Origin of the sequence: Lacimicrobium alkaliphilum, from assembly GCF_001466725.1 — a bacterium.
GTDB classification, from domain to species: domain Bacteria; phylum Pseudomonadota; class Gammaproteobacteria; order Enterobacterales; family Alteromonadaceae; genus Lacimicrobium; species Lacimicrobium alkaliphilum_B.
Window position 1 is genome coordinate 2,763,249 of record NZ_CP013650.1, and the last position, 461,373, is coordinate 3,224,621.

General features: G+C 49.9%; 412 protein-coding genes, 6 tRNA genes, 3 rRNA genes and 4 pseudogenes (1 of these 425 cut by a window edge). 154 read left to right on the forward strand and 271 right to left on the reverse strand.

Annotation, left to right across the window (positions count from 1 at the left end; genetic code table 11):
- The 10 genes from AT746_RS12520 to dusA all read right to left on the reverse strand — a co-directional run.
- Positions 1–599, reverse strand: partial view of an assimilatory sulfite reductase (NADPH) flavoprotein subunit gene (locus tag AT746_RS12520; RefSeq protein WP_062484198.1) — the beginning only. 1,213 nt of this gene lie to the left of the window's left edge; only the first 599 of its 1,812 coding nucleotides appear in the window; it begins with the start codon at positions 597–599; the stop codon falls past the left edge of the window.
- A 169-nt stretch (positions 600–768) separates the two neighbouring features.
- On the reverse strand, positions 769–1,527 hold the full coding sequence (locus tag AT746_RS12525) for a TIGR04219 family outer membrane beta-barrel protein (RefSeq protein WP_062480793.1): 759 nt from the start codon (positions 1,525–1,527) through the stop codon (positions 769–771).
- Positions 1,528–1,531: 4 nt separating this feature from the next.
- Positions 1,532–2,524: a DUF2333 family protein gene (locus tag AT746_RS12530; RefSeq protein ID WP_062480795.1), complete on the reverse strand. Its 993-nt coding sequence runs from the start codon at positions 2,522–2,524 to the stop codon at positions 1,532–1,534.
- 20 nt (positions 2,525–2,544) lie between these two features.
- On the reverse strand, positions 2,545–2,982 hold the full coding sequence (locus tag AT746_RS12535; protein WP_062480796.1) for a copper chaperone PCu(A)C: 438 nt from the start codon (positions 2,980–2,982) through the stop codon (positions 2,545–2,547).
- A gap of 97 nt (positions 2,983–3,079) precedes the next feature.
- A complete protein-coding gene (locus tag AT746_RS12540; RefSeq protein WP_062480798.1) occupies positions 3,080–3,412 on the reverse strand; it encodes a hypothetical protein in 333 nt (110 codons plus the stop codon).
- Positions 3,413–3,434: 22 nt separating this feature from the next.
- Positions 3,435–3,635, reverse strand: coding sequence for a PspC domain-containing protein (locus AT746_RS12545; protein ID WP_062480800.1), 201 nt, complete (start codon positions 3,633–3,635; stop codon positions 3,435–3,437).
- Between the two features lie 25 nt (positions 3,636–3,660).
- Entirely contained in the window at positions 3,661–4,332 is a 672-nt protein-coding gene (gene pspA / locus AT746_RS12550; RefSeq protein ID WP_062480802.1) for a phage shock protein PspA, read from the reverse strand.
- 374 nt (positions 4,333–4,706) lie between these two features.
- Entirely contained in the window at positions 4,707–4,847 is a 141-nt protein-coding gene (locus AT746_RS19840; protein ID WP_156413687.1) for a hypothetical protein, read from the reverse strand.
- Between the two features lie 4 nt (positions 4,848–4,851).
- Positions 4,852–5,133 carry a hypothetical protein gene (locus AT746_RS12555; protein ID WP_062480804.1) on the reverse strand — a complete coding sequence of 94 codons (282 nt, stop codon included), beginning with the start codon at positions 5,131–5,133 and terminating at the stop codon, positions 4,852–4,854.
- A 193-nt stretch (positions 5,134–5,326) separates the two neighbouring features.
- Positions 5,327–6,361: a tRNA dihydrouridine(20/20a) synthase DusA gene (gene dusA / locus AT746_RS12560; RefSeq protein WP_062480806.1), complete on the reverse strand. Its 1,035-nt coding sequence runs from the start codon at positions 6,359–6,361 to the stop codon at positions 5,327–5,329.
- A gap of 170 nt (positions 6,362–6,531) precedes the next feature.
- Between dusA and AT746_RS12565 the strand changes: the two genes are divergently transcribed.
- From AT746_RS12565 to AT746_RS12595, 7 genes are all read left to right on the forward strand, one after another.
- Positions 6,532–6,969 carry a transcriptional repressor gene (locus AT746_RS12565; protein WP_062480808.1) on the forward strand — a complete coding sequence of 146 codons (438 nt, stop codon included), beginning with the start codon at positions 6,532–6,534 and terminating at the stop codon, positions 6,967–6,969.
- A gap of 19 nt (positions 6,970–6,988) precedes the next feature.
- Positions 6,989–7,456, forward strand: coding sequence for a chemotaxis protein CheX (locus AT746_RS12570; protein ID WP_062480810.1), 468 nt, complete (start codon positions 6,989–6,991; stop codon positions 7,454–7,456).
- A 91-nt stretch (positions 7,457–7,547) separates the two neighbouring features.
- Positions 7,548–9,470, forward strand: coding sequence for a diguanylate cyclase (locus tag AT746_RS12575; protein ID WP_062480812.1), 1,923 nt, complete (start codon positions 7,548–7,550; stop codon positions 9,468–9,470).
- A 94-nt stretch (positions 9,471–9,564) separates the two neighbouring features.
- Positions 9,565–10,617 carry an OmpA family protein gene (locus AT746_RS12580; protein ID WP_062480815.1) on the forward strand — a complete coding sequence of 351 codons (1,053 nt, stop codon included), beginning with the start codon at positions 9,565–9,567 and terminating at the stop codon, positions 10,615–10,617.
- 202 nt (positions 10,618–10,819) lie between these two features.
- Complete coding sequence (locus AT746_RS12585; RefSeq protein ID WP_062480817.1) at positions 10,820–12,451, forward strand: CTP synthase; 1,632 nt, start codon at positions 10,820–10,822, stop codon at positions 12,449–12,451.
- Positions 12,452–12,528: 77 nt separating this feature from the next.
- Positions 12,529–13,824, forward strand: a complete 1,296-nt coding sequence (gene eno / locus AT746_RS12590; RefSeq protein WP_062480819.1) for a phosphopyruvate hydratase — start codon at positions 12,529–12,531, stop codon at positions 13,822–13,824.
- Positions 13,825–13,859: 35 nt separating this feature from the next.
- Complete coding sequence (locus AT746_RS12595) at positions 13,860–14,486, forward strand: hypothetical protein (RefSeq protein WP_062480821.1); 627 nt, start codon at positions 13,860–13,862, stop codon at positions 14,484–14,486.
- A gap of 212 nt (positions 14,487–14,698) precedes the next feature.
- On the opposite strand, the gene flhB is transcribed toward AT746_RS12595, so the two are convergent.
- The 27 genes from flhB to ccmA form a co-directional block, all read right to left on the reverse strand.
- Positions 14,699–15,829: a flagellar biosynthesis protein FlhB gene (gene flhB / locus AT746_RS12600; RefSeq protein WP_062480823.1), complete on the reverse strand. Its 1,131-nt coding sequence runs from the start codon at positions 15,827–15,829 to the stop codon at positions 14,699–14,701.
- A 22-nt stretch (positions 15,830–15,851) separates the two neighbouring features.
- On the reverse strand, positions 15,852–16,634 hold the full coding sequence (gene fliR, locus AT746_RS12605; protein WP_062480825.1) for a flagellar biosynthetic protein FliR: 783 nt from the start codon (positions 16,632–16,634) through the stop codon (positions 15,852–15,854).
- Positions 16,635–16,671: 37 nt separating this feature from the next.
- Positions 16,672–16,941: a flagellar biosynthesis protein FliQ gene (gene fliQ / locus AT746_RS12610; protein ID WP_062480827.1), complete on the reverse strand. Its 270-nt coding sequence runs from the start codon at positions 16,939–16,941 to the stop codon at positions 16,672–16,674.
- 3 nt (positions 16,942–16,944) lie between these two features.
- Positions 16,945–17,700: a flagellar type III secretion system pore protein FliP gene (gene fliP / locus AT746_RS12615; protein ID WP_062480829.1), complete on the reverse strand. Its 756-nt coding sequence runs from the start codon at positions 17,698–17,700 to the stop codon at positions 16,945–16,947.
- A complete protein-coding gene (gene fliO, locus AT746_RS12620; protein ID WP_082633260.1) occupies positions 17,693–18,103 on the reverse strand; it encodes a flagellar biosynthetic protein FliO in 411 nt (136 codons plus the stop codon). Before fliO ends, fliP begins: the two co-directional genes overlap by 8 nt.
- Positions 18,104–18,107: 4 nt before the next feature.
- The gene (gene fliN / locus AT746_RS12625; protein ID WP_062480831.1) at positions 18,108–18,557 is read right to left on the reverse strand and encodes a flagellar motor switch protein FliN; all 450 of its coding nucleotides are present in this window, start codon (positions 18,555–18,557) and stop codon (positions 18,108–18,110) included.
- A gap of 50 nt (positions 18,558–18,607) precedes the next feature.
- On the reverse strand, positions 18,608–19,666 hold the full coding sequence (gene fliM, locus AT746_RS12630; RefSeq protein WP_062480833.1) for a flagellar motor switch protein FliM: 1,059 nt from the start codon (positions 19,664–19,666) through the stop codon (positions 18,608–18,610).
- 9 nt (positions 19,667–19,675) lie between these two features.
- Positions 19,676–20,203, reverse strand: a complete 528-nt coding sequence (fliL, locus tag AT746_RS12635; RefSeq protein WP_062480835.1) for a flagellar basal body-associated protein FliL — start codon at positions 20,201–20,203, stop codon at positions 19,676–19,678.
- 70 nt (positions 20,204–20,273) lie between these two features.
- Positions 20,274–22,178 carry a flagellar hook-length control protein FliK gene (locus AT746_RS12640; protein WP_062480838.1) on the reverse strand — a complete coding sequence of 635 codons (1,905 nt, stop codon included), beginning with the start codon at positions 22,176–22,178 and terminating at the stop codon, positions 20,274–20,276.
- A 194-nt stretch (positions 22,179–22,372) separates the two neighbouring features.
- Positions 22,373–22,819, reverse strand: a complete 447-nt coding sequence (fliJ, locus tag AT746_RS12645) for a flagellar export protein FliJ (RefSeq protein ID WP_062480840.1) — start codon at positions 22,817–22,819, stop codon at positions 22,373–22,375.
- Positions 22,809–24,146 carry a flagellar protein export ATPase FliI gene (gene fliI, locus AT746_RS12650; RefSeq protein ID WP_062480842.1) on the reverse strand — a complete coding sequence of 446 codons (1,338 nt, stop codon included), beginning with the start codon at positions 24,144–24,146 and terminating at the stop codon, positions 22,809–22,811. The genes fliJ and fliI overlap by 11 nt, the downstream gene beginning before the upstream one ends.
- Before the next feature lie 7 nt (positions 24,147–24,153).
- Positions 24,154–24,948 carry a flagellar assembly protein FliH gene (fliH, locus tag AT746_RS12655; protein ID WP_062480844.1) on the reverse strand — a complete coding sequence of 265 codons (795 nt, stop codon included), beginning with the start codon at positions 24,946–24,948 and terminating at the stop codon, positions 24,154–24,156.
- A 47-nt stretch (positions 24,949–24,995) separates the two neighbouring features.
- Entirely contained in the window at positions 24,996–26,048 is a 1,053-nt protein-coding gene (gene fliG, locus AT746_RS12660) for a flagellar motor switch protein FliG (RefSeq protein WP_420480294.1), read from the reverse strand.
- 6 nt (positions 26,049–26,054) lie between these two features.
- Positions 26,055–27,752, reverse strand: coding sequence for a flagellar basal-body MS-ring/collar protein FliF (gene fliF / locus AT746_RS12665; RefSeq protein ID WP_062480846.1), 1,698 nt, complete (start codon positions 27,750–27,752; stop codon positions 26,055–26,057).
- A 78-nt stretch (positions 27,753–27,830) separates the two neighbouring features.
- The gene (fliE, locus tag AT746_RS12670; RefSeq protein ID WP_062480848.1) at positions 27,831–28,157 is read right to left on the reverse strand and encodes a flagellar hook-basal body complex protein FliE; all 327 of its coding nucleotides are present in this window, start codon (positions 28,155–28,157) and stop codon (positions 27,831–27,833) included.
- Between the two features lie 345 nt (positions 28,158–28,502).
- Positions 28,503–29,519, reverse strand: a complete 1,017-nt coding sequence (locus tag AT746_RS12675) for an SDR family oxidoreductase (RefSeq protein ID WP_062484205.1) — start codon at positions 29,517–29,519, stop codon at positions 28,503–28,505.
- Positions 29,520–29,524: 5 nt separating this feature from the next.
- Positions 29,525–30,799 carry a Vi polysaccharide biosynthesis UDP-N-acetylglucosamine C-6 dehydrogenase TviB gene (gene tviB / locus AT746_RS12680; RefSeq protein ID WP_062480850.1) on the reverse strand — a complete coding sequence of 425 codons (1,275 nt, stop codon included), beginning with the start codon at positions 30,797–30,799 and terminating at the stop codon, positions 29,525–29,527.
- Between the two features lie 144 nt (positions 30,800–30,943).
- Positions 30,944–31,762 (reverse strand): VacJ family lipoprotein, encoded by an 819-nt coding sequence (locus tag AT746_RS12685; RefSeq protein WP_156413688.1) that lies wholly within the window; start codon positions 31,760–31,762, stop codon positions 30,944–30,946.
- Positions 31,759–32,979, reverse strand: coding sequence for a c-type cytochrome biogenesis protein CcmI (gene ccmI, locus AT746_RS12690; protein WP_062480852.1), 1,221 nt, complete (start codon positions 32,977–32,979; stop codon positions 31,759–31,761). Before ccmI ends, AT746_RS12685 begins: the two co-directional genes overlap by 4 nt.
- Positions 32,976–33,413: a cytochrome c-type biogenesis protein gene (locus AT746_RS12695; RefSeq protein WP_062480854.1), complete on the reverse strand. Its 438-nt coding sequence runs from the start codon at positions 33,411–33,413 to the stop codon at positions 32,976–32,978. Before AT746_RS12695 ends, ccmI begins: the two co-directional genes overlap by 4 nt.
- On the reverse strand, positions 33,410–34,009 hold the full coding sequence (locus tag AT746_RS12700) for a DsbE family thiol:disulfide interchange protein (protein WP_062480856.1): 600 nt from the start codon (positions 34,007–34,009) through the stop codon (positions 33,410–33,412). Before AT746_RS12700 ends, AT746_RS12695 begins: the two co-directional genes overlap by 4 nt.
- The gene (locus tag AT746_RS12705) at positions 34,006–35,991 is read right to left on the reverse strand and encodes a heme lyase CcmF/NrfE family subunit (protein ID WP_062480858.1); all 1,986 of its coding nucleotides are present in this window, start codon (positions 35,989–35,991) and stop codon (positions 34,006–34,008) included. Before AT746_RS12705 ends, AT746_RS12700 begins: the two co-directional genes overlap by 4 nt.
- Positions 35,992–35,998: 7 nt before the next feature.
- Positions 35,999–36,469: a cytochrome c maturation protein CcmE gene (gene ccmE, locus AT746_RS12710; RefSeq protein WP_062480859.1), complete on the reverse strand. Its 471-nt coding sequence runs from the start codon at positions 36,467–36,469 to the stop codon at positions 35,999–36,001.
- Entirely contained in the window at positions 36,466–36,681 is a 216-nt protein-coding gene (gene ccmD / locus AT746_RS12715; RefSeq protein WP_062480861.1) for a heme exporter protein CcmD, read from the reverse strand. The genes ccmE and ccmD overlap by 4 nt, the downstream gene beginning before the upstream one ends.
- Positions 36,671–37,423 (reverse strand): heme ABC transporter permease, encoded by a 753-nt coding sequence (locus AT746_RS12720; protein ID WP_062480863.1) that lies wholly within the window; start codon positions 37,421–37,423, stop codon positions 36,671–36,673. Before AT746_RS12720 ends, ccmD begins: the two co-directional genes overlap by 11 nt.
- Positions 37,424–37,459: 36 nt before the next feature.
- Positions 37,460–38,128 carry a heme exporter protein CcmB gene (gene ccmB, locus AT746_RS12725; RefSeq protein ID WP_062480865.1) on the reverse strand — a complete coding sequence of 223 codons (669 nt, stop codon included), beginning with the start codon at positions 38,126–38,128 and terminating at the stop codon, positions 37,460–37,462.
- Positions 38,125–38,793 (reverse strand): cytochrome c biogenesis heme-transporting ATPase CcmA, encoded by a 669-nt coding sequence (gene ccmA / locus AT746_RS12730; RefSeq protein ID WP_335338198.1) that lies wholly within the window; start codon positions 38,791–38,793, stop codon positions 38,125–38,127. Before ccmA ends, ccmB begins: the two co-directional genes overlap by 4 nt.
- Positions 38,794–38,864: 71 nt before the next feature.
- Between ccmA and AT746_RS12735 the strand changes: the two genes are divergently transcribed.
- The 5 genes from AT746_RS12735 to galE all read left to right on the forward strand — a co-directional run bounded on the left by AT746_RS12735 (position 38,865) and on the right by galE (position 44,336).
- Entirely contained in the window at positions 38,865–40,850 is a 1,986-nt protein-coding gene (locus AT746_RS12735; protein WP_062480869.1) for a flagellar hook-length control protein FliK, read from the forward strand.
- The gene (locus tag AT746_RS12740; protein WP_062480871.1) at positions 40,847–41,170 is read left to right on the forward strand and encodes an EscU/YscU/HrcU family type III secretion system export apparatus switch protein; all 324 of its coding nucleotides are present in this window, start codon (positions 40,847–40,849) and stop codon (positions 41,168–41,170) included. The genes AT746_RS12735 and AT746_RS12740 overlap by 4 nt, the downstream gene beginning before the upstream one ends.
- A gap of 167 nt (positions 41,171–41,337) precedes the next feature.
- Positions 41,338–42,888, forward strand: a complete 1,551-nt coding sequence (locus AT746_RS12745; protein ID WP_062480873.1) for a peptide MFS transporter — start codon at positions 41,338–41,340, stop codon at positions 42,886–42,888.
- 127 nt (positions 42,889–43,015) lie between these two features.
- The gene (locus AT746_RS12750; protein ID WP_062480875.1) at positions 43,016–43,327 is read left to right on the forward strand and encodes a DUF6170 family protein; all 312 of its coding nucleotides are present in this window, start codon (positions 43,016–43,018) and stop codon (positions 43,325–43,327) included.
- The gene (gene galE, locus AT746_RS12755) at positions 43,320–44,336 is read left to right on the forward strand and encodes a UDP-glucose 4-epimerase GalE (RefSeq protein WP_062480877.1); all 1,017 of its coding nucleotides are present in this window, start codon (positions 43,320–43,322) and stop codon (positions 44,334–44,336) included. The genes AT746_RS12750 and galE overlap by 8 nt, the downstream gene beginning before the upstream one ends.
- A 777-nt stretch (positions 44,337–45,113) precedes the next feature.
- Here the strand turns inward: galE and AT746_RS12760 are convergent.
- The 3 genes from AT746_RS12760 to AT746_RS12770 form a co-directional block, all read right to left on the reverse strand.
- Positions 45,114–46,454 carry a sigma-54-dependent transcriptional regulator gene (locus AT746_RS12760; RefSeq protein WP_062480879.1) on the reverse strand — a complete coding sequence of 447 codons (1,341 nt, stop codon included), beginning with the start codon at positions 46,452–46,454 and terminating at the stop codon, positions 45,114–45,116.
- Positions 46,451–47,581, reverse strand: a complete 1,131-nt coding sequence (locus AT746_RS12765; protein WP_082633262.1) for a sensor histidine kinase — start codon at positions 47,579–47,581, stop codon at positions 46,451–46,453. Before AT746_RS12765 ends, AT746_RS12760 begins: the two co-directional genes overlap by 4 nt.
- An 838-nt stretch (positions 47,582–48,419) precedes the next feature.
- Positions 48,420–49,856 (reverse strand): sigma-54 dependent transcriptional regulator, encoded by a 1,437-nt coding sequence (locus AT746_RS12770; protein WP_062480881.1) that lies wholly within the window; start codon positions 49,854–49,856, stop codon positions 48,420–48,422.
- 310 nt (positions 49,857–50,166) lie between these two features.
- Here AT746_RS12770 and AT746_RS12775 point away from each other — a divergent pair, with 310 nt between their 5' ends.
- Entirely contained in the window at positions 50,167–51,093 is a 927-nt protein-coding gene (locus AT746_RS12775) for a KpsF/GutQ family sugar-phosphate isomerase (protein WP_062480883.1), read from the forward strand.
- A 101-nt stretch (positions 51,094–51,194) separates the two neighbouring features.
- Here AT746_RS12775 and AT746_RS12780 read toward each other — a convergent pair whose 3' ends face one another.
- The gene (locus tag AT746_RS12780; protein ID WP_062480885.1) at positions 51,195–51,995 is read right to left on the reverse strand and encodes a flagellin; all 801 of its coding nucleotides are present in this window, start codon (positions 51,993–51,995) and stop codon (positions 51,195–51,197) included.
- Positions 51,996–52,200: 205 nt separating this feature from the next.
- Between AT746_RS12780 and AT746_RS12785 the strand changes: the two genes are divergently transcribed.
- The 11 genes from AT746_RS12785 to AT746_RS12835 all read left to right on the forward strand — a co-directional run bounded on the left by AT746_RS12785 (position 52,201) and on the right by AT746_RS12835 (position 62,572).
- A complete protein-coding gene (locus AT746_RS12785) occupies positions 52,201–53,142 on the forward strand; it encodes a Gfo/Idh/MocA family oxidoreductase (protein ID WP_062480887.1) in 942 nt (313 codons plus the stop codon).
- A gap of 1 nt (position 53,143) precedes the next feature.
- Entirely contained in the window at positions 53,144–53,725 is a 582-nt protein-coding gene (locus AT746_RS12790; protein WP_062480889.1) for an acyltransferase, read from the forward strand.
- The gene (locus AT746_RS12795; RefSeq protein WP_062480891.1) at positions 53,725–54,831 is read left to right on the forward strand and encodes a DegT/DnrJ/EryC1/StrS family aminotransferase; all 1,107 of its coding nucleotides are present in this window, start codon (positions 53,725–53,727) and stop codon (positions 54,829–54,831) included. Before AT746_RS12790 ends, AT746_RS12795 begins: the two co-directional genes overlap by 1 nt.
- Complete coding sequence (gene wecB, locus AT746_RS12800; RefSeq protein ID WP_062480893.1) at positions 54,828–55,913, forward strand: non-hydrolyzing UDP-N-acetylglucosamine 2-epimerase; 1,086 nt, start codon at positions 54,828–54,830, stop codon at positions 55,911–55,913. The genes AT746_RS12795 and wecB (AT746_RS12800) overlap by 4 nt, the downstream gene beginning before the upstream one ends.
- Complete coding sequence (rfbB, locus tag AT746_RS12805; protein WP_062480895.1) at positions 55,910–56,989, forward strand: dTDP-glucose 4,6-dehydratase; 1,080 nt, start codon at positions 55,910–55,912, stop codon at positions 56,987–56,989. The genes wecB (AT746_RS12800) and rfbB (AT746_RS12805) overlap by 4 nt, the downstream gene beginning before the upstream one ends.
- Positions 56,986–57,867, forward strand: a complete 882-nt coding sequence (gene rfbA / locus AT746_RS12810) for a glucose-1-phosphate thymidylyltransferase RfbA (protein WP_062480897.1) — start codon at positions 56,986–56,988, stop codon at positions 57,865–57,867. The genes rfbB (AT746_RS12805) and rfbA (AT746_RS12810) overlap by 4 nt, the downstream gene beginning before the upstream one ends.
- Positions 57,854–58,936 (forward strand): DegT/DnrJ/EryC1/StrS family aminotransferase, encoded by a 1,083-nt coding sequence (locus tag AT746_RS12815; protein ID WP_197414255.1) that lies wholly within the window; start codon positions 57,854–57,856, stop codon positions 58,934–58,936. The genes rfbA (AT746_RS12810) and AT746_RS12815 overlap by 14 nt, the downstream gene beginning before the upstream one ends.
- The gene (locus AT746_RS12820) at positions 58,933–59,646 is read left to right on the forward strand and encodes a WbqC family protein (protein WP_062480898.1); all 714 of its coding nucleotides are present in this window, start codon (positions 58,933–58,935) and stop codon (positions 59,644–59,646) included. The genes AT746_RS12815 and AT746_RS12820 overlap by 4 nt, the downstream gene beginning before the upstream one ends.
- Positions 59,637–60,398 (forward strand): TauD/TfdA family dioxygenase, encoded by a 762-nt coding sequence (locus AT746_RS19655; RefSeq protein WP_082633263.1) that lies wholly within the window; start codon positions 59,637–59,639, stop codon positions 60,396–60,398. Before AT746_RS12820 ends, AT746_RS19655 begins: the two co-directional genes overlap by 10 nt.
- Before the next feature lie 61 nt (positions 60,399–60,459).
- Positions 60,460–61,497, forward strand: coding sequence for a sulfotransferase domain-containing protein (locus AT746_RS12830; RefSeq protein WP_062480903.1), 1,038 nt, complete (start codon positions 60,460–60,462; stop codon positions 61,495–61,497).
- 301 nt (positions 61,498–61,798) lie between these two features.
- Positions 61,799–62,572: a sulfotransferase domain-containing protein gene (locus AT746_RS12835; protein WP_156413690.1), complete on the forward strand. Its 774-nt coding sequence runs from the start codon at positions 61,799–61,801 to the stop codon at positions 62,570–62,572.
- Between the two features lie 327 nt (positions 62,573–62,899).
- On the opposite strand, the gene AT746_RS12840 is transcribed toward AT746_RS12835, so the two are convergent.
- Positions 62,900–64,024, reverse strand: a complete 1,125-nt coding sequence (locus tag AT746_RS12840) for a hypothetical protein (RefSeq protein WP_062480907.1) — start codon at positions 64,022–64,024, stop codon at positions 62,900–62,902.
- A gap of 195 nt (positions 64,025–64,219) precedes the next feature.
- Here AT746_RS12840 and tnpB point away from each other — a divergent pair, with 195 nt between their 5' ends.
- Positions 64,220–64,441 carry an IS66 family insertion sequence element accessory protein TnpB gene (gene tnpB / locus AT746_RS12845; RefSeq protein WP_257721068.1) on the forward strand — a complete coding sequence of 74 codons (222 nt, stop codon included), beginning with the start codon at positions 64,220–64,222 and terminating at the stop codon, positions 64,439–64,441.
- Positions 64,442–64,893: 452 nt separating this feature from the next.
- Here tnpB and AT746_RS12850 read toward each other — a convergent pair whose 3' ends face one another.
- The 29 genes and pseudogenes from AT746_RS12850 to AT746_RS12990 form a co-directional block, all read right to left on the reverse strand.
- Positions 64,894–66,360 (reverse strand): hypothetical protein, encoded by a 1,467-nt coding sequence (locus AT746_RS12850; RefSeq protein ID WP_062480911.1) that lies wholly within the window; start codon positions 66,358–66,360, stop codon positions 64,894–64,896.
- A complete protein-coding gene (locus AT746_RS12855) occupies positions 66,350–66,868 on the reverse strand; it encodes a hypothetical protein (RefSeq protein ID WP_062480913.1) in 519 nt (172 codons plus the stop codon). The genes AT746_RS12850 and AT746_RS12855 overlap by 11 nt, the downstream gene beginning before the upstream one ends.
- The gene (gene asnB / locus AT746_RS12860; protein WP_062480915.1) at positions 66,865–68,742 is read right to left on the reverse strand and encodes an asparagine synthase (glutamine-hydrolyzing); all 1,878 of its coding nucleotides are present in this window, start codon (positions 68,740–68,742) and stop codon (positions 66,865–66,867) included. Before asnB ends, AT746_RS12855 begins: the two co-directional genes overlap by 4 nt.
- A 3-nt stretch (positions 68,743–68,745) precedes the next feature.
- Positions 68,746–69,825, reverse strand: a complete 1,080-nt coding sequence (locus AT746_RS19845; RefSeq protein WP_156413691.1) for a hypothetical protein — start codon at positions 69,823–69,825, stop codon at positions 68,746–68,748.
- 62 nt (positions 69,826–69,887) lie between these two features.
- Positions 69,888–70,247, reverse strand: coding sequence for a hypothetical protein (locus AT746_RS12870; RefSeq protein ID WP_156413692.1), 360 nt, complete (start codon positions 70,245–70,247; stop codon positions 69,888–69,890).
- The gene (locus tag AT746_RS12875; RefSeq protein WP_062480922.1) at positions 70,231–71,217 is read right to left on the reverse strand and encodes a stealth family protein; all 987 of its coding nucleotides are present in this window, start codon (positions 71,215–71,217) and stop codon (positions 70,231–70,233) included. Before AT746_RS12875 ends, AT746_RS12870 begins: the two co-directional genes overlap by 17 nt.
- A complete protein-coding gene (locus tag AT746_RS12880) occupies positions 71,214–72,668 on the reverse strand; it encodes a CDP-glycerol glycerophosphotransferase family protein (RefSeq protein WP_062480924.1) in 1,455 nt (484 codons plus the stop codon). The genes AT746_RS12875 and AT746_RS12880 overlap by 4 nt, the downstream gene beginning before the upstream one ends.
- Positions 72,669–72,706: 38 nt before the next feature.
- On the reverse strand, positions 72,707–73,432 hold the full coding sequence (locus AT746_RS12885; protein WP_062480926.1) for an SDR family NAD(P)-dependent oxidoreductase: 726 nt from the start codon (positions 73,430–73,432) through the stop codon (positions 72,707–72,709).
- Positions 73,425–74,768, reverse strand: coding sequence for an AMP-binding protein (locus AT746_RS12890; RefSeq protein WP_062480928.1), 1,344 nt, complete (start codon positions 74,766–74,768; stop codon positions 73,425–73,427). The genes AT746_RS12885 and AT746_RS12890 overlap by 8 nt, the downstream gene beginning before the upstream one ends.
- A 2-nt stretch (positions 74,769–74,770) precedes the next feature.
- Positions 74,771–75,031 (reverse strand): acyl carrier protein, encoded by a 261-nt coding sequence (locus AT746_RS12895; protein WP_082633265.1) that lies wholly within the window; start codon positions 75,029–75,031, stop codon positions 74,771–74,773.
- Positions 75,028–75,618 carry a UDP-4-amino-4,6-dideoxy-N-acetyl-beta-L-altrosamine N-acetyltransferase gene (pseH, locus tag AT746_RS12900; RefSeq protein ID WP_156413693.1) on the reverse strand — a complete coding sequence of 197 codons (591 nt, stop codon included), beginning with the start codon at positions 75,616–75,618 and terminating at the stop codon, positions 75,028–75,030. Before pseH ends, AT746_RS12895 begins: the two co-directional genes overlap by 4 nt.
- 1 nt (position 75,619) lies before the next feature.
- A complete protein-coding gene (gene pseG / locus AT746_RS12905) occupies positions 75,620–76,672 on the reverse strand; it encodes a UDP-2,4-diacetamido-2,4,6-trideoxy-beta-L-altropyranose hydrolase (protein ID WP_082633267.1) in 1,053 nt (350 codons plus the stop codon).
- Positions 76,673–76,722: 50 nt separating this feature from the next.
- A complete protein-coding gene (gene pseI, locus AT746_RS12910; RefSeq protein ID WP_062480934.1) occupies positions 76,723–77,766 on the reverse strand; it encodes a pseudaminic acid synthase in 1,044 nt (347 codons plus the stop codon).
- Positions 77,753–78,310 (reverse strand): hypothetical protein, encoded by a 558-nt coding sequence (locus tag AT746_RS12915; RefSeq protein WP_156413694.1) that lies wholly within the window; start codon positions 78,308–78,310, stop codon positions 77,753–77,755. The genes pseI and AT746_RS12915 overlap by 14 nt, the downstream gene beginning before the upstream one ends.
- Before the next feature lie 17 nt (positions 78,311–78,327).
- On the reverse strand, positions 78,328–78,750 hold the full coding sequence (locus AT746_RS12920; RefSeq protein ID WP_062480938.1) for a hypothetical protein: 423 nt from the start codon (positions 78,748–78,750) through the stop codon (positions 78,328–78,330).
- On the reverse strand, positions 78,747–79,457 hold the full coding sequence (gene pseF / locus AT746_RS12925; protein ID WP_062480940.1) for a pseudaminic acid cytidylyltransferase: 711 nt from the start codon (positions 79,455–79,457) through the stop codon (positions 78,747–78,749). Before pseF ends, AT746_RS12920 begins: the two co-directional genes overlap by 4 nt.
- The gene (pseC, locus tag AT746_RS12930; RefSeq protein WP_062480941.1) at positions 79,454–80,599 is read right to left on the reverse strand and encodes a UDP-4-amino-4,6-dideoxy-N-acetyl-beta-L-altrosamine transaminase; all 1,146 of its coding nucleotides are present in this window, start codon (positions 80,597–80,599) and stop codon (positions 79,454–79,456) included. The genes pseF and pseC overlap by 4 nt, the downstream gene beginning before the upstream one ends.
- On the reverse strand, positions 80,596–81,594 hold the full coding sequence (gene pseB, locus AT746_RS12935; RefSeq protein WP_062480944.1) for a UDP-N-acetylglucosamine 4,6-dehydratase (inverting): 999 nt from the start codon (positions 81,592–81,594) through the stop codon (positions 80,596–80,598). The genes pseC and pseB overlap by 4 nt, the downstream gene beginning before the upstream one ends.
- Entirely contained in the window at positions 81,584–81,769 is a 186-nt protein-coding gene (locus AT746_RS12940; protein ID WP_062480945.1) for a hypothetical protein, read from the reverse strand. Before AT746_RS12940 ends, pseB begins: the two co-directional genes overlap by 11 nt.
- 8 nt (positions 81,770–81,777) lie before the next feature.
- Complete coding sequence (locus AT746_RS12945; RefSeq protein WP_335338219.1) at positions 81,778–84,906, reverse strand: 6-hydroxymethylpterin diphosphokinase MptE-like protein; 3,129 nt, start codon at positions 84,904–84,906, stop codon at positions 81,778–81,780.
- On the reverse strand, positions 84,798–85,160 hold the full coding sequence (locus AT746_RS12950; protein ID WP_062480949.1) for a hypothetical protein: 363 nt from the start codon (positions 85,158–85,160) through the stop codon (positions 84,798–84,800). Before AT746_RS12950 ends, AT746_RS12945 begins: the two co-directional genes overlap by 109 nt.
- Positions 85,161–85,162: 2 nt before the next feature.
- Positions 85,163–85,474: a flagellar protein FliT gene (locus AT746_RS12955; RefSeq protein ID WP_062480952.1), complete on the reverse strand. Its 312-nt coding sequence runs from the start codon at positions 85,472–85,474 to the stop codon at positions 85,163–85,165.
- Entirely contained in the window at positions 85,471–85,902 is a 432-nt protein-coding gene (gene fliS, locus AT746_RS12960; protein ID WP_062480954.1) for a flagellar export chaperone FliS, read from the reverse strand. Before fliS ends, AT746_RS12955 begins: the two co-directional genes overlap by 4 nt.
- Before the next feature lie 9 nt (positions 85,903–85,911).
- Positions 85,912–87,381, reverse strand: coding sequence for a flagellar filament capping protein FliD (gene fliD, locus AT746_RS12965; protein WP_062480956.1), 1,470 nt, complete (start codon positions 87,379–87,381; stop codon positions 85,912–85,914).
- Positions 87,382–87,407: 26 nt separating this feature from the next.
- Positions 87,408–87,830, reverse strand: a complete 423-nt coding sequence (locus AT746_RS12970; RefSeq protein ID WP_062480958.1) for a flagellar protein FlaG — start codon at positions 87,828–87,830, stop codon at positions 87,408–87,410.
- Positions 87,831–87,891: 61 nt separating this feature from the next.
- Complete coding sequence (locus AT746_RS12975) at positions 87,892–88,716, reverse strand: flagellin (RefSeq protein WP_062480960.1); 825 nt, start codon at positions 88,714–88,716, stop codon at positions 87,892–87,894.
- Positions 88,717–89,581: 865 nt separating this feature from the next.
- Positions 89,582–90,412: a flagellin gene (locus AT746_RS12980; protein ID WP_062480962.1), complete on the reverse strand. Its 831-nt coding sequence runs from the start codon at positions 90,410–90,412 to the stop codon at positions 89,582–89,584.
- 473 nt (positions 90,413–90,885) lie between these two features.
- Positions 90,886–91,719, reverse strand: a complete 834-nt coding sequence (locus AT746_RS12985) for a flagellin (protein ID WP_062480965.1) — start codon at positions 91,717–91,719, stop codon at positions 90,886–90,888.
- A 441-nt stretch (positions 91,720–92,160) separates the two neighbouring features.
- A pseudogene (locus AT746_RS12990) lies at positions 92,161–92,919 on the reverse strand (flagellin); the annotation flags it as partial.
- Positions 92,920–93,161: 242 nt separating this feature from the next.
- Between AT746_RS12990 and AT746_RS12995 the strand changes: the two are divergent.
- Complete coding sequence (locus tag AT746_RS12995) at positions 93,162–94,139, forward strand: hypothetical protein (protein ID WP_231730934.1); 978 nt, start codon at positions 93,162–93,164, stop codon at positions 94,137–94,139.
- Between the two features lie 316 nt (positions 94,140–94,455).
- Here the strand turns inward: AT746_RS12995 and flgL are convergent, their stop codons facing one another.
- The 13 genes from flgL to AT746_RS13060 form a co-directional block, all read right to left on the reverse strand.
- Complete coding sequence (flgL, locus tag AT746_RS13000) at positions 94,456–95,679, reverse strand: flagellar hook-associated protein FlgL (RefSeq protein ID WP_062480969.1); 1,224 nt, start codon at positions 95,677–95,679, stop codon at positions 94,456–94,458.
- 11 nt (positions 95,680–95,690) lie between these two features.
- Entirely contained in the window at positions 95,691–97,835 is a 2,145-nt protein-coding gene (locus tag AT746_RS13005; protein WP_062480971.1) for a FlgK family flagellar hook-associated protein, read from the reverse strand.
- A 40-nt stretch (positions 97,836–97,875) separates the two neighbouring features.
- On the reverse strand, positions 97,876–98,904 hold the full coding sequence (flgJ, locus tag AT746_RS13010) for a flagellar assembly peptidoglycan hydrolase FlgJ (RefSeq protein WP_082633269.1): 1,029 nt from the start codon (positions 98,902–98,904) through the stop codon (positions 97,876–97,878).
- 15 nt (positions 98,905–98,919) lie between these two features.
- Positions 98,920–100,032: a flagellar basal body P-ring protein FlgI gene (locus AT746_RS13015; protein WP_062480974.1), complete on the reverse strand. Its 1,113-nt coding sequence runs from the start codon at positions 100,030–100,032 to the stop codon at positions 98,920–98,922.
- A gap of 8 nt (positions 100,033–100,040) precedes the next feature.
- Complete coding sequence (gene flgH / locus AT746_RS13020; RefSeq protein WP_062484214.1) at positions 100,041–100,721, reverse strand: flagellar basal body L-ring protein FlgH; 681 nt, start codon at positions 100,719–100,721, stop codon at positions 100,041–100,043.
- A 15-nt stretch (positions 100,722–100,736) separates the two neighbouring features.
- A complete protein-coding gene (flgG, locus tag AT746_RS13025; protein WP_062480976.1) occupies positions 100,737–101,525 on the reverse strand; it encodes a flagellar basal-body rod protein FlgG in 789 nt (262 codons plus the stop codon).
- Positions 101,526–101,559: 34 nt separating this feature from the next.
- The gene (gene flgF / locus AT746_RS13030; protein WP_062480978.1) at positions 101,560–102,303 is read right to left on the reverse strand and encodes a flagellar basal-body rod protein FlgF; all 744 of its coding nucleotides are present in this window, start codon (positions 102,301–102,303) and stop codon (positions 101,560–101,562) included.
- Positions 102,304–102,823: 520 nt separating this feature from the next.
- A complete protein-coding gene (flgE, locus tag AT746_RS13035) occupies positions 102,824–104,245 on the reverse strand; it encodes a flagellar hook protein FlgE (protein ID WP_062480980.1) in 1,422 nt (473 codons plus the stop codon).
- Positions 104,246–104,302: 57 nt separating this feature from the next.
- Positions 104,303–104,986 (reverse strand): flagellar hook assembly protein FlgD, encoded by a 684-nt coding sequence (locus tag AT746_RS13040; RefSeq protein ID WP_062480982.1) that lies wholly within the window; start codon positions 104,984–104,986, stop codon positions 104,303–104,305.
- Positions 104,987–104,998: 12 nt separating this feature from the next.
- Positions 104,999–105,421, reverse strand: coding sequence for a flagellar basal body rod protein FlgC (gene flgC / locus AT746_RS13045; RefSeq protein ID WP_062480984.1), 423 nt, complete (start codon positions 105,419–105,421; stop codon positions 104,999–105,001).
- Positions 105,421–105,822 carry a flagellar basal body rod protein FlgB gene (gene flgB, locus AT746_RS13050; protein ID WP_062480986.1) on the reverse strand — a complete coding sequence of 134 codons (402 nt, stop codon included), beginning with the start codon at positions 105,820–105,822 and terminating at the stop codon, positions 105,421–105,423. The genes flgC and flgB overlap by 1 nt, the downstream gene beginning before the upstream one ends.
- A gap of 101 nt (positions 105,823–105,923) precedes the next feature.
- Positions 105,924–106,754 (reverse strand): CheR family methyltransferase, encoded by an 831-nt coding sequence (locus AT746_RS13055; RefSeq protein WP_062480988.1) that lies wholly within the window; start codon positions 106,752–106,754, stop codon positions 105,924–105,926.
- A gap of 14 nt (positions 106,755–106,768) precedes the next feature.
- Positions 106,769–107,695 carry a chemotaxis protein CheV gene (locus tag AT746_RS13060; protein WP_062480990.1) on the reverse strand — a complete coding sequence of 309 codons (927 nt, stop codon included), beginning with the start codon at positions 107,693–107,695 and terminating at the stop codon, positions 106,769–106,771.
- Between the two features lie 353 nt (positions 107,696–108,048).
- Between AT746_RS13060 and flgA the strand changes: the two genes are divergently transcribed.
- The 3 genes from flgA to flgN all read left to right on the forward strand — a co-directional run bounded on the left by flgA (position 108,049) and on the right by flgN (position 109,602).
- Positions 108,049–108,669 carry a flagellar basal body P-ring formation chaperone FlgA gene (gene flgA, locus AT746_RS13065; protein WP_252100467.1) on the forward strand — a complete coding sequence of 207 codons (621 nt, stop codon included), beginning with the start codon at positions 108,049–108,051 and terminating at the stop codon, positions 108,667–108,669.
- 173 nt (positions 108,670–108,842) lie between these two features.
- Positions 108,843–109,178, forward strand: coding sequence for a flagellar biosynthesis anti-sigma factor FlgM (flgM, locus tag AT746_RS13070; protein ID WP_062480994.1), 336 nt, complete (start codon positions 108,843–108,845; stop codon positions 109,176–109,178).
- A gap of 4 nt (positions 109,179–109,182) precedes the next feature.
- The gene (gene flgN, locus AT746_RS13075; RefSeq protein ID WP_062480996.1) at positions 109,183–109,602 is read left to right on the forward strand and encodes a flagellar export chaperone FlgN; all 420 of its coding nucleotides are present in this window, start codon (positions 109,183–109,185) and stop codon (positions 109,600–109,602) included.
- Between the two features lie 103 nt (positions 109,603–109,705).
- Here the strand turns inward: flgN and AT746_RS13080 are convergent, their stop codons facing one another.
- Positions 109,706–110,164, reverse strand: coding sequence for an LPP20 family lipoprotein (locus AT746_RS13080; RefSeq protein WP_062480998.1), 459 nt, complete (start codon positions 110,162–110,164; stop codon positions 109,706–109,708).
- A 219-nt stretch (positions 110,165–110,383) separates the two neighbouring features.
- On the opposite strand from AT746_RS13080, the gene AT746_RS13085 reads away from it, so the two are divergent.
- The 3 genes from AT746_RS13085 (at position 110,384) to AT746_RS13095 (ending at position 112,523) form a co-directional block, all read left to right on the forward strand.
- The gene (locus AT746_RS13085; RefSeq protein ID WP_197414256.1) at positions 110,384–111,523 is read left to right on the forward strand and encodes a flagellar assembly protein T N-terminal domain-containing protein; all 1,140 of its coding nucleotides are present in this window, start codon (positions 110,384–110,386) and stop codon (positions 111,521–111,523) included.
- Between the two features lie 129 nt (positions 111,524–111,652).
- Positions 111,653–111,727, forward strand: a tRNA-Arg gene (locus AT746_RS13090).
- Between the two features lie 355 nt (positions 111,728–112,082).
- A complete protein-coding gene (locus tag AT746_RS13095; RefSeq protein ID WP_062481002.1) occupies positions 112,083–112,523 on the forward strand; it encodes a YybH family protein in 441 nt (146 codons plus the stop codon).
- Positions 112,524–112,545: 22 nt separating this feature from the next.
- Here the strand turns inward: AT746_RS13095 and AT746_RS13100 are convergent, their stop codons facing one another.
- A complete protein-coding gene (locus tag AT746_RS13100; RefSeq protein ID WP_082633271.1) occupies positions 112,546–114,591 on the reverse strand; it encodes an alpha/beta hydrolase family protein in 2,046 nt (681 codons plus the stop codon).
- A gap of 180 nt (positions 114,592–114,771) precedes the next feature.
- Between AT746_RS13100 and AT746_RS13105 the strand changes: the two genes are divergently transcribed.
- The 4 genes from AT746_RS13105 to smrA all read left to right on the forward strand — a co-directional run bounded on the left by AT746_RS13105 (position 114,772) and on the right by smrA (position 118,808).
- A complete protein-coding gene (locus AT746_RS13105) occupies positions 114,772–115,947 on the forward strand; it encodes a paraquat-inducible protein A (RefSeq protein ID WP_062481006.1) in 1,176 nt (391 codons plus the stop codon).
- A complete protein-coding gene (gene pqiB, locus AT746_RS13110) occupies positions 115,925–117,580 on the forward strand; it encodes an intermembrane transport protein PqiB (protein WP_082633272.1) in 1,656 nt (551 codons plus the stop codon). Before AT746_RS13105 ends, pqiB begins: the two co-directional genes overlap by 23 nt.
- Positions 117,577–118,173 (forward strand): PqiC family protein, encoded by a 597-nt coding sequence (locus AT746_RS13115; protein WP_062481010.1) that lies wholly within the window; start codon positions 117,577–117,579, stop codon positions 118,171–118,173. The genes pqiB and AT746_RS13115 overlap by 4 nt, the downstream gene beginning before the upstream one ends.
- 89 nt (positions 118,174–118,262) lie before the next feature.
- Positions 118,263–118,808, forward strand: a complete 546-nt coding sequence (gene smrA / locus AT746_RS13120; protein ID WP_062481012.1) for a DNA endonuclease SmrA — start codon at positions 118,263–118,265, stop codon at positions 118,806–118,808.
- A 483-nt stretch (positions 118,809–119,291) separates the two neighbouring features.
- On the opposite strand, the gene purL is transcribed toward smrA, so the two are convergent.
- Positions 119,292–123,185: a phosphoribosylformylglycinamidine synthase gene (purL, locus tag AT746_RS13125; protein ID WP_062481014.1), complete on the reverse strand. Its 3,894-nt coding sequence runs from the start codon at positions 123,183–123,185 to the stop codon at positions 119,292–119,294.
- Between the two features lie 215 nt (positions 123,186–123,400).
- Here purL and mltF point away from each other — a divergent pair, with 215 nt between their 5' ends.
- On the forward strand, positions 123,401–124,801 hold the full coding sequence (gene mltF, locus AT746_RS13130) for a membrane-bound lytic murein transglycosylase MltF (protein WP_231730936.1): 1,401 nt from the start codon (positions 123,401–123,403) through the stop codon (positions 124,799–124,801).
- A 205-nt stretch (positions 124,802–125,006) separates the two neighbouring features.
- Here mltF and tadA read toward each other — a convergent pair whose 3' ends face one another.
- Positions 125,007–125,510, reverse strand: a complete 504-nt coding sequence (gene tadA, locus AT746_RS13135) for a tRNA adenosine(34) deaminase TadA (protein WP_062484216.1) — start codon at positions 125,508–125,510, stop codon at positions 125,007–125,009.
- A 224-nt stretch (positions 125,511–125,734) separates the two neighbouring features.
- Between tadA and AT746_RS13140 the strand changes: the two genes are divergently transcribed.
- Positions 125,735–125,947 carry a hypothetical protein gene (locus AT746_RS13140; protein WP_062481018.1) on the forward strand — a complete coding sequence of 71 codons (213 nt, stop codon included), beginning with the start codon at positions 125,735–125,737 and terminating at the stop codon, positions 125,945–125,947.
- A gap of 361 nt (positions 125,948–126,308) precedes the next feature.
- On the opposite strand, the gene AT746_RS13145 is transcribed toward AT746_RS13140, so the two are convergent.
- The 3 genes from AT746_RS13145 to guaB all read right to left on the reverse strand — a co-directional run bounded on the left by AT746_RS13145 (position 126,309) and on the right by guaB (position 130,319).
- Complete coding sequence (locus AT746_RS13145) at positions 126,309–126,830, reverse strand: hypothetical protein (RefSeq protein WP_062481020.1); 522 nt, start codon at positions 126,828–126,830, stop codon at positions 126,309–126,311.
- A gap of 354 nt (positions 126,831–127,184) precedes the next feature.
- Entirely contained in the window at positions 127,185–128,762 is a 1,578-nt protein-coding gene (guaA, locus tag AT746_RS13150) for a glutamine-hydrolyzing GMP synthase (protein ID WP_062481022.1), read from the reverse strand.
- Positions 128,763–128,849: 87 nt separating this feature from the next.
- A complete protein-coding gene (gene guaB / locus AT746_RS13155) occupies positions 128,850–130,319 on the reverse strand; it encodes an IMP dehydrogenase (RefSeq protein WP_062481024.1) in 1,470 nt (489 codons plus the stop codon).
- Between the two features lie 215 nt (positions 130,320–130,534).
- Between guaB and AT746_RS13160 the strand changes: the two genes are divergently transcribed.
- A complete protein-coding gene (locus AT746_RS13160; RefSeq protein WP_062481026.1) occupies positions 130,535–131,446 on the forward strand; it encodes a sensor domain-containing diguanylate cyclase in 912 nt (303 codons plus the stop codon).
- Here the strand turns inward: AT746_RS13160 and AT746_RS20080 are convergent, their stop codons facing one another.
- The gene (locus AT746_RS20080; RefSeq protein WP_062481028.1) at positions 131,447–132,247 is read right to left on the reverse strand and encodes a hypothetical protein; all 801 of its coding nucleotides are present in this window, start codon (positions 132,245–132,247) and stop codon (positions 131,447–131,449) included. It lies immediately after the preceding gene.
- A gap of 145 nt (positions 132,248–132,392) precedes the next feature.
- Here AT746_RS20080 and AT746_RS13170 point away from each other — a divergent pair, with 145 nt between their 5' ends.
- Entirely contained in the window at positions 132,393–133,769 is a 1,377-nt protein-coding gene (locus AT746_RS13170; RefSeq protein ID WP_062481030.1) for a DUF3300 domain-containing protein, read from the forward strand.
- A gap of 110 nt (positions 133,770–133,879) precedes the next feature.
- Positions 133,880–135,751, forward strand: coding sequence for a DUF885 domain-containing protein (locus AT746_RS13175; RefSeq protein WP_062481032.1), 1,872 nt, complete (start codon positions 133,880–133,882; stop codon positions 135,749–135,751).
- Positions 135,752–136,259: 508 nt separating this feature from the next.
- Here AT746_RS13175 and AT746_RS13180 read toward each other — a convergent pair.
- Complete coding sequence (locus AT746_RS13180) at positions 136,260–137,003, reverse strand: L,D-transpeptidase family protein (protein WP_156413697.1); 744 nt, start codon at positions 137,001–137,003, stop codon at positions 136,260–136,262.
- Between the two features lie 120 nt (positions 137,004–137,123).
- Here AT746_RS13180 and alr point away from each other — a divergent pair, with 120 nt between their 5' ends.
- Positions 137,124–138,209: an alanine racemase gene (alr, locus tag AT746_RS13185; protein ID WP_062481034.1), complete on the forward strand. Its 1,086-nt coding sequence runs from the start codon at positions 137,124–137,126 to the stop codon at positions 138,207–138,209.
- Between the two features lie 80 nt (positions 138,210–138,289).
- Here the strand turns inward: alr and AT746_RS19665 are convergent, their stop codons facing one another.
- The 3 genes from AT746_RS19665 to AT746_RS13200 form a co-directional block, all read right to left on the reverse strand.
- Positions 138,290–139,084 carry a MurR/RpiR family transcriptional regulator gene (locus AT746_RS19665; protein ID WP_082633273.1) on the reverse strand — a complete coding sequence of 265 codons (795 nt, stop codon included), beginning with the start codon at positions 139,082–139,084 and terminating at the stop codon, positions 138,290–138,292.
- A 102-nt stretch (positions 139,085–139,186) separates the two neighbouring features.
- Positions 139,187–141,664 carry a penicillin binding protein PBP4B gene (pbp4b, locus tag AT746_RS13195; RefSeq protein WP_062481036.1) on the reverse strand — a complete coding sequence of 826 codons (2,478 nt, stop codon included), beginning with the start codon at positions 141,662–141,664 and terminating at the stop codon, positions 139,187–139,189.
- A gap of 159 nt (positions 141,665–141,823) precedes the next feature.
- Positions 141,824–144,817 (reverse strand): carboxypeptidase regulatory-like domain-containing protein, encoded by a 2,994-nt coding sequence (locus AT746_RS13200; protein ID WP_062481044.1) that lies wholly within the window; start codon positions 144,815–144,817, stop codon positions 141,824–141,826.
- Positions 144,818–145,434: 617 nt separating this feature from the next.
- Between AT746_RS13200 and AT746_RS13205 the strand changes: the two genes are divergently transcribed.
- On the forward strand, positions 145,435–146,814 hold the full coding sequence (locus AT746_RS13205; RefSeq protein WP_197414257.1) for an NlpC/P60 family protein: 1,380 nt from the start codon (positions 145,435–145,437) through the stop codon (positions 146,812–146,814).
- Between the two features lie 9 nt (positions 146,815–146,823).
- Positions 146,824–147,918 (forward strand): dipeptide epimerase, encoded by a 1,095-nt coding sequence (locus tag AT746_RS13210; protein WP_062481046.1) that lies wholly within the window; start codon positions 146,824–146,826, stop codon positions 147,916–147,918.
- A gap of 330 nt (positions 147,919–148,248) precedes the next feature.
- On the opposite strand, the gene AT746_RS13215 is transcribed toward AT746_RS13210, so the two are convergent.
- From AT746_RS13215 to prsK, 4 genes are all read right to left on the reverse strand, one after another.
- Positions 148,249–148,926: a M15 family metallopeptidase gene (locus AT746_RS13215; RefSeq protein ID WP_197414258.1), complete on the reverse strand. Its 678-nt coding sequence runs from the start codon at positions 148,924–148,926 to the stop codon at positions 148,249–148,251.
- Positions 148,923–150,317 carry a Na+/H+ antiporter NhaC family protein gene (locus AT746_RS13220; protein ID WP_062481047.1) on the reverse strand — a complete coding sequence of 465 codons (1,395 nt, stop codon included), beginning with the start codon at positions 150,315–150,317 and terminating at the stop codon, positions 148,923–148,925. Before AT746_RS13220 ends, AT746_RS13215 begins: the two co-directional genes overlap by 4 nt.
- A 154-nt stretch (positions 150,318–150,471) precedes the next feature.
- Positions 150,472–151,830, reverse strand: a complete 1,359-nt coding sequence (prsR, locus tag AT746_RS13225; protein WP_062481050.1) for a PEP-CTERM-box response regulator transcription factor — start codon at positions 151,828–151,830, stop codon at positions 150,472–150,474.
- A 141-nt stretch (positions 151,831–151,971) separates the two neighbouring features.
- Positions 151,972–153,996 (reverse strand): XrtA/PEP-CTERM system histidine kinase PrsK, encoded by a 2,025-nt coding sequence (prsK, locus tag AT746_RS13230; RefSeq protein ID WP_420480314.1) that lies wholly within the window; start codon positions 153,994–153,996, stop codon positions 151,972–151,974.
- 211 nt (positions 153,997–154,207) lie between these two features.
- Here prsK and AT746_RS13235 point away from each other — a divergent pair, with 211 nt between their 5' ends.
- From AT746_RS13235 to AT746_RS13250, 4 genes are all read left to right on the forward strand, one after another.
- Positions 154,208–154,831 carry a twin-arginine translocation signal domain-containing protein gene (locus AT746_RS13235; protein WP_062481052.1) on the forward strand — a complete coding sequence of 208 codons (624 nt, stop codon included), beginning with the start codon at positions 154,208–154,210 and terminating at the stop codon, positions 154,829–154,831.
- A gap of 138 nt (positions 154,832–154,969) precedes the next feature.
- Positions 154,970–155,098 carry a hypothetical protein gene (locus AT746_RS20180; RefSeq protein WP_257721069.1) on the forward strand — a complete coding sequence of 43 codons (129 nt, stop codon included), beginning with the start codon at positions 154,970–154,972 and terminating at the stop codon, positions 155,096–155,098.
- A gap of 25 nt (positions 155,099–155,123) precedes the next feature.
- Positions 155,124–155,987 (forward strand): HprK-related kinase A, encoded by an 864-nt coding sequence (locus tag AT746_RS13245; protein ID WP_082633275.1) that lies wholly within the window; start codon positions 155,124–155,126, stop codon positions 155,985–155,987.
- Positions 155,984–157,033 (forward strand): nucleotidyltransferase family protein, encoded by a 1,050-nt coding sequence (locus AT746_RS13250; protein ID WP_062481056.1) that lies wholly within the window; start codon positions 155,984–155,986, stop codon positions 157,031–157,033. The genes AT746_RS13245 and AT746_RS13250 overlap by 4 nt, the downstream gene beginning before the upstream one ends.
- Here the strand turns inward: AT746_RS13250 and AT746_RS13255 are convergent.
- Positions 157,030–157,782, reverse strand: coding sequence for a S1 family peptidase (locus AT746_RS13255; protein ID WP_062481058.1), 753 nt, complete (start codon positions 157,780–157,782; stop codon positions 157,030–157,032). The two genes, AT746_RS13250 and AT746_RS13255, sit on opposite strands and share 4 nt — an antisense overlap.
- Before the next feature lie 324 nt (positions 157,783–158,106).
- Between AT746_RS13255 and AT746_RS13260 the strand changes: the two genes are divergently transcribed.
- The 5 genes from AT746_RS13260 (at position 158,107) to AT746_RS13280 (ending at position 163,469) form a co-directional block, all read left to right on the forward strand.
- Positions 158,107–158,889, forward strand: a complete 783-nt coding sequence (locus tag AT746_RS13260; RefSeq protein WP_062481060.1) for a THxN family PEP-CTERM protein — start codon at positions 158,107–158,109, stop codon at positions 158,887–158,889.
- A gap of 85 nt (positions 158,890–158,974) precedes the next feature.
- Complete coding sequence (locus tag AT746_RS13265) at positions 158,975–159,733, forward strand: YdcF family protein (protein ID WP_062481062.1); 759 nt, start codon at positions 158,975–158,977, stop codon at positions 159,731–159,733.
- Between the two features lie 120 nt (positions 159,734–159,853).
- Complete coding sequence (locus AT746_RS13270) at positions 159,854–160,711, forward strand: patatin-like phospholipase family protein (protein ID WP_062481064.1); 858 nt, start codon at positions 159,854–159,856, stop codon at positions 160,709–160,711.
- Positions 160,712–160,973: 262 nt separating this feature from the next.
- On the forward strand, positions 160,974–161,840 hold the full coding sequence (locus AT746_RS13275) for a PEP-CTERM/exosortase system-associated acyltransferase (protein ID WP_231730938.1): 867 nt from the start codon (positions 160,974–160,976) through the stop codon (positions 161,838–161,840).
- A gap of 12 nt (positions 161,841–161,852) precedes the next feature.
- Positions 161,853–163,469, forward strand: a complete 1,617-nt coding sequence (locus tag AT746_RS13280) for an FAD-binding oxidoreductase (RefSeq protein WP_062481066.1) — start codon at positions 161,853–161,855, stop codon at positions 163,467–163,469.
- A 137-nt stretch (positions 163,470–163,606) separates the two neighbouring features.
- On the opposite strand, the gene AT746_RS13285 is transcribed toward AT746_RS13280, so the two are convergent.
- The 7 genes from AT746_RS13285 to AT746_RS13315 form a co-directional block, all read right to left on the reverse strand.
- Positions 163,607–164,389, reverse strand: a complete 783-nt coding sequence (locus tag AT746_RS13285) for a PEP-CTERM sorting domain-containing protein (protein WP_062481068.1) — start codon at positions 164,387–164,389, stop codon at positions 163,607–163,609.
- Between the two features lie 178 nt (positions 164,390–164,567).
- Positions 164,568–167,309, reverse strand: coding sequence for an XrtA/PEP-CTERM system TPR-repeat protein PrsT (prsT, locus tag AT746_RS13290; RefSeq protein ID WP_082633277.1), 2,742 nt, complete (start codon positions 167,307–167,309; stop codon positions 164,568–164,570).
- Between the two features lie 78 nt (positions 167,310–167,387).
- Positions 167,388–168,635: a UDP-N-acetyl-D-mannosamine dehydrogenase gene (wecC, locus tag AT746_RS13295; protein ID WP_062481072.1), complete on the reverse strand. Its 1,248-nt coding sequence runs from the start codon at positions 168,633–168,635 to the stop codon at positions 167,388–167,390.
- A gap of 169 nt (positions 168,636–168,804) precedes the next feature.
- Entirely contained in the window at positions 168,805–169,692 is an 888-nt protein-coding gene (gene galU, locus AT746_RS13300) for a UTP--glucose-1-phosphate uridylyltransferase GalU (RefSeq protein WP_062481080.1), read from the reverse strand.
- Positions 169,689–171,029, reverse strand: a complete 1,341-nt coding sequence (locus tag AT746_RS13305; RefSeq protein WP_062481082.1) for a UDP-glucose dehydrogenase family protein — start codon at positions 171,027–171,029, stop codon at positions 169,689–169,691. The genes galU and AT746_RS13305 overlap by 4 nt, the downstream gene beginning before the upstream one ends.
- Before the next feature lie 47 nt (positions 171,030–171,076).
- On the reverse strand, positions 171,077–172,201 hold the full coding sequence (gene wecB, locus AT746_RS13310; RefSeq protein WP_062481084.1) for a non-hydrolyzing UDP-N-acetylglucosamine 2-epimerase: 1,125 nt from the start codon (positions 172,199–172,201) through the stop codon (positions 171,077–171,079).
- 105 nt (positions 172,202–172,306) lie between these two features.
- Positions 172,307–172,549, reverse strand: a complete 243-nt coding sequence (locus tag AT746_RS13315; protein WP_062481086.1) for an acyl carrier protein — start codon at positions 172,547–172,549, stop codon at positions 172,307–172,309.
- 132 nt (positions 172,550–172,681) lie between these two features.
- Between AT746_RS13315 and AT746_RS13320 the strand changes: the two genes are divergently transcribed.
- From AT746_RS13320 to AT746_RS13340, 5 genes are all read left to right on the forward strand, one after another.
- A complete protein-coding gene (locus AT746_RS13320; RefSeq protein WP_062481088.1) occupies positions 172,682–174,259 on the forward strand; it encodes an acyl-CoA ligase (AMP-forming), exosortase A system-associated in 1,578 nt (525 codons plus the stop codon).
- The gene (locus AT746_RS13325) at positions 174,252–175,487 is read left to right on the forward strand and encodes a pyridoxal-dependent decarboxylase, exosortase A system-associated (protein ID WP_197414259.1); all 1,236 of its coding nucleotides are present in this window, start codon (positions 174,252–174,254) and stop codon (positions 175,485–175,487) included. The genes AT746_RS13320 and AT746_RS13325 overlap by 8 nt, the downstream gene beginning before the upstream one ends.
- A gap of 10 nt (positions 175,488–175,497) precedes the next feature.
- A complete protein-coding gene (locus AT746_RS13330) occupies positions 175,498–176,040 on the forward strand; it encodes a hypothetical protein (RefSeq protein WP_197414260.1) in 543 nt (180 codons plus the stop codon).
- On the forward strand, positions 176,037–176,795 hold the full coding sequence (locus AT746_RS13335; RefSeq protein WP_156413699.1) for a hypothetical protein: 759 nt from the start codon (positions 176,037–176,039) through the stop codon (positions 176,793–176,795). The genes AT746_RS13330 and AT746_RS13335 overlap by 4 nt, the downstream gene beginning before the upstream one ends.
- An 84-nt stretch (positions 176,796–176,879) precedes the next feature.
- Positions 176,880–178,334: a polysaccharide lyase gene (locus tag AT746_RS13340; RefSeq protein WP_062481094.1), complete on the forward strand. Its 1,455-nt coding sequence runs from the start codon at positions 176,880–176,882 to the stop codon at positions 178,332–178,334.
- A 671-nt stretch (positions 178,335–179,005) separates the two neighbouring features.
- Here AT746_RS13340 and rrf read toward each other — a convergent pair.
- The 5 genes from rrf to AT746_RS13370 all read right to left on the reverse strand — a co-directional run bounded on the left by rrf (position 179,006) and on the right by AT746_RS13370 (position 184,295).
- Positions 179,006–179,120: ribosomal RNA gene (gene rrf, locus AT746_RS13350) — 5S ribosomal RNA — on the reverse strand.
- A 102-nt stretch (positions 179,121–179,222) separates the two neighbouring features.
- Positions 179,223–182,204 (reverse strand): 23S ribosomal RNA (locus AT746_RS13355).
- Between the two features lie 248 nt (positions 182,205–182,452).
- Positions 182,453–182,528: transfer RNA gene (locus tag AT746_RS13360), tRNA-Ala, on the reverse strand.
- A 79-nt stretch (positions 182,529–182,607) separates the two neighbouring features.
- Positions 182,608–182,684, reverse strand: a tRNA-Ile gene (locus AT746_RS13365).
- A gap of 72 nt (positions 182,685–182,756) precedes the next feature.
- Positions 182,757–184,295 (reverse strand): 16S ribosomal RNA (locus tag AT746_RS13370).
- Together the 16S, 23S and 5S rRNA genes with 2 tRNA genes alongside form the textbook arrangement of a ribosomal RNA operon.
- A 746-nt stretch (positions 184,296–185,041) precedes the next feature.
- Here AT746_RS13370 and AT746_RS13375 point away from each other — a divergent pair.
- Positions 185,042–188,188 carry a S8 family serine peptidase gene (locus tag AT746_RS13375; protein ID WP_062481098.1) on the forward strand — a complete coding sequence of 1,049 codons (3,147 nt, stop codon included), beginning with the start codon at positions 185,042–185,044 and terminating at the stop codon, positions 188,186–188,188.
- Positions 188,189–188,902: 714 nt separating this feature from the next.
- Here the strand turns inward: AT746_RS13375 and AT746_RS13380 are convergent.
- From AT746_RS13380 to rluD, 5 genes are all read right to left on the reverse strand, one after another.
- The gene (locus AT746_RS13380) at positions 188,903–189,406 is read right to left on the reverse strand and encodes a PEP-CTERM sorting domain-containing protein (RefSeq protein WP_062481100.1); all 504 of its coding nucleotides are present in this window, start codon (positions 189,404–189,406) and stop codon (positions 188,903–188,905) included.
- 258 nt (positions 189,407–189,664) lie between these two features.
- Entirely contained in the window at positions 189,665–190,489 is an 825-nt protein-coding gene (gene pssA, locus AT746_RS13385) for a CDP-diacylglycerol--serine O-phosphatidyltransferase (protein ID WP_062481102.1), read from the reverse strand.
- A gap of 132 nt (positions 190,490–190,621) precedes the next feature.
- Entirely contained in the window at positions 190,622–193,192 is a 2,571-nt protein-coding gene (gene clpB / locus AT746_RS13390) for an ATP-dependent chaperone ClpB (RefSeq protein ID WP_062481104.1), read from the reverse strand.
- A gap of 162 nt (positions 193,193–193,354) precedes the next feature.
- Complete coding sequence (pgeF, locus tag AT746_RS13395) at positions 193,355–194,086, reverse strand: peptidoglycan editing factor PgeF (RefSeq protein WP_062481106.1); 732 nt, start codon at positions 194,084–194,086, stop codon at positions 193,355–193,357.
- The gene (rluD, locus tag AT746_RS13400) at positions 194,073–195,041 is read right to left on the reverse strand and encodes a 23S rRNA pseudouridine(1911/1915/1917) synthase RluD (RefSeq protein WP_062484230.1); all 969 of its coding nucleotides are present in this window, start codon (positions 195,039–195,041) and stop codon (positions 194,073–194,075) included. Before rluD ends, pgeF begins: the two co-directional genes overlap by 14 nt.
- Positions 195,042–195,261: 220 nt before the next feature.
- Between rluD and AT746_RS13405 the strand changes: the two genes are divergently transcribed.
- Positions 195,262–196,026, forward strand: coding sequence for an outer membrane protein assembly factor BamD (locus tag AT746_RS13405; protein ID WP_062481108.1), 765 nt, complete (start codon positions 195,262–195,264; stop codon positions 196,024–196,026).
- A 115-nt stretch (positions 196,027–196,141) separates the two neighbouring features.
- Here AT746_RS13405 and AT746_RS13410 read toward each other — a convergent pair whose 3' ends face one another.
- The 3 genes from AT746_RS13410 to AT746_RS13420 are packed head-to-tail and all read right to left on the reverse strand — an operon-like array spanning position 196,142 to position 197,983.
- Positions 196,142–196,804, reverse strand: a complete 663-nt coding sequence (locus AT746_RS13410) for a ChrR family anti-sigma-E factor (protein WP_062481110.1) — start codon at positions 196,802–196,804, stop codon at positions 196,142–196,144.
- Positions 196,797–197,411, reverse strand: a complete 615-nt coding sequence (locus tag AT746_RS13415; protein WP_062481112.1) for a sigma-70 family RNA polymerase sigma factor — start codon at positions 197,409–197,411, stop codon at positions 196,797–196,799. Before AT746_RS13415 ends, AT746_RS13410 begins: the two co-directional genes overlap by 8 nt.
- Before the next feature lie 56 nt (positions 197,412–197,467).
- Positions 197,468–197,983, reverse strand: coding sequence for an LON peptidase substrate-binding domain-containing protein (locus AT746_RS13420; protein WP_231731083.1), 516 nt, complete (start codon positions 197,981–197,983; stop codon positions 197,468–197,470).
- Between the two features lie 208 nt (positions 197,984–198,191).
- Here AT746_RS13420 and AT746_RS13425 point away from each other — a divergent pair, with 208 nt between their 5' ends.
- The 8 genes from AT746_RS13425 to AT746_RS13460 are packed head-to-tail and all read left to right on the forward strand — an operon-like array spanning position 198,192 to position 204,114.
- Positions 198,192–198,620: a nuclear transport factor 2 family protein gene (locus tag AT746_RS13425; protein WP_062481116.1), complete on the forward strand. Its 429-nt coding sequence runs from the start codon at positions 198,192–198,194 to the stop codon at positions 198,618–198,620.
- Complete coding sequence (locus AT746_RS13430; protein WP_062481118.1) at positions 198,617–199,336, forward strand: SDR family NAD(P)-dependent oxidoreductase; 720 nt, start codon at positions 198,617–198,619, stop codon at positions 199,334–199,336. Before AT746_RS13425 ends, AT746_RS13430 begins: the two co-directional genes overlap by 4 nt.
- On the forward strand, positions 199,333–200,595 hold the full coding sequence (locus tag AT746_RS13435; RefSeq protein WP_062481120.1) for an NAD(P)/FAD-dependent oxidoreductase: 1,263 nt from the start codon (positions 199,333–199,335) through the stop codon (positions 200,593–200,595). Before AT746_RS13430 ends, AT746_RS13435 begins: the two co-directional genes overlap by 4 nt.
- The gene (locus AT746_RS13440; RefSeq protein ID WP_062481122.1) at positions 200,595–201,314 is read left to right on the forward strand and encodes a DUF1365 domain-containing protein; all 720 of its coding nucleotides are present in this window, start codon (positions 200,595–200,597) and stop codon (positions 201,312–201,314) included. The genes AT746_RS13435 and AT746_RS13440 overlap by 1 nt, the downstream gene beginning before the upstream one ends.
- A 2-nt stretch (positions 201,315–201,316) precedes the next feature.
- Positions 201,317–202,573, forward strand: a complete 1,257-nt coding sequence (locus AT746_RS13445; RefSeq protein WP_062481124.1) for an SAM-dependent methyltransferase — start codon at positions 201,317–201,319, stop codon at positions 202,571–202,573.
- Entirely contained in the window at positions 202,554–203,078 is a 525-nt protein-coding gene (locus AT746_RS13450) for a DUF2878 domain-containing protein (RefSeq protein WP_062481126.1), read from the forward strand. Before AT746_RS13445 ends, AT746_RS13450 begins: the two co-directional genes overlap by 20 nt.
- Positions 203,075–203,572 carry a chalcone isomerase family protein gene (locus tag AT746_RS13455; RefSeq protein ID WP_062481128.1) on the forward strand — a complete coding sequence of 166 codons (498 nt, stop codon included), beginning with the start codon at positions 203,075–203,077 and terminating at the stop codon, positions 203,570–203,572. The genes AT746_RS13450 and AT746_RS13455 overlap by 4 nt, the downstream gene beginning before the upstream one ends.
- Positions 203,569–204,114, forward strand: coding sequence for a DUF3833 domain-containing protein (locus AT746_RS13460; protein ID WP_062481130.1), 546 nt, complete (start codon positions 203,569–203,571; stop codon positions 204,112–204,114). Before AT746_RS13455 ends, AT746_RS13460 begins: the two co-directional genes overlap by 4 nt.
- Here AT746_RS13460 and glnB read toward each other — a convergent pair whose 3' ends face one another.
- Together glnB and nadE are read right to left on the reverse strand one after the other, a co-directional pair.
- Positions 204,115–204,453: a nitrogen regulatory protein P-II gene (gene glnB / locus AT746_RS13465; protein WP_062481132.1), complete on the reverse strand. Its 339-nt coding sequence runs from the start codon at positions 204,451–204,453 to the stop codon at positions 204,115–204,117.
- Positions 204,450–205,298, reverse strand: coding sequence for an ammonia-dependent NAD(+) synthetase (nadE, locus tag AT746_RS13470; RefSeq protein ID WP_062481135.1), 849 nt, complete (start codon positions 205,296–205,298; stop codon positions 204,450–204,452). The genes glnB and nadE overlap by 4 nt, the downstream gene beginning before the upstream one ends.
- A 158-nt stretch (positions 205,299–205,456) precedes the next feature.
- On the opposite strand from nadE, the gene AT746_RS13475 reads away from it, so the two are divergent.
- On the forward strand, positions 205,457–206,011 hold the full coding sequence (locus AT746_RS13475; protein WP_231730939.1) for a GspH/FimT family pseudopilin: 555 nt from the start codon (positions 205,457–205,459) through the stop codon (positions 206,009–206,011).
- Positions 206,012–206,022: 11 nt separating this feature from the next.
- Here the strand turns inward: AT746_RS13475 and AT746_RS13480 are convergent, their stop codons facing one another.
- The 9 genes from AT746_RS13480 to AT746_RS13520 form a co-directional block, all read right to left on the reverse strand.
- Positions 206,023–206,472: a type IV pilin protein gene (locus AT746_RS13480; RefSeq protein WP_062484233.1), complete on the reverse strand. Its 450-nt coding sequence runs from the start codon at positions 206,470–206,472 to the stop codon at positions 206,023–206,025.
- A 16-nt stretch (positions 206,473–206,488) separates the two neighbouring features.
- On the reverse strand, positions 206,489–210,565 hold the full coding sequence (locus AT746_RS13485) for a PilC/PilY family type IV pilus protein (RefSeq protein ID WP_062481139.1): 4,077 nt from the start codon (positions 210,563–210,565) through the stop codon (positions 206,489–206,491).
- Positions 210,566–210,573: 8 nt separating this feature from the next.
- Entirely contained in the window at positions 210,574–211,146 is a 573-nt protein-coding gene (locus AT746_RS13490) for a PilX N-terminal domain-containing pilus assembly protein (RefSeq protein ID WP_062481141.1), read from the reverse strand.
- Entirely contained in the window at positions 211,143–211,997 is an 855-nt protein-coding gene (locus tag AT746_RS13495; protein WP_062481143.1) for a PilW family protein, read from the reverse strand. Before AT746_RS13495 ends, AT746_RS13490 begins: the two co-directional genes overlap by 4 nt.
- Entirely contained in the window at positions 211,994–212,644 is a 651-nt protein-coding gene (pilV, locus tag AT746_RS13500) for a type IV pilus modification protein PilV (protein WP_156413700.1), read from the reverse strand. Before pilV ends, AT746_RS13495 begins: the two co-directional genes overlap by 4 nt.
- Positions 212,645–212,889: 245 nt before the next feature.
- Positions 212,890–214,557 (reverse strand): prepilin-type N-terminal cleavage/methylation domain-containing protein, encoded by a 1,668-nt coding sequence (locus tag AT746_RS13505; RefSeq protein WP_062481147.1) that lies wholly within the window; start codon positions 214,555–214,557, stop codon positions 212,890–212,892.
- An 18-nt stretch (positions 214,558–214,575) separates the two neighbouring features.
- Positions 214,576–215,697, reverse strand: coding sequence for a hypothetical protein (locus tag AT746_RS13510; RefSeq protein ID WP_062481149.1), 1,122 nt, complete (start codon positions 215,695–215,697; stop codon positions 214,576–214,578).
- Positions 215,690–216,316 carry a hypothetical protein gene (locus AT746_RS13515; protein ID WP_062481151.1) on the reverse strand — a complete coding sequence of 209 codons (627 nt, stop codon included), beginning with the start codon at positions 216,314–216,316 and terminating at the stop codon, positions 215,690–215,692. The genes AT746_RS13510 and AT746_RS13515 overlap by 8 nt, the downstream gene beginning before the upstream one ends.
- Positions 216,310–216,858 (reverse strand): GspH/FimT family pseudopilin, encoded by a 549-nt coding sequence (locus tag AT746_RS13520; protein ID WP_231730940.1) that lies wholly within the window; start codon positions 216,856–216,858, stop codon positions 216,310–216,312. Before AT746_RS13520 ends, AT746_RS13515 begins: the two co-directional genes overlap by 7 nt.
- A gap of 125 nt (positions 216,859–216,983) precedes the next feature.
- Between AT746_RS13520 and AT746_RS20090 the strand changes: the two genes are divergently transcribed.
- A complete protein-coding gene (locus AT746_RS20090) occupies positions 216,984–217,358 on the forward strand; it encodes a type IV pilin protein (protein WP_062481153.1) in 375 nt (124 codons plus the stop codon).
- A 71-nt stretch (positions 217,359–217,429) separates the two neighbouring features.
- Here AT746_RS20090 and ispH read toward each other — a convergent pair whose 3' ends face one another.
- From ispH to murJ, 6 genes are all read right to left on the reverse strand, one after another.
- Positions 217,430–218,371 (reverse strand): 4-hydroxy-3-methylbut-2-enyl diphosphate reductase, encoded by a 942-nt coding sequence (ispH, locus tag AT746_RS13530; protein ID WP_062481154.1) that lies wholly within the window; start codon positions 218,369–218,371, stop codon positions 217,430–217,432.
- A 10-nt stretch (positions 218,372–218,381) separates the two neighbouring features.
- Positions 218,382–218,816, reverse strand: a complete 435-nt coding sequence (gene fkpB / locus AT746_RS13535; RefSeq protein WP_062481156.1) for an FKBP-type peptidyl-prolyl cis-trans isomerase — start codon at positions 218,814–218,816, stop codon at positions 218,382–218,384.
- Entirely contained in the window at positions 218,809–219,306 is a 498-nt protein-coding gene (gene lspA, locus AT746_RS13540) for a signal peptidase II (RefSeq protein ID WP_062481158.1), read from the reverse strand. Before lspA ends, fkpB begins: the two co-directional genes overlap by 8 nt.
- Positions 219,299–222,127: an isoleucine--tRNA ligase gene (ileS, locus tag AT746_RS13545; protein ID WP_062481160.1), complete on the reverse strand. Its 2,829-nt coding sequence runs from the start codon at positions 222,125–222,127 to the stop codon at positions 219,299–219,301. The genes lspA and ileS overlap by 8 nt, the downstream gene beginning before the upstream one ends.
- A 71-nt stretch (positions 222,128–222,198) precedes the next feature.
- Positions 222,199–223,122, reverse strand: a complete 924-nt coding sequence (gene ribF / locus AT746_RS13550) for a bifunctional riboflavin kinase/FAD synthetase (RefSeq protein WP_062481162.1) — start codon at positions 223,120–223,122, stop codon at positions 222,199–222,201.
- 112 nt (positions 223,123–223,234) lie between these two features.
- Positions 223,235–224,803 (reverse strand): murein biosynthesis integral membrane protein MurJ, encoded by a 1,569-nt coding sequence (gene murJ / locus AT746_RS13555; RefSeq protein WP_062481164.1) that lies wholly within the window; start codon positions 224,801–224,803, stop codon positions 223,235–223,237.
- A gap of 176 nt (positions 224,804–224,979) precedes the next feature.
- On the opposite strand from murJ, the gene rpsT reads away from it, so the two are divergent.
- From rpsT to AT746_RS13575, 4 genes are all read left to right on the forward strand, one after another.
- Positions 224,980–225,243, forward strand: coding sequence for a 30S ribosomal protein S20 (gene rpsT / locus AT746_RS13560; RefSeq protein WP_062481166.1), 264 nt, complete (start codon positions 224,980–224,982; stop codon positions 225,241–225,243).
- Between the two features lie 256 nt (positions 225,244–225,499).
- The gene (locus AT746_RS13565; RefSeq protein ID WP_156413701.1) at positions 225,500–225,775 is read left to right on the forward strand and encodes a hypothetical protein; all 276 of its coding nucleotides are present in this window, start codon (positions 225,500–225,502) and stop codon (positions 225,773–225,775) included.
- Positions 225,776–225,877: 102 nt separating this feature from the next.
- Complete coding sequence (locus AT746_RS13570; RefSeq protein ID WP_062481170.1) at positions 225,878–226,672, forward strand: UDP-2,3-diacylglucosamine diphosphatase; 795 nt, start codon at positions 225,878–225,880, stop codon at positions 226,670–226,672.
- 95 nt (positions 226,673–226,767) lie between these two features.
- Entirely contained in the window at positions 226,768–228,480 is a 1,713-nt protein-coding gene (locus AT746_RS13575; RefSeq protein WP_062481172.1) for a GNAT family N-acyltransferase, read from the forward strand.
- Here the strand turns inward: AT746_RS13575 and dapE are convergent.
- Positions 228,462–229,637, reverse strand: coding sequence for a succinyl-diaminopimelate desuccinylase (gene dapE / locus AT746_RS13580; RefSeq protein ID WP_062481173.1), 1,176 nt, complete (start codon positions 229,635–229,637; stop codon positions 228,462–228,464). The genes AT746_RS13575 and dapE overlap by 19 nt on opposite strands.
- Positions 229,638–229,790: 153 nt before the next feature.
- Between dapE and AT746_RS19925 the strand changes: the two genes are divergently transcribed.
- On the forward strand, positions 229,791–229,964 hold the full coding sequence (locus AT746_RS19925; RefSeq protein WP_197414261.1) for a hypothetical protein: 174 nt from the start codon (positions 229,791–229,793) through the stop codon (positions 229,962–229,964).
- 197 nt (positions 229,965–230,161) lie between these two features.
- Here the strand turns inward: AT746_RS19925 and AT746_RS13585 are convergent, their stop codons facing one another.
- The 4 genes from AT746_RS13585 to AT746_RS13600 all read right to left on the reverse strand — a co-directional run bounded on the left by AT746_RS13585 (position 230,162) and on the right by AT746_RS13600 (position 236,491).
- A complete protein-coding gene (locus AT746_RS13585; RefSeq protein ID WP_062481175.1) occupies positions 230,162–233,029 on the reverse strand; it encodes a M16 family metallopeptidase in 2,868 nt (955 codons plus the stop codon).
- Positions 233,030–233,309: 280 nt separating this feature from the next.
- On the reverse strand, positions 233,310–234,440 hold the full coding sequence (locus tag AT746_RS13590) for a sodium ion-translocating decarboxylase subunit beta (protein WP_062481177.1): 1,131 nt from the start codon (positions 234,438–234,440) through the stop codon (positions 233,310–233,312).
- Positions 234,441–234,448: 8 nt separating this feature from the next.
- Complete coding sequence (gene oadA, locus AT746_RS13595; protein WP_062481179.1) at positions 234,449–236,230, reverse strand: sodium-extruding oxaloacetate decarboxylase subunit alpha; 1,782 nt, start codon at positions 236,228–236,230, stop codon at positions 234,449–234,451.
- A gap of 12 nt (positions 236,231–236,242) precedes the next feature.
- Positions 236,243–236,491, reverse strand: coding sequence for an OadG family protein (locus AT746_RS13600; protein ID WP_062481181.1), 249 nt, complete (start codon positions 236,489–236,491; stop codon positions 236,243–236,245).
- A 328-nt stretch (positions 236,492–236,819) separates the two neighbouring features.
- On the opposite strand from AT746_RS13600, the gene AT746_RS13605 reads away from it, so the two are divergent.
- The gene (locus tag AT746_RS13605) at positions 236,820–237,449 is read left to right on the forward strand and encodes a DoxX family protein (RefSeq protein WP_062481183.1); all 630 of its coding nucleotides are present in this window, start codon (positions 236,820–236,822) and stop codon (positions 237,447–237,449) included.
- A 34-nt stretch (positions 237,450–237,483) separates the two neighbouring features.
- Here AT746_RS13605 and AT746_RS13610 read toward each other — a convergent pair whose 3' ends face one another.
- The 6 genes from AT746_RS13610 to AT746_RS13635 all read right to left on the reverse strand — a co-directional run bounded on the left by AT746_RS13610 (position 237,484) and on the right by AT746_RS13635 (position 243,716).
- Positions 237,484–238,437 carry a class I SAM-dependent methyltransferase gene (locus AT746_RS13610; RefSeq protein ID WP_062481185.1) on the reverse strand — a complete coding sequence of 318 codons (954 nt, stop codon included), beginning with the start codon at positions 238,435–238,437 and terminating at the stop codon, positions 237,484–237,486.
- Between the two features lie 921 nt (positions 238,438–239,358).
- Positions 239,359–239,435, reverse strand: a tRNA-Arg gene (locus AT746_RS13615).
- Between the two features lie 201 nt (positions 239,436–239,636).
- Positions 239,637–239,727, reverse strand: a tRNA-Ser gene (locus AT746_RS13620).
- A gap of 377 nt (positions 239,728–240,104) precedes the next feature.
- Positions 240,105–240,317, reverse strand: a complete 213-nt coding sequence (gene csrA / locus AT746_RS13625) for a carbon storage regulator CsrA (protein ID WP_062481187.1) — start codon at positions 240,315–240,317, stop codon at positions 240,105–240,107.
- A gap of 141 nt (positions 240,318–240,458) precedes the next feature.
- Positions 240,459–243,056 (reverse strand): alanine--tRNA ligase, encoded by a 2,598-nt coding sequence (alaS, locus tag AT746_RS13630; protein WP_062481189.1) that lies wholly within the window; start codon positions 243,054–243,056, stop codon positions 240,459–240,461.
- Between the two features lie 204 nt (positions 243,057–243,260).
- A complete protein-coding gene (locus tag AT746_RS13635; protein ID WP_062481191.1) occupies positions 243,261–243,716 on the reverse strand; it encodes a regulatory protein RecX in 456 nt (151 codons plus the stop codon).
- A gap of 35 nt (positions 243,717–243,751) precedes the next feature.
- On the opposite strand from AT746_RS13635, the gene AT746_RS13640 reads away from it, so the two are divergent.
- A complete protein-coding gene (locus tag AT746_RS13640) occupies positions 243,752–244,897 on the forward strand; it encodes a GNAT family N-acetyltransferase (protein ID WP_062481193.1) in 1,146 nt (381 codons plus the stop codon).
- Positions 244,898–245,104: 207 nt separating this feature from the next.
- Here AT746_RS13640 and AT746_RS13645 read toward each other — a convergent pair whose 3' ends face one another.
- The 5 genes from AT746_RS13645 to metA all read right to left on the reverse strand — a co-directional run bounded on the left by AT746_RS13645 (position 245,105) and on the right by metA (position 252,299).
- Positions 245,105–246,457, reverse strand: coding sequence for an alpha-amylase family glycosyl hydrolase (locus tag AT746_RS13645; protein ID WP_062484236.1), 1,353 nt, complete (start codon positions 246,455–246,457; stop codon positions 245,105–245,107).
- Between the two features lie 382 nt (positions 246,458–246,839).
- Positions 246,840–247,439: a DUF938 domain-containing protein gene (locus AT746_RS13650; RefSeq protein WP_062481195.1), complete on the reverse strand. Its 600-nt coding sequence runs from the start codon at positions 247,437–247,439 to the stop codon at positions 246,840–246,842.
- Between the two features lie 236 nt (positions 247,440–247,675).
- Positions 247,676–250,300 carry a methionine synthase gene (metH, locus tag AT746_RS13655; RefSeq protein ID WP_082633283.1) on the reverse strand — a complete coding sequence of 875 codons (2,625 nt, stop codon included), beginning with the start codon at positions 250,298–250,300 and terminating at the stop codon, positions 247,676–247,678.
- 13 nt (positions 250,301–250,313) lie between these two features.
- A complete protein-coding gene (locus tag AT746_RS19670) occupies positions 250,314–251,357 on the reverse strand; it encodes a homocysteine S-methyltransferase family protein (RefSeq protein WP_082633284.1) in 1,044 nt (347 codons plus the stop codon).
- A 24-nt stretch (positions 251,358–251,381) separates the two neighbouring features.
- Positions 251,382–252,299, reverse strand: a complete 918-nt coding sequence (metA, locus tag AT746_RS13660) for a homoserine O-acetyltransferase MetA (RefSeq protein ID WP_062481197.1) — start codon at positions 252,297–252,299, stop codon at positions 251,382–251,384.
- Between the two features lie 293 nt (positions 252,300–252,592).
- Between metA and AT746_RS13665 the strand changes: the two genes are divergently transcribed.
- From AT746_RS13665 to AT746_RS13680, 4 genes are all read left to right on the forward strand, one after another.
- Complete coding sequence (locus AT746_RS13665; RefSeq protein WP_156413702.1) at positions 252,593–253,099, forward strand: hypothetical protein; 507 nt, start codon at positions 252,593–252,595, stop codon at positions 253,097–253,099.
- A gap of 268 nt (positions 253,100–253,367) precedes the next feature.
- The gene (locus AT746_RS19850) at positions 253,368–253,535 is read left to right on the forward strand and encodes a hypothetical protein (protein WP_156413703.1); all 168 of its coding nucleotides are present in this window, start codon (positions 253,368–253,370) and stop codon (positions 253,533–253,535) included.
- 179 nt (positions 253,536–253,714) lie between these two features.
- The gene (locus AT746_RS13675; RefSeq protein ID WP_062481201.1) at positions 253,715–254,629 is read left to right on the forward strand and encodes an aldo/keto reductase; all 915 of its coding nucleotides are present in this window, start codon (positions 253,715–253,717) and stop codon (positions 254,627–254,629) included.
- Positions 254,629–255,255 (forward strand): hypothetical protein, encoded by a 627-nt coding sequence (locus AT746_RS13680; protein ID WP_062481203.1) that lies wholly within the window; start codon positions 254,629–254,631, stop codon positions 255,253–255,255. The genes AT746_RS13675 and AT746_RS13680 overlap by 1 nt, the downstream gene beginning before the upstream one ends.
- Before the next feature lie 127 nt (positions 255,256–255,382).
- Here the strand turns inward: AT746_RS13680 and recA are convergent, their stop codons facing one another.
- The gene (gene recA / locus AT746_RS13685; protein WP_062481205.1) at positions 255,383–256,438 is read right to left on the reverse strand and encodes a recombinase RecA; all 1,056 of its coding nucleotides are present in this window, start codon (positions 256,436–256,438) and stop codon (positions 255,383–255,385) included.
- Positions 256,439–256,584: 146 nt separating this feature from the next.
- Entirely contained in the window at positions 256,585–257,079 is a 495-nt protein-coding gene (gene pncC, locus AT746_RS13690) for a nicotinamide-nucleotide amidase (RefSeq protein ID WP_062481208.1), read from the reverse strand.
- 38 nt (positions 257,080–257,117) lie between these two features.
- On the opposite strand from pncC, the gene mutS reads away from it, so the two are divergent.
- On the forward strand, positions 257,118–259,733 hold the full coding sequence (gene mutS, locus AT746_RS13695) for a DNA mismatch repair protein MutS (RefSeq protein ID WP_062481209.1): 2,616 nt from the start codon (positions 257,118–257,120) through the stop codon (positions 259,731–259,733).
- 513 nt (positions 259,734–260,246) lie between these two features.
- On the opposite strand, the gene AT746_RS13700 is transcribed toward mutS, so the two are convergent.
- The 3 genes from AT746_RS13700 to AT746_RS13710 all read right to left on the reverse strand — a co-directional run bounded on the left by AT746_RS13700 (position 260,247) and on the right by AT746_RS13710 (position 265,556).
- Complete coding sequence (locus AT746_RS13700; RefSeq protein WP_156413704.1) at positions 260,247–260,870, reverse strand: hypothetical protein; 624 nt, start codon at positions 260,868–260,870, stop codon at positions 260,247–260,249.
- A 139-nt stretch (positions 260,871–261,009) separates the two neighbouring features.
- Positions 261,010–262,608 (reverse strand): glutamate--cysteine ligase, encoded by a 1,599-nt coding sequence (gene gshA / locus AT746_RS13705; RefSeq protein WP_062481211.1) that lies wholly within the window; start codon positions 262,606–262,608, stop codon positions 261,010–261,012.
- Positions 262,609–262,706: 98 nt separating this feature from the next.
- Positions 262,707–265,556: a M16 family metallopeptidase gene (locus tag AT746_RS13710; protein WP_062481213.1), complete on the reverse strand. Its 2,850-nt coding sequence runs from the start codon at positions 265,554–265,556 to the stop codon at positions 262,707–262,709.
- A gap of 133 nt (positions 265,557–265,689) precedes the next feature.
- Here AT746_RS13710 and AT746_RS13715 point away from each other — a divergent pair, with 133 nt between their 5' ends.
- From AT746_RS13715 to AT746_RS13725, 3 genes are read left to right on the forward strand one after another with little or no spacing between them, the layout of a single operon-like run.
- Complete coding sequence (locus AT746_RS13715; protein WP_231730941.1) at positions 265,690–266,430, forward strand: TIGR01621 family pseudouridine synthase; 741 nt, start codon at positions 265,690–265,692, stop codon at positions 266,428–266,430.
- Positions 266,431–266,448: 18 nt separating this feature from the next.
- A complete protein-coding gene (locus tag AT746_RS13720; protein WP_062481215.1) occupies positions 266,449–266,820 on the forward strand; it encodes a VanZ family protein in 372 nt (123 codons plus the stop codon).
- On the forward strand, positions 266,817–267,707 hold the full coding sequence (locus AT746_RS13725; protein WP_062481216.1) for a ketopantoate reductase family protein: 891 nt from the start codon (positions 266,817–266,819) through the stop codon (positions 267,705–267,707). The genes AT746_RS13720 and AT746_RS13725 overlap by 4 nt, the downstream gene beginning before the upstream one ends.
- On the opposite strand, the gene AT746_RS13730 is transcribed toward AT746_RS13725, so the two are convergent.
- The 9 genes from AT746_RS13730 to AT746_RS13770 form a co-directional block, all read right to left on the reverse strand.
- Positions 267,676–268,170: a phosphatidylglycerophosphatase A gene (locus tag AT746_RS13730; RefSeq protein ID WP_062481218.1), complete on the reverse strand. Its 495-nt coding sequence runs from the start codon at positions 268,168–268,170 to the stop codon at positions 267,676–267,678. The two genes, AT746_RS13725 and AT746_RS13730, sit on opposite strands and share 32 nt — an antisense overlap.
- A 16-nt stretch (positions 268,171–268,186) precedes the next feature.
- Positions 268,187–269,152, reverse strand: coding sequence for a thiamine-phosphate kinase (gene thiL, locus AT746_RS13735; protein ID WP_062481221.1), 966 nt, complete (start codon positions 269,150–269,152; stop codon positions 268,187–268,189).
- Between the two features lie 148 nt (positions 269,153–269,300).
- Complete coding sequence (gene nusB / locus AT746_RS13740) at positions 269,301–269,723, reverse strand: transcription antitermination factor NusB (protein WP_062481223.1); 423 nt, start codon at positions 269,721–269,723, stop codon at positions 269,301–269,303.
- Positions 269,724–269,726: 3 nt separating this feature from the next.
- On the reverse strand, positions 269,727–270,200 hold the full coding sequence (gene ribE, locus AT746_RS13745; protein ID WP_062481225.1) for a 6,7-dimethyl-8-ribityllumazine synthase: 474 nt from the start codon (positions 270,198–270,200) through the stop codon (positions 269,727–269,729).
- A gap of 414 nt (positions 270,201–270,614) precedes the next feature.
- The gene (gene ribBA, locus AT746_RS13750) at positions 270,615–271,721 is read right to left on the reverse strand and encodes a bifunctional 3,4-dihydroxy-2-butanone-4-phosphate synthase/GTP cyclohydrolase II (RefSeq protein ID WP_062481227.1); all 1,107 of its coding nucleotides are present in this window, start codon (positions 271,719–271,721) and stop codon (positions 270,615–270,617) included.
- Between the two features lie 81 nt (positions 271,722–271,802).
- Positions 271,803–272,459 (reverse strand): riboflavin synthase, encoded by a 657-nt coding sequence (locus AT746_RS13755; RefSeq protein ID WP_062481229.1) that lies wholly within the window; start codon positions 272,457–272,459, stop codon positions 271,803–271,805.
- A gap of 15 nt (positions 272,460–272,474) precedes the next feature.
- Positions 272,475–273,599: a bifunctional diaminohydroxyphosphoribosylaminopyrimidine deaminase/5-amino-6-(5-phosphoribosylamino)uracil reductase RibD gene (ribD, locus tag AT746_RS13760; RefSeq protein ID WP_062481232.1), complete on the reverse strand. Its 1,125-nt coding sequence runs from the start codon at positions 273,597–273,599 to the stop codon at positions 272,475–272,477.
- Entirely contained in the window at positions 273,592–274,092 is a 501-nt protein-coding gene (nrdR, locus tag AT746_RS13765) for a transcriptional regulator NrdR (RefSeq protein ID WP_062481234.1), read from the reverse strand. The genes ribD and nrdR overlap by 8 nt, the downstream gene beginning before the upstream one ends.
- 144 nt (positions 274,093–274,236) lie before the next feature.
- Positions 274,237–274,809 (reverse strand): porin, encoded by a 573-nt coding sequence (locus AT746_RS13770; RefSeq protein WP_082633285.1) that lies wholly within the window; start codon positions 274,807–274,809, stop codon positions 274,237–274,239.
- Positions 274,810–274,838: 29 nt separating this feature from the next.
- Between AT746_RS13770 and AT746_RS13775 the strand changes: the two genes are divergently transcribed.
- Positions 274,839–276,482 carry a methyl-accepting chemotaxis protein gene (locus AT746_RS13775; protein WP_231730943.1) on the forward strand — a complete coding sequence of 548 codons (1,644 nt, stop codon included), beginning with the start codon at positions 274,839–274,841 and terminating at the stop codon, positions 276,480–276,482.
- On the opposite strand, the gene AT746_RS13780 is transcribed toward AT746_RS13775, so the two are convergent.
- A complete protein-coding gene (locus tag AT746_RS13780; protein ID WP_156413705.1) occupies positions 276,479–277,678 on the reverse strand; it encodes a hypothetical protein in 1,200 nt (399 codons plus the stop codon). The genes AT746_RS13775 and AT746_RS13780 overlap by 4 nt on opposite strands.
- A 109-nt stretch (positions 277,679–277,787) precedes the next feature.
- On the reverse strand, positions 277,788–279,044 hold the full coding sequence (gene glyA / locus AT746_RS13785; RefSeq protein ID WP_062481240.1) for a serine hydroxymethyltransferase: 1,257 nt from the start codon (positions 279,042–279,044) through the stop codon (positions 277,788–277,790).
- 183 nt (positions 279,045–279,227) lie between these two features.
- On the opposite strand from glyA, the gene ettA reads away from it, so the two are divergent.
- Positions 279,228–280,895, forward strand: a complete 1,668-nt coding sequence (gene ettA / locus AT746_RS13790) for an energy-dependent translational throttle protein EttA (protein ID WP_062481246.1) — start codon at positions 279,228–279,230, stop codon at positions 280,893–280,895.
- 873 nt (positions 280,896–281,768) lie between these two features.
- Here the strand turns inward: ettA and rplI are convergent.
- The 7 genes from rplI to AT746_RS13825 form a co-directional block, all read right to left on the reverse strand.
- On the reverse strand, positions 281,769–282,221 hold the full coding sequence (rplI, locus tag AT746_RS13795; RefSeq protein ID WP_062481248.1) for a 50S ribosomal protein L9: 453 nt from the start codon (positions 282,219–282,221) through the stop codon (positions 281,769–281,771).
- A 30-nt stretch (positions 282,222–282,251) separates the two neighbouring features.
- Positions 282,252–282,479 carry a 30S ribosomal protein S18 gene (gene rpsR, locus AT746_RS13800; RefSeq protein ID WP_062481250.1) on the reverse strand — a complete coding sequence of 76 codons (228 nt, stop codon included), beginning with the start codon at positions 282,477–282,479 and terminating at the stop codon, positions 282,252–282,254.
- An 18-nt stretch (positions 282,480–282,497) separates the two neighbouring features.
- Positions 282,498–282,923, reverse strand: coding sequence for a 30S ribosomal protein S6 (gene rpsF / locus AT746_RS13805; protein ID WP_062481252.1), 426 nt, complete (start codon positions 282,921–282,923; stop codon positions 282,498–282,500).
- A 147-nt stretch (positions 282,924–283,070) separates the two neighbouring features.
- A complete protein-coding gene (locus tag AT746_RS13810; RefSeq protein WP_335338199.1) occupies positions 283,071–284,030 on the reverse strand; it encodes a DMT family transporter in 960 nt (319 codons plus the stop codon).
- A 52-nt stretch (positions 284,031–284,082) separates the two neighbouring features.
- Positions 284,083–284,373 (reverse strand): phosphoribosyltransferase family protein, encoded by a 291-nt coding sequence (locus AT746_RS13815; protein ID WP_062481254.1) that lies wholly within the window; start codon positions 284,371–284,373, stop codon positions 284,083–284,085.
- Between the two features lie 42 nt (positions 284,374–284,415).
- Complete coding sequence (locus AT746_RS13820) at positions 284,416–285,546, reverse strand: hypothetical protein (RefSeq protein ID WP_062481257.1); 1,131 nt, start codon at positions 285,544–285,546, stop codon at positions 284,416–284,418.
- Positions 285,547–285,567: 21 nt separating this feature from the next.
- Positions 285,568–285,837, reverse strand: a complete 270-nt coding sequence (locus AT746_RS13825; RefSeq protein ID WP_062481259.1) for a hypothetical protein — start codon at positions 285,835–285,837, stop codon at positions 285,568–285,570.
- 169 nt (positions 285,838–286,006) lie between these two features.
- On the opposite strand from AT746_RS13825, the gene AT746_RS13830 reads away from it, so the two are divergent.
- From AT746_RS13830 to AT746_RS13845, 4 genes are all read left to right on the forward strand, one after another.
- Positions 286,007–287,140, forward strand: coding sequence for an AI-2E family transporter (locus tag AT746_RS13830; protein WP_062481261.1), 1,134 nt, complete (start codon positions 286,007–286,009; stop codon positions 287,138–287,140).
- A gap of 2 nt (positions 287,141–287,142) precedes the next feature.
- Positions 287,143–287,820: a gamma-glutamyl-gamma-aminobutyrate hydrolase family protein gene (locus AT746_RS13835; RefSeq protein ID WP_197414263.1), complete on the forward strand. Its 678-nt coding sequence runs from the start codon at positions 287,143–287,145 to the stop codon at positions 287,818–287,820.
- A gap of 14 nt (positions 287,821–287,834) precedes the next feature.
- Complete coding sequence (locus AT746_RS13840; RefSeq protein ID WP_062481264.1) at positions 287,835–288,257, forward strand: YqaA family protein; 423 nt, start codon at positions 287,835–287,837, stop codon at positions 288,255–288,257.
- A 714-nt stretch (positions 288,258–288,971) separates the two neighbouring features.
- Positions 288,972–290,168, forward strand: coding sequence for an Nramp family divalent metal transporter (locus AT746_RS13845; protein WP_062481267.1), 1,197 nt, complete (start codon positions 288,972–288,974; stop codon positions 290,166–290,168).
- A gap of 283 nt (positions 290,169–290,451) precedes the next feature.
- On the opposite strand, the gene proB is transcribed toward AT746_RS13845, so the two are convergent.
- Complete coding sequence (gene proB, locus AT746_RS13850) at positions 290,452–291,573, reverse strand: glutamate 5-kinase (protein ID WP_062481269.1); 1,122 nt, start codon at positions 291,571–291,573, stop codon at positions 290,452–290,454.
- A 74-nt stretch (positions 291,574–291,647) separates the two neighbouring features.
- Here proB and AT746_RS13855 point away from each other — a divergent pair, with 74 nt between their 5' ends.
- The 4 genes from AT746_RS13855 (at position 291,648) to AT746_RS13870 (ending at position 296,412) form a co-directional block, all read left to right on the forward strand.
- Complete coding sequence (locus AT746_RS13855; RefSeq protein ID WP_062481271.1) at positions 291,648–292,529, forward strand: acyltransferase; 882 nt, start codon at positions 291,648–291,650, stop codon at positions 292,527–292,529.
- Positions 292,530–293,435: an acyltransferase gene (locus AT746_RS13860; RefSeq protein ID WP_062481273.1), complete on the forward strand. Its 906-nt coding sequence runs from the start codon at positions 292,530–292,532 to the stop codon at positions 293,433–293,435.
- A complete protein-coding gene (locus AT746_RS13865; protein ID WP_082633286.1) occupies positions 293,423–294,733 on the forward strand; it encodes a mechanosensitive ion channel family protein in 1,311 nt (436 codons plus the stop codon). The genes AT746_RS13860 and AT746_RS13865 overlap by 13 nt, the downstream gene beginning before the upstream one ends.
- A 113-nt stretch (positions 294,734–294,846) precedes the next feature.
- Entirely contained in the window at positions 294,847–296,412 is a 1,566-nt protein-coding gene (locus AT746_RS13870; protein ID WP_062481275.1) for a beta-N-acetylhexosaminidase, read from the forward strand.
- A gap of 593 nt (positions 296,413–297,005) precedes the next feature.
- Here the strand turns inward: AT746_RS13870 and AT746_RS13875 are convergent.
- The 13 genes from AT746_RS13875 to AT746_RS13930 form a co-directional block, all read right to left on the reverse strand.
- Complete coding sequence (locus AT746_RS13875) at positions 297,006–297,383, reverse strand: hypothetical protein (protein ID WP_062481279.1); 378 nt, start codon at positions 297,381–297,383, stop codon at positions 297,006–297,008.
- Positions 297,380–297,706, reverse strand: coding sequence for a hypothetical protein (locus AT746_RS19930; RefSeq protein WP_197414264.1), 327 nt, complete (start codon positions 297,704–297,706; stop codon positions 297,380–297,382). Before AT746_RS19930 ends, AT746_RS13875 begins: the two co-directional genes overlap by 4 nt.
- A gap of 33 nt (positions 297,707–297,739) precedes the next feature.
- On the reverse strand, positions 297,740–298,999 hold the full coding sequence (locus AT746_RS13880; RefSeq protein ID WP_197414265.1) for a S41 family peptidase: 1,260 nt from the start codon (positions 298,997–298,999) through the stop codon (positions 297,740–297,742).
- Positions 299,000–299,162: 163 nt separating this feature from the next.
- Positions 299,163–300,161, reverse strand: a complete 999-nt coding sequence (locus tag AT746_RS13885; RefSeq protein ID WP_062481282.1) for an NAD-dependent epimerase — start codon at positions 300,159–300,161, stop codon at positions 299,163–299,165.
- 89 nt (positions 300,162–300,250) lie between these two features.
- Positions 300,251–301,063 carry a glycosyltransferase family 2 protein gene (locus AT746_RS13890; RefSeq protein ID WP_231730944.1) on the reverse strand — a complete coding sequence of 271 codons (813 nt, stop codon included), beginning with the start codon at positions 301,061–301,063 and terminating at the stop codon, positions 300,251–300,253.
- Between the two features lie 53 nt (positions 301,064–301,116).
- Positions 301,117–302,004, reverse strand: a complete 888-nt coding sequence (locus AT746_RS13895; protein WP_062481287.1) for a glycosyltransferase — start codon at positions 302,002–302,004, stop codon at positions 301,117–301,119.
- Positions 302,005–302,178: 174 nt separating this feature from the next.
- Positions 302,179–303,981 (reverse strand): glycosyltransferase family 2 protein, encoded by a 1,803-nt coding sequence (locus AT746_RS13900; RefSeq protein ID WP_062481288.1) that lies wholly within the window; start codon positions 303,979–303,981, stop codon positions 302,179–302,181.
- Between the two features lie 101 nt (positions 303,982–304,082).
- Positions 304,083–305,066: a hypothetical protein gene (locus tag AT746_RS13905; RefSeq protein ID WP_062481290.1), complete on the reverse strand. Its 984-nt coding sequence runs from the start codon at positions 305,064–305,066 to the stop codon at positions 304,083–304,085.
- 13 nt (positions 305,067–305,079) lie between these two features.
- Positions 305,080–306,000: a glycosyltransferase gene (locus AT746_RS13910; RefSeq protein ID WP_062481292.1), complete on the reverse strand. Its 921-nt coding sequence runs from the start codon at positions 305,998–306,000 to the stop codon at positions 305,080–305,082.
- Positions 305,997–307,241 carry a glycosyltransferase family 2 protein gene (locus AT746_RS13915; protein ID WP_062481294.1) on the reverse strand — a complete coding sequence of 415 codons (1,245 nt, stop codon included), beginning with the start codon at positions 307,239–307,241 and terminating at the stop codon, positions 305,997–305,999. The genes AT746_RS13910 and AT746_RS13915 overlap by 4 nt, the downstream gene beginning before the upstream one ends.
- Positions 307,238–308,224, reverse strand: a complete 987-nt coding sequence (locus AT746_RS13920; RefSeq protein WP_062481296.1) for a hypothetical protein — start codon at positions 308,222–308,224, stop codon at positions 307,238–307,240. The genes AT746_RS13915 and AT746_RS13920 overlap by 4 nt, the downstream gene beginning before the upstream one ends.
- Before the next feature lie 33 nt (positions 308,225–308,257).
- Entirely contained in the window at positions 308,258–310,189 is a 1,932-nt protein-coding gene (locus AT746_RS13925; RefSeq protein ID WP_062481298.1) for a rhamnan synthesis F family protein, read from the reverse strand.
- 3 nt (positions 310,190–310,192) lie between these two features.
- Positions 310,193–311,248, reverse strand: a complete 1,056-nt coding sequence (locus AT746_RS13930; protein ID WP_062481300.1) for a hypothetical protein — start codon at positions 311,246–311,248, stop codon at positions 310,193–310,195.
- Between the two features lie 542 nt (positions 311,249–311,790).
- Here AT746_RS13930 and AT746_RS13935 point away from each other — a divergent pair.
- Positions 311,791–312,234 carry an REP-associated tyrosine transposase gene (locus tag AT746_RS13935; RefSeq protein ID WP_062481302.1) on the forward strand — a complete coding sequence of 148 codons (444 nt, stop codon included), beginning with the start codon at positions 311,791–311,793 and terminating at the stop codon, positions 312,232–312,234.
- Positions 312,235–312,885: 651 nt separating this feature from the next.
- Here the strand turns inward: AT746_RS13935 and AT746_RS13940 are convergent.
- Positions 312,886–313,809 (reverse strand): glycosyltransferase, encoded by a 924-nt coding sequence (locus AT746_RS13940; RefSeq protein ID WP_062481304.1) that lies wholly within the window; start codon positions 313,807–313,809, stop codon positions 312,886–312,888.
- Positions 313,810–313,920: 111 nt separating this feature from the next.
- Between AT746_RS13940 and AT746_RS13945 the strand changes: the two genes are divergently transcribed.
- Positions 313,921–314,706 carry a sulfotransferase family protein gene (locus tag AT746_RS13945; RefSeq protein ID WP_062481306.1) on the forward strand — a complete coding sequence of 262 codons (786 nt, stop codon included), beginning with the start codon at positions 313,921–313,923 and terminating at the stop codon, positions 314,704–314,706.
- On the opposite strand, the gene AT746_RS13950 is transcribed toward AT746_RS13945, so the two are convergent.
- Positions 314,663–317,368, reverse strand: a complete 2,706-nt coding sequence (locus AT746_RS13950) for a tetratricopeptide repeat protein (protein ID WP_062481308.1) — start codon at positions 317,366–317,368, stop codon at positions 314,663–314,665. The genes AT746_RS13945 and AT746_RS13950 overlap by 44 nt on opposite strands.
- A gap of 324 nt (positions 317,369–317,692) precedes the next feature.
- On the opposite strand from AT746_RS13950, the gene AT746_RS13955 reads away from it, so the two are divergent.
- Positions 317,693–318,445: a hypothetical protein gene (locus tag AT746_RS13955; RefSeq protein WP_062481310.1), complete on the forward strand. Its 753-nt coding sequence runs from the start codon at positions 317,693–317,695 to the stop codon at positions 318,443–318,445.
- Positions 318,446–318,888: 443 nt separating this feature from the next.
- On the opposite strand, the gene AT746_RS13960 is transcribed toward AT746_RS13955, so the two are convergent.
- The 11 genes from AT746_RS13960 to AT746_RS14010 form a co-directional block, all read right to left on the reverse strand.
- Positions 318,889–319,713: a sulfotransferase family protein gene (locus AT746_RS13960; RefSeq protein ID WP_062481312.1), complete on the reverse strand. Its 825-nt coding sequence runs from the start codon at positions 319,711–319,713 to the stop codon at positions 318,889–318,891.
- Between the two features lie 14 nt (positions 319,714–319,727).
- On the reverse strand, positions 319,728–321,440 hold the full coding sequence (locus tag AT746_RS13965) for a tetratricopeptide repeat-containing sulfotransferase family protein (protein ID WP_062481314.1): 1,713 nt from the start codon (positions 321,438–321,440) through the stop codon (positions 319,728–319,730).
- A 55-nt stretch (positions 321,441–321,495) separates the two neighbouring features.
- The gene (locus AT746_RS13970; RefSeq protein WP_156413706.1) at positions 321,496–322,881 is read right to left on the reverse strand and encodes a hypothetical protein; all 1,386 of its coding nucleotides are present in this window, start codon (positions 322,879–322,881) and stop codon (positions 321,496–321,498) included.
- A 138-nt stretch (positions 322,882–323,019) separates the two neighbouring features.
- Positions 323,020–324,372 carry a hypothetical protein gene (locus tag AT746_RS13975; RefSeq protein WP_062481318.1) on the reverse strand — a complete coding sequence of 451 codons (1,353 nt, stop codon included), beginning with the start codon at positions 324,370–324,372 and terminating at the stop codon, positions 323,020–323,022.
- 1,085 nt (positions 324,373–325,457) lie between these two features.
- Positions 325,458–326,438, reverse strand: coding sequence for a type II secretion system protein GspK (locus tag AT746_RS13980; protein ID WP_062481320.1), 981 nt, complete (start codon positions 326,436–326,438; stop codon positions 325,458–325,460).
- 53 nt (positions 326,439–326,491) lie between these two features.
- Positions 326,492–327,106, reverse strand: coding sequence for a PulJ/GspJ family protein (locus AT746_RS13985; protein ID WP_062481322.1), 615 nt, complete (start codon positions 327,104–327,106; stop codon positions 326,492–326,494).
- Entirely contained in the window at positions 327,103–327,549 is a 447-nt protein-coding gene (locus tag AT746_RS13990) for a PulJ/GspJ family protein (protein ID WP_062481325.1), read from the reverse strand. Before AT746_RS13990 ends, AT746_RS13985 begins: the two co-directional genes overlap by 4 nt.
- Positions 327,546–328,031 carry a prepilin-type N-terminal cleavage/methylation domain-containing protein gene (locus tag AT746_RS13995; protein ID WP_062481327.1) on the reverse strand — a complete coding sequence of 162 codons (486 nt, stop codon included), beginning with the start codon at positions 328,029–328,031 and terminating at the stop codon, positions 327,546–327,548. The genes AT746_RS13990 and AT746_RS13995 overlap by 4 nt, the downstream gene beginning before the upstream one ends.
- Positions 328,012–328,431, reverse strand: coding sequence for a type II secretion system major pseudopilin GspG (gspG, locus tag AT746_RS14000; protein ID WP_062481329.1), 420 nt, complete (start codon positions 328,429–328,431; stop codon positions 328,012–328,014). The genes AT746_RS13995 and gspG overlap by 20 nt, the downstream gene beginning before the upstream one ends.
- Before the next feature lie 23 nt (positions 328,432–328,454).
- Positions 328,455–329,645, reverse strand: coding sequence for a type II secretion system F family protein (locus AT746_RS14005; protein ID WP_062481331.1), 1,191 nt, complete (start codon positions 329,643–329,645; stop codon positions 328,455–328,457).
- Positions 329,642–331,330: a GspE/PulE family protein gene (locus AT746_RS14010; RefSeq protein ID WP_231730945.1), complete on the reverse strand. Its 1,689-nt coding sequence runs from the start codon at positions 331,328–331,330 to the stop codon at positions 329,642–329,644. The genes AT746_RS14005 and AT746_RS14010 overlap by 4 nt, the downstream gene beginning before the upstream one ends.
- 188 nt (positions 331,331–331,518) lie before the next feature.
- On the opposite strand from AT746_RS14010, the gene AT746_RS14015 reads away from it, so the two are divergent.
- The 5 genes from AT746_RS14015 to AT746_RS14035 all read left to right on the forward strand — a co-directional run bounded on the left by AT746_RS14015 (position 331,519) and on the right by AT746_RS14035 (position 336,277).
- On the forward strand, positions 331,519–332,397 hold the full coding sequence (locus tag AT746_RS14015; protein WP_062481332.1) for a hypothetical protein: 879 nt from the start codon (positions 331,519–331,521) through the stop codon (positions 332,395–332,397).
- Positions 332,370–332,984: a hypothetical protein gene (locus AT746_RS14020; protein WP_062481333.1), complete on the forward strand. Its 615-nt coding sequence runs from the start codon at positions 332,370–332,372 to the stop codon at positions 332,982–332,984. Before AT746_RS14015 ends, AT746_RS14020 begins: the two co-directional genes overlap by 28 nt.
- The gene (locus tag AT746_RS14025) at positions 332,977–333,453 is read left to right on the forward strand and encodes a hypothetical protein (RefSeq protein ID WP_062481334.1); all 477 of its coding nucleotides are present in this window, start codon (positions 332,977–332,979) and stop codon (positions 333,451–333,453) included. The genes AT746_RS14020 and AT746_RS14025 overlap by 8 nt, the downstream gene beginning before the upstream one ends.
- Complete coding sequence (locus tag AT746_RS14030; RefSeq protein ID WP_231730946.1) at positions 333,453–335,633, forward strand: type II and III secretion system protein; 2,181 nt, start codon at positions 333,453–333,455, stop codon at positions 335,631–335,633. Before AT746_RS14025 ends, AT746_RS14030 begins: the two co-directional genes overlap by 1 nt.
- Positions 335,634–335,833: 200 nt before the next feature.
- Positions 335,834–336,277, forward strand: a complete 444-nt coding sequence (locus AT746_RS14035; protein ID WP_062481335.1) for a hypothetical protein — start codon at positions 335,834–335,836, stop codon at positions 336,275–336,277.
- A gap of 716 nt (positions 336,278–336,993) precedes the next feature.
- On the opposite strand, the gene rfbB (AT746_RS14040) is transcribed toward AT746_RS14035, so the two are convergent.
- From rfbB (AT746_RS14040) to flhA, 23 genes are all read right to left on the reverse strand, one after another.
- Complete coding sequence (gene rfbB / locus AT746_RS14040; protein ID WP_062481336.1) at positions 336,994–338,070, reverse strand: dTDP-glucose 4,6-dehydratase; 1,077 nt, start codon at positions 338,068–338,070, stop codon at positions 336,994–336,996.
- Positions 338,071–338,163: 93 nt separating this feature from the next.
- The gene (rfbD, locus tag AT746_RS14045) at positions 338,164–338,982 is read right to left on the reverse strand and encodes a dTDP-4-dehydrorhamnose reductase (RefSeq protein ID WP_335338200.1); all 819 of its coding nucleotides are present in this window, start codon (positions 338,980–338,982) and stop codon (positions 338,164–338,166) included.
- A 5-nt stretch (positions 338,983–338,987) separates the two neighbouring features.
- Positions 338,988–339,533, reverse strand: coding sequence for a dTDP-4-dehydrorhamnose 3,5-epimerase (rfbC, locus tag AT746_RS14050; RefSeq protein ID WP_062481338.1), 546 nt, complete (start codon positions 339,531–339,533; stop codon positions 338,988–338,990).
- Between the two features lie 6 nt (positions 339,534–339,539).
- Positions 339,540–340,424: a glucose-1-phosphate thymidylyltransferase RfbA gene (gene rfbA / locus AT746_RS14055; RefSeq protein WP_062484254.1), complete on the reverse strand. Its 885-nt coding sequence runs from the start codon at positions 340,422–340,424 to the stop codon at positions 339,540–339,542.
- A 41-nt stretch (positions 340,425–340,465) separates the two neighbouring features.
- Positions 340,466–341,932, reverse strand: a complete 1,467-nt coding sequence (locus AT746_RS14060) for a lipopolysaccharide biosynthesis protein (RefSeq protein ID WP_062481340.1) — start codon at positions 341,930–341,932, stop codon at positions 340,466–340,468.
- A 2-nt stretch (positions 341,933–341,934) separates the two neighbouring features.
- Entirely contained in the window at positions 341,935–342,585 is a 651-nt protein-coding gene (locus AT746_RS14065) for an ABC transporter ATP-binding protein (RefSeq protein ID WP_062481342.1), read from the reverse strand.
- Positions 342,582–343,367 carry an ABC transporter permease gene (locus AT746_RS14070; RefSeq protein ID WP_062481344.1) on the reverse strand — a complete coding sequence of 262 codons (786 nt, stop codon included), beginning with the start codon at positions 343,365–343,367 and terminating at the stop codon, positions 342,582–342,584. Before AT746_RS14070 ends, AT746_RS14065 begins: the two co-directional genes overlap by 4 nt.
- 20 nt (positions 343,368–343,387) lie before the next feature.
- Positions 343,388–345,163, reverse strand: coding sequence for a polysaccharide biosynthesis/export family protein (locus AT746_RS14075; protein WP_062481346.1), 1,776 nt, complete (start codon positions 345,161–345,163; stop codon positions 343,388–343,390).
- Positions 345,156–345,539, reverse strand: coding sequence for a hypothetical protein (locus AT746_RS14080; protein WP_062481349.1), 384 nt, complete (start codon positions 345,537–345,539; stop codon positions 345,156–345,158). Before AT746_RS14080 ends, AT746_RS14075 begins: the two co-directional genes overlap by 8 nt.
- A 126-nt stretch (positions 345,540–345,665) precedes the next feature.
- Positions 345,666–346,745, reverse strand: coding sequence for a UDP-N-acetylglucosamine--undecaprenyl-phosphate N-acetylglucosaminephosphotransferase (wecA, locus tag AT746_RS14085; RefSeq protein WP_156413707.1), 1,080 nt, complete (start codon positions 346,743–346,745; stop codon positions 345,666–345,668).
- A 406-nt stretch (positions 346,746–347,151) separates the two neighbouring features.
- The gene (locus AT746_RS14090) at positions 347,152–348,321 is read right to left on the reverse strand and encodes a polysaccharide pyruvyl transferase family protein (RefSeq protein ID WP_062481353.1); all 1,170 of its coding nucleotides are present in this window, start codon (positions 348,319–348,321) and stop codon (positions 347,152–347,154) included.
- 676 nt (positions 348,322–348,997) lie between these two features.
- Positions 348,998–349,396 (reverse strand): DUF2802 domain-containing protein, encoded by a 399-nt coding sequence (locus AT746_RS14095; protein ID WP_062481355.1) that lies wholly within the window; start codon positions 349,394–349,396, stop codon positions 348,998–349,000.
- Positions 349,397–349,506: 110 nt separating this feature from the next.
- Entirely contained in the window at positions 349,507–349,998 is a 492-nt protein-coding gene (locus AT746_RS14100) for a chemotaxis protein CheW (RefSeq protein WP_062481358.1), read from the reverse strand.
- On the reverse strand, positions 349,995–350,786 hold the full coding sequence (locus tag AT746_RS14105) for a chemotaxis protein CheW (RefSeq protein WP_062481359.1): 792 nt from the start codon (positions 350,784–350,786) through the stop codon (positions 349,995–349,997). The genes AT746_RS14100 and AT746_RS14105 overlap by 4 nt, the downstream gene beginning before the upstream one ends.
- Positions 350,783–351,562, reverse strand: coding sequence for a ParA family protein (locus tag AT746_RS14110; RefSeq protein ID WP_062481360.1), 780 nt, complete (start codon positions 351,560–351,562; stop codon positions 350,783–350,785). The genes AT746_RS14105 and AT746_RS14110 overlap by 4 nt, the downstream gene beginning before the upstream one ends.
- Before the next feature lie 294 nt (positions 351,563–351,856).
- Entirely contained in the window at positions 351,857–352,945 is a 1,089-nt protein-coding gene (locus AT746_RS14115; RefSeq protein ID WP_062481361.1) for a protein-glutamate methylesterase/protein-glutamine glutaminase, read from the reverse strand.
- Positions 352,945–355,164: a chemotaxis protein CheA gene (locus AT746_RS14120; protein WP_062481362.1), complete on the reverse strand. Its 2,220-nt coding sequence runs from the start codon at positions 355,162–355,164 to the stop codon at positions 352,945–352,947. The genes AT746_RS14115 and AT746_RS14120 overlap by 1 nt, the downstream gene beginning before the upstream one ends.
- A gap of 11 nt (positions 355,165–355,175) precedes the next feature.
- The gene (locus AT746_RS14125; protein ID WP_062481363.1) at positions 355,176–355,916 is read right to left on the reverse strand and encodes a protein phosphatase CheZ; all 741 of its coding nucleotides are present in this window, start codon (positions 355,914–355,916) and stop codon (positions 355,176–355,178) included.
- A gap of 36 nt (positions 355,917–355,952) precedes the next feature.
- Positions 355,953–356,336, reverse strand: coding sequence for a chemotaxis response regulator CheY (gene cheY, locus AT746_RS14130; protein ID WP_062481364.1), 384 nt, complete (start codon positions 356,334–356,336; stop codon positions 355,953–355,955).
- Positions 356,337–356,382: 46 nt separating this feature from the next.
- Entirely contained in the window at positions 356,383–357,108 is a 726-nt protein-coding gene (locus AT746_RS14135) for an RNA polymerase sigma factor FliA (protein WP_062481366.1), read from the reverse strand.
- Positions 357,105–357,977 (reverse strand): MinD/ParA family protein, encoded by an 873-nt coding sequence (locus AT746_RS14140; RefSeq protein WP_062481368.1) that lies wholly within the window; start codon positions 357,975–357,977, stop codon positions 357,105–357,107. Before AT746_RS14140 ends, AT746_RS14135 begins: the two co-directional genes overlap by 4 nt.
- Positions 357,974–359,317 carry a flagellar biosynthesis protein FlhF gene (gene flhF, locus AT746_RS14145; RefSeq protein ID WP_062481370.1) on the reverse strand — a complete coding sequence of 448 codons (1,344 nt, stop codon included), beginning with the start codon at positions 359,315–359,317 and terminating at the stop codon, positions 357,974–357,976. Before flhF ends, AT746_RS14140 begins: the two co-directional genes overlap by 4 nt.
- A gap of 36 nt (positions 359,318–359,353) precedes the next feature.
- Positions 359,354–361,453 (reverse strand): flagellar biosynthesis protein FlhA, encoded by a 2,100-nt coding sequence (gene flhA, locus AT746_RS14150; RefSeq protein ID WP_062481372.1) that lies wholly within the window; start codon positions 361,451–361,453, stop codon positions 359,354–359,356.
- A gap of 831 nt (positions 361,454–362,284) precedes the next feature.
- Between flhA and leuA the strand changes: the two are divergent.
- From leuA to AT746_RS14175, 5 genes and pseudogenes are all read left to right on the forward strand, one after another.
- Positions 362,285–363,837: pseudogene (gene leuA / locus AT746_RS14155) on the forward strand (2-isopropylmalate synthase).
- The gene (leuB, locus tag AT746_RS14160; protein ID WP_062481374.1) at positions 363,838–364,935 is read left to right on the forward strand and encodes a 3-isopropylmalate dehydrogenase; all 1,098 of its coding nucleotides are present in this window, start codon (positions 363,838–363,840) and stop codon (positions 364,933–364,935) included.
- Positions 364,935–366,334 (forward strand): annotated as a pseudogene (gene leuC / locus AT746_RS14165) (3-isopropylmalate dehydratase large subunit). Before leuB ends, leuC begins: the two are co-directional and overlap by 1 nt.
- Positions 366,331–366,930 carry a 3-isopropylmalate dehydratase small subunit gene (leuD, locus tag AT746_RS14170; RefSeq protein WP_062481376.1) on the forward strand — a complete coding sequence of 200 codons (600 nt, stop codon included), beginning with the start codon at positions 366,331–366,333 and terminating at the stop codon, positions 366,928–366,930. The pseudogene leuC and the gene leuD overlap by 4 nt, the downstream one beginning before the upstream one ends.
- A gap of 90 nt (positions 366,931–367,020) precedes the next feature.
- On the forward strand, positions 367,021–368,238 hold the full coding sequence (locus AT746_RS14175; protein ID WP_062481378.1) for an HD-GYP domain-containing protein: 1,218 nt from the start codon (positions 367,021–367,023) through the stop codon (positions 368,236–368,238).
- A 213-nt stretch (positions 368,239–368,451) separates the two neighbouring features.
- Here AT746_RS14175 and AT746_RS14180 read toward each other — a convergent pair whose 3' ends face one another.
- Complete coding sequence (locus AT746_RS14180) at positions 368,452–369,504, reverse strand: general secretion pathway protein GspB (RefSeq protein WP_062481380.1); 1,053 nt, start codon at positions 369,502–369,504, stop codon at positions 368,452–368,454.
- Positions 369,497–370,408, reverse strand: coding sequence for an ExeA family protein (locus AT746_RS14185; RefSeq protein WP_062481383.1), 912 nt, complete (start codon positions 370,406–370,408; stop codon positions 369,497–369,499). Before AT746_RS14185 ends, AT746_RS14180 begins: the two co-directional genes overlap by 8 nt.
- A 120-nt stretch (positions 370,409–370,528) precedes the next feature.
- Between AT746_RS14185 and AT746_RS14190 the strand changes: the two genes are divergently transcribed.
- Complete coding sequence (locus AT746_RS14190) at positions 370,529–371,755, forward strand: multifunctional CCA addition/repair protein (RefSeq protein ID WP_062481385.1); 1,227 nt, start codon at positions 370,529–370,531, stop codon at positions 371,753–371,755.
- 16 nt (positions 371,756–371,771) lie between these two features.
- Here the strand turns inward: AT746_RS14190 and AT746_RS14195 are convergent, their stop codons facing one another.
- Both AT746_RS14195 and AT746_RS14200 read right to left on the reverse strand, forming a co-directional pair.
- Positions 371,772–374,012: a xanthine dehydrogenase family protein molybdopterin-binding subunit gene (locus tag AT746_RS14195; protein WP_062481387.1), complete on the reverse strand. Its 2,241-nt coding sequence runs from the start codon at positions 374,010–374,012 to the stop codon at positions 371,772–371,774.
- Positions 373,999–374,493 (reverse strand): (2Fe-2S)-binding protein, encoded by a 495-nt coding sequence (locus AT746_RS14200; RefSeq protein WP_062484256.1) that lies wholly within the window; start codon positions 374,491–374,493, stop codon positions 373,999–374,001. Before AT746_RS14200 ends, AT746_RS14195 begins: the two co-directional genes overlap by 14 nt.
- 462 nt (positions 374,494–374,955) lie before the next feature.
- On the opposite strand from AT746_RS14200, the gene AT746_RS14205 reads away from it, so the two are divergent.
- The 6 genes from AT746_RS14205 (at position 374,956) to AT746_RS14230 (ending at position 381,760) form a co-directional block, all read left to right on the forward strand.
- Positions 374,956–375,678, forward strand: a complete 723-nt coding sequence (locus AT746_RS14205) for a sulfite exporter TauE/SafE family protein (RefSeq protein WP_062481389.1) — start codon at positions 374,956–374,958, stop codon at positions 375,676–375,678.
- Positions 375,679–375,852: 174 nt separating this feature from the next.
- Entirely contained in the window at positions 375,853–377,097 is a 1,245-nt protein-coding gene (srmB, locus tag AT746_RS14210) for an ATP-dependent RNA helicase SrmB (RefSeq protein WP_062481392.1), read from the forward strand.
- Between the two features lie 730 nt (positions 377,098–377,827).
- The gene (gene rdgB / locus AT746_RS14215; protein ID WP_062481394.1) at positions 377,828–378,421 is read left to right on the forward strand and encodes an RdgB/HAM1 family non-canonical purine NTP pyrophosphatase; all 594 of its coding nucleotides are present in this window, start codon (positions 377,828–377,830) and stop codon (positions 378,419–378,421) included.
- Positions 378,422–378,428: 7 nt separating this feature from the next.
- Entirely contained in the window at positions 378,429–379,571 is a 1,143-nt protein-coding gene (gene hemW, locus AT746_RS14220; protein WP_082633409.1) for a radical SAM family heme chaperone HemW, read from the forward strand.
- Between the two features lie 60 nt (positions 379,572–379,631).
- Positions 379,632–380,765, forward strand: coding sequence for an AI-2E family transporter (locus AT746_RS14225; RefSeq protein WP_062481398.1), 1,134 nt, complete (start codon positions 379,632–379,634; stop codon positions 380,763–380,765).
- 23 nt (positions 380,766–380,788) lie between these two features.
- A complete protein-coding gene (locus tag AT746_RS14230; RefSeq protein WP_062481400.1) occupies positions 380,789–381,760 on the forward strand; it encodes a calcium/sodium antiporter in 972 nt (323 codons plus the stop codon).
- Between the two features lie 70 nt (positions 381,761–381,830).
- Here the strand turns inward: AT746_RS14230 and AT746_RS14235 are convergent, their stop codons facing one another.
- From AT746_RS14235 to AT746_RS14250, 4 genes are all read right to left on the reverse strand, one after another.
- Positions 381,831–383,039: a methyl-accepting chemotaxis protein gene (locus tag AT746_RS14235; RefSeq protein WP_062481402.1), complete on the reverse strand. Its 1,209-nt coding sequence runs from the start codon at positions 383,037–383,039 to the stop codon at positions 381,831–381,833.
- 120 nt (positions 383,040–383,159) lie between these two features.
- Positions 383,160–383,933, reverse strand: a complete 774-nt coding sequence (locus AT746_RS14240; protein ID WP_062481404.1) for a YggN family protein — start codon at positions 383,931–383,933, stop codon at positions 383,160–383,162.
- Between the two features lie 162 nt (positions 383,934–384,095).
- Positions 384,096–384,614 (reverse strand): PAS domain-containing protein, encoded by a 519-nt coding sequence (locus tag AT746_RS14245; protein ID WP_062481406.1) that lies wholly within the window; start codon positions 384,612–384,614, stop codon positions 384,096–384,098.
- 2 nt (positions 384,615–384,616) lie between these two features.
- Positions 384,617–385,612: a response regulator gene (locus AT746_RS14250; RefSeq protein WP_062481409.1), complete on the reverse strand. Its 996-nt coding sequence runs from the start codon at positions 385,610–385,612 to the stop codon at positions 384,617–384,619.
- A gap of 260 nt (positions 385,613–385,872) precedes the next feature.
- On the opposite strand from AT746_RS14250, the gene AT746_RS14255 reads away from it, so the two are divergent.
- Positions 385,873–386,823, forward strand: a complete 951-nt coding sequence (locus AT746_RS14255) for a DUF3034 family protein (RefSeq protein WP_062481412.1) — start codon at positions 385,873–385,875, stop codon at positions 386,821–386,823.
- Positions 386,820–387,248 carry a group I truncated hemoglobin gene (locus AT746_RS14260; protein ID WP_062481413.1) on the forward strand — a complete coding sequence of 143 codons (429 nt, stop codon included), beginning with the start codon at positions 386,820–386,822 and terminating at the stop codon, positions 387,246–387,248. The genes AT746_RS14255 and AT746_RS14260 overlap by 4 nt, the downstream gene beginning before the upstream one ends.
- Before the next feature lie 47 nt (positions 387,249–387,295).
- On the opposite strand, the gene AT746_RS14265 is transcribed toward AT746_RS14260, so the two are convergent.
- Positions 387,296–387,676 (reverse strand): response regulator, encoded by a 381-nt coding sequence (locus AT746_RS14265; protein WP_082633289.1) that lies wholly within the window; start codon positions 387,674–387,676, stop codon positions 387,296–387,298.
- A 388-nt stretch (positions 387,677–388,064) separates the two neighbouring features.
- Here AT746_RS14265 and AT746_RS14270 point away from each other — a divergent pair, with 388 nt between their 5' ends.
- Both AT746_RS14270 and AT746_RS14275 read left to right on the forward strand, forming a co-directional pair.
- A complete protein-coding gene (locus AT746_RS14270; protein ID WP_062481421.1) occupies positions 388,065–388,439 on the forward strand; it encodes an Hpt domain-containing protein in 375 nt (124 codons plus the stop codon).
- Positions 388,414–389,637, forward strand: a complete 1,224-nt coding sequence (locus AT746_RS14275; protein ID WP_062481423.1) for a response regulator — start codon at positions 388,414–388,416, stop codon at positions 389,635–389,637. Before AT746_RS14270 ends, AT746_RS14275 begins: the two co-directional genes overlap by 26 nt.
- A gap of 280 nt (positions 389,638–389,917) precedes the next feature.
- On the opposite strand, the gene AT746_RS14280 is transcribed toward AT746_RS14275, so the two are convergent.
- Positions 389,918–390,247: a hypothetical protein gene (locus AT746_RS14280; RefSeq protein ID WP_062481425.1), complete on the reverse strand. Its 330-nt coding sequence runs from the start codon at positions 390,245–390,247 to the stop codon at positions 389,918–389,920.
- Between the two features lie 132 nt (positions 390,248–390,379).
- On the reverse strand, positions 390,380–391,192 hold the full coding sequence (locus AT746_RS14285) for an MbnP family copper-binding protein (RefSeq protein WP_062481427.1): 813 nt from the start codon (positions 391,190–391,192) through the stop codon (positions 390,380–390,382).
- Between the two features lie 254 nt (positions 391,193–391,446).
- On the opposite strand from AT746_RS14285, the gene AT746_RS14290 reads away from it, so the two are divergent.
- The 4 genes from AT746_RS14290 to AT746_RS14305 all read left to right on the forward strand — a co-directional run bounded on the left by AT746_RS14290 (position 391,447) and on the right by AT746_RS14305 (position 395,960).
- On the forward strand, positions 391,447–392,856 hold the full coding sequence (locus AT746_RS14290) for a YdgA family protein (protein ID WP_062481429.1): 1,410 nt from the start codon (positions 391,447–391,449) through the stop codon (positions 392,854–392,856).
- A gap of 188 nt (positions 392,857–393,044) precedes the next feature.
- Positions 393,045–393,121: transfer RNA gene (locus tag AT746_RS14295), tRNA-Ile, on the forward strand.
- Between the two features lie 165 nt (positions 393,122–393,286).
- Positions 393,287–394,858 (forward strand): AAA family ATPase, encoded by a 1,572-nt coding sequence (locus AT746_RS14300; RefSeq protein WP_062481431.1) that lies wholly within the window; start codon positions 393,287–393,289, stop codon positions 394,856–394,858.
- A gap of 1 nt (position 394,859) precedes the next feature.
- On the forward strand, positions 394,860–395,960 hold the full coding sequence (locus AT746_RS14305) for a hypothetical protein (RefSeq protein ID WP_062481433.1): 1,101 nt from the start codon (positions 394,860–394,862) through the stop codon (positions 395,958–395,960).
- Between the two features lie 24 nt (positions 395,961–395,984).
- On the opposite strand, the gene AT746_RS14310 is transcribed toward AT746_RS14305, so the two are convergent.
- The 5 genes from AT746_RS14310 to AT746_RS14330 all read right to left on the reverse strand — a co-directional run bounded on the left by AT746_RS14310 (position 395,985) and on the right by AT746_RS14330 (position 401,378).
- On the reverse strand, positions 395,985–397,598 hold the full coding sequence (locus AT746_RS14310) for a replication endonuclease (RefSeq protein ID WP_231731086.1): 1,614 nt from the start codon (positions 397,596–397,598) through the stop codon (positions 395,985–395,987).
- Between the two features lie 301 nt (positions 397,599–397,899).
- Entirely contained in the window at positions 397,900–398,130 is a 231-nt protein-coding gene (locus tag AT746_RS14315) for a DNA-binding protein (RefSeq protein WP_062481438.1), read from the reverse strand.
- A 413-nt stretch (positions 398,131–398,543) separates the two neighbouring features.
- The gene (locus AT746_RS14320) at positions 398,544–399,053 is read right to left on the reverse strand and encodes a hypothetical protein (protein ID WP_062481440.1); all 510 of its coding nucleotides are present in this window, start codon (positions 399,051–399,053) and stop codon (positions 398,544–398,546) included.
- A 93-nt stretch (positions 399,054–399,146) separates the two neighbouring features.
- Positions 399,147–399,521: a BRCT domain-containing protein gene (locus AT746_RS14325; RefSeq protein WP_062481441.1), complete on the reverse strand. Its 375-nt coding sequence runs from the start codon at positions 399,519–399,521 to the stop codon at positions 399,147–399,149.
- 120 nt (positions 399,522–399,641) lie between these two features.
- The gene (locus AT746_RS14330; protein ID WP_062481443.1) at positions 399,642–401,378 is read right to left on the reverse strand and encodes a P-loop NTPase fold protein; all 1,737 of its coding nucleotides are present in this window, start codon (positions 401,376–401,378) and stop codon (positions 399,642–399,644) included.
- A gap of 744 nt (positions 401,379–402,122) precedes the next feature.
- Here AT746_RS14330 and AT746_RS14335 point away from each other — a divergent pair.
- Entirely contained in the window at positions 402,123–402,623 is a 501-nt protein-coding gene (locus AT746_RS14335; RefSeq protein ID WP_062481445.1) for a hypothetical protein, read from the forward strand.
- 2 nt (positions 402,624–402,625) lie between these two features.
- On the opposite strand, the gene AT746_RS14340 is transcribed toward AT746_RS14335, so the two are convergent.
- On the reverse strand, positions 402,626–403,267 hold the full coding sequence (locus AT746_RS14340; protein WP_156413708.1) for a PEP-CTERM sorting domain-containing protein: 642 nt from the start codon (positions 403,265–403,267) through the stop codon (positions 402,626–402,628).
- Between the two features lie 161 nt (positions 403,268–403,428).
- Positions 403,429–404,664, reverse strand: a complete 1,236-nt coding sequence (locus AT746_RS14345) for a site-specific integrase (RefSeq protein ID WP_062481449.1) — start codon at positions 404,662–404,664, stop codon at positions 403,429–403,431.
- A 408-nt stretch (positions 404,665–405,072) separates the two neighbouring features.
- Between AT746_RS14345 and AT746_RS14350 the strand changes: the two genes are divergently transcribed.
- The gene (locus AT746_RS14350; RefSeq protein ID WP_062481452.1) at positions 405,073–405,624 is read left to right on the forward strand and encodes a hypothetical protein; all 552 of its coding nucleotides are present in this window, start codon (positions 405,073–405,075) and stop codon (positions 405,622–405,624) included.
- 102 nt (positions 405,625–405,726) lie between these two features.
- Here the strand turns inward: AT746_RS14350 and AT746_RS14355 are convergent, their stop codons facing one another.
- Positions 405,727–407,655: a GGDEF domain-containing protein gene (locus AT746_RS14355; protein WP_156413709.1), complete on the reverse strand. Its 1,929-nt coding sequence runs from the start codon at positions 407,653–407,655 to the stop codon at positions 405,727–405,729.
- 303 nt (positions 407,656–407,958) lie between these two features.
- On the opposite strand from AT746_RS14355, the gene AT746_RS14360 reads away from it, so the two are divergent.
- Positions 407,959–408,408: a hypothetical protein gene (locus AT746_RS14360; protein ID WP_062481455.1), complete on the forward strand. Its 450-nt coding sequence runs from the start codon at positions 407,959–407,961 to the stop codon at positions 408,406–408,408.
- A 42-nt stretch (positions 408,409–408,450) separates the two neighbouring features.
- Here the strand turns inward: AT746_RS14360 and AT746_RS14365 are convergent, their stop codons facing one another.
- Positions 408,451–409,635 carry a helix-turn-helix transcriptional regulator gene (locus AT746_RS14365; RefSeq protein ID WP_062481457.1) on the reverse strand — a complete coding sequence of 395 codons (1,185 nt, stop codon included), beginning with the start codon at positions 409,633–409,635 and terminating at the stop codon, positions 408,451–408,453.
- Positions 409,636–409,823: 188 nt separating this feature from the next.
- Here AT746_RS14365 and AT746_RS14370 point away from each other — a divergent pair, with 188 nt between their 5' ends.
- The 7 genes from AT746_RS14370 (at position 409,824) to AT746_RS14400 (ending at position 416,445) form a co-directional block, all read left to right on the forward strand.
- Positions 409,824–410,495 carry a hypothetical protein gene (locus tag AT746_RS14370; RefSeq protein WP_156413710.1) on the forward strand — a complete coding sequence of 224 codons (672 nt, stop codon included), beginning with the start codon at positions 409,824–409,826 and terminating at the stop codon, positions 410,493–410,495.
- 135 nt (positions 410,496–410,630) lie between these two features.
- Entirely contained in the window at positions 410,631–411,026 is a 396-nt protein-coding gene (cueR, locus tag AT746_RS14375) for a Cu(I)-responsive transcriptional regulator (RefSeq protein WP_062481462.1), read from the forward strand.
- A gap of 66 nt (positions 411,027–411,092) precedes the next feature.
- Positions 411,093–413,558 carry a heavy metal translocating P-type ATPase gene (locus AT746_RS14380; protein WP_062481463.1) on the forward strand — a complete coding sequence of 822 codons (2,466 nt, stop codon included), beginning with the start codon at positions 411,093–411,095 and terminating at the stop codon, positions 413,556–413,558.
- Between the two features lie 41 nt (positions 413,559–413,599).
- Complete coding sequence (locus tag AT746_RS14385) at positions 413,600–414,406, forward strand: AraC family transcriptional regulator (RefSeq protein ID WP_197414266.1); 807 nt, start codon at positions 413,600–413,602, stop codon at positions 414,404–414,406.
- Positions 414,407–414,455: 49 nt separating this feature from the next.
- Positions 414,456–414,899 (forward strand): carboxymuconolactone decarboxylase family protein, encoded by a 444-nt coding sequence (locus AT746_RS14390; protein WP_062481466.1) that lies wholly within the window; start codon positions 414,456–414,458, stop codon positions 414,897–414,899.
- A 130-nt stretch (positions 414,900–415,029) separates the two neighbouring features.
- The gene (locus AT746_RS14395; RefSeq protein WP_082633291.1) at positions 415,030–416,013 is read left to right on the forward strand and encodes a LysR substrate-binding domain-containing protein; all 984 of its coding nucleotides are present in this window, start codon (positions 415,030–415,032) and stop codon (positions 416,011–416,013) included.
- Positions 416,014–416,112: 99 nt separating this feature from the next.
- A complete protein-coding gene (locus AT746_RS14400; RefSeq protein WP_062481468.1) occupies positions 416,113–416,445 on the forward strand; it encodes a hypothetical protein in 333 nt (110 codons plus the stop codon).
- Positions 416,446–416,626: 181 nt separating this feature from the next.
- On the opposite strand, the gene AT746_RS14405 is transcribed toward AT746_RS14400, so the two are convergent.
- Complete coding sequence (locus tag AT746_RS14405; RefSeq protein ID WP_062481470.1) at positions 416,627–417,277, reverse strand: hypothetical protein; 651 nt, start codon at positions 417,275–417,277, stop codon at positions 416,627–416,629.
- A gap of 237 nt (positions 417,278–417,514) precedes the next feature.
- Here AT746_RS14405 and AT746_RS14410 point away from each other — a divergent pair, with 237 nt between their 5' ends.
- Complete coding sequence (locus AT746_RS14410; RefSeq protein WP_062481472.1) at positions 417,515–418,189, forward strand: SDR family oxidoreductase; 675 nt, start codon at positions 417,515–417,517, stop codon at positions 418,187–418,189.
- 284 nt (positions 418,190–418,473) lie between these two features.
- Here the strand turns inward: AT746_RS14410 and AT746_RS14420 are convergent, their stop codons facing one another.
- Together AT746_RS14420 and AT746_RS14425 are read right to left on the reverse strand one after the other, a co-directional pair.
- Positions 418,474–419,856 (reverse strand): M16 family metallopeptidase, encoded by a 1,383-nt coding sequence (locus tag AT746_RS14420; RefSeq protein ID WP_062481477.1) that lies wholly within the window; start codon positions 419,854–419,856, stop codon positions 418,474–418,476.
- A complete protein-coding gene (locus AT746_RS14425; RefSeq protein WP_062481479.1) occupies positions 419,840–421,174 on the reverse strand; it encodes a M16 family metallopeptidase in 1,335 nt (444 codons plus the stop codon). The genes AT746_RS14420 and AT746_RS14425 overlap by 17 nt, the downstream gene beginning before the upstream one ends.
- 372 nt (positions 421,175–421,546) lie before the next feature.
- Between AT746_RS14425 and xseA the strand changes: the two are divergent.
- Positions 421,547–422,874, forward strand: a pseudogene (gene xseA / locus AT746_RS14430) (exodeoxyribonuclease VII large subunit).
- A gap of 67 nt (positions 422,875–422,941) precedes the next feature.
- Here the strand turns inward: xseA and AT746_RS14435 are convergent.
- The 10 genes from AT746_RS14435 to ndk all read right to left on the reverse strand — a co-directional run bounded on the left by AT746_RS14435 (position 422,942) and on the right by ndk (position 433,062).
- On the reverse strand, positions 422,942–423,418 hold the full coding sequence (locus AT746_RS14435; protein WP_062481481.1) for a SixA phosphatase family protein: 477 nt from the start codon (positions 423,416–423,418) through the stop codon (positions 422,942–422,944).
- Positions 423,418–424,863, reverse strand: coding sequence for a ribosome biogenesis GTPase Der (gene der / locus AT746_RS14440; protein ID WP_062481483.1), 1,446 nt, complete (start codon positions 424,861–424,863; stop codon positions 423,418–423,420). Before der ends, AT746_RS14435 begins: the two co-directional genes overlap by 1 nt.
- Positions 424,864–424,892: 29 nt before the next feature.
- A complete protein-coding gene (gene bamB / locus AT746_RS14445) occupies positions 424,893–426,155 on the reverse strand; it encodes an outer membrane protein assembly factor BamB (protein ID WP_197414267.1) in 1,263 nt (420 codons plus the stop codon).
- A complete protein-coding gene (locus AT746_RS14450) occupies positions 426,152–426,775 on the reverse strand; it encodes a YfgM family protein (protein WP_062484259.1) in 624 nt (207 codons plus the stop codon). Before AT746_RS14450 ends, bamB begins: the two co-directional genes overlap by 4 nt.
- A gap of 9 nt (positions 426,776–426,784) precedes the next feature.
- Positions 426,785–428,065, reverse strand: coding sequence for a histidine--tRNA ligase (gene hisS, locus AT746_RS14455; RefSeq protein WP_082633410.1), 1,281 nt, complete (start codon positions 428,063–428,065; stop codon positions 426,785–426,787).
- A 102-nt stretch (positions 428,066–428,167) separates the two neighbouring features.
- The gene (gene ispG / locus AT746_RS14460; RefSeq protein ID WP_062481485.1) at positions 428,168–429,283 is read right to left on the reverse strand and encodes a flavodoxin-dependent (E)-4-hydroxy-3-methylbut-2-enyl-diphosphate synthase; all 1,116 of its coding nucleotides are present in this window, start codon (positions 429,281–429,283) and stop codon (positions 428,168–428,170) included.
- Positions 429,284–429,320: 37 nt separating this feature from the next.
- On the reverse strand, positions 429,321–430,271 hold the full coding sequence (locus AT746_RS14465; protein ID WP_062481487.1) for a RodZ domain-containing protein: 951 nt from the start codon (positions 430,269–430,271) through the stop codon (positions 429,321–429,323).
- Positions 430,272–430,345: 74 nt separating this feature from the next.
- Positions 430,346–431,344, reverse strand: coding sequence for a type IV pilus biogenesis/stability protein PilW (gene pilW / locus AT746_RS14470; RefSeq protein ID WP_062481489.1), 999 nt, complete (start codon positions 431,342–431,344; stop codon positions 430,346–430,348).
- Between the two features lie 28 nt (positions 431,345–431,372).
- Positions 431,373–432,494: a bifunctional tRNA (adenosine(37)-C2)-methyltransferase TrmG/ribosomal RNA large subunit methyltransferase RlmN gene (locus tag AT746_RS14475; RefSeq protein ID WP_062481491.1), complete on the reverse strand. Its 1,122-nt coding sequence runs from the start codon at positions 432,492–432,494 to the stop codon at positions 431,373–431,375.
- 136 nt (positions 432,495–432,630) lie between these two features.
- A complete protein-coding gene (gene ndk, locus AT746_RS14480) occupies positions 432,631–433,062 on the reverse strand; it encodes a nucleoside-diphosphate kinase (RefSeq protein WP_062481493.1) in 432 nt (143 codons plus the stop codon).
- A 317-nt stretch (positions 433,063–433,379) separates the two neighbouring features.
- On the opposite strand from ndk, the gene sufB reads away from it, so the two are divergent.
- From sufB to AT746_RS14515, 7 genes are read left to right on the forward strand one after another with little or no spacing between them, the layout of a single operon-like run.
- A complete protein-coding gene (gene sufB, locus AT746_RS14485) occupies positions 433,380–434,816 on the forward strand; it encodes a Fe-S cluster assembly protein SufB (RefSeq protein ID WP_062481495.1) in 1,437 nt (478 codons plus the stop codon).
- A 13-nt stretch (positions 434,817–434,829) separates the two neighbouring features.
- Positions 434,830–435,594, forward strand: a complete 765-nt coding sequence (gene sufC, locus AT746_RS14490; RefSeq protein WP_062481497.1) for a Fe-S cluster assembly ATPase SufC — start codon at positions 434,830–434,832, stop codon at positions 435,592–435,594.
- Positions 435,591–436,850: a Fe-S cluster assembly protein SufD gene (sufD, locus tag AT746_RS14495; protein ID WP_062481499.1), complete on the forward strand. Its 1,260-nt coding sequence runs from the start codon at positions 435,591–435,593 to the stop codon at positions 436,848–436,850. Before sufC ends, sufD begins: the two co-directional genes overlap by 4 nt.
- On the forward strand, positions 436,847–438,079 hold the full coding sequence (locus AT746_RS14500; protein ID WP_062481502.1) for a cysteine desulfurase: 1,233 nt from the start codon (positions 436,847–436,849) through the stop codon (positions 438,077–438,079). Before sufD ends, AT746_RS14500 begins: the two co-directional genes overlap by 4 nt.
- A 10-nt stretch (positions 438,080–438,089) precedes the next feature.
- Entirely contained in the window at positions 438,090–438,455 is a 366-nt protein-coding gene (locus AT746_RS14505; RefSeq protein ID WP_062481503.1) for a HesB/IscA family protein, read from the forward strand.
- 49 nt (positions 438,456–438,504) lie between these two features.
- Positions 438,505–439,038, forward strand: coding sequence for a putative Fe-S cluster assembly protein SufT (gene sufT, locus AT746_RS14510; RefSeq protein WP_062481505.1), 534 nt, complete (start codon positions 438,505–438,507; stop codon positions 439,036–439,038).
- Positions 439,039–439,073: 35 nt separating this feature from the next.
- On the forward strand, positions 439,074–439,484 hold the full coding sequence (locus AT746_RS14515; RefSeq protein ID WP_062481507.1) for a SufE family protein: 411 nt from the start codon (positions 439,074–439,076) through the stop codon (positions 439,482–439,484).
- Positions 439,485–439,578: 94 nt separating this feature from the next.
- Here the strand turns inward: AT746_RS14515 and AT746_RS14520 are convergent, their stop codons facing one another.
- The 4 genes from AT746_RS14520 to trmJ all read right to left on the reverse strand — a co-directional run bounded on the left by AT746_RS14520 (position 439,579) and on the right by trmJ (position 442,887).
- On the reverse strand, positions 439,579–440,742 hold the full coding sequence (locus tag AT746_RS14520; protein ID WP_062481509.1) for an IscS subfamily cysteine desulfurase: 1,164 nt from the start codon (positions 440,740–440,742) through the stop codon (positions 439,579–439,581).
- Positions 440,743–440,756: 14 nt separating this feature from the next.
- The gene (gene iscR / locus AT746_RS14525) at positions 440,757–441,236 is read right to left on the reverse strand and encodes a Fe-S cluster assembly transcriptional regulator IscR (RefSeq protein ID WP_062481511.1); all 480 of its coding nucleotides are present in this window, start codon (positions 441,234–441,236) and stop codon (positions 440,757–440,759) included.
- 101 nt (positions 441,237–441,337) lie between these two features.
- Positions 441,338–442,141 carry a serine O-acetyltransferase gene (gene cysE, locus AT746_RS14530; protein ID WP_062481513.1) on the reverse strand — a complete coding sequence of 268 codons (804 nt, stop codon included), beginning with the start codon at positions 442,139–442,141 and terminating at the stop codon, positions 441,338–441,340.
- A gap of 5 nt (positions 442,142–442,146) precedes the next feature.
- Positions 442,147–442,887, reverse strand: coding sequence for a tRNA (cytosine(32)/uridine(32)-2'-O)-methyltransferase TrmJ (gene trmJ, locus AT746_RS14535; RefSeq protein ID WP_062481515.1), 741 nt, complete (start codon positions 442,885–442,887; stop codon positions 442,147–442,149).
- Between the two features lie 211 nt (positions 442,888–443,098).
- Here trmJ and suhB point away from each other — a divergent pair, with 211 nt between their 5' ends.
- Entirely contained in the window at positions 443,099–443,878 is a 780-nt protein-coding gene (suhB, locus tag AT746_RS14540; protein WP_062484261.1) for an inositol-1-monophosphatase, read from the forward strand.
- Between the two features lie 385 nt (positions 443,879–444,263).
- On the opposite strand, the gene secF is transcribed toward suhB, so the two are convergent.
- From secF to queA, 5 genes are all read right to left on the reverse strand, one after another.
- Positions 444,264–445,205, reverse strand: a complete 942-nt coding sequence (gene secF / locus AT746_RS14545; RefSeq protein WP_062481517.1) for a protein translocase subunit SecF — start codon at positions 445,203–445,205, stop codon at positions 444,264–444,266.
- A gap of 12 nt (positions 445,206–445,217) precedes the next feature.
- Positions 445,218–447,062 carry a protein translocase subunit SecD gene (gene secD / locus AT746_RS14550; protein ID WP_062484262.1) on the reverse strand — a complete coding sequence of 615 codons (1,845 nt, stop codon included), beginning with the start codon at positions 447,060–447,062 and terminating at the stop codon, positions 445,218–445,220.
- 113 nt (positions 447,063–447,175) lie between these two features.
- Entirely contained in the window at positions 447,176–447,514 is a 339-nt protein-coding gene (gene yajC, locus AT746_RS14555; protein WP_062481519.1) for a preprotein translocase subunit YajC, read from the reverse strand.
- A 117-nt stretch (positions 447,515–447,631) separates the two neighbouring features.
- Positions 447,632–448,750 (reverse strand): tRNA guanosine(34) transglycosylase Tgt, encoded by a 1,119-nt coding sequence (gene tgt, locus AT746_RS14560; protein ID WP_062481521.1) that lies wholly within the window; start codon positions 448,748–448,750, stop codon positions 447,632–447,634.
- A 120-nt stretch (positions 448,751–448,870) separates the two neighbouring features.
- Positions 448,871–449,911: a tRNA preQ1(34) S-adenosylmethionine ribosyltransferase-isomerase QueA gene (gene queA, locus AT746_RS14565; protein ID WP_062481524.1), complete on the reverse strand. Its 1,041-nt coding sequence runs from the start codon at positions 449,909–449,911 to the stop codon at positions 448,871–448,873.
- Positions 449,912–450,121: 210 nt separating this feature from the next.
- Between queA and AT746_RS14570 the strand changes: the two genes are divergently transcribed.
- Positions 450,122–451,753, forward strand: coding sequence for a methyl-accepting chemotaxis protein (locus tag AT746_RS14570; protein ID WP_062481528.1), 1,632 nt, complete (start codon positions 450,122–450,124; stop codon positions 451,751–451,753).
- A 111-nt stretch (positions 451,754–451,864) separates the two neighbouring features.
- On the opposite strand, the gene AT746_RS14575 is transcribed toward AT746_RS14570, so the two are convergent.
- Positions 451,865–452,137, reverse strand: coding sequence for a DUF6471 domain-containing protein (locus tag AT746_RS14575; RefSeq protein WP_062481531.1), 273 nt, complete (start codon positions 452,135–452,137; stop codon positions 451,865–451,867).
- Positions 452,138–452,287: 150 nt separating this feature from the next.
- Here AT746_RS14575 and AT746_RS14580 point away from each other — a divergent pair, with 150 nt between their 5' ends.
- From AT746_RS14580 to AT746_RS14625, 10 genes are all read left to right on the forward strand, one after another.
- A complete protein-coding gene (locus AT746_RS14580) occupies positions 452,288–452,677 on the forward strand; it encodes a DUF2170 family protein (RefSeq protein WP_062481534.1) in 390 nt (129 codons plus the stop codon).
- A gap of 13 nt (positions 452,678–452,690) precedes the next feature.
- Positions 452,691–453,371, forward strand: coding sequence for a PspA/IM30 family protein (locus AT746_RS14585; protein WP_062481537.1), 681 nt, complete (start codon positions 452,691–452,693; stop codon positions 453,369–453,371).
- A gap of 15 nt (positions 453,372–453,386) precedes the next feature.
- Complete coding sequence (locus AT746_RS14590) at positions 453,387–454,430, forward strand: potassium channel protein (RefSeq protein WP_062484264.1); 1,044 nt, start codon at positions 453,387–453,389, stop codon at positions 454,428–454,430.
- Complete coding sequence (locus AT746_RS14595; protein WP_062481540.1) at positions 454,420–455,067, forward strand: YjfK family protein; 648 nt, start codon at positions 454,420–454,422, stop codon at positions 455,065–455,067. The genes AT746_RS14590 and AT746_RS14595 overlap by 11 nt, the downstream gene beginning before the upstream one ends.
- A 250-nt stretch (positions 455,068–455,317) precedes the next feature.
- Positions 455,318–455,734 carry a DUF350 domain-containing protein gene (locus tag AT746_RS14600; RefSeq protein WP_062481543.1) on the forward strand — a complete coding sequence of 139 codons (417 nt, stop codon included), beginning with the start codon at positions 455,318–455,320 and terminating at the stop codon, positions 455,732–455,734.
- Between the two features lie 12 nt (positions 455,735–455,746).
- Entirely contained in the window at positions 455,747–456,391 is a 645-nt protein-coding gene (locus tag AT746_RS14605) for a DUF1190 family protein (protein WP_062481546.1), read from the forward strand.
- Positions 456,392–456,551: 160 nt separating this feature from the next.
- The gene (locus tag AT746_RS14610; RefSeq protein ID WP_062481549.1) at positions 456,552–457,715 is read left to right on the forward strand and encodes a glutathionylspermidine synthase family protein; all 1,164 of its coding nucleotides are present in this window, start codon (positions 456,552–456,554) and stop codon (positions 457,713–457,715) included.
- Between the two features lie 27 nt (positions 457,716–457,742).
- The gene (locus AT746_RS14615) at positions 457,743–458,297 is read left to right on the forward strand and encodes a rhomboid family intramembrane serine protease (RefSeq protein WP_062481552.1); all 555 of its coding nucleotides are present in this window, start codon (positions 457,743–457,745) and stop codon (positions 458,295–458,297) included.
- Positions 458,298–458,406: 109 nt separating this feature from the next.
- Entirely contained in the window at positions 458,407–459,129 is a 723-nt protein-coding gene (locus AT746_RS14620; RefSeq protein WP_062481555.1) for a YebC/PmpR family DNA-binding transcriptional regulator, read from the forward strand.
- A gap of 388 nt (positions 459,130–459,517) precedes the next feature.
- Positions 459,518–459,892 carry a thiol-disulfide oxidoreductase DCC family protein gene (locus AT746_RS14625; protein WP_062481558.1) on the forward strand — a complete coding sequence of 125 codons (375 nt, stop codon included), beginning with the start codon at positions 459,518–459,520 and terminating at the stop codon, positions 459,890–459,892.
- A gap of 506 nt (positions 459,893–460,398) precedes the next feature.
- On the opposite strand, the gene AT746_RS14635 is transcribed toward AT746_RS14625, so the two are convergent.
- Positions 460,399–461,349: a chemotaxis protein CheV gene (locus AT746_RS14635; protein WP_062481564.1), complete on the reverse strand. Its 951-nt coding sequence runs from the start codon at positions 461,347–461,349 to the stop codon at positions 460,399–460,401.
- Positions 461,350–461,373 lie beyond the last annotated feature (24 nt).

Below are 461,373 nucleotides of genomic sequence, written 5' to 3' on the forward strand. Positions count from 1 at the left end.
CAGTTGCTGACATCAGCGTCATAATCCACGTCACAATCCAGCCGCTCCGTTACCGCGCTGGCGCCCAGTGCACTGAGTCGCTGATCGAAATCTTTGGCGGTCTGGCAGAAAAATTCATAGCTGCTGTCACCCAGCCCCACTACTGCGTATTTCAACGCGGCCAGTTTTGGTGCCTTTTTGCTGGCCAGAAATTCGTGAAACTCAACCGCATCATCGGGCGCTTCACCTTCCCCATTGGTGCTGACAATAATCACTACATGACTCTCATCTTTGAGCTTTTTAGGTTTATAGTCAGCCATATTAAACAGTTCAACAGCGATACCTGCCTGCTCGGCGAAATTTTTATATTCTTCCGCTACGCCTTTGGCATTGCCTGTTTGTGAACCGTATAAAATAGTCAGTTTGGCGCTTTGCTGTTGAGCCGCCAACTGGCTTACTTCTGCCAATGGTTGATGGACCTGTGCCAGACCGGCCAGATAGCCACTAACCCAGGTCAGTTGCTGGCCATTTAACGGCGCGATGGCCTTGTGGAGTTCAGACCACTGAGCCTGGCTCAGGACACCGGCAGGAGATAAGTTCTGCGAATTGGATGACGACATAAACATACTAACCCGTTAAATATTGTGGCTAGGTTAGCTGTGGCAGAGACAAACAGGAAAGAATAAATTCAAATGCGTTATTACAGAAAGTGCTTAATTTATATTTTCATATAAACTTTACACTTAGTCAGAGCAGTTGCAGGTGGCCGGGATCGGCCACCTGCAACCATTAAAAATGCACTTCAACACCGGCAAAGGGCCCTTTAAATTCCATGTCGGTATAAAGATTATCTACATCATCCAGTTCCAGACGCAGTGCACGGTACCCCAACTCAAAGGTCATATCCACAGCCAGGTTATCCAGCCAACGGTAAGTCAGTGCGGCCTGGTAGTCATACAGCGAACTGTCATCTATAGCCAGAAAACTTCCTTGTGCGGCGAATCCAAGCCCCCCTACAGGCGTACCGACCTGCACCCGGGTGTACAACAGCGGAATAATGCCACTGAATGCCTGTGAGGACATGGCATTGCTGTCACTTGCAACACTTACATCAATTCTTCCATCCAGATCCCTGGCATTGAGGCCAAGATCGAAGCTGATTAAATCATTGTCAAAAATCTCGTAATAGAGCACATAATCGGTGCTGTCGATATCACCGCCCATTGCCAGCGCAGAACCTTGCGGATAGGTCTGACCGGCAAAAGTGAAATCTGTATCCAATGTGGTGGCCCCCGAACTATTCAGGGTTTCCCGGCGAATTTTTATATTTGGCAGCAACGGCACAGGATGTTCCAGCGCCACATACAGACTACTGTTTGTTTCCTGTTCAAAGTCAAAATCCGTGACTGCACTGCTATTACCGAACCCTCCGGAAACATCTGAGCGCCAGGCTTGTGCACCAACATAAAGTCCTAAGAGCGTATCGGCCTGTACCGGCATCCACAACGAGGCCACCACAGCAGCTGTCGCAATAATTTTTCTATTCATGCAATTATCCCTGATTAAGCAGGTCGTTAAGATCGATCAGTGCCGCATTGGCCCTGGAAATATAATTCGCCATCACCAAAGAATGATTGGCCATCATACCAAAGCCACCACCATTGAGTATCATTGGGCTCCAGATACTTTGCTGAGTGGCTTCCAGTTCCCGGATGATCTGTTTCAGGCTGACAGCAGCATTTTTCTTCTCAAGCACATCAGCAAAATCTGTCTCTACGGCTTTTAGCAGATGCAGAAGCGCCCAACTGGCACCGCGAGCCTCATAAAACACATCATCGAGTTCCCACCAACTGGTTTTAGTGTATTTGTCACGCTCAGAGGGCGTTGATTGTCGCGCTTCGGCATCACCGGCAAGGTCTGTATTCAACCGGCTTTGTCCAACGCTTGCACTTAATCTCTGTGACAAACTGCCCATACGTTTTTCAACCTGACGCAACCAGTCACGCAGATTGTCGGCCCGGGTATAAAACTGGCTGTCATTGACCGCCGGATTGGCCAGGTTATCCAGGTAACGCTGCAATGCCTGAATACCGTCTTCATACTGCGACTCTGCCGAAGGCAATATCCAGCTGCGGCTGTCAATATTAAACTTGGGTTGTGCTTCTACCAGATAAGAGTTTTCTGAAGATTGTGACTGGGAGCGGCTGAGATCTTTACGCATCGCCAGAGCAAGATCCCGCACCATTTCCAACACACCAAATTCCCATGCCGGCATATTATCCATCAGTACAGAAGGTGGCATCACATCATTGGACAGATACCCTCCAGGCTTATCCATCAGGGTACTGGCCACACGGATCAGCGTACTGGTGGTAGTGTATCCGGGCACCAGTACCTGATTATTCTGCTCGGCGCGGGTCCTGGCATGCTGATCCACGTCAAAGATCTCAGGCTCGCTGCTCCAGTAAACAGCCAGTATGTAGAACAGCAGCAACAAAATGCCCACTGCAAGGGATATCCATCTCAGATTCAGATATTCTCTCATGACCAACTCCTTGAGTTTAATTAGTGGTGTTTGTGCGGATTGCTGGCCCCGGGTTCAGCAACAACAGCCTTGATCTCCATTTCACTGTCATCGGAAAAAGTCAGGGTAATCATCACTTCCTGATCTTTTTCAAGGGGCTTTTTGATACCAAACATCATCAGATGCAAACCACCGGGTTTGAATACCAGAGAACTGTTAGCCGGGATTTTTACCTCCTGTTGTTGCACCATTTTCATCATACCTTCGTGCATCTGATGATCATGGATTTCAATCCGCTCAACTACATCAGATTCAGCACCGGTTAGCCTGAGTTCCTCAGGTGCCGTATTTACCAACTCCATATAGGCAGCCGTATTAGGAACACCAGGCGGCAACAGGCGAACCAGCGGATCTTTTACCTCCACCTGAGCCAGGCTTAAAGTTGAAAATAAAAATAATGGGGCCAGTAAGGCTTTCATCTGTCTGGTAACTCCGTGGTCATTGTCGGTGTATACCGATTATTCAGCAATTCCCCGTCAAAGCCAATGACTGTATAGAAAAGATGATGTGAAATCTCTAGTAGCCCTGAGCCGTTTTTTTATCTCTGACCACAAGGTAGATCACTAACACCAGTAGCAATGCCGGCCAGACTGCGCTGATCCCTGCCACCAACAAGGCAATAAATACCGCTGCCAGAACAATAAAAAGAACACTTAGCAGACTAATAGCCAACAGACCGCCAATCAGCATAAAAGCAGCTCCGGCGGCTATTGCTCCGATCACAGTCTGAACGGGGCTGAGCAAGGTTTCTCCGAAATAGAGTGAGATTCCCGACACCGAGTCCAGTATCGCACTGGAGCTGATAACTATGGCGGTAGCTATCAATATGATTAAAAGTAGCTTCTTCATGTTGCACTCCTGTGGATGCCAATCAGGCATCCGGTAGAATGAATGCGGCAACGATATACGCAATGGCGACAGCCATGGGAAAGGTAATAAAACACAGTATTGCCGCCAGCCGAACCAGCCAGGCCGGGGTATCGAAATGCCCTGCCAGGCCCGCACACACCCCTGCAACTTTGCCTCTGCGCTTATCTTTACGAATACGGTTGTCATCATATACAGTTTTCATCTTGGTACTCCCCGTGGCCGCCTGTTCAGGCGGCCTTGTTATTCGTCTTGTTTTTCAATGCCATCAGAGCGTCGTCCAGATATTGTTCCCGCTCCATCTTTTCAAACTCAGACTCCAGTGGCTGGCTGTTACCAACCAAATCATGAGCTTCAAGCCTGGCCTCCAGATCATCAATCCGGTATTCATATTGCTCGAACCGACCCATTACCTGTTGTATTTTCTGTTCGTCCACTGCCTGTCTGGCTTTTAACCGACCAGAAACACTTTGCTGACGGGTCTCCAGGGCTTTCTGTCGGCTCCGGGCATCTTTCAGCTTGTCCTGCAAGCGGCTGATATCTGACTGCAACCCCTGCAGAGACTCATCAATCTGCTGCATTTCAGCGCTTAACTGCTCAAGTTGCTTTTCCGATTGATACTTTTGCTCAAGAGCAGAACGAGCAAGGTCTTCTTTATCTTTGCTCATGGCCAGCTCAGCTTTCGCCTGCCAGTCGTTGACCTGCCTGGTGACACTCTCTACCCGACGCTGAAGCCCCTTCTTACTGGCCAGGTGCTGAGCTGTAATAGTTCTTAGCTCAACCAACGCCTCTTCCATTTCCTGCACAATCAGACGTATCACCTTCTCAGGATCTTCCGCCTTATCGAGAATGGCATTCAGGTTAGCCTGCACTATGTCACTGATTCTTGAAAACATACCCATTGTTAATTCTCCTGCTTAAGTTTTTATATTTAACAAAATGACTATTGTCACTAATCAGGTTTCAACTCTTATGCCAACTTTAGAAAATGACTTACTCTATTGTTTTTATTGGCTTTTTATAAAGATTCTCAAATAGGGAATAAAAATATTTTCAGAAATACAACTTCTTTTGGTTAATTTCACCAAGCCGTTGGTTGATTTAACCATGTCTACTGATCCGCATAGATAATTCACTTCACAGAAGGTCCGGATAAGGTCGCTGGGTGCAGTCAATCATTGGCAGATAAGAGGAGGGTCAAAAAAAATGCGGGTTATGCGGGTGCAGAAATATTGTGAGAATTGAAGGTTACAGCGGAAAAAACGGTTTCATTCCCTTATTTGGCGGGTCTGAAACCGTTATTACAGGCTGGCGCTTTGGTCATAAATCGCTCGATAGCGGCGATTACGACAGCGCCAACCAGGTATGCCACTACAGGCAAAAGCAGCAGGCTGATCAGATTTAGCTGACCTAACATGGTGTTACTCAGCCTGCTTATGAGTGGGTTCTTTCTGGCCATCCTTAGTATTCTCAACTGCCAAATCCGTAATCTTCACAGATGTACCGGGAGCGTTGAAAACAGAATAAGTCGTATTGGCTACTGCTTGTTGTACATTTTGCCTGACTTCATGCTGAGTCACAGTGACGGCCGAGCTCACCATATGACCCACAAAATCCTGTAGTGAGATTTCCTGAGCCTGTACGCTGGTGCTCATAGCGGTGGCAGCGAATACTGCAGATGCGATAGTAAGTTTAGTTGACATGACGTTCTCCTTGGGTTGATAACTAAGTCGCATGAGATATAGCGATAGTTGTGCCAAGTTCGTCAAAAATTTTTATCTATTTGTTTTATAAGGTAAAAAAACTTATTTTTACGGTCTTTTCGGGTGCATAGCTATAGCGAGGAAAGGCCTGGATGGTCACAGGCTGGTTAAATTAACCAATGACATGGTCAGTTTAACCAACTTTGTTATCATCCCTCCAGCCCAGTCTTAATTGCATCTGTTCATAGGCGTCGAACAACAATTGACCGGATGTAGCATGGCGTCCCTGCTCACTCAGATGACGTCGCCAAATCCGCCCTCCGGGCTGGCCCTGAAACAATCCCAGCATATGCCTGGCGATATGCCAGGGTCTTGCTCCGGCTGCCACCTCTCGATCAATATAGGTCACCATTGCAGACAACACCTCAAACCGCTCCGCTATCCTGTGGTGGTCTCCGTAAAAGCGTCCATCAACTCCGGCCAACAAATAGGGGTTGGTGTATGCTTCCCGGCCGATCATTACGCCATCCTGGTATTGTAAGTGCTGCTGTGCCTGTTCGAGAGTTGTTACCCCACCATTAATACTGATATGAAGATGCGGGAATTCCTGCTTGAGTCTGTAGACCCGGTCATACATTAACGGTGGGATCTCCCGGTTTTCCTTTGGACTGAGGCCCTTTAGCCAGGCCTTACGGGCGTGGATAATAAAAGTATTACATCCAGCCTCTGCCACAGTCCTTACAAAATCAGTAAGATGCTGATATTCATCCATATCATCAACACCAATACGGGATTTAACCGTAACAGGTATGTTCACCACCTGGCTCATAGCCCTGACGCAGGCGGCCACCGTCTCGGGCTCGGCCATCAGACAAGCGCCGAAACGTCCGTTCTGAACTCTGTCAGAAGGGCAGCCTACATTGATATTAACTTCATCGTAGCCCCGCTGTTGTGCCATCAATGCACATTCGGCCATAGCGCCGGGGTCAGATCCGCCCAGTTGCAACGCCAACGGCTGTTCCTGCGCGTCAAAACCCAAGTAATCACCTTTACCATACAAGATCGCCCCCGTGGTCACCATTTCGGTGTAAAGCAGGGCATGCTTACTGATGCGGCGGATAAAATAACGAAAATGCCTGTCGGTCCAGTCGAGCATCGGCGCCACCGAAATAATCCGGTTAAAAGACAGATCTGTATTGGTAATGCAGTGGGACTCAGGCAGGCTCATCGTACAATCGGATTCTTCTGGTGAACAATAAAGAACCGATTGTAACAAATTCAGCGGTTTGGATAATCCTTCCAGAACTATTTATCCATCAATATAGGCAAAGATCATCACTTTCTCACGCCGGTCTGTGTGCTAAACTACCTCAAAGAAGCAGCTGATTATTACAAAAAATGAAGTCAGAACAATTAGTTGAAAAAGCCAGAAGGTACTGTGAGGGCAAGGGCGCACGATTTACTCATCTGCGGGAAAAGATCTATGCCATATTGATCAAAAAGGCAGGCGCTACCGGTGCCTATGAGCTGCTTGATGAATTAAAACAAACAGAAACCTCTGCCAAACCTGCCACAGTTTATCGTACGTTGGATTTCTTACTCGAATTTGGTCTGGTGCACAGGCTTGAATCGAACAATGCCTTTATTGCCTGTCACCACTTTGGCTGCAGCCATCCTGTACAGTTTCTGATCTGTGACCGTTGCGGGGAAGTAAAAGAGATACAATCAGAGGGCCTCAAAGAAACCCTGGATGCACAGGCTGGAGCTTTTGGTTTTAAAGTTTCCAGTCAGACCATCGAAGCCCATGGTGTATGTGCACTCTGCCAGCAAAGCTAATAACGGATATCCTGAGACTATGAATGTTGAATTTATCAATCCTTTTATTGCTTCTTTAGTCAATGTACTTGCCACCATGGCACAGACAGAGCTGAAAGTCGGCAAACCTAAGAAGAAAACCGATGAAATGGCCTGTGGTGATGTATCAGGATTAATTGGTATGGTCGGACCGCAGATAAGAGGTTCCTTTTCTATCACTTTCGAGGAGGCTCTGGCCCTTGAGATTATGCAGCGGATGCTGGGCGAAAAACCCGCTAAGATAGATCTGGATGTAACCGATATGGTAGGAGAGATCACCAATATGGTAACAGGTGGTGCCAAAAATGAGCTGGCAGAAAAGGGCTATGAATTCGAAATGGCAACTCCCATGGTAGTCTCGGGCAAACGGCATACCATTTCCCACAAGGTGGATGGGCCTAAAATTATCCTTCCATTTAGCAGCGACGCAGGCTCAGCCTATCTGGAAATATGTTTTGATAAACTGTGACTATGGACTAGCAGAGTCATAAACGAAATAACGGATACTTTATGCCAGTGCAAAGTGCTGCAACGCAAACAGATTAATAAGGATAGCTGGTTTGAAGTCGATCCCCTTAAGTAAGCTTATCCAGCGAAGTTATCTGAAGTCGGTATTGATTCCACTGTTAATTGTCGAGTCAGCCCTGGTTGGAATGTACTTTACGGTCATTTTATTGATTACTGAACAGCAGATGGCCCTGGCGCTGGCTCAGGCAACAGAAAACCTTAAAACCATCACCCAACAACAGGCCCGGCAGCTAGATCTGAACATCCAGGAAGTTAGCCGGAATGCAGGGCAGTTACAACGACAGCTCGAATATCTGTATCAGCAGCCTCAGTCTGATATCGATACTGATGACAAGGGCACCTATGCATTTCATCAGAACGGCGCTCTGTATCGTCCTGACCCGGCTGACAGCAGCGCATTCTATTACTCCAGCCTGCATGAACTAAACGAAGACAGCATCAAGAAGGCTTATTGGTCAGAGCATATAGAGCCAATGCTCCAGGGCATTACCCAAATCAATCCGATCATCGCGCAGAGTTATTTTAACACCTGGGATTCCATGGTGCGCCTGTACCCACCTGTTGATAACCTGCCCGAGCTGTTCGGTCCACAAATGGATATTCGCGAACAGCCTTTTTACTACCTCGCCGATGAACAGCACAACCCGGATAAAGTACCTGTCTGGACTGACGCTTACCTTGATCCCCTCGGCATGGGCTGGATTATTACCGCTATGGCACCGGTTTACTCATCTGAGCGGCTGGAAGGCGTTGCCGGCATCGATGTGTCCATCGCTGAGCTGGCTATAAAAGTAATAGATCCGGATCTTCCCTGGCAGGCCAGTAATCTGTTGCTCGATCAACAAGGCAATATTCTCGCCATTGATCCGCAGATCAATAAAACCCTGGGTGTCGATGTTATTGCCGGTCAGGATTTTTCCGATCTGATGAAAAAGCCTGTTGACCGAAAAGATGAGTTCAACCTGCTATCGTTCAGAAGGGATAACATCAAGGCGTTTTTCTCCGACTTTCTGAATACCCCCCGACAAAGCCAGACTCTGGATATTGATGACAGACGATACCTGGTTCTTGGCGCCACAGTGACAAATACCGACTGGCGGGTAGTCGCCATGGTGGACGAGTCGAATCTTTACAGCGAGGCCCTGACCTTAGAAGCACAAACCATCCGCATCGGTTTTATTGCAATAGGTGCGCTGCTGCTCTTCTACATGGTATTTATCTACGCCGCCACCCGACGTTCCCGCATATTGTCGCGGAAGATCGCACAACCAATACAGTCTTTATCACGACTGACATCGGATATCGAGACTGGTCATGAGTTTCAGCTCTACACAACGGGTATTGATGAGATTGACCAGCTACAGGACAACTTTAAATTGATGACAGTTCAATTAAATGAACGTCAGCAACATCTGCTTGAGTCCAAGCTTGAAGGGCGTATTCAACAGGAGCGGGCGAATCTGATGAAACAGCTTAGTGAAACCGACAGCCTCACGTCACTCTCTAACCGCCGTAAACTGGATGATATTCTCGCCAGAGAGATAGGCAGAACCCATCGCTATGACTCACCGTTAAGTGTTATTCTGGCTGATATTGACCATTTTAAGCGGGTCAATGATGAATACGGGCATATCAAAGGTGATGAGGTCATCACTCGTGTGGCGGAGTTGTTAAAAGAGCATACACGGGAAACCGATACTATAGGACGCTGGGGCGGCGAAGAGTTTCTGCTGATTTGCCCCGGAATTGGGCAGGAATCGGCTATGGAGCTGGCCGAGAAAATACGTACCATGATCGCAAAAGAATCGCATGGCGACGAGCTGAAGGTTACAGCCAGCTTTGGTGTTACAGAGTATCGGCAGCAAGACACTGTAGACTCTCTGGTTTCCCGCGCCGATAAAGCCCTGTATAATTCTAAACAGTCTGGCCGCAATCAGGTCAGCGTTGCCCGGTAGGAAAGGCGGTTGCTACAGGAACAATAATTATTCGCAACGCCGCATATATTATCACTCTGAATAATTAGACAATTTCACGATACAAGGGACTATTATGCAAAAAACAACACTGGCACTGGCGCTTGCACTGAGCTTTTCGGCCATCGCAGCAGACAATGACCAATATGACCAATGGTTAGGCGGTTTTATTGAGCACTATAATACCGATAACAACTATCCGGACAACATTAATCCTTTTGACAACGGCGATGGGCTTGGCCTCGAGTACGGTGTGCGCATTAATCCTAGCTGGGCGGCCAGATTTGAATGGTCTGATCTGGACATAGATTATCAAAACAATAATAACGAGGAGTCAGGCAGCCGTTATGGTGTGGATGCCCTGTACTTTCTTGGTCAGACCCATACCTATCTGTTTGCCGGCATAAAGAAAATGGATATTGCTGACAGATATCTGCCCGTGAATGTGGGCATTGGCAGACACTGGCAATTAAACGAAAACTGGAAAGTGATCAGTGAATTTGCAGCCTATCATGGCTTCAGTGATGATGTGTCTGATTTCGGCTTTAAACTGGGGTTGGCCTATAAGTTTGGCCACGCCTCAACATCTTCGTATCAGCCAACCAGAACTGAACCGGCAGAAACTACGCAGCAGCCCGCTCAGGCAGCCGCTGCACCAACAGATTCTGACGGTGATGGTATCTATGACGAGCAGGATCGCTGCGCCAACACACCCAGAGAAGACAAGGTCGACCAATATGGTTGCAGTATCTTTACCGAAGAGCAGGTAGAAGCGTCGATGGACATCCTGTTTGCCAACAACAGCTACGAAATTAGCAACCCGGATTCACAGCAACTCACAGAGTTTGCAGAATTCCTGCGTCGCTTCCCCAATACTCAGGCTGAGATTGAAGGCCATACTTCTCTGGTGGGAGATGCAGCTTACAATCAGACGTTGTCAGAACAGCGTGCTAACGCAGTGCGGGATCTGCTGATAGAACGTTATGGCATAGATGCTAACAGACTCAAAGCCGTGGGTTATGGTGAGACGCGTCCACTGGATGACGCCGATACCGCTGAAGCCCATCGCAAGAATCGCCGGATCCACACCCGGGTAACGGCCACCAAAAAGGTCAAAGTCACCAAATAGCCACGCCTTATGACATAGTGTCATGGCAATCCCAACTCCCGCTGTCGGCCAATAATTCATTGAGCGACAGCGGGTTATTGGGTATACTATTTTCCCGTCCTGATATGAAGATACTTAGTTAACTCCAGAGTGCTGTTTTCACAGTGTCTGAGCGCGCTGACTGGTATTCTGTTTCTGTTCAACCCTACTTCTTAGGTTTCAAATGACAAACTATATTTTCGTGACGGGTGGTGTGGTGTCATCACTGGGTAAAGGTATTGCTGCTGCTTCGCTGGCAGCCATATTGGAGGCCCGGGGTCTGAATGTGACCATGCTCAAGCTGGACCCTTATATCAACGTCGACCCGGGCACCATGAGTCCGATTCAGCACGGCGAAGTCTTTGTTACCGATGATGGGGCAGAAACTGACCTTGATCTTGGCCATTACGAGCGCTTTATCCGCACCCGTATGAGCAGCCGCAATAATTTCACCACTGGCCGGGTGTACGAAGAAGTGTTGCGCCGGGAACGTCGCGGTGACTACCTCGGTGCCACCATTCAGGTTATTCCCCATATTACCAATGAAATAAAGCGCCGCATTGTCGAAGGAGCCGAAGGCGCTGATGTCGCCATAGTAGAAATCGGTGGCACTGTAGGTGACATCGAATCACAACCCTTTATTGAGGCCATCCGTCAGCTCGGCACTGAGATCGGCCGCGAACGGGCCCTTTACATGCATCTGACGCTGGTGCCATTTCTGGCCGCCTCCGGTGAAGTAAAAACCAAGCCGACTCAACACTCGGTAAAGGAACTGCGCTCAGTGGGGATACAGCCTGATATACTGGTCTGTCGCTCAGAAGCCCCCCTGCCCTCCAACGAGCGTTCAAAAATAGCCCTGTTTACTAACGTCAATGACAAGGCCGTAATTGCCCTGCGGGACGTAGATAGTATTTATCGTATTCCTTCGATGCTCAAATCCCAGGGCCTGGATGAACTGGTCGTTCAGCGCTTTGGTCTGGAATGTCCTGAAGCCGATCTGTCCGAATGGGAACAGGTACTGTACGCCGAATCCAACCCCAATGGTGAAGTCACTGTCGGCATGATCGGCAAATATGTGGCCCTGCCCGATGCCTATAAATCAGTTAATGAAGCGCTCAAGCATGCAGGCCTTAAGAACCGTCTGACCGTTAATATTAAATATATTGACTCTCAGGACATCGAAACTAAAGGCACGGATCTGCTGACCGAACTGGATGCTATTCTGGTTCCGGGTGGTTTTGGCGAGCGCGGTGTGGAAGGCAAGATTATGGCCGTACAATATGCCCGTGAGAACAAGGTGCCCTATCTTGGTATTTGCCTTGGCATGCAGGTAGCCGTCATTGAGTACGCCCGCAACGTAGCCGGCATGGAAAACGCGAACAGTACCGAGTTTGATCCTAACAGCCCCTATCCCGTTGTAGGGCTGATTACGGAATGGCAGGATGCCGACGGCAGCCTGGAGACCCGCTCCGAGGAATCAGATTTAGGCGGAACCATGCGCCTGGGCAGTCAGCTTTGTCATCTTATCAAAGGCAGTAAAGTGCAACAGATGTATGGCAGCGAGACCATCCACGAGCGTCACAGACACAGATACGAAGTGAATAATAACCTGCGTCCGAAAATCGAGGCGGCGGGTTTAAAGGTTACGGGCTTATCTACCGACAAACGCTTGGTAGAAATAGTGGAAATTGACGATCATCCTTGGTTTGTGGCCGGTCAGTTCCACCCCGAGTTTAACTCTACACCTCGCGATGGCCACCCCTTGTTCGAAGGGTTTGTGCATGCCGCGGGACAATATCACAAAAATAATAATTAACTGTTCGCCATCTGGCGTCAGCAACCAAGAATTACGCCCTGATCACAGGGCTTATCCATTTCAGAGGCAACAACAAGATGTCAAACATTGTTAACATTATTGGCCGCGAGGTCATGGATTCACGTGGTAACCCCACTGTAGAAGCAGAAGTGTATCTGGAAAGTGGAGCCTGGGGACGTGCCTGTGCACCATCAGGTGCCAGCACCGGCTCACGGGAAGCTCTGGAACTCAGAGATGGTGATACCTCCCGTTATCTGGGTAAAGGTGTGCTTAAAGCCGTCGCTGCGGTGAATGAGCTGATTAAGCCAGCACTGCTGGGCAAAGATGCGCAACAGCAACAACAGCTGGATCACATCATGCTGGAGCTGGATGGCACGGAAAATAAAGAGAAACTCGGCGCTAATGCCATACTCGCTGTGTCACTGGCCGCCGCCAAAGCTGCCGCAAATGATAAAAATATTCCGCTCTATCAGCATATAGCCGAACTGAACGGTACCCCCGGGCAATATAGTATGCCGGTGCCGATGATGAATATCCTCAATGGCGGCGAACATGCCGACAATAATGTCGATATTCAGGAATTTATGGTGCAGCCTGTGGGCGCAGGCAGTTTCCGTGAGGCCCTGCGTATGGGGGCTGAGATTTTCCACAATCTGAAAAAAGTCCTGAACGCTAAGGGCTTAAGCACCGCTGTGGGTGATGAAGGTGGTTTTGCCCCGAACCTGAAATCCAATGAAGAAGCGCTGTCGGTCATCATTGAGGCGGTAGAAAAGGCCGGTTACCAGATGGATAAAGATATCACGCTGGCGCTGGATTGTGCTGCCTCCGAGTTTTATCAGGATGGCAAGTACGATCTCAAAGGGGAAGGCCAGGTCTTTGACTCGGAAGGATTCGGTGATTACCTTGCCGATCTGAGCCGTCGTTATCCCATTCTGTCAATTGAGGATGGGCTGGACGAGAGTGACTGGGATGGCTGGGCCAGTCTGACCAAAAAGATTGGCGATAAAGTTCAACTGGTGGGAGATGATCTGTTCGTTACCAACACCAAAATCCTTAAACGTGGCATTGATAATGGTATCGCCAATTCGATTCTGATTAAGTTTAATCAGATCGGTTCACTGACAGAAACCCTTGAAGCCATTCGTATGGCCAAAGATGCCGGTTATACCGCAGTCATCTCTCATCGCAGCGGTGAAACCGAAGACGCCACTATTGCCGATTTGGCAGTGGGTACTGCGGCTGGTCAGATCAAGACCGGCTCTTTGTGCCGCTCCGACAGAGTCGCCAAATACAATCAACTGTTGCGAATCGAAGAGCAACTGGGTGACAAGGCCACCTACGCCGGTCGCCGGGAAATTAAAGGTCAGGCCTGATTCTATCAAGGGGGCAGGTTCTGCTCCCTATTTTTATGCAACAGAATCAATCGGACATATTTCGCCACGACAATCAGCAACTGCACTTTGCAGAGCTGTGTAATGCTCTGTATGAAAGAGAGCTGCCGCAGTTGGCAAAAGTCACCAATGTATCCTTGTTACAGCGTCGTCTCAAAGGCCTCAGCCATCATATAAAAAAAGCCGCCGAAGAAATGCTCAGGCATCAGGGGCCACTGCAGATCGATATTCACAACGCCAGTTGGCAATTTAAGCAATCAGCCCGCCCACCAAAAACGGTAGAGCCGGAAAAGCTCAGTCTATGGTTCAGTCACCATGCCTGCTTTGGCATGCCCCTGCCCGTCAGTTGTGAGCATCTGGGTATACTGCACCTGGAGCTGGACAGCATCGACAGGCTGGAGCCAGAACAGAGCAGACTGCATCTCAACAAACATGGCTGGTTTAGTTTTACCGGTCAGAGCGAACAATCGCTGCAAACAGACTGGCAAAAGGCACTGTTGCTGCCAGCCAGGAATACACTTAGCGCGGCCTGCTGTGGCCATATGTGGAAGCACGGTAATAAAACCCAACCCCGCACCCTCAGTCTGCGCGAGTTGTTACTGTCCAATAAAATAAACTGGAAAGACTTTAAAAAGCTGCTTTGAGTTATACCAATCCACATAGATAATTGCCCTCTCAGAGCGAGCAATTATCTATGTGGATTGGTATTATTACCCGCCTTACGAACTGATCACTGCACACGATATTTAAAAGCTTTTCACCGCAGAGCCGCAAAGAATGCGGAGGTATCAGAGTGAAAGCACTTCAATCTCCGCGTTCTCTGCGTCTCTGCGGTTAGTTTTGTTAGTGGTGATATCTAGTATCGTAATTCCGGTGGAATCGGCAGGTTTTTGGATACCGGCTTAGGCCGCTTGCCACGCCCTTTGCGCCAGTTCTTAAGCTGATACACATAGGCCAGCACCTGTGCCACTGCCATAAACAGCTTTTCCGGAATTTCATGCTCTGGCTCAGTGGTATAGAAAATCGCCCTGGCTAACATCGGCGATTCGACGATTGGTACTTCATGGGCATTAGCTATTTTACGAATATGCATGGCCAGCTCATCACTGCCTTTAGCCACCAGAATAGGCGCACGATTACCGTTCTGATCATATTTAAGCGCCACCGAGAAGTGTGTCGGGTTGGTCACCACCACATCGGCCTTGGGTACTTCCTGCATCATACGCCGGGCCGCAGCCTGAAACTGCAACTTACGAATACGGCTTTTAACTTCCGGGTTACCTTCAGCATTCTTGCGCTCGTCCTTGACCTCCTGCTTGGTCATTTTCATTTCTTTATTGTGTTTGTAGCTTTGATAGGGCACATCAAATGCGGCGATAGGCAGCAATGAACAACAGATAATCAGGAAAGCCCACCCCAGCAGCTCCAGCGCATGCATGACATTTAACGGATACAGCTCCATATCCAGGTGCAGGGCTTCATCGGAGAAAAAAACCAGTGCCAGGTAGGTGCTGGCGGCGACGATAATAAACTTGGCCAGCGCCTTTAACAGTTCGACGATACCGTTGGGACCAAACATCCGCTTCAGGCCGCTGATGGGATTAAGTTTACTGCCTTTGGGCGCAGCACCCTGCCAGGTAAAATTGTAGCCACCGAGCGCAATACTGCCGTAAATACCGGCCGCCGTCACAATCACCATATACAGGGCAATAGGTCCGACAATCTCATTCAGCATATTACCCATCGCCTGAAACATATGGTTAGGGTCATAGGTTTCATCCCGCGAAAGCGAGAACATGCGCTCGGTCATCCGGTACAACACAGAGGCAATACTCTTACCCAGTAAGATCAACGCGCCGGCACTGGCTATCAGCACCAGAGTGGTTGACAGCTCACGGGATCGGGCAATCTGGCCCTTTTTCTCGGCCTGCTGTTTCTTTTTCGCCGTGGGGTCTTCTGTTTTTTCCTGTGCGCTATCATCAGCCATCTTTACATACTCCGGCGATAATCTAAGGAGGACAAATACGCAGTAACTGGCACATAAATAAGGTTGCCCGTTCCCACTGCATATCAAAGTGATGGGTAAAGTTATCCATGGTCAGCCAGATAATAATCAGCCCGGCAATCTGGGCGATGGCAAAACCTATGGTAAAGACGTTCAATTGTGGTGCCGCCTTGGTCATCACCCCAAAGGCAAGATTGATAACCAGCAGAGAAACGATAGGTGCCAGAGACAGCGTCAATGCAGATATAAACATCCAGCCTCCCCAGTGCGCCAGGGCACGGAACTGTTCGGGCTGAAACCAGGCCTCCCCTATGGGAAATGCCTCAAAACTCATCACAATCATGCGGATCATGGTCAGATGGCCATCAAGAGCCCAGAATAACAGCGTCGCCAGAATAAGATAAAACTGGCCCACGGCCGGTACATTGATGCCGTTGACCGGATCCACAATAGAGGCAAAACCCAGGCCTGTCTGCATCGCCACTATCTGGCCGGCGATTATAAAGGTGTTTAACACCATAGTAGAAATAAAGCCGATGGCCATGCCAATGATCAATTGTTGCAACACCAATACCCAGGTTCCCACTGACACCATTTCATCTACAGGCACGGGTGGAACCAAAGGCATAATTACCAGGGTCAGGAACAGGGTTAACAGTGCCCGCACCGGGGCGGGTACGCTCTTGGCACTGATCCCCACCATAGCAGCAAACAAACCGGCGATACGCATAAAAGGCAGTAACAAATCCGCGAGGTACTGAGTAATAGTGCCGGCCATAATCTCCATCAGTGCCGCCCCTGCCCTGCTCCGGTATCAGCCATGGTTAACCCACAACCTCGGGGATACGATCTATTATAGTGAAGGTGAAGTCCATAATCTGACTGACCAGCCAGTGCCCGCCCCAACTCAGGGCCAGCAGGGTAACAATCAGGCGTGGCAGAAAGTTGATAGTCTGCTCGTTAATGGAGGTGGCAGCCTGAAACACCGATACAATGAGTCCCACAAACAAACTAGGCAGAATAATGGCCGATACCAGTATAATCACCATCTGCAGGGCTTCTCTTAAGATTTCGACAAAGACTTCCGGTGACATCAGCTAGACTCCCATACCAAAACTGGAAGCCAGGGTACCGAAGATCAGGTTCCAGCCGTCTACCAGTACAAACAGCATCAGTTTAAAAGGCAGTGCCACGATCATTGGTGAAAGCATCATCATACCCATGGCCATCAGTACCGACGCCACCACCAGATCGATGATCAGAAAAGGCAGAAACAACATAAAGCCAATCTGAAACGCAGTTTTCAGTTCACTGGTAACAAAGGCCGGGATCAGCACATTCATGGGCACTTCCTCAGGACTCTGAAACTGCCCTTCATAGCCACCAATTTCCACAAAGGTCTCCAGATCCTTCACCCGGGTCTGCGACAGCATAAAGGCCCGCATGGGCTGCTTGGCAATCTCGTAGGCTTCTACTGAGGTGATACTCTCATCCAGATAGGGTTGCAGGGCGGTTTCATTAATCTGCTCGAACACCGGCGCCATAATAAACATGCTCAGAAACAACGACACACCAATCAGGATCTGATTTGAGGGGGATTGTTGCAGGCCAATAGCCTGACGCAATATCGACAACACCACGATTATCCGGGTAAAGGAGGTCATCATCATGATAAAAGCCGGGATCAGACTCAGTGCCGTCATGATCGCCAGGGTCTGTAGCGTCATGGTGTAATCCTGACTGCCATCAGGATTGGTGGTCACTGTCAGCGCTTTGACACCGGGATCGGCCCAGGCAACATCAGGTAATATCAGTAACAGCAAGGCTGCAGCCAGCAACAGAAACTTATTCATCAGTTGCTCCCGGAGTCTTTTTATTACCCTGCATAAACTGGCTGAGTTTGTGCCTGAATTGCTCACCACCGGCCGCTGGCGTATCAAGAGGAGTATCCAGACGCGCCAGATGATTAATACTCTGGCTGGTCACACCGAGCAGAAACTGCTCTTTGCCCACTTCCACCACCATGATCCGTTCTTTGGTGCCAACGGACATGGAGCCGATAAGTTTGAACTGGGCACTGCCGCTGTGAGTGACATTAAACCGTCGCATCAGGTACCCCAGCATGAAAACCAGAGCGACTACCACTACTAATGACAGTAAAATTGACACATAGTCAGCGGGACTGCTTAACGGAATATTGTCGGCGAATGAGGGGGAAGTGAATCCGGCCAAGCTGCAAGACAGCAGCTTAGCCATTGATTTACCTGAGCTTTTTAATCCTTTCGATTTGACTGATAACATCTGTGAGTCGAATACCAAATTTGTCGTTAACTACTACTACTTCTCCATGAGCAATCAACGTGCCATTTACCAACACATCCAGTGGTTCGCCGGCAACCCGGTCAAGTTCCACTACGGAGCCCTGGTTCAATTGCAACAGGTTTCGAATACTGATATTACTTCGTCCCACCTCCATAGAGATGGTGACCGGAATATCCAGAATGGTATCCAGTTTACGTTTCTCGTCACTACTGATTTCAGGTTTATCTTCTAATTCGTCCAGTTCTGCTACCTGAACCTCAGATCCCTTATCTTCTTCGGAGCCGGCTTTATCGCCGTCGTCACCTTCTTCGGACTCAGCCTGCTCCGCCATGGCAGCCGCCCAGTCATCCATCTCGTCATCTTTTTTGTCATCATCTTCGGTGCTCATACGCTACCTCATCTCTTTCAATAACAGCCCAGGCTAATCAGCCGGGGCATTTACAAATCATCTTCCAGACTCGCCAACTCGGCGTCACTATCCAGACGGCGACCATTTTTAGTCAGTAACTGCAATTCTGATTTAACCGATGTGGGTCGTGGGATCTTCTCGGTGATCTTCAGCGCCACATTATCCCTTGAACGGCCCATCTTGGTGCGGAATGTGGGCAGGTCTTCCACATACATCACCACATGTTCGGGCATTTCTATGGGGATAATATCGCCCTCTTTTAGTTCCATGATTTGCTGCAGGGTCAGGTCAACATCCAGTAAACTGGCAGACACTTCCACCTGTACGTCCATAATTTCGTCCCGCAGCGCCTTGCTCCAGCGCAGATCCGTGTCTTCCTTATCACTTTGAACACCGGCATCCAGTAACTCCCTGATGGGCTCGAGCATCGAATATGGCAACGCCACATGGAAGTCGCCTCCGCCGCCATCAAGCTCAATATGAAATGAACTGATGACGATCACTTCTGTAGGGCTGATAATATTTGCCATGGCCGGATTCACTTCTGAGTCCAGGTATTCAAAAGACACATCCATCACCGGTGACCAGGCTTCTTTGTAATCTTCAAACACCAGTTTCAGCAGCATCTGAATGATCCGCCGCTCTGTGGGCGTGAATTCGCGACCTTCAATCTTGGCGTGATAGCGGCCATCCCCACCGAAAAAATTATCCACCAGAATAAACACCAATCTGGCTTCCATGGTGATGAGTCCGGTCCCTTTGAGGGGACGAAAGCGCACCATATTCAGGCTGGTCGGCACAAACAGGGTGTGCACATATTCACCGAATTTGATCATCTGGATGCCATTGATCGACACCTCGGCACTGCGACGCATCATATTAAACAGGCTGACCCGCATATGACGGGCAAAACGCTCATTAACGATCTCAAGGGTCGGCATACGACCGCGAACAATACGATCCTGAGAGGAAAAGTCGTATTCAAGTGCCGAGCCACTGGACTCTGACGACTCGACATCTTCCTCTTCTACATCATCGACACCATGTAAAAGGGCATCAATTTCGTCTTGTGATAATAGATCGCTCACATTAGTTTCCTATTGCATGACAAAGCCGGTAAACAGCACCTGCGACACCACTTCCCGGTCGGTAATTTCTTTCATTGCCGCTTTGACTTCTTTGACAGCCTGCTCCCTTATCGCCACCTTACCGGCCTCGGTGACCAGATCATCGGCATTGGCTGAACTGAAGACTTTGAGTAACGTGCCCTCAATTCGGGGGATATGCATCTTGGCCGTTTCTTCGTTATCGGAGCCGCGCACCAATAACTGAACCTTAATCTCGACAATACGATCCCTTTCTGAACCCGGCACATTAAACACAAAAGGCCTGGGCATTGCCACATACAGAGCGGTTCCGGCCTGCGATGGCGCAGCGGCGGAAGCAGTATCACCAGATGGGGCAGAAGTGCTGCTCATCGGCTGTTCAGCAACGGCCTCATCATTGCTACCCATAAACAACCAGGCTGCGACGCCTCCGGCAACCAACACCAAAGCGATCACGGCTATCAGTATCAGCTTTTTCTTTTTACCGCCGTCTTCCAGTTCCAGTTCTTTTTCAGCCATAATCTTCCCGCTAGAATCACATCACTACTTCATTATCCGCAACGGACACCCTGTAAGGCAAACTTCTTTTTTACACAAAGTAGTCAATACCGCCCAATGCACCATTAGCCAGCCTGATCTCCTGGCCCTGAACGGATTGTTGTTCGATTAACTCTTCGTCTGCTTCAGCACTGGCCATTTGGCTCTGTCCCCCAGTATCACCGCTGCTACCGTCTTTTTTCTGCTGTTCAACAGAAGACTGCCCCAGTTCAATACCTCGCTCAGCCAGCATTTCCCTGAGTCTTGGCACCGCCTGGTCAAGCATGTCTCTGGCCTGCTGAGATTGCACCACAAAGTTAACGCTGGCCTGCTCACCGTTCATACTGATACGGATTTGCATACTACCGAGATCGGGCGGATCGAGGCGAATATCCGCACTCATATTGCCCTGATTCACCAACATTCTGACCCGCTCAGCTAACTGACCGGCGGCTTCTGGCCGGGCTATATTTACCGCCCGTTCCATAACAATATTCGGAGCCGCTTTAGTCGTCTCAGAAGCGACCTGAGCTTCCTGTCCACCCAATCGTTCTGCGGCGGCAGATACGGCAAATGCCGGGTTGATTTCGCTACGCACTGCAGGTGAAACCACAGACAGGCTTTCACCAAATTGTTTCACTGCCTGCAACACACTTTGTTGTTGACCTTGCTGAAGTTCGCTTTCGCCAGCCCATGCCCGGCTTACCAGGCTCTGTAAATCCAGCCCCGGTTCACGACCTTGCGAGCGCTGCTGTTTGAACTCCTCAATACCGGCTTTGAGATTATCGATAAAGCTGTTAATCACAACAGGATCGCTGTCTTTAAGCGGCAATCGCTCGGCCAGATTCTGTAACGCCTTATCCAAAGCTGGTTCGGGTAAGCGGGCCAGTTGTTGCAGAGGATTTGTCTCTTTGCCGTCTTTCGTGGCTGTGGCTGATTTCAGCTTGTCGTTGTCACTCAACTCAGAGACAGCAGGTGCCATCGCCTGTCTGGCTTCATCACTGCCTTCTCTGAGTAATGCCATCATATCCTTGCTCTGCCCGGCGTTTTTATCCTGACGCTGCTGATAATCCAGCAGACGCTCATTGCTCAACTCAGAAACCGCAGAGATTTTATGCTGCGCCGGGTCCCCGGCTGATTTCAGACCCAGTGCGTGATTTTGCGCAACCGGGGCATCATCATCTATTGGTCCTTTTTCATCGGTCAACAACAGCGCCAGCACCTGTTCTAATGCCAATTCCTGCCGGCCTTTCTCAGGGTTATCCATATTTCCCTGCAACAAGGCTTTCAGCTCCGCCAGCTTTCCGGCTTCCTCAGCCTGCTGCAATACTTTCTCTGCGTCCAGACCAAGCTGTTCCAGTAAGGCTTTGTGCTTATCACTTAATTCAGCGCCAGAACCTTCAGCATTCTCATCTGCTTGTGCCGTCTGAGCCTTATTCACCAGCTTGTGCACCAGTGCCAGCCATTCCTCAGCCTGTTTATCTTCAGCGGCGTCATTCTCTGTAATCGCTTTAATATCGTCACTACTATCGGCAACGTCTGCAGTCTTATCAGAATCCTTTTTCACCTGCTGCTGAGGCTGATCGTTCTTGTTCTGAACGGATTCCTGACTGTCGTGGTCAACAGCTTCTTTACTGGATTTCTTTGCCTGTACTGAGGGCTCTTCCGGTTCTTTGCGGACCGGTTTGTCTGCAGCAGGCTCTCTCTTGTTTTCCATGGAGGGCTTTTCATCAACCGCTCTGGTGGACGAATTGTCGACTCGTTTATTGTCAGCATCCGGGCGACGTTGCGCTGCCTGCCGCTCATTCTGGCTGCGCGACTCATGAGCGTCCCGCTGCTGGTGTTGCTCCAGGTGACGGGAGAACCCTTCCTGTTGCCGTGGCGGCATACCAATCTTACCTGTCTCAACAGAGCTGGCGGCAATTTCAGGACGGACTACGGCAATATGTTGCATCATGGGCCTATTCGCTTATCAGTAATTGTTCTGTGATTCACTCAGCTTCGGCGTCCTAAAAGGCTTTGGATCGCGCCTGGCTGCAAGCAAATCCCGGATTCCACCGCACCCGAAAAGGTGTTCTTATGAAACCTTATAGCGTGCTTAGTAAAGAGTGTTTTGCAAATAGTGTTCCACAGTCTTGAGATTGGCAGTGATTATAGATTGGAGGCTTTGCGGACAAAGCGCTGGGTGGCGATTTCATCAAGCATGGCCTGTTCCAGCCTGTCTTCACGCTGGGTTTGCTGAAGACGTTTTTTATCAATCAGCATTTCAACCGCTTTTCTTTTTTGTTGCTGTTTCAGCCACAGGGCTTTGCGCTGCTCGGCGGCAGCTCTGGCCTGAGCCAACACCCGGCTTTGCTGAATACAGGCACTGTCGAGTTTATCGATAAAGGCCTGGTGCTGGCCAAAGGACATGGCACCGAGGCCCTTGTTTGCACGGTGTTGCAACTGACGTAAATAATCCAGCCGATAGCTCTGCAGGCCGGTCAGCTTACGCTGATTCTCCTGTACATTTTTCTGCGCCAGATAGAAATCCTGAGCCAGCTTGTCTTCTTTGCGCTGTTCCCATTGTGCCACCTGCTCCAGTTGTTTAGTTGACATCACCTAACCCCTTCGCCAGTTGGCTCATATGCTCCAGACTTTCATCATAGGGCAACACTTCTTTCATGCCCTGTTGCAGAAATTTATTGATCACCGGTTCCGCCTTGATCGCCAGATCAATTCTGGGGTCGTTACCCTGGGTATAGGCCCCTATGCTGATCAGATCACGATTTTGCTGATAGGTAGAGTATACCTGGCGAATACGCCTTGCGGCCGCTTCATGCTCAGCACTCACCACCATTGGCATGACCCGGCTGATAGAGGCCTCAACATCCACCGCCGGATAATGGCCACTGTCTGCCAGTCGCCGCGACAATACAACGTGACCATCGAGAATGGCCCTGGCGGAATCGGCAACCGGATCCTGCAGATCGTCACCCTCGGTAAGCACGGTAAAAAACGCGGTGATGGCACCTTGGCTGCCACTGCCATTACCTGCACGTTCTACCAATGCCGGTAAGCGGGCAAATACCGAAGGCGGATAACCTTTGGTCGCCGGCGGCTCGCCCACAGCCAGAGCGATCTCCCGCTGTGCCATGGCATAACGGGTCAATGAGTCCACCAGCAGCAGCACGTTCATGCCCTGATCACGAAAATACTCGGCAATGGCAATGGCCGTTTCACAGCCTTTGAGGCGCATCAGTGGTGAAGTATCAGCGGGAGCGGCCACCACCACAGATTTCTGCCGCTCTTCTTCACCAAGAATATCCTGAATAAATTCTTTGACCTCGCGTCCCCGCTCGCCCACAAGACCCACCACCACCACATCGGCTGAGGTGCCCCGGGTCATCATACCCAGCAACACACTTTTACCCACACCGGAGCCGGCAAACAGCCCCATTCGCTGACCCACACCTACAGTGATCAGTGAATTAATGGCTCTGACACCCACATCCAGTGCCTGTTTGATAGGACGGCGCAATAAAGGATTGATAGGGGGACGAGAGAGCGGAATACGTTTTTCCGGCACAATGGCGCCCAGTCCGTCGAGGGGATTGCCATTACCATCCACCACCCGGCCGAGTAGCTCCATACCTACCGGGATACCCGGTTCGCGATCCAGCGGCTGTACCCTTGAACCCGGCACAATACCCCTGACGGCTTCTGTGGGCATCAGATAGGTGACGGATTCGGCAAAACCCACTACTTCGGCTTCGATTTCACCATCCACCGTTTGCACCAGACATTGGCTGCCGACGGGCATCTGGCATCCCACGGCTTCAAGTGTCAGTCCGATGCCGCGCACCAGCTTACCGGCGGCGACGGTCGGCGCCTGCGGCACCTGATGCTGATATTTGCGGATTCTGTCAAGCAACGATACAGCCATTTAGCCTTCAGTCCTGTTGTTTACTACCTGCAGACAGTCCCTGTTCCAATAAAAATTTGTCCAGCACCTGCCGGGCCCGCCGCTCAACAGACACGTCCACGGCATTGTTCTGAGTGACGATGTCGCAACCACCGCGGGTCATATCCGGCGTTTCTATCAACTGCCAATGATGAGACTCAATTTCCTGCTCTGAGAAATGCTCACGAATTAGCTGGATATCCTCTGGGTGCAAATGTATCTGATAACCCTTGTCCTGCACGGGTAAGACCTTCAGTCCTTCGCTCAGGGCCTGGAAAATAACCTTCTCGTTAGTCTGCACTTCGGTGCGGATCACGGCCCTTGCCAGTGAAACAGCCAGTTGCACCAGTTCCTTCTCCAGCTGGGCGTCCACCTGCTCTACCGGTTGAACCAGTTGCTCAATAAGTTGTTGCCAGGCAGAAACCCGTTCATCCACTTGTTCTTTACCGGCCGCCAGACCTTCGCTTTTACCTTGTTCTAACCCCTGTTCGGTACCTTCTGCCAGTCCCTGCTCCAGACCTTGCTGATGACCTTTGTCAAACCCTTCACTGCGGCCCTGTTCGAAACCTTCCTGCCAGGCATTGTGACGGATTTCCTCTATCTCCTTTGCCGTGGGCGGCAAGACTTCCTCTTCCACCTCCGGAGGCTCGTATTTCCAGCCACTGGTCCGATTCAGGGCATTGGTTTTATCCGGCTCAGTTTCGGTTTCATCTTCGACAAAAGGCAGTTCCCAGGAGCGGACCTGCTCAGTATCTTTGCGCGCTGAATCTTTGTTATAGGTCATCGGCGTATCTGTTCTCAACCAAACAAAAAGGCACTACCGGCAATGGCTTAGAGGAATTCATCACCACCGCCACCACCGAGCATAATCTCACCGGCATCGGCCAGACGACGGGCCACCGACAGAATTTCTTTTTGTGCCGCTTCCACTTCACTGATACGCACGGGTCCCATGGCTTCAAGGTCATCAAGCAGCATTTCTGCAGCCCGCTTGGACATGTTCTTGGTGATTTTTTCCTTAAGATTGTCATCGGCACCTTTGATGGCTTTAAGCAGGGCTTCCTGCTGCACTTCGCGCAGCAGGGTCTGAATCGCCCTGTCATCCACATCGGCAAGGTTGTCGAACACAAACATCAGATCCTGGATCTGCTGACTCATTTCCTCATCCTGCTCGCGAATGGCATCCATCAACTGCCCTTCAATATTGGTATCCAGGTAATTCATTATATCTGCTGCAGATTTCAGGCCGCCCATCTTGGCTGCCTGAGCACCGGCCTGACCGGCAAATTGTTTTTCCATAATTTCATTCAGTTCCTGTAAGGCTGCTGGCTGTACTTCTTCGAGGTTGGCGATGCGCATCATCAGATCCAGTCTGACCTTTTCCGGGAACTGAGCCATGATTTCCGCGGACTGTTCCGCTTCAAGATAAGACAGCACAATAGTCTGGATCTGCGGGTGTTCGTTGCGAATAATGCTGGCCACCTGCTTGGAATCCATCCACTTCAGTGAATCCAGGCCCTTGGCGCCCCCCCCCATCAGAATCTGATCGATAAGGTTAGCGGCCTTGTCTTCACCCAGAGCGGCAGTCAGTGCCTTCTTGACAAACTCCTGGCTCTGGAAACCAATGGTGCTGTAGTTCTGTATTTCTTCGATAAAGTGCTTATGTACCGCAGTGATTTTATTCTGCGTCATATCTTCGATGCTGGCCATGGACGAACCCAGCTTCTGAACCTGTTTGGGCTCCAGATGCTTGAGGATCTGCGCCGCATCTTCCTCGGACAGGCTGAGCAATAGCATGGCGGCTTTTTCTACGCCCTCCAGCTTACTGACGTCGTAACCCGCCGTATCCTGCTCTTGTTCCTGGATCATTTGTTTAGCGGCCATTATTTATCACTCATCCTGCATCAACCAGCCTTTAACCACTTGCGCTGACAGTTCAGGTTCATTAGCAACCAGCGCGCGCACGGCTTTAAGCACGTCTTCATCTTTATGTAAGTCAGGCAACATCAATGAGCCATCAGAATTAAAGCCCACCTGCCCTTCGTCAAACTCCTGAGACAACATACTGATGGTTTCATCGCCAAGATCAAGACCGGCATCGGCATCAAAACTGTCAGCCTCATGAGTATCTTCAGGATAAATCAGTCTCTTAAGCATGGGGCGTACTATGGCCAGGATCAAGGTCATGATCACCAGACCACCTACCAATAGTCGCAGAGCTCGCATAAACCAATCCTGCTCCCAAATTGGCGTTTCCACAAGCCCGACATCTTCCATACGCTTAAAGGGAATACTGACCACTTCCAGAGAGTCCCCCCTGGTCACATCAAATCCTATCCCGCCCTGCAACAGGCGACGAATATTCAGCAGTTCTTCCTGAGACCGGGGAACTGCGCTGAGTGTACCATCCTCTGCCGTTTGCTGAACGTGATCCACCGCTACCGACACACTCAGACGCCGGACTACACCCGCTTGCTGTTTAGTGTGACTGATGGTGGTGTCCAGTTCATAATTGCGGGTAGCCTCCTTATGGGAACGCCCCGGCAAAGAACGACCCTGGGCCCCACCAGTGGCATCTTCAGGGATATCAGATTCAAGCGGCGGCTGATTGGTCAGGGCACCGGGAATACCTGCAGAGATACCACCAACGGTATTGTCTTCCACCGTCATTTCACTGCGCACTGCCGGTAAATCGGGGTTGTAACGTTTCTGTGTCTGTTCCACGGAGGTAAAGTCCATGCTCACATCCACCTGGGCGGTATAATTTCCCAGCCCCAGTACCGGGATCAGAATCGAATCGATCTTGGACAGGGTTTCTGCTTCCCGGCGCTGTTCCAGCTCATAATTTTTGCGGCTACGGGCAGATTCTGCATCCTGAGAACCCGAATTCAGTAACCGGCCATTGCTGTCGGTCACTGTCACCCGGTTAGGCTCCATCCCCTGTACTGCGGAGGCGACGATGTCCACCAGTGCATCCACTTCCTGGCCCGATAGCACCGAACCGCGCGTTAAGGTCACCACAACAGTGGCGCTGGGCTTTTTCTCTACCCGGGCAAATACACTTTCCTTGGGCATCGCCAAAAGCACATTGGCGCGGCTGACGGCGCTGATGCTTTCAATAGTGCGGGCAATCTGTTGTTCCCGGGCATGTTTAAGCCGTTCTTTTTCCACCCGCTGACTGACACCAAAGCCCATGTCCTGCATGATAATATCGGTGCCGGCTGAAGGCTCCTGAGAGATACCCTGGCGTGCCATGCCCAGCTTGATATCCTGATATTGTGTTTCATTGACATAAATAACATTGCCGTCCAGGCGATATTCCACCTGGTTCAAATCCAGATAATCCAGCGTCTCGATCAGCTCTTCGGTAGGCATTTTTGCCAACGGTCTGAAGTCAGGTTCTTTGGCCCAGATTACGATAAACACGGCAATGGCAACGCAAATTACCAGCGCCACAATCAGGGTAATCTGACGCAGCAAATCCAGCCCGCCCAGACCATCGACAAAACCGGATTTCTGCTCCTGAGTATCATCATCCAGGTTGTTGTCACCGGATACCGCTAACTCAGTACTTGTTGCTTCAGCCACCTGTTATCTCCCCGATATGCCATCGCTGTAAAAGCGGTGCTGATAGTTGTACATTGATTTCTGGTACGACATGGACGCTTATACCGGCATATTCATAATAGTTTTATAAGCTTCCAGAACCTTGTTACGTACCTGCACGGTCGCCTCAAAAGCAATACCGGCTTTTTCCTTGGTGATCATCACATCAGCCATGCTCAGATTAGGATCGCCCATTTCAAAGGCCCGTTGGGCATCACGGGATTCCCAGCCCATACTATTGACGGTATCCAGGGCTTCCTTGAGCATATCTCCAAAATTCTGCGAGCTGGGGTTGGTTACCAGGGGCTGGCTCTGCCCGATACCACCATTGGCTTCACTGGCCAGTGCCTGTAATTGGCTGTAAAGAGAATCGGCTTTTATTTCCATGGGTTAGCTCCAAAGAGTACTGTTTTTTGACAGTCGAACACGCTTTGGAGTTAAGTTAGCAATACCAATGCCAGTTTTATAAGTTATTATAAAACATGAAGTTAGGCTAAATCGGTACTAGAGATGAGAAAGATGACGGGAAATTGACAACCAGCACAACGAACGCAGAAGCTCATTCTTCAATTCTCAGCGCCTTGGCGTCTCTGCGAGATCCCTGGCTTCTTTTTGTTTGATCTCGCAGAGACGCAGAGATCGCAACTGAGTACAGAGCTAATAAACCTCTGTGCACTGCGTGTAAATAACTTTCTTTCTTTTGGCTTAGATTGCTTTGGCTCACGTCAGGTATCAGACATTCAGCACATACCAGGGCATAGTAAGGCTGATTCCCTCGAAAATACGAAACTGTGGATCGTAACCAAGCAGTGACTGCCCTTTGCTGATATCGGCCTGTGAGTGGCGCACATCGCCGGGTCTGAAATCCCTATAAACCGGCTGCTTATCGTAACTTACACCTTGTTCAGCCAATGCTTCTTTGATGGCCTGGAACAGTTGATTAAGGGTGGTTCTGTCACCCAGGGCAACATTAAAAACTTCACTCTTATCCAGTGTCGTCATGGCTGCCAGCAGGTTCATCTGTACCACGTTGTCGATGTAGCAAAAATCCCGGCTGGTCTCACCATCGCCATTGATAAACACCTCTTCGCCATGATTCATGGCTGCAGTCCATTTCGGGATCACCGCTGCATAAGCACCATCGGGGTCCTGACGGCGCCCAAAGACGTTGAAATAACGCAGGCCGGTGCTTTTGAATTGATAAGCCCGGTCAAACACATCCGCATAAAGCTCATTCACATATTTGGTCACCGCATAAGGAGATAACGGCTTCCCTATGTTCTCTTCCACTTTCGGCAATGCGGGATGATCGCCATAAGTGGAACTCGAGGCGGCATAAACAAAAGCTTTAACCCCTTCATCTTTGGCGGCGCAGAGCATATTCAGAAAACCACTGATATTCACTTCGTTGGAGGTAACAGGATCATTCAGTGAACGGGGAACCGAGCCTAAAGCGGCCTGATGTAATACCCGATCCACACCTTTTACGGCACTGGCACAGGTTTCTTTATTGCGGATATCCCCTTCAATAAAACGAAATTTCTGCCAGCGTTTCTCCCCCACCAGCGCTTTGACCTCATCAAGGTTTCTCTGATGCCCGGTGGCAAAATTATCTAATCCCACTACCTGCTGATCGGCTTTGAGCAGGGCCTCAACCAGATTAGAGCCGATAAATCCCGCAGCGCCTGTTACCAGCCAGACCTGGGGTTGTTGCTTAAGTTGCTCTATTACCTGTTGATAACGCTCCATGGTCATTACAACCTCCTGTCAGTGAGTGATTTATCCAGTGCATACTTAAGGTCGTAAATAACCCGCTTCTGCTTACATAACCTGTCAAACGTGGCGCGGTCATACTGCCTGAATTCATTATGCGCCACGGCCAGCACCACCGCATCATAAGCCTGCTCTGCCGGTCGTTCGACCAGTTCCAGACCATACTCATGCATGGCTTCATCAGCACTGGCCCAGGGGTCGTAAATGTCCACGCGGGCCCCGTATTCACTGATTTCACTGACAATATCCACCACCCTGGTATTACGCAGGTCCGGGCAATTTTCTTTAAAGGTCAGTCCCAACAGCAATACCCTTGCCTGTTGCACCTGTATGCCCTTTTGGATCATGCTCTTGACCAGCTCAGACACCACATATTTGCCCATGCCGTCATTCAGACGACGGCCGGCCAGAATCATTTCAGGATGATAACCAATGGCCTGTGCCTTATGTGTCAGGTAGTAGGGATCCACACCGATACAATGACCACCCACCAGCCCCGGTCTGAAGGGCAGGAAATTCCACTTGGTGCCGGCCGCTTCGAGTACTTCAAGGGTGTCGATACCGAGCTGATTGAAAATAATGGCGAGCTCGTTAATCAGGGCAATGTTGACATCCCGCTGCGTATTTTCGATGACCTTCGCCGCTTCTGCCACTTTGATAGAGCTGGCTTTATGGGTACCGGCAATGATGATTTCACCGTACAGTGCATCCACCAGATCCGCGATCTCCGGCGTTGAACCTGAAGTGACTTTCTTTATGGTGGAGACCCGATGTTCTTTGTCACCGGGATTGATCCGCTCCGGGCTGTAACCGGCATAGAAATCCTGATTAAATTTAAGCCCGGACACCCGCTCAAGTACGGGTACACAATCTTCTTCTGTGGCACCGGGATATACGGTGCTCTCATAGATAACAATATCGCCCGGCTTTAATGCCTTGCCGATAGTCTCACTGGCCTTAATCAGAGGGGTCAGATCGGGTCGTTTAAAACTGTCAATCGGCGTGGGAACCGTCACGATAAAAACATTGGCTTGCGCTAAGTCCTGCAACTGATCAGTAAAACTCAGGCCTTTAGACTGCTGCAGTTCCTCAGTTGTCACCTCAAGGGTTGTATCCAGCCCTTTTTTCAACTCAGCGATACGCCTGGCATTAATATCAAATCCGATAACGCTGCGCTTTTTACCAAACTCAGCCGCCAGTGGCAGGCCTACGTACCCCAGCCCGATTACCGCAACCCTTAATTCTTTCAGCTCCATAATGCGTCCTGATTCCATCTGTTATTTTTAGTTATGACTGATTCCGCGCCGCTATCTAAGTTCCAGTGCCACTGAGACCCACAGATTCAGCTTATCCGGATAGTGTGAGGCATTTACCCGACAAGTCAATGCCACAAAAAAGTATCACAGGCTGTCCAGGTAAGCATCTATATCCTCTTCAAGCTCAGCTTCCTGTTCAGATTTTTCCACCTCACCATCCTTGATCCTGTATTCAAGGTTCTGCAGATAAATATTCCTGACCATGGCATAGGGGTCAACAGCATTATTGATCAGCTGTTCCTGTTGAATCAGTGATACCCGGGTTTCCAGCGCTTTGATAAATCGTCTGGCCAGACTCAGTTGCCAGGCCAGGTCATCCAGCGGGAAATAGGCTGAATCGACATACATACTCACTCCGCCTCTGACATCTCTGGGCCCCAATGCCGGTAGCATCAGATAAGGCCCGGCGCCAACACCCCAGACACCTAACACTTCCTCAAACTCTTCCTCTTCGCGGGTCAGGCCCATTTCACTGGCCACATCAATAGTTCCCAAAAGACCAATAGTGGAGTTAACCAGAAAACGTCCCATGCTGACCATGGAGTCACCAACTTTGCCCTGCAGCAGGTTATTCACAGTATTCACCGGCTCTTCCAGATTAACCGCCGCATTAAGCAGGCCAGTGCGGGCAAATCCCGGCATATAGTCTGCGTAGGCCACCGCCATCGGACGCAAAATATAGGGGTCGAGCACTTCCCAGTTAAAAGTCCACATCGCGCGGTTAAATCCCTCGAAGGGATCATTCACATCTTTGCTCTCAACAGGTCCGGATGCCTGGCTTTGCTGCAACCCTTCCGCGTCCTGCAGACTCTCTACCTCTGATGGCTGTCCCCGCTCTGGTGCAGAGGCACAGCCGCCCAACAAAACCAGTAGCAATGGCCATATAAAAACTGCTCTCATCATTTAATTTCCCTGTTTATAACGATACGTTGCTGCATGTTAGTCCCTGCCTCGATAGTAATGCTGGCCTCACCTTCCAGTTCACCAGCACGGACCGATACATCAGCATCTTCTGATATACGTGCGATCAACTGCGCCTGGTTCAGATCTGACAACCGATAATCCGTCAGCATGGCATCGGCATCTGTCAGCATCAGCGTCAACGGCATATCCTGCAACGGCTGCTTTTTTACCGCAGCGGGCATATTACCTTTGTCGGGATCACGGGCAAAGACAATCAGATAGCCCGTCTCCGGTAGTCTTGAGATAAGCTCCGGGGCCACACTGATCTCAAGTTGCAGCCTGGTGATATCAGCATCTTCACCACCCAGTGCTTCAATACGCTGTGCAACGGAGGCGTACATGGGATCGTCTTTTGGTAGCTGCTGCTGCAACTGGCGCCAACTATCCAGAGCAAGGTTATTCTGACCAAGCTGAGTAGCAGCAATTGCCAGCAAGCCGATGGCACTATGGTTGTTTTTATCTTTTTCAGTCAGGCTGCGAAGAATAGCCAATGCCCGTTGCAGATTGTCCTCGGTGGCGGTCATCACCAGTGCCTGGGCCAGGCTCATCCTGGCACTGTCCTTATCCGGATCGAGTCTTATGGACTTATCGTAAGCTTCAATGGCAGAGTCCAGCCGGTTAAGACTTGCATGCAAACGCCCCAGCAACAGCCACCCTTCCGGTGCATCAGGCTGATGCCAGAGCCGGGTTCTCAGGGCCAGCGCAAAGCGCTGCAGCTCTTCGGCTGTGACGCTGGGGTCGGCCTCTACTACCACCCTTTTGCCTAAGTCCGCCAGCTCCGCATTGGCTTGCTGCCAATGCTTCAGCTCGCCGATTTCATTGGCTTTCCAGTAACTGCCCCCGCCCACCGCCAACGCCAGCAACAGGCCCATAATCAGCACCGAAACAGAGAATGACCTGGCGGTGGGCTGCTCAGCGCCTTGCTCCTGCGCCAGGGCCAGTTTGAGTTCCTGTTCTGCTGATTTTAAATCCTGCTCATCAATCAGGCCTTCATGCACTTCCCGTTGCAGCTCTTCAAGGCGCTGCCGGGTAAGACGGATATTGAGCTTCTGGCTGTCCGCAGTCCCTCTGACCAGACGTTTCCCCAGCCATGGCCAGCATACCAGCAACAATGCCAGTAAGGTTAACGCACCTGCACCGCTCCAGAATAAGGTCACTTGTCCTCCTCCAGCCATTTGTCAGCTTTAGCCAGCATATCCGTATCGGCCTCTGCAGCCGGTCTGTTTCTTCGTCTTATCAGCATCACTACAACCAGCAACACGAACAGCAGCGGCCCCATCCACAGAAACAGGGTCAGTGGGTTTAATGGCGGCTGATAATAGACAAAATCACCGTAGCGCTGTTTCATGTAATCAATCACTTCGCGCTCTGTGTATCCCTGTTGCAACAGTTGATAGACTTTGCGCTTCATATCCTGGGATACCAGTGCATTGGAATCAGCAATATTCTGATTCTGACATTTAGGGCAACGCAGGTTTTCTGAGAGCTTCTGGAATAACTCGCGCTGGGCCGGGTAATCAAATACATAGACCTCATCGGCAGCGCGTACACCAAAACTCAGTATCAGTAACAACGACAAAAACCACCTCACAAGCCTGACTCCTGAACATTAAGCTCCTGATCACTGAGCTTGTGATAAAGAGGCAGAAATTTTTGCTGCCAGACCCGCTCGTTCACATCGCCAATATGGTGCAGCCGCACTCTGCCCTGGGCGTCAATCAGAAAGGTTTCCGGTGCACCGGTCACACCTAAGTCCAGTGACAGGCTGCGCTGCTGATCAAAAATATTAAATGCGTAAGGATTGCCTAACTGACTGAGTTTTTTGTCGATATCCCGGCGGATCTGCGCCAGTGACTTAGCCCCGAAATCCGGATCCAGATCCTGCTCATAATACAAACCAAGTATGCGCACGCCCTGCTGGCGCAACTCGGTTAAAAAGGGTAATTCGTAAGCGCAGGTGACACACCAGGTTCCCCACACATTCAGGAGGGTTACTTCGCCTTTAAACACCTGTGGCCCGTAGATAGTGCTTTCATCCATCACATCGGGCAGGGAAAATTCCGGCACGGGTCTGTCGAGAAGGCTGGATTGCCGTTCCCTGGGATCGGAAAACAACCCTTGCAGCAAAAACACACTAATCAGCAAAAACAGTAACAATGGCAGCAGAAACAGAGTCAGTTTTTTCATGCCTGCGCCTCCGACAAACTCTGTGCCGGTATTTGCTCTTTGCCAGGTGCCAGCTTTGCCATGCGGTAACGTTTATCGGATAACGACAGACATCCACCTATTGCCATCAACAGGGCTCCTGCCCAGATCCAGCGAATAAAGGGTTTCACATACACCCGTAACGCCCAGGCGCCGTTATTCAGCTGTTCACCCAGCGCCACATACAGATCACGGGTCAGGCCCACATCGATAGCGGCTTCGGTCATCACCGATCGCTGTACCGTGTAAAAGCGTTTTTCCGCTTCCAGATGATTCAGTTTTTTACCATTGGCATAAATATCCATGATCGCCACCTGTCCGGTGTAATTAGGCCCGCGTAAGGGCTCCACCCCCTGCAGCCGGAATGTATAACCGGCCAGCTCGATACTGTCTCCGGGTGACATGCGCACATCCCGCTCCTGACTGTAACTGGTCACCATAGCAATACCGATAATCATCACCGCAAAGCCAAGATGCCCCAGCACCATACCCCAGTGACTGGGTGTGAGTTTTTTAAGATCCGCTAAAAGTTCACCTTTATCGGCGATACGCTGACGTACTTCCTGCACTGTTGACACCATGATCCAGAAGCTCAGCAGCAGCCCCAGTGTCGCCATATAGGAAAAGCCATCGGTACCCAACCCTGCTAACAATGCCGAACTGATACTGATGACAAAGGCCTGTAACAAGTGGCTGCCAAGGGCCGATGCACTTTGTCGCTTCCAGCGACTCAACGGCCCCATGGCCAGCAAAAATACAAATGGCACCGTCAGATAGACAAACATCTGATCGAAAAATGGCGCGCCGACACTGATAGAGCCCAGCCCCAGCTCTTTATGCACCAGAGGCAACAAGGTACCCAGCAGCACCACTATGGTGGCGGCACTGAGCAGGATATTGTTGCCGATTAACATCATTTCTCTGGAAATCAGCTGATAGCGGCCAATGCTTCTGAGCTGCGGGGCCCGCAAGGCGTACAACAGCAGGGAGCCACCGATCACCAGCATCAGCAGTGCCAGTATAAACAGCCCGCGGGTCGGGTCTGAGGCAAAGGAATGCACCGACACCAGGATCCCCGAACGTACCAGAAAGGTGCCCAATAAACTCAGGCAGAAAGCCGAAATTGCCAGTAACACCGTCCAGGACTTAAAGACCTTACGTTTCTCGGTAACCGCCAGCGAGTGCAGCAAGGCAGTGCCCACCAGCCAGGGCATAAAGGAGGCATTTTCCACCGGATCCCAGAACCACCAGCCGCCCCAGCCCAGTTCTTTGTATGCCCACCAGCTTCCCAGGGCGATGCCCAGAGTCAGAAATATCCAGGCCGCCAGCGTCCAGGGGCGCGACCAGCGTGCCCAGGTAGAGTCCAGTCGCCCGGCAATCAGTGCCGCAATCGCAAAGGCAAAAACCACAGAGAAACCCACATAGCCCATATATAGCAGCGGCGGGTGGATAATCATGCCAAAATCCTGCAGCAGCGGATTAAGGTCTCTGCCATCCACAGGGAAAAAGGGCAACAGGCGCTCAAAGGGATTGGAGGCCAGCAGCATATAGAGGTAAAAGCCTACGCCCACCAGACCAAGAATACCCAGCACTCTGGCCAGAAACTCACGGGGGATACTTTGGCTGAACAGAGCCACGGCGACAGTCCATACAGAAAAAATCAGTACCCACAATAAAAACGAGCCCTCATGGCCACCCCATACGGCTGTCAACCGGTAGTACCAGGGCAGCAGCGTATTAGAATTATGGGCCACATAAGCGACGGTAAAATCATTCTCAAAAAAGGCCCAGCTCAGACAAAAATAAGCAAAGGCGGTAAATAAAAATACTCCTATGGCCAGCGGCCGGGCCGTTGCCATCAGAGTATCGCTGCCTCGCTGTGCGCCCCACAAGGGATAAACAGCCAGCAGAATAGCCATCAACAGGGCCAGTACCAGCGAAAAGTGTCCGAGTTCGGCTAACATCTGTGTATTACTCCTGGTAGGACGCTTCTGATGGCTTTACGTGCTTGATACCTTTCATGGCCTCGGCAAGTTCCGGTGGCATATACTCTTCATCATGCTTGGCCAGCACCTCTTCGGCCTGAATATGATTGGCCTCGGTCAGATAGCCTGTGGCAACAATGCCCTGCCCCTCGCGAAACAAATCGGGCAGAATGCCCTGATAACTGACGGTAATTACCGGCCCGGTATCCACCAGATCAAAACTCACCGCCAGGCTGTCCTCGTCACGACGCACGGAACCTTCCACCACCATGCCGCCAACGCGAAGACGCTGACCCACCTTTGGTTTGACGCCTTCTTTACCCTGCACGATTTCTGAAGGGGTATAGAACAGATCAATATTCTGTCCCAGGGCATACAGCATCAGGCCGATAGCACCTGCTACCACTAATACCACAGCAGAAACTGCCATTAACCGTTGTTTACGTCTTGGATTCATTGTTGATTGCCTTGTTGCTGCTTGTGACGACTGGCCTGGATCCTGGCCTGACGCTGCTGTTCTTCGCGTAGAGCTTTTAGCACCTGCTTACGTGCCACGCGGCTTTGCAGGATCAACCCTGCCAACGCCAAAAAGCTCACCCCAAAGGCCAGCCAGACAAAAAAACCATACCCGCCCATGTCCCAAAACACTGGCCAGCTCTCAAACTGCATGAGTGTGCTCCTGTTCTGCCAATGCTTTGACCCATGGCCGGTGCATTTCCCGGCGCATAAGTTCACTCTGAAAACGGTACAAACTGATGGCAGCCGATGCCAGTGCCAGGCCAAGGATGCACAATAACAGTGGCCACAGCATCTCTGGCGCTATCGAGGGTTTACCAAACTTGGTAATGGTCGCCCCCTGGTGCAGGGTATTCCACCACTCCACGGAATAATGAATGATGGGAAGGTTAACCACACCTACCAATGCCATCACACCGGCGGCCTTACCACCTTGTTGTTTATCGTCAAAAGACTGATATAAGGCCATCACCCCCAGATACAGGAATAACAGGATCAGTTCGGAGGTCAGGCGGGCATCCCACACCCACCAGGTTCCCCACATGGGCTTACCCCAGGCTGCACCGGTAAACAGGGCAATAAAGGTCAGCACCGCCCCGACCGGTGCAATCGCCGCCACCGCCATGGTCGCGGTGCGAATTTGCCAGACCAGACCAATAAATGCCGCGATGGCCATGGCGCTGTAGACGCCCATGGACAATATTGCCGAGGGCACATGAATATAAATAATGCGGAACGAATCGCCCTGCTGATAATCGGAGGGCGCAAAAGCCAGCCCCCAGACAGTGCCGGCTCCCAAAATCAGCACTGCGCTGATGCTCAGCCAGGGCAGTAATCTGCCGCAAAGCCTGAAAGCCTGCTCAGACTTCGCATAGGGATGTAACCATTTCCACATATAAGACACTACCTTCTTGATTTGTCTTAGGTTTATTCAGCCCTGGGTGACCTTCAGGGCATAAGCCGTGGCAAAAGGAGTCAATCCCAACGCCAGTAGTAACAACGCGCCGATAATAGCAAGCTGACCATTATAAGAAAGTTGCAACGCCGCTGCATCCACTGCCGAGGTGGCAAAGATAAGTAGCGGAATAAATAAGGGCAACAGCAGCAGCGACAATAACACCCCGCCCCGCTGCAGCCCGGTGGTCAGTGCAACCCCTGTGGCTCCCACCAGGCTCAGCAATGGTGTTCCCAGCAGCAGCGTGATCAATAAAGCCTGATACATATCTGCAGTGAGATTAAGAAACAGGGCCAGCAACGGTGAAATAATTAGTAAGGGTAAGACACAGGTCAGCCAGTGAGACAACACCTTGATCAGAACCACCAGGCTCAGCGGCACCGGCGATAAGGTCATTTGCTCAAGCCAGCCGTCATTAAAATCCTCTCTGAACAGCCGCTCCATCCCCAGCAAAGAAGAAAGCAATACCGCAACCCAGATCACACCGGGGCCAATTTTCTGAAGCATTTGCGGCCCTGGCCCCACGCCAAGGGGGAACAGGCTGATCACCAACACAAAAAAGATCAGTGGCTGTAGTAACTCACTCTTTTGCCGGAACGCCAGTGCCAGTTCTCTGGACAATAACGCCTGCCATGGTCTGCTCATAACCGGTACTCCAGTTGCAGGGAACGCACTGGGTGGTTTAATTCAAGCGACTGGTGTGACGTCAGCACTATCATGCCATGATAGGCCAGATGCTGTTCCATTTTGCGACTGAGCAGTTCAATGGCACTGGTGTCCAGGGCTGTAAAGGGCTCATCTAACACCCACAACTTCGCCGGTTTCAGCCACAACCTGGCCAGACCGATACGCCGCTGCTGCCCTGCAGACAACTGCCCGGCAGGTAAATGCTCAAGTCCCACCAGGCCCAGTTCATCCAGTACCGCGAAAATATCCTTGTGAGTACCAAGGTTTTGCATACGACACCAGAAACTGAGATTTTCGGCCGCACTTAAGCTGTGATTGACCGCATATTTATGGCCGCAATATACCAGTTGAGAAGAAAAGTCCCGGGTGCTCTCACTGATTTTCTGTTGTTGCCATAACACCTCGCCGCTATCGGCCTGCGCCAGTCCCACCAGAATTCTCAGCAGACTGGTCTTGCCAGCACCGTTAGGGCCCTGAACATGCAGCGCCTGTTGCTCCTGAAGCCTGAAATTCAGACGTTCGAAAAGCACGCGGTCACGCTTTATGCAACACAGATTATTGACAGATAGACAACTCAAATCAGGCTCTGGTGGTGGTGAAAAATTCGGGCGCGATAATAACACAATAGGTGACGAGCATTCTATTCTGTGTGTCTTAGGTTTATGCTTAGTCAGCCAACAGCCGATAACAGAGCATGTCAGATATATTACTCTCATCACAGCAGCAGTTAGCCAGTGCCCTGCAGCAGTTACAGTCTGCTGGCAGCTCCCTGCCCTCAGGATTATCGCAACAAGCCAGTCAGGCCATAGTCAGGCACCTTTCCGGCAACCAGCTGCTATTGCAGACACAAAAAGGCGAGTTACAACTGCCGGGCAGAACACTTCAGGGCGAACTCAGCAGCGGGCAAAGTTATACGCTGTCGCTGGATCCTAAAAACAGCAGCAGACTGATTTTCTCCAGCCCGCCCGCGCTGGTACCAGCTGGGCGGACTGATACGGGCACCATTACCCTCACTCAGCTTATCCCTAAAGCCCTGGCAGAGCTGCTGTTAGCGCAAACGCTGACGGACAGCGGCACAGCCCTGAGTGATAAATTGCTGGCGTCGGTAAAAACCCAAAACGGGGGGCTGACAATGCCTGCCAGCGTTCTCTCCTCACAGGCTAACAGGCTGATCCTGCAAATGGCTGATACTCAGGTTCAGGTGCAGTTGCCCAAACCACCGCCGGAATTCAGCAAAGGTCAGATAGTGCAGCTCCAGTATCAAAAAAGCGGCGAGTGGACGTTAAATGCCGCACCTAAATCCACTAATGCACCGCCTTCGCAAAGTGCCATTAAAGTGACATTACCGGCAAATCAGCCCAGTCCACTGGCTCTGATACTCCCTAAAAACAATCCCATCACGCTGACGCAAGGAAGCGCAGAACTATTGCAGCGCACACCTGCTCCGGCATTACAGCCACTTATGCCGTTGATCAATCAGCTCAGGACCACTGCCGATGCCGCGACGCTGGTGGTAAAAGATTCCGGTAAGGTCAGCCTTAACCTGACCCTGTCTAATCCGGCGATAAAGGCCAGCATCGATTTATCCTCTGCTAATAAACAACAGCTGCAGCAGTTGCTGCCGCCCCTGACCGGCCACAAGTCCTCACCGGCGGCAGAAAATATCCTTACCCGGGCAGAGAGTACGGCTCAGTCGCTGCCGTTACCCCAACAAAGCGCTGGCATAGTGAGCTCTGCCGTGCCAAAAGCCCCGGCCGAAGGCATCTCTTATCAGTCCCTGCAAGTGTTATTGCGCCGTCTTCACAGTATCCAGGAATCTCCGGCCCAGAGCCTTGGCCGGATTGAGCAGGCTCTCAAAGACAGCACTATCGGGCAGTCTGAATCTGCCAAAGTTATCCAGCAAATTACACAGCAACTTGGCCAGAGCCTGCCTAAAGGCTCAGAGCAGGATGCCACCCAACTGCGAGCCCTGCTCAGCCAGCCAGCGATGGCACTGACACCCTTAAGCCTGACCACCAACACCAATCAGCAGGGATTTCTCGGTGGCCTGATCACCCTTTTGCAATTGTCATTGGCTGCCAGGCAAACAAGAAACCAGCCCTCACAGGGCGAACGACTGGCAGAGCGTTTAAGTGGCATGCTCGAAAATCTCACAGGCGGCAACCGTGTCTCCCCCCGAGGGCTGGCTGATTTTGCTCAGGCAGAGCAGCGACATCAGTTGATTCGTAATCTTAACCTGCTGTTGGCCAGCCATACTGCCCACAAGGCCGGCAGCGCTGAGAGCCTGCTTCAGGGCCAGGACAGCTTTTATTACAGCCTGCCCATCGGGCCGGATTCCAACCGCAAGGATATTGAACTGTTAATCCGCCGCGAACCGCCCCCCGAAGAGAAAAACAAACAACAACAAGGCCCGAACAAGCAATGGCACCTGACCATGAAGCTGGAGATCGGCGAACAGGGCGGCCTGCTGGCCAAGGCGCGACTCTATGAAACCCAACTGGAGCTGGATTTCTACGCCGCCAATGACAGGCTTAAGGATCAGGTTATCGCCTTTTTGCCGCTGCTGAAAAAGCGCTTTCAGGAGCTGGGCATTGATATCAGCCATAGTCAGTGTCAGTTGGGTAAAATTCCACAGCACCTTAAACAACGGCCCTATCAGGTATTTGAGACGCAGGCATGAATAAGCACAAAGACAGCAAACCTCGCAGTGCGGTGGGGATTAAATACCAGGCCGAGAATAAACAACAGGCGCCAAAGGTTGTCGCCAAGGGCTTCGGCGATCTGGCCGATGAGATTATTGAGCTTGCCCGTCAGTCAGGGGTACTGATACATGAGGATGAACATCTGGCCGGATTTCTTAATCAGCTGGATCTGGGCCAGGAAATTCCCCGGGAGCTGTACCTGGTCATTGCCGAGCTGATCGCCTTTTCCTATGTTCTGCAAGGAAAATTCCCCGAATCCTGGACCAATATGCATGGCCGCATCAGCCAGAAGATCTGACTACACAAGCCTCTGTCACCAGACTTTGGGAGCTTGCATTTCGCCAGTCTGAACTGTATAACCGAGCCCACGCTATTGCAGCTTTGGCCTGATAGCAGAGCTGATAATCAGTCAGCCTAATCATGGCCGGAGCGCCTGTTTGCGCATATTCTAAAAGGTTAATAATAATGACAACGAAAACGTTTATGAAAAACGACACAGGATTTTGGGGCCACCCTGGTGGCCTGCAGACACTCTTTTTTACTGAAATGTGGGAGCGCATGAGCTACTACGGCATGCGCGCCCTGCTGGTGCTGTATATGACGGCCAGCATGCAGGAAAACGGCCTGGCCATTACGGTGGCCTCGGCAACAGCCATTTATGGTCTTTATACTGGTGCGGTGTATTTTATGGGTCTGCCAGGTGGCTGGATAGCTGACCGCTTAATAGGCGGGCAGCGGGCGGTATGGTATGGCGGCATCGTTATCATGTGCGGCCATATTGTGCTGGCCATTCCCGGCGATCACACCTTTTTTATCGGTCTGATCCTGGTGGTACTGGGCACGGGTCTGCTCAAACCCAATATCGGTGCCATGGTGGGTCAGCTTTACAGCAGTGAAGATGAACGCCGTGACAGCGGCTATACCCTGTATTACATGGGTATCAATATCGGCTCCATTATCGGCTATTTTGTCTGCGGCTACCTGCAGACCAATATGGGCTGGCACTGGGCCTTTGGGGCCGCCGCAGTGGGTATGGGTCTGGGTCTGATTCAGTACAGGATCACCCTGCCTAAGCTGGAAAGCGTCGGACAGCTGGCTCCCCAGCCTTTATCACCACAAGCCACCAGGATTAGCTGGGGTGTTATTGTGGCGTTTCTGGCTGCACTGGCGCTGGTTTCCTTTTCCATGATGACCGGGCTGTTAACCATCAATCCGGTCAGCATCGCGCAATATGTTGCTATGGGCATCACAGCCATCTTCTGTTTTTATTACGCGGCCATTTTCTTCTTCTCCAACCTAAATGGAGATGAGAAAAAGCGGTTGCTGGCACTGCTACTGGTGTGTATTGCCTCCATCTGCTTCTGGGCGGGCTTTGAGCAGGCAGGCTCATCACTGAACCTGTTTGGCCGGGATCTGACCGATCGTATGATTGGTACCTTTGAAATTCCCGCAGCCTGGTTTCTGTCTGCAAATTCTATCTTTCTGGTGATCTTGTCACCCTTCTTTGCGGCACTATGGATTAACCTCAGCAAACGGATGATCAATCCCTCTTATGGTTTTAAAAGTGCCCTGGGCCTGATTATCATGGCAACAGGTTTTATTGTAATGTTCTTCGCCGCACAATTTGCCGCCAGTGGTCTGAAGGTGGCACCCTACTGGCTGATTGCCACCTACTTCCTGCATACAGTGGGTGAGCTTTGCTTAAGCCCTGTGGCCTTAAGTGCAGTAAGTAAACTGTCGCCCAAGCGTATGGCCGGTCAGATGATGGGGGTATTTGTACTGACCTATTCTATCGGTAATGTGGTTGCCGGTTTGCTGGCAGGTAATTTTGATCCGGAAAAACCGGCTGAAATGCCTGCTCTGTATATGCAGATCACTCTGTTCAGTATTGCCATCGGCATTGTTATCTTCCTGCTGGCGCTGAAAACCCGCCACTGGGAAAAACTGGCCGAGAAACCGGAAGATGAACACCCTGGTGCAGTAATCGACGCCAACGAGCCGATCAAACAAGGCTGATTAACATCTAAAAATAATCAAAGCCCCTTTTTACATCAGTAAAAAAGGGGCTTTTTTATTTCCTGCCCTTATCCCAGGCTGATTGTTAAGATAAGCTTCACTCCACGCAAAGCAAATCAATGATGTTATGAAGCTGTATTTTTCAACCCGTCATATTTCCGCCCTGCGGGAACTGCCATTGACTCAGAGACTGGCGTTACTGAGCCAGGCCAGCGCCAAGCTGAGTGCACCGGAAAAGCTGCTGTTAAATGTACTCAAGCTGATTATTCTGGTTCCGGCCTTTGTACTGATACTCTATGCACCCAAAGACTGGCTGAATCTGCTCTGGGCCGCTCTGGTGTTAGCCACTTACCCGCTGATCCTGAAACCCGTACAATATGGCCTGAGTGAAAAATATCTGCCCGACAACTTAACTCAAGGAGACAAGGACCATGTCTGATATTCTGGTCACCGGCGGCGCCGGTTATATTGGCAGCCATACTACGTTGCAACTGCTTGAGCAGGGCCACAATGTGTGGGTGATCGACAACCTCAGCAATGCCTCGCCCGAATCTCTGCACCGGGTGCAAACACTGACAGGTAAATCACTGCAGTTTATTCCGGGCGATATTCTTGACCGTGCCCTGCTGGATAAACTGTTCAGCGAACAGCATATCGATGCAGTGATCCATTTTGCCGGCCTCAAGGCCGTAGGCGAGTCGGTGCAACAGCCGCTGCGTTATTATCAGAATAATGTGGCCGGCACCCTGACCCTGTGCCAGGCGATGCAGGATCACGATGTCACCAATCTGGTATTCAGCTCCTCGGCGACCGTATATGGCGATCCCACTGCCTTGCCGTTAACTGAAGCCATGCCCACGGGGCAGCCGACTAACCCTTATGGTCAGTCCAAGCTGATGGTGGAACTGCTTTTAAAAGATCTCTACCGCGCCGACAGCAACTGGAATATCACTCTGTTACGCTATTTTAACCCTGTGGGTGCACACCCTTCGGGCGAAATAGGCGAAGATCCCAATGGTATCCCTAATAATCTGATGCCCTTTATTGCTCAGGTAGCCTGCGGCAAAAGAGCCTTTCTGAGCGTATTTGGTGATGATTATGACACCCCCGATGGCACCGGCGTCAGGGACTATATTCATGTTGAAGATCTGGCCGCCGGCCATTTAAAAGCACTGGACAAATTGCCCGGCTCTGGTCTTAAAACCTACAACCTGGGTACAGGACAGGGTTACTCCGTGCTGGAGATGGTCAGGGCCTTTGAAAAGGCCAGCGACAAGCCCGTGCCTTTTGAGATTGCCCCGAGGCGTCCCGGTGATGTGGCCAGTTGTTATGCCGATGCTTCATTGGCTGAGAAGGAACTGGGCTGGCGCGCCGGGAAAGGTATTCAACAGATGTGTACGGATACCTGGCGCTGGCAGTCGCAGAATCCGGATGGTTACCGCAGTTAGACCGGCTTCACCACGAAGAACATGAAGGTAAGATATAAACAGTGATTCCCCTCAGCGTTTCTTCGAGATCAAACAAAGAAGAGCCCGGGATCTCGCAGAGGCGCTGAGATCGCAAAGAAAAGCATCAATTTGCCCTATCTCCCCTGTTCGTGCTTTTAGTGTTTTTCGTGGTTACAGCTTTTCAAACACGAAAGGAGATAAAGCCTTTAACCATTCAAACCTCTGTGTTCTCTGTGCCTCAGTGGTTATTTTTGTCTTTATTAAAGGCGCTGGATGCCCGATAACAACACTCGGGCATGACAGACCGTCACTCCCGTGCGTTTTTGGCGGGAAGGTAGGGCCCAATTTATTGGGCTGCCTCACAATATTTGTCGAATAAATTCGACACTACAATCTCAAAATCCACAGGTCGCAAAGGGGCATAGGAAATTAAACCTTTAGTACCTCTGTGTTCTCTGTGCCTCTGTGGTGAATATCTTCTTAAACCTCAGCGCCTTTGCGCCTCGGCGAGATCAAACAAACAAAAGGCCTGGATCTCGCTGAGATCGCAAAGAAAAGCATCAATTTGCCCTATCTCCCCTGTTCGTGCTTTTAGTGTTTTTCGTGGTCAAAGCTTTTCAACCACTAAAGGCACAAAAATCACGAACTATTCTCTTACACAGCGCCTTAGCGTCCCTGCAAGCTCCAAAAAATCCTCCCGGAACAGAGATATTAATTCTCTTTGTCCTTCGTGACTCTGTGGTGAATATTGCTTTTTTCGTAGTGAAAACCTTTCAGTCAGGCTGGCAGATCGATACCTACATCACGCATCTTCGCCAGTTTATAACGAAGCGTACGGGGGCTGATACCCAGTTTATCGGCCACCGCCTTGCGGCTGCCATTACAGGACTTGAGGGTGTCCAGAATAATCTGATGCTCCTGCTGTTGTAATTCATTACCCAGCTTGCTGCCCTCAGGCTCCTGAAGCTCTGATGGCTCCAGATCGGTTGGCATATCCTGCTCCAGCATCAAATCTGTGGCATCAATCTGGTCATCGCTGACCAGAATCAGCGCCCGCTGGATCACGTTTTCCAGTTCCCGCACATTACCCGGCCAGCTATATTGCTCGAGTTTGTTGCGCGCCGCAGCACTTAAGCCAGGAATGGCATTGCCGCCCTTCTGACTATGGCGCTCAATCAGATGCTGCGCCAGTGGAATAATGTCCCCTTTACGCTGAGCCAGAGGCGACCAGGTCAGCGGGAACACATTCAGACGATAGTAAAGATCTTCGCGGAAACGACCATCCTGAACCGCCTGGCGCAGATCGCGGTTACTGGTTGCCAGCACTCTGACATCCAGATCGATGGTCTTGCGACTGCCGAGACGCTCCACTTCTTTTTCCTGCAACACACGCAATAACTTAGCCTGAAGCGACAGATCCATTTCGGTGATCTCATCCAGCAATATGGTGCCGCCCTGAGCCTGCTCGAACTTGCCCGGGCACGCCTGTAAGGCACCGGTAAAGGCCCCTTTGTCATAACCAAACAGTGTGGCTTCGAGCATATTCTCCGGAATAGCCGCACAGTTAATGGCAACAAAAGGTGCGTCGGCGCGCTCAGACTGATCGTGAATATAACGGGCCAGCACTTCTTTACCGGAGCCACTGGGGCCCAGTACCATGACGGTGGCATCGGCGCGGGCGACTTTTTTCGCCAGTTCCAGTAATTTTCGACTGGCCGGATCGCCAACCACAGGCTGACGTGATTCGACTTTGTTTGCCGGTGCGTAGCGCCCCACCAGATTCAGCAAGACCTGGGGTGCAAAGGGTTTGGCCAGATAATCTGTGGCGCCGTCGCGCATGGCCTGCACGGCATCATCGATGGTGGCATAGGCAGTCATCAACAGCACAGGTAAATTCGGGTATTTCTGCTTAATACTGCGCAGCAAAGTCAGGCCCGACATCTGCCCCATCTGGATATCGCTGACCACCAGATCGACACTATGCTGGCCCAGCAGTGACATAGCGGTTTCGGCACAATCGGCTTCGACCAGTTCATAGCCACCCAACAACAAGGTGTCTACCAGCGCTTCTCTTAAGCCGGCATCATCTTCAACAATCAGTATTTTGCTCAGACTCATAAGTTGCCTCCCCCAGCACTTAGCAAGGAATAGTTTTGTTCTTCACGATAAATAGGTAACAGCATCTCGACTCTGGCCCCACCCTGAGGATTATTGAGTGCCCGGACGCTGCCCTGATGAGACTGGGCCACGGATTTGACTACTGCCAGCCCCAGTCCGGTACCCTGGCTTTTGGTGGTAAAGAAGGGATCGAAGATACTCTGACTCTTATTGTCGGGGATCCCCGGCCCATTATCACTGACCGACAGCACAACCTGTTCGGGATTAACGTCATCCCGCCTGGCGGCGATTTCAATCTGACAGCCCTGAGGGTTAGCCTGCAGGCTGTTATGAATAAGATTCTGCAGCGCGCTGGCCAGCGCCGTTTTATTGCCCATCACCAGAATATCCGGCTCGGGCAGATCCAGAGTCAGGCTCGCCTGGCGCTGTAACAACATCGCCTCACTGCCCGCTTCCACTTCCAGCATCAGGTTTTGTAATGACAGTTCCGCCACGACTTGTTGCTCACCGCTTTTAGCGAACAGCAACATATCGTTGACCTGCTGTTCAAGATCTTTGAGCCTGGCCATCAGCTTATCGGCAAACTGATTACGTGAATCCGGATTCAGGGTGGGGTTTTGTAAATTGGCGCCATAGAGCATGGCCGATGACAGTGGCGTTCTGATCTGGTGAGCCAGAGAGGCCACCATACGTCCCAGTGACGACAGGTTGCGCATATGGCTGATTTGCTGTTGTAACCTGCGGGTATGAGTCAGGTCAGTGATCACAATCAGCTGCCCGGGCTCTAGCTCTAAAGGAGAAATAGAGAACTGAACCTTACGGCCATCCTGTAATGACACCTCATGACCATCATCGGCCTGTGGTTTGAAGGCCCGGGCAATAATGGTGCGCCAGCTCTGACCTTCCAGAGGCTCACCCAGCAGCTCCACTGCAACCTGATTAGCCTGTTTCACCACGCCGCTGCCGTCAATCACAATGACACCGGCAGGCATCACCTCAAGCAAATGTTCAAGACGGGAAGATTGCTGGCGCAGACGCAGTACTTCCTGCGGGCCTACTTGCGAACCTTTGGACTGACTATTGTCAGAGGACTTTGCGGATTCAGAAAACGGCAACTCGGTTGTCATAATTACCCCATGTCAAAACTTGGACACCGAAATGGACATAAGGGTTAAAGCAGAGAACGTGCCAGCTTTATTGTTTTTATTTATCAAAAGGTTAAGGCGGAATCCGGTTGTCATAAAACCGGCATGGCGGCCCCGACATACAAAAAAAGGATATTAACCGCTGAGATACTGAGGTTTAAGAAGATATTAACCACAGAGGCACAGAGAACACAGAGATTTGAATGGTTAAACGCTTTAACCCTTTTCGTGTTTTTCGTGCCTTTCGTGGTTGAAAAGCTCTAACCACGAAAAACACTAAAGGCACGAACAGGGGAGATAGGGCAAATTGATGCTTTTCTTTGCGATCTCAGCGTCTCTGCGAGATCCAGGCCTCTTATTTGTTTGATCTCGCAGAGGCGCAAAGACGCTGAGATATAAAGACCTTCTATATTGTGGTGAAAGCGTTTTTGTCCTGTGGTACCTGTTAGTAGCAAAGGCGCTGGGTTCCCGCCAAAAGCGAGCGGGAACGACTAACAGTCATGCCCGAGTGCCGTTATCGGGCATCCAGCGCCTTTAATAAAGGCAAAAATAACCACAGAAGCGCCGAGAACACAGAGGTATTAACGTTTTAACCAATTGTTCTTCTCCGTGAACTCTGTGGCTCAGCGGTAAAATCTTTTATTTATGGATCAGCACACCGCCAGCATCCCGGATTCCGCTTCGCTCCATCCAGGCTACAAGCTAACGGTCATGCCCGAGAGCCATTATAAAAAGCGTGAATAACGACAGAGGCACAGAGAAGTAAAGTGGCGAAACTGAAAAAACCTTTGTGTCCTCCGTGGCTCTGTGGTTAAAGCTTTTAGTCTTTAGACAACCCGTACTTACGCATTTTTTCCACCAGGGTGGTACGGCGCATACCCAATACTTCAGCGGCTCTGGCCACCACCCATTCCTGTTGTTCCAGTGCCTGGGTGATAAGGTTCACTTCCAGATCCGCCAGATACTCTTTCAGGTTCAGGCCATCCTGTGGCAAGGCATAACCATCGCCGTTGGAGGGCTGAAACTCATCGGTCGCCGTTACATCATTGTCATCGTTACCGAACAGCGCATTAATGGCTTCTCTTTCCAGCAATTCTTCCGGATACTCCGGCTCGTAGATTTCGGCATCCAGATGCTGATACTTAGGCGGCAGATCACCGACATCCACAACTTTGTTCGGAAACAGAATCAGCAGCCGTTCCACCAGATTAGAAAGCTCCCGAACATTGCCGGCCCATGGATGTTCCATCAGAGACTGCAGGGAAGCCTGAGTAAATTTGACCGTATTGCCGAGTTCACTCTCTGCCCGGCTTACCAACTCCTGCAGCAACAGGGGGATATCGTCTTTACGCTCGCGCAGTGGCGGGCTGTCGATGGGAAACACATTCAACCGATAGTAAAGATCCTCTCGGAAGTTGCCTTCAGTGATCATCGACTCAAGATCGCGATGAGTGGCAGCAATGACGCGCACATTGCAGGGTATCGGTTTTATCCCGCCCACTCGCTCATAGGTGCGCTCCTGCAACACCCGCAGCAGTTTAACCTGCATTTGCAGGGGCATATCGCCGATTTCATCAAGAAATAGTGTACCGCCTTCAGCCAGCTCAAAACGCCCTTTGCGGGAGTTGACTGCACCGGTAAAGGCCCCCTTTTCATGACCGAAAAGTTCGCTTTCAAGCAGCTCGCCGGGGATCGCGCCACAGTTAACCGGAATAAAAGGCCCTGATTTGCGGTTTGACAGATAATGGACGTTCCTCGCCACCACTTCTTTACCTGTACCAGACTCGCCCAGGATCAGCACATTGGCGTCGGTAGGAGCAACCTGCTCAATCATATGACGAACAGCCTGTATCTCGGCACTTTTACCAATCAGACTGCGAAACAACTTGGTCTTATTATGCGCAGAGATGCTAATGCCCGGCCGGCGACTCAAATATGCCTGGCAACGATGCAACATCTGCGTCAGCTGCGGGTAGGTTACCGGTTCATTGACAACGCCCACCAGATTACCACTGCACTGGTGAGTGCTCTGCCCAACCAGCACAAAGGGCATATAAGGATAATCCTTTGCCAGGGTCTCAATCATGGCAGTCGCTTCAGCATCTATTAATATGCCGCTATAGTCATGATTCGCCTGCAGATGTTCTACTGCCTGAACAGGCATTACATCCTCAGGTTTTTCGCCCATAAAGGTAAGTATGGTCTGAAGGCTGATCCTGCGAGCCTCAGGCTCACTGATAATCAGGATGTTACTCATACTCTGGCGACCTCAAAGTTGTCATCACAACCTACGCTAAAAAGAAAGTAAGGCAGAAGGTGTTGCCTCCGATTGAAAAAACGAATTGCTGATTATTGTTTTTGTTTAATTGCTACCTAAGATTTTAACCATTAACAAAGCATACGCAACCAGAGCATTCAGGTTTATGATCAATAGCTTAGATATTGCGTAAAAAAACATCAAAAGTGTCCCGGAACCCTCCGGGCTGGTAAAGGCTTATGAGTATATTCGACAACCCGGAGGGTTTTCAGTCAGAATACAGCATAAACCAAAAAAAACAGAGCGGTAGATGAATTACCAGCATATTGCCAGACAGGTATTTGAGATCGAGGCACAGGCGGTGGCTAAATTAGCCCAGCGACTGGATAAGCAATTTGATCAGGCTGTGGAAAAAATTCTGCGCACTAAAGGGCGGGTGATTGTGTGTGGCATGGGCAAATCTGGCCAGATTGGCCGCAAAATTGCGGCAACCCTGGCCAGCACAGGTACACCAAGCTTTTTTATGCATCCTGGTGAGGCCTATCATGGCGATCTGGGCATGATTGCCAGAGAAGACGTGTTCGTTGCCATTTCCAATTCCGGTGAAACCGAAGAGGTGCTGAAGCTGCTGTCTTTCCTTAAAGATAACGGTAACTATCTGATTGGACTGACCGGTAAACAGGACTCCACTTTAGGCCGGGCCGCTGACGTTATACTCAATGTAGCCGTTGACAAAGAAGCCTGCCCTTTGCAACTTGCGCCGACATCCTCAACCACCGCGACCCTGGCCATGGGTGATGCACTGGCGGTCACCCTGATGCAAGCGAGAGACTTTCAGCCTGAGGAGTTTGCCCGTTTTCATCCCGGCGGTAATCTTGGCCGGCGACTGCTCTCCCTTGTCAAAGATGAAATGATCAGCACCAACCTGCCATTGCTGAAACCCGATGCCAGTTTTGCCGAAGTGGTGGACTCTATATCAGGGGGTAAACTGGGGATTGCTATTGTCGAGTCAGACCAGGGCTATGGCATTATCACAGACGGCGACATTCGCCGCGGATTTAACAAATACTCAAAAGATGTGTTTGACTTAAACGCCGAAAAGATGATGAGCCTGAACCCTAAGACTATCAATATCGGCGCCAGGATGAATGAAGCCTTTGGGTTGATGGAAAAGCACCAGATCACGTCACTGCTGGTTATGGATGCAGATAAGCTGGTTGGTATTGTGAAGAAATAAGTGTTTCCCGGACAGCTCCGTCTGACCTTCAATGGGGGAATCTCATGGATCAGACGAAAAAAGGCCGCAGTTGCGGCCTTTAACTTATTGGTTTACTGAAATTAGCTAAGCAGCGCCAGCACCTGGCCTCGTTGCTGATTAGCCTGCGCCTGAACCGACAATGAAGCCTGACCCAGCACATCATTGGCCGCCTGCTCAGAAGTCGCCTGCGCATAATCTGTATCCTGAATACGACCTTTCGCTGCCGCCACATTCACTTCTGTATTGGCCAGATTACGGGCCGCACTTTCAAATTGATTCTGAGTAGCACCGAGATCGGCTCGGGCCTGACCCACGGTTTCAACGGCGTTGTCGGCCACTTCAAGTGCATCGGATGCACCCTGAGCGGTGCTGATATCCACATTCAGAATATCGTTCAGACTGCTGGCGACATCGCTGGTGGCCACACTGATATTCTGCCCGGCATTAGCACCCACCTGGAAATTAATCTCGCCTTCTGCGCTCAGCAGGGGTTTACCGGCAAATTCGGTACGATCAATGGTATCGGTGATTTCCTGCTGGATTTGCGACACTTCTTTTTGCAGTGCCTGGCGATCTGAATCAGAAAGAATACCGTTACCTGCCTGAATCGACAGTTCACGGATACGATTTACGCCATCGGAAATACCCGACAACCCACCTTCAGCCACCTGCGCCAAAGACACGCCGTCGTAGGCATTGTTGTATGCCTGACGTAACCCTGTAGTCTGGGAAGTAAGCCTGTCAATAATCTGCTGGGCAGCAGAATCATCGGCGGCGCTGTTAACACGCTTTCCCGAGGCCAGCTTTTCAAACAGGCTCTCCTGCTTGTTCTGAACCTGCTGCAACAAAGATGCGTTGGACTTGGTATTGATTTCTAACATAATCTACCCCCTCTACCTATGGCCATAAGAATAGCAGAATGGTGGTTATAAAGTAAGCAGTGAAATACGCCTAGAGTATAGGTTTTAATAACAACGTATAAGGGCAACCAACAGTAACACTAGCTTATCGGTACAAGGCTTAATCAAGCATAGTCAAAATCGGCCGATAACTCTTGTGTAAGATTACGAACGTAGAGGGCTGATAATGAAAAAATTTGCTTTGATGGGAGCCGCCGGTTATATCGCTCCCCGACATATGAAAGCCATCAAAGAAACCGGTAATGATCTGGTTGCCGCCGTTGACCCCAGTGACTCGGTGGGGATCATGGATAGCTTCTATCCTAATTGTCACTTTTTTACCGAATTCGAGCGCTTCGATCGTCATATTGATAAACGTCGTCGCAGCGGCAATCCGGTTGACTATGTCTCGATTTGCTCGCCCAATTATCTGCATGACTCTCATATTCGTTTCGCCTTACGTTCAGGCTGCCAGGCAATCTGCGAAAAACCTTTGGTGCTCAACCCATGGAATATCGACGCACTTCAGGAGATAGAAAGAGAGAGTGGCCATAAGGTAAATACCATCCTGCAACTTCGGCTTCATCCGACGATCATAGCGTTAAAACAACAGATCGAATCGCAAAAAAGCAGCCAGAAGTACGACGTCGATCTCACCTATATCACCTCCAGGGGACACTGGTATTCCGTGTCATGGAAAGGGGATGAGAAAAAGTCCGGCGGCATTGCCACAAATATCGGCGTGCACTTTTTTGATATGTTGCATCACCTGTTTGGCGACTTGCAGGAAAGCAAACTGTTTAAATCGGATGGGCAGACCGCAAGCGGCTACCTTGAATATCAGAAAGCAAGGGTGAGATGGTTCCTCTCAACCGATGAAAGTGCGCTGCCCGCCAGTGTTCGCTTGCAGGGACAACGGACCTACAGAAGTATCACCATGAATAATGAAGAGATTGAATTCTCTAATGGCTTTACCGATCTGCATACACAAAGTTATCAACAGATTTTAAGCGGCAACGGATTTGGACTTGAAGACAACCGGGTTGCCGTAACAACCGTGTCAGAAATCCGCAAGATGGCACTCACGAAAGACCATGACATGATTCACCCCTTTGCTATAAACTCATGAAATGAAAGATGTTTTTATACACTCATCGGCAATTGTAGATGACGGTGCAACAATTGGCTCTGAAACGCGAGTCTGGCACTGGGTTCATGTGTGCGGCTCAGCCACTATTGGCCGTGGCTGTTCTTTAGGCCAGAACGTCTTTGTTGGTAATAAGGTAAAGATTGGTAATAACGTCAAAATACAGAATAACGTGTCGGTGTATGAAGGCGTTGAGCTGGAGAATGATGTCTTTTGTGGCCCATCAATGGTCTTCACCAATGTCTATAATCCTCGCTCCGCCATTGAGCGCAAAGACCAATACCGCAAAACATTGGTACAACAAGGTGCGACTCTTGGCGCCAACTGCACCATTGTATGTGGCGTGTCGATCGGGCGATACGCTTTTGTCGGAGCCGGGGCTGTTGTTAACAAAGACGTGCCAGACTATGCCCTGATGGTGGGTGTGCCAGCCAGACACATTGGCTGGATCAGTGAATTCGGTGAGCAGCTCAACCTTCCGCTCAAAGGTGACGCAGAAACCACCTGCCCTCACTCCGGCAACACCTATGAACTTAAAAACAATACAGTAACCAGGAAGGATTGATGGAGTTTATCGATCTACAGGCGCAGCTGGCAACAATGCGCGAGAACATCGACCGGCGAATCGCCAAGGTGCTCGATCATGGCCAGTTTATTATGGGTCCTGAAGTGTCTGAGCTGGAAGAACGTCTGGCAGACTATGTTGGCGTTGAACACTGTATAAGCTGTGCCAATGGAACGGACGCGTTACAACTCTCCCTCATGGCATTAGGGGTTGGTGCCAACGATATTGTATTTACCACTGCGTTTTCCTTTTTCGCCACCGCTGAAGTCATACCTCTGGTCGGAGCCACACCCTACTTTGTAGATATTAACGAAGAAACCTACAACATTTGCCCAATTAGCCTGGAGCAAGCCATTATCGCCTGCAAAGCTGCAGGAAAAGGAATACCCCGCGCCGTTATTGCCGTGGATCTGTTTGGCATGCCCGCCAATTATCCCGAACTGCGATTAATATGTGATAAATACGATCTTCATCTTATTGAAGATGGTGCGCAAAGCTTTGGTGGCAGCATTTCAGGAAAGAAATGTGGTAGCTTTGGCGATATAGCCACAACCAGCTTTTTTCCAGCTAAGCCTCTGGGGTGCTATGGTGATGGAGGTGCGATATTTACCAACAATCAGGATCTGGCTGAACAATGCCGTTCAATGCGGGTACACGGTAAAGGCGATCACAAATATCAAAACATCAGGATTGGCCTGAATAGCAGATTGGACACGATTCAGGCGGCTATCCTGCTGGAGAAACTTCAGCAATTCCCCACGGAGCTTGAAAGAAGAAACTATATTTCCAAGAAATATGCATCAGCCCTGAGAGCTGATCTAGTTCACCAGAAAGCGAGCGCTGGATTTACCAGTGCATGGGCCCTTTACACAGTTTCAGGAATATCTGAGTCACGTCAGTCCTATCTTGACAGACTGAGTGCACAAGGTATTCCCTCGGGTATCTACTACCCCGTTTGCCTGCACCGGCAACCCGCGATGCAAGACGCGTTGGCAGAGCCCTGCAAAAAAGCTGAGGCAGCCAGTCAAAAAGCTTTCAGTATTCCAATGCATCCTTATATGTCTGACCAGGACATTGATCACGTCATAAATGGGCTGAGCCAATGAAGATACTGACCGTTATCGGCGCTCGCCCGCAGTTTGTAAAAGCCTCAGTCGTCTCCAGAGCTATCCTTGAATTGACGCAAGATCAGCCCGGACAAGTTACGGAGACGATACTTCATACTGGCCAGCATTTTGACAGCAATATGTCGCAGCTATTCTTCGATCAATTGGGAATTCCTACGCCCAAGATCAACCTCAACATCCATAGCAGCAGCCATGGTCAGATGACAGGTCAAATGCTAATTGAAATAGAAAAACACTTATTACAGGAAAAACCTGATTGGGTATTGGTATATGGTGATACCAATTCGACGCTGGCAGGTGCTCTGGCTGCAGCCAAGCTACACATACCCATTGCGCATGTAGAGGCGGGCTTGCGCTCTTTCAATAAGAGTATGCCGGAAGAGATCAATCGCGTCATGACAGACCATGTGGCCAGCAGCTTACTTTGCCCGACAGAGGCGGCAATGAAAAACCTTGAGCGAGAAGCCTTGAGTAACAAAAGCTTACTAGTCGGTGATGTCATGTATGACGCATTCTTATATGCCAAAAAAAAGTCAGAACAACACAGCTCGGTCGAGATCGAGGGCCTGGATGCTGGTTTTATACTAGCGACCCTGCATAGAGCTGAAAATACAGATTCACTTGAGCGTCTGAAAGATATTTTGATGGGCCTGAATCAAATAAATCTCAAAAAGCGAGTTCTGTTGCCTTTGCACCCAAGAACAAAAAAACAAATTAGTCATTTTGGGTTAGAGGATTTACTCAAGGATATTCTGGTATCTCCTCCACTAGGGTATATAGAGATGGTTCAACTGCTGTCACTTTGCGAATGCGTCATCACCGACTCTGGAGGACTGCAAAAGGAAGCTTATTTCGCCAAGAAGCCTTGTTTGACGGTGAGAGATGAAACTGAATGGATTGAAACCGTTGATGCTGGATGGAATCATCTGGTTAGCGCTTCATCACACCAAATTATTAGCCAATATGATGCTTTAGATACGCCTAATGAATGGAAGCCTCTATATGGTCATGGTGACGCAGGAGCGACTATTGTCCGGCATCTGTTAGATGGACAAAAATGATGGACATACCAGGCATTAAACGCATTCTAATCACCGGTGGATGTGGCTTTATCGGGTCTGCCTTAGTCCGACATCTTATGCACAGTACAGCCTGCCATGTACTGAATATCGATAAGCTCACATATGCGGCTAATCCAGAGGCAGTCAAAGACGCTGCAGACTCCGCCCGTTATCAACATGCTGTCGCCGATATTTGCGATAGAAGTAAAATCAAAACATTGATATCCAGATTTCAACCTGATGCCATCCTTCATCTCGCAGCAGAGTCCCATGTAGACCGCTCTATCTCCTCGCCAGCCGTGTTCATGCAGACCAATATCATCGGAACATACTCATTGCTTGAGGAGGCTCTGGCCTATTGGCAAGAGCTATCCGAGAGTCGTCAGTCTAGATTTAAATTTATTCATATCTCCACTGATGAAGTTTTTGGTGATTTGGAAACTGATGATTCGGCTTTTGATGAATCAAGCCCTTACCTGCCCAGCTCACCTTACTCTGCCAGCAAAGCAAGTTCGGACCATCTTGCCAGAGCATGGCATCGAACTTATCGGCTCCCTGTCATAGTGACCAATTGTTCAAATAACTATGGGCCCTATCAGCATCACGAAAAACTGATACCTCATATGACCATGTGCGCCCTCAAAGAGCAGCCATTACCCATCTATGGAAATGGTAAAAACATTCGTGACTGGCTGTTTGTCGATGATTATGTTGATGCTTTGACATCAGTACTTCGAGATGGCGTAGCTGGCGAGACGTATTGCATTGGCGGAAATAACGAGCTGACGAATCTCGAGTTGGTTAATACGCTCTGTGCTGAATTAGATATCCTCAGACCAAGAGTAAAAGGACGCTACATCGATCTACTGGAATTTGTCGAAGATCGCGCCGGGCATGACAAGCGCTATGCCATCAATAGTCAAAAAATTACTTCACAGCTAGGCTGGCGCCCTTCTCACAATTTCAGAGAAGGTCTGAATAAAACGCTGTGCTGGTTACTCGAACAATATTCTGAACCGTTTAATCGCGCTAACAGTCATTTCTGCACCTCAGGTGAAGGGAGCGAAGTAAAGTGAAAGGTATCATCCTAGCGGGAGGCACCGGAACCCGACTATACCCAACCACCAAGGGAACCTCGAAACAGCTCATCCCAGTGTATGATAAACCCATGATTTATTATCCACTTTCCGTACTTATGCTGGCAGGTATTAGGGAAGTGTTGGTCATTACTACCTCTGAGGATCAACTTAACTTCCAACGCTTGCTAGGCGATGGAAGCAGCTTTGGACTGAATCTGGAGTATGCGATTCAGGATCAGCCCAACGGGATCGCAGAAGCTTTCATTATTGGTGAGAAATTCGTAGGTAACGATAGCGTCTGTCTGGTGCTGGGCGATAATATTTTTTACGGTGAAGGCTTTACACCAAAATTATTACGGGCGGCTAAGCGCAGAGAAGGCGCGACTATCTTTGCTTATAAAGTAAGAGATCCCCGTCGCTTCGGTATCGTTGAAGTTGATGAAAATTACAACGCCCTATCCATTGAAGAAAAACCTCACAAACCAAAATCTGAGCTAGCCGTAACCGGTATCTATTTTTACGACAATCAAGTTATCGACATTGCCAAAGCAGTCCGCCCATCGGCCCGGGGAGAGCTAGAAATTACCAGCATTAATCAGGCCTACCTGAGTCAGCAGCGGCTTTTTGTTGAGCCATTGGGACGAGGCTTTGCCTGGCTTGATACTGGCACACAGGAAAGCCTGTTCGAGGCCAGCGTTTTTGTCCAAACCATTGAAAAACGTCAAGGCTATAAAATTGCGTGTCTTGAAGAGATTGCATTCAATCAGGGTTGGTTAGACGAAAATGCTTTGTTGACACAGGCTAATAACCTCGGTACCAGTGCCTATGGAGCGTATTTGCGGGAGCTTCTGGCGGAACATCATGATAAAGCTTAATCTCCCTCTAAAGCCCGATACAGATAAACTGTTTGAATACCTAAATGGTATCAATGACCGTCAATGGTACACCAATTTCGGCCCATTACATCAGGAGCTGACATATGCACTGGAGCAACAGTTGCAGGTGGAAAATCTGCTTCTGGTCACCAATGCAACACTCGGTCTTCAAATCGCCGCTGCGGTGCTAGGCCTCAAACATGTCATTACTACGCCATTTAGCTTCGTTGCGACCACCGCTGCGATGGCGTGGCGAAATGTTGGTTTCACATTTGCTGACATAGATAGTCAAACACTGAACCTGGATCCGGAAAAAGCAGCTGCAGCACTTCATCAAGTGCCAGAAGCCGATGCCGTCCTCGCGACACATGTTTATGGTAATCCGTGTGATCTTGAGAGCTTTGCCGAACTCACAGCAAGTCAGGGTAAAAAGCTACTTTATGACGCCGCCCACGGATTTGGAGTCACCGTCAAGGGTAAATCGTTGCTCAGCTTCGGAGATGCAAGCGTTGTGTCATTTCATGCCACTAAAGTCTTCAGCACTATCGAGGGCGGAGCAATCATCTTCAAACGCAAGTCTGATTATGACCGCGCAAAAAGAATGATCAGTTTTGGTATGGATGCCAATGGCGAGATCCACGATTTAGGGATCAACGCCAAAATGGGCGAGTATCATGCAGCGGTTGGCCTGTGCAACCTTAGCCAGATTGAAACGGTTTTAGAGCATAGAAGAGAGTGCTTCGCCCATTACCAGAAGTTGCTTGTCCCAAGAGTTAAACTCCCACTCTGGCATCCTGATGCAATATTAAATGGGGCTTATATGCCAGTTATCTTCGAGAGCAGTGAAGATAGAATAAAGTGTGAAAAGGTGCTTACTTCTCGGAACATTGGTCACAGAAGATACTTCTCTCCGTCTCTGGATACCCTTTATCCATCAGTTCACTCCCGCAACCGCTTAGACAACAGTCATCGCATCGCTTCACGGGTTTTGTGCTTGCCCATGCATGCTTACCTCACTCAATCTGATGTCAGTCAAGTGTGCCACAGCATCACTGAGGCTCTCCCATGAAAGTAGCCATAATGCAACCTTACCTTTTCCCCTATTCGGGCTATTTTAAATTAGTAAAAGCAGTCGATACCTTTGTTTTTTTTGATGATGTGGCTTTTATAAAGCGGGGCTTTATCAACAGAAACAACATTCTTGTCAATGGACAGGCACATCGATTCAGTTTACCTGTAGAGAAAGCATCTCAGAACAGAAACATTAATGAGCACTATTACCTAGCGCATCAACACAACTTTTTAAAGACATTAAATCACGCGTATAAATGTGCTCCAGCTTACACTGAAACACGCGCTATAGTAGAAAATGTTGTAAACCATTCGGATAACAATGTTGCCACAATCAATCGGTTGTCAGTGATGCAAACGGCAGAATACTTGGGAGTCAATAGAAGTTGGCTAAATGCATCTGAGTTTGCTGGAACCCAACATTTGAAAGGACAAGACAGAATCATTGCAATATGTAAAGAATTAGATGCTGAAATCTACATAAACCCAATAGGTGGACGCCAGCTTTACGATGAAGATGAGTTTTCCAAAAATAACCTCAAGCTGAGATTCCTACATAGCCAAGTCAGACCTTACCCGCAATTGGCTGACACTTTCATTCCTAACTTGTCCATTATCGATCACTTAATGATGCAAGCGCCGAAAAAGATAGAGTCTTACCTGGATGATTATCAACTTATCAGAGGAAAAGAAGCCTTATGCCTGTGAAAGAAGTCACTTTATCTAGTCAGTCACCTTGTGAAGATGACATTACTAATCTAATACAAACCTTAGCAGAAAGTGAGTTTCCCATTGTATTAAGAAGTGGACTCTCTCGTTTCTCTATGCCTCAGTGGCATAGCTTCTTATCAGAAAACTGCTCTCTAAAAGAGGATAAAAGGCACTATAGTACTGACCAACAGTTAGTAGAGTCAGATTGGTGGGAAATTTCATACAATCCCGCAAAAGCATCCACTTATGCTCACAGTAATACACGACAGCCTATGCACACCGACAATGCCTGGTTTGCCGATCCTGCTGAAATTAACTTCTTTGTGATGCAGAAACAGGCAGAGTCCGGTGGTGAACAAACTATCTATCCACTGTCGCGGTTGCAGGAAGACCTGCTCGCAGAGAATCGTAGCCTCTATGAGGATTTAATCAGCATTCCCGTTACCATCCAAAAAGGTGATGATGAATACCAAAATCACACCCCAATCATTGTTGAGCATACTCAGCCCAGAATATTCTGGAACTACTACCGAACCCTACGAGACAACAAAGACATTGATAATATGTGTGAACAGTTTTTTCGGTTTCTAGAAAAAAAGGAATCTTCCAGTTCAGTTATAAAATTACGCGCTGAATCTGGAGACTGCTTTGCTTTTAATGACAGTCGACTTTTACATGGACGTCTGGCATTTAATGCCCAAAAGCCTCGGGATAGGGTCTTATATCAGTCGATGTGGAAACTTAAATGACAGCGAACCTGTAAAATCATATGCAACCCTTCCCCCCAAAATTATAAAGCAGAGTTTTAAAATGACAGATGAAAATCTAATCAGAAAACTAAAAAGCGATGAAATAAAAATACATATCTTCATTAGTAAAACCACAAATAAGTTTAATAACTTTCTTGACGGAGCAGGATTAAACCCAAAATCAGACAAATTTACTTGGCACTGCAACAATAAATTTGAATATCATAAAATCATTAACGTTAAACATGAAAAACCACCCTTACTAATCTTTGACAGGATTTCTTCAGCGCAGAGCATAACTGAAGTCATTTCAGAATTTTGTGAATATGAAAAACTTTTCTTCAATGGAAAAAAATTAATCACGCCTCACGAAGGAAATACCCTTAGAAATAAACGTGTTGGATTGATAGCTATGCCCAAAAGCGGTAGCTCCTGGTTAAAAGCTGCATTTGAGAACGCCTTACTTAGCGATGACTATAGGTGTTTTGGTGGCTCCTGGGCGCATGGAGAAGGACAACAATTATCTATTCCTGTATTTTCAAGCTTTATCAATCGTGGGGGGCTAATGAAATCGCATATTTCACCAACCAAATTTAACCAGAAAGTACTGGAAGATGGCTTAAGTCGATGCCCTGATTTTAAATTAATCCTACATCTTCGCGATCCAAGACAAGCCCTGGTGTCATGGATTAAATTTGAAGATAAAATGAAGGGACCATTGAAAACATACCTTCACTCAAAGAAAGAGTATAATGTTCAAGACAAATTTGAATATTTTTACCAGGTATTCTATCTCACCATGGTTGACTTCATTCAAGGGTGGTCTGAATTACTTGACTCCAGTCAGCTAATTTCAAACACTCTAATTACAACTCAAGAGGAACTAAAAAACCATCCACAAAGTCTTAACGAAAAGCTATCAAATTGGATTGGCTTGTCGCCTGGTAACCTGGCGATAGATGAAAAACCAGTGGAAGGTGAGCTTCACTTCAGAAAAGGCCGTACAGATGAGTGGAAAGGATTCTTTAGTAAAGAACAAATAAACAAACTGAACCAAGTACTCCCCGTCGCAATAAGAGAAAAATTCTTATGGGAATAGTTTTAATCATAAACATACTAAATAAAAACATAAATTTTATTACATTTAGCTCTAAGTCTAGGTTAAGGCGTCGTTATTTTTGTGAAAGAATATTTTTTTAATATGGGAAGTATATTTCCCTTTATCAAACAAGAATTATGCCTTATAAAGAAGGTCATACCGAATGATGAAAGCTATTGAAGCCATATTGGCGAATTGAATGCACAGAGGTTATAAAAAGCGGGTTCAAATAAGCTAAAAAATAGATAAAAATTACGAAAAGAACTTCTCTCTAGTCGTCGTTATAATTCTAGGGAGAAAGATGTCTGAGGTAGAGGAAAATAATATGAAAAGAAAGAGCTTTCTTCTCTGTGTAGGCAGCCAGAAAAGTGGTACCACTTGGTTACATAAACAGCTATCTATGCATAATGAAGTCAACTTCGGATATGCTAAAGAGTATCATTACTTTGATTATCTATACCTAGACAGCCACAAAAAGAAACTTGGCGGACTTTTAAGTAAAAATAAAAAATACTCGGACAATGATAAAAACTGGCACCCTGAATTCTTCATCAGGAAAGATTATTATTTTGAGTACTTCATTAAACTACTAGAATCCCGCAAAGAGACGACTTTAACTGGCGACTTTACTCCAGAGTATGCGTTACTTTCCTTAGATAATTGGCGGGAAGTATTCAATGCATTCTCAAAACTTGATCTAAACATTAAAGTTTTGTTCATCATGCGAGATCCATTGGAGAGAATTTGGTCGGCTTGTAGGATGCATCGAAAATTAAAGCCTGAATTATTCTGCTTAAATGATGAAGTTATCTCAGATGACCAGTATATCAACCTCAATTACAACAGAAAAGACATAGAAGAACGAACAAGATACGAGAAAACCATTTCCACTTTAGATGCCGCATTGGAAAAATCACAGATGATGTATGCGCTGTACGAAGAGCTACATACGGAACAGTTTAGAAAAGATCTTGGTAAATTTCTGGAACTCGAAAACGTAAGTCTGGACACAAAGAAAAGATACAATAACCAGGAAAAAGTGCAAACTATAAGTGAAAAACATCAAGGGCAGTAGTATCTTATTATAGCGAAACATATAAATTTATGATTGAAAGATTTCCTGAAAAAAATATTAACAAACTATGGAAGTCATTGGATTACTTAAATTTGTGACTTCTTTTACCTATAAACGGGTCAGCAGAAGAAAGCAGGTACTATCGAATTGGTGCGTACGTAAACGGCAGACGACAACTTAATCTCACTAAGCTGAGAAGATAAAAAATCCATTGACCACCGCAGTACTGGAACTATTGGCTATCGGTTTATAACTGTTTGGTCATGTGTCTTTCCTGATTTTTATACAACTGAAATGCCACATATTTCTAAACGCTATGCATCAAAACTAAATAGATTTCGTTAGGCCATGACTGAACCTATACTCATCCAAAGCATGATTTAGCCTCTTGATATCTATATTGTCCTCATAGAGCATATATGTATTTATCAATGTATTGACGTTGGAATACATGATTTCGCATAACTGTTGAAAAATCTCAGATTTACGTTGACTGGCAATTAATACTATTTCGACACCAGAGCCAATAAGATCTTTGGGCGCATGAACTACTTGTCCATCAATTACTTCCCCCCATTTATTTTTGTCATTATCAATAAATCCCCACATATTTTTTTCGAGATCACTATCTCTTAGGATTGAACGATAATGCTTTTCATAATGTATGGATGTCCCCCACACTGCAAATTTTTTGCTGTTGATATGAGAACTCATTTTCTTTAGTTTTTCGTTGTACCTTGCCGTTTGGCTATAACCATGTTCAATTATATTAGATGAAACTTCTACATCTTCTAGTTTTCTACAGGCAAAAACTAGACAATACTTTTCTTTTGAATCAAGGATGATAGGGCCGTTTAAATCACCATGAAACTTGAAAAAAGTATTTGAATGAGCGCGATTGCAAACATATAACTGGAATTCTCCAAAGCCGTTTTTCAAATAGAATTGTGCGAGTGACTGAGGATTGTATGAAGAAAAATGTGGCTTAAGAGGATCTATCATAAACGTATGAATAGCTAGACCGCCTATAGTAAGCAGATTGACAACATTTTTTAAAGATTGAGCTCTATCGAATACGTGATATCCCGTTGTACCATCCAGTAAAAGAGAGGCCGTAGCATACATCTGCTTAGGAACAGGATCAGACAAATCATGAATATATGCATATGGAGTATTCTTTAAGAGGTCAAGGTTGATAATCTGTTTAAATCCAAGCATTTTAAATAAAACATTACATTCTAGATCCTTATCAAACCCCCTATTACTTTCACTATATAGGTCCTCTTCAGATATATCATTTAAATGTAAGCCATTTTTAACGCTGAACGCAACAACATCGCTTAATGAGCCACGAATAGTTTGTGTTCCATAAGTGATAACGCAATTATTATCATAATTTGTATTACCTAAAATATGTAATACAGCCTGTAAGTCCGACACAAACATTCCCATAGAGGTTCCTTGTTTAATTACTAGTCATATATCAGGTAATAGTGCTATTGACATATTGCCGAGGTCAAGGGATATCATCCATTTATTTATTGCATCTTCGAAATTGCTAAACCTGAACCACCAAACTGGCATCTTCTGATAATCACAGGAATTGCCAGTGCGTGTCCGATATCCAGTCAGCTTAAAGTCGCGCTGGTGGGTGGCTCTAACGATATGCGCAAAGCCACTGATGGCCTGAACAATATTGTTGCCTATGACCTGGAACAGGAAGCCAGTTTGGAGCAACTCTTTGTGTTCTTTGACCGCAGCCGTGATGAAGATAAAATTCTGCAGTGTGTCAATAACGGCTTCAGGCTGTACTACCATCGTTTAGAAAAGGCCCCTTTCAATGGCCCTGCATTAAGGATTACAAACTGACGCTGACCATTATCCAAGGCCATGTCTAAAAGCAAAACAGAAAAAGCCGACGACTTCACGGCCTTCGATTATCTGACTTACCTTTGTAAAGAACTGCCCAGCCTCTAACCAAGTGATGTTTCCGACCATCTCTTGCCGTGGAACTTCGTTAAAAGCTAGACAGTTATCATCGGACGCTTGCATTGATACGAGTAATCGTAGGGCGCACTGCCCGACCAAGCCTTCTGGGTAATCTCTCCCACTCAAGCATTGCCTTGCCCGCAAAAAAACCAAAAAAAACAGCTGATTGTGTTATTGATACTTGGTAAGCAGTATTTGGAGATTTATTCCTGGGTCGGTGTTGAAATCCAACTTTACTGCTATTTCAGTCTTTTCTTTGCGTTCCAATGCACGATACCAATACAACAAATACTTACGGTAACAAGCCCGGTTGTCAGGCAGACCTTACAACATTAGATACGTTCTACTGAATCAAAAATATTTTGCCACTTGTCACTGATCCAGTTCAGGTCAAAAAGCTTTGCCGCCTCTTTGCGATTGTGCTGCTTCTGGTTTTCAGACAATAACCTGACATCCTGTCCTTCAAGCAGTTCATTGGAGTCTAAAACAATCAGATTAAACTTTTCGCTAATATGAGACCACAAGCTTTGATTGGACTTATTCAGATATACCGTTGCCCCCGTGTATAGCAGCGCATAGATGGTTGATAAGGCGATCTGTGTATGGGTATGCATGATGGCCACATCAATACTACTGAGCCATCTGGCAAATGGTCCCGGAGCCATATACTCAGAGAGCACCTCATTTCTAGGGAAATGTTGCCTGACCATTGCTGCAACGTTTTTTGCATATGCCCTATCGCCGTATGAAATTGGCAGCACTAACTCAATTTGTTGCTTCTGATCCTTGAGTGCCTTGAGGACCAGTGTGTGGTTTAGCTCTGCCACGGCACTTTGGCCCACCATAACGCGCCAGATCTCCTTGGGCTGACACTCATGCAAATCGTTTGCGGGTAACGGATTAGGATAAAAGCCATTGAAGCACCGACCATGAAAACCATATCGCTTTTGTGCGCTTTCTCTATCATACCCCATAAAGGTTACCAGGTTGGCAAACCCTACTTTACTCTGAACAATCATATCGTCGATAAAACTCCCTTTAGGGGAGATACTGTGGATATCGCGTCCCCAGGCAACCCAGGTTGCGCGCTTTAGCAGGGCCGGATCCATCAGAAAGGGAAATCTGGCAAGATTAAAATATCCATGTACCATCACATGCTGACTTTGAGCGACTGCTTTAGCGGTCTTTCTGACATCAGATAAGAATGCGGGATACCAGTTGCCGTTTTCATAACGTACTTCTGGCGCGTCCATACTAAACCCTTCTTGCATAGGGGTTTCGGGAAAGGTTTTACGGACTAAAAAATGATGTTTTCTGCGCCTGTCCTTAGTCAAAAGATCTTTAAAGGCAGTGGCAAAAACTCCTTTGGGAACAATGTGCAGGTAGTCATAGCGGCTTCTGCCGGTTACCAAATAGTAATATTTAAACACTTGGTATAAAGCTTGGTAAGCGTTCAACCGCAATCGCTGTAACAATCGGTTTTCGTGCTTTTTCAGCAGTTCGCTGCAATGTATGAACGGGATCCCAGTCGACACTAACTGCTGGCTAATTGCTTCAAAGTACTGGCTGGTCACTATGATTAATTCAGGTGAGAGGATCGGGCATTTAGTTGGTGAGTAAACGGGTATGCCATGAAAGTAATTGCCATGTTTAGTTTTATCATTGTCGATAAAGCCGATGATGTTTAGCCTGCTCTCAAATGCCTCTATAAATTCAGCACCTAGCTGAGAAGCGCCAAATAATACAATGCGCTTTTCAGATAATTCGCTAAGCCGGTGCTTTTCGTGTTTAGCCATCATCTTTCAAGCACCGTGCACAGTCAGAATAAAGTGCCTTGAGATTTTGTGTGTCGGCTCTGCGCGCAAACTCATCCCATACTTCAGCGCTGTCAGGAAACTCAAAAAGCAATTCCGTTAACAGTGTCTCATCATCTTGAGATAACGCATCAGCCAGCTTAGCCCCGACAATCTCAGACTGGGACAACCGAAAGACCAACCCAATCAGCGATGGATAACGTTCGGAAATTATGTCAAAGATTTTTCTTTCAAAAGCAATGCTGGCAATAACTATAAGATCGGGTTTTTCTTCACCCTCAAGAAAAGAAACAGGATATACCTCTCTGCCATCAACACTCTTTCTTTCATTAATAGAGGAATCTACAATTCCTCGGAGCTCTATGTCAGGAAATTGCTGCTCAATCAGTGTGGCTAGCTGATCACCAACCTGACCTGCTCCCCATATTACTGCGCTTTTTATATCGGGACGTGATGTCAGGAACCTTGATACTCTCTGTGTAAGTAGGCTCATAATAGACCGGTTCCTTTGTCCAGGATCGCCAGATTGATCAATGGCCAAAACATCCCCATCTGCTCAAATTCTTTACTCTCATGGCAATGATTTACGGCTCTCTGCAATGCCTTGCCATCGAACAGCGAAGAGTCCCTGACGATTGAGTCATTGGCGAAAGAAACGACCCATTCACCTAGTCCCTGTTTTAGCCACCGATAAAAAGGAGGAGAAAAACCCGACTTATCAGTTCGCTTTCGAATACCCTCAGGGATAAATGGAAAGTGATCTCGCAGCAAAGATTTAGTTCTTCCTCCTGAAAGCTTTAACTGGCTATCTGCTTTAAATGCAGCCAATACAAAACGATAATCTAAAAAAGGGGAACGGACTTCAACGGAATGGCTCATGGATAAGCGATCATAGTTTCTGAGGATATAGGGCAAGGTAAAGTAATGAAAATCCTCATACAGCTTTTGAAACAACATGGTTTCCTGTTTGTAGGTTTCTGAATTCCGTTCGTTTACAATGTCATTACTGAAATGACTTGTCCCTCGAAGCAAGCTTCTGAGGTATAACTTCTTGCTACCCAGTTTATGATGTAAATCCTCCGAAGACATGGGAGCCTGTAAAAGACTGCTCCTGACAAAAGCACTGCCAGCTCCCGGGCGCATGTCACCTAATGCTTTTATCAAGGTTGCCATGATTTCAGGCGAAGCCCGGTTTCTCATCACATCGCCCAGGTATACCGTCAGGTGTCGGTGATAACCTGCTAAAAGTTCATCACCACCGTGCCCCTCCAGCGAGACTTTGTAACCATCCTCATGCATGGCCTGGTACACTTTCCATTGACCGACAATGGGGAGGTCATTGACATCCTCTAAAGCAAGACAGCTCTTTTCAACATGTTCCAATACATCGTCTTCTGAAACACTCACCCGTCTATAATCAAGCTGATGAGTATCAACCACTAATTTCGCCCAGTGATATTCATCCATATCACTATCAACGAAGGAGCCGATAAAAGACCTTAGCTGTTTTGCTTCTTTAATACCGGGTAGGGTTGCCAACCTGGACGTCACAGCAGAGGAATCCAACCCCCCGCTCAATGCTGTTGCAATTTTAACATCTGTACGTGTTCTGATTTCACAGGCCTGACTAAACAGGTACTGCAAATCTTCCGCTGTTGATGGAAGGTCCTGCAGCTCTGTCAACTGGTCATAAGTATTCCACCAACGCTTATGTTCCGGCCCTTTCTGAGTGACGATCAAATACTCACCCGGAAGTAACTTATCAACATCTTTGTATAACGTCTTTCGTTCAGACTCCACGGCCTCTGGATACAACATCAGAAAACTGGCCTGCTCCGCACAAACCTCCAAGCCTTGAGGGTGGCAACGAAATGCTTTTTGTTCAGAGGCAAAAGCAAAGTGTTCACCATCATATCGATAATAAACTGGCTTCACGCCAAAACGGTCACGGGCAAGAAATAGCTGTCTTTTACGCTGGTCCCAAATCGCGAAGGCCCACATACCGTTTAATCTGCTGAGACAATCTATCCCCCAATGTTGATAGGCTCTCAGAAGTACCTCAGTGTCAGAAGTCGTTCTGAATACATAGCCAAAAGACTGCAATTCATGTCTTAGCTCGGGGTAGTTATAAATTTCTCCATTAAACGTCAGTATTAAACTTTTATCCTCAGAAACAAACGGCTGATTAGCCGCTCGTGATGTATCGACAATAGAAAGACGGCAATGACCTAATCCGAGGTGGCGGTGATCTGAAAAATACACGGACTGGGCATCCGGCCCCCGGTGGCTAAGTGACTGATTAAATCTCTCCAGCACGTTATCAGGGATAGGGGTTTGATACTGAAGAATCCCGCTTATACCACACATACATCAATCGCTTTTATTATCTAACAGTTCAGGAAAATTCGTCTTGATATTATTCGTCACATTTAATGACACCACGTGCTTTTTGATAGCATCACGATATTGCTGTAATTTAATTGGAGTTAATTGGCGCACCTGCTCTGCAATCTGCTTTACAGACTCCTGGCCAAAGCTCATTCCAACACCGTATTTATCGGTAAAGTAACGCATATCTTCAGAAAAGCTGGTGATCACTGGTAGCCCCGCATACAAAAATTCAAAATATTTATTGGGTAAGCAGTACCGGTTCTGGCTATCGTTAACCTCCATTAAGTAAAGTCCAACATCATACTCACTGCAGGTTTCAATAATTTCATCTGGATGCACTGGAGGGATGATACGCACATTTTTCATACCTTTTATCCGGTGCTTTAACTCCTCAAAATACTTATTCCCGGGAGTGGTAACCAACATCATATCCAGCGAATAGCCTTCACCTAATTCAGCCATCAGTTCAATCATTTTTTCCAGACCGCGGTTTCTAAACGCATTGCCGTGGTGAATTAACCGAACCGGTCGCCCCTCGATAGACCGCTCTTGTGGGGAGATGTAAAGGTCTTCTCTTGGATAGCTCGGAAACAAGCCTATTGGACAACCAATCAGTGCCTCATAAAGTTTTACAATCGATGGTGAAACCGTTACGCAACGATAGACCTTGGGCATATGCCGCAGGCAAATATGTCTGGCTAGCTTACCAACAGTTTTTGCCCACGCTTTGTTATCAGAAAACTCCATCGGATAGTATTCTCTGGCATCAAATATCACGCGCGTTTTATGAAAATTGCTGAAGTGTGGAAGTAAATACAAGTCATGAACGAAAATGTAATCAAACTGCCCATCGACCACCGTCGGCATGATGAAACGTTTAGCTTCAACGTGTGCTGCAATGTGACACCATCCAGACTCTGTCGCAACTCGCCCTAACCACCTTAAAAAAGGCGAACCTGGAGAGCGCCTAAGATAGCCAAAACGCTGCGGGTCATTATCTTCATCGAGCGCTGGAGGGCACAAATACTGGCAGTCATGGATTTTGCTAAGCGTTAACATTAATCGCCTAGCTCTGGGACACTTCAATAGTGGCGTTTTAAAAACAAACAGGATTCGTTTGCTCATAGCCACGTCTCTAAACTTATGAAGCGCCCTTCAAAGCCCCTATTCCGGCATTGCTGCATAATCTCTTCGGCATACGCCTCACTCGCAATAATCAGGAAAGCTGCTGAATCCATGTTTACCACCTCAGATGCTGGTTTGATTGGCTTACCTAAGAGTCGGTGCTCACCTTCTGGTATCGAAGAATCAAACCATGAGGAAATCCTGATTTGCGCTTCATCAAGACGCTGAACAATGGCCAGTCCGAGGTCTCCGCAGCCAAACACAGCAACCTCCTTAAGGTTCAGGGACATTGCTTCATTAACCAAAATCTTATCTGGTGGGCTGAAAAAACGGAGCACCTTATTCAACCACATCATTTAGTCCTTTCTCGGAAAGTAATGGGGTAGGAAACAGTTCATACAGACGCGTTTTTACCTCAGGCATCCTTTTAGTCAGAGACTGATATTCATTCAAGCAAAACATTTTTCTCTCACCGTGCGCGATCAGATCGAACAAAAAAGCAATTTTTTCCTTAGAACCCTCTCTGCACAGTTGGAAACTGAAATGCACCATTGATCCGGTATCCTGGCGCCTCCCAAGCTGATTTTTAACGCAGAAGTGATTAAATAATGACTCCAGGATAAATTGCGACTCATGTCGGAAACGGTGCTGTAGATTATTTTCAAAAGATTCAGAGAACTGTGTTTCCAACGTCTGAACCAGCGTCTTGTCAAAAGGTAAGAAACCATGGCTTGGTACCAGAATTTCTGAATGGCTATAGTTCATCATCTTTGCCCCATTGATAATCCCCCTCTGCCAGAGGGTTTCCCCATAAGGACTTTTCATGGCTGTCCAGTCTGCATAAATCACAGGTCGTCCACCATCATCAAAGAAGAAATCACGTTGAACAGGGGCTCCGAACATAATGTCGTCATTACCAAGGAGGTAGTACCGGCTCAGTTCCGGAATATGATGAACCCGCGTGGCCAGAGCTCTGGAGTTAAAGGTGGGTAGGTAATGTGCCTTTCCTCGAAAGAGCTTCTTATGATCAACGATGACAATGCGATCCAGCGCAAGCTTGTCTTCATCCAGAAACGCTGGCACTTGCTCGTCGGTAACAAGGTGAATTTTCCTATACCAGGGGGAAAACTGCTTGATTGACCTCAGACAAAACCGCAGCTCATCATGTTGGACAAAGCGTTTATCATCGGTTGATTGCTCAGCGTTATGGGCAGATTCCAGACTAAAATCAGACAGATATTGAGACCGCTTCTGGCGATGAGCAGGATCGTTGCCGTCAACCCAAAAGATCACAAAATCAATGTCTGAGGGAGTATTACCAGTCATGCTACGGCTCTTATATAAGCAGTAATATCAGGCAGCGATGGCTGACGACGGATAGCGAACTTTTCAATCAGTGCATCACGTTCATACTTGAAGGCATCTTTTCCCTCTGTCAGTTCACGTAATGTTGCAATCAGCGCGGTCTCAGTTGTAACCAGCGGCCCGGCAATAAAGTCACTATCTTTAATCATCGGCTCGCCCCGCACATGACGATAGGCTTCTTTATCATATTGGTAATAGACAATTGGCTTGTCCAACACCAAAAAGTCGAGTGCAACAGACGAGTAATCTGTAATCAGCACTTCCGCATCAGCTAACCAGGGATAGATATTGCGGGCACTGGGAAAAAGAAACAAACGGGTATAGCCGGGAATGGCTTGTAATGTATCAGCATCACCTTTTAACCCCATAGCATCCCTGAACTTTCTGGAAATAAAAGGATGAAATTTAAAGATCAGTGTTTTGTCATATTGTTGACATAGGCTTTCCAACGCATCGAAGTTCAGGAGGTAGCTGTTGTCACCACTATCTCGATAGGTAGGCATATAAACCCATATACCCTGGCTATTTTTTGTGAAGGAGTCAAATACCTCTTCGGAAATGGAATTTAACCAATTACGTTGATGTTTTGGCTGTAAAAGAGCATCGCATCGCGGATAGCCATAATCCAGATACTCCTCAGCCCTGAATATATGTGGAAACCTGTGCTCATTAAACCATCGCGAACTGGATACAAAAGCGGTGTCACAAATGTTGGGAAAATGCGCGTTACCAGCGAGCGATTTGTAGGGTAATCCATGCCAGAGCTGTACAACAGGTTTATGCAGACGCACCTCTGAGAAAAGTAAGCTGGTGTATTCGTGATCGATAACAATCACCCTTGCGCGCAGCAGCACCCAATATGCCCGCCAACCCGATTGGATTCTTACAGCAAGATCACCATCCATGGCTTGCCCTTTCAGATTTATCCCTAAAAGTTCGGCATCATCAGGGTGCATGCCAGCGTAATAATGCCAGGCCAACAACAGGTTCGTGTCGACAAATTCTTCAGCATAAAAAACCGCTTTTTTGGCCGGCAGAATGCGACAAAGCGTGCGAATAGAAAAACGCAGGGCTTGCTCAGCCATGTCTTTGATGAGGTCAGCCAGTGATAGTCTGAAAGGCGTTAGCTTCTGATTACCACGGTGACAGAGAATGGCCTCTTTTCTGAATCCTTTTTTGACTAAGCCACGGCAGATCTCAGCCTGAAAAGGCCCTTCAGCCACGATGACCTGAATATCTCCGTTAGCCTGTTCCGCATGGTTGATAATGTCGCGCCCTTGCTTGAGGTTATCTACCATTGCGACAACCTTCACATTGTCTTCACGCAGGTGCTGTGCAAGAGCCCTGCCCGCCGGATTAGCGGGAGCGACATACACCGACTTGCCTGAAAACTGGGAAAACCGTTCGCTCATTAACCTCTATCCATTACCACCGCACAAAACCATACAGCTTATGCGGTGCTACCAGCATCTACCGTCATTACCGTACCGGTAATGGCGCCAGCCTGCTCACTAAGTAAATAAACCACCATGGCTGCGGCATCATCTGGTGTAGCCAGTTTTCCTAACGCGCTGCGACGCTCAATCTTCTTCAGATTCTCATCGCTCAGATTCTGAGTCATATTAGTTTGCATATACCCGGGCGCAACAGAGTTAACCGTAATACCTGCTTTTCCAACTTCTCTTGCCAATGAGCGGGAAAATCCCTCTAATCCAGCTTTAGTCGCCGCATACACACTTAACCCATTAAATCCGGTTTGAGCAATAATCGAAGAGATATTCACAATCCGGCCTACCCGATTCAACAGCATGGACCGCAACAAATACTTACTCATTAGTATCGGCGCCTGCAAATTAAGGTTGAGTAATTCAGTAATCTGACTGTTATGCAGGGTGGCTAATACTCCATCATGACCAACCGCAGCATTATTAATCAGTGCATAAGGACGGCCGTGTTTCTTTAGCAATGACTGACACAGTGCAGGGATAGCATTAAGGTCGCTTAAATCAGCACTGGCAAAAGTCAGCTTATCAGACTGCATTTTCAGCAATTCACTTAATGGCTCAGAACAGTGTCGCGACAACGCCACGACTCTATAGTCCTGCTCCAGCAAGGCTCTTACAATGGCCAGCCCCAATCCCTGACTCGCACCTGTGACGATAACCACATTACTCACTCGGTTGTCTCCTATCGATCTTGCCTGTCTCATTGGTTTTTATCTGTTTGACGAAATCAATCCGCATCGGAACCTGGTAGCGCGCCAGGCGCTGCATACATTGCAAGATGATTTTCTTTTTCAATGCTGTCAGCTCAGTGTCGGCTTCTGCCACCACTTCAGCACTGACTAAGCTACCCATCACACTGCTCTTTGATCCGTAGACTCTGGCACTCAAAACCCCTTCAATAGACAATATAACCTGCTCTACCTGCTGAGGATGCACTTTATTACCCCCAACATTGATCACACCACCTGCACGCCCCAAAAAGTACACACGCCCATCAATAATCTCGACCATATCCTCGCTGTCAATGTATCCCTGCGCATCCATGCGATTTTTAACACCTGATTTGGGGAGCTGAAGAGGTTTTATGCATAAGTGGTGGTGAGCATTTATCTTAAGCTTTACACCGTAATACCCATCTTTGAGCCAGGCTTCAGGAAATCCAGCCTTTCCATCACTCACAGAGAATCCCACCCCGGCCTCAGTGGAAGCATATATATGGATGATCCTCGCCTCGCTAAAGCGAGCACGCAGCATATTCAGCAGCCCCTGATCGGCAATTTCACCTCCTAGTGTCAACTGGCTCAGAGGCAGAGTTTCCAGCTCTCCACTCAGCAATAACTGACGCCACATACTTGGTGTAGCGGAGAGTGCTGTTGTTGTTGCAGCCCTTAATAGCTTGATTCTACGGGAAATATCACCATCGCTGGCGTCGACTATAGATGCACCACTTAACAACCCCTGTAGCAACACCTGTAAACCAGCAAAGCGAAAGGGTTGATATAGCAATCCCCATCTCAAAGGCATTTGCTCAAGGTTCACACGAACAGAGGCAGTGAGACCAGCTAGTTGATGAGCTATCCATTTTGGTTTACTGGTGGTGCCTGATGTTGCGATATACCAGTGTGTAACGACGTGCTGTCCCTCAGGCAAGGAAGTGTCCCGTTTTACATCACTCTGTAGTCCAGCCCAAAACTGACAATCATCAGGTAACTGTGGAGCATCATCCTCTGGAAGCAAATACAAAGCCGCAGACCAACCATCAAAGGCAAGCAGTAATCTGACAAAATCATTCAATCCCTGATAGCGGATAGCCACGGTCGCCCCTCGCAAATGAGGCTCCTTAGCGCGAATCAGCTCTGCTTCAGCAATAATCCTGGGCAGGGATATAGTATTAAGGTTGGGGTCACTAACCGAATCAACAGGCTTTGAGCTGGCTTCTAACAACTCTCCATTGACGCTATCATCAGCGCTTTCATAAAGCTCCTTGAGTCTGTGCAGTAGCTGCATCGCTACTCCCTGTTTTTTTCAGAATACTGACGATAAATCGAGACAAACTCACCAAATGTGCTCGGATAAACCGGAATGGCCATTTGAGTAAAGGGATCAAAACCGAGCTCTTCATCTAACTGGGCAACCAGCATTGCAAAACCGAGAGAATCCAGGCCACTTTGCAACAGAACAGTATCGTCATCAATCTCACTGACCAACTGACACTGGCTCAACTCTGCAACCTGCTCCATGGTATGGCGTATTTTCTGTTCAATGTTCACAATAGCTCCTGTTCAAAATCAATGAGTTGGGATGCTTCCCGAATTTGTGCCGGTAATTTTTTTAATATGCTTTGTCGCCGCTGCCGCCAGTCAGTTAATGGGTAACGAAAGCGATGTACCTCAAACGCTTTTCCTTCGCGCACACCACCATCCCGGCTTTCCAACGACTGATACTCAAACAACCTGTGCAATTTAATCACCGCCTGATTGAAACTCAGTACCTCTGCATACAGAGCTTCGGCCTTTGTATAATCTGCGACATAATCCAAAGCCGCCACCTCTAACAGCAATCCACTACCGGGCCAGATATCCGCTTCACCAAGATAACACCCCCACTCTGGCTCCTCTGTACCCAGACCACTGAAATTAAGCACGCCAATCGGACGGTCGTTTTGGTAAAAAACAAAGAACTGCCTGGTAGGATCCTGTTTTAAGGATTCAAACCAGCTCAGGTGCTCATGCCAAGGGATAGTTTTATCATTATGCATGTTGATGCGAATATGCGCCTGATTACGCCATTTCCACACCCTTTCCAGGTGGTGTTCATCAAACACCCTAAAAACTGACTTCGGATACGTTCGGCTCAACTTAACCACCTTTAAATCGCTTTCCGTCACTGCCAAGCATTGCCGACATAGATTCAAAAACTCTGCTACTCCCCATAGTATCGGCAAATTGCCCGGCTTTTTGATGCATGGTGGCCAGTTTGGAGGATTGCGACCACAGCATGACGGCGGTTTCAGCGAGCGCTTTGACAGACTCTCCCTGAGTCATATCAAAAACCTCACACCAGCCCTGCTGCTCAGCCTGAGCTGTCGCCAGCCGCTGATTCTCTGCGACCACTGCCAAAATAGAAGGAGTGCAACACGCAGCAAGCTCAAACTGACTCCCCCCCGCTGCGGATATGGCAAGTCGGGCTCTGGAAAAACAATCCGCCATTTGCTGATGATTGGGCAAGTGCTGAACGATCAGCCCTGTTCTCTTCAAAAAGTCATCCAACGCCATTCCGTCGCGATACGCTGCCCCGGTAATCACGCGCACAGACATACTGGCGCTAAGGCTTTCAAGTGCTTGCAGTAAAGAGAGTGTCATGCCTGATGGATCGCTACCACCAAAGCATATCACCAGATGGCTTCGCTCAGAAAAGGGCATTGGTTCTGTGATTCGGAACTCATGGCGAAGCACACGATAGGGTTCACCTATGCAGCGTTGCGCCGTGGCTGCGGTCTGATCGTAATTCAGCAGTGGCGCATGACTGGAACCATTGATCAGTAGGTCTGCGTAAAGCTGTCCTGAGTCATTATTGTCATCAAACAACGCAAACAATTTGCCCGTATTTTTGATAGCGAACCGATACGCCTGATCAAACTGGTAGCCATCCAACACAATCCAGTCTGCCTGGTCAAATTCGGGGAGTTGCTGCATCCACTGAATCTCTGCGTCCACTGAACAGTCTGGTACCGGTATAACCTTACCCACCCAGTCATGTCGGCTACGGCAAAAGGCCAGTGAAGACTCACTGACCAAAAAAGTGACTTTCACCTGGTTGAGATCAAGTTCTTGTGCCAGGGCAAGACAGCGCATCAAATGTCCCAGCCCCATTTCTGAATTACCGTCAGTACGAAATATAACTGAATCCATCTGACTCCCCGAAGGCTACTAATCAAAACCCATTGATCTATCTGTCAGGCTTAGGCAATTACGTCCCAGCTTAGTGGTGTTCCCTTACTCAAAGCGCATTTGGCAACTTTTCCCTGTACGCCATCCCAATACTTTGGAGCCAAACCAAAAGCCGGGCGTACGATACGTAAGTTTTCCGGTGAGAAGGGCTCTCCAGGTTGAATATCCCTGCATACGTAGATAGATCTTCTATATTGTCTGGCTTTTTCTTCAGCCTCAGTACCGCCATATCGGACTGCCCCCAAAGCTTGCCAGGCCCTTCGCGTCTCCGTCACCAAGGCCCTCAGTTCCGCAGGCTCCAGAGAAAACGCAGCATCCACACCTCCTGCGGCCCTATCCAGTACAAAGTGTTTTTCTATCACCTGAGCGCCTAGCGCAACGGCGGCAACGGCAGCCCCTATTCCGGCAGTATGATCACTCAACCCAACCTGTACCCCAAAGGTTTCCCGTAAGTTTGGAATAGTGCGCAAATTCGTATTGCCGGGCTCAGCAGGATAGGTACTTGTACACTTAAGCAAGATGATATCCTCACAACCTGCAGCTTTGGCGGTAGTCACTGCCTCCTCTATTTCAGCCAGTGTGGCCATGCCCGTAGACATGATCAGCGGCTTGCCCTTGCTGGCTGCAGCTTTTATCAGAGGCAGGTCCGTCAGTTCAAAAGAGGCAATCTTAAAACAGGGCACGTTCAGCCCGGCAAGAAAATCCACGGCCTGTTCGTCAAATGGAGAACTAAATGCTTCCATTCCCAGTTCCTTTGCTCTCTCAAACAAGGTCTGATGCCAGTCATAGGGAGTCGCTGCCTGAGCATACAAATCGTGTAACTTTCTGCCTGCCCAGAGGCTATCTTGCTCTTCAATGACGAATCCCGGTTCACTCACATCCAGCGTCATGCTATCGGCAGTAAAGGTTTGCAGCTTGATGGCATCGGCGCCGGCATCGGCTGCAGCGTCGATCATTTTCAGCGCCAAATCGAGTTGCTGGTTATGGTTGCCGCTTAATTCAGCAATGATAAAAGGCGGGTGTTCAGGCCCGATCTCTCTGTCACCGATTTGCATCTTCAGTCTCTTGTTCGAAAATAGAAACAATACTCTGTGCCAGTTCTTCAGCGGGCATGGGTTCAGGGTTCTCGGGGCTAACAGGATCGGTGGCATAGTCCGGCATCAGCATGCGTGGGTCCACCTCACCACAAATCACCAGACTGGGACAATCCACCGTTGCCGCGAGCCATTGCCCGTCCCCCGGCACAGTCACCAGCAGATCCGACGCCTTCAGCTTCATTAACTGATTGTGCAGGTTATGTGTCGTGTCCAGCGTCCAGGTGTGAAAACCCTGGTCAGCCAGACGATGTTGCAGCTCTTCAGCAAAAGGATAGGTCAGTCTTGCCTCCGCCCCCTCACACATCAGTGCAATCACTTTGGTGGATCTAGCCTGGTTTTTCAGGGCCTTATCTGCTGGCACTTCAATATTCATCTGCATCTGCAGGGCGTCAAAGCCACAGCAACTGCGCAGATAAAATTCCGGATAACCATTATCAGGCAACCACTCTCCCTGCCACCATGGACTATGCCAACGGGCCATGGAAAGAAAGGTGCTGCTCATATAATTTTCAGGCTGATTCACGTACTCAGGGACAATGTCTGCTGCTGGAACTGCTCCAGCAGTTCCTGCACCGAGATACTCATGTAGTTGCCAACGACCGGCTCACCGGCATCTTTTAGAAAGCGCGCCAAGAAGCAGGGCATAAACCCTGTATCCAAATTAATGATTTGATCATAACCCTCAGAAACAATTTGCTCCGCTAATCCTAAAAAGGTTTCCATCGCCGGAATGATGTTATCGGGCCACTCCTGCTGCTCCAGACCAAACACCCTGACATCGGGCTGCGCCAGTTTAAGTAGCGTTTTGCCCTGGGCAAAGCTAAGCGCTTCAATGTTAGCCTCGCTGAGACGCGAACGAAAATAGCGAAGTGCGGGAATGCCGATAGCCGCCACATCACCCAAGGGCTGCATACGAATAAGCAGGACTTTCTCCTGACTCATGAGTTCTCCTTTAACGCGTGCTGACAAAACGCCCGATATAATAGTTCGGCCCGCTGCCAGTCGTCGGGTGTATCAATATCCTGTACCAGGTAATGAGGCAGCAGGATCGGAAGACTGTGAGGCGCGAAAACCCGTTTGTTATCCAAAAAGGCCTGGGCTCTGCCCCAATAAAACTGCCCCGCATCATGTAAGGCCGCAGGTAAATCCTGAGAGCGGTTGGCAATAAACTCGGGAAACATCGGCTCGACACCGCCGTTATCACTTTTTATCAGCGCCCGCTGAACCGGAAAAGCAAACTCGGTAACAGAAAACGCATAGTGCTTATCAGACTGCTTGCTAAGGGCCTCAAATCCCTCTTGCAGATAGCGCTGCTGTAATAGCGGAGCAGTCGCATATATACAGCATACCAGCTCAGGATTGATACCCAGCTTACGGCATTCCTGAATGGCATTCACTACCACCGCACTGGTGCCGGTGAAATCATCAGCCAGTTCCTGCGGCCGCATAAAAGGCACATCGCCTCCCCACTCCCTGGCCACATTCGCGACTTTTTCACTGTCAGTCGACACCACCACCTTTTCAAACAAGCCACTGGCTCTGGCTGCCTCGATAGAGTAGGCGATCAGAGGCTTACCACAAAAGTGTTTAATGTTTTTATCAGGAATTCGCTTACTGCCACCACGGGCAGGGATAATGGCCAGATTCAACTCAGACTCTCAATTACTGCATCAATTACCTGTTGTTGGTTATCGGCAGACAGGTCGGGATATAAAGGCAGAGTTAAGGCCTGTTGATAAAACGCTTCGGCATTGGGAAATTGCCCGGGTTCGAACCCCAGCGCCCGATAGTAAGGCTGCAGGTGAATCGGTATGTAGTGCACATTTACGCCGATGCCAGCTTGCTGCAATCGCACAAAAATTTCTTTTCTGTCATGCTGCTTCAGGGCAATAGCAAAAACGTGCCAGGCACTGCTTGCGCTTTGCGTCTCAACAGGGAGATCTAACGGGAGCTGTCTGAATGCGTCCAGATAACGGCGGGCTTTTTCTGTGCGGGCCTGCACAAAACCACTGAGTTTTGTAATTTGTGACAGTCCCAATGCAGCATGCAAGTCGCTGAGCCGGTAATTGTACCCCAGGGCAATTTGCTGATAGTACCAGGGACCATCCGGCTGCCCCAGCATTTGCTGTGGATCACGGGTGATGCCATGGCTCGCAAATAGCCGAAGCTGGTTTTGCAACTCGGCGTTGTTCGTCAGCACCGCCCCACCCTCTGCACTGGTTATAGATTTGACCGGGTGGAAACTCATTACGCAGGCATCGGAGTATTCACAACTGCCCACCGGTTTACCTTGATACATCCCACCCAGCGCATGACTGGCATCTTCGATCAGTGCAATCCCCAGTGGCGATGTCAGCTCGCGTATGGCCTGCATGTCGCAGCTTAATCCGGCGTAATGGACCACCACGATCACTTTAGGCAAGGTGTTGGTTTTTTTCGCCTGTTCCAGTTTCTTTGCCAACGCCGTTGTACAGATATTGCGGGTTTGCGGACCGATGTCGACAAAATCAACCTGTGCGCCACAATAACGCGCACAGTTTGCCGAGGCGACAAAAGATAAGGGAGAGGTCCACACGCTGTCACCAGCACTGACACCCAGTGCCAGACAGGCTATATGCAAAGCCGACGTGCCACTGTTAACGGCTGCGGCATAACGGGCATTACAATTGTCCGCCAATGCCTGTTCAAACGCCGGCACCTGTTGTCCCTGGGTCAGAAACTGATTTTCCAGTACATCGATAACCGCCTGGATATCAGCGCTGTCAATATGATGCTTACCATAAGGGATCACAGAATGGACTCATTCAACTGACGCAATTCCTCCACTGTCAGAAACTGTGGATTGGTGCCTGAGTTATATTCAAAACGATCCGACACATCCCTTCCCTTTTCACCGAGCTTGTTCTGATGGTAATTAATATTCTTCTCAAAAAAGGTAATGGGCGGAGTAATCACATAGTGATCATCAAACTCCAGGCTATGGTGGGCCACTTCCTCCGGCACCATAATTTCATGAATTTTCTCGCCGGGTCGAATACCTACTACTTCATAATCTCGTTTACCGCTTATGGCTTCAACCAGGTCCAGAATGCGAACTGAGGGGATCTTGGGCACAAATATTTCACCGCCCTGCATGCGCTGAAAGTTTTTCAGCACAAAATCTACTCCCTTATCCAGGGTGATCCAGAAACGGGTCATCTGCTCATGGGTTACCGGCAGGATGTTCTTACCCTGAGCAATAAGGTTCTGATAAAAGGGCACCACTGAGCCGCGGGAGCCCACTACATTGCCATAGCGCACAACGGCAAAACGGGTACTGTTAGCGCCGGAGATATTATTACCGGCCACAAACAACTTATCTGAGGCCAGCTTGGTGGCACCATAGAGATTAACCGGGTTTGCTGCTTTATCGGTGGACAGGGCAATCACCCGGCTCACTTCTGATTCAATGGCCGCTTCAATGACGTTCTGGGCACCCATAATATTGGTTTTGATGCATTCCATGGGATTGTATTCAGCGGCTGGCACCTGCTTAAGGGCCGCCGCATGCACCACAAAATCCACACCCCGCATCGCCGTTTTCAGACGGTGTTTATCCCTGACATCACCCAAGAAATAGCGCATACAAGGCGCATCAAACTTTTGCTGCATCTCAAACTGCTTTAGCTCATCCCTGGAGTAAACAATCAGCTTCTTCGGCGAATAGACCTTGAGTATATTGGCAATAAAACGTTGCCCAAAGGACCCGGTTCCGCCTGTAATCAGGATTATTTTATTATTGAACATAAACACGGTCTTCCTGGTTAAGAAAAGGGTAACGAGAAATAACTTGCTCTTTGAGTTGCAAAGCTTCCTTCTGGTTTAGCGGTAATGCAGCAAAGAGTTTGTTATAGGCAATATCCCGGCCAACATATGCACCTCTGTTGCCAGAGGCGATGATATTCTCGGCATTGGTTAGCATTCTTTCTGTTACCCCAAGGTATCTTTGAATAAGTAACAATGCCATCGACTGGTATTGAGCACATCCTCAGGAACCCAGTCATCAGCCTTTTCCGAGATCTTTATTACTGGCAAGATCAAGCGAAATCGCTGTAACTGATTAAAGTATCGCACAAGGATATTAAATCGCTTAAGGTCATGGCTTTGCGGATAATGCTCAGACTCCGCCAAATCCCCGGGCACATAAATAACAGTAACAGGAACCTTCAGTTGCGAAACTTCCCTCAGTTCCTTCTTATTGTTCACGTAAACAACAAGATGGCTGTTTGCCGAAACCTGTATCGCATTTTCCTTCAGCCAGCTAAAGACATTGTCTCCCAGACAGCTGTTTTGTTTGACCACCACATATCGGCTATCGACGGGGTTATGGGAAGCATTCTCGGGTGTGTTGAATACGAGGGAAACTCCTAATTCTTGCTGCTCATTCACGTAGTTACAGGCCTCAACAAACTTTTCTGAGTTTGTTATCAGGGTCACCTCGGCGCCATGGGTTTGCTTTCTAATCCAGTAAGGGTAACGTTGGTTTGGAAAAGTTGTGGTCGTATCGTACGCCAGATCAGGCAATTCACTCTGTTTTAATACGTCTTTTAATGCACCTTTCCAGTGCTCAAGGACAACATTAAACTGTTGCACTACTTTCTCTTCATTTGCAGATGAGTACAAAATCTTACTCAAAACAGAATTGGCATAATTGGTAGTACCATACAGAAGATAAAATAACAGGGAGCTCCCCTGCTGATAGGAAAGAAACAGCAGTTTTTTCTGTGACTCGATGAATTCTTCTGCTTCCGTCAGGGTCTTAACCTCCCTTTCTGCATTGTTGCAAAAGACCTCAAGCTCTCTTTGCAGAACATCGTAAGAGAATTTAGCGGCGTATCGTTGTTCAAATTCTTTGGACTGTTCACTGACAAAGCCGTTTTCCTTCAACAGGCTTAAACAACGGGACTTATCGTCTTTATTGCTGGCCACCAGAATATCGTCAACCCGTAAAGCCGTTGCACCTCTTATCTGCGCCCCGTCAGCGCAGTTATAGCAATCCATCTTACCGGCAGCTAATGACTGCTCCAGCAGCATCTTAGCGACTTTAAACTCGTGTTTTGTATAGACGGTCTTACGAAAATTGCCCGGTACGACGATGGCGGTATTATTTTTCTCCGAATAATCGTAGAGCTCTTCTCCGTCCTCTTTATAATAACCAGACTGTTTTGAGTGATGATGATGTTTCTCAGCAAAACCTAAATCGACACCCAGAAGATATACCTGTTTCATGCCCAATCCAGCAAAAAAGTTCATCGCAAAATTGGTCACAGTTGGAAAGGCAAATTTAAGGATTTGATAGTGCTCTTCCCCCAGCACCTGCAAGGTAGAAACCGTTGAGGACTCGCCCTCTTTAAAGGCCAGAAAAACGTCTTTGTAAAGATCGCAGGTATCCGGATGAATGCCGTTACAGGAGATTAGAGAGATTTTCTTTAAGTAATCAAAATCACCGACTCTGCTTGCCCAGTCAAAGGTAGAACGATTCTGTTCAATCTCGGCATGAAAATCCGGCACGATGCCGTTGCGGTGCAGCACCTGCAATGAGGTACCGCAGGAGACAATAATGGCCTTATTCTGCCACTCTTTGATGGCATCAATAGAAAAATCCAGTGACGGCCCGTTCCCCACCAGAAATACCGGCACTTCCTGATGCTCAGCAGCAATGTGTTTTGCCGCATGCTTTTTCATAAAGGGGTATTCCCGACGCAGTGCCTCCTTAGTGTGAGCGATACCATAGTAAGCATGGTCGAAGTACTCACCCATGGAGATCACCACCTGCAACTGCTCTCTTAACTGGGCAATGGCCTGATTGAGGGCGCCATTGTAATAGCCCTGATAAAAATAGGTGCTGTTGAGCATATAAGGGCCGATGGCGTAAAACTGATTCAATAAATCACGAAACAGATTAGTACCGTCATCACCGATATTCAGATACAGGCGGCCATCGGATTCATCGACAGTTTTCAGTATCAATGCCCAGTCGATGGCAAACAGCGAAGCGTAGAAAAAGTCCCGATTAGGCTCACAGATAAACAGCTTTTCAACCTGATGTTGTTCAAACAGCCGCTCAAGCTGATAACCACAGCCCATACCGAATAAGATCATGGATTTGATGGTGTCCGGCAGACTGCCCTGCTCTTCTTCAAGCTGCTCCAGAATGGCTTCGGTTTTTTCTACAAACTGATAATGCAGATAATGTTTTAACTTGGTTCCGTTGTACCCCAGCACCAATCCATCTTTGTGGGGATGCTCAGAAAACCCTTTAAGGTTTATCTCGCTCTCGGTAACCGGACTGTCACCATACCAAGGCACCAATCGGCTTTTATCAACGACATTCACCTCTCCATTGTGCTGTTGCACCGGCAACCAACGTTTAGGCTGATAAGCCTTAAAGGTGTCGTACACATCAGGAAAATACTTTTTAAATGCTGTGATGTTCTGCTGAAATCGCGAGGATGCAGTATCCACATCTTCCCAGGTTTGTGGTTTGGATGCCGCCGTCCAGCCCGGTAAGTATTCATCGGCCCCTTGTGTAAAACGAAAGCTTAAACCCTTTTCAACCAACTTATTCCATGGCTGAGTCGTCAACTGTTTATAAAGCGCATCGAAAACAGGGTGGTTATAATGCTGATACAAATATGCACCACTCACCTCAACATTCTCTCGCAACTCCAGAATGTTATTAGTAAAATCCCGGCCATCTTTTTCAATCTGCAGATACAGCGCCGTACCTTTGTCTTTTGCCAGTTGCAAAATATGCTGCCAGTCAATCAGCATGGTGGAGGCTTTAAAATACTGCGGCTCTGGCTCATAAATCAGCAAATGAGAGATCTGGTACTTCTCTATAAGCTCCTGAATATGAAAGCCAAGGCCCATACCGAATACCACCACCAGCTCAGGTGATTCAGGTAACAACGACGCACTTTGGTATCGTAGGTACTCTGGCAGTTCCGTCAGTTGATTGATCTCAGCAATATCCGGAGGCTCTGCCATCTGAGTTGAATCCGGATCGAAGGAGATATAGGGAGCCTGTTCGGTAAAGCTTTGCAGATGCGCCTGGATTTCCTGCTGAGGATGCAGTCCGTAAATGTTCTGCCGGTGCCATAATCCACCAGATTGTAATCGCCGTATTTATTACAAAATACCGAGATATTCTGGCTTTGTTGTTTGATATAAGTTAACAGCGAGGGAATATGGCGTTGAAAGGCGTTAATATTCTGATGGCTGATGCGGGCGATATGCGCCGCCAACTGCTCTTCCTGTTGCTTCTGTTGTTCTTCGTCTTGCTGCAAATGGAGGCGAATATTTTTTAGCATAGTTACTTCTGATAATTGCGAATCGCTTTTCTGCTACGCAGAAAACTGGTCAGCGAGGCTTCCGTCTCATCAAACATGGGTTGAATTAACTCCAGAAGCTGCTTATTGCATGCCAACTCTGCTTCTGCGAAGGCTTTTTTCTCCGGCTCGCTGAGCGTATCAAGGTGGGAGAGTATTAGTTGATCTCTTTCAACCACAAGCGCCTGAAGCTGCTCTGAGTTAGGCTCCTGATCGCAAAGAAGCCCATAAAGGGCTTCATTGTTGGCATCAAGCTCTGGAAAGGTCAGGGAATGATGAAGTGTCAGTTTTTTCACACGACCGCTTGTTGTTTTTGTCGCCTGGCTTCATAGGCTTCCTGTTTGGCTTGTTCAGGAATCTCCGCCCAGGCTGACTTTATGGGTAACATCAGACTAATGATTTCATCCATAATCTTCAAGCTATTCTGAACGTTAGCATCCACTAATCGTTCCAGCATGTAGTCATACAGAGCATACAGGTTGTCGCCTACCTCTGTTTTAAGCGACATATCCAGGCTATCACGCAGGTTCATTATAATGGAACTGGCACGAGACAGGTGTTCAGATTTTGCCTCATACTCCTTGCGCTCAATACAACCCTTGGCAAAAGCCATGCGATCCAGCGCCCCCTGCATCAACATCAGAGTAAGCTTGTGCGGGTCAGCATGAGTAATATCCTGCTTCAGGTTACCCTTTTTGTAAGCGTTAATACCTTTAAGAGACATAACTACTCCTTAAAATCCGGTGGAGCTCAACGCTGCCATTAATGCACTGCCTGTACGATTAAGCTGAGAAACGGTCTGATCCAGGGCCAGATATTTCTTGCGCTGAATATCTTCAAAATTAAGCATTTGTAACTCGAAACGTTCTCGTTCTTTACCTAATTGATCTTTTTCATCTTTTACTGACTGCTCCCGGGTGCGCAACAAGCCATCAAAAGTTGTGTATTCCCGCAGATAATCATACATGCGGGTAGCAATACCCTCATTATCATCAGTAAAGAGGTTGGCAATCTGATCAAAGTTCTCGTCAAGTGCCTTGTTCAGACGATCTTCACCACTGCCAAAACCAAACTCATCAAAGTCAGAAATTTCCAGCTTACCATCTTCGTCGAAGGCAATACCAATCTGGAACAAACTACCCAGCTCTGAGGTACTGACCGTACCAGAAGCTATATTTGCTAACCCGGATGATATGCCTCTGGCCATAAAGTCGCCTGCCAATGCACCATCATCTTCCAGCTCCGATTGACCGTATTTTGTCAGTGTACCAATCTCAGAAATCAGGGAATTATAATCATCCACAAAATCGCGAATTTTCTTTTCCGTTCCTTCTTTGTCAAAGCCTATATTTAACGTTGACTCCTGGAAGTCACCCACTGCATCTTTTGTGGACAACTCTGTGGCCGTAAAAGCCACATTATCAATCACATTTTCAAACCTGTTGGTTTCACTTTCTACCAGAATACCGTCAATGGTTGCCTGAGCATTGGTAGCATTTTTAACCGGAGTCAGATAAGTGGCAGTCTCTGTAGAATCAGTGGTTGATACACGATTAAGATCAGCAATATTGTCATTGTTAACAATTTGCAGATCATTGCCGGCACCTGTTTTGTCTGAACTGAATACCAGTTTAGCACCGCCGTCAACAGTGCCTGTACTGATAATACTGGCCGTTACACCAAAGTTATCCGCATTGGCATTAATCTTGTTACGTAATTGCTCCATGGTCATGCCTGCGGTCACATTCACATCGAAGCTCTCAGAGCCAACTTTAAAAGTCAGCGAGCCCGCAGTACCGCTCACAGAGTCCGTCTTGCTGGAAAAGCCGCCATCGACCGCGTCTGCAGTTTCAATACGACTACCTTCAGCCAGTTGTGTTATAGCAATTTTGTAAGAGCCGGTAACAGCACTATTGGAGGCCTCGGCCGTAAATGGGCCTGCCCCCTCTTCACTGGTTATGCCAGGGTGCGTTGCCACCGCGGAGCGACTTTGAAGCTGACTATCACGGCGGAGCGCATCAACGGAGTCTTTAAAGGCATCCATTTTGGATTTGAGCTGACCAATACCTGAAATGACCGCGTCGAGTGACTCTTCGCGTTTATCCAACCTGTCCTGTTTGGGTTTACGTTCGGCTTCAATTAACTGCCTGACCAAATCGTCAAGCGCTAATCCAGAACCGACCCCTAGTGATTGAATTGCCATTTTATACCTCTATAAAGCCTTGTGAATTACACGGCTTTGTTAAAAAATACCCCCACTGCAGCACCGACCTCAGTCTGTAGCTCCTTGATTCTCTCTGCAAGTTTCAGCACTTCATCAGATGGAATCTGACGAATCACATCGCCGGTTTCTGCATCCAACACCCTGATAACACGGCGCTGACTGTCTTCATCAACACTGAAATCAAGCTGGCGGTTCTGGAGATTCGCAAATTCCCGAATCTCTTCAATCGCATCCTCGATTCCTGTATCACTGTTCTCTTTATCGGCACTTTGTTGCTGAGCTTTAATATCCTGAACCTTGGTGGGCTCTTCAGATTTATCAGCATTCTCTTCCGCCGACTGAGTCACAGACTGCAATTTTTGTTCCTCAGTGCGTTCAGGGAATACCCTGCGCGAACTCTGAATACTTTGTGAAAAATCAACGTCCATTTTTCACCTCCTGATAAGGAAAAGCGCGGGCCACCACAACATTATAGTGGCCCTGGCTGGTTTATCCCAACAGAGTCAGTGCGGACTGAGGGCGCTGATTGGCCTGGCTCAGCACAGACAAAGATGCCTGTTGCACGATCTGATTACGGGTCAGTTCAGCCGTCTCCGTCGCAAAGTCCGTGTCACGGATACGTGAACGGGCACCGGAGACGTTCTCAACGATATTACTCAGGTTACGGATAGTTGACTGGAAGCGGTTTTGCAACGCACCCAGATCAGCCCTCGCACCACCAATGGTGGAGATGGCGTTATCGATTGCTGTCAGTGCCGCGGAAGCTTCTGTTGCCGTGGCCACAGTAGTATCAGCAATACTTAGCCCGGACGCTCCGTAGCCACCAGTATTCTTCAACGTCACATCAATGTTCTGACCGCCGTTAGCTCCCACCAGAAAAGAAGCTGAATAGTCTCCTTTGAGCAAGTCCACACCAGCAAACTGAGTGTTAGCGCCGATACGGCTGATTTCGGACTTCAGTGCGGATACCTCTTTCTGCAGTGCCGCACGGTCAGCAGATGAGTTGATGCCATTCTGTGACTGCACTGCCAGTTGACGGATACGTTGCAGAGATGTCGTGATCTCGCCAAGCGCCCCTTCAGCGGTTTGAGTCAATGAAATCGCATCATTGGCATTTCTTACGGCCTGGTTCAGACCCTGGATTTGCGATGTCATGCGGTCAGTAATCTGCAGGCCTGCTGCATCATCGGCCGCACGGTTAATACGGAAACCTGAAGACAGCCTTTCAAAGGATGTAGACAGTGCATTTCCGGAATTAAACAACTGACGCTGAGCATTCAGCGACGATACGTTAGTGTTTACATATAAACTCATAAGAGTTACCTCCTGAAAGCCTTCCCTGATACCCTCATATCAACGTCGGCTTGCCTCATTTCAACTCATTACTGAGTTGCCTCATAATTGGAATCCGGCTACAAGCCAAAATCCAAAACTTAAATTACCCCTCGACTAACGGTATCGACCACAGATTAAGTCTCTTTAGGTTTTTTTTAATATATTTCTAAAAAAATATTTAAGGCGTTGTTTATTATGCTTTTTATTCCCTTCCACAAGGCAATGCCTAAGCCTGTCAGGAGCACGCCAGAGACTTAAACAGATAGTTTTTCGTCACAGAGGTATTACCACAAACAACTCTCATTCGAAGAGGCGCCAGGACACAGAGGATTAAAAGAGGTTTAAAGACCAAATCTCTGCGGCCTCCGCGTCTTTGCGGTGAAGCGTCTTTTCATGAGGATTTAGTACGATTATTGACCACTGATAGCTGAGGACGGATAACTTATCTGATGTAACTTTGAGAAGGTTCTGGCAATGATGGTTTTTTGGCACGCCCTTTGCTTTTTATTTGCCATATTGACATGGGCAGTGCTATCAATATAAAAAGGCCGGGTCAAATGACCCGGCCAACTTGCTCACGTTAGGAGAACGAGCAAATAAGGTTTCTGTCCGGCTTGCAGGTTTTGAGAATGAAACTGGCCTCTCAACCACTTCTACACTCTCAGTCCTGCCGGTCGGCGTTTTATCCCTTAGCCACCCGGAACATTTCCGGGTGGCTTATACCACACTCAACCTTGCCGAGTGCAGTATTTCCCTGATGCCATGGTGTCAACATGGCAGGCGGCCTCTCACTTCCACCCTCTCTGATTTACTGACTGTTTAAGCAGCAATTTACCGCTTATTATTAACCTCCAAGCAACTGCAGCGCTGCCTGCGGTCTCTGATTCGCCTGGCCCAGCACGGTTACGCTGGCCTGCTGGATGATCTGCCAGCGGGTCAGTTCTGCCGTTTCCACGGCAAAGTCTGTATCCCGAATGCGGGATCTTGCCGCCGAGACATTCTCTGAAATATTGCTCAGGTTACGAATGGTAGACTGGAACCTGTTCTGAATCGCACCCAGGTCCGCTCTGGCCCCACCAATAATGGAAATGGCCGTATCCACCGCTGCCATAGCGGCTGACGCATTGGCTGCCGTGGCTACCGATAAATCAGCACCGTTGAACAGACCCGACGAGCCAAAGCCTCCCAGGCGGGAAATATTCACACTGATGGTCTGGCCCGCATTAGCTCCCACCAGAAAAGTAGCTGAATAGGTGCCGTCCAATATATTTACTCCGCCAAACTGAGAAGTAGATGCAATACGGCTCATCTCCAGTTTCAATGCTGAGACTTCTTTTTGCAGCGCCAGCCTGTCCGCAGAGCTGTTAATGCCGTTTTGTGATTGTACCGCCAGCACCCGGATGCGCTGTAATGCGGTCGTTATTTCCTGCATCGCGCCTTCGGCGGTCTGCGCCAGGGAAATACCGTCGTTTGCATTGCGCACAGCCATATTCAGGCCCTGGATCTGCGAGGTCATACGATCAGATATCTGCAGACCCGCTGCATCATCGCTGGCACCATTGATCCGAAATCCAGAAGAAAGTCGCTCAAAAGCGGTACTCAGGTTGGTATTTGAAGTAAATAACTGTCTTGTGGCATTTAACGATGACACATTAGTATTGACAAACAAGCTCATGATTCTCTCCTAACCCAATGATGACATTATTATTTTTATGGCGTCATCACCTTTTCGGGTAACGTTAAATTAAATGTTGGCACATTAAGTGCTTTGCTTTGTTTGCCTGTCAGTTTTCTGATGGGCGCTTTACCGGTTACCTAGCCTGTAAAGATAAATGCAAAAAAGTGAGCGAAAGCTCTGGTCGCACTGACGGGTTTGATGGCCAAACCTCAAACCTCTACTACCTCCTGGCGTCATTCCTGTCAGTCGGCCGCTTACAACAAAGGCCCTGCCTTTAACTGTGAGTCGGCATGTTATTTTTTATGGCTGTAATCTGGTAAAGTTTCTCTGTCTTCAGGTCGGTTGCAGCTTGCCCCACAATTTGCATACCGGCCTTTTTCTTATCGTTTTAGCCTGTTCAGACCAAAAAGCCTATCTGTCTTCAGTTATTGCAGCTTGCCCCCGCATTGCAATATCACTGTTGAACATTATTACTTACCCTGTAACAGTGATAATGCCGCCTGTGGACGCTGATTAGCCTGTCCCAAAACAGTAACACTGGCTTGCTGGATAATCTGCCAGCGGGTCAGCTCTGCCGTTTCCACGGCAAAGTCTGTGTCCTTGATGCGCGATCTTGCCGCTGAGACGTTTTCCGATATATTACTGAGGTTACGGATGGTGGACTGAAAACGGTTTTGAATCGCACCGAGATCGGCCCTGGCACCGCCAATGATGGAAATTGCTGTATCCACCAATGTCATTGCCGCAGAAGCGTTTTGTGCAGTCGCTACAGACACATCAACACCGTTAAACAGCCCTGATGCTCCGAAACCTCCCTGGCGGGAGATATTCACACTAATAGTCTGACCGGCGTTTGCACCTACCAAAAAGACCGCAGAGTACTTACCATCAAGAATGTTCACCCCACCAAACTGTGAGGTAGAGGCGATACGGCTCATTTCGGATTTCAGCGCAGAGACCTCTTTTTGCAGTGCCAGACGATCAGCAGAGCTGTTAATACCGTTTTGCGACTGCACAGCCAGTACCCGGATACGTTGCAGGGCATTGGTAATCTCCTGCATCGCTCCTTCTGCGGTCTGTGCCAGAGAAATCCCATCATTGGCATTGCGCACAGCCATATTCAGACCCTGGATTTGAGCCGTCATACGATCTGATATTTGTAACCCTGCAGCGTCGTCTTTGGCGCCATTGATTCTGAAGCCAGAAGACAGACGCTCGAAAGACGTACTTAACTGGTTATTCGAGGTAAATAATTGACGTGTCGCGTTTAACGAAGACACATTTGTGCTGACGTATAAACTCATGATTTTCTCCTAACTTAAACAAATATGACGCCAAACTTGTTATTTTTATAGGTTTGTCTGACGGTAACAGGCCCATATTGTTATTATTAGCGGGCTCTGCCTGGCATGAGTTTATTGATTTTTTTATTACTCGCTGCCTTTGAAACAGTTATCGAACAAAATCTGAGAAAGCTTTAGAGAAATTTTAAGCAAACACGAAAACCCAAGAAGATTCAATATCTTACTCGGGTTATAAAATTCTGGTTTTGTGTAAAAATGACCGGGGTTGCCCCCGGTCAATCGCTCTTCGTTAGGAGAGAGTGAGCGAAACTCCTGCCGTCTGGTTTCTCAAACCTCTACCACCTCCTGGCGTCAGTTCCCAAACGGATTCTCAGATTATCCCAGTAACTGCAGTGCCGCCTGTGGACGCTGGTTTGCCTGGCTCAGCACTGTGGTACTGGCCTGCTGGATGATCTGATTACGGGTCAGTTCGGCCGTTTCAGTGGCAAAATCCGTATCGCGAATACGTGACCGGGCACCCGATACGTTCTCGACAATATTGCTCAGGTTACGGATAGTAGACTGGAAACGGTTTTGCAGTGCACCCAAATCGGCACGGGCACCACCAATGGTGGAAATGGCGTTATCAATGGCTGTAAGCGCTGCTGATGCTTCCGCTGCCGTAGCCACTGTGGTATCAGCCAGACTTAAGCCCGACGCTCCATAGCCGCCTGTATTTTTCAGGGTCACATCGATGTTCTGACCACCGTTAGCGCCAACCAGGAAAGAGGCCGAATAGTCTCCTTTCAGCAAGTCCACACCAGCAAACTGAGTAGTCTGTCCAATCCGGCTGATTTCTGCTTTAAGAGCCGAAACTTCTTTTTGCAGTGCTGCACGGTCAGTCGAGCTGTTGATACCGTTTTGTGACTGTACAGCTAACTGACGGATACGTTGTAAAGAGTTAGTGATCTCTCCCATCGCACCTTCAGCAGTCTGCGTCAGTGATATAGCATCATTAGCATTACGTACGGCCTGATTCAGACCCTGTATTTGTGAAGTCATGCGGTCAGTGATCTGCAAGCCTGCAGCATCATCGGCAGCACGGTTAATGCGGAAGCCGGAAGACAGTCTTTCGAACGAAGTCGATAGCGCGTTCGAAGAATTGAACAACTGACGTTGCGCATTAAGTGACGAAACGTTGGTATTTACATATAAAGACATAAGTCTCTCCTACACTCTCAGTCCAGCGATCTGCTGGCATCCGGCTTTCACCGAAGGTTTAAAAACACTTTAGAAACAATAACTTTTTAAAAAAAGTTAATGTTACTGGCTCTCTCGATTAAGTTTATCGACGTAGCGGATAAGTCCTTTAGCAAAAATTGCCGCACGGCACAAAAAAGCGGCAAGCCTTTGCCGCTTTGCATTCTCTAAACTTTTGAGATTCAATGGTTTAATCACGCAAAATGAGTTTGAAAAAAATGTTGGCAGAGTGGCAAAAATGTATCGCCGCATCGGCGGCTCACAGTGCCTTTACGGATCTCTGTGAGTTTAATCAGCAGCTCTATTGCTGTTTCAGAGAGGCTACAGATCATGTCAGTGCTGATGGTCAGATTGGTATTGTGCAGCTTAACGGCCAGGGAGAAGTCACGGCTAAGAATCGTATCCGTATCCCCGATACCGACCTCAGAGATCCCAAACTCAGCATCACACCGGATAATAAGCTGTTACTGCTCGCCTATGGCCGCTTTAAAGGCCCCAAAGGGCGATATTCTCAGCCACTGAGCTGGTTTTCCTGCGATGGACAGAGCTGGTCGTCCGCCAAACCACTGGCAGATAAAAACTGGTGGCTTTGGCGGCTTAGCTGGCACCAGGGAACGGCCTACGGTGTGGCCTATAACAGAGCGGCGCAACAAACCAGACTCTACGCGGGGAATCCGCGGCGCACTTTCGAGTGTATTAATCAGGATTTATTCAGTTTGTCGAAAAATGGCAAGGGCTATCCCAATGAAACGGATATGTTTTTCGATGATAACGGCAACATGGTTATTTTACTCAGGCGGGATGCCGACACCTGCACGGCACAGTTGGGTGTGGCCAAACCGCCTTACCGAAGATGGCAATGGACAGATCTGGGGGTGTATATTGGTGGCCCGGCCATGTTAGCCATGGATAACAACCAGGCTTTGGTGAGCGGCAGAGTATGGACTGAGCGAGGTCCGAAAACAGCGTTGTTGGCCCTGAATCTGTCCTCTAAAAAACTGCGTTTACTAACCCTATTACCCTCCGCCGGTGATACCAGCTACCCCGGGATGGTTTTGAATCAGGAAGGATTGTATATCAGCTATTATTCCACGCACGAACATAAGACCATGGTGTATCTGACCAGATTTAAGAATGATGAATTAAGAGCACTGAATAGTGAATCTGCCTCGTTATCCTGATGCAAATCAGGATCCCTTACCGACAGCTGAGTCGTTAAAGGTAAGCATCTTAGCCCTGTATTAAAGATTCCGGCTAACAACGCGCCGGAATGACCTTCAGGCTCTAAGATTGAAATTTATTCGACAAATATTGTGAGGCAGTCCAATAAATTGGCCTCTACATAAGATTACTCTTCTTAGCGCTCTCCGCGTCTCTGCGGTGAGAACAGCGTTTTTGTGGTAGCTGATAAAAATTATTTATCATCAGGTCTGCAGGCAAAGTTTCCAACCGTTATGGCAACCATTCAAATCTTTGTCGGAATAAATTCCGACCTACTTAAATAAAGTCAAACAGGGATAACCCGGTGACTCTGGAGAAAGTCGACTGAGCAGCCTGTAATGCCGTTTCCTGGCGGCTGAGGTCGGACACCGCCTGGGCATAGTCCACATCTTCAATACCAGAGCGGGTGGATTTGTGGGCGATTTCCAGATCCAGATTCGACTCATAGATAGATTCGGCTACGTTTAATCGCCCGCCGACACCGGCGGTGGCTGCGCCTACTCGCTCCAGGCCGTTATCCATGCCGATCAGCGCGTCATTCAGCCCTTCCTGGAACTGTTGCTGAGAAATATTCGGGTCATTCAGCGCGACAAAAAAATCATCCAGTGTCTGGGCCAGATTTTTCTTTTCTGGCGGATCCAGTTCAAAATCGACCGTATCGCCCGGACCACCATCAATAGTGAATTGCATACCATTAAAGGTAAAAGGCTGGCCTGAGGTAAAGTTAAACGTACCCAAATTGGCGCCGGTACCGGTATTAGTAACAGTGACCTGATCGCCGGCACCATTAACCGCAATTTCAAATTCATTATTGGCCGGTGTTACCGCATCGTAATTTTGCTTGTGAAAAGCATCGAAATCTTTCTGCAGGGTAATCTTAAGCGAAGAATCTGCAGCCGTACCCCCGGTGATACTGGATTTAAAGCGGGCAAACACATCTTCAAATACTGTCTTGCCTGAGTCTGCAGCCTGTAATCTCACGGCCGGTGAAACCTGCAACTCGTTGGTGCCCTCATCGCCCTGGAACTGATATTTATTACCTGCTGCAGCAGGATCAAAAATAAAGGCCGGTGATTTGGACTGGTACCCGGCAAAAATATAGTCCCCTGAAGCATCACGGGAGTTCATCAGATCGAACACTTCATCTCTGATGGCTCCAATTTCCACTGCCAGCGCCGCCTTATCTTCCGCGGACATCACTCCGTTACCGGATTGCACCGCCAGTTGTCTGGCCCGCTGCACGGAACTGGTGATATTACGCATCACCGCTTCCTGCTCCTCCAGAGAACTGGTCAGTACATCGTTATTGCGCTGAAACTGTTTGATCTGCTCAAGCTCTTCGGTCAGGCGTATGACCTTTGATGCCCCCACGGGATCATCTGATGGTCGCAGTAACTTCTTGCCCGAGGCCAGTTGCTGCTGCAAATCAGACAGATTTCCCTGATTATTGAGAATACTCTGAATGCTGCGATCAAAAAGCTGATTGGTGGAAATACGCATAAAGCTACCTGTTATCTTACTGCACCAAGTATAGTATCAAACAATGTCTGGGCCGTGCTCAACACTCTTGCCGATGCGGCATAAGCCTGTTGGAAGCGAATCAGATTTGATGCCTCTTCGTCCAGACTCACACCTGAAACGGACTGAAACCAGTCACTGGATTGCTGCTCCATCGCCTGGGCGGCCTTAAGCTCTATATCGGCAGTCGCCGTTTTCTCACCAACACTACTTACGGTATTGGCGTAGGCCCCGTGAAAGGTGGTTCCGTTCTGTTCGCTGAAACCTGTACTGACATTGCGCCTGATGGTGTTGACATCCTGTAATCCGGCCAGTTCCAGCCCGTTACGGTTATCATCCACTCCATTGGTATTAAAGCTGATGCTGAAGCTGTCTCCGGCCTTGGGAACCCCCTCCAGGCTGACATCATAACCGGGGTAGTTATCCAATGCAGAGAAGGCCGCCGGCCATGCCGGGCCAGCACCTATGGCTTCCCCCTGCGCCAGCAGGTTTTTCAGATCCGGGGCATTGGTCACTTCGGTGATCACCGTACCGGCGCTGTCAAGGATCTGATAGGAATCCGCTGCCGTAAACACAATTTCAGCCGGCGCGCCCACACCACCGCCGGGCGCTGCACCAGGGCCATGTATGCCGCCCGCGCCATCGAAAGCCGATGCACCGTTGTCGGCAAAGGTATTATCTACTGTAGTGTTGGTTACCGAAGTAGACGCCACCTGAGCACCACCCAGATTATCAATATCTCCCTGGGCCTTAATCGGAGAAGCAAAAGCCAGATCTTCGCCGCGCACAATATCCAGATTCACTTCGGCGGCAGTATATCGGGTTGGCTGCAATAAGAATTCATCCCCGGCTGCATAGGTGGCACCATCGGGGAATTCCAGTTCCAGGCCATCCAGAATCGGCGCCCAGGTGCCATTTGCCGCTTCCAGGCCAGTATATGCCTGGGTAATAGGGTTGCCGTCTGTATCCAGAGAAGGTGTACCATCAGCATTTAACAATTCAACCGTAATATCCACCGTATCCGGCGGGCCCGCTGTCACCGCATCGATAGTAATCTTATAATCTGAGGTACTTAAGTTTTCTGCCTGCCCGGCCTGAATACGACCATTTATTGCCAGATTAGCCGCCGAGTTGTCGGCATAGTTTAATGCCTGCACACTGGGCAAACTGAATATATCTCCTCCAAGCTGACCGTCATAATCCATACCCAGACGGTTCTGTTCATTCATGGCATCGGCAAACCCCAGCGCCAGTTGTCCTAATTCACGCTGAGAAGGGGCCAGCACTTCATCACGAAAAGAAAACAGCCCGCCCATTTTTCCACCCAGTTGAGTCTCCGCAATATTTATCCTTGCCGGGCTGTCTGAGCTTTGTAATTGCAGGGTTTTGCGGGTGATATCGGGATCGCCGCTGATTTGAAACACGTTAAACACCCCGGCTTCGAGCACAAGGGATTGCCCCGCGGTAAGATTGACCAGGGTTGTGCCATCGTCTTTCTGACGGGTTTCAATGGAAACAATCTCCGCCAGTTCCCGGATAGCCATGTCCCGCTCATTTTTAAGGACTCCGGGTTCTTCGAAACGGTTTCCGGACTGAATTTCTCTGATCTTAGTGTTCAGTTCGGAAATACTCTTAATCAGATCATTGGCCTCGGTAGTAATGTTGCCAAGTTCATCATTGAGTTCACTTTCGGTCTGATTCATAAAATCTGACAAGCTGCTCATTCGCTCCAGAGTTGAACCCGCCTGACCCAGTACCAGTCCCCTTGCGGCCACATTACCCGGCTCATCGATAGCCGTCTGCAAAGAGGAAAAATACCTGCTCAGACTACCTGCGATACTATTGGCTTCACTGGCAAGGATATTATCCAGCTGGGATATACGCTGATAAAACGCTTCAGCTTCCCCCAACCTTGTTGTGTCTCTGCGCAGCTGGTTCTGCGCAAACTGATTGATTACGCGCTCAGTAGTGCCCTGCCCCACACCGCCGGTAAGTTGTGACACAAAGTTTGTCCGTTCCCGCACAAAGCCTTCGGTATTCACATTAGAAATATTATGACCGGTAGTACGCAGCAACGTATTACTGGAGCGTATGCCGCTGTTGGCGATAGAGAAAAGGTCGGCGGTGCGAATGGTCATATTGCTATCCTGATATCAATGATGACAGGCTTTGTGCCCATCACTCAGTCCCGACTCGCAAAGGAGCACTCTGCTGCCCGGTAGTAGGCTGAATGGCTGCCTGTACATCTTCTGAATGCAACTTCTGCGCCGATGGTGACTGACTGAGTATATCGCTGTTCAGTAGTCTCAACACCTTATCGGCATATTGAGGATCCGTAGCATAACCTGCCTGTTGCAGATTTCTGAAATAGCTCTCCGGATCTTCGGTCTTTTGCATGGCTTGTGAATATCTGGGGTTATCCCGGATAAAATCCACGTAGTCCTGCAGGGAGTCAGCAAAGGACTCATAGGCCCTGAATGGCGCTTTCTCGGCCCTGGGTAGCCCGTCCCGGTACTCCAACGTATTGATCAACGCCTTGTCACCCTGCCAGCCTTTGCCTGCTTTAATACCAAACAGATTGTGACTGTTCTGACCTGACGGCAGGTGTATCATCTGTTGCCCCCAGCCGGTTTCAAGTGCCGCCTGGGCTACCAGCGCTCTGCCATCCAGACCAATCTGTGCGCCAATTCTCTCGGCCTCAGGCAACAAACTGTCAATAAAGGTTCTGGCGTCACTGAAGCCCGGCAATTTATTGCCCGTTACCGGCTCAGTGCCTAATACCTGTTGCCGGGCCTGTTCCGTACTTTGCAGACGCTGACGATTGATAGAGGATAAGTTACCATCACTGCGCAGCAGCTCGGCTGGTGTATAACCCTCGATATTCTGACCCAGCTGTTTGACGATCAGATCGGCCAAACCCATAGAGCCTGAAGCACTCATATCAGTGGCCATTTGCTGATCATGCATATCGCGGTAGAACTTGACCTGCTCTGAGTTGAAAGGATTGTCTTCGTCAGACAATACATCCTGAGCATCACGCATGGATTTGAGCATCATGCGTACAAAAATCGCTTCGAACTGTTTGGCGGCTTCTTCCAGTGCATTTTTATCACCGGATACGGCCGCTTTTCTCAGCGTGTCCAGACCTTTAAGATCGTGCACATTCCGGGATTGCTCAAGCTGCTCAAGGGAATAGCGCTGTTCCATAACCCTCTCTCTGACCTAAATCACAATCAACTGACCCTGCAAGGCGCCGGCTTTGCGCAGAGCCTCGAGTATGGCCATCAGATCGCCGGGGGCGGCTCCTACTTCATTAACGGCCCGCACCAGTTGATCCAGGGTGACACCAGGTTCAAATTTAAACATGCGGCTGTCTTCCATATCCACATCCACAATCGAACGTGGCGTTACCACAGTATCGCCATCGGCGAACGCATTAGGCTGGTCCACCTGAAAATTCTCAGAGATGGTTACTGTCAATCCGCCGTGAGTTATGGCTGCAGGCCTGAGCCTGACATTTTCGCCGATAACAATAGTGCCGGTACGGCTGTTAACAATGACTCTGGCCGAGGCCTCTGCCGGTTCAAATTCAAAGTTTTCCAGCGTCGCCAGAAAGCCCACACGCTGGCCCACATCACGCGGCGCCGACACCCTGACTGAAGCCGCATCTATAGGTGTGGCAACAGCCGGACCTTTGTCAGGATCAGAGCCAAGTTGCTGATTAATGGCATCGGCAAGGGCCTGGGCCGTGGAAAAATCGGGATAATTCAGATTCAGAGTCAGATAATCGTTCTGCATCAGACCGCTTGGCACGGCCCGCTCTACCATTCCGCCGTTAACGATACTGCCCACAGTGGGTGTATTGGAGACGATCCTGGAGCCATCGGCACCCTCGGCCCCGAAACCACTGACCACCAGGCTGCCCTGTGCCACCGCATACACGTTACCGTCCAGGCCTTTAAGAAAGGTCTGCAACAGAGTACCACCGCGTAAGCTGTCAGCTTCACCGATAGAAGAAACGGTCACATCTATGGTCTGGCCGGGTTTAATAAAAGGTGGTAATTCCGCATGTACTGCAACGGCCGCCACATTCTTAATTTTGGGTTTGAGATTACTCGGCATCATAATGCCAAAGTTTGACAACATGGTCCGGAAACTTTGTTCTGTAAACGGGCTTTGCTCACCGGTACCCGGCAAGCCTACCACCAGGCCATAGCCCACAAGCTGGTTACTGCGCACCCCCTGAATGGTTGCCAGGTCTTTGATCCGCTGCGCCGCCTCTGCCAACGGAGATAATGCGAACATCACACTTAGTAACAACACTGAAATACGCATATTCACTCCTAGAAAGGCCACCACTCGGATGAAAAGAATCGGGTCAGCCAGCCTTTTTCCTGGGCCCGGGCAAAACTACCGGTGCCACTGTACTGAATACGGGCATTGGCAATTTTAGAAGACTGAACCTGGTTTTCCGGACTGATATCAGCGGCCCGCACAATGCCGGTCAGCCGCACATACTCATCGCCATTGTTCAGGGTCAGCCACTTCTCACCGCGCACTGCAAGATTCTGATTAGGTAGTACCTGAGTCACTGTCACTGAGATATTACCGGTCAGGCTGTTGCTCTGATTGGCGGTAGCACTGCCGGAAAATTCATTGGATGAGTCCAGACCAAACTGTACCGACTGACCACCGATATTGATATTATTGCCGCCTAAGCCCGTAATCGGCAGTACATCCACTTCAGACTCTTTACTGGTGTTGGTACCTGCCGATTTAGAGGCATTAGTATTTTCTCTGAGCACCACAGTAATAATGTCGCCCACGCGCCGGGCCTTAACATCAGAATACAGGCTGTTGGCAAAATTCTGTCTGTAAATGGAACCGTTTTCTTCAAGGCGCTCTTCCGGCATGTCCGGCATCACCGGCGCAAAGAACGGATCGCCCGGCGCCGGCCCCATTGGCGGTGAACTGGCACAACCACCGAGTGCCAATAAGGTGAGAAATACAACAAGCGCTTTCATGATATTACCCATTGATTAAAGTTGCTGGATAACCTGACCCAGCATCTGATCCACAGACGAAATCACTTTTGAGTTCATCTCATACAGCCGCTGGCTTTCAATCAGATTGACCAGCTCTTCGGTCACATTGACATTAGAGGTTTCCAGCGAACCCTGGTTCAAAGACCCCAGCCCTTCAAGCCCCGGAACGCCCTGTAATGGCGCTCCACTGACTGCCGTTTCAACAAACAGGTTCTGACCGATGGGCTGTAAGCCGGTAGGATTGATAAAATCGGTCAGGTTTAACTGACCCAACACCACCGGCTCTGCCTGTCCGCGAATGGTCGCGGAGACTTCACCATCCTGAGAGATAGTAATTTGCTGAGCATCCTCGGGCACTGCAATCACGGGCTGCAACTGGAAACCGGCACCGGGTGTGACCATTTCACCATCTTCGTTGAGGGTAAACTGGCCGTTTCGGGTATAGGCCAACGTACCATCGGGCTGCAGGATTTCAAAAAAGCCGCGCCCCTGAATGGAGATATCCAGCGCATTCTCTGTCGTCAGCAGGTTACCCTGGGTAAAGGCCTTTTGCGTCGCCACGACCTTTGAGCCCGCGCCAAGCATCAGCCCGGAAGGCAGTTCGGTATCAGCCGAAGAGCGACCTCCTGGCTGGTTAATATTCTGATACAGCAAGTCTTCGAAAACGGCGCGGCTTTTCTTAAAGCCAACGGTACTGGCGTTGGCCAGATTGTTGGAAACCACCGATACGTCGGTTTGGGCCGCATCCAGGCCGGTTTTACTGATCCACAATGCCGGGTGCATAGTCTGTCTCCACTAATTGTTTCAATAATTTCAATCAGATAATGCGTAACAGCATATTGCCGCGCATATCCAGCTCGTCAGCTTTTTTCATCATCTTGACCTGCAATTCGTAGTGACGCTGCAGTTCGATCATGCTGACCATTTCTTGAATTGGGTTAACGTTGCTGCCTTCGAGCACGCCGCTCATCAATCTGACATCAATGTCCTGGGCCGCCTGATTGCCGTCTTTAAGCCGGAACAAACCATCATTGCCTCTTTGCATCTGATCAAGCTGCGGGTTCACCAGCTTTAACTGCCCCACTTCCGCCAGGACTTCAGCAGGCGCGCCCTGTGGGCGAATGGACAAAGTACCATCGGCAGCGATATCAATTTTTGACAGTGGCAACGGCAAAGCAATAGGGCCAGCGTCGCCGATAACCAGATTGCCATGACCATCTTCAAGCAGGCCATCGGCGCCCACCTGCAGGTTACCGGCACGGGTATAAGCCTCGTTACCCTGGGCATCCTGAACACTGAGCCAGCCGCGGCCCTGAATGGCCACATCCAGCTCTCTTCCGGTCTGGATCATGGCGCCACTTTCGTATTTATTGCTTGGGCTTTCTGTCATGGCAAAAACACGGGTCGGCAGACCCTCACCGAAGGCCGGCATAGCCCTGGCCTGCTGAAGCTGAGCCTTAAAGCCGGTAGTCTGGGCATTCGCCAGATTATTGGCACGTACGCCGGTGGCCAGAAGATCCTGCTTGGCGCCGCTGGCGGCGATATAGAGCATTTTGTCCATGACACTTTATTGACTGTTAAACCTTGCTATTAATGCTGCAAGTTGGGTGCCAGTTTTTTGTGCGGGGTGTCAGGAGTGAAGAGTGAGGAGGAATAGCTTTTCTCTCGCAGCGGCGCTGAGATCGCAGAGGTTTGGACTTTTAACTCTTTTAATCCTCAGCGTCTTGGCGTCTCTGTGTGATCATTAGTCCTTTCTCTTTGATCATGCAAAGATGCGGAAACCGCGAAGACGCTGGGTTCCCTCCAACAACATGAGGGAACGACGCGCGGTCATGCCCGAGTGCTGTTGTCGGGCATCCAGTGACCTTTTAAAAGAGCAATATTTACCACAAACAGAGCACAAAAAAAGGGTGAGATGGTTTCCCACCTCACCCCTCACATCTCCTAACGTATTTGTTTAAAAACATCCTTGTTGCCCGGTGCCAGCCACGCCATCCTTGGCGCGTCGTTCAGTCTTCTCGGCGTGATGTTAAATCACCCCTCATTCGCTTCGCTCACCAGACTTCACCCTAACGATAATCTTATCTGATATTCAGCACCGTCTGGTTCAGCTGATTATTCACTTCCAGGGCTCTGGAGTTAGCCTGGAAGTTACGCTGGGCGATAATCATATCGATCAGCTCTGTGGTCAGGTTAACATTGGCCTGTTCCAGGGCAGATGAGTTAATCTCACCAAAAGTCCCTGTGGTCGCTTCACCGGCTAAGGCTTCACCGGAAAGGATACTTTCCTGCCACTGGGTATTACCCATCTGAGTCAGGCCCTGTTCATTAGCAAAACGCACCAGGGCCACCCGGCTCAGAGGCTCAGAGGTACCGTTAGAATAGGTGGCCCGCACCAGACCGTCAGGGCCAATATCCACACCGGTTAAACGGCCTACCGGTAAACCATCCTGCTCCAGCGCTGTGACTTCAAAGCCTGAGGCAAACTGGGTGGGCTCGTTAGGCGTCGCAGTAGCAGTGTTAAGGTTAAAGTCGATAGTCAGATCCTGAGCCGGATCTGAGCCATTGGTAAGGATGCCGACACCGAGCGCCTCGGTAGTCAGCTTATTATTCGCCTGGTTGGTACCATCTGCCGACTCAATACTGATAAAATCACCGCCTGAGGAAAACACCAGCCTGGAACCTGTAACTGCATTGCCGGTATTTGTACCTGCAAAGTTAACAGCATCACCCGGAGCAGGCACACCAGGTGCCGGTGGTGGAGTTGATGGAACTGTAGCACCATCACTTTCGGTCAGATTCACCAGTTGATCATCGACAGAAGTCACCATTACCCATTCATTGGCGCCGACACCAGCAGTAGAATCTTTAATAAAGTAAAAGGTCTGCACATGACTATCACCCAGTGAATCATAGATGGTTACTGAGGTCGCAGCATTGTAGGTCAGCGGATCCGTAGGATCGAAATCAGCCGGATCAAAGGCGCCGTCGTTAGCAGGCAGATTCATTTTTAAGTCTACCTCAGAGGTGGGTTGTGGGGTACCGGAAGAGTCAGGTACCCGCACCGGCTGAGTGGTGCTTAAGGCCACCGATGCCGACGAACCATCAGGATTTACCGGAAAGCCCATCAGATGATCGCCATTGGAGTTAACCATAAAGTTTTCTGAGTTAAGCTTAAACATGCCCGCCCGGGTATAGCTGTAATCCTGCGAGCCCTGCTCGGGGATGGTGGCGAAAAAACCATTGCCGGTAATCGCCAGATCCAGTGCATTATTGGTAAACTGCAGGCTGCCCTGACTGAACTGCTGCGCCACTTCAGCGGTCAGTACGCCGTCACCGACCTTGGTTTTACCCCCGGCCAGTAAAGATGCGGCATACACATCCACAAATTCGGCACGGGATTCTTTAAAACCCACAGTATTCACATTGGCGATATTGTTCGCCGTGGTATCGAGGTCTTTTTGTGCGGCGTTAACGCCACTTAAAGCAATATTAAAAGACATGGTCACTCTCTCCTGTACGGCTTTCTGTCGAAAACCAACTGTGCTTCAGGCACTTAATTAACTTTTACCAATCTGCAGTACATCGCCGATTTTGACACTTTCATCACCGGCCAGATTCAGGATCACACCCTGACTACTTGAAGCCAGGCTGACACTGTTGACATGGCGGTTGATGGCGGTGGGCAGATCTTTGGTTTCATCGCCCACTTTGCCACTGGCGGATATTTTATAGTTGCCGGGGGGCAACAAATTGCCGTTACCGTCGGTACCATCCCAGCCAAACTGGATATTGCCGGCTTCGTTAGTACCAATATTCATGGTCCTCACGGTCTGGCCAAACTGATCCTCGACCGTGATCTTCATATCCTGTACCGATTGTTCATTAATGATCACGCCGCTCACCGCACCTTCTGCACCTAACGCGGCCTTATTGCCCATTACCAGCACGTCCTGCCCTATGAGGCTGGAGGCCTGCAGTGCCTGACTGGAGTTCATATTGGCAGCAAAGTCTTCGAAGTTAACATTAAGCTTGTTAAGGCTGTCTGCCATAGTGAAGTTAGTCATCTGCGCAATCATCTGATCGTTGTCCACCGGCTTGGTGGGGTCCTGCATGGCCAGTTGTTCTGTCAGCAGGGAAAAGAAGTCTTCCTGCGTCAGTTTGCCATCATCAGGCTCCGGCACCTTACTTTCATCCTTCCAGTACAGGTCGCGGATATCTTTGTTATTACTGACGTTTTCCATCATAGACTCCTGTTACTGACCCTGACCAAGCATCAGTACCCGACGGAAAATCCGTTTAGTGGTATCAGCCAGTTGGATATTGGTTTCATAGGCCTTGGACGCCGAGAGCATATCAGCCATTTCTTCCACCACATTCACATTGGGTTTGTAGATATAGCCGTTTTCATCAGCCATGGGATGATCCGGGTTATGCTCGATTTGCAGCGGTTTGTTGCTTTCAACTATACCTTCTACCCTCACACCAGGAGTGGCATTCTGACTGTTCATCGCCTGCTCCATGGCCGCCGCAAACACCGGTTTGCGGGCGCGGTAAGTATCTTCATAGCTACTGCTGACACTATTGGCGTTGGCGATATTACTGGCCGTAGTGTTCAGACGAACGCCCTCGGCAGTAATACCTGTGGTGGCAATATTCATTACATTAAACAGACTCATCAGGCTTGCCCTCCTTTCAGGGCGTTCTTCATGCCCTTAAATTTACCTTTAAGGAATTCCAGCCCGGCCTGATAACGCATGCCGGTATCGAGGAATTCATTTCTTTCCTTTTGCACTTCAACCGTATTGCCGTCACCAGTGTCGGGCTGCATCGGTACCCGATACAACAAGTCCTGGGTATTGCGTATTTGCACGTCAAAATGCTTCTCATGGGTGCGGCTCAGGCTGTATTTCTGTTCAGACTGCGCCGCCTGCATGGCGGCTTTGAAATCAATATCGCGGGCCTTGTAACCGGGGGTATTAGCATTGGCAATATTGCCAGCAATGGTTTCCATACGCTGATCACGCAGGGTCAGCGCCTTGTGATGAAAACCAACCAATTTGTCTACACTGATTGCCATGCTTTACTCCTGCAAGGAAAGTTCGTTGCAGAAAGTAAAGCAAGGCTTGTGCCAGATATAGGAGTAAATTGGAAGGAAACAGGAAGTTGGTCAGAAAACCGTTATTTTTTAACGTAATACAGGCCTGGACTGCACCGAACCATATTAAAGGCATCAGACAATCCGGACATGGATTCCGAGGCCCCGAGGAATAAAACTCCCTCATTTTGCAGGCTGGCGGCAATCTGTTGCAGTATTTTGGTTTTACTTTTCGGCGAAAAGTAAATCAGCACATTGCGACAGAATACCAGATCAAATTTACCCATTGAGGCATAGGAATCCAGCAGATTGATGGGTCTGAAAGAGACCATACTGGTAACCTGAGGCTTGAGTTTAAGGCTGCCACCATCGGACGGCTGAAAAAACTGCCGCTTACGTTCTTCAGACAAACCTCTTGATAAAGACAAGTTATCGTACTCTGCCGCCTTACAGCGGTTAAGCATGTCTACTGAGATATCAGTACCTACAATCTGCACCCCACCAGGGAATGCCCCGGGGTTACGCTGCAGATACTCCAGTATGCTCATGGCAATAGAATAAGGCTCCTGTCCTGAAGAACAGGCAGCAGACCATATCCGCAGCGGCGAGTTTTTGCCCCTGAACTTTGCAAGCAACTGGGATTTAAGTAATTCAAAAGGATAGCTATCACGAAACCAGAGGGTTTCATTGGTGGTCATGGCGTCAATGACGGCCTCACGCAAACCCCGATCATGGCTGTTGACCACCTTTGCCACCAGCTGTGCCAGGCTGTCGATACTAAACTTGCGTAATAATGGCGAGAGCCTACTGCGCACCAGGTACTGCTTGTTGTCACCTAATACGATGCCACATTGTTTTTCCAGATAATCACGGAATAACTGATAATCCTGGCTACCAATTTCTCTATCAGACACAGACTACACTCTGATTATGTTTCAAGACCTAACCACTTCTTCACTGAGTTCGCCAGTTCATCGGGGTGAAACTTGGCAATAAAATCATCAGCGCCCACTTTTTTTACCATCGCCTGATTGAAGACACCACTCAGTGATGTGTGCAGGATAACATGGAGATTCTTTAATTTAGGATTATTCTTTATTTCTGCAGTAAGGGTATAGCCATCCATCTCCGGCATTTCAATATCCGAAACCAGCACGCCGACCTTGTCGGTGACATCACCGGTTTCCTCTGCAAGCGCGAGCAATCCCCGCAGGGCCTCAGCGCCGTTCTTGGCAGCCTCGATTTTAAGCCCCAGACTGGTCAGCGCCTTGATCACCTGCTTTCTGGCTACGGACGAGTCATCGGCAATGTAGATGATCTTGTCTTTGACCGAAGAAATATCCAGCCCTTCGGTCACTGAGGCGCTGACATCGGTTCCCAGAGGCGTGATCTCATTGAGGATCTTTTCTACATCGAGTATCTCGACCAGCTCGTTATCAATCTCGGTAACAGCCGTCAGATAACTTGCTCTGCCCGTACCTTTTGGTGGGGGCAAAATGGAATCCCAGTTGATATTGATAATACGTTCCACGGAGCCGACCAGAAAACCCTGCACCGACCTGTTGTATTCGGCAATGATAATAAAGCGCTTGGTAACGTCATCAATTTTTCTGCCACCTGTGGCCATGCTGAGGTCAATGACTGATATGGTCTGGCCTCTGATGTGTGCCACACCGCGCACAAAAGGGTTGAGCCTTGGCATGGACGTCAGGGGGGGGCATTGCAATACTTCGCGCACTTTAAAAACATTAATGCCGAAGCGCTGATTACCCTGCAATTTGAATAACAGCAGTTCAAGCCGGTTCTGTCCGACCAACTGTGTACGTTGATTAACTGAATCCAGGATTCCAGCCATATATCACCCCAAAGCTGTATCAGTTTAGGCACAGAAATTGCCCTAACTAACAATATTAGCTTGCATCGACGGTAAATTGACACCCGATACAAGTCAGATTAAACCGGTTGCAGTGCTGAGCACTGATCCCGGCATATATAAACCTATTCGTTGTTATCGTGAAAACCAGCGCTAACATGAATCTTGTATATATCAGATAAGGCTTATGTCTTTACCATGTTACAAGATTTTGTCCTTAAGCATAGACAAACTGACACAAAGTGAATATGAAAAGTTTTGCTAGCACTCTGAGAATACTGACATTTTTTACCCTCGCTGCAGGTTCGTCGTGTTTAGCACAAGAGCAGAGCACGGTGCACGAACGCATCCGGATGGTCGCTGAAGACTTTGTCAAGACAAGGATCTCGGCAGGTGATGACCAGAATATCAGCACAGAGGTCAAGGCAGTTGCGGTAGATCAACGCATTCGGATAGCACCTTGCGAAACACCTTTCGAGGCCAGCGCCAGTGATAATAGCCTGACTCAGCGCAATGTAACGGTGCGGGTTTCCTGTCCCAGTTCGAACTGGTTTTTATATGTAATGGTGAACGTACAGCAAATGCAAAAAGTCGTCGTTGCGAAGCAGGCTGTGTCACCGGGTGAACTCTTATCTGAGAATCAACTGGAAGTGGTGAACCTGGACGTCAATCAACTGCGGGGCAGTACCTATTCGACTATCGGCAGCCTGGCCGGAGCACGCAGCAAACGCCGCTTAAGAGCCGGACAGCCGATCGAACCGTCATTGCTCTGTTATGTCTGCAAAGGCGACAGTGTGGTTATTACAGCCAATGTGAGCGGGCTGCAGATTAAAGCCTCAGGAGTGGCCGAGGAAGACGGCAATATCGGTGACACCATACGCATAGAAAATACCGCCAGCCGCCGTCAGATTGACGCCACTGTTATCAGTGCTTCGGAAGTGGCTGTAGGTATTTAAAGACCTGATACGACTGGCCGATACACTATGACAAGACATCGGATTCAGGCAAAGAGTGAGTATTGGTAAAATATTTGCTAGCATAACTGCAAATATTGATGAAAGATTGCTAAAGATATCTCAGAGCCTGCCGATAATTAAAGCAGAGGTAAATTAGGTAGTGGAATTTGACCATGTCAGTTAACAACATTAACAGCAATAACGGCAACCTGAGTAAGACTCAGGTAGACAGCCAAAAGCTGAATCAACAGGCGCAGAATCAGACGTCGACTCAGGCAGATAGTGCCCGTAGTCAGGCTGCGGCTCCGAGACAGGATTCGGTATCGCTAACCCAATCTGCTCAGCAGTTAGCGCAGATGCAGAAGAAAAGCAGTGATGCTCCTGTTAACCAGGAGAAAGTTGAGCGCCTGAAAAAAGCCATTCAATCTGGCGAGTATCAGGTCAATCCTGAAGTGCTGGCAGGCAAAATTGCCAAACTTGAGGCTGAACTGTTCGGGGTAAAGTCCTGAGTATATGAGCCAAATTATCGAGGCAATGACGCATCAGCAGGAACTGCTCGGCAAGCTGCAGTTGTTACTGGATAGCGAATTACAGCTTATCAGTTCCAGAGATGCGGAAGCCCTGATTAATCTGGTCAACGAAAAACAAACCCTGCTGGATGAAATTCAGCAGCAGGATCAGAAAATCGCCAGCCTCTATTCCACTGTCTCCCCCGAAGATGCTGCGTTCGTTGCAGCTAAAGAAAAAATTCAGCACCAGGTAGAAGACTGCCAGTATCGTACCCAAATTAACGCCACCGCGGTCGAGCAAGGACAGCTGAGGCTTGAGCATTTGCGCAGTCTGATTATGGAAGTGCGGGCCAAAGAAAGCCTGACCTATGACAAAGCGGGCAAGAAAAAAGCCGGTCCCAAAGGCGGCGGCGTTAAAGCCTAGTTTCCAGTTTTAAAAAAATCATCCCACTTCCCTGCCAGAAAAGTCTTGTTTAAGCTGGTTTGTCTTTTTATCTGAAAACTGCAAACTGATGGCTGACGGCTTGTCAGTAATATTTAACATCCTTGATCCGTCTTGGCTTAGCCACTGACAGATAAATGTCGTAAACCTTCTGCATATCCAGTTCAAGTTCAGTGGCATAGGTGTTCTCACCTACCGCATAGGTTCTGACCACTTTGGCTCCCCTGATCACGCCCTGTACCGACGATTGCAACTGTTCGTTTTCCAGCAGCATATTAGACAGTGACTGATCCGCATTAACCTTGTGGCCATACACCTGTTCGGCCAGCTCACGATAAGCATCCAGTTTTGACGCCTTGACCGCCTGCAACATTTTCAGAGATGCTGAACTGCCAGACTGCTCATCAATAGGGGCATAACCTACAGCCGTCAGAACCGGATAGTTTTCGGGCTCAACATATTCCCATTCAACATGCTTGTCATACAACAAAGAACAACCGCTGAGCGTAAATGCCGCCACAATCAACGAATAGAATATTTTCATCTGTCACCTCAGAAATAAGAACGGCTACAGGTCAACAAACCAACTGAACAAAAAGCCACCAACACTCTGGTCAGACTCTGGCGTTGGTTCTCTGCCATCAGACTGAATTAAGCAAGTTATATACCTTTTTTGTGCCATCTGAGCCCATCGTCAATAAACCCGCTAAAAAACGGTATATTTTGTGCAAGACCATGACAGGGAAAATCTGAGGTTATGCCAGTGAACAAATTGCTTCTATTATTATCCGTTGCTTTATGCAGCTTGCAGGCCAAGGCCATCTGGTTTGAAGCCAGTGGTCAGGCCGTGGTTCATAACGGTGATAAACACCACGCCAGAAAAATGGCGACCCAGGAAGCCATTAAGCAGGCGCTGATGTTTGCCGGGGCCAGAGTCAACAGTGTGCAATACCTTGCCGACGGATTATTGCAGAATGACCGGCTGGAAGTCAGAGCCGGCGGCGAAGTCAATAAAGTGGAATTAATCCACGAGGACTATCAGGGCGATATCGTCACCGTCTCCATCCGTGCCGACATCTTCCCCCAGGACACGCAATGCCAGGCGTCTGATTATCAGAAGAGCGTGGTGACCACCTGGTTTCCTTTGAGACATAAGCAACAGGCCAGTCTGGGACAGCTGTATAATATTGGCAAAGACCTTCCACGCCAGCTGCATAAGTCGTTTTCTGCCGCCAGCCAACATGCCAACATCCATTCTGTTGAAGGTTTCTACGTAACACCGGGAAATGATCTGAGCCGGCAGGCCACTGCTCTTGCCCGTAAAGCAGGTGGGCAGTTTGTACTGCTGGCTGAAATTACTGATCTCAGTGACGAGCAGACCTCGCCCTCGAGACTGGCATTCTGGAAAGACAGACAGATTAACCGTAACTTTGCTCTGGATGTGCATCTGATAAACGGCATGACCGGAGAAGTGCTGATTTCCCAACCCTTTCGCACCAGCGCAAGCTGGCCTTTTGATCCGCACAAAAGTGTCGACACCGCCAGCAACACCTTCTGGCAATCCAGTTATGGCATGGCCATCAGACAGCAATTAGACGACCTGGCACAACGTATCGATGATGAGATTGCCTGTTTGCCAGCTCATGGCCGGGTGCTGCAAAGCAGCCATCAGCAATTGTCTGTTGATATAGGTAAAGAGCACGGTGTCAATATGGGAGACAGACTGAAAGTGTTCAAACTGAATCAGTTTTACGATCCCATGGGCAATAGTCACTATCAATACCAGGTACACCCTGTGGAGGTTCAGGTAACCCGTCTCTCGCTGAGCTCTTCAGTGGTCGAGTCAGTCAACGGCGTGCCGTTGGCAAACATTCAGCCTAACGATTTTGTATCACGGCGCTGAAGCACTTTGTTCAGCAGAGGTATGCAGGCGATTATTTATCCAGTCGTGTGCTGCAGGACTTTAAATTATGGGGGCCTTGGGTAATAATGCCCGCCCGTCGGCAGATTGCCGTCACTGAGCTACAGTAAAGTCCCCGTAGTTTAATGGATAAAACAAGGCCCTCCTAAGGCTTAGATCCAGGTTCGATTCCTGGTGGGGACGCCAGAAATTCTCCTTATAAATCATATAGTAAAATGCAGTTTGCATTTAAGCATCTTTGTGGCTCTGTCGGCAATACTATTGGTACTACATAGTCGGCTTTTTATTCGAACGCATAAAATCCACAAGACATACCGCTCTGTCCAACTGAATTAATGCAAGCGCAGCAATCTGTCGCTTAACGCCGTAGTGTTGAAGATCGTTGAATTCTCAATGGCAATACCTTTTCCACGCATTGGCATTCAGTCACTAAAAACTGACCTTATATCACCCGGTTAACAGGGTTTACCCCTCTGCACTTTATCTTGTTGGTTTATTGGCAATATCATAGCCACTGATTTCATCACCCTAAGTGTTCACTATGAAAAACCTCCCCCTGATGATGCTGCCATTACTGGTAAGTCTCGCTTTGCCGGTTTCAGCATCCAATGATGAGCTGGAAAAACTGCTGCTGGAACGTGAACAAGCCTTTGCCGATTCCATGGCGAAGCGGGATTTTAGTGCGTTTAAATCCTTTCTTGCCGACGAGGCAATATTCTTCACCTCAGATGGCGTACTGAAAGGCAAACAAGCGGTTGCCGAAGGCTGGAAGGTTTATTATCAGGATGAACAGGCACCGTTCTCCTGGCAGCCCCGACAGGTTGAAGTGCTGGCATCAGGCGATCTCGCTCACAGCAGCGGGCCGGTGTTTAATGCAAAAGGGGAATGCTTCGCCACATTCAACTCGATCTGGCGCAAGCACCCCTCCGGTGAGTGGCTGGTAGTGTTTGACAAAGGTACTCCCGGATGTAAGGAACAGTAACGGGCCTTAAGCCCGTTTTCTGTCAGTCTTTTCTGTAGCGCTTAAACCAGGCAAGGGTATGCTCAATCTTGGCGATCATCCTCGAGGGTTTACCGGCGATGCCATGAGGGGCGCCAGGCACTCTGACCAGCGCCGCATCCACTTTTCTCAGTTTCAGCGCCTGATAGAACTGCTCGGATTCTGACATCGGCGTACGTCTGTCCGCCTCCCCTGTCATAATCAGTGACGGCGTGGTCACATTGCCCACCAAAGACAGCGGTGAACGCTGCCAGTAATGCTCAAGATTGTCCCAGGGCATACCGGGGAACTGATTACGGATTTGGCCCAGGTAACTGTCTGCAGTCAGCACTTTACTGACCCAGTTAATTACCGGCTTGGTAATGGCTGCAGCGTTAAATCTGTCGGTCAGCCCAATAGCATAGGCACTGGCAATGCCGCCCGCCGAGCCACCGGCAATAAACAGGTTTCTATCATCTATAAAGCCCTTGGCAATCATGGCATCGACGCCGGAGTTATGATCGGCGAAGTCTTCTCTGGAGCTGTATTTGCCATCTAATAACATCGCAAAACGTTCACCATAAGAGGAGCTGCCCCGGTGGTTGGCATAAAACACCACGTAGCCTTCAGCCGCATAGCGCTGAAGCTCTGCACTGAAATGGGGACCATAGGCCAGGTGCGGCCCGCCGTGGATCTCAAGCAACAGCGGGTACGTTTTCTCGGGATCAAAATCAGGCGGCGTGATATACCAGCCCTGAATTTTCTCACCGTCAAAGGAAGAGGCATATTCAATCTCATGCACCTGCCCCAGTTGTTTGTGGCCAAGCAAATCCTGATTCAGGTCGGTCAACTGGCGAGCTTTACCTTTAAACCAGTAACCCAAATCTGCCGGACGCTGACTGCTGCCATGGGTATAGGCGATGGCGCCATTGTCTGCGACGGAAAAGCTGCCACTGATATAGGGCCGGCCCAGGGTGGCACCAGAAAGATTATCGGTCAGTACCTGTAGCTTGCCATCGAGATTCATTTTTGCCAGCTTGCGCTTACCGCGATCATCGTACTGAATCACTATGTTGTTACTATTCTGCCAGCCATAATCACTCACGGAACGATCCAGTTTTTCACTGATCTGGCGTGTTTTCCGATTACTGGTGTTCATCAGTGCCACTTCAGTGTTCTGATAAGGTACTCTGGCATCGGTGCGGGTTAAGTAAGCCAGTTGTTTGCCATCGGGAGAAAACTGAGGATTATACTCAGTGCCTGGCGCATCGGTCAGCTCAGTCATCTCGGCGGAGTGCAGCGATATCTGGTACAAGTTCGCCTCACTGCCCTGATACTCCCAGTCTTTGTTGCGATTGGCTGAAAACACCAACGCACTGCTGTCAGGAACCCAGGCCAGCGGCCCCCTGTGCTGATAATCACCTTCGGTCAATTGTCTCGCGCTGCCTCCGGTAGTCGGCACCACAAACACATGACGATAGGCCGGTTCCAGTATGCCTTTGCCGTCAGCCTGATAACGGGCTTTCTCGATAATTTTTGTCGACTCCGCCCACTTGGCTCCTTTTGGCTTTTTCGGTGTATATACAGACTTTGCATATTCAGAAGGTCCTGCGGGCACCTCCATGGTGAACGCCAGCCAGTTGCCGTCCGGCGACCAGCGGATATCACTGATGCCCTTCTCTACCTGAGTAATAACGGCGTTTTTGTCCTGTTCAAGCCAATGTACATAAAGCTGATTACGACCGTCACGGTTGGATACAAAAGCTAGTTTTTTGCCATTGGCGGACCAAACCGGCTTAGTATAATTGTACTGGTCAGCATGCAGAGGGTAGTGTTTGTCTGAAGACAGCTCATGCATCCACAGGCTGTGTCGGTTGCCATCAGACATCACATCATGGCTGCTGCGTACATATACAATGTGCGAGCCGTCCGCAGAGATCTGCACATCACTGGCATACTCAAGCTCAAAAATATCCTCTGATACAAAGCGCGCATCGGCCGCGACAAGGTGACTCATTAGCAGCCCGGCGCTGAATATTGCGCCGCTCATTAGTCGCAAAGCAAAAGCCATATTGGTGTTCTCCATAGTAATTTTAACGCTCTGACCTTATGAAGTTTTAACCTAAGACACAACTCTAATGCGTTGTTCTGCATAAAATATCCGGCACTTGCATAGCAATTATTCAGTTCAGTTGGTATTGATCCCGGACCTTAGTTAAACTGATTTTCTGGCAGTCACCAAGGCACGCGTATGAATGACGACACAGCTGAAAGTCCTGATTTAATCCGGACCAGATGCCCTGAATGTCATCTGGTGGTGTCGGTGATGGAGCTGACTCACAGACAGAGAGCCCTGTGCCCGCGCTGCGGCTATCAGTTGACGTTAAAGCGCTATCACGCCAACGACAAGATATTGGCTTTCAGCCTGGCGGCCTTGTGTTTTCTGCTCGCCTCTGTGCCCTTTGAATTTATGATCTTCAGTGTTCAGGGCCAGTTCCAGCGCATGAATATTCCGTTGAGTATCAGCACCCTGGTCGAACAGGAGTATCCGATTCTGGCAGTCATTCAACTGCTGGCGATTTATGTTATTCCTGCCTGTATTTTGCTGTGTATGATTTACCTCTGTTATTTTTTGCGGGTAAACAAATATCCTCCCCATGGTGGCTGGGTAAAGCGCATCCTTTTTATCCTGCTACCCTGGAGCATGGCTGAGATCTTTCTGGTAGGTGCATTGATAAGCCTGATCAAAATACGGGATCTTGCCGATATTGAATTAGGTCTGTCGTTTTACGCCTACCTGCTGTTTACTCTGTGTCTGCTCTCTTGTCTGGTGTATCTGGACGACTTTCAGCTCTCCACAAAATTGCGTCAGTTGGGTGAGAAACGCTGGCGATTGGCAAAAACCTCCCCACCTTCGGTGCACAAAGTCACACAACGTACCTGGGCATTTCTGCTCGCAGCGTTGATCCTGTACATTCCTGCCAATACCCTGCCCATCATGCAAACCCGGGTAATGGGGCAGGAACAGCCCAGCACAATACTTGGCGGCGTGGTCAGTCTTTGGCAAGATGGTTCTTACCCTGTGGCACTGGTGATCTTTGTGGCCAGTCTGGCAGTGCCGGTGGGTAAACTGCTTGTTCTGTGCTGGCTGAATTACAGTATTCAGAAACAGGCAACTGGCGGTCAACACTGGCGAACCAGGCTATACAGAATAACGGACTTTATTGGTCGCTGGTCGATGATCGATGTATTTGTTGTAGCGATACTGGTCAGTCTGATCCAGTTGGGTAATACCCTGAGCGTTTATCCGGGGCCGGCCGCACTGGCATTTTCTGCAGTGGTGATCCTCACCATGCTGGCCGCAAACAGTTTTGACACCAGATTAATATGGATACGAAGGCCTGATGACAACAACACAGAAGAGTAACACCGCCAGACTCGAGCCTGCATCTTCGTGGTCTAAGGTGTGGCTGGTGCCGCTGGTTGCCCTGGGTATCGGCATCTGGATGGTGTATACGGAACTTAGCCAGCAAGGCCCAATGATCACTATAGAGTTCAGTTCTGCCGAAGGCCTTGAAACAGGAAAAACCCGTATCAAGACCCGGGATGTCGACATTGGCCTGGTCAAGGAGATAAAACTCGCACCGGGTAGCAGAGGAGTGCTGGTAAAAGCCAGAATGACTCAGGAGTCTGCATCGCTACTAACCGAAGACGCCAGTTTCTGGGTGGTTTCTCCCAAAGTCAGCTTATCCGGTGTATCGGGCCTGTCCACACTCTTGTCCGGCGCCTATATAGAGTTGGCGCCAGGCACCAGCGACCAGACTGCCAATAATTTCCGTGGTCTGGATGACCCACCACTCACTCCCACTGGCTCGCCCGGTATGCATCTGACCCTTAGCAGTGGTGAGGAATTTGCTTTTACCGAAGGGGATCCGATTATTTATAAAGGCATGAGCGTAGGCAAAATTGAGAACGTTTACTTTAACTACGCCGAGCGAACAGTCTATTACAACGCCTTTGTCCATGCCCCCTACCACCAGTTGATCACCGAAAACACCCGTTTCTGGAATATCAGTGGCATTCAGGTCGGCCTGAATACCGAAGGACTGACAGTGCATACCGGCAACCTGCAAACCTTGCTGACCAATGGCATTACCTTCGGTATACCTCAAGGCATGGAAGCCGGTGATACCATACGTCAGCGCACCTTTTTTCAGATCTATTCCGATTACGATCAGGCCTCCCGGCCAGAGCTGAAAGAAAAGGTTGAATATATTATCCTGATGCAGGATTCAGTCAAAGGACTGGATGCCGGTGCACCGGTTGAATATCAGGGCCTCACGGTGGGCAGCGTGGACCGTGTTAATGTTGCCATTGAGTCTGATGAGCAAGCCTACCTGGCTAAAGGTTATCGCATCCCGGTTATTCTCTCACTCTATCCTGCTCAGTTAGGCTTAACAGACGATGAGAATGGCAGAGAAACATTGCGCAAAAACATGCATCAATGGATTTCTCAGGGGCTAAAGGCCTCGCTGGCCACCGGCAATCTGCTCACAGGCAAACAGTATATCGAACTTAAATATATGCCAGCTGATGAGCAAGCTGTCACAGAAGAAGTTGCCAATCTTACTCTGATCCCGAGCATTTCCGGAGAGTTTTCCCTGCTCACACAAAAGCTCGATGCTATTCTGGACAAACTCAATAATCTGCCTCTGGAGCGCCTGGGTGATGATTTATCCACTACCATGCGCAGCACCACTAAAACCATGCAGAGGATGCAGCATAGCCTGGCCGGGATAGATACCTTGCTTGCCGATGTGGAACAAAAGCAACTGATACAACAGCTCAATCAGACATTAAAAGCCTTTGAACAACTCAGTGGCGATTACGGTACGGGTTCCTCCAGCCATTCTCAGTTGAACCGGTCTTTAGAGCGTCTGGAAAAGAGTCTCATGCAGTTACAACCCTTGCTGCATAAACTCAACCGGCAGCCGAACAGCCTGATATTCAGCCATAGCAGCGATGAGCCTGAGCCCAAAGCTAAAGGAACAGATCAATGAAAACGCCTTTTATTCTGCTGTTAACACTATTGCTGTACGCATGCAGCAGTGCCCCGCCAGGCATTAGCTATTATGTGCTTGATGGACCTGGGCAGCCAATGTCTGCAATCAACAGCAATGCCGCAACTGTTACACTTGCAAGCCTTACACTACCGGATTATTTGCGTCAGGATGGTCTGGTCATGCAACTGGGCCCAAATCAGTTGCATATGTCTGATCGGCATTACTGGGCTCAGAGTATGAGTGCGGGAATTGAATCGGTGCTTCTAAAACAGTTAAATGGCGACAACGCCTCGTTCCAGTTGTTGTCAGTGACAGATCCGGGGGTCCTGCAAAGCCAATACCAGTTACATATTCAGTTCTTTCATTTACTGATTGAACAGCAAAATGCCGTCAGATTGCAGGCCAGCTACTGGCTGACAGGTAATGACAATCCTTCTCCCGTATTACATGGCCATAGCGATATCAGCCTGGAGCTGACAGATGATGGTTATCCCCATGCTGTAGCGAAAATGCATCAGACACTGATAAGATTCAGCCAACAGATCAGTGAAGACCTGGGCACTTTAATCACAGAAAACAAAACCCATTAGGCGGCCACGACGTAATCATTAACAGTCAACGTTTTTGAGGAGGAACAATGGGCATAGCACAGCAAGATCAATAAGCCTTTCTCGACGCCATGCAGGATGTCAGACCCATGGCCGCGAATGACAAAGTTATCAGTCACGGCCCGGCCTCTCAGACTCTGGCCCAGCAGCTTAAACGTCAGGCACTGGAAAAAGCAGCCACCCGGGACCCTAACATCCTCAGTACGGAAAAAGTTGAACCGCTGGATCCCCTCGATTTTCTCGAATTCAAAAAAGATGGCGTGCAGCAAGGGGTGTATAAAAAATTACGTCTGGGAAAATATCAGATAGATGAAGTGCTGAATATTAAAATGATGAAATTTGAACAGGCCCGCCAGCAGGTCTTTGACACGCTGACCCAAGCTCACCATCGGGGCCTCAGAACGCTATTGATACAACATGGTCTGGGCCTGAACAGCAAACCTTTTCCTGCCTTTTTGAAAAGCTATCTGAATCAGTGGTTGCGCCAGTTGCCCCATGTGCTGGCCTTTCATACGGCGCAGAAAAGCCATGGCGGACTCGCAGCCACCTATGTATTGCTACAAAAAAATCAGCGACAAAAACAAACTAATCGCGAGCGGCACCAGAAAGCGAAATAGCTGTATTGCCTGCGCCATGCTGATGCATTGGCGCAGACTCAGCCCTGGCCCCGAAGAATGCTGTGACTACCATGATTATCACGGCAAATAGCACTCCGGCTAAACCAAAACCTCGTGATGAGCGATTCATAAACCATCTCTTTTATTGTTTTATTGTCTACAAATCCCTGCTCGGGCCAACTCACCAGGTTATTACCTCCCTGCTGCTATAACCAAACCACTGTGAATCAGCGTCTGCAGAACATCGAACAGATCAGACCATTTCTGCAGATCAGTATAGATACTAAACAGGCTTTTGTTATTTAACAACAGCTTAGCTAAAAAAATGTCATTTTTTTGGCGTTTTGGCCGAAGAACAGCTGTTTCAGGTTAAAAACAGGGATAAAAAAGGCACCTGCAGAAAATCTGAGGTGCCTAAGTTACTCATCACTCCACGCTAAGGAGTATTAATACAGACAGAGACAGGAGGTAAAAAATTCCCTCTTATCCGACAAAAACTCTGGCATTCCTGAATAATCTCATCCAGGGGCTGTCTTCCTGCCAGTCATCAGGATGCCAGGAGTTGGCCACAGTGCGGAACACCCGCTCGGGATGTGGCATCATAATAGTCACGCGGCCGTCTGTGGTGGTCAGCCCGGTGATCCCCTGGGGCGAACCATTGGGGTTGGCAGGATACTGCTCTGTAACCTTGCCATAGTTATCCACATAGCGCAGCGCCACTTTACCGCTTTGCAGCGAATGAGTCAGCGCGCCGGCATCGGCAAACTCAGCCCTGCCCTCACCGTGAGATACCGCCACCGGCATCCGTGAACCGGCCATACCCTGCAGCAACACAGAGTCAGACTGCATCACTTCGACCATGGAGAATCGGGCTTCGAAACGCTCACTGCGGTTAGTAACAAAATGAGGCCAGTGCTGTGCTCCGGGGATCAGCTCTTTAAGGTTAGACAGCATCTGACAGCCATTACAAACCCCCAAAGAGAAGGTTTCATTGCGGCTAAAGAAAGCGGCAAACTGATCTCTGGCACGGTTATTAAACAGAATTGACTTGGCCCAGCCTTCACCGGCGCCCAGCACATCACCATAGGAAAAGCCGCCACAGGCCACCAGCCCCTGAAACTGACTTAGGTTTACCCGGCCACTGAGGATATCACTCATATGCACATCAATGGCACTGAATCCGGCACGACTGAAGGCTGCCGCCATTTCCACATGGGAGTTCACACCCTGCTCCCGCAAGATAGCCACTTTAGGCCGCGCGCCCGTTGACAGATTCGCGGCAATCATTGGCGCGGCAACATCTTCATTCAAATCGAAGCTCAGACTGGCATGCAGGCCCGGATCCCCTGCATCGTTCTTCTGTTGTAGCTCCTGTGCAGCACAATCAGGATTATCCCGCAAAGACTGCATATGATGGGTAGTCTGCGCCCACAGGTTACGATAATGGCTGCGGCTGTTTTGCAGTACAATCTGACCATTGTGCGTAAAGCGAATATCTTCATCAGCCACAGGCTGGCCAATATCATGCAGATGATTTTGCAGGCCCTGAGCCGCAAAGACGTTTTTAACCTCGTCAATATGTGTATCAGCAACCTGAATCACCACACCCAGCTCTTCACTGAACAGTGCCGGCAAGGCTTCCCCAAGATCATCAAGGCTGATATCCAGACCACAATGACCGGCAAAGGCCATTTCGGTTAATGTAGTAAATAAACCACCATCCGATCTGTCGTGATAGGCCAGCAATTTACCCTGGGCATTGAGTTGCTGAATGGCATTAAACAGGCCGCTGAGCAATTCCGGTTTATCCAGATCCGGTACCTTGTCACCCAACTGGCCATAGACCTGGGCCAGACAAGAGCCGCCGAGACGGTTCTGAGCCGCACCCAGATCCACCAGCAACAGACGGGAATCGCCTTTATCCAGGCGCAGTTGCGGCGTCAGTGTACGACGCACATCCTCAACCCGGGCAAAGGCCGTGATCACCAGTGACAATGGCGAGGTTACGGTTTTATCTTCATTTTGCTGCTGCCAGCGGGTTTTCATCGACATGGAATCTTTACCCACCGGGATGGTGAGTCCCAGAGCCGGACAAAGCTCCTCACCCACGGCTTTTACCGCAGCATACAGCCCGGCATCTTCACCAGGGTGGCCCGCGGCCGCCATCCAGTTAGCAGAAAGTTTAATCCGTTTTAAATCACCGATATCCGCCGCAGCAATATTGGTAATGGCTTCGGCCACCGCCATTCTCGCCGATGCAGCGTGATCCAGCAGGGCCAGCGGAGTGCGCTCGCCCATGGCCATGGCTTCACCATGGTAGGTATCGTAGCCTGCGGCGGTGACCGCCACATCGGCTACGGGGATTTGCCATGGCCCGACCATCTGGTCACGACTCACTAAGCCTGTTACGGTGCGATCGCCAATGGTGATCAAAAAGGTTTTTTCCGCCACGGTGGGCAGTTGTAATACCCGCTCGGCCGCCTGCTTAAGTTCAATCTGACTAAGCGTAAGGGCATCACCTTCAACGCTGGCCGTTTTCACATCGCGGTGCATTTTGGGCGGTTTGCCCAACAGCACATCCAGTGGCATATCCACCGGATTGTTATCAAAATGACTGTCATGCAGACGCAGATGCGCCTCTTCAGTGGCTTCACCGACTATGGCAAACGGCGCGCGTTCACGCTCACAAATTGTGGTGAACAGCTCCAGCTTTTCGGGGGCCACGGCCAGTACGTAACGCTCCTGTGATTCGTTACACCATAATTGCAAGGGCGACATACCAGGTTCATCGTTGGGAATATTGCGCAGCTCAAAACGCCCGCCACGCCCGGCATCGTTAACCAGCTCGGGGAACGCATTAGACAGACCACCAGCGCCCACATCATGAATAAACTGAATGGGATTATCTTCACCCATGCCCCAGCAACGATCGATGACTTCCTGACAGCGGCGCTCAATTTCCGGGTTATCGCGCTGCACCGAAGCAAAATCCAGCGCTTCACTGGACTGCCCTGATGTCATGGAAGAGGCAGCACCGCCACCCAGACCGATATTCATTGCCGGGCCACCTAAGGCGATCAGTTTGGCACCAACGGTGATCTCACCTTTTTGTGTATGTTGTGGGCGGATATTTCCCAGCCCACCGGCGAGCATAATAGGTTTGTGGTAGCCACGCACCTCCACACCATTAAAACTCTTTACCTGCTGCTCATAGGTACGGAAGTAACCGAGGATATTCGGCCGGCCAAATTCATTATTAAAGGCAGCGCCACCAAGGGGGCCTTCGAGCATAATATCCAGGGCACTGACAATATGCCCGGGTTTACCATACTCCTGCTCCCATGGCAGTTGATATCCGGGAATGCGCAGATTAGATACGCTGAAGCCCACCAGCCCGGCTTTGGGCTTGGAGCCACGCCCGGTGGCCCCTTCATCGCGGATTTCGCCACCAGAGCCTGTCGCCGCTCCCGGAAAAGGTGAAATGGCAGTGGGGTGGTTATGGGTTTCCACTTTCATCAGAATATCGATACGCTCCTGATGAAACTGATACTCTTTGTCCTCACCTTCAGCGAAGAAACGGCCGGCAAAGGAGCCTTCCATTACCGCTGCGTTATCTTTGTACGCAGAGTGCACATAATCAGGGCACTGCTCAAAGGTATTCTTGATCATTTTAAACAGCGATTTGGGCTGTTTCAGGCCATCAATACTCCAGTCAGCATTAAAAATCTTGTGGCGGCAGTGCTCTGAGTTGGCCTGAGCGAACATATACAGCTCAACATCATTGGGATTGCGGCCAAGACGCTCGAAACTGCTGACAAGGTAGTCAATTTCATCTTCCGCCAGCGCCAGCCCCATTTCCTCATTTGCCTGCACCAGCGCCTGTCTGCCCTGACTGAGAATATCCACTGAGCGCATTGGCGCAGGTTGTTGCTGCACAAACAGCGCCCGGGCCTGAGACATCTCTGTCAGCACCGACTCGGTCATGCGATCATATAAAAGCGCCTGACATTGCTCAAAATCTTCATCACTGACACCTTCAAGGTACCAGGCGATCCCCCGCTCCAGTCTTTTTACCTTGTTCAGACCACAGTTATGGGCGATATCGGTGGCTTTTGAGGACCAGGGTGAAATCGTACCTGGCCTGGGTACCACCAGCACCAGCTTGCCTTTGGCCTGATACTGCTCTGCCTTAGGGCCGTATACCAACAAACTGGAAAGAACACTGTGCTCCTCAGCGCTGAGCTCGCCTTCTGTCTGAGCGAAATGTACATATTCTGCAAACACAGAAGATACGCCAAGTTGCTTTTCAGCGAATTGTGCGAGGTATTTATTGATTCGGAACTCAGAAAGGGCTGGCGCCCCGCGAAGAACTAGCATGCTATCTGTCACCAAAGTTGCTGGAAATGTCAGGCCGCGGATTATATACCTAAATGGCCACTGAGGGATAGTTTCAGCGGCTGCTGACAGTTTCACGGCAAGCCACCACGACGCACTCACTACTGCATCCTGAATCGCATTTTCGACAACACTGGCACCGATGCAGAATTTTGGTCACAATGGCCACTAATCCGTTGATTCAGTACAGGATAACCGTGCGCCCGCTGAACCCTTTGAGACAAGCCATATTGCTGATTACGCTGAGCCTCTGCCTGACTTCATGTCAGCCACAGCGCAAACCTAATGTACTACAGCAGGTTACCGATTCAGGCGTGTTGAAGGTCGGTACTCAGTATGGCCTGACCACCTACTACACCGGGCCAAACGGACCAGAGGGCTTTGAATATGAGCTGGTAAAGGGCTTTGCCGACTATCTCGGTGTGCGCCTCGAAGTGTACCCCTATTTCAGTCTCAGCCAGGCGTTCTCTCAGGTACAAAAGCAACAGATACAGTTATTGGCCGCAGGCTTGTCGGTAACGCCACAACGCTCCGCAGATTTCAAGTTTGGCCCCCCCTATCAGTATGTGAGTCAGAAGCTGATCTTTAAACAGGGTGAAGTGCGGCCAAGGGGGCCGGAGGATCTCACTGGCGAGATGATCGTCGTTGCAGGCAGCAATCACACTGACACACTGAAAGGTCTGCAACAGAAATTACCTGCTCTGGACTGGCAGGAAACCAACGAAATGGATAACGAAGAACTGATGGAGGCAGTGTTAAGAGAAGAGTATGACTACACCGTTGCAGACTCTAATATTCTTGCCATTATGCGCCGCCGCCATCCTGAGTTGTCTATCGGCTTTACCTTGCAGGAGCCCCAGCGCGTAGCCTGGGCGATGAGCAAGGAGCAGGATGACTCCCTGCTGGCTGCAATGCTGGATTATTTTGGCTCGCTTTATGAGGATGGTCGCTTAGCCGCTCTGGAGGATAAGTACTTTGGCCACATCCGGCAGTTTAATTACGTAGATACCCGTTTATTTATCAAAGCGGCTGAACAGACACTGCCAAAGTATCAGCCATTGTTTGAACAATATGCAGATAAAATTGACTGGCGACTTGTTGCGGCCATGAGCTATCAGGAAAGCCACTGGAATCCCAGAGCTCGCTCTCCTACAGGCGTGCGGGGAATGATGATGCTGACCTTACCGACCGCCAAGGATCTCGGCGTGACGTCCAGACTGGATCCGAGACAAAGTATTCAGGGTGGCGCAACCTACCTGCAAGGGCTGGTAGAACGCATCCCTGAGCGCATTGAGTATCCCGACAGATTATGGTTTGCACTGGCGGCCTATAATGTAGGGATGGGACATCTTGAGGATGCCCGGATCCTGACTGAGCGTCAGGGAGGCAACCCGGATATCTGGGTCGATGTAAAATCACGGCTACCGCTTTTGCGACAGAAACGCTTCTATAAAACAACCCGATATGGCTATGCCCGTGGTGATGAAGCGGTCACTTATGTGGCTAATATTCGCCGTTACTATGATACGCTGGTGTGGCTGGATGAACAGCAGAGGCTGAATGCGGACAACGACAAGGACGAAACTATAGGCGAATAGTTTTGTCCCAACCGTTACAATTCAAAGAACAAAACCAAAGGAGAAAATATTGCGTAAAAGACATCAACTCAGAGCCAATCCCCCTCTTCGCTCTCATCACAGGCGCCGGCTGGTAATGAAAAAATTGCAACGTAAAATACAACTTCGACGCCAGCAATATCAGGCAACCGATCTTCAGACTTCAGAAATAACGCAGGTCGGTTGATCAGATTCCGGAGATATTGCCCCTGGCCGCTTTTTTCTGTGCACGTCGCCAGCGAAAAAAATCCGATAACAGTTTTGCACAAGGTTCCGCCATCACGCCAGCATCGACCTGCAACTGATGATTCAGTGCCGGATGACGAACAATATCCATAACCGAGCCACAGGCCCCGGTTTTAGGGTCTGTTGCGCCAAACACCAGCCGGCTGATTCGGCCATGCACCAGAGCGCCGGCACACATAGAACAAGGCTCAAGCGTTACATAAAGCACGGTATCCAGCATCCGGTAATTGCCGATGCGAACACCAGCTTCACGGATAGCCATCATTTCAGCGTGTGCCGACGGATCGTGGCTACCGATTGAGCGATTCCATCCCTGACCAAGGACCTCCCCTTCTCTGACCAATACTGCGCCCACCGGAATTTCACCCTCATCCCAGGCCCGTTGGGCCAGCTTTAAGGCCTCTCCCATCCAGTATTCATCAATGTTATTCTGGCTGTCTGTCATCTGCTCATAGTTTCTGTGTATAGGCACAATCAAGTAACGGCCTTTAGCCCGATACCTACCAATCCGGTTGGTATTATTCACTATTCATTCGTTTAATTCACCAACAAAGCAAAACTACCATCAGGCATAAATTTGTAACACAATGAAAATTATAACTTTTTTCATTGGCCTGCCACTTGCAAGACGAGTTAGGATAAAGAAATCATAAAAAGGGAAACATCGCTATGAATATTACTGCCGTTGCTATCGTCGCCATTGTTTGCTGGGCCATCGTAGAGCTGGTCAACTCACGTAATAAAAAAGCCCCTAAGGCGCAGGATCTTAATGCTCTGCAACAGGAACTGGCGGGACTGAAAGACAGAGTACAGACTCTGGAAAAAATCGTTATCGACGAGAACTATGATCTTAAAAAGCAGTTCGATAATCTTAAAGATTGAGTGATACCAATTATTGTATCGGGTCACCCAATCACGGCGAAAAAAAAGCCACTATTTAAGCTTAAATAGTGGCTTTGCTCGCAAATTCTAAGAACAATGGGGTATCAGTTTCCCGGACACGCCATAAATACTTCCCTGCAATCCGTTAAATCCTGTCATCCGTTAAATATAGTGCCGTCCCTGTCTTCCTAACCATCCCTGCAGACTCGTTACTGATCATCCCGACACAGACGGCCCGGGAAACTGATAACCCATCGCTTCTCAATGCAACTGACTGAGGAGTTTAGCCTCTCTGCAGGGCAAGATCTGTACGTTATCGAACACAATTGGAATGGCTGGTATCTTTACCTCAGAATAGTCCTTACAAGGTCTCAGCAGAGGTATTGACAAAGGTTTTTGCTTTTTCCTTTTCTTCTTCATTTTTACAATGGACAATCACCACCCATTTCCCCTCCTTCGCGGCGCCCCTGGTCTTATTAATCAGAACGTCGTGGTCAGGGCGAATTGAAATCAGACCTGCCAGCAAGAGCCCGGCAAACAAACCCATAATTCCAAAAGCAATAAATGTCATGAGTGGGCTGGAACTCATAAGCGGGGGCCCATAAGCACTCAGATAAGCAGCAATGAGGATACCCAGAATGAAAAAACCGCCCCCCAGAATCAGGTGGGACTTCAGCAACGTTCGTTTTATACCCCCTCGCTCGGGTTCCAGTTTCTGGCTCAGCTCACTATCATCAGGATGCACCACTTCTATCTGGTCAGGCACAAAACCTGCCTCGTTAACCAGGTTCTCTGCTGTGGTTTCAGCGGCTTGCTGGTTTTCGTAGATAGCACTTACCTTGGTGGGATATGCCTCATCAATAATTTGTCTTTTTAATGTCATATGTTCGCCTGTTCTCTCCAATCAAATGTTTCCCCGAAGAAAGTTCTGGCTTCTGAGATCTTACTCGCTTGCTGAGTAAAGCTGGGTCAACACTCTCCGGCTCTTGTTATAACCAAAGGTAGCCACATTCAGAGGGTTTTCAAGGATAAGCGGTTTAGTTAAAAGAGCACCGTTGACAGAGGGACTATCTAAAGTTTTGAGTAGGTTCTGATAGCAAAAAACAAGCTTACAAAGTAGCACGAGGGTGGCAGGATATGCTGTTAACAAGAAAAACCCAGCCGTTACGCTGGGTTATTTACTTCCACTCATCTGTTGCCACTCACTTGAGGGCATCAATCATTGTCAAACTGACGTTCACTCCCACTCAATGGTGGCCGGAGGCTTACCGGAGATATCGTAAACCACGCGGGATATGCCATTGATCTCGTTAATGATGCGGTTAGACACTTTACCCAGAAACTCATAGGGCAGATGGGCCCAACGGGCCGTCATAAAGTCGATGGTTTCCACTGCTCTTAAGCTCACCACCCAATCGTATTTACGGGCATCGCCCATCACGCCGACTGAACGCACCGGCAGGAATACTGCGAAGGCCTGACTGACCTTGTGATAGAGATCGGCCTTATGCAATTCTTCAATAAAAATCGCATCGGCGCGGCGCAGCAGGTCACAGTATTCTTTTTTCACTTCACCCAGCACCCGCACACCCAGCCCCGGGCCGGGGAAAGGATGACGATAAAGCATGTCATAAGGCAAACCGAGTTCCAGGCCTATCTTGCGCACTTCGTCTTTAAATAATTCCCTTAAGGGCTCCACCAGCTTCATCTGCATATTGTCCGGCAGGCCTCCCACATTGTGGTGTGATTTGATCACATGAGCCTTACCGGTAGCAGAGCCAGCGGATTCAATCACGTCGGGATAAATAGTGCCCTGAGCCAGCCATTTGGCATTGGTCAGCTTACCGGCTTCTTCGTCAAACACCTCGATAAAACTATTACCGATGGCCTTGCGCTTGAGTTCCGGATCGTCAACACCGGCCAGAGCATCCAGAAAGCGCCCTTCGGCATCAATTTTAATGATATTCAGGCCGAAGTGATCACCAAACATATCCATCACCTGCTTACCTTCATTCAGGCGCAGCAGGCCGTTGTCCACAAACACACAGGTCAGTTGGTTTCCGATCGCCTGATGCAGCAACATGGCGGTAACAGAGGAGTCAACTCCGCCAGAAAGGCCGAGAATGACTTCATCTGAACCTACCTGTTCACGAATACGCGCTACCGCATCTTCAATAATCGAGGCCGGTGTCCAAAGCTTTTCACATTGACAGACATCACTGACAAAATGCTCCAGCATACGCAGGCCCTGACGGGTATGGGTGACCTCGGGGTGGAATTGCACGCCATAGAATTGCTTTTCCTGATTGACCATAGCAGCAAAAGAGCAACTGTCGGTGCGGGCCAGGGTTTCAAAACCTGGTGGGACAGTGCTGACCTTATCGCCATGGCTCATCCACACATCCAGCAGCGCATTACCGTTGTCGCCGATATGATCTTCAATATTGCTCAGAAAAGGAGACTGCTTAATCACTTCCACCTGCGCATAACCGAATTCACGGATATCCGAGCCCTGCACGGCACCACCAAGCTGCGCTGCCATGGTCTGCATGCCGTAACAAATCCCTAATACCGGCACTCCGGCTTCGAAAACATAATCCGGTGCCCGGGGAGAGTCAGGCAAAGTCACAGATTCCGGGCCGCCGGAGAGAATAATCCCCTGAGGATTAAATTCACGAATCTGCTTTTCACTGACATCCCAGGCCCAGAGCTCACAATATACGCCAATCTCACGGATCCGGCGGGCAATAAGTTGGGTGTACTGGGATCCAAAGTCCAGAATCAATATGCGATGGTCATGGATATTTGTGGTCATGGCGTTTCCTGGGCCTGTTTAATTTAATAGCTATAAAAGAGGTACGCAGTGGCACCGTGCCGGCACCACTGTTTAACATTGAGATGATCAGCCCAGACGATAATTCGGAGCTTCTTTGGTGATTGAAACATCGTGCACATGGGACTCACCCATCCCGGCTGCACTGACTCTGACAAAACGGGACTTTGTACCCAGCTCGTCAATGGTGGCACAACCTGTCAGGCCCATGGCACTGCGCAAACCGCCCATCTGCTGATGGATAATATTGGCAATCGGCCCTTTGTAGGCGACACGCCCTTCAATACCCTCAGGCACCAGCTTTTCAGCATTGTTGCTGTCCTGGAAGTAGCGATCCGAAGAGCCATGATTTTGATTCATCGCCCCCAGCGAGCCCATACCACGGTAGGATTTAAAATAACGCCCCTGATACAGCTCCACTTCACCAGGTGCCTCTTCGGTTCCGGCCAGCATACTGCCCACCATCACACAGCTGGCGCCAGCCGCCAGGGCTTTGGCAATATCTCCGGAAAAACGAATGCCGCCATCGGCGATCACCGGAATCCCTGTACCCTTGAGGCCTTCAACTGCATCGGCCACGGCGGTAATCTGCGGTACACCACAGCCTGTAACAATACGGGTAGTGCAAATAGAGCCTGGGCCAATGCCCACCTTGACCGCATCCACACCAGCATCGGCCAGCGCTTTGGCACCCTCTGCTGTTGCCACATTACCGGCTATCAGCTGCAGTTCAGGATAATCTTCACGCACTCTGGTGACCCGGTCGATAACCCCCTGAGAATGGCCGTGGGAGGTATCAATCAGCAAAATATCCACCCCGGCTTCCACCAGCAGTTTGATGCGCTCATCGGTGCCTGCACCCACGCCTACTGCAGCACCTACCCGTAAACGCCCGAGCTTGTCTTTACAGGCATTGGGTTTACTTTCGGCCTTCTGAAAATCTTTTACCGTAATCAGGCCCTTAAGCTTAAAGGCATCATCCACCACCAGTATTTTTTCAATCCGATGCTCGTGCATCAGCGCCAGTACTTCATCAGAGCTGGCGCCTTCTTTCACCGTTACCAGACGCTCTTTGGGGGTCATCACATTACTGATAGCCATATCGTGGTTATTTTCAAAACGCAGATCGCGACCGGTAACAATACCGACCAGATTATTTTCGGCATCCACTACCGGAAAACCTGAGTAACCATGCTGCAGGCTGAGGGCGTTGATTTCACGGATGGTGGCATCGGGGTTGACAGTGATGGGATCGGAAACCACCCCACTTTCATATTTTTTGACCTGGCGTACGTGGCTGGCCTGCTGCTCAGCAGTCATATTCTTATGAATAAAGCCGATTCCCCCTTCCTGCGCCAGAGCGATAGCCAGACGGGCTTCACTGACGGTATCCATGGCCGCTGAAATAAGGGGGATATTCAACTCCACCTCGCGGGTCACACGGGTTTTCAGACTGGCAGTATGGGGAAGAACTGTGGAATGTCCGGGGACTAACAATACGTCATCGAAAGTCAGTGCTTCTTTTTCGATTCTGAGCATGGCAACAACACCTTTAGAATGGGGCTTTAGTTGCGGCGCAATTGTAGCCGTTTTGCCCTTTTGGGTAAACCAAATTCCACCCTAATAACACAAGTTTTTGGCTAATTACCGGATCCGGCTCAGGCAACTGGTGATTTTGTAGATCCAGGTCAAAGGTTCTGTTAACAGCTTCGTTACAATGACCACTTATAGGTAATCCCGGAGTTGCTGGAAAATTGGATATCTCATTACCCTCTGAGACTTTTAATACCCTGCTACAGGCTCTGCCCGATGCCGTCCTGATTGCAGATAATGACGGCATTATCCGCATGTGCAATGACCAGCTTGCCGGATTATTTGGCTACCCGAAACAGGAGTTAATCGGCCAGTCGGTGCATATACTGGTACCAGAAGCTCAGAGAAACCTGCATCAGGAGAAAGTAGCCCGTTATATGACCACGCCCAATCGTCGCAACATGGGCAAGCTCATGTCTCTGGCAGGGCAACGCAAAGATGGGAGACTGGTGCCAGTAGATATCATGCTCAGTCCAGTAACATTGGAGGGAAGAAACTGGGTTATCTGCTCTGTAAGGGACATCAGTGAAATAAAACGTCTGCAATCAGAACTGGAACTTGCGCTGGAAAAAGAGCAACAGCTGGCCCGCCTGGACTCGCTGACCCATATCGCCAACCGCCGCGCCTTTTACGAATTCGCAGAGAAGGAAAAGGACCGCAGTCTTCGCCATCACCTGGCGTTCACCCTGGCCTATATCGACCTGGACAACTTCAAACTGGTGAATGATCGTTTCGGCCATGATACCGGAGACAGGTTGCTAAAAATGGTGGCATCAAATATTAAATGCTCTGTACGCAGCTCGGATATGATTGCCCGCCTTGGCGGCGATGAGTTTGGCGTTATATTGCCAGAAACCGACCAACCTCTGGCCAGAAAAATGATCACCCGGCTGATTAGCCGACTGGGGGAGACGATGACTGAACATCAATGGCCGGTTACCTTCAGTGTCGGTGTATTAACCTGTTATAACGGTCATATTGCTCTAGAGGAGCTGATGAAAAAGGTCGATAGTCTGATGTATCAGATTAAGCATCAGGGCAAAAACGCAGTTAAATATTGTATTGAGCAATAGCTAATCAATTGAGACGGGCAACACATTCCTGGCCGGATTCTGAGTGAATTTTTGGTACAGCTGCGTAAACAGGTCAGTGTCACTCAGAGTATCAAGAGATGTGAGCACCTGTTTGAGAGTATTGTCCTGTAACCGGCAACAATGCTGATAGTTGGCAATCAGGGTGGTTAAACGGATGCCTTTTTGTTTCACAAGCTGCTCATCTGCCATCACAAAAAACCAGGCGCTGCCCCAATAAGCTGCCGGATACTTACCCTGTGTCAGCAGCCTGTTCGCCACCTCTGTAACGCTGTAGTCACTTTTGTACCAGCGACGGTGGGGGCCCAGTTTATCCATATACCATTGTGCAGGCGACTGTTGCAGCAAACCGGCCCGGTGCATAATCTGGTACTGCATAAAACTGGCGAACCCTTCCGCAAACCAGGCATGCCGATCTCCCAGATAGGGCAATGCCAGGTGGCTTAATTCATGATACAAGGTCCAGTCATTAATAAAGTGCTGCAGAGAAAAACGGCTGTCTACATACAAATGTATCGACTGAACTCCGGCCCGCCAGGTGTTGGCCCATGGAACAGGCTGACGGCTCTGGCGGGGATTCAGGTGCAATTCCATGGTAAAGGGATAATCACCGAATACCCTGGCCGTTTGCGTGACGCCAAAATCCAGCCATTGTGTCAGCTTTTGTTGCTGTTCAGGGGAAAATCGCTCAGCCCCTTTTACCAAATAAGTCCGCGGCAGATCTGCCCCAAACAACAAAGTGGGTAACAAAAACAAAAATCCACAGCAAAGCGATAATCTCATTCGTATTCTCTTCAAGCTGGCAGACGTCCATCATCGTTACGACGAAATCCCGGGTTCAGTTTAGTTGCAATTCAGCCAGGGTTAAGTCCTGCCCGTCTATAACTTACACATAAATTAAGCATAAACTGCGAAACCGGAGGCAATTATGCCCGTATTACCCTACTGGAAAGCCCATCTGCGTGCGCTGATTATTTTGCTGCTGACAATGGTGCTGGTGTCTGTCACACAAGCATCGGAGCCCGATGAACAGCTGGATAAGGCTGAACTTGACAGTCTGCTCGCTCCCATCGCCCTTTATCCTGATACCTTGCTGTCACATATACTGATTGCCGCCAGCTATCCGCTGGAAGTGGTGCAGGCTTCGCGCTGGCGTGAGCAGCATCAACGCCTGGACGAAAGCGATATCATCAATGCGGCCGAAGATCAGGACTGGGATCCCAGCGTCAAAGCTTTACTGCCATTCGAAGATGTGCTCACCAGAATGAGCGAGGATCTTGAGTGGACTCAGGGCTTAGGCGAGGTGTTTCTGGCCGACGAAGAACTGGTACTGGCGCGGATTCAGGTACTCAGACGCAAGGCTTATGAAGCGGGTAACCTGTATTCCAACGAACACGTAGAGGTAGAGCCCGAGCCGGAAGTGATTCGTATTGAAACGGTGCGCAAGGAAGTGGTTTATGTGCCGTATTACGACACCCGCGTGGTTTATGGTGACTGGTGGTGGGCCCATCACGCGCCACATTACTGGCATCATCCTTATGCCACCGCCTCAGTAAATATATTCTGGGGCCCGCGGATCACAGTAAGACCGTACTTTTACTTCAGTAATTTTCACTGGCGCAACCGCTATGTGGTGGTCAACAATCATCACTTCTATCAGCGCCCCAGATACTATCCCCGCCAGACGGTTATTATCCGTGACGGTAAACGTTGGCAGCATAATAATAAGCACCGTCGTGGTGTGCGCTATCAGAACCCTGTGGTACACAGAAAAATCGTCAACCAGCGCGTCAGCCTGAGCCGCGAAGCTCAGCAGCGGCCAGCCAGAGCCGTCAGCACAAAACATAGAGCAGTGAGCACAGTGCCCCGGGCTGTCAGCTCCAAAGAATCTGTCCGCCACCGCCAGGCCGTACAGAACAAGCTGCAAAATCAGTCAAAAATGCAAAAGCGGATACACAAAACTACAAATCCGGTTAAACAGAACCACAACAGTGCCAACAACGCCGTTAATTCTCATACCCGCAATGCCATCAGGCGGGCCGATGGCATGGGTCCTAAGCCTTTGCACAGGGAACACCGTGCTGCGGCACCGACAAAACAAAAATCGGCTCCTCAGCACAAGGGCAACCGCACCGAGGTCATTAATAGATCCAGGATACACAGCAAACAGCGTGCTCAAAGTAGCCCACGTCCACATAACAGCAGCCCCCGGGCTCGCCAACCCAAAGCAGTACAAAATGTGCAACAGACTAAACCAGCAGGTCATGTTCGCAATACAGACAGGCCAAGAGTGCAAAAGCACTGAGCACAAGATCTGGAGGTCGGGTAAAAGCTCAGGCTTTTACGGCCAAAGCCATGCACTTTTGCCACAAAACAGCGTAAGTTAAGCAGACTTACTCACAAAGGACATTTCCTATGTACTCAAAAAGTCTGCTCAGCTGCGTTGTTGCCATGGCGCTTACCGGTTGCCAGCCCGATTCCGGCACTCAAAAACCTGTTAATCAGGCCCAGGTCACTGACACACAACAGATACAACACCAGGATGTCAGGGCACGGATCGAGGATCAGACAACGGCGTTTCTGGCCCTTCAGCCAGCCCTTGCTACCATGCTGGATATTCCTGAACAACAAGCCGGGGGCCCCTATCATCACCGCTTACCGGATTATTCGGCAAAGGGTATGCAGGCCGTGCAGCAACAAATGCGCGATGCGCTCACATCACTGCAAAAAGTAGACCGTGAAAAGCTCGATGAAGCGACCCGTCAGCATATAGATATTGTCTCGGTGATCATGGCCTATTTCGCTGGCGATAAAGATTTTAGTGCCGGATATATTGATACCTGGGCCGGCCATCTGCCTTATATTATCAATCAGATTTCCGGACCATTGATCGATATTCCCAAACTGATGCAGGTACAACAGCCTGTTACCAACGCTGAGCAGGCAGATGCCTACCTGCAGCGACTGGAAAACCTTGAGAAGATGACATTACAGGTCATCAGCAAATTTAAAAAAGATCAGGAACAGGGCGTTTTTCTGCCCGCTAAGTTAATTCCCGGAACGCTGGACTATTTTGATCGTTTTCTGGCTCCAGAGCCTGCAGCGCATACCCTGGTAAGCAGTTTTGCAGAGCGCTTAAAAAAGGTTGATGCCTTAGCTGACCAACGCCAGGCACTTGAAGCCCGCGCCGCCGAGATACTAGCCCAAAAAATCTACCCGGCATACCGACAAGCCAGACAGGCCGTCGAAGAGTCTGCCAGCAACGCGCCACAAGGCGATGGTATCTGGGCACAGCCGGGCGGTTCAGACTTTTATCAGCATGCACTGACTTATCTGGGTGACACACAGATGAGCGCAGAGCAGGTGCATCAGACCGGACTGGATGAAGTAGACCGGATCAGTGACGAAATGGATACCATACTCACGGCCAACGGCTATGAAACAGGGACTGTGGGCGAGCGCATGGTGGCCCTTGCCAGAGAGTCTGAGTTTCTGTTCGAAGATTCAGATGAAGGGCGTCAGGCACTGTTGGATTCACTGAATGTGCAGATTGACGGCATAATGGAGATTGCCCCCTCGCTGTTCGCCACTATGCCAAGTCAATCGGTTGAAGTCAGACGTATTCCCGAGGTCTCCGAAAAAGGTGAAGCGGGCGGTTTCTATACGCCACCATCTATGGATGGCAAACGCCCCGGAATTTACTGGATTAATCTGCGCGATATGTCGGCAGTGCCAAGTTTTGGCCTTAAAACCCTGACCTATCATGAAGCAGTACCCGGACATCACTTTCAGATCGCTCTGAATATGGCCCAACAGGATATTGGGCTGATGCGTCAGAACGCCCCCTTTAATGCCTTTGTAGAAGGCTGGGCTTTATATTCGGAGTTAGTTGCCAAGGAAATGGGCATGTATAAAGACGATCCCTTTGGCGATCTGGGCAGGCTGCAAGCGGAGCTTTATAGAGCCGTGCGCCTGGTAGTGGATACCGGCCTGCATGCAAAAAAATGGACCCGCGATCAGGCCATTGATTATTTTCATACTGCTACCGGTACATCCATGACCGATGTGGTGGCAGAGGTTGAGCGCTATATGGCCTGGCCGGGGCAAGCTCTTGGTTACAAGCTGGGTATGCTGAAACTGGTGGAATTGCGGGATCTGGCCAGACAGGAGTTAGGCGAAGATTTTGATATTAAAGCCTTCCATGATCTGATCCTGTTGGCAGGCGCCCGGCCGATGAGCATCGTCGAAAACGATGTGAAAAACTGGATCGCTGAGAAGCAAAAATAACCACAGAGGCACGGACAACACAGAGACTTGAATGGTTGAAGCCGTTGCTCCCTTTCGTGTTTTTCGTGCCTTTTGTGGTCAAAAGCTTTTAAACCACTATCCACACTAAAAGCACGAAAGTTCGGATAGCCCGGATAAAGCGAAGCGGAATCCGGGGGCTCCTGCAATCCGCTTCGCTACTTGCAGGCTACAAGGGAATTGCCGTCATGCCCGAGTGCTGTTATCGGGCATCCAGCGTCCTTCTGAAAAATCAAAAAATAACCTCAGAGACCCTGAGGAAAAGGAGAACTGAACAACAGTCTGTTCTCTCTGCACCCCTGCGCCTCAGCGAGATGAAAGAGAAAAGGCTAATGATCACCCCAAGGCGCAAAGATCGCGGAAAAAACAGGGTTAAAGAGGCAATATTCTCTGCGCCCTCGACGCCTCCGCGGGTAATAGAGTTTTCAGCTACCAGTCTTCAGCTTTCAGTGTGCCAAAAACTAACAACTGAAAGCTGATGGCTGCTCGCTTAAAGCGCCGGCAGGCCCCAGGCGGACTGGTGCTTTTTGTATACCTCACCCGGCAGCAACACCATGGCGGGGTCTTCATCGGCATCCAGCCAGCGGATTAACTCATCCATCACCTCGCCCGGCATCGCAGTGCAGCCAGCGGTGGGTTTATCATCACCGCGCCAAAGATGTAAAAAGATACAGCTACCGGCTCCGGGCACATTCTGTGGATTATGAGCGACAAAAACGCCCTGACGATATAGCTCATCGCCATAATGCAGATCCCGGCGCATGCCCTCAGAGGATCCTTCTACCGCCTCTTCGCCGACGATACTGGCATCCACGATCTGGTTGTAATAGGCAGATTCATTAACATCCATACAGTAATGGCTGCCCTGCATCTGCTGGTAAGGAATCTCCAGCCCGGAAATCGCCTCATAACCAAAACCACTGGTAAGGGCGAAAATACCAGCCGGAGCTTTGCCATCACCCTCTTTTTTCTGCAGCCCCGACTGTGCAGGGTGCAAGCCGATACCCCAGGCCGAACCAGTACGACCAATGGTTACAGCGGAACTGAGTGACTGAGCCTGCCAGCCATTTTCAGTGCGCACATAAGTACGCAACTGTCCCTGAATCCCATCCCAATCATCAGTGGTCACGACCACCAGTTGCTTAACATTCTCAGGCAGTTGCCAGTTTGCCTGCGCAGGTGCAACAGCAACTGCCAGTAACCCCAGCGACACTTTCAGTAATGCGTTCAACATATTAATCCTTATCAGATTAGTGAATAATAGAATAAGCCAACAAAGAATAATCTATTATAGAATAACAAAAATATAGTAAATTAATATTCCAAGCAAGTTTTACCGGAGTTCCTCTCATATATGATGTACAGGCCAAGCTACGCCGAAATTAACCTTGGCGTTATTCGCGATAATTACCGTCTGAGTAGTCAGTTGGCTCCGGGTTCCCGGCACCTGGCTGTAATTAAGGCCAACGCCTATGGCCATGGTGCCGAACAGGTTGCAAAGACGCTGGAAGATATTGCACCGGCCTTTGCCGTAGCCTTTACTGACGAGGCCCTGTCATTACGCAAAGCCGGTATCCGCGCCCCTATATTGATTCTGGAGGGATGTTTTGGTTCACAGGAGCTGACCATTGCCGCAAAGAATAACTTCTGGGTAATGCTGCATAGCACTGAGCAGGTTGGGATGCTGGAAAAGACACACTTGCCCTCTCCCGTTCATTGCTGGCTTAAAATAGACACCGGCATGCATCGTCTGGGAATTGATCCGCTGCAGGTCACCGCAATACTGCAACGACTGCAAAGCTCCGGTAAGCTGAGCCATAAACCGGTGCTGGCCAGCCATATGGCTAACGCTGAAGAGATAAGCTGCCCCGTTAATCAAAAACAGATTGAACAGTTAAAACTGCTTGGCCAGAGTACTGACCATCCCCTCAGTCTGGCGAATAGTGCTGCGCTGATGCAGCTCCCCGACAGCCATAGTGACTGGAACCGGCCCGGTATAATGCTCTATGGCTGCTCTCCGCTAACCGAAAAATCTGAACAAATTGGACTGAGACCAGCCATGGCAGTATATAGCCAAATCATGGCCATTCGCGAATTGCAAAAGGGAGATGCGGTTGGTTATGGCGGCCATTGGAGAGCTGACCAGCCAGGCCGTATCGCTACCCTGGCGATTGGCTATGGAGATGGCTATCCACGCAGCACCGACAGCCAATGTGAGGTGTTTCTGCATGGCCAACGGGCCCGGGTAATCGGCAGTGTCTCTATGGATATGCTGGGGGTGGATATCAGCCATCTGCCGCAGGCTAAAGTAGGCGACAAAGTGGAAATCTGGGGTAAAAATTTACCGATCACAGAACTGGCGAGCAGGGTAAACACCTTAAGTTATGAATTACTGACCCGGGTTAATCAGCGCCTGCCAAGACAGTTTATTGAGGAGTGAGGAGTGAGGAGTGAGGAGTGAAATTTTAACTCAGACATTTGATTTGTCGCCATTTTTCCTCACTCCTCACGCCTAACCCTTCACTCATTATCCTGCGCGCGCTGCAGGGCAATAATCAGCATATCCATCAGGTAAGAGAGGTTAATCGCCTGGGGGGGAAGCAATAACTGAGGTACCTGGGTGTCTACCAGCATCTGCAGGGTAATGTCGCCCATGCTCGGAAGTTTGGTATCACCGTACTTGCAGATACAGATAATCTTGTTACGGTGACTGCGATTCAGGCGAATCAGTTCCTGCAGATGTTCATCGCAGTCTTCCAGACTGATAATCACCAGCACTTTATCTTCCACCACCTGATCCGCGAGCAACAAATCCAGCCGGTAATCCGCCACATGCTGAACCTGTTTACCCAACTGACACAGGCCCTGAGCCAGACGGGTTGCAGGATACAGCCCTTCGCCCAGGCCCTGCAGCTGAACCCATTTGGCTTCTGCCAATACACTGACGGCATGAACAAAGGCGTCTGAGGCTTCCACCTCGGCCAGATACTCTATTGTTTTAGCCGATTCCTCGCGGATAAAGTCGGTAATAGACTCTTTGTTCTGTTGTCTGGACAGAGGGCCATTACTGGTATTCAGCCCAATCCCCCGCGCCAGACTTTCATTCACTGCCAGCTTTAAATCCGGATAGCCACGGTAACCCATTTTCTGACTGAATTTGACCACACTGGACTGACTGACTCCCACCGCACTGGCGAGCTGCTGGGAAGAATAGTCCCTGAGCAAATGGGTATTATCCAGAATAAAATCAGCCAGCTTCTTCTCACTGGAAGAAAGATTGTCACGCATGGCTTTCATTTTCAGTAAACAGGTCAAAGGCTTTCCCTACGTTTGCGTTCTTATTATTGTTAATCTGCATAGAATACCGCTTTTTATCTCTTAGTCATCCCTGCAAGACAAATTCGACCCGAAAAGCTGTCAACGAGAAAGTACCGCTTCATAAATCAGCGAAATAATGCTGCCATAACGGCCAAGCTCAAATTCATCGCCTTTAAAACCATACAAGTCCTCTTCAAGGTCCACTACAGGCGTATGGCGGCGATTGGTCAAAAGCACAATGGCCAGATCATACTCCGGGTCCACCACTGTCACCGTGCCCGTCCAGCCGGTATGGCCGATCGCCTGAGGGCTGGCATAGGGGCCGAAATGCCAGCGGCGTTCACCATTGCCCGCCCGGCGCCAGCCAAGTCCCAGTGTAATATCCATATCCGAGGCTTTGCTGAACTGATCCAGCACAGAGGGGGCAAAAACCTGCTGCTCACCGTAGCCACCGCGATTCAGCAGCACCTGAGTGAGCACGGCCATATCACTGGCATCAGAGAATAATCCTGCGTGACCGGCTACGCCTTGCATTGCGTAATAGGCCTTTTCATCATGCACTTCACCCTGCAACACATAATCTCGGATGTTGTCAAAACTGACCCGACCGCCGCGGCTGTTGCCACGAATCTCGGTAGCCGCAAACTGACTTTTAACAAAGCCCTTTCTGAGCGGATTAAACTTGGTATTATGCAGCCCCAGTGGTTCATAAATCTGCGATTCCACATACTGATCCAGGCTCATATTGGTCAGCCGCTCTACTAACACTCCCAGTAGTAAAAAGCCGGTATCGCTGTAAACGGGCTTAATGCCACGGCCGATTTCCAGTGGTACTTCGTGAAGCAATAATTCCACTGTTCTGGCTTTGTTCTGAGAGAAGAAGGCTTCTCCAAATTTGTTATCCCTTTCGAAAAAGCGCACTTCCGGCCCGTAACCTGCAGTATGGGTCAGCAAATCCTTAACCCGGATCGCAGCTCTGCCCTGGCCCTTAAATTCCGGGATATGCCTGGATACCTTGTCGTTAAAACTCAGCTTACCCTCTGTCATCAGCTTCATCAGCGCGAAGTTAGTGGCAAACATTTTGGTATTGGAGGCCATATCAAACAGGGTGTCTTTGCTCATCGCCTGCGGCTTTGGCAGCAATCCGCCGTTATCGTCATATAACCGCTTATAGCCGTAGGCAGAATGTTTGATTACCTGCCCATCTTTGACTACCAGCAACACAGCCCCGGGGTAGCCCTGTTCGATCTCTGAATTAATCAGACTATCCAGCGCAGAAAAATCATATTTTTCACCCTCAGATGGCTGCAGTACCGGGTAAGGGATCCTGACACGAACACTGGCACCCTCAGGCTGAACGTTTTCGACGCGCAAATGATTAGTTCCGTCCCGGGTGCGCCGCGCCAGGGAATAACGGTATTGCGCATCAGGCGCAAAAGGCTGCTGTATATTAAGCTGCTCACCGTTAACATAAATTTCTGCAAATTCGGCGTCCTGGCTGTCGATGATGATCTCGCCCTCGCCTGCATAAGCCTTAAACGCCTTTCGATCATTCACCAGCTTGCGCTCACTGGGTTCCGGCTCAGGGAACAGGCTGTCCACCTGCCCCAGTGGTTCTGCAAATTCAGCCTCCGGTTCGGCTATTTGTTCTTTGTTGTAGCGCTCCATTAATGACGTGAGTCGTTCAGGGAAATACTTATCAATCAGGGCAAACAAGGTAGCTGCGGTTTTATCCGAGGCCTCACCACTGACATGCCAGGGCAAAAAGTGCATCTGAAAGGCAGACAGAGTATCCAGTGTCTGTGCATCCATACGACCCGTTTCTTCAATACCATATCCGTAGGTTCTCAGTGCTGCCTGTACTAAACCTAATGAAGGTGGGGCCTTGGTAAATTGCTGCCAGTAATGGTTGACTGTTTCATTGTCATACCAGGCACCAATCCCCTCTTTATAGAGTTGATACCAGGGGAATCTGGGGCCAGGATCGTTTTTACGGCTGGGGGTAATATCCGAGTGGCCCACCACCTGGGTCGGGCCGATATCGGGATGACGCTCAAGAATCGCTTTTGACAGCTTCACCAACAATGCGATTTGCTCAGGGTCATAGTCAGGGAAAATACACAGCCTTCCGTCACCGTGCTCATTGCCATTAAAGGGATCGCTGAAATGGTGACCCATCTCGCGCTCACACTCAGGCACATTGACGATTTCGATGCCGATCGACTGATCGTTGAGGTCATTACGCCCCTGCCAGTAACTGCTGCCGGCATGCCAGGCCCGGTGCTGCTCATCGACCAGTTGCAATACTTTTAGTTCATCGTCGGGGTAACTGTCATCGAAGCGCTCAGGAATCAGATAATGGGAGCTGACATAAGGCCCTTTCACCAGGGCATTCACCGATCTCTGATAGTCAATGGCGGTAAAATGCATCACCAGAAACTGCACTCTGTGGTTGTAGGATTTTGAAGGCATCTGCTCGATAGGCAGACTGGTGCAGCCAACCAGTAGTGTCAGCAACAGAATATTTACTAAAACAAAAGGACGTAACAGGAAAAAAAACACAGGCTCTAATTTCATCAACCTCAGTATCCGAATTATCTAATTATCTGGGAAAAGCACTCTTTAACCTAATATAAAAAATCCCCGCACGAATGCAGGGATTAAAAAGGCAACTCCTCTATTGCGGAGTAAAACCTGATGGCAGTCCATTGCCTACACAACACCACATGTTGATGCTCAGAACTCAACCGCCACTGACAATTGCAGTCTGCGCGGATTGTAGAAATTACGTGATTCGCCAAAATTCTCCGAAGTCACAAAAGGATTCGGATTATAGCCGGTCTGGCGGTCAAACACGTTAAACAAATCGGCCCGGAACTGCGCTGTGAACGTATCTGTCAGACGGACGTCCTGAGTATAGTTCAAGTCCAATTGCCAGTGGCTGGCCGTGCGACGACTACCCGCCGGTTCGCCATAGCGACTGGTAGACGACACTGTACTTGCATAACCATAATAGGTCGCATCCCAGGCTTCCCATGGATGACCGGACTGATACACCAGATAGGCACCAATATTGGCATTCCAGTCTGTGGTGTAGTAACCAAAGGCCTTAAACAGATGCGGTTTGTCGCCTCTGAGCTTACCGTAACGGTTATCCCAGGGCAGACGACCCGGGCCGTCACCGTAGAAAGACGAGCCGATAAAGGTATTGGCATCATTAGTGGTAGTGGTATTGTCCTGGTCAAAGTTACCGTAGTAATGGCTCCAGACGTACGAGGCATTCAGGTAGGTACGATCACCCTGCCATTCCGCTTCCAAACTGAGTTCCCAGTATTTGGTTTCACCACCATCCACTTCGGCAATCACATAACTTGAACCACTTATTTCATCGCGGATTGCATCCAGATTATCCACATACAAGCCTTTGGCTGCTATATGGTCGGGTACAGAACTGTTGCCGTAAGTACCGTATAAACGGGCATTATTTGGCATATCTTCCCAGAAATTGGTGCCTTTACGATGACGGGCATGAGCCCGTAAGAAGAGATTATTCGATACTGCTTTGGTAGTACCTATAGTAATCTCATCGATACGCCGGGGCTCAAGATCATCGGCAAAGACCTTACCGGATGAACCGCCTCTTGGCTCGGAATCGATATAATTACCGTCTTCATCGAAATAAACATCCAGTTGTGCCAGTGCCGATCTGTCCCAAGATGCGGCCCGGGCCAAGGAGCTGGCCTCGGGGTTATAGCTGGCAAAGTTAGCAAATACGGTGTTACCCGCTTCGTATTCCCAGCTTACGCCCAGTCTTGGCTGGATCATATCCTGCCAGTCCACCGTATACATCTTGTATTTATGACCCGGCGCCTGCTCGTAACCCGAAACTGTACCGGACTTGGGACGTAGGCCCTGACCGTAGAGTTCATCCTGACTGATCAGTACACCCACATTAAAGGTAAAGTCCTGATACTCAATGGTGTCATTAATCTCTAGGTTATAGGCCTTGGCCGAGGAGCTGATAGACGGTACCGCAACATCAACGCCACTACCAAAGCTGACCCGCTCGGTAATACTGCGATAATATATAGGTGTACCATCCGGCGCCTCTTCCAGCCCGCCGATATATTCAAAAGAGCCCCAACCATTGGAGAAACGACTCAGATCTTCTTCAATTTCTGAGTACTTAAAGCCCACATGCAAGTTATGAAAGGCATTGCCGATCTCAAATTCATGATCCAGTGCCAGTTCAAAGGTATCTCTGTAGAAATCCTGATTATTGAACTGGAAGTAACCACCGACACCGCCGCCACCAGCAGGATTACCGTCATCACCGATATAACCATACTGGTTAATCAAAGCTTGCGCACCCGCATTAAAACCAGGCTCATCATCCCTTAGCGAAGGAACATTGAAGTAACCCATCTGGTCGAGATTGGCCAGATCCAGCGAACCACCTATGGTAGGTGTTACACTGAGCTGATTATCCGGCGCATCGCCTCCAACCAGCTCAAAAGTGTTATAGCTGAAACTCAGAGTCGTGAAATCGTCAATCAGCCAGGAACCATCAATGGTGAAAATATCCTGTTCTGATGTTCCCCCAACTGAAACGCTGTCAGTTTCGAATTCGCCGATCGAATTTCCTTCAATAGTTCTGTCAGAAGTACGCAGACTGGCATTAAACAGCAGGTCATCGGTGGGTGCCCAGGTCAATTTACCAAAATATTCATCGCGCACATTACGATAATCTTTGGCCGGCCCATAGCGGGTTTCCGTATTCGCGCCTTCTTCTTCCGGGCGGTAATAGGATACATAGAAGAACAGTTCATCTTCAATCAACGGGCCACCCAGGTTGGCGGTGATCCAGCTCTCGTCAGTTTCACGAATTACACCAACATCCGGCGTACTTCCGAAATTGGCGTTTTGTAACTTGTATTCCACCCGGCCCTTAAACTCGTTGGTACCGGACTTAGACGTGGTATTAATCGAAAAACCACCTGAGCGGTTAAAGCCCACAGCTTTGGCGCCACCGCGGTCCATCGATACATTCGCCACATCATGGGTGGATGGCTCAGAGGCCAGGTTACCAAACAGCGGCAGTGAAACATCCACACCATCAAAGCCATATTTATTGTCCTGACCGGAACCGCCAGCTGACGGACCACGTGTAGAATTCTGAGAAAATTCCACACCAGGCACCAGTTTTAAAAGGTCACGATAATCCTGCCCTACTGGTACGCCAGTAACCACATCATCCCCTAATGAATTGGTCAGGGACGAGTCCCCCTGACGCACAATCAGGCTGCCGGTGATGGTAATCACTTCGGTATCGGCCACGGAAGGATCACGAGCCTGCAGCGGAACGGTAATATTGGCGGTCTGATCCAATAATACCCGGACATTCATCGTACTCCGGGTGCCATCTTCCGCAGTAAAAGTCAGTTCATAATTACCCGGTAACAATGCCGGTAAATCAAAGCTACCGTCAGCCTTGGTAGTAGTAGAACGTGGTCTAGGCATCGCATCACCGCGAGCGGTGACGGTTACACCGGCAACGGCATCACCGGTTACCTTGCCCGTAATACCACTGGTTTGTTGGGCTACGGCAGGAGCCACGATCATCGAGCTCGCTAACACAGCAGCCGATACTGTTGTAACGGGCGCGCTGAGTGCGCCACGCATTGCCATTACAATGCGCTTTTTAGCAAAAGCTATATCTTTGAGTTTCATAGTTTTCGGTATCCCTGGATCAGTTTTGCTTACTTTTAGTTCAACACTTGTGAGTTTGTTTTGTTGCTGGCTTTTTAGCCAGTCATTACTAAACCTATCACTCTTTTAGCCAAAAGAAAATATTTTATTCCTTAATCATAAAAGCAAAGGAATAAGCTCTTCATATTTCCCCTGTTGAACAGGTTCCAATCCATCGTCCTCTGCTATCAACCTGCCAACTGCTAACGCTCATAACAACCGACACTTAATCCCTTATCCTGACTAGCCTTAGCATAGGTTTTCAGCACCCTCTTTCAGGCTATGTCTAACAGAAGTGTAGCAGTTATCCGCAATATTGTATTAGCTAAAAATTCATAGAATAATAATTTATTATTGATTTAATGTTGATATGCAATAATATTCCTTCATACTTTTTAAACCCTGATGTCGTGAGCCGATGTCACTCAGAGCTGCCTGTACAACAAGGGCTGGATAAATGAGTTTACAGCCACAGGACTTTAACTAAGGTCGGGCGCGGATAAATAGCTGCCAGGACTCACTGAGCCTGTTGGCAATTGATATACTGGTGTTTGCCCTACATGGTCAACAACCCGAAATTTCACTTAACAAGAGTCATAATGAAATTATCGTCTTTACTGCTTATCACCACGACATTGTTGTTATCAGGCTGGCCAAACGCCCTGTCAGCCATGATTACGGATGTACCGGAAATCTCTGCCCGGCATCTTGATGCCCAATACTGGATTGATAAAACAGACCACGCCGATACCCCTTTGCTGACACCAAAAGCAATAGAACATCTCAATCAGAATACCTTCAAACAGCAGAGTGAGCTGGTTCAATTAGCTGAGTTGCCGGCACAATACGCCAAATCGCAGTTGCTTGAGATGATCAACAAGGTCAGTTCAGTGCCGGCCTATGAGCGCTTTTTTGCAGATGGCCGCCAACTTAGCGAGAAAGACTATACCCGCTATCGGAATAATATGAATCTGGACGGATTAAAGCAGAGTAATACCCTTCGTTATGCTCTGGTCACCAACCGCACCACCATGCGCCGATTCCCCTCACATGACAAAGCCTATAATGCTGAAATGGATCCGGACATCGACCGCTTTATCGAAACCGGTCTGTTTCCCGGCGATGCGTTGGCCGTTTTGCATCAGAGCAAAGACGGCAAGTGGTTATTGGCTCAGGCCTATCACTACCTGGCCTGGATTCCGGCTGAGGATGTCGCCATTGGCAGCAAAGCGCAAGTGCTTGGCTTTCGCCAGACAGAATCGTTTGTGGTGGTAACAGGTGCTAAAGTGTTCACTAACTACAACCCCGAGCTGCCACAACTTTCCGAAAAGCAACTGGATATGGGTGTGCGTTTACCCTTACTCGACAACCATCAGGTTGACCACAGTCTCTACGGCCAGAACCCCTATACCAGCTATGTAGTCAGTCTGCCTTATCGTGAAGATGATGGCAGCCTGAGTATAAAACCGGCACTCATCAGCAAAAATCAGGATATCAGCACAGGTTATCTGCCCTTTACCCGCGAGAATATTATTCGTCAGGGTTTTAAATTTCTCGGTGAACGTTATGGCTGGGGTCATGACTATAATGCCCGCGACTGTACCGGATTTGTTTCTGAGGTATACAGGACCTTTGGTATATTGATGCCAAGAAATTCGGGCCAGCAAGGCAAAGGCCAGTATGGAATTAATCAGCACTTTGATGCTAATGCCGCTGAACAGGATAAGTTAGCCGCAATTACGAATATGGATGTTGGCGATCTTGCCTATATTCCCGGCCACGTGGTGATGTATTTAGGGAACGACAATGGAAAGCCCTATGTTATCCATGATGTGCATGGCATGTCTTATCTGGATAAAGATGAAAATTACTACAAGGGCATACTCAATGGCGTGTCCGTTACTCCGCTTTTACCCATGCGCTTGTCGGAATCAAGCAGCTATGTGGATAAAATTTACACTATCAAGTCTATTCGCTAAGGGAATCAGATGAAAATCACCGATATAAAATTCGCCATGCTCAGAGTGCCGCTTAATACGCCATTTAAGACGGCCCTGCGCACGGTAGACAGCATAGAAGACGTGGTGGTCATAATCGAAACAGACACCGGCCATATCGGCTATGGAGAGGCGCCGGCGACGGCTGTGATTACCGGTGATACCCATGGCTCCATTATTGAAGCCATTAAAACCATGATTAAACCCAAGCTGATTGGTGAGGAGATTGAAAACCTTAATCGCATCACGCATCTGATCCAGGGTTCGATTGTTAAAAATTACAGTGCCAAGGCAGCCGTAGAAATTGCCGTTTACGATCTCTTTGCACAGCTCTACAAGGCCCCCCTGTATAAAATACTCGGTGGCGGTGAGCCAACCCTCAGTACCGACATTACCATCAGTGTCGACTACATAGACAAAATGGTGCAGGACAGCATAGAGGCAGTCAACAAGGGTTTCGAGACCCTGAAAATCAAAGTCGGTAAAGACATAGGCGTCGATATCGAACGGGTTAAAGCCATTTATGCGGCAGTAGAAGGCAAAGCCCTGTTACGGCTGGATGCCAATCAGGGCTGGACGGCTAAAGAAGCCGTTTATGCCCTGACCCGTCTCGAAGACGCCGGTGTGCGTCTGGAACTGGTTGAACAACCGGTTAAAGGCCATGATCTCGAAGGCATGAAATACATTACCGAGCGGGTACATACCCCAGTGATGGCTGATGAGAGCACCTTCGGCCCTAAAGAAGTTATTGAGCTTATTCGCATGCGGGCCGCCGACATTATCAATATCAAGCTGATGAAAACCGGCGGCATCAGTAACGCCATTCGTATCGCCGATATCGCCGAAACCTATGATATTCAGTGTATGATTGGCTGCATGCTGGAAACCAGCATCAGCGTCAGTGCGGCAGTGCATCTGGCCGTTGCCAAATCCCATGTGATCACCAAAGTGGATCTGGATGGCCCATCCTTATGTGCCTTTGACCCGGTAACAGGCAGCGTTAAATTTAAGGGTTCAGATATCATTATCGAAGATAAGCCAGGGATAGGTATCGAGAGCATCAAAGGGCTGGAGATGCTGGAGTAAGAAATTGGGTAGCCCGTCAAGTAGCGAAGCGGATTGCGGGAGCAAAACCTGGATTCCGCTTCGCTGAATCCAGACTACACAGACTCATGCCGACACCTTGTTAACCAAACTCTTTGTCAGTTATTCCTTCTTTCCGGCCACCGAGCCGGAATCTTTATATCGCGGCCGAGGTGGAAAAGTTTAACTGACACTGCTGACTGAAAGAGATCCTGAGGCGAGCTCAGGATGACGGTACCGTTTCTTCACGCAAATGCGCAGAGACGTAGAGGAATAAATGGAGTTCTCAACCAGAATCCTCTGCGACTTAAGGCCCTGCGAGAGCCCCTGCATTTATTTCACCGGGAAATCAAAGTAGGTATCGGGGTAAGGCTGGGGCACTAAGGAGTAATGCCACCATTCCATTGCATAGTTGCTGAACCCTGCGCTTTCCATTAACTCTTTCAATAGTTGCCGGTTAGCCGCCTGCTCAGCACTGATAGTCGGATTCGCCGTATTTGACAACGGATCAAACATATCGAAAGGCGAGGCCATATCCAGCTCCTGCCAGTTGCCTTCACTATCCTGTCTGGCCAGAGTCAGATCCACCGTGGCACCACGGCTGTGACCGGAGCGCTCGGCAATGTACTCCCCTACCAGTTTATCTTTAGGTAAATTAGGATAGTAATCGGCTTTGGTATGGATGTCGGATAAGTCCTGCGCCCAACGCATAAAATGAGCCACAGAACGCTGAGGCCGGTAGCAATCAAATATTTTCAGCTTCAGCCCCTGCTCGGAGGCTTTTGTCGCGACCTCCTGTAGTGCCTTAGCGGCCTGTTGCTGCAGAATACACTTTGGCTCAAGGTAGCCCTCTACCGGCTCACCGACAAAGTTGTTGTCGGTATAGTAGCGAATATCGTAGATGGCATCAGGCAGCGCCTGGTTCATTTCCACAAAATCTTCAGGCATGGGCCCGGCAGCCAAAGGCATTACTGCGATCAGGGCCAAGCCGGTAACATACTTTTTCATCATACACCTATCCAGAACATGCCCACCAGAATATAGGCCACCAAAGTCAGGCCGCCACTGAACAGGGCATAAGGTAACTGAGTTTTAACATGCTCGAGTAAGTCACAACCGGAGGCCAGACTACTCACCGCAGTGGTATCGGAAATGGGTGAACAGTGGTCGCCAAATACGCCACCGCCAAGAATCGCCGCCATCACCAGCGACGGGGGTAAACCGAGATTGAGCACCATTGGCATACCAATCGGAATCAGGATGGCAAAGGTGCCCCAGGAGGTACCTGTGGTAAAAGAAATCAGGGCACCGGCCAGAAACAACAAAGCCGGAATAATAAACAGTGGCAATGATTCGGCGACAATGCCGGAAATAAAGTCTCCGGTTCCTAACACCCGCAAGCTACCGCCAAGTGCCAGTGAAAATAACAGTATTGCCACCAGCGGCAGCAGTTCACTCATGCCCTCAAAGCCGACTTTGACCAGCTCTTTATGCTCAAAGCGCTTTGAACCTATCATCATCACGTAAGCTAACATGCAGGCCAGTGTGGTGGCATAGAGTACTGATTTGGAGCCATCACCATCGGTCAGATTGCCATTACCAGTCCAGTACATAAAACCGAGCATACCGACAACCATTGTCATCAATGGCAATACCATATAGCGGGCTTTGGACGCCTTATAGTCAATTTCGGTATGATTGGCAGATTTGCTCAATACCCGCTCAGACTCTTTCATCGGCCCGAATACCTTACCGGTAATAATAGTGAACAGCACGATGGCCAGAGTGATCAGCGCATAGAAATTCAGCGCAATGGTGCCGACCAGAATCGACACCGCGCTTTGTTCAGTCGGATAGGTTCCCAACAGGCCCAGCACATAGGCGCCCCAGCCATTGAGCAAAATCAGGATACAAATAGGTGCGCTGGTACTGTCAATCACATAGGCCAGACGGGCGCGACTCATTTTAAACTTGTCATACAGACCACGGGACAAAATGCCTGCTGTCAGTACGCTCAGATTAGACTCGATGAAGACCACCACGCCGGTGAAAAAAGACAGCAGTCCCACCTGGCGCTGATTTTTGGCGACACCTTTGTTGATCATTTTTTCTACCAGCGCCGTCACCCCGCCAGAGTGCCTCATATAGGCCAGCAATGCCCCTACCATCAGTGAAAATACCAGCAGACGACTGTTACCTGGCGAGCTCAGCACCGAAATAATGCGCTCTACCGTCTGAAACGGACTTTGTAACACGGAGGAGGCAAACCCGGTCTGCCCCTGCAACATCAGTAATAATTCAGAGCTGAACAGGGCCACGAGTAACGCGAGGATGACTTCTTTGCGCCAGAAGACAACGATAATGGCCAGAGCGGGGGGAAGGAGCGTTAACCAATCAGACAAAGGACACCTTTATTGTTATTAATCATTGGCGGAGCCCCTTCAGCAAGAGTTCCCCATGACAAAGATTTTATATTCCATTAATTTAACATTTTTTCAATAGAATATTCGAGTCAATCTCTGTCACTAAGGTAAAAAAACGCTCTGAATCCACGACTCAGCTTGCCGGCTTGATATCCTCGAGACGATATTTATCGATCAGTGAATACAATGTCGGCCTGGTGATCCCCAATAACTCAGCAGTGCGGGACATATTCTGCCCGGCCAGATACCACGCCTGACGTATGGCCTTACTCTCGGCTTCTTCACGTACCTCACGCAGATTCAGGGTTTGCATGCCTGACTCTTCACCATCGGAGAACAACCCCAAATCATCGGTCTGGATCACATTACCCTCGGCCATGATCACGGCTGATTTAAGTTTGTTTTGCAGTTCTCGGATATTACCCGGCCAGCGATGTTTGAGCATGGCGTCCACGGCGGCTTCACTGAACCCCTTAACCTTGGAGTTATACTCTTCCTTGTAGTCATTGAGAAAGGTTCTGGCGAGCAGAATAACGTCGCTGCCACGCTCCCTGAGCGGCGGTATATTAATGGTGATTTCACTGACGCGGTAGAATAAGTCTTCCCGGAAACTTTGTTCCTGCACCATAGCAGAGAGATCTCTGTGCGTGGCGCAGATCACCCGCACGTCCACGGCAATTTCATTGCGCCCGCCAACCCGCTCTATCACCCTTTCCTGCAGGAATCGCAGCATTTTTGCCTGCAAACCTATTGGCATGTCGCCAATCTCATCCAAGAACAGGGTACCGCCCTGAGCCGTTTCGATTTTACCCGGTGTGGTTTTGTTTGCCCCGGTAAAGGCGCCTTTCTCGTAACCAAAGAGTTCACTTTCGAGCAGATTTTCCGGAATAGAGGCACAGTTGATAGCGATAAACGGCTTGTTGCGACGCCCACTGTGGTCGTGGATAGAGCGTGCAAATACTTCTTTACCTGTGCCACTCTCTCCGAGTAACAGTGCGCTGATATCAGTCTGGGCTATTTTCTCGGCGCGGCGGCTGGCCTGCTGAATACTGTCACTATTGCCAATGATTTTGCCCATAGCAGGTTGTGACTGGGCAAGCTGACGGTTTTCCAGTTCAAGGTTGTACAGATTCAGCGCCCGACTGACCAGAATCTTGATGGTATCCGAGTCAATGGGTTTCTGATAAAAGTCATAAGCCCCAAGTTCTACGGCTTTCAGAGCGTTATCTTTATCGTTGTTGCCGGTTACCACTATTACTTTGGTCTGTGGCGCAATGCTGAGAATTTCTGCCAGCGCCTGCAACCCTTCTGACGCATTGGCCGGATCCGGCGGTAATCCCAGATCCAGGGTCACCACTTTTGGCTCAAAACGTCTGAGTTGGGCTATGGCGGACTGGCGATCATCAGCAAAAATCACTTCGTAGCCACTGAAGCTCCACTTCAGTTGCTTCTGAATTCCAATGTCATCGTCAACAACCAGTATTTTTTCCATAAATGCATATTCCTGTTGTTATTCTTGAGCGGGCCTGTTGTTATTTTTCATAGAGGTTGTGCCCCTGATTAGATTATCATGTCGCCATATTGATGCGAGTATAATTGATCGCGCAAAGGCGCTGAGGAATAAAAACTCCACCTAAGCGATGGGTAAAAACAAACTAAAAGTGGCCCCCTGCCCTTCGGTACTACTTACCTCGAGACGCCCACCGATCTTCTCGATATAATTTTTGGCATCATAAGCGCCGATACCCATCCCGGCATTCCCTTTTGTCGTATCAAAGGGCTTAAACAAACGATTGGCAATAAAATCCGCACTCATGCCACAGCCGTTGTCTTCAATCTCAATCAGTGCAAAACCCGGTTCCTGAGCCATCCCCACTCTCACCGTTACCATACCGTCATCTGCAGTGGCTTGCTGGGCATTACTGATCAGGTGATACAGTACATTGCAGAGCTTTTCCTCATCCACGGGTAAACTGATATCGGCCAGTTTCTGCACCACCGGTGCAGGCTGATACTGATGGCACCGCTGCTGTATAACTTTATCCGTAAGCTGCAGCAAGTCAGTGGTTTTTGTAGTGCTGGGCTGCGATTCCTTCTTCTCTGTCAGTTGCCTTAACATTCTGTCCATACGGGTTTTGGTATGCTGCAGTGTTTCAAAGGTATCCTCAATAAACTCCGGATTATCTTTATGTTGCTCAGCATTACATAAAATCAGATCGATCTGAGCCAACACATTTTTAAGGTCATGCAATACAAAAGCTGACATACGGTTAAACGCCGCAAACTGGGCATTCTCCGCTAGCTCCTGAGCCGCCTCATAATGAAACAGATAATTGGCCACCTGAGCGGTTACCGCACTCAGATAATCTCTCAGCTCCCAGTCAAGACGGATCCTGTCAGTCTGGCTGGTGTGCATCAGTGCCATACCCCAGAGCTGTTCATCCTGATAAATGGGAACAACCAGCTGAAAACGGCACTGATTCAATATGGCATGATTAATCTTTAAACCCTCATAGAGAAAGGGTTTATAACGCAGTTCCTCAATATCCACCAGCCAGTGCTTTTGCCTTAAAAACATCTGGAGCTGTTGCAGTACTTCTTTTTCAACCTCTGTTAAGGGTTGCGAGCCAGTGGCGCTGATGACGTCCAGTTGCTGTCCCTTACATTTCAAAAGCAAGCCCCGGTCATAATTTATCGCCTGCAAAAAACAACGCAGGCCTTTCTCGAACACCTTTGGCAGACTTTTCTCACTGGCATTCAGCGTCTTGGAGAGTTTCAGCCACTCTTCTCTGTAATCGTACTGATTAGCAAAAAAGTGTTTGGTAATAAATACCTTAACTCTGGCTCGAAAACTGTTCGATAACAGCAGTACAGCTAACAAAGTTAAAGACAAGAACAGCAATACCAGTTGTACCGGACCGCTCCAGTCACCACCAAAGTAACGTATCGCATAACCGGCCACGGCCATAACAAACAGATAACCACCTGCTGCCAGCAACAAAGTACTGTGCAACACGACATCTCTGGAGATAAAGATCTCTATGCCCCAATGTTTGATCCGCCGGATCCCCACCACCAGAGCCGGCAATAACAGCGCATAAATGTATCCCCTGGCACTCCAGTACAACGGATCCATCTGGTTTACCATTGTCGCGTCGGCAAACATCACAAAATCATAGAGACTGGTGGCGCCAAGGTAGATCACCAATGGCTTATAATGCCATCGCTGTTCCCCTGACTGACGATAAAGGGTTTCGAGCAGAATCAGTACCACCAGAGCAATGACAGTATGTAACAGGAACAACCACTTCAGTTCAATCGCCAACAGCCAGGGTAATGCGATGGCCACTGCAGGCAGTACGATGACCATCATGGTCACAGGCTGCAGCATTAACTCCCTTAAGCGAACCAGATCCTGCTTTAATACCGAGCAGGTAAATAACAGCCAGAGTAAGCCTCTGAGTCCTTCAGCCTGCATCATCCAGTGAGGCTTCAGCAGCTCTACCGCAAACCCGAGATTGGCCAGCGCCCACAACATATTGACCACTACCGCCAACAGCAGTAGTCGCTTGGCCAGGCCCGGCTTTTTAACGGTAAAAAGCAGTAGCAGTAGCAGCAGATTTCCTGCTAAGGTCAGCGCATATCCGGCAGCAAACATCAGTGTCATCCCTCAGTTCTGGTCATACCGTAAAATCACAGGCATAATATCGCAATGAATTAGTCGGAAAATTTTACATTAACCGTAAATGTTGATTTTCACAATGACAGAAACCCTTTATTTTCATAAGGATAGATGTTTGGTTCGTTTTTTGCATCCTAAGGGATGTTTAATAAATTCCGCTCATCGGTAAATATATTGGAAGTACATTATGGCAGAACAACAGAAGCAATCGCAGAACGTTAATCCGCAGCATGCGGGAAGCAGTCGCCGTAACTTTATAAAGGGAGTAGCGGTCAGTTCCGCACTGATTACCACTATTACCAGCAAGCCTGTATGGGCCAGCCAGTGCTCTATTTCCGGTAATCTGTCAGGTAACGCGTCTCATCACGACGAAAATGAAGTGTGCACTTTCTCTGCATACAGCCCGGGCGGCTGGATGAATGGCAGGGCATCAGGAAATGCAGGTTCTAACCCCAGCCTCTGGCCTTACACCGGTGTAAGCCCTTCAACTCCTTTTTCCACTTTGTTCCCGACTGATCCCGCACAACATACTATGGGTAAAAATTGGGCGCCATTTCAGGGTACAGTAGGTCAGGCTTTAGGCGGCGGAAGCCATGGATGGGAGCGTCAATGTGCTTGTGCCTGGCTGAATGCTGCCCTGTGGCAAACGGCTATGGCTGAATGTGAAGCTAATCCAAACTGCCAGATCGTCGATGATCTCGCTCAGGGTTTCTACTTCCCTCTGACAACCTATGATGTTCAGCAAATATACGCCAATGGCAAAGACGAGGTCATGATGGCCGATTGGGAATCTGCTCAGAACATTGACTAAGTGTTGCTGAAACTTTCAAAACATTGTGACTACCGGCCCCTTCCTGAAGGGGCCGCAGTTTTTAATAAGCTGACAAATGCAACTCAACTGATAAATGAGCCTTACGCCACTGCTATCGCAAAACTAGCACAGGCCAGAGTGTCAGATAGCTCTGTCAAAAAGTCTGACATCTATGCCTTTATTGAACCACAACAGGCAGACGAATTTATTGAACAGGCTGTGGATCTGGGTATTATAGAACTATCGACTGCAACCCCTGCACAATAAGCATTAGCGGATTAAGAGTATCAACTTGTATAATCACCGTCTTGCCATAGGTCCTTTCTCCTTTTCCCTGTCTACTAATCTCAGTTCCGTGAGCCGGCAAATACAGCAACTTTATGCACATCATCTGAGTTATCCCTGCCCCTCATATACAGACTTCGATGTACAGGTAAAGACGCCTCTCAGTCACCGCCGTTGGTTTCGCCCCCAGGTTGAATTCTTTATGGATGAAATCAATCCTTTTAAGCCATTGCCCAGGGATCAGGCCTACCCCATGCTGGAATGGGGGATGAACTGGTGTATTGCCAACCATGCGCACCATTTATTTATAGTGCATGCCGGCGTCATAGAGAAAAATGGCAAGGTTATCATGATGCCTGCCACTCAGGGCTCAGGAAAAAGCACGCTGACTGCAGCGATGATGCTCTCCGGCTGGCGTTTATTTTCGGATGAACTGGCTCTGCTCTCTCTGCAGAGCGAGGAAGTGTTACCTCTGGCACGACCTATCAATATTAAGAATGACGCTATTGATATTTTAAAACATCATTTCAGCCAGGCTGAGTTTGGTGATATCGCCCATGACACGCTCAAAGGCACGGTAGCACTGATGAAACCAAGCCAGGAGAGTGTTACCAGCATGCACCAGAGTTCACCTTTGCACTGCATTGTGTTTCCGAAATATAAAGCCGGCAGTAATGCCAGTCTGTCGCCGCTATCAGCACCCGAGGGCTTTCAGAGACTGATCGACAATAGCTTTAATTATAATGTACTCGGGGTGGAAGGCTTTCATAAAATTGCAGACATTTTACAGCAAACTCCCTGCTTTGAATTTGAGTACAGCCGCTTCGAAGATGCCTCAGAAACTCTTGAAAATCTGGTGCAGAATTCATGAGCCTGTTACTTGAGACTCTGAAAGATATCAGTATCGTCGAGAAATTTAACGATAATGACTGGCAGACAATTCTCAGTCAGGCGCGCATGGCCAACCTGTCAGGCCGACTGGCCTGCATGCTGCTAGACAGTCAATATCAGGGAACAATACCCGGTTTTGCCAGGTGGCCACTGGTTTCCGAGCAGAAAGTTGCACAGCGACAAATCCAACAGGCAAAGTGTGAACTTCACTCACTCAGCAGGTTACTTAATCAGCGTTGCCAAAGGTGGGTGCTGCTTAAAGGCGCCGCGTATATCGCTCATGACCTGGACGTTGCCAAAGGTCGGCGCTTTTCTGACATCGACATTCTGGTTGATAAACCCAGTCTTAAACGGGTTGAATTCAGTCTGCTTGGTGACGGCTGGCAACGCACCCTTGTAGATGATTATGACGATCGCTATTACCGACAGTGGATGCATGAAATCCCGCCGCTGAAACATAGTGAAACCCGAACTGTACTGGATGTGCATCATAATATTCTGCCACTGACCAACAGGGACTGCCCTCAGCCAGAGCGCTTTAAAACACAAAAGGTTGAGCTTGAAAATGTCGGAGATTTACTGACTCTTACCCCCGAAGATCTGGTAATCCATAGTGCCTGCCACCTGTTTACCGAAAGTGAATTCCATAACGGACTGAGGGATCTTTCAGACCTGGATATTCTGCTCCGGCATTTCGGCAGTATGGAAAGTGATTTTGTTGACAGATTGAAAAGCAGAGCTGATGTGCTGGGACTGAAAGGTTATCTTGAGCTGGCCTTTTACTACTGCAATACGCTTTTTGATACTCCAATAAGGCGGACCTTAAAACGCCCCGGGTTGATACTGGATTTTAGCTTCCGGTATATATTTACACCCAACCACAAAAGCTCCAGAACCTGGAAGCGCCATATCGCCGCCACGATCCTTTACTGGCGGGGTCACATGCTGCGTATGCCGCTCAAACTTTTAATTCCTCATTTACTCAGAAAGTCATTATCCAGGTTGTATCAACAGAAAACGGCTTAATCGTTGAGCTCCTGCAACAACCTCTGCAGATACTCTACCGGTATCGCATAGGAAATACCGCTGGGGGCTGAAAGGGCCGATTCCTTACTTTGCGTCACAAAGACCTTATTGATAATGGCAACAATTTCCCCGGTTTTAACATCATAAACCGGACTACCACTGTTACCCGGATAAGCCGTAGCATCTAACTGATAAACCACAAAGGGTTCTTTCATTCGCTTGATCATCTCAATGCTGAGCTGTTGTGCATTGGCACTTGGTGTTACCACTGGCGTACTGGCTGCAATATACCCCCTGTGAGTGGCAGGGTAAAGTCCAAGTACCGCACCTATCGGAAAGCCTGTAAAAGCCACTTCTCTGCCATCCGGCAAGCGTTTAGTTTCAGCCAGCTTAAAAGGAGCCACCTTTTTATTTATCTTCAGCACAGCCAGATCGTGAGCCGGGTCTGTAATCACAATTTCAGCTTCCAGCACATCCGGACGCTCGCCCTGGCCAACGAATACCACGCGCTTTTGCATCGATTCTGCATCCAGTGCGCGCTCCACCACATGGAAATTGGTGACGATATGCTTACCATCCCCAACCGCAAAGCCGGTACCTTGTAAGGTGTTTTTAGGAGCCCCTAGCGGATCATGCACACCAATCCCGACCACCGATCCTTTTACCTTCGATACCACTGACTCAAAACTTTGTGCCTGAAGGTGTAAACTAATAACACTGAGTACTACCAGAGAAATGATTTTAAACATGGCAAATTTCCTTTTCTGACAAATAGTAATGGGTTCAGGGTTGTTTGCTATCCGGGAAAAGTATCTCCTCTGTTAAGCTCAACAACAAGAAAAAGTGTCTGACCTGAATGACAACGACCCACAGTACGCAATTCCTAGTATCGATACCGTAATGAATACTGTAAACCGATGTCTGATTCTTTAACACCTGCTTTATCATAAAAATATTTTTTCCTTTACTTTCAATGACATAATTATTGGCAAGGTAATTGCTTTATCTAGTGGGACGGGTGTAGTGAAGTAAGCCCAAGGCTAATAATTGACAAGATTTCGAGGATTGAAACAATGAATAAATTACTTTTAAACAGTTTGGCTGGCGCGGCAATGGTCGCATCATCCGTCGCCAGTGCATCAATGGTTACATTATGGGATTATGATGTTGTCACTGAGTGGGTAACAGCTGGTCCTGATGCCCCAACCTTCTCTGCCGGCGGTGGTAGCCAGACAGTGTCCACTTCAGAAATAAGCTGGGGTGGCGTAGCGGCGTCAGAAAGAAGCGGATTAACTATTGATCCTACAGTGGCTTCCGGCAGTGTCACCACCAACGGACTAGGTGCACAAACAGCGGAAATCACTCACACAAATAACTCTATTAGCTCTTCTTTTGCCACACTGGAGTCAGCCACTCTTTTCAGTAGCCTGACTCTGTTTGCAGCAGAACCGAACCCTCCTTATGATGGTTCAAGCGAAACCGCTTCATTCAGTTCAAACTTCTCAATCGACTTTATTGAGACTCCAAATGTTGCAGGCGATTGTATAGATGGGTCGGCTACTGTTTGTGATGATATTTTTGTACTGCAAGCTGCAGATTTAATCAGTATGTTCAGCTTTAACGGTTATATGTATACCGTGCAAATCGTAGCTCCAGGTCTTGGCTTGTTAGGCGCTGATGCCTGCGCTGCTGCTGGTGTTGCGGCAGGTTGCTTTGGCCTTACCACTCAGGAAGGTGGTGATAACAACGTACAGTTTGCTTTCAATATCACCGCTCAGGAAATTCCAGAGCCAGCCTCTATCGCAGTGCTGAGTATGGGTCTGCTGATGTTAGGTGCAAGACGCTTTCGCAAGTAAGCTACTCTAGAAAGTTAACAGAAAGTGCGACCAATGGGTCGCACTTTTTATTTGTGCCACTAACGCGTCCCGCCCCCCTCTCATTATGATTGAACTTCTTCGCAATACAGTGCACTTTTTGATTCAGCCTCTGAATCTCTTCTTCACTCTGTTGTTTATTGCACTGCTGTTAAAGCTTCTGTTTAAAGCCAATAAAACCGCATGGTTTGTGCTGACACTGGCCTCTGTATTCTTGCTTTGGTGTAGCCTGCCAATGACTAGCAATATGATGCTGAAACCCATAGAACGCCGATACCCTGTTATTCAGGCCGACGCGCCGGTCTTACAGCAGGCTGATGCTATTCTGGTATTGGGCTGCAGACATTATGAAGATACTCCACGGCCTTTTGCAGACAGATGGCACAGGTGCTCACTACTGCGAAACCTGCAGGCAAGCCAAATGTACCGATACCAGCAGAAACCTGTCTATGTTTCCGGAGGCATACTCAAATATCGTGAACAATCTGAAGCCGAGGCCAACAAGGCATTTTTTCTTGCCTTGGGCATATCGCCTGAGCATATTGTCAGTGTTCCTTCAGGAACCAACACGAAAGAAGAGGCTCAGGCCCTGGCGTCACACCTGCGGGGAAAAACTGTTGCTTTGGTCACCTCAGCGAGTCATCAGTTAAGAGCCAAATACTATCTGAATCAGCAAGGTATTAATGTCATTCCAGTGCCTGTTGAGCATCTGAGCAGCCAATCTATTGACTGGGGCTGGCCAAATACGACAAGTCTTGAGCGCAGCCACAGAGCCTTTTACGAATGGGCAGGGCTCGCCTATCAATATCTGAACCGAGCACTTTAATTACTCCTGTGCTGCTTTTAGCTCCAACGCCAGAAATCAGAAATACTGCCCAGGCGCCTTGTACTTACCCGAACTTGAACCATAATTAACTGATAAATAAGATTTTTTATCTGAATTATAATGACCGACAATACCGACAACCTTCCACAGGAAATCATCCCGATTTTTTCAGGCGGAGGCACCAGGCTGCCCGCTCATATTGGCATTCTGGCAGCACTTAAAGATCTGGGAATTGGTTTTAAGCATCTGGTAGGTGTGTCCGGAGGCTCTATTGTTACGGCGCTTTACAGCACTGGTATGTCATTATCGGAGATTCATCAGTTGGCACTGGAAACCAACTTCCGGCAGTTCAGAGGGTTTTCCTTGATCCGTCTGCTAAGGGACGGAGGCCTGAGCTCGGGAGATAAATTTGAGCACTGGATGGACAGGAAGCTGAGTGGAAAAACCTTCGAACAACTGGAGATTGACTTACACATAGTGGCAACAGACGTCAATGGTGGTGGCCCGGTGATTTTCAACCGGGTAACCTCACCAACCATGCGGGTGTCTCAGGCTGTAAGGTTCTCCATGTCGATTCCGCTGCTTTTCAGCTTTAAATCCTATAAGGAACATTTACTGGTGGACGGGGCAATCTTGTCAGAGGATGCGCTTTTTCGTGACTGGGCTGGAGATGGCACGCCTTCTGTTTGCTTCCGGCTAAAAAGTAACAATGAATATAAGCCACTCGTAAAGCGCTCCTGGGTTCCACTGACTCAGTACATTCTGTTGCTTATACGTACCTTTATGACTGCGCTATCAAGAGAGTATGTCAATGCCAGCTATTGGCACAGTACGGTAGTGATCAATACCGGCGCCCTCTCTGCAGTTGATTTTGATATGACTGCAGCGCAGAAAGATACCCTTTACGCATTAGGTTATGACACAGCCAAAGCCATTCTGCCAACCAAGATATCCCCTCTATTGAAAAGCCAAAGGTAACAACCCCGGCTTCTGTGCCGATTAACAGCAGCAATGATAAAGCCGCTTAAAATCAGATATTTGAAGTATGACTTAAGGTAATTTTTCTCCGAAACTAAGAACTCTAACAGCTCTTTTATGAGTCAATCGCGGTCTAGTTGCGACTAATTTACCGAATTTCAACAAATACCCTTGACGCACAGACAGGCTGGCATAAGATTTGAAGACCACTGGGAAAAGATAAGTATTAATGCCACCTATTAATCTAAGGAAAGCGACCAAGATGCCCTTTATCGGGCCTGTAGCAAGGGTTGCATTAAAATTCTTTGCCAATCGGGAAGCGGGAAATATTTCTGCGCATTTTGCCAGGTATCTTCGCCCCCGATATGCAGGCTCTGAGGCGTTGCAGGCAACGTCTTTCAGGATGCGTCATCAGGTTTACTGCGAAGAACTGAAGTTTGAGCCACAGAGAGCCTCGGGTCTGGAAACTGATGATTTTGACCCTCACTCCTATCACTGTGTTATTGAACATAAGCCTTCCGGGAAATTTGCCGGTACTGTTCGCATTGTTTATTCAAAATCCGCAGATGAACTGTTGCCGATTGAAAAATATTGTTCTGAAGCGATAAGTTGTGATGAAAATGCTCCCTGGGACTTCCCTCGCACGGAGATCTGCGAGATATCAAGACTTGCAGTGCCAGAACAGTTCAGACGACGTCAGATGGATAAATTCAAGGGTGCTGCGACTGGTGTGATTAACGAAGAAAGTTATTCGGAAGCCGAGCTGCGCTGCTTCCCTTTTATAGCTGTAGGACTTTATATGGCTGCAGCCTCAATTGCTTTGGAACAAGGTATAAATCACTGCTTTGTGATGATGGAGCCCAGATTAGCAAGAAGTTTGCGCCTGGTCGGAATTCCATTCAAGCAGATAGGTCCTGTCGTGGATTATCATGGTGAAAGAGCACCTTATTATATTAACCGGCAGGTGCTACTTGATAGTCTTCCTCCTGGTTTTAAGAAGCTGTTACATTATGTTCAGCATGAAATCTCATCACAATTGCAGGATGCTCCAATTGATACCTCGGCCGAGAAAACAAATACCCGCTACAGTATCGAAAAGAAAGTCCCCTCATTTAACCTTGCTTATTAAAAAAAGCTTCTTATGACTGAATTTTTTACGCAATTGAAACAGCTGCTGTCTGTGGCAGATGCACGCATATTGGATAAACAACAGGCCACACTAACATACGGCAAAACTACTTTTTCAACACCTATTGCACTGGACGCTGCAGTAAAAGTGGAAACTGCCCGAGAAGTCTGTGAACTGACGGCACTGGCTAATAAATTGGGGTTTCATTTATATCCGGTCAGCTCCGCGAAAAATTGGGGCTATGGCTCAGTTTCTGATTTGGAGACAGAAAAGCCCAAGATCATTATGGATCTTAGCCTTATGAACAAGATTTACCCGGTGAGTAAAGAGCTGGGTTTGATCACCCTGGAGCCTGGTGTAACGCAGCAACAGCTTTGCGATTATCTGACAGAGCATAGCTGGGGCTGGATGACCCCGGTAACAGGAGCAGGGCCCAATTGCAGTATCCTTGCTAATGCATTGGAAAGAGGCTATGGCATTACCCCTCGCACTGATCACTTTGAAGCTGTCACCGCACTAAAAGCGGTGTTACCGCATCCTGAACTGTGCGATAAGGAGTATGGCTCTCCCATCTCAGCGCTGGATGCCAGCAACACCGACTTTATCGATAAAACCTATAAATGGAAGTTAGGGCCTTATTTGGATGGCCTGATGACTCAGAGCAACCTGGGTGTGGTCACACAGATGACCATACGCCTGGGCAAAAAACCACAAGCCTTCACCGCTTTTTATCTGCGCTGCTTTGACGAGAGCAAATTCACTCGATTGAGTGATGCAGTCAGGGACATACTCAAAGATTTCGAGGGTATTGTCGGCTCAATAAACCTGATGGACAGGCGCCGACTGATTTCCATGATGGCAGATAATCCCAATGGTAATGCTCATCAGGTGATGACAGATGAGCAAATTGCGACACTGGTAAAACGCCATGATGTACCTGGCTGGCTGATCGTTGGCTCTATATATGGAGAAGCCGGTATAGTCAGAGCCGCAAAATCCGCTATCCGGAGAAGACTCAAAGGGTTAGGCCAGTTATTATATTCCGACAGCCTGCTACTCAAAGCAGCCAGAGCCGTCACTGATCATTTCAGTTTCGGCCCGCTTAAAGACATTAAGAAGCAACTGAACTCTCTGGAGCAGGGAATGCAGATTATGCTCGGCCAGCCTAATCAGGTTGCGTTACCACTGGCTTACTGGCGTACTGGAAAAGTTCAGAGTGACAGAACACTGTTACCCGATCAGGACGGTTGCGGACTGCTCTGGTATGCCCCACTGATCCCGATGCAAAGTAACAAAATGCGGGAGTTTGTAGACTTTATACGCACCACGACCCCGCAGTTCGGGATCGAACCGCTGATCACCTTTACTAATCTCAAGCATGATTGTGTCGATTCGACCATTCCTATCGTTTTTAACCTTGCTGATGAAAACAGCCGCACCCAGGCCCACAACTGCCTGAAAGCGCTGGTTCAGCAAGGATTAAAGCGGGGGTTTGTGCCGTACAGGCTGAATATCCGGCAGCAACAGAATCTGCTGGACTGTCAGGACTCTCACTGGCAGGTTATCAGCAAGTTGAAGCAGGCACTGGATCCTAATAATGTGCTCTCTCCGGGGCGCTACAACCCCTGAAAGTAGAAAAGTAGGGTCAGAGTAAACTTATCAGGCCTGTAAATCGAGCTCCATAAGTTTACTCTGACCCTACTTTTTATTCTGGACATAAAAAAAGCGCCTTACGGCGCTTTTTTCAAAACTCTTACTTGGCTTTATTAAGCGCGACGGCGGCGTGCGGCAGCACCCAAACCAATCAGACCTAAAGCAAATACAGCCAGTGTAGTAGGTTCAGGAACCTGAGAAACCTGACCGTTACTGCTGATAGAATATCCGCTGCTGCCAATCTGTGAAGAAGCAGTGTAGAAAATATCGTACCAACCGTCATGGAAGTTAAGGGCTTCCACTACGTCTGGGTTACCTACACCTTCAACAATACTCAGATAAGAGTCTACGAAACCTGCATTCAGGTTATCGCTATCAAGATCGAAAGTATCAAAGGTGAAAGATGCCCACAGGTCACCATTCTGAGCTTGGTTATAACGCTGATAAGCAGTTGAGTTAGCAGGACCAAAATCCAGACTGTCATCAACATACACATTCAACCAGCTATTCGACAGATCCCATTGGTTCTGACCCACTGCAACCAGACCACCAAATGCAAACGTCAGTTCACAAGTGCCGAATCCGTTTGAACAGAAAGTACCGAACAACTGATCACGCCCATCATTAAACTGAGAGAAGCGACCCACACCGCTCAATGAAGCACCAAAGGCCGGAGCCGTTGAAGCAGCACTATCAGCAGTGATAGTTGAAACGCCACCAGCAGTACCATAAGTACCATTAGTGAACCACTGCTGGAATGAAACATCAGCAATGTAAGGGTTAGCTGGGGTTGAAGCATCCCAGGTGATACCGCCGGCATCTATTGTAGAAGACACGGCAGAGAAACTAAGTGCGGCAAGCGATAATGCGCCAACGGCTTTAACGAACTTCTTCATAATTACATCCTACTAATCGTTATGAATCTGGCAGAGTAATCAATGCACCTTATGTGCCAACTTTAAAATAACCACACAACCAATTGTTTTTTATACATTTATTCTGAATTGCAGGTTGAAGCTATATGCCTGTTTATCGGGAGCTGTAAAAAGTTCTGACATCTTTGCTGAGCATATATCACCCCATTCCCCCCACTTTTGCTTTAAGGCGCTGGAGCCTTTCATTTTGCTGGTCATCTTCTGGCTCCACCTTTTGCAGAATACTGAAAGCCGATTGTGCATCACCTGCAGCCACCAATACTTCGGCCAGATTCATCTGTACATTGATATCAGCGGGTAGCTTACGTGCCGCCTCTTTCAATAGGCGTACGGCATTCTCTATATCACCAGTCTTGTAATAGGCCCATCCAAGGGTATCCATGACCTGGGGTACCTGAGGTGCGGCTTCCTGCGCCTGTTTAGCCAGTACCAGGGCCTGATCATACTGTTGCTGCTTTATTTTCAGGCTGGCATAGTTGTTGAGGCTGGGAAAATGCCCAGGGTAGCGTTGTAAAAACTGTTCATATTTCTGCTCAGCCTGTGAATACATCTCATTGTTGGAATAGAACTCCGCCAGCGTATGATATTCCATCATCGGACGTTGCAATTTCCCAAATTCGGCTTCCAGCAACCTTGCCGCTTCAGGGACTTTGTCGGTATTTTGCAGCGCAATAGCCAGCAACGAAGCGGCTTCAAAGCCCGGCCTGGCCTGATAAAAATCTCTGAACTTTTGTTCAGCCTGTGAGTAGCGCCTGGCCGACAATGCCAGTTCCCCTTCCAGCCTGGCCAATAACGCCGTATCTGCGTCACTGCTTTTTGCGCTGGTCAGAACCTGCTTCGCCGCATCCAGCTGGTTGGTTTTTGTCAGATAATTAACCTTGAGCAGAAGCAAGCGGGAATGGTCGGGGAAGCGCTCCAGCGCCTGATTAACAATGTCTAATGCATTGTCATACTGCCCGGTCAACTCTTCAATTCCGGCACTGCGCAACCAGCCACCTAAAATGCCTGGATTGGCTTCCCTGACGCTGACAAAAGCTTCCCTGGCCTCTTCGTAGCGCCCGGTTTGCACATAAGCATCACCAAGAATCATTGTCCCGGTCGCTTGCAGCTTATCCAAATCGGTTCCCAGCACCTCGATGGCTTTTTCCGGCTGATTAACATGACGCAAATACTCTGCCAGCACCCATTTCGGCTCGGCCAACTCCGGAAACTGCTCGCGATGGGACGATAACGCCGGAATAATGTCTTCTGATTGTTCCAGCTGTTGCTTGACTCTGACCAGGTCAGTCAGCGCCTGGAAATTCGCCGGCGCAAAGGAGAGGATATGATTTACATATTCCAGCGCTTTTTGCGGTTTATTCTGCTGCTTATAGAGTTGTACAAGGTAATGACTCGCTCCCAGGTGTTGATTGTCCTGCTTCAGTGCGGCCAACAATGCCTGTTCAGCAGAGGTTGTATCTCCTGAATTCAGTTCAATCAGACCTTCAAGGGCCATGCCACTGGCCGCATCGGTTTGCTGCCATTGTTTTGCTACATCGATGGCTTTCTGCTTCTGCCCTTTATCCAGGTAGGTTTCTGCCAATAACACCCAGCCCTGCTGCAGGCTGCTGTCATTGGCTAGTGCTGCCTCTATATCGGCAATCCCGGATTCGTCTTCTCCTACCAGTTTAACCAGGCCCTCTGTTAATTTAAATCTGGCATTGTTCTGATCCGCCTCACTGGCTCTGGAAAGGTAGTCACCTGCTGTCGCCAGGTCTCCCTGACCGGCCATCTGCAGGCCAGCTTCGGCAAACAGACCAGCATCTGTTTCATTCAGCACATCCAGCTCATTCAGCGTCAATCTGGCCTCATCGGTATAGCCCAACATCAGTTGTACCTGCGCCAGCAAGCGATGGACATCATGGCCCTTGCCAAGATCGCTTGCCGCTCTCTTAAGATAGCGATAAGCCGACTCAAGCTGCCTGAGCTTGTACGCGCTGACACCTGCAATAATCTGCGACAGCTTAATATCCATGCCATTTTGTATTGCCTTTTCAGCAAAGGGTAATGCATTGTCAAAATCCTGCTGAATAAAGCGTAACTTGCTCTTTAACAAATTGGCATAAGGGTTTTCTTTGCTCAGCTTCAGCAACCGGTCGAGGTTCTCATCAGCCTGCTCAAACTGCCGGGCGTTAATCTGCGCCTCAACAAGCTGGAAACGAACGGGATGGAGATTGGGAGTCTGCGTCAATACGCCATTATAATGCGCTGCTGCTTCTTCAAATCTGCCCTCCCGGAAGGCGACCAGTCCTTGCAAAAAATCTTTCTCTACCTGAAGTTTTTCTTCACTGAATTCTGAAATGGCGTCGTTGGCTTCCTGCAGCTGCCCCTCCACCAGAGCCCGATATGCCCTGGCAATTAACAGGTTGTCCCCGGTAAGATTATCCGGGAAGGTCAGCCAGTTCTGAGCTTCGGGGCTGGAGCGAAGGGACGAGATATATGCGAAAAGATGAGTCGTCTGAGCAGCATCTTCTCTGATGTCCGTTTGTTGTTCATAGAGGCTTATTACCCCGGCATAGTCGCCCTGATAATAGTAAGTCCTGGCTAGCAACGGCACCACGCGGCTTACATCAGAAAGGTGCTCCATTGCTCTGAGCAACTCTTTCTCCGCCGAGATAAAGTCGTTCTGATCAAAATAGAGTTCTCCGAGTAGCAGCCTGGCCAGTCCCATGTCCGGTGCCTGAGACAGCGCATTTTTAAGTTCGACTATCGCTGCCTTATCTTCTCCCTCTGCGATCATATTCTGGGCGTTGGCCAGATATTCCTCAGCGCTTTTCTGACTGCAAGCCGACAACCCAATCACCAGCGCCAATGTAACAGCAGATAATCTCGTCTTATTCATTTTACGTCCTATTTAATTCAAAAAAACGGCCATCAGGCCGCCTTTTAACATCCGGATTATACCCTGTAGAATTCAGGCTCAGAAGCGACTGAACAGTCCCCGGGTATCTACAACCACTTTAGTATTAATATCATTATTGGTTAAGGCCTTAAAGGGTTTATGATCTACCAGCACCACCAGTACATTTGCCTCTTCCAGAGCCTGATGCAAGCTGACCAGACGTACATCTTTGCCTTGCAGGCTCTGCGGTAACTCCTGAATATTAGGCTCTACCGCCAGCACCTCGCCAATACCTGATTGAACCAACTCTGAGGTGATATCCAGAGCCGGACTCTCGCGTAAATCATCAATATCCGCTTTAAAAGCCAGCCCAAGGCAGGCAATCACCGGGCGTTTAAACTGATCGGCTGCCGCCTTGACCCGGTTAATAACATATTCTGGCTTGTGGTCATTGATCTCCCGCGCGGTACGGATGATCTTTGCCGAATCCGGCGCCGAGTCAACAATAAACCAGGGATCAACCGCAATACAATGCCCGCCAACGCCAGGACCGGGTTTAAGAATATTGACTCTGGGATGGCGGTTAGCCAGGGCGATGAGCTCCCAGACATCTATTTTCAGCTCATCACAGATAATCGAAAGTTCATTGGCAAAGGCGATATTCACATCCCGGAAGGAGTTTTCTGTCAGCTTTGCCATCTCCGCGGTACGGGCATTGGTCGGAATACATTCACCACGCACAAAGGTCTTGTAAAGCTCGATGGCCTTGTCACAACATTTTGGGGTCAGGCCACCGATAATACGATCATTAGATACCAGTTCTTCCAGAACCCGGCCTGGCAAAACCCGTTCAGGGCAATGGGCAACATGAATATTAGGCTCAGCGTTCCCCTGGTCCGGAAAGTACAAATCTGGGCGAAGAGCCTGTAACCAGCTGGCCAGCTTTTCAGTTGCACCAACCGGAGAGGTGGATTCAAGAATCACCAGATTGCCCTTTTCCAGAACTGGCGCAATCGCCTCAGCAGCCTTCTCTATGTAGCTCAGGTCTGGCTGATGACCATCCTTGAACGGTGTCGGAACGGCAATCATAAAAGCATCAGCAGGTTCGGGGGTCATTGACGCCCGCAGCTTGCCCATAGTCACTGCAGCCTGTACCACCATGTCCAGATCTGGCTCAACAATATGTACCTTGCCCTGATTAATGGTATCAACGGCTTTTTGAGATACATCTATACCTATTACCTCGATACCACGTGAAGCAATCACTGCCGCAGTAGGCAAACCGATATAACCCAGCCCTACTACTGATACTTTTTTAAATGCCATAATTATCCTTATTTAATGTTTTTGTAGGACGAAATTTATTCGACCAACATAACTCATTTCTCTCGCAGTGGCGCTGAGAACAGCACGACCTGGTTCCTTCAAATGCTCTGCGTCTCCGCGAGATCCAATAAACTAACGCTACCGCCCAATAAATTGGGCCCTACAAAACCTACAGAGCCTTTAGATACTCCGCAAAATCCTTACCCAACTGCGGATGACGAAGGGCATACTCCACATTAGCTTTCATATAACCCAGTTTACTGCCACAGTCATGGCTTTTACCTTTCATATAATATGCGTCCACCTGCTCTGTTTTCATCAGTGTGGCAATGGCATCTGTAAGCTGGATCTCATCTCCGGCTCCAGGTGGTGTAAATTCGAGCATATCCCAGATATTTGCCGACAATACATACCGACCTACTACTGCCAGATCAGAAGGCGCCTCTTCAGCTCTGGGTTTTTCTACAATCTGAGAAATGGATGAAGATTCACCGGGCTTCAGACCATGCCCGCCCAAATCGACAACGCCAAACTGGCTGATAAGATCATGAGGTACCTGCTCCACCATAATCTGATTCGCACCACTGTGATCAAAACGCTGCACCATTTCCGCAAGATTGTCCTGGCTCAGATCACTTGCAGCATCATCAATCAACACATCGGGAAGCACCACTGCAAAAGGATTGTCTCCAACCAATGGGCGGGCACACAGAATAGCGTGGCCCAGACCTTTGGCCACCCCCTGACGCACATGCATAATAGTCACATCTTTAGGACAGATAGACTGTACATCATCCAGTAACTGTCGCTTAACCCGCTTTTCCAGGGTGGCCTCAAGTTCGAAGCTGGTGTCGAAGTGGTTCTCTATACTGTTTTTACTGGCATGGGTAACCAGCACAATTTCTTTTATTCCGGCGGCAATACACTCAGCAACCACATACTGAATCAATGGTTTGTCTACTACCGGTAACATTTCCTTTGGAATCGCTTTGGTAGCGGGCAACATTCGGGTGCCAAGGCCGGCTACCGGAATAACCGCTTTCGTTACAGTATTCACAATACCTTACCTTCCAATGACTTACCCCGGCCAATGCCATAATACTGAATCCCCATAGCGGAAAGTTGATCGGGCTCATACAGGTTGCGCCCATCAAAGATCACCGGCGCGGTAAGCCGTTCTTTTATCAGTTCGAAATCCGGAGCTTTGAACATCTGCCACTCCGTACAAACCACCAGTGCATCTGCACCGCTAAGCGCACTCTCCTTAGTGCCTAACAACTGAAGATCATCACGGTGACCATAGATGCGCTGAGTTTCATCCATCGCTTTGGGATCAAAAGCCTGAACCTTTGCACCCGCCTGCCACAGCTTTTCCATCAATACCCGGCTGGAGGCTTCGCGCATATCATCAGTATTGGGCTTAAAGGAGAGCCCCCACAACGCAATAGTCCTGCCCTCAAGATCGCCTTCAAAATGGCGGTAAATATACTCAAATAACTTTTCTTTCTGGGCATAATTCACCGACTCTACCGCTTCGAGAATCCTGGCTCTATAACCGGCGCTGTTGGCACTTCGCACCAGCGCCTGCACGTCTTTCGGGAAGCAGGAGCCACCATAACCACAACCGGCATAAATAAACTGGTATCCAATACGGGCATCGGAGCCAATGCCCCTGCGCACATTCTCAATATCTGCGCCAAAACGTTCCGCCAGGTTAGACATTTCATTCATAAAACTGATCTTGGTTGCCAGCATACAGTTAGCTGCATACTTAGTCAGCTCGGCACTGCGGATGTCCATGACGATGATCTTGTCATGGTTGCGGTTAAAGGGAGCATAAAGCTCTCGTAAGGTCTTTTCGGCAATATCGGAGTCAGTACCAAGAATAATACGATCCGGGCGCATACAGTCACTGACAGCAGCACCCTCTTTCAGAAATTCCGGATTAGAAACAACATCAAAACTTGCCTGTTCGCAACGTCGAACTTGTTTGAGTTTATTTCTGACCTTATCGGCTGTTCCGACCGGTACGGTGGATTTGTTAATCACTATTTTGTGTTTTTGTGCATGCTCGGCAATAGAGCCTGCTACTTCGAGTACATATTTCAGATCTGCAGATCCATCTTCATCCGGGGGAGTTCCAACGGCAATAAAAATCACATCGCCGTGCTCAACGCCCGCCTTGGCATCAGTAGTAAAACTAAGGCGTCCCGCCTCAAGGTTGGTCTTCACCAGAGGCTCAAGACCGGGCTCGTAAATCGGTACACCACCTTTGTTGAGAAAGTCGACTTTGCTCTGGTCGACATCCACACAGACGACTTTATGCCCCACTTCAGCCAATACAGCGCCTTGCACCAGACCAACATACCCCACACCAAAAACGGTGACTTTCATAATATTCCTCTGACCAATCTATTCTTCACTTTAACCCTACACCGGAGTCATTGTGCTTTGATGATATCTGCAATCCGGATACAGCCTTTGCCATCGCCGTATGGGTTGTGAGCCACACTCATGGTGTTATACGCATCCTCATCATCCATCAATTTCGTGGCTTCATCGACAATAAGTTGCGTATCTGTACCCACTAACTTTACTGTGCCGGCAACCACCGCTTCAGGCCGCTCTGTCGTATCGCGCATGACAAGTACCGGTTTACCCAGAGATGGAGCTTCTTCCTGAATCCCGCCAGAGTCGGTCAGAATCAGGTAAGCACGACTCATCAGATAAACAAAAGGCAGATAATCCTGTGGGGCTATGAGGTGTACATTATCTGCTCCGCTGAGAATCCGCTCCACCGGCTCCTTCACATTGGGATTGAGGTGCACCGGATAACAAATCTGCACATCATCACGAGCGGACAACTCCTTTAGTGCCTGACAAATGCGCTCAAAGCCACCACCAAAACTTTCCCGCCTGTGTCCTGTTACCAGAATCAGCTTTTTATCGGGATCAAGAAAGTCAAACTGTCTGGCAAATGACTCACTCAGATCGGGATCGCCTTCTATGCGCTTCACTACCTGCAACAACGCATCGATAACCGTATTCCCGGTAATATATACCTGATTTTCCGATATATTCTCAGCCAACAGATTATCGGCAGAACCCTGTGTCGGGGCAAAGTGTAATAAGGTCAGTGCCCCGGTAAGCTTACGATTACACTCTTCAGGCCAGGGGCTGTATATGTCTCCCGTGCGCAACCCGGCCTCTACATGGCCTACCGCAATACGCTGATAAAATGCGGCCAAAGACGCGGCAAAGGTTGTTGTGGTATCACCGTGCACCAATACCAGATCAGGCCTGGACTCTGCCAGCACGGTTTTCAGACCCAGCAGCGCCCTGCTGGTAATATCATACAGATCCTGCCCAGGCTGCATCAGATCCAAATCGTAATCAGGCCTGAGATCAAAAAGCTGCAACACCTGATCCAACATTTGCCGGTGCTGCGCCGTGACGCAGACCTGTACCTCGAATTCGGGGCGTCTTTGCAACTCCAGTACCAAAGGCGCCATTTTAATCGCCTCTGGCCGGGTGCCAAACACCAACAGGATCTTTTTAAAACGCATAACTGTCCCTTTTTATTCTATTATCCCGTCAGGACGCGAAGAACACCAATATCGGACATTCTCCTACTTCTGCCTCACCGCGCCTATACGAGGTCTGCTCATCTACTACACTTTTTCTTCTACAAAACTGCACAGACTGCCGAAAGTTTCAAAGGTCTCGGCGCTGATCTCATCATCGTCCACCGCTATCCCTAAGTTCTCTTCAACCGCCGTCAGCACAGACACCACAGCCATCGAATCGAACTCAGGAATAGCGCCCAGCAACGGCGTATCAGCATCAAATTCGGTATCTGCAGGCATCTGCAACACTTCAACCAAAATATCTTTAACAAGAGCGGGTACATTCATCGTCAAACTACCTGTATGATTTAACTTTTTGATTTTGTCCGAACCAGGCGGCCGGATACAAACCGGCTTATTGTTCCATTATTTAACGGTTTAAGAAACCGCTTTACCTGCACGAAGAGGGATTATTCATTTATGGTCACATTTTTTCACCAGCTTATCAGTGCCAATGCGATCCGGATTCCGGAAAAATGTGCCCTGCGCTTTAAACAGCAGGATTTTAGCTATCTTGACCTCAACCATGAGATTAATGGTTTTGCAGCAGGTCTGACAGCCTTAGGTGTGAAGCGTCATGACCGTGTCGGGGTATTTTTACCAAAAACCCCGCAAAATGTGATCAGCCTGTTTGGTGCCAGCGCCGCCGGCGGGGTATTTGTGCCGATTAATCCGGTACTCAAATCGCCACAGGTGCAACATATTCTCAATGATTGCGATGTAAAAGTGCTGGTCACCAGCTCTGACAGGCTCAAGGCACTGGCCGATGTCATTGACTACTGCCCCGCACTGGAGCAGATTATTCTGACTGACAAACTGCCCGGTAGCTGGCAGGGCAAGGTAAAACTGCAGTTATTTGCAGCGCTGCCTGACGGTGCCGATCCCAAACCACCTGTTACAGATCAGGATATGGCTGCCATTTTGTATACCTCGGGCAGCACAGGTAAGCCTAAGGGGGTGGTCCTGTCGCACCGCAACCTTATTTGTGGCGCCCATAGTGTTTCCGCGTATCTCGAAAATAACAGCGATGATGTAATTCTGGCCTTGTTACCACTGAGTTTTGACTATGGTCTCAATCAGTTAACCACCGCTTTTTTTGTTGGCGCCACTGCAGTTCTGATGGATTTTCTGCTCCCTAATGATGTCGTCAAAGCAGTGGACAGATACAGTGTTACCGGCCTGGCCGCAGTGCCTCCCTTATGGCAACAGTTATTAAAAGCCAACTGGAGCGAAGAAACCGGCAAAAAGCTGCGTTATTTCACCAACTCCGGTGGTGCCATGCCCGGTGTCACTCTGGAAAAACTGCGCCAGACTTTTGTCAATGCCAGCCCCTATCTTATGTACGGACTGACTGAAGCCTTTCGCAGTACCTACCTGCCTCCTGAGCTGGTGGATAAAAAACCCGGCTCCATGGGTAAGGCCATTCCTAACGCTGAAGTAATGGTGGTGCGCGCAGATGGTACAGAATGTGACGCTGATGAACCAGGAGAGCTGGTGCATAGGGGGCCTCATGTCAGTATGGGTTACTGGAATGCAACGGAGAAAACCGCCGAACGTTTTAAGCCGGTGCCCAAACAGGTTAATGGACTGGTACTGACCGAAATGGCCGTATTTTCCGGCGATACAGTAAGAAAAGATAGCGAGGGTTTTCTGTATTTCGTTGGCCGCAAGGATGAGATGATCAAAACCTCCGGCTATCGGGTCAGTCCCTCAGAAATCGAAGAGGCCTGCTATCAGGCTGCTGACGAGGTAGCCGAAGTTATTGCAACTGGCGTCAGTGATACCGAGCTGGGTCAGGCCATAGTAGTGTATGCTGCGCTTAAACAGCCGGGATGCCTGGATGAAACCGCGCTGCTGGCGAAATGTAAGAAGGATCTGCCCAATTTTATGCACCCCAAATATCTGGAAATTCGCGATGGCCTGCCGAGAAACCCAAATGGTAAAGTAGACAGAGCATTGCTGGCAAAACAGGCAAAGGAAAAGTACGCCCATGAATAAACCCGCTGTAACCCATCAGGTCATGGATCAGTTTGACCATCAGGCAGGCAACTTGCTGGTTGGTGGCAAGACCCTGGATCAAATCGCCACATTATTGGATAAAGAGGTGTTCTATGCCTATGACAAGGCAGTGATCCGCGCCCAAATTGATAAATTCAGAAAGTATGTGCCAGAACCCATCAAACTGCATTTCGCCATCAAGGCCAATCCCCTTCCTGCACTGGTGCATTATGTTGCCCCACTGGTAGACGGTCTGGATGTGGCCTCTCAGAAAGAGCTGTTGATTGCATTGCAGAGCAGTATGCCAGCGGAAGAGATCAGCTTTGCCGGGCCGGCCAAGGGCGAGCGGGAAATCCGCGCCGCCATTATCGCCAGTGTCACCCTGAATATTGAATCGGAGCTGGAACTGCAACGGGCAGTTAAAGCCGGCCAGTTGCTCAACAAACTGCCGCGCATTGCCTTTCGGGTCAATCCGGCCTTTGAGCTCAAAGCTTCCGGAATGAAAATGGCCGGTGGTGCCAAGCAGTTTGGTATTGACGAAGAGCGGCTGGTGGAAATCCTTCCAGCGCTTGATTACAGCGAGATAGATTTTCAGGGCTTTCATATTTTCTGTGGCTCACAGAATTTGAAGCCAGAAGCCCTTATAGAAGCCCATACCCAGACCTTTGCACTGGCTGAAAAGCTGGTGAGTTTATGCCCGGTGCCGGTGAAATCCATCAACCTGGGTGGCGGCTTCGGCATCCCCTACTTTGCCGGTGAACGGCGACTGGATCTGGAACCTATCAGTGACAACCTTAAATCACTATTGGCAGGTACCCCCATTGATCTGCAAAAAACCGAGCTGATCATGGAGCTGGGGCGCTACCTGGTTGCCGAAGCCGGCGTTTATGTCTGTAAGGTTACCGATATTAAGACCTCCCGAGGCCAGACCTTTGTGATGACTAATGGGGGACTGCACCATCATTTATCCAACTCGGGCAATTTCGGCCAGGTGATCCGCAAAAATTATCCTGTTGCCCTGGGCAATAAGCTGGAGCAGGATGCCAGCGTGCAGGTTAATGTGGCCGGACCATTATGCACACCTCTGGATTCCCTCGCCGACAGGGTCTGGCTGCCTCAGCCCGAGGTGGGAGACTGGTTTGTGGTTTACCAGTCCGGGGCTTACGGCGCTACAGCAAGTCCCCAGGATTTTCTTGGGCACCCTCATGTGGCAGAAGTACTGCTGTGACATCAGGACGTTGAGCAGAATATCGACAAAGATTAGAAAAGCCGCCTGGTTTAGTGCGGCCTTTTTGCTGCTGACATTAATGGCGCTTTGGATATTGCGCAGCACCACCTTTGCCTACGAATACGGCATCAAAGCTCAACAATATGTGACCATTAACCTGCCAAAGAATTGGGGCATCAGAAAATCATTGCTCGAATATGCCGATGCTTTGCTCAAATGGCGACCGATACCAGACAAGGTAAGCTTTGACAGAGCTCAGAACTCCGCCGGGGTCAGTGAAGATCCACAACGCAGCACTCTGCTCTTGCCTTCGGAGGAGAATATATATCATGTTGCTGACAGCACGACTTTACTTCAGGCCCTGAAAAAGGCCACTGCGGGACAACTTATTTTGCTGGCTCCCGGAGACTATATCGTCAAACAACGAACGATTAGAGTCGGCCATGGTGGCGAGCCAGCCTTTCCTATAACGCTTGCCGCAGAGAAACCGGGGCAGGCAGAGGTTCAGTTAGATTCTCTTGAGGCCTGTATATCAACAAGCCCCATTGGGTGATAAAGAATCTGACATTTCGTGGCATTTGTAGTCGCCATGGTGCCTGCGAACATGCATTGCATCTTACCGGCCAGGGAGATCATATCCTGATAGAGAATAACCGCTTTATCGACTTTAACGCTCACCTTAAAAGCAATGGCCGCAGAACCAATGGACAACTGCACTTCCCGGATAATGTGATTGTCCGTCACAACGATTTTTATAACACCCGGATCAGAGAAAGCCGCAACCCTGCTTCACCCATCGATGTAGTAGGTGGTAACAACTGGCAGATAACGGATAATTTTATTGCCGACTTCAGCCGCAAAGTCAGAGGAAAGCCGAGTGTTGTGTACGGAGCCTACCTTAAAGGCGGCGGACAAAATGGTGTGATTAGCAACAATGTCATTAACTGCGCCTGGAGGATAGCTCATCAGTCAGTACTGGATATCCGCGTTGGTCTGTCCTTAGGTAACGGCGGTACCGGCAAGCGATTTTGCCAGTCAGAAAACTGTGCCTATGAGCATAAAGGCGGAATCATCGAGAAAAACCTGCTACTCAACTGTCGCAATGATGTCGCCATCTACCTGAACAAGGCCACCGACACCCGGATCACAGACAATATACTGCTTAACTCCCTGGGGATTGACGCCCGCTTCAGCGCCAGTAGCGTGATTGTAGACAATAATGTGATCCAGGGGCGCATCAAAGCCAGAGACGGTGCAAGCCTTGAGTCAGGTAACAATAAACTGCTGCGGCCCGCACAAACACTGTAAGAGGTTTTGTCTGCAAGCTCACGTCAGGGCGAGATTTGAGTCATGATTTGCTAACCTCTAACCGAATGACAAAAGGCGCCAGAAATGGACAAACTGACAAAAATTCTGCTTCTTACCACGCTGTTGGGTGGTGGCCGCATCAGCGCTCTGCCGATGGACGAATCTGCCACTTTTGCGTTCGCAAGCAGAGATGCCCTGCTGTACTGGAGTGAGGGCGGATTCAGCGACTTAATCAGCAATACAGAAAATCAAAGATTACTCGACTTCACCGTTGAAGACATCGACCGGGCCAGACCAGTGTTGCTTAAGCTACCCGATGTGGATTATCAGCAGTCTCAAATACTCCTGCTACTGCAATCCACAGATGGCAAAGGTACGGCTGACTTTTTCAGCAAAGAAGCACCGGATCTGAAAGCCCCTAACCTGCTACTTTATACTGATGAGCAGGAGTACTATATACAGGCCGAAATCGATACTTTTATTGGCCCCGCCATTCGAAAACCCCAGGGTAAAGCGAAAATCATTAAGGTTGGCGGCAACCGGCTAGGATTACTCAGCTTTACTATCCCTGAAGACATTTCAGCAAACAAGATTAAGCGGGCTGAATTACTGTTGCAACTGACAGACAAGCAATATGGCAGCAGCCAAATCAGCCTGATTCAGTTGGCAATACCCCAACAGCAAGTACAACAACAACAAGGTCTGGCAGCTCAGTATCCCGACGATCAGGGTATTGCGGAGCATCCGCATGTCTACTATGCCGATGATTTTGATCGCCAAAGCTGGTTAGACACCGTATCAGAAGCCGTTGGTCAAAAAGAAAGCCGCTGGTCTAATGCGGCGACTCTTGATTATGTCAGCCATCAATATATCGGCCATTTCCTGGATAAAGATGGGCGCAGCGCCCTGGCTCAATTCGACACAGATAAGAATCTCGCCCTCAATCTCGACTACTACTTTAGACGTCATCATGAAGAGGAACCTGAAGAGGCTTACTTTCGTTATTACCTAAAGCTTTCCCCTGGCGCCGATATCAGCGGAGGTGGTAAGCTGCCTGGTTTTGGTGGAACCTACAACAAAGCTGGCTGGGGTGGTCGCGGTAATGATGGTTACGAGGGCTGGTCCGCACGGGGCGCTTTCTATGCCAGTATTGATAATCCCGACAGCCCATGGTTTGGCCATATGCCCATCGGTAGTTACCTCTATGAAGCGGATCAAGATCGTAAGTATGGTCGTATTCTGTCGTGGGGGAATCCGCTTTCAACTATCGCACCCGGCCGTTGGTATTGTATTGAGCAACGCCTGAAACTTAACACGCCTAACCAATCAGACGGCATTCTGGAAGTCTGGATTGATGGTATAAAGATCCTCAGTGAAACTGCATTAATGTTCCGAAAGACAAAACAACTCAAAATTGAAAAAATCTGGTTCAATTACTATTTTGGCGGTGTTGATAAACCTAGATTTCCTTTCAATATCTATATGGACAACATCGTTATCGCATCAGAGTATATCGGTCCGATAAAAGACCAGCCTTAATACGCCGCTTTAAGTGATTCAGCATTAGTAGAGGTCATGCCGGGTTTGCCCCGGTACCTTTATGGGTCTTGCTGCAGGAGGATAATCAACAGCACCGTCATTGTTAAGAGATCCTGATTTTTATCAGGATGACGGTGTAATCTCTATGTTCTCTCCCAAAAGCACTGTGTATTTTGATTCTATTCATATCTCAGCGTCTCTGCGTCTCTGCGAGATCAAAAACAAAAAGCCAGATGATCTCGCAAAGGCGCAGGGACACAGAGGTTTTAAGTGTCTGAAACGAATCAGGGCCACCTGATAACAGGTGGCCTTGATTCTGAATAGGAGCCTGGCGGTGTGAACAGCGTCGGACTGAAGCCCGACCTACTGGGTGCTCTCACATGGGGGTGAGCGAAGACCGTTATGCCTGTGGCATAACGCAGCTGAGTGAACGACGAGCAGGGAGGCGAGGCTGGAGGCTGCCCCAGGGACGGGTGACAGATGACTCCCTCCTGCAATACGCTTATCCCCTAGACAGTCCGATGGGTTGGGTTTGCCTATGAAGTAGGCACGCTAGCCTGATTCAGGAGCAGGCCACCTGTAACATTTGAGGTAAGGGGATACTCAATCTTTTCGCTGCGCACAACGAAAAAAGGCCACCTGATAACAGGTGGCCTTGATTCTGAATAGGAGCCTGGCGGTGTGCTACTCTCACATGGGGAAACCCCACACTACCATCGCCGCTGTTACGTTTCACTGCTGAGTTCGGAATGGATCAGGTGGTTCCGTAACGCTATGGCCGCCAGGCAAAACTGGTTTTAATAATTTGGTACAAGCTTTAAAGAAATCAATTGTAGCGTCATGGTTGAATCAGTTGTGGCTACACATACATCGTAATTTGGGCGTTGTATGGTTAAGCCTCACGGGCAATTAGTACAGGTTAGCTTAACGCCTTACAACGCTTCCACACCCTGCCTATCAACGTCTTAGTCTCAGACAACCCTTCAGGACAGTAAACTGTCAGGGATGACTCATCTTGGGGCTCGCTTCCCGCTTAGATGCTTTCAGCGGTTATCGATTCCGAACGTAGCTACCGGGCAGTGCCATTGGCATGACAACCCGAACACCAGCGGTTCGTCCACTCCGGTCCTCTCGTACTAGGAGCAGCTCCCCTCAATCATCCAGCGCCCACGGCAGATAGGGACCGAACTGTCTCACGACGTTCTAAACCCAGCTCGCGTACCACTTTAAATGGCGAACAGCCATACCCTTGGGACCGACTTCAGCCCCAGGATGTGATGAGCCGACATCGAGGTGCCAAACACCGCCGTCGATATGAACTCTTGGGCGGTATCAGCCTGTTATCCCCGGAGTACCTTTTATCCGTTGAGCGATGGCCCTTCCATTCAGAACCACCGGATCACTATGACCTACTTTCGTACCTGCTCGACGTGTCTGTCTCGCAGTTAAGCTGGCTTATGCCATTACACTAACCTCCTGATGTCCGACCAGGATTAGCCAACCTTCGTGCTCCTCCGTTACGCTTTGGGAGGAGACCGCCCCAGTCAAACTACCCACCAGACACTGTCCGCAATCCCGATAAGGGACCAACGTTAGAACATCAAACATACAAGGGTGGTATTTCAAGGGCAGCTCCACATCATCTGGCGACAATGCTTCATAGCCTCCCACCTATCCTACACATGTAGGGTCAATGTTCAGTGCCAAGCTGTAGTAAAGGTTCACGGGGTCTTTCCGTCTAGCCGCGGGTACACCGCATCTTCACGGCAATTTCAATTTCACTGAGTCTCGGGTGGAGACAGCGTGGCCATGGTTACACCATTCGTGCAGGTCGGAACTTACCCGACAAGGAATTTCGCTACCTTAGGACCGTTATAGTTACGGCCGCCGTTTACCGGGGCTTCGATCAAGAGCTTCGCCTAAGCTAACCCCATCAATTAACCTTCCGGCACCGGGCAGGTGTCACACCGTATACGTCATCTTTCGATTTAGCACAGTGCTGTGTTTTTAATAAACAGTCCCAGCCACCTGGTCACTGCGGCCCCCATTCGCTTACGGCGTAAAGCCTTCACAAACAGGGGCGTACCTTCTCCCGAAGTTACGGTACTATTTTGCCGAGTTCCTTCACCCGAGTTCTCTCAAGCGCCTTGGTATTCTCTACCTGACCACCTGTGTCGGTTTGGGGTACGGTCAGTATTATCATAAGCTTAGAGGCTTTTCCTGGAAGCAGGGCATCTGCAACTTCATCACCGTAGTGACTCGTCTCGTGTCTCAGAATTAATGAACCGGATTTACCTAATTCATCTCCCTACGCACTTTCACATGGACTACCAACGCCATGCCTGCATAGCCTTCTCCGTCCCCCCTTCACTGATAATACCGGTACGGGAATATTAACCCGTTTCCCATCGACTACGCCTTTCGGCCTCGCCTTAGGGGCCGACTTACCCTGCCCTGATTAGCATGGGACAGGAAACCTTGGTCTTCCGGCGAGGGGGTTTTTCACCCCCTTTATCGTTACTCATGTCAGCATTCGCACTTGTGATATGTCCAGCAACCCTCTCGAGTCACCTTCAGCCACTTACACAACGCTCCCCTACCCAGCGTGCATCCCACAAACTACTGCATCTCGCTTTCCCATACAGCCTCGACTGTGTTGAGAACGCTTTACCGTCGGGCGCTTCGCGCGTCGACGTTAATCCAATAGCTTCTGGTGATGCACGCTGCCGCAGCTTCGGTATATTGCTTAGCCCCGTTACATCTTCCGCGCAGACCGACTCGACTAGTGAGCTATTACGCTTTCTTTAAAGGGTGGCTGCTTCTAAGCCAACCTCCTAGCTGTCTGGGCCTTTCCACATCGTTTCCCACTTAGCAATATTTTGGGACCTTAGCTGGCGGTCTGGGTTGTTTCCCTCTTCACGACGGACGTTAGCACCCGCCGTGTGTCTCCCGGATAGCACTCTACGGTATTCGGAGTTTGCATGGGGTTGGTAAGTCGGGATGACCCCCTAGCCCAAACAGTGCTCTACCCCGTAGGTGTTCGTCCGAGGCGCTACCTAAATAGCTTTCGGGGAGAACCAGCTATCTCCCGGTTTGATTGGCCTTTCACCCCCAGCCACAAGTCATCTCCTAATTTTTCAACATTAGTGAGTTCGGTCCTCCAGTTGATGTTACTCAACCTTCAACCTGCCCATGGCTAGATCACCGGGTTTCGGGTCTATACCTAGCAACTGAACGCGCAGTTAACACTCGCTTTCGCTACGGCTCCCCTAATCGGTTAACCTCGCTACTAAATATAAGTCGCTGACCCATTATACAAAAGGTACGCCGTCACCCCGAAGGGCTCCGACTGCTTGTACGTATACGGTTTCAGGTTCTATTTCACTCCCCTCACAGGGGTTCTTTTCGCCTTTCCCTCACGGTACTGGTTCACTATCGGTCAGTTAGGAGTATTTAGCCTTGGAGGATGGTCCCCCATGTTCAGTCAAGATAACACGTGTCCCGACCTACTCGATTTCACTATCAGCGTTCCTTTGTGTACGGGGCTATCACCCACTATGGCGGCACTTTCCAGAGCCTTCCACTAAAACACTGATAACTTAAGGGCTACTCCCCGTTCGCTCGCCGCTACTAGGGGAATCTCGGTTGATTTCTTTTCCTCGGGGTACTTAGATGTTTCAGTTCTCCCGGTTCGCCTCACTTAGCTATGTATTCACTAAGTGATAATGCATAAATGCACTGGGTTTCCCCATTCGGACATCTGTGGCTCAAATGCGTTTTGTCAGCTCACCACAGCTTTTCGCAGACTTACACGTCCTTCATCGCCTCTAACTGCCTAGGCATCCACCGTATACGCTTTGTTACTTAACCATACAACCCCAAATTACGTCGTAATTCAGTGCTCTACAGCCAAACAACTTCATCAACATTCTCTAATCAAGAATACCAATGACGCTACTTCTAGCTAAATCAATTGCTTAATTTAGCTGGATGATTTCTTTATCAGCTTGTCCAAATTGTTAAAGAACAGGTTTAAGGCTTAAAAAACCTTAATCAATACACACTTCTAAAGTGCTTATTCATTAAGGTTATTCTTCTCGTCTTTCACCACAATGAAGTGGTGGAGCTAAGCGGGATCGAACCGCTGACCTCCTGCGTGCAAGGCAGGCGCTCTCCCAGCTGAGCTATAGCCCCTTGATAATGCTGAATGATGAGTGATTAGGACTGAATGCGTTCACTCAGCATTCATAACTTATCACTTAGCATTCATGATTGGTGGGTCTGAGTAGACTTGAACTACCGACCTCACCCTTATCAGGGGTGCGCTCTAACCAGCTGAGCTACAGACCCATAATCTCGCTCGTTCTTCTTACCAACAAAACAATCTGTGTGGACACTACACTAAAAAAGCGCAGCCTTACGTAAGGAGGTGATCCAACCCCAGGTTCCCCTAGGGTTACCTTGTTACGACTTCACCCCAGTCATGAAACACAAAGTGGTGATCGCCCTCCCGAAGGTTAAGCTAACCACTTCTTTTGCATCCCACTCCCATGGTGTGACGGGCGGTGTGTACAAGGCCCGGGAACGTATTCACCGCAGTATGCTGACCTGCGATTACTAGCGATTCCGACTTCACGGAGTCGAGTTGCAGACTCCGATCCGGACTACGATTGGCTTTAAGGGATCCGCTCCACCTCGCGGTCTCGCTTCCCTCTGTACCAACCATTGTAGCACGTGTGTAGCCCTACTCGTAAGGGCCATGATGACTTGACGTCGTCCCCACCTTCCTCCGGTTTGTCACCGGCAGTCTCCTTAGAGTGCCCAACCTAATGCTGGCAACTAAGGACAAGGGTTGCGCTCGTTGCGGGACTTAACCCAACATCTCACGACACGAGCTGACGACAGCCATGCAGCACCTGTATCTGGATTCCCGAAGGCACTAAAGCATCTCTGCTAAATTCCCAGTATGTCAAGAGTAGGTAAGGTTCTTCGCGTTGCATCGAATTAAACCACATGCTCCACCGCTTGTGCGGGCCCCCGTCAATTCATTTGAGTTTTAACCTTGCGGCCGTACTCCCCAGGCGGTCTACTTAGCGCGTTAGCTTCGCTACGCACAAATTAAATTCGCACACAGCTAGTAGACAGCGTTTACGGTGTGGACTACCAGGGTATCTAATCCTGTTCGCTACCCACACTTTCGCACATGAGCGTCAGTCTTTGGCCAGGGAGCCGCCTTCGCCACTGATGTTCCTCCAGATCTCTACGCATTTCACCGCTACACCTGGAATTCCACTCCCCTCTCCAAGACTCTAGCTTGCCAGTTCCAAATGACCCTCCCAGGTTGAGCCCGGGGCTTTCACATCTGGCTTAACAAGCCGCCTGCGTGCGCTTTACGCCCAGTAATTCCGATTAACGCTCGCACCCTCCGTATTACCGCGGCTGCTGGCACGGAGTTAGCCGGTGCTTCTTCTGTGGCTAACGTCAATGAAGTACGCTATTAACATACTCCCCTTCCTCACCACTGAAAGTGCTTTACAACCCGAAGGCCTTCTTCACACACGCGGCATGGCTGGATCAGGGTTGCCCCCATTGTCCAATATTCCCCACTGCTGCCTCCCGTAGGAGTCTGGGCCGTGTCTCAGTCCCAGTGTGGCTGATCTTCCTCTCAGAACAGCTAGAGATCGTCGCCTAGGTGAGCCTTTACCTCACCTACTAGCTAATCTCGCTTGGGTTCCTCTGATGGTGTATGGCCCGAAGGTCCCATACTTTGGTCCGAAGACATTATGCGGTATTAGCCACCGTTTCCAGTGGTTGTCCCCCGCCATCAGGCAGATCCCCAAGTATTACTCACCCGTCCGCCGCTCGTCATCTTCTAGCAAGCTAGAAATGTTACCGCTCGACTTGCATGTGTTAGGCCTGCCGCCAGCGTTCAATCTGAGCCATGATCAAACTCTTCAATTAAATAAATCATGAATATAACTTTTTTGGCTGACACTCTTTTAATGAGTGCCCACACAGATTGTCTTGTTGCTAATTGTTAAAGAACAGTCGCTCAAAGCACCTTCAAGGCCTCTCTCAAGCGGGACGCGCATTTTACGCTATCCGGGGTCACTGTCAAGGTGTTTTGCGCCAATTAGTAACACTAATCGTCAACGCTAACCCCTTCACGTTCCTTATGATGATAGCAGCCAAACTGCCATCCCCTTCGGTCGTCATCCTGACCCGGTGTAAGCATCTTACCCCGTCGAAGTGGCGCGCATTTTACAGAGAACAGAACCCGGTGCAAGGGAAAAATCACGCTTTTGTGTCAAGTGCTCATTATTTCACCTTAAAGCATTATTAACAGACAATTTGCATGTTCGTGGCAGGATCACAGAAAGCTGTCTGGAATTTTTACACTATTCATAACCGCTTTATTTAAACCTTTAAATAACAATATGTTATAGGATGGATTGAATCTTGCTAGTACATTTTGTTACGACTTAGAGCTTCTTTTTTGTCTCGACTGGCAAAGTTGATATGTTGTTGTCGTTATCCATGCTCTTTATATCAGCATATATGGGTCACGCTATTATGAAACTCCATACCGGCTTGCTTGCAGAGGACCTAATAAAGTTAAGTCACAATAATGCGGTTATCGGGTAACAACTAATAAACCAAGCCTGATAATTGTTAAAAAGCATAAAAATTACAACGGGAGATGACGGATGACCTTTAAAAAGTCACTACTGGGTAGCCTGATTTCTGCAACCCTCGCAACAGGTATGATCGCAGGCAACAGCCTGGCGCTGGAAGTTTCAGTCGATCGCAGTAAATTACAAGCCACTCAATCACCAGCAAGTCCATCTAACAAAGCTAAATCACAAAGCGCTTCTTATATTGTTCAATTAAAAGGTAAGTCCGGTGTCGGCCATGCCCAGGATATTGGCGAATTAAGATCCAGCAACCATCTGGCCGCTAACAAAGGCAACCTGTATAACGCGAAGTCTGCAAAAATGCAGGCTTATGTTCAGGCGATGAAAAATAAGCAACAAGCCATAGCCCAGGAAATCGGCGCAGTTGACGTGCTGTACAACTATACCCATACATTTAATGGCTTTGCCGCAAAGTTAAGTCAGGAGCAGGCAGAAAAGCTTCGCAATCACCCTGATGTTATGGGTGTATGGGCTGATGAAGCACAACCTTTGAATACCGCCAACACCCCAGAGTTCCTGGGCCTTAACGGCGCCAATGGCCAACACACACTGGGTATTAAAGGTGATGATGTTGTAGTTGGTGTTCTGGATACCGGCATCTGGCCAGAACATCCAAGTTTCGCCGATGATGGTAGCTACTCCGACCCGGCAGATATTGGCTGGACTGGCACTTGTGATGCAGGTGTTGAAGCTGATGCCGGTACCTTCAATTGTAATAATAAATTGATCGGTGCCCGATATTTTAAAGCTGGTTTTGAAGCCACCTATGAGATCCAATATGGTCTGGGTGAGTTTGAGTCTCCCCGCGATGCCGATGGCCACGGAAGCCATACTGCCTCAACCGCGGCGGGTAATGAAGACGTATCAGCAAGTATTTCAGGCTTCCCTGTAGACACCGTCACTGGTATTGCACCAAAAGCCAGAGTTGCAGCTTATAAAGTGTGCTGGAACAGTGATTATGTGAGTCCGGAGGGCGTCAATGAACGCGGCTGTTTTTATTCCGACTCGATGGCGGCTATAGACCAGGCCATTGAAGATGGTGTTGATGTCCTCAACTACTCTATTGGAGGCAGCCTGACCGATCTGACTACACCCGCAGCATCAGCCATGCTGCGAGCTGCCAATGCCGGGGTGTTTGTTTCGGTTTCAGCCGGTAACGATGGTCCGGATGCTGTTACAGTGGGCACCCCTGCTCCATGGGTAACCAGTGTCGGAGCTTCCACTTACGATGGTACTTCAGCAATAATCGGTAATACCCTTGCAGTTAATTCAGGGGATCTGGCCGGTAGTGATTTTTTAAGTGTTCCGGCTGCCATTGCTCCGGCAGTACCCGAAGGTGGGTTAAGCGGTGATCTGGTTATCGCCGAACCTCTGGAAGCCTGTGGTGAGCTGAGTAATGCAGCGGAAATGGACGGCAAAATCGCGCTGATTTCCCGCGGTAGCTGTGCCTTTACCGATAAGTTTAACAATGCCGAAGCAGCAGGGGCTGTTGGTGTTGTGGTTTACAACAATCAGGCAGGCACGCCGTTCGCAATGGGCGGCTCTGAGGTTAATATTCCAGGGGCGATGGTCAGCAATTCAGATGGTGTGGCTCTTAGCTCCAGTGTTTCCAACTCGGTCACAAATATAACACTGACCGACTCGCTGATTGCCGGTGAAGCCACCGAGGTCGGTAACATGATGGCTGGGTTCTCTTCCCGCGGCCCTAACGGTTCAACTGAAGATATTATCAAGCCTGATATTACTGCTCCAGGAGTAAGAATCCTTGCAGCCACGACTGCAGAACCTATGTTTGGTGCAAGTGGGGAGTCATTCGCTTATCTACAGGGCACATCTATGTCTTCACCGCACATTGCGGGTATGGCGGCATTGCTTAAAGGCCAACACCCTGACTGGACACCAGCGCAGATCAAATCAGCGCTGATGACTACAGCCCGTCAGAATATCACCAAGGAAGATGGCGTCACACAAGCAGATCCCTTCGACTATGGTGCCGGGCATGCCGCACCAGTCAATGCAATGGAGCCTGGTTTAACTTATGAACTAAACGCCGGCGATTACTTTGCCTTTATGTGTGGTCTGGGTGAAGGAGACTTTGTTACTAGTGAGGCCGGAGTGAGTTGCTCTGACCTTACCGGAGCAGGATTCTCCGATGATGCGACTCAGCTTAACTATCCTTCTATTGCGGTATCTGACTTAATTCAGAGCAAGACCATCTCCCGCACTGTGACGGATATGTCCGGCCTTGGCGGTACCTATGTGGCCTCTATTGACATGCCTGAAGGTATTGATGTTACGGTAACCACTTATGACGGTGCGGGTAATGAGACCCCAACTGATGATTTGGTGGTAGCAGCGGATGGCAAAGCCAGCTTTGCGCTGACCTTTAACAGAACTCCGGATGCTGTAGTCAATGAATGGGCATTTGGCGCCATTACCTGGACAGATGGCAACGGGCATGAAGTTCGCTCTCCTATCGCCATCAAGGCGGTGCCGGAAGTGAAAATTGATGTACCAGAGTCGCTGTCACTGCAACTGAATCGTGGGCGGGCCTCCTTCCCTGTACAGATGCTCTATAGCGGTGCCACCAGTACTGATCATGCCGGTCTGGTTGCTCCTTTTGGCAGTGCAGGAACTGTGGCGCAAGATCCTGACTCAACTTATGCCTTCAACGAACCTGGATTGGGCTTCCATGCCTACCTGGTACCAGAAGGCACTCAGGTCGCCAGGTTCAGCTTGCGTGACAGTCTGGTGGACGCAGAAGGTGCCGATCTGGATCTCTATGTCTATCGTTGTGACGAATGGTCCTGTACCCAGGTTGGAGAGTCATTCAACGCTGGTTCCAACGAGGATGTGATCCTGACTAATCCTGAGCCCAGAGCTAACGGAGCTATTGGTGATGTTTACATTACCTTTGTCCATGGATGGGATCTGGCCGGTGAGACGACCACAGACTACACTATGCCCGTATGGATTGCAGATCAGGCTGACTCCAGCACCAGAGTGTTGTCCAGCCGCAGAGCAATTGAAGGCCGTTACAATAATATTACTGTAACCGCCCGCGGACTTGACCCTGAAGGATTGTATATGGGTGCCATCACCTTCTATGACGATGAAGGTGTGGCTCAGGGCACGACTGTACTTGAAGTACAGCCCTGATAACTGCGTTATAGGTAACTAAAACCAAAGCCCCGCATTCGCGGGGCTTTTTTTATTCAGATACAACCCGAAAATACTACTTTCCTGTGCTATCCGGAAGCGGCTTATCCGCGTTGATGTAATCAGTGCCCCTTAACCCACATAGTTGACCTACCGATAACAAGCCCGACGTAGCTTGTAGAAGTCCCGCCGATAACAACCCGCTGATATTCTGCCATTGCGCTATCGGAGTAACCGCTACGGTTTGTGGTTCTTGCTTCGCTGTACATGACATCAGGTTAACTGAACTTTAAAGCTGCTTTAGTTTTGCAGGCACTTCAATACATACCATCCAATGAGGTAAGGTGGCTGAGAAATATCCATACCATGGTTCAGAACAGCCAGAGCTTGCTGGTCATCAAAGGCTAAAAGAATACAAGCTTAAGATAGCCTTACCTGGGGTGAGAGTATCCCGAATCTGCATTAAACAGCTTATATCAGAGGTTGAGCAATACTCTGTTGCGCTGATGGCAAATGTAATGCCTGATTAACTACACCAGATTATCTGGCCTGCACTACATTCAAAGGGTAATGTTGTATTGGTCAGTGTTGTAGAAGTAAGAAGGGTAGAGAAGAGCTATGGAGCCAAACCTACAGGGCAAAAAAATCCCCCGGCTGGCGGGGGATTTTTAGCAAAGACAGATAAAAAGATCTGCCCCGTTTTCTGCTATTACTTTACTTCACCATACGACGACGTAAACCTAAGGCCATCAGTGCAAGACCAAACAGAGCTACAGTAGACGGCTCTGGTACATAAGTGGCATCGCCGAACGCAATTGCTTCACCAGAATTAAAGTAAATAGGCTCTGCGGTCTCTTCATTGAAGATATCCAGGAAATTAAATTCCGGAGCATATTCATCGATAATCAGCGAAAACGCCCAGACTTCATCAAAGAATAAATCATTTATATCAAAAGTCAGGAACTCAATACCACCAAATACATTGTCGGTATCAATACCTACTTCAAACAGAAAAAATTCATAGAAAGGCCAGCCAAGAAACTCAAAGCTCACCAGATTATCTTCATTGAAGTATACGAGACCATCGCCCTGATTCAGCACTGAATCATCGATATCTACCGTAAAAGATCCCGTAATTCCAGCGTCGAAGTCACCAAACTCCTGCGTGATCATGATGGCATTTGCCGAAAAAGACGCCATTCCCAGACTGGCAAACATCAAACTCGTTGCAACTATTAATTTTTTTATGTACTTCATGTTGTTACCTTTTTAGTTATAAGCAAGCGAAGTGAAAAACACTGCAACGAAGTAAAGCAATAATCAAACCACTATAGATAGTCATTAATAATCATATGCTTAGATGATTTTTTGGGGGAACTAACAAAGGATTGTAAAAAAATATGACAATATTGGGAGAGAAGTGCACGCGGGTGTTAGTAAAACAAAACGCCCCGCATAAGACGGGGCTCACAAAGGTTAGTGTTTTTCTGCTTTTGGGTCAGTTCCGGTGTCTTTTTGCTCTGACTTTTCCTCAGCGGCATCAAAGTCGGCGTCACTGCTTTCGTCAGTATCACCTAAAACATGTTCAAGCTTGACCTTATCAACGCTTCTGAAGGTGTTGACCGGACCGGCGATGGTGTACAGCAAAAAGGCAATAAACAGCACCAGTGAGGGGGCGGTGGCCACAATCACGAAAATCAGCATGACCACCAGCAAGGCCACAAAGGGCACTTTACCGTGCCAGTTGACTTCCTTAAATGAGTTGTACTTAAAGTTACTGATCATCAGCAAGCCTGCCGCTGCGGTCAGTAACGCCACCAGGAATCCATAGTCATCACCGGAAATATCATACTCGACACCAACCCATACCAGGCCTGCTACCAGAGCGGCGGCGGCGGGACTGGCTAAGCCCTGAAAGTAACGCTTATCGGCAGTACCAACCTGAGTATTGAATCTGGCCAGCCTTAATGCTGCGCCTGCTACATAGACAAATGCCGCCAGCCAGCCCAGTTTACCAAGCTCAGTGAGGCCCCAGGTGTAGGCAATAAGAGCTGGCGCTATACCAAATGAGACCATATCGGCCATGGAGTCATATTCGGCACCAAAGTCACTCTGAGTATTGGTCATTCTGGCCACCCGCCCGTCCAGACCATCGAATAACATGGCCACAAAGATGGCGATGGCGGCCGCCTCAAAATGGCCGTTCATAGCAGAAACCACCGCATAGAAACCTGAAAACAGGCCACCGGTGGTTAATAAATTAGGTAACAGGTAAATACCTTTACGTTTACTTTCTGGCATTAAGTCCTCCTAGAAACAGGCCATGCACGATACCATAAAGTGAATTTTCTTACCCTCAAATTGTTCAGTAAGCAGATTAATCATAAAATGAAAGCCGCATGCATGCGGCTTTTTACATAACAACTTTTCGGCTTAGCTAAATACCAGTCCGTTTTCATCTGCATCCACCTTTATTACCGAATCCGGTGGCAAATTTCCTGACAGTAGCTTTTGCGCCAGTGGGTTTTCAAGCTGATGCTGAATCGCCCTTTTCAGCGGTCTGGCACCGTACACCGGATCAAAACCGGCATCAGCGAGCTTATCCAGGGCCTTCTGAGTCAGTTCCAGCTGATAACCCTTTTCTGCCAGTCTGGCTTTCAGAGAAGCGAGCTGAATTTCGGCAATTTCCCTGATTTGTTCATGGCCCAGCGGATGGAATACCACAGTGTCATCGATACGGTTGATAAACTCCGGTCTGAACTGTTGCACCACAACGTTCATCACCAGCGCTTTCATCTCTTCGTACTGACTTTCTTTATGCTTATCCTGAATCACATCTGAACCAAGGTTAGAGGTCATGATCACGACGGTATTTTTAAAATCCACCGTACGCCCCTGACCATCGGTCAATCGTCCGTCATCCAGAACCTGCAATAAGATATTGAACACATCCGGATGGGCTTTTTCTACTTCATCCAAAAGAATAACAGAGTAAGGCTTACGTCTGACAGCCTCGGTCAGATAACCGCCTTCGTCATAACCCACATAACCCGGAGGCGCACCAACCAAACGGGATACCGAATGTTTTTCCATAAACTCGGACATATCAATGCGCACCATGGAATCGGCACTGTCGAACAAAAATTCCGCCAGAGCCTTACACAGCTCCGTTTTACCCACCCCTGTGGGGCCTAAAAACAGGAAGGAGCCAATTGGCCTGTTAGGATCGGCAAGGCCGGCTCTGGAGCGACGTATAGCATTAGCAACCGAGGTCACCGCCTCAGACTGACCTATGACGCGGTCATGCAGCGCGTCCTCCATTCGCAGCAGTTTATCCCGCTCACCTTCAAGCATTTTCGCTACCGGGATCCCGGTCCAGCGCGACAGCACATCGGCAATTTCGGTCTCGGTAACTTTATTTTTAAGCAGGGTTGTTTCCTGGCCCTGGGCTTCGTCGGCCAGCTCTAAGCGCCGTTCCAGCTCAGGAATACGTCCATATTGCAATTCAGACATACGACTGAGATCACTGGCACGGCGGGCGATTTCCAGATCCAGTTTGGCCTGCTCTAACTCAGATTTAATATGCTGAGTGCCCTGCATGGCAGATTTCTCGGTATTCCAGATTTTTTCCAGTTGTTTGAACTTCTGCTCCAGTTGTTCTCTTTCCTGCTCAATCAGCTCCAGACGCTTATGACTGGCGTCGTCGGTTTCCTTGCTCAGAGCCTGCTCTTCGAGTTTAAGCTGAATGATACGGCGCTCCAGGCGATCCATTTCTTCCGGCTTGGAGTCGATTTGCAGACGAATACTGGAAGCGGCTTCATCAATCAGGTCGATGGCTTTGTCCGGCAATTGTCGGTCACTGATATAGCGATGAGAAAGTGCGGCAGCCGCCACTATCGCAGGGTCAGTGATATTTACTGCATGGTGTAATTCATAGCGCTCTTTAAGACCACGCAGGATAGCGATGGTATCCTCCACATTCGGCTGATCCACCAGTACCTTCTGGAACCTTCGCTCCAGCGCGGCGTCTTTTTCAATATACTGGCGGTATTCATCTAATGTGGTGGCACCAACACAATGAAGCTCTCCACGGGACAAGGCTGGTTTAAGCATATTGCCGGCATCCATGGCACCTTCACCCTTACCGGCACCCACCATGGTATGTAATTCATCGATAAACAGAATTACCCGCCCCTCTTCTTTGGACAGTTCATTCAATACCGCTTTGAGGCGTTCTTCAAATTCACCGCGGTATTTAGCACCCGCAACCAGCGCGCCCATATCCAGGCTCAGAACCTTTTTGTCTTTTAAACCCTCTGGCACCTCACCGTTGACAATGCGCTGGGCCAACCCTTCAACTATAGCGGTTTTACCCACCCCGGGCTCACCAATCAGCACCGGGTTGTTCTTGGTGCGACGCTGCAATACCTGAATGGTACGGCGAATCTCATCATCCCGGCCAATCACCGGATCCAGCTTGCCCTGCTCTGCACGCTCGGTCAGATCGGTGGTAAATTTTTCCAATGCCTGGCGTACATCTTCGGCATTAGGATCGGTCACTTTCTGGCCGCCACGAAGCTTTTCAATTGCCTTTTCAACTTTTTGCTCAGTGAGCCCAAGCTGACGCAGCGTTTCGCCAAGCTTGCCCTTGTCCTGCATCGCCGCCAATACAAAGATCTCTGAGGTGATGTAATCGTCCTTTCTTTTCTGGGCGATTTTATCGCAAAGATTGAGCAATACAGCAGTATCTTTACCCAACTGCACGTCGCCGCCGACGCCCTGCACCTGCGGCAAACGCTCGATCAGCTCTGATAAGGCGGAGCGAAGAGAGTTACTGTTAACACCGGTCTGCTCCATCAACGGCTTAACCGAGCCCCCTTCCTGATTCAGCAGTGCCATCATCAGGTGAGCCGGCTCGATATATTGATGGTCCCTGCCCAGCGCAAGAGACTGGGCGTCGGATATGGCAAGCTGGAACTTGCTGGTCATTTTATCTAAACGCATGATTTGTACCTGTATAAAAAGCTAAGTTGCTTTATTTATGGGTACAGACGTCACATGAATCAAGTTTGGGAGGTGATTAAAACTTGCGCAGGATCAAAAAACAGCCTGATTGTTTTAAACTGCCACATGGAGCACCAAATGGTTAAATCAGGTTGTGAACAGCTAATTTGCTATGCAAATAACACTGGCCATTCTGCCGGTCTGGCCGTCCCGGCGGTAAGAGAAGAAGTGGTCGGCCTGACTAAAAGTACAATAATTCCCGCTGTAAATATCTTTGACACCCAGCTGTTGAAGTTGACCGGATGCCAGCGCGTAAATATTAGCCAGATACTTGCCCGCTTGTTTGCCCCGGTTAAAAGCGCCCTGCTGAGAGGGGAAATGCTCCAATACTTCTTGCCCGACTTCAAAAGCCTGCGGACCAATTGCCGGACCTAACCAGGCCAGATAATTTGCTGGGATATCGGGTAATGTGTCCAGAGTGTTAGCGATAACGCCTGCCGCCAGCCCGCGCCAGCCACAATGTACCGCAGCAACGGCTTTGGCCTGTTTATGACACAGCAGCAGTGGTAAACAATCTGCGGTCATAACGGCACAGGCTACCTGCTTGTGGGTGGTAACACTGGCGTCGGCCTGCTGATCCTGGCCACTATTTTTATCCAGCTCTATCACCCTGGCGCCATGTACCTGATTCAGCCAGACGATCTGTTCAGCGTGGGGTAAAAGGCTGCGATTTTGCAATACCGATTCAGCATCATCACCTACATGTAAGCCGAGGTTAAAACTGGTGTATGGCCCCTGACTGACTCCACCACTGCGGGTGGTGCTGTAGGCTTTAACATTCGCAGGTGCAGGCCACTGTGGAGTGATAAGCGGCAGCGGATCAATCCTGTTCATGTTCCCGGGTATCTTTTGCCAATATCGCCAACAAGGATTGCATGTCTTGTGGCAACGGCGCCTGCCAGCTCAGCCATTCACCGGTGACCGGATGAGCCAGTTCCAGCTGCGCTGCATGCAATGCCTGGCGTCTGAAATCACGCAAAAACTGACGCAATGTTTCGCTGGCCGATTTTGGGGGCCTGGGGCGACCACCATACAAAGGATCCCCCACAATAGGATGATGCAAATGCGCCATATGCACCCTAATCTGATGGGTGCGTCCGGTTTCGAGTTTCAGACGCAGATGGGTGTGGGCACGAAATTTCTGCTTAACCCGGTAATGGGTAACCGCGGGTTTGCCCATGGCTCTTACCGCCATACTGGTGCGCTTGGTATCATGCCGGCCTATAGGCTCATCAATGATGCCTCCGGCAACCATAGTACCATTAACCACAGCCTCATATTCGCGACTGATTTCCCGGGCCTGCAATTGTGTTACCAGATGGGTTTGTGCCGGTACGGTTTTGGCCACCACCATCAGCCCGGTGGTGTCTTTGTCCAGACGGTGGACTATTCCGGCTCTTGGTACGGCACCAATATCCGGAACATGATTCAGCAACGCATTGAGTAATGTGCCGTGTTGATTACCTGCCCCGGGGTGCACTACCAGATTGGCGGGCTTATTAATCACCAGAATATGCTCATCCTCAAACTGGATATCCAGTTCAATATCTTCAGCCTGGTGCTGCTGTTGCTCCTGCAATTGCGCCTGAATATGCACAGCTTCACCACCCAGTAACTTCTCTCTGGGTTTATCCACCACGACGTCGTTCACTCGCACGCAGCCCGCAAGTATCCATTCTTTGATTCTGGAGCGCGAATAGTCGGGGAACACCTCAGCAAGCACCTGATCCAGTCTTTTGCCAATCAGGTTGTCGGGAACGACTGCTTGTAATTCTATGGTTTGTTGCATCAAAAGACTCAGGGGTATAAAAAAGGCCGCTATCATATCATCTTTCGGCTTGTCAGTGACAATCAGGTCTGATGCCTTTTTAGGTAACGGGTATTAGTGCATCGCTACCCACACTCAGGTAGAATATTGATAAACACTGGCACTTTTAAGACGAATTGCTGTCTATGCTGGCGAACTCAATACAACCGATAACATCGCATCAAGTGAATATAAGAGAAATATGAATAACAGAGTTGTTTCCATTGCCATATTACTATCCGCGGGCCTGTTGCTCTCGGCCTGCTCCAGTTCACCGGAAGATAAAGATATCGCCCTTGCCAACCAGGGGCCCAATGCGCTTTATGAAAAAGCCAAACAGAATATGGAAACCGGTAATTTTAATGCCGCAGCGGAAACGCTGAGTGCACTGGACTCCAGGTATCCCTTCGGACCTTTGTCCCATCAGGTGCAGCTGGATTTAATCTATTCTTATTATAAAATCAGGGATACCGACCAGGCGCTGGCCAATATAGACCGTTTTTTGCGCCTCAACCCCAACCATTCCGATGTTGACTACGCACAGTATATGCGCGGGTTGGTTAACATGGATGCCGGGCGCAATGTGTTTCAGGACTTTGTTGGTATTGATCGCGCCGATCGTGACCCCACCAAAGCCAGAGAAGCCTTTGATGATTTTCGCCGCCTGATTGAAAAGTACCCCGACAGTAAATATGCCGCCGATGCGCAAAAGCGTATGCTGTTTATAAAAGATCGTCTGGCCCGCTATGAGCTGGCCATCGCCAGTTATTATATGAAGCGGCAGGCGTATGTTGCTGCAGCAAACAGGGGTAAATATGTGCTGGAAAACTACCCTGATTCCCCCCATTTACAAAGGGCACTGGAGATCATGGTGGAATGCTATGAGCAGCTCAACCTGCCGGAGCTGAAAGATAATGCGCTTAAAACGCTGCGACTAAACTTCCCCGACAGCAGCTACACCAGCTAAAAGCAAACAAGATTCCGGCCTCAGAGCCAGAATGACGGGAAAATACAGAAAAACGCGCCATCAGCGCGTTTTTTGTTTTTAATACTAATAATATCCATCCATCTGACTGATATTATTATTTAAAAAATAACTGACTAAAGGGATTAAGCAGCCTGGCAAGGCCTGACGTGAAATGCAGGGGCTTATCCAGAATACTGAATACCAGACATCCTTCATCAGCATCGGTATGGGGAGTGTGAATATGCTGGCCATCCCGGGCAATAAAATCTCCGGTGTCATAATCATGTACACCGTCTGAAAATTCACCATCCAGTACCAGAGTCAGTTCAGAGCCCCTGTGCGTATGCTCCGGCACCGAGCCCCCTTTTTCCATATAAATAAAATCGGCTCTGCCATCAATACCCAGATCCACTTTTGCCTGCCAGAGTTTTCCCGCCATATGAGACCAGCCGTTAATCTTGCTGGCATAGCGCTGCAAACTTCTTGGCAAGGTAAACTCTTTACCGTCAAGCTCAAGCTTTTGAGACTGGACTGGCACTTCGATTGCTGAAGCGGCTGGCATTTGCAATATGTTAGCCAGCATGGAATCGAAAGCCGGATCTGCGGGCGCTTTCTCAGCCATGGCCTCACGGGCCAGTTCAGCCTCAACCGACACCAGCTTTTGCTTGCAACAACGACACATGTCAATGTGAGCCGAAATTATCAGAGCTACACCAGGATCACACTGCCCTTGGGCAAACTCAGATAACTGTTGTGAATTGGGGTGTAATTTAATCATCTTGTTCTAACATCTCTCTTAATCGTTGCAATGCCAACCGGGTCCGGGACTTGACCGTACCCAATGGAATACCCAACTCATCTGCCACTTCCTGCTGAGATTTCCCTTCAATATAAATCGCTTCAATAACGGTTTTCTGTTTATGCGGCAGTTCTATAAACAATTGCCCCACCTGCTCCAGTGTCACCTGATGATCCAGGCTCACTTCAGCAGCCGACGCAGTCTGTTCGCACAGCACCGGCCACATATCTTCGGAACAGATATCTTCCTTTCGGTTCTTCTGCTTGCGCAGCATGTCATAACGGATGTTGCGGGCAATGGTAAAGATCCAGGTGGAAGGCGATCCCTTCTCGGCATTAAACAGGTGCGCTTTTTGCCACACATTCGCCAGGGTTTCCTGTACCAGTTCCATGGCCTGAGCGTCATTCTTCATCTGTTTTAAAGCATAGGAGCGCACTCGCGGCGCGAAATAGTGAAAGATTTTTGCAAAAGATCTCTGGCAGCGCTCACTTGCAACCGTTTGCAGGTACGCCGACATTTCATTTGCAATCTCCGGCCCAGCGGGCCGCTGTGTTTGCCTGGTTTCCAACTGAATCCCAACTAGCATTTTCCGTCACCCTTTACTCGATTTGACTCTTTGTACGGGTGTCAGAACGATAAAGATCAATTTACTAATTGTGTCAGAAAATTAAGCACCTTGCGGCAATCTTTTTGCTGCAGCAGCTCCTGCTTGCGCGACGCCTCAACCGGAACCAGCTCCAGCCACCGGAACATCACCCAGAGAGGATCGTCAAAACTCGGCTGCTGATACAGAGCTCTGATATCCGGAAAACGTTCAAATATCTGTTTCAGCTTGGTGCGCATCTGCACTATGGCGTCCTGCGGCAGCTCATAGTGCCAGGCGTCCAGCCAATGACACTGCCCCATTCTCAGGCCATCAGGCTCGGTTGTGATGTTGTCTATCCGGAAATAGCCCTGCCCTTCAACAGTCACCCCCAGCAGTCCGTCTTCAAGCAAATCAAAATCTGTCACCTTCACGTGGGTGCCTACCGGGTAGATATGCTGATTTGCCTTCTTGTCGCCCTGGGGATTAAGCATACAGATACCAAACTCCATTCTGCCGGCGCACGCTTCTTTCACCATGCGCAAGTATCGTGGCTCGAATATTCGCAGCGACATTCTGCCGCCGGTCAGTATATGCGCCGACAATGGAAACAGTGCAAGTTCGGTACCCGGGCTTTTCAATGCAGGCAACTTTTCAGGTTAAAGATATGGGGAAATACGCCCAGTGAAAGAAAAAGATCGAAAGCAACCCTATTAAGCCTGTACTTTAATATGATCCTTTTACTTATCCTGACGTAAAAATCACAGAAAAAACAGGAAGTTTATGAATACAGAATTATCAGAATTTCGCGCATTCTATGAGCAGTTACAGTCTTCTTCTCTGTCACAGTTACCTTCTGTGTATAGCGAGGATGTGCGGTTTATTGATCCTGTGGCAGAGCACCACGGCCTGGATGCCCTGGACACCTATTTTGGCAGGCTGCTGGAAAATTGTGGCGAATGCCGCTTCACCATTCACAGCTGTGTGCTGCAGGGGCAACAGGGCTTTGTGACCTGGACCATGATTTTCAGTCACCCGAAAGTGAAAAAGGGAGCCATGATCTGTGTGGATGGCTGCAGCGAAATCATGCTCAATACAGAGCAGAAAGTATGCCAGCAGCGTGATTATTACGACCTCGGAGCAATGCTGTACCAGCACCTGCCGCTTATAGGCCCGGTCATTAACTGGTTGAAAAAAAGGTTAAATTCATGAAGAGCATCCTTATTACTGGTGCCAGTTCGGGCATCGGCAAGGCTCTGGCGCTGGAGGCCAGCAAGCGCGGCTATCAGGTCATTGCCTGTGGTCGCAGCGAAGACAAACTCAACAAGCTTAAGTTGTCAGATGACAATATTCAGACGCTGGCATTTGATGTGACCGATCTGCATAGCTGCGAGCAGGCTCTGGCTGCCTGTCAGCCTGATATTGCAGTGCTGAATGCCGGCACCTGCGAATATGTCGATATACAGGACTGGCAGCCCGAGATGTTTAAAAGAGTGTTCGACGCTAATTTCTTCGGTGTCATCAACTGCCTCGGGCCGTTACTGAAGAATTTAAAACCCGGTAGTCAGATAGCCATCGTAGACAGTCTGGCCCGATTACTGCCATTTACCCGCAGCCAGGCTTATGGAGCCAGCAAAGCGGCGGTGCACTATCTGACCAAAAGCCTGGAAGTGGATCTGGCTGGCAGACATATCAGAGTACAGAGTGTTTCACCGGGTTTTGTAGAAACGCCCCTGACCGATAAAAACGATTTTGATATGCCCATGAAAATCAGCGCTGAACAAGCCGCCCGGCAAATGCTTGGCGGTCTGGAAAAAGGCAGCCGAACCATATACTTCCCATTGGTCTTCTCTCTGATGATCAGATTAATGGGCAAGTTACCTGACGCATTGCGGGTGGCTATTTGTAAGAGGATGAAGACGCAATGAGAAAACGCATTGCCATTATAGGAAGTGGTATTTCCGGCCTGGTTTGCGGCCACCTTTTACACCCCAAACATGATATCTGCCTGTACGAGTCAGAAGATTACATTGGTGGTCACACCCACACCGTCGATATTGAAGTCAATGGCCTCACCTATGCACTGGATACCGGCTTTATCGTCTTTAATGACTGGACTTACCCTAATTTTATCGCCCTGATGGACAAACTGGGGGTGAAAAAGCAGGCCACTGAAATGAGTTTCAGTGTGAAAAATCTGGGCAATTCTCTGGAGTACAATGGCAATAACATCAATAGCCTGTTTGCTCAGCGACGAAATCTTTTACGACCATGGTTCTATAGGTTCCTGGGCGAAATTCTGAGATTCAATAAGACCTGCAAGCAGGTGTTGGAGAAAGACACGCAGTCGCTGCCACTGACCCTGGGTGATTTCATCTATCAACAGGGATTCAGCGATCACTTCGCCGACAATTACATTCTGCCCATGTGTGCGGCAATCTGGTCTGCCAGCCTGGATGATGCCAGGCAGTTCCCGCTGCGCTTCTTCCTGCAATTTTTCAATAATCACGGGCTCTTGAACGTCAATCATCGCCCCCAGTGGTACACGCTGATTGGTGGCTCCAGAGCGTACATTGCACCGATGATACAGGGGTTCGAAAATAATATTATGCTGCGCAGTCCGGTTCAGAGCGTCAGTCAATCAGATAAGGGCTATAACGTCAGCGCCGCCAATCAGCCCGACAGAAAGTTTGATGAAGTGATCTTCGCCTGTCATAGCGATCAGGCGCTGGCTCTGCTCGCCGCTCCCTCAACCATGCAAAAAGAGATCCTTGGCGCGATGCCCTACTCAAGCAACGAAGTGGTGCTGCATACTGATACCAGTTTATTACCGAAACGAAAACTGGCCTGGGCCAGCTGGAACTACCTGCTCAAACAAAATGTCAGCGCCCAGCAACCTGCGTCAGTAACGTACAATATGAATATATTGCAACGACTAAGGGCTGATACCACATTCTGCGTTACACTCAATAACACTCAGGACATTGCACCGGAAAAAATTCTGCGTGAGTTCAGTTACAGCCATCCCCAGTTCGACCTCAATGGGTTGAAAGCCAGGGCCAGGCGAGATGAGATCTGTGGCCAGGATGGTTTGCACTTTTGCGGCGCTTATTGGTACAACGGCTTTCATGAAGACGGTGTCAGAAGCGCGCTGGATGTGTGCCAGCGGTTTGGAGCCAGTCTTTGATGCAAAGTGCAATCTATAGCGGCACTGTCTGGCATCACCGGCACCGCCCTAAAGTACACAGTTTCAAATATTCTATCAGCCTGTTCTGGCTGGATTTGCAGGATCTGCCGGCTCTGGAACAGGTTCGGGGGTTATCTGCGAAAAAGTGGGCGCCGGTAACCTTTCGCCGTAGCGATTATCTGAGCCATCCTGAGCGCCCACTGCAGCAAGTCGCACTGGAAAAAATGTCGACACTGGCAAATAGCCCCTTAGCCGGTAAGGTATTTATGCTCGGTCAGTTGCGCCTGTTCGGGCTCTACTTCAGCCCGGTTAATTTTTATTACCTTCAGCAGCCCGATGGCCACTTTAGTCATGTGCTGGCCGAAGTCAGTAATACCCCCTGGAATGAGAGACATTGCTATCTGGTGGATCTGAACAACCCGCAAGCCACCGAAAAAGCCTTTCACGTGTCTCCCTTTAATCCCATGCAGATGCACTACCACTGGCAGATCTCACAGCCTGAAGAGCAATTACAATTGGTCATTCGCTGTGACACCGACCAACGCCATTTTGATGCCGGTCTTCGTTTGCAAAAAAAATCTTTGAACTCAAAAACCCTGTTTCGCGTAATGCTTAGCACGATGACAATGAAAACCCTGGCAGGTATCTACTGGCACGCTCTGAGACTCCTTTTAAAAGGTGTGCCTGTGTACAGCCATACTGCGAAGGACAAGGAGTAACAATGCAATCCGGTGAACAAGTACTGAATCAATCGGGGCCACTGAACTGGTGGAACAGGCTTGCCAGAGCCAGTCTGTTGAATCTTCTGAGTCAATTACCTGAAGGGTACCTTGTACTCAAGGAAGATGGCGTGCTGATTGAACATTTCGGCAACCCCGACAGTGATATCAAAGCAGAAATAGACGTTTTGCATCCGGATTTTTATCCCAGAATTCTGCTCGGAGGCAGCGTCGCCTCAGGAGAAACCTTTGTGGATGGGTTGTGGCGGACCCCTGACATCACCTCGGTAATACGTTTGTTTGTCCGCAACATGCCGCTGTTAGACGAGCTTGAAGCCCGTCTTGGCTGGCTGCTCAAACCTGTCAATCTGATAAAAAAAATGCGTCGTAAGAATTCAAGAAACGGCGCAAAGAAGAACATTGCCGCCCACTACGACCTTGGCAATGAGCTGTATCGGCGCTTTCTGGACGACAGCATGATGTACTCTGCCGCGATTTACCCGAAACACCAGGCAACACTGCCTGAAGCACAGCAATACAAGCTTCGCCATATCTGTGAAAAGTTATCTTTGGGCCCTGAAGATCATCTGCTTGAAATTGGCACCGGCTGGGGTGGTCTGGCACTTTTTGCAGCACAGGAATATGGCTGCAAGGTGACCACCACAACCATTTCCGAAGAACAGTTCAGCTATGCACGGTCTCAGATAGAGTCAGCCGGACTGCAGGACTGCATTACACTGCTGAATAAAGACTACCGGGATTTGCAGGGGCAATATGACAAACTGGTTTCTATCGAGATGATTGAAGCGGTAGGACAGGAATACCTGCCGGTTTTCTTTAAAAAGTGTAATGACCTGCTTAAACCGGGCGGCTTGATGTTACTGCAGGCCATCACCATCAGTGAGCCCAGATTCGAGACCTACAGTAAGAGTCAGGACTTTATCCAACAGCATATTTTCCCGGGCGGCTTTTTACCTTCACTGCATCTGCTCAGCGAGCATATCGCCAAACGCACCGATATGGTCATACGGGACTGCCATGACATTGGGCTGCACTATGCACAGACACTCAATGACTGGCATCAGCGTTTTTTAAGCCGCAGCGACGAACTGTTACCGCTGGGATATGACGAACGCTTTATGCGCTTGTGGCGCTTCTATTTCTGCTACTGTGAAGGCGGCTTTTTAGAGCGTACTATCAGCGCGGTGCAGCTGTTAACCAGCAGACAGGGATACCGGGATGCCGTTAATCGCCTCTAAACCCTGGTTTAATCTGATATGGTTTCAGGTGTTCTGGTTCACAGCGGTGTTGGGCCAGCACCAGACTGTATTGTTGCTGGTGCTGCTGCTGGCACTGCATTTTCTGTTACTACCGCAACGCAAGCAGGAACTCTTGCTGATAGTGCTGTGTGCTCCTCTTGGCATGATTATCGACAGCCTGTTGAGCTTTTACGCCGTGTTTGAGTTCCGTCACCTCTCTGATGGTCTTATCCCCTTATGGCTGGCAGGTCTGTGGATAGCATTTACTGCTACCCTGCGGCATGGTATGGCCTTCTTTCTGTCTCGCCCTTATCTCGCTGCGGGTTGCGGTGCCATTGCTGGACCGCTGAGTTACTTTGCCGGACAACGACTGGGGGCGGTAGAGTTCGGCCTGCCTGTTGTCACCACCCTGCTGCTTCTGGGGGGTATCTGGGCCTTGCTGTTCCCCTTATTTATCTTTATCACCAACAGAATTAATCAGCACACAGCACAGGTGAGTTTATGAAGCTTTTGATTTTAGCCTTGCTGATATGCACAGGCATTGTGCAGGCATCCCCTGTTCAGGATCTGCAAAAGGTCGGAGACGCCCGCCTTAAGGTATGGTTTTGGGAAGTGTACGAGTCTAGTCTGTATACGGCTTCGGGCCAGTACAATGCAAAAAACTACCCCATTGCCCTGCAAATCGATTATCTGCGCGACATCAGCGCAGCGGATCTGGTGGAGGCCACCGCTGAGCAGTGGCAGAAACAGGGCCTGGATGATAAACGCACATCCCCCTGGATTGAAAGGATAAAAGCACTTTGGCCGGATATCCGCAAAGGCGATCAGCTTATCTTCAGAGTCGATAACAATCAAAAGGGGCGTTTCTATTACAACCAGGAACCGCTGGGAGAAGTTGAGGATACAGACTTTGCACCGGCGTTCCTCGGCATCTGGCTCGCCCCCAACACCGAGTACCCGAAGCTAAGAGAAAAATTGATCCAAAGGAGCGACCAATGAAAGCCCTGCTATTGCTATGCACCATATTACTCAGCGCCTGTTCAGCGTCACTGGATGATTATGCCAATAACAAACCCGACTTTAATCTGCCTGAATACTTTGACGGTAATATTACCGCCTGGGGGATCATTGAAGACTACAGCGGTACCCTGACCCGACACTTTTGCGTGGATATTGTTGGTACCTGGGAGAATAATCAGGGCCAGTTACATGAAACCTTCTACTTTGATGATGGCGAGCAACAGGTACGCATCTGGGAACTGCAGATATCTGAGGATGGAAAAGTGACCGGGCGGGCTAATGATGTCGTCGGTGAAGCCAGCGGAGCAATCCGGGGCAATGCCTTTAACTGGAAGTATGTGCTGGAGGTGCCCATCGATGGTTCAGTGTATGAGCTTGCCGTTGATGACTGGCTGTATCGCCTCGATCAGCACAGACTCATGAACCGTTCCTACATGAAAAAGTTCGGTGTGACTGTGGCCGAAATATCAATTTACTTTGATAAGTCCCGGCCACTGAAAAGCTGTACTCAGAGCAGTTGATCAGACTGCGTCTTCGTTCTCTTCACCGGTACGGATACGCACTACCCGCTCTACTTCGTAGACAAAGATTTTACCGTCACCGATTTTGCCGGTTTGCGCTGTCTGCATAATGGCCTCAATCGCCCTCTCTGCCTGCTCATCGGGCAATACCAGGTCAATTTTCACTTTCGGCAGAAAGTCTACCTGGTACTCTGCCCCGCGATAGAGCTCCGTATGCCCTTTCTGACGGCCGAAACCTTTAACTTCAGTGACCGTCATGCCGGTTACACCCACATCAGCCAGCGCTTCCCGTACATCGTCCATCTTGAACGGTTTGATAATGGCTTCTATTTTTTTCACGTTTCACTCCTTAACTCATCGTAAATCGTCGGTATGGGTTGGCGCTTATGCTGGGTGCGCTGGTAGATATAGATCAATTTCTCTGTAACATCAGGGGCCACAGGTTTTCCTTCGAGAAAATCATCAATCTGATCATAGGTCAGCCCTAGCGCCTCTTCATCTGCTTTCTGCGGACTCAATGACTCTAAATCTGCAGTGGGCGGTTTCTTAATAATATGGGACGGCGCCCCCAGTTTTTCTGCCAGCAGACGCACCTGACGTTTATTCAGACCAAACAGAGGGGCCAGATCACAGGCACCGTCACCAAATTTGGTATAAAAGCCAGTGATATTCTCAGCAGAATGATCGGTGCCCAACACCATACCATCCAGCATACCGGCAACCTCATACTGGATCACCATCCGTGTTCTGGCTTTTACATTACCTTGCACAAAGTCCTGTTTGCCTTTGTCGTCCGGCAACAACCCCTGTTTCTCCAGTGCATCGCTGGTTTGCTGATGAATGGCATCGGCACCGGGCTGCACGTTGACAGAAATCACCTGGGTCGGCTGAATAAAATCAATACTGGTCTGAGCATCCTGCTCATCCGCCTGCACAGAGTATGGCAGGCGCACCGCAATAAACTGGTAGCGCTCATGATGCTCCTGATTCAGTTCATTCACCGCCAGTTGTGCCAGTCGCCCTAAGGTACAGGAGTCAATACCACCGCTGATCCCCAGCACCAGCGTATGCAGACCTGAGTGACGCAAATGCTGTTTGATAAAATTGACCCGCCGGGTAATTTCAAAATCCGTATCTATTTCGGGTAAAACCCGCATCTCGTCAATAATCGCCTGTGCGTTCATTCTTCATTCTCAAGCAACAAACAGAATGGCTATGATAAAAAATAATCTCGCCTTTTGCTGAGATTTCTTACCATAACAAAGCTGGTATCCCAATACCCTATAATACCCATTCCCCTGTATGCTAAGAAGTAGTCAAAAACATTGTAAAGAGGTTTGATGTGAAAGGCTCGAACAAGCAGCAAGGAGTAACCCTGATGGAACTGATGATCACCCTGGTGATTATCGGTATTCTGATCACTGTGGTTGCGCCCAGTGTGGCGGAAATACTGACAAGAAACCGGATCACGGCTCAGGTCAATGAAACCAGCGGTGTCATTCAGCTCGCACGTCATACCGCCATTGATGAGCAGAGTAATACCATCGTTTGCCCGACAGCGGATTTTTCGACCTGCAGCAACGACTGGGGCCTCGCCAAGATGGTTTTTGTTGATCTTGATCAGAGTGGTGACCGGGGTGACGATGAAGAGATCCTGGCTGGTACCAGTGTCAGCCCTGAGGGATTAAATATCAGTGGCCCGGCGGCTGCCATTTTATTTAACGGTGATGGCACTGCCTCAGCCCCGGCCACCATATTGATCTGTGACCAGGACAATACCGATAAATTTGCCAGAGCTCTGCTGCTGACACTACAGGGCAGGGTTAAAATCAGTCAGGACAGCAATAACGACGATATTCATGAAGATCTCGCGGGTACAGCTTTAAGCTGCAGCTGATAAAGGACTAATTAGCAGCTCCAGCAATATTCCGATGCTGCGAGAGCACCGTTATTATTTTTATCCCAGGCCTTACGCCCGTCACTGAAATAAAACAGATCACCGTCATCCGCCTGCGGTGTTCCGGCGACAGGCTCAGCCTTGAGGCGATAGCTGTTGCCACTGGCAGAAACCTGTTCAATGGTTAAATTATAACGCTTATTTGCTGCAGGCTCACTGGACGGTGAATGTGCATGGAACACAGCAGGAGCGCCAGTATCACCTCCGTCAGCAGCTCCCTTATAACTGAAGTTAGCCGCTTTGTGCCGTTCCATTGCCGCTGCCAACGCCATCAAATCAGACTGCGCCCCCCCCCTGTTACTGCTGACCATAAAGCTCATGTATGAGGGGTAAGCGATACTGGCTATGATGCCAATAATAGCAACTGTTATCATCAACTCGATCAATGAGAACCCACGCATTGTGCTGCCAACAATATTATTGCTCACGTTCGCTCTCCGTTTTCCAGCTGCTTCTTTGCACCCGCTCGAAGCGGCCATAAATATTCTCAGCCAGACACTCAAAATCAGTCCCACATTCCTGATTAGGATCCTTTACCGCAGAGGTACATTCCGTCCCCAGACATACAACCGGATTGACGATGTCCTCAATCAGAATCTTGGTATCCGGCGCAATCCCTGTCTGCTTTAAATCTGCATGACGGTCAACATGCTCTTTTTCACCATTTTGGTTCAGATCTGTCACCGCGTTACCATTCACCAGCTCAACCAGATAAGCACGGCTGTTACCCGTTGGCGGTGCGCAAATGCTGTCGCTGGCTGACGCCGGCAAGTAGGTGGTGAAGAAGATACGGTAATTAAGGATCAGCGGTGACGCCAGTACTTTTTCGCCACCGCTACCCAACTGAATCATCCAGCCATGTTTTTCTGCAAAGGCTGCCGCTTCCAGTTGTTGCTGGTCAGCATCACTGCTGGTCAGCAGATGGGCCGTTGCATCATAAAGATCACTCGCTGTATAAGCTGTCTCCGGCAAACTGTAATTGCCGTCCTGATCAATCTGGAATACCCCAGAATCCTTGATCATATAGAAATTATCCTGAATTTCCGTGTTCAGTGGATGAGCCCGATACCCTGAACCAAGGGCAACGGCATAGTAATGCTCATTGGCCAGGCTAACTTCAGAAACATCCGGACCATAATAGAAACGACGATTGTCCGCGGCACTGTCATCGGCTGAGAATGAGGCCAGCAGACCACCGCTAACCAGATCGGAAACCGATTCACCGTTATGAATATCCAGCCGGAATAACTGACCACCGGTATCCGCCACGTACATATGATCTGCGATACCGTCGTTTTCACGATCTATTACCGAAATACGTGCCGGAATGCTGTATTGCATCTGCGACAGATTTAAATCAGCGCCGGTCTTACCCGCGCGCCACAACAATGCTCCGGTATCAGCATCAACCATAAATACAGCATTACCAGTAACATCCGGTGCCCGGTTAACCTTGTTGTCCTGATCTTCATCATAGCCACCGCCAAATATGAGTACATTTTTTGTGCTGCCACCGATATTCACCTTGGTCAGTGTAGGCCGCGACCAGCTTTGTCCCAGTTGCTCGAATCCGGTACTCCCCCCCTCAATTTTAAACAATAAAGAAGGAGAGGTTTTATTAGTAATATCAAACGCATAGTAATTATTACCACCACGGCGCATGCCCACATAAAGGATCTTCTGGTTGCCCTTGTTGCGTAACACCAGATCTCCGTCCAGACCATATATATGGTTAAAGCTGGAGTTATCCTGGTAAAAGTCATACAGGTTAGTCAGCAGTTCCTTGGGGGTGATAGCAAAGTTTTCCTCACCTGTTTCAGCATCAAATGAATGCAGAAATCCCTGGTTGGTTGCCACCAATATAGCACTGTCGGTAGCTGAATAATTGACAATCACAGGTTGAGAATGAATGGGATCCCCCATCTGTAAGCGCACATCGGTTGTATCACCATCATTGTCATTATCAAATACATCAACGCCTCTGGCCCATTTCAGCACCTGTGAGCGCAGGACGTCTTCATCAGCCTGTTCAGGGATACCCAGGTTAGCAACCGTAATATCATCATTGTTTTCATGTAATTTGTTGCTGTCATTGACGATACTGCCGGTACTATTGAAAAAGTGGATATTCCTGAGTAAATCAAGCTGGCTGGCAGCGCCACCTTCACGCACATCATTGCCGTCAGCCATGATAGACCAGTAGCTATGAGCGTTGTCGTGGAAAAAGCCACTACCGTCATCCACTGCGTCATTACCGTTTTTATCAAGAATGGTATCTCCGCTAATCTTGTACTTTTTCAGGTTGCCGGGCCAGATCGCCCCTTCAGCAGGCTTGAACAAGGCAAAGTACAGTTCATCCTTATGCGTCAAACGATTTAACTGGTTGACCGCGACACCGGGGGAAACAAATGTCGCATTCACATCTTTTACTGTTTTCAGAATGCTCTGAAACGCCTCAATCAGGTTTTCCGCATTATCTGCCTGATAAAATCCGCCACCACCATTTAGCGCCAGCTGATTAAGGTAGTTATTGGCTTGTGCATTAGCAGCGAATCCTATGGTGTGCGTAATAATTCTGGCATCAATCACTGAATCGCCCGTTTTGCTGATATTTTTCACCAGATCGATACCGCATTTTTCTCCACCACTGGCATCCATGCAGGTTTCACCCAGCAACGCCTGGATTTCACTGACACTGTGGTTATTATTGGCCTCACCATCAGACAATAGAACAATATGATTATTGGTCTGGCATTGCAGATCAGTGATTGGTGACAGGTACGTGGCACCAGAAGGAATGTACTCATTGATGCAGTTGTAATTGGTCGGATCATCCTCCGTACAACCTGGGGGCAATACAGCATCTGCACCGGCGTAAGACAATCTGTGGCTCACCCTGGTTGCTCTTCTGACCGAACTGCTGACAGAGCCAGTCCCTCTGGTCAGACCATAATCCACCGGTAAGCCACCATAATAATTAACGGCTTCGTATAATGTATCGACAATGGGCGTGAGACCATTGGCTGACAGCTCATCCACTTTATTGATCAGGTGATCACGCACTGTCGATACGGATTCAGGAGTTGCATCACCTCTGTATTTTATGACCAGGCGAGGGGCACCTGAAGGCTTGCCGTCATAACTGTAGGCTCCTCTGTTACCCGTTATATCAGAAACAATTAACGCCATCGCGTTGCCCGCCTGCCAGCCATCCCTGTCAATCACCTGCTGAATCACGCTTTTCAGAGACGGACTCTGGTAATCGTTGTTCTTGTACCAGGCGGGAATATTGTTCCAATTAACACTGTCAGTCTTAGCAACATCTTTTAGCATGTAACGTTGATGCGGACTATAGTCTTCAGCGTCATCAACATTAGCAGCGGCAATATTAAAAGATGCCCCCCAGCCAGTACGATGCTGATAAGCAGTAAACTCAAGGTATGCCTCTTCTATTTCCGCTCCCTGAGGGATAATGATATTCTCAAATCGCATGCCAATGTAGGCATTGTAATAGTCATTAAAAGTCAGTTCCGTAAGAGTGGAATCATAGCCATTGTGCTTCTCTTCGCTATTATTGCCCTGCGAGCTGACCTGATAGATAGACTGGCCGGAAATACAACCTGTGGCACTGAGCTTGTCATAGGTTACCACGAGCTGCGCGGACTGCCCCTCCCCTTGGTCATTGGCCCTGATCAGCCTGGAGCTGGCCCCACTGCTACCCTCACCTGTTATCAGCATATTCAGATCATTGCCGCCACACCATTCAGGTTGATCGACAATTTCCTGTATTACCGCACTGATGTCAGGCGTATTGATAAGCTCTCCCGTGGCGGGCCAGTCGTTATCAGTATCCCACTGGATACTGTTGAGGGTTTTCGTCCTGCTGCTCAGATTGTTAGCGCCGTTGTCAAATTCTGCAGCCTGAGCTGCCTTTTCAGCGGCCAGGTTAATAGAAACCGCCCCGGTACTTAGCTGTGCCGAAGTAAAGCGAATAGATGCCGAAGTGATTGTGGCGCCCTGAGGTATATTAATATCCGAAAATCTCAGGCCTGATGTGACCGTGTCAGTTCCTTCCACCAGCTTCAGGTTATTAGTATAAAGGCTGACCACGCCACTTTTTTCGTGACCATCATCTGCCGGCTGAGCGATGGATGTGATGAATTCCGGCTCCACAGGTTCATCGATATTACGGACCGGATATAAGACAGGACCGCCAAAATCGGAGAAGCGCATCAGGCCTGCATTGATGTTTGTGACAGAAGAAAGCACCGATTTCAGTCCTTCCTGCACTTTCGTCATCCTGTTAGTGGTGGTGCCATCCTTACTCCCCATACTGCCGGAAGTATCCATAATAAACAGCACGTTAGGATTGAAACTAACCTGATTATTACCCGCTCCCAGATAAATCTCCAGATCATCGCCCATTGCAGTCAGGCTAATCATTGCGCTGAGCAAACAGGCAGTAAAGGAAACAAACGCTCTACGGATATACATACAACCCCCTACTGGTTACCCGATGCTGGCGCAAATACGGCCGCTTTTTGTGTATTGGCCACAGCCAGAGACTGATCTTCCAACTTTCCGCAACCACGGATAAGAAATACATGGCAACTGATATTGCTGCCACCGATAACATTGCTGGACCCCAGACAGGCTTGTTCACGCACAAATGCTGTACGCGACCAACTGGCCGTTTTGGGGCTGGTGTAATAGTCGCCAGCCGCCTGATGCAATGTTCCTGCAGTCAGACCTGCCTGAGTTAATTGTCTGGATGTCCACTCAACCTGTTCAAAACAACTCAGCGACTCATTTTCCAGATCAATAGCATCATCCTGACGGGCTTCTGATAAAGGATCCATAAGGTTGTCATCAGTCAGTACGGCTGTGTCTTCGGACTCAAAAATCACGCCAGCAATAGCTGCCTCGGCAGCGTCGAACGCCAGTAGCTGACGCTCCATCGACTGGGACATTTTACTTTGCATCAGACTGCTGCTGACTGAAGAGACACCAAGAATGGTCAGACTCATCAGGACCAGCAGTGCTAATACCAGAACTAAACCTTGCTGCTGTTTCATATCTTTCTGCTCTTCTGCTGATTCTTCACATTGCGCAGTGAAATGGTCGTTTCAAATGTCTTGTACAATTTCTTTTCTGCCGGAGTAAAAGCATCTTCATTGAGTAAGCGAACTTCGGGGACTGTGTCTATACGGACTTCGCCGTCACCCTCCAATAGTACTGCGACTCTGATTGACACAATTCCAGACTCTGCATCCCGCTCATCCGCCAGCTCATTAGCCGTCACATACCTTAGCGGCCTGGCACTGAAATCACCTGCGGCCTGATTATTGGCAATACCGTAGAGCACCTGAAAACTCTGCACCTGATCCATCAAGGTAAAAGCAGCGTCACCGTTATTTCCCTCTGCCACCTTTTGCCCCCTGAGCACCCGCCCGTCGAATCCGCGGCATTTGAGCTGACTGTCCTGAACAAAATACTCGTTGACCACAAAGAATTCTTCATCGTCCTGATAGCCGAGCTTATAGCCTCTGCAATCCCTCAGCCCCTGAAAAGCAACCACCAGCACATCATTGGCTCCGTTTGCGCCCTGCACAGCGCCAAGCCCCGGACGACCAATAAAATCACCGGCAAGAATAACCGGTCGGTTTTGCAGGAATGCAGCTTCATCAACAATATCCACATCGGTATTCAGATTAGGGGAAAGGGGGTCATACAGGCCTGTCATCATCAGCTCACTGCGCATACGACTGATAAAAAAGCGGCCATTTTCCTGAACAGAAGCAACCGAGCGATTTACCCGTTCTGTAATCTGGTTGCTAATCATCACCTGAATAATAGCGGCGGAAATGATCAGCCCGAGCGTCAGGCTGATCATCAGCTCAACCAAACTAAAACCACGCTGATTCATAAGGTCACATCCAGCACAACGCAATCCTGCGGCTCTGCGTCGGCATCAGGGTTGCAGATCGGGTTCAGTTCACGATCAATGTTCTGCCAGTTCTCCACCGGCCATGACAGCAAAATACGATGCCTGGAGCCGGCACTGCAACTGTCTCCGTCTGCCGCGTTGTTATCCGTGCAGGTTAAGGAAAGCTGCGCCATGGGGTTACTGCTGGCAAGCGCACAGCTGACCTGGTAGCCATCAAAAACAGCAAACTGTGCTTCACTGCACTGACCTGCACTGCAATCCGGAATATCCGCAGGCAGGGCCAGGCAATAACATTGATAGGGATTGCCACCGTCACAACCACTGAGATTGGAAAAGTTATAGATGTCCTGGTCAAAATAGCCATTGTTCACTACCAGCCCATCGCCACTATCAGACAATACGGCACTGGCCCTGAGCCTCTCGGCAAGTTGCTGATTCAGAATAACGGCCTGGGAACGGTTCAGAGCATCAGCATTGGAAAACGAGCCGATAAACTGCAGTGATGCAACACCCAGCAAACCGATAGAAAGGATAAACAAGGTGACTAATACCTCAATCATACCTACCCCCCTGCTGCATTTAAGCGCAGTTTGTCGACATTCATGAGTTCTATAACCAGCGAGCATAACCCTTCCACATCAGCGAATAAATTTACATACTTAACTGTTGCCTTTTCCGAAGACCGGCAAGGCCACTTAAACTATTAAGGCAAGTTAAATCTAGCACAGAGAGTGACCCCGCTCGTTATAAAAAGCCATGGTCAGGTATGAAAATTAAACAGAGTAGTGCACGTCTGAATGGCATCACGTACACAGAATGTGCTTGTTCAGATTATAGCAGCACCGTTGCTCCAGGTGCTGTCCGGGAGTTTTTAATCGACAGTGACCTTTACAGAGTTGTCAGTTCTGACAGTCTGATATTCGAGCGGTGACAAGGCGTCAACACCTGTTATACCAGCATTAAAAGGGTAGGATACCACTGTAACGACAGCATTGCCCTTATTCAGCGCTTCCAGCCGCCCCCGGCTATACGTATCATAATAGCTCGTCTCGGGGTCCACCAGTGTCTGTATATTCTCCTGGGTAACATTAGCTATCTGCGGATTATCCACCGACCAGATGGCCACCAGGGTCAGGTTAATGTCATAGAAAGGGGTTATCGTTTTCCAACTGTCATCACCTACTGAGATTTTATCCAGTACTTTTTGTTGGTGCTCGGTTGTCATCCTGTCCAGATAGATCCCTCTTGCCAGCAACTGATACGCGCCGGGTTTAACAATAACATCACGGTCATCAGGTCGCGCCGGGGCAGCAAGTCCCAGTATACTTTTGCTGATAAGCGATTCGGTATAGCTCATATACGACTCAAGCTTGCCCTCTTCGAGCAGATATTTGTCGTCAAAAGTAATAATATCCAACAGCTGCCAATCGGGATAAAGCTGGAACAGGCCGTCAACGCGCTTAAAACGGCATACCTCGTTGTATTGCTCACCTACTCCTGCCGCCAGTGAGAAATTGCCCTGGCCATCATGAGAATAATGTTTGTGTGGTGCTCCCTCCTCGGCCCGGTAATACACTTCGTTTGCTATCATCTCAGCAGTGTCATGATGATCCCGGCAACATTGCGTGCACAATGCTGGCTGTTTGTCTGTCGCAGGTTGGCCGGTTGTTTTGGTGATCATCTCACCCGGCTGAACCATTAATTCTTCGTCGATCAAAACGGTCATATGAGGCGTAGCACCACTTCCTGTACCTGCTATCTGACATTCACAGTCCACGGTAAGAAAATCTTCCTGCTCTAGTTTGGTCACATCATCCGGCAATTCAATGTACTTTACTGTCTCAAACTGAACCTGAGTATTGTCCCCAAGCTTGCTGACTTCTGGTACAGGTTTACTGGTTTCAACTTTCTGGTTATTGCCCAGATCATAAGCAATCACATCCGGGGCAAGGCCTGGGGTGTAAGTAACAGTGGGAGAGGCCTTGGTGTTATCAGACTCACTGATTGCCTGATAGCTATCAGCCTGAGTCACCGGAGCAATACTGGCATGTAAGGATAAAGATTGAGCGTTGCCCTGCCTGTCAGTCCAGTTTACCGTCACTGTCACCTGTTTTTGTGCCGGCCAGGGTGGCAGTACGGCTGGCAAATCCGGATCCCCGCTGTCCAGCCAGCTATCCGGGCTGCCATCTGCATCCGTATCCACAAAATACTGCTGGGTGACCTGCCAGTTACGGTTAAAGGTGTATGTCTGGTCGTCATCTGAGGTTAGTGTTACCTGAGCTTCTCCTGCTGGCAAGTCACCACCGGCGTCATCGGCAATATCCGCATAAGAGAATACGCCGGGTGTTGCCTGGACCACCGTAAAACTGCGCAAATCTTCGAGTTTTTCCTGGGCAAGCTGCATGGCTACAGAGCGCTGATTGGTTTTTGCATCGCCTTTTATATATACGCTCTGGAGGGTCACATAACCTGTTACCCCAAGCATAATAATCAGTGCAGCGACAAGCACTTCAATTAGTGTAAAACCTTTGGTTTTCATAATGTCACTCCTGAACCCCTAAAAATCCCGCCAGCTACCCGGGATGCGCCCGACGCGGCGAAAGGCGTCATGCTGTTTGATTGACTCCAGGACGTCCGCATCATAAACCGCGTTATAGGTACCATTGGCATGTCCTATAGGGTGGTTAGACGCCACTGTCCCATTTACCCTGGCGCCCCCCGCCATATCAATTTCAAAGTCTGATACCACCCCCGGTTTCCTGAACGAAAATAAAATTCCGAACAGTTCCACACCACCATTCATATTGATATCACCATCTGTAACAATCACTATCACAGGAGCTGGCGTACTACCGACCACTGAACCCGCATTGAGGGTACAGTCGCCATCGACCCATATCAGGCCAAACGAAGCTGCGTTGAGTGCACTGCAATCTGCCAGAGTCTGATCCGCTTCAGCTCTCAGTTGCGGCCACTCGGCTTCTGGTACATTAAACAAGTATTCCATTAAGTCATCGGGGAAACCGGGATCATCATCAACAATATCCAGGTTCTTAATGCCCTTCTCAGAGTATGGGCTGGTACTGCAGTTACCATCATTAAACTCCTGCAAACCGCAGGTTGTGCCACTGCCATTGTTCATATCTACACTCTGATCTGTCCAGATAGACAAAGGCACACCAGTACCACCCCCATTAGGGTTTGCAGTAACTTCGAAATTACCACCAACGGCCATGCCCCCGGCGACAATGAGCGGCGCGTCGGGAGGATTAGCCAACACAGAATAGAGCAACGCCGACTCCCTTATGGTGGTGGTGGCGAGACCATCAGCTGATGTGCCCACTGACTGTAAATCAACGACGGTTACAGTGGTTGACTGCCTGGCGACCTGTTGTCGGATGCCTGTTACCGCGTATGAGGAGTTTTCCGGGAGTATTGTGTCTATCTGAGAACCATCCCAAGCAGAATCTTCGGACAGTCTTCCTAAAGCTTTCATCAGCCCGGCTTCTGCGGCGGCAAAAGACAAGGCGTAGTTCTGTTCATTGAGCAGGGTTTTGTGCTGCAGGGTTTTTACCCGGCCTGTGTAGAGGGTCACCATTAGCACTAACATCAACAGCATTACAACAGAGACAAGCACCATTGCGCCCTGACATCGATGAACAGCGACCACTTTAATCATAAGCTCTGACCATCAGGGTCTCCTGATAGCGTCGGTTGAATTCAGGTTTACCGATAAGTTCTCCCACTATCTCTATATCAACCTGATAGCTGGTGACCTGGCCATTGACGGTTTGCTTGAGGGTGAAGATTAACGCTGTTATTTCAACCACCTGACTATCCGTAAGATCCTGCCAGCCTCCTTGTGTACAGCCAGTGCCCCCCTGTCGCACCTCCACGGCTCCGTCTTTTAACCGGAAACCATATCGTTCATTCGGATTTTCCAGATCCAGGTTACCGTTGAAGTTGGCGTCATAACTAAACAGAATACAACTGTTTGCCGGTTCCCCTGGGTAAGAGCCAAGGGTAATAGTGGAAGAAAAAACAGCTGGATTATCCGTTGGATTCTGCACAACAGACATAGCATTACCATTGATACCAGCTCGACGTACCTCTCGACCTATGAGAAATATGGCTGCTCTCATTTCTTCTGTTAACCGTGACTGCCCAAGCAGATTGGCATTGGTGCCAATGCCATAACCAGCTACAGATGCAAGCAGTGATAGGGATGTTAATCCCAGCAGCATGGAAATCATCAGCTCTATCAGACTGGAGCCCTTTTGACGGATTCGGGTTAACATGGAGGATAACCTCCCGGGGTACCGCTCTTTGCACAAATTCTGACTCTGCCCAGGTTGCTCATCACCAACCGCAGGGCATGCTCACCATCGGTGAGTTCAAGCGTCCCCGCGTTACCGGCTGCCATTCCCCGCCGGCCATCAATTACCGCCAAACCGTCATCGAATGTCAGCTTACTCAGATACACACCGGGATAATCGTAGGCGTTGACAAGATGCTCGACATTATCAACATTGCAGCTGTCAGCGATGTTGCAATCACAAGGGCCAGAATCGCTCAGACCCAGGCACCAATTGCTGCCTGGTACAAAGTCGATAGCAATATCATTGCCTGTGCTGATTGCCATTGAGCGGGCGTATTGCAGCATAAAGTAGCCACTTTGCGCCGCACCTTTGACGCGTTGAGACCGGAACGTGTCCAGCACTGCCGGCGCACCGAGCGTCACTGTTATGGCCACCACAGTTACAACGATCAACAACTCCGTGAGGGAGATGCCGCCACAAGTCGCCAGGGTATATCGGGAAGGGTTCGAAAGTTTATCCATCACCACATACTCTCCATAGTATTTCCTGAATACCAACGATTACATCCGGTTGGTATAAGTGCAGCTATACATCCATTTTGCACATTGGCTATAATTTTAGTTCAATTTGGAAGAGATGATGAACCATGAAGGTTAAAAATTTTAGCGGCTATACACTGATAGAATTGATGATAGTGGTAGCTATTGTTGGCATCATTGCTGCCATTGCCATTCCTTCCTACCAGAGCCAGATATCAGGCTCCAGGCGCAATGATGCGAAACAGCAGTTACTGCAATTACAGATTCAGCAGGAAGCCTGGCGGCTGGAGAATGATCAATACGCAGATACGGCACAATTAGGCATGCCGGCAAGTGATTATTATACTTTTACCGTTGAAAATGCGACCGCTACTACCTATACCCTGAAAGCAACCGCCAAAGGCAGCCAGACTTCTGATGCTGCCTGCACCCCCCTGACCCTGGATCAGTCAATGGCAAAAGCACCTGCTGGTTGTTGGTGAGTGACGAATGCTGAGTGATAAATATCAACTCATCACTCATAATCCGGATACCAACCCGCTCCATCTGCGGATTAGAGCTGTTTGATTCGCAGCTCCTTGGGTACCGCAAATTCAATGTTTTCCTGACGGCCCGCCGTTTCGGTCACTTCAGTGGCCCCCCAGAATTTAAGCTTGTCCACCACGCCCTGCACCAGCACCTCAGGTGCGGAAGCCCCTGCGGTTACACCGATATGCTCCGCTTTTTCCAGCCATTGCGATTGAATACAATCTGCACCGGCAATCAGATGAGCACGGGCTCCGATTTTTTCCGCCAGCTCCTTTAAGCGGTTTGAGTTGGAGCTATTCTGAGCCCCCACCACCAACAGCACATCACATCGACTTGCCAGCTCACGTACCGCATCCTGGCGATTCTGCGTGGCATAACAGATATCATCTTTGCGCGGTCCTTCAATAGCCGGGAATTTCACCCGCAGCGCATCGATCACATCGGCGGTATCATCCACCGACAGAGTAGTCTGACTACAGTAATAGAGCGCCTGCGGATTTTTGACCTGAAGTTGCTCCACATCGGCCACCGACTCCACCAGATAAATGCCACCATTGGAATTATCATACTGGCCCATGGTGCCTTCCACTTCCGGGTGCCCCTGATGGCCAATAAGAATGCACTCCACTCCTTTCTTGCTCGCCCGGGTCACTTCCATATGGACTTTGGTGACCAGCGGACAGGTTGCATCAAATACCTTAAGTCCGCGATCCTCGGCTTCTTTACGTACCGCCTGAGATACGCCATGAGCTGAGAAAATCACAATGCTGCCGTCGGGTACTTCACTGAGCTCATCCACAAAACAGGCACCACGCTCCTTCAGACCATCCACCACAAATTTGTTGTGTACCACTTCGTGGCGCACAAAAATGGGTGGGGAGAATATTTCCAGTGCCCGCTCAACGATTGTAATAGCGCGGTCAACGCCGGCACAGAAGCCTCTGGGGTTTGCCAGGTGAATTTGCATAGTTTCTCTTTTAGTTTATCTGTACGATTTCAACATCGAATACCACCCTGTGGCCAGCCAGGGGGTGATTAAAATCCACTGTAACCGAATCACCGGCCACCGCACGAACAATCCCGGGAATTTCTGCACCACCAGGCTGTGAAAAGGCGATAATCATGCCTTCCTTCGGCGGCGCATCGGCGGTAAAACGGCTGCGATCCATATGGTGGATATTATCGGGGTTTGGCATCCCAAAAGCATCCTCAGGCGCCAGCGTAAAAGCCTTCTTTTCGCCTTCATGCATGCCAAGCAGGCAGGCTTCAAAGTTTTCCGTCAGACTGCCGTCACCGATTTTAAGCTTAGCCGGTTTATTATTCACTCTGGTGCTGTCTGCGGCTGAGCCATCTTCGAGCTTGAGGTCAAAATGCAGCACCACCTCACTGTCGGCTCCTATTACTTTAGCCATCGGCTTTTACCCCATTATTATAAAAGGCATCAATGATCAGCATCGCAGCGCCGATGAATATCGCGCTGTCGGCCAGATTAAAGGCCGGCCAGTGCCAGTTTCCAACGTAGAAATCCAGAAAATCCACCACATAGCCATAGACCAGACGATCATAAAGATTTCCCAGCGCCCCGCCAAGAATCAGGCTGAATGCACAGGGCAGCAGCACCTGCTCTTTTTTAGTCTGCTTAAGCCACACCAGAATGACAATGCTGACGGTAAGAGCAATAGCTGTAAAGAACCAGCGCTGCCAGCCTCCGGCGTCACTTAAGAAACTAAAGGCAGCCCCATAGTTATGCACATGAGTAAGATTGAAAAAAGGCAATACAGAGATGGACTGATACAAATCCATGCCATTGAGCACCCATACTTTTGTCAGTTGATCGAGAATCAGTACCAGGCCTGCCAGCCACAACCAACGCAGCCCGGTCGTTTTAAACAACTTAAGCATAGTGACGTTGCTCGCCCTGACCTTCAACATTGTCAATACAGCGGCCACACAACTCTGGGTGCTGCTCATGGCTGCCCACATCTTCGCGATGGTGCCAGCAGCGCACACATTTGCTACCTGCAGATTTCGCCACACTGACCCACAGGCCAGGCAGTTCTGATGCAGTCAGGCCCTCAGGACGCTCCTTCTCATCAATCACCTGTACTGATGACGTAATCAGCACAAAACGCAGCTCATCCGACAGTTTGGCCAGATCCGAAGCCAGTTGTGCTGAGGCATAAAGTGTCACTTCGGCTTCCAGAGAACCACCGATAAGACCATCTCTGCGGGCCTGTTCCAGGGCCTTATTCACCGCATCCTTGACCTCTATCAGCTGTTGCCAGTAGGCATTACCCAGTTCATCTTCTACGGCCAGCTTGTTCAGGCCGCTGTACCATGTGTCAGTAAATACATACTGCTGTCGTTTGCCGGGCATGGCCTGCCAGATTTCCTGTGCGGTAAAGCTCATGATCGGCGCCATCAGACGCACCAGCACTTCGGCAATATGGTAAAGCGCAGTCTGACAGGAACGACGGGCAACACTGTCAGCCTTGGCCGTATACTGTCTGTCCTTGATAATATCCAGATAGAAACTGCCCAGCTCTATGGAGCAGAAGTTCATCAGCTTCTGGGTCACCACCAGAAAATCATACTTATCATAGGCATCGGTCAGTTCTTCCTGCAGCAATTTGGCCCGACCCACGATCCAGCGATCCAGTGCCACCATTTCAGCAGCTGGCACCTGGTCTTTATCGGGCTCAAAACCACTGAGGTTAGAAAGCAGGAAACGACAGGTATTACGGATGCGACGATAGGCATCGGCGGCCCGTTTAAGGATCTCATCAGAAACGGTCATTTCACCACGATAATCGGTGGATGCCACCCAAAGGCGCAGAATATCGGCACCGAGTTTATTCATGACATCCTGTGGCGAAACCACATTGCCCAGAGATTTGGACATTTTCTTGCCCTTGGCATCCACGGTAAAACCATGGGTCAGCACCTGTTTATAAGGCGCATGGCCTTTGGCAGCCACAGAGGTCATCAGCGATGACATAAACCAGCCACGATGCTGATCTGAACCTTCCAGATACAGATCTGCAGAAGCCGGAATATCATCGCGACGATCCACCACAAAATAATGGGTTACACCGGAGTCAAACCAGACATCCAGGGTATCTTTAACCTTAACGTATTCGTTGGCGTCCTCACCCAGCAGATCCTTGGCATCCAGATCCCACCAGGCCTGAATACCCTGTTTTTCAACCTGCTGCGCCACTTTTTCCAGTAGGTTGTGGCTGTCTGGATGCAATTCACCACTGTCTTTGTGCACAAACAACGCAATAGGTACACCCCAGGTGCGCTGGCGTGAAATACACCAGTCAGGGCGGCCTTCAACCATGCCTTCTATACGGCTTTGGCCCCAGTCCGGGATCCACTGGGTGTTGGCAATTTCCTTAAGTGAGTCACGACGCAGACCATTTTTATCCATGCCGATAAACCATTGTGGCGTGGCGCGGAAGATAATTGGCGTTTTATGGCGCCAGCAATGAGGATAACTGTGCTCATAGGCATGGTGATGCAACAGATTGCCCTTTTCTTTGAGCACCTCAATAACATGATCATTGGCTTTAAACACATGCTCACCGGCAAACACCGGCGTGTCTGGCAGATACACCCCGTTGGCACCCACAGGATTAACCACCTCCAGGCCATATTTTTTGCCGACGATAAAGTCATCCACACCATGACCAGGCGCAGTATGCACACAACCGGTTCCGGATTCGGTAGTCACATGATCGCCCATGATCACCGGCACATCATAATCATAGAAAGGATGATGCAGACGCAGGTTTTCAAGCTCTATACCTTTGCAATAGCCAAGGGCGTGATACCGGCTGATACCAAACCTGTCCATACAGCGATCCATCAGCTCAGCCGCCACAACCAGACGCTTTTTACCACTGTCGGTATCGGCCTGAACCAGGCAGTACTCTAAAGAGGGATGCACGCAGATAGCCTGGCTGGCGGGCAGCGTCCAGGGTGTGGTGGTCCACATCACCACAGAAACAGGCCCTTCACCCACATGATTTTCCGGATGCTTAAAGGCCTCAATCAGTGCGGTTTCATCAACAGCAGGATAACCTACATCAATGGAAGGCGAGACTTTATCCTTATACTCCACTTCCGCTTCCGCCAGCGCCGAGCCACAATCTGTGCACCAGTGCACCGGTTTAAAGCCTTTCTCCAGATGGCCGGCATCGATGATCTGCCCCAGAGCCCGGATAATGTCCGCTTCGGACTGGAAATCCATGGTCTTATAGGGTTTATCCCACTCACCAAGCACGCCAAGACGGATAAAATCGGTTTTCTGCCCGGCGATCTGCTTTTCGGCATAGTCGCGACAATGCTGGCGGAACTCCGCTTCAGTGACCTTTTTGCCCGGTTTGCCGACCTTTTTCTCCACCTGCAGTTCGATTGGCAGACCATGGCAATCCCAGCCGGGCACATAAGGGGCGTCAAAATCAGCCAGTGTTTTGGACTTAACAATAATGTCTTTGAGGATTTTATTTACCGCATGGCCAATATGGATATTCCCATTGGCATAGGGAGGACCATCATGCAGGATAAAAGGCTTGTTGCCAGCCTTGGCCTGCCGGATTTTGTAGTACAGGCCATCTTCGGTCCAGGCCTTTAGCATCTGTGGCTCACGCTGAGCAAGATTGCCGCGCATGGGAAATTCAGTTTCCGGCAAATTCAATGTATGTTTGTAATCGCTCATCGATCCTCTGTTCCACTGTCTGTCAATTAGTATTCTGTTCGTCTAACACTGACGAACGGCATCATCGCCCATCACGCCGAAAGTAACATCCTGGCCTGCTTTGCATCCTGTTGGATCTGTTTCTGTAGCTCCTCCAGCGAGGCAAACTTAATCTCATCACGAAGCTTGGCCACCAGCTCCACCTCCAGAGTCTTACCATACAAGGAGCCACTGAAGTCAAACAAATGCACTTCCAGTTGTGAACGCTGGCCATTTAAGGTCGGTCTGGTGCCGATATTGCAGACACCGTTAAAGGTTTTACCACAGACGCTGGCCTTTACCGCAAATACACCCGCCACTGGGGCACGGCACCGGTTTAACAATACATTCGCCGTTGGGAATCCTATTGTACGGCCGTTCTTGTCGCCATGTACCACTTTGCCCACCAGACTGAAAGGACGACCCAGCATGGCCTTTGCCCGTTCAAAGTCACCTTCTGCAAGGGCTTCGCGTACGGCAGTGGAACTGATGCGGCAATCCTGCAGACGAAAACTGCGGGTACTGACTACGTCAAAACCCCAGCGTTGTCCTTCCCGTTCAAGCATGGAAAAATCGCCCATGCGGCCCTTGCCAAAACGAAAGTCATCGCCCACCACCAGAAATTTCACACCCAGCTTTTTCACCAATAACTGTTGCACGAAAAATTCGGCACTGTACTGGGAAAAACGCCGGTCGAAACGGATACACAGCAACCTGTCCACTCCCAGACGCTTTAGCTGGGTATATTTATCTCTTAACCTGCTGATACGGGCCGGTGCCGTGTCAGGTGTAAACAGCTCTTCAGGTTGCGGTTCGAACACCATCACCGTGGCCGGTAGCTGCATTCTTCTGGCCTGTTCAATCAGGTTACGGATCACCGCCTGGTGACCCAGATGAACACCATCAAACTTGCCTATGGTCAGCACACAACCTTTGTGTCTGTCGCGGATATTATACAGCCCACGAATCAGCTCCACCCACTGCCCCTTTATTGATCAAACCGGTTAAACAAAAATCACGGGATTATAACTGACTGGGGGGCGAATTAAACCCTGTAACCATTTTACTGGTTACACCGTACTGGCAGAATCAGCCAGACAATGGCTGACGGTTCAGATCCTTAGGTCTGATCCCCACGATCAGGGCTGTCAACACCAGGCATCCGGCACCGGCACCAATCAGCCAGCTCAACTGAAGAACCTGTTCTGTCACGGTCCAGCCAGCCCACTGGGTATGTTCCGGCATCAGATAAAACAGCACCCCAACCATTGCGGCTGTGGCACCAATGATCCGGGCGATAAACCACAGGCTGTCGGCATCCACCTGGTAAACCTGTAGCCGGTGTAATTTCTGATATAGCAGAAAAGCGTTCAGGCTAGCAGACAACGCGGTCGCCATCGCCAGTCCCACATAACCAAAAGGGATGGCCAGGATAATATTAAACAGCATATTCGCCGCCATTGCCCAGATGCCATAACGCACCGGTGTTTTGGTGTCCTGACGGGAGAAAAAGCCAGGAGCAAACACCTTCACCAGCATAAAGCTCAGCAGCCCGGCGCCGTATGCCATCAGGCTGTAAGAGGCCATCCGGGCATCTTCAGCAGCGAATTCACCGCGTACAAACAACACAGTCAGTAAGGGCTCCGCCAGCACGATCAACCCCGCTGAGGCCGGGATCCCCAGAATACAGACCATCCGCATGGCCCAGTCCATATTGGCACGAAACTGGTGACCATCAGCGCTGGCATGATTGCGCGACAAGGTCGGTAAAATAACGGTGGCAATAGCAATACCAAACAAACCCAGCGGAAACTCCAGTAAACGATCCGAGTAATACAGCCAGCTGATCGAACCGGTCACCAGAAAACTGGCAATCAGGGTGTCCAGCATCAGATTAATCTGACTCACCGACACTCCAAACAACGCCGGGATCATCAGCCGCCTGACTTTACTGACCTTTTCATCCCGCCACCCCCATCGGGGTCTGACCAAAAGCCCGGTGCGACGTAAAAAAGGCCACTGGAACAACAGCTGTACTATGCCGCCGAAAAACACACCCCAGGCCAGTCCTATCGCAGGCTCGTCGAGCTGCGGCGAAAGCCAGATGGCGGCACTGATAATACAGACGTTAAGCAGTACCGGCGTAAAGGCCGCCACAGCAAAACGATTCAGAGTATTGAGAATGGCACCACTGAGGCCGGTCAGAGTAATAAAGAAAAGATAGGGAAAGGTAATTTTCAGCATCAGTGAAGCCAGTTCAAACTTAGCCCCCGCCGGTTCGTCAGCCACATAGGCAAGAAACCAGCCGGTCCCGAATAATGCCGCCAGCACTGGCGAACCGATGACACCCAGTAATGTAACAATTAAAACGAAGGTACCCAGGGTTCCTGCGACTCTGGCGATAAAGAGTTTAAGCTGTTGCTCATCATCCTGTCTCTGCACTTCACTGAGTACCGGCACAAAGGCCTGAGCAAAAGCGCCTTCTGCAAACAAGCGACGCAGAAAGTTGGGGATTTTATTGGCGAAAAAAAACACATCGGCGGCGGCACCGGCGCCCATCAGATTGGCCACCACCATATCCCTGATCAATCCCAGCACCCTTGATAATAAGGTCATGCTGCTGACGATAACGCCTGATTTCAACAACTTAAGTGACACAACCCGCCCCTGAATTTATAACAGGCGGTATTATGAGCTATCTGCAGGGGTTTTAGAAACCCTATTATCTGCCTCTTTTGTGGGTAATATTCCAACAAAAGCATTTGACAACCAGCAACATAAAAGGAATAATCCGGGCCCTTAATTTTTGACTAAATTCTTTTGGGAGTTTCACCTTGGCTAACATCAAGTCTGCTAAGAAACGTGCCATCCAGGCCGAAAAGCGCCGCCAGCACAATGCCAGCCGTCGTTCAATGACGCGCAGCAGTCTGAAAAAAGTACTGGCTGCTATCGCCGCCGGTGACAAGACTACTGCACAGAGTGCTTATGCTGCTGCTGTGCCGCTGCTGGACCGTATGGCAACCAAAGGCTTGATCCACAAAAACAAGGCTGCTCGTCATAAGAGCCGTCTTGCTGCTAAGATCAAAGCCTTGGCCTGATATACAGGGTTTCAGTACAAAAAGCGCCTTAAGGCGCTTTTTTTATGCGCGTATCGTCCCTAAGGCAGAATGCCTGATTCAAAAGGACGGTATACCGGAAATGCCGGGAACACTTTCTCCGATGTCACGTTCGTTTACAATTCTACACAGTCCCGCACAAGACAGATAACAAGCGCCTTTGCTACTATATGACTCCGTATCTGCCCGGCTACAACCAAGGTCTACCGTGAATGTCCCCGTCTCAAAAGTCATACTTTTGCTCACAATGATCGCGTTGCTGGTTATCGCTGTCTTAGTGCCTATGCCAGAGCTGGTCACCTATGAGCGGGCCAATGTGGTCTCTAAAGGTGTCTACTGGCGCGGGCTGGGAGAAACTGGCAAGCTGCTTGATGCCAGGGCTAGCTTTGTCAAAATTGATGAAGATACCGGCTATCTGTTTGTCTGTCATGATATGCCATCCATGAATGCCTGCCAGCAGTACCGTATTATTGAGCGTCAGGGACCGATTGCCGCCCTGTCACATATGCTCTGAATGCCAATAGGCCGACGCTGTCATCACAACTTCAAATATACGTCACTAAAGTGTAAGAGGGTCCCGTTAGCCTTGGGTTAAAAGTCCGATAGTGGAAAGCCCATGACTCACTCAGCGCACTACCGTACCCTCTGGCTGTCAGATATTCACCTCGGTTATAAAGACTGTAAAGCAGAATACCTGCTCGATTTCCTCGATCATTGTCGGGTCGATACCTTGTATCTGGTGGGTGATATTGTGGATATGTGGGCCATGAGCCGCCAGTTTATGTGGCCCAAAGCGCATAACCAGCTGTTTCACCGGCTTTTAAGCCTGTCGCGCGAGGGAACCCGCGTTATTTATCTGCCGGGCAATCATGATGAGCCGATTCAGAAATATGACGGTATGGCTTTCGGTGATATTGAGATCCATCGCCAGTATGTGCATACCACAGCCGATGGACGAAAACTGCTGCTGATGCACGGCGATCAGTTTGATCAGGAGGTCTGCTTTGGCCCTATGCATGCCTGGATAGGCGATAAAGCCTACGACCTGTTGTTGTTTACCAACCGCTGGTACAACAGGCTGCGCACCGCCATGGGCTATCCGTACTGGTCTCTGGCTGGCTATATCAAGAGCCGGATTAAAGGTGCCAACGAGGCCATCGCCCGCTACCGGGATATCGGCTGTCGGGTGGCCCGCGAAATGGGCATGGATGGCATAGTGTGCGGACATATTCATCATCCGGAGATCCTGCAACAGCAAGAGATATTATATTGCAACACCGGCGACTGGATAGAAAACTGCTCCGCTCTGACCGAAGACCGCCATGGCTGTTTACAACTGGTTTACTGGACCGCTCAGCGAGGACAGGTTCATCATCTGAGCAAACCAGCAAAGAGCCAGAAGGCAGCCTGATTCACCGGACTGACATAATTTCGCCATAAAAGCCTCATCAAATCGTCATTTTTGCGCTCTAGACTGACCACAAATACCACGAGTCCAAGAGTGCCATGTTTACTGTTGATGACGTGCTGCAAAAGCATTACCCCAAGCTGACTCAAAACCCCCTTATTTTCGGCTCCGCTCGCTTTGTTCTGCGCCGGTTATTACACGAAAGAGAGTTCCAGGATTTTTCCCGCGACTACCCTCACCTGCAGGGACTGGAGTTTATCGAACAGGTGCTGGAATATTTTGATTTCAGCTATTCAGTCAGAGACAGCGAGAAAGAGCGGATTCCCACTCAGGGCAAACTGGTGATCATTGCCAACCACCCCATTGGCACACTGGACGGACTGGCACTGATAAAAATGGTCAGTGAAATCCGCAGCGATGTAAAAGTGATCGCCAACGAGATGCTGATGGCCGTTGAGCCGCTGCACAATATGCTGATCCCCGTCAATAATATGCAGGGCGGCACAGCCAGAGGACAACTTAGCAAAATACAGCAGCATCTGGCCGGCGAAGGGGTACTGATTATGTTTCCTGCCGGTGAAGTTTCCAGACTGCGCCCTCAGGGCGTCAGAGATACACGCTGGCAGCGCGGCTTTTTACGGATCGCCAAAGCCGCAAAAGCGCCAATACTACCTATTTTTATTGACGGTAAGAACTCGCCCTTATTTTATGGCGTATCCATGCTGTACAAGCCCATGGCAACCCTGTTGCTGGTGGCAGAAATGTTCAAGCAACGAAAGAAACACCTGCCCATGCGTATCGGAGAGATGATTCCTTTTGATGCCTATCAGGGGCAACATATTACGCCCAGTCAGAAGGTCAAACTGTTCAGAAAACATCTCTATCGTATCGGACAGGGCCGCGATGGCATATTCGTTACCCAGAAGGCCATCGCCCTGCCAGAGGATCGTCGTGAGCTGAGTAAAGCCATAAGAAAAGACTGCGAATTACTCGGCGAGACCGGCGACGGCAAACAAATTTATCTGTATCAGCACCGTGGCAGCAGTGCCGTGCTGCGCGAAATCGGCAGATTGCGTGAAGTGGCGTTTCGCGCCGTTGGCGAAGGCAGTAACAAGCGCCGGGATATCGATCAGTATGACAGCCACTACTACCACCTTATTTTATGGGATAAAGAAGATCTGGAGATCGTCGGCGCCTACCGCTTTGGCGATGCCCGCAAGCTCAGCTCCGACAGCCAGGGCCCCGGGCTTTATTCCGCCAGCCTGTTTGACTATGGCAAGCAAATGGATCACTACTTTGAACAGGGCCTGGAACTGGGGCGCAGTTTTGTGCAGCCTAAGTACTGGGGTAAGCGCAGCCTTGATTATCTCTGGTATGGCATCGGTGCCTTTTTAAGCCGCCACCCACATTATCGCTACCTGTTTGGCTCAGTCAGTATCAGTGGTGCCCTGCCGGGCCCTGCCAAAGATCTGCTGGTGCAGTTTTATCAACTCTACTTCGCCGGCGAACAGGGCATTGCCGTATCTAACCGGCCCTACTCCCTGCCCGCAGATTTACAGAACCTGTTTGTTGGCGATGATTACAAAAGCGACTTCAGTAAACTGAAACACCTGTTGGCCAATATGGGCGCAGCGGTCCCGACCCTGTACAAGCAATATACAGAGATCTGTGAGCCCGATGGCGTGCAGTTTCTCAGCTTCGGTGTCGATCCTGATTTCAATGATTGTGTGGACGGTCTGGTACTGGTGGATCTGACCCGCCTTAAGGACAAGAAACGTCAGCGCTATATACCTCAGCAACAGGCATCCTGAATAGTACTGAGCAGGCTGGTGTAGATATCTTCCAGTAAACGCAAATCTTTGAGTCGCACCCACTCGTTGACCTGATGGATACTGGCGTTGGGTACGCCCAGCTCAATCACCTGAGTGTCTGCACCGGCAAAGAAACGACCATCTGAGGTGCCCCCTGAGGTTGAAAGCACAGGAAAGGCACCGGTGTGTTTATGGATAGCCTGTTCTGCATAGCCGATCAGACTGTCGGATTTTTGTGGATGAGTTAAATAGGGGGCACAGGGGCGCTCCCATTCCAGCTCGAAGTCATCGGTTTGCATCGCCACCGCCTGTGTAATCAGGGCTTCCAGTTCAGACTGTGTAAACCTGTGGCTATAGCGCAGATTAAAGCAAATATCACACTGCGCCGGTACAATATTATCGGTAAAATTACCCGAGTCAATATGCGTCACCTGCAGGCCGGTACCGGGAAAATCATCGCTGCCCTGATCCCACTCGATATCATTGAGGGCGCTGAGTACCCGATTCATTTTATGAATGGCGTTATCGGCAAACTGGGGGTACGCCACATGACCCTGCCTGCCGAATACCCTGAGTCGCGCGGATACAGCACCGCGGCGGCCGGTTTTAATGGTATCGCCGGTAAATTGTCTTGCGGTGGGCTCACCCACCACACAATAATCCAGCTTGGTCTGCCGCTCATCCAGCCAAGCTTTGATCAGCCTGGAGCCGAATTCTGCTTCCCCTTCTTCATCGCTGGTGATCAGCCACATTAATCTGTAGCCTGGCTGCGGAGTTTGTACCAGAAAACGCTCGGTGGCAGCTAACATGGCACCGATACCGGTTTTCATATCCGCGGCACCACGACCAATAAGCCGATCGCCGACAATATTGGCAGCAAAGGGGTGGCTGTGCCATTTCTCCGGCGGCCCCGGTGGTACCACATCAGTATGTCCGGCAAAGGCCATTGTTTTAATACCCTGGCCAAAACTGGCGATAAGATTGCTGACGCCATGCTGGTGAATAAACTCACATTCAAAGCCCATGGCGCTGAGCTTTTCAGCCAGCCACAACTGACACCCTTTATCTTCGGGGGTCACTGAAGCACGACGCATCAGGTTCTGACTGTATTCAAGAGAAAGAAAGGTTTCTGAATCAGGATGTCTGTGAGCGGACATAGTTAATTGGCCTGACGCTTAATCATTAGGCTATTAAATAAACTCCCTATGACAAGCGCATGGCAAATCCAAGACAAACAGATGACAATGGCAATACTCCAATGAATAAAATAGAATCAAAGGGTTACCAGCTTCTAAAACAAAGGAATCGCTTTGCTAAGACTATTGTTTCTCATCCCCGCCGTTCTTTGCCTGCTCTGGTATCTGTACCTGCGTCATCAGGGCTATAGCCTCGCGCAGGGCAAGCAGGGATTTATCTATATTCTGATGTTTTCGGCCGTGATCGGTGCCTTTTATACGCTGATGTTATGGCTTACTCACCTGTAAACCTATACCTGTCTGGAACATAACAGCCAGTACCCCTTATCTGGCCAATCCGGGAGGCAAGACGGGCTTACTTTTACTCCGGATGCTCCAGTTCGAAGAACACAGTATCTTTGCCCTCTCTTTTGTTCGCTAGTAAATCAGTCATGCTAAAAAATGCCAGTCAGTTGAACTGACTGGCATGATATTGGGCCCCATGTTTACAATGTTTGAAGCAATTTACCATCACGATCCAGTAAGATCGGCTCACTTTTGCTGAACTCTCTTACTCCCGGCAGTTGCGTTTCAGCGTCGCCGACCACAATATAGTGCATCTGCTGCTCTTCACCGTACTTCTTAAACGTGGCACGCGCCTGCTCAAGAGGCATTTCCTGTAGCACCTTCTGGTCCTGTTCCAGGAAATTCAGTGGCAGATCCAGACGATCGATATCGAACATCATCTGAACCAAATCGCCGGTGGTTTCAAAGCGCAAGGCGTTGCGCTTCAGCAACAGGTTTTTAGTATTGTCCAGATCCTGCTGGGTATACGTTTCATCATACTGACCAATCAGCTCACGAAACAGCTGCAGTGATTCCAGCGTTACGTTAGCACGCACCTGAGACTGCACCACAAAGGGAGCGACATAATTTCGCCTGGATATGCCGCTGTAAGCCCCATAGGTATAGCCCTTTTCAATACGCAGCGTCTGAAATAAACGCGCGCTTGAGCCTCCGCCCAGACGGTTCTGTGCAACATAGAAGGGGTAGTAATCCGGGTGCCGACCTTCCATTGCGGGTTTACCCGCCATAATTACAGACTGCTTGGCCCCTGGGATATCAATAAAAAATACCTTAGCCTGCTCAATCGGTTCCACATCTGGTAGAGCTGGGATTGCCACTGGCTCACCCTGCCAGCGCTTTGTCAATGGTTTAATCGCACCACGAATTTGTGCTTCACTGATATCACCTACCACATGCAGAGAGGCATTCTGCGGGCTGAGCTTTTGCTGATAGAACGTTTTCATATCATCCAGGGTCAGCTCGCTAATGGTTTCCATTGTGCCGGCCGTTGGCATGCCAACTCGGTGCTCGGTGCCGTAAAGCTGTCGATAAAACGCAGTGCTGGCCACTCTGGACGGGTTGGCCTTGCTCTGCTGGATCAGATTAAGACGTCTGGCTTTGAGTCGCTCAAACTCGGTTTCGTCGAAACGGGGCTCAAGCAGCATTTCGGTGACCAGATCCATTGTTGCTTCGAAATTTCTCGCCAGCGTGGTACCACTGATCATCACCGACTCAAAACCGCCATTGACGGAGATTGAGGCGCCCAGAAGACCAATGGCATCTTCCAGTTGTTCGGGGGTTTTGTTCGCCGTGCCCTCATTCATCAGTTCGCCCAGCAAGTTCACTTGCCCCAGTTTGTCCTGTGCCTCCAATATGGCACCACTTTCAATCCGCAGAATAAACTCAACAATTGGCAGTTCATTGTGGGGCAGATGGTAGAGCGTCATACCGTTATCAATGTTACTTCGGCTTATCTCCGGCATGGTGACCACCGGCGGCTCGCCGAGAGGCGGCTCGGAACGGTCATGCAGGGTCGGTGTCTTTTTGTAATCTGCAATACTATCTGCGTCAAATTCCTGCTCAGCGCCCTCAACGATAGCCTCTTCTTTTACGTGCGCGGCAATTGCACCATCGACAATTAAATCCGGTTCATTATGTGGTACGAAGCTGGTCAGAATATATGGCTTATCTTTAATATACTGCTGGTATACCCGCATCACATCTTCGCGGGTGACGGCCTTGAGACGGCTAATATCTTCGGTCACAAAGCCTGGATCACCGGCAAACTCTTCGTAAACGCCTAACTGAAACGCTTTGTTCAGGTTGCTGGCAATGCCGCGGTAAAAGCTGGTTTCCTGACGCGCCTTAATACGCTTCAGATCATTGTCGCTGAACCCTTGCTGCTCAAACTGTTGCAAAGCCTTATGGATTGTTTGCTCAACAGCATCCAGATCCTGACCGGCATTGGCGCGCACGCGGATAGTGAAGGTACCGGCCAGCTCACTGCTGTCCTGAGAAGAAGATACACCGGGTGCGAGTTTGCCCTCTTCCACAATGGCCTTGTATAGCGGGGCCCGCTTACCAAAGCTCAGTATCTCGCCAAGAATTTCTAAGGCGTAGCTGTCCGGGTGGTAATCTTCCACCGTGGGCAGAGTCATGCGCAACTCTGGCACCCGGGCAAACTTATCCAGATGATACAGACTCCTGCTGCGTTCCAGCTCTACTGGCATGGGTTGCATATCAGGTACCGGCTCGGAGGCTTTGATTTCACCGAACCAGGCTTCAACCATGACTTTAGTTTGTTCGATATCAATATCTCCGGCAATTACCAATGTGGCGTTAGCCGGGCCGTAAAAACGCTGATAGAACTCCTTCACATCGCTTAACGTGGCAGCCTGCAAATCATCCAGTTCACCGATCACTGTCCAGCTGTAGGGATGACCTTCTGGGTACAGGTTTTTGCGGATAACGTGGTCGGTATGACCATAGGGACGGTTATCAACCCGTTGCCGCTTTTCGTTTTTAACCACTTGTTTTTCGCGCTCAAGGGCACCTTGAGTCACCGTGTTAATCATATACCCCAGACGATCCGAATCTATCCACATGACTTTCTCAAAGGCATCCTTAGGCACCACTTCGTAATAGATGGTCGCGTCTGACCAGGTACCGCCGTTACGGGAGCCGCCGAGCTCTTCAATCATCTTACGATTCGCACCCTGTGGTACATTTTCCGAGTCATTGAAAGCCATATGTTCAAAAAAGTGGGCAAATCCGGTGCGCCCGGGCTTTTCCCGACTCGAACCGACATGCACCAGCGTAGACACCGCCACCAGGGGATCAGACTTATCCTGATGCAGTATCACAGTGAGGCCATTATCGAGCTGATATTTTTCATAATCGAGTGAAAGGGTGTCGGGACTGGACGATGCCTGTTGCTGTTCTGCTGATACCGAACTGTCCGATGGCGGATTCTGACAGCCTGACAGGCCGAGACTGAGTAACGCTATCCAAAGCCACTTGTTGGTCATATTGTAATTCCTTGTTGTAATGATGTTTTCCTGTTTGTCGACGGACATTGCCGTCATGGTTACCATAATCTGACTGGCGAATCCTGTCCAGATACGAGTCGATATTCAACAAGCTGCAGCCTTGCAATCACAGGCTGATAGCAGCACACACCTGAGCCCCGAAAACATCAGATTGGCGCACAGCCAGTTGCTTGCCTGGTTACAAAAACCAAAAAAAAGCCAGTCCGCTGAGCGGGCTGGCTTTGTCAGTATCGCTTGGTGACTTTTTGCCGTACTGCAGTTATCCCACCAGTGCCAACAGAATACCGGCAGCTACTGCTGAGCCCAGCACACCGGCCACATTAGGGCCCATCGCGTGCATCAGCAGGAAGTTGTGGGGGTTAGCTTCCAGTCCCACCTTATTCACCACACGTGCTGCCATCGGCACCGCAGATACACCGGCTGCGCCAATCAGCGGGTTGACCTTGCCACCACTCAGACGATTCATCAGCTTGGCCATCAGTACCCCCGTGGCCGTACCAATAGCAAAAGCCACCGCCCCGAGCAGCAGAATGCCGAGGGTTTCCAAAGTCAGGAATTTATCTGCCGAAAGTTTGGAGCCCACTGCCAGCCCCAAAAAGATGGTGACAATATTGATCAACTCGTTTTGCGCCGTTTTACTCAGTCTGTCCACCACGCCACATTCGCGCATCAGATTACCCAGACAGAACATACCCACCAGCGGCGTAGCAGTGGGCAGTACCATAATAGTTAGCAGCAGCACCGCCAGAGGGAACAATACCTTTTCCTTTTTAGACACGGTACGCAGTTGCTCCATGCAGATTTCCCGCTCGGCCTTGGTGGTCAGAGCCTTCATAATAGGAGGCTGAATGATCGGTACCAAAGCCATATAGGAATAGGCAGCCACCGCGACTGCACCCAATAACTCCGGTGCCAGCTTTGATGCAAGGAAAATGGCAGTAGGCCCGTCAGCGCCACCTATAATAGCAATCGCTGACGCTTCTTTGAGAGTGAAGGCAAAACCGGGTACGGCATTGAGCAGAATCGCCCCAAACAGGGTAGCAAAAATACCAAACTGAGCCGCAGCACCGAGCAATAACATGCGCGGATTAGCAATCAGGGCGCCAAAATCTGTCATTGCCCCCACACCCATAAAGATCAGTAACGGAAAGACACCAGTATCGATCCCCACCGCATAGATGTAATAAAGCATGCCGCCCGGCTCATTGAAACCGGCCAGAGGAATATTGGCCAGCAACGCACCAAAGCCTATGGGTAATAACAACAGGGGTTCAAATTTTCTGACGATAGCCAGGTACAGCAGTAACATTCCCACCAGCATCATGGCCAGTTGGCCGACCTCAAAATTTGCTAATGCTGTGGACTGCCAGAGTATCTGCAACTTCTCCATGGTCTCAGTTACCCCAATGTCATCAGGGGCTGACCGGATTGCACCGCGTCCCCTTCACCGACCAACACTTCTGCCACCACACCATCATGGGCTGCACGCACTTCGGTTTCCATCTTCATGGCTTCCATGATCAGCACCACATCCCCCTTACTGACTTGCTCGCCGGGTTTGGCCAACAGCTTAAAGATATTGCCGGCCAGTGGCGCATTGAGGGTTTCGGTACCATCAACGCTGGTTTTCTGCGGTTGCTGCTTGTCGGCCTGAGGCGCCTCGGAAATATCCGTCAGCTCGCCGCTTTCTGCCACTTCAACGCTGAAGACCTTACCGTCAACCCGCACCGAGTATGTAGCCGGGCCTTTTTTTGCGCTACCGGAAGATGTCGGCGTGCTGGTCTGAGTACTGCCATCGGGAGCCGGCTCAAAGGCATCAGGGTTACCTCTGTTCTGCAGAAACTTGAGGCCTATTTGCGGGAATAAAGCATAAGTGAGCACATCATCAACTGTGTCTTTGGCAAGCTCAATATCTTCCTCTTTCGCCACATCCTTAAGCTCTTTGCTGAGCTTGTCCATTTCATCATCGATTAAATCCGCCGGACGACAGGTGATTGGCTCACCACCTTCGAGGACTCTGGTTTGTAGCTCTTTGTTTACCGGTGCGGCTGTCGCACCGTATTCGCCTTTAAGCACCGCGGCGGTCTCTTTGGTAATGCTCTTATAGCGCTCACCGGTAAGCACATTTAGTACTGACTGACTACCGACAATCTGGGAGGTAGGTGTCACCAGCGGAATAAAACCAAGATCTTCCCGTACTGAGGGAATTTCCTTTAACACTTCGTCCATTTTGTCTTCAGCGCCCTGTTCTCGCAGCTGATTTTCCATATTCGTCAGCATACCGCCGGGTACCTGCGCAATAAGAATACGTGAATCCACTCCCTTCAGGCTGCCTTCAAATTTGGCATACTTTTTCCGCACTTCGCGAAAATAAGCGGCGATCTCTTCGAGCTTGATCAGATCCAGCCCGGTATCCCTTTCAGTGTCTTCCACCATAGCGACGATAGTTTCGGTAGCCGAATGGCCATAGGTCATGCTCATAGAGGAGATTGAGGTATCCAGCATATCAATACCGGCATCAATGGCTTTTTGATAAGTGGCTGTGCTTAAACCCGTAGTGGCATGGCATTGCATAGTGATCGGCACTGCTACGGCTTCTTTAAGCTTAGTAATCAGTTCTTCGCAGGTGTAGGGTTTAAGCAGACCGGCCATATCCTTAATACAGATGGAGTGCACCCCCATATCCTCAATCTGGCGGGCCATATTGATCCACATATCCATAGTATGTACGGGGCTGACGGTGTACGACAGCGTACCCTGCGCATGGGCACCCACTTCCACCGCAGACTTGACTGCAGTTTGCAAATTACGTACATCGTTCATGGCATCGAAAATGCGAAACACATCCACACCATTAGTGTGTGCCCGCTCAACAAACTTGCGCACCACATCGTCGGCGTAATGGCGATAACCCAGCAAATTCTGCCCTCTCAGCAGCATCTGCTGTTTGGTATTGGGCATAGCCTTTTTCAGTTGACGGATTCTGTCCCAGGGATCTTCACCTAAGTAGCGTATACAGGCATCAAAGGTTGCCCCGCCCCAGGTTTCCAGAGACCAGTAGCCAATAGCATCAAGCTTTTCTGCAATCGGCAGCATATCGTCAAGGCGCATACGCGTGGCCAGCAGAGACTGATGACCGTCCCTGAGTACAACATCTGTAATAGCAAGTGGATTGGACATGGGATCTCCGAATTAAGGTTGTTTACGATACTGATGAACGGCAGTGGTAATAGCTGCTGCGAGTGCCGGTGAAGGCCCTTTGCGGGCGACAGGAAAACGCGCTCCGGTTCCTGATGGGGCAGCCCCCGGAAACTTCCGGCAAAACAGACTGATCAGAGACACAGCGCCAATCAACAGACCAAGAAAGGTAAAAACCACTACCATACCGACCACAAGCAGCAAACCTGCATCCTGTAACTGTGAATATAACTCTGGTGTCATCTGTCACGCCCAATTGATTGAAAGACCAGATAAGTAACATGGCGATCTGAAAAAAACAATATAAGCCTGCTGCCGAAACGAGATAACAAATTACTTTTTATTCATAAAAAACGCATATTTAATCAAATGCGACGAATATTGTTCGAAACACCACCACATTTCTGTCCGGTATCAGTCACGATAATAGTGGCTATCATCAATCTAAATATCCTCTCTGTATATAAAACGCCCAATCTGAGTTAATGAAATAAATTTAACCTTTACCCTGTCTGCTAGGGAAACAAAATCAATCAGTGTCAAATAACAGGCCCAAAACAGGAATCTCAACATGCCAGATAAACTCGCTAACCTCTACTTCAGAACACTGGAAAAACTTCAGCATTTTAATGGTATTCCGTCACTGTTAATAAGGCTCTATCTGGCGCCGGTCATGATTCAGGCGGGCTGGAATAAATACAGCAGCTTTGCTGATACGGCTGCCTGGTTTGGCAACCCCGACTGGGGGCTGGGGTTACCCTTTCCGGCGCTGATGGCAAGCCTGGCCATAGCCGCTGAGTTATTAGGAGGAATATTACTGTTGCTGGGATTGCTGACCCGACTGGTTACGATCCCCTTAATGGTAACCATGTTAGTAGCGGCTTTTACTGTGCACTGGCCAAACGGCTGGCCTGCTATTGCCGATACGTCAAGCTGGCTGGCCGACGGCACGCTTTTGCTGAATGAACGTGTTATGGATTCCGCCGATAAACTGGCTGCCGCCAACAGTATCCTGCAAGAACATGGCAACTACGAATGGCTCACCGCCAGTGGCAAACTTGTGGTGCTGAACAACGGTATCGAGTTTGCCATCACCTATTTTGTGATGCTACTGGCACTAATGTTTATGGGCGGCGGGCGTTATCTTAGTCTGGATTTCTGGATAAAACGCGTGCTCTGCAAACAAGCAAGGTCACAATAATTCCGGCAGTGTCAATGCGCGCTGCCAGGGACAATCATTCCTTCACAGCGCGCTGACAGACAAGACTCCAGCCAAAGCTAAACTGATTAATCACCAACGGCCCAAAGCTCAGGATGTCATACCCTGAAGCGCAAATGAGCTGCTTCAGGTCCGTCAGCTGTTCCTCACTGAGGGCGGCATCAACCAGAGCCGTCATTCTGCTGTAATAAGCGGCAAAATCTTCTGCCACCCGGTCCATCCACTGCCCGACTTCCTGTTGCTGATACCTGTCCGGGAACTGATAAATACGGGCGATATCGCCATGCAGGCGTTTAAGTTTATTTCCCAGATCCTGGTGTCTGCAGGTTCTGATAATACTCTCCAGAGACTTCACCACAGGCGCGAAGGCCATATCAACCTCGCGGAATACATCCCTGGGGATATCTCCGGCTGCACAGCGGATGGCTGCCAGTAACGCTTTCTTCGCTTCAGATAGAATTTGCTGCTGCTCAAGTTCCCCTGAAATCTCGCACGCATGTTCGCTGGCTTGATAAATATCACTGCCCTGAAAATGCACCAGCGCTGCCATCAAACCTTTTTCTTTTAGCAGAGGCAGTGCCTGTAGCAAGGCATTACTGCTGGCATATTCTGCACCAAACTGGCTGACAACCAGATCAAAACGTTGTTGCTGAAAAGGCAGCGCATCAGCACTGGCGACCACACCGGAGCTTTGTGGATGGTGCCGGAGCAGATTGGCTATACCATGAATGGAAATGTCCAGGCCCACCGCATTAACAGAATCCGTAAATGCATGAGGCAATGTATTGATTACTGCGCCATTACCACAGGCCAACTCCAGTAACACCGGGGAAGCGTACTGACGAAGGGCGCGATTGAAAAAAGCCTGCCAATGCTGTTCAAGGGGATCGGTATAGCCCGTCTGGACAGCCAGAGCCTGAGTGTTTTGCTGAGACTGCCAGTAGCTGTCCCACCCTTTGGCATCCGTCATCGCCATAACGCCTTTTTGTTTTTGTGATTACAGTTATTCATTTTTGTTCATCACTTGACTGGCAGGGCGTACAGGGTAAAAGAAAGGGGCCCAGGATGCCACATTTGGTAAAGGGTTATAACAAATCAGTTGATGATTTGGTCGGGTAACTGAAGTCTTATCTGACAAGGAAGGATTACTCCGGGTCCATATCTTTTAGCCTTAGGCCCAATCAAGAATTGGAGTATACACTTCCCTGATGATCAACTCCCAGCCCGGTCATTCACGATCTCGCGTTCAGGCGAGCGGCTTATTGCGCCTGAAGATTTCGCCTTGGCCCTTCGGAGCCAGCCTTCGGCTGTTCTGATTTGCTCCCGGCAAATCAGTCGAACCCGAGGAGGTTCTCATCCCATTGGGCCACGTATAAACGAAAAAGCCCATGCAAACTACGCATGGGCTGAGATGTTTAATTTGTTGCAGGAGGAGGATTACTCCGGGCCAGAACCTATGACTTCAAATCCAGTCAGGCAATCGAGCAAACACATCCCTGATGATCGGCCCCCAGCTCGGTCATCCACGACCTCGCGTTCAGGCGGGCGGCGCTGGGCGCCTAAAGATTCCGCCTTCACCCCTTCGGGGCCAGCCTTCGGCTGTTCTGATTTGCTCCCGGCAAATCAGTCGAACCTGAGAAGGTTCTCATCCCATTGGGCCGCGCATAAACGAAAAAGCCCATGCAAACTGCGCATGGCCGTCGGCTTCGAAGCTGAATTTGCAGCAGGAGGATTACTCCGGGCTATCCCTGCCCTACGCCCTTCGGGCCGCGCTTCGCGCGTTCTAAAACGCTCCCGGCGTTTTAGTCGAACCTTAGGAGCTTCTCACCCCATTGGGCCGCGCATAAACGAAAAAGCCCATGCAAACTGCGCATGGGCTTTTTCGTTTATATGGCGGACGCAGGAGGATTCGAACCTCCGACCGCTCGGTTCGTAGCCGAGTACTCTATCCAGCTGAGCTATGCGTCCTGAAATTGTGTCTACTTGCTAAATTACATCCTGTAGCCTGGTTCCAGCTCGGCCATCCAGGCCTCACGTTCTTTTCTCTCGGCGTGACGTTAAGTCACCCCTCGTTCGCTTCGCTCACCGGCAAATCACCCAGCTGAGCTATGCGTCCTGAAACTGTGTTGTATTACTTAACCGGCTGCTTGTATCTGCCCGGAAAAATAATGGCGGAGAGGGAGGGATTCGAACCCTCGATACCCGTAATAGGTATGGTTCCTTAGCAGGGAACTGGTTTCAGCCACTCACCCACCTCTCCGGAAAGTCTTATCCAGTCAGCTATCTGTCCTGAATGTGGGGCGGAAGTTTAATGACTCACCCTCACGGAGTCAAACCTTTTTTGGCTCTGTCGCTACCGGTTGTTGGCAATTCGAGCAATTCAGCCAAAATTTACCCGAATGGCATATTTTTAACATTATTCTGCCGCCGGATGGTATTCAAACACTAAAATTCCGGGAAAATTTCAGGACAGCCTAAGACTGGCCCGAGAAGCGGGACAACTACATGGACGTAGAGCACACTAAAACGCCGGGAGCGTTTTAGGACAGCTTTAGCTGGCCCGCGTAGCGGGTGAGCTACATGGACGTAGCTCACAAAAAAGGCCGGTAAACCGGCCCCTTTTACGATAACTGCGTATCAGTCGCGCTCTGAATCATCATCATCCTGAGGAGAGAAATCCGCATTTTTCTCAGCCTGTATACGCATATAAATCTCTTCTCTGTGCACAGATACTTCTTTGGGTGCGTTCACACCAATACGTACCTGGTTTCCTTTCACGCCTAAAACAGTTACTGTGACTTCGTCACCTATCATCAGCGTCTCACCCACACGACGGGTCAATATAAGCATTCTCTTGCTCCTGTTCCGTTAGTCCAAATTAATGTCCCTACTTAAACCTAGCGTAAAACCCTGATAACTCAAAAGTTTAACACTGCGGCCGCCCTTGTTTTTGTTGTCACCGCAAAAACCAGCCTCGGATTTAGCGGCGGATTATAGCTTATCCTGCAGCCATGTCGACACAGATGCCAGCGCCTGGTCGAGATTTTCAGGCTGACTACCGCCTGCCTGAGCCATATCCGGACGACCACCACCTTTTCCGCCAACTTGTTGAGCCACAAAATTGACCAGCTCACCGGCCTTAACCTTTGCGGTCAGATCATTGGTTACCCCGGCGATCAGGCTGACCTTGTTGTCGCCCGCTACCGCCAGAACCAGAATGCCTGAGCCCATCTTGTTTTTCAGGGTATCGGTTAAATCACGCAGAGACTTGGGCTCTACCCCTTCCAACTTAGCAGACAGGACTTTGACATTGTTTATTTCATACGCATCAGATAATAAATCGGATCCCGCCTGACTGGCCATTTTCTGTTTAAGCTGCTGAACCTCTTTTTCAAGGTTCCTGGATTGCTCAACCAACTGACCGATACGCTCAGGCAATTTATGCCAGTCACTCTTCAGCTGAGCCGCCACATCGCATAGCAACTGACTTTGATGCTGAGAAAATTTAAGCGCCTGAGCCCCTGTTACTGCTTCGATACGACGCACCCCTGATGCAATGCCGCCTTCACTGGTAATACGGAACAGACCGATGTCGCCGGTCTGGCTGACATGCGTACCGCCACACAGCTCCATGGAAAAATCGCCCATGGACACCACCCGCACCTGATCATCGTATTTCTCACCAAACAGTGCCTGAGCTCCGGCAGATTTGGCCTCTTCGAGGTCCATCAGCTTAGTGGTCAGCGGATGATTCAGCCGGATTTGCTGATTTACCAGATCTTCGATTTCGGTGATCTGCCCGGCACTGACCCCCTCAAAATGCGAAAAATCAAAACGCAGTCGCTCAGGATCCACCAGAGACCCTTTCTGATTCACATGCTCGCCCAAAACGTTTTTAAGCGCAGCATGTAAAAGGTGAGTGGCGCTGTGGTTTAGCTTAATCGCCTGACGACGCTCAGCATCAATCTGCAGACTGGCCTTGTCACCCACCTTAATCGGCGCCTCAGCAATACCTTTATGGGCTATGGCACTGCCAAGCTTAATGGTGTCGGTTATCTTAAAGCCGCCATTGGCAAGTTTCAGATAGCCGGTATCGCCCACCTGACCCCCAGCCTCAGCATAAAAAGGCGTGCGGTCCAGTATCACCATGCCCTGTTCGCCGCTTTCCAGCTGCTGAACTTTGCTGTCTGTGCTGAACAACTCCAGTATCCGGGCTTCACCGCTTTGTTGATCGTAACCGGTAAACTCTGAGCTGCTGTAGCTGCTCAGTTGGCTGTTATAATCCACGCCAAAATTACTGGCCTGCTGAGCACGTTTACGCTGCTCGGCCATGGCTTTTTCAAACCCGGCTTCATCGATACTAAAGCCTTTTTCACGGGCCACGTCGTTGGTCAGATCCGCAGGAAAGCCATAGGTATCATAGAGTTTAAATACCAGCTCACCGGGAATGGTCTTATCGGTGAGGCTTTCAAGGGCTTCCTGTAAAATCTGCATGCCCCGCTCAAGGGTTCTGGAAAACTGTTCTTCTTCCACTTTCAGTACCCGCTCAATGGTACTGCGTTGCGTTTTCAGCTCAGGATACGCCTCACCCATCTGGCCAATCAGCGCATCCACCAGCCTGTAAAAGAAAATGTCCTGAGCACCCAGCTTGTAACCATGACGTACAGCACGGCGGATAATACGTCGCAGCACATAACCGCGACCTTCGTTAGAGGGCAGTACCCCATCGGCAATCAGAAAACTGCATGAACGGATATGGTCCGCCACTACACGTAGGGACTTATCTTCAAGATCCTTAGCACCTGTTATCTCAGCAGCGGCTTTAATCAACGCCTGGAACAGATCAATCTCATAATTGCTGTGCACATCCTGCATGATCGCAGAGATACGCTCCAGCCCCATCCCCGTATCGATAGAAGGCTTGGGCAGGGGTTCCAGGGTACCGTCAGCCTGGCGGTTGTACTGCATAAACACCAGGTTCCAGATCTCGATAAACCTGTCACCGTCTTCTTCCGGCGTGCCGGGCGGGCCGCCCCAGATATGCTCACCGTGATCGTAGAATATTTCTGAGCAGGGGCCACAGGGCCCGGTATCGCCCATCGACCAGAAATTATCTGAGGTACTGATACGGATAATTTTCTCCGCCGGCACACCAATATGCTGTGACCAGATATCAAAGGCTTCATCGTCCTCGGCATAAATGGTGACCAGCAGTTTTTGCTCAGGCAACTTCAGTTCTTTGGTCAGAAAGTGCCAGGCAAATTCTATGGCTTCTTTTTTGAAATAGTCACCAAAGCTGAAATTGCCCAGCATTTCAAAAAAGGTGTGATGACGGGCCGTATAGCCAACATTCTCCAGATCATTATGCTTACCGCCGGCACGCACACAGCGCTGTGCCGAAACCGCCCGGTTATAACTGCGTTTTTCCGCACCCAGCAATACATCTTTAAACTGGTTCATCCCGGCATTGGTAAACAGCAGGGTCGGATCATCGGCAGGCACCAGCGAACTGCTGGGCACCAGTTGGTGACCATGGCTGGAAAAATAATCGAAAAATTTGCGTCGAATGTCAGCAGTACTAATAGTCATTGATTATCCCGGATAAGCGGCATTAAGGGTAAAAAATCACCTGGATCTGTAAATGAGAAAAATCACTCAGGGGCCTGACAATAGCATGAAAACTTGTCCGATGTCAGGTGCTAAAACAGCTTTAAACCGGCTGTTTGGGAGGATTAGTCTGACACTTTTAGCCTGTTTGCAGCGAGAAGCCCTTTGAGCAGCTGAAATCCGACTTTACCCATCGCCCTGAGGTTCCATAGCGTACCGGATCTGCTCCTGGGTAAAGCCCTTGTATTGGAGGTGCCTGGCCCGTTTCTGCTGTTCTTTAAAATCCGTTACAGGTTTTGTGTATTTTCTCTGGTACAGCGCCCTGGCCGCTTCAAACCAGTCGGCCTCCAGTTCTGCCAGCGCCTGCTCAATCAGAGGATCGGCAACCTGGCGTTGACGCAGTTCGCCACGAATACGTATCTCCCCTAATCCTCTGGCGAATCGCTGACGGGCGAAGCTTGCAGCAAAGCGGGCATCAGACTGCCATCCCCGTTCGGCAAACTCACTGATGATCTGACGGCTCAGCTCAGTTTCCAGCCCCCGGGCCCGCAATTTATTCAGCAACTCGGCCTGACTGTGTTCCCTTCTGCTAAGCAGATTGGTCAGGCATTCGCGGATGATCTTCCTGTCGGCTTCTGTCATATTGACTCTTCTGTTAACACTAACCCCGATGCCCTATGGAATTGCAGTTTGTCTTTGTCGATGCCATCGGTCAGATTGACCGTCAGCAATGGAATCACCTGGCTGCAGGCGCAGGCCCCTTTTTAGACTACGATTTTCTGCAATCCCTTGAACAGACCGATTGTGTGGGACAACACAGTGGTTGGCAACCCTGTCATCTGGTTGTCTATAACTCAGGCGCCTTTATTGCCGCCATGCCGCTTTATCAGAAAATACACAGCTATGGTGAATATGTATTTGATTTTGCATGGGCCGAAGCCTACCAGCGCCATGGCCTGCAGTATTATCCCAAATTGATCAGTGCCATTCCTTTTACTCCGGTAACAGGGCCAAGGCTACTGTGTGACCCGGCGCTGACATCACAGCTATGGCCAGCAGTAACAGAGCAGCTAAAGCAGTATTGCCTGCAACAGGGATTGTCTTCTGTGCATCTGCTGTTCACCGACGCACAAACCAGCAACACTCTGACTGAGCAGCAATTGCTAAGCCGCACCTCGGTACAATTTCACTGGTTTAATCGCGGCTATGGCAGTTTTGAGGACTTTGTTGCCACCTTTAATTCCCGTAAACGCAAAAACCTCAACAAAGAGCGGGCCAGATTAACACAGGCTGGCGTCACCTGCCGGCGACTCAACGGTGCCCAAATCAGCGAACAGGACATGCACGATTTTTACCTGTGCTACCGGCAAACCTATTTAAAACGCTCGGGCCACAGTGGCTATCTGACACCGGAGTTTTTTAACCTGCTGAGGGAAAAAATGGCTGATAACCTGTTGCTGGTACAGGCTGTAAGAGGCGACAAACTGCTGGCCTCAGCCCTGCTGCTGTTTGACGAGCACCACCTTTATGGTCGTTATTGGGGCGCTCTTGAGGAGGTAGACGGGCTGCATTTTGAAGTCTGTTACTATCAGGGTATCGAGTTTTGTATCCAGAATAATCTTAAACAGTTTAACCCAGGCACCCAGGGCGAACACAAGATCCAACGGGGCTTCGAGCCGGTCTATTGTTATTCTGCCCACTGGCTGGCACAGCCTGAGTTTCATCAGGCAGTGGCAGAATTTTTACAACATGAAGCCGCCCATATTCGTCACTATAAAACACAGGCCGCGACCTTACTGCCCTTCCGGAAACAGGCCGAATAGATAACTCCTTCGTTGTAAACCTCTGCCGCCGTTAGCGAGATCCCTGGCTTTTTGTTATTGGTTTCGCGAAGGCGCAAAGGCACTGGGTTCCCGCCAACAACATGCGGGAACGACAGCCGGTCATGCCCGAATGTTGTAGTCGGGCATCCAGCGACCTTTTAATATCCAAACGCATCACCCTAGCATTGAGTCACCGATGGTGCTGGACTAACGGCCTTTGGACATTATAAACACCTTATACCCCCAGGCCGGAATGCTGACCTGCGTCTGCGGGTTTATCTCCAGGCTTTCGCCTGAAAAGGTCTCTGTATAAGAGCCCTGAAATGGCCCATCTGTAAAACTGACCTGCTGTGGCTCAGCAGAGAAATTAATCGCAGCAAAGATACGACTGTTTTCATCTTCACGCACAAAGCTCAGCACCTGTTCCGGAGCAGTATTGGGTACATGCACCATGGTGGCTCCCCATTTGCCATTCCACAACGCGGTATGTTTTTTTTTCAGGGCCAGCAGGTGTTGATAGAGATCACCGATGGGATGAGGCTTCCACTCAATCAGATCTTTTTCAAAAAAGGCCAGTCGCCTGTCGTTACCCGCTTCCTGACCGCTGTAGATCAGCGGCATGCCTTCGCCAATCACAGAAAGCACGATGGCTGCCTCCAGACCCTCCCCAAAATTTTCAAACATGGTGCCTTCCCAGGCATTCATATCATGGTTGGTCACATGGGTCATACGCATGGCCTGTTTCGGAAAGGCGCTCTCATTCCAGGAATAATACACATACAGCTTACTTAAGGGCGCGTGACCTTCCATAATCTGCAGCATGGCTTCGGTCCAGCTCCAGGCGTAAGTCATATCAAAAGCCTCGGCATGCAGGTCGCGGGATTCCCACTCTGCCAGCATAAACACCGGCTTGACCAGATCCAGCTCGCGGCGAAGGTTGTTCCAGAAATCCACCGGCACAAAACCGGCCACATCGGCGCGGAAGCCGTCTACGCCCACCTCTTCGACCCAGTATTTCATGGCTTTGGTCATATATTCACGTACCTCAGCCTTGCTGTAATCGAGATCAATAATATCTGACCAGTCCCACCAGGGGGTGGGCCTGAAATCACCGTCCCAGCTACGTTCGTACCAGTCAGGATGCTGCTCCACCAGCGGATTGTCCCAGGCGGTATGGTTGGCCACCCAGTCGAGGATCACGTACATATCCCGTGCATGGGCTGCGTTGATAAAGGCCTTTAAATCCTCCAGGGTGCCAAACTCCGGATTCACACTGTAGTAATCTCTGACTGAATAGGGGCTGCCGAGTGTGCCCTTGCGGTTCTTCTCACCGATTTCGTGAATGGGCATCAGCCAGATAATATCCACGCCAAGTTCTTTCAGTCTCGGCAAATGCTGCTGCGCGGCGGCAAAGGTACCCTCAGGGGTATAATGACGCACATTCATTTCATAAATCGCAGCGTTTTTACTCCATTCCGGATTAGTCAGTTTTACATAGGGCTTGGGCTCATAGGGAGATGTAGCCTGTTGTGAAACCTGTTGGTTGGTGCTGCAGGCCATTATCAGCGTACAGAGCAGTACCAATATTAAAATTCGCCAGTTCATCATTCACCCTCACAATTTAAACGATTAAGTTCAGAGGTTGTTAACATCCCGTTAAACAGGCTTAAGTTCAAGCCGGTAAGAAGGTGAATACGTTTGCAACAGCTCCGATCAGCAGCGTCAGCTTATATTCCCGGACGGCTGGCTTTATAAGCTCCTGACTTTCGTCAGGATAACGCACTCTCCGTCGTGCCGGGCCCCGACCCGGTACCTTTATCAGTCGACTGAATGGTCTATCCCTGGCTGCACGGCTGGCCTTACAAGATCCTGACTTTCGTCAGGATGACGGGGGGAGCTGGACGACGGGGGCAGAATGACAGAGGTAGTATCAGAGACCAGCTCAGCGCTTGTGCCACTCAAGCAACTGGTTATTTGCAGGTAACTGATAGCGGCGGTTTAGCACCAGCCCCCTGCCCTGAACCCAGCCCTGCAATTCAGCGATATCACGGATACCACCGCAGCCCCGGGCCAGTAGATGCTGATCAAAAGCCCGGTTGCTGTCACTGGTGTACTGCCCGTCGATGTTAAAAGGTCCGTACTGACAGAACACACCGCCCGGGGGCAGATTTTCGGCCACCAGTTGCATCATCTCTCTGGCCTCTGAGACTTGCATAATATGGGTGGTATTGGCAGTAAATACGCCGTCAAAGCCGGGCGGGCCCGAATCCGGCCAGTTATCTTCGCCAATGGTCAAAGAAAGTGGAGGCTTTAGATTGGAACAAGGATAGGCATCTATCCAGGCATTGATGCCGGAATGATTTTCCGGCATATCGCTGGTCTGCCAGATAAGGTGAGGCAAATTGGGCGCAAAAAACACCCCGTGCTGACCTGTGCCACTGCCGATTTCCAGTACCGCTTCGGTATGGGCGAAGGCCGTTTTCAGCACATCCAGAATCGGTTGCTTGTTATTTTCACAGGCCTGACTAAAGGGTTTGCTCATGGGAATCCCGCAGCGTTGTCGTAAAAGCTAAGCCTAAGGGCAAAAACCCTTAGATGTAAACCTCAACCGCGGGAACGACGGGGCTTGTCATGCCCGAGTGCCTTTGTCGGGCATCCAGCGCCCTTGGAGAAAAACTAAAAATAACCACAGAGGGGCACAGAGTTATTAACCGCTTACCCCTTGTTACTTCTCCGTGTTCTCTGTACCTCTGTGGTGAATTATGCTTTTACCCCGGTCTACCCCAGATTCGGTGCCAGCCATTTCTCGGCCTGTTCGATGCTCCAGCCTTTACGCTCGGCATAGTCTTCCAACTGATCACGCTGTATCTGAGCCACCGCGAAATATTTGCTGTCAGGGTGAGCGAAATACCAGCCAGACACCGACGCACCCGGCCACATGGCAAAACTCTCAGTGAGCGTCATGCCGGTGTGTTTCTCGGCTTCCAGCAGATCCCAGATCTTCTGCTTTTCGGTATGCTCCGGGCAGGCCGCATAGCCCGGTGCCGGACGGATACCCTGGTATTTCTCGCGAATCAGTGCCGCATTGTCCAGACTCTCGTTCGGGGCATAGCCCCAAAACTCCTTGCGTACTTTCTTATGCAGGTACTCGGCAAAGGCCTCGGCCAGGCGGTCAGCCACGGCTTTAACCATAATCGCATTATAGTCATCACCGTTTTGCTTGTGGGCCTCGGCCAGTTCTTCTTCGCCGATACCGGCAGTAACGGCAAAGGCGCCCACGTAATCGGCAATACCGGATTCTTTACTGGCGACAAAGTCGCTTAAGCAATAATTGGCAAAGCCCTTTTTCTCGGTCTGCTGGCGCAGATGGCAGGCAGTGGTCAGTAACGAGCTGCGCGTGTCATCGGAGTAAATCTCAACATCATCGCCCACCCGGTTAGCCGGGAATAATCCCGCCACCCCTTTGGCTTTTAAATCACCGGAGCGCTGGAAGTCATCGAGCATGGCATTGGCATCGGCAAACAGCTTTTTAGCCTCTTCACCCACTATCTCGTCATCAAAAATACGCGGGTATTTACCAGCCAGAGACCAGGTTAAGAAAAACGGCGTCCAGTCAATATACTCACGCAAGGTAGTGATATCCGCCTCGAATTGCTGCACCCCAAGCTGATTAGGCGTTTTGGGCTGATAGTTGCTGAAATCCGGCACCAGCGCATTGGCTCTGGCAGCTTCTAACGTTACAGGCTTTGTGCGCGGCCTTTTACGGGCATGTTGTTCCCGTACTTTGTCATATTCTGCCGACAATTGGGCCACATAGCCTTCGCGATCGGTTTTGGAAATCAGTTTCTGGCATACCCCTACCGCCCTTGATGCGTTGGGTACATACACTACCGGGCCGTGGTAATTCTGCTCGATTTTTACCGCCGTATGCGCCTTGGAAGTAGTAGCGCCGCCAATCAATAGTGGCAATTCAAAACCCTTACGCTCCATTTCTTTGGCCACATGCACCATTTCATCCAGTGAGGGGGTGATAAGGCCCGACAGGCCAATCATCTGTGCCCCTTCATCGATAGCGGTTTTGAGGATCTTTTCACAGGGCACCATTACCCCCATGTCGATCACTTCAAAGTTATTACATTGGAGCACCACACCAACAATATTCTTGCCGATATCGTGCACATCGCCTTTGACGGTGGCCAGCAGGATCTTGCCGTTGCTGCTACCTTCGGATTTTTCCCTTTCAATATAGGGCTGCAGATAGGCCACGGCTTTTTTCATTACCCGCGCCGATTTCACCACCTGGGGCAGGAACATCTTGCCCTCACCAAATAAGTCGCCCACCACATTCATGCCGTCCATCAGCGGCCCTTCGATCACATGCAGGGGCAGATCCGCTTCCTGACGGGCGGCTTCGGTATCCTCGACAATAAAATCCATAATGCCTTTAACCAGCGCATGTTCGAGGCGTTTTTTAACCGGCCATTGACGCCATTCCTGATTCTCCTTCACCACTTCCTTGCCGTCGCCCTGATACTTAGGTGCCAGCTCCAGCAACCTGTCGGTACCCTCGGGGGTGCGGTTAAGGATCACATCCTCGACCGCCTCGCGCAGCTCTGCAGGGATATCGTCATACACCGCCAATTGCCCGGCATTAACGATGGCCATGTCCATACCGGCAGCGATAGCGTGGTACAAAAATACCGAATGCATGGCCTCTCGGACCGGATTATTCCCACGAAAGGAAAAGGAGATATTCGACAGGCCGCCGGATACGTGGGCATGGGGCAAATGCTGCTTAATTCTGCGGGTGGCATTGATAAAATCCACCGCATAATTGTTGTGTTCTTCAATGCCGGTGGCCACCGCAAAAATATTCGGATCGAAGATAATATCTTCAGGCGGGAAGCCAATTTTCTCCGTCAGCAGGCGATAGCTGCGCTCACAGATCTCAAATTTGCGATCTTCGGTATCTGCCTGGCCCTTTTCATCAAAGGCCATCACCACAGTGGCGGCGCCGTAGCGCTTCAGCAGGCTGGCCTGATGCAGAAACTGCGCTTCGCCTTCTTTGAGGCTGATGGAGTTAACAATGGCCTTACCCTGAACACATTTCAGGCCCGCTTCGATCACTGTCCACTTGGAGGAGTCGATCATCACCGGTACCCTGGAGATATCCGGCTCCGAGGCAATCAGATTCAAAAAGCGCACCATCGCCGCTTCTGAGTCCAGCATCGCCTCATCCATATTGATATCGATGATCTGAGCGCCGTTCTCCACCTGCTGGCGGGCCACTTCCAGCGCGGTTTCATAGTCCTCATCCATGATCAGCCGTTTGAATTTAGCCGAGCCGGTCACATTGGTCCGCTCGCCGATATTGATAAAGTTAGCGCTTGATTGATTGTTCATAACTACCTCTTTATCAATGTACGAATGGCTCAAGACCAGACAGACGTAAACGCACCTGCGGCTGTGCCGGTTTGCGTGGTGGCAGGCCCTCAACCGCCCTGGCGATCGCCTGGATATGCTCAGGGCTGGTACCGCAACATCCGCCAACAATATTTAGCAGGCCCGATTCCGCCCACTCACGAATATGTACGGCCATTTCATCCCCTTCCATATCATATTCGCCAAATTCGTTTGGCAGGCCGGCATTAGGATGAGCGGATACCGCACATTCGGCGATATCGCTGATTTCCTGCACATACTGACGCAGTAAATCGGGCCCCAGGGCGCAGTTGAGGCCAAAAGACACCGGCTTAACGTGGCGCAAAGAGTAATAAAAGGCTTCGGCAGTCTGCCCCGACAAGGTACGGCCTGAGGCATCGGTAATAGTGCCGGAAATCATCACCGGCAGGCGCTGATTGCGTTTATCAAAGGTGTTCTCAATGGCAAATAACGCCGCCTTGGCATTAAGGGTATCAAACACGGTTTCAACCAGAATCAGATCGGCGCCGCCTTCCATCAGCCCGTCACAGGCTTCTTCATAGGCTTCAACCAGTTCATCAAAGCTGACATTACGCTTGCCCGGATCGTTAACATCCGGCGAGATGGACGCCGTGCGGTTGGTGGGTCCCAGCACCCCGGCTACAAAGCGTGGTTTGTCGGCGCTGCTGTATTGGTCGGCTGCTTCACGGGCCAGCCTGGCCGCCGCCACATTGATCTCATGCACCAGAGATTGCATGTCATAGTCAGCCATGGCGATGGAGGTGGCATTAAAGGTATTGGTTTCGATGATATCGGCACCGGCGGCCAGATACTGGCCATGAATATCGCGAATAAGATCGGGCTGAGTCAGCACCAGCAAATCGTTATTGCCTTTGATATCGCTGTGCCAGTCAGCAAAGCGTTCGCCACGATAATCGTCCTCTTCCAGCTTGTGCAACTGGATCATAGTGCCCATGGCGCCATCAAGAATCAGAATCTTCTGTTTCAGGGCATCGGTGAAATTGTTTGAATCAGTCAAAAAAACCTTCCTGTTCGGTGTCTGTCAGGCGATATCTGACAGGTTGTAAGGCGTAATCTGGTACACATAATAATTCAGCCAGTTGGTAAACAACAGGCTACCATGGGAGCGCCAGCTCATCAGTGGCGGCTGAGCCGGATCATCGTTAAGGAAGTAATTCTCCGGCAGTGCCGGTTTGAGCCCGGCCTTTAAATCCCGGTAATACTCCTGCGCCAGCGTGTCAGGGTCATATTCTGGATGGCCGGTAACAAACACCAGGCGCTTGTCTTTACTGGCAACAATATAGGCGCCGGCCTGCTCAGAGCTGGCCAGCACCTCAAGTTCAGGGCGACTCTGGTAATCACTCAGTGCCACTTCTCCGAAGCGTGAATGGGGCGCGTTAAACACCGGGTCAAATCCCCTTAGCAGTTCATCATGTTCCTGGTTCACCTGATGACTGTATACGCCTGCAAGTTTTGTTTCGCGCAGAAACCGGTTCAGCCCGAAATAATGATATACCGCAGCATGGGCCGCCCAGCACAAAAACAACGTAGACTGAACATGGCGACGAGCCCAGTCCATCACTACCTGCATTTTGTCCCAGTACTTCACCTGCTCGTAATCGAGCATCGCCAGCGGCGCGCCGGTGACAATCAGGCCATCGTACTTTTTATTTACCACATCCTCGAACTGATGATAGAAGGCATCCATATGGGCCTTGGGTGTATTTTTCGGGGCCTCAGTATCGATGCGAATCAGATCCACACTGATCTGCAGCGGCGTATTAGACAACAAGCGTAACAACTGCACTTCGGTTTCTATCTTGTTGGGCATCAGATTGAGTATACCGACCTGCAAAGGGCGAATATCCTGATTGGCGGCGCGGTTGGTCTCCATCACGAAAATATTCTCTTCGCTTAACACATCCTGCGCCGGCAATTCACCGGGTATACAAATGGGCATGGGCTCTCTCCTGGGAACAGATCTGACTGTGGCGTTGATCGCCATGAGCTGATCTTGCCAACTAACAGAGAAATGTCAACATCTTTACGTCTAGACGTCTAAATGAAGTTTGAAGCTCCTCCCATCAAGACAGGAACGCTGACCGGGATTACCATCACAAGGCCCGGTTTGCTTTTGCATCAAAAAAGCGGTTAGATTTTTACTTCTGGTTAAAAACCAACCAGATAGTGCACAATTAATAGCGGCAAACTTTAAAAGAAAGCCAACCGGAACAATACCAATAACAGGGAAATATGATGTCAATAAATCACTTCTTTAAGCTGCTCCTGGGCACCACGCTGACCTTGAGTCTGATAGCGTTGAGCGCCAATGCCAATACCCTCCAAGGCTCCCTGAACGGGAAACAACAAAGCTGGCATATTCTCCAGCGGGATGACATGTCCACTGCCAGCTATACCGAGCTGTCACCCGGTATGTTAACGGTGACCCTGCAAGGGCATAGCGAACAACGCTATGCGGTAAAGGGTACGCTGAGTGTAAATTTCACAATGATGAATGGCCAGATGATTGGAAATCCGGAAGTCGCCTACTTCCCCACCAAAAAGTTTATGCAGAATTACAGCAATCAGGATAAACCCGCGCACTGGGAGCTTGAAATTAAACAAGCAAAGGGTGACCACATGCGCTTTACCGGCCGCTACCAGGGCACCCTGAACTACACCGGAGCTCCTTCAGAGGATAAGCCAGAAAGTATGGATATTGACGTGCACTTCGATATCACTGCCACGCCCCAAAGCTGAGTAATCTGAATAGGGTAATGACAATACCAAGACCGCGATAAAACAGTCTGCCGAATTTTCATCAGGGTGACGATTTCTGATGATGCCGGGGGCTGTTGGCGGTATACTATTGTTCAGCCATCTGATCTTATTATCCGTTTACCTGTCTCCCTGAGTTTGCCGTAGCGTGGTTTTATTTGCATGCCTGGATGGAATATAAACCAGGAGGTCAGATGGCAGAACGTCTGCGAAACAGTAGTAACGAAGTAAGTTTAAGGTGTTTAAGATTTTGAAAGAAAAAGAACCCCCTCTGGCTCTGGTGAAAACCTGGTATGAACTTCTGATTCAGGAGAATGATGAGGCGGCAAGGGAGCACGCCGGAAAGATGCTTATGGGTGCTTTTGGCTCTCAGCAAGCTGTTGCAGATTATCTCCGGAAACACAAAATTATCAGTTAGTACCAGACCGGCCGTTTGATCTGTTGCTAATTTAAAGGGCAATGGCGTTATAAGCATCCTGTCTATCAGCCGCCTGACCTGATTATCCGTTTACCTGTCGTCCGGGATTTGCTGAACCGGCCTTTTGTTTACATGCTTGGTTAACGTTACATTCCAGTTACGTTAAACCGGGAGGGTAAATGGTAGCGCGGCGGCAATTTTTGCAGGGCATGCTGGCAACAGGGCTATGCAGCGCCCTGTCCCGTCATGTATTTGCCCAATCAGACAAACTTATCATGCGCCCTCTGGGTACGGAGGGTGTACAGATTCCCGCCATCGGTATGGGTACCTGGATCACCTTTAATGTGGGAAAGCTGCGTACCTTACGCAAACAACGGGCGCAGGTGCTGGACAGGTTTTTTCGCCTTGGCGGTCGGGTGATTGACTCCTCCCCTATGTATGGCTCTGCCGAAGAAGTGGTGGGCTATGCCCTGGAGCACACCGGCCATAATGACAAGGTATTTTCGGCAACAAAAACCTGGACCAGCAGCGTTGAGCAGGGTAAAGAACAATTCAGTCATTCGCTGGACTACTGGCAACAGCAAAAAATTAATCTGTTGCAGATCCATAATCTGGTCAACTGGCAGGGGCATCTGGAAACGCTGCAGGAACTTAAGCAGGCTTCCCGTATTGATTACATCGGTATCACGACATCCCATGGTCGCCGCCACAGTGAACTTGAAAAAGTCATGCTCAATGCACCGGTTGATACAGTGCAACTGACCTATAACCTGATAGATCGACAAGCTGAGCAGCGCCTGTTGCCGCTGGCCAGAGAAAAGGGGATTGCCGTTATCGCCAACAGGCCATTTCAGGGTGGCCCACTGGTGGACAGGCTTCAGCGCTATGCTCTGCCTGGCTGGGCAGCGGAGCTGGGCTGTGATACCTGGCCGGCCTTGCTGCTGAAGTTTATTATCGGCCATCCGGCGATCACCTGCGCCATTCCGGCCACCAGCAAGGTCGAGCATATGCAGGAAAATATGCAGGCCTGTAAAGGGCCGCTACCTGATCAGCAACAGCGCCAACAATTGCTGGCCTATGTGTCACAACTCTGATGCAGGATTATTCGCTGCACGATCTGGTGCTGTTCTCCGCAGAGGTATTTAAGCATCTGCAACGGGCCTATAACAGCAATCTCTGGCCGTGGCATTGGCTTGCCTTGCTCGGAGGTGGATTGCTGTTTTTGAGCCTGAAATACAACAAGTTTACCTGGCTGGGGCCATGGTATGGCGCGATTAGTTGGTGGTGGCTGGCCTGGGGTTATGCATTTCAGCACTACGGGCAGATCAACTGGGCGGCAGACTATCTGGCCTGGTTTTTTGCGCTACAGGGGCTGCTGATGTTATTGCTGCTGTTCAGAAAACCTGAAAGAGCAATCAATGTGCTGGTTATACTGCTCTTGGTTTATGCTTTTATGCTCAGGCCTCTGTGGCAGTTACTGATGATGGAACCGGCCATGGTGTCGTTGCCGGGGCTGTTTCCGCTGCCCAGTCTGCTTGTGACACTGGCCATATTAGGCCATTACCGGGCTCCATTGCCGTTGTGGTTGCTGCCATTACTACTTTTACTGCTGGAAACCATGACACTGTGGCTGCTCGGATTATCCGGCTGGACAGAAGGCCCCATAATATTGCTGATAATGGCGGTAGCGATCTTGGCTAAGGGGTGGATACCGAAATAGCAGTATTCAGTTTCTTTAGCCGAATTCAGGGTGAATTTCAGCGCTAAGGATGCAGGCCCCGATAGGGTGAGACAGAAATGCCGGGCAAAACCCGGCATTTTTATTTGTAGCTTAAGCTGAATCAGATTTACAGCAGCTCTTTGGCTTCGTCTTTGGCACCGTCGTCCAGCGCTGGCGCTTCGTCCTTAACGGTTTTTTTCAGCAGCAGTTTATCCCGCAGCAGCTTGTCGAGCTCCTGGGCAAGTTCCGGCTTTTCTTTTAAGAAACGCACGCAATTGGCTTTACCCTGACCGATGCGTTCGCCTTTGTAGCTGTACCAGGCACCGGCTTTTTCGACAAACTTATTGGCTACGCCCAGGTCGATCAGTTCGGCTTCTTTACTGATGCCGTGGCCGTAAAGGATCTGGAATTCGGCCTGTTTAAAGGGGGGCGCCACTTTGTTCTTCACCACTTTAACCCGGGTTTCATTGCCCACCACCTCGTCACCTTCTTTGATGGCGCCGATACGGCGGATATCCAGGCGCACAGAGGCGTAGAATTTCAGCGCATTACCACCTGTAGTGGTTTCAGGGTTACCAAACATAACACCGATCTTCATACGGATCTGGTTGATAAAGATACACAGGGTATTGGAACGCTTGATATTGGCGGTCAGCTTACGCAATGCCTGAGACATCAGGCGGGCCTGCAGACCAACGTGCGAATCCCCCATTTCCCCTTCGATCTCGGCCTTAGGGGTCAATGCTGCAACTGAGTCCACCACTACCACATCCACGGCGCCGGAGCGTACCAGCATGTCGCAGATCTCCAGTGCCTGCTCACCGGTATCAGGCTGTGATACCAACAGTTCATCCACATTGACGCCTATTTTGGCGGCATACAGCGGATCCAGTGCATGTTCTGCATCCACAAAGGCGCAGGTTTTGCCCATTCGCTGCGCCTCAGCAATCGCCTGTAGCGTCAGGGTGGTTTTACCGGAAGACTCCGGCCCGTAAATCTCTACTACCCGGCCAAAAGGCAGGCCGCCGATGCCCAGCGCCACATCCACACTCAACGAGCCGGTAGAAACGGCGTCGATATCCAGTGCCTGGTTATCACCCAGACGCATAATGGCGCCTTTACCGAATTGCTTTTCTATTTGCCCTAAGGCAGCGGAGAGGGCTTTTTCTTTGTTACTGTCCATTGTTTTGCTCCTGAACTGGCCCCGCTATAAAACAGGGGAAACCGTATTGGCTGATAAACTGAATTATACTGTATGGTTATACAGTTACAAGCGCTATCCGTAAAGTTTTTTATGACCGTCGTTGATGGCGGCCCTGAATGCCTTTATCAGCCCGCCGAAGTATTTAGTAGTTCCAGCGCCTGCTGAAGCGCAAATTCTATACTTTGACTACGGATCTGTAGCCGGTCTCCCACAAAGCGCTGATGTTTACTTATCGCTTTGTCCCTGGTGGCAAAACCAAACCAGACCGTGCCGACAGGTTTTTCCGGGCTGCCGCCATCGGGACCGGCAATACCACTTACGGCAATGGCCAAATCCGCCCCGGCGGCCTTCAGCGCCCCCGTGGCCATCTGTTCAGCGACGGTTGCTGATACCGCCCCTTCCACGATCAGCATGCTTTTTTCAACGCCGAGCAGTTCCTGTTTGGCCTCATCGGAATAGGTAATAAATCCACGCTCGAACCAGCCAGAACTTCCAGACACGCTTGTGATCGCGTATCCTATGCCACCACCAGTGCAGGACTCTGCACAGGTCAGCCTCCAGCCTTTCTCTTTGAGTGCCTGGCCGAGGTCGCTGGCCAGTTGCAGGGTTGTTTCATTCAATGTTTTTCATTCCTTATAACAATTAGAATAGCGTCATTATGCCTTCTGATAATTTTGTCACGCAAGCCGGACTCTTTAACGAGCAAACTATCTCGCAGCATACCCCCATGATGCAACAGTATTTACGCATCAAGGCTGAGCACCCGAACATTCTGTTGTTTTACCGAATGGGTGATTTTTATGAGTTGTTTTACGATGACGCCAAACGGGCCGCCGAGCTGTTAGATATCTCGCTGACGGCCAGAGGCAAATCGGGCGGCGATCCCATTCCCATGGCCGGTGTGCCCTACCACGCCGTAGAAGGTTATCTGGCGCGGCTGGTAAAAATGGGCCAGTCGGTGGCCATTTGTGAACAAATTGGCGATCCGGCCACCAGCAAAGGGCCCGTCGAGCGCAAGGTCGCCCGTATTGTCACACCGGGCACGGTCACCGATGAAGCGCTGCTGGAAGAAAAACGCGATAACCTGCTCTCTGCTGTGTGTCAGAGTAAGAACGCCAATGGCCAGGTTGTTTTCGGTTATGCCACCTTAGAACTGGCCAGTGGCCGCTTCAGCTTATGCGAACTGGCCGATGAACAGGCGCTACAGGCGGAGTTACAACGCACTCAGCCAGCCGAACTGCTCTACCCGGAGGACTTTACTGCGGCTAATCTGATTGAAAGCCAGAAGGGTCTGCGCAGAAGGCCCGCCTGGGAGTTTGATCTGCAAACTGCCATCACCCAGCTCAATCAGCAGTTTGGCACTAAAGAGCTAAATGGGTTTGGTGTTGTCGACGCCACAGTGGGGCTATGTGCTGCCGGTTGCGTATTGCAGTATGTTAAAGATACCCAGCGCGCCTCCCTGCCCCATATTCGTGCCATCAACCTTGAAACCAACAGTGACACTGTGCAGATGGATGCGGCCACCCGCCGTAATCTGGAACTGACCCGTAACCTTGGTGGCGGCACCGACAACACCTTATTTGCGGTGCTGGATAAAACCAGCACTGCCATGGGCAGCCGCTTGTTACAGCGCTGGCTGCACAGGCCATTGACCGATACCGCCATTTTACAACAGCGCCAGGAAATGATTGGCAGTCTGATCGACGCCGACCTCGAAGAACTGCGCAGTTACCTGAAGCAGGTCGGCGATATTGAGCGGGTGCTCGGGCGTTTAGCCCTGCGTAGCGCCAGACCGAGAGATTTTGCCCGTCTTCGCCAGGCCTTTGCCCAGCTACCCTTGTTGCAGGATTTTATCCGGACACTGGATTGTCAGCCGCTGCATAAACTGGCCACAGCAATGCCGCCGATGCCGCAACTGCTTGAGTTGTTACAACAGGCCATTGTCGATAATCCGCCGGTACTGATCCGTGACGGCGGAGTGATTGCGCCGGGCTATAACGCCGAGCTGGATGAGCTTCGGGCCCTGTCAAAAGGTGCCACCGATTATCTGGCCGAGCTGGAAGCACGGGAAAAGGCCCGCACCGAAATTCCAACCCTGAAAGTCGGCTTTAACCGGGTACATGGCTATTATATTGAAATCAGTCGCGGTTATGCCGAACAGGTGCCGCCTGAATATGTACGCCGCCAGACGCTGAAAAACAATGAGCGTTATATTATTCCCGAGTTAAAGGAATATGAAGATAAGGTGCTCACCAGCCAGAGTCGGGCGCTGGCGCTGGAAAAACGCCTGTATGAAGAGTTATTTGATCTGCTGCTGCCCCATTTATCCGTGCTACAGCGAGCCGGCGCGGCGCTGGCAGAACTCGACGTTCTGGCAAATCTGGCCGAGCGCGCCGCCACTCTGGATTACCATCGCCCCGAATTCAGCTCAGACAGCGGCCTGAGTTATGACCGTGGTCGCCACCCGGTGGTGGAACAGGTCATGAATGAGCCCTTTATTGCCAACCCGCTGGCCATGAGCGAGGAGCGACGCATGCTGATTATTACCGGGCCGAATATGGGCGGTAAATCCACCTATATGCGCCAGAGTGCACTGATTGTGCTGATGGCCTGTATCGGCAGTTATGTGCCTGCGGAAAACGCCTGCATCGGGCCTATCGACAGGATCTTCACCCGTATCGGCGCCTCCGATGATCTGGCCTCCGGCCGCTCCACTTTTATGGTGGAGATGACCGAAACCGCCAATATTCTTAACAACGCCACCGCCAATAGTCTGGTCTTGATGGATGAGATTGGCCGCGGCACCAGTACCTATGATGGCTTATCGCTGGCATGGGCCACCGCCTGTTATCTGGCCGAGCGCATCAGCGCCTTTACACTGTTTGCCACCCATTATTTTGAGCTGACCCAACTGGCATCACAGCTTGAAAAACTGACCAATGTGCATCTGGATGCGGTGGAATACGATGAAGGCATCAGCTTTATGCATGCGGTGCAGGAAGGAGCTGCCGATCGCAGTTATGGTTTGCAGGTGGCGCAACTGGCCGGGGTACCCAAAGCGGTGATCCAGGCTGCCCGGGTCAAACTGCAGGAGCTGGAACAGCTGAATAACCGCAAAGAGGTGGTGGCCTCAGAAGTGGCCGCGCCGGCCCAGCTTAATTTTGCGCAAATGGAAGATCCGCTGGCTATCGCTGTGGATCAGCTTAACCCCGATGAACTCAGCCCCAGACAAGCCCTGGAGGCGCTGTATAAACTTAAAGCCTTGCGTAAGTAGATGGTTCAGTCAAATACACAGAAACGACCGTCAGTCATGCCCGAATGCCGTTATCGGGCATCCAGTGGCCTTTGATGATGATAAATTCACCGCGGAGTCGCAGAGTACGCAGAGGAAGAAAGGATTACTCATTTAACCTCTCAACCGAGGTAGCCTGCAAGGAGCGAAGCGGATTGCGGGATGGCTCTGACTGATTCCCGGATTCCGCTTCGCTTTATCCAGGCTACGACTGAAAATTTTTCGTGTGGTTGGTGATAAAGAAAACCACGGAGGCACAGAGAACACAGAGGTATCAACGGTTCAATCCCCTTTACTTCTCCATGTTCACCGCGACTCAGCAGTGAAAACATCTTTTTGTTCGTGCCTTTAGTGTGGTTCGTGGTCTGTTTTTCTCTCGCCAAGCCGCAAAGGCGCGGAGGTATTAACGGCTTTATCCCCCTCTACGTCTCTGTGTTCTCTGTGCCTCTGTGGTGAATAACAGCTTTTTGTAACAATAGAGTGTTGGTGGTCAAACTACCCAAAAAACAACCGCCAGAGCCAGCTGCGGTCGAGATCTTCTTTGCAGGTTTTAAGCTGGGTGGCATAGCGGTAAGAACGTTCTTTGACCGTACCGGCAACTTTCTTCAGCCAAGGTTTGCGGTTATAACTTTTACGCTGATAGCCGCCCCAGCCTTCGTGATAATTCAGATACTGGGCATAGGCATCCCACTTGGAAACACCATTAATCTGATGGGATTTACTGATAAACCAGCCCATAAAATCCATGGCATCATCAAAATTGGTACGTGAAGACCAGCTGTTGCCGGTTTCCCTGACATAATCTTTCCAGGTAATGGTCTTGGCCTGAGAATAACCATAGGCTGAGCTTACCCGTCCCCAGGGAATTAAACCAAATAAAATGTAATCTCTTGGCGGTAGCGCATCATGTTGAAACGAACTTTCCTGGTACATCATCGCCATGGGTACATGAATGGGCACCCCCCATTTCTCATTCATATCGGTGGCGGCATCATACCAGTCACGCTTCTCGAAGAAGATTTCACAGATATTACTACTGTCTTTGGGCGGGCTGCTGGCACAGCCAGACAGCGCAAAGATAGCGACAAAAAAACCCGGCAGAATTTTTTTTAACAACACGCTGAACTATTCCCCGTTAACCCACTCATAAGTAATGTGTGTTTGGTTATGTGTGTCCCTGATAACCTTTAATGCCTGGCAATTGCCAGGCATTTTTTTGCCTGTAATACCGGTTTCACTGCTGCGCCGGATACATAACTCAGGCGCAGCTTTTCGCGTTATAGGCAAAATACCCCTGTAAAAATTCATCAAAACTCTGATTATCTGCCGCTTCATCTTCCGCCTGTTGCACCAGTGAGTCACTGGCCATTTGCTGCAGTTCTGCCTCAGAGTGGAAGCTGTATTTATGCTGGGCCAGTCGCTTTTTGTATTGTACAGCCATCTCCAGCGCGTACTCACCATTATCCTGCCCTGAGTTAATCAGGTGATCCAGTATCCGCGCTGAGGGTGTTAAATCAGGATTAGTCAGTTTTTCCTGCTCGGCGCTGACCGCTTTACTATACACATCTGTGTCATGCACCTTATCCAGTATTGCCGCGATAGGCATCAAATCCTCAAAAAGCTGCAGGCCCCAGTCCTGCATCGATACTTTCTCGCCATTACGGCTTAATTCCAGCCCCGGCTTACGTCCCTCTTTGACCACTGCAGTGAGATTAGCATCGGTCTCGGCAAAGGCTTGTGGTGACAAATCATCGCTGGGGCAAATGGCACAATAGATCATCAGTACATCAAGAAAATAAAACTGGTTCAGGCAAATCCCCACTTCGCTGAAGGGGTTCACATCCAGCGCCCTGACTTCAATATAGCTGACCCCGCGGCTGGCCAGCGCATCGGTCGGCTTTTCCAGTTTGCGGGTAGGCTGCTTGGGGCGAATGGGTGAGTACAGCTCATTTTCTATCTGCAGCACATTAGCATTGAGTTGCTGATACTGACCGTCTTTTTTACCTGCATAGCGGGCAAAATCGTTTGAGGGTGTCTGAATCGCCTCTCGCAATGAACTGATATATTTGTCCAGGCGGTTATAGCAGATATTCAGGCCAGACTGAGCTTTGTTGGTATAGCCCAAATCGCTCATACGCAGTGACGTGGCATAAGGCAGGTAATAGGTACCATTACCCATTTTCTGCATGTTCATTTTGGCATTGGCATTCTTAATAAAAGAGCCACACAATGCCGGAGAGGCGCCATACAGATAAGGAATCAGCCAGCAAAAACGGCGATAATTGCGGATCAGGGCAAAATAGGCCTCAGAGACCTTATCCTGTGTCGCCTTGCCTTCTCCTGAGGCCACCGACCAGGCATCCCAGAACGCCTGCGGCAGAGAAAAGTTAAAATGCACCCCGGCAATGGCCTGCATCATGCTGCCGTAGCGGTTTTTCAGACCAATACGATACAGAGACTTCATCTTACCCACATTGGAGCTGCCGAAATTGGCAATCGGGATACTGTCTTCAGAATCGATATAACAGGGCATGCTCAGAGGCCACAGGCGCTCGTCACCGATATTTTCATATACAAATTTGTGAATATCTCTTAGCTGGGCCAGAGCCTGGCGGGGATCTTCATGGGGCTGGGTAATAAATTCCAGCAAGGCTTCTGAAAAGTCTGTCGTAATATGCTCGTGACATAAAGCCGACCCCAGAGCCCGTGGGTGTGGCGTTTGCGCCAGACTGCCATCGGCGTTGATCCTCAGCGCTTCGCGCTCTATGCCATGGAGAATGCCTTTAAGACTGTTCGCCACCTCGGGCTTGGCCAGAACGGCAAGACGCTCAGAATAGGTGTTGGTTGTTTGCTGCAAAATCGATCCCGGTTTAAATGCATTCCCCAATAGTGGGGAGCATAATCTTAAATTCAAGCGATGCAAAGCAAGCCTGCCGTAACAAACGCCCCGCTAATCTATAACGACAGGGTCAGCTCCACTATTTCTCTGTCTGTCCCTGCAAGTTGCTCAAGTATCTGCGCCTTATCACCCACTACAATGATCTGCATCTGCTCTGCTTTTAATTTTTCCCGACTGAGCTGGTTTAATTCCGCCAGCCCGATAGTGCGAATTATCTGCTGCTGTTCACGTACGTAATCGGCGGGCAGATCAAAGGTCAGCAAATGACGTAAGAAACGCGCCTTTTGTGCCGGCGTCTCATAATCCAGCGCTTCTCCCTGCAAATAGGCCAGGCGCAGGCTACTCAGCTCCTCTGCGGTCAAACCATGCTGCTGATAGGTATCGATTTCTGTCAGAAATTCGCGCAAGGCATCGCCGGTATTTTCCAGTTTGACACTGGCCCCGGCCTGAAACCAGCCCAGCGTTTTGCCTCCCACAAACCGGCTCGATGCTCCGTAGGTATAGCCTTTGTCTTCCCGTAAGTTGAGATTAATACGGCTGTTAAACATGCCACCGAGTGGGAAATTCATCAGCTTAGAGCGAAATTGCTCGCCGGTAGCATCGTATGGCAGATCCGGTTTGACAATGCGGATCACCGACTGCGCCGAACCGGGATGGTCCACCAGGTATAAACGAGGCTGAGCCTCTATAGCAAAATCCGCCACCTGTGGCAGCTGGTAGTCCTGCCCCTGCCACTGCCTGAGGAAATCCAGCGCCTGCAGGGCGTCAGCCTGCCCAATATCTCCCACCAGCACCAGTTTGCTGATAGCCGGAGAGTAGTACTGCTGATAAAAGGCTTTAATATCCTCCAGCTTAAGAGCCTGAATACTGGCCAGCGTGCCGCTGTCAGGCAACCCCAATCGGTTGTCAGAGCCCATCAGAAGCTGACGCACCGCTCTGGATGCCAGCGCTTCCGGACGTTTCACCTGTTGCTGCAAAGACTGCAACAATTGCTGTCTGATGCGCTCGAAATCCTGTTCCAGAAAGGCCGGGTTAAACAACTTCTCTTTCAATAATTCCAACGTCTGGTCAAGATTTTCAGTCAGGCTGGACAACGTAATTTGGGTATAGCGGCCACTGGCACTGAAACTGATGGCGCTGCCCAGCTTGGCCAGCTCATTGGCAATTTCCTCAGTGCTGTATTTGTGCGTGGACTCATTCATCATCATCGCCGTGATACTGGCCAGACCGGCCTTATCCAGGGGATCCAGCAAAGGGCCACCTTCCAGTGACAAATTCAGTGTCACCGTAGGTGTCTCATCATTACTGTGACCCACCAGCACCATGCCGTTTTCAAACTTGCTCTGCCAGTATTCGGGCAAGCTGATCAATGGCGCAGGGCCCGCTTCCGGCTCTTTGCTTCGATCAAAGTCATCCTGCGGTGGTTGCCATTCTGGCGCCTGTTGACTCTCTACACTCACGTCAGGGCGGGTAATGGAAAAATTATGTTCTGCAGCGGCCAGTGCAGTCTGTCCCTGAGGCACAATACTCAGCACTACAGCGGCTTTGTCTTTGATATAACGCTCATAAACCCGCATCACATCATTGGCAGTAACAGCCCGATACCGGGCTAAATCATACTGCACCAGATCCGGTTTACCTTCGAAGGTTTCATTGATGGCCAGCGTAGAGACTTTGCCTGACACACTCTGCAGGCCAAATATCGTAGAGGAGAGAATGGAGGCCTTTACCCGGGTCAGGTCATCGGGTTGTACCCCACGCTGTTCAAATTCTGCTAACGTGGCATCGATACGTTGTTTAAGCTCACTCAGGTTGGCCGTACGCTGGGGGTGCGCCAGGGCAATCAGCTGAAACTCACAGGCAAGCTCCTGACAGGGGTGTCCTACCACGGCATTAACGGCATAGCCGTCTTTAACCAGATTCTTGTAAAACAAGGAGTTTTTACCGCCACCGAGGATATCCGATAACACATCAAGCGGCGCTTCATCTTCATGGCGCACATGTACCGTAGGCAGAGTGACCTGCAACAGCGGAAGATGCACATTATCTTCGATGGTCAGGTAACGATCTTCAGCCAGGCTAACCGGCTGCTTGTCCATCTTGTCAACCTGGGGTCCACGGGGAATGCTGCCAAAGTACTTTTCCACCCAGATCAGGGTGCGGGCCTCATCAATATCGCCGCCAATGGTCAGCACCGCATTGTTCGGCCCATACCAGCGATCAAAAAAGGCTTTTAAATCATCCACGCCCACCCTGTCCAGATCTTCGGTATAACCGATAACCGGCCAGGAATAGGGGTGCCCCGCCGGATACAAGGCCTCGGCGGTTTTTTCACTACGCAGGCCATAGGGCTGATTATCGACCCGCTGAGCCCGTTCATTTTTCACGGTTTCGCGCTGCACTTCAAACTTTTGCTGAGTCACCGCGGGCAGCAAAAAGCCCATTCTGTCGGCTTCAAGCCACAAGACTTTTTCCAGTTGATTGGCCGGTACGGTCTGATAGTAATTAGTCCGGTCAGAATTGGTGGTGCCATTGAGGTTACCACCGGCTTCGGTGATCATTTTAAAATGCTGCTCATCTTCCACATTCTCAGAGCCCTGAAACATCATATGCTCAAAAAAATGCGCAAAACCGGATTTACCTAATTCTTCACGGGCCGAGCCCACATAGTAAGTGACATCCACATGCACCAGTGGATCTGAATCATCAGCGTGTAACACTACCGTCAGGCCGTTATCCAACTGGTATTTTTTATAGGCGATGCCGGTTTCACCCTCCTGTGGGGTATGCTGTTCAATCAGTGTCACACCTTCGGGCAGAATGGGTGATGTCGCAGGCAGAGGCGACTGCACACAGGCCACCAGTGTAAACAGGCATGATAGTAACAATAACGGCTTAAACGGCATTTATCAGGTTCCTTGAGATATCCGGGTTCAAATAATCAGTGCTGTTTATACCAGAAACTTGCTTCCTTTTGTTGTATGTCAGCACTTTTTCCCTAACAATTTATGTCTGAAGTGCTACGCAGCGAACAGGCCTTTGAAAACCGAACATCCACCTCTGCAAATTTCCACCCGGTACCCTCAACAGATTCCTCTGGTGTATGAAGACGAGAACCTGCTGCTGGTTGATAAGCCCCCGGGGCTGGGCATGCATCAGGAAGGTCAGGAGCATGGTATCGTCACACTGCTGAACCGCCAGTGTGACACAGAACAACTCTACCCTGTGCATCGGCTGGACAAGATCACCTCAGGTTTGCTGTTGCTGGCAAAACACAAAGACAGCGCCCGTGAGTTATCACAACAGTTTGCACAACGACAGATTGAGAAATACTATCTGGCGATGACAGACAGCAAACCGATAAAAAAGCAGGGCACTGTGATCGGCGATATGAAAAAAGCCAGAGGCGGCGCCTGGATGCTGAGCAAAACCCGTCAGGATCCGGCCATCACCCAGTTTTTCAGTTGCAGCGCCGGGGTTGCCAAACGGCTGATACTGCTTAAACCCTACAGCGGCAAAACCCATCAGATCCGGGTGATGCTGAAAAGCCTCGGCAGTCCGATATTGGGTGACAGGCTGTATAAAGGTAATCAGGCAGACAGAACCTATCTGCACGCCTTCGCGCTGCGTTTTCAGAGCGCGGGTAAGATACATGAATTTATTCAGCCACCATCAGAAGGGGAGCACTTTTTGACGCAGGATTGTATGCAGGCCATCAGTGACTATACGCCGCCCTGGACGATGCCCTGGCCAGTTTTACATCAAGGTAACCGGGAATAGCAGCAGTAGTGAGCCATTATGCTGAAAAAACTGATTAAAAGACCCTGGCTATTCTACGCTACCATCGCAACGCTGGTGTTTTTCTGTGTGATGCTGTGGATCCCCCCTGCCTATGTGTTTGTAGATATGAGCCTGGATAAGCAATACCACATTGTGTTCTTTGCCTGTGTGACCCTGTTGGGACGACTCAGCCTGCGCCTGAATATTGCCTGGCTGCTGTGTGTGGTATTGCTGATTGCGGTGCTGACTGAGCTATCCCAGTATTGGATCCCTTATCGCCACAGTAGCTGGGAAGATTTGCAGGCCAATCTTACCGGCATCGCCATCGGGGCAGTATTGATCCTCTCTCCTGCTTTGCTGGCGAGACTACGCCATAGCCATAAATCATGAAAACGGTGATTATCGGTCAGGGAGCCATTGGCAGTCTGCTGGCAGGGATCTGTCAGCAACAAAAAATGGATTATGCGGTACTGCCAAGGGGCAGTGTTTGTCAGCCCGTGAGGCTAATTCGACTGGATGGTCGCCTGCTAGAGTTTAGCCCTGAGCCGGTGAGTCCTGCGCAACTCCAGCGTGATGAACTGTTGTTACTGCCGCTCAAGGCTTTTCAGATTATACCGGCAGTAAAGCAGTTGAGACCTTTTCTGACAAAGCAAACGCTGGTGCTGCTGAACAATGGCATGGGCGTGATGGAACAGGTGCAGAAACTGTTGCCTGACAGCCCCCTGATCGCCGGTATCAGTAAAAAAGCGGCCTATAAAAAAGCGACCCAGGTCCTAGAGACCGGTACCGGTACCACCGAGCTTGGCTGGGTTTTCCGGCCAGCAAGCCACAGCGCTCAGGCGACAGAGAGACAGCTAAAGGCTCTGCTGACCCCCTGTCTCTGGCATCAGGATCTGCAACCGGCACTGTGGCAAAAACTCGCCATCAATGCGGTAATTAACCCTCTTACGGCCCTGAATAATATTAAAAATGGCGAACTGGCACAGCCTGAATATCAGCAGCAGATCCGCCAACTCTGCGCAGAAACAGCGGCTCTGATGCAACGAAAAAACCTATCCGGCTGGCAGAACATCGACGCAGTTGTTGAAAGCGTCATCAACAGTACTGCCGATAATTATTCATCCATGCATCAGGATATTGCTCACAACAGAGCGACGGAGATTGATTATATCAACGGCTATCTGGTACTACAGGGGCAACAGGCTGGCCTTGAGATGGCCGCCCATGAAAATCTCTGGCAAAGGGTTAAAGCGCTGGCAACCAGCCAAGATAAATAAACAGATGCATCAGCGCGCAGGCCATCACGCCGGCAAGAATATCATCGGCCATGATCCCGGCGCCGCCGTGGACATGTTTATCCAGATAACTGATTGGCCATGGCTTAATAATGTCCAGCACCCGGAACAGCACAAAGCCAACCAATAAAGTCAGCCAGGTTACCGGTACCGCGATCATAGTCAGCAGCATACCGGCGACTTCGTCCCAGACAATGGCGCCATGATCATGCACTCCCATATCCCGGGCGGTGCGGCCACAGATCCAAACCCCGCCAATACAGGCCAATACGGCCACCAGCAGATAACTGGTTTGCCCGCTAAGGGCCAGCAGCCAGACCAGCGGCAATGTCGCCAGTGTACCCATAGTGCCGGGTGCCACCGGTGAGAGCCCCGAACCAAAGCCTAAGGCCAGAAAATGGGCCGGATGACTGAGGCGCAGGTTTTGTAAGGGATCCTGATTCATCAGTTACTCTGCCTGCTCAGTCACCGAAATGCTGGTAGCCCAGCATTTCATAACTGACTTTTTCCTTACCCCGGCGCAGCTCGAGTTTATCCTGGCCACCGGTAATCTGACCGATGCAGGTCACGGGTTCGCTGGTAGTAGACAACGCATGCTGCAAATTGCTTTTTTGCTCTTCCGGTACGGTAAACAACAGCTCGTAGTCATCACCCGAGGTCAGGGCATAACGAATCGCCTGTTCATTGACGACCGCGTCCTGCATCGCCTGGGAAAAGGGTAACTTATCCACCTGTATAATAGCGCTGACATCAGAGGCTTTAAGGATATGGCGCAGATCCTGGATCAGGCCGTCAGAAATGTCGATACAGGAGGTGGCGATACGACGCAGCATGGTCCCCGCCAGCACTCTGGGTGTCGGGCAGTTAAGCCGGTTGCTGAGGTAATTCTTGTGCCGGGCTGCCACATCCATGCGACCCTGCATCATATCCAGCCCCAGACCGGCATCCCCCAGGGTACCGGTCACATAGATCCAGTCGCCAGGTTTGGCACCGCTGCGGGTCAACGCCTGATTTTGTGGCACAAACCCCTGGGCAGTGACAGTAATACTCAATGGCCCCCTGACCGTATCGCCCCCGATAAGCTGTACCGAATAATAATCCGTCAGTTCCTGCAAACCTAAGGAAAAACCATTCAGCCAGTTCTCATCCACCTGAGGAATCGACAGCGACAGACTCAGCCAGGCCGGCTCGGCACCCATGGCTGCGAGATCGCTTAAATTCACTGCCACCGCTTTGCTGGCAACCGCTCGCCCGGGTGTATTATGAGGAAAATGCACCCCATCTATCAGCGTATCCGTTGTGACCACCAATGACTGACCAGCGGGTACAGACAACACGGCAGCATCATCACCAATGCCGATTTGTACATCACGACGCTGATGGCCCTTTTCCTTGAAAAAGGCCTCAATAAGATCAAATTCTTTCACAATGTCAGTATCTGTCCGGAAACTAAAGATGCCCTGCTCAGAAACGGGGAGTTTGTCCTGCAACCAAGGCAGGAAGGCAAGCTGTATAAGTCATGCATGCGTACTCCCCACACAGAGCGCGGGCCAAAAGACCGTTTATAAACGGGCACTAAATTTTTTCGTGTTTACGCAATGTGCGAATGGCTTTATCCAGCACACCGTTGACGAATTTATGACTTTCTTCGGCACCGAAAGACTTGGCAAGTTCAATGGCTTCGTTAATCACTACTTTGGCCGGCACATCGGGACGTTCCAGCAGTTCGTAAGTCGCTAGTCTGAGAACGGCTTTTTCAACCGGATCCAGTTCTTCCGGTAAACGGCCAAGGTAAGGGCGGATACGGGTATCCAGGGTGTCGTAGTCATTGACCACGGCACGCAGCAACTCCTGAAAATAAGCCATATCCACCTTAGTCATATCCGAGGTGGTGGCCAGGTGCAATTCAATCTGCTGTGCCGGATTCTTTGTCATCTGCCAGGAATAGACTCCCTGAACTGCCAGCTCTCTGGCCTTGTGACGAGCGGATGGCTTCACAGATTAGGCTCCTTTGATCTGATCAAGTACATTGACCATTTCCAGGGCACTCATTGCCGCCTCAGCGCCTTTATTACCGGCCTTGGTACCTGAACGTTCAATGGCCTGCTCTATGCTGTCGGTGGTGATCACACCAAAGGCCAGCGGCAAACCAAATTCCAGCGATACCTGGGCCAGCCCTTTGTTACATTCACCGGCAACGAAATCGAAGTGGGGCGTACCGCCGCGGATCACTGCGCCAAGAGCAATAATCGCATCGAAAGAGCCCTGCTCGGCCAGCCTTTTTGCTACCACAGGCAGCTCATAGGCACCGGGAACGCGCACCAGGGTGATGTCCTGCTCGTTGACTTCGCCAACCCGCTCAAGCACATCCAGTGCGCCGTCCACCAGGCTCTCGACCACAAAACTGTTAAACCTGGATACCACCAGAGCAAACTTCTTGCCCGTGGCCCGCACGTTACCTTCGATCACTTTCATGCTAAATTCCTGCTATAAAAATCGGCGCTAAATAGCCGCGTATGATAGCACAGCCGCCAAAAACGCCATAATAATATCCGTAAGATCTGACCTGCGCTGAATGATGAATGAAATTCTGAATAAAAGGGCGCTGGGTTCCCGTCAACTACATACGGGAACGACAATCTGTCATGCCCGAGCGCCGTTGTCGGGCATCCAGTGACCTTTGCCAAAGGCTAAATTCACCGCAAAGAGCACACAGAGGTATAGAAGGTCTTTATATCTTTGCGTCCTTTCGTCTCAGCGAGATCACTAGAAAATTCTAAAGATCACGCAGAGTCGCAAAGATCGCAGTGAGGTATAGGGAATTACACCGTTAATATCTCTGTGGTGAAACTGCTTTTTGTGTTGTTCGTGGTTAACAATCGCACTGATTCAGCTGACATACTCCACCACTTCCAGACCAAAACCGGACAGGGCGTGGTATTTCTTCGGTTTGCTTAACAGGCGCATCTTACTGACCCCTAATGAGGACAAAATCTGACAGCCCACCCCAACGGTTCTTGAGGTGCCCTTCCAGCCCTCTGCCGGGGGTTGCTGACCATTATCTTCCGCCTCAAACTGTCTGACTTTGGCGATCAGATCTTCGTTCGACTCCCGTTTACCCAGAATCAACAGCACCCCGCCTTCATCGGCAATACGCTGCATGGCCTGATGCAGCCCCATACTGCGATCCAGTGCCCGCTGCGAGGTAAGCAGATCACCAAAGGTATCGTGCAGATGTACTCTGACCAGAGTGGCTTTGTCGGGCTGCACTTCGCCTTTACGCAGGGCAAAATGCACTTCATCGTCAATTTCATCCCTGAAGGTAATCAGGTCAAATTCGCCAAATTCTGTGGGCAGACGACACTGTGCCACCTTTTCGATAGTGGTTTCGTTCAGGTTCCGGTATTCAATCAGATCGGCGATGGTGCCAATTTTGATATTGTGGCGCTCTGCAAATTGCTCCAGTTCCGGGCGACGGGCCATAGTGCCATCTTCATTGAGGATCTCCACAATCACAGCGGCCGGCTCGGCGCCGCCGAGTCGTGCCAGATCCACCCCGGCCTCGGTATGCCCGGCGCGGTTGAGTACGCCACCCGGCTTGGCGATCAGCGGGAAGATATGACCGGGCTGAACAATATCTGTAGCTTTGGCATCTCTGGCCACGGCCGCTTTAATGGTGGTGGCCCTGTCTGCAGCAGAGATACCCGTGGTGACACCTTTTGCCGCTTCTATAGAAAGCGTAAAGTTAGTCGAAAACTGGGCGCGGTTATTGTCCACCATCAGCGGCAGATTCAGGCGCTGGCAGCGCTCTTCTGTCATAGGCAGGCACACCAGACCACGGGCATGGGTGACCATAAAATTAATCGCTTCAGGGGTGACGTGCTCTGCCGCCATAATCAGATCCCCTTCATTTTCTCTGTCTTCATCGTCCATCAGGATCACCATTTTTCCCTGGCGAATGTCTTCGATGATCTCCTGTGTACTGTTTATCGGCATAGTTTCCACTCAATTTTGTAGGGGGTTGTCCCGGGTCCACTTTGGACTCAAAGACGTCGATTATTGTTGTTATTAGTTTGGTTATTTCAGATAGCCATGCTCTGCCAGAAAGGCCATATCGATCTCTTTACCTGAATGAGCAGCCTTGTCACCGAGCATCAGACGCTCAAGGTAACGGGCAATCACATCCACTTCCAGATTCACCTTTGTGCCCTGGCGATAAGTACCGATATTGGTTTCCTGCATGGTATGGGGCACCAGCGTCAGCATAAATCTGGCGCCATCTATCTGATTGATAGTGAGGCTGACACCATCTACGGTTATCGAACCTTTCTCGGCCATATATTTTGCCAGCGCATCGGGCGCCTTGACCCAGACCTCCCAGGCCCGGCCCTTTTCGCTTACCGATTGCACCTCACCAATGCCATCCACGTGGCCGCTGACAATATGACCACCAAAACGGGTCGACGCGAGCATGGCTTTTTCCAGATTCACCACCTGCCCCACTGACGCATCGGCAAAAGTGGAGCGGCGCAGGGTTTCTGTAGAGAGATCCGCCACAAACTGACTGTCGGAATATTCCACCACTGTCAGACACACGCCATTGGTGGCAATACTGTCACCCAGGGCCACATCGCCCATATCCAGTTTGCCGGTACTCAGGGTCAGGCGCACATCGCCGCCGACGGGTGTAATCGCCTGAATTTTACCAACTGCTTCAATAATACCTGTAAACACCGATCACCTCTGTTGTCATTTCCCCGGATCCTGATAACAGACCCTGGCTGTGAGTTTAATATCCTCACCCACCATCCTGACATCCTGCCAGCTTAAGTTGGTGGCCTGATCCATATGGCTGAGACTGGGCATCAGTGCCATGCCTTTGGCTTTATCGCCCATCAGCTTGGGCGCCTGATACAGCACCAGTTCATCCACCAGTTTATGTTCCAGCAATGCGCCGGCCAGCGCAGCACCGGCTTCCACCCAAAGATTGCTGATACCGCGCTGTGCCAGATGCGCCATCAGCGCGGGCAGAGCAACTCTTGGTCCTTTATCATGGCATTGCCACTGATACACGCTGCGGGGATATATATGGGGACTGGCGCGCTTATTGGCAAGTAAAATCTCACCGGGCAGTGAAAACAAGCGATGCCGGGGTGTTAACTGATTTTTACTGTCGACTATTACTCGTAAAGGCTGACGGGGGGTGGTGTTAATACCAAGCTCCGTGGCAGTTAAACGCATATTCAGACTGGGATCATCAATCAGCACGGTTCCGGAGCCGGTCAGCAGGGCGCAGCTTTTTGCCCGGTGATGCTGCACATCCAGTCTTGCCGCCTCACCGGTGATCCACTGGCTATGGCCGTTGGCCATGGCTGTTTTACCATCCAGACTGGCTGCCAGTTTAAGAGTTACAAAGGGCCGATGATGCACAATACGGCTGAAAAACCCCCGGTTCAGGGTTTTAGCCTGCTCTCGCATCAACCCCACTCTGGTTTCAATACCGGCACGTTGCAACATCGCCAGCCCCTTACCCGACACCTGAGGGTTCGGATCCTGAATTGCCGCGATGACTTTACTCACACCCGCATCTATCAGCGCTTGCGCACAGGGCGGTGTGCGCCCAAAGTGGCTGCAGGGCTCCAGCGTCACATAAGCAATAGCGCCTCTGGCCTTGCTACCTGCCTCACGCAGTGCATAGACCTCCGCATGGGGCTCACCGGCACGTTGATGCCAGCCCGTGCCCAACACCTGACCCTGATGATCGGCAATCACACAGCCCACCATAGGGTTAGGAGAAACCGTATAACGCCCGGCCCTGGCAAGTTTTAACGCCAGCGCCATCATCTGATGATCCAGACGGGAATATTCAGCCATTGCTGTCAGAACCTTTCGGATCTTTTGCCTCGTTGTGACCATTGAGATCACCTAAGCGGGCAATCTCCTCGCCAAATTCGCGGATATCTTCAAAAGAGCGGTAAACGGAAGCAAAGCGCACATAGGCCACTTTATCCAGCTCTTTAAGGGCGTCCATAATCACATTACCGATAAACTGGCTGCCCAGCTCCCGCTCGCCGGTGGCGCGCAGCTCCGACTTGATCCTGTTAATGCTTTTTTCCACCTGCTCAGTACTGATGGGGCGTTTCTCCAGTGCCCGCTGCAAACCGGCCCTGAGTTTCTCTTCATTGAAAGGCTCGCGGGAACCGTCACGCTTGACCACTTTTGGCATCACCAGCTCCGCCGCTTCAAAAGTGGTAAAACGCTCGTGGCATTTGAGACATTCGCGCCGCCGGCGTATCTGGTGCCCGTCAGCCACCAGCCGCGAATCTATAACCTTGGTTTCCTGTTCAGAGCAAAAGGGACAAAACATAATTCCTCCGGGTCAGGAGCATAAAAGAGTGGCTTGTGACTGAAAGCTGAAAAAGAGAGGCTAATTTAGCAAAAAAATACAAGACCGAACAGTCACAAAACTATGCGATGCTGCTGTCCGGACCGACTAACACTGATTCCGGGTTCAGAAATTCACCGCCAGTTTATGTTCCACACCCAATGCAAGGTAGCGGCGATCCGGAACCTCATCTTCGTCAATACTGGCCAACCAGGCGTAAATCTTGGTGTTGCTGCCCAGATGATAATCCAGACCAATATCCACTGTTCGATCATCTTCCATAGTCTGAAACTGACTGCGGATATCAAACTTACCGACCCTGTGACTGTAACTGACAAAGCCGCCGCTTCGGGATTCTCCCCCAATAGCTGGCTCTTGTCGCTGCAACATTACCCCCAGTTTCCCATCACCCAATCGATACTGCAGACTGGCACGGGTTACGTCATAGCCCTTAACATCAAAATCCTGAGCCAATGCCGCAAACAAAGGACCTGACTTAAGTGTGTTATCCCCATAGAAGATCCCGGCTGAGACCGCATCGTCCCCGGTTTCTGACTTTTCAGCCTGATAAGTCACCACAGCGCAGAAGTCATTGGATTTCTGGAAAGAGACTGACACTCCAGATAAGTCATATATTGTTGAATTTACGCGATATTGTCTATTATTAGTGTGTATCCAATGTATTTGACCATCTGCCACTGAACTGCTGGCAACAAGGAGATCAGTAAATGATAACCCTGAATAATCTGACTATCCGCAGTAAGTTCTCGATACCGCTGTTGGTTATCAGCACACTGACCATCATTATAAGCCTTCTCAGCATCACTAACAGCGACCGTATGTCGAAAGATATGGAGCGACTCTCCACCACCTTTATCGATGCCATAGATACAGGACTGAATGCCGACAGAGATCTGTATCAGGCACTGAGCGCATCCCAAAATTATGTGGCTAAGAAAGCTCAGAACCTTAGTGGCTCTGAACAGGATAAGGCTGACTTCGAGGAAAACGCGCAGCAGGCTATTGATCGCTTAAATCAGGTGCGAGTACTGGTAAAAGACTATCCCGAAATCGGAGCTGAGATACAACGTTTCGATGCCGATTATAAAACCTGGTATGCCAGTGCCCGACGGGTGTTTGAGATGGCGGATAATAATCAGGCGGCAGAAGCTGTAGTTTATAACAGCACTGAGGTAATGCAGGATTTTAACAGACTACGAAATCACTATGATGTGTTAGGGGCTAAGGTCAAACAGGTGGCAGATCAGGTAACGGAGGACGCGCAGAATGCTGCGGCAAGGAAGACCGGCATTCTGATCACCGCAATACTGCTGGTTATTACGGCCTGTATCCTCAGCATCTGGCTCGGGCCAAAGCTTATCACTGTCAGAGTCAATGAATTAAACAATATGATCGCCACCATCAGCGAAGGCGAAGGAGATCTGACCGGTCGGCTTGATTGCTCCGGTAAGGATGAGTTGTCGCATCTGGCCAGGACGTTCAATGGCCTGATGCAAAAGCTGCAGGATTTAATTGGCATGATAAAAAGTGACGCCGAGTCACTGGACAGCACCGTATTAAAACTCAACGCCTCATCAGAGCAAAGTCAGAGCATCTCGGAAGAGCAGAATGACAACCTGGAACAAATTGCCACAGCAGTAAATGAGCTAAGCCACGCCGTGCATGAGGTGGCCAATAATTCTCAGAATGCATTGACAGAAACCCGCAAAGCCAAGGACAAAACCACCCAGTCGGGCCATGTGGTGAATGAGTCTGTAACCAGTATCAATAAGCTTACTGAGTCCATCGGCTATGCCAGCACCGTGATTACCAAACTGGCCGATGAGTCCAAAAATATCGTGCAGGTACTGGATGTTATCCGCGGCATCGCCGAGCAGACCAATTTACTGGCGCTAAACGCCGCCATCGAAGCTGCCCGGGCCGGTGAACAGGGTCGTGGCTTTGCCGTTGTTGCTGACGAAGTCAGAACACTGGCGAGTCGCACACAGCAATCCACCGAAGATATTCAGCGCATGATTGTCGGGCTTGAGGAAGGCGTCAGTCAGGCTGTCAACGCGATTGAGTCAGGCACCTCGCAGGTGGACAACGTGGTTGACAGCTCCAAACGTATCCAGAGTGCATTAACGGATGTGGACGAAGCGGTCGGTCAGACCAATGATATGATCTATCAGATCGCCACCGCCACCGAAGAGCAAAGCAGCGTGGTAGACGAAATAAACCGCAATATCACCCGCCTCAACGGCCTCTCCCAGCAAAGTCTGGAAGTGGTCAGTGACACCAACAAGGTAGCGGAGAATATCTCCACCATGGCAAAAGGCTTAAACACCAATGTGGGGCGCTTTAAAGTCTAAGGTGTGTTTATCTTTGGTGTATTGAGCAACAGTTTTTCGATCTGTAGTCCGACGATCAGCACAACACTTCCCTGTTGTGTTGGCAGCCGGTAACTGACATGAGCAAGAAACTCAGATACCGAATCATCAAACTTCAGGACACTGACCCGGAACTGTCTTCCGGTCAGTTCTGTTATTTTACCTTCATCGCCCTGCCAGTAATCACTGGTTGGGCGAGACATCGCCAGTAATTCCCCCTTCTCAGTGGTTAACATAATTTCCCGGAAAAAGCGGCTGTCAGCCTCAATAGCGGTCAACACCTGACTTAACGGGTCATCAAGCAGGTTCTGAATCAGGTGATACTCTCCTGACCGGAGTTCCTGTAACCATTGTGCTTCGGTGGCTGTCAGGGCCGGTTCACTCATAGGCCGATGTTCTGAAATATATTGCCCTGCCCGTTGTAAGAAATCCTCAGAAAGCTGACTAACCAGATCTTTAACAACAATCTCAACAGCCGCCTTCTGCTGCGCCTCTGAGAGCCGGGTGACCTGAGGATTACATTGACTGATCTGACTGTTGAACTGATGAATAAAATCGGGATACTGTCTGGCGACATCAGCTGAGAAGCTGATTGTTTTGGCAGCAAAGCGCACAAAGCTCTTCTCCATGTCGATACCATTGTCGGCTAACAACAATGTCACCCTGTCTCGATCGGCAACGAAATAGTCAAACCTGCCGCTGGTGAACTGAGCCAGCAACTGATGCATATCCGGCGCTTGCATATAAGGCTTTTGTCCTTGCTCTATCAGCCAATTCTCGATATCACTTCCTCTGACCACTCCGAGTCTGTCGTACGCAGCCTGCCCTGGATTTTTCCTGTGATAACGATACCAGTGCTCCAGCGTCACGGGTTGTGAGCGCAGCGATTGGGTTACCTCCGTAGGTGACGTAAAAAAGACGCCGTCAATATTGCCCCGTTCCAGCTCTCTTTTCGCTCGCGCCCAGGGCAACATCAGGATTTCACTTTTCACCCCCAGGTTACTGAGCACACAGAGCACCACTTTGGTTGCCTGCAACTCCTGTTCAGTTCGTTGGATATATTCTCCGGATACTCTGCTGTGGGTTGCCAGCACCAGTAATTCCGGCTGAGCTTCGGACAAAGGGGTGGACAACAGAAAAACGGCAAATACCGGAAGCTTAGGGAGAATCCTTACCACAGTCATGCCTCCATGGCCGGAAATATTAATTGATAAACGTAGTGTAGCCCAAAAAGAAAAAACGCAGCCGAAGCTGCGTTTTTAGTCAATCTTAGTTTCTGCCTGCCTTTCAGGCATATACCGGAAAAGTCTCACATAAGGCCAGCACTTCACCGCGAACACGGCTTTCCACTGATTCATCACCGAGGTTGTCCAGTACATCACAGATCCAGGTAGCCACCTGCGCCGCCTGCTCTTCTTTAAAGCCACGACGGGTGATGGCCGGAGTACCGATACGCAGACCACTTGTGACAAAGGGCGAGCGGGGATCGTTGGGCACCGAGTTTTTGTTCACGGTGATGTTAGAACGGCCCAGCGCGGCATCGGCGTCTTTACCTGTGATGTCTTTGTCGATCAGATCCAGCAGAAACAGATGATTCTCGGTACCACCGGAAACAATCTTGTAACCACGTTCCTGCATCACCTTCACCATCGCCTTGGCGTTTTTCACCACCTGCTGCTGGTAGGTCTTAAACTCAGGCTCCAGTGCTTCTTTAAAAGCCACGGCTTTAGCTGCAATCACATGGCACAGCGGGCCGCCCTGATTACCGGGGAACACAGAGCTGTTAAGTTTCTTGTAAATATCTTCATCACCACAGGAGGACAGAATCAGACCGCCGCGGGGGCCCGCCAGGGTTTTATGGGTAGTGGTGGTGACCACATGGGCGTGGGGCAACGGATTGGGGTACTCACCGGCAGCAATCAGACCGGCAACATGGGCCATATCCACCAGCAGATAGGCACCCACTTTATCGGCGATAGCACGGAATTTCGACCAGTCCATGATCCCTGAATAAGCGGAGAAACCGGCGATAATCATCTTCGGCTTATGCTCCAGTGCCAGCGCTTCCACCTGAGCGTAGTCCACCTCACCGGTTTCCTCATTCAGGCCGTACTGCACCGCATTGTAGGTCTTACCGGAAAAGCTCACTTTGGCGCCGTGAGTCAGGTGGCCGCCGTGGGCCAGACTCATGCCCAGTACAGTGTCGTTGGCATTCAGCAGCGCCATAAACACCGCAGAGTTAGCCTGTGAGCCTGAATGAGGCTGCACATTGGCATAATCGGCACCAAACAGCTGTTTGGCCCGCTCGATGGCCAGATCTTCGGCGATATCCACGTATTCGCAGCCACCGTAATAGCGCTTGTGCGGGTAGCCTTCGGCGTATTTATTGGTCAGCTGAGAACCCTGCGCCTGCAATACTCTGGGGCTGCAATAATTCTCTGATGCGATCAGCTCAATATGCTGCTCCTGACGCTCTGTCTCTTTTTCTATGGCTTGCCATAATTCAGGGTCAAAATCGGCAATCTTCATATCGCGTGAAAGCATCGTCTCTCCTCGGGTGTTGGACGGGATAAAAAGAGGCCATATTCTAGCCATTTTCCGGTTAAAGTACAGCTTAGGCAGACAATCAGATCAACGCCTTTATCGCAGACTTACCTTTTAACCCCGGTAACAACTGGTTTAGAATAGCGGGCCATATATCCTCCGAAACTGATATAAGAGTCAACTATGTCCCAATACGTCTACACCATGCACAGAGTGGGCAAAATTGTTCCGCCCAAGCGTCAGATCCTCAAAGATATTTCCCTGAGCTTTTTCCCCGGCGCCAAGATCGGCGTACTGGGCTTAAATGGCGCCGGTAAATCCACCCTGCTGCGCATCATGGCCGGACTGGACAAGGAAATTGAAGGTGAAGCCAGGCCTCAGCCCGGCATCAATATCGGCTACCTGCCACAGGAGCCGAAACTGGATGAGAGCAAAGATGTGCGCGGCAATGTTGAAGAAGCCTTCAGCGATGTGGTGCATGCGCTCAAACGTCTGGATGAAGTCTATGCAGCCTATGCTGATGAGAATGCCGACTTCGACGCCCTGGCCAAAGAGCAGGGCGAACTGGAAGCAATCATTCAGGCCAAAGACGGCCACAACCTCGACAACGCACTGGAAAGAGCCGCCGATGCTCTGCGCCTGCCCCCCTGGGATGCAGAAGTCAGCAAACTCTCTGGCGGTGAGCGTCGCCGGGTGGCCCTGTGCCGGTTACTGCTGGAAAAGCCCGATATGCTGCTGCTTGACGAGCCCACCAACCACCTGGATGCCGAATCCGTGGCCTGGTTAGAACGCTTTTTACATGATTATGAAGGCACAGTCGTGGCCATTACCCACGACCGCTATTTTCTGGATAATGTGGCCGGCTGGATCCTGGAGCTGGATCGCGGCCATGGCATTCCCTGGGAAGGCAACTATTCCTCCTGGCTGGAACAAAAAGACAAGCGTCTGCAACAGGAAGAACGAGGCGAACAGGCCCGTCAGCGTTCCATCAAACAGGAACTGGAGTGGGTACGCACTAACCCCAAAGGCCGTCAGGCCAAAAGCAAGGCACGTATGGCGCGCTTTGAAGAGCTCTCCAGCAACGATTATCAGAAGCGTAATGAAACCAATGAGCTGTTTATTCCGCCCGGTGATCGCCTCGGCGATAAAGTTATCGATGTGGAGCACCTGACCAAGTCTTATGGTGACAGAGTACTGATCGATGATCTCAGTTTCAGTGTGCCCAAAGGCGCCATCGTTGGCATTATCGGCCCCAATGGCGCCGGTAAATCCACACTGTTCAGAATGTTAAGCGGTGAAGAACAACCTGACAGCGGCACTATCAGCCTCGGCGATACCGTCAAACTGGCCAGTGTCGATCAGTTCCGCGACCACCTGGATGGCGAGAAAACGGTGTGGCAGCAGATCTCAGATGGTCAGGATATTATCCGTATCGGTAATTTTGAGGTAAACAGCCGCGCCTACGTCAGCCGTTTTAACTTCAAAGGTAACGACCAGCAGAAATACATCAAAGATCTCTCCGGTGGTGAGCGCAACAGGGTCCATCTGGCCGAGTTATTAAAAGCCGGTGGCAACGTATTGCTGCTTGATGAGCCCACCAACGATCTGGATGTGGAAACCCTGCGGGCCTTAGAAGAAGCCCTGCTGGAATTCCCCGGCTGTGCCATGGTGATCTCGCACGACCGCTGGTTCCTCGACCGGGTCGCCACTCATATTCTCGATTACCGGGACGAAGGTAAAGTGAACTTCTATGAAGGTAACTACACCGATTACGAAGCCTGGCTGAAAGACAACTTTGGTAAGGACGTCGTTGAACCTCATCGTCTGAAGTACAAGAAAATCACCAAATAGGGCCCGACAACACAGGGCAAGGATGCCCTGCTTTGCCATCAGCAAAGTTGCATGCCGTAAAGCCACGCCTTTACGGAGGATTTACTCCCTTTACTTTTCCCGTCGTGCCGGGCCTGACCCGGTAACTTTATCAGACACCTGAATAGTTATCCCTTCCTGCACGGCTGGCTTTACGAGATCCTGATTTTCATCAGAATGACGGGGTAGCCTGCAAGCAGCGGAGCGGATTGCGGGATCTATATGCCCTGAATTCCGCTTAGCTTTATAAGGGTTACGACTGCTGTAGATCGGATTTCAATCCGACAATGATGATGGGCTCCAAAACGTCTGTCGGAATAAATTCCGACCTACAACTCTGCGCCTCTGCGAGATCATTAAAAAAGTTATAAAGATCTCGCAGGGGCGCTGAAATAAAAAGACCTTCTAGATCTCAGTATATCTGTGATGAAGGAGTTTCTGTCATTTAGTACAAGGTTAGTCGCAAAGACACTGGGTTTCCGCCAACAACATGCGGGAAAGACATTCAGTCATGCCCGAGTGCTGTTATCGGGCATCCAGCAGCCTTTGAAAAAGATAAGATTAACCACAGAGGTATGAAAGGTTTACCCCCCTTACTTCTCTGCGACCTCCGCCACTCCGCGGTGAAATTTCACTTTCGTGCTTTTAGACTCATTCCCCGTATTCCGCTTCGCTTTATACGGGCTACGACTGCTGTAGATCGGATTTCAATCCGACAATGATGATGGGCTCCAAAACGTCTGTCGGAATAAATTCCGACCTACAACTCTGCGCCTCTGCGAGAGCATACTAATACTTTCGTATCGACACAAAAAAACCGCCATCAGGCGGTTTTTTTTAATTTACGTTCAGCGATTACGCTTCGGCGATAATTTTTACTTTTACCTGGGCGTGCACATCAGAGTGCAGTTGCAGGTCAATATCAAATTCACCGGTTTCACGCAGTGTGCCCAGTGGCAGCTTAACTTCAGCTTTGGCCACTTCAACACCAGCAGCAGTCAGTGCATCGGCGATGTCTTTGGTACCGACAGAGCCGAACAGCTTACCTTCTTCACCGGCAGGAGCAGCGATAGTCACTTCAGCCAGCTCAGCCACTTTGGCTGCACGGGCTTCAGCAGCAGCCAGCTCTTCAGCGATTTTCGCTTCAAGCTCAGCACGACGCTGTTCAAACTTCTCAATGTTCGCCTTGGTTGCCGGTACGGCTTTAGCCTTAGGGAACAGGAAGTTACGGGCATAACCTGATTTTACGGTGACCTGGTCACCCAAACCGCCCAGGTTGGCGATTTTGTCTAGTAGAATGATTTCCATCTTTGCTACCTCTTAATAATACGCCAACAGTTACTTGTGAGAATCAGTGTAAGGCAACAGAGCCAGGAAGCGCGCGCGCTTGATGGCAGTTGACAACTGACGCTGATATTTGGCACTGGTACCCGTAATACGGCTGGGTACGATTTTGCCACTTTCAGTGATGTAGTTTTTCAACAAGGCAGTATCTTTGTAATCGATCTGCTTGATGCCTTCCGCGGTGAAGCGGCAGTATTTACGACGTCTGAAAAAACGAGCCATGTTAAGTCTCCTAATCTGTTATTCTGCGGCAGCTTCAGAGGCTGAGCTATCTTCTTCGCGGCTTTCGCGACGATCTTCTCTTTCATCTGAATCGCGGCGTTCATCACGACCACCGGTTTCACGGCGCTCTTCTTTGGCCATAGGAGAAGGTTCAGTATCTGCAGTTTTAGTACGCATAATCAGATTACGCAGAACAATATCATTGAAACGGAACGCTGTTTCCAGCTCTTCAATGGCTTCAGCTGAGGCTTCGGCATTGATCAGCACGTAATGTGCTTTGTGCAGTTTTTCAATGGGGTAAGCCAGTTGACGACGGCCCCAGTCTTCCAGACGATGGATCTGGCCACCGGCATTGGTAATGATTCCGGTATAACGCTCGATCATACCTGGAACCTGTTCACTCTGGTCCGGATGAACCATAAATACGATTTCGTAATGACGCATTAAAAGCTCCTTACGGTTATAGCCTATTGCAGCTCAGCCGGTCTGCGTAAGGCAAGGAACGATGTTGTATGGCTGAGTCAAGGGCGCGCATTGTATATAAAGTGCCCGGCTGATACAAGAAAATATCTCAACTGACGGTTACCCAAGTTATATCGCCGCGGATAACGAATCCGCGCCCACCAGAATGGCCACCCCCACCAGGGCCAGCAATGACCATAATAAGGCCTGGCGATGGATCCGCTCTTTCAGCAACCAGGCAATCCCCAGCGACAGGATGACACTGGTGGCAAACAGGGTTTGCACCACAGCCGCCTTGGTATAGGTAAAGGCCACCATCTGCAGATATAAGGCTGCAAAAGTGCCGATCAGGGTCGCGGCGCCGAACACCATCCAGGTGCGTCTGGGATTGTCAGTTTTGGGCAGCCAGCGCTGACGCATGCCCAGCATCAGCAGCACAATAATCGCCATGCCCCCAAGCAGACGGATCTGACTGGCATTGGCCGCATCGATACCGGTAGAGGTGAGAATATCGCGGCTGATCACTGCGCCCACCGCCTGACACAGGGCAGCCAGCGCCGCATACACATAACCGGTGGCTTCAAAGATCTGAGTCTGGTCGCGCCGGTTTAACTTAATCACCATATCCACAGACAGGATCACCAGCGCGATGCCCAGCCATTGTTGCCAGTTCAGCCATTCGGCTATCCAGGCCATGGCCAGCAGAGCGGTAAAAATCGGCGCCAGGGTTTCTGCCACCAGTAACGACTGGCTGTCACCTATTTTATTCAGAGACTGAAAAAAACAGGTATCGCCCAGACCTATGCCGATCACACCGCTGAGCAGCAGCCAGAATATATCCATCTGCGATAACTCTGCCTGCATGGGCATGGCCCAGGTCAGTGGCAACAGGATCAGGATCGCCACCAGCCCCTTCCAGAAATTCAGTGCCAGCGGCGAAAAACTCGCGCCCAGTTGTCTGAATAATCTGGCCGCCACCGCCCAGCAACAGGCCGTACTTAATGCTGCAATTTCACCAATCATATAAACCCGGGCACCTTCAATAACAGATTTCAGCGGGCTGACAGAATAGAGAGGTTTGCCGGGCAAATCCAGTATCGGCCCGGTAAAAGAGAGTCAGGCATACGTTGGTGAGGCCGCTTTATGAAGCGCTCTGAGACATGGCCAACTGCGCCCGGACCTGATCATCTGTAACCTGAGGAAAATCCCGGTACCAGTGACCTATCGCGACAAAAGGCTCTGGTGTGGCCAGGCATATTAACTGATCGGCCTCCTGAGCTAACTGATGTGCGGTATCGGCGGGCGCGAGGGGCACGGCTACGACTACCTTGGCTGGCTGCTGATATCTGGCGGCGGCAATCGCCACCCGCATTGTGGCCCCGGTGGCGACACCATCGTCGACCAGAAGGATACAGCTTGGCCCTGAGCACATGACGAATGGCCTCAATAATATTGGTAACGGCTGCTGCCCTGCTCAGTGAGCAAAATGCAATAAATCAGGGGCCAGCAACATCACCAGTCCGATGATAATCATGACGCAGCCGCTGAGAAGCTTTAACCATCGCCCTTCACTGGCCTGTAATTTGCGATGACTCAGACCAACCACTGCCAGGGCAACCATCAGACCGTCATCAAGAATATAAGCAAGGTTATACAGAGCCAGATACGCGTAATACTGCCACTGTGGCAGGCCATAACGGGTCAGCACCTGAGTATACAGAGCCGGCAATCCGGCGGTGCACAGCAGCTCAGTCAGATTAACCAGTATCGCCACCAGTATCACCGCCAGCAGTGAGGCAGGCAGATTTTTCGCGGTAACAACCGCTCGCACTCTGGCGTACAAAGCCGGTTTCGCCTGCTCAGGTATGCTCAGGCTCAGCCCGGCCCCGGGTGCGTAAAAATCCCTGGTATGGATGGCACCGATAATCAGTGCCAGCAACCCCACGCAGACCTGCAACAACCTGGACCAGCCGATCAGCAAAAACAGGTTTAACCAGGCGGCCATAAACATGAAATATACCAGACCACTGACCAGTACAAAGGTCAGGGCAATCAGTGCCATTTTCCTGCGATCGCCGATATTGGTCAGAATCGACAGCAGGATCAGTAATACCCACATAGCACAAGGGTTAAACCCGTCAATCAGTCCCAGTGTCAGCGTGAACAAAGGCAGCCCCAACTCGCTGACCTGTACCTCACCCAGCCAGGGCAACACTATGCCCTGCCCCTGAGTCGGAGCCTGCAGGCCAAGCTTTTCCATCAGCAGGCGACCGCTTGTTTCATCATCCAGATAGCCTATGTGCCATTCACCACAGAGATAAAAACCGGGAACGCCCGGGCGTGCAACACCAAACTGCTGGTTGAGCCGGGTAAAGGCCTGCCAGTTTTCCTCACTGGCGAGAATATTAATGGCACGGATCTCAATATCAGAATTGTTGGCTTTCAGATGGTCCAGAAACTCGTGGGCTGCCTGACAATGAGGACACCCCTGACGCCAGTAAAAATCAACGGACTGGCAGGGGCGTTGGTTGTCGGCCAGAGCATGAACAGGGAAAAAGCAGCAAAGCAGAACTGTCAGCCATGCTGCCCACCGTATAGATTTCAATCGTCATTACCCCATCAGCACTCAGCTTTTCAGACGTGTCTTAAAGCGCTTATAAGCCTGTCCTAGCTCCCCGGCCAGTAGTGACAGGGCCGCCCTCACCTCTTTGGACGACTGACTGGCATCCTTTTTGAACGCTGAAAACTTAGATTGCAGCGAATCCCACTTCTTCTCCAGTCCATCCCATTCGTCGCGCATTTCAGCCCTGGCCAGATGCATCTGCACATTGATCTCATCACGATGGCGCTTAAGATCTTCAATAGTTTCATGCAGTTGTTGAGTTTCAAAGTTCATTTTTTGGTTCCTTTTTCCCAGCGGATGCTATCCATCCGGATTAAATATAGTCCTCGGCTGCAGCACCTGTATTGATATCAATCAATATTCATACTACTCAGTATTAAGGCTATACACAGCGCCTTATAGCTGGGTAGACTGGGAAGATATCTGTTGCATCAGGCAAGAGATGCGAAAGGGAGGATGTGTTATCAGCCAACAGAATCAGGCCTCACCACTTGGAGGCCACCCAATTATTTTGCTTGTTGTTATCGTTGCCACTTTGTATCTGGCCAGAGGATTTCTGCTGCCGGTTACCGTCTCAGTTCTGCTGGCTCTGACCCTGTCACCGCCTGTCACCCGGTTGATGAAAGTCGGCGTACCCAAAGTGCTTTCCAGCCTGGTTATGCTGTTACTGAGCTGCTCTTTATTAATCGGTGCCGTGTGGCTGATGCTGCCCGCCATAGGCGGCTGGCTGACCACCGCGCCGGAGAAAATTGAGAGCGTGATGAATCTGGATCAGGACATGGTCAGTAAATTGCAACAGGTCAAAGATTCGGTAGAAGAAACCTCTGAGAAAGTCTCTGAAGCGGTGGAAGAGGTAATCAGTTCAGAGGAACAGGCTCCGGTGATGGTGGAGCAACGAACCTGGCCGGATACCCTGCTCACTTCCATACAGCAGGGAGCGGCAAACACCCTGTTGATTCTGGTATTAACCCTGTTTCTGCTCACCAATGGCGGCGATTTGGTGGTGAATATGGTGAGGCTGTCAAAACAACGACAACAACGACGAAAGATTATCCGCTTGTTCAGTCGCCTGCGCACTGAAACCGGCCATTATCTGGGCGCGGTGATGTTGATCAATCTTACTCTGGGACTGATTACCAGTGTATTGCTGTGGCTCATCGATTTCCCCATGCCCTGGATCTGGATTGTGCTGGTTGCGATATTGCGGCTGATTCCCTATGTGGGCATGAGTATTGTCAGCGCCCTGCTATTGCTGATTTCCATCACTCAGGGTGATCAGCAGCTCTGGCAGATCCTGATGGCCCCCGTCGGATTTTTAGTGCTCTCCACCCTGTTTGGTTTTATCGTTGACCCTGTGGTGCACGGTATCCGGCTGCAAATCAATCCTATTGTGGTCTTTGTGGCGGTGATCTTCTGGGGCTGGCTGTGGGGGCCGATTGGTGCCATTCTCGGTGTGCCCTTGCTGACGGTTATCTTCGTGGTGGCCGACACCCTGGGCTGGCAGCAAATAAGCCAGATTATGACCACCAGACTCGGCCCGGCAACTGATTCCAATAAAAACAGCGGAGGAAGCTGAGTTTGACAACCTTCACTAAAATACCGCTTATTGGCGTAACCACCCACTCGGGCGCCTGGTGCCCGCCCTGGTGGACCATCGCCTTTGCCATCAGGCGCGCCGGTGGCAAGGCAGTAAGGATCAGCCCCCGACACGATGTTGAGGTGTCTGAACTACAGGGACTGGTACTGAGCGGCGGTACTGACCTATGTCCTGAACTTTACGGGCAACCCGCAGAGCCGGGGCAGAGTTATGACGTGCCCAGGGATGAGCTGGAAAGCAAAGTGCTGGATTTTGCCCTGCAGAAACAGTTACCCATGCTCGGAATTTGCCGGGGTTGCCAGTTGATTAATGTGCGACTGGGCGGCGCCTTATTCAGAGATATCAAAAATCAGCGAAAGCTGACGTCTAACCGCACTATGATCCATCCGGGTAAAAAGTTGTTTGTCAGAACTGACAGTATGCTGCATCGCATTGTTGAACACGAACAACTGCGGATTAACAGTCTGCATCATCAGGCCATTGCAGAAGTGGCTCCGGGATTTGTGATCAGTGGCACCGATGCCGATGACTTTACCCAGGCCATTGAAAGTCCGGAAAAGCCTTATATCCTAGGCGTTCAGTGGCACCCTGAATACCTGCCTTATATGATCAATCAGGCCAAGTTGTTTAAGTGGCTGGTACGCCAATGTATTGAGTAAAAGGCCGCAGAATTATGATGTCATATCTGGTGTTATTCTCTTCGGCTTTTCTGGCGGCCACCTTCCTGCCGTTTTATTCAGAGATTGTGTTATTCACGCTTGCCCGCCAGGGCGAACCTCCGGGTTTACTGATTTTGGTCGCAACCCTCGGCAATACCCTGGGCGCAGTGGTGAACTGGGTGCTTGGTAAATATCTGCTGCATTTTAAAGATCGCCGCTGGTTTTACTTCAAAGAATCCCAGCTTGAGCGGGTACAGAAATGGTTTCAGCGATACGGTATCTGGAGCCTGGCTTTTTCCTGGTTACCGGTCGGCGGCGATGCACTGACCTTTATCGCCGGAGTGATGAAAGTACGGATTCTGCCTTTTCTGCTCCTGGTCGGGCTGGGCAAAGGCGTGCGGTATATTGTGGTGTTTTATTTTTCCACCGTCATCTGAAGATGCTCATGGGCCACTGCAAAGTCAGATTTACTCGCCCAAACAAAATATGTTTCGTTAATCGTCTATCGTCTTCGCAAAAAATTCACTATACTGTCACACTCGAAAAACGGCTCCGCTGTTAGAATTACAGTCGCTGGATAAACACACACAGCATTCAGTTTAGAAAGGATTTAAACATGACATTGCTTACACTACTTTTCGCTGCCATTATCGTTTTATTGCTGTATTCCCTTGCAAACGACAAGGGTAAAAATACAAAATATTTCCGCAATAGACGCGATACCTCTGAGCAAGCCATTCATGTGCGTAAGAAGCCCCTCAGAACGGGCGAATCGCTCTACTAGAGCACCATATAATTTAAATAAACAGCACCAGCGAGAGTTCAAAAAGTGCGCAGGCAAGGTAAATTTTTGAAGGTTTAGTGGGCCTAAATCAAAAGAATTTACCGTCGGATGCGCATTTTTTGGGCCTCGCCCTTCCGGAGCGACTGAAAAAGTCTCAATCTGCGTTCTGGTCGCTTGACATAGATGACTATGCCTGCACAGCCACGCCTTGATTGAGACTTTTTCAGGCAGCTCTGGTGTTCGTTTTTTAAGCTATATGGTGCTCTGATTTCAGCCCCGCCATCCGCGGGGCTATTTATTTCTACTCCCGGTGTTATTCTGACTCTCTGTTTATAGAACCAATCTGAATAACGTCAGGAATTTCTTTATGCGACTTGGACCGGGACTACTGGTAACCGCCGCGTTTATCGGGCCGGGTACGATCACCACCGCCAGTATGGCAGGAGCGAACTTCGGTTTTGCCCTGCTATGGACACTGCTGTTTTCAGTCATTGCCACCATTGTGCTGCAAGGTATGGCCGCCCGGCTCGGGCTCGCAACCGGTCTGGGTCTGGCAGAGTCACTGCGCAAGACACTGAACAGCGGATGGCAGAAATATCTGTGTATGGCACTGGTAATCAGCGCCATAGGTATCGGCAGCGCCGCCTATGAGGCGGGGAACCTGACCGGCGCCGCCATGGGCATTCAGGCTTTGCTCGGCGCGCAAATCAGTACCTGGAGTACCCTTTTAACCCTCATCGCGGGTCTGCTGCTGTTCAGCGGTCATTATCAGGTGCTGGAGAAAAGCCTGATCGGTCTTGTTATTCTGATGTCACTGGTGTTTATCACCACTATGATTATTGCCAGGCCTGATTTTCCTGCATTGCTCAGCGGTTTGCTGTTGCCAAGTTTCCCACAAGGCTCCGTTACCACAATATTGGCTCTTATCGGTACCACCATTGTGCCCTATAACCTGTTTTTGCATTCCAGCGTAATGGCCAGGCAGCATAAGGCGGCTACAGATATGGGCGAAACCATTCGCCAGAGCCGCTGGGATACCGGTCTTTCCATTGGTCTGGGCGGGCTTATCACACTGGCCATCGTATCTACCGCCAGTGCCGCCTTTTTTGGCCAGATAGCCGGAGAAATCAACGCCGCACAGATGGCAATCCAGCTTGAACCCCTGCTGGGTGATTTGGCCCACTACTTTTTTGCTATCGGTCTTTTTGCTGCCGGGCTCACCAGCGCCATCACCGCCCCACTGGCCGGTGCCTTTGCCGTATGTGGGATGATGGGCTGGTCCACGGATCTGGCCGCGAACAAGTTTAAAATGGTCTGGGCGGTTATTCTGCTGTGCGGTGCGGTGGGCGCGGCACTCAAACTCAACCCGGTGGCGCTGATTGTTTTCGCGCAAGCGGCCAATGGCATACTGCTGCCGATTATTGCCATTTACCTGCTGTGGCTGATGAATAAGAAGTCGGTGCTGGCAGAGCACAGCAATGGCTGGTTTTCCAATCTGCTGGCCGGGCTGATTATCCTGTTATTGCTGGGGTTGAGCAGTTACAAACTATGGTCACTGGTTTAGCCAAAAAACCACGAAAAGACGATTTACCACAGTGTCGCTGAGTTGTAGGTCGGAATTTATTCCGACAAGTGTTTTAATGCCCTTCATCACTGTCGGATTCAAATCCGATCTACAGCAATCGTAGCCCGTATAAAGCGAAGCGGACGTGTCCAGCGCCTTTGCTTCCTCTCGGTGAGGAAATGACACAGTTGCACATTCAAAGGCTGCTGGAATACGGGACCAGTCAGTGCCGTCCCGCAATACGCTTCGCTTCTTGCAGGCTACACCACTACACCTGTAAGTTTCAGAACAACACCAGATCATCACGATGCACGGCTTCGGCGTAACTGCTGTAACCAAGCTGCTGCTCAATCTGCTGACTGTTTAGCCCGGCGATTTGGGTCAGGGTTGGCGCATCATACTGACAAAGACCAATAGCCAGAGTTTCCTGCTCCAGCACAATTTCCACCGCTTCTCCTGCCCTGAATTCGCCTTCAACCTTTACCACACCCACAGGCAACAAAGAGGCACCATTGCGGCAAAGCGCGTTTGCCGCACCCTGATCGATAACAAGCCGTCCCCTGGCCCGCAGGCTGTGCATCAGCCAGTTCTTTTTAGCGCTGCTTCTGGACAGCGGCGGCGTAAACAGCGTGCCCGGTACCAGTCCCTGCGCCAGCTGACTGAAGGTCTGTGCCCTGAAACCGTTGGCAATCAGGGTCTGAATACCGTTGTGCGAGGCTTTTCTGGCGGCCTGCAGTTTGGTCTGCATGCCGCCGGTGCCCACCACACTGCCCGCGCCGCCGGCCAGTGTCATAATCCGCTGATCAATCTTATCCACCCGCTTGATTAACTGAGCATTGCTGTTGGTACGCGGATCGGCATCATATAAACCATCCACATCGGTGCAGATCAACAGGGTATCGGCTTCTGCCACCAGCGCCACCAGTGCGGCGAGATTATCATTGTCACCAAATTTAAGTTCATCGGTGGCCACCGAGTCATTCTCGTTAACGACCGGAAGCATGCCATGAGCCAGTAACTCTCTTATGGTGCCTTTGATATTCAGATAGTGATCGCGGTTACGAATATCACCATGGGTTAAAAGAATTTGTGCGGTAGGCGTATCAAACAGCCTGGCCCAGTTGGCCATCATGCGGGTCTGCCCCACTGCTGCCATCGCCTGTTTTTCAGACAAAGACGGTGGGTGAGTAAGTGAAAAGGCGTTTCTGCCAGCCGCCACTGCCCCCGATGACACCAGAATAATTTCTTTGCCCTCGCTGCGGCTTTCGTTGACAAATTGCGCCAGCGCCAGCAAACAGGCGGTTTTACAGCCTTCGCCATTGGGTGCGATGAGTGCACTACCCACTTTAATCACGGCCCGTTGCCAGCGAAAGCTGACGTTGTTATTTGCGCCTTGTTGCTGCATCCTGAAATCTGATTTTGAGAAACCCCGCCGGTGCGCATAAAATACGTCGCTTATTAGGTTTAAGGCAACAAAAAATGCGCAGTATCATTACCGGCTCCATTTCTTTTCTGGGATATCTGTTCAATACCCTGTTCTGGTGCATCCCTATCTTTAGCCTGTCACTGTTAAAGCTGGTTCCTGCAGCCTCCTGGCGGGCACGGATCGGCCGGGTACTGGATCTCTGTGCCAGACAGTGGGTTAAACTTAACAATCTGAATCAGAATCTGACCGCTTCAATCCAATGGGATGTGCAGGGGCTGAGCGATCTGAAAAAGAAAGAATGGTATCTGGTGATTGCCAATCATCAGTCCTGGGTCGACATTCTGGTATTGCAGCGTATTTTCAGTGGCCGTATTCCCTTCCTGAAATTTTTCCTTAAGAAAGAGCTGATTTGGGTGCCCTTTCTGGGCCTGGCATGGTGGGCGCTGGACTTCCCGTTTATGCAGCGTTTTAAAAAGTCATATCTGGCCAAAAACCCTCACCTTAAAGGCAAAGATCTGGAGACCACCCGCAGAGCCTGCGAAAAATTCAAATACAAGCCGGTCAGCGTCATGAACTTTGTGGAAGGCACCCGCTACACAGCGGAAAAACACCAGCGTCAGAAAAGCCCTTTTCGCCATCTGCTCAAGCCCAAAGCCGGTGGTATCGCCTTTGTGCTCTCAGCCATGGGTGACAAACTGCACAAACTGGTGGACGTGACTATTCACTACCCTCAGGGCGCGCCGAGCTTCTGGGACTTTATCTGTGGTAGTGTAAATAAGATTCAGGTACGGGTAGAGGTGATGACGCTTGATGGCATTGCCCCCCGTGACTATTTTGACGACCCGGCCGAGCGGGTAAGCTTTCAGCGCTGGCTGAACCAGCGCTGGCAACACAAAGACGATGTCATAGAACAATTAAAAAAGAGCAGCTTGTAGATGTTGAGTTTCCTGCCGGGTTTTATCCTTTTGCCAATTCATTTTCTGCTCCAGTGTCTGAACCTGGCATTTTGGGGAACTCTGATTGTGGCTCTGGGGCTGGTAAAACTGGTGCTGCCCCTTCCCCCTCTGACCAGAGGCCTGAACCGGCTGCTGAATAGCTGTATGGGCGGGTTTGCGCTGCTCAGTACCGCGCTGATTAATCTGTTTAATAACGTTCAGTGGGATTACCGTATCGAGGGCGATTTCGACAGGCATGGCTGGTATCTGATGATGGCCAACCATATCAGCTGGCTGGATATTGTGGTGCTGATGCACTTTGCCACTGGGCGGATCCCGGCCACCAAGTTTTTTATCAAGCAGGAACTGCTGTGGGTACCCTTTATTGGTCTGGGGGCCTGGGCGCTGGATATGCCTTTTATGCGCCGCTACAGCCGGCATTTCGTGGCCAGACATCCCCACCTCAAAGGAAAGGATATTGAAGCGACCCGCAAGTCCTGCGAGAAGTTTCAGCAGTTGCCCACTACAGTGGTTAATTTTGTTGAGGGCACGCGCTTTACCGACTGCAAACACCGGGATAAAAACAGTCCTTACCAACACCTTTTACCGCCCAAGGCCGGCGGCGTGGCCTTTACCCTGACCTGCATGAACAACCTGCTCAGCAATATTGTTGATGTGACGCTGGTGTATCCGGATAACAATGGCCATGTGATGCTGGACCTACTCTGTGGCCGCTTGAAAAAAGTCATCATCGAGGTTCAGATCCTGCCGGTGAATGCTGATATGATTGGTGATTATCAGAATGATCCAGAATTCAGAGCGTCCTTTCAGCACTGGATAAATCAGTACTGGCATCGAAAAGATCAACGCATACAAGAACTAACGGGTAACGAATGGAACAACTAAGCGATCTGGGTCAACTTATTGCCGACAGCCTCAGTTACTGGGGTATTCAGGCATCGGCTCACTCTACGCTGTTTGCGATATTTGCGCTGATATCACTACTGGCTGTGTGCTGGATCAGCTTCAGGATCACCCGCTACCTGCTCAGCACCAAGCTGACACGACTGATACTGCACAGCAAAGCCACCTGGGACGACGAGCTACAATCCCACAATTTCTTCAGACGCGCAGCCCATCTGGTGCCCGGCGTGCTGATTTACCTGCTCGTGCCGTTGTTGTTTTCCCATAGCCCGATGTTGCTGGAGTTTCTGCAAAAGGTCGCGTTTATCTACATTCTGGTGACCTCGCTACTGATGCTCAGCGCTATTCTCAATACCGTGGAAGATGCCTATAACGCCTCCACAATGGCCAGAAGGATGCCGATCACCGGCTTTATTCAGGTGGCCAAGCTGATCCTGGCAATTATCGCCATCATTCTTATTGTCTCCAGTCTGATAGGCAAGTCACCGGTGCTGATCATGTCTGGTTTAGGTGCCGTTACCGCCATACTGCTGCTGGTGTTTAAAGACGCAATCCTCGGTTTTGTGGCCGGTGTGCAAATCGCCGCCAACAGAATGGTGAATACCGGTGACTGGATCACCCTGCCCAAATACGGGGCCGATGGTGAAGTGATGGAGCTTGGCCTGACCACAGTCAAAATCCGCAACTGGGACAAGACCATTTCCACTGTACCCACCTACGCTCTGATTGGCGACTCAGTGAAGAACTGGCGGGGCATGCAGGAATCCGGCGGGCGGCGAATTAAACGTGCTATCTATCTGGATATTCACACGGTACGTTTCTGCGATCAGGAGATGCTGGACAACTGGGAGAAAATCCGCTTTATCAAAGGGTATATCAACGATAAGAAGCAGGAACTGGCCAGGTACAACAAAGACAACGACATCACCGAGCAGGATCTGCTTAATGCCAGGCGGCTGACAAATATCGGTACCTTGCGGGCTTATATGTTGCGTTACCTGCAACATCATCCCAAACTGCATCAGGATATGACATTAATGGTCAGGCAACTGGCGCCCACCGAGATCGGTGTACCGCTGGAGGTCTATTGTTTTTGTACCCATACCAGTTGGGTGGAATACGAAGCCGTGCAGTCGGATATTTTCGATCATTTTCTGGCTATGGTGCCCAATTTCGGACTCAGAGCCTACCAAAGGGTCAGCGATCAGCCTCAGGTTCAGGCTCAGATTAATACCGAAACCAGAACTGATGCGAAAGCTGAGACGGACAGCAAAACTTAACAAGTTCTTGACACCCTCACCTGCTACTGTATTTTAATTTTGCCTGCAATATCCATTGTGGGCGATTCTGTACTATGCCGCTACGGCATCATCAACCGTCAAGGTAGACTACTATGCTCAGAAAATTGCTTTATTTCATCCTGCCCCTGGCCCTTTGCGCATGCGGGAATGTCGAACAACAAGCCGACAATGGCTCGGGCGCTGAAACAGCAAAAACCCGCAACATTAATATTGTTCCCTACCCTCAGTCTGTTGAAACCCGCGGCGGTGAGTTTCGCCTCGGCGCTGAAATAACTATTGCCACCGCACCTGAAGCACCCGACAGTGCCAGCGCACTTTTCGCTTTGCTGGAACAACTGGATATTCAATATAGCGAAAATGACAACGCTGTCATCACTCTTAAACTGGATCCGACATTGGATCTTGGAGAAGAAGGCTATCAACTCAGTATTGATCAGGGTATTACCCTGACAGCCCCAACCGATGCAGGACTTTTCTATGCTGTTCAGAGCCTTAAACAGCTGTTACCTGCCACCGCTCAGCCCGGGTATGACCTGCCGAAATTACAGATTGAAGATAACCCCCAGTATCAATGGCGCGGCAGCATGCTGGATGTGGCACGTAATTTTGTCAGTGTGGATTATCTGAAGCAGCATATTCAGCGCATGGCCAGCTTTAAGCTCAACAAACTGCATCTGCACCTGACAGATGATCAGGGCTGGCGGATTGAAATAAAAAGCTGGCCCAAACTCACTGAAATAGGCGCGGCTACCAGTGTCAGCGGCAATAATGGCGGCTTCTATACCCAGCAGCAAATGCGCGAATTGATCACCTTCGCCAGTCGCCATCAGGTTGAAATTATTCCTGAGATCGACCTGCCCGGTCACACCCAGGCCGCTATCGCCTCCTACAACGAGCTGGCCTGTGATGATGTTATCAACAGCCCGCCACAGAACCAGTGTGAAGATGTAGTCGGCGCGGCGAGGCTGGAGCCGTATCAGGGCACCTGTGTTGGCTTCAGCGCCTTGTGTGCCAGCGAAAAACCGGATTTAGTCTATACCTTTGTGGAAGATGTGCTCACAGAAGTGGCCGATATATTTCCTTCTGAATATCTGCATATTGGTGGCGATGAAGTACTGAATGAAGAGGCCGACGCCTTCCCTGACTTTATTACCCGGGTTGATCAGATAGTGGCATCCCTGGATCGTAAACTGCTTGCCTGGGAAGAAGCCTCAGCCGGTGACATCCGCGGCAATTCACTGCTGCAATTCTGGAATGATGATTATGATATTGCCCCGGCACTGGAAAAGGGCATTCATCTGGTGTTATCACCCTGCAGTTATACCTATCTGGATCACGGTAACTACGATGGCCAGCCAGACACCTATACCTGGTGTGCCAAACAGGGCATTACCCTTGAGCGGGTATACAGTCTGGTTCCGGAAAATTATCAGCAGGTCGTCGGCGTAGAAGGGCCAATGTGGTCAGAACTGGTCAGTGATAATGCTACCGCCGATAACCGCAACTGGCCACGGCTGGCCGCCATTGCCGAAGTGTCATGGACCAGGCAGTCGCAGCGTGACTATCAGGCCTTTACTCAACGCCTGTCGGCCCTGCGTGAACACCTGGATAAGATGGGCATTCAGTATTATCAGGCCCCGGATCTGGGTTGGGATTAGCCTATTGGTGAGGAGTGAGGCGGCAGGAGTGAGGTAGAGCAATCCCGCAATACGCTTCGCTCCTTGCAGGCTACACATAAATGACAGGAGAGATACTGCCAACAACATGCGGGAGCGACAAGCCTGTCATGCCCGAATGCTGTTATCGGGCGTCCAGTGTCCTTTGCAAAAGGCGAAGTTAACCACAAAGTCACAGAGAACACAGAGGTATAACGGTTTAAACCCCTCCACTTCTCTGCGGTCTCCGCGGCTCTGCGGTAAAAGCAGAGTAGCCTGGATGCAGCGAAGCGAAATCCGGGATGTCCCGCAATACGCTTCGCTCCTTGCTGGCTACACCACCGACCCAGTCCTACTCTGGCAGAGACACTGCGCGGCAGAATCTAAGGATCGAATTTATTCGGTCTAGGGTCTGATTTATTCGGCCCAATGAGGCAAGCTTTACGCCATTCGCCCAATAAATTGTGCCCTGCAGGTTGCCTGGTTTTGTTGGTTTTTGTTGGACTGAAGTCCAACCTACAATCCAACCAGTTGTGACTCAACCTTGTAGATCGGAATTTATTCCGACAATGTATTTTAGTCATGCCCGAATGTCGTTATCGGGCATCCAGCGCCCGGCAGCTTGCCTGTTGCAGAGTAAAGACCTTACCTGAGGCGCCGTGAATAAGCTGGCACTGGCCACCCTTTATCTGCAACCGGAACACTTCAGGCTTGTTATTATGCCTTCCCATAATCGGATTGCCCTGGGCATCGCTGCCCATATTCTGTTCAATATACAAGATGTTTCGTTTGGTCAGGGCGTCATCGGCAAGTTTCACCGGTAATCCGCCAATTGCCTGCTGAATCATCTGCTGCAGTTCGGTTTTCACCTCTTCACCGGGGTTAATAATCACCGCCGGCACCGCCTCTTCGGCCTGAGTTAACTGGCAACCACTGGCGAGCAAGGTGGTGATCAATACAAGCAAAAGCCTCATTGCTGCTCTCCCGGGTGGCGACCAAACTGCCGATAGAGTTTGTTTTCCAGTATCGTGGCCCGATAACGGGGGTCGGGCCGTTTTATCTGCAAACCTTTACCCCCGGCCTCAGCTTTCTGAGTGAAACTCTCCACGCCACTGGTTTGGGGGCAAACGCCACTGCCCAAATAATCCAGGGCCGCCATTAGCTGGCCTTCCTGCGGATTCCCCAAAGGCCGGCTGAGATCATCCTCGACCATACAACCCTGCACATCAGCAGGAAACTGCGGTGTCGGTGTGGGCACAAAGCCGTCAGAATATTCACCGAAGCCTTTGTCATTCACGCCGGTAAACTGAATAGTGAAATACGTGGTACCTCAGTTATCGGTAGGATAAAAACCATAAGGCTTACCACAGGTTTGATCGCCAATCAGGATCACCTCAATATCAATCCCGCGCAAACCGTTGATAAAGGCTTCACTGGCAGAGCAGGTGCCGTCGGTAGTGAGCACAAACACCCGGTTCAATGCCAGTGTGGGCAGGTTCTGAGAGGTTTCAACAAAACGCTCATAGTCGATACGCTTGTCTACAAATTCCAGCGGAATAAGTACCTCACCGGTCACCGGATCACGATTTGGATGCTTGTCATTAAACTGCATCTGCTCAAAGGTGCGACCATTAGTATTGGCGTCACCGGCAACCATATAGCCAAGCTGAGAAGCCAGTACCAGCAATCCTCCACCGTTATAACGTAAGTCCACCACCAGATCCGTGGCATTTTCATCGACAAACAGCTCAAAGGCCTCAATCAGCTGATCCTGAGCCAGAGCGATATGGCTGTTAAATTGCAAATAACCCACTCTGCCCTGTTCGGTTTCCAGCACCTTTGCGTTCTGAACAGGGGTGATTTGCACATCCGCCGATGTCATGGTGACTTCAATGCGCTCACCGGCATGGTCCTCGTACACAAACTGATGGTTTTCACCTGCTACAGAGGGAAACAGGCCATTATTTATAATTTCAACGTTACTGCCGTTAACAACATCCACGCCATCCACTTCAAGCACTCGTGCGCCACGCTCAAGCCCGGCCATATCTGCCGGTGAACCGGGTTCGATAAAGGCAATCTGCAGCTTACGGGGCGGCGACACTGAACTGAACTTCCACTCAATACCATAACCGGACTCCACGCCGGACTGAGTCTGTTGTTTATACTCAGCGGTATCCTGATAGAAATGGAAGTTGTCCTTGGCAGCACCAGAAGGGGTTCTGGCGGTGGTTCTTAACAGATCAAAATATTCCAGCACCCCATAACCGGCAGGATTAATATCGTCGAGTTCGTCGTACCAGAGATACGTGTTGTTACTCCAGGAGCGTAACCAGAGCTTCTCATGGGTAGCGCTGCCGGTTTTATCCGGGTATGACTGGCCGGAAAAGGGATCGGTACCGGAACGGGGCACTGCACAGAAATCCTTTAACTCAGATTCAGGGGCATATACACCAGCCTGCCACTGCGGTGTCGACGAACCGGACGACGGCGCCCTGAAATTACCCTGACCACTGCCGCCGCCTCCACCGCAGGCACTCAGGCCGATAAGGGCTGCCAATAACGCCCCTGTATTTAACACTCTCAGCATAAAGACTCCTTAAATCCTTTTACTTTATCAGACAGCCTACCGGATCAACCGATATCAGAAACAGGCAGAATGTAGCAAAGATTCCCCAGGGAAACAGTAACGCAAAAAAATGAATTTTGTTGTCAGTCTTCTTTATCAAGGCATAAACAGCAAGCCGGAAAACTCAGCCGTAATACTCTCGGTACCATCGTACGTATCGCTCAACACCCTGCTCCAGCGGTGTAACAGGCTTAAAACCCACTGCCTGATAGAGATCCTCAATATCGGCGCAGGTGGTCCTGACATCGCCAGCCTGCATCGGCAGAAGTTCCTTGATCGCCTGCTTCCCGAGCGCCTTTTCAATCAGCCGGATAAAATCAAGCAATGACGCCGGCTGGTTATTACCAATGTTATAAATCCGGTAAGGTGCAGAACTGGCAGATACCGGCGAGCCTCGCCAGGCTGGATCCGGCTGTGGTACCTTTTCCAGAATCCGCACCACTCCCTCAACAATGTCGTCAATATAGGTAAAGTCGCGCTGCATATTGCCCTGATTAAACACTTTCAGCGGCTTTCCTTCGTCGATTGCACGGGTAAACAGGTACATTGCCATATCCGGCCTGCCCCAGGGACCATACACCGTAAAAAAGCGCAGTCCCGTCGTCGGTATTGCATACAGATGGCTATACGAGTGAGCCATCAGTTCATTACTTTTCTTTGTCGCGGCATAGAGGGATACGGGATGGTCAACACAATCCTCAGTTGAGAAAGGCAGTTTGGTATTCAGACCATAGACAGAACTGGAAGAGGCAAAAACCAGATGTTCAACACGGTTTTGACGACAACCTTCAAGCACCGTCAGAGTGCCAATCATATTGCTATCGGCATAAGCCATAGGATTGTCCAGAGAATAGCGGACACCTGCCTGCGCACCCAGGTGAACAACCCGCTGGAAACGCTCTCTGGCAAAAAGCTCTGCCATAGCGACACGGTCTGCCAGGTCGAGCTGACAAAACGTAAAACCCGGCTTATCCTGCAACAATGCCAGCCGGTGCCGTTTTAACTTAACAGAATAATAGTCACTCAGATTATCTATACCGGTTACCCTGCAGCCCATTTCCAGCAGTCGATGACAAACAAAACTGCCGATAAAGCCGGCGGCACCGGTAACCAGAATATGCATAGCAGGCTCCAACATGAGATACAGATCAGACTTTGACGAAAGTGAGCATCGTGGCAGTTCTCAGGAAAGTGGCGTCGGCAAAGTAAACCCTACCAGTTTCTGGAATATGGGCCATCTTTTCGCCGCATCCCGTCCCACAACCCTTTAAGCATATAGCTTGTGCGCTCTAAACGCCCCGGTTGCAGAATTGAGTTAGCAAAAAAGCGTATTGGCAAGACAAGCAGATTACGGGTTTTCCAGTAACCTGGTACATAGCTTCTGCGACACAACAAGAGAATATTTCTGAACTGATAGTAAAGACGGATTGGCGAACCAACTTTATAGGTTATACCGGCAAAAGTACTGCGGGAGTCACCGAGCCGATGCACCATTTTGACGTTACCTGCCAGTGCGATAGATAAATTCCGCTGTCTCGCCCGCCAACACCATTCATGATCTACGCCATCAATAAATAAGGCCTCTTCTTTCATCCCTGTTTCGTCAAGCTTTTCGAGATCAATCATCATACCCGAGGAAATAATTTGTGTTACACAAACCATATCATCATAGACTTCAAGCTCCCTCTGAACTCTTGGTTTAACCGGCTTGTCAGAAAATGAGCAGACAATTCGCGGCCCGATAGCTACCACGTCACGGTTGTCCTGCTTCGAAGCGACCAACAAACTGCGAAGTCTCGACACAAACTCGCCATCAGGCTGGCTGTCCTGATCCAGTAATAATCCATACTGGCAGTCACTCAGTTGCAAATCTCTCAGGCCTACATTCTGTGCCGCGGCAATGCCGATATTGTCAGCAAAATGATGATAATTCAGGTTGTGTTTAGGCACATCCAATACAGTAGGCACAGGGGAATTGTCCACCACGCACAACACATCCACCTGCCTGATAACAGATTCAATCAATGCCTGCGCTTGAGACAATACAGGCTTGTAGAGTATAACTACGGCACCGGTTTTCAATGTTTTACAAACTTTTCCAGAAACAGACGATCAATTTTGTAGGCCAGTTTAAGTATTCTTGACGGCATCAGCCTTAAGGTCAACACAGCCAGGGCATAAATAATATTGCCAATCCGAATTTTTTGCAGATGGCGCATAGCATAAAGGCGCGCCTTGAATTCATTAATTGACTTGCTCAGGCCCCGGCGTTTATAAAAATCATTCACCCGGCGGAACTGCAGAAGTTTGTCAGCCAGATTGGTAAAAATGAATCCCGCACCCGCCAGCTCTATCCACAAAAAATAATCCTGAGTATTTCGCAAACTGGCCCGGTATCGGTGCCCCGCCTCAAAGACCCGGAAGCGCATCGCTACAGTCGGGTGATTCAGCGAACAGCGTTTAGGAAGAAACCGGACGATTTCACTATGGGTCAGCGGCAGTTTTCGTTTGCCAACCCGCTTGCCATGTTCATTGATTTCAACCAGTGCCGTGCCCAAAATATCCACATCCGGGTGCTGACGAAAAAATGCAATTTGTTTTTCCAGCCTTTGCGGCCGAGAAATATCATCAGCATCCATGCGGAAAAAATAATCTGGCGCGTAAGGCACTGCCCAATCGATAATATGGTTCATACACTGGCTCAGGCCAACATTGTGTTTACTCTGCATAAGAATAAGTCGGGGTTCACTATCAGCCTGCTCGTGCAGATATGAGGCAATATCATCAGGAATCTCACCATCGATCACGACGCAGAAAACAAAGTTCCGGTATGATTGCCTGAGAATGCTTTGGGTTGCCTGCCTGACCCATTCCAGTCGATCCTCACGGTAAACCGCCATACCGACCACAGCATCGAACACGATGCCCTCGGGAACCTGGTTTATTTGCGTGAAGTGATTATCCAATCTGAGTATTGCCCTGTGAAATACGACTATTGTACCCGCCACTCAGCGACAGGTTAAAGCAGCCAAAAAATAGCGGAAAATTAACAGAAAACTATGCAAAAATCTGCTTTTATTAGCTAAAAAGCCTCGAAAGGCATGAATTTGCATAAAAGATCAACGTTCCATGGCGGTTGGCTAATCAAGATGTCGATTACGGATACGATGAAGTTTCTTCTTCAGCAATGCCCCCCAGTCGGTTAATGCAAAGTTTTCGAACCGTAACGTCAGATTTGGATTATAGGCCTTATCCTGATCAATCACATGCTTCCAGCGCTTTTTTAAACAGGCCACTTCTGCAGCAAAGCGCGCCTGCTTCTCGGGCGTATCTTCTGCGCCCCTTGAAATCGACTCATGGTGATAAAGCACAGCCTCTGCACAATAGAGGTTGCGTCGTCCCATTTCCTGCACTTTGAGGCAAAAATCAACATCATTAAAGGCGACCACCAGATTCTCTTCATCTAACCCGCCTACAGCCAGATAATCGGCCCTGCTAACCAGCAGACAGGCAGCGGTCACTGCACTGAAATTGTGGCTGGCCATCAGCCGGTTCAGATACCCGGCAAAATCACCCGGGAAATACTTGTGAGCGTGACCGGCTCCACCGCCATAGCCCATTACCACTCCCGCATGCTGAATTCTGTTATCAGGATAAAGGAGCTTGGCACCAACACAGCCGATTTCTGGTCGCGTGACATGACCCACCATGCAGCCCAGCCAGTCAGGCGCGATGACTTCAATATCGTTATTCACCAACCCGATGATCTCACCATCAGCCTGAGCCACAGCAAAATTATTGATTGCCGAGTAATTAAAGGGATGGGGATATCTGAGCAAACGAACCTGAGGATGCTCTGCAAGCTGATCAAAATAGGCCAGACTTGCCAGCTCATCAGAATTATTATCCACCAGCAAAATTTCAAAGTTCCGATAACGGGTTTTTTCCAGAATCGACTCAACGCAGGCCTGAACCAAAGCTTTGCCATTATAGGTGGGAACGATCAAACTGACTTTGGGCTCAACTGGGGTTCGCCACATCAGAGTCAAAGATTGTGCACCAGCATCAATCTGATAGTCAGCGTAGCGCGCCAGGCTGGCTTCGAACTCAGGCAACAGCGATTGAAACACTCCGTCCTGTTTTTCCGGAACATGTATCAGTACCAGCGGGATATGCTGTACCTCACCAAGCGCTCCATTCAGAGTCCGGGCACTGAGCCATTGCGCCAGCGCATAAGGCCTGCAAAGATGAGGTATTTGCTTCAGCTCTCTGGCATCCGTGAGTAAACAACCACTTCGAATATAGGCCGTAGTTATTTGCAGATCGGGGTTCCAGTCAGGATAACATTGTGGGGTATGCCGGTTACCCTCTTTGTCAATATAATCAGAGTCGACATAAACCAGTTGCTTATCTGTCCGGGGCCAGTGCATCAAAACTCTGATACAGTCCTTGTGTAATCTCTCACCACTGTGGCAGACAAAAACCGCCTGATCATAAAACCTTTGAGGAACATCCTCATTTTCATGCACAAAAGCAATATCATACTCATGTAGATCGAGCTGCCTGACCAAGCGGGTCACTTTTCCAAAACTCTGTCTGCTACAACAAATGAGGATACCGCTGGCAGCAACAGACTGAGCCAGCACACTTTTGATGGATGTCCACAGCGCATTTTTATCGGGCGTGTCGACGAGAATACAAACCGCCAAAGAGCCTGCAGAAGTATCAGGCAGTTCATCGATAAACTGCTGCTGCACCGCCATATTCTTTTTATAGCTTTTATACTGCTGCCGCTCGGTAGGCATATGTCGCAACACACCGGCATCATAAAGAGAACGGGTGTACCAGGCTGCGAGGCGAGGCTGATTGCGCAGAGATTGTCGGACAGCCCGGGGCAGCAACCCGACAGTAAATTTAAGGCTTCTGATTAAATACTTTTTCAACTTTCAGGCCTTAGTACCATATTTATTAACACTACAGATTTGCCATTGAGCTAATACAATCATTCAGACCAGGTCCATATGGTTCAGATAGACTGACCAAATCACTTTAAGAACCTTGACCACCAGGGTCTGTTAGTTTCTCTTGTACCCATAGCGATCAGGAATCTGCCTAATTCCATCATGTATTCCCTCGACTCCAGCAAGGCGTGAGCCTGCTCAAGATCGATGCTTTCCTCAGGAAGAATATCCTCAATCAACGGCAATAGCTTGTGATGACTGTACTTTACATCCTTTGCCTTAAGGTACTTGTGCGCAAGAAAACGCAGCAATTGATCAGAACTATTCTTATCTGAAAAAATTTTGCCGCAGGTTTCTTTTGCCACATCATAGTCTCTCGAATCCCTGATTTTCCCAAAAAAAACAAGTAAAAATGACGCAATAGGATCAAATCTGGAATTAACACCAGAGTAGGCATTCATCATCTCATTCGCGGTTAACTCGCGGATAAGATTCTCGTCAATATCCACACTTCTCAAAAAGTGTGGAATACACTCATGCTTAATCCGATCATAGGAATAAACATCAACCGCTTCATCACCAAACACCTTACACCAGCTATTTAATGTTCTGTCGTAATCTACCAGCCTGGAGAGACGCTTGTTCAACTTCTCGATCTTGGTAAGGCTGCGACTGGTCTTGTTAATCTCAGAAAAAGCACTGATCACAAAGTCATAGGCATTCCTGAAGTATATTTTTACTTCAACATCAAAATCCCCCAGCAAATCACACAATTCAGCCACATGTTGGTAGTTCAGCGTGCTGAATTCCTCACCGGATAAAATCACCGTCTGGCAACGCTTTGCCAGTGCTTCTTCTCGTATGAGCTTTAAATCACGTTTGACCTTTGTCAGTTTGCCATGTCTTAGCAGGGTAGCCAGATAAGAATACTGATTTTTAGACTGTCCCAGACAACTAACGGGGTAAAGTGTGCCTGATTGATATAATGCTTTCTCGTTAGCAAGTAAAAACTGCTGAATAGCCGTTGTACCCGTTTTATGGGTACCAATATGTAAAATCAGTTTCATCGTTAAAACCAAATTAAATAAAGTATTTCGCCAGCTCAGTGGCGGCAAATCCGGTGGAATGTCGGTTAAGGTATCGCTGTTGCTGCAGGCGGGTCGCTTCTCGCTCAGCATCATGAGTGACGTAATACTCAATCAATCCGGTAAGCTCGGATTGATTGCGATAGTATACCCCATGGTAATGCTTCCTGGCGTCCATGTTGTTATCACTGATAACAAAGGCTCCGGCTTTCAGAAAATCCACGTACTTGTGGCTCACTGTACCAATCTTATTCATCATATCATGGTGATCAATCAGGCAGATTTTGCTGCCTTTCGCCAACATCGGAATCTCTTCATACGGCACGCTGCGGGCAATCCAATAATCCTTAGCGACCGGATTACCCGCATACTGATCCCAGTTAGGGCCATATAAGTGCATTTTAAGATTAAGAGACTTCACCAACGGCAAGGCCGCCTCAAGTATTGGTCTGATCCTTGGTGTGCCAACAAAAGACAGATCGCATTGATACCTGGGCCTGGTGCGGTTACAGGGCTGCAATGAAGAAAAAGGCGGGATCACTTCAATCGGCGCCTGCGTGGTAAAAGGCTGTTGCCGCCTGAAAGGCTCCAGGCGCATTAACCGACGCCGTTGCAGAAATCCTTTCATCCCTTCACTGCAAACAAACACCTTGCGGAACTGATCGATGCTTTTCAGCTTCTCCACGTGACAGTAAATAAGCGCAATATTATTAGCCTCGGCATCAAACTTGCCCACCTCGGGATAAAAATGCCGTTGTGGGCCACCCAGAAAATAGATCCGGTTTTGTGAAGCGGCACGATATTGGTACCCCAGTGCTTCCAGCTCTTGTCTGAGGTTTACATATACCCGATAGTCATACCAGAGTTCATTTTTATGTGGCGATGCAATGCAAAAGGAGGTCATCCCGTCACTCATTCCGCTTGCTGACCAAAAAGATCAGATCGTCTGATACCTGCCTGCAGATCCAGATCGGCGTATTCCGCCACACGTTTTCTTATCAATGGTCCCCTTGGGCGCAATTCGCTGGCCAGTAGCCAGACATGATAGGCCACCTTTACATCGCTTTTTTCAATTTCTTTCGCTAACTCAATAAGCTCATCGGCATCTTTACAGCGCTGCAATTTCTTTGAGTTAACAATGGCATCAGTCAGTGCCTTATACTCGGCCCTGGTGCAACCTCTGAACACCCGGAACAGGTCGGGGAAGTACTTTCTGGGTACAGTCTGAACATGTGCCAGCGTCTTATGATAACGCTGCTGCACAAATTCCCGGCCTGCTTCCAGTTCCTGCTGGATATCCAGACCTTCAATAAACTGGCGCCGGTGCACATCGTACTCAGCGTAATTCTTTTTATTCAGTTCAAAACAGACTTCCCGACCAATCGCCACATTGTAACCACCGCGATTGAGCTTTAATTGCAGTTCATCGGAAGGGCGCCCCCGGTGTAGCAGGGAAACATATTCCATGGGTGAGCGGAACAATCTGTGGATCACCATCACCGGGCGAAGGTGCTGTAAATCAGGATGCAGACCTTCCCGCAAATTGGGATCCGCTCTGAAGGTATCGCCATCGGCCATCACACTTTTGCCATCTCTAAGCTCAGGAAAGTGATAACCGACCCTGCTGACATTCGCAGTCAGCTTAACCAGCGTCTTAACCAGCGGATTAATCTTCCCTTTGATACGTTGTGGCAGCTGAGAAAACGCCTGCTTCTGCCCAAACGCATTAATCCATCCAAAGGAAATAGTATCGGCATCAGGATTGGCAGTAATCACATCCTGAATACTCAGCTTAAGGCTCTTCGGCGTCCAGAACTCATCAATATCCAGAAACAACAGATAGTCAAATTCACCGCTTTGCCTGGCCTCATCGAGGGCACTGGCATAGACAATATATTGCAGACAGTTTTGCGCACCTGCAGGGCACAGGTCAATCCAGTCGGCACTGCGCCCGCGCACCTGCGGATAGCGCTGATGGATACAATCCAAAACCGCCATGCTGTTATCTGTGGTGCGGTTGATATACACATCAATGGCATCAAAGCCATGATAAAGATGATGGTGCACCCACTCAGGAATATAGGCGGCCTCATCCTTTGCGATCGCGACAATTTTGACCCTGGGTTTTTGCCCTGTTGGTGATATCTGTTTACTCACTGCTCAGACACCCTGATGATATGCCCCATATCCCCTAATAATTTCTGCGCATCTTTATCAAACACCCATTCATCTTTAGCCACCCTGATGGTATTGATACGGCTGTTCGGCTGATAGTTGACGATATTATCGGCAAATTTTTCAGTCATGACCTTTTCACAGCGGTTATCGAGAAAATAATTGCCCACCTTCAGCTCCCGGATATTTGCCGCTACCACCTTTTTCAGCTCCGCCAGTCCTGCTTGTTCGAGCTTGTCAATATGCTGCGTGTACTGATTACGCACCCACATTCCGCGGGTATTAAAATGCTTGAGAAAGATACAGTTCAGGGCCCGAATAATCTCAATATCAGTAATGTCCATCGCCTTGTTGACGGCATCAGGATTATTCTCCGGGGTCACAAAATCAGGCTGCCAGGGCCGCTCAATCATCGCCATAAAATCCTGCAGCAATGAGTCATTGGCAGTGCTGGCGTCATAATCCAGGATCCTGACATTTTCCTTGCCGAACACATGGCTAAGCGCTGTCACTTTTAGGTCTGCTGACAACATCTGGCTTTGAGCAGGACGGGCCAGATGATCATGATAATAAGAGAAAAAGCTCTCCGTACCACCGTGTTTTACCGTTTCCTGCCAGATGGAATACAGTTTAAAGCTGGCCCGGCGCCAGGTGTAAATAGCAACAATACGTTTATTATCCAGGCTGTTGCGTAAATGCTCGAAGCTGTCCTTGCCCAGAGAAATAAAATCCTCGCTGGAGAGCAGGAAGTCATGGGGCTCAGGATTGAAAAATGCAATATCTTCTTTGCTCAGCCCTTTATCCGCCAGCGGCTGGCGAAAGTCATGATGACCAAATATACGCTGAAAACGTTTGGGATAGACCAGATTCGAGCGGAACAACGCCTCCCGGTTGTCCATAAAAAACTTTTGCAGTGCTGTGGTACCGGTTTTGTGTGGTCCCACATGAAAAAACAATGTATTCATCAGTGCTCTGTCGTCCTTTTGAATTAGCGAGGGTTATTCGCCGAAAAACGGGTAACGTCCGTGGTTACTGATTAACCTGCCCCACTTCAGTATTTCTTGTTCATCTATTTCAGTCGCAGTGTTCAGTACCCGCGGCTGGTTTGCCGCCTGCCATTTATCTGCAGGATGCAGTACATGCATATTGCTCAGACCATAATCTCCGCACAGCTGTGCATCGGCACGCACATTGTCACCGATATGAATATGGCTCAGCTGCGCCTGCTGCAGATAGTCTCTCACCCATTCCCATACCTGACCTGTATCTTTTCGTAACCCGGTATGGCTTGATACCAACAGCTTGCGCGGTACCGGTAAGCCTACCTTTCGGATCATCAGCTCAATTTGCGCTGTCGTGTAATAGGTATCGGTAATGATCCAGATCTGACGGCCTCGCGCGGCAAGCTGATTTGCCACATTGACCATTTCGTCTTTCGGCTGAATCTGCTCAAGATCATAGTCGAACTCCAGTGCCATCAGACCATTGGCCTGTTCATCGTCCAGTTCCAGCAGTTCAGCCAGACGCTGATAGACCATCTCAATATTGATATCGCCTTTAAAATTGTTGGCCTTGCGCAGATCCAGTTCCGCTTCATTGCGCAGGGTCACAAAGGCCTGAGGCGAGGATACCAGCCCCTGCTCACTCAGGTACCTGCCCAGGCGATACTTGGCATAGTCCGGCTCGGTATAACGGCGGCGCAGCAAGGTATCAAACAGATCAAATGACACTACCTCGAAATTACTGATTTCTCTGAATAACTGTTCCGGTGGCTTATGATAGCCCGTAAAAATATAGGATTTATCGGTGGTAAAGCGCCCTGCCGGTGGATAATAGAAAAACTGCTGGTAGCCGTTCCTCTCCGCCAGCAGCCCCAGCACCCGTTCCAGCGCATGCAGCCAGGAACCGTCATTGGGCAGGGGCTCAGGCGGAAAATCCTCATAACTGAAATCTGCCGACAATAACTGTTCCAGGGCTTTAGGTCTGGCCCAGAACATGCCGCCTACCGGATAGTTAACAAAATTATCGCTGATATCCAGCCCCCACTGCTGAACAAAGTCCTCAGCAAAAGGCCTATTGCAGGTCCAGTGATTAACCCATGAGGGCATCATCCAGAATGAGGTGGGGTAATACATGCCCAGTTGTGGGTTATCACTGAACAGTCTGAGCATGCAGGACACCACATGTAAATCCTTAAACAGAAACTGATTCAGATAGTCAAACCACTGCGTTTGCTCCCGGCCTGAATAAAGCGATTTTTTTGAATGCAGGTGACACATCAGATCGTAATCCAGCAACTGCCTGCCAAATTCCACCAGCAAGGGGCCGAAATTTCGCCCGCGATTGGGTGCCTTTACTATTTGCAGCTTGTTCACCTGAGCAACAGACCCGAAACGCTGCTGTGCATCCTGCATAATCTCATCGCTGCTGGCCGCCACGAACACATCGACATTGCACGGAAACGCAGCCAGACAAGCGGCAAATTTAGCCACAAAGTCAGGGTAAAAAATATGCAGGCAAATGGCGATTTTCTGTTTGTTCCAGCTATCGCCCTCTTTTGCTATTAGCTGATCTCTTGGATGCCAGCGCAAATAAGCGGACGTAATCTCCCGCTCCTCTGACTCACCCTTTTGATGATAATGCAGCAATGCAGAACTGCCAGCATGATACACATCCAGATAGCGGCGCAGATAACTCTCAGTGTCAAATTTCGGCGAAGGATTCACATTGGCAAAGCCGGATTTATGCAGGTAATCCTCAAAAGCTGCCAGCTCGGAGGGGAATTCGCCATAAAGCTGCTGATAATAGTCGGCATCAAACAGTTCAGCCTCTGAGAGTTCTCTCAGGGCAGCCTTTCTTTCAAGACGTCTGGCAAGGCGGTTCTTTCTGCTTCGCAGACCACGAATCAGGCGGCCAAAATGCTTCTTCATCAATTACAATCCAAACAAACGCATGGGATTTACATTACCATTCCCGGAAATGGCATCATCCACATCAAACAGCGGCCAGGTGGCCCGGGGAAACATATCCCGGCGGGTAACATACGTATCATAATGGCGTTCAATTTCCGCTGCGGAAAAACCAATACCCTGTTGCAGATTATGTACAACTGCTTCAATTGCCCCTTCGAAAATTTGCGTCAGCTCATGAAAATGTTGCTGCGGGTAAGCTGTGCGGCCAAATACAAAATGAAAGGGTGAGGCAGAAAACTCACTGGCGCGGGAAATATCCACAAACTGGCCATCAGGTGATGTCAGCAAAGACTCCAGAAATAAAGAGCGGTCCAGCATCAGATAGCCATCGCCCATCTTCACACCGGTCTTATACACCCCTTTCATAGTGGCCTGATGTCCGCCAATATGTTGAGTGCCGTCTCGGGTGGCAATAAAGTAAAGCCCTTGAGTATCAGTTTCCAACAGCCGCGTCAGCAGTTTCTGAATAGTGCCGGCGTAACCCACATCCACCATAAGCAGACTTTTCGTGCTATCCAGCCCGAGGCTCTGTAAATAATCGAGGTACACCTGACGGCTGGCCTGCACGCTTTGTTTTAGCGCATCTATATGCAGGCTGAAATGTGCCTGCAGCGCTTCGCTTTCATAGGGTAACACCCAGTTTACCGCCAGCTCATCGGCACTGAAAATTTCTTCTACCTGCCGGGAGGTAAAACCAAACCGACCTTCAAGTAACTCTCTGAGCGTACCGGAGAACTTATTCGCCAGGCTCCAGCGCCAGGTTAGCCGGTCGCCGATACTGATCCGAAACAAAAAGGTGCGCGATGCATGCAGATAAATGTGGGGTAAAGGTTCAATCAAACCATTCCCGGCCAGACGTTCATAGGCTTTGCGAAAGAAATACCCCTCGCGGGCCAGAAAAACCAGTTTGTCGGTCTCCTTCTCACGGACATACTTCACCAGCGACGCCATATACTCACTGCATATGGGCCCAAGGAAGTTATATCCGAAATCCCGTAATACCACGCCTTTATTCATACCGGAGAAACTGCCAACTGTGAAACCTGAAGGAATAATTCAAAGCCGCGCATAATAACACGGCGCAGACAGTCAAATCATCCTTTTCGAAACCATCCTGTCGGATTGGCCGATGAGATGCGCTATCGCCAATCTCGTAGGTCGGACTTTAGTCCGACAAATATAACAACGCCCGCCATTGCAGTCGGATTGGCCGACGAGATGCATCCCTGCAACGTCGGCATACCGTCCATCCATGGACATAAAATCCGACCTACAGCCATGGACATAAAACCCGACCTACCAAAACACGCAAACCTCGTAGGTCGGAATTTATTCCGACAAATCTAACAACGCCCACCATCTCGTTGGATTGACGTTATTGTCGGATTGAAATCCGACCTACAACCATGGATATAGAATCCGACCTACGACCATAGACATAAAATCCGACCTATTACCGTGGATATAAAATCCGCCTACAATTTAATTTATAGAATTATTCGACCTAATCTCTATTTTTGACTACAACATACATCAAATCCCACGGAAGGTACTCTGCCATGTCATTTAATGCATTGCGCAAGGGACGACACACTATGGAAGGTGGTGAATACCTGATCACCACCACGACCCAAAACAGATTTCCCTTTTTCACTGATTTTTATCTGACTTATCAGGCAGTCTATGCCTGGCTGAATGCCACCCCCGATGGATGCGAATGGCTTTGCTGGGTAATGATGCCAGATCACTTTCATGGCCTGCTAAAGCTACACCATGTACCTCTTGGCAAAGTGGTGAAATGCTGCAAAGGGGCATCAGCCAGACGAGTCAACCAGTGTATAAACCGCAATGGCAGAGTCTGGCAACCCGCCTATCATGATCGGGCCCTCCGTGCGGAGGAAGACCGAATAAACATTGCCCGATATATCGTTGCAAACCCTTTGAGAGCGGGATTAGTCAGAAAAATTGGTGATTACCCGTTTTGGGATTCCGTCTGGCTGTAGGTCGGAATTTATTCCGACAAATGCAACAACGCCCACCATTCCGTTGATTGACACTCTTGTCGGATTGAAATCCGACCTACAACAATGGACATAAAATCCGACCTACAGCCATGGACATAAACCCCGACCTACCAAAACACGCAAACCTCGTAGGTCGGAATTTATTCCGACACATGCAACAACACCCACCAACGCTGTCGGATTGGCCGACGAGATGCATCCCTGCAACGTCGGCATACCGTCCATCCATGGACATAAAATCCGACCTACAGCCATGGATATAGAATCCGACCTACAAAACTCCCGACCACGTAGGTCGGAATTTATTCCGACAAATGCAACAACGCCCACCATCGCTGTCCGATTGGCCGATGAGATGCGCTATCGCCAACCTCGTAGGTCGGACTTTAGTCCGACAAATCTAACAACGCCCGCCATCGCTGTCGGATTGACGCTATTGTCGGATTGAAATCCGACCTACAAAACTCCCATCCACGTAGGTCGGAATTTATTCCGACAAATCTAACAACACCCACCATCGCTGTCGGATTGGCCGACGAGATGCATCCCTGCAACGTCGGCATACCGTCCATCCATGGACATAAAATCCGACCTACAACAATGGACATAAAATCCGATCTACAAAATCTATCAATACAAAGCGTCGAGATCCTTTAATACTCGCCGGTAATGTTCCCCTTCGGCGTCCAACTGATAACCGCTGGTAATTTGCCTACCGCGGCGCTGCTTCAGCCAGGCCAGCCATTTGCCCGACTCTGCCAGCGCCTGATCAACCGCCTGCTGGCAACTTTGCATGCTTAACTCACAACTGCTGATATTGGCGCCTTTAAGGGTATATTCACGGCTGGCAATACAATCCGGCACGATGGCCCAGTCTGACAGTGCCATGGCTTCGATACCCGGCAGGTAAAAGCCTTCGGTTTTATTCGGCAGGGTCAGGGTTACCCGGCTTTCGGCCATAGCCTGATGTACCTGCCGGCGTTCCACAGGTGAGTCATGCAGCACCACCGACAAGCCCTTTTGCTGTGCCCACTGGCAAATATCTCTACCCAGCTGCGGCTGCTTGGTGGCCAGAATATACAAATCCTGTGTTTTACGCGCCTTAACCTCAGCCATCTGGTAGCCCATCTTAATGGCAATACAGGGGCCGTTGGCGTATGGCTCTATGGCCTGTTTTACCGCTTCAGAAACACATAAACGCACTGCGCGATGCTGTAAAAACTGATGCAAAGGATGCTTAGGGTCGCCATGGCGCACATGTTGAATCAGATTGATTTTCACCTGTTTGGGGTCAAAAAATGGCGCATAGGCCTGCCAGTCCATGCCCGCCAGAAAGGCCACATCGAAGTTATCCGGCCGGTACTGCTGGCTGTAGGTTACCCCTGGCAGATTATCAAACAGCTGAGTATTAATGGCAGATTTATTATCCAGAAACAGATCCGGCGCAAAACCTGTGGCTCTGGTGGTATGCAGCAGGTAATCGTGGACTTTCTGATGGCCGCCGGTATAAGCGTAATACTGGCGATGAAAGGAGATGCTTCGGGTTTGTGTCATGGCCGCAAATCAGATACTCAGGGTCACCTTGCTGAGAACAGGATGACAGCAACAAAAATTGTGGTTATGTTAGCTGGCATTTAAGCAGACTTACACAGGTGTTGTCCGACTTTGGTCAATTTATTTATTCTCGGCGTACAAAAAGCCGGCACCTCAGCACTGGCCAATTTTCTTTCTCAGCACCCGGCAGTATATGTGCTCAGGGGTAAAGAAGCGCACGCCTTCGACCACCCTCAGTACGCTGCTCAGGCAGATAAACAGGCGTTTGTCAGGCGGCAGTTTCAACAGCGTATGCAGGGCTATCAGAACCAGCCTATTGTCTGTGATGCCACGCCGATCACTGTCTACAAACACGCGTTTTTACAGGATTGCGTGGCCTGGAACCCGGATGCCCGCTATATCCTGATGTTAAGAGATCCGGTTGAACGAGCCATCTCCCACTACCAGATGTCGCGGGGTAAAGGCGAAGAGCAGCACTGTATGCTGCTGGCGTTTTTACTCGAACCGTTGCGCTTGTGGCGAGCTCAGAAAAAGCAAAGCTGGGAATTTGGCTCACCGCTGCGGACTCAGTCTTACCTTAGCCGCGGATGTTACACTCAACAATTGCGAAGGCTGTATCAGTTAGTCCCGGCCTCCAGAGTATTGGTGCTGGAACAAAGTGAATTGAAGCAAACTCATCGTCAGACACTGCTGAAAGTTTTTGAATTTCTGGATATTCACCGCCACCCTATTGCCCCGCAAACGGTGTTTGCCACCGAAAAGCGCTACCATCACTGGAGTGATCCAATCGCCCGCCTGTACGCAAGACTATTCTTTAAACTGAAAGGTGAAACACCAGCGCGCTGGCGGCAGCTTATTCAGCACTATCAGCAGGCTCAGATGAAAGCTGGTGACTGAAGGCTAACCGATAACCGCGCGCCACCAGTTTATCGGCAGATAAACCGACACCAGTCACAGGGTTGCTGATCCAACACATAGAAGTAGGTAAGTGCTGTGCCGGGGATTGCATTAGCGCAGTAACATTCGTGGTTTGGTGAAGCGGAAACAATGGCGGCACAATAAGCTGCTTTGCTGCGCTCTGGTTGTTACTCAGGTAGCGAGTTAACTGCGGGCACAGCAGGTTATACCATTGCTGCAACAGCCACTCAGGTTCAGTGCTGGCCTCTTCGGCGCAATTTCCAGTCTGGTTATGCCGCCAACTCGTAGTTAATAGCCCCAGCCAGTGTGCATCAGCCAATGGGCTATCTTCTGACACTTCAATTTCAGCTTGCTCTGGTGCCCCGGTATCTCTGACATTAATCTCAGCCGGTTCTACTTGCGCGGCTTCACAGTACTGCCGTACTGACTGCTGGCATTGCTCACTGACAAAAACAACCAGCCGGGCCGCAGGTGCTAGCTGGCTAATCAGCGCCAATAACGCCTTACCGGCTTCTGCTTCAGTGATCATTACCATCAGAGCCCCCCCTGCACCAATGCAAGAATCACCCGATGACGCATTTTTTTGATTGCGCCAGCCAACGGGCTGGCCAAGCACAAAATCCACCACCTCAGCCGGCCAGATACGGCACCACTGCTGATCGATCTTCTCTGCCAGGCAGTCTGCCGCTGTTGGGGTCAGATTGGTCATGGCTTTTTTAAGCCACTGGCGGTTATTGCGCAGCACAAAGGCAATACGCCGGTTATGTAAATCCAGCGCCTGGCCCAAGGGTGGATTATCCCGGCTCAGGGCAATAATTTCCTCATAGGGTTGTACCGGCGGCTGATACTCACTCAGGCAGGTTTGCTCTGAGGGTTTATTCTCAGTGCTCTGCTGCGCCATAAACTGATTAAACCTGGCCCGGCAGCGCTTCACCACCGGCTGGTTTGGAGTGAGTTTTTCTGCCTCAAGCAATAATGCTTCGGCTTTATCTGCCTGCCCCTGCTGCAGACAACTGGCCGCCACACGGGCCTTTATCACCGGCATATCAGGCGCCAGGGCAAGCGCCTCTGTCAGTGCCTGATGGGCCGCCTGATGCTGGCCGATACTACGGTAAAAATCCCCCAGGCCTACCAGCGTATCAACACTATACTCTCTGCACAGCGCCTTTATCCTGAAACACTCGGCCAGTTCGTTCTCTTCCTGCTGCCCGGCAAGTTGGGCCAGGGCCGTCAGCTCACTGGCAGCATCAACAGAGCGAAATAACAGCAGCTCTGTTAGGGCCTGATGCAATGCTGGCCTTTTCAGCCGCTGTAATGCATGTAAAAGCTGTGGCCAATCTGCCTGCAGTAAATGCTCAAACTGCAATTGCTGCGCAAACTCCGTTCGCGGATGCAGTGAAAACGGGTTGGCTTTCGGCAGGCTGTGATCGGGCTTGCTATGCCAGCAGCAGTCATTTTCAGTAAATAACTGCCAGCGCTCAATCTGCCAGTGGCCGGCACTGGCATACATGGCCCTGAATTTACTTAACCGGGTTAAATGTAAATAACCGGCGCCATGGGCCAGTTTTGCCAGTGACTGAAAATAGTCCTCGGTGCCCTGATTAAAGGGTCGCCTGAATATTTGTAAAAAAGGCACTTCACTGATAAGGCGCTCTGGTACCCCGGCAATTACGCCCAGTGCCTCTTGCCAGCTAAGCTCTGTCAGATTGTACTGCGGGGCTGGTGACTTATCGGCTTCTGGCTGACCTGGGCCGCCTTTACATTCAATGCCCAGCATTTGCACCCCGGCAAACACCTTGGGCGGGGCGATATCCGGTGCCTGCGGTGCGGGCACATCGGCCTGTTGTTGCAAGGCCTGCCAAAGAGAATCCAGTGACTGTTGCTGGCCTTGTTCCAGCATCGCCAGCACCGCAGGTGAAACCTTGTCTGTCATTAACCCCGGTTTAAAGGTATCGGCTTTTAAGCAGATCTGTGGCAGGCCGATTTTAGCCGCCACCTGAGTAGCCTGTTGATTGTCAGCCACAAAACCTTCCTGGGCAATCAACAGGCAGTGCTGCGGGTAACGCTGATAAAAATTCAGCAGGCGCTGATTGCTGGCCTGCCACATGGCAAAAGCCAGCTGTGGCTGCTGCCAGAAGCTGAAATTCACCTTATTGGTGGCCACATCGGCGCGGCCGTTAACCAGATGGCGGCTGGCCCGGTTAAGCAAAGACTGTGCTGCAGTGGCCCAGTGCCGATACAGCAGAATACATCGCAGACGACCCTGCCCGGCCTCACGCCAGTCTTCAAGATAAAACACGGCACGGGGATCTTTTACCCCGGATAACTCACCGCCCGGGTGTTTGTCGCTCAGATAGCGGCGGATATAGTTCACCGCCCACACCGGTTTAATCAGGGGCCTTTGATCGTAAAAGCGCCAGTCGCTGTTATTCAATGCCAGTAACTGATCGTGCATACGCACCGCTGGCATATCTTCCACATGGCCTAAAGGGTTACTGAAACTGGCGCCCATCAGTTCGCCGCCCATATTCAATCCGCCCCGGGCCAATGACTGCGCCACCAGCGAGGTACCGCTGCGATGAAAGCCGGTACATAAATAAAAGGGTGTGGTCGACTGGGATAACTGTTCAGATTCTGACATAGGCAGGCTTTAAATTTTCATTGGTGATACGGCTAAGAGTTTTCCCTGATTATCAATCAGATAGTGGCATTATGATTGAGAGCACGCAGTAAATCCATACATGGAGGCAGCGCTTTGTTATTTCACTATTAGCGCATAGCCCGCAAGTCTGGCAGAATGCTGCCCCATTAACGAGAAAATACCAATGCAATGCTTATCAACGGCTTATGCAAAATCGTTTTGGCGCTCAATGAGGCTAAAATGAATCGTTGCCCGGACATCAGACATACTCAACCATACTGAGCTAAAGGACACTCAGGGATCATTCAGGAACACAGATCGAATATGACCAAGCTGATAAAAATTTATGGGGAAAGAAACACCAATACCAACTATATGAGCAGACTTATTCAGCTGAACCTGAATATTGAAGAAATTCCCGGAGTGGCGCCGCCATATATCAGGAAACTTCAGAGGGCTTTACCTGGTAAAGAGTGTGTTCGGGATATGTACTTTTACCTTACCTACAGGAAAAACCTGGGATGGAAGCATACCTGTGCCAAGACAGAAGATGAACTCAGGAAGTATAAAGTTGTTAACACTGATTTGGTTTTTCTGACTATTACCAAAAATCCATACTCCTGGCTGCTGTCTTTATACAGAAAGCCATACCATCAGTATTACGCTAAAAAACAGACCTTTGAATCTTTTCTCCAACATCAATGGAGAACAATTGGCAGAGATAACATAAAAACTGACCTGAAAAACCCAATCGAGCTCTGGAACATCAAGAATAAATCCTATCTTCGGCTGAATAACGACAATACCGTGCGCACAAAAACTGAAGATATTTTCAAAGATCCGCGCGCAATTATAGACAACATAAGTGAAAGACACGCTGTCGAAAAAAAGTCAGAAAAATTTATCAACCATTTCAGGTCTACAAAAGATAAGAAAAAGACATTCGCTTACTACAGAGATTACTACCTGTCAGAAAAGTGGCGGGAAGACTTATCACCAGCAGCAATAGCGATTATTAATAAACACTTAGATAAAGATCTTATGGACTACTACAAGTACGAGATCCTTTCTTGCTAAAGCACAGAGCACTACAGTAAACCCCTGCCCCGCTGTCGGACTGGCCGACGAGATGCATCCCTGCAACGTCGGCATACCGTCCATCCATGGACATAAAGTCCGACCTACACGCAACGTAGGTCGGGATTTATCCCGACAAATGCAACAACACCCACCATCCCGTCGAATTGAAATCCGACCTACAAATGTGGACATAAACTCCGACCTACCACAACGCACTATCCTCGTAGGTCGGAATTTATTCCGACAAATATAACAACACCCACCATCGTTGTCGGGTTGAAACCCGACCTACAACATGAACATAAAATCCGACCTACACCAGCTCCCAACCATCCTGCCGGATGTAGGTCGGAAAGCGAATACAGGGACGTATTGTATCGCGAACCTAAGGATGGAACTTATCCCGACAAATGCCTTAAACCCTGTTTCCAGCTTTTATGTTACAGCCCACACTGCCGCAACCGCGCGGCAATATCCTCAGTGCTGTAATGCCCATAAAAATCCGCTGCCAGCAACTCAGCTTTAATGCTACCAAGCTCCTGTAACACCTCTGGGGCAAACTGCCGCTGTTGCGGGGTAAGAGCCTGGCGAGAGATAGCCGGCAAACCTAACGCCTTATCCAGCGTGGACCCATTGCTGGCAAGTATATCTTCATAGCGCAATACCTTAAGACCGTACTGGTGAAACTGATACATAAACCACTTGTAAATCCGCCACTGGCGGCGAATTCTGGAAGGCTCTGCCGCCAGCTCTGCCGCCAGTCTGGTGGCAAAGCGTTCACCGGCGGGAATACGGCCACGGTTTACCGGCAAATCCACCGTCAGCCAGGATAACAACACATCCACCGGATTACGTACTATAGCGGTAACAGCAAATTCGGCACTAAGCTGCCCCAATAACGCCGTAAACAACGCGTTTTGCTTAACTACCAGTTGATAACTACCGGGAACGCGTTTTGGCAATAGTACCTGCCCCCGTCTGGCCACCACCTGGCGGATACCATCAGAAGTTTGCTGGCCGACCGGGTTATCTATCTCCAGCCCGCCCTTATCGCCGTGTTCAAAAGGCAGACCATTCTCAATCGCATGCTGAAAACCGGCTATCTGCTTGCAAATATAAGCCAACGCCATATTGGCATCGGCGTTTTTGACTATCGCCGCTGGATTAATCGGTTCATGCAGGGCAATCACCTCTTCGCGCTGGTTTAGCAGCTTGCAGCAAAGGGTGGTGCCTGAGCGGGGAATGCCGGTGATGAGTTGTATCATTTTATTCAGCTAATTCAGATGTCAGCGGTATAGCCATACTTTTCAATATAAGGCCGCACAATATCAATATGAGGTGCTATATAGTCTCTATAGTTCAGCCACCTTTGAGTCGCGGTTTTATATATCTCCTGGCGCACCTGAGAGCCCGAAGGTGTAGTAATAACCCCTGACTGAGCTCGCTTGTTAAAGTTCATGTATGAGTCTTTATCCGCAGCAATACCAATAAATTTCAGCACTGACTCAATCTGATTCTCAAAGTCATTGACAAGATCCTCATACTTTATCTGATACTCATCCCATTCCATATATTTACGGAACCCATCATAGAGTTCAAAAGTGTCCCTATAGCGTTCAAAACTGGCTTTCCAGTCGCTGAAGTCGATCGTATGTTGGCTGATAGCAAAGTTCTGCATATAACAACTGAGGATACAATCCAATGGATGTCGCAACGCAAGAATAATTTTTGCATCCGGAAACAACTTTTTAATCAACGGCAGACGAATCTGATTGATAGGATTTTTATCAATCAACACATCGAATTGCTCTAATGAGTCATAACGGCAGTTTTTTGCCACCGAATCAAAATAATGATTTCTGAGATCATCCAGATAGCCGTCAGAAAAATCATTTAAATCATGAGGATAAGAATAACCGTCAAGAATCATTTTAACTTTGACGTCATCCAACATCGGGCGCTCTGGCAGAGCTATGATTTTATTTTGAGAATCAAGAACATTTTCCAGTAACGTAGTGCCAGAGCGCGGGAAACCAACCAGAAAAAACATTCGAAGAGGAGGTTTATAAGATTCTTCAGAAAACTTCACTGAGGTAAAGCGGGCAAAATCCTTTAATTCATTGCCCTTATTCTTTGAAGCTTCGACAGTTTGTCTGGTGAGCTTGTTCATCTGGGTAAAGCTCGAAAAGGCCATAGAGTAATCTTTATGCGTATCATAAATTTTCCCCAGAAGAACATAGTAGCGTTTTAAGGAGCGTTCATCTTTGAGTTGTTTAGGATAAAAAGAACTCAAAATTTCAAAACTTTCCTGAGCTTGCCCTTGTTTATACAGCTTGCTTGCCTGCAGCACTTTTACAGAATAGGGATCTGCCCCTCTTTCAAGCGCCTTATTCAGACTATTGCTGTAATCAAGTATTGTGGTGGACTCCACTTGCGCATAAACGCTCAAAATTTCCGGGCCACTCAGTTCGTTGATCCGCCCTTCAAACTGTCGCAGATGATAATTAACTTTATCAATAGCACCTCTGGCAATCGCGATATCCAACAATATATGCATACACTTAACAGTGTAGGTCTTATAGACTATCAACTTGGCACATAACGCTTCACACAGATCGTATTCTCTTAGCTGATAATGTAGATTTGCAAGACTGAATCGCCAGTCAATATTGTTACTCGGTGGCACCAGATCAATGGCTCTTTTCAGATGCTCTTTGGCATCTTTATATTGTCTTTGGAACTTACAGGCCGCATGCAGATTATAATAAATATTGGCCTTGGCGGTATTATCCGGAGCCAGCGGCAGCGCCTTTAGAAACACCTCTTTTGCTCTGACGTGAAGCTTCAGGGACGCCAGGCTCGCGGCCTGTAACTCCAGGCTTGCAAAAGATTGCTTTGATCTTGATTTATTGATCTTTTCAACAATAGACAGAGCCTGCTTATATTTTTTGTTCTGAAAAGCCTGCCGGGCCTTAGCTATCTTTTCGTTCATGCTGTTCCTGAGTTATTTCTTGCCAGAACATTTTTATCCGGACAAAGGCTGATATTCAATTAGTAGTTACATTGAGTACATTGGTCACTGGCGGCTGATTACTGCCCAGCGACACCACCTGTACAGCAGCGGAGATATCCTCTGGCAAGGCATCAACCAGCATCCTTGCGCTGACCCGGGTCGGTACACCGGGGGCGATATCCACCAAATCGCGACCATCAATTTTCAGCACCGTTCCGGCGGGGATTATTCCTTCCACCGCTTCACCCGGGGTAAAATTACCCTGTACCGCCTCTTCTGCCTGTAGCTCTACCTTGTAGGCAACATCATAACCGGCATGGTTGTTCAGTATAATACGCTGGCGGTAACCCTGATAGTTAGTGATATAGGGCAGATCTATTCTGGCGCCATCGTAACGGATCTTACCAAAAAAGGCCGGTTGACCGCCTAAGCCCAAGTCCAGGCGATAATCGGCCCGGCGTACAGGCTGATTAGTGTCGGTGACATCCATACAGAGCACCGGATTATCGGTCAGGGTATCCAGGCTAATATAGGTAGCCTTTTCGCCTTCCTCCGCCTCAAGTGCAATCCGGGCGCCTGAGCAATCGTTATCCGGGTTTAAAAACAGCTCTCCTGCTGACAAGTCACCGATCACACAGGCTGTTGCTGCAGAAGTATTGGTGGTATTAACCAGCAGATCGCGAAAATCCGTAATCAGAGAGCTGTCACTGGCTTTACGCACACCCTCAGCAATCAGAAAATCCCCTCTGAACTTAGCCAGTGAGGCCAGCTCGCCGTCACTGTCACCGAGTAAAAAAGTGCCGGTTGAACGAAAGCTGGGGTTAAAACGGATAAAGTCGGTACCAAAGCCGACTTTGTGGGTAAAAGCCTCAGCAAAGACTTCAGTTAAACCTGTAACAACCCGGGCAAGCTCTGCCTCTGTGCGGGTAATATAGGGGCCATCATTAATGGCATTAAAAGCCTTATCATAAAGGGTATAAGTAACAATCAGCGGCATGCTGATATCCAGTATTCTGAAGCGCGTAGTGGATAGTAAAAACTCGGTATCCGCATCTATCAGTCCTGGGGCCCTGACTTCAATAACGGCATAGCGGTCACCGGTAGCACCGCCCTGAGACAGCACACTGGAGTAATCAGGATTAGCCGTCAGCCCGTCAGTGGGAAGGTTGTCCAGAAGCTCACCGTTTTCCAGCTCAATGCGAATATATCTAGCGGTCTGGGAAAGTGAAAAATTGGCTCTGAACAGCAAATTAAGCTCATCGGAGCCTGCGCTTAAAAAGAGACTTCCATTATTTTTTAATTCATTGCTGGTAAGCGCTTCTCTGGCATAGAGCAGAGTGCTGTCGGTATCCAGATTAAAAGGCGCTGACTGCAAAGGGGTAACAATAAGTAATAACAAAAAAATAGCAAAGCGTTGCACCAAACTACCTCCAGGGGACTTAAATAAATCAAACATCTGAATCAAAGACCCAGCATAACAAATTATTCTCACCCATAAAAAAAGCCTTCGCTATGCGAAGGCTTTTTTAGGTTCGTACGACTAACTAATTAGTACTAATTAGTGCAGAACGACTGTATCGGTAGTACCGTCAGACAGATTTACTGACTGAGAAGCAGCAGTCACTTCAGTTGAAACAGCTTCAACTTCGATTACTGCAGAAGTACGGGTAGTACCGCCAGACAGTGTTACGATGTCAGTGGCTTTCAGAGCAACCATTTCACCAGCAGGAACTGTACCAGAAGCAGCAGAACCAGCCGTAGCAGTAGTACCGTCTTCAGAGGTGAAGCTCATGGTATAAGCAGCATCGTTAGCACTGTGATTAACAATGTAAACGCGCTGGTTGTAAGCACTGAAAGTAGTCAGATATGGCACTTCGATAGAAGTCGTATCATAAGAGATTACACCCAGAGTGTTGGTGATATCATCTTCATCAACATTAACAGAGTAGCTACCTTTAACGATTTCATCAGTAGTACCATTAACTGTTACACAAACAGCCCAAGGAGCTGTAGTTACGTCTACCGGAGCAGCAGTAGCTGCAGCATTTTCATCACCATTGATTACCAATGCTGTTGTGTTTCCAAGTGGATCACAATCCAGATCATCATTTAATTCCCAAGCACCAAAAGTAAAGTTACCGGAAACTGTTACAGTCTGGTTTTGCTCTAACAGGCCTGCGGCGGTTACAGCACCACCGGCTGGGTTTACAGCGGCGGCGTTGCTGATATATTCAGCCACGTCAATTTCACCGATTTTACCTACAGTAGCACTGAAAGCATCACCGTCTGCAGTAGTAAAGGCCAGGAAGTCAGAACCCACTGTGGCTACACTCTCACCAGGAACAACGATATCCCCGGTTACTACATCTACAACTGTGGACAGCGCAGCTGAATCAGTGAACAGTGCACTGGTTTCATTTACAGCATCGGCGGCAGTTTCATAAGTAGCAACAGCAACGGTAGAAGTACCTGATGCATTCAGCAAATAGTCGGTCGCTGCAACGACGTATGTTTGAGCGGCTGGCACATCTGCGGTAGCGGCAACTTCGAAGATTACGAAATCATCACCAACAGTACCGCCTTGCGACACTGCAGCAGAAGCGTTAGCAGTCGTCAAAGTCGGAACCGCACCAAACTGAGCACCACCGCCTAATTCAACGCGAACGTACTTGGACGTACCGTTACCGATGGTAAAACCAACTTCAGCTCTAACATCAAGAATATTACCGGCGTTACCCGCTTCCAATAAACCGTCGCTGTTAATATCGCCAGCAGTGATAGATTCAGAAGCATAAACAACTGTATCGGTTGGATCAGCTTGAGTACCAGCCGCATCCAACTTAACAACTGCATGTGCGTTCATAGTAAAAGCTGTAGCAATGGCCGCAGCTAGGATTTTTTTGTTTAACATGTATAACTCCTGCAAGAGTAACTATAGTTTTTTGTGAATCATGGCGTTGCGCCACCAAGTCCTTGGTGACTCAGCACCAGACGACCCCTATTAAGCTACAACACACGATTGTAGTAATCAACTTTTTAATAATAGTTTTATCAGTATTAACACTAACTTACCGATTAAGTTGACCGGATAAGTTTTAGCATGCCAATAAAGATGGTGCAACTATAGAGTAAATAAGGGGTGGGAACAATGGCATCAAATGCACAAAAGCCCATCTGCTTGCTCTTTTTGAGCGTTTTTTAAACGATCCAGAGCGCAGTGATTATACCACTGTATTACCACCAATACCCTGTTTTAATTTGTGACGTTTTGATTAAGGCGCAAATAAAGAAGGAATTGGTGGTAATAGTTAAGAATAGTGTTGGTATATAACGACAGAAGCAATAACGCCAACCATTTTGTCGGATTGGCCGACGTGCGGGCTGATGCTTACCTCCGCAGTCGGAATGACACCCTTGTCGGACTGAAGTCCGACCTACAACATGAACATAAAATCCGACCTACGAAGGAATTTATTCCGACAGAGATTTAAATACCTACCTTTGTTGAATTGAGATTGTCGGATGGATTTGTCGGATTGGCCAACGAGATGGGGTAATGCCAACCTCCGTTGGCGAATTGATACTCTTGTCGGATTGAAATCCGACCTACAAATATGGACATAAAATCCGATCTACAGCCAAACAGCTCAATACCATCTCGTAGGTCGGAATTTATTCCGACAGGCGTTTTGGTACCCTTCATCATTGTCGGATTGGCTTACATACGCGCTAATGCCCACCTCCGCTGTCGGACCATTAGCTCTTTGTCGGACTGAAGTCCGACCTACTACATGGACATAAAATCCGATCTACAGCCAAATAGCTCAATACCATCTCGTAGGTCGGAATTTATTCCGACAGGCGTTTTGGTACCCTTCATCATTGTCGGATTGGCCGACGTACGGGCTAATGCTTACCTCCGCAGTCGGAATGACACCCTTGTCGGACTAAAGTCCGACCTACTACAAGGACATAAAATCCGACCTACTAAAGACGTTATTCCGATAATGATTGTGGTGGTCGCTGACGCAGCCGGAAAGGATAGATGCTGCCCCGGCCGCGTTGTACTGAGGTGCTGTATTGCGCGCCACCTTTGCTGACGCTGATAATAAAATAATTGCCGCCCAGTGGCCGATAGTTTTCCTCTGCTTCTAATAGTAAGGCTGGCTCAATACGGTACGCATCCTCGTAACGAATAAACCATTGCCCCTGCGCCCGGCCTTCGGCCAGCCTGTCTGCCGAATCGGGCCACAGGGTTTTCCACAAAGCTAAAGGCATGGCATTAAGGTTGATATCCGGCGTACGGCGCAAGCTGCATAAATTTACCAGTTCGGGGTGGCGCTCCAGTAACCCCTGCCAACCTGCCACTTTGTAGAGCTCGGTGCATTGTTGCAGTAAAAAATCTGCTGGTGGTGGTAATTGCTCACGCTGATAAGAATGCTGCTCGGCACCTGCGGGGCGCCGCCATGTATCACCGTCGGCATAATCGGCCAGGGTATCGGCAAAGCGTGCCTGCTCGGCATCGTTATAACCTTTACCTTGCAGCCATAATTTCAACCAGTACTGAAAGCTCGAATTGATCGGCAGCAGGCCGCTTTCATTCTGAATCGAGTAACTCAGGCCTTCTTCAGTCTGATAGGTATAACCGTCAAAGCGCAATTCATCGCCAATCACAGGAAAAAGAAACTGACCGTCTTCGTTGCGCTCTGCTCCTTTTGCATCCCGGCCCCGGCTAATCCCGGCAAAGGTCAGGCGCTGAGTCGCAGTAAGGTAGATAAGTTCATTGGCCTTGGCGTAAACTTCAGCGCGATCCAGCATTGCCTGCTGGGAATCCTGTGCCAGGGTAAGGCGCTGCTGCATTAAACTGCTGGCCACGCCCAGCATCACCACCATCACCACAGCCACCACCAGCACCGCCAGCAATGCCGCCCCCTGCTGTGGGGTTGTCATCTGGCTCTGTTCATCAACTGACGTCACCGGTGCCACCTGTATAAAGGAAGGGAAAAGAGTGTAAGAACCCGCTTGGCACTTTAGCCTCCAAACTCATAAACACCAAAGGCGGGGAGCTCGGCGGGGATATCCGCCAGCGCCGGGCGCCCGGGTTTAGCTGTGGCTATTATCCGTTCGCCGGCAATCAGGCGCACCGCCTCAGGTAGCTGTCCGTCAGTGACAGGAAATTCACTCTGCCAGCTTCCCTGATGCAAATAACTGAAGCGGGGGCGCTCGGTAAAATCCATCAGCGTCACCGAAGGGATGTCAGCACTATCAGGTTCGCCGGGGTGAGGCTGTACACGCTCAAATGTCAGATACCAGCCTTGCTCGCCAGATTCAATCTGCCAGATCATGGGCTGAGGAATATGCTTAGGATCATCAGGCAGGTTAAAGGAAATAAAGCGAAAACGGTCTTCATCGCCTTCGGCAAAGGCTTGCTCCGGATGGTAGAGCAACGCCCCTTTTATGCTGTTTTCGAACCAGCCTAAAGGCAACTGAGCAGAACTGTTCGCCAGGTCTTTGGCATCCAGCTTTTCAAAATTGCGCCAGGTGGTTTCCAGGCCCTGGCTCAGCAGCGTGGTGGTCAGGGCCAGAATCACCAGCACCACCAGCATCTCAATCAGGGTAAAAGCGCGCACAGCCAAAGCGTTCACTGCATAAACTCCGGCGGTTCGACATAGTCCGGGTCACGCCATTGTTTAACGATCTGTGTTTCAAATGAGGTAACAGGCCGGCCCGCTGACATCACTTGTGCCTGTATATCAAACAAGGTAACAATCCACTCAGGCTGGCGGCGCAGCAATTCATCGGTGCTCTGGCGATTAACACTGGCCTGCCATTCAAGCTCATAGGGCCCAACCTGAAACGTCCCGGCTCGTTGTTGCTGTAACGGTTCCAGTTCCAGTTGCACCACAAACTGAGAGAACACTTCCGGCAGCGATACGGCTTGTTGGATGCGTTGGGTTGAGGTTACCGCGGTACCAAACCACCCCCATACCGCGGTAAAGGTTAATGCAAGCACCACCAGTGCCACCATGGCTTCAACCAGCGAAAAGCCACTGTTGTACTGGTATTGTTGGTGTTTTGCACGGCTCATAAGGATGCGAAACTATCTGAATAAGATGTTCTAGACGCCTGCACGTTCGGGCGCTGCTCAAGCGTACAATAAGGCGCCATCACTTCAAACCGATAACGGCGGGGGCCCTGGCGCAGAGCTATTTCACCGCCGCGGCAGTAGCCGTTTTTCAGTACCTCAATCGGGCGAATAACATCGAGATCCAAATCTGGCGTTTCAAACTGACTGCTGTTGGCGATAATCACGCTCCGGCCACTACGATTGGCTTTTAAGGGTAACAGCGCCAGTTCACCGGCCAGTGCCGTTCTCTGACTGGCGGCTTCCCGGGCAGCAAGCCAGGATTCCAGGCCTGGTGCCGCCACGGCTGCGATCAATCCCAGTAATACCAGCGTAACCAGCAACTCAATCATGGTAAAGCCACTGGCATGATGATGAGGGACCTTAGCTGATGGTCTGAACAGACCTGATATTGACTGAGCCGGTTTAGCCTTTAACTGGAACATAACCTATTTCAGCATTAATATCCTCACCGCCCTCTGCACCGTCTGCGCCAAGACTATACAAATAAAAGCCCTGATCAGCATTGGCGTCGAGGCGGTACTGATACTCAGTATTCCAGGGATCAAGGGGCACGGCTTCATCCAGATAAGGGCCATCCCAGTATTGTTCCACATTGGCAGGGGCCTTACGCAAATCCTGAAGGCTTTCAGGATAACGGCCTACATCAAGGCGATAGGTTTGCAGGGCCATCTTCAGCATTTTTACCTGGGTTTCGGCAGTGCGCACTTTCGAACTGTCTACCTTGCCGAAAAACTGTGGCCCGACTAAACCGGCCAGCAAGCCAAGTATTACCAGCACCACCAGCAGTTCAATCATGGTAAAACCGCGCTGTGTTGTCTTCATTGTCACTCCGTTATGTAATTCATTTAAATCGCTATATCTGTTGAAGCCGTGATTGCCAGCACTATGCCAAGGATCATGACTCCGATGAATACCCCGACCACCAGAATGGCAATGGGTTCCATCAGGGTCATGACTTGTTTCATCCGTCTTTTACATGAACTGTCGTGCAAACCGGCCACGGCGTTGAGCATCTCTGCCAGTTGTCCTGTTTTATCCCCCACTGATACCAGATTCAGTGAGGTTGAAGGCACCAGGCGAGAACGCTCCAGAGCTTCGGTAAAACTCACACCGTCTTCCACATCATCGATCATGGCCTGTGCACGCTGGCGGCGACGGGTATAGGTACAGGATTCTGCGGCGAGTTTCAATGCCGTTACCAGATTCACCCGTGCCAGCAACATGGCAGAGCAAAGAGACGCCCAACGGGCTGCGTCCTGTTCAGCCAGCCAGGGTCCGATCACCGGCAGTTCAATGGCGATATCCATCATTCTGCGGCGCACTGCAGGGTTCATAAACACAGTTATTAACACCAGCGCAGCCGCCACAATGACCACGGCAATGGTCAGCGGTGATTCATTGGCGTACTGCCCTGCACTGAGTACGGCCCAGGCCAGTGTTGGCAATTCTTTGTCGCTGTCGAGCAAATGGCTGAATTTGGGTACCACTGCAAAGAAAATAATAAGCATGGCGGCTATACCGGCGCCGATCAACACCAGCGGGTAAGTCAGCGCACTTTTGAGGTCTCCGGCCACGGCCTGATCATAATTAAGCTGTGCAGACGCTTTGATCAGGGCCTGAGATAACTGCCCGCCCAGTTCACCGGCACTGACCAGATGGGGAACATAGGGCGGAAATGGCAGCTTACTTTCCTTAATTGCTGCAGAGAAACTCTCACCGCCTTCAATCCGACTGGCAATTGCCATAAAGCCGCGGGACAGCTGTGGATGTTCATCGTTCTGGGCCAGCGCCCGTACCGCATCAATCAGTGCCACGCCTGAGTCGGTCAGGGTGGCCAGTTCCTGCAGGGGTATCACCAGATCAGAGACTTTGACCCGCCGGCCTTTTTTTTGCAATTTCGCCGCGGGATTAACGGCAAACACCTCAATGCGCTTTTCCGCCAGTTGACGTATGGCCTCCTGACGACTGACCGCCTCGATATCGCCTTCAATACGCTGTTGTGAGGCCTGTTCAATGCCCTGATAACGGAATTTCATGAATCACTGTCATCCATACTGCAAACCCGCAGTACCTCATCCACGCTGGTAACACCCCGAGCCGCTTTACGCAAACCATCGTCAAGCAGTGAACGATTGCCGTTTTTTCGGGCCAGCTCACGGATTTCGCTCACCGGTGCCCTTTGGGTGATCAACTCGCGCATGGCGGGTGTCACTGATACCAGTTCATAGACGCCAACACGCCCCCGGTACCCTTTACCATGACATTCATGGCAGCCTACCGGCTTTCGCCAGTTTCCCTGTATTTGCTCAGCTTCAATAAAAGTCGGGGCTTCGGCTGGCTCACTGCAATGGGAACAAAGTTTTCTGACCAGGCGTTGGGCCTGTACCCCCTGTATAGTTGCGGCGACCAGATAAGGTTCGACACCGATATCACTTAAACGGGGAAATACCGAACAGGCATCATTGGTATGCAGTGTGGATAAAACCAGGTGCCCGGTAAGGGAAGACTGCACGGCGATATCGGCGGTTTCTTTGTCTCGGATCTCTCCGACCATAATTACGTCAGGGTCCTGGCGTAAAAAGGTACGCAGCGCTTTGGCAAAGGTATAGCCAATATCCGGCCGCGCCTGTACCTGAGTAATACCGTCAACCTGGAATTCCACCGGATCTTCAACGGTAACGATTTTTTCCTGGCCGGTTTTAATATCGGCCAGTAAACCATAGAGGGTAGTAGATTTACCCGAGCCCGTGGGGCCGGTAACCAACACTATGCCATTGCTCAGATGCCCCCATTCGCGAATAAGCTGCAGATGGTCGCTTTCAAAACCCAGCCCTTCAAGAGAGAGCTCATCCCGTTTTTTTGGCAACAGGCGCATAACAATCGACTCGCCATGCACATCCGGCGCCGTAGAAACACGTACGTCGTATTCCCTGTTGCCGGCGCGGGTGGAAAAGCGGCCATCCTGAGGTAAGCGCCTTTCCGCAATATCCAGTTGCGACAATAGTTTCAACCTTGATGCTATAGCCGGAAAACGGGCCATAGGCTGCTGCATAAACTCGGTCATACGGCCATCAACCCGGAATCGCACCACCATATTCTGTGCGCCCGCTTCGATATGAATATCTGAAGACTCGGCCTGAATAGCGCGCTCGATAATACTGTTGACCAGATTGACCACCGGTGCTTCTTCGGCCAGTGCTGCTATATCTGTATTAGTTTTGCCAAACAGTTCTGACACCGCCCGCTCTCTGGACAAGTCGTCAGCAACCGATGCGGCCATGGCGGGCGTTAACAGATGACCGGTCACAGAATGATTTTCAGAAACGCTTTCGATCACACTTAATGCAAAGGCATTGGTTGGGTCGGTACAATAAAGTTGCAGTTCTTCCTGATTGTCTGACACCACAAAAGTGTTGTTATCCAGACACCAGTCCACACTCAGTCCCAGGGCTTTGCAACTGCTCAGTACTTTACTGGCTGAGGGGCACTGTGCCACATTGGCAATAAGCGGCCAGTTCAATGCTTTACTGATTGCTGCGCACAGAGAATCTTCACCGCATAGACCCAGGCGGGAAATTGCAGCACTGAGTGTGCAGCCTGCCTCACTGGCGGTACGCTGAGCCATTTCTACATCAGCCTGACTCAATACTTTCGAGCCGAGCAGATGCTGTGGGAGCTGACGATCAAGGAAGGAAGATTCAATATGCAGTTGCGCAGTCAAATTAGTACTTATCTCCATAATTGACAGCATCATCGCCTGGACACTTCTCAGTGCCTGAAGAAGCCGTTAAACTATTGACGTTATTCGGGTATATTACACCATAGAAAGTTTAAAAATGAAGTGATTTCACCTTGACCTCAGCATCGTTACCCCAACTTCCTGCTCGCCTGGATCAATGGCTATCCAGTGTGAACCAGTTTTTTTTCCCCGCCCGGGAGGCGGTGGATGAGCAGAGCCGTACCCTGTATGTATTCAAAGCGTTCCCGGCACAACTCAAAGCCCGGGAGATCAAACAGTGGGTTGAGCTGCAGCAGCACGCTCTGTCGCCTTTTGAAAACGGCGACAGATATGCGTACCAGAGCCGTCATGGTCTGCATTTATGGTTCAGCCAATCCCCCTTGCAGGGCATTCCTGAAACGGCTTTACAAAGCGCTATGCCTGATGGTGAACATTTTGTGCAGGGTAAAAAGTTCTGTTATCGACAGCAATGGCGAAGTGGTCTGATGCAAAGTTGTGTCACGCTGACAAGCAACAACGATGAACATCAGCTTGAATCTCTTGGCTTAGGCAATAACAAGCCCTGGGCGATGCAGCGGAAACTCGATGTGGTCGTGCGGGATGCAAACAGCTGGCTGATATTCTGTAGCTTTGTGTTGTTATGTGGTCTGCTGTGGTCTGCAGCAGGTTATGCTACCCTGAGCGCCCAGCAGGTTCGGGCAGAGCAACGGGCAGAACAATTGACAGACAGCCTCGGCAGTAAATTGAATCAGCAGGCGGCGGTAAGAGCAGGGCAACAACAATTGGCCTGGTTACAAAACTGGCAGAGCCAATACGGTGTATTACCTGAAAGCTTCGCTGTTATCGCGTCAGCGATCAGTGAACAAGGTGAATGGAAAACCAATCAGATTCGTTGGCAGAATCGTACTATCGAAGTTGAATTTACTTCAGCGCAAGTAGATATTGCCGCACTTGTCAGTGCTGTTGAAAACACCGGGTTGCTCAGAGATGTCAATATTCGTCCGCAAACCAGCGGTGATGCATGGATCCTGGAGGCAAGATTTCCGTGATTTTCGAGCAACGCTTCTCCGCTTTGGTTAACAGTCAGGCGGTACAGGAATACCGCAGCAATAAACGCCTGCAATGGATGGTGGTGGGTATTGCCGTTATTCTGATCTTGTCAGTATTAAAAGCTCTGGCCGACAGCCGCACAGAGCAACAGGCAGAGCTGAAAACTCAGCAGGCCCTGGTAGCCCGGTTACAAGCTGCGGCAGACAGCCCGGTGGATGAGTCGCAGATGGATTCGATGATGTCGATGCTCGACAAGGCCAATAAGCAAATCCCTGAGGCCGATTCTAAAAGCATTGCCGAAGCCAAGGCGTTGGCCGCCATTGAACAGAATGTCGGCCATTTGATCACCCGTAAACGTCTGAATCTGGTTGGCGCTGATGAACATATTGCCGGCACTCAGACATATTGGTCCGTAAGATTGAACCTGGCCGGACAACTTAAAGGCGACAAACTCATTGCTTTTTTAAAGCACTTCGACAGCAGCAGTACCAGTAGTCGCATTGCCTCAATGCAATATGCTCCAAAAACATCTGACTCTGTCAATGTGGTGGTAGATTTGCTCTACAAACAGGTGGTCAATGAATAGCCGCCTGTTACTATTTGCAGGTTCCCTGTTGTTGCTCAGTGCACTGGGTGGGGCTTTGCTGAATCTCTATGGTCTGCCAGAGTCGGAGCTAAATGCAGACACTGCGTCGCTGTCTGAATTTAAGCGATTGAGCAACGATTGGCAGGCTGTGTTGTCACAGCTACCGCAATTTGTGCCGCCAAAAAAGACTGAGTCGGTTGTAACCAAAGCAGAACCGCGCCAGCCAAAAATCAGTGATGGCCTGTTGGTAGCTATTGTTGCCGATAAACCCAGGTCAGCGGTGGTTATCGTCAGTGAGCAGAACGATGGGCAACCCATGCAACTGGCAGAGGGTGACAGCTGGCTGGAACCCTGGGAAATTGACAGGATAGAAACCGATTTTGTGGTCTGGCACAACAGCCAGACCGATGAGCAATACACTCAGACGCTGTTTCCACAAGGAAACGAGTCAGACAAAGTACAAGAATAATGGAAATTAATTTACCTATGCCGAGCCAATATCTGAATACGTCACCCCTTAACAGAAAGCTTGTCATCATAGCGTTGGTTGCAGCAGTGGCTGGTTGTGCCAGCCTGCAGACCTCCACGGAGCGCATGGCTCAGAGAGACCAGCAGATATTTACCAAACCTTTGCGCGCAGCCAAAGCCCTTCCGGATGACCCTTCAGCTACCCTGAGTGAATCTGAAGAACAACAGCAACAGACGGGCATGGAAGTGTTCAAGGCCCCATCTCTGAGCGTGGAACAGGCAGAAACCCAGGCCAGGGAAGTGATAGTGCCGGGTTTAAGCGACAACAAGGTCAGCCGCCTGTCATTCAACAACATGCCGGTGGGCGCCTTTATCAATGAAGTGTTCGGCAACCAGTTAGGGCTGAATTTTGTGGTGGAGCCCAATGTCAAAAACACCCCCGATCTGGTCACCATGCGCATAACCCAGCCGGTGTCGGAAAAAGAGCTTTATTCCCTTGCCACCCAGACACTGAGATCCTACGGGGTGACCACCTTTGTCAAAGAGAATGTGCTGGTATTTGACTTCTCAGAGGAGGCCGCCGGCGGCGAAACGCCCCTTTTGATCAGTGGCCGTACCCTGCCTGAGGTGCCATCTACCAGCCGGCCGGTATTCTATATTCATCCCTTGTCGGCAGTAACTACACCGAATGTACGCAGTTGGCTGACCCAGTTATTTCCCCGCAAGGAACTGGATATCAAAGAAGATCCCGCCCGCAATGCGATCATTCTGGTGGGCAGCCAGCGTGTGGTGGAACAGGCCCTGGTCGCCACCAGATTACTGGACAAGCCGACTATGGAAGGCATGCACAGCCGTATTATCCGCCCCAGCCTGAGCACCGCGTCGGATCTGGCCACCAATCTGGAAAAGGTCCTGTCAGCCCAGGGCTATTCGGTCAGACAAACCGACGGGACATCGGCCGTGCGCTTGTTGCCGCTCGATTCGGTGGGGCAACTGGTGGTATTCGCCCGTTCCCAACCAGTGCTGGAGCATATTATCGACTGGGCGCAAACGATGGAAAAAGAGCGGCATAACACCATCGAAAGCGGCCTGTTCAGTTATCAGGTGCAAAGCACCCAGGCCAATCATATTGTGCAGGTGCTTAACAGTCTGGGGGTGGCCAACTATTCCGGTGGCACTTCTTCGGAGTCAGAGCGCGACAATGGCGGTAGTGGCAGCAACGTTAACTCACCGCGTATGAGCTCACAGAGAACACCAACAAACAATGAAGATGCCAAAGGCCGTTATGCCGTCGATGAGCAGCTCAATACTATTCTTTACAGCGGCAGCGGCAAGGACTGGCTGCAGGTATTGCCGATTATCAAGACCCTGGACAAGCCGGCGCCCTCAGTAATGGTGGAGATAATCCTGGCCGAAGTGACCCTGGAAAATACCCAGCGCTCGGGGGTGGAATGGCTGACCGATGTCAGCTTCGGCGGATTCAGCGGCACTGTAGGTACCCTTGATCGGCTGGGGCTGAGCGGGGGCGGCATGCTGATGAACCTGAATACCGCCGGCGCCACACGCGCCGTGCTCAACGCCTTCTACCGCAATGACAAGGCCACCATACGCTCAAGGCCACGTATTATGGTCAAAAGCGGCGGCGAGGCCTCTATCGATGTGGGGAACGAAGTGCCGGTACTGACCCAGCAAAGCCAGAGCACCCAGAATCCGGATGCGCCGGTGGTGGCCAGCATTAATTACCGCAAGACCGGGGTACTGCTGGATGTGAAACCCACCGTGCATGCCTCAGGCTTTGTGGATGTGGAGATTAACCAGGAACTGAGCGAAGCCATCGGCACCGAGTCCAGTGAAATAGACTCGCCGACTATCCTTAACCGCAATATCAGCACCACGGTTACCTTGCGTGACGGCGGCTCTGTACTGATTGGCGGGCTGATCTCTTCCAATGCCTCAAACGGCCGGCAGGGCATCCCGTTCCTCAGCCAGTTACCGTTTCTGGGGAAAATGTTCAGCAGCGATACGGAAGAAAAGACCCGCACCGAACTGATGATTATGATAATTCCTTATGTCCTCAGTTCTCCGGATGAGGCTGAATCCCTGACCGACGATCTGCAGCGGGCCAGGATTGATGAGATCACCGCAGAGATTTCGCCGCCAGCCGACACCCTTGAAAATTGATTAAGCGGCCCTATTGTAGGTCGGACTTTAGTCCGACTTTCACTGAAAGATACGGTTCTTGTCGGATTGGCTGTTCTTGTCAGATTGGCCGATGAATGCGTCCATGCAACATCGGCATACCGTCCATCCATGGACATAAAATCCGACCTACAACCATGGACATAAATTCCGACTTTTTTTAGCGTGAGGAACCTAAAATTATGAAAAAATTACCTGTTATCGCGCTGCTGGCTGGTATCGGTTTCAATGCCGCAGCCAGTGCCGAAAACGATAAACAAATTCCACAAATAAACGGTTTTGATTGTGCTGACGCTATACAGAATGTGATTCCGCTTCTAGGGCGAGGGGAATTAGTAGAGACCTTTGTTCCTCTGGATGTGGAAAATGAACTTAAACGCCAGCATAAAAGCTCTGTGCTTCAATCTATAAACTGCACGGCAGAACCAGAAATAAAAGGCGCCACCATTAAAGATAAAGAAAGTGGCGAGGCGGTATTATCGCGTTTATCTGTCACCTTTCCACTGGAAATCAGTGTTGCCGCCGGAAAGCAAACTATGGATATGGTAGTACACCAGCAGTATCTGGCTGAAAACCTGGAAACCACCGATCAGCGCAAGGTGACCCAGAAATTTATTGTTAAGTAGGTCGGAAAGCGAATACAGGGATGTATTGTATCGCGAACCTAAGGATGGAATTTATTCCGACAATCGTGCTAACTCCCTCCACCCAGTCAGATTGGCCGATCTTGTCGGATTCAAATCCGACCTACGACAATGGACATAAATTCCGGCCTACCACAACGCACCAACCTGTAGGTCGGACTTTAGTCCGACAAATGCAACAACGCCCACCATCGCTGTTGGATTGGCTGATTTTGTCGGATTCAAATCCGACCTACAACCATGGACATAAAATCCGACCTACGACAATGGACATACATTACGGCCTACCACAACGCACCAACCTCGTAGGTCGGACTTTAGTCCGACAAATGCAACAACACCCACCATCGCTGTCGGATTGGCTGATCTTGTCGGATTCAAATCCGACCTACGACAATGGACATAAATTCCGACCTACCACAACGCGCCAACCTGTAGGTCGGACTTTAGTCCGACAAATGCAACAACACCCACCATCGCTGTCAGATTGGCCGATCTTGTCGGATTCAAATCCGACCTACAACCATGGACATAAAATCCGACCTACGACCATGGACATACATTCCGACCTGCCACAACGCACCAACCTGTAGGTCGGACTTTAGTCCGACAAGTGCAACAACGCCCACCATCGCTGTTGGATTGGCTGATCTTGTCGGATTGAAATCCGACCTACGACAATGGACATACATTCCGGCCTACAATAATGGGCGCCACCAGTTTTCATTATTCAGGTACCAATGCAGGGTCTTTTTGATGCCCGATTCAAAGGATTCTGCAGGTTGGTAACCTAACTCTGCATTGGTCTTGGTGGCATCGATGGCATAACGGCGATCATGGCCTGGTCTGTCATCGACAAAGGTAATCAGCGAGGCGCTGTTTTGCTTGATGGCAGATTCGGCTGACGCAAAACGCTGCGCCAGAGAACTGTCTTCGGCGAAGGCCTTGTCCATCAGGGCACAAACTAGCTTAACGATATCAATATTGGCCCATTCATTGTGGCCACCAATATTATAGTTCTCCCCTACCCGGCCTTTTTGCAGTACCAGCTCAATACCGCGGGCGTGATCTTCTACATATAACCAGTCACGAATTTGCTGACCATCGCCATAAACCGGCAAAGGCTTGTTCTGCAGGATATTGGTGATAATCAGCGGAATCAACTTCTCCGGGAAGTGATAAGGGCCGTAGTTATTGGAACAATTACTGGTTGTCACCTGCAGCCCGTAGGTATGGTGGTAAGCCCTGACCAGATGATCACTGGCGGCCTTACTGGCCGAATAAGGTGAGTTGGGCGCATAGGCTGTATCTTCGGTAAATGCCGGATCGTCGGCTGACAGCGTACCGTACACTTCATCGGTGCTGACATGATGAAAGCGGTGTTCTTTTGATGCTTGCCCCCTGGCTTTTGGCTCATCAAGCCATTTCTTTTTTGCCGCTTTAAGCAGGCTGTAGGTGCCGATAATATTGGTTTCAATAAAGGCATCGGGGCCGGTAATGGAACGATCCACATGAGATTCGGCGGCAAAATGCACTAAGGTATCGACCTGATGCTGTTCAATCAGTTCCTCAACCAGGCTGGTGTCGCAGATGTCCCCTTTGACAAAGGTAAACCCAGGGTGCTGTGCCACCGTGTTCAGGCTGGCCTGATTACCGGCGTAAGTCAGTGCGTCCAGCACAATCACTTTATCCTCAGGGTGTTTTGCCAGCCAGTAATGTACAAAGTTGGCTCCGATAAAACCGGCACCGCCGGTGACTAACAGATTCTTGTTCATCGCAAAATTCTTCTCTTTTTGAAACGGGCTAGGTGTTTTTCTGATCGGCCTGCAATTGCGCTAATACCGGGAGCAAAGCATGTCGCCAGTGCTTCAGCTGCAACCCTTAAATGCACCTTTCAGAGTACTCTTGTCCAGCACGCTATAATGAGGGCGCTTCGCTGGTGTAGGATAGGCGGTGGTAGGAATAGGGTTAACAGGAATAGCCTGATTCAACAGGCCGGACTGCAACGCCAGGTCCTGAATTGCCACTGCAAAATCATACCAGCTTGCCACACCTGCATCGGTGTAGTGATGCACCCCGCACACTTTGTCTCTGGCGGCCTGCAAACAGCAGGCGGCCAGACCGGTTACCGACGTAGGTGTGCCCACCTGGTCATCGATCACATTCAATTCTGGCTTTTCTTTCATCAGCCTGAGCATGGTTTTGACAAAGTTATTGCCATGGCGGGAATACACCCAACTGGTGCGAACAATACAACTGCTCTTGGCCCAGTGTTCAAGTATGGCCTTCTCCCCGGCTGCCTTACTGGCACCGTATACCCCCTGAGGGTTATGGGGATCATCCACTTTATAGGGTGAGCCCTTGTCACCGGCAAACACATAGTCGGTCGATACATGCACCAGATGGCATTTATTTGTCTTTGCAAAACGGGCAAGATTTTCCACGCTATGATGGTTTAGCTGATAAGCCTGCTGTGACTCCTGCTCTGCCAAATCCACTGCCGTGTAAGCCGAGGCGTTGATAATGGCAGCAGGTGAGAAACGACTGAGTACATCGGCCATAGCATTATAGTCACTGAGGTTGACCTGCTCCCTGCCGAGGAATCCCACTATTGCGGAATCGGCTAAACCAGCGAGCTCTTTTGCCAGTTGGCCGTTTCGGCCAATCACCAGAATTTTATCGTTCATCTTCATCAGAATGTGGGTGCATCGGTAAAAGGCAAACCCTTATCATCTTTTTCTGACAACGACGGCGGTTGCCCATTGACCAGCGGCCAGTCAATATTCAGAAGTGGGTCATCGTAGCGAATACTGACCTCTGACTGAGGGTGATAGTAATCGGTACATTTATAAACGAACTCTGCGGTCACCGATGTGACATAGAAGCCGTGGGCAAAACCAGCAGGAACCCATAGTTGACGATGATTCTCAGCCGACAGGAGCGTGCCAAACCATTGACCAAACGTCGCTGAGTCTTTGCGCATATCGACAGCAACATCATAAACCTCACCCTGTACCACTCTGACCAGCTTCCCCTGGGTTTTCTCTTGCTGATAATGTAAACCGCGCAGGATCCCCTGCCGGGATTTACTGTGATTATCCTGCACAAAGTCTACATCGGCACAATGCTGTCTGAACCAGTCGTCACGATAGGTTTCGAGAAAAAAACCGCGTTCGTCACCATATACTTTCGGTTGAATAAGTTTTACATCGGCAATTGGAGTGTCTATTACTTGCATGATTGACTACTTCACCTTGTCGTGGAGAATTTGCATCAGATAATCACCATAGCCGCTTTTGACCAGCGGCCGCGCCAGTTGCTCCAGTTCAGTCGCAGTGATATACCCCTTGCGGTAGGCGATTTCCTCAGGGCACGCTATTTTCAGCCCCTGGCGTTTTTCTATGGCGGCAATAAAATTGGATGCATCCAGCAGGCTGTCCATGGTACCGGTATCCAGCCACGCGGAGCCTCGGCCCATTAATTCAACCCTGAGTCTGGCCTGTTGCAGATAAAGAAGATTCAGATCAGTGATTTCCAGCTCGCCGCGTTTTGAGGGCTTAACCTGTTTGGCCAGTTCCACCACATTATTGTCATAGAAATACAGCCCAGTTACCGCGTAGCGGGATTTAGGCTTAACCGGCTTCTCTTCTATAGACAGAGCGTTCCAGTTATCATCAAACTCGACAACACCATAGCGCTCCGGGTCATTGACGTGATAGCCGAATACCGTCGCCCCTTCGGTCTGCTTTGATGCATTCATCAGCGCAACCTGCAGATCATGGCCGTAATAGATATTGTCACCCAGTACCAGGGTACAGTGATCATTGCCGATAAAATCTTCACCCAGAATAAAGGCCTGAGCCAGACCATCGGGTGATGGCTGAACGATGTAACTGAAGTTAATCCCCCAGTGACTGCCGTCTCCCAGTAAGGCCTGGAATCTGGGTAAGTCGTCCACCGTGGAGATAATCAGTATATCCCGGATACCAGCCAGCATCAGAGTGGAGATGGGATAGTAAATCATTGGCTTGTCGTAGACCGGCATCAGTTGCTTGCTGATAACCTGAGTCAATGGATGAAGCCTGGTACCGGAACCTCCGGCCAGCACAATACCTTTTCTTTTACTCATAAGGGCCTGCTTTACTGTCTGTGTCATATCCTTCAACAGAGTTATTGAAGCTCGTTCACTGTGGCGCGAATGATACTGCCGATCCCGAAGATCATCAGGATCACCGCTAAAAACAGCGAAAGATTGTATAGGATACTGGGGTATTTTGCTTCTTCCGGCAGGGTCGGTGACTCGACCACAACCAGATACTTAAGCTGACGATAGGCTTCTATCCGGGATTTCTCCAGCGAAACCTGTGAGCTGGCCAGGGCTTCTACTGCAAATTCCAGGTCCATCCTCAGATTACCGAAGTTTGCCAGTATTTCATTGACCCCCATTTCACCAGATACATCAGTCAGTTCTATATCCTGTGTCAGCCTCTGACGTTCATCAATAAGTTGCTGTCTGAGACTGTCCAGTTGTTCTTTTAACTGCATCACCATTGGCGCACTCTCGCTCATGCTGGAGCGCAGCGCTCTTAGCTCGGCCTGCTTATTGGCTATCTGAGCTTCAAGACCATAGGCTATTTGCTGTAGTGCCATTCCTTCAGCTTCAGGATCAAGCAAATTATACTTACGCTGGAAGGCCAGGATTTCAGACTTTGCTTTTTGCAACCTTTCCTCGACCATAGCATGTTCATTCTGGACAAATGCAAGTTGTGCCTTGGCCAGATCATGACCGACCTTATTGATGTACCATTCTGCTCGATCAACAATGGTTTCGGTCAGCGTTTTGGCAAATTCCGGAGTATATCCCTGCACCCTGACGGTAATGATCTTTGAGTTCTGGTCAACCTCCACAACCACCCGCTTCTTAAAGTAATCAAGTTTATCTTCCCGGCTGGCAGAAGCTGACAGCCGGCTGAATATATCGTATTCATCACTGTTGTAATGGGCGAAAATATCCAGCTCCTGCTGCAGGTATTCAACTAAGTCGGTTGAATAGATAAAGGCTTCAACAAGAGATGTATCGGAACTGCCGCTGCCGCCGGTAAAACCGGAAAGCATTGCCATGGCAGGTTCCAGCGTCGCCATACCGTTAGGTTGCTGCACAATCAGCTGTGCCTGGCTCTCAAACCTGTCACTAGCCCAGATCACTTGATAAAAAGCGAACAACAGAAACGGCATCAGCACACAAATGCTGATCGGCTTTTTCAGCCAGCTAACAAGTCGCTCGGTGAAGGTTGGGACCTGAGCCTGTGCCGGTTCACTGACCTCCTGCGCTGACTCCATCGCGTCACTGACAGTCTCAGGCGCGTCGGCTTCCTTTGATGAACTGCGCATGACCTCGGGGTTAGATTTTTTCAGCTCGCGATTAAGGCTGGCAATTTTTTGCTGCGCCTCCTTTGAATCGGGATTAAGTACTCTGGCACGCTGGAAAACCCGCAATGCCAGAGCAGGATCGGTATATTCCAGTTTCTCTGCCTTGGCCATCAGGATATCGTGATTCAGCCAGTCTCCCGCTGCCAGCTTTTCCTGTTTGTAGGCTTTTAATCTGGCTTCAAGTTCATGCTGGGCATGTTGTGTCATGGTTATAATGCCTGATAATGCTTAATGCCTTCTTCAAGGTCATTGTAAAAAGTTAAATCGCCCTTGCTCAACACAATGGCACTGTCGCAGAACTGCCTGAGTTCCTTCATATCGTGGCTGACCATGATCACATTGGCCTTCTCACTGCGCTCAAACAAGGCTTTTTTTGCCTTGCGACGAAAAGATGCATCACCTACTGATGTCACTTCGTCAATCAGATAAACCTCGAAATCTATGGCAATGGAACAGGCAAAGGCCAGCCGCGGGCGCATGCCGCTAGAGTAAGTTTTAACCGGCAGATCATAGTGCTGGCCAAGCTCGGCGAATTCCTTGACCCGATCTTCGTAGGCGCCAAGATCGGCAACGCCGTTAATCCTGCCAATAAAACGGGTATTCTCTCTGCCCGTCATCTGCTGGTGGATCCCGGTAGATAATGCCACCGGCCATGAAATACTGAGATCGGTGGTTATTTTACCTTTGTTTGGATATTCGCTACCGGCAATCAAACGAAATAAGGTCGATTTACCGGCACCGTTAGCACCGAGTATGGCGATATTGTGGCCTCCGGGGATCTCAAAGTTCAGATTCCGGAAAATATACTGATGCCCAAGCGCCGAATGGTAGTACTTGGTAATATTTTCAAGCAGAATCATCTACTTATCGCCTGTTTCCAGAACCCCTGATAACAGACCAACGCGAGAAACAGGGCGATAAGGCTGGAAATCAACAGGTAGCTGACGCTCACACCCTCTTGCCCGTAGGAAGGATAAGCAGCAAATCTCGCCAGCTCAATGGCATGCAGAATAGGATTCCAGTTCAACAAGTACCAGTATTCCTCGGGAAAGTCCTTGAGTGAGAAAAAAACTCCGGAAATAAAGAACATTGGCCGCGTTAGCAGCATCTGAATTTTTTCCACTTCAGGAATATACAACGCGGCAAGACCGAACAGAAATCCCACAGACAGCGCAAATAACCATAATGATAAGAAATACAGCAGAATGCTCAGAGGGTCAGCAAGCTGGGTTTCCATGCCGATAAAATACAGTATCAACGCAATACCCATCACCACAAACAGTTTAACGATAAACTCAAACATGCCCGCTGCGATAACCGCGCTGATAGGCTGAACCTGACGAAAAGCGAACAGCGCTTTATTCTTTTTAATTGCAGAGGCTCCGGCAGACAACGTCTGCAGAAAGCTCTGGATCAGAATCATGCCAAAGGCGATAAAGATAAAGGTCGGTATTGTATGGGTTTCACCACTGTCGAGCCGGCCTCTGATAAACGCCAGCACGAAAATAAACACCACCGGCTGCACGACAGCCCAGCTGATACCAAACTTATCGTTAAAACCCACACGTATTTCACGGGCGAAAAGGGCAAAAATGACATCCCGCCAGATTTCCCATTTATTTCGCTTTAATACCGTGGTCATATCAGCAGGCCCGCTCCGGATTAATTCGAGTCTAGAGCGACATTCGCTGCCAGCGCAACCTGATAAATGATTTGCGTGATATCTTTGATACTCTGGATCAGCTTGGTATCAACTCTGGGCAAGACCATAATCTGATCTCCTGGCCGAATCTGTGCTTCAGAAGCACTGGAAAACCAGTGGCTGCTACCGCCGGTTTCGAAGAAAGTCGTCAGGCCATTAGCATGGATCACTGCGATTCTCTCATCGTCGGCCCGTTCACTGTAACCACCAGCCCACGCAACATAATCAGTCAGCCTGGCTTCAGAGTTGTAAACCACCGCCTGAGGCATCAGCACTTCACCGGAAACCTGAACCAGATCGGTTTTCAGCGGTATGACAATTTCATCGCCTTGCTCCAGACGTATATTGGCAATCCTGCCCTGTTCGGAGAGCACCACTTTACCCAGCGGCTCAACCTGCTTTGCCCGCTCGACAAAGCGCATAACCAGATCGGCCTCCTGAGCACGAATACGGGCTTCACCATCAGAGGATGCCGGAGCAGTAAACACGCTTCTTTCAAGCCGCCTGAGAGACTCGTCCAGCAATTCCCGTTGTTTGGCTTTCACACTTTCCCGTTTGATATAAATAGAGTCTATATCCGCGTGCTCTGCATCCACTTCAATATGAGGCAACAGATCCAGCAACCGGGCATCTTTTTTTACGGTATAGAAAGAAGGACCAATGTAGCTGCCGGATACTTTAACGCTGATCACCTGAGGCTGCAGATCGTCATTAAACAGCACCACATCCCCATCATAAATATCGAAGTCTTCAAATTCTGAAAACGGAACATAGACAGAAACCGGCCCATCAGGACGGTTACCGGTAATCGCCACATGGCTGGTTTTTGCCAGAGGTCTGGAGAAATAGGTAAGATCTGAGCCTCTGGAGCGCTGTTCTGTTAACTCGAAACGGTAAGGGTAACGGGCGGCACCTTCGACTGTTACCATGGGTCCCTGCTCGTTTACCAATATCACATCACCATCTTTGAAAGAAAAGGGTGGTAACCGGCCTTCACGCATAAACTCGTACAGGTCATATTCCTGCACACTTTGATTGTTACGCAGCACGCTAATCTTTCGGTAGCTGCCACGCACCGGATCGACGCCACCTGCACGTTTAAGAAAATAGAGAATAGAATCTGTCGGTAACCCTGCATATTGCCCCGGCCGTATTACCGGCCCGGCCACAAACACGCTGACAGGGGTCGCCGTTAGCAGATTGACATAGGCATTGACATTATTGGTATAGACCGAGCGAATTTTCGTCTTAACAACCTGATTAACTTCAGTGGCAGGCACGTCCATTACCTGTACGGGCCCAATCTGCGGAATAAAGATATTGCCCTGGTTATCTACCGTCAGTACTTCTGCCAGCTCGACTGTGCCCCAAAGCTGCACAGAAATCTTATCACCCGGCGCAACCCGATAAGCCGGATTAAAACCATCGCTACGTTCTGCTTCAAAACTGCCATCAAAAAGATTGGCACCAAAAGGACGTATGTTCTGACTTGCACCAGATTCGCCATTCCTGCCCGGCGTTACGCCCTCAGAGCCCGGAGATCTCTTAAAGCGACTTTCACTCTGAATATATCGGGACACATCGACTTTCTGAGCATCAGCCGCCTGCCGGGCCTGCTGAATTTGCTGCATCTCTTCAAGGCTTTGGGCCTCGACCTTATGACCGGATAACAGACCAGCCAGAATCAGGGTATAGCAAAAGAATGTATGGAGCTGATTGAGAAGTGATTTAACCATTTTCAGGGCTTCCCTCTCGATACGTCGCTATAACCGGCCTGGTAAAGTGCCATCGCTCATCATGCTTATTTTTACACATAGCAGTGCCTTTATCCGACTCTTCATCAGCTGTCTTCCAGTTTAATTTACGGCAAGGTGTTCCTATAGCAGAGAAGTATTTCTTCCCCACAGAGACGACACGATCTCCGACACTGACGTCTGTGCCATCCGGGACAATTAAGATTTTTGTGGCAACTGAGTGAGGTACAGCTTCGTAAGCAGCAGCAGGATTACCAAGCACCAGGCGAGTGCTGGCAACAGGTTGGTTAACTTTGTTGGCACACCCCACAACCAGTAATGTGAGCAGGGCTGCACATAAATTCTTATCAATATGCATCGGAATCAGCTTATTCTTATTGTTTGCTTGCGCGCCGGAGCCGTGAGCTCCAATGCCGGGCAGTATACATCACAGCGACAAAGATAAAAACGCGTGAAATATAGTCAGCTAAAGAGGTTCGGATGTTCAGGAGACCTGTATGTCTGACTTTCCGAACCGTCTTAGCCTGCGCAGTATGATCCAGATATTCTGAATAACATAACTGTAAATCACCAGCAGTAGCAGAAATGCCCAGAACATAATGTATTCAGGAACGTTAAGCATTTCACCGGCAATACCCACCAGTGCATACATACTTCCCAGCAACAGGATGGCAACCAGTGACTTGTTGGAAGACAGGCCTGCACGAATAAAAATATTGTGCAAATGTTGTCTGTCTGGTTTTAACACGGATTGTCCTTTACGGGCCCTGCGATACATAATGGCTGCCATATCCATTAGCGGAAGGCCAATTAGCCAGACTGCTGTAATGGGGCGCATTGCGGGTTGAGTACCCTGAGTATATTCCACCAGCAACCAGACTATGGTCAGGCCGATAAACATACTGCCTGAATCCCCCATAAAGATCTTATTACCTTTAAAACCCTTTATACTGAGATTAAATGCCAGAAATGGAACTAATGCAGAAATGACCAGTACCGGACCCATTATGGCTGCGCCATTTTGAGATACCAGCAGCAGAAATACCACACTCAGCAAAACAACAAGGCTCATCCCTCCGGCCAGACCATCGATACCATCAATCATATTGAACGCATTGATCACGCCGACAACACAAACCAGAGTCAGAAAATATCCGGCCAGCCCCAGATTAATCTCTCCGAAACCTATTAAATCGCCGAGCGAGGTCAGGTAATTCTGTGCGCTCCAGGCCATAATCGCAGCAACACCGAACTGAAAGGCAAGGCGCCCTTTGGCACTCAGATCAAATCTGTCATCCAGCATGCCTAACGTCACGACAACAGCAGCAGCAGTAAAATACTGTGGATCATTCTTCAGCCAATAGTCAGTCACAAAACTGGCAACCAATATGGCTACAAACATCGCTAATCCGCCAGTCAGCGGAACAATACCTTTATGATTTTTACGATAGTCAGGCTGGTCAACCAGCCCCCATTGATGGGCGACAGGAGTCATGACAACCAGGAGCAGCAATGCCACAAAAAACGCGGTGAAAATGGGCATAAATTGAAGATGGGTAAACACGAACTATAAAATCCTTTTTTTTGTGCGTAAGAACAACTCTACACCAAAGGGTGGCCACAGTAAGCAGGATTTCAGCCAACAAAATAAAAATGCAGATATTAACTGCATTCTGTTCCGACAAACAATCGGGTACTCTGTGATCCGGTTTGCAATGTTTCGCATATCAGTTGGTGAACCAATCCTTGAACGAGAAGTCGACAGGGCTTTTCCTGACGGGGCTGAATAGTATCAAAATAACGACCAATCCCGCCAGAGCTAATAATTTATTTAATTGATTCAAATTGTTGTTATAAGTTAACGCCAACAGCCTGTAAGTGTTGCAGAATACGGGCCAAAAGCCAACCGGGCCGCTCAAATCAATAAATACGGGAGTATGCACATATATATGAAAAACCGATAAAAATCATTATCCTTGAGCGCTTTCAGCAATCTGTGCGATTTTACTGAATGACTCCCGGACCTTTTTTTTATGCTCGGCGATGACTTCGTCATAGCTATCATGAGCAGCCAGTCTCTCTGTTGCGGTAGCAGCAATTTTAACAAAACCTACCGACCCCTGAAGATATTCCGGAGCCCAGGTTTTACTGTAAGCATCGACTTTGCGAACCTGCTTATTGACACCAATGAAGGGGTTGCCATAAGACATTGAGACAATCACACCGTGTAAACTGGTACCAATAAACAAGCTTGAATGTGCCAGTGCCGCAGTTATTTGATCGATGGTATCGCATGGCAATACATGAACCGGAAAATCTGCGTTGGTTTTCAGCCATTCGACTGTCTTGTCATCATCGTGCCCCGGGCAGTTACCAATTGATAACAAGCCCACCGCCAGACCATGTTGACGATGTATTTTTCTCAATTGGGCCAGAACAACAGATAACTTTCCCTTACTTTTCTGATAACCAAATTGCACACAGACATAATCTTGATCAAGAGGCTTTTTGAGACTCGCTTTGGGGTAGATATCACTGATTACAGCAACCGAGTCCGGTACCAGTTCCGCTTCCACAGCAAAATTGTTCTTAATTACACGGCGGGTTTCTGTCTCCCGCACACTGATATAATGAGCTTTTTTGAGACTCGGCATGACTTCCTTTCGCTGCCTGGCTTGCTTTGGTACACCACCTCCAACAGCGTGATACACCAATTTCATACGCTCCAGCATAGCCGGAGCAGACGGCATAAAGGGAAAAGACACTGCATTTTTGCCAAACAACCATTTGGTCAATTTTTCCAGCCGCTCTCCATTGCATTTCTCATAAACCCAGTGATAAAAAGGGTGTAAGAAACTGACAAGCCTGGACCAGTTGGCATTCAGCACCTGCCCTCCTGCCACCAACAGCAGCGACCCTTTGGGAATACTTTGATAATCAAGCAGCTTTTTATAACTTTCCGTTGGCATGGCGCCACAGCTCGTTAAGTCCGATTTAATAGTAGCGATATTGTGAAATTCATAGTCTCCAAGTTTGCCGAGCTCATGTTTGGCAACAATAGGGAAAAGCAGGTCGCCATAATTGAATCTGTCAGACGCGCTGAGTATATAGATATGTTTTTTTGCCGCTGTTTGCTTCATAACCGATATCGTTCACTTCATTTTTTATTTTCCCAACGCGTTCGCCTGCAATCTTCAGCAAGCTCCCCGCAAAGACCGCGCGGGAAAATAACATGACAGTGAATTAAACGGTAGTAAAAGCGTTCCAGCAGAGACCTTATAGGATTGATCGATCTTTGTCAGAGTAACACTCTTGTCGGACTAAAGTCCGACCTACAGCACTCCCAACCTCATAGGTCGGAATTTATTCCGACAATTGTAATATCACCCAACATCGCTGTCGGACTGAAGTCCGACCTACAACACTCCCACCCTCGTAGGTCGGAATTTATTCCGACATTTGTAATATCACCCAACATCGCTGTCGGACTGAAGTCCGACCTACAACACTCCCACCCTCGTAGGTCGGAATTTATTCAGACAATTGTGAGGACATATGACAGATTGGTGGAGTGGTTGACGTTTGTCGGATTGAAATCCGACCTACAACACTCCCAACCTCGTAGGATGGAATTTATTCCGACAATTGTGAGGGTATATGAAAGATTGGTGGAGTGGTTGACCTTTGTCGGATTGAAATCCGACCTACAACACTCCCAACCTCGTAGGATGGAATTTATTCAGACAATTGTGAGGACATATGAAAGATTGGTGGAGTGGTTGACCTTTGTCGGACTGAAGTCCGACCTACAAAGCTTCAGCCCTTACCATGAATACTGAACAGCAGTTCCGCTTCGGCACGGGGTAATTCGCATTCCTGCATCACCTCTTCGACGCTGGCGCCCCGCTGGAGCAGTTTTACCGCGCCCGTGTAGAGCTTGCTGTCGGGCTCCATTTCTTCCAGTTCCTGCTGTTTTTGCTGCAACTGAACCAGTTGTGCTTCCAGGGCTTTGACTTTTTTACCCACACCGATACTGCCGGTACGCAGTTCGTGTATGGCTTCCTGCAGTATCGCCAGCTGTTGTTGCTGTTCCTGCAATTGCGCAGACAAGGCCGAAAACCCGGCTCGTTGGGATTGCTGACGCCAGGCAAGCAGCACGATACCAAGGCCAAGCACTACGAATAAGGCAATCAGGGAAATTTCAATAAGCGTCATAGATGGGTCACAGACAAGGGTTCGGACGGACTTGACAACAATGCATTAACGCCCAAAGCGGTGCCGGTAAAGCACCGCCTGGCGGCACGCTGAGAATTAATGCACAGGCATCAGAGGCTGGTAATCTCATCCCATTCTTCGTCGGTCAACAGTTTATTCAGATCCACCAGAATCAAAAGCTGCCCTTCGCGATTACACACGCCCTGAATAAACTTGGCGCTTTCTTCGGTGCCTACATTTGGCGCGCTGTCGATTTCAGAGGACTTGAGATAAACCACTTCGGCCACACTGTCCACCAGAATGCCCACCACCTGTTGCTCCGACTCGATGATGACAATACGTGAATTGTCTGTCACTTCGCTGGTGTCCAGGCCAAAACGGGAACGGGTGTCAATCACCGTCACCACGTTGCCACGCAGGTTGATTATCCCCAGTACATAGTCGGGGGCACCCGGTACCGGGGCGATCTCGGAGTAACGCAGCACTTCCTGAACCTGCATTACATTAATACCGTAGGTTTCCTCTCCGAGCTTGAAGGTCACCCACTGCAGGACTTCGTCTGCGTCTGTTGCAACATTGCTGCTGGTTCTGTCGTCACTCATAAGACTGGCTCCCGGGCATCGTCTTCATCATTACTGTTCAGGCCCTGCTCCAGCATTTTCACCAATTGAGAAGCATCGATAAGGGCACACATTTTTTCTTTCACCAGGCCAGCCAGCCAGGGACGTTTACCATGGTGTTCACGCCATTTCACGTCATCCTGTTCCAGCTTGACCGTATTCACCAGTGATTCGCAGGATAATCCCCAACCACTGTCACCTAACATAATAAGATATTGATAATTTAAGGATTCTGCCAGTGTTTCATCGTATTTTTCTGGCATTACCCATTGTGCAGTGTCCACCACATTGAGTTTTTCATCCCGGTGGAGCATCACGCCGTTAAACCATTTGGGCTTGCCGAGCAGTGCCGAAGTCTTCTCCAGCTTGTGAATACCACCCAGTTCAGTCAGCGGTACCGCCAGCGTCAGCCCGGCCACTTTAAAAAATAAGGCCTGAAAACTGCCCTGGCGAAACTCCGCCTGTTCCTGTTGTGTCGGCATCGCAACGGATTTCTGTTGGACTTTTTCTGCCAGGCTGGTTTGCGTGACGGAACCGGTCTCACTAACCGGCGGCGCAACAGGTGCCGGTTTTGGCGGTTCAGGGGCTGGCGCAACTGGCACCTCGACTCTGGCCTGTTCCTCTGCCCTGACCTGCTCTTCAATTTTCGCCTGCTCCAGAAGCCTGGCAACGGATTGTTTCTGCACCGCTTCGATAACAGGATCATCGGTCAGCAGCGCTGAAAGATAATCTTCCATCACTCCTTCGTTGGCAAACTGGCCTTTACTCATGCGTGCCCTCCCAGGGATTGCAGATGTTTCAGCAGGCTGGCATAGGCATACACGCCCCGGCTTTTGGGACAGAACACCGGTGGTGGGCTTTGGGCCTGACTGGCGTCACGAAAACGGGTATCCACCGGCACCACACCGCTCCATACCCTGTCGCCATAAGTACGGCGCAGTGCCTGATAAGACTCCATTGCGGCATTGGTACGTTTATCAAACATAGTGGGAATAATAGTGTACTGATACTCGTGGGTTCGTGATTTGCGCATGATTTCGAGGGTATGCATCATTCTGTCCAGGCCTTTGAGAGCCAGGAATTCTGTCTGTACCGGCACCAGTATGCGTTCACAGGCGGCCAGAGCGTTGACCATCAGCACGCCCAGCACCGGCGGGCAATCAATCAGGGCATAGTCAAAATCCTTGTCTACGGCCTGCAGTGCCTTCTGCAGAATCAGCCCCATACCGCCCTGGTTACCCATGCTTCGATCCAGCGTGGCCAGCGCCATGGTTGCAGGCAGCAGGAACAGTGAGTCGAGTTTGGTCGGGCACAGGCAATCAAGCACGGTATCCTGATTGAGTGATTTTCCGGCCATAAATACATCGTAAACACTGCTGGACAGCTCTTCCGAATCGACACCAAAATAATAGCTCAGTGAAGCATGGGGATCCGTATCCACCAGCACCACCCGCTTCCCCTGCAGCGCCAGTAGCGCCCCCAGGGTAACTGTGGTTGTGGTTTTACCTACCCCACCTTTTTGATTGGCAACGGTCCAGACGATCACTGACAAACCTTATATACTAGGGCGTATTGACCTTTTTTGTATGAATTTTGTTCAAGACCAAAGCCTTCTGATCGCGACGCCGGGTTGCAGGCCTAGTGGGCTAAGTCAAAATCCGGCAACAAAGAGCAGAAGGCGTTGGGTTGAACCCTTCGGGCAGCGTCTGTAGCGCATTTATACTGCGTTATCGCTCATTCATGTAGAGCAACTACACCACATTTACTCTGCCTTGTCTAAATGCGCTACAAACTGCTGCAAAAACATACACAAAAGGTCAACACGCCCTACCGTACGGGACTAGCCGCGCACTGACATTTCCGTTTTGATATTGGCGGCAATATCACCAAGGGGCATGGATTGTGACGAAATACCGGCAGCGGCGACTGCCTGAGGCATGCCATAAACCACACAGGTTTTCTCATCCTGTGCCCATATCGTTGCGCCGCGGGATTTCAGTGAACGGGCTCCTTCGCGACCGTCGGCGCCCATGCCGGTCAGGATCACCGCCAGCGCATCGCCGCCGTATATACGCGCCAGCGACGCAAAGCTCAGATCCACACTGGGTTTGTAGGTGATATTACTCTGGTCTTTGTCATCCACGATACGAATACGTGGTGCCCGGCTGCTGCCTTCAAACAACATCTGTTTACCGCCCGGCGCCAGATAGGCCCATCCTGCCTTAGCCGTTTCGCCGTTTTCAGCTTCCTTGACATTGATCTGACAAAGATTATTCATTCTTGCAGCAAAGGCGCTGGTGAAGGTACCTGGCATATGCTGAATCAGGAAGATCGGATACGGAAAACTTGCCGGCAACGCCGTCAGCACGGTTTGCAGTGCAACGGGGCCACCCGTGGAAGCCCCTATAGCCAGAACCCCATAGCGTTTACCTGAACCGCTCTTAAGCGGCGCGGAAGCCGGGGCAGCTTGTGGTGCAGTGGTACTTGTGGTGCGAAGTGCAGGTCTTGGAGCTGCCGGACGGGTAAAAATACGACGGCGCGCCAGCGCCTTGACCCGCTGTTGCAACAGCGAAATCGCTTCTGTCCGCTCGCGGGCAATGTCTTCAAATTTCTTCGGTAAAAAATCCAGCGCCCCGGCATCCAGAGCATTCAGGGTGGCTTCGGCACCATCATGAGTCAGGGAGGAAAACATCAGGATCGGCACAGGTTTTTGCGCCATGATTTTTTTCACTGCGGTAATGCCGTCCATCACCGGCATTTCCACGTCCATGGTGATCACATCGGGGCTCAGTTTGGCGGCCATATCTATGGCTTCCTGACCATTTCTGGCCTGGCCCACTACTGTCAGGCCGGGATCCTGCTCCAGAAAGTCCGCCACCCTTTTACGGAAAAAAGTCGAATCATCGACCACCAGCACTTTATACTGCATCAGTTCACTGCTTTTCTTAAGTCTTTCATACCTTTACGGGCATAGCGTTTGAGCAGGCTGGGGATATCCAGAATAAGCGCAATGCCGCCATCACTGGTGATGGTCGCACCGGCCATGCCCGGTGTTCCCTGCAGCAAAGCATCAAGAGGCTTGATCACCACTTCTTCCTGGCCGATCAGAGAGTCCACCACAAAGCCAAATTGCTGGGTACCAATCTGCACCACCACGACATGGCCTTTGCCACGGTCAACATCCGGCTTACCCGGCCCGCGGTGCAACCACTCTTTGAGATAAAACAGCGGAATGGCTTTATTTCGCACGATCATGGTCAAATGACCATCAACGGTGTTGGTGCGATCCAGATCCACATTAATGATCTCGCTGACCGCCGCCAGCGGCAGAGCAAAGGTTTGCTCGCCCACCACCACCATCAAGGTTGGCAGAATGGCCAGAGTCAGCGGTACTTTAATTTCCAGCTTGGTACCCACACCCAGTTGCGAATCAATGTGTACTGTACCGTTGAGCTGATTAATCTTGGTCTTGACCACATCCATGCCAACACCACGACCTGAAATATCTGAAATCTCAGTTTTGGTGGAAAAGCCCGGTGCAAAAATCAGGTTAAAGGCTTCTACGTCTGACATGCGCGCGGCGGCATCGGCGTCCAGCACGCCGCGACTGATGGCGATGTCTTTAAGCTTGTTGGGATCCATGCCTTTACCATCATCTTCGATGGTCAGCAAAATATGATCCCCTTCCTGCGATGCCGACAGGGTCACCGAACCGGTGCGCGGCTTACCTTCAGCCTCCCGTTCATCAGGCATTTCAATGCCGTGGTCGACAGAATTACGCACCAGATGCACCAGCGGATCGGCCAGCGCCTCAACCAGGTTTTTATCCAGGTCGGTATCTTCACCCACCAGTTTCAGATTAATTTCTTTTTTCAGGCTGCGGGCCAGATCCCTGACCACCCGCGGAAAACGGCCAAACACTTTTTTGATTGGCTGCATGCGGGTTTTCATCACCGCACCCTGCAGGTCGCCAGTGACCACATCCAGATTGGCAATCGCCTTGGACATGCTCTCATCCGCAATATTAATGCCCAGACTGAGTAACCGGTTGCGCACCAGTACCAGCTCGCCCACCATGTTCATGATTTCATCAAGGCGCTTGGTATCCACCCGTACGGTGGTTTCAGCCGGCGGCGGAGCGGGTTTTTTCTCTTCCTTTTTAGCCACAGCAGGCGCTGGTGCGGCCTTAGGGGCCGGAGCCGGTGCTTTCGCAGCAGCCGGAGATGGCGCAGGAGCAGGCGCCGGTGCTTTAGCGGCTTTTTCTTCAGCGGCTTTCGCTGCAGCTTTTTCCTCTGCAGAGGGACCCTTACCGGATCCATGCAACTGGTCCAGCAGCGCTTCAAATTCATCGTCGGTGATTTCATCATCACCCTTGTCATCACTGCCCTGATTACCCGCAGTCTGGCTTACATTATCCTCATCCGGGGCTTTAAATTTGCCCTCACCATGGAGTTGATCCAGCAGCGCTTCAAATTCATCATCGGTGATATCGTCATCATCACCTGAGGCGGCCTGAGCCGGTTTTGGCGCAGCGGCAGTCTCGGCTTTTGACGTCCCGGCATCCTGTTTCGAAGGGCCGGCACCGGGGCCATGCAGCTCATCCAGCAGCTTATCAAATTCATCTTCGGTAATTTCGTCAATATCACCGCCAGCGGAGGCATCAGCAGTGTCATCCTGCGTGGCGCTTTTATCTGCCGCGGGCTCAGCCTCAGGAGCAGATGACACCACCGGCACTTCCACCGGCGCTTCGTCTTCTGACTGGGGTTTGCTTAATCTATGCAGGGCTTCGAGCAGTTCGGGAGCCGCAGGCGTGAGTTCTTCACGGGCCTTGACGCTGGCAAACATATCGTTAATGCAGTCCAGAGACTGCAGGATCACATCCATCAGCTCAGAGGATACTTCCCGTTGACCATTGCGCAGGGTGTCGAACACATTCTCGGCACCATGGCAGGCATCCACCAGAGGTGTCAGCGACAGGAACCCGGCGCCACCTTTGACGGTATGAAAGCCGCGAAAAATCGCGTTCAGCAGGTCGGCGTCTTCGGGATTGTTCTCCAGATCGACAAGCTGTTCCTGAAGTTGCTCCAGGATCTCTCCGGCTTCCACCAGAAAGTCTTGCAGGATATCCTCGTCAACGTCAAACGACATGCGTCAGCTCCTTAAAACCCTAAGCTTGAAAGTAGATCATCTACGTCATCCTGACCCGATACCACATCATCCCGACTGTCAGCATCAATTATCGGTCCTTCAGCCACTTCCTTATCGGACTTTTTGTCAGATTTATTAGAATTTTCATCAACTTCCGGCTCACCAAATACGGTCAGCATATGCACCAGGTTGTCTTCGACCTCTTTGACCAGCTCGATGACCCGGCGAATAACCTGCCCGGTAAGGTCCTGGTAGCCCTGGGCCATCAGCACTTCCGTGAGCAGCTCATTGAGCTTCGCCGATTCAACACTGGCGTCTTCGAGAATGCGGTCAAGATCATGGCACAGGGTTTTAAACTCACCCAGCTCTATTTGCCGGGTCATCAGCTTTTTCCACTCGGGCAGAATACCGGTAATCTTGGCATTCAGCTGCTCGGCGATGGGCATGCTGGTTTCCACCGCATCCATGGTCCGGTTGGCAGCTTCCTCGGTGGTCTCAATCACATAATTGAGACGGGTCTGAGCGTCAGGAATATCCTCATTAGCGAGATTGGCGATACGCGCATCAAGCTGGAAATTGTTCAGAGAATCATGCAGTTGCCGGGTCAGTTTGCCCACTTCCGCAAACAGCTCCACAGAATCATGTTCAGTAACACTGTCGAGCAATTCACCGGCGGCCTCGTTGTCTCCGGCTTCAAGCAGTTCAACCAGGCGGCGGGCATCTTCTAATGAAATCGGCGCTTTGTCTGTCATTCAGGTGTTCCCTCTTTGTTCAGGATCCACCCGGGATTACCCAAGGCGCTCAAAAATCTTATCCAGCTTTTCCTTCAGCGTAGCGGCGGTAAAGGGTTTAACCACGTAGCCGTTGACGCCAGCCTGAGCGGCAGCAACAATCTGCTCCTTCTTGGCTTCAGCGGTCACCATCAGCACCGGCAGGTGTTTGAGGCTGTCATCGGATCGGATGGCCCTGAGCAGGTCAATCCCCTGCATCCCCGGCATGTTCCAGTCGGTAATGACAAAGTCGAAATCCCCTTGCTGCAACATGGGCAGGGCGGTATTACCGTCATCGGCCTCCTGCACATTGGTGAAGCCAAGATCCTTAAGTAAGTTCTTGATTATACGTCTCATTGTTGAAAAATCGTCAACAACGAGAATTTTCATATTTTTATCCAAAACTGCCTCCAGTGAGGATTCAACTAACTGTTATTCTTATTGAAAATCATGCAACACGCCAGGATTGCATCCTGGTTTTCAGCCTGAGCATAGCCTGACTGTGTATCTGGCTGATCCTCGATTCGCTTACTTCCAGCACTTCACCAATTTCCCTCAGGTTGAGTTCTTCATCGTAATACAACGACAATACGATGGCCTCCCGTTCCGGCAAAGTAGTAATAGCATGGGCCAGTGCTTTTTGAAACGATCCCTGTAACAAATCGTCATAAGGCGCATCGGTGCCACGACTCTGCTCTGTGGTGATCACATCTTCTGTGATACCCAAATCTTCGATACCCACCATGCGCCCGGCATTCACTTCATTGAGCATCTGATGGTATTCCTCCATGCTCACCTGCAGTTTCTCTGCCACTTCATTGTCTCTGGCGTCACGACCAGTGTCTTTTTCCACCTGCGAGATGGCTTCGGCAATGGCGCGGCTGTTTTTGTGCACCGACCTGGGTGTCCAGTCACCTTTGCGGATCTCATCCAGCATAGAGCCGCGGATACGGATACCGGCAAAGGTTTCAAAACTGGCACCTTTGGAACCGTCAAAGTTTCTCGACGCTTCCAACAAGCCAATCATGCCAGCCTGAATCAAATCGTCAACTAAAACACTTGCAGGGAGTCTTGCCATCAAATGATGAGCAATGCGCTTAACCAGTGAAGCATGTTGTTCTACAAGCTTACTTTTATCATCAAGTTGCTGATAGGCAGCGGCTTTATTATTCACACTTTATCTCTCTGCACCTCAGTCCCTTGATCAACTAATTGCTCCAGGAAAAACTCCAGATGTCCGCCTGGTTGCGCCGGAACAGGCCATTTAAGCGCCTGTTTGGCTAAATTGTTTATGGCTATCGCGGCTGGTGAGCCCGGGAAGACTTCAACAATGGCTTTTTGCTTACGCACCGCCTTGCGGATGTTTTCATCGAAGGGTACCGTTGCCACCAGCTCAAGCGCCACATCCAGAAATCGGTTTGTGACCTTGGACAGCTTAGCAAAGAGTTCCTGTCCTTCACGTAAATTACGCACCATATTCGCCACTATTTTAAAGCGAAACACACCGTGGTCCCGGTTAAGGATTTTGATCAGGGCATAGGCATCGGTCAGGGAAGTCGGTTCGTCACACACCACCACCATTATATCCTGGGCGGCCCGTGAAAAACTCAGCACCATATCGGAGATACCTGCGGCGGTATCCACAATCAGTACATCAATTTTACTCTGTAATTCGCTGAAGGCACGGATCAAACCGGCATGCTCGGTGGGAGTCAGTTCTGTCATCGACTGAGTGCCGGATGTAGCCGGAGCGATTTTAATTCCCGCAGGCCCTTCTACCAACACATCTTCAAGCAAACATTCACCGGACAGTACGTGGGACAGGTTTTTCTCCACCCGCAGCCCCAACATCACGTCGATATTGGCCAGCCCGAGGTCGGCATCAAGAACCATCACCCGCTTGCCTTGTCTGGCCATGGCGATGGCGGTGTTGAGGGTGATATTGGTTTTACCTACCCCACCTTTGCCGCCTGTCACAGCGATAACTTTAATTAAATTGGGTTGGTTCATTCGTCTTAAGCTACTCGCTTGATCCTCAATCATAATGATACTGCTGAGTTTGCAACCTGCTGAGTTCTCGTGGGTACTGAAGCATACTGCTTATAGAGCCGGGCTGCACATGAAATCAGATATTTTCCGTCAGCAACCTTAATATCCTCCGGCACTTTCTGTCCATCGGTCAGATATCCTACGGGCAGTTTATGCTCAACCGCCAGACTGATGGCTTCGCCGAGACTGTAACACTCATCCAGTTTGGTGAAAATACAGCCCTGTAAAGAAATCTGCCTGTAAGTCTTCAGTGTATGCTCCATTACCTGATGCTGCGCATTGGCTGCCAAAACCAGATAATGTTTGATATTAGCACAAGATGACTCGCTCAAGGTATCTAACTGTTTGATTAATCTGGCGTCTCTTTGCCCGAAACCGGCCGTATCAACGAGCACCAGGCCCTTGTTACGGAACTGATAGAGCAGATCAGACAGCTCTTCGGCGTTGCTGGCTTTTTTCACATTACAGCCAATTATTTTGCCGTAAGTGGCCAGTTGCTCATAGGCGGCGATGCGATAGCTGTCGGTAGTGATCAGTGCCACCTGCTGGTGCCCGTGCTGACGTGCGTATTGCGCAGCCAGTTTGGCTATGGTGGTGGTTTTGCCGGTGCCTGTTGGCCCCACCAGTGCTACCACACCACCCTGTGTCAAAATTTCGTTATTACTGGTATGCAGTCTGTTCATCAGCAACTTAAGCAGAAACTTCCAGGCATCCCGTTGTTCGCAATTAGGCGGCGCATAAGACACCACCTGCTCGGCCAGCGATGATGTGATGCCTAAGCGCTGTAACTGATCGATAAGATAGCTGTGCAGGGGGCGGGACTGCTGGCGTTCCTGTTTGAGCAGGCCGGATACCTGAAATTCCAGTACATTGCGTAGTGACTGTAACTCCTGACGAATATCATCCATACCCTTATCGTCATGCTGTTTGGGGGCAACAGCTGGCGATACGGTTGTGGCTTGCGCCACTTTCTGCGGCTGAGCCTGCGCAGAAGCGCTCTCGGCCTGTTTATTCTGCTTTTCCAGCAACGCGCGCAGGCTGTCGGGACCGGAATCACCGATAATTTCGCTGAGGCTGGGGGTAGCCTGGGCTTTTGCCGTTCTGGCCGAAGCGGGCTGCTGTCGGCCTCGTAATGGCGCCACGTTAGCGCCGGGCGCGGGGCTGCTCTGACGTTCACCGGCTTTTTTTACCGGCTCTTTGTCATACGCGGCCACAATTTCGATACCTTCGGCGACTTTTTTATTCGACATGATCACCGCATCGCCGCCCAGTTCCTCTTTGACCTGGTTTAAGGCGTCACGCATATCCTTACCGTAGAAACGTCTGATTTTCACTTTTTACCCCCTTGTCAGCCGCAACAACAACTGAATTTATTGGCCAACGGCGCTGACAATCTTAATTTGTTTATCATCAGGAATTTCCTGATAAGACAACACATGTAAACCGCTTATAGCGTGTTTCAGGAAGCGCGACAGTACTGGTCTGAGCATGCCTGACGTTAGCAACACGGAGGGCTCACCGGCCAGTTCCTGCTGCTGCGAGGCTTCACTTAAGGATTGCTGCAATTTCTCGGCCAGCCCCGGCTCAATACCGGCACCCTCACCGCCGCCTGCCTGCAGAGACTGATGCAACATCTGTTCCAGCTCAGGCGCCAGAGTAATCACAGGGATCTCATGACCGCCACCATTGACTTCCTGAACGATCAGACGCTTCAGCGCAATACGCACAGCTGACACCAGCACGTCGGGATCTTGACTCTTAGGACCGTATTCGCACAGGGTCTGAATGATGGTGCGCAGATCGCGGATAGGAACACCTTCATACAGCAAAGTCTGCAGCACTTTGACCACGGTACTCATGGGCAGAATATCCGGGATCAGGCCTTCCACCAGCTTAGGATTACTTTTGCCCAGCATATCCAGCAGTTGCTGCACTTCTTCATAGCCCAGCAACTGATAGGCATTGTTGGTCAGCAGCTGGCTCAGGTGTGTGGCTACCACCGTAGCCGCGTCCACTACGGTGTAGCCCAATGTCTGCGCATGTTCACGCTGTTCGGGTTTTATCCACACGGCATCCAGACCGAAAGCCGGATCTTTGGTGGCCTTGCCATCGAGCTTGCCAAATACCTGGCCGGGATTGATGGCCAGTTCACTGTCATGGCTGATGTCCGCCTCACCGATAGTGACGCCGAGCATGGCGATGGTGTAGGTATTGGGGTTCAGATCCAGGTTGTCACGAATATGCACCGGCGGCACCAGAAAACCCAGTTCCTGGGACAGTTTTTTACGCACCCCTTTGATACGGGCCAGCAACTCACCACCCTGACTTTTATCCACCAGCGGGATCAGCCGGTAACCCACTTCCAGACCGATGGTATCCACATGCTGCACATCGTCCCAGCCCAGCTCTTTGATTTCTGTGGTGTGCGTTGCCTGTTCTTTTTGCACCTCAGACAATTGAGTCTGGGTCTGCTCGCGGCTTTCTTTCCACATGCCGTAATAGGCATAGCCGCCTACTATGGCGGCCAGCCCCAGAAAAGCCACATGGGGCATGCCCGGTACAATACCCATCACAAACAGCACGCCGGTGGCGATAAACAGGGCTCTTCTGTTACCCAACTGAGTGGTCAGCTCAGCGCCGATTTCCTGATCTTCGTTTTCACGGGTAACGATAATGGCCGTAGCCACCGACAGCAGCAATGAAGGGATCTGCGCCACAAGACCGTCACCTATGGTCAGCAGGGTATAGATTTGTACCGCTTCGCCAAAGCTCAGATCATACTGGATAATACCGATAAACAGACCACCGACGATATTGATGATCATAATGATCAGTCCGGCAACGGCATCCCCTTTAACAAATTTTGACGCACCGTCCATGGAGCCATAGAAATCCGCTTCTGAGGTAATTTCCTGACGCCGGGCGCGGGCCTGATCCTGGTCAATGTAACCGGCGTTAAGATCGGCATCGATGGCCATCTGCTTGCCTGGCATAGCATCAAGAGTAAAGCGGGCACTTACTTCGGATATCCTGCCTGCACCTGCGGTCACCACCTTAAAGTTGATGATTACCAGTATGGCGAACACCACAATACCCACCGCATAGTTACCGCCGATCACCACTTCACCGAAGGCCTCGATCACTTTACCGGCCGCATCACCACCTTCATGACCATGCAGCAACACCACCCGGGTACTGGCCACGTTCAGGGCCAGCCTGAGTACCGTGGCGATCAGAAGGACCAACGGAAATGCACCGAATTCCACTGGCTTCTGGGTAAATACCGCCACCAGAATGACGACCAGCGACAGGGCGATATTAAAACTGAACAGGATATCCAGCAGAAATGGCGGCAATGGCAGGATCACCATAGCCATAATGGCGAGCAACAGCGTAGGCGCGCCGAGGCCCGTGGTCAGCTGCTTAACGCGGTTTTTATCGAAACGATTGAGGTAAGTGCTGAGTTCCATTTTCCAACAACGAAAATTTGACAACTGCAGGGGTGTAGCAACAATCAGGCCAGAGGGAGATGAGTTATGAATGCTGAGTGATAAGTGATGAATTAAAAGCCAAACCCTCAAAGCGTTAAGGCGCTGGGTTCCCGCCAACAACATGCGGGAACGACTGTCGGTCATGCCCGAGTGTCGTTATCGGGCATCCAGCACCCTGTGTAAAAAAGACAAAAAACCACAGAGGCACAGAGAGCACAGAGGTACTAAGGGGTTAATACCCTCTGCCCCTCTGCGACCTTTGCGCCTCTGCGTGATCTACAGGATTTTTTATTCTCTCGCAGCCTGTAGCCCGTATAAAGCGAAGCGGAATACGGGAAGCCGCCCGGGTATCCCCGCAATCCGCTTTGCTCCTTGCAGGCTACAAAATACAAACTTTTTAGGATAAGCATCCCAATATGCACAGTAAATGGTCTGATCAGCGGGTAAATCATAGGCTATTCCAGATAAGTATTAGATAAAATGACCTACAACCCTTGACCAGCGGCGCCCTTCGCGATACAACTATGCCAACGAAAGAAACCATTACAGAATCCATGACAAATAACCTGTTCCTGCTACTACTCCTTCTTATGGCAACCAGATTGCACGGGTAGTTGTGGCCAACAGGCTGAAGATTTACCAAAACCCGTGCACAGCACGGGTTTTTTTATGTCCAGGGATGTAGGTCGGGCTTTAGCCCGACGGGATGGCGGGGAATGTGACCTTTGTCGGAATAAAGTCCGACCTACAACGAATCAGAGCATCGGGAAGTTCAGCCTTCAGGCTGATTAAGCAAGCAGAGGAAAGACCATGTCAGACAGAGTGAAGATATTCGATACCACCTTAAGAGACGGCGAACAGGCCCTGCCTGCCAGTTTAAGCGTAAAGGAAAAACTGCAGATCGCGCTGGCGCTGGAACGACTTGGAGTGGATATTATCGAAGCCGGTTTTCCGGTTTCTTCACCCGGTGACTTCAAATCCGTGCAAACCATCGCCCGGGAGATTAAAAACTCGGTGGTGTGCGGTCTGTCCCGTGCCGTCGCCGCAGATATTGATGCCTGCGGTGAATCTTTAAAAGTGGCAGAACGCTTTCGTATCCATACCTTTATTGCCACCTCCGAGATCCATGTAGGCGCCAAGCTGCGCAAGTCTCAGGAGGAAGTGCTGGAGATGGCGGTAAAAGCGGTCAAACATGCCAGGCGCTATACCGACGATGTGGAGTTTTCCTGCGAAGATGCCGGACGCACCGATATCGATTATCTGTGCCGTATGGTAGAGGCGGCGATTAAAGCCGGGGCCAGCACAGTGAATATCCCCGACACCGTGGGCTATACCATCCCCACTGAGTTCGGTCAGATTATTCATACCCTGTTTAACCGCGTACCCAATATCGATCAGGCGGTGATTTCGGTACACTGCCACAATGATCTCGGCCTGGCGGTGGCTAACTCACTGGCGGCCGTGCAAAACGGTGCCCGTCAGGTGGAATGCACCATCAACGGTATCGGCGAGCGGGCCGGTAACTGCTCGCTGGAAGAAATTGCCATGGTGCTTAAGACCCGCGAGAACCTGCTGGGTTTGAATACGGGCATCAACAGCCAGGAAATTTCCCGCACCTCCAGACTGGTCAGCCAGATCTGTAATATGCCGGTGCAGGCCAACAAGGCCATTGTCGGCGCCAATGCCTTCAGTCACTCCTCGGGCATTCATCAGGACGGCGTGCTTAAGTCCATGAATACCTACGAGATCATGACGCCGGAAAGCGTGGGCATCAGTAAAAACAATCTTAACCTGACCTCCCGTTCCGGTCGCCACGTGATCAAACATCGCATGCATGAGCTGGGCTACAAAGATGAAGATTATGATCTGGATACCCTTTACAACGCCTTTTTGCGGCTGGCCGATAAAAAGGGGCAGGTGTTTGATTATGATCTCGAAGCGCTGGTGTTTTTCGATCAGCAAAAACAGCAGCAGGCAGAGTACGAACTGCTGTACCTGCATGCCAATGCCGGTAAGGGCATGATCCCCAGCGCCACAGTAAAATGCGCATGGGCGAGCGTGAAGGCACCGCATCGGCCATCGGCAACGGCCCGGTGGATGCCGCCTTTAATGCCATTATTGAGGTTACCGGCAATGAAGATATCGATATTGTCGATTTTAAACTCGACTCCAAAGGTGAAGGGGCTGACGCCCTGGCCCAGGTCAGCGTAGTGGCCGAATACAAAGGCCGTCGTTTCAACGGTATCGGGCTGGCCACGGACATTGTGGAAGCAGGGGTTAAGGCCCTGATTTATGTACTGAATAACACCTGTCTGGCGGATCAGATAGATGAGAAAAAACAACAGAAAATAGCAGGGGTATAAATGTCTGAATATTCCATCGCATTATTACCCGGGGACGGTATTGGCCCCGAGGTGATGGAGCAAGCAGTGAAAGTGTTACGGGCCGTTGAAGCGGCCTTTGAGCTGAAATTCTCACTTACGCAGTTCGATGTGGGCGGCGCAGCCATCGACAACCATGGTAAGGCTCTGCCTGAAAATACGCTGGCCGGCTGCGAAGCCGCCGATGCGATTCTTTTTGGCTCCATTGGCGGGCCGAAGTGGGACGACCTGCCCTTAGACGAGCGCCCGGAGCGTGCTGCGCTGCTTAAATTACGCAGCCATTTTGATCTGTTCAGCAACCTGCGCCCGGCGCGGATCTATCCCGGCATGGAGCACCTGTCGCCACTGCGTGCCGATATTGCCGCCAGCGGCTTCGATGTGATGGTGGTGCGCGAACTCACCAGCGGCATCTATTTTGGTCAGCCCAAAGGCATGCAGGGTGAAGGCGAAGAAGAATTTGCCTTTGATACCATGCGTTATTCACGCCGTGAAATTCGTCGTATCGCTAAGCTGGCCTTCGAGTCAGCGCGCCTGAGACACAAAAAAGTGACCTCGGTAGATAAAGCCAATGTGCTTGTTTGCAGCCGTTTGTGGCGGGAAGTCACTGAAGAAGTCAGTCAGGACTATCCCGATGTCACGCTGGAACATATCTATATTGATAACGCCACCATGCAGTTGCTGCGCTATCCCAATCAGTTTGATGTGATGCTGTGCTCCAATTTATTCGGCGATATTATCAGTGATGAATGTGCCATGATCACCGGTTCCATGGGCCTGCTGCCCTCTGCCAGCATCAACGAACAGGGTTTTGGTATGTATGAACCCGCTGGCGGGAGTGCGCCGGATATCGCAGGTCAGGGTATTGCCAACCCCATCGCACAAATTCTCTCCGCCGCCATGTTGCTGCGTTACAGCCTCAAACAAACAGCGGCTGCCGATGCCATCGAAAAGGCCGTGCAGCAGACCCTCAAAGACGGCGTGGTCACCGCGGAATTATTGTCTGAACAGCAGCGCAGCGAAGCGCGCTCTACCAACGAGGTAGGAAATTATATTGTCAGTAAAATACAGGAGCAGCGCTGATGGGTAAGACCCTATATGAAAAAATCTGGGATGATCATCTGGTGGCCAAAGCCGGTACCGATAACCTGATTTATATTGATCGCCATCTTATCCACGAAGTGACCTCCCCTCAGGCCTTTGCCGGACTGGAGGAAAAGGGTCGCAAACTGCGCCGTCCTGACCGTACCTTCGCGACGATGGATCACAGTATCTCCACACGTTCGCTGGCACTGGATGCGTGCGGGCCCACCAATCAGTTGCAGTTGATGACCCTGAAACAAAACTGCGACAAATACGGCGTGGAGCTGTTTCCTGTGGGCCATCAGAAACAGGGCATTATCCATGTGATTGGCCCGGAACTGGGGCTGATTCTGCCCGGCATGACGGTGGTCTGTGGTGATTCACATACCGCCACTCATGGTGCCTTTGGCGCGCTGGCGTTTGGCATTGGCACCTCAGAAGTGGAGCATGTTTTTGCCACTCAGACCCTCAAACAGGGCAAGGCCAAAACCATGCTGGTTGAAGTGGATGGCACCCTGCCCCTGGGTGTGACCGCCAAAGACATCATTCTTGCCATCATCGGTGAAATCGGCCATGCCGGTGCCACCGGCCATGTCATCGAATATGCCGGCAGTGCCATTGAGGCGCTTTCCATGGAAGAGCGCATGACCATCTGTAATATGAGTATCGAAGCCGGTGCCAAGGCCGGGCTGATTGCCCCCGATGACACCACGTTCGCTTACTTAAAAGACAAAGAGCGTGCGCCTCAGGGCCAGGACTGGGAGCAGGCAATGGCGTACTGGCTGCAACTGAAATCAGACAGCGATGCCAGCTTTGATACTGTGGTGACACTCAGTGCCGCAGCTATCAGGCCGCAGGTGACCTGGGGCACTAACCCGGGCAGGTTATCGGTGTCGATGAAGCCATCCCCGAACCTGCCAGTTTCACTGACGCGGTGGCCCGCACCTCGGCTGAAAAAGCCCTTAAATATATGGATCTGACTCCGGGCCAGAGGCTCTGTGATGTGAATATCAGCCATGTGTTTATTGGTTCGTGCACCAACAGCCGTATCGAAGATTTACGCGCGGCGGCCAAAATCGCCGCCACAGGCAAAGTGGCCAATGGCGTGACCGCCATTGTGGTACCGGGTTCGGCTCAGGTTAAACAACAGGCCGAGTCTGAACAGCTGGATAAAATCTTTACTGAGGCCGGTTTTGAGTGGCGTTTACCGGGCTGTTCCATGTGCTTAGGCATGAACGACGATATCCTGCAGCCAGGAGATCGCTGCGCCTCCACCAGTAATCGTAACTTTGAGGGTCGCCAGGGCCGCGGTGCCCGCACCCACCTGGTGAGCCCGGCCATGGCCGCCGCCGCCGCGATCAAAGGTCATTTTGTGGATGTCAGGGAGTTTGAACAATGAGTGGTATCGAAATTTTGCGCGGCAGAGCCGCACCGCTGGACAGGGCCAATGTGGATACAGATCAGATTATTCCCAAACAGTTTCTGACCTCAGTAAGCCGCAAGGGCTTCGGCAAGCATCTGTTTCATGACTGGCGCTATCTGGACCTGCATGAGCAGGAACTGAACCCGGATTTTGAACTGAACAGACCCGAGCATCAGGGCGCCAGTGTGTTGCTGGCGCGGCAAAATTTTGGTTGCGGCAGCAGCCGCGAGCATGCTCCCTGGGCGCTGACCGACTATGGATTTAAAGTAGTGATTGCCACCAGTTTTGCCGATATTTTCTATGGCAACTGCATGAACAATCAACTGTTGCCGATTCAGCTTAATAATGAGCAAATGGATCAGTTGTTCTCGGCGGTAGCAGAGAACCCTGAGGTGGAACTCGAAATCGATTTACCGGCCCAACAGGTGCGTTTGCAAGGCTATCAGTTTGATTTTGAGGTCGCCGCTCACCACAAGCATAAATTGCTCAAAGGTCTTGATGCCATAGGTGAGACCCTGGAACTGGGCGAGAGAATAGACAGCTACGAACAGGAAATTCCCGCCTGGCGTTGATCTGCCTTAACTAAAACCGTTTTACCACCTTGATCCCGAGCCTGTTTTGCCCAATAGTGCAAAGCAGGTTCGCAGTGTTGAGTATTCTGAATGTTAAAAACATTTCCCATTGATCAGGTCAAATCCGGCATGTTTGTTCACCAGGTGACCAAACAAACCGCCACACTTAAGATCAAAACCCGTGGTCTGATAAAATCCCAGTCGCAAGTGCAACAGCTCAAAGCCAAAGGGATTCAGGAAGTTGAAGTGGATTTGTCCCGCAGTGTGCTTGAAGAGCCATTAGAGATAGAAGGGGAACCGGAATCACCCCAAACCAATGAAACTGAGGATATAACCGATAGCGCAGGTAAGCATAAGCGCTCTGATGGCGAAAGGTTAGGTGAGGCCAGTGTGCTTTATGATAAAGCCAAAACAATACAGTCCCGGTTTATCAAAAAGGTGAGAAATGGTCGCCCAAGCGCAGTCAAAGAGCTTGAGGATCTCAGCGCCGATATTATTGATTCGGTATTTGACGATCCCAATGCCATGTGTTGCCTGACACTGATCAAAGAGAACAATAAGTACCTGCTCGAACATTCTTTAAACTGCGCCATTCTGATGGCGGTATTTGCCCGGCACCTGGGTTTTGATAAGGAACTGATAGACAGTCTGAGTCTGGCCGGTCTGATGATGGATCTGGGCATGAATAGCGTTCCTGCAGATATCCTGAATAAAAAAGGCAAACTGGACAATCAGGAACTTCAGATTATTCATGGTCATGTTGATGTGGCCACAGAGATCCTCGACGCTGCCGAGATTGATAACCCGGTGATCAGAGAGGTGGTGACTTATCATCATGAACGGCTTGACGGAACTGGCTACCCCAGCGGTTTATCTGGCGATGAGCTGTCGGTATATGCCCGTATGGCGGCCATCGTTGACAGCTATGATGCCATGACCTCGCCACGCCCCTGGCGTAAGGCGTATTCGCCCACTCAGGCTCTGAAGCAGATGCTCGGCTCCAGCCAGGGAAAACTGGATCAGTCCCTGGTGCATCAGTTTATCCGCTGTATCGGCGTGCATCCGGTGGGCTCTCTGGTAAAACTCAAAAGCGGCAAACTGGCCATCGTCACCCGCGCTAATAAAGAAGACCCCTTAAGCCCCACTGTAATGACATTTTACTCGGTACGCTCCGGACATTATAACGAGATCAAACAACTGGATCTGAGTAAGGTGCAGGATGAAATCGAATCCAGCGTACGCCCGGAAGAATTTAAAATTAACCTGACCAAATTCTTTAAAGAAGTGTTTTTGCAGCAGGTTAAATAAAGCTGGCGGTTAGGAGTAAGAAGTGAGGTGAGAGAGGTGCAGAGCACAATTTATTGGGCCAGCAGCGTCAGACACACTTCTGTTTGTCGAATAAATTCCATCCTTCAGTTCGCGAAACAATACAACCCGCAATCCGCTTCGCTCCTTGCAGGCTACGCCACCTTGTAGCCTGGATGCAGCGCAGCGGAATCCGGGTATTGAAGACTTGCACCTCTACCAGTCTGTTAATGCGCGCATACTGAATTCCTGGCCTTTGTAAGCCAGGATCACATGCTGAGACTGGATGCTGACAATACGCAGATTATTATCCAACCAGTCTCCCTCTTTAAGCTCCTGCCCGTTCACTCTGACCCACCGATCGGCAGCATCGGAGGCGAACATATGGGCCGAGAACGACAAGGAGGGCAACTCTGCCAGCACCCAGGACGGTAACTGATCTACCCGTACGACTTCCTGAGGCTGTTCTACCTCAGGTTCAGGAGCAGTGTTAGCGGTATGATCCAGCGCCGAAACAGCCTGGCGGAACTTATCCAGCAGTTCGGGGGAAATATCCTCGGCAGCGGGACTGAGATCCTCGGCCCTTACCAGTTCGCCCTCTTCGTCATCCTGCGTATTAGCCTGCCGATCGGGTGAGCGGCTATTTTGCTGTTCAGAACCCCCGCTCTGCGCCAACTTCCGCGCGGCCGGATTATTCTCAGTACCTTGATGCCTGTCAGCAGAGCCATCAGCCAGTAAAGAGGTATCCACATTGACCGGTGTCGGCTGAACATTGGAGCCACCTGCAGATTCAGCCGCTGGTGTGGAGACCACCTCTGCCGGCGGCTCGCTTTTAAATAATGCCAGCCAGAGCGGATAATTGGCGATATTCCAGCCCAGCGCCAGTCCACCGATAAATACCAGTGCCGCCATCGCCACCTTGCGGGAATAATAATGCCAGTTATCTGGCAGTGACTGCACCGAGGGTAAAAACAGGCTGCGGTGAAACTGATCGGAGAGCTGATTATCCACCTGATTACGGCTGCTATCCTGCATTAACAGCGATTTTGTTGGTGAGTGGGCCACCTGCTCGTCGGCGTCTTCGGCCAGCTCCACCGTCTGGGCAGGATCGATCTCGACTTCCAGCACCCCCATTTCCCTTAAGCCCTCGATCATGGCACTACTGGTCACCAGGCCTGATTTGCGGATCTTAATGGGGCCGTTTTGTGCAGTAACCTGCACAATCACCATGCCCGGCTGCAATGCATCAATGGAAAGATTTTTATGCATACCAGACTCCGGCGAGATAGCCCAGTAACATGCCACTTAGCAATAACGCAGTCAGCATCAGTGTCCACTGTTTGCCCTGGCGCTGACGTACCACGTCCTCACCGAGGATCTGGCCCGCTGCCACCATAAATAAATAACGGTGCACCGTCAGTTGCTGTTTGGTAAAGGCCAGAGTCAGGGCGCGGTCACAAAGCAGATTAATCACCCTGGGAATGCCGCCGGTGATCTGATAAATCGCACCCAGCGCCGAAGCTTTGAACAGCCCTTTGTCACCCCCTGCCACCTGTAAACGGTGCGCCACATACTCTTTGACTTCCTGAGCATTTAAGGGCAACAGATGGTAACGGGCCGTAATACGCTGAGCGAGCTGACGCAATTCATTACGTTTGAGTAATTGCTGCAATTCCGGCTGGCCGATTAACACCACCTTAAGCAACTTTTCCCTGTTGGTTTCCAGATTGGTCAACAGGCGCAACTGCTCCAGCACTTCCGGCATCAGGTGCTGGGCTTCATCGATAATCAGGATGGTATTGATGCCGCGACGATGGTTCTCGGCCAGATGCTTGAGGATTAAATCGGTGTAGTGCTTGAGGCTGGCCTGGTTATCTTTGTAGGTGATACCCAGCTCATCACAGATGGTTTCCAGCAGCTCCAGCGCCGACAGCGTTGGATTCAGGATCATCGCCACCTGGGTGTTCTGCGGCAATTGTTGCATCAGCTTGCGTGATACTGTGGTTTTCCCCGTGCCCACCTCGCCGGTCAGCATCACAAAGCCACCGCTTTCCCGCAAGCCAAACGTCAGGTGGGCCAGGGCTTCTTTGTGCCTGGGGCTGAGATATAAATAGTCCGGATTTGGCGCAATGGAAAAAGGATTGTCCGCCAGACCGAAATAGTTCAGATACATAAAACCTGTGACGCCGGGAAAAAGTCGTCAGCTAAGTTAACGATTTGCCCCGATCAAGTCAAAGCAAGGTTGCCGATAATTTGGCATAATGTGCCCCACTTTCACCATAGCAGGGTCCTTATGCAAGTTTACCTGGTCGGCGGCGCAGTCAGAGACAAGTTACTCAACCACCCTGTTTATGAACGGGACTATGTGGTGGTGGGCGCGACAGTGCAACAGATGCTGGACAAAGGCTTTCGCCAGGTGGGTAAGGACTTCCCGGTGTTTTTGCATCCTGAAACCGGCGAGGAATATGCCCTGGCCCGCACCGAACGTAAATCAGGACAGGGCTATACCGGTTTTATTTGTGATGCCAGTGCCGGGGTCACGCTGGAGGAGGATCTGAAACGCCGGGATCTGACCATCAATGCCATGGCCGAGGACGCTGCGGGTAAGTTGATCGACCCTTATAATGGCCAGCAGGATTTGAAGGCACGACAGCTGCGCCACGTTTCCGATGCCTTTACCGAAGATCCACTGCGGGTATTGCGGGTGGCGCGCTTTGCGGCCCGCTATCATCAATACGGCTTTAAGGTTGCTGCTGAGACACTGACACTGATGCGCGATATTGCTGCATCCTCTGAGCTGGCGGCGCTGTCGCCCGAAAGAGTATGGAAAGAAACCAGTCGCGCCTTAATGGAGCCCCATCCGCAGGTGTTTTTTGCTGTACTGCGCGAAGCCGGTGCCATGCATGACTGGTTTAGCGAGCTCGATGCCCTCTGGGGAGTGCCTAATCCGGCCAGATGGCATCCGGAAATTGACAGTGGCGTGCATACCATGATGGTGCTGGAGCAGTCAGTGAAGCTGTCTGACAAGCTCAGTGTGCGTTATGCAGCGCTGGTGCACGATCTCGGCAAAGGCTTAACGCCGCCACAGCAGTGGCCTTCTCACCGTGGCCATGAGAAATCCGGCCTGAAGGCCATCAAAACCTTCAGCGACAGACTCAAAGTGCCTAATGATTGTCGCGATCTGGCGCTGTTGGTGGGTGAATTTCACACCCATGTACATAAAGCGCTGGATCTTAAACCCTCAACGGTACTTAAAGTCCTTAATCACTGTGATGCCTGGCGCAAACCAGAGCGCTTTGAGGATCTGCTGATTGCCTGTACCGCCGATGCCCGTGGCAGAACCGGCTTTGAACAAATCCCTTATCTCCAGGCTGACTATTTTCGTCGGGCCCTTAAGGCAGCAAGCGCCGTGGATGTACAGCAGATCATTGCCGAAGGCCATCAGGGCAAAGCCATCCGTGACAAGCTGGAGCAGGCCAGAATCGCGGCTATCAGCAACGTTAAAGCTGAGCAAGGCTGAGCACCGAACGATTAAATCAGGCCATCTCCTGACGTAACTGGTCCTTAATCGGCAAACGCCGGATTCGCACACCACTGGCGGCAAAAATCCCATTGGTCAGGGCCGGAGCCACTGGCGGCAGTGCCATTTCCCCCACCCCAACCGGCGTGTCACCGTAAGGAACAATATGCACCTCAAAGTCTGTTGGCACCATCGCCATTTTCAGCAAGGGGTAGTCATGGAAATTACTCTGCACCACCTTACCCTGCTGCTGGGTGATTTGCAGATTCAGCGCCGTGCTCAGACCGTCAATGGTGCCGCCCTGTACCTGCGCCTCCACACCGGCCGGATTCACCACCAGCCCACAGTCTATGGCCGCCACAATCCGCTCGATGCGCAGATCGCCCAGATCAGACACTGACACTTCAATGGCATGGGCGGCATAGCCACCAAAGGTAAAATGACTGGCCAGTCCCACTCCCCTGCCTTTGGGCCTGGCTTTGTCATAACCGATAGCGGTGGCGACTTTTTTTAACACCGCCGCCTGGCGCCCGGGATTGTATACCGGCCCGCCGTGATTGCTGTATTCAATTTCTCTGTAATCGCCGAGCATGGCCAGCTGTAATGCCAGCGGACTCTGCTTGTTCAGATGGGCCAGTTCATCAATAAAACTCTGTATCACAAAGGCATTGACGCAGTGCCCGGGAGCCCGCCATGAGCCGCGGGGCAATCCGCAACGGGCGGAGTGGTATTCGGCCTCAAAATTACCGATCAGGTTAGCCGGGAAATCATCGGGGTACAGCTCTGATGTCCAGTACTCAGATTCATCCAGATTAGGCCGCCGGTAATACTTACTGGCACTGGCCAGACGATGACGCCAGGCTGTGACCTTGCCTTTGTCATCCATTGCACCATGCAGCTCATGCAGGCCGCTGGGGCGATAGAAGTCATGGCGAAGGTCGTCTTCCCGGCTCCAGACAAGTTGTACAGGCAGCTTACTTTGTTTAGAAATCAGACAGGCCTCATACACATAATCCACCGATAAACGCCGTCCAAAACCGCCGCCTAAACGGGGAAAACGAATATGTATATGCTCACGATCCACACCGGTGGCGGCATGGGCGGCTCTTGATGCGCCCGATGGCATCTGGGTCGGCACACTGATATCCACTCTGTTGTCCTGCACATGGGCAAAGCAGTTTTGCGGCTCCAGCGGCGCATGGGACACAAAAGGCACAAAGTAGCGGGCACTGTGCGTGGAACCGGCACCTTGCATGGCCGTCTCCACATCGCCATCACTGCGGATAATCTGGCCTTTTTGCTGCAACAGGCCCTCCAGTTGCTGTTCAAACTCAGCACTGCTGTCATCTCCAAATGGCCCTTTCGACCAGTTCAGCTTCAGCGCCTTGCGGCCCTGCATCGCCGCCCAGGTGGAATCTGCGATCACCGCCACAGCCGCTGCCTGCACCGTATAAGGTTCGCCCGGGGCCGGGCCTTCGATGGTCAGGGTTCTGATCACCCCCGGTACTTTCAGGGTCTGGCTGTCATCCATACTCACCAGCTTGCCATCGGCATAGGGGCAACGGGCCATCACCGCGTATTTCATCCCCGGCACTTTCTCATCCAGCCCGTATTTAGCCTGCCCGGTAACAATGTCCCGGCCATCCACGACCTTGCAGGGCGTACCAATGATGTGGAAATCCGCCGGGTTTTTCAGCTTTGGTGCCTGTTCTGGCACCTCCAGCGATGCGGCCAGTGGCGCCAGGCTGGCATAACTCAGGCGTTTGTCGTTATGGATGACCCAGCCTTTTTCGGTCTGACATTCCTGTGCTGGTACCTGCCAGTGAGCCGCAGCGGCCTGTACCAGCATTTGCCTGGCGGTAGCGCCCACTTCACGCAGAAACTGCCAGTTGCGGCTCACAGCTGTGCTGCCACCCACACCCTGACCACCGTATTTCCAGGTATATCCATCATTGGTTTTGACGATGCCCAAGGGCATCTGATTAACGCTCACCTGTTGCCAGTCGGCGTCCAGCTCTTCGGCAATCAGCATAGGTAATGCGGTTTTCACACCCTGACCCATTTCAGGCTGACTGCTACCGATCCAGATGCTGCCATCGGCATCGATACGAATAAAAAAGCCCAGAGTACGATCCTGTTCCGGGCTGCTTTGCTCAGAGGCCAACACCTGCACTGGTACACCCAGCAAAAAACCACCTGAGGCGGTGGCGGCGCCAATCAGAAAATGCCGCCGGCTGATATTATCAATCTGATTCATACCTGCTCTCCTTCTCCTGCATCAGCTGTGCTGCCCGGTGCACGGCTTTACGGATGCGGACATAGGTACCACAGCGACACAGATTGGTCAGTTGCGCATCGATTTGCTCATCGCTGGGTTGTGGGATGCGCTTAAGCAGATCCACTGTGGCCAGGATCTGACCAGCCTGGCAATAACCACACTGAGGCACATCCTGTTCCAGCCAGGCTTGCTGTACCGGGTGCAACGTCTCGCCCTCTGCCAGCCCCTCAATGGTAACAATACTGGCCCCTTTTATGCTGGCCACCGGCGTCATACAGGCGCGCTGCGCCCGGCCATTAACATGCACAGTGCAGGCACCGCAATGACCGGCTCCGCAGCCAAATTTGGTGCCGGTAAACTGCAGGTGATCACGCAAGACCCATAGCAGTGGTGTCTCGGGATCCTGTTCAAAGGTCACGGGTTGACCATTGACCTCAAATGGGATTGCTGATGTTGTCATGCCGCGTTCCTTATTCAGCGGGTTCTTTTTATGCAATAACCCTATACCCGCTGCCACAAACTGCCTCATGAATGTGACCAACCGACTAAATTCAGGGTTAAAACTCAGGGCGTGTTGGTCTTTGGTGTATATTTTTGCAGCAGTTTGTAGCGCATTTAGACAAGGCAGAGTGAATGTGTTGTAGTTGCTCTACATGAGTGAGCGATAACGCCGTATAAATGCGCTACAGACGCTGCCCGGAGGGTTCAATCCAAAGCCTTCTGCTCTTTGTTGCCGGATTTTGACTTAGCCCACTAGGCCTGCAACCCGGCGTCGCGATCAGAAGGCTCTGGTATTGAACAAAATTTATACACCAAAGGCCAGCACGCCCTGGGGCATGTAAGCAAAGGTTTCAGAAACCGGTGTTTTTATATGGCATGATCAGCAGGAACTGATCTTTCTTTATAAATCATACGGGTGGCGATGGAATATCTGTGGTTAGGTTTTGCGGTATGGCTGGGCTTTACCGCTCAGGCAGTGACGGGTTTTGGCAGCATGGTCATTGCCGTATCGCTGGGCAGTCTGATGTTCAGCATTCCGGCGCTGCTGCCGATTCTGGTGCCGCTGAATATCTTTATGACCGGCGGTATGGCCTGGCAACTGCGCCGACAGGTGGACTGGTCATTGCTCATCAGGATGATCCTGCCGCTGATGGTGCTGGGAATGGGCACCGGCATCTGGCTGCTGGACAGCCTGCCTCAGACCTGGCTTAAAACCGGCTTTGCCCTGCTGGTGTTGTGGTTTTCCGGTCGTGAGTTGCTCAAGCTCTATCGTCGCCAACAGATCAGGGCCCGCTCAGACTGGTGGCAGCGGTTGTGGATGTTCTGTGCCGGTATTGCCCAGGGCCTGTATGGCTCAGGCGGCCCATTACTGGTGTATGGCATCAGCAGCCGGCAACTGGACAAAGCCACCTTTCGCGCCACCCTGGTCAGTGTCTGGTTTGTGCTCAACAGCCTGTATTCTGTGGTGATGCTGTTTCAGGGTCGGGTTCAGCCGGTGGCCATAACCATACTGGCCTGCCTGCCGATTCTGTATCTGGCGGTAAAAGTGGGCGACTGGCTGCACCACAGAGTGGATGAACGCCAGTTTAAACTGGGGATCTGCCTGCTGCTGATCTTCTCTGCCCTGGCGATGCTGGTGGGGTGAGGGGGAATTATGAATGCTGAATGCTGAATGATGAATTACCGCGTAGCCCGGATGGAGCGAAGCGGAATCCGGGTAAATCCAACCTGGTCGAATAAATTCGACCCTACCGTTAGGGATTAGTCTGTTCATCCTTTATAATCGCGGCCAGATTTTTGGTGAATGGGCGGGATAACGATGTTTGATGAATTGGATTTGGATGATGCGCTGGTCAGTGCCTGTCAGGAAATGGGCTATAGCAAACCCACCAGCATTCAGCAACTGGTGATCCCACCAGCCATGGACGCCAAAGACATTCTTGCCTGTGCCCCCACCGGCACCGGCAAAACCGCCGCCTTTTTGTTACCGGCGGCGCAGTTTCTGCTCGACTACCCGCGCCGACAGCCTGGTGGCGTGCGGGTACTGATCCTTGCTCCTACCCGTGAACTGGCCTTGCAGGTACATCAGCAGGCCCTGTCGCTTTGCCGCTTTACTTCGTTAAAATGTGGTGTGATCACCGGCGGTATCAACTATGGCACCGACAGGGAAACCCTTGAAGAGACACCGGATATTCTGGTGGCCACGCCAGGACGCCTGTTCGAGCATATCGAAAAAGAGTCTTTTGATTGCCGCGAGATTGAAATCCTTATCCTGGATGAAGCCGATCGTATGCTGGATATGGGTTTCAGTGCCATTGTTAATCAGATCGCTGCCGAGGCCAGATGGCGCAAACAAACCTTTTTATTTTCCGCCACCCTCGAAGGAACCGGTATTGCCCGTTTTGCCAGCGACATCCTCAAGGATCCGGTGGAAGTTTCCGCCACCCCTTCACGGCGTGAGCACGCCAAGATCCTGCAGTGGCTGCATTTCGCCGATGATGCCCAGCATAAGTTTGCCTTATTGACCCATCTTCTTCACGAGGATATCGAAAAGGCCATCGTGTTTGTAAAAACACGTGACCGGCTGATGGAGCTCAAAGCCAGGCTGGACTCCGAGAAACTGGATTGCTGTTACCTGCAGGGAGATATGCCCCAGGACAAGCGTAATCTGGCGATGGGGCGGTTTCGCAATGGCGAGGTAAATATTCTGCTGGCCACAGATGTGGCCGCCAGGGGCATCGATGTGGCCGATATCAGTCATGTGATTAACTACGATATGCCGCGCACCGCCGATGTGTATGTACACCGTATCGGCCGCACCGGCCGCGCTGGCAAAAAGGGCACAGCCATCTCACTGGTGGAGGCTCATGATTATCTGATCGTGCCGAAAATTGAGCGCTATACAGAGCAAAAACTTAAAGCCAGAGTGATCGAGGGTTTAAGACCCAAACATAAAGCCCCGACCCTGCCGCCGAAGAAAAAGAAAGTTAAAACCGGCAGCAAAAGCAAAAAAGCCGCAGCCAAAGGCAAGAAAGTACGGAAAAGCAAAGGCAAAAGCAGCTGATTGCCACAAAGCACACGAGAATTTCACCACAGAGTCACAGAGGTCACGGAGAAGGGCAATGCTACTGCTCTGAAACCCAGGCGCCAGTGTATCCCCGCAATCCGCTTCGCTCCTTGCAGGCTACAGAATCTGAAACCATCGACCTGCAACAGCCTCAGGAATGACTTGCTCAGGTTCTCTCTGCGTCCTTTGCGACTCTGCGTGACATTTAGAATTGTTTAATGATCTCGCAGAGGCGCAAAGGCGCTGGGTTCCCGCCAACAACATGCGGGAACGACTGTCGGTTATGCCCGCATGCTGTTATCGGCCTGTAGCCCGTATAAAGCGAAGCGGAATACGGGAAGCCGCCCGGATATCCCCGCAACCCGCTTCGCCCTTGCAGGCTACAGAATCTGAAACCTCTGTGTTCTCTCTGCGATCTTTGCGCCCCTGCGCGACCTTTAGAATTGTTTAATGATCTCGCAGAGGCGCAAAGGCGCTGGGTTCCCGCCAACAACATGCGGGAACGGCTGTCGGTCATGCCCGAATGCTGTTATCGGGCATCCAGTGACTTTTGCAAAAGGCGAAAAATGTCTTTTAGTCTTTGTGATAAATGCTTTGGTCACTGAGCGCTGGGCGCATCACCTTGCATAAATTGTTGGACTAAAGTCCAACCTACAACTCCGGCAACAATGACGCGGTGGCATAAACAACGTAAAATGCCGGCAAATTCCAACGGGCAGACAACACAATGCAAAAATGGGTCATGGCCACAGGCAACGCCGGCAAAGTAAAAGAACTCTCAGCCATGCTGACGCCACTACAGGTGGATATTCGCGTACAAAGTGAGTTTGATGTGCCGGAAGTACCTGAAACCGGCACGACTTTTGTGGAAAATGCCATTATCAAGGCCCGTCATGCAGCGCGCATTACCGGCTTACCTGCCATTGCCGATGATTCGGGACTGGCAGTGGATGCCCTTGGCGGTGCACCGGGCATCTACTCCTCCCGCTATGCCGGTGAGAACGCCACTGATTCAGACAATATCAACAAACTGCTCGGTGCCCTTGAAGGCCAGTCTAATCGCCAGGCCCGCTTTATCTGTGTACTGGTATGGATGCGCCATGGCGATGATCCGACGCCGGTTATCGCCCAGGGCCAATGGCAGGGGCAAATCACAGAGCAACCCTCAGGTGGCGGCGGCTTTGGCTATGATCCGGTATTCCGGGTAGCATCACATCAGTGCACCGCGGCAGAACTTGAAGCGAACCTGAAGAACCAGCTCAGTCACAGAGCACAGGCACTGCAGCAATTGCTACCTCAGCTGGAAGCGGCTCTTGGCTGAATCGGCTTTGCAACATCCACCGCTGGCGCTGTACATCCATATTCCCTGGTGCGTACAAAAGTGCCCCTATTGCGACTTTAACTCCCATGGTCAGAAAACCGCTCTGCCGGAAACGGAATATATCAGCCATCTGCTCGATGATTTAGCCACCGATGCAAAGCTTGTGGCTGACCGTGAAGTCAGTTCAATTTTCTTTGGCGGCGGTACGCCCAGTCTGTTCAGTGCGCCGGGCATTGAGCGGATTCTGAATGGTGTGCGTGAGCGGGTTAACCTCAGTGCTGATGCTGAGATTACCCTTGAGGCCAACCCGGGCACGGTTGAAAGCGAAAAATTTGCGGCGTTTCATCAGGCCGGAGTCAACCGCATCTCTATAGGCGTTCAGAGCTTTCAGCAGGATAAACTTATGGCTTTGGGGCGTATTCATAACGCCGAACAGGCCAGCCGGGCAGCCGGCTATGCCCATAATGCCGGGCTCAGCAGTTTTAATCTGGATCTGATGCATGGTCTGCCGGACCAGTCTGTGGATGATGCCCTGTCCGACCTGCGTCGCGGCATTGAACAGTTGCCGCCTCATCTTTCCTGGTACCAGCTGACCATCGAACCCAATACCCTGTTTGCCTCTAAACCTCCTGTTTTGCCCGATGACGATATCCTCTGGGATATCCAGCAAAGGGGGCACCAACTGCTGGAACAGGCCGGATACCGGCAGTATGAAATCTCGGCCTATAGCCAGCCCGGGCACCAGTGTCAGCACAATCTGAACTACTGGCGTTTTGGCGATTATCTTGGGATTGGCTGTGGGGCCCATGGCAAAATCACCGATGCAGGCGCGGATCAGATCCTTCGCACCGTCAAGGTCAAACACCCCAAGGGCTATATGGATCTGAGCAAACCCTACCTGTATCAGAGCCAGGAGGTGGCAAGAGAAGACCGGCCCTTTGAGTTTTTTATGAATCGCCTGAGGTTGTTAGAGCCCTGCCCTAAACAGGATTACGGGCGCTATACCGGCCTGGCACTGAGCGAATTTGGACTTGCCGGTAAACTGGCCAGCGCCATCGATGCCGGGCTTATCGATGAAACACCTCAAAGCTGGCAATTAACAGAATCGGGGAAACGGTATCTGAACAGCTTGCTGGAGAAACTGGTTTAATTTCACTGTACTGCTTTATTGGTCTGTGCTTGAATCTGCATTGTCGCACAAGGGAAAAACATGCAGGAAAAACTGGAACACCGCTCATTTTTGTTATTGCTGCTGCTGATCACAGGGCTGTTTGCTTATCTGCTCAAGCCTTTCTTTGGCGCCCTGTTCTGGTCCTGTGTGATTGCCATCATGTTCTATCCCCTGCACCATTATCTGACAGAGCGTTGGGGCGGGCGGCGAAATCTGGCAGCCCTTACAACCCTGGTTATCTGCGCCATCATGGTGATCGTGCCCACCCTGTTTGTGGCCGCCTCATTTTTTCAGGAAGGCGCGAAAATCTACCAGAAACTGCAGGACGGCGATCTCGATCCCGGTGCCTACGTGGAACAGCTCAAAACAGCCTTTCCGGCGGTGCAGGACTTTCTCGGTCGTTTCGGTATCGACCTTGAAAACTTTAAAAGCCTGCTGGCCGACAGCGCCGTCTCTTCCAGCCGCTGGATAGCAGAGAACGCCGTGCAGCTCGGTCAGGGCACCATGACCCTGTTCCTGAATATAGGTTTGCTACTGTACGTCACCTTCTTTTTTCTGCGTGATGGTCCGAAACTGGTGATGCTGCTGGTGCGGGCATTGCCAATGGGTGATGAACGGGAACATCAGTTGTTTGATAAGTTCTCTGAAGTCACCCGGGCCACCGTTAAAGGCAATCTGGTGGTGGCTATTGTTCAGGGTACCCTGGGCGGAATAATATTCTGGATACTGGATATCCCGGGGCCGATACTCTGGGGCGTGGTGATGACAGTCCTGTCGCTGATCCCTGTGGTGGGCGCCGGTCTTATCTGGGCACCGGTGGCGATCTATCTGTTTGCCATCGGTGAGTGGGTAGACGGAGCCATACTCACTGCTTTCGGCGCCGTTGTTATCGGGCTGGTAGACAATATCCTGCGGCCCATTCTGGTCGGCCGTGACACCAAGCTGCCGGACTATGTGGTGCTGCTCTCGACGCTTGGCGGATTCAGCTTATTCGGGATTAATGGTTTTGTTATCGGCCCGCTGATCGCGGCGCTGTTCCTGACCTTCTGGGAAATCTTTATCCGTGAGTTCAACCCGGGGTTCGATCCCTCAGACCTCAGCGGTGAAGCAGAACTGGAAGAATGGCAGGATCAGCAGGAACAGGCCAGCGAGTCTTCAGACAGGGCTAAATAGCAGTCGCGCAAGGAATAATCTCTATGTTGTTCGCCTTTATCGCTATCATTGCTGGCCTGATGCTACTGCTCTGGAGCGCCGGGCGCTTCGTGGATGGTGCTGCCAAAACCGCCAGCCACTTTGGCATGCCGCCATTATTGATTGGCATGATCGTTGTCGGGTTTGGTACCTCGGCCCCGGAAATGCTGGTGTCTGCCCTGGCCGCCTCGCAAGGCAACGCCGGTATCGCTCTGGGTAATGCCTACGGCTCTAATATTACTAATATCGCCCTGATTCTGGGACTGACAGCGGTGATCAGCCCTATCGCCGTGCATTCACAGGTACTGCGCAAAGAATTGCCATTGCTGATATTGGTGACGGCAGTGGCAGCATGGCAACTTTGGGACGGTCAGATCAGCCGGGTTGATGCTCTGATACTAATCGCGTTATTTACCCTGCTGATGATCTGGACTGTACGCCAGGGCATGCAACAGCGCCAGGATACGCTGGCTGCAGAAGTGGAACAGGAGTTAACCACGGGCACAGAGTCTGTACAAAAATCTCTTCTGTGGCTGAGTGTGGGGCTGGTGTTGTTAATCATCAGTTCGCGCATCCTGGTATGGGGTGCAGTAGAAGTGGCAACCCTGCTCGGTATCAGTGATCTGATGATTGGCCTGACCATTGTGGCAGTGGGTACCTCGCTGCCGGAACTGGCCTCATCCCTGATTGCGGCCCGCAAGGGTGAACATGATATTGCACTGGGGAATATTATTGGCTCCAACCTGTTTAATACTCTGGCAGTAGTTGGCATTGCGGGTCTGATTCAGCCACTGTCAGCAGGCCCGGAGGTATTCAACCGCGATATGCTGGTAATGGCGGCGCTCACCATGTCACTGTTCATATTGGGCTATGGATTCGGCAAAACAGGGCGGATTAACCGTTTCGAAGGCGGGCTGTTATTGCTCAGCTATGCCGGCTACACCGCCTACCTGATCGCCGAAGTCATTGCGGCCTGATTTATACCAATCCGCATAGATAATTGCACTCTCGGAGCGAGTCAGAAGGGCTTATCTATGCGAATTGGTATCACAAAAAGCGCTGCAGTTGTTTTTGGGTAGTCTGCGTCTCTACGGTCAGCTCCCGGATATCCGCTTCCACCTGCTGCATATCGGTGCGGATTTCAGCGCCCAGATCAGAAATTCTCGCCACTGAGGCATGGGCCTGATCATAGGTGTGTTTGAGGGCATGTACCGACTCACCGATGGCGACCAGCCTCTGATTATCGGCCTGCAGTTGCTGCACCATGTCTTCAAACCTTGCACTGGTGCTGGCGATATCCTGCTGGGCCTTCCCGGCCATTTCCGTCAGTTTTACCGATTCCTGCTGCGTATCCTGCACCAGGGTTTCCATCTGGTTGATAAAGTTGCTGATCTGCCCGGTGGCCTGATTCACTTTAACGGATAAGGTACGCACTTCGTCAGCCACCACCGCAAAGCCACGTCCTGCTTCGCCGGCTCTGGCAGCTTCAATAGCCGCATTTAATGCCAGCAAATTGGTCTGATCGGAAAAATCCTGCACCATTTTTAAGATATCGCGAATGCTGGAGGCATTATCCTTCAGGCCGCCGACAGTCTGATCGAACGCCCGCAGCAGTTCGTCAATATCGCCAATATCCCTGGATAAGGACGATAACTGCCGGGTTGAGGCGGTGGCGGCGCTGAGATTCTCATCAGTGGACTGTGCCACCTCATCGGTCTTGCTGACAATGGCCTGAATCTCATCATTCACCTGCTGACTGGAGGCGAAGATCTCGTCGCTGATACTGTCCTGATCGGCGGCATTGGCAGAGGTATTATTGATTTTTCCCAGTACTGCTTGATTCTTTTCGCTGGCCAGGCGGGCGTGCTCGCTGATGTCTTTGAGCAATACGGACAGGTTACTGACAAAGGTATTGTAACCCCCGGATAACTGTCTGAATTCATCATAGGTAAAGGCCGGTAACCGGCCTTTGAGATCGCCCTGCTTGTGATTGATTTCATCCAGATTGCGGACCATGGCCCTGACCGGACGAACAATAAGATAAGTGAGGTAAAACAGGGTAAACAGGAACGCCATGACACTGACAATGGCCAGGCTGAATAACAGAGTCGGGGATTCTGTCCAGGATGCATCAGAAAATGCCAGCCACAGGGTTAATACCTGAAACAGGAAAAGAAACGTTACATTGCCAACGATCTTGCGGGTTAGTGTGGCAAAGAAGGTTTTCTCAACAAAAAGATAAAGATCCCTGAACATAGTTTCTCCCGCGCAACGGACACCGACTGTAGGGTAAACATAGTACCTCAACACCGTACAATTAAAACATGATGTAAATCATGTAATAGCCATTCCATTAACGGCCTGAAACCGATTTTCTTAAGATTTGCCGGTTACGATCAGGTTATAAGCCTTCAGTTCAGGAACACGTTCGCGCAAGGCTTCTTCAATACCGTCGAGACGCTGGATTTCATTGCAGAACCACTCAGCTTTTTTACGCAGCGTGTCGGCCTGGGGGGCAATACGACGCTCTATCTCCGCGCCCATAGTCTCCAGGCGGGTGGATAAATCTTCCATCTTACGTTCCAGGTTGGTATCGCCTTCCGAGGCCAGCCCGCCAATAGCCGTCAGAATGCCGCCCACTGAGGTACCCAGCGCCTGCTCGATTTCCTGCTCCAGCTCTGGATCCATCAACTCATCGACATTTTCCAGACTGCGGGGACCAATATAATAGTTACTGCTGGCACGGATAAATTTAGTTTTAACTTTGGTTCGCACTTTCCACAGGGCATCCTGCAGACGCTGATAGCTGTCATGTTCACTGCCCACCAGACCCACATACACGTGGTCGATAGTACCAATAGCCAGATCTACCCCTTCGCTGGCCAGCAGTATGACCTTGGGAACGGCATAACGCAGACCCTCTGCCAGTTCTTTCAGATGCTGCTGTGCCTGCTCATCCAGGGTGATCCATTCGCCGTGCACAATTAACTGTTCGGTACCGTTGATCTGATACAAGGTACGGGTGTCTTCTGTGACGCGAATATGCCGGTCGTTGACCACCAGACCAAATTGCAGGTCGGCCTCGCACATAAACGCAGACTGCACCGGCAGTGCCAACAACAATAACGAACAGACCAGGGCTCTCAACATACACTCTCTGACAGATACGATAACAAATTATACTCCCTTAACGGGCTGATCATGGGAATAATATAAATAAGGTTTTTATTCTATCTGACAGTATTGTGCTACGCCGCAAACGGATGACAAAGGCATGCCAGACCAGTGCAGTAAAAAACAGGTTACACTGCATCAGTCATTAACGCGATTGGCTGGTACCGTCTTTTCGGCCACTTTTTCATTCAGTTCACTGAGGATAACCTGGGTGGACTCCAGTACCTTCTTTCCCACCGCCACATCGGTAACGTCGTAGATCATCATGCAGATATTCTCAACCTTGCCGGTAGTGCTGACCAGGGGTGACAGGGTAATGTTCTGGTACATATAATCTTCAGTACCGGTAATGGGCCGGTAGTTGGGAAACCTGAGTAAAAAGGGGCGCTGTTCCCAGATAATAAAGGCCCGGTTTTTCAGTTCAAACACCGGCCTGGCTTTATTACGGAACCAGGCCTCATTAACCTCCGGAAAAAGCGCAAACAGCGACTTGCCCCTTACCTGACTGGGCAACAAACCGGAGTGGCTTTCCATAAAACCGTTCCAGAGGTTAATTTCAAACTCGCGGTTTAATACCACCAACCCCACATCAACGGTTTGCAGCATGTCCATCATCCAGTGAAACTCTGTTAAATCGTTCAGTGCTTCATCGGTCATGCTCAGTCCTCCAGCAGATGAGAAAGTTTGTTATTCATGGTCTCCATGGACTCCTCGGTAACCAGCAACACCAGATCGCAATGCACCTGGTAACCTTCCAGACCATAACTCAGCTCAATGGCCAGGGTACGGCGCCAACGGGTTTTATTGATATTAATCAGCTCGGTGATATTGCGATGTTGCCCCAGTACCTCCGGATGCCCCTGGCTGAAATGCATATCCAGTTGGCTGGCCAGGCCATTCAGGCAAGTACCTATGAGGATATTGGCCGCATCCATCAGCAACTCAAGCTGCATCTGATCATCCACTTCCTCGGAGATATTGAGAATTTTCGCCACATCATTAAAGCTGGAGTCACTGAGAATAAACAGTGCCTCACCACAGATCCCGGGCCCCACAAAACCCTGACAGATACCAGACACGGTGTCTTTGTCTTCAATATCCTGCAACATCATATGCAGTTCTGAGGCTTCGATAAGATTAACATTGGGAATGGGCAGCTTAACGAATACGTTGAGGATCCGGGCCAGGTGATCCCCGGCCTGCCCCATGGCGATATTGGTGATTTCCTGATAAATATCCCTGATTTCAGGATCCAGGCTGGCCAGTTCGGGTTTGTCTTGTTCCTGCTGGTTCTGGGTGATCCGGTGTTTCACCAGCAATTTTTCAAAAGTGGCAGGTTTGATCGGTTTTTCAATAAAATCCAGCGCCCCGAGCCGCTTGACCCGTTCATGGGCTTCGGGCTGAATATCACCGGAGATCACAATCACTGTGGTTTTCAGCCCCTGTGCCTGAATAGTTTCCAGCACCTGATAACCATCCATCACCGGCATATTCAGATCCAGCAGCAGCAACTGGCCCTTACCTTCCTTAAGCGCGGCAATGGCTTCCTCACCGTGCTTGGCGAAATGAACGGCCACCTCCCAGTCTTCGGGCAGACATTTGGCCACCTGCTTACGCGCTACCAGGGAATCATCGCAGATTAAGACTGAATACATACTTGGGCAGGCCTGTTATTAGTGACGCCATCTTTGCCTTATCGGCAAAACCACATACTTATTAAATACGCTATAAACTACTGTGAAAGGCACAGAAAAAGTCAACACGCACTCACTATTGATAGCAAGAAATATCCCATTTACCAATGACTACAGGCAAATAAAACAACCTGAGGACCCGCACTGACCATCCGCTCATGGCTGGAATCTGAGGCAAAACATCGCCATACTGCACACAGGCACCTTAATTGAGTAACACTATGATAAGAAAACTGTTTTTCTGCCTGGGCCTGGCCAGCCTGAGCCCACTGGCGTTTGCCACCGGCAGTTCGCTGGTCGCCACAGGCGGCATAACCAGCTTTGAAGGCACCGCAGGCGGGGGCATCACGCCCTGGGCCATGATCGCAGGCTACGGCTCCAAAGAAGAAATTCAGGGTACCGCTGCCCTGCAACAACTGGATCTCGGTGAATACCAGTTACGCACTTTTGGTGCTGCCGTGGGCATCTACGACAGAGTGGAATTATCGGTGCAGCGCCAGAACCTCAAGGTCGAATCCGGTATTGTCAGCAATGTGTTTAATCTGCTGACAGAGGGCGCTATCAATACGGCGCCGGGCACCGATATTGAACAGGATATTATCGGCCTGAAGGTAAAGGTTTTCGGTGATGCCATCTTCGACCAGAACAGCCCCTGGCCGCAGGTTTCAGTCGGTGCTCAGTACAAGAAAAACCGTGATTTTGATACCTCCCTGGCCCTTTCTGATGGGTCAGTGCCACTGCCGGACACCGGCGTTCCTATGTTACTGGGCGCGACAGAAGACTCCGGTACCGACTATTACGTTTCTGCCAGTAAGCTCTGGCTGGGCGCTGCCTGGGGTAACAATCTGCTGGCCAATGTGACTGCCAGAATGACCAAAGCCAATACCTTTGGGCTGCTCGGCTTCGGGTCGGCCAGCGATGATGACTATGAACTGGAATGGGAAGGTTCACTGGCCATTTTACCCTCCCCTTCAACTGCCGTAGGCGTTGAATGGCGTACCCAGACAAATCGCCTGGGCGGGCTGGCCGAAGAGAAAACCGCCATGGATCTGTTTATTGCCTATTTTCCCAACAAGCATTGGTCGCTGACAGCGGCTTATGTGGATCTCGGTCACCTCCCTTTTGACCAAAAGGCCAGTGGCCTGTATCTGTCTGCAACGGTGAATTTATGAGATACCTTGTTCCCTCTATGACGCTGGTTTTATTGTTACTGACAGGTTGTGCCAGCAATTCAAAACCAGACCTGTACGAAGAAATTGGCGGTTCAGCGACCTTGTCCAAGGTGTTTGGCCTGGCCATCAACCGCATCTATAACGATCCGATGCTCGGCCCCCACTTTGAGGGGGTACCTAAGTCTCACCTGCGTAAAATGCTCACCGAACAAACCTGCGCCCTGATTGGCGGGCCCTGCGAGTACACCGGCAAGGATATGCGCGAATCCCATCAGGAAAGAAATGTTACCGAAGCCGAGTTTTATGCGCTGGTTGAGCATGTACAACAGGCCATGCGCCTGATTGGTCTGACCTACCAGCAGGAAAACCGTATTCTGGCGGCACTGGCGCCATTAAAAGAGGATATTATCTATCAGGCGCAGTAATTATGGATTGTTGCGCGCAATGGCCTGCCTGAATGTGGCAGGTTCATTTAAGCCAGCAATTCTCTGAGTTGGGCCGCAGAAAAAGGTTTTGACAGCAGACCCGCTATCCTGAGCCCATTTTCATCTGCTGAGCGGCGGGCGGATTCCAGCACCTCGTGCTCAACACCGCTGGTAAGAATGATATCGGCGCTGCAATCCTGCTCTGCCAATCTCGCCAGTACCTGATTGCCATCCATCTCCGGCATGATCAAATCCAGCGCAATCACATCCGGAAGCCACTCTTCGAGTGCCTGAAAAAAGGCCTGATGTTCAGTGGTGAATTTCGCTTCCATACCTATAAAACGAGCGATATGCGCGATGGTTTCTGCGGTGAGAGGATCATCATCCAGAATCAGCAACCGCCCCTTTATCCTTGTCGCCCCTTTCATGACCTTACTCGCGTTGAACGCCTGGTAGTTTCAGAGCAAACCTCTGGTGTGCTGTAACACATAACCAACTCCCCAGATTTTGTCTGTGCCTCTGCTGACAAAAACGACAAAGGCGAATGGATCCAACTACAAGAGTTGGTCAAAAAAACCTGTCTGTCAAAAATGCCCTTAAGTTACAGGTATAAATACTAAAACCTATGTTGTCGGCATCACAACGTACAGACTGTTTATCCGACTATAGTCAGAGGGTAGAGACAAAAAGATGTGCTATTTCAATGACGGATAACGATATCACACAACTGAACCGTACGACTGAATGCTGTGACTACCTTTTAATTACAGTTAACATGAACGGATTCCCCTGTTTCTGAGCCTTTAGGGGGTTCATATGTCAATTAACCTGGCCAAGATTAGCGACTTTGTGGGCGAGCTTACAGAGCAGGAACTCATACAGTTAGTCGAAAGCTTTGAAAGCACACTGATAGCCCGCCGCGGTGAGCTACAGGTTGCCCGCGGAGAACGTGATTATTGCCGCATCGTGCGATTAACTCACAACCTGAAAAGTAATGCATTATACTTTGGCGCAGAAGAACTACATGAGACCTGTCAGGCAGGCGAGAGACTTTTTAGTTCATCCGGCTTTACTGAAATACAGCTCTCAGATTGGTTCGATGAGTTTGAGGCGGCTTGTGATGATGTACTACAGTGCATAGAGCAAGTGTTGAAGGACAAACACCATGATCAAGAAACACGAGAGCGATGAAATTCATGTATTTTTCTACACCACCGATCGTAAGGACGACGAACTACTTATTCATACCCTGCAGGATTCCAAGCTAAAGGTAAAAGTCAGCAACTCTAAACTGGCGCTGGTAGAATGCCTGAAACAAGAGTTTGGCAAGATCATACTGATTTCTCAGGACGATATTAACGACTCCCTTTCCCTCTACTATCAGTGTCTCGCGCTGGTACCAGACAACCAGCTATATGACCATGCGCTGCTCGTGACATGCTCGCGCCAGGACGAAAAACAAGCTTTTGACTACTTTCTCAGCCGCGCCATCGATGATTATCTGTTGTCTCGGCCCCTGTACGAAGTGCATCGCCCGGTTACCGTCTGCTATCAACAGCTGGAAAAGTTAGGGGTATATCTCAACCATTCAGCCCCTTTACCCCAGATACAGCCAGGACAGTCACTGCCTGAAGATAAAGGAGAGTTGCTGAAGGTGGGTGTAGAACGCAAGAATCGCCTGAAACTTGAGTTTGATACGCTGTTAAAAGAGTTTGATAAGACCATATCTGATACCGAAACGTCGCTCCAGCAGAACAAGCTGGACGACAACCTTTTGCTGCACCTGCACGAACAGCTCTCCAGCCTGAAACATAATAATTTCCGGCCCAGACTGATTCGTTTACAACACTCCGCGCTGGATTTGCTCGATGCTTTGCTGCATAAATTCGCCCCTGACAAGCCGGCTGAAGCACCAGAACAGATTGATACTGAGGAGGACGCCCATTCAGAAACGTTGCCACTGGAGGTTGATTTACCCACAGCAGAAGATGAACACGCTGATGAGCACCGGCAGGCAGCCAAAGTATTGTTGGTGGAAGATGACAATGTTAGCGCCATGATGAGCAGCAAGCTATTGAAAAACCTTGGGTTTGATGTTCACTGGACAAGCCTGGGGCGCCGGGCGCTGGCCTATCTACAGACCAATCAATACGCGCTGATCCTTATGGATATCAACCTTCCGGATACTGACGGCCTGATGGTTGCCGACCAGCTCAGCCATATGCAGTGCATAAACAGCAATACGCCTGTGGCCATTCTGACCGGCAACAAGCACAAAAATCTGGTTCAGAGAGCGGCGAAGACCGGCGCCAAACACTATATCGTCAAGCCATTACACATCGACACCATGATAAAGCTTTGTCAGAAGTATCAGATTAAAATTGATTAAGAAAAAGGGGCCTGTCCGGCCCCATAATCAGGGAAACAATACATGTAAGTAAATTCATGTATTGGTACCAGACCACCTTGCCAGGCGGAGTGGTATAAGGTTGGTTCACGAAGCCAACATCAACAATTATAAAGAGATACTGTTACCTGAATATGTCAGTGTGACGAACACCGGGAAAAGGGTGACCAGCGGCAACGGCGCTGTTACCAGCTGAGAAGGGAATCATGGCGGCAAAAGCCACAATGCCAGTGCCGCGACTTACCAGTACAGAGCAGAAAGCTCAGATAATACTGCCCTGGTGCAGGGTAATGAAGTACTTGCTATCGGCCTTGCTGTAATCAATTTTATATTCTTTACCGTTCAGGGTCTGAATAAACAACAGAATTTTTTCTTCACCAAAGAAGTCACTCAAGGTCACGTCGATAAGCTCCATGTCCATCATCTTGGCCTCGCGCTTATTCTCCGGCAACTTACCTTCATATTGCTTTATACCTTTATAGGTAACCAGAATGGCCGGCATGTCGTCACCGTTAAGCACTAACAGATCAAACTTACGCAGCTTATGAATAATGGTGTTTCTGCCACTTAGCAGGAAAGGCTTCTCGGTCATCTTAATCCCCGTTGCAACAGGCTAATGCCCCTTGGGCTAGTTGTTATTGTAAACAGAAAGATACCAGAGTTTTTCTGTTATACCAACAGATTACCTATTCACCGTTACAGTAGCCTGGCCTGAGTGCGACCCTTATATCCACTCGATAACAGACTGATGCAGGTTACTCAGTACCATCTCACAGCTTTCTGTTTCTCCTGGCTGGAAGGTACAGCTGTTGGCCTTATTCAGCTCAATCCCCTGTAACAGACGATCGATGTGGAACACCAGCGTATTGGCCGCGCCCTTTGGCCGGGCCAGATCAAACTCGAGCAGATCGGCCTTGTAACAGGGCTCAGAGGCCTCCTGATTATTGGCGCAGTCTACTCCCCCAAGATGAAACGCCCAGCTGTCAGACACTGAGCTCAGTTCGATACGGGCAAACTTGTGCCCCGAATGCACCGACCAGAACATACTGGACAGGTTCAGCGGTGAAGGTTGCGTGAGCGGATTCTGATTGCCTGAATTTACCGGCACGCCCAGCGCAAACTGCAAGCGCTCTATATCGCCCAGATCCACTTCTTTACTAAAACGTATCTGATGATTACCCGGCATTTCACCGCCACGCCAACAATCTTTTTGCTCAATGGAAACCAGCACCAGATCGTCGGTCTGCCATTTGCTGTTCTCCAGCTTCAGTGATTGCCCATTCTGGTCCCGAAAATCACTCAGATAAAACTTCGAATGCTCCAGATACCAGCCACCACCGCTCATACCCAGCGCGGTGCCACAGGGCACCGGATGACCATCGTATCTGAGTTCTACGTTAAGACGGGGGGGCGAGGAAGCGAAAAAACTACAGCCTGACAAGGTCAGTAAACCAATCAGCCAGGCCACCAGTAACCTTGAGGTCCGGCCATGTAAACTTTGCAACAGTGCTGTAGGTAACTTGAAGGGTTTTATCATTATCAGTTTATACAGAGCCAGGGCGCAACCACTAAACCCCTATGATGCGTGTTTGATACCATGCCCGTCAAGATGCATTAACCTATTGGCAGCATCAATAAATCCGAATCACACACTCTGTTACAAAACTGCCCGCCACAGGCAGGCTAGCACTGTTGGAACTGGCAAAGATCGGCCGATTATAGTAACCTCGCCTGCCATTTTGTGAGCAAAAATCCGTTCTGACCACTCTGACCTTACAAGGAGCGTATCTTATGAATAAAGGCCTGTTAATCGGCGCCGCAGTGGTAGTGGCTGCACTCGCCATTTCCCCTAAATACATCGGCACAGAAGTCGAAAAAAGTCTGCAGCACAATGCTGTTCAAATCAGCCAGTTGCCCGGCTACCAGTTGGAAGTCACCACGCTGGAGCAAAGCTGGTTTAATACCCGCGCCACACTGACCCTTGCAATGGATATAACCGAAATGGGAGCTGGTGAAGCAGAAACCGCACTCGAATTGCCGGAAATTACTATTGATCTGGATATCAATCATGGCCCCTTGCTGTTCAGCGGATTAGGTGCGGTGGGTGTGGCTGACTGGACCGCCACAGTTGATGGCCAGGAACTCAGAGAACACCTGAGCTGGCCCGCAGAAACCCCCTTTTACCGTATTCAGGGTGTAACGGGGTTATCCGGTAACAGCAGCTTTCAGGATATGTTCAGCGCCTTTGAAGGCAAACAAACCGAACTATTGTCATCAATGAGCTTCAGCGGCTATGTTGGCAGCGGCGAGATTACCGGCGATGAAATTCGCTATTACGGCGCCGCCGACTCGCTGACCCTGCAAAGCGAGAAGCTGAATATCACCAGCCAGCAACTGGCGGTTAATCTGCAAGCCGAGGCCGATTTTGCCAGCATGCTGCGGGGTGAGTTTTATGACAGCGACACCCTATTCAGCCTCGAAAAACTCAATATCACTAATAGCCAGTCTGCCCAACCCATTATCCTGGACGGCCTGAAGTTCCGTGCTCAGAGTCAGGTTAACCATGAAGAAGAAACGGGCAATATCGCGCTGGATTATCGTCTGGCGACCCTGACAATGCCGGAGTTTAATGCCAGTGATTTGCAACTGGCCATGGATGTCAGCCAGATCAGCCTGGATTTTCTGAAAGCTTACCAGGAGTTTATCCGCAATCTGGCTGCCACAGATCCACAGCAGTTAGAACAGGCCACTCAGGCGTTTATGCTGGATAACCTGTTGATGGTGCTGACACCGGAGCCGGAACTGAATATCACCAGCCTTAAGGGCACCCTGCCCCAGGGCGATTTTAACGGTTATCTGAACAGTAAACTGGTGAATATCGACAGCCTGCCAAAGAATATGGCCGACAAAGGCTTCTGGATAAAGCACACACTGGCCGATGCCCAGGTGCAGATGGACAAAGAAGTCGCCGAATGGCTCGCGGCCCGGCAGATGCTCAACCAGTTGAAAACCTCTGTGCCGCCACAACAGTGGGATCAGGCGCAAATGGAACAGCTGGCCAGACAGCAGGCGCCGGTGATGCTGGAAAACCTGTCAAAACAAGGCATGCTCAGCCAGACCGAAGAGGGGTATCAGGCAGTATTCAGCCTTAAAGACGGCGAAGCCAATCTGAACGGCACCGCCATTCCTCTGCCCATGTAATCAGATAAAGGTGCCGGCACCACCGGCACCTTTATACCTGCGCGCAGCCCGGACCCAGAGCAAAAAAACGTTTAAATATTCGCCTTTTGATCGGCCCGCAGCAGGCAAAGTGATGACATCACAAAAAAAACTGCTTATACTGCGCACCGCTTTGCAGCCATCTGGCGGCAACATATCACATCAAAAATGGCCCTTTAGCTCAGTTGGTTAGAGCACCCGACTCATAATCGGTAGGTCCCCAGTTCAAGTCTGGGAGGGGCCACCATCTTTAAAGGCTTCAAGCCGATAGCACTCACTAACAAAAATTCAAAATCCTTATTTTTGTAGCAGGTTTGTAGCTCTGACTCTGTCTACATTTTGCTACCGACTATAATCAGGTAAGAAAATCCGTTACGCTGTGCACAGTTAACCTCTTAATGACTGGGCAATTATGGATGAAATAAGAATTGAGGGATTGCGTTCCCTTCGTGATACTGGCTTGGTAAGCCTAAAACCAATAACTATTCTGGTCGGCAACAACAGTTCGGGAAAAAGTACTTTCCTCAGAGCGTTTCCTTTACTTAGACAAAGTGTAGAGAAAAAAACAAGGGGACCTATTCTTTGGAATGGATCTTACACTGACTTTGAATCTTTCGATACTTCACTTCACAAGAGTGACAACGAGGATAACAATAAAGACGCCAGAGAAATCTGCTTTACCTTCAAAATCCCAGCAAGAGACTTCAGGAGGGGTTACTACACTAATCAAAGATATCCATCTTATGAGAAGCCTATAGAGATAGATGCAAAAATATTTATAAGACCTGCTAAAGACAAAAAAACCTGTTATACACACATATATGACATGAGTGTATTGGATCACAAGTTTAGCTTCACTTTAGATGAAGATGGAGTTATAACTGACGTATCATCCTCAAAAATAACTTGGCCCCTAAAAAAGGCTCAACTGAAATATCAACAAAGTATTGCAGATAGCTTGTTGCCGGTACTTGCGACCCCCAGAACTGGTATTTACTTTTCCGAATTAGGCGAAAATGATATTGTCCAAAACCTGTTTACCATTATCTCAGACAAAATCAAACTAGAGAGCGGTAGTTCTAGTGATACAAAATGTAGAAAGTTTACTCGTGTTTTGGTCGAGAACTATGGAGACTCCAACCATAAATTAAAGTTAATGAAACTCTTCAACTCTACTGCCAAGTGGACTAATCGAGTGCAAGAATGGAGTATTCATGATGAGGAATTTCAATACCTTTCATCTCTAATAGATCTCGTATACATATTGCGACAGTCATTTTATTTAAATCAGAAGATCAGTGAGGAGCTACGTGGAGTAAGGTATGTAGCACCGATAAGGGCGTCTACTGCAAGATACTATAGATATCAAGATTTGAGCGTCGATGAATTAGACCACTTAGGCGAAAATATAGGAATGTTCCTCTCAAACATTCCAAAAAGGTGGAAGAAAACTCTTGACGAATGGACTAGCAAGAAATTTAATTTTGTAATAGACGATACAATGTCTATGAGCCATGTCGCAATCGGTATAAGGCATAGTGATTCTAGACACACTGACAATGTTGCCGACATGGGATTTGGCTACTCACAAATTCTCCCAATAATAATTCAGCTTTGGGCAGTTAGCTCTGGATATGAAAAAAGTAGAGAAAGCAGAGGGAATAAGAGTATTATTTTTGCGATCGAGCAGCCAGAGTTGCATCTACATCCGCTTATGCAAGCTAACTTATCTGTTGCCTTTTCTGAATCTGTAAAACTCGCTAGAGAAAACAAAATAGATCTAAGGATAATTCTAGAAACTCACAGTCCCTCCCTGATTTCAAAGTTAGGAGATTTGATTGCCACTAATGAGTTCGATAATAGTGATTGCTCTGTAATTCTATTTGAAAAGCAATCAGGTAGTCGGGAAACTCAGTTGAAATATTCATATTTTAATAACGACGGCGAGCTTAAAGACTGGCCGGTAGGCTTTTTCCATTATTAATATGATTATTGAAATTGATAGCAGCGCTGTTGGCGCGCTCGAATCCAGCAAATCCAACACAAAACAGATGGTGGAGCTTTTCTCTGACGTTTTCACTTCTATAGGCAGGGGTAATAATCTTTTTAGGATAAAAAAAGGTGATCTTTTAAAACTCTCAAAAGACTATAGACTTAGTGAGTTCCATAGAAATATAGCTAAAATTGAATCCAACCAAGCCACTTTTAGGGCAGCATTAGATGATGCCTTCGACTTTAAAGTTAAAATATATCATTCTGATTTCGAGGCTAATTTAAAGGAAAATGACATTAACATAGATGTGAAAAACTATAGTGATCTAAAACAAAACTATGAAATTAGCTTCCTCGATAAACCAATTGTTGTTTTCGAAAATCTCACTGACAATAAGATATATTCTAAAATAGCTGAATGGTTTATATCTAGTGTAGCTCACTTTAGAGGGTACAAAGTAAACTATGATGCATATCCAGGAGGAGGTGATAGCACACACTCAGTATGCAAGGAATTACTAGAAGAAGGGCGCATTGTATTTTCTCTAGTTGATAGTGACAAAAAGTACCCTGACGATCAAGTTGGAAAAACGGCGAAAGATACAATAGACGTATTTAAAAATGTAGGTTTTGATAATGCAGTATTAGTTGTAGGCGTCCATGAGGTGGAAAACTTAATCCCTCACAGCGTTCTTGAAAAAATTGCAAGGAATGAGCAGAAACCATTAATAGATTTTCTTAAAGCTGCATCTCAACTTTGTGATATGGCGCCTAAGTTCTACGATTTGAAGAGCAGTTTCAGTTTCAATACTATTTTTGAAGACCAGCATAGTAATTTTTCTGGATATTGGAGACCTATCTTTGAAAATTGGAATGTTGATTACGAGACTGAGTTCCGGGAGTCTATTGATTTAGGAAAAAAGAAGCTTAATGGTAGAGTTTTGAATAAACTCAGCTCTATGCTCCCTCACGCCATCGAATCATTTTCGGTGCTTGAACCATGCAATTGTCCTCCGTATGTAGAAGATGAATGGAAAAAAATAGGCAATTTTTTGTTGGCGTGCGGTATAAGCTCTCAGCCGATTAGAATTTAGTACAGTTATTTACAGAACTCCAAGTTAAAGCAAAGCGGGCCTGGACATCTGTACCTGCCATTGGTGTATACGGGTGATAAATTCCTTACCGGCGTGGATCACGCCTTTTAGCTTGTAGGCTATGGTGCCGTCAAACCAACTGGTTTTAATATCGCCGGTGTCCCGGTCATAGCCAAACTCAAAAAAGGGCCGTATACGCTGTTCACGGCGTTTACAGAATACACCGCCCATAGCCTGAGTATAACGGCACCATTTAGACTCATCAGCGGCCTTTCTGGCCTCTTCCAGCTCTGGAAATAGCTTCGATGCATTTTGCTTCATCCGGCGCAGTTCCCGCCATACAGTAACCGAAACCCCGCCAATCTGCTGAAACTGGCGAATGCCCCAGCACGAAGCCCAGGCTTCTACCCGCTGTGCGGCCTGTATGGGATCTTCCCCATAAACACCGGAATCCAGATTCTGACCATCAATATTTTTAGATACATACTTAGCCAGGTAGCCCGTGGCAGAACCTTTGTCAGGATCGATACGTTTAAAATCGCAGCGGTTTTCCTGTGCTCCGTCCTCATCACCATCTTCTTGCAGCGCATAATGGAAAATCACTTCTTCAATCTCAGCCAACTGTTCAGGCAAAGCAAATAGCAAAATATGCCAGTGAGGCGTACCGTCATGCTGTGGCTCCGCCACTCTGAAACCGTAGGGCTGAATTGCACGCCTATGCAGCTCTGCCCGAATTCTGGCCCAAAGGTCACATAAATATTGCTGGGCCTGATAAGGCGTGGTCCGTTGCCATTTAGGGTTAGGCTGGCCGGATTTACTAAATGCAGCATGATATTTCGACGGGCAGGTAATGGTGACAAACAATCCCTTATGGCCCATTTCCTCAGAGAGGTTTTCAAAGCCCCTCATACGGGTCATCAGTTCATTTTTACGATTTACCGGATTAGAGACATTCAGATCTGACAATTCTTGCAGGTTGTAGCTCTGGCCCAGTTCATTGGTGGCCTCAATAGCACTAAGCAACCGCTCAGCCCTGAGTTTTTGCTGCCGTCTGTGGCTAACCGTTAAATCACTGGCATAAATCCCCTTAAACCGGTTTACCAGATTCAGGTTCAGACAAACCTCTTCCTGCGCTCTTGTATACAGCTTACGGAGTTTTCGTAGCCACCACTGCTGATCCTGCATCCTACGAATACACCCGTATACGGTGATTTTGCCGTTTTGCGGTTCGGGGGGCCGAAGCCCTTTCCCGTATACGTAGCTTGCAAGCTCTTGGTATACGGGTTCCAGAATTTCGCGCTCCTTTGACGTATCGCCGTATACGGAGCCTGTACCGGGGCTTCGTAGCGCCGTAGTACGGCATTTGTCGGCAAACATCTTGGCTACGCTGCGCAGACTGTGTTCGTCCATATCAAACTCACGAATGAGTTCTTCAGGCAGGATTTCCAAAAGCGCTGTAGTTTTTTCTCTGAGAAATCGATTTTTCTCTGGTCTGCTCGGCTGTTCACCGTAGAGCTCCAACAGTCGCTTTTGCAGTTTATAAGGGAATGGCTCCAACTGCTTTGCAACGTAGGCTCGATCATGAATATCAATAACGCTGGCAAATTGTTCAATGGCCTGGCATTGCTCGCTCAGCACCTCATTCAATCTGTTATCCTGGAACCCATTCATGACCGGGTCTCACATCTGGCAACATACTCCAGGCCATAATCGCTTAGCACAAAGCGGGACCATCGAATTCCAGCGTAGAACTCCTCTTTTACATCAACCAATCCCCAACGAATCAGAGTATAAAGAGAAGGCTTTGGATTACTCTGTGGTGGCTCTGAGGAACAGTTTATTTTGCCGAAACAACATCCCGGCTGAGTGCATAGCTCAACCCAGTTACCCTGATTTAACCAGAAGATAAGATCTCTGACTTTTCGACATGGATTTTCCATCATGCTACCTCCCCCGGATCCATCAGGTGCGATTGGCGATAGAAACTATCCAGCCAGGCATCCAAATCTTCTTTAAGGTATCTGATCGCCCTACCCACTTTGATAAATCGTGGTGCGGGAGTACGGCTATCCCGGTTTCCTTCCATACGCGCCTGGCGCAGAAAAGACCGGCTCATGCTGATATAGGCCGAAGCCTCAATTTCTGTAAATGCTCTTTTTTGTGTGTTCATACTACTTTGACTCCTGTGTTAATACTGATGCTGTCAATGAACGACGGAGTACAGACTAGAAGCGTTTGAACAAGAAAAATAGACCTCCAAAATCAGCCGAAAAAAAGCGAAAGTTTCGCTTAAAAAGCGCGCCAGATAAGGCTTTGGGGTAACGGGAAAGCAAGAAAATATTTCGCTTCTAAATTTCGCTTAGAAGCTGATGGATAAAGGGCTGGAGAGAATCACAAAGTTTTCGCTTAACTTTTCGCTTCCGGAAGCGAAAAAAGGCAATCGGATGGCGAAATTTTGTACACCGCGGCTGGTAGAGGTACTGGATTGTTCATTCTCCGCTCAATATAGCGGAAGTTTGTGCATGGACATTATTCTGAGTCTTGAGTCATACTTTGAGCTCAGTTTTTAGCGATAGTAAACGACTAGAGGACTGAATCATTCTGTTCGATTTCATCAAGTATATGTAAGACTTCCTCTGCAAATACATCAATAGCAACATTCATAGTCCAGCTCCCCTTGCTGAACTCTTTACCTTTGAATTGAGTACAGATCTTGTCAGTGTGTTCAGTTAGAACTTTAGGGTAAACATTCTTTGAAACGGAGTCAGCGTGTATTATTTTGTCACAAACCTGCTTTAAAGTAGCTGGGCGTTCACGTAATTCTTCGTCATAGTATAACCACGAGCTTTGAGCCAAAGGTTCGTCTGAGTAAGGGATTCGTTTCTGATATAGGTTTGTTCGCAATGCAATTGCTAACTGAAGAACATGACTAGAGACTACATTCTGAAGAACAAGGCTAGTGCTCTCTGAGATTGTCCATTCAGATAAACCAAAGGAGAAACTGCTGGTAGATAAATCAAGGCCATGACAAATAAGGCACAACCTTCTGATTTCATCAAAATCCTGGCGATGTTTTCCTAATATCTCTTTCATAATAAGCTGTCAGCCTTGGCGCATGCCTATAAAATTCAATGAATGGGTACTACCAAGCAATAGAAAAAGTGATTTACTTAGCCGTTGAGGCTTTTAACTATTTTGTGCAGGCACCTCACCAGTTTCAACAAAGTGAATGAATTGTTCCTCCCTTAGAAACTGCACTCCTTGAGCTTCTGCCTTCTCTATTTTCTTCGGGCCTGCATTCTCACCGCCAACAAGATAGTCTAGTTTTTGGGTCACCGAGGCTACTACCTTAAATCTATTATCATTTGCCAGATCAGTTAGTTCGTTTTTCTTGCTCACACCAAAACCAGTGAAACACACCTGGAGCCGGTTATCCTTTGCCTTTTTAGTGCGCATCGAGTAAATCATCTTCCACGCTTCAGCATCGGTCAAAGCAGCTATTTTTTCAGAGCTTAAATCGGACTTCGACTTTAGTATCATCGTTGGTTTTTCACTGGCCATACGTTCATCCTCTTCCTGCCCGCAGTTCTTCGTAATGCATCCCTGCAGATTCATAACATTAATTAGCAACACTTTTGGCGAATTTATCTTTCTATTAAGTAAAGCGTCAATAGCTGCATATCAGGTTTTCTCTTGGATATTTTTATCTTGTATCCTTTCGTAAATCTCTTGGTCGTATGACCTCACAACTAGCGCATGATGCGGAGACTCTTGCCCTATTATAAAAAGCACCTCTTCCATAGCATTACCTAGTTTTTGAAGTACCTCTTTGTGAGGCCCGCCTTCACGGCGCATTTCCAAACACTCTAAAATTATTGCTCTTTGCTCAACTCCCTTTAACCCTCGAACGATATTCACCAATTCACAAACTGGACTATCAGCAAGTTTTTCAATACCATCTGGCAACACCACACCATCTGCAATTTCAGTTAGTATAGAAACTAAATTTTTATTATTTTTCTCACCTACTCTATCTCGGCATTTTTCGTAGAAAACATCATCAAGCGACACCCCGTTATATTTCTTTGGAACATCAAAATCTCTTTGCTCTCTTGAATGATTAAAGTACTCATCTATCAAGTGGTCAGCCTCCTTATTTCTTTCGAAATACCGCATTGCGGCGATAGAAGCTTGCAAATCATATGGCAGATTATATGGGATAGCGGCGAGTGATGTTTGGTAAACAGTATCTAGGGCCTCATCGACACTGATGTCGAATTCAGAATGAAGATTTCTCAATGCTTTTTTTTGAGCTACAAGATATTCATGTTTACTTATCTCTTGTTTACGTTTCATAATCGCTTCTTGCAACTTGTCTCGCTCGAAGTAGCCTTGCAGGACTCCTTGGAGTACTGGTTTGTCGATATCACCAAAAAATTCATAACCAAGACTACTGAGAAGATTTTCATACTTTTTGTATTGAGTTTTTTCCTCACTCCCATTCTCGCCAAGATTGCCAAATAGTCTGCTCATCGAATTAACACCATACCTTTCAATGAACTGGATAGAAGGAATATTCTCAGGGTCGTGGTGATGGTGAATTTCAGACCATGTGAAGAGCACTAGCGACTGATAGATCTCTTGTTCCACAGTTTCATTAAAATTAAAGTCGAAACCTTCAAGCTCAGTCGCCATTCTCTTGATTCTAAACAATGTCCTCAGATTATTTATTTTAAGAGATATAGCGTGATTTTTTACCAAACCTTCGATACGATCTCCATCAAAGGCAATATCGTAGATTTCCTCAATCGTGGGCTTGAAATTAACCTCTCTGTCAACAACCTTTTCCTTAAAGAAAAGATAGTCATCTCCTGCTATCGCGTCTTCATTTAAGATAATTACGACTTTGCATTGCCTCTCTTCTTTGAGTTGACATAGTAAACCTAACACCTCTCGAATGTTTAACTCTTTACCACACCTCTCTAAATCATCTACACATATAATTTTTTTATGATTAGCAACATTGACGAATGTATCTGTTAAACCATCTAGCTTAATGAAAGGAACCTTCGCATCCTTGGACAAGGTTAGAAGCTTCCTGCTCTTACCCAGAGTCGAACTAAATAGACCTGAAATATTCTTAAATAACTGTTTTTGTGAATCTATGCTATCCAAAGCGAACTCAGCGCTTCTACTGTTAACTGTATTCTGGAAAATACCATACCTGACTTCTTTGATACTACGAAGTCCAAACAGCGATAGATAAGCATAGTGTTCAAGGTCACAAGATGACTCTTTGATCGTGGACTTCCACAAGTGAGTTTTGCCACTTCCCCAAGGCCCCTTGATAGCCAATATTTCGGGGCTAGAGCTGTTTAGAAAGTCTTTTATAATTTTTTTCGTATGAGTGACTGACATAAATATTGAGCTACAATTTTGATCATGCGGTCTGAAGAGCCGTACTAACAGTATTCGATCATATCTGAGAAAGAAAGACTAATACTGAGCATGACAAAAGATATGTGTTGTTGCGCCTATAGGCGGCCAGTTGCCCTTATATGATCTGTCTACTGTCGAGCAAATATATTGCTGTACTGCGCAAAATCCCATTTTTCATGCTCTAGGCAGTAGCGGATACCCTCTATTGTAATACTGAACCTACCCTATAACTCTGACAATCTGCAGTTGTCCTTCTTAATCATGGCTTTAAGCATTGCATTCCTGTGGGTTCATGACAGTATATAGAAACACTTTTGAGAATCTACTTAGTGTATGAAGAAAGAGCTAACAGACAAAATCTGCCCTTACTGTGACTCGCAAGAAGTGGTTTACAGTTCTCCAAATTGGGTTGCCTGTGAGCACTGCGACAAGAAATGGGAAGTGGGACGAAAAGTGGCCGGAACATTTAACTGGCTAACAGAAAGGTTTGAGGCTGACGGTCAAGAATAGAGTGTCTAAGGGTATCAGGGTGGGTTGGAAGTCAGCATTGAGAGAATATAGGAGATTAAGGAAAGCAGTTTTCTTATTCCACTTAGTTCTGAACATAATGGTATGAGCAAAGTTAGGTGACCAGGCCATTACAATTAATTTTGACAGCATGGTAATTGCACCGTCAATATAAGGTAATTTTTACTTAAGATTGGCCAGCAAGGGATTAAGAATTTGCTAACTTTCAAAAGCAATAATATAAAAATAGCGTTAATCGCGGTACAAAGCTTTTTTCTAACTACTGTATATGCCTCAGAAAAGGTAACAGTAACAGATATTAGTGAAGTTGAACTTTCAGCTTACTACGAAGGTGTTGCACACACATTGCAATTCGGTTCAAGATTGTTAGCGACTATGAAAGTGATGAGCACACCTGAAGGCAGAACGCCTGCCTTCCAGGCTCTTTTTTTAGCCGCAGGTACTGAATCAATTAACCGTATAAGCGACTTGGGCGAAGATGCGGAGAGAGCTTATAGAAAAGGCATAGTCAACACAACTCAGCTTTGGGCTATGGACCGATATCCGGTATGCCTGCCTATGAATCTAAAATTATCAGCATCAGATATTGAAACGGCGATTAATGAAGTTTTTAAAGGTCCTTTCCAACAAGATTCACTTAGCATACTTGTTATTGGTGCTATGGAGCAACTGTCAACTCAACATCCTTGTAAGTAATCTTAGAGTCTTCTCAACCTGAAAATTGCATATAACGCCAGGCCGAATAAACCAAGAGTGCCAGGCTCAGGCACAGTCGCGAGTGATACAAACTTGGTTAGCCGGTTACCAAACATATCGCCAAGAAATGCTTCTCCTTGAAAACTCCCAAATACACTTGGGTTGAACTTCTCTTGCGGTCCAAGCTTCCATACCCCAGCGTAAATTGTAAAAATATCGCCAGTAAATACAGGAATCCTGGACCGACCGCCATCAACTGTATCGATATAGGTAGAGGTGATCTCTGGAGTAATATCATTGAAAGATTGAAGTAGATTGTCTGCTAGAGCTTGAAACTGATAAGTGCTATCTACACCATTTATCGAAATATTGACCTCAGAGTAAATAGCAGCGAAATCTCGGCTTGAGTCCGCAGGAGAGGCCCAGTTTTTCATATAAAGCAGATCTATTTGTCCGTCCTTTATAACTTCAAATGATATTGAGTTGGATATTGTGAACTTTCCAGTACCATCAACAATGTCACCTGAGATTATGATGGCACCAAACGCATTATTAATTGACAGTAATGCCAATAGAGAGAACATATATAACTTTTTCATTCCTTTGAGGCCCATTTTAATATCAATATTAAATAAAGGGGCCACCTTAAACTAAGCTTTGGTACTGGTCAAACTATACCGCTTCGTTCGCCTACATAAGAAATTAATAAATAAGATAAAATTCTCCAGTTAGTGTCTGCAGTCGCGCCTTCTATGGCAATCAGACAATCTATTTGCCTCTCTCGGGTGGACAAAATTAGCAAAACTTAACCGATTAGATTCACTGCAGCGGCTTTGTGCTCTGGTGCAAGGTGGGCGTAGCGAAGGGTCATTTCCAGATTACCATGGCCCAACAGCTCCCGCACTGTGTTGAGATCGGCTCCGGCCATAACCAGCTTGCTGGCAAAGTGGTGGCGCAGGTCGTGAAAGCGGAAATTCTCTATTTCGGCTTCTGTCAGTACCTTTATCCAGCCTTTTTTGATATCCGTAATCGGCTTGCCGGGTTCCCCTTCAAAGACATAGCCTGTGCCCTGGGTATCCTGTTGCCACTGAATTAGGGCCTGCTTGGCTTTGTGATTTAAGGGGATATGGCGGCTTTTGCCGGATTTGGCGTTATCGGCAATCACTGTCAGGTAGTCATTCACCAGATTCACGTTTTCCCAGCGCAGAGAAAATAACTCCCCTCTTCGCATACCGGTATTCATGGCAAGCAAAACTATCGGTTCCAGGTGATCGGCAAAATGCTTATCTCTGAGTTCAGGTAACAGCGGGTAGCCTCGTTGCTGCCGGAACAGATTGCCGTTCTCCCTTTCGGCTTTGATCCTGGCATCTCGTTTTCTAAGTGTATCCAACAAAGACGCCTCTTCTACCTTATCGAGATACCGCACCACTTTGTTATCGGTTCTGAGGGCCTTGACCTTGTTCAGATCATGACTTTCAATCAAACCCCACTCCACCGCTCTGCTCATGGCACCTTTTAACGGGTTCACATAGCTGTTGATGGTGGCCGGTTTAACGCCAGTTTTTCGTTTTTCATTGCGCCACTTTTCAATGGTCCAGGCATTAATTGCTGAAAGCTGTTTACCCAGCAGATCAGGGAAACCGGCCTTAATGGTTTTCACCGTGCGTTCGGCAGTTTTACTGTTGCGAGTTTCCAGCCAGGGCAGGTATTTTTCATCCAGAAAAGTTCCCAGTCTGGTTAGCTTGGCTAACTGGGTTTGTTTCCTGGCTTGCTTCTTCGCTGCCTGTACATCAATACCATTGGCCACCTCCCCGGCTTTGGCTTTTGCCAGATCTCTGGCTTGGGCCGGAGTGACCTCACCATGGATACCCAGCTTGTAATTTACCTGTTTGCCATTGATGCGATAGAAGAGGTAATAGGTGATTTTTCCGGCAGGACTGATGCGGGCATGAAAACCTGGCACCTCGGTATCGTTGACCCTCTGATCTTGCACAGTAAGGGCCTTAATACTGGAAATCGTGATCTTCTCTCGCTTTGCCATTTTTTCGCTCCGATTGAAAAATGTAGCAGATATGTAGCAAGAAAATTATGCTTCTATGTAGCAAAGAGAACAACCACAAACAAAACCAACACCTATAAGACACTGTTATTTATGGTTTTATTTTTACTATTTTGTTTATGCACGTTCATCGGAATTCACTGAAAAACACGCCAAAATCACACTCATAATCGGTAGGTCCCCAGTTCCAGTCTGGGAGGGGCCACCATTTTTAGGCTCTACCCTATAAACGGGGCATCTGCACTCATCGTACTCGGTTAATTACACCATCCCACCCACAATGGGTCATCACTCTTATTCGATAATTTCTGTTTTAAACGACTGACGGACATCCACAAGGAAATTTGGTAGTGTTAATCAGCTAACCAATAACCAGTACGAAGTGCAAATATGTCTAAACGTAACGCTCTGTTGGCTTTGTCGGGCATTGCACTGGTGATCATCAGTACCTGTTGGTCTCTCTCTGATGGCGAAAAAATAGCGCCTCAGAAATGGGTGGTGATCACAGCCGATGACAGACCACTTCGTCAATCTGAAATCCGTATTCTCGAAAATTACCAGTCACAATTCAGTCAGGATTCCTCGAAAAGCGCTTCAGAGCTTATCTACGGTCATGATTTTACTATCCTGTCATCAACTGCTGAATTGGTTGAGAGGCTACAGAACAGTAACGACAATACGCCTCTTCTTATAGAGCTTGTGCATCCTACACTGCACTCCGCCAAGCAACTTAAAGCCAGTCTGACAACTTCATTGATCAGACCATTGGGCCTGCAACGGGTTATTCCGGTGGTTTCATTGAATGGCGGGGAGCATCCCTACAACTGTAGCCAGTTTGAAAATGATATTATATTCGCCGATTGGAATTTTGGCGGCATTGCCTTTCGTCTGTCCGATGACGCCCTGGCTTTTTTAAGCCGGTGCTCTAAGCCGCCAGAATAAAAGTGGCAAGCGACGTTATTGTGAAGCCGACATAGAGACAATTTTTGAATAAAAAGGGGCGCATTTAAATTAAAACCTCTTCCGGTGAGCAGGGTATTGATCTCAATAACTGCTAAAAGCCCTACTTGAGTCTTTGTTGATATTGCTCTCAACACAGTTTCCGCCCTTCTCTTTAGCCTTATACAGTTTTTCATCAGCCTGATTAATAATCTCTGCCGGGGCTCGGTCCGGCGTGACCGTCACTGCCCCCATACTGATGCTGACAACATCCGCCTTACGGCTGTTAAATTCATGGGGAATTTGTAGTGCAGCGACCTTTGCCACCACCTCCGTTAAGAATGAGGCATTCGCGTTGACCAGGGCTTTGGGTATCAGTAAAGCAAATTCTTCGCCGCCGTAACGATAGGCCAGAACGCCATCCAGAGAGAGCAAGCACTGACTGACTTGTTGCAATACCCGATCCCCGGCCTCGTGCCCATAATGATCATTGAACAGCTTAAACGCATCAATATCGGCAAGAGCGAGAATGTATGGGCTCTTTTCAGACAAAATTGTTTGCAGATCCCGATCAAAAGAGCGCCGGTTCATCAGCCCGGTGAGGCCGTCAATATGAGCCAGATGCTGAAGGCGCTTATTGGCTTCGGCGAGTTCTGCGGTTCTCTCGCTAACCTGTTTTTCCAGACTTTGCTGTGCCCGCACAAACCGTCTCGCCATGGTTCTGAACGCATCCAGCGCCAGTTTTACTTCGCCCTTAAACCGCCACTGTTTGTCGCGGCTGGTAATCACATCCTGATAGTTTTTAGCATCCATTAACCCGGCAACCGAGGCGAGCCTGCGCAGAGGCTGAGAAACTTCCCGGTTGACCTGCCAATGTACAACCAGTAACAACAGCCCCAACATCAATAATCCGGTGATGCTTAACCGCAATGGCTGAACACTGGCTTGTTCACGAATAAGATCGTGGGGATAGAGTGCCACATACCACCAATCCAGCCGGGGTACCTGTTGTAAAATCACCAGATGGTCCGGAACTGTATCCTCAAATACCTGTACGGAATTTACATCAGGCTGCGCCTTAATCAGGGCATAAACCGACTGATACAAAGGTTCATCATAATTATCATGGCTAAGTAAAGGCTGCTTTTTGAGGTTTTCACTGATGTTTGATGCGGCGATTAAATCCCCCTGATCGTTCAGGAGCATGTGGTTTGTGCCTGCATGCCTTCCTGTTTGCAAATCAGTCAGTAACTTATCCAGTTCCACATCGAAACTGGCATTCGCCAGATGTCTGCCGTTAAGATCTATGGGTTGTTGATAAGTGATGGTCCAGACATCGGCGGAGGAATCATAGTAAAGGCCAGTCCAGTTTGGCTCCCGTTCGGGGTTCTGCGACTGCAGGCTGGAGCGCAGAACACTGTAATCGGTCATGATCAGGTTTTCGTCCGCAATGCGCCCCCAGGGACTGTCCTCTGAATACATAATCAGTGCATTTTCCGGCATCGACAAATGACTGTTGCTGACCACTTTTGACCAGGCCGGCCCCAGTTCATTCAGAGTCAAGGTGGCGGCAACAATACGGGCTTTGCGTTCATCATCCAGCGGCTCATCTGATTTACCGACAAAGGCCGACACGCCTTTTATCGAGCGCTGATTTTCGGTAACACCGTCAAAGTATTGCTGCTTCAGCCGTTTGACGCCCTCAGAAGTCTGCTCAAACCAGTTGTCAAATAGTGCGCTACTGCCAGGTGCATGGTCTTGCTGAAGACGATACTGGCGGAGAAAGGACTGGGCCAGAATGTCGGCATTGTCAGCAACCTGAGCAAACAACATCTCCGTCGGTACCAGTGCCATCTGAATATCTTGTTTCAATGACGTGACAATCTGCTCCTGAGAGCGCGGGTAAGTTGAGAAAAAGGTAATAGTGGAGGCAACAACAAGAACCAATAAGGCCCAAAAGGTGATCCGTAACACCAGTCGCCTGCCTAATTGCTCCTGAGGATGGAGTTGTCTGTTCTGATCTCTTCGTTCCAACTGCGAGAACCATTAAAAATCGTTGCCAGAATAATAGCTTATCTGATTACGTTCCACTACCGCCAAAAAGCGTGCCGGTGCAGTACAAAACGACCATTTAGCGCTGCTACACAGACCCTGGAGTCTGGTTATTCCCTCCAGGCTATCGGGCGGCATTAACGGCAGGATTGAGCGCAGTCTTCGCTGACAACCCAGAACACATTCTCGTGTTCTGGGTAAAAGTCATCTGGCCCGAAAATCATTTTTCTGCCGCGGGTGCTACACTTTCCAACAATCAAAATGATGCGACGGGGTGTTATTAGTATGTTTATGGGGCATGGAATCTATGCCGTCGAACATGACAGAGAGATTATCGTATTTGTCGCCCAAGGCGCATGGAATGTGGAGGCATCGCAAAGCGCAACAAAACTGATTTCTAAGTATGTAAACTCTATATCCAATCAGGAGTTTGCCATTATTGCTGATACCAGCCAGGTGGAAGGCATAACGCCAGACAGCGCTGAGGTCTGGTCAGAGGCGGTTAATGAGTGGCACCAGAAAGGCCATACCACGCTCGCCAGAGTGGATAATCCCGAGTCAGCGCACTACAAAGTATTTTTATCAAGGTTTGACGAGTTTGCTAAACAGCACCAGCAACTCAGAATATGTGATTCGCGGGAAGACGCGCTGGAATGGCTACATAGTGAAGGTTTCAGGGGCTTTGAAAATGGTCTTCCAAATCTGCAATATGTTGACGGGCTGAATGCAAAGTAATGGTGCCGAAACGAGATATCGCTGTATTCAGCAGGTAGTATTTCAGACAATCCGTTCATCGGGTTTATGATCCCGGTATTCTCCCGGCGTCATGCCGGTATGCAGCTTAAATGCTTTATAGAATGACGAGCGGGCGTTAAAACCAACACTTAGTGCCACATCCAATACCGATTGCTGATTGGCCAGAATCAGGGGTTTGGCGGCATCAATACGCCAGCGGTTGATATAATCGAAAAAAGTCTGGCCAAGTGTTTCGTTCAGTGTCTGTGACAGGTAATTGGGCGTCACGCCAATATGCTTTGCCAGCCTGGTCAGAGAAATGTCAGAGTCAAGATACAGCTTGTCGTCGCGCATGGCGTTTTCCAGCTTGTCAGCAATGCGTTTTGACTGTTCGTCGCCCAGGGAGGAACGCTGATATTTAGCAGCATTTTCTGTTGCCAAAACTGGCGTAATAACCTCCTGCGGCGCCAGATAGTGGCCTTCAAAGCCCGGACGCTGCCACAAGCCCCAGGCCGATAATAACCAAACCAGTGCCCATACCATCCACGCCCCACCCTCGCGGCTGAGCACAGCATCAAGGTAAAGGTTGTCAGTGATCACCGACAGCGCAGCCAGCACCCAGGCAACGCCCAAGCCCCCCATCAACAGGGTGATCCAGTGCAGTTCGCGGTTTTCGTTATTGGCAAACTGTTGTTTCAGGGTTTGACGATAACGTTTCAGTCTTTTAACAATTCGTACCAGATAGTAGCCAGATTGCGCAATCCAGCCCATTACCAACGTGAATACCGCAATCATCAGCGCACCAACATATCCGCTCATGTCGCCTGTGCCGTTTGTCAGCAGAGGGATTTTGATTTCATCGGGCAGCAAGCCGGTAAGCAGCGCACAAACTGCGCCGATTATCGCCAGCGCAAAATGCCTGAAATTTTTGTTCTGCCACTGCCAGGGCTTTTCGCTGGTCAGTGAGGCGATATAAAACCACAGTAATGGCCCTAAGCTAAGCAGGGCCGGTAACATCAGCAACAATGACAGCACCCGGCCAGCCGGAGCATAAACATCGACAACGGGGCGGGCTATTAATACCAGTAACGTCAGCAGTACGGCCGCAAGAAACTTATGCGATACCGGCGATGAGGAGCGTGAAAAAATCAGCGTCACCGCCAGTAAAATCTGTCCTGCGGTTGCCAGGGTGATGTCGAACACCAGGTTGCTTGCTGTATTTTCCATGTTTAGTCATTACCCATTTTGCATACTCATCATATAGCCAAAACCCATCCACGACAGCGCCAGATACCTGTCCGCCTGCTCACAGAGACAGTCAATACCTGTCTTCGCCGTCACGCCAGGACGACAACCCTCGCGGATTCATGCAGATTACACCGGCACCTCAGCACAAATCAAAGGAAGCAAGCATCATGTCTCTCATTATGTGGGTTCACGTTATTTTTGGCACCCTGGCCGTACTGGCGGGTTTTATGGCCCTGGTTGCCCCTAAAGGCCAGGCCTGGCACATCCGGGCCGGTAAACTCTATGTCCTGACAATGTTGATAATGGCTGCCGCCGGTGGGCTGGCCGCCCTGCTATTGCCACAGGCTATCAATGTGTTTGCGGCGGGCCTGACCGCCTATCTGGTTATGACCGCCTGGCACGCCGCAAATAAAAAACAGCTGGGCCGTGACCCTTTTGAAATCATCAGCTGTGTGTTTATTCTCACTATCGCCAGCATCTGCCTTGGCATAGGTGTTGAGGCCATGAACAGTGCCGAAGGTGCCTACCACGGTTATACCTATGATGCCTATTTTATCATTGGCGGCATCGCCGCTTTTGCGGCCCTGATGGATATCAGCTTACTGATCCGCGGCAATGTTGCCGGTAAGCAGCGCATTGCCCGGCATATCTGGCGCATGTCGGTATCTTATTTCATCGCTGTGGGTTCATTATTTGAAGGGCCCGGGGCTCAAGCCTTCCCTGACTTTCTGCGCGAATCGGGAGTGTTAGGGATTCCGGCACCACTGGTGATTTTGTTTATGCTGTACTGGTTAATCAGAACCCTGATGCCCCGGCCTGGTTTTAAGTTCAGTCACTGACCCTGCGCCTGGTTCACTGAAGCAGTCAGAACACCGGCATCGCAACACCAGATATTGTTATTTAGAGTTAGAAATGGATTTCATCTACTATTGCCTTCACAGATTGAAACTGAACATTGTCTGATAAGGTGTCTGATGAATATTGGTGAAGCGGCGCAGCGTACCGGGCTTAGCAATAAAATGATCCGCCACTATGAAGCGCAGGGGTTATTTACACCGGCTGGTCGCAGTGAAGCCGGATACCGCTTATACAGTGAACATAATATTCAGGTGTTATGTTTTATTCGCCAGGCACGGCGGCTGGATTTCTCCATTCCTCAGATTGCCGGGTTATTGCAGCTGTGGCACAACCCGCAGCGCTCAAGCCGTGATGTCAAGGAAATGGCCGAGGCGCATCTGGCTGAGGTCAATCAGAAGCTACGTGAACTGAAGTCGATGAAAACAACATTAGAGTCGATGATCCATGCCTGTAAGGGCAATGATGATCCAGCCTGTGCCATTCTCAGCACGCTGGAAAATCCCATAAAATAGCCCTTGACCCTGACACTATGGTAAGGACGATACTGGGCTTCGGGTATTGAAACCAGGGGAAACCTCATGACCGCCAATCACCACCAGGCAAACAAAGAGCTACACCTGCAACTCAGCGGCTTAAGCTGCGCCTCGTGCGTAAAGCGGGCCGAAAAAGCGCTGACAGACACGCCGGGGGTGCACAGCGCCACCGTCAACCTGGCCAGTGAAAGTGCCAGTGTCACAGCCGATGCCGATACCGGGCTGTCTGAGGTGCTGCAAGCCTTACAAAATGCCGGTTACCCGGCGCGCACAGAGATGATGACGCTGGATCTGTTTGGCATGAATTGCGCCTCCTGTGTCGCCAAGGTGGAAACAGCACTGCAACAGCTCGGTGGTGTTATCAGTGCCCGCGTTAATCTCGCTTCCGAACAGGCCCGCATTGAAATACTCGAAGGTGAAACAACGGCGCAGCAACTGATCAGTGCAGTGCGCGAAGCCGGTTACGACGCCAAAGTTCATGGCAGCGATGCGACCGCCGGCACAGATCATAAACAACAGGAACAGCAAAGCCTGAAACGTTCTCTGTGGCTGGCGGCATTATTGACCCTGCCGGTATTTATTATGGAGATGGGCGGCCATCTTATTGCGCCCTTTGGTCACTGGCTGATGGAGAGCCTTGGCCAGGGCACCAACTGGACAATTCAGTTTATTTTAACCACCGCAGTGCTTGCCCTGCCCGGCCGCCGTTTTTTCCGTATCGGTTTTCCGGCTCTGATCAAAGGCTCGCCGGATATGAACTCACTGGTGGCGCTGGGTACCTCAGCCGCCTGGCTGTTTTCATCGGTGGCGCTGTTTTTGCCACAGTTATTACCCGCAGGAACCCGGCACGTGTATTTTGAGGCGGCGGCGGTGATCGTAACCCTGATCCTGCTCGGCCGTTACCTTGAAGCCCGGGCCAAGGGGCGCACCGGCGATGCCATTAAACGCTTAATCGGCATGCAGGCAAAAACCGCCCGGGTTAAACGTAACGGCGAGGTTAAGGATATAGCCCTGGAAGAGCTGGTCAAAGATGATCAGGTCATTGTCAGGCCCGGTGAGCGTATTCCGGTCGATGGCGATGTTAACGAGGGCAGTTCCTGGGTGGATGAGTCTATGCTCACCGGTGAGCCGGTGCCGGTGGAAAAACACCCCGGTGATCAGGTGGTGGGCGGCACCGTCAACAAAAATTCGGTACTGACCCTCACCGCCACCAAAGTCGGCGCCGACAGTGTACTGGCACAGATTATCCGTATGGTGGAACAGGCTCAGGGCACCCGCTTGCCGGTACAGGCATTGGTTGACAAAGTCACCTCGGTGTTTGTGCCAGTGGTGATGTTAACGGCCCTGCTGACCTTTGCCCTGTGGTTATGGCTGGGGCCGGATCCGGCACTGACCTTTGCTTTGGTTAATGCCGTTGCGGTGCTGATTATTGCCTGCCCCTGTGCCATGGGCCTGGCAACGCCGGTTTCAATTATGGTGGGAACCGGGCGGGCAGCCGAAAACGGCGTGCTGTTCCGCAAAGGCGAGGCCCTGCAAACGCTGCGCAGTGCCTCGGTTATCGCGCTGGATAAAACCGGCACCCTGACTAAAGGCAAACCGGAAATGACCGATTTCGAGGTGGCCCAAGGCATGGACGAAAACACCTTGCTGGCGATGGTGGCCGCGATTGAAGATAACTCAGAGCATCCTATCGCCGAAGCCATTGTCAGAGCCGCAAAAAAGCGGGAACTGTCATTGCCACCAATCAGCGATTTTAACACCCATGCGGGCATGGGCGTGCAGGCACAAACACAAGGCCATCGCCTGGAAATCGGCGCGGATCGCTACCTGCAAAAACTGGGTTATGAACTTGGAACATTTGAAGACTCCGCCACAAAACTTGCCGGTGAGGGTAAAACACCGCTGTATGTAGCCCTTGATGGCAAAACCGTGGCCGTGATCGCGGTGGCAGATACCCTTCGTGAAGGCTCTGTTGAGGCGGTAAAGGCATTTCATCACTTAGGGCTTAAAGTGGCCATGGTAACAGGTGATAACTGCCGTACTGCCGAGGCTATTGCCAGGAAACTGGGGATTGATGATGTGATGGCCGAGGTGATGCCAGACGGCAAAGTCGAAGCGGTTAAACAACTGCGCCAGAGATATGGCCAGCTGGCCTTTGTGGGCGATGGCATTAATGATGCCCCTGCCCTGGCAGAGGCCGATGTGGGCATTGCCGTTGGCACAGGTACCGATGTGGCCATTGAGTCAGCCGATGTGGTGCTGATGCGCGATGATCTGCGCGGCGTGGTCAATGCTTTTGCCATCAGCCGTGCCACCCTGCGTAATATCCGCCAGAATCTGTTCTGGGCTTTTGCCTACAACGCCGTCTTAATTCCGGTGGCCACAGGCCTGTTGTTTCCGTGGTTTGGTATATTACTCTCACCCATGCTGGCGGCAGGGGCCATGGCCCTGTCCAGTGTGTTTGTGCTGACCAATGCACTGCGATTAAGAGGGTTTAAGAGCCAGTACTGAACACGGTAGAATAGCCGCCGGGTAATAACGAAATGAACACCATGCATTCAACATCCGCAATGAATATTGAAGCTGCAGATGCCCTTAATTTCAGGCTCAGGCAGCCGGTTGCTTATCTGCGTCCCTGGGTTGACCTGTATTACTCTATGCAGCGGCCAGCGCCTGAGCCCACAGGCCGCTGCCGTAATCTGTATCCTGACGGTGGCGCAACCCTACAGTTTGATTTTTCCCATCAGCATGGTGTTAAGGTTTCCTTTAACCTGCAACACACCAGGCAGCAAAAGTGCTTTGATGGTCCTCTTGATTGCGCGGCGGTGCGGTTTAAGCCCGGTGGTGCCTATGCGCTTTTTGGCTTAAGCGCCGCCGAGCTGGCCGGTGCTGATGCAGATGCGCTGCTGATGAAGGCCGGTATTAATGGATTATGTGAACAATTAGCGAATGTTCGTGAGCCTTCACAAAGACTTCAGCGAATAGAAGGCTTTCTGACGTTGCGCATGCAAACTCACAATACGCGAGCGGGACTGATACAACAATGGCTCGGGGCCCTGCCCGCGGCACCGCAGGAGATCCGCGCGCAACTGCAGACAAAAGGCATTGCCAGGCGAAAGCTGGAGCGGGCATTTCGTGTTGAAACCGGTTTTTCACCCGGTCAGTTGTATAACCTGCACCGCCACAAAGCCATTCGTAATCTGCTAGTCAGACAACCTCAGTTGCCGTTATCGGATATTGCCCTGCAATATGGCTTTTATGATCAGGCTCATTTTATCCGCCAGTTTACAGGTGCTACGGGCAACAGCCCGGGCCAATACCGTCGACGCAAGTTGTCGCAATTTTACAATAGCAACTAAAATAATCCGGGTAGTGTTATGGCTCCGATGATATAGACAGGAGCTAATAATGAACGCTAAGGTTAGACGACTCACCCGTGAACAGGTCTATAAAATACAGCCTGCTCTGTCACAATCGCTGATCAGGCTGGGAGAAGCGGCGACCTCATCCTTACCAAAATCACTCACCCACTTAATCAGAATACGGGTATCACAAATCAATGGCTGCGCATTCTGTCTCACCATGCACTCGCAGGAAGCGCGGCGGGACGGTGAAGATCAGGCGCGGCTGGATGTGCTGTCGGCATGGCGCGAAGCCCACTGTTTTGACCAGCAGGAAAAGATGGCGCTGCTATTGGCGGAGACTATTACCCATATCGGCGACCAGCAGTTACCGGACGGGGTTTATGCAGAAGTTACCGCCGTCTTTAGTGAGCAGGAACTGGTGAATTTAATCGCCTGTATCATAGAAATTAATAGCTGGAACCGGATTGCGATTACCTTTCGCTTTTAATTAGAGGTACCAACCGTCGTCCGGGAAGACGGTTAAGGGTTGTTGATAGTATACGTTGTGGAGTTAAGGTTTTCTTAATGCTAAGGTAGTACCCGTTAAATATGTTCACTGTTCACAACAGGCCAGCACCATGAGCACCATAACGCCCTCAGCACAAACCTGCCGCAGCGCAGTCATGCCCATCCTGGATCTTGATATGCTCAGGACCTTCGTAGCCATTGCTGAATCCGGCAGCATGACCAAAGCCGCACGAGTAGTATTTCGCACCCCTGCCGCTATCAGCATGCAGGTAAAAAAGTTAGAAGAGGTGCTACAGCGCAACCTGCTGGAGCGAAAATCTCGCTCTATTGCGCTGACTCCCGAGGGCGAGATATTACTCAGATACAGCAGACAGTTGCTTAAGCTCAATGAAGAGCTGGTAGGCCAGTTTCTGTGCCCCAGGCTAAACGGCAAAGTGACTCTGGGGATGCCGGAACAGTTTGGTAGCAATGAGCTGCCCGCTATCCTCTCGCAATTTGCCAAATCACATCCATCGGTGCAGGTGGATGTGGTGCTGGGTAAGAGTATTGAGATCAAACAGCGTTTTGAGAATGGCGAAATTGATTTAGCCCTGATATCCCATAACCTGCATGTTACACCGGATACGATACTCAAGACCGTGCGCCTGGAGAAACTGGTATGGGCCGTGAGCAAGAACAGTGATGCGATAAATCAGTCTCCTTTACCGCTGGCGCTGGCTGAGCACGGCTGCCCCTGGCGGACACTAGCCCTTGAGGCCCTGGATGAGGCCGGCATCGAATATCGCATCGCTTATTCCAGTGAAAACTGTACCGGCCAGTTGGCTGCGGTGATGGCAGATCTCGCTGTTGCGGCTGTGCCCGAGAGTCTGGTTAAGCCACCACTGAAGAAACTCGGGCACACAAATCGTTTACCTGAAATTGGCTACGCGCAAACCAGCCTGATGTTAAGTTCATCGGCCAACGAGGTAACCCTGGTATTGAAGGACTTTATTCTGCAGGTGCTGGATCCCAGGGATATGAAGGCAGATGCACCAGAATCTGTGAATGAATCGCAAGCTCATATCAGGGAAGCCCTGGAACATCTTAAAATATAACTATTAAGTTTTACTTAACTCACACCTAAGAACTTTTAGTTTTACTGATTAACGCCATCGCTCTACATTTGAAACTCCTAACCACCAAAGGATGTTTCTATGAAAAGCGCATACTATGTCATTTTGTTACTACTACTGACTTTGCCTGCACCGCTGACTTCGGCGCAGGAAGTCAACGAAAATACCTTTCTGACCGATCAGGATTACCCTTATCAGATGCTGGTCCGGGTCACGGATAAGGTAGAAGTGCATTACACAGAAAACGGCTCTGATAGTATCAACTGCAGCACCCGCATCCTGCGCGGTGACAAAGAAATTATCACCGACGCTGTGGAAGCGCACAGAGCGCAGTTCGTTAAAGACGCAATGCGGGCCTGTCTGCCAAGAAATCAAGCCAAACTGGCACTGAAGCAAGTGTTCAGCACCCTTTAATGTTAATGTCAGCAGTGCAGTACCGTTTAACTGATGTTAAGCGGCACTGCACAAAAGACACCTGCTCAATTTCTTGCTCCAGCTTCCAGAATCATTGTTTAGCCCTCAAAATAACCGGCAGATCTAAGCGGCCAAATAAAAGGCCAGCATATTGCTGGCCTTGAACGCATAGCGATTTACTTTATGAATCGGCGTTTTTCGTCTTGTCCCGATACAAAGTGGTAATACTCTCGGCGACAAGTTCATTACTCTCAAAAATACCGATATCGAAATCCCCGGTTACCGAGACAAATTCGCCTTTATCGATTTGCTGGAACCCTTTGTCATCCATCGGGTTGTACAGCATCTGCGAGGTATCAACAGTAACTTCGCGACGGCCTGTATCGATAGTAAATTCGCGTCCATCGACTTTGGTTACTGTACCCGTCAGACGTAAATCATTGTCGATATACACTGTTGTCATATCCGGTGCCAGTAATGCCTCTTCATCGGCGTCATTGGCATAGAAATAGGTATTCAGATCCTTAACGTACACACTGTTAGCCTCGATCGAGGTGGTCTCGTAGAGATCATCATCAACCCGTCCATTAACTTTGACCTGATCGCCGCCAAGAATCGGATAGGCATCGCCGTACCAGTCCCAGTCGTCCATCTCAACAGTGACAATGCCCTCACCGTAATCGAGAATAAAACCATCGGCGTCTGATTCAACCACGGTACCGTTAAGACTTATCCAGCTGCCGTCCGGACGGGCATAAGGGTTTTTGGCCATGGCCGGTGCAACTACGGCTGACGCAAGTGCTACAGATAGTAAAGATTTCATAAATCTCATACATCCTCCTTTGCTCAATGTATTTGCACGCTCTTTTTGTAACGCAGGTGCGCGACCTGCGAAGGCTTTGCTACGGCTACTTATTGCCTCTTAATATATTACCTGATGGCAATCTGAATATTTTCAAGGGGATCAGATTTGCCGATAGCCAATGTTCAGATTTTTTGAGTGGTTATTGCATTTATCTGTCATCAGACTTATGCCACCCTTTAAAGGAATTTTTTACAGGAGCCAAACATGTCTAAAGTGATATTGATTACCGGTGCCTCCAGCGGTATCGGCGAAGCCACTGCCCGCCAAGCGGCATCTGAAGGACATAAACTGATTCTCACCGCCCGCCGGGGTGAATTACTGGATAAACTGGTGGCGGAATTTGGTGAATCCAATGCCTTAGGTCTGGCCGCCGATGTGACCGATTTTGCGGCGCTGGAAAATGTGGTGAAAGCCGGGCTGGAGAAATTCGGACGTCTGGATGTGGCTTTTGCCAATGCCGGTACCGGCGTTTCCACTCCCGGTACAGAAGAGGGTGATCCACAGGAATGGGATAAGATGATCAGCCTGAATATCAATGCCCTGCTCTATACCGCCAGACTGACTCTGCCGCATTTACGCAAAACCACCGGGCATTTTATTATGACCGGATCTGCCGCCGGGCGTATCACCCTTAAAGGCTCAGTCTACGGCGCCACTAAGTGGTTTGTGCATGGCTTTGCCAGTAATCTGGCTGAAGAGATGAAGGAATGGCAGGGCCGCCTGACCACCATCGCACCGGGCATGGTGAATACACCATTCTTTGACGAACCCAAGCCAGACAAGCTGGATCCGCAGGATGTGGCCGATGCCGTGCTGTATGCCATCAATGCCAACCCACGCAACTGTGTACGTGAGGTGTTTCTGATGCCGGCGTATTAAGCACCTTTAATAAAGACAAGAATAACCACAGAGAACACAGAGGTTCTAAAGGTTTAATATCCCCGACTACTCTGCGACCTTTGCGCCTCTGCGTGATCTTCAGAATTTCTTGTTGATCTCGCCAAGCAGCAAAGACGCAGAGGGATTAACCGCCAGGCCCCTTTTACTTCTCTGTGCCCTCTGTGGCTCTGTGGTGAAGATGTTTGTACAGTCCCGGATTGCGCTGGCTACGTCATTAATGTAGCCAGTCAAGAAGCGAAGCGGATTGCGGGAAAAATGCATGGCTATAGACTAATCTGCTGTGTATCGATCTTCGTTTCAATCAGCTCACCGTATTCACTCACTACTGGCCTGAGGGCTTCGGCATTGCCGACCACCACCATTTGCAGGTGCTGTTGTGGGAAATACTGCCCGACCAGAGATTTGGCCTTATCGACGTCCAGCGCATTCACATTATCACTGAAATCATTAATAAAGGCCTCATCATAGCCATAGATAAACATGCCGCTGAGCAAACCGGCCAGCTCACCGGACGTTTCATACTTGGGCGGAAACTGCCCTTTTACATAAGCCTTGGCTGAGTCCAGGGTTTCTTTATCGATCCCCTGCTGCCAGAGTCTGGCATAGGTTTTCAGGGTCAGGTCGATGGCCTCTTTGGTTTTATCGGTCTGAGTAAAGGTGTAAATACTAAAGCTGCCGCCTTTCTGATAGGGCTGGAAACTGCTTCTGGCGCCGTAGGTCAGGCCGGTATTCACCCGCAACTCATCATTCAGCCAGGAGGTAAAACGCCCGCCGAGTATGGTATTGATCACCTGCAGTGCCACATAATCAGGATTGCTGCGGGCAATACCGGGGCCGCCGATGATATAAGTGCTTTCCCGGGCATCGGGTTTATCCACCAGCAGCACTCTGGCTTTATCGGCCTTCACCTCTGCCAAAGGCAGCACAAAGTCTTCTGTCTGACCCTGCCACTGGCCAAACAAGGCCTTGATTTTGCTGATCATCTTGTCGCTGTCAAAATCCCCCACTATGCTGATGGCAGTGTTATCGGGGCGATACCATTTGTCGTAAAAACCTTTTAAGTCTGTGACCTGCATGGTTTTCACACTGGCAATATTTCCGCTCTGCTCTGTAGCATAGGGATGCTCTGCAAATAACAGGGCATTAAAGTAATTACCGATTACCGCCTTAGGGCTTTCCTGCGCCTGCTGCAGAGCCGCAAGGTGCCGCTGTTGGTAGGCCCTGATTTCCTGCTCATCAAAAACGGGATGCAGCAGGGCATCGGCGAGCATCTTCAGGACCTTGTCCTCGTCTTTGCTGGCAAAAGACGCAGCCACCTGGCTGGCTTCCATACCACCACCGGCGTTGATATTGGCACCGACAAAATCCAGATGTTGTTCAAATTCAGCACGACTCAATTCACCACTTCCGAGTAACAGTGCATTGGCGGTCATCTCCGCCTGACCGGCCTTTTCATCCTGAACGGCACCGGCTTTGACGGTAACAATGGCGTCAATTAGGGGTACCTCTTTTTGTTCCATCAGGTACAGGGTCAGGCCATTTTCCAGCACCAGTTTCTCATAGGCAGGCAGTTTGAATTCTGCCGCCGACAGGCTGAATGTGGTAAGGGCCAACAGCGCCAGCAGGGAATTAACGATCTTGTGCATAAGAATCTTCCTTATTATCCAGAATACCGACAGTGCTGTTGGCTTTGCGCAGGTAGGTTTTCGCCACCCGCTGAATATCAGCGGCGCTGACTTTTTCAAGCTCGGCCGGTAAATCAAACAGTTCTCTGTAATCACCGAAATAAACCTGATACGTCCCTATGGTGTTGGCCTTGCCGTTAATGGTCTGCATTTCCCGGTAGAAACTGACCAGTTGGCTGTTCTTAACCTTCTGAAGCTCCTGTTCGCTGACGCCCTGCTCAATAACCAGTTTGATTTGCTCCACAAGCCCCTGTTCCAGTGCCTCTGCAGAGGTTCCCGGCGTGGCGATGGCATAGAGGTAAAACAGGTTGGCATCGAAAGACTCAGGAATATAGCTCATCACATTGGTGGCCAGCTTCTGCTCAAATACAAGCGCTTGTTTGAGTCTTGAGCTGTTGCCTTTGGCCAGAATTTCACCCAGCATCTGCAGCGCGTAGTAATCTTGATGGCCGGTTGGGGGAATATGAAAGGCCATCATCAGATTGGGGCTGGTTACTGATTCCTTATGCACATAGGTGCGCCGCTCGCCTTTCTGCTCAGGCTCTTTGGTATGAATATTACGAGGCTCTGGCTGCGCAGGGATCGGCTCAAAATAGGCCCTGGCCAGCTTTTTCACTTCATCAAATTTCACTGCACCGGCAATCACCACTACCGCATTGTTCGGTGCATAGTAGGTCTTATGGTACTGACGTAAATCCTCCAGGGTCCAGTTGGCAATATCAGAATCATGACCAATCACCGGCCAGCTGTATGGATGGGCGCGAAAGGCCACACCTTTAACTTCCTCATGCAGAGTACGGAAGTTGGAGTTCTCCAGCCCGGTACTGCGCTCTGAAGCAACTACGCCCCGCTCACTCTCCACTACCTCGGCATTAATATCCAGATTGGCGATACGATCCGCTTCCAGGTCGAAAATCAGTTCCAGAGCATCGGCCGGAAACCAGTCGGTATAGACGGTCAGGTTCTCAGTGGTGTAGGCATTGTTCGCGCCGCCCGCCGCCTCCATGGTGCGGTCAAACATTTTCGGACCGTATTTTTCTGAACCGTTAAACATCATATGCTCAAAGAAGTGCGACAAGCCGGTGATACCGGGGTATTCATTACGGGAGCCGACTTTCCAGAACAGATACATATTGGCATTAGGGATAGAATCATCTTCCAGTACCAGAATCTGCATGCCGTTTTCGAGGGTAAATTGCTGTATGTCTTTGGCTTCGGTGGCCTTGGCAGCAGGTGTTGCCAGCAACAGCACCAGACACAGCATCAGTATGCTTTTCATTTCTAATTTTTCTCCGTTTAAGCATAGGGAGGTTTTAACCTGGGTTCTGCAGTTGCGCGCGAGACGAGAGTGCATCTGTCTGATTTGGATGGCGTAATGAAAAAATTCGTGGTTACCTTATTGGTAATGAGGCATTTTTTCATATAGCCAGACAAATCAAGGAGATGTGCTATCGACCTTGTGTCAACTGTCGAGTTCAGGTTTAACGTCGCTCAGTCTATCCCTGTTATATAGGCAATACCAATACACTGAAGTGATTCGCTACAGGGAAAATGTAAAAAGCTATTACAGACTGAATTCCCTTGTGACTTGGCTTTGCCGCAGTAAGGCTTTATGCTCACAAACCTGCGCAATCAACTCAATGACCCCGGCATGATGCACGCCACCAATGACACCATCTATACCGTCAGCCGCCTTAACCGTCAGGCCCGTATGGTGCTGGAAAGTGAAATAGGTCAGGTATGGGTCAGGGCCGAAATTTCTAACTTTGTTGCCGCCGGCTCCGGCCATTGGTATTTCACCCTTAAGGATGATCGCGCTCAGGTGCGTACCGCCATGTTCCGCAATGCAAACCGAAGGGTAACGCTGCGACCTAAGGAAGGGGATCGGGTGCTGGTCAGAGCGACCCTTAGCCTTTACGAGCCACGGGGAGATTACCAGCTGATTGCCGAACATATGGAGCCTGAGGGAGAGGGACTGCTGAAACAACAGTTTGAGCAGTTAAAGCAGCGTCTGGCCGCTGAAGGTTTGTTCGACCAGCAACACAAAAAAACCATTCCTCATCCCATTGTTAAGGTGGGTGTGATCACCTCGGCCACCGGCGCTGCCCTGCATGACATTCTGACGGTGCTGAAACGCCGTAACCCGGCCATTGAAGTGATTATTTACCCCTCTCAGGTACAGGGCGACACTGCTGCCTCGCAACTGATCAGTGCACTGCAGATTGCCAACCAGCGCAACGAAGTGGATGTGATCATTCTCGGCCGCGGTGGTGGTTCACTGGAAGATCTCTGGTGCTTTAATGATGAAAACCTGGCCCGGGCAATTTTGCATCATCCTTGCCGGTGATCAGTGCCGTCGGCCATGAAGTGGATATCAGTATCGCCGATTTTGTCGCCGATCTGCGCGCACCCACGCCTTCAGCCGCCGCCGAACTGGTCAGCCAGGACCGACAAGAGCTGGAAAGCGCCCTGCTACAAACCATCAGACGACTGCACCGTGCCATGGCAGGTCAATTACAGCATTTGCATGGTCGCCAGCAACTGGCATTAGAGCAACTGCAGCGCACTCACCCAAGAGTCAGATTGCAACAGCAGAGCCAGCATCTGGACAGATTGCACAGCGAACTGAATCACGCTCTGGCCGGCCAGCTCAATCAGGCCCGGCAGCGGATGACGGCGCTACAGTCAAGATTACAGCACCAGTCACCGCAGCAGAAACTTCAGGCGATGCAACAACAATTACAGTTTCAGTCCCATGGCCTGCAGAGCCAGTTACGTAAACTGTTACGGGACAAACACCAGGATCTGGCCAACAACAGTCACTTACTCAATACCGTCAGCCCGCTGGCAACATTAAGCCGGGGTTACAGCATCAGTTTAAAAGACGATCAGGTGATTAAAACGGCCAAGGCGCTGAAGACCGGAGACAAACTCACCACCCGCTTTGTGGATGGCGAAGTCAGCAGCACCGTGAAGTAACGAACAAGGCTTTAGTTAGTGTCTTTCGTGGTTTATCCGCCTTTTAAGCTTAAAGGCATAGATTAAATCACAGCGAAAGGTGCACTGTAATGACATTACTCTGGTGGATTTGCAACTGGTACAGGTCGCCATAGTCAGACTCGCTCATGGCCTTGGCTTCGCCTCCCAAAATCCCGATCAACTGTGGTGTGGTATTGCTGTGGCCGACGATAACAGCATTTTCTCCACGCTGTTGCAGCGCTCTGGCAAAGGTATTCAGGTCGGACGGATCATAAACCTGCACGTCTATACCTGTCAGTTCAGACAAGGCCGCCACCGTTTCACGGGTACGACGGTAGTCGGTACTGTAAATGCGCTGAATATCACCATGCTGTAGCAACCTGGCCAATCGCAGGCCCTGTTGTCTTCCGTCATCGGTCAGGGATGGATCCTTGCTGCCATCATCCTGTTTCTCGGCATGGCGCAGCAAATACAGATTGTACTCTGCCGCCCACAGCGGTTGGGTCAGCGATAACAGCAACAGGGTCAGCAACGTTTTCAGCATTATTTCTTCTTATGAAAGGCCATCAGACGCCTGCGTTTGCGCTGCTGAGACAGGGTAAGCTGGTTTTTCTTACCCTCAAAGGGGTTGGCCCCTTCTTTGAATTCAATCCGGATTGGCGTACCCATCACTTTCAGGGACTTACGGAAATAATTCATCAGATAGCGCTTGTAGGCATCGGGCAAATCTTCCACCTGATTGCCATGGATAACAATAACCGGCGGGTTATAGCCACCGGCATGGGCATACTTCATCTTCACCCGGCGACCACGCACCAGCGGCGGCTGATGATCATCCTGCGCCATTTCCATAATCCGGGTCAGAATAGAGGTATTAATCCGTCGGGTCGCCGATCCATAGGCTTCCTGTACCGACTCAAACAGATTGCCCACGCCCGAGCCGTGCAAAGCCGAGATAAAATGCAGGCGGGCAAAATCAATAAAGCCCAGACGGCGATCCAGTTCACGCTTGATCTCGTCTTTCACATCAGTATCCAGCCCGTCCCATTTATTGACCGCCATCACTAAAGAGCGGCCCGAATTGAGCACAAAACTGAGCAGACTGAGATCCTGATCGGTGATCCCTTCACGGGCATCCACCACCAGTAACACTACATTCGCTTCTTCGATGGCCTGCAGGGTCTTGACGATGGAAAATTTCTCCACCATGTCAGAGACTTTCCTGCGCTTACGCACACCGGCGGTATCGATAAGAATATATTCACGATCATCCCTGCTCATGGGAATAAACACGCTGTCTCTGGTGGTACCGGGCTGGTCATACACCACCACCCGCTCTTCACCGAGAATCCGGTTCGTCAGGGTGGATTTTCCGACATTGGGCTTACCCACAATGGCCAGTTTAATCGGCAGATCCTGTAACCGTTTGAGCTGAGCCTCGGCATCTTCCTCTTCATGATTCACCGGTTCATCGGGCGCAATCATATCCGGGAAGGTTTCAGACAAGGGGTAGAGCAAATTCTGCAACAACTGGCTGATACCACGACCATGGGCGGCCGCAATCTGGTGCACCTCACCTAAGGCCAGGGCGTAGAACTCGGCACTCTCACTGTCGCCGTCGATCCCATCAACCTTGTTGGCGACAATATGCACCGGCTTGTTCTGCAGGCGCAGATGACGGGCAATACCCTGGTCCGCGGCGGTAATACCGGTGCGGGCATCGAGCAGAAATAACACCAGATCGGCTTCTTCCACCGCCAGCAGAGACTGCTGTGCCATCTCTGCATCAATGCCCTGTTCATCACCGCTGATACCACCGGTATCCACGACGATAAACTGCATGCCCTCGTAGTTGGCCTGACCATACTTCCGGTCCCGGGTCAGTCCGGGAAAATCCGCTACCAACGCATCACGTGTGCGGGTCAGACGGTTAAATAGCGTGGACTTGCCCACGTTGGGGCGGCCGACCAAAGCCACGACGGGTAACATAATAGATTTTCCTAATATTCAAAAAGGGTTCAGGGCGTATCAATTGCCTTGAGCTGGCCGTCACGAGTTACTGCAAACAGCCTTTCTCCCTGCACGACCGGCTCCACATAAACACCTTCATCGGTGTCATCATCACCTGCAGCAAAGCGGGCGACTATCTTGCCATCACTTTGGTTCAGCCAGTGCAGGAATCCGAATTTATCTCCCACCACGACATAGTCGGAAAGCGGTGCCGCAGCGGTCAGTACTCTGCTTCGCAGGCTATTCTGGCTCCAGAGCTCAACCCCGTTGCGTCTGTCCAGGGCATACACCACGCTGTTGGCGTCGACCACAAACAGATTATTACCATCCAGGGTAATTCTGCGATAGGAGCGATATTCACGTTTCCAGATTACCCGGCCGCTGCGCAACTCAAGCGCGGCCAGAGTACCGTCAAAAGACACTACATAAATCACTCCGCCCAGTACCAGCGGCTCAACGTCAATATCGACGATACGATCCAGCTCGGTAGCTCCAGAGGGCGAGGCAATGGTCTGTTCCCAGGCAACCTGACCATTTTCCATGATGACAATCGCCATCTTGCCTGATGCCGTGCCCACCATTGCACCACCACTGCTGATAGTGGGTGTGGCAATGCCACGCAATGACAGTGGCGGTACATCAGATTCATAACGCCACTGTTCTTCACCGGTTTCGGCGTCCAGCCCAAGCATCAGTCCTGAACCTGTGTTTATGACCACCATACCGGCTTCTACGGCAGGTTTGGCCAGCACTTCACCTTCTACCTCAACCCGCCAGACCGTATCGCCGGTATTCACATCCAGCGCATAAACCTCGCCGTTTTCAGTGCCGAAGTAGAGTTTTTCATAGCTGGCCGTCAGGCCACCGCCTATTCTGGCCGACTCGCCGGATTCCCATAGTCTGGCGATACCGGAGAAAAACCCGCCATCTTTAAATCTGGCAAAGCTTTGCTGCCAGACAACCTTCCCCGTTTCCGGATCAAAGGCTTTAACTTCACCATGGCGACTGGCGGCAAACAGCTTGTCATAGGCAAGCACAGGCTGCAGGCGGGAAAAATGATCACCAACACCATCGCCGATTTCCTTTTCCCAGGCTAATTGTGGAGAAAACTCGGCCTGAATCGGTTCAAGTTGTTGGATCTTCAGTTCTTCTTCATCGGCAAACCAGGTTCTGGCGTCCATCCACTGGGGCATGATCGAACAACCGGACAATCCAAGCAGCGTCAGCAGGCTCAATGCCCGCATCGATTTGATCAGTTTAAAATCACTCATAGACTTGCCAGTACCTGCAGGTTATCCAGTTTCATTTTCAGCAGATTGTTTCCGGCGTTCAACTGCAGTGCCTCGCTGTATGCAGAGCGGGCCTGATCGAGTTTTTCCTGAGCAACATACACATCGCCCTGCAACTCCAGCACCTGGGATTTATAACTCTGAGCCTCGACAGAGGCCAGTGTTGTCAGTGCCTCTTCATAGGCCTGCTGCTGGATTTGCACCCGGGCCAGACGCAATCTGGCAACGCTGGCCAGCGCATCCACACCAGCCTTATCTGCGGCCAGTTTCAGCTGTGCTGCGGCTTCTTCAAGATTATCCAGCTCAACAGCCTGCTGCGCCAGTTGCATAGCCGCCAGTGCCGCATAATGATTGTCAGGGTTTTCAGACACAAAGCGTTTTGCCTCGTCAAAGCCCTGTTCACCCTGCTCCAGCATGGTGATGGCCTGTTCATATTGCTCAGAGGCCTGCTCCTGCGAAGCGACACGCTGTTCGTTATAGTAGCGCCAGCCCCACAGGCCACCGAGGCCAATTACTGCGCCGAGGATGATTGCTGTGCCATTTTCTTTCCAGAATTTTTTGATGGCTTCGACTTGTTGTTCTTCTGTGCTGTAATCTTCCACCACATTCCCCTACTTATGGTTAAATATCTGTTTCAGCATCGGCAGCAATTCAGCCGTTCCGACATACTCTTGTGGCCGATCTTCTCGCAGGTATTTTATCGATACCTGCTGCTGCTGCGCTTCTTCTTCACCCACGATCAATGCGAGTGTCGCGCCGCTTTTGTCAGCCCGTTTAAGTTGTTTCTTAAAATTTCCGCCGCCACAGTGAGTCTGTAACCTCAGTGCAGGCATTTGATCGCGCAGGGCTTCTGCCAGCTTCAGCGCATAGATTTCAGCGGCCTCACCCATAATACACAGGTAGGCTTCAACTTCCCGGGGCGCTCCACCTTTACCAAGCGCTTCTAACAGTAATACCAGACGCTCCAGCCCCATGGCAAAGCCAACCGCCGGGGTGCTCTTACCGCCCAGTTGCTCAACCAGACCATCATAGCGGCCGCCGGCACAGACCGTACCCTGAGCACCAAGGGCGTCGGTAACCCACTCAAAAACGGTGCGGTTATAATAGTCCAGCCCCCGGACCAGGCGTGAATTAACCCGGTATTGGATACCCAACTGGTCCAATCGTTCACGTAATTGCTGAAAATGTTCCGCGGATTCTGCATCCAGGTAATCGAGCAAATCCGGCGCATCCACCAGCAGCGCCTGGATATCAGGGTTCTTGCTGTCCAGTACTCTGAGCGGATTGGTGTGCATTCGCCTTTTGCTCTCTTCGTCCAGGCTGGCTTCATGCTGCTGCAAAAAAGTCACCAGAGCGTCTTTATAGCTGGCTCTGGCATCCGGTGAACCCAGAGAGTTGATCTCCAGCGTCACCTGATCGGCGATACCAAAACGTTGCCACAATCTGGCACTCATCAGAATCACTTCCAAATCAATATCCGGGCCGCCCAGCCCGAAGGCTTCGATACCAAACTGATGGAACTGACGATAGCGGCCTTTTTGCGGTCGCTCATGACGGAACATCGGGCCCATATACCACAGCCGTTGCTGCTGGTTATAAAGCAGCCCATGTTCATTGCCCGCGCGCACACAGCTGGCAGTGCCCTCAGGACGCAGGGTCAGGCTGTCGCCATTGCGATCCTCAAAGGTATACATTTCTTTCTCGACAATGTCGGTCACTTCACCGATAGAGCGTTTGAACAGATCGGTGCTTTCCACTATGGGCGTGCGGATTTCCTGATAACCATAACCGGCTACCAGCTCCCGAATACTCTGTTCTACCCACTGCCATGCCCCGGATTGTTCGGGCAGGCAGTCGTTCATGCCGCGAATAGCCTGAATTTGTTTTGCCACCAGTAATCTGTCTCTTTTATGTGAACCTGAATCACCCACTTTTCAGTGGTGATTTTTTGCAATGGCGATTATAGGGATTTTGTACCCAAAGTCATACCGACTTCAGGCGTTTTTCACTTCAATACGCTTGTTCTGATCCAGCATTGCAGCCTTGGCCCGGATACGTTTTTCCAGTTGGTCGACCAGATCTTCATTATCCAGCCGCTCTTTCTGGCGCTGACCATCAAGGTAGAAGCCACTCTTATTGCGCGCTCCGGTAAGCCCCAGGTCCGAGACTTCGGCTTCACCCGGCCCATTCACCACGCAACCGATGATGGACACGTCCATGGGCGTGAGCAGATCTTCGAGACGCTGTTCCAGCGCATTGACCGTGGCGATGACATCAAACTCCTGGCGTGAACAGCTCGGGCAGGCAATAAAATTAATTCCCCGAGAGCGAATACGCAGAGACTTGAGAATATCAAAACCCACTTTAATCTCTTCCACCGGGTCTGCCGCCAGCGAGATACGAATAGTGTCACCGATTCCCTCAGCCAGCAGCATGCCCAGCCCTACTGAGCTTTTTACTGCACCGGCACGTAAACCGCCGGCCTCAGTAATGCCAAGGTGAAGAGGCTGTTCAATCTGTTTCGCCAGCAGCCGGTAAGCACCAACGGCAAGAAACACATCTGAGGCTTTGACACTGACTTTGAACTGATGGAAATTGAGGCGATCGAGAATATCCACATGGCGCATGGCAGACTCAAGCAATGCCTGTGGAGTCGGCTCGCCATATTTTTCCTGCAGGTCTTTTTCCAGCGAACCACCGTTGACGCCAATGCGAATCGGAATATTCTTGTCCCTGGCACAGTCCACTACAGCACGGATGCGTTCTTCATTGCCAATATTGCCCGGATTGATGCGCAGGCAGTCGGCACCATATTCAGCCACTTTAAGGGCAATACGGTAATCAAAATGAATGTCGGCAATCAGCGGAATCTCGACTTGTTGACGAATCTGCTTAAACGCCTCCGCGGCATCCATAGTAGGTACAGAAACCCGCACAATCTCTCCGCCTACGGCCTGAATCCGTTTTATTTGCGCAACGGTAGCCCCGACATCTGTGGTAAGGGTATTAGTCATAGACTGCACGGCGATAGGTGCACCATCACCTATGGGCACAGTGCCTACATTGATACGGGTAGATTTGCGACGTTTTATCGGTGATTCACCAAACATAACCTTCTCTTATCCTGATAAACAGTATGAATCAGCGTTATTCGGCCAGCGGTAAGGTGAAGCTGGCCGTCCTGTCCTTATCGAAGCCTGACATAGCCACCGGCTCTCCGGCATAGGTAATCGACACCACACCGGGCGCCCCGAGAGTAATCTCAAAGGGCGGGATTCCGGACAGCGGCATCACCCGCCCCTGGGCCTTAACGCCATAGGCAATAGCTTCTCCTGTAGCGTCCACAATATTGACCCAACAATCGCCGCTGAACTCAAACACCAAATCCACCGCATCAATCATCTGGTTGGCAGGAGGCTCCGCCACCTCATCGGGCGCGGCGGGCTGAACCAGCGCCGTTTCACCTGACTCTTCGGCTACAGTCTGAGATTCAGCCGGCCCGGCCATGTTTTGCTGATCACCGGAGGCTTGCTGCCCTTCAGAAGCGGGTTCTAATGCGGAAGTTTCAGAAATGCTGTTGTCATCATCCGTTACCTCACTATTATCGCGCTCCTGCACGGTAAAGCGTGATACGTCACTGCTCTCAGACCCTGTGGTTTCCACTGAGGTCTCAATCTCGGGCAAAATATCGCTGTCACTTTGCTGAAACCACCAGACCACCACCAGGGCCAGAATAATGCCCAGGATCAGGTAGGACACCAGCATCAGCTTGTCATCATCAGCCTGCATCGACATTTTCCGGGAAAAACTCTGCAACTTCGCAGGCTCAGGGGCACTTGTATTGACCCGCTCATAAGCCTTAAGTACCTCATCAACAGGCACTTCCAGTAATTTGGCATACGCCTTAAGATAGCCACGGATAAAGGTGACGGAGATGGTCTTGTCGAAGTGCTCGGCTTCGAGGTCCTGTACATTGGCCAGGCGCAGGTTTAAGCGACTGGCGACCTCTTCCTGGCTCAGGCCTTTCTCGACCCGGGCATTCTTAAGAAGGGTGCCGGGCCCTGCTACTTGTTCTTCGGCTGACTGTTCGTCTGTCATAATACTGCGTAAACTCTATGTTTTTTTGATTCTATACCCAACTGACCTCAAGGTGTCATATGGGTATATGGCCTCTATGGCTGTGATACCCGCAATTTGCTGCCAACTCTGATGTCCTGCGCATCCGCCAGCTCATTCCACTCAATCAGCTTGCTCATTCTGATATTATATTTCAGGGATATCCGGTACAGATTCTCTCCCGCCTGCACTTCGTGAAATTGCACACCCTGTTCCTCATCCGTTACTTCGCGATCTTCGGTCTTCGGTGTCGGTGCAGGAACAGGCGTTGCCACTGGTTCAGCGCGCTCCACACGGCTTTGAGCTCTGAGACTCTGTTGTGCCCGGGCCGTCAAACGGTGCTCAGGATACAATTGCATAAGCATATTAACGTATCCACGCGCTCCTTGCAGGTTCTGTAACCCTGACTCAGCCTGATAGGCCATATATAGTGTCTGTGGCGTTACTCTGCCCTGACGTTCATAGCGGCTCAGCGCCTGCTTGGCTTGCTGCCATTGCTCATCCTCAATCAGGATCTCAGTTAACAACAACAGGCTTTGGCTGCGACCGGGCTGATGATTCAGCGCTCTTTCAAGATAATCCACCGCATCGCTAATCTGTCCCTGGCTGCGACTGCACAAAGCCATATTCTCGTAGGTTTCCGCCACCCTGTTGTAACTCTGGCTGTTTACCGCCTGCATAAAGTAACCTTTGGCCTGATCGTATCGGCCAAGCTGACACAGAAACGCCCCATAACTATTGAGGATATCCGGGTTATTGCGATCCAGTTGCATAGCCTGGCGATAGGACTTTTCTGCCTGTTCGAATTCTTCTACACGCTGAAAATAGTAGGCCAGACTGTAGTGCACATCGGCCATTTTCGGTGCAAATTCGAGCGCCTTGTCGAGATTCCGTTTGGCCTGGCTGAAATTGCCATTTTTGAGATAGGTCAGGCCCAGGGAAATACGGGTTTTTGCCGCTTCAGCGGCATCGAAATTGTTCGCCCTTTCCTGCCCGGACTGACCGGCACAGGCAGAAATCAACAGGCATATCGATATCAGAAGAAGCTTTTGCATAAGTTCCCGATTTAAAAACAACAATCTGTCAGGCCATTCTTACTGAAATTTGTTCACCCTTCACCTGTTTTTTCATCATCCGTCGGGTTCTGTCGACAACATCACCGACTAACTGCCCACAGGCCGCGTCAATATCATCGCCACGGGTCTTGCGCACCACTACCGTGTAACCGTATTGCATCAGCACCTTGGAGAAACGGTCAATACGAGAGTTGCTTGAGCAGGTGTAAGGCGATCCCGGATAAGGATTAAAGGGGATCAGATTAATTTTACTCGGCGTATCTTTCAGCAGACGCCCAAGTTCATGGGCCTGATCGGTACTGTCATTGATACCGTTAAGCATCACATATTCGATGGTAACCCGGCCCTGATTGGCATTGGATTTAGTCAGATAGCGACGCACGCCGTCGAGCAACTGGGCAATAGGATATTTTTTGTTAACCGGCACAATTTCGTTACGCAGTTCGTCATTAGGGGCATGCAGGGACACCGCCAGGGCGACGTCTATCTGATCGCCGAGCATATCCAGCGCTGGCACCACACCAGAGGTACTTAAGGTAACCCGGCGTTTAGACAGCCCAAAACCAAAGTCATCAAGCATAATATCCATGGCCGGCACCACATTTTTCAGATTCAGCAGCGGTTCGCCCATGCCCATCATTACCACATTGGTAATGGGTCGACGGGAGGTATCATTCGACAGGCCGATCACTTTTGCCACCCGCCATACCTGGCCAATAATCTCAGATACCGACAGGTTGCGGTTAAAGCCCTGCTGGGCCGTTGAGCAAAATGTACATTCCAGCGCACAACCGACCTGGGAGGAAACACACAGCGTGGCCCGGTCAGATTCCGGGATCCATACGGCTTCCACTTCCTGACCACCCGATACCGTCAGGGCAAATTTAATCGTGCCGTCGGTGGCATTCTGTTGGTAGGCAATTTGTGGCGCCCTGATCTCGGCCTGCCCGGCAAGCTTGCCCCGCAACACCTTATTCAGGTTGGTCATCTGCTCAAAATCTTCAACACCATACTGATAGATCCATTTCATGATCTGATCCGCACGGAAGGGCTTTTCACCGATGCTGGCAAGAAAATCCCTTAACCCCTGACGGTTAAGATCGAGCAAATTTGTTTTAGCGGTGGCCATATTTATACCTAAATTACTACAGAAGCAAAGGGGGCGTATTGTACATTTTTTAAGCGCAGTTACCAATCAGACAACAGCCAGAATATTTCAATTAAAAAGGGAGCCGCAGCTCCCTTTTCTAACCGACTGCTGACCTTCAACGGGTGCGCGGGCAGATTTCTTCGTCAGAGAAGAAGTAAGCAATCTCTCTGGCCGCTGATTCTGGCGCATCAGAACCGTGTACCGCATTCTCATCGATAGATACGGCGTAGTCTGCGCGCAGAGTACCGGCCAGTGCTTCGGCAGGATTAGTGGCGCCCATGATTTCACGGTTCTTCTTCACCGCATTTTCGCCTTCAAGGACTTGCACCATAACCGGGCCAGAGGTCATAAACTCAACCAGAGCGCCAAAGAAAGGACGTTCTTTATGCTCGCCATAGAAACCTTCAGCCTGCTCTTTGCTCATATGCAGCATTTTCGATGCAACAATGCGCAGTCCGGCGGTTTCAAAACGATTGTAGATTGCACCGATCACGTTTTTCGCAACGGCATCTGGCTTGATGATAGAAAAAGTACGCTCAAGAGCCATGTAAGTCTCCGAAATTGGGTAGAGTTGAAAATTTGAGCGCGGATTATATGCAAAAATATAGCACTTTGCTATCTATCCCCGCGATCAAACTTAAACCCGCTTATCCTGCGCGCAGGAACATAAATTTTATGCTGTTGTTTTACCACTTTACCACTGCCAATACTTGAGTAAAACGCTCAGGTAATATAGAATCGGCACAAGTTTATAAACCGTTGTCCGCTTAATTTGCCGGGTTTTAATTGCAACGACGTGCAATTGTCCGGGAAGAGGGTGCCAGCACTGGCATCAGGACAGCAGCATCAGGGTGAAAGCAGAGTATGAGTGAACAAATCGATCAGGCGTTATCCCGCAAATACGATGCCGGATTTGTCTCTGACATCGAATCTGAAACCTTTCCCATTGGCCTGGATGAAGATGTGATACAACGCATTTCGGCCATGAAAGGTGAGCCGGAATGGATGCTGGAGTGGCGTTTGCGTGCCTATCGCAGCTGGCTGACCATGGAAGAGCCCGAATGGGCCCATGTGCACTACCCCAAGATCGATTATCAGTCCATCTCCTATTACTCTGCACCTAAGAGTATGAAGGACAAGCCCAAGTCACTGGATGAAGTCGACCCTGAGCTGCTGCGTACCTACGAAAAGCTGGGCATTCCACTGCATGAACAGGAAATGCTGGCCGGTGTGGCCGTCGATGCCGTGTTCGATTCTGTGTCGGTAGTAACCACCTTCCGGTCAAAACTGGAAGAGGCCGGAGTGATTTTCTGCCCGATTTCCGAGGCCGTCCATAAGTATCCGGAACTGGTGAAAAAATACCTGGGCTCCGTGGTGCCCCGTTCCGATAATTACTTTGCCGCTCTTAACAGCGCCGTGTTTACCGATGGCTCCTTTGTGTATATTCCCAAGGGTGTGCGCTGCCCGATGGAATTGTCTACCTACTTTCGCATTAACGAGCAGAATACCGGTCAGTTTGAGCGCACCCTGATCGTGGCAGACGAAGGCAGCTATGTGAGTTACCTCGAAGGCTGTACCGCACCGCAACGGGATGAAAATCAGTTGCACGCCGCAGTAGTAGAGCTGGTGGCGATGGACGATGCCCAGATCAAATACTCCACCGTACAAAACTGGTATCCCGGTGACGAAAACGGTAAAGGCGGTATCTACAACTTCGTCACCAAGCGGGGGCTCTGTCACACCAACGCCAAGATTTCCTGGACTCAGGTGGAAACCGGCTCAGCGGTGACCTGGAAGTACCCCAGTTGCGTACTCAAAGGGGATAACAGTGTCGGTGAGTTTTATTCTGTGGCACTGACCCGTGGCATGCAGCAGGCCGATACCGGCACCAAGATGATCCATCTGGGTAAGAACACCAAATCCACCATTATCTCCAAAGGTATCAGTGCCGGTAACAGCAATAATGCCTATCGCGGACTGGTGCAGATGGGCCCGAAAGCCGATGGCGCACGTAATTTTACCGAATGTGATTCATTGCTCATTGGCGATCGCTGCGGCGCTCATACCTTTCCTTATATTGAGAGCCGTAACCCATCAGCCATAGTCGAGCATGAGGCGACCACCTCCAAGGTCAGCGATGACCAGTTATTTTTATGTAAACAACGTGGGCTGGATGCGGAAAAAGCCGTATCCATGATCGTTAACGGTTTCTGTAAAGAAGTATTCAGAGAATTGCCGATGGAGTTCGCCGTGGAAGCGGGCAAACTGCTCGAGATCAGTCTCGAAGGCTCAGTAGGATAAGCGGGGAAATTTAATGCTTAAGATTCAAAACCTGCACGCCAGTGTGGAGCAAAAACACATACTTAAAGGTCTGAACCTGGACATCAAACCCGGTGAAGTGCATGCCATTATGGGCCCCAACGGCGCCGGTAAAAGCACCCTGGGGTATATCCTGTCCGGCCGCGAAGGTTACGAGGTGTCTGAGGGCAGTGTCGATTTTCAGGGCGAAGACCTGCTCGAAATGGAGATAGAAGATCGTGCCCGCAAGGGATTGTTTCTGGCCTTCCAGTATCCGGTTGAGATCCCCGGCGTCAGCAATATGGAATTTATGAAAGAGTCGGTCAACGCCATGCGCGAACAGCGCGGTGAAGCGCCTTTATCGGCTGCCGAATTTCTGAAAAAAGCCAAGGAAGCCTGTAAGCAGGTACAACTGCCACTGGATTTTCTCAAGCGTGGCGTCAACGAAGGCTTTTCCGGCGGCGAAAAGAAACGTAACGAGCTGATGCAGATGATTTTGCTTGAACCGACTTTATGTATTCTTGACGAGTCGGACTCGGGCCTGGATATCGATGCTCTGCAGGTGGTGGCGAATGGTGTTAACAGTCAGCGCGACGGTAAACGCAGCTTTATTGTTATTACTCACTATCAGCGGCTGCTTGATTATATTGAGCCGGATCATGTGCATATTCTGGCCAATGGCAAAGTGGTCAAAAGCGGCGATGCCTCCCTGGCCAAGGAAGTGGAAAAAGAAGGTTATGCATTCCTGGGACAGGACAATGCCGAGGAGGCCGGCGCATGAGCCAATGGTTGCAGCAGGTCATAGATCGTGGCCAGGCCATTGATGACTGGCTCAGCCCGGTACGCGCTCAGGCTCTGGAAACCCTGCGTCACACCGACTGGCCCAATCGCCGGGTGGAAGCCTGGAAATACACCTCACTGGCTCCACTTGAGCAGCTTGAGCTGAGCAAAAATGACACCGCAACGGCACCACACATCCCCGCTATTGACGGGCTCAACAGCCTGGATCTGGTGTTTGTGAATGGTCAATTGCAGAGTGATATCAACGCGCTGCCATTGCCGCAGGGGCTGCATATCAGCAGCCTCAGAGAGGCGTCTACGCAGCAGCAGGCGGCCGCCACGACCTTGTTCGCAAAAATAAAACCCGAGCGCCATTTGTTCGGTCTGGTTAATGATGCTCTGGTCAAAGACGGTGTACTGATTGATATCGATGCCGGTATTAAGATTGAACGGCCCATACGTATTGTCAATTTGAGCAGTGACGGCCAGGAGTCCCATCACCGCATTCTGGTGCGTTTAGGCAAAGATGCTGAGGCTACGGTGATTGAGCAGGGCCAGGGTGAACAGGCCAGCCTGAGCACAGGCTTTGCCGAATACGAAATCGGTGAGCAGGCTAATCTTGAGCATTACCGGCTGGCGATGCACACCCATCAGGCGATCCATATCGGTGGCTGTCACTTTAGTCTTAAACAGCAGGCGCGGCTTAACAGCACCCTGATTGGTTATGGCAGTCAGCTGTCGCGGGTGGATGTGGATATTATTCACAGCGGCGAACATGCTAAGGCGAAATTTAACGCCATATATCTGCTCGGCGAATCAGAGCATTTTGATCTGCACAGCACCATCGAACATGCGGTGCCAAACGGCACCACTGAGGAAAATGCCAGAGGCATAGTGGGTGATAAGGCCAAAGCGGTATTTAATGGTCGTATTCATATTCACCGTGATGCCCAGAAAACCCTGGCTGAACTGAATAACCGCAACCTGCTGTTGTCCCGTCGCGGTCAGATCAATACCAAGCCCGAACTGGAAATCTACGCCGATGACGTACAGTGTGCTCACGGTGCTACGGTCGCCGAGATCGAAGAAGACACCCTGTATTATCTTCGCTCACGGGGTATTTCCCGTTCACAGGCACTGGTGATGCTGAACTTCGGTTTTATCCAGGAACTGGTTAATCAGATGCCCAATCAGGCACTGGCCCACTGGCTTCAGCCGCAACTGAAGGCCCGCTTTGTGGAGATGGAAGTAAAATGACTACCAGCACCGGTGCGCTGAATGTCGAACAGATCCGTAGCCAGTTTCCGATTCTGCAACAGCAGATCGAGGGCAAGCCGCTGATCTATCTGGATAATGCTGCCACCACACAGAAACCGCTGGCGGTGATCCAGGCGATAACGGATTTTTATACCCAGTGTAATGCCAATGTTCACCGCGGCGCCCATCACCTTTCTGATGAAGCCACACGCCGCTATGAAAAAGCCCGGGATAGGGTAGCAACTTTTATTCAGGCCGACAGTCGCAAAGAAGTGATCTGGACCAGTGGTACCACCGAAGGCATCAATATCGTTGCCAATGGCATGGCTCAGCGCCTGCAACAGGGTGATGAGGTACTGGTGAGCGAAATGGAGCACCACGCTAATCTGGTGACCTGGCAGCAGGCCTGCGTGCGCAGTGGCGCAACCCTCAAAGTCGCGCCTATCCATGACAATGGTGCACTGAATCTGGAAGCATTTCAGAGCCTGTTAAGCGATAAAACCCGCTTCGTTGCCCTGCCCCATATTTCCAATGCATTGGGTACGGTAAACCCCATCAAAGAGCTCACCGCACTGGCGAAGCAAAAAGGCGCGCTGGTGTTGATTGATGGCGCCCAGGGCGTTGCCCATGGCAATGTGAATGTGGCCGATATTGGCTGTGATTTCTATGCGTTTTCCGGTCACAAACTCTTTGGGCCCACCGGCATTGGTGTACTGTGGGGCAAAGAAAATGTCCTGCAGGACTGGCCCGTGTGGCAGACCGGCGGCGAGATGATCGCCAGAGTCACTTATGAGTGCTCCACCTGGGGTGAATTACCCAATCGCCTTGAGGCCGGCACGCCAAATATTGCTGGTGCCATAGGCTTAGGTGCCGCCATTGACTGGTTTATGAGCCTTGATCTGAGTGCCGTACAGGCTCATGAACAGGCCCTGATGGCCAGCGCCCTGGAACAGGCCGAAGCCTTTGAAGGCTTGAAAATCATAGGTAATGCACCCACTAAAATAGGGGTGTTAAGTTTTATTTTACAGGGCAGCCATCCCGCCGATGTAGGCTTTATCCTGGACAGACAGGGCATTGCCATACGTACCGGTGATCATTGTGCGCAGCCACTGATGCGGCGCTTAGATGTACCCGGTACTGCCAGAGCCTCATTTTCTTTGTATAACACTTTAGAAGAAGTGGACGCGCTGTTTGTTGCCCTGAAAAAAGCCAGGGATATGCTGGCCTGAGGAGAATATGATGAGTGTAGAAACCTTTATGCCACAAAGTAAAAGTGGCGACGCAGTCAGCCTCACTCCGGCTGCCATAAAGCATTTTGAGGCCAAACTGGCCAGCCAGCCCGGTCATCTGGTGCGCTTATCCACTAAAATCAGTGGCTGCACCGGTTATGCCTATGTGCTGGATGTTGCGGAACAAGCAGAGCAAGGGGATACCCTGATTCATGCCAGCGACAAACTGACTCTGGCAATCAGTACCAAGGCGCTGGATCTGGTTACAGGCACTGAGATTGACTACGTCAAAGAAGGCATCAATGGTGTAGTGAAATTTAATAATCCCAATGTGGTCAATGAGTGTGGCTGTGGCGAAAGCTTTAATGTCAGCTGACAGGTCTTTATCCTCTAATGGCAGTTGTGCAGTTTAACGAGGTTCTGTGATGCAACAGAAAATGGTCTCCACCGAGCGGGAGTGTAAAGCCAGGCGTGTTCCCACCGGCGAAGTGCAACTGATCCCCGAAGGCGAGTTTGTCAATATCACCCAGGATCTTGGCGGCAACTATACCGTTACCTGGCGCGGCAATATGCTACGTATTGACGGCACCGACGCCGATGCCATAGGCCGTAAACCACAAAAGCTGGACTTCCCCACCCCAAAAGATGGTCATATCAGTGAGGATCAGGTTTTACAGGCGCTGGAAACCATCTACGACCCTGAAATTCCCATCAATCTGGTATCTCTGGGTCTGATTTACAAGGTTGCTGTCAATCAGGATACGCAAACTGTTCATATTGATATGACGCTTACCGCCCCTGGTTGTGGCATGGGGCCGGTGCTGGTCGGCGATGTGGAATACCGGGTCGGCATGGTGCCCAATGTGAAGAAGGTTGAGGTGGAGCTGGTATTTGATCCGCCCTGGTCCCGCGAGATGATGAGCGAAGAAGCCCAGCTTGAAGCCGGTGTATTCTTCTGATACTGAATAAAGAGAACTTATCCTGAGAGCCCCTGATGAATTTACCCTCCAGCGAAGAAATTGTTGAGGACCTGGCCTTTTTTGATGACTGGGAGCAACGCTATCAGTACATCATCGATCTGGGCAAAAGCATTCCACCCATGGATGACAGCCTGAAAACCGAAGAACGCCTGGTCAGAGGCTGCCAGAGCAGCGTGTGGCTGGTGAGTAATGAGCAGGACGGCAAATTGCAGTTCCAGGTAGACAGCGACGCGGTGATTGTTAACGGGTTGCTGGCACTGGTGATGGCGGCCTTTAACGACAGAACCCCGGCCCAGATCCTCGATTTCGATATCGACGGCTATTTCAGAGCGCTGGATCTGGAACGTCATATCACCCCTACCCGCGGCAACGGCCTGCGCGCCATCGTCGCCAGAATCCAGGCCATTGCGAAGGCTAACAAGTAAGAGCAGAGGTGTGTAGGTCGGGTTTCAACCCGACAGCAATCTTTAACGCTAACAACATTGTCGGAATGAATTCCGACCTACACTCACCGCTTGTTTACCAGTCCAGTGCCATTTTCTTCAGGTTGCCGATAGCGCTGTGGATATGCTCAATGGCGAAGTCGATATCCTGTTCTGTGGTAAAGCGGCCAATCGACAGGCGCACCGAACTGTGTGCCAGTTGATCAGACAAGCCTATGGCTTTTAGCACGTAAGAGGGCTCAATACTGGCAGAAGCACAAGCTGAACCACTGGACACCGCCAAGTCTTTCAGTGCCATCAACAGCGCCTCGCCGTCAACCCCCTCAAAGCTGATATTCAGATTACCGGCAATTCTGGCGGTCTCGCTGCCATTTAAGCCAATACCCTCAATGCCCTTAATACCCTGCCACAGGCGCTGACGCAGTGTCAGAATTCGATGATTTTCTGACTCCATCAGTTTACCGGCCAAAGCAAAGGCTTCGCCCATGCCGACGATCTGGTGGGTCGGTAACGTACCTGAACGCATACCGCGCTCATGGCCGCCGCCGTGGATCAAGGCTTGCAGATGAATACGGGGCTGGCGGCGCACATACAAGGCGCCGATACCTTTGGGGCCATAACTTTTGTGGGCAGAAAAGGACATCAGATCCACCTGCAACTGTTGCAGATCAATAGCCACTTTGCCGGTACTTTGCGCTGCATCCACGTGAAATAACACATGATGCTGACGACATATCTCGCCAATGGCGGCAATATCCTGAATCACGCCGATTTCGTTATTAACCTGCATCACTGAAACCAGCACCGTATCGGAGCGAAGGGCGGCTTTGAGTTTATCCAGGTTTAACAATCCATCGGCTTCAGGAGCCAGATAGGTGATCTCAAAACCCTCTTCTTCAAGCGCCGCACAGGCATCCAGCACAGCCTTGTGCTCAGTTTTAAGGGTGACAATATGCTTACCCTTGTCCTGATAAAAGCGCACGGCACCTTTGATGGCCAGATTATCGGACTCGGTAGCACCTGAGGTAAAAATAATTTCACGGGGATCGGCATTAACCAGCGCGGCAATCTGATTACGGGCAATGTCTACCGCTTCTTCGGCCTGCCAGCCATAGCGATGGGAGCGGGACGCAGGATTACCGAATACCCCATCCATCGTCAGATACTGGGCCATTTTATCGGCAACAACGGGATCGACAGGCGTAGTGGCGGCGTAATCCAGATAAACAGGCTTTTTCATACTCAGACTACCGGTCAGATTTGTAAGGTAATTTTCATCCCGGCATCGGCCTGATGTTTGTTGCTGTCCTGACGCTGCGCCACCAGTTTAATATCCTGCTTGGCCATCAGTTCACCGAGACTGATACTGTTAAGAAATTCGGCGATACGATCACTGAGATCGCTCCACAAGCTATGGGTAAGACAGCGCTCTCCCCCCTGACAATCAGACTTGCCACTACAGCGGGTAGCATCCACCGATTCGTCCACCGCCCGGATCACCTCACCCACGGAAATCTCCAGGGAATTGCGACCCAGTTTGTAACCGCCACCCGGTCCGCGGACGCTGGATACCAGTTTTTCGCGGCGCAGGCGCGAGAATAATTGTTCAAGATAAGACAGGGAAATTTCCTGGCGCTCAGAGATATCGGCCAGAGGCACCGGACCCCTTTGAGAATGCAGCGCCACATCCAGCATGGCAGTCACCGCGTATCGACCCTTAGATGTTAGTTTCATGCCTTTAGCCTGTGCTTTTTGATGCCACAAAGCATGCCATACCTGACTAATTTAGTAAAGTATAAGTCCCACTAAAACACTCAGGTATTAATGACCTGTGACTAAATTCTGGGATCGAAGGCGTCGCCTTGTTCGTCCTTGCTCTTGTCCGGTTCCAGACCTTCAAAATCGTCCAAATCAATACTGGGCAACGAGTCGGCACATACATCACCACCCATTTTATTAATCGCCTTGCACATATCTTCAACCTTGGTATCGATAAGATGTACATGATCCAGCATGCGGCCAATGGCGTTAGCCACCGGATCCGGATTGTCCGGTGATACCGCATACGCATCAAAGCCATATTTGCGGGCAATCTTGTCTCTGTCGTTGGCTTTTTCCAGATCTTTGGCCTGAGCAACGATGCGGCCGGGGATACCGACAACTGTCGCCTCATCCGGCACATCTTTGACCACCACGGAGTTAGAGCCCACTTTGGCCCCTTTGCCAATGGTGATAGGCCCGAGCACTTTGGCACCAGCACCGACCACCACGTTATCCATCAACGTCGGGTGACGTTTTCCTGCATTCCAGCTGGTGCCCCCCAGAGTGACACCGTGATAGAGGGTCACATCATCGCCGATTTCCGCCGTTTCCCCGATTACCACGCCCATGCCATGGTCGATAAAAAAACGCCGACCGAGAGTGGCGCCGGGATGGATCTCAATACCGGTTATCCAGCGGGCCAGATTAGACAAGACTCTGGCCAGCCATTTCCAGTTGGCCAGCCACAGTTTATGGCTGAGCCGGTGCATCCAGATAGCGTGCAATCCGGGGTATGCGGTCAACACTTCAAAAGTGGTACGAGCCGCAGGATCGCGGTGAAAAACACTCTGAATATCTTCTTTAATGCGCTCAAACATGATGGTTAACGGCTCTTGTCCTGGCTGTCGATACGCTTGTCAACTGAGGCCAGGATCCCTCGCAGGATATTCAGTTCCTGAGCTTCCGGCCTTGCCCGGTTAAACAAGCGGCGTAGTTTAGTCATCACCATACCCGGATGCCTCGCAACAATAAAATTCGTTTTACTTAGGGTTTGTTCCAAATGACTATAAAAACCTTCCAGCTCCTGCGTTAAGGGATACTCAGGCTGAGCCGGTTCATCGGCTAAGTTCTGATTCTGCGCGGCCAGATATGCCATACGCACCTCGTAACATAAAGTCTGCACTGCGGCGGCCAGATTCAGTGAGCTGTAGTCAGGGTTAGCCGGTATGCACACATGGAAATGACATTGCTGCAGCTCTTCATTGCTCAGGCCGTTGTTTTCCCGGCCAAAAACCAGGGCCACCGGATATTGCTCTGCTTCCGCCACCAGCTTAAGGCCACATTCTCTGGCATCCAGCATCGGCCAGGACAGCGTACGGGAACGTGCACTGGTACCCACCACCAGGCCACAATCGGCCACTGCCTGTTCCAGATTCGGGACGATCTTACAGTTCGCCAGAATATCCCCGGCGCCTGCGGCCAATGCGCTGGCCTGGCCGTCCGGTGCTTTCACCGGGTCAACCAGATACAGCTCGGATAACCCCATGGTTTTCATGGCCCGCGCTGCCGAACCAATGTTGCCCGTGTGAGAAGTGTTTACCAGTACGACACGAATATTATGCATGCTTTGATTTTTGTCCGTTGATCAAAAAAGTGCCGCAGATCATAGCATAGACTGCGGTCAACCAAGCACAGGGTGATTGCAATATTCTGGTGCTCTGCTAGACTGCGCGCCGGTTTGTGTGTTGACTGTTTTTTCAGCAGCACAAAAGGTATATCCGGACGAGCTCAGAATGCCGGATATATTTGTTCTTTTACAATTGATGGTGACTTGTATGCATGCAATGCTGAATATTGCCGTGCGCGCTGCGCGCGTGGCTGGAAATATCATCGCTCAGGGTTTTGAACACCGTGACGATTTAATGACCGAATCCAAAAGTGAAAACGATTATGTAACCCGCGTCGACAAAGAGGCGGAACAAGCCATCATCAATAAAATAAGACAGTCCTACCCCGACCACAGCTTTATAGGTGAAGAAGGCGGCGTGATTGACGGCGATGAGGATTTTAAATGGATCATCGACCCGCTGGACGGCACCACCAACTTTGTTCGCGGTGTACCTCACTTCGCCGTATCCATTGCTCTGATGCACAAAGGCCGTCTGGATCAGGGCGTCGTATTTGATCCCATCCGTAACGAACTTTTTACCGCCAGCCGCGGCGCCAGCGCCCAGCTCAATGGCTATCGTATCCGCTGCTCTAATGCCAAAGAGCTCAGAGGCAGCCTGCTCGCCACCGCTTTTCCTTTTAAAAACAAAGAACAGGAACTGGCTGAATCTCTGCAATTGTTCAGCAAAGTCTACCCACAGTGCGGTGATATACGCCGTGGTGGCTCCGCTGCACTGGATATGGCGTATGTAGCCGCCGGTCGCCTTGACGGCTACTGGGAGAAGGGCCTGAAGCCCTGGGATATGGCAGCCGGCGCGCTGTTGATTCAGGAAGCCGGTGGTCTGGTAACAGACTTTAATGGCGGCCACGAACCGATGAAAACCGGCAGTCTGGTCTGTGGCAGCACTAAGCTGGTGCCCGCATTGCTGAAAACCTTTAAGCAATAAATCAAAGACAAAAATAACACAGAGTCACGGAGGGCACAGAGATGATAAGACTGTTTTACACCTCCGTGTTCTCTGCGCCACAGTGGTGAAATCGCTTTTTATTCGTGCTTTTACTCCGGACTCACAACCTTCAGCCTCAAATCCAACGAGGCGCGTCCGCTGCGCTCCTTGCAGGCTACACCCCGCACTAAGCAATAGACTTTGAGATCAATTTCGTGCAGAGAGCCAGGCCGCAGAGGAAATAAAAAGGCGATGTCCGCTGGTGCTGACATCGCCTTTTTCATAACATGCGGTAAATTAATCCCACCAATTTTCACCTTACAATCTCTGTGCCCTCCGTGGCTTTTGATGAGATTTCTATTCCTTGTGGCTCGTGAGCCTTATTTCAGAGCAGCGGATCCTGGTCGGCGCCCTCTTTCTCTACTTCCGGTGGCATCAGATCTTCTTTACTGATACCCATGGCCAGAGAAATTGAGCTGGCGACGTAGATAGATGAATAGGTACCGATAATGACCCCCATTAACAGCGCCGTGGCAAAACCATGAATCAAGGCACCACCTTTAAAGAACAGTGCCAGCAACACCAGAATGGTGGTTAATGAGGTAATCACCGTGCGATTAAAGGTTTGGGTCAGTGACCAGTTAATCACTTCTTCCGGCCCGCCTTTGCGAAGCTTGCGGAAATTCTCGCGGATCCTGTCCATCACTACGATGGTATCGTTGAGTGAATAACCTATTACCGCCAGCAAGGCGGCCAGTACGGTGAGGTCAAACTCCAGTTGCAGGATGGAGAACAGTCCCAGCGTCAGAATCACATCATGGGCCAGTGCCGCAACGGCGCCGACACCAAAACGCCATTCGAAACGCATGGCTACGTACATCAGAATGCAGATCAGCGCCACCAGCATCGCCAGGCCACCTTGTTCGGTCAGCTCTTCGCCCACCTGTGGTCCGACAAATTCAATCCGGCGCATGTCCACTTGCTGGCCATCAGATCTCAGCGCTACCATCACCTGATCGCCCATAGTGGCGGCTTTTACCCCCTCCCGTGGCGCGAGGCGAATCAGCACGTCAGAACTGCTGCCAAACGTCTGTACCACCGCATCACCAAAATCAGCCTGCTGCATCTGATTGCGTATCTGACTGAGATCCGCAGGGCCTTCATAACCCACTTCAATCACCGTACCACCGGTAAAATCCAGACCCCAGTTAAGCTGGTTTACCGCCAGAGAAACAATAGAGCCGATTACCAACAAGCCAGACAGAATCATCGCCGGCATGCGCATCGACATAAAGGGGATTTCCTGGTCAAACTTAAACAGTCGCATAATAAATTTCCCCTAGATTGAAAGCTTGTTAAGGCGTTTACCGCCCCACACAGCATTAACGATAGCGCGGGTACCCACAATGGCCGTAAACATGGAGGTCAGAATACCTATGGCCAGCGTGATAGAGAAACCTTTCACCGGCCCGGTGCCCACGGCAAACAGAATCACCGCGGCAATTAGGGTGGTGATATTGGCATCTGCAATAGTTGACAGGGCGCTGTCATAACCATGATGTATCGCCTGTTGCGGGCTTCGTCCGTCACGAATTTCTTCACGGATACGCTCAAAGATCAGCACATTGGCATCCACTGCCATGCCCACCGTCAGTACAATACCGGCCATACCCGGCAGCGTCAGGGTAGCGCCGGGGATCATCGACATCACGCCCACAATCATCACCAGGTTAATCACCAGAGCGGCATTGGCCACCAGACCGAACTTTTTGTAGTAAGCCACCATAAAGACCAGAATCAGTATCAGTCCCCAGACAATGGCCTGCATGCCCAGATCGATATTTTCCTGGCCCAGGCTTGGTCCCACAGTACGTTCTTCAACAATCTGAATTGGCGCTACCAGGGCACCGGCACGTAACAGCAAAGAAAGGTTCTGGGCCTCAGCCGGTGAGTCAATACCGGTAATACGGAAACTGTTACCGAGCCGTGCCTGAATCGTCGCCACATTGATCACTTCTTCGTGTTTATCGAAGATAATCTTGCCATTTTCATCGGTTTTACCGCTCGGTTTATATTCGATAAATACCGTTGCCATGGGCTTACCGATATTATCCTTGGTACTGCGTGACATCTTGCTGCCACCTTCAGAGTCCAGATCAATGTTCACCTGCGGGCGTCCATATTCATCAAAACTGCTGTTGGCATCAATAATATGATCACCCGTCAGCATCACCTGCTTTTGCAGCAACTGCGGCTGACCATTACGATCCATCAGCAATTGCGAGCCCGGCGGTACCCTGCCGTCAACGGCATCACGCACATCATGGTCTAAATCCACCAGACGGAACTGCAGGGTTGCGGTGGCATTAAGTATTTCTTTGGCGCGGGCGGTATCCTGAATACCCGGGAGCTGCACGACAATCCGGTCTGCCCCCTGGCGCTGAATCACCGGCTCGGCAACACCCAGCTGGTTGACTCTGTTGCGCATGATAGTGATGTTCTGCTTAAGGGCGTATTCCTGAATTTCGCGCTGACGCTGCTCAGATAAATTGGCCGCCAGGGTCTGCTCGCCAATATCTTCAATTTCCAGATCCGGATTATTGGTGGAGAGAAAACGGATGGCCTGCTCCAGGGTTTCCTGATCGCGGAACTGCACCTCTACCTTGTCACCTTGTTGCTCGACCCGGCGATAACGCAGGCGCTCTTCCCGCAGACTATTGCGGAAATCATCCACCATCTGTTCCTGAGCACGGGTAATCGCAGCATTCATATCCACTTCCATCAGAAAGTGAACACCGCCACGTAAATCCAGCCCCAGCTTCATCGGCGTACCGCCAATATCCTGCAGCCAGGTTGGTGCGGCAGGAGCCAGGTTGAGGGCAACGACATAATCACTGCCCAGCAGGGCTGCCAGAGAGTCTCTGGCACTAAGCTGATCGTCACCATCTGTGACCCGAATCAATAGCTGGTCATCTTCCATCTGCACGTTTTTCACCGCGATGCCGGCCTCGTCCAGATGCTCACTGACCTTGTCCATCAGACCTAAATCCACCACCGCATTACGACCGGCAGATATCTGCACTGCGTGATCCTCACCGTAAAGGTTAGGAGACGCATATAAAGCACAGACGGCAATCACCAGGATCACCATGATGTACTTCCATAAGGGATACTTATTTAACACTGACTTATCCTTTTGATCAAAACACCGAAATTGTCTGGGCATTCCGGGACAGCTTTTGCGCTGTGGTCAGGGCAGTAAAAATAAGGCGGCCAGGCCGCCTTATTTTTACTGCATCAGATACTTTTAATGGTGCCTTTAGGCAATACTGCTGCCACAGAAGACTTCTGCACCACCACATTGGTGCTGTCATTCAGAGCCAGTTCGATAAAGTCTTTTTCATCACTGACTTTGGCGATCTTACCTACCATGCCGCCCTGGGTCAGCACTTCATCGCCTTTGCTCAGCGATGCGATAAGGTTTTTATGCTCTTTGGCACGCTTGGCCTGCGGACGATACAGCATAAAGTAAAAAATCAGACCAAAGATCCCGAGCATAATCAGCATTTCGAAGCCGCCGCCCTGGTTACCTGCCGGTGCCGCCTGAGCGTAGGCGTTAGAAATAAATAAACTCATAGTATTCCCCTAATGGTTATTGTTTTTAAAATGTTGTTGCACAGAAACACTGGTGACACAGAGCCGCTAAACTAAATATGCGTCATGCTCTGTGTATTCCATGTCGCTGCGTTTTGTTCATTCACCCAGCGCGGGCATGTCCATCTCTTTGGCGGCATAAAACTGTGCTACAAAATCATCCAGTGTACCAGCCGCTATAGCGTTGCGCAGCCCCTCCATCACACGCTGATAGTAACGCAGGTTGTGGATAGTATTCAGCCTCGCACCAAGTATCTCATTGCACTTGTCTAAGTGGTGTAAATATGACCGTGAATAGTTTTTACAAGTGTAACAATCACATTTTTCATCTAAAGGTGCGGTATCTGTCTTGTGTCTGGCATTGCGGATCTTAACCACGCCTCCCGTCACAAACAGATGGCCGTTTCTGGCATTGCGGGTTGGCATCACACAATCAAACATGTCAATGCCGCGGCGGACCGCCTCCACAATATCCTCCGGCTTGCCCACTCCCATCAGATATCTGGGCTTGTCCGCAGGAATACGGTGCGCAGTGTGATCCAGAATACGGATCATATCTTCTTTGGGTTCTCCTACCGACAAGCCGCCGATAGCGTATCCGTCAAATCCAATTTTCTCCAGCCCTTCCAGTGATAACTGACGCAGGTCTTCGTACATGCCGCCCTGGACGATACCAAAGAGTGCCGACGGATTGTCCCCGTGTTCAGATTTGCTGCGTCCGGCCCAACGCAATGACAACTCCATTGAGGTGCGGGCTTCTTCATAAGTGGCCGGATATGGTGTGCATTCATCGAAAATCATTACGATATCGGCACCCAAATCACGCTGCACCTGCATCGATTTTTCAGGCGTCAGCATGATCTTCTCACCATTGATGGGTGAACGGAAAGTCACGCCCTCTTCACTGATTTTGCGCAGATCACCTAAACTGAACACCTGAAATCCACCTGAGTCGGTGAGAATTGGCTTTTGCCAGTGCATAAAATCATGCAGATCGCCGTGCATCTTCATGATCTCGGTGCCCGGACGCAGCATCAGATGAAAGGTGTTCCCCAGGCAGATCTCTGCTCCGGTATTTTCCAGTTCTTCCGGCGTCATGCCCTTGACCGTGCCGTAGGTGCCCACTGGCATAAAGGCCGGGGTTTCAACTGTGCCCCGTTCAAACTCAAGTCGGCCGCGACGGGCCTTACCGTCGGTGGCTAATACTTCAAATTTCATACTCTTCCTTATCAGCGCATCGGAAAACAGTCCAAGGCTGAATGTGCATTTCCCGCTCTTGGGAAAATAAAAAGCTGATTATACAGGAATCAGAGAATATAAAGACAGCCTGTGATGGCCTCAGGCCCGTTCAATAAACATGGCATCACCGTAACTGAAAAAGCGATACCTGTTTTCAATAGCCTGGCCATAGGCATGCATAATGTTTTGTTTGCCTGCAAAAGCGCTGACCAGCATGATCAGGGTGGATTCGGGTAAATGGAAGTTAGTCAGCATGGCATCTACCACAGCAAACTCGTAGCCCGGATAAATAAAGATATCCGTATCACTGAAAAAGGGCTGCAGAGTCTGTTTCTGTTTTAACGAAGCCTGAGCCGCAGACTCCAGAGAGCGTACCGAAGTGGTGCCCACCGCCACCACCCGCTTGCCCGCAGCTTTGGTAGCCAGAACGGCATCCACCACTTGCTGTGACACTTCGGCATATTCAGAATGCATCTGATGCTCGGTAATATTCTCCACCCGCACCGGCTGGAATGTCCCTGCTCCCACGTGCAGGGTCACAAAGGCGGTGTTGACTCCTTTTTGTTTAAGCTGGTCCAGAATCGGCTGATCAAAGTGTAATCCTGCGGTCGGAGCTGCCACCGCGCCAGGTTTATTGTTGTAGACCGTCTGATAACGCTCTTTGTCGACCTGCTCATCGGGTCTGTCGATATAGGGCGGCAGTGGCATATGACCATATTGCTCCAGCAATGCCAATACTGGTTTTTCGTGATTAAAACACAGTTCAAACAGCGCATCGTGGCGCCTGACCATCTTCGCTTCCAGTTCGCCCTCAAGTAACAACAGGCTGTCTGGTTTTGGCGCTTTGCTGGCTCGCACATGGGCCAGCACCCTGTGTTCATCCAGTATACGCTCAACCAATACTTCTACCTGGCCACCGGTTTGCTTGTTCCCCAGCAGGCGGGCGGGAATCACCCTGGTATCGTTAAATACCAGCAAATCACCCGGCTCCAGCAAGTCCACGATGTCCGTAAACTGCAGATGCTGCACAGCTCCGCTCGCGCCGTTGAGATGTAACAGGCGACTGGCAGACCTCTGCTGCGCTGGGTATCGTGCAATCAGCTCATCCGGCAGGTCAAAGTGGAAATCGGATACTTTCATTGGGTACACCCTTTATTGGCATCAGTAAGAAGCGGGGTCAAAAAAGGGCGCTATTCTAATCTTTGTGTCAGATGCGGGCAATCTCCACGGCACACTGAGTAATCTGGCTGTCACAAAACTATCATATACTCTCAGCCAGATTAGATTAAAATGCCGCGCCAGTGGGAACAGGACATCCCATAAAACCCGCAGTACTATTCAGAGGTTATTATGCTGCCTGAACGCTTTCAAAGACTCCGCCCCAAAATTCTCGGTCTGCTCGGCGCAGGCATACTCTCAGTTGGTCTGATTGCCGCTGTTGCAATCTGGCTATTATCGTCGCAAATTGCCCGCTACGACCAGTTGGTGCAACAGGAGGTATCAGCCACGGCGCTCTCAGACAATATCAATCTTAATTTCAAACGCCAGGTACAGGAATGGAAAAATGTGCTGCTGAGGGGCCATGAAGCACCGCGGCTGCAAAAATACTGGGACAGTTTTATGTCACTACACCGCCAGATTCAGGATGACAGTGACAGCTTCCTGAGGATGCAAATCGATAATGATCTGAAACAACAAATGTCCGAATTCAGAACCACTCACAAGCGTATTCTGGCGGAATATCAAAAAGGCTATCAGGCCTTTATTGACAGCGGATTTGATCATAAAGCCGGTGATAAAGCCGTTGCGGGAATCGACCGGGCACCGACACAGCAACTGGAAGAACTCAGCTCTCAGTTGCACAGCATTATCCTTAAACAAAGTGAACAAACCCGTGAACAGGCTGATGATGCCATCGCTCTGAGCACTCTTGCCATCATTATGACAATGGTTATCAGCATAGGCCTTAGTGCCTTATTTATGAACAGCAAAGTGGTGCGCCCGCTGACAACCCTTATCGATCATTTGCGTAATGTCAGTAAGGGCCAGTTACAGCAGCAGGTGATCATTCACAGCAAGGACGAGATAGGACGTATGTCCCGCGGCATAGAAACCCTCAGGCAGAATCTGCTGGATATCTGTGGTGGCCTGGATACCACACAACAGGATCTCGATCGTGTTTGTAGCAGCCTGGTGGAAAGTGCCGGAGCTATCAGCAATGGTGTCACAGAGCAAAATCACGGTACCGATGCAGTTCACAGTTCCGTAGAGCAGATGACACAATACGCCAGTGACGTCAGTCACCATGCTACAGATGCCAACGGCGCAGCGAATGAAGCGCGGGAAGCTGCAGGCAGCAGTATGGCAGTCATGAAACAGAGTATCAGCACTATCAGCCAGACTTCAGAGCAAATCCAGGCCACTGCCGGAGTCATCAGTACCCTGGATGAGGATGCCCGCAAAATTGGCTCTGTGCTGGACGTCATCAAAGGCATCGCTGAACAGACCAATCTGCTGGCGCTGAATGCCGCCATAGAAGCTGCACGGGCCGGTGAACAGGGCCGCGGTTTTGCCGTGGTGGCCGACGAAGTCAGAACACTGGCCGCCCGCACCCAGAAATCCACAGAAGAAATTCAGCAGATGATTCAGAATGTGCAGCAAGGCGCAAGCAATGCTGTTCGGGCCATCGAGCAGGGTCAGCAACAAACCAGTGAAAGTGTCAGTAAAGTGCATGCCGCCGACGAACACTTGCAGAAGATCAATGCCGCCATTGAACATATCGGCGATCTGAACCGCCGGATTGCCGATTCAGCCCGCCAGCAAAGTGGCGTCAGCGAACAAATTCTCAGCAGTCTGACTGAACTGTCAGAGATTGCCCGGGTAAACGGTGAGCATGCCGACTCCTGTGAGCAGGACAACCGCACCTTACTGGAAGTAAAAGATCGCATGGCCAGTATTATCGCCAGGCTAATGCACAAATGAATTTAACCACAGAGTCACGAAGGACACAGAGAGGTTAAGGGACTAAACCGGTTAGTATCTCTGTGTTCTCTGTGACTCTGTGGTGAATCTGGTTTTTATAGCAAAGCGGCGCTAGTCGGGCAGTGTTACACCCATCTCTTTAAAGATATCCAGAATCTCTTCCCGTTCTATGGGGCGGGCATTGAGTACAAACATAATTTGTAACAATAGATCGGCACCCAGAATACCCTTATTGACTTTATTTCTCAGGTTGTCTGCGCTTTGATCTATACCAATGCGGGCAAGCCGCTCGCTGAGATCCTGATATTTGACGCCGCGCCGGGACATCTGCGCTTTGATCAGGCGCTGTACCAGTTGGCGCCAGTTTGCGTTGGGTCCTTGCATGACTCTCTCCAAATAGTCTATTTGTGACTTATAATTTACATCAAGAACCTATTTTATTCAAAAAGAAATAAAATAATATTTGACGGGCAAGAAGTTGTCTGTCTATGATTAGTCCAGTTTAAAACGCTGTGCCTGTTAAAGGAGTAAAACATGACCTGGGAGCTTGCTCAGTTAGAAGCATTGTTCAGTGACAATAAAGATTTGGTGGTCACCCGCCAACAGGATTGCCTGTTGATCGCTAATGAAGACGGCATCGACGCCTGGCTGGCCATCAGTGGTGAGCAGATTATTGTCGAAACCCTGCTGTTCTCCGTTGCCGAAGTAAAAGATAAGGCGGCCCTGAACGAAGAGATACTCAAAACCCATATGCTCTTTCCTCTGACCACTGTGGGGATTTCCGTGGTGGCGGATGAGGAATATTACACCGCCTTTGGCTCACTGAGTTCTCAGTCCAAGGGTGAGAGTATTGTGATTGAAGTAGAAACCCTGTTCCAGAATGTGGCGTCTTTCCTGGATGCCTATCAGGATCATTTGAAGTAAACGAGGAGGCGTTATGTCTGTTTGGAGAAAACTAATCACCGCAGTTAAAGGCGGTGTCACCGAAGCGGCAGAGTCTGTTGCCGATAGTCAGGCCATTCGTATTCTGGAGCAGGAAATCCGCGAAGCCAAAGAAGAGCTGCGCAAATCGGATCATGCCCGCACCCAGATTCTGGCCAAATGTAAGCTGGCTCAGCAAAAAGTCGACAGCCTGTCCAGTTCCATCAGCGAGTATGAAAACCATGCCCGTCAGGCTGCGGACAAAGACCGCCAGCTGGCGCTGGATTGTGCACAGAAAGTATCAGAATTACGTTCAGAGCAGGATGCCGAACAGCAAATGCTGGATCAGTTTAAACAGTCCGAGAAAAAGCTGGCGGCCAATATCTCTCAGGCAAAAGCCAACCTGCGCAGACTGGAACAGCAAGTGGATATGGTCAAGGCCACGGAGTCAGTGCAAAAAGCTCAGGTTGCGGTGTCCTCACGCCACCTCGGTGCCAACAGCAAGATGAAGACGGCTACCGAGTCTCTGGAGCGCATTCAACAGCGCCAGACTACCCGCAGCGCAGAGCTCGAAGCGGCCGAAGAGCTGGCCAGCAGCGAAGATAATGATGACCTGAGCTCAAGACTGGCCGCCGCCGGTATCCAGGGCGGTAAGTCTTCCGCCGATGACGAGCTCAGCCGTATTCTGGGTAAATAACGGAGCCCGGCTTTGATATTTTTCAAACTGCGCAAACTGCTCAGTCATTATCTGCAACAAATGCGCTGGTACGTTATCGTATCGGCGTTTTTTGTTTATGCACTGCTGAGCTGGTTATTACTGGTGTGGGCCGGTGAAACGGCCCTGTATCAATGGCCAGATTATCTTTACTGGCTGGTGGTCACCAGTTCCACTGTCGGTTACGGCGATCTGTCACCGGTCAGTGATGCCGGTAAATATGTGGTGTCACTGGTGATTATTCCCGTGGGCCTGAGCCTGTTTGCCCTGATTCTCGGCCGCTCTGCCGCCTGGGTGTCTAACCAGTGGTTTAAAGGAGTAAAAGGCATGAAAGATTTGCATCTGGATGATCATATCCTGGTTATTGGCTGGAATGGTCAACGTACCATTCAGCTACTCAATTTGTTGCTGCGGGAAAAAGAGCATGCGGCCAATTCTCCGGCCATCGCACTCTGTGTTAAGGCGGAGGTGGAAAACCCGATGCCGGATCTGGTTGAATTTGTCAGGGTGGAATCCTTTAACCAGGATCAGGATATGGACAGAGCCTGTATCGTTGATGCCAGCGTGATCATTATCGACAATGACTATGACGATATGACCATGACGGCGGCGCTGTATGCCAGTAAGCGCAATCCTGACAGCCATATCCTTGCTTATTTCAAAGACGAGAGTCTGGTCAGTTTATTACGCCAGCATTGTCCGAATGTGGAATGCACTCCGAGCGTGGCGGTAGAAATGCTGGCCAAGTCGGCCTTTGACCCGGGCTCCAGCGCACTGCACCACGATCTTCTCAGTGTGCAGGAAGGCCAGGCCCAGTATTCGGTTGCCGTGCCACAGCTTAGCAAACCCTTAACGGTCGGCCAGCTATTTACCGGCATGAAAAAGCATTATGACGCCACTCTGATTGCGCTGGCAGATGAGAGTAAAAAGATCGCGCTCAATCCCGTCTCTGACAGACGAATCTCAGGCGGTGATAAAATCTACTATATCGCCGAGCGGCGCATTTGTAATCCTGACTGGGAGGCCATGTATGCTGAGTAAATGGTTTGGTAAAAAGCAGCAAGAAACCGGGCCCAAAGCCCCCGAGGTGATGGGGCTTTATCTGGGCGGTTCGTTCCAGTTAGATGAATTAAAACTACGCTTATTGCAGCCGCAACTGCTGATTGATGGCGCCGCCAGTACCCATCTGATCCAGGCGGTTGGTGAAGTGGAGCTTGACAGTGGTGGCAAGCTGCTGCGCTTTTACACCGATGATGACGCCTTTTTGCAGGTGGTGCTGGATGGCGGTGACACCGAGCAGCATATTACCGATGTCAAACTCTGGTACTTTTATGACACCAAAACCGTGGGTTCCGAAAACCAGTGGAAAGCGCTGATCGACAGCGGCATTTCAAAGCCGGAGTACGAGTTAGGTGGCTTTAACTTTACGCGGGTCTGGGATGCCATTGGCGAAACCTCACCACCGGTGGCCATGACCGAAAAAACCTATGAACAGGATGGTGATATCAGCGAAACCGATCAGTTTGTGATGCTCTACGAGCGCCCACTGGATGGTGATGACGCCGAGTTTGTAATGGTCAGCGGCGAAGAAAAAATTATCGATAACAACGCGGATCGCTGTCTGGTGATCAGCACGGGGTTAAATCTGCAACCAGCAGATATCCGCATTAACGGTTGAGGCAACAGTTGTCGGTAAGAGGTTCTGATGTTCATCAGGATGACGTTTTCCGCTGAACCGAATAAGCCCAAAATTGCTTACACGGTCTGTTGGTCGGGCTTTAGCCCGACAATCAACGATGCATGCAAGATCTGTCGGAATAAATTCCGACCTACGCAAAAACGATTGAGTCTTTACCCTCGGCGCGTTTCGCGTATGCTGGGGAAATAAACTATCTGATCTATTTTAACAATAAAACGAGGAATACCTTATGGACGCTGTGATGCTATCTCTCTCAGGACTGGGCAACTTCGCCCTGTATTTTATCGTTTCCATCATTTTACTCTTTGTATTCAAAGTGCTGTACGCGCTGGTTACGCCCCACGATGAATGGAAGCTGGTAAAAGAAGACAAGAGTGTTGCTGCTGCGGTCGGTTTTGGTGGCTCAGTGGTGGGCTTCAGTATCGCCCTTGCCGGGGCAGCCAGCAATGCCGTCTCTCTGATTGACTTCGCGGTATGGGGTGCAGTTGCGCTAATCGCACAACTTCTGGCCTTCGCCCTGCTGCGCTTTACCTTTATGCCGAAAATTGTCGAGCGTATCAATAACGATGAAATCTCCGCCGGTGTAATGCTGGCCGCCATGTCTATTGCCATCGGCATGCTCAATGCCGCCTGCATGACATACTGATAGGAGGAGACCATGCAAGATAAACTGCAAGATGAGCTTCAGGAAACACCACAGGAACCTCGCCAGAAACGCTCTGCCGGTATTGATCTGAACCGTATGCGTAAAGGGTTTGCGGTCAAGCCCCTTGCCCTGGGAGTGGCAACAGTTCTGCTCAGTGCCTGTGGCAACAAGCAGGACGCCAAAGTCTACACATCACCGGATGACTGTATTAATGATAATCCGGAATTTGCCGAGCAGTGCCGCGCCGCCTATGAACAGGCTGTAGAAGAAGCGGCCCGTACCGCACCAAAATACAACAGTGCCCAGGATTGTGAATACGATTTCGGTCAGCAACAATGCCGCCAGGTGGAGACCAGCAGTGGCTCCTTCTTTATGCCCTTTATGGCCGGCTATATGCTGAGCAATCTGATGTCGCCCAGAGGCTATTATTCGCAGCCGCTGTTTACCTCTTATTCGCCCTATTCTTCTTATCGCAATCGCTGGATCACCTCTGATGGTTATGATTACGGTAACCTGCGCAACCGTAATCTGCGTGTTGGTGAGGATGCCTTTAAGAAAAAGCCTGCGGTGACCCGTACCATCAAACGGGGCGGCTTCGGCTCCACGGTCAGGGCCAAGTCCAGTTGGGGCAGCAGCTCCAGAAGCTGGGGCGGATAGCGTATTCACCACAGAGCCACAGAGAGCACAGAGTCTGAATAGTGGATAAAATGCATATTATATCTATGCGTTTCACGGCGGCTCTGTACTAAGTTATTAACCGTTAATCGATTCTCTGTGTTCTCCGTGCCTCTGTGGTTAAAAATAAATTAAGAAGGCAATGCTGAGACTACCTATTACCCCCCGAGCCAACTGGAAACAAAAAGCCGCCGAGTTTGGCTTCCATTTCCATACCCTGTATGGCGAACCTTATTGGGATGAAAGCGCCTATTACCAGTTTTCCTTAAAGCAGATAGAAGAGGATCTCGAAGCGCCAAGCGAAGAGCTGCATCAGATGTGCCTTGAGGTGGTGGATAGGGTGGTCAGGGATGAGCAGTGGTTAAGGGCATTTTGTATTCCCGAAACCTTCTGGCAGCCGGTGGCCGATTCCTGGCATCGTAATGATCCCAGCCTCTATTCCAGGCTGGATCTTGCCTATCAGGGTAAGGGGCCGGCCAAACTCTATGAAAATAACGCCGATACCCCCACAAGTTTGTATGAATCCGGTTTCTGGCAGTGGTTGTGGCTGGAGGAGCAGGTAAACAAAGGATTAATCAGCAAAGGGGCTGATCAGTTTAACTCGCTGCAGGAAAAACTGGTTCAGCGCTTTAGCGAGATTGCTCATCATTATCAGATTAATCAGATGCACTTTGCCTGTTGCAAAGATACCGAGGAAGACCGCGGCACTGTGCAATACCTGCAGGATTGCGCCCGTGAAGCCGGGCTCACCGATGATTTTGTGTATATAGAAGATATCGGCCTGGGTGAGTCGGGGCATTTTACCGATCTGAAAGACAGCGTCATTCACAGCCTGTTTAAACTCTACCCCTGGGAATTTATGCAGCAGGAAGAATTTGGCGAGCATATTAAAGGCGCCGAAGTGAACTGGCTGGAGCCTTTATGGAAGTCGGTACTTTCAAACAAGGCCCTGTTGCCGATGCTGTGGAAGCTGTTTCCCGAACACCCTAATCTGCTGCCCTCCTGGTTTGAGCAGAATTTGCCGGCGAATTATCAGAATAAGCTGATAAAAAAACCCATCTTCTCCCGCGAAGGCGCTAATATCAGTCTGGTGGAAGGTGACCAGACTCTTTTGGAGAGCGATGGCCCCTATGGCGAAGAAGGCTTTATTTACCAGGCCTGGTATCCCCTGCCCCGCTTTGGCAATAACCATACCCTGATCGGATCCTGGCTGGTAAATGACAAGGCGGCGGGTATTTCTGTCAGGGAAGATAACGGCCCGATTACCCAGGATATGTCCCGCTATCTGCCCCATGTAATTTTATGAGGAGAGTGAGGAGTGAGGCAAGCATAGATGCTTAAAAATCAGTTTAAAATAACCCTCTGGCTGCTGGGACTGTTTGTGGTGGTAGAAATCATCAATCTGCTAAGCGGTCGCAGCCTGAATCAGTTTGGTCTGTTGCCCAGAGAAGTGCAGTCGCTACCCGGCGTACTCACAGCACCTTTTTTACATGGCAACCTTGGCCATTTTCTGTCGAATATTATTCCTCTGGCTATCTTCAGCTTGCTGATGCTCGAGTATGGCGCGCGCCGCGCACTGTTGGTTAACCTTTGGATTATCCTGATGTCAGGGATACTGGTCTGGATATTAGGCCGTTATGCCCTGCATATCGGTGCCAGCGGCCTGATCTATGGCCAGTTTGGTTTTCTGTTGCTGGCCGGCTTCTATCATCGCCATATTATTAAGATCCTGATTTCTCTGGGTGTCGGTGTAGTGTATGGCTCAATGATCTTCGGCGTATTGCCCGGCCGGGCTTTTATTTCCTGGGAGTTTCACCTGTTTGGCTTTATCGCCGGACTGCTGGCGGCCCATTATTTTAATGGCCGTAAGCGCGACAAAACCCATTAGGCTGGTAAAGACCCTGCGGTTAAGGCTAAAATTCGCCCCCTTAAGAGCATTATCGGGGTCATGGCGTTTGCCACGATCAGCACATTCTAATCAGTAAAGAGAGCATTTTATGGGCAGAGCATTTGAAGTTCGCAAGGTTGCGATGGCCAAAACCCAGGCAGCAAAAAGCAAAGTGTATTCAAAGTACGGTAAAGAAATTTATGTGACCGCCAAAAATGGCGGGCCGGACCCGGACACCAACCTCTCCCTGCGCCGCCTGATCGAAAAAGCCAAAAAGGATCAGGTTCCAGCCCATGTGGTAGAAAAAGCCATAGAGAAAGCCAAAGGCGCCGGTGGTGAAGATTATTCCACTGCCCGCTACGAAGGCTATGGCCCCGGCGGCTGCATGGTGATCGTGGATTGCCTGACCGACAACAACAACCGCACTATTACCGAAGTGCGTAACTGCTTTACCAAAACCAATGCCAAAATCGGTGCACCCGGTGCAGTGATGCATATGTTTGAGCATCAGGCCATTTTCTCCTTCAAAGGTGATGATGATGAACCTGTGCTGGAAGCCCTGATGATGGCCGATGCCGATGTCACCGACATCGAAGTGGAAGACGGTATGGTGACAGTTTTTGCCCCACACACAGAATTCTACAAGGTCAAAACTGCTCTCAGTGATGCCTTTGATGATATTGAGTTTGATACCGAAGAGATTACCTTTGTACCTCAGACCACCACCACAGTCAGCGGCGACGATATCCCGCTGTTCGAGAAGTTTATCGACATGCTAAACGACTGTGATGATGTGCAGGACATTTATCATAATGCACAGTTGGATGAGTGAGGTGTAAGGTGTGAGGAGTAAAGTGTGTGTAGGTCGGAGTTTATTCCGACATATGTGCCAGTGGCGTAGCCCGCGATAAAGCGCAGCGGAATCCGGGAGCTCGATAAACAATCCCCGTAATCCGCTTCGCTCCTTACAGGCTACAGTTCTGCTGAACTCGCAATTCACCTCAAAGACGTGGAGAGTATTAGTTTCTTATATTTCCAAAACCTCTGCGGCCCTGCGCCTCTGCGAGATCTTCAGTTTTTTCTTTGATTCGCAGAGACGCAGAGTGCGCAAAGTTTCAGGAACTGTGATACTGCCCTTCTCCGTGATCTCTGCGACTCAGCGGTGAGAAATTCCCTTTCGTGTGGCGGATGGAGAACGAAACACAAGGCGATAATCCAATATGAATACCCAATCCGACAATCACAGCATTCGCGTTTTTTATGACGCCGCCTGCCCTGGCTGTGTGAAAGACCGGGCCTGGTATGAAAAACGTGTGGGTCAGGGTGAACAGGTTCAGTGGCGGGATATCAATAGCTGCGAACAGGAGCTGAAAGCGCTTGGGATAGATCCCCACAGAGCAATGCTGGAATTACATGTGCAGGATGAAAATGGCCGTATCTGGCGGGAGCTGCCCGCTTACCAGATACTTCTGAGCCGTTTGCCCGGTTATCGCTGGTTGGCGTGGTTAATAGGCCTGCCGCTGATAAAACCCATACTGTCCTGGCTCTATCGTAAGTGGGTCCGCCGCCGATTAAAAAAAGAAGGCCGTTTGTAATCCTTTACGCCGTCATCCCTGATTCACCGCAGAGACGCAGAGGTAAAGAGCATTAAACCACGAAACTCACGAAATAGTGGCCTACTGGATATGCAATTCATCGCAAAGATTCAGAGCGCGCGCAGCTTCAGGAACTGTAATACTGCTCTTCTCCGTGCTCTCTGCGACTCCGCGGTGAGAAATGCCTTTTTCTCCGGACTGTCCCTGTCCTACGCCCTGCGGGCCGCCATTAAACGGCTGGCGTTAAAAATCGCTCCAGGCGATTTTTTCGTGTCGTTCGTGGTAAAAAAGCATTGGGCAAACATCCTTGGCAGTCCAATAAATTGGACCCTACATGATATTGCTCTTCTTCCTGCTCTCTGCGCCCCCGCGCCTCTGCGTGAGCCTAAGCTTTCATTTTCTGATCTCGCAGAGTCGCTGAGACGCAGGGCAGGTAAATAAGTTATCAGTTTGCAGTCGCTAAACAAACTGCATTCTGACTACTGAGAGCAGATAACTGACCAGAACTATCCGCCATTTATCTTCTGACGCATCCGCTCCTGCGCCGCTACCACCAGCAGGTCGGGCTGAAATTTGGAGATAAACTTGTCACAGCCTACTTTTTCCACCATGGCGTTATTAAAACTGCCACTGAGGGAGGTATTCAGGGTGATAAACAGATCACTCATTCTGGGGTCGGCGCGCACTTCGGCGGTTAGCCGGTAACCATCCATCTCCGGCATTTCCGCATCGGTAAACATCATCAGGATCTCGTCAGTGACCTTCTTACCCTCATCGGCCCAGCTTTTTAACAGGTTCAGTGCCTGCAAGCCGTCACGGCACTCGAGTATTTCCAGATCCAGTTGCTTGAGGGTGTCACGGATCTGCGCACGGGCAGTGGAGGAATCATCCACAATCAGTACTTTATGCCCTTTAAGCTGCTCGGTAACCTCATCTTCAAGCAGCTCCTCAGAAATCTGCACATCATAGAAAATAATCTCTGCCAGTACCTTTTCTACATCCACAATTTCAACGATCTCGCGTACACCCTCTTCCTCATTGTGAGTAATGGCGGTCAGGTAATTGTTCCGTCCCGCGCTGCTTGGCGGCGGCAAAATATCCCCCCAGGAGGTGTTAACAATGTTCATCACCTCACCGATTAAAAAGCCCTGCACCGAGCGGTTATATTCGGTAATAATCACATTTAAATCCGACTTATCCGGCTGTCTTTTACGAATACCAATTGCCTGAGCCAGGTCGATAATAGGTACGGACTTGCCCCGATAGTTGGTCACACCGCGCAGATTATGATGACTGCCGGGCATCTTATTCATGGCCGGTACCGGGATCACTTCCTTAACCTTAAACACATTGATCGCGAAAATCTGTCTGGAGCCGAGCCGGAACATTAAAAGTTCAAGACGGTTCTCCCCCACCAGCTTGGTACGTTGATCGACAGACGCGAGTATTTTTGACATGACTTCGGTTCCTACTAAGGTGTA

What these genes read in the sequence shown, in the direction of transcription:
- AT746_RS14585 (WP_062481537.1), top strand. Translation starts at nt 452,691, where the DNA reads ATGTCTGTTTGGAGAAAACTAATCACCGCAGTTAAAGGCGGTGTCACC.
- AT746_RS12855 (WP_062480913.1), bottom strand. Translation starts at nt 66,868, where the DNA reads ATGAGCCTACTTACACAGAGAGTATCAAGGTTCCTGACATCACGTCCC.
- AT746_RS13855 (WP_062481271.1), top strand. Translation starts at nt 291,648, where the DNA reads ATGCGCAGTATCATTACCGGCTCCATTTCTTTTCTGGGATATCTGTTC.
- AT746_RS12720 (WP_062480863.1), bottom strand. Translation starts at nt 37,423, where the DNA reads ATGTGGAAATGGTTACATCCCTATGCGAAGTCTGAGCAGGCTTTCAGG.
- AT746_RS14400 (WP_062481468.1), top strand. Translation starts at nt 416,113, where the DNA reads ATGAAAAGCGCATACTATGTCATTTTGTTACTACTACTGACTTTGCCT.
- AT746_RS13440 (WP_062481122.1), top strand. Translation starts at nt 200,595, where the DNA reads ATGCAAAGTGCAATCTATAGCGGCACTGTCTGGCATCACCGGCACCGC.
- tadA (WP_062484216.1), bottom strand. Translation starts at nt 125,510, where the DNA reads ATGACAGACAGCCAGAATAACATTGATGAATACTGGATGGGAGAGGCC.
- AT746_RS14570 (WP_062481528.1), top strand. Translation starts at nt 450,122, where the DNA reads ATGCTGCCTGAACGCTTTCAAAGACTCCGCCCCAAAATTCTCGGTCTG.
- smrA (WP_062481012.1), top strand. Translation starts at nt 118,263, where the DNA reads ATGCAGGATGTCAGACCCATGGCCGCGAATGACAAAGTTATCAGTCAC.
- flgB (WP_062480986.1), bottom strand. Translation starts at nt 105,822, where the DNA reads ATGGCAATCAGTGTAGACAAATTGGTTGGTTTTCATCACAAGGCGCTG.
- yajC (WP_062481519.1), bottom strand. Translation starts at nt 447,514, where the DNA reads ATGAGTTTATTTATTTCTAACGCCTACGCTCAGGCGGCACCGGCAGGT.
- AT746_RS12985 (WP_062480965.1), bottom strand. Translation starts at nt 91,719, where the DNA reads ATGAGTTTATACGTCAGCACAAATGTGTCTTCGTTAAACGCGACACGT.
- sufT (WP_062481505.1), top strand. Translation starts at nt 438,505, where the DNA reads ATGCAACAGAAAATGGTCTCCACCGAGCGGGAGTGTAAAGCCAGGCGT.
- AT746_RS12995 (WP_231730934.1), top strand. Translation starts at nt 93,162, where the DNA reads ATGAGTTTGAAAAAAATGTTGGCAGAGTGGCAAAAATGTATCGCCGCA.
- AT746_RS12570 (WP_062480810.1), top strand. Translation starts at nt 6,989, where the DNA reads ATGAATGTTGAATTTATCAATCCTTTTATTGCTTCTTTAGTCAATGTA.
- cueR (WP_062481462.1), top strand. Translation starts at nt 410,631, where the DNA reads ATGAATATTGGTGAAGCGGCGCAGCGTACCGGGCTTAGCAATAAAATG.
- AT746_RS14185 (WP_062481383.1), bottom strand. Translation starts at nt 370,408, where the DNA reads ATGTATCTGAACTATTTCGGTCTGGCGGACAATCCTTTTTCCATTGCG.
- AT746_RS14035 (WP_062481335.1), top strand. Translation starts at nt 335,834, where the DNA reads ATGAAAAAATTACCTGTTATCGCGCTGCTGGCTGGTATCGGTTTCAAT.
- sufD (WP_062481499.1), top strand. Translation starts at nt 435,591, where the DNA reads ATGAGCCAATGGTTGCAGCAGGTCATAGATCGTGGCCAGGCCATTGAT.
- ccmB (WP_062480865.1), bottom strand. Translation starts at nt 38,128, where the DNA reads ATGAGCAGACCATGGCAGGCGTTATTGTCCAGAGAACTGGCACTGGCG.
- AT746_RS14350 (WP_062481452.1), top strand. Translation starts at nt 405,073, where the DNA reads ATGTCTAAACGTAACGCTCTGTTGGCTTTGTCGGGCATTGCACTGGTG.
- pseB (WP_062480944.1), bottom strand. Translation starts at nt 81,594, where the DNA reads ATGTTCAATAATAAAATAATCCTGATTACAGGCGGAACCGGGTCCTTT.
- AT746_RS13720 (WP_062481215.1), top strand. Translation starts at nt 266,449, where the DNA reads ATGCTGAAAAAACTGATTAAAAGACCCTGGCTATTCTACGCTACCATC.
- nadE (WP_062481135.1), bottom strand. Translation starts at nt 205,298, where the DNA reads ATGAACGCACAGGCGATTATTGACGAGATGCGGGTTTTACCCGAAATA.
- flgL (WP_062480969.1), bottom strand. Translation starts at nt 95,679, where the DNA reads ATGCGTATTTCCACCAATCAGCTTTTTGATCGCAGCATTCAGAGTATT.
- AT746_RS12815 (WP_197414255.1), top strand. Translation starts at nt 57,854, where the DNA reads ATGATAAAGCTTAATCTCCCTCTAAAGCCCGATACAGATAAACTGTTT.
- wecC (WP_062481072.1), bottom strand. Translation starts at nt 168,635, where the DNA reads ATGGCATTTAAAAAAGTATCAGTAGTAGGGCTGGGTTATATCGGTTTG.
- fliE (WP_062480848.1), bottom strand. Translation starts at nt 28,157, where the DNA reads ATGGAAATAAAAGCCGATTCTCTTTACAGCCAATTACAGGCACTGGCC.
- AT746_RS12870 (WP_156413692.1), bottom strand. Translation starts at nt 70,247, where the DNA reads ATGATGTGGTTGAATAAGGTGCTCCGTTTTTTCAGCCCACCAGATAAG.
- AT746_RS13585 (WP_062481175.1), bottom strand. Translation starts at nt 233,029, where the DNA reads ATGACCAACAAGTGGCTTTGGATAGCGTTACTCAGTCTCGGCCTGTCA.
- AT746_RS14575 (WP_062481531.1), bottom strand. Translation starts at nt 452,137, where the DNA reads ATGCAAGGACCCAACGCAAACTGGCGCCAACTGGTACAGCGCCTGATC.
- AT746_RS12760 (WP_062480879.1), bottom strand. Translation starts at nt 46,454, where the DNA reads ATGAGTCTGAGCAAAATACTGATTGTTGAAGATGATGCCGGCTTAAGA.
- lspA (WP_062481158.1), bottom strand. Translation starts at nt 219,306, where the DNA reads ATGCTTAAGTTGTTTAAAACGACCGGGCTGCGTTGGTTGTGGCTGGCA.
- AT746_RS14065 (WP_062481342.1), bottom strand. Translation starts at nt 342,585, where the DNA reads ATGATTCTGCTTGAAAATATTACCAAGTACTACCATTCGGCGCTTGGG.
- rdgB (WP_062481394.1), top strand. Translation starts at nt 377,828, where the DNA reads ATGCAAAAATGGGTCATGGCCACAGGCAACGCCGGCAAAGTAAAAGAA.
- glyA (WP_062481240.1), bottom strand. Translation starts at nt 279,044, where the DNA reads ATGCTTTCACGCGATATGAAGATTGCCGATTTTGACCCTGAATTATGG.
- AT746_RS13960 (WP_062481312.1), bottom strand. Translation starts at nt 319,713, where the DNA reads ATGATACAACTCATCACCGGCATTCCCCGCTCAGGCACCACCCTTTGC.
- AT746_RS13905 (WP_062481290.1), bottom strand. Translation starts at nt 305,066, where the DNA reads ATGAAACTGATTTTACATATTGGTACCCATAAAACGGGTACAACGGCT.
- AT746_RS14320 (WP_062481440.1), bottom strand. Translation starts at nt 399,053, where the DNA reads ATGAAAGAGATATTAGGAAAACATCGCCAGGATTTTGATGAAATCAGA.
- AT746_RS14465 (WP_062481487.1), bottom strand. Translation starts at nt 430,271, where the DNA reads ATGACAGACGAACAGTCAGCCGAAGAACAAGTAGCAGGGCCCGGCACC.
- sufB (WP_062481495.1), top strand. Translation starts at nt 433,380, where the DNA reads ATGAGTGAACAAATCGATCAGGCGTTATCCCGCAAATACGATGCCGGA.
- fliP (WP_062480829.1), bottom strand. Translation starts at nt 17,700, where the DNA reads ATGAATAAGTTTCTGTTGCTGGCTGCAGCCTTGCTGTTACTGATATTA.
- prsT (WP_082633277.1), bottom strand. Translation starts at nt 167,309, where the DNA reads ATGAATAAGACGAGATTATCTGCTGTTACATTGGCGCTGGTGATTGGG.
- rluD (WP_062484230.1), bottom strand. Translation starts at nt 195,041, where the DNA reads ATGCAACAAACCATAGAATTACAAGCAGTCGTTCCCGACAACCTGATT.
- AT746_RS14330 (WP_062481443.1), bottom strand. Translation starts at nt 401,378, where the DNA reads ATGTCAGTCACTCATACGAAAAAAATTATAAAAGACTTTCTAAACAGC.
- AT746_RS14245 (WP_062481406.1), bottom strand. Translation starts at nt 384,614, where the DNA reads ATGACCGATGAAGCACTGAACGATTTAACAGAGTTTCACTGGATGATG.
- ileS (WP_062481160.1), bottom strand. Translation starts at nt 222,127, where the DNA reads ATGAGCGATTACAAACATACATTGAATTTGCCGGAAACTGAATTTCCC.
- AT746_RS13880 (WP_197414265.1), bottom strand. Translation starts at nt 298,999, where the DNA reads ATGCTGAGAGTGTTAAATACAGGGGCGTTATTGGCAGCCCTTATCGGC.
- AT746_RS14595 (WP_062481540.1), top strand. Translation starts at nt 454,420, where the DNA reads ATGCTGAGTAAATGGTTTGGTAAAAAGCAGCAAGAAACCGGGCCCAAA.
- csrA (WP_062481187.1), bottom strand. Translation starts at nt 240,317, where the DNA reads ATGCTTATATTGACCCGTCGTGTGGGTGAGACGCTGATGATAGGTGAC.
- AT746_RS12920 (WP_062480938.1), bottom strand. Translation starts at nt 78,750, where the DNA reads ATGAGTCAGGAGAAAGTCCTGCTTATTCGTATGCAGCCCTTGGGTGAT.
- AT746_RS13320 (WP_062481088.1), top strand. Translation starts at nt 172,682, where the DNA reads ATGGTCACATTTTTTCACCAGCTTATCAGTGCCAATGCGATCCGGATT.
- AT746_RS14255 (WP_062481412.1), top strand. Translation starts at nt 385,873, where the DNA reads ATGATAAGAAAACTGTTTTTCTGCCTGGGCCTGGCCAGCCTGAGCCCA.
- AT746_RS14265 (WP_082633289.1), bottom strand. Translation starts at nt 387,676, where the DNA reads ATGAAAGGGGCGACAAGGATAAAGGGGCGGTTGCTGATTCTGGATGAT.
- AT746_RS12980 (WP_062480962.1), bottom strand. Translation starts at nt 90,412, where the DNA reads ATGAGCTTGTTTGTCAATACTAATGTGTCATCGTTAAATGCCACAAGA.
- AT746_RS12835 (WP_156413690.1), top strand. Translation starts at nt 61,799, where the DNA reads ATGTCTGAGGTAGAGGAAAATAATATGAAAAGAAAGAGCTTTCTTCTC.
- AT746_RS12840 (WP_062480907.1), bottom strand. Translation starts at nt 64,024, where the DNA reads ATGGGAATGTTTGTGTCGGACTTACAGGCTGTATTACATATTTTAGGT.
- AT746_RS12740 (WP_062480871.1), top strand. Translation starts at nt 40,847, where the DNA reads ATGAATAAGCACAAAGACAGCAAACCTCGCAGTGCGGTGGGGATTAAA.
- AT746_RS14270 (WP_062481421.1), top strand. Translation starts at nt 388,065, where the DNA reads ATGTCAATTAACCTGGCCAAGATTAGCGACTTTGTGGGCGAGCTTACA.
- AT746_RS14250 (WP_062481409.1), bottom strand. Translation starts at nt 385,612, where the DNA reads ATGTATTCAGTCTTAATCTGCGATGATTCCCTGGTAGCGCGTAAGCAG.
- AT746_RS14280 (WP_062481425.1), bottom strand. Translation starts at nt 390,247, where the DNA reads ATGACCGAGAAGCCTTTCCTGCTAAGTGGCAGAAACACCATTATTCAT.
- AT746_RS12640 (WP_062480838.1), bottom strand. Translation starts at nt 22,178, where the DNA reads ATGATGCAACATATTGCCGTAGTCCGTCCTGAAATTGCCGCCAGCTCT.
- pgeF (WP_062481106.1), bottom strand. Translation starts at nt 194,086, where the DNA reads ATGAACAGGATTGATCCGCTGCCGCTTATCACTCCACAGTGGCCTGCA.
- AT746_RS13870 (WP_062481275.1), top strand. Translation starts at nt 294,847, where the DNA reads ATGCTCAGAAAATTGCTTTATTTCATCCTGCCCCTGGCCCTTTGCGCA.
- AT746_RS13180 (WP_156413697.1), bottom strand. Translation starts at nt 137,003, where the DNA reads ATGTTGAACGCATTACTGAAAGTGTCGCTGGGGTTACTGGCAGTTGCT.
- AT746_RS14075 (WP_062481346.1), bottom strand. Translation starts at nt 345,163, where the DNA reads ATGGTTAAATCACTTCTCAATCAGCTCCATACATTCTTTTGCTATACC.
- fliG (WP_420480294.1), bottom strand. Translation starts at nt 26,048, where the DNA reads ATGGCCGCTAAACAAATGATCCAGGAACAAGAGCAGGATACGGCGGGT.
- AT746_RS13840 (WP_062481264.1), top strand. Translation starts at nt 287,835, where the DNA reads ATGATGTCATATCTGGTGTTATTCTCTTCGGCTTTTCTGGCGGCCACC.
- AT746_RS14240 (WP_062481404.1), bottom strand. Translation starts at nt 383,933, where the DNA reads ATGTTGAGAGCCCTGGTCTGTTCGTTATTGTTGTTGGCACTGCCGGTG.
- rpsR (WP_062481250.1), bottom strand. Translation starts at nt 282,479, where the DNA reads ATGGCTCGTTTTTTCAGACGTCGTAAATACTGCCGCTTCACCGCGGAA.
- AT746_RS14095 (WP_062481355.1), bottom strand. Translation starts at nt 349,396, where the DNA reads ATGACGCTTATTGAAATTTCCCTGATTGCCTTATTCGTAGTGCTTGGC.
- AT746_RS13405 (WP_062481108.1), top strand. Translation starts at nt 195,262, where the DNA reads ATGAATAACAGAGTTGTTTCCATTGCCATATTACTATCCGCGGGCCTG.
- ndk (WP_062481493.1), bottom strand. Translation starts at nt 433,062, where the DNA reads ATGGCTCTTGAGCGTACTTTTTCTATCATCAAGCCAGATGCCGTTGCG.
- AT746_RS14205 (WP_062481389.1), top strand. Translation starts at nt 374,956, where the DNA reads ATGGAATATCTGTGGTTAGGTTTTGCGGTATGGCTGGGCTTTACCGCT.
- AT746_RS13115 (WP_062481010.1), top strand. Translation starts at nt 117,577, where the DNA reads ATGAAAACGCCTTTTATTCTGCTGTTAACACTATTGCTGTACGCATGC.
- AT746_RS12705 (WP_062480858.1), bottom strand. Translation starts at nt 35,991, where the DNA reads ATGTTAGCCGAACTCGGACACTTTTCGCTGGTACTGGCCCTGTTGATG.
- queA (WP_062481524.1), bottom strand. Translation starts at nt 449,911, where the DNA reads ATGAAAGTATCCGATTTCCACTTTGACCTGCCGGATGAGCTGATTGCA.
- AT746_RS14385 (WP_197414266.1), top strand. Translation starts at nt 413,600, where the DNA reads ATGCATTCAACATCCGCAATGAATATTGAAGCTGCAGATGCCCTTAAT.
- AT746_RS13940 (WP_062481304.1), bottom strand. Translation starts at nt 313,809, where the DNA reads ATGACACAAACCCGAAGCATCTCCTTTCATCGCCAGTATTACGCTTAT.
- AT746_RS13435 (WP_062481120.1), top strand. Translation starts at nt 199,333, where the DNA reads ATGAGAAAACGCATTGCCATTATAGGAAGTGGTATTTCCGGCCTGGTT.
- flgJ (WP_082633269.1), bottom strand. Translation starts at nt 98,904, where the DNA reads ATGGAACAGCGCTATTCCCTTGAGCAGCTTGAGCAATCCCGGAATGTG.
- AT746_RS12585 (WP_062480817.1), top strand. Translation starts at nt 10,820, where the DNA reads ATGACAAACTATATTTTCGTGACGGGTGGTGTGGTGTCATCACTGGGT.
- AT746_RS13445 (WP_062481124.1), top strand. Translation starts at nt 201,317, where the DNA reads ATGCAATCCGGTGAACAAGTACTGAATCAATCGGGGCCACTGAACTGG.
- AT746_RS14195 (WP_062481387.1), bottom strand. Translation starts at nt 374,012, where the DNA reads ATGAATCAGATTGATAATATCAGCCGGCGGCATTTTCTGATTGGCGCC.
- der (WP_062481483.1), bottom strand. Translation starts at nt 424,863, where the DNA reads ATGTTACCCGTCGTGGCTTTGGTCGGCCGCCCCAACGTGGGCAAGTCC.
- AT746_RS12820 (WP_062480898.1), top strand. Translation starts at nt 58,933, where the DNA reads ATGAAAGTAGCCATAATGCAACCTTACCTTTTCCCCTATTCGGGCTAT.
- pspA (WP_062480802.1), bottom strand. Translation starts at nt 4,332, where the DNA reads ATGGGTATGTTTTCAAGAATCAGTGACATAGTGCAGGCTAACCTGAAT.
- AT746_RS12675 (WP_062484205.1), bottom strand. Translation starts at nt 29,519, where the DNA reads ATGGAGCGTTATCAACAGGTAATAGAGCAACTTAAGCAACAACCCCAG.
- AT746_RS13325 (WP_197414259.1), top strand. Translation starts at nt 174,252, where the DNA reads ATGAATAAACCCGCTGTAACCCATCAGGTCATGGATCAGTTTGACCAT.
- AT746_RS14105 (WP_062481359.1), bottom strand. Translation starts at nt 350,786, where the DNA reads ATGAGTAAAGGCCAGTTTGCCAACGAAGGAGTGATGGAAGATTATCTT.
- AT746_RS12940 (WP_062480945.1), bottom strand. Translation starts at nt 81,769, where the DNA reads ATGCTAACCAATGCCGAGAATATCATCGCCTCTGGCAACAGAGGTGCA.
- pseG (WP_082633267.1), bottom strand. Translation starts at nt 76,672, where the DNA reads ATGGATTCAGTTATATTTCGTACTGACGGTAATTCAGAAATGGGGCTG.
- AT746_RS13415 (WP_062481112.1), bottom strand. Translation starts at nt 197,411, where the DNA reads ATGCTAGTTGGGATTCAGTTGGAAACCAGGCAAACACAGCGGCCCGCT.
- AT746_RS14390 (WP_062481466.1), top strand. Translation starts at nt 414,456, where the DNA reads ATGAACGCTAAGGTTAGACGACTCACCCGTGAACAGGTCTATAAAATA.
- ispH (WP_062481154.1), bottom strand. Translation starts at nt 218,371, where the DNA reads ATGCAAATTCACCTGGCAAACCCCAGAGGCTTCTGTGCCGGCGTTGAC.
- recA (WP_062481205.1), bottom strand. Translation starts at nt 256,438, where the DNA reads ATGGACAGTAACAAAGAAAAAGCCCTCTCCGCTGCCTTAGGGCAAATA.
- flgN (WP_062480996.1), top strand. Translation starts at nt 109,183, where the DNA reads ATGAGCCAAATTATCGAGGCAATGACGCATCAGCAGGAACTGCTCGGC.
- AT746_RS12525 (WP_062480793.1), bottom strand. Translation starts at nt 1,527, where the DNA reads ATGAATAGAAAAATTATTGCGACAGCTGCTGTGGTGGCCTCGTTGTGG.
- AT746_RS14315 (WP_062481438.1), bottom strand. Translation starts at nt 398,130, where the DNA reads ATGAACACACAAAAAAGAGCATTTACAGAAATTGAGGCTTCGGCCTAT.
- AT746_RS13375 (WP_062481098.1), top strand. Translation starts at nt 185,042, where the DNA reads ATGACCTTTAAAAAGTCACTACTGGGTAGCCTGATTTCTGCAACCCTC.
- AT746_RS14140 (WP_062481368.1), bottom strand. Translation starts at nt 357,977, where the DNA reads ATGATTGAGGATCAAGCGAGTAGCTTAAGACGAATGAACCAACCCAAT.
- AT746_RS13315 (WP_062481086.1), bottom strand. Translation starts at nt 172,549, where the DNA reads ATGAATGTACCCGCTCTTGTTAAAGATATTTTGGTTGAAGTGTTGCAG.
- AT746_RS13040 (WP_062480982.1), bottom strand. Translation starts at nt 104,986, where the DNA reads ATGGAAAACGTCAGTAATAACAAAGATATCCGCGACCTGTACTGGAAG.
- fliN (WP_062480831.1), bottom strand. Translation starts at nt 18,557, where the DNA reads ATGAGCACCGAAGATGATGACAAAAAAGATGACGAGATGGATGACTGG.
- AT746_RS13420 (WP_231731083.1), bottom strand. Translation starts at nt 197,983, where the DNA reads ATGTCGCTGCGAATATTCGAGCCACGATACTTGCGCATGGTGAAAGAA.
- AT746_RS13920 (WP_062481296.1), bottom strand. Translation starts at nt 308,224, where the DNA reads ATGAATACATTGTTTTTTCATGTGGGACCACACAAAACCGGTACCACA.
- cysE (WP_062481513.1), bottom strand. Translation starts at nt 442,141, where the DNA reads ATGTTTGAGCGCATTAAAGAAGATATTCAGAGTGTTTTTCACCGCGAT.
- AT746_RS12685 (WP_156413688.1), bottom strand. Translation starts at nt 31,762, where the DNA reads ATGATGAGAGCAGTTTTTATATGGCCATTGCTACTGGTTTTGTTGGGC.
- AT746_RS12700 (WP_062480856.1), bottom strand. Translation starts at nt 34,009, where the DNA reads ATGAAAAAACTGACTCTGTTTCTGCTGCCATTGTTACTGTTTTTGCTG.
- prsR (WP_062481050.1), bottom strand. Translation starts at nt 151,830, where the DNA reads ATGGAAAAAATACTGGTTGTTGACGATGACATTGGAATTCAGAAGCAA.
- rfbB (WP_062481336.1), bottom strand. Translation starts at nt 338,070, where the DNA reads ATGAACAAGAATCTGTTAGTCACCGGCGGTGCCGGTTTTATCGGAGCC.
- ribBA (WP_062481227.1), bottom strand. Translation starts at nt 271,721, where the DNA reads ATGCCGATAAACAGTACACAGGAGATCATCGAAGACATTCGCCAGGGA.
- AT746_RS14615 (WP_062481552.1), top strand. Translation starts at nt 457,743, where the DNA reads ATGCTTAAAAATCAGTTTAAAATAACCCTCTGGCTGCTGGGACTGTTT.
- AT746_RS13825 (WP_062481259.1), bottom strand. Translation starts at nt 285,837, where the DNA reads ATGAACTTTGAAACTCAACAACTGCATGAAACTATTGAAGATCTTAAG.
- galE (WP_062480877.1), top strand. Translation starts at nt 43,320, where the DNA reads ATGTCTGATATTCTGGTCACCGGCGGCGCCGGTTATATTGGCAGCCAT.
- AT746_RS14230 (WP_062481400.1), top strand. Translation starts at nt 380,789, where the DNA reads ATGTTGTTCGCCTTTATCGCTATCATTGCTGGCCTGATGCTACTGCTC.
- rplI (WP_062481248.1), bottom strand. Translation starts at nt 282,221, where the DNA reads ATGGAAATCATTCTACTAGACAAAATCGCCAACCTGGGCGGTTTGGGT.
- fkpB (WP_062481156.1), bottom strand. Translation starts at nt 218,816, where the DNA reads ATGGCTAAAGTAATAGGAGCCGACAGTGAGGTGGTGCTGCATTTTGAC.
- oadA (WP_062481179.1), bottom strand. Translation starts at nt 236,230, where the DNA reads ATGTCCAATCCACTTGCTATTACAGATGTTGTACTCAGGGACGGTCAT.
- AT746_RS13485 (WP_062481139.1), bottom strand. Translation starts at nt 210,565, where the DNA reads ATGTATATCCGTAGAGCGTTTGTTTCCTTTACTGCCTGTTTGCTCAGC.
- AT746_RS14200 (WP_062484256.1), bottom strand. Translation starts at nt 374,493, where the DNA reads ATGACAACATCAGCAATCCCATTTGAGGTCAATGGTCAACCCGTGACC.
- AT746_RS12775 (WP_062480883.1), top strand. Translation starts at nt 50,167, where the DNA reads ATGAATTACCAGCATATTGCCAGACAGGTATTTGAGATCGAGGCACAG.
- trmJ (WP_062481515.1), bottom strand. Translation starts at nt 442,887, where the DNA reads ATGCATAATATTCGTGTCGTACTGGTAAACACTTCTCACACGGGCAAC.
- AT746_RS13080 (WP_062480998.1), bottom strand. Translation starts at nt 110,164, where the DNA reads ATGAAAATATTCTATTCGTTGATTGTGGCGGCATTTACGCTCAGCGGT.
- AT746_RS13955 (WP_062481310.1), top strand. Translation starts at nt 317,693, where the DNA reads ATGACCAAGCTGATAAAAATTTATGGGGAAAGAAACACCAATACCAAC.
- AT746_RS13255 (WP_062481058.1), bottom strand. Translation starts at nt 157,782, where the DNA reads ATGTTTAAAATCATTTCTCTGGTAGTACTCAGTGTTATTAGTTTACAC.
- nrdR (WP_062481234.1), bottom strand. Translation starts at nt 274,092, where the DNA reads ATGTTTTGTCCCTTTTGCTCTGAACAGGAAACCAAGGTTATAGATTCG.
- AT746_RS14025 (WP_062481334.1), top strand. Translation starts at nt 332,977, where the DNA reads ATGAATAGCCGCCTGTTACTATTTGCAGGTTCCCTGTTGTTGCTCAGT.
- AT746_RS13270 (WP_062481064.1), top strand. Translation starts at nt 159,854, where the DNA reads ATGACCGACAATACCGACAACCTTCCACAGGAAATCATCCCGATTTTT.
- AT746_RS14260 (WP_062481413.1), top strand. Translation starts at nt 386,820, where the DNA reads ATGAGATACCTTGTTCCCTCTATGACGCTGGTTTTATTGTTACTGACA.
- ribD (WP_062481232.1), bottom strand. Translation starts at nt 273,599, where the DNA reads ATGGCTGAATATTCCCGTCTGGATCATCAGATGATGGCGCTGGCGTTA.
- fliH (WP_062480844.1), bottom strand. Translation starts at nt 24,948, where the DNA reads ATGACCTATAACAAAGATTCAGCGCGCAAAGATACTGAGCAGGTCCGC.
- AT746_RS14420 (WP_062481477.1), bottom strand. Translation starts at nt 419,856, where the DNA reads ATGCACAAGATCGTTAATTCCCTGCTGGCGCTGTTGGCCCTTACCACA.
- pbp4b (WP_062481036.1), bottom strand. Translation starts at nt 141,664, where the DNA reads ATGAAATTAGAGCCTGTGTTTTTTTTCCTGTTACGTCCTTTTGTTTTA.
- AT746_RS13425 (WP_062481116.1), top strand. Translation starts at nt 198,192, where the DNA reads ATGAATACAGAATTATCAGAATTTCGCGCATTCTATGAGCAGTTACAG.
- flgG (WP_062480976.1), bottom strand. Translation starts at nt 101,525, where the DNA reads ATGCACCCGGCATTGTGGATCAGTAAAACCGGCCTGGATGCGGCCCAA.
- AT746_RS13450 (WP_062481126.1), top strand. Translation starts at nt 202,554, where the DNA reads ATGCCGTTAATCGCCTCTAAACCCTGGTTTAATCTGATATGGTTTCAG.
- AT746_RS12535 (WP_062480796.1), bottom strand. Translation starts at nt 2,982, where the DNA reads ATGAAAGCCTTACTGGCCCCATTATTTTTATTTTCAACTTTAAGCCTG.
- AT746_RS14120 (WP_062481362.1), bottom strand. Translation starts at nt 355,164, where the DNA reads ATGTCGTTTGACGTTGACGAGGATATCCTGCAAGACTTTCTGGTGGAA.
- clpB (WP_062481104.1), bottom strand. Translation starts at nt 193,192, where the DNA reads ATGCGTTTAGATAAAATGACCAGCAAGTTCCAGCTTGCCATATCCGAC.
- AT746_RS13380 (WP_062481100.1), bottom strand. Translation starts at nt 189,406, where the DNA reads ATGTTTGCCAGTCTGGGAATGGCGTCTTTTTCGGCAAATGCCATCATG.
- purL (WP_062481014.1), bottom strand. Translation starts at nt 123,185, where the DNA reads ATGCTAGTTCTTCGCGGGGCGCCAGCCCTTTCTGAGTTCCGAATCAAT.
- AT746_RS13725 (WP_062481216.1), top strand. Translation starts at nt 266,817, where the DNA reads ATGAAAACGGTGATTATCGGTCAGGGAGCCATTGGCAGTCTGCTGGCA.
- AT746_RS12770 (WP_062480881.1), bottom strand. Translation starts at nt 49,856, where the DNA reads ATGAGTAACATCCTGATTATCAGTGAGCCTGAGGCTCGCAGGATCAGC.
- rfbA (WP_062484254.1), bottom strand. Translation starts at nt 340,424, where the DNA reads ATGAGTAAAAGAAAAGGTATTGTGCTGGCCGGAGGTTCCGGTACCAGG.
- AT746_RS13815 (WP_062481254.1), bottom strand. Translation starts at nt 284,373, where the DNA reads ATGTGCTCAGGGCCAAGCTGTATCCTTCTGGTCGACGATGGTGTCGCC.
- AT746_RS14635 (WP_062481564.1), bottom strand. Translation starts at nt 461,349, where the DNA reads ATGTCAAAAATACTCGCGTCTGTCGATCAACGTACCAAGCTGGTGGGG.
- tgt (WP_062481521.1), bottom strand. Translation starts at nt 448,750, where the DNA reads ATGAAATTTGAAGTATTAGCCACCGACGGTAAGGCCCGTCGCGGCCGA.
- iscR (WP_062481511.1), bottom strand. Translation starts at nt 441,236, where the DNA reads ATGAAACTAACATCTAAGGGTCGATACGCGGTGACTGCCATGCTGGAT.
- guaB (WP_062481024.1), bottom strand. Translation starts at nt 130,319, where the DNA reads ATGCTCAGAATCGAAAAAGAAGCACTGACTTTCGATGACGTATTGTTA.
- fliO (WP_082633260.1), bottom strand. Translation starts at nt 18,103, where the DNA reads ATGGCTAAGCTGCTGTCTTGCAGCTTGGCCGGATTCACTTCCCCCTCA.
- AT746_RS12950 (WP_062480949.1), bottom strand. Translation starts at nt 85,160, where the DNA reads ATGCTAAAAAATATTCGCCTCCATTTGCAGCAAGACGAAGAACAACAG.
- AT746_RS13710 (WP_062481213.1), bottom strand. Translation starts at nt 265,556, where the DNA reads ATGCCGTTTAAGCCGTTATTGTTACTATCATGCCTGTTTACACTGGTG.
- AT746_RS14115 (WP_062481361.1), bottom strand. Translation starts at nt 352,945, where the DNA reads ATGCAGTATAAAGTGCTGGTGGTCGATGATTCGACTTTTTTCCGTAAA.
- AT746_RS13210 (WP_062481046.1), top strand. Translation starts at nt 146,824, where the DNA reads ATGAAAATCACCGATATAAAATTCGCCATGCTCAGAGTGCCGCTTAAT.
- AT746_RS14285 (WP_062481427.1), bottom strand. Translation starts at nt 391,192, where the DNA reads ATGATAAAACCCTTCAAGTTACCTACAGCACTGTTGCAAAGTTTACAT.
- AT746_RS14005 (WP_062481331.1), bottom strand. Translation starts at nt 329,645, where the DNA reads ATGAAATTCCGTTATCAGGGCATTGAACAGGCCTCACAACAGCGTATT.
- AT746_RS13005 (WP_062480971.1), bottom strand. Translation starts at nt 97,835, where the DNA reads ATGACCATTCGCACCGCCGACCTTTTCTCTATCGCCAACAGCGGCATA.
- AT746_RS14235 (WP_062481402.1), bottom strand. Translation starts at nt 383,039, where the DNA reads ATGTTCAGGGATCTTTATCTTTTTGTTGAGAAAACCTTCTTTGCCACA.
- AT746_RS14190 (WP_062481385.1), top strand. Translation starts at nt 370,529, where the DNA reads ATGCAAGTTTACCTGGTCGGCGGCGCAGTCAGAGACAAGTTACTCAAC.
- AT746_RS13455 (WP_062481128.1), top strand. Translation starts at nt 203,075, where the DNA reads ATGAAGCTTTTGATTTTAGCCTTGCTGATATGCACAGGCATTGTGCAG.
- AT746_RS14515 (WP_062481507.1), top strand. Translation starts at nt 439,074, where the DNA reads ATGAATTTACCCTCCAGCGAAGAAATTGTTGAGGACCTGGCCTTTTTT.
- AT746_RS12890 (WP_062480928.1), bottom strand. Translation starts at nt 74,768, where the DNA reads ATGCAGCTACTGCACAGACTCAAGGAGCTTTATGAAAGCGCTGATGAT.
- AT746_RS13340 (WP_062481094.1), top strand. Translation starts at nt 176,880, where the DNA reads ATGGACAAACTGACAAAAATTCTGCTTCTTACCACGCTGTTGGGTGGT.
- flgE (WP_062480980.1), bottom strand. Translation starts at nt 104,245, where the DNA reads ATGTCTTTTAATATTGCTTTAAGTGGCGTTAACGCCGCACAAAAAGAC.
- ispG (WP_062481485.1), bottom strand. Translation starts at nt 429,283, where the DNA reads ATGTTTGGTGAATCACCGATAAAACGTCGCAAATCTACCCGTATCAAT.
- AT746_RS13860 (WP_062481273.1), top strand. Translation starts at nt 292,530, where the DNA reads ATGTTGAGTTTCCTGCCGGGTTTTATCCTTTTGCCAATTCATTTTCTG.
- AT746_RS14435 (WP_062481481.1), bottom strand. Translation starts at nt 423,418, where the DNA reads ATGCTGAAAACGTTGCTGACCCTGTTGCTGTTATCGCTGACCCAACCG.
- AT746_RS13845 (WP_062481267.1), top strand. Translation starts at nt 288,972, where the DNA reads ATGCGACTTGGACCGGGACTACTGGTAACCGCCGCGTTTATCGGGCCG.
- AT746_RS13935 (WP_062481302.1), top strand. Translation starts at nt 311,791, where the DNA reads ATGTCATTTAATGCATTGCGCAAGGGACGACACACTATGGAAGGTGGT.
- AT746_RS12915 (WP_156413694.1), bottom strand. Translation starts at nt 78,310, where the DNA reads ATGAGCAGCACCTTTCTTTCCATGGCCCGTTGGCATAGTCCATGGTGG.
- fliQ (WP_062480827.1), bottom strand. Translation starts at nt 16,941, where the DNA reads ATGTCACCGGAAGTCTTTGTCGAAATCTTAAGAGAAGCCCTGCAGATG.
- AT746_RS20080 (WP_062481028.1), bottom strand. Translation starts at nt 132,247, where the DNA reads ATGAGATTATCGCTTTGCTGTGGATTTTTGTTTTTGTTACCCACTTTG.
- AT746_RS13575 (WP_062481172.1), top strand. Translation starts at nt 226,768, where the DNA reads ATGTTTACTGTTGATGACGTGCTGCAAAAGCATTACCCCAAGCTGACT.
- tviB (WP_062480850.1), bottom strand. Translation starts at nt 30,799, where the DNA reads ATGGAGCTGAAAGAATTAAGGGTTGCGGTAATCGGGCTGGGGTACGTA.
- AT746_RS14360 (WP_062481455.1), top strand. Translation starts at nt 407,959, where the DNA reads ATGTTTATGGGGCATGGAATCTATGCCGTCGAACATGACAGAGAGATT.
- alr (WP_062481034.1), top strand. Translation starts at nt 137,124, where the DNA reads ATGATGTACAGGCCAAGCTACGCCGAAATTAACCTTGGCGTTATTCGC.
- AT746_RS14500 (WP_062481502.1), top strand. Translation starts at nt 436,847, where the DNA reads ATGACTACCAGCACCGGTGCGCTGAATGTCGAACAGATCCGTAGCCAG.
- wecB (WP_062480893.1), top strand. Translation starts at nt 54,828, where the DNA reads ATGAAGATACTGACCGTTATCGGCGCTCGCCCGCAGTTTGTAAAAGCC.
- metH (WP_082633283.1), bottom strand. Translation starts at nt 250,300, where the DNA reads ATGAACAATCAATCAAGCGCTAACTTTATCAATATCGGCGAGCGGACC.
- AT746_RS13730 (WP_062481218.1), bottom strand. Translation starts at nt 268,170, where the DNA reads ATGAATCAGGATCCCTTACAAAACCTGCGCCTCAGTCATCCGGCCCAT.
- AT746_RS13140 (WP_062481018.1), top strand. Translation starts at nt 125,735, where the DNA reads ATGAATATTACTGCCGTTGCTATCGTCGCCATTGTTTGCTGGGCCATC.
- AT746_RS13100 (WP_082633271.1), bottom strand. Translation starts at nt 114,591, where the DNA reads ATGGCTTTTGCTTTGCGACTAATGAGCGGCGCAATATTCAGCGCCGGG.
- AT746_RS13520 (WP_231730940.1), bottom strand. Translation starts at nt 216,858, where the DNA reads ATGGATAAACTTTCGAACCCTTCCCGATATACCCTGGCGACTTGTGGC.
- ribE (WP_062481225.1), bottom strand. Translation starts at nt 270,200, where the DNA reads ATGAAAGTGATCGAAGGTAACGTGCGGGCCACGGGCAAGAAGTTTGCT.
- AT746_RS14090 (WP_062481353.1), bottom strand. Translation starts at nt 348,321, where the DNA reads ATGAAGCAAACAGCGGCAAAAAAACATATCTATATACTCAGCGCGTCT.
- rpsF (WP_062481252.1), bottom strand. Translation starts at nt 282,923, where the DNA reads ATGCGTCATTACGAAATCGTATTTATGGTTCATCCGGACCAGAGTGAA.
- AT746_RS13570 (WP_062481170.1), top strand. Translation starts at nt 225,878, where the DNA reads ATGACTCACTCAGCGCACTACCGTACCCTCTGGCTGTCAGATATTCAC.
- AT746_RS14325 (WP_062481441.1), bottom strand. Translation starts at nt 399,521, where the DNA reads ATGGCCAGTGAAAAACCAACGATGATACTAAAGTCGAAGTCCGATTTA.
- AT746_RS14125 (WP_062481363.1), bottom strand. Translation starts at nt 355,916, where the DNA reads ATGACAGACAAAGCGCCGATTTCATTAGAAGATGCCCGCCGCCTGGTT.
- AT746_RS13875 (WP_062481279.1), bottom strand. Translation starts at nt 297,383, where the DNA reads ATGAGGCTTTTGCTTGTATTGATCACCACCTTGCTCGCCAGTGGTTGC.
- AT746_RS12795 (WP_062480891.1), top strand. Translation starts at nt 53,725, where the DNA reads ATGGAGTTTATCGATCTACAGGCGCAGCTGGCAACAATGCGCGAGAAC.
- AT746_RS13060 (WP_062480990.1), bottom strand. Translation starts at nt 107,695, where the DNA reads ATGGCTGGAATCCTGGATTCAGTTAATCAACGTACACAGTTGGTCGGA.
- suhB (WP_062484261.1), top strand. Translation starts at nt 443,099, where the DNA reads ATGCATGCAATGCTGAATATTGCCGTGCGCGCTGCGCGCGTGGCTGGA.
- AT746_RS12785 (WP_062480887.1), top strand. Translation starts at nt 52,201, where the DNA reads ATGAAAAAATTTGCTTTGATGGGAGCCGCCGGTTATATCGCTCCCCGA.
- pssA (WP_062481102.1), bottom strand. Translation starts at nt 190,489, where the DNA reads ATGCCAGAAAGTAAACGTAAAGGTATTTACCTGTTACCTAATTTATTA.
- bamB (WP_197414267.1), bottom strand. Translation starts at nt 426,155, where the DNA reads ATGAGTGATTTTAAACTGATCAAATCGATGCGGGCATTGAGCCTGCTG.
- AT746_RS12765 (WP_082633262.1), bottom strand. Translation starts at nt 47,581, where the DNA reads ATGACAACCGAGTTGCCGTTTTCTGAATCCGCAAAGTCCTCTGACAAT.
- AT746_RS12735 (WP_062480869.1), top strand. Translation starts at nt 38,865, where the DNA reads ATGTCAGATATATTACTCTCATCACAGCAGCAGTTAGCCAGTGCCCTG.
- proB (WP_062481269.1), bottom strand. Translation starts at nt 291,573, where the DNA reads ATGCAGCAACAAGGCGCAAATAACAACGTCAGCTTTCGCTGGCAACGG.
- flgM (WP_062480994.1), top strand. Translation starts at nt 108,843, where the DNA reads ATGTCAGTTAACAACATTAACAGCAATAACGGCAACCTGAGTAAGACT.
- asnB (WP_062480915.1), bottom strand. Translation starts at nt 68,742, where the DNA reads ATGTGTGGTATAAGCGGGATTCTTCAGTATCAAACCCCTATCCCTGAT.
- AT746_RS13275 (WP_231730938.1), top strand. Translation starts at nt 160,974, where the DNA reads ATGCCCTTTATCGGGCCTGTAGCAAGGGTTGCATTAAAATTCTTTGCC.
- AT746_RS13965 (WP_062481314.1), bottom strand. Translation starts at nt 321,440, where the DNA reads ATGAACGAAAAGATAGCTAAGGCCCGGCAGGCTTTTCAGAACAAAAAA.
- AT746_RS19845 (WP_156413691.1), bottom strand. Translation starts at nt 69,825, where the DNA reads ATGTTAACGCTTAGCAAAATCCATGACTGCCAGTATTTGTGCCCTCCA.
- AT746_RS14305 (WP_062481433.1), top strand. Translation starts at nt 394,860, where the DNA reads ATGATTATTGAAATTGATAGCAGCGCTGTTGGCGCGCTCGAATCCAGC.
- AT746_RS13460 (WP_062481130.1), top strand. Translation starts at nt 203,569, where the DNA reads ATGAAAGCCCTGCTATTGCTATGCACCATATTACTCAGCGCCTGTTCA.
- AT746_RS19840 (WP_156413687.1), bottom strand. Translation starts at nt 4,847, where the DNA reads ATGTTAGGTCAGCTAAATCTGATCAGCCTGCTGCTTTTGCCTGTAGTG.
- AT746_RS13680 (WP_062481203.1), top strand. Translation starts at nt 254,629, where the DNA reads ATGCAGGATTATTCGCTGCACGATCTGGTGCTGTTCTCCGCAGAGGTA.
- fliS (WP_062480954.1), bottom strand. Translation starts at nt 85,902, where the DNA reads ATGTCTCTTAAAGGTATTAACGCTTACAAAAAGGGTAACCTGAAGCAG.
- flgC (WP_062480984.1), bottom strand. Translation starts at nt 105,421, where the DNA reads ATGAGTCTGTTTAATGTAATGAATATTGCCACCACAGGTATTACTGCC.
- secF (WP_062481517.1), bottom strand. Translation starts at nt 445,205, where the DNA reads ATGCGACTGTTTAAGTTTGACCAGGAAATCCCCTTTATGTCGATGCGC.
- AT746_RS13590 (WP_062481177.1), bottom strand. Translation starts at nt 234,440, where the DNA reads ATGGAGAAGTTGCAGATACTCTGGCAGTCCACAGCATTAGCAAATTTT.
- dapE (WP_062481173.1), bottom strand. Translation starts at nt 229,637, where the DNA reads ATGTCCGCTCACAGACATCCTGATTCAGAAACCTTTCTTTCTCTTGAA.
- AT746_RS13650 (WP_062481195.1), bottom strand. Translation starts at nt 247,439, where the DNA reads ATGAGCAAACCCTTTAGTCAGGCCTGTGAAAATAACAAGCAACCGATT.
- dusA (WP_062480806.1), bottom strand. Translation starts at nt 6,361, where the DNA reads ATGAGCCTGCCTGAGTCCCACTGCATTACCAATACAGATCTGTCTTTT.
- AT746_RS14300 (WP_062481431.1), top strand. Translation starts at nt 393,287, where the DNA reads ATGGATGAAATAAGAATTGAGGGATTGCGTTCCCTTCGTGATACTGGC.
- AT746_RS13430 (WP_062481118.1), top strand. Translation starts at nt 198,617, where the DNA reads ATGAAGAGCATCCTTATTACTGGTGCCAGTTCGGGCATCGGCAAGGCT.
- AT746_RS12530 (WP_062480795.1), bottom strand. Translation starts at nt 2,524, where the DNA reads ATGAGAGAATATCTGAATCTGAGATGGATATCCCTTGCAGTGGGCATT.
- AT746_RS14620 (WP_062481555.1), top strand. Translation starts at nt 458,407, where the DNA reads ATGGGCAGAGCATTTGAAGTTCGCAAGGTTGCGATGGCCAAAACCCAG.
- AT746_RS13930 (WP_062481300.1), bottom strand. Translation starts at nt 311,248, where the DNA reads ATGAATAAAGGCGTGGTATTACGGGATTTCGGATATAACTTCCTTGGG.
- AT746_RS13260 (WP_062481060.1), top strand. Translation starts at nt 158,107, where the DNA reads ATGAATAAATTACTTTTAAACAGTTTGGCTGGCGCGGCAATGGTCGCA.
- AT746_RS14080 (WP_062481349.1), bottom strand. Translation starts at nt 345,539, where the DNA reads ATGCATATTGATAAGAATTTATGTGCAGCCCTGCTCACATTACTGGTT.
- AT746_RS12750 (WP_062480875.1), top strand. Translation starts at nt 43,016, where the DNA reads ATGAAGCTGTATTTTTCAACCCGTCATATTTCCGCCCTGCGGGAACTG.
- AT746_RS14290 (WP_062481429.1), top strand. Translation starts at nt 391,447, where the DNA reads ATGAATAAAGGCCTGTTAATCGGCGCCGCAGTGGTAGTGGCTGCACTC.
- AT746_RS14175 (WP_062481378.1), top strand. Translation starts at nt 367,021, where the DNA reads ATGTTAAAAACATTTCCCATTGATCAGGTCAAATCCGGCATGTTTGTT.
- guaA (WP_062481022.1), bottom strand. Translation starts at nt 128,762, where the DNA reads ATGACCACAAATATCCATGACCATCGCATATTGATTCTGGACTTTGGA.
- alaS (WP_062481189.1), bottom strand. Translation starts at nt 243,056, where the DNA reads ATGACTATTAGTACTGCTGACATTCGACGCAAATTTTTCGATTATTTT.
- flgH (WP_062484214.1), bottom strand. Translation starts at nt 100,721, where the DNA reads ATGAAAGCGCTTGTTGTATTTCTCACCTTATTGGCACTCGGTGGTTGT.
- AT746_RS20090 (WP_062481153.1), top strand. Translation starts at nt 216,984, where the DNA reads ATGAAGGTTAAAAATTTTAGCGGCTATACACTGATAGAATTGATGATA.
- AT746_RS12850 (WP_062480911.1), bottom strand. Translation starts at nt 66,360, where the DNA reads ATGATGGCTAAACACGAAAAGCACCGGCTTAGCGAATTATCTGAAAAG.
- pilW (WP_062481489.1), bottom strand. Translation starts at nt 431,344, where the DNA reads ATGCAAAAGCTTCTTCTGATATCGATATGCCTGTTGATTTCTGCCTGT.
- AT746_RS13645 (WP_062484236.1), bottom strand. Translation starts at nt 246,457, where the DNA reads ATGGCCTGCAGCACCAACCAACAGGTTTCACAACAGGCTACATCTCCC.
- AT746_RS13975 (WP_062481318.1), bottom strand. Translation starts at nt 324,372, where the DNA reads ATGTTAAACAAAAAAATCCTAGCTGCGGCCATTGCTACAGCTTTTACT.
- AT746_RS13675 (WP_062481201.1), top strand. Translation starts at nt 253,715, where the DNA reads ATGGTAGCGCGGCGGCAATTTTTGCAGGGCATGCTGGCAACAGGGCTA.
- AT746_RS12830 (WP_062480903.1), top strand. Translation starts at nt 60,460, where the DNA reads ATGACAGATGAAAATCTAATCAGAAAACTAAAAAGCGATGAAATAAAA.
- pilV (WP_156413700.1), bottom strand. Translation starts at nt 212,644, where the DNA reads ATGCTCGCTGGTTATAGAACTCATGAATGTCGACAAACTGCGCTTAAA.
- fliL (WP_062480835.1), bottom strand. Translation starts at nt 20,203, where the DNA reads ATGGCTGAAAAAGAACTGGAACTGGAAGACGGCGGTAAAAAGAAAAAG.
- AT746_RS14070 (WP_062481344.1), bottom strand. Translation starts at nt 343,367, where the DNA reads ATGACCACGGTATTAAAGCGAAATAAATGGGAAATCTGGCGGGATGTC.
- AT746_RS13990 (WP_062481325.1), bottom strand. Translation starts at nt 327,549, where the DNA reads ATGAGCCGTGCAAAACACCAACAATACCAGTACAACAGTGGCTTTTCG.
- AT746_RS13205 (WP_197414257.1), top strand. Translation starts at nt 145,435, where the DNA reads ATGAAATTATCGTCTTTACTGCTTATCACCACGACATTGTTGTTATCA.
- AT746_RS14610 (WP_062481549.1), top strand. Translation starts at nt 456,552, where the DNA reads ATGCTGAGACTACCTATTACCCCCCGAGCCAACTGGAAACAAAAAGCC.
- AT746_RS13480 (WP_062484233.1), bottom strand. Translation starts at nt 206,472, where the DNA reads ATGCGTGGGTTCTCATTGATCGAGTTGATGATAACAGTTGCTATTATT.
- AT746_RS13925 (WP_062481298.1), bottom strand. Translation starts at nt 310,189, where the DNA reads ATGAAGAAGCATTTTGGCCGCCTGATTCGTGGTCTGCGAAGCAGAAAG.
- pseI (WP_062480934.1), bottom strand. Translation starts at nt 77,766, where the DNA reads ATGCAAATCGGTGACAGAGAGATCGGGCCTGAACACCCGCCTTTTATC.
- AT746_RS13830 (WP_062481261.1), top strand. Translation starts at nt 286,007, where the DNA reads ATGCGAAAGGGAGGATGTGTTATCAGCCAACAGAATCAGGCCTCACCA.
- leuD (WP_062481376.1), top strand. Translation starts at nt 366,331, where the DNA reads ATGAGTGGTATCGAAATTTTGCGCGGCAGAGCCGCACCGCTGGACAGG.
- AT746_RS14580 (WP_062481534.1), top strand. Translation starts at nt 452,288, where the DNA reads ATGACCTGGGAGCTTGCTCAGTTAGAAGCATTGTTCAGTGACAATAAA.
- flhA (WP_062481372.1), bottom strand. Translation starts at nt 361,453, where the DNA reads ATGGAACTCAGCACTTACCTCAATCGTTTCGATAAAAACCGCGTTAAG.
- AT746_RS13015 (WP_062480974.1), bottom strand. Translation starts at nt 100,032, where the DNA reads ATGCGTATTTCAGTGTTGTTACTAAGTGTGATGTTCGCATTATCTCCG.
- ettA (WP_062481246.1), top strand. Translation starts at nt 279,228, where the DNA reads ATGTCCCAATACGTCTACACCATGCACAGAGTGGGCAAAATTGTTCCG.
- AT746_RS14370 (WP_156413710.1), top strand. Translation starts at nt 409,824, where the DNA reads ATGTCTCTCATTATGTGGGTTCACGTTATTTTTGGCACCCTGGCCGTA.
- AT746_RS13635 (WP_062481191.1), bottom strand. Translation starts at nt 243,716, where the DNA reads ATGACAGAAGCCGACAGGAAGATCATCCGCGAATGCCTGACCAATCTG.
- AT746_RS13145 (WP_062481020.1), bottom strand. Translation starts at nt 126,830, where the DNA reads ATGACATTAAAAAGACAAATTATTGATGAGGCATATCCCACCAAGGTA.
- AT746_RS14100 (WP_062481358.1), bottom strand. Translation starts at nt 349,998, where the DNA reads ATGAGTGACGACAGAACCAGCAGCAATGTTGCAACAGACGCAGACGAA.
- AT746_RS14405 (WP_062481470.1), bottom strand. Translation starts at nt 417,277, where the DNA reads ATGAGATTTATGAAATCTTTACTATCTGTAGCACTTGCGTCAGCCGTA.
- AT746_RS13885 (WP_062481282.1), bottom strand. Translation starts at nt 300,161, where the DNA reads ATGCATATTCTGGTTACCGGTGCCGCCGGCTTTATCGGCAGTTTTGTT.
- AT746_RS13610 (WP_062481185.1), bottom strand. Translation starts at nt 238,437, where the DNA reads ATGACGGATGCCAAAGGGTGGGACAGCTACTGGCAGTCTCAGCAAAAC.
- AT746_RS19655 (WP_082633263.1), top strand. Translation starts at nt 59,637, where the DNA reads ATGCCTGTGAAAGAAGTCACTTTATCTAGTCAGTCACCTTGTGAAGAT.
- AT746_RS13865 (WP_082633286.1), top strand. Translation starts at nt 293,423, where the DNA reads ATGGAACAACTAAGCGATCTGGGTCAACTTATTGCCGACAGCCTCAGT.
- AT746_RS12875 (WP_062480922.1), bottom strand. Translation starts at nt 71,217, where the DNA reads ATGACTGGTAATACTCCCTCAGACATTGATTTTGTGATCTTTTGGGTT.
- AT746_RS13250 (WP_062481056.1), top strand. Translation starts at nt 155,984, where the DNA reads ATGAGCCTGTTACTTGAGACTCTGAAAGATATCAGTATCGTCGAGAAA.
- srmB (WP_062481392.1), top strand. Translation starts at nt 375,853, where the DNA reads ATGTTTGATGAATTGGATTTGGATGATGCGCTGGTCAGTGCCTGTCAG.
- AT746_RS14365 (WP_062481457.1), bottom strand. Translation starts at nt 409,635, where the DNA reads ATGGAAAATACAGCAAGCAACCTGGTGTTCGACATCACCCTGGCAACC.
- fliI (WP_062480842.1), bottom strand. Translation starts at nt 24,146, where the DNA reads ATGGCTGTATCGTTGCTTGACAGAATCCGCAAATATCAGCATCAGGTG.
- AT746_RS14380 (WP_062481463.1), top strand. Translation starts at nt 411,093, where the DNA reads ATGACCGCCAATCACCACCAGGCAAACAAAGAGCTACACCTGCAACTC.
- AT746_RS12790 (WP_062480889.1), top strand. Translation starts at nt 53,144, where the DNA reads ATGAAAGATGTTTTTATACACTCATCGGCAATTGTAGATGACGGTGCA.
- ccmD (WP_062480861.1), bottom strand. Translation starts at nt 36,681, where the DNA reads ATGCAGTTTGAGAGCTGGCCAGTGTTTTGGGACATGGGCGGGTATGGT.
- leuB (WP_062481374.1), top strand. Translation starts at nt 363,838, where the DNA reads ATGTCTGAATATTCCATCGCATTATTACCCGGGGACGGTATTGGCCCC.
- AT746_RS12545 (WP_062480800.1), bottom strand. Translation starts at nt 3,635, where the DNA reads ATGAAAACTGTATATGATGACAACCGTATTCGTAAAGATAAGCGCAGA.
- AT746_RS12975 (WP_062480960.1), bottom strand. Translation starts at nt 88,716, where the DNA reads ATGAGTTTATATGTAAACACTAACGTATCGTCGCTGAATGCTCAGCGT.
- AT746_RS13775 (WP_231730943.1), top strand. Translation starts at nt 274,839, where the DNA reads ATGATAACCCTGAATAATCTGACTATCCGCAGTAAGTTCTCGATACCG.
- fliR (WP_062480825.1), bottom strand. Translation starts at nt 16,634, where the DNA reads ATGGAGATTATGGCCGGCACTATTACTCAGTACCTCGCGGATTTGTTA.
- AT746_RS12780 (WP_062480885.1), bottom strand. Translation starts at nt 51,995, where the DNA reads ATGTTAGAAATCAATACCAAGTCCAACGCATCTTTGTTGCAGCAGGTT.
- AT746_RS13495 (WP_062481143.1), bottom strand. Translation starts at nt 211,997, where the DNA reads ATGAATCAGCGTGGTTTTAGTTTGGTTGAGCTGATGATCAGCCTGACG.
- AT746_RS12745 (WP_062480873.1), top strand. Translation starts at nt 41,338, where the DNA reads ATGACAACGAAAACGTTTATGAAAAACGACACAGGATTTTGGGGCCAC.
- AT746_RS13515 (WP_062481151.1), bottom strand. Translation starts at nt 216,316, where the DNA reads ATGTTAACCCGAATCCGTCAAAAGGGCTCCAGTCTGATAGAGCTGATG.
- flgF (WP_062480978.1), bottom strand. Translation starts at nt 102,303, where the DNA reads ATGGACAAAATGCTCTATATCGCCGCCAGCGGCGCCAAGCAGGATCTT.
- AT746_RS12565 (WP_062480808.1), top strand. Translation starts at nt 6,532, where the DNA reads ATGAAGTCAGAACAATTAGTTGAAAAAGCCAGAAGGTACTGTGAGGGC.
- ccmE (WP_062480859.1), bottom strand. Translation starts at nt 36,469, where the DNA reads ATGAATCCAAGACGTAAACAACGGTTAATGGCAGTTTCTGCTGTGGTA.
- AT746_RS14345 (WP_062481449.1), bottom strand. Translation starts at nt 404,664, where the DNA reads ATGGCAAAGCGAGAGAAGATCACGATTTCCAGTATTAAGGCCCTTACT.
- eno (WP_062480819.1), top strand. Translation starts at nt 12,529, where the DNA reads ATGTCAAACATTGTTAACATTATTGGCCGCGAGGTCATGGATTCACGT.
- AT746_RS13665 (WP_156413702.1), top strand. Translation starts at nt 252,593, where the DNA reads ATGATGTCAATAAATCACTTCTTTAAGCTGCTCCTGGGCACCACGCTG.
- AT746_RS14625 (WP_062481558.1), top strand. Translation starts at nt 459,518, where the DNA reads ATGAATACCCAATCCGACAATCACAGCATTCGCGTTTTTTATGACGCC.
- AT746_RS13490 (WP_062481141.1), bottom strand. Translation starts at nt 211,146, where the DNA reads ATGAAACAGCAGCAAGGTTTAGTTCTGGTATTAGCACTGCTGGTCCTG.
- AT746_RS12580 (WP_062480815.1), top strand. Translation starts at nt 9,565, where the DNA reads ATGCAAAAAACAACACTGGCACTGGCGCTTGCACTGAGCTTTTCGGCC.
- AT746_RS14520 (WP_062481509.1), bottom strand. Translation starts at nt 440,742, where the DNA reads ATGAAAAAGCCTGTTTATCTGGATTACGCCGCCACTACGCCTGTCGAT.
- AT746_RS14030 (WP_231730946.1), top strand. Translation starts at nt 333,453, where the DNA reads ATGGAAATTAATTTACCTATGCCGAGCCAATATCTGAATACGTCACCC.
- AT746_RS13305 (WP_062481082.1), bottom strand. Translation starts at nt 171,029, where the DNA reads ATGAAAGTCACCGTTTTTGGTGTGGGGTATGTTGGTCTGGTGCAAGGC.
- sufC (WP_062481497.1), top strand. Translation starts at nt 434,830, where the DNA reads ATGCTTAAGATTCAAAACCTGCACGCCAGTGTGGAGCAAAAACACATA.
- AT746_RS12595 (WP_062480821.1), top strand. Translation starts at nt 13,860, where the DNA reads ATGCAACAGAATCAATCGGACATATTTCGCCACGACAATCAGCAACTG.
- flhB (WP_062480823.1), bottom strand. Translation starts at nt 15,829, where the DNA reads ATGGCTGATGATAGCGCACAGGAAAAAACAGAAGACCCCACGGCGAAA.
- wecB (WP_062481084.1), bottom strand. Translation starts at nt 172,201, where the DNA reads ATGCGTTTTAAAAAGATCCTGTTGGTGTTTGGCACCCGGCCAGAGGCG.
- metA (WP_062481197.1), bottom strand. Translation starts at nt 252,299, where the DNA reads ATGCCCATTTGTATACCCGGTGAATTGCCGGCGCAGGATGTGTTAAGC.
- fliJ (WP_062480840.1), bottom strand. Translation starts at nt 22,819, where the DNA reads ATGTCAACTAAACAACTGGAGCAGGTGGCACAATGGGAACAGCGCAAA.
- AT746_RS13950 (WP_062481308.1), bottom strand. Translation starts at nt 317,368, where the DNA reads ATGTCAGAATCTGAACAGTTATCCCAGTCGACCACACCCTTTTATTTA.
- AT746_RS13600 (WP_062481181.1), bottom strand. Translation starts at nt 236,491, where the DNA reads ATGACACCAGAGTTATATTCACAGTTACAGGATGCAGGTTTGCTGCTT.
- AT746_RS13175 (WP_062481032.1), top strand. Translation starts at nt 133,880, where the DNA reads ATGTACTCAAAAAGTCTGCTCAGCTGCGTTGTTGCCATGGCGCTTACC.
- AT746_RS13265 (WP_062481062.1), top strand. Translation starts at nt 158,975, where the DNA reads ATGATTGAACTTCTTCGCAATACAGTGCACTTTTTGATTCAGCCTCTG.
- AT746_RS13505 (WP_062481147.1), bottom strand. Translation starts at nt 214,557, where the DNA reads ATGAAAACCAAAGGTTTTACACTAATTGAAGTGCTTGTCGCTGCACTG.
- AT746_RS13285 (WP_062481068.1), bottom strand. Translation starts at nt 164,389, where the DNA reads ATGAAGAAGTTCGTTAAAGCCGTTGGCGCATTATCGCTTGCCGCACTT.
- AT746_RS14395 (WP_082633291.1), top strand. Translation starts at nt 415,030, where the DNA reads ATGAGCACCATAACGCCCTCAGCACAAACCTGCCGCAGCGCAGTCATG.
- AT746_RS12555 (WP_062480804.1), bottom strand. Translation starts at nt 5,133, where the DNA reads ATGTCAACTAAACTTACTATCGCATCTGCAGTATTCGCTGCCACCGCT.
- AT746_RS12970 (WP_062480958.1), bottom strand. Translation starts at nt 87,830, where the DNA reads ATGGACGTTGATTTTTCACAAAGTATTCAGAGTTCGCGCAGGGTATTC.
- AT746_RS13280 (WP_062481066.1), top strand. Translation starts at nt 161,853, where the DNA reads ATGACTGAATTTTTTACGCAATTGAAACAGCTGCTGTCTGTGGCAGAT.
- rfbC (WP_062481338.1), bottom strand. Translation starts at nt 339,533, where the DNA reads ATGCAAGTAATAGACACTCCAATTGCCGATGTAAAACTTATTCAACCG.
- AT746_RS14600 (WP_062481543.1), top strand. Translation starts at nt 455,318, where the DNA reads ATGGACGCTGTGATGCTATCTCTCTCAGGACTGGGCAACTTCGCCCTG.
- rfbB (WP_062480895.1), top strand. Translation starts at nt 55,910, where the DNA reads ATGATGGACATACCAGGCATTAAACGCATTCTAATCACCGGTGGATGT.
- fliD (WP_062480956.1), bottom strand. Translation starts at nt 87,381, where the DNA reads ATGGCAATTCAATCACTAGGGGTCGGTTCTGGATTAGCGCTTGACGAT.
- AT746_RS13995 (WP_062481327.1), bottom strand. Translation starts at nt 328,031, where the DNA reads ATGTTCCAGTTAAAGGCTAAACCGGCTCAGTCAATATCAGGTCTGTTC.
- pqiB (WP_082633272.1), top strand. Translation starts at nt 115,925, where the DNA reads ATGACAACAACACAGAAGAGTAACACCGCCAGACTCGAGCCTGCATCT.
- AT746_RS14425 (WP_062481479.1), bottom strand. Translation starts at nt 421,174, where the DNA reads ATGAAAAGCATACTGATGCTGTGTCTGGTGCTGTTGCTGGCAACACCT.
- AT746_RS13605 (WP_062481183.1), top strand. Translation starts at nt 236,820, where the DNA reads ATGCCAGATAAACTCGCTAACCTCTACTTCAGAACACTGGAAAAACTT.
- AT746_RS14180 (WP_062481380.1), bottom strand. Translation starts at nt 369,504, where the DNA reads ATGCATAAAAATCTTTCCATTGATGCATTGCAGCCGGGCATGGTGATT.
- AT746_RS13200 (WP_062481044.1), bottom strand. Translation starts at nt 144,817, where the DNA reads ATGAAACTCAAAGATATAGCTTTTGCTAAAAAGCGCATTGTAATGGCA.
- AT746_RS13095 (WP_062481002.1), top strand. Translation starts at nt 112,083, where the DNA reads ATGAAAAACCTCCCCCTGATGATGCTGCCATTACTGGTAAGTCTCGCT.
- AT746_RS14225 (WP_062481398.1), top strand. Translation starts at nt 379,632, where the DNA reads ATGCAGGAAAAACTGGAACACCGCTCATTTTTGTTATTGCTGCTGCTG.
- gspG (WP_062481329.1), bottom strand. Translation starts at nt 328,431, where the DNA reads ATGAAGACAACACAGCGCGGTTTTACCATGATTGAACTGCTGGTGGTG.
- AT746_RS14505 (WP_062481503.1), top strand. Translation starts at nt 438,090, where the DNA reads ATGAGTGTAGAAACCTTTATGCCACAAAGTAAAAGTGGCGACGCAGTC.
- AT746_RS12540 (WP_062480798.1), bottom strand. Translation starts at nt 3,412, where the DNA reads ATGAAGAAGCTACTTTTAATCATATTGATAGCTACCGCCATAGTTATC.
- prsK (WP_420480314.1), bottom strand. Translation starts at nt 153,996, where the DNA reads ATGTTTGCTGCCGGATATGCGCTGACCTTAGCAGGAAATCTGCTGCTA.
- AT746_RS13410 (WP_062481110.1), bottom strand. Translation starts at nt 196,804, where the DNA reads ATGATTAAATTACACCCCAATTCACAACAGTTATCTGAGTTTGCCCAA.
- mutS (WP_062481209.1), top strand. Translation starts at nt 257,118, where the DNA reads ATGCCTTCTGATAATTTTGTCACGCAAGCCGGACTCTTTAACGAGCAA.
- AT746_RS14475 (WP_062481491.1), bottom strand. Translation starts at nt 432,494, where the DNA reads ATGGCCACCGCTAAAACAAATTTGCTCGATCTTAACCGTCAGGGGTTA.
- AT746_RS14275 (WP_062481423.1), top strand. Translation starts at nt 388,414, where the DNA reads ATGATCAAGAAACACGAGAGCGATGAAATTCATGTATTTTTCTACACC.
- AT746_RS12880 (WP_062480924.1), bottom strand. Translation starts at nt 72,668, where the DNA reads ATGAGCGAACGGTTTTCCCAGTTTTCAGGCAAGTCGGTGTATGTCGCT.
- AT746_RS13105 (WP_062481006.1), top strand. Translation starts at nt 114,772, where the DNA reads ATGAATGACGACACAGCTGAAAGTCCTGATTTAATCCGGACCAGATGC.
- AT746_RS13170 (WP_062481030.1), top strand. Translation starts at nt 132,393, where the DNA reads ATGCCCGTATTACCCTACTGGAAAGCCCATCTGCGTGCGCTGATTATT.
- AT746_RS14605 (WP_062481546.1), top strand. Translation starts at nt 455,747, where the DNA reads ATGCAAGATAAACTGCAAGATGAGCTTCAGGAAACACCACAGGAACCT.
- AT746_RS13510 (WP_062481149.1), bottom strand. Translation starts at nt 215,697, where the DNA reads ATGATTAAAGTGGTCGCTGTTCATCGATGTCAGGGCGCAATGGTGCTT.
- AT746_RS13235 (WP_062481052.1), top strand. Translation starts at nt 154,208, where the DNA reads ATGGCAGAACAACAGAAGCAATCGCAGAACGTTAATCCGCAGCATGCG.
- AT746_RS14410 (WP_062481472.1), top strand. Translation starts at nt 417,515, where the DNA reads ATGTCTAAAGTGATATTGATTACCGGTGCCTCCAGCGGTATCGGCGAA.
- AT746_RS13640 (WP_062481193.1), top strand. Translation starts at nt 243,752, where the DNA reads ATGGAATTGCAGTTTGTCTTTGTCGATGCCATCGGTCAGATTGACCGT.
- rfbD (WP_335338200.1), bottom strand. Translation starts at nt 338,982, where the DNA reads ATGAACGATAAAATTCTGGTGATTGGCCGAAACGGCCAACTGGCAAAA.
- AT746_RS13215 (WP_197414258.1), bottom strand. Translation starts at nt 148,926, where the DNA reads ATGATGAAAAAGTATGTTACCGGCTTGGCCCTGATCGCAGTAATGCCT.
- AT746_RS14060 (WP_062481340.1), bottom strand. Translation starts at nt 341,932, where the DNA reads ATGACACAACATGCCCAGCATGAACTTGAAGCCAGATTAAAAGCCTAC.
- AT746_RS14020 (WP_062481333.1), top strand. Translation starts at nt 332,370, where the DNA reads ATGGATCCTGGAGGCAAGATTTCCGTGATTTTCGAGCAACGCTTCTCC.
- AT746_RS13910 (WP_062481292.1), bottom strand. Translation starts at nt 306,000, where the DNA reads ATGAGTGACGGGATGACCTCCTTTTGCATTGCATCGCCACATAAAAAT.